394 protein-coding genes, 6 tRNA genes, 3 rRNA genes, 1 other RNA gene, 3 pseudogenes and 2 riboswitches (2 of these 409 cut by a window edge) are annotated in these 461,373 nt (G+C 72.5%); of the genes and pseudogenes, 231 read left to right on the top strand and 176 right to left on the bottom strand.

The window, feature by feature from the left end:
• A protein-coding gene (locus tag E4U91_RS15315; RefSeq protein ID WP_137307387.1) for an MFS transporter crosses the window boundary here: on the top strand, positions 1-851 show its 3' portion. Its footprint begins 472 nt before the window's first position; the window shows 851 of its 1,323 coding nt (coding positions 473-1,323); the start codon falls outside the window, past its left edge; its stop codon occupies positions 849-851.
• Between the two features lie 23 nt (positions 852-874).
• Here the strand turns inward: E4U91_RS15315 and E4U91_RS15310 are convergent, their stop codons facing one another.
• Positions 875-2,080, bottom strand: coding sequence for a flavin-containing monooxygenase (locus tag E4U91_RS15310; RefSeq protein ID WP_137307386.1), 1,206 nt, complete (start codon positions 2,078-2,080; stop codon positions 875-877).
• A gap of 136 nt (positions 2,081-2,216) precedes the next feature.
• On the opposite strand from E4U91_RS15310, the gene E4U91_RS15305 reads away from it, so the two are divergent.
• Positions 2,217-2,804, top strand: coding sequence for a GNAT family N-acetyltransferase (locus tag E4U91_RS15305; RefSeq protein ID WP_137307385.1), 588 nt, complete (start codon positions 2,217-2,219; stop codon positions 2,802-2,804).
• Positions 2,805-2,825: 21 nt separating this feature from the next.
• Here the strand turns inward: E4U91_RS15305 and E4U91_RS40105 are convergent.
• Positions 2,826-2,942, bottom strand: a pseudogene (locus E4U91_RS40105) (expansin EXLX1 family cellulose-binding protein); the annotation flags it as partial.
• A gap of 70 nt (positions 2,943-3,012) precedes the next feature.
• Between E4U91_RS40105 and E4U91_RS15295 the strand changes: the two are divergent.
• Both E4U91_RS15295 and E4U91_RS15290 read left to right on the top strand, forming a co-directional pair.
• Positions 3,013-3,387, top strand: a complete 375-nt coding sequence (locus E4U91_RS15295; RefSeq protein WP_137307383.1) for a type II toxin-antitoxin system RelE/ParE family toxin — start codon at positions 3,013-3,015, stop codon at positions 3,385-3,387.
• Entirely contained in the window at positions 3,384-3,719 is a 336-nt protein-coding gene (locus E4U91_RS15290; protein ID WP_137307382.1) for a helix-turn-helix domain-containing protein, read from the top strand. Before E4U91_RS15295 ends, E4U91_RS15290 begins: the two co-directional genes overlap by 4 nt.
• A gap of 57 nt (positions 3,720-3,776) precedes the next feature.
• Here E4U91_RS15290 and E4U91_RS15285 read toward each other — a convergent pair whose 3' ends face one another.
• From E4U91_RS15285 to E4U91_RS15275, 3 genes are all read right to left on the bottom strand, one after another.
• On the bottom strand, positions 3,777-4,490 hold the full coding sequence (locus tag E4U91_RS15285; protein ID WP_137307381.1) for a pyridoxine/pyridoxamine 5'-phosphate oxidase: 714 nt from the start codon (positions 4,488-4,490) through the stop codon (positions 3,777-3,779).
• Between the two features lie 33 nt (positions 4,491-4,523).
• Positions 4,524-4,949 carry a pyridoxamine 5'-phosphate oxidase family protein gene (locus E4U91_RS15280; RefSeq protein ID WP_137307380.1) on the bottom strand — a complete coding sequence of 142 codons (426 nt, stop codon included), beginning with the start codon at positions 4,947-4,949 and terminating at the stop codon, positions 4,524-4,526.
• Positions 4,950-5,173: 224 nt separating this feature from the next.
• Entirely contained in the window at positions 5,174-5,836 is a 663-nt protein-coding gene (locus E4U91_RS15275) for a LysE family translocator (protein ID WP_137307379.1), read from the bottom strand.
• An 82-nt stretch (positions 5,837-5,918) separates the two neighbouring features.
• On the opposite strand from E4U91_RS15275, the gene E4U91_RS15270 reads away from it, so the two are divergent.
• Positions 5,919-6,386 (top strand): Lrp/AsnC family transcriptional regulator, encoded by a 468-nt coding sequence (locus tag E4U91_RS15270; RefSeq protein ID WP_137307378.1) that lies wholly within the window; start codon positions 5,919-5,921, stop codon positions 6,384-6,386.
• A gap of 124 nt (positions 6,387-6,510) precedes the next feature.
• On the opposite strand, the gene E4U91_RS15265 is transcribed toward E4U91_RS15270, so the two are convergent.
• Complete coding sequence (locus E4U91_RS15265) at positions 6,511-7,146, bottom strand: TetR family transcriptional regulator (RefSeq protein ID WP_137310830.1); 636 nt, start codon at positions 7,144-7,146, stop codon at positions 6,511-6,513.
• Between the two features lie 133 nt (positions 7,147-7,279).
• On the opposite strand from E4U91_RS15265, the gene kbpA reads away from it, so the two are divergent.
• The 3 genes from kbpA (at position 7,280) to E4U91_RS15245 (ending at position 11,269) form a co-directional block, all read left to right on the top strand.
• Positions 7,280-8,002: an AfsK-binding protein KbpA gene (gene kbpA, locus E4U91_RS15260; protein WP_137307377.1), complete on the top strand. Its 723-nt coding sequence runs from the start codon at positions 7,280-7,282 to the stop codon at positions 8,000-8,002.
• Positions 8,003-8,197: 195 nt separating this feature from the next.
• Entirely contained in the window at positions 8,198-10,555 is a 2,358-nt protein-coding gene (gene afsK, locus E4U91_RS15250) for a protein serine/threonine kinase AfsK (protein WP_137307376.1), read from the top strand.
• A 174-nt stretch (positions 10,556-10,729) separates the two neighbouring features.
• Positions 10,730-11,269, top strand: a complete 540-nt coding sequence (locus E4U91_RS15245) for a hypothetical protein (protein WP_137307375.1) — start codon at positions 10,730-10,732, stop codon at positions 11,267-11,269.
• An 87-nt stretch (positions 11,270-11,356) separates the two neighbouring features.
• Here E4U91_RS15245 and afsS read toward each other — a convergent pair whose 3' ends face one another.
• The 3 genes from afsS to E4U91_RS15225 form a co-directional block, all read right to left on the bottom strand.
• A complete protein-coding gene (gene afsS / locus E4U91_RS15240; RefSeq protein WP_137307374.1) occupies positions 11,357-11,545 on the bottom strand; it encodes a regulatory protein AfsS in 189 nt (62 codons plus the stop codon).
• 196 nt (positions 11,546-11,741) lie between these two features.
• On the bottom strand, positions 11,742-14,702 hold the full coding sequence (afsR, locus tag E4U91_RS15235) for an SARP-family global regulator AfsR (protein ID WP_137307373.1): 2,961 nt from the start codon (positions 14,700-14,702) through the stop codon (positions 11,742-11,744).
• A 214-nt stretch (positions 14,703-14,916) separates the two neighbouring features.
• The gene (locus E4U91_RS15225; RefSeq protein WP_137307372.1) at positions 14,917-15,849 is read right to left on the bottom strand and encodes an oxidoreductase; all 933 of its coding nucleotides are present in this window, start codon (positions 15,847-15,849) and stop codon (positions 14,917-14,919) included.
• A gap of 111 nt (positions 15,850-15,960) precedes the next feature.
• On the opposite strand from E4U91_RS15225, the gene E4U91_RS15220 reads away from it, so the two are divergent.
• Positions 15,961-16,569 carry a TetR/AcrR family transcriptional regulator gene (locus E4U91_RS15220; RefSeq protein ID WP_137307371.1) on the top strand — a complete coding sequence of 203 codons (609 nt, stop codon included), beginning with the start codon at positions 15,961-15,963 and terminating at the stop codon, positions 16,567-16,569.
• Positions 16,570-16,683: 114 nt separating this feature from the next.
• Entirely contained in the window at positions 16,684-17,502 is an 819-nt protein-coding gene (locus tag E4U91_RS15215) for an endonuclease/exonuclease/phosphatase family protein (RefSeq protein ID WP_137307370.1), read from the top strand.
• Positions 17,503-17,509: 7 nt separating this feature from the next.
• Here E4U91_RS15215 and E4U91_RS15210 read toward each other — a convergent pair whose 3' ends face one another.
• Positions 17,510-19,015: a CehA/McbA family metallohydrolase gene (locus tag E4U91_RS15210; RefSeq protein WP_137307369.1), complete on the bottom strand. Its 1,506-nt coding sequence runs from the start codon at positions 19,013-19,015 to the stop codon at positions 17,510-17,512.
• Positions 19,016-19,188: 173 nt separating this feature from the next.
• Between E4U91_RS15210 and E4U91_RS15205 the strand changes: the two genes are divergently transcribed.
• The 3 genes from E4U91_RS15205 to E4U91_RS15195 all read left to right on the top strand — a co-directional run bounded on the left by E4U91_RS15205 (position 19,189) and on the right by E4U91_RS15195 (position 23,383).
• A complete protein-coding gene (locus tag E4U91_RS15205) occupies positions 19,189-20,034 on the top strand; it encodes an LLM class F420-dependent oxidoreductase (protein ID WP_137307368.1) in 846 nt (281 codons plus the stop codon).
• Between the two features lie 138 nt (positions 20,035-20,172).
• Positions 20,173-22,758 (top strand): bifunctional FO biosynthesis protein CofGH, encoded by a 2,586-nt coding sequence (locus tag E4U91_RS15200; RefSeq protein ID WP_137307367.1) that lies wholly within the window; start codon positions 20,173-20,175, stop codon positions 22,756-22,758.
• A 49-nt stretch (positions 22,759-22,807) separates the two neighbouring features.
• Positions 22,808-23,383 (top strand): hypothetical protein, encoded by a 576-nt coding sequence (locus tag E4U91_RS15195; protein ID WP_174867802.1) that lies wholly within the window; start codon positions 22,808-22,810, stop codon positions 23,381-23,383.
• Here E4U91_RS15195 and E4U91_RS15190 read toward each other — a convergent pair.
• Positions 23,367-23,894 carry a DUF2165 domain-containing protein gene (locus tag E4U91_RS15190; RefSeq protein ID WP_137307365.1) on the bottom strand — a complete coding sequence of 176 codons (528 nt, stop codon included), beginning with the start codon at positions 23,892-23,894 and terminating at the stop codon, positions 23,367-23,369. The genes E4U91_RS15195 and E4U91_RS15190 overlap by 17 nt on opposite strands.
• A 139-nt stretch (positions 23,895-24,033) precedes the next feature.
• Here E4U91_RS15190 and E4U91_RS15185 point away from each other — a divergent pair, with 139 nt between their 5' ends.
• Positions 24,034-25,155: an ADP-ribosylglycohydrolase family protein gene (locus tag E4U91_RS15185; RefSeq protein ID WP_137307364.1), complete on the top strand. Its 1,122-nt coding sequence runs from the start codon at positions 24,034-24,036 to the stop codon at positions 25,153-25,155.
• Between the two features lie 19 nt (positions 25,156-25,174).
• On the opposite strand, the gene E4U91_RS15180 is transcribed toward E4U91_RS15185, so the two are convergent.
• The 3 genes from E4U91_RS15180 to E4U91_RS15170 form a co-directional block, all read right to left on the bottom strand.
• Positions 25,175-26,734: a sodium:solute symporter family protein gene (locus E4U91_RS15180; protein WP_137307363.1), complete on the bottom strand. Its 1,560-nt coding sequence runs from the start codon at positions 26,732-26,734 to the stop codon at positions 25,175-25,177.
• A 254-nt stretch (positions 26,735-26,988) separates the two neighbouring features.
• Positions 26,989-28,881 (bottom strand): MFS transporter, encoded by a 1,893-nt coding sequence (locus tag E4U91_RS15175; protein ID WP_137307362.1) that lies wholly within the window; start codon positions 28,879-28,881, stop codon positions 26,989-26,991.
• 172 nt (positions 28,882-29,053) lie between these two features.
• Positions 29,054-31,579 carry a D-alanyl-D-alanine carboxypeptidase gene (locus E4U91_RS15170; protein ID WP_137307361.1) on the bottom strand — a complete coding sequence of 842 codons (2,526 nt, stop codon included), beginning with the start codon at positions 31,577-31,579 and terminating at the stop codon, positions 29,054-29,056.
• A 352-nt stretch (positions 31,580-31,931) separates the two neighbouring features.
• Here E4U91_RS15170 and E4U91_RS15165 point away from each other — a divergent pair, with 352 nt between their 5' ends.
• From E4U91_RS15165 to E4U91_RS15155, 3 genes are all read left to right on the top strand, one after another.
• Positions 31,932-32,696 carry a GOLPH3/VPS74 family protein gene (locus E4U91_RS15165; protein ID WP_137307360.1) on the top strand — a complete coding sequence of 255 codons (765 nt, stop codon included), beginning with the start codon at positions 31,932-31,934 and terminating at the stop codon, positions 32,694-32,696.
• A gap of 305 nt (positions 32,697-33,001) precedes the next feature.
• Positions 33,002-33,859 carry a helix-turn-helix domain-containing protein gene (locus E4U91_RS15160; RefSeq protein ID WP_137307359.1) on the top strand — a complete coding sequence of 286 codons (858 nt, stop codon included), beginning with the start codon at positions 33,002-33,004 and terminating at the stop codon, positions 33,857-33,859.
• A gap of 224 nt (positions 33,860-34,083) precedes the next feature.
• Positions 34,084-34,275, top strand: coding sequence for a DUF397 domain-containing protein (locus E4U91_RS15155; protein ID WP_137307358.1), 192 nt, complete (start codon positions 34,084-34,086; stop codon positions 34,273-34,275).
• Positions 34,276-34,375: 100 nt separating this feature from the next.
• On the opposite strand, the gene E4U91_RS15150 is transcribed toward E4U91_RS15155, so the two are convergent.
• Both E4U91_RS15150 and E4U91_RS15145 read right to left on the bottom strand, forming a co-directional pair.
• Entirely contained in the window at positions 34,376-34,879 is a 504-nt protein-coding gene (locus E4U91_RS15150) for a glutathione peroxidase (RefSeq protein ID WP_137307357.1), read from the bottom strand.
• Positions 34,880-35,169: 290 nt separating this feature from the next.
• The gene (locus E4U91_RS15145; RefSeq protein ID WP_137307356.1) at positions 35,170-36,171 is read right to left on the bottom strand and encodes an ArsR/SmtB family transcription factor; all 1,002 of its coding nucleotides are present in this window, start codon (positions 36,169-36,171) and stop codon (positions 35,170-35,172) included.
• A gap of 83 nt (positions 36,172-36,254) precedes the next feature.
• Here E4U91_RS15145 and E4U91_RS15140 point away from each other — a divergent pair, with 83 nt between their 5' ends.
• Entirely contained in the window at positions 36,255-37,508 is a 1,254-nt protein-coding gene (locus E4U91_RS15140; RefSeq protein ID WP_137307355.1) for an MFS transporter, read from the top strand.
• 317 nt (positions 37,509-37,825) lie between these two features.
• Complete coding sequence (locus E4U91_RS15135; RefSeq protein WP_137307354.1) at positions 37,826-38,440, top strand: DUF4352 domain-containing protein; 615 nt, start codon at positions 37,826-37,828, stop codon at positions 38,438-38,440.
• Between the two features lie 89 nt (positions 38,441-38,529).
• On the opposite strand, the gene E4U91_RS15130 is transcribed toward E4U91_RS15135, so the two are convergent.
• Positions 38,530-38,871: a VOC family protein gene (locus E4U91_RS15130; RefSeq protein ID WP_137307353.1), complete on the bottom strand. Its 342-nt coding sequence runs from the start codon at positions 38,869-38,871 to the stop codon at positions 38,530-38,532.
• An 80-nt stretch (positions 38,872-38,951) separates the two neighbouring features.
• On the opposite strand from E4U91_RS15130, the gene E4U91_RS15125 reads away from it, so the two are divergent.
• Positions 38,952-39,710, top strand: a complete 759-nt coding sequence (locus E4U91_RS15125) for a class I SAM-dependent methyltransferase (protein WP_137307352.1) — start codon at positions 38,952-38,954, stop codon at positions 39,708-39,710.
• Between the two features lie 42 nt (positions 39,711-39,752).
• Here E4U91_RS15125 and E4U91_RS15120 read toward each other — a convergent pair whose 3' ends face one another.
• The 6 genes from E4U91_RS15120 to E4U91_RS15095 all read right to left on the bottom strand — a co-directional run bounded on the left by E4U91_RS15120 (position 39,753) and on the right by E4U91_RS15095 (position 44,559).
• Positions 39,753-40,100 (bottom strand): STAS domain-containing protein, encoded by a 348-nt coding sequence (locus E4U91_RS15120; protein ID WP_137307351.1) that lies wholly within the window; start codon positions 40,098-40,100, stop codon positions 39,753-39,755.
• Positions 40,097-40,405, bottom strand: coding sequence for a hypothetical protein (locus E4U91_RS15115; RefSeq protein WP_241678587.1), 309 nt, complete (start codon positions 40,403-40,405; stop codon positions 40,097-40,099). Before E4U91_RS15115 ends, E4U91_RS15120 begins: the two co-directional genes overlap by 4 nt.
• Before the next feature lie 10 nt (positions 40,406-40,415).
• Complete coding sequence (locus E4U91_RS15110) at positions 40,416-41,117, bottom strand: DUF5994 family protein (protein WP_137307349.1); 702 nt, start codon at positions 41,115-41,117, stop codon at positions 40,416-40,418.
• 95 nt (positions 41,118-41,212) lie between these two features.
• On the bottom strand, positions 41,213-42,331 hold the full coding sequence (locus E4U91_RS15105; RefSeq protein WP_137310829.1) for an HTTM domain-containing protein: 1,119 nt from the start codon (positions 42,329-42,331) through the stop codon (positions 41,213-41,215).
• Positions 42,332-42,407: 76 nt separating this feature from the next.
• The gene (locus E4U91_RS15100; protein WP_241678586.1) at positions 42,408-43,124 is read right to left on the bottom strand and encodes a DUF5819 family protein; all 717 of its coding nucleotides are present in this window, start codon (positions 43,122-43,124) and stop codon (positions 42,408-42,410) included.
• Between the two features lie 148 nt (positions 43,125-43,272).
• Positions 43,273-44,559 (bottom strand): ice-binding family protein, encoded by a 1,287-nt coding sequence (locus E4U91_RS15095; RefSeq protein WP_137307348.1) that lies wholly within the window; start codon positions 44,557-44,559, stop codon positions 43,273-43,275.
• Positions 44,560-44,958: 399 nt separating this feature from the next.
• Here E4U91_RS15095 and E4U91_RS15090 point away from each other — a divergent pair, with 399 nt between their 5' ends.
• Complete coding sequence (locus tag E4U91_RS15090; protein ID WP_137307347.1) at positions 44,959-45,831, top strand: helix-turn-helix domain-containing protein; 873 nt, start codon at positions 44,959-44,961, stop codon at positions 45,829-45,831.
• Between the two features lie 277 nt (positions 45,832-46,108).
• On the opposite strand, the gene E4U91_RS15085 is transcribed toward E4U91_RS15090, so the two are convergent.
• Together E4U91_RS15085 and E4U91_RS15080 are read right to left on the bottom strand one after the other, a co-directional pair.
• The gene (locus E4U91_RS15085; protein WP_137307346.1) at positions 46,109-46,306 is read right to left on the bottom strand and encodes a hypothetical protein; all 198 of its coding nucleotides are present in this window, start codon (positions 46,304-46,306) and stop codon (positions 46,109-46,111) included.
• Between the two features lie 19 nt (positions 46,307-46,325).
• Entirely contained in the window at positions 46,326-47,081 is a 756-nt protein-coding gene (locus E4U91_RS15080) for a GntR family transcriptional regulator (protein ID WP_137307345.1), read from the bottom strand.
• Between the two features lie 78 nt (positions 47,082-47,159).
• On the opposite strand from E4U91_RS15080, the pseudogene E4U91_RS38985 reads away from it, so the two are divergent.
• The 4 genes and pseudogenes from E4U91_RS38985 to E4U91_RS15050 all read left to right on the top strand — a co-directional run bounded on the left by E4U91_RS38985 (position 47,160) and on the right by E4U91_RS15050 (position 49,222).
• Positions 47,160-47,437, top strand: a pseudogene (locus E4U91_RS38985) (hypothetical protein).
• Between the two features lie 520 nt (positions 47,438-47,957).
• A complete protein-coding gene (locus tag E4U91_RS15060) occupies positions 47,958-48,182 on the top strand; it encodes a hypothetical protein (protein WP_137307341.1) in 225 nt (74 codons plus the stop codon).
• Between the two features lie 8 nt (positions 48,183-48,190).
• Positions 48,191-48,923 (top strand): annotated as a pseudogene (locus E4U91_RS15055) (GntR family transcriptional regulator).
• Positions 48,920-49,222 carry a hypothetical protein gene (locus tag E4U91_RS15050; RefSeq protein WP_137307340.1) on the top strand — a complete coding sequence of 101 codons (303 nt, stop codon included), beginning with the start codon at positions 48,920-48,922 and terminating at the stop codon, positions 49,220-49,222. Before E4U91_RS15055 ends, E4U91_RS15050 begins: the two are co-directional and overlap by 4 nt.
• A 729-nt stretch (positions 49,223-49,951) precedes the next feature.
• Here the strand turns inward: E4U91_RS15050 and E4U91_RS15045 are convergent.
• Positions 49,952-50,632: a hypothetical protein gene (locus E4U91_RS15045; protein ID WP_137307339.1), complete on the bottom strand. Its 681-nt coding sequence runs from the start codon at positions 50,630-50,632 to the stop codon at positions 49,952-49,954.
• A gap of 239 nt (positions 50,633-50,871) precedes the next feature.
• Between E4U91_RS15045 and E4U91_RS15040 the strand changes: the two genes are divergently transcribed.
• Positions 50,872-51,255 carry a hypothetical protein gene (locus tag E4U91_RS15040; RefSeq protein WP_137307338.1) on the top strand — a complete coding sequence of 128 codons (384 nt, stop codon included), beginning with the start codon at positions 50,872-50,874 and terminating at the stop codon, positions 51,253-51,255.
• 819 nt (positions 51,256-52,074) lie between these two features.
• Here the strand turns inward: E4U91_RS15040 and E4U91_RS15035 are convergent.
• Together E4U91_RS15035 and E4U91_RS15030 are read right to left on the bottom strand one after the other, a co-directional pair.
• Positions 52,075-52,983, bottom strand: a complete 909-nt coding sequence (locus E4U91_RS15035; RefSeq protein ID WP_137307337.1) for a DUF4352 domain-containing protein — start codon at positions 52,981-52,983, stop codon at positions 52,075-52,077.
• A gap of 163 nt (positions 52,984-53,146) precedes the next feature.
• Positions 53,147-53,845, bottom strand: coding sequence for an 8-oxoguanine DNA glycosylase OGG fold protein (locus E4U91_RS15030; protein ID WP_137307336.1), 699 nt, complete (start codon positions 53,843-53,845; stop codon positions 53,147-53,149).
• 755 nt (positions 53,846-54,600) lie between these two features.
• Between E4U91_RS15030 and E4U91_RS15025 the strand changes: the two genes are divergently transcribed.
• The 4 genes from E4U91_RS15025 to E4U91_RS15010 all read left to right on the top strand — a co-directional run bounded on the left by E4U91_RS15025 (position 54,601) and on the right by E4U91_RS15010 (position 64,422).
• Complete coding sequence (locus E4U91_RS15025; RefSeq protein WP_241678585.1) at positions 54,601-54,939, top strand: CU044_2847 family protein; 339 nt, start codon at positions 54,601-54,603, stop codon at positions 54,937-54,939.
• A 28-nt stretch (positions 54,940-54,967) separates the two neighbouring features.
• Positions 54,968-58,999 (top strand): trypsin-like peptidase domain-containing protein, encoded by a 4,032-nt coding sequence (locus E4U91_RS15020; RefSeq protein WP_137307335.1) that lies wholly within the window; start codon positions 54,968-54,970, stop codon positions 58,997-58,999.
• A 390-nt stretch (positions 59,000-59,389) separates the two neighbouring features.
• Positions 59,390-61,960: a Z1 domain-containing protein gene (locus tag E4U91_RS15015; protein ID WP_137307334.1), complete on the top strand. Its 2,571-nt coding sequence runs from the start codon at positions 59,390-59,392 to the stop codon at positions 61,958-61,960.
• A 1,631-nt stretch (positions 61,961-63,591) separates the two neighbouring features.
• Entirely contained in the window at positions 63,592-64,422 is an 831-nt protein-coding gene (locus E4U91_RS15010) for a hypothetical protein (RefSeq protein WP_137307333.1), read from the top strand.
• A 479-nt stretch (positions 64,423-64,901) separates the two neighbouring features.
• On the opposite strand, the gene E4U91_RS15005 is transcribed toward E4U91_RS15010, so the two are convergent.
• Positions 64,902-65,192 (bottom strand): hypothetical protein, encoded by a 291-nt coding sequence (locus E4U91_RS15005; RefSeq protein ID WP_137307332.1) that lies wholly within the window; start codon positions 65,190-65,192, stop codon positions 64,902-64,904.
• Positions 65,193-65,350: 158 nt separating this feature from the next.
• The gene (locus E4U91_RS15000; RefSeq protein WP_168218115.1) at positions 65,351-65,815 is read right to left on the bottom strand and encodes an NUDIX hydrolase; all 465 of its coding nucleotides are present in this window, start codon (positions 65,813-65,815) and stop codon (positions 65,351-65,353) included.
• Between the two features lie 18 nt (positions 65,816-65,833).
• Here E4U91_RS15000 and E4U91_RS14995 point away from each other — a divergent pair, with 18 nt between their 5' ends.
• The 12 genes from E4U91_RS14995 to E4U91_RS14940 all read left to right on the top strand — a co-directional run bounded on the left by E4U91_RS14995 (position 65,834) and on the right by E4U91_RS14940 (position 73,253).
• A complete protein-coding gene (locus E4U91_RS14995; RefSeq protein WP_137307330.1) occupies positions 65,834-66,613 on the top strand; it encodes a GntR family transcriptional regulator in 780 nt (259 codons plus the stop codon).
• Between the two features lie 138 nt (positions 66,614-66,751).
• Entirely contained in the window at positions 66,752-67,108 is a 357-nt protein-coding gene (locus E4U91_RS14990) for an SCO3933 family regulatory protein (protein ID WP_137307329.1), read from the top strand.
• A gap of 2 nt (positions 67,109-67,110) precedes the next feature.
• Positions 67,111-68,466: an FtsK/SpoIIIE domain-containing protein gene (locus E4U91_RS14985; RefSeq protein WP_137307328.1), complete on the top strand. Its 1,356-nt coding sequence runs from the start codon at positions 67,111-67,113 to the stop codon at positions 68,464-68,466.
• Positions 68,467-68,549: 83 nt separating this feature from the next.
• On the top strand, positions 68,550-68,753 hold the full coding sequence (locus tag E4U91_RS14980; RefSeq protein WP_137307327.1) for a hypothetical protein: 204 nt from the start codon (positions 68,550-68,552) through the stop codon (positions 68,751-68,753).
• Positions 68,753-69,487: a DUF2637 domain-containing protein gene (locus E4U91_RS14975; protein WP_137307326.1), complete on the top strand. Its 735-nt coding sequence runs from the start codon at positions 68,753-68,755 to the stop codon at positions 69,485-69,487. The genes E4U91_RS14980 and E4U91_RS14975 overlap by 1 nt, the downstream gene beginning before the upstream one ends.
• Positions 69,488-69,504: 17 nt before the next feature.
• The gene (locus E4U91_RS14970; RefSeq protein WP_137307325.1) at positions 69,505-69,693 is read left to right on the top strand and encodes a hypothetical protein; all 189 of its coding nucleotides are present in this window, start codon (positions 69,505-69,507) and stop codon (positions 69,691-69,693) included.
• Positions 69,694-69,698: 5 nt separating this feature from the next.
• Positions 69,699-69,890, top strand: coding sequence for a mobile element transfer protein (locus E4U91_RS14965; protein WP_137307324.1), 192 nt, complete (start codon positions 69,699-69,701; stop codon positions 69,888-69,890).
• A gap of 13 nt (positions 69,891-69,903) precedes the next feature.
• Positions 69,904-70,059: a hypothetical protein gene (locus E4U91_RS14960; RefSeq protein ID WP_137307323.1), complete on the top strand. Its 156-nt coding sequence runs from the start codon at positions 69,904-69,906 to the stop codon at positions 70,057-70,059.
• A 24-nt stretch (positions 70,060-70,083) separates the two neighbouring features.
• The gene (locus E4U91_RS14955) at positions 70,084-70,401 is read left to right on the top strand and encodes a SpdD-like protein (protein WP_137307322.1); all 318 of its coding nucleotides are present in this window, start codon (positions 70,084-70,086) and stop codon (positions 70,399-70,401) included.
• 91 nt (positions 70,402-70,492) lie between these two features.
• Positions 70,493-71,914 carry a replication initiator protein RepSA gene (gene repSA / locus E4U91_RS14950; protein WP_137307321.1) on the top strand — a complete coding sequence of 474 codons (1,422 nt, stop codon included), beginning with the start codon at positions 70,493-70,495 and terminating at the stop codon, positions 71,912-71,914.
• Complete coding sequence (locus E4U91_RS14945; protein ID WP_137307320.1) at positions 71,911-72,099, top strand: helix-turn-helix domain-containing protein; 189 nt, start codon at positions 71,911-71,913, stop codon at positions 72,097-72,099. Before repSA ends, E4U91_RS14945 begins: the two co-directional genes overlap by 4 nt.
• Positions 72,099-73,253, top strand: a complete 1,155-nt coding sequence (locus tag E4U91_RS14940; protein WP_137307319.1) for a tyrosine-type recombinase/integrase — start codon at positions 72,099-72,101, stop codon at positions 73,251-73,253. Before E4U91_RS14945 ends, E4U91_RS14940 begins: the two co-directional genes overlap by 1 nt.
• Positions 73,254-73,329: 76 nt before the next feature.
• Here the strand turns inward: E4U91_RS14940 and E4U91_RS14935 are convergent.
• Positions 73,330-73,405, bottom strand: a tRNA-Arg gene (locus E4U91_RS14935).
• A 147-nt stretch (positions 73,406-73,552) separates the two neighbouring features.
• Positions 73,553-74,854, bottom strand: a complete 1,302-nt coding sequence (locus tag E4U91_RS14930) for a M6 family metalloprotease domain-containing protein (protein WP_137307318.1) — start codon at positions 74,852-74,854, stop codon at positions 73,553-73,555.
• Between the two features lie 337 nt (positions 74,855-75,191).
• Between E4U91_RS14930 and E4U91_RS14925 the strand changes: the two genes are divergently transcribed.
• Together E4U91_RS14925 and E4U91_RS14920 are read left to right on the top strand one after the other, a co-directional pair.
• Entirely contained in the window at positions 75,192-75,836 is a 645-nt protein-coding gene (locus E4U91_RS14925; RefSeq protein WP_241678584.1) for a TetR/AcrR family transcriptional regulator, read from the top strand.
• 176 nt (positions 75,837-76,012) lie between these two features.
• Positions 76,013-77,557, top strand: a complete 1,545-nt coding sequence (locus tag E4U91_RS14920; protein ID WP_137307316.1) for an MFS transporter — start codon at positions 76,013-76,015, stop codon at positions 77,555-77,557.
• Between the two features lie 128 nt (positions 77,558-77,685).
• On the opposite strand, the gene E4U91_RS14915 is transcribed toward E4U91_RS14920, so the two are convergent.
• On the bottom strand, positions 77,686-78,195 hold the full coding sequence (locus tag E4U91_RS14915; protein WP_137307315.1) for a MarR family winged helix-turn-helix transcriptional regulator: 510 nt from the start codon (positions 78,193-78,195) through the stop codon (positions 77,686-77,688).
• Positions 78,196-78,337: 142 nt separating this feature from the next.
• Here E4U91_RS14915 and E4U91_RS14910 point away from each other — a divergent pair, with 142 nt between their 5' ends.
• From E4U91_RS14910 to E4U91_RS14900, 3 genes are all read left to right on the top strand, one after another.
• A complete protein-coding gene (locus E4U91_RS14910; RefSeq protein WP_137310826.1) occupies positions 78,338-79,105 on the top strand; it encodes a dioxygenase family protein in 768 nt (255 codons plus the stop codon).
• Between the two features lie 446 nt (positions 79,106-79,551).
• On the top strand, positions 79,552-80,550 hold the full coding sequence (locus E4U91_RS14905; RefSeq protein WP_137307314.1) for a sigma-70 family RNA polymerase sigma factor: 999 nt from the start codon (positions 79,552-79,554) through the stop codon (positions 80,548-80,550).
• Between the two features lie 394 nt (positions 80,551-80,944).
• Positions 80,945-81,634, top strand: a complete 690-nt coding sequence (locus E4U91_RS14900) for a TetR/AcrR family transcriptional regulator (protein WP_422070937.1) — start codon at positions 80,945-80,947, stop codon at positions 81,632-81,634.
• A gap of 87 nt (positions 81,635-81,721) precedes the next feature.
• Here E4U91_RS14900 and E4U91_RS14895 read toward each other — a convergent pair whose 3' ends face one another.
• Positions 81,722-82,708: a helix-turn-helix transcriptional regulator gene (locus E4U91_RS14895; RefSeq protein WP_137307312.1), complete on the bottom strand. Its 987-nt coding sequence runs from the start codon at positions 82,706-82,708 to the stop codon at positions 81,722-81,724.
• A 62-nt stretch (positions 82,709-82,770) separates the two neighbouring features.
• On the opposite strand from E4U91_RS14895, the gene E4U91_RS14890 reads away from it, so the two are divergent.
• From E4U91_RS14890 to E4U91_RS14875, 4 genes are all read left to right on the top strand, one after another.
• Positions 82,771-84,360: an MFS transporter gene (locus E4U91_RS14890; RefSeq protein ID WP_422070899.1), complete on the top strand. Its 1,590-nt coding sequence runs from the start codon at positions 82,771-82,773 to the stop codon at positions 84,358-84,360.
• Positions 84,361-84,543: 183 nt separating this feature from the next.
• Complete coding sequence (locus E4U91_RS14885; RefSeq protein WP_137307311.1) at positions 84,544-85,305, top strand: DeoR/GlpR family DNA-binding transcription regulator; 762 nt, start codon at positions 84,544-84,546, stop codon at positions 85,303-85,305.
• Positions 85,302-86,249: a 1-phosphofructokinase gene (gene pfkB, locus E4U91_RS14880; protein WP_137307310.1), complete on the top strand. Its 948-nt coding sequence runs from the start codon at positions 85,302-85,304 to the stop codon at positions 86,247-86,249. The genes E4U91_RS14885 and pfkB overlap by 4 nt, the downstream gene beginning before the upstream one ends.
• A gap of 283 nt (positions 86,250-86,532) precedes the next feature.
• Positions 86,533-88,707, top strand: coding sequence for a PTS fructose transporter subunit IIABC (locus E4U91_RS14875; RefSeq protein ID WP_137307309.1), 2,175 nt, complete (start codon positions 86,533-86,535; stop codon positions 88,705-88,707).
• Positions 88,708-88,880: 173 nt separating this feature from the next.
• Here the strand turns inward: E4U91_RS14875 and E4U91_RS14870 are convergent, their stop codons facing one another.
• The 4 genes from E4U91_RS14870 to E4U91_RS14855 form a co-directional block, all read right to left on the bottom strand.
• Positions 88,881-89,627: a DUF6227 family protein gene (locus E4U91_RS14870; protein ID WP_137307308.1), complete on the bottom strand. Its 747-nt coding sequence runs from the start codon at positions 89,625-89,627 to the stop codon at positions 88,881-88,883.
• 189 nt (positions 89,628-89,816) lie between these two features.
• Entirely contained in the window at positions 89,817-91,040 is a 1,224-nt protein-coding gene (locus tag E4U91_RS14865) for a L,D-transpeptidase (protein WP_137307307.1), read from the bottom strand.
• Positions 91,041-91,187: 147 nt separating this feature from the next.
• On the bottom strand, positions 91,188-92,291 hold the full coding sequence (locus E4U91_RS14860) for a P1 family peptidase (RefSeq protein WP_137307306.1): 1,104 nt from the start codon (positions 92,289-92,291) through the stop codon (positions 91,188-91,190).
• A gap of 30 nt (positions 92,292-92,321) precedes the next feature.
• Positions 92,322-93,605 (bottom strand): low temperature requirement protein A, encoded by a 1,284-nt coding sequence (locus E4U91_RS14855; protein WP_137307305.1) that lies wholly within the window; start codon positions 93,603-93,605, stop codon positions 92,322-92,324.
• Between the two features lie 85 nt (positions 93,606-93,690).
• Here E4U91_RS14855 and E4U91_RS14850 point away from each other — a divergent pair, with 85 nt between their 5' ends.
• Positions 93,691-93,870 carry a hypothetical protein gene (locus tag E4U91_RS14850; protein WP_137307304.1) on the top strand — a complete coding sequence of 60 codons (180 nt, stop codon included), beginning with the start codon at positions 93,691-93,693 and terminating at the stop codon, positions 93,868-93,870.
• An 8-nt stretch (positions 93,871-93,878) separates the two neighbouring features.
• Here the strand turns inward: E4U91_RS14850 and mscL are convergent, their stop codons facing one another.
• The 6 genes from mscL to E4U91_RS14820 all read right to left on the bottom strand — a co-directional run bounded on the left by mscL (position 93,879) and on the right by E4U91_RS14820 (position 99,764).
• Positions 93,879-94,355: a large conductance mechanosensitive channel protein MscL gene (mscL, locus tag E4U91_RS14845; RefSeq protein WP_137307303.1), complete on the bottom strand. Its 477-nt coding sequence runs from the start codon at positions 94,353-94,355 to the stop codon at positions 93,879-93,881.
• 111 nt (positions 94,356-94,466) lie between these two features.
• Positions 94,467-95,084: a hypothetical protein gene (locus E4U91_RS14840; RefSeq protein WP_422070898.1), complete on the bottom strand. Its 618-nt coding sequence runs from the start codon at positions 95,082-95,084 to the stop codon at positions 94,467-94,469.
• 190 nt (positions 95,085-95,274) lie between these two features.
• Positions 95,275-96,108 (bottom strand): S-methyl-5'-thioadenosine phosphorylase, encoded by an 834-nt coding sequence (locus E4U91_RS14835; protein WP_137307302.1) that lies wholly within the window; start codon positions 96,106-96,108, stop codon positions 95,275-95,277.
• A gap of 105 nt (positions 96,109-96,213) precedes the next feature.
• A complete protein-coding gene (locus E4U91_RS14830; protein WP_137307301.1) occupies positions 96,214-96,552 on the bottom strand; it encodes an FmdB family zinc ribbon protein in 339 nt (112 codons plus the stop codon).
• 67 nt (positions 96,553-96,619) lie between these two features.
• Complete coding sequence (locus E4U91_RS14825; RefSeq protein WP_137307300.1) at positions 96,620-97,912, bottom strand: MFS transporter; 1,293 nt, start codon at positions 97,910-97,912, stop codon at positions 96,620-96,622.
• A gap of 283 nt (positions 97,913-98,195) precedes the next feature.
• Complete coding sequence (locus E4U91_RS14820; RefSeq protein WP_137307299.1) at positions 98,196-99,764, bottom strand: potassium/proton antiporter; 1,569 nt, start codon at positions 99,762-99,764, stop codon at positions 98,196-98,198.
• 217 nt (positions 99,765-99,981) lie between these two features.
• Here E4U91_RS14820 and E4U91_RS14815 point away from each other — a divergent pair, with 217 nt between their 5' ends.
• Positions 99,982-102,828, top strand: coding sequence for a penicillin acylase family protein (locus E4U91_RS14815; RefSeq protein ID WP_137307298.1), 2,847 nt, complete (start codon positions 99,982-99,984; stop codon positions 102,826-102,828).
• A 62-nt stretch (positions 102,829-102,890) separates the two neighbouring features.
• Here the strand turns inward: E4U91_RS14815 and E4U91_RS14810 are convergent, their stop codons facing one another.
• Positions 102,891-103,514 (bottom strand): 5-formyltetrahydrofolate cyclo-ligase, encoded by a 624-nt coding sequence (locus E4U91_RS14810; RefSeq protein ID WP_137307297.1) that lies wholly within the window; start codon positions 103,512-103,514, stop codon positions 102,891-102,893.
• Between the two features lie 94 nt (positions 103,515-103,608).
• On the opposite strand from E4U91_RS14810, the gene galU reads away from it, so the two are divergent.
• The 7 genes from galU (at position 103,609) to E4U91_RS14770 (ending at position 109,559) form a co-directional block, all read left to right on the top strand.
• Entirely contained in the window at positions 103,609-104,511 is a 903-nt protein-coding gene (gene galU, locus E4U91_RS14805) for a UTP--glucose-1-phosphate uridylyltransferase GalU (protein ID WP_137307296.1), read from the top strand.
• A gap of 5 nt (positions 104,512-104,516) precedes the next feature.
• Entirely contained in the window at positions 104,517-105,839 is a 1,323-nt protein-coding gene (glp, locus tag E4U91_RS14800) for a molybdotransferase-like divisome protein Glp (protein ID WP_137307295.1), read from the top strand.
• A gap of 127 nt (positions 105,840-105,966) precedes the next feature.
• Positions 105,967-106,479 (top strand): cyclic pyranopterin monophosphate synthase MoaC, encoded by a 513-nt coding sequence (moaC, locus tag E4U91_RS14795; RefSeq protein WP_137307294.1) that lies wholly within the window; start codon positions 105,967-105,969, stop codon positions 106,477-106,479.
• A complete protein-coding gene (locus tag E4U91_RS14790) occupies positions 106,464-107,141 on the top strand; it encodes a MogA/MoaB family molybdenum cofactor biosynthesis protein (protein ID WP_422070936.1) in 678 nt (225 codons plus the stop codon). The genes moaC and E4U91_RS14790 overlap by 16 nt, the downstream gene beginning before the upstream one ends.
• Positions 107,138-107,806 (top strand): GNAT family N-acetyltransferase, encoded by a 669-nt coding sequence (locus E4U91_RS14780; RefSeq protein WP_137307293.1) that lies wholly within the window; start codon positions 107,138-107,140, stop codon positions 107,804-107,806. Before E4U91_RS14790 ends, E4U91_RS14780 begins: the two co-directional genes overlap by 4 nt.
• A 172-nt stretch (positions 107,807-107,978) precedes the next feature.
• Positions 107,979-109,334, top strand: a complete 1,356-nt coding sequence (locus tag E4U91_RS14775; protein ID WP_137307292.1) for a gephyrin-like molybdotransferase receptor GlpR — start codon at positions 107,979-107,981, stop codon at positions 109,332-109,334.
• A gap of 151 nt (positions 109,335-109,485) precedes the next feature.
• Positions 109,486-109,559 (top strand) — tRNA-Ala (locus tag E4U91_RS14770).
• 200 nt (positions 109,560-109,759) lie between these two features.
• Here E4U91_RS14770 and E4U91_RS14765 read toward each other — a convergent pair.
• Both E4U91_RS14765 and E4U91_RS14760 read right to left on the bottom strand, forming a co-directional pair.
• Positions 109,760-112,228, bottom strand: coding sequence for an ABC transporter permease (locus E4U91_RS14765; protein ID WP_137307291.1), 2,469 nt, complete (start codon positions 112,226-112,228; stop codon positions 109,760-109,762).
• Complete coding sequence (locus E4U91_RS14760) at positions 112,222-112,977, bottom strand: ABC transporter ATP-binding protein (RefSeq protein WP_137307290.1); 756 nt, start codon at positions 112,975-112,977, stop codon at positions 112,222-112,224. Before E4U91_RS14760 ends, E4U91_RS14765 begins: the two co-directional genes overlap by 7 nt.
• 134 nt (positions 112,978-113,111) lie before the next feature.
• Here E4U91_RS14760 and E4U91_RS14755 point away from each other — a divergent pair, with 134 nt between their 5' ends.
• Together E4U91_RS14755 and E4U91_RS14750 are read left to right on the top strand one after the other, a co-directional pair.
• Entirely contained in the window at positions 113,112-114,449 is a 1,338-nt protein-coding gene (locus E4U91_RS14755) for a sensor histidine kinase (RefSeq protein WP_137307289.1), read from the top strand.
• Positions 114,410-115,081, top strand: coding sequence for a response regulator (locus tag E4U91_RS14750; protein ID WP_174867801.1), 672 nt, complete (start codon positions 114,410-114,412; stop codon positions 115,079-115,081). Before E4U91_RS14755 ends, E4U91_RS14750 begins: the two co-directional genes overlap by 40 nt.
• 14 nt (positions 115,082-115,095) lie before the next feature.
• Here the strand turns inward: E4U91_RS14750 and E4U91_RS14745 are convergent, their stop codons facing one another.
• Positions 115,096-115,587, bottom strand: a complete 492-nt coding sequence (locus E4U91_RS14745; protein ID WP_137307288.1) for a GNAT family N-acetyltransferase — start codon at positions 115,585-115,587, stop codon at positions 115,096-115,098.
• 80 nt (positions 115,588-115,667) lie between these two features.
• Between E4U91_RS14745 and E4U91_RS14740 the strand changes: the two genes are divergently transcribed.
• Positions 115,668-116,471, top strand: a complete 804-nt coding sequence (locus tag E4U91_RS14740) for an exodeoxyribonuclease III (RefSeq protein ID WP_168218114.1) — start codon at positions 115,668-115,670, stop codon at positions 116,469-116,471.
• Positions 116,472-116,490: 19 nt separating this feature from the next.
• Here the strand turns inward: E4U91_RS14740 and E4U91_RS14735 are convergent, their stop codons facing one another.
• The gene (locus E4U91_RS14735; RefSeq protein WP_137307286.1) at positions 116,491-117,156 is read right to left on the bottom strand and encodes a MerR family transcriptional regulator; all 666 of its coding nucleotides are present in this window, start codon (positions 117,154-117,156) and stop codon (positions 116,491-116,493) included.
• A gap of 124 nt (positions 117,157-117,280) precedes the next feature.
• On the opposite strand from E4U91_RS14735, the gene E4U91_RS38535 reads away from it, so the two are divergent.
• The 3 genes from E4U91_RS38535 (at position 117,281) to E4U91_RS14720 (ending at position 121,092) form a co-directional block, all read left to right on the top strand.
• On the top strand, positions 117,281-119,872 hold the full coding sequence (locus E4U91_RS38535) for an alpha/beta fold hydrolase (protein ID WP_137307285.1): 2,592 nt from the start codon (positions 117,281-117,283) through the stop codon (positions 119,870-119,872).
• A complete protein-coding gene (locus E4U91_RS14725) occupies positions 119,869-120,753 on the top strand; it encodes an SDR family oxidoreductase (RefSeq protein WP_137307284.1) in 885 nt (294 codons plus the stop codon). Before E4U91_RS38535 ends, E4U91_RS14725 begins: the two co-directional genes overlap by 4 nt.
• Positions 120,754-120,885: 132 nt before the next feature.
• On the top strand, positions 120,886-121,092 hold the full coding sequence (locus tag E4U91_RS14720; RefSeq protein WP_137307283.1) for a hypothetical protein: 207 nt from the start codon (positions 120,886-120,888) through the stop codon (positions 121,090-121,092).
• 93 nt (positions 121,093-121,185) lie between these two features.
• Here the strand turns inward: E4U91_RS14720 and E4U91_RS14715 are convergent, their stop codons facing one another.
• Positions 121,186-124,428 carry a S41 family peptidase gene (locus E4U91_RS14715; protein WP_137307282.1) on the bottom strand — a complete coding sequence of 1,081 codons (3,243 nt, stop codon included), beginning with the start codon at positions 124,426-124,428 and terminating at the stop codon, positions 121,186-121,188.
• Positions 124,429-124,608: 180 nt separating this feature from the next.
• Here E4U91_RS14715 and E4U91_RS14710 point away from each other — a divergent pair, with 180 nt between their 5' ends.
• The 4 genes from E4U91_RS14710 (at position 124,609) to E4U91_RS14695 (ending at position 129,090) form a co-directional block, all read left to right on the top strand.
• A complete protein-coding gene (locus E4U91_RS14710) occupies positions 124,609-125,208 on the top strand; it encodes a TetR/AcrR family transcriptional regulator (RefSeq protein WP_137307281.1) in 600 nt (199 codons plus the stop codon).
• Positions 125,209-125,377: 169 nt separating this feature from the next.
• Positions 125,378-127,600 (top strand): MMPL family transporter, encoded by a 2,223-nt coding sequence (locus E4U91_RS14705; RefSeq protein ID WP_137307280.1) that lies wholly within the window; start codon positions 125,378-125,380, stop codon positions 127,598-127,600.
• A gap of 153 nt (positions 127,601-127,753) precedes the next feature.
• Entirely contained in the window at positions 127,754-128,248 is a 495-nt protein-coding gene (locus E4U91_RS14700) for a YbaK/EbsC family protein (RefSeq protein WP_137307279.1), read from the top strand.
• Positions 128,245-129,090 carry a DMT family transporter gene (locus E4U91_RS14695; protein ID WP_137307278.1) on the top strand — a complete coding sequence of 282 codons (846 nt, stop codon included), beginning with the start codon at positions 128,245-128,247 and terminating at the stop codon, positions 129,088-129,090. The genes E4U91_RS14700 and E4U91_RS14695 overlap by 4 nt, the downstream gene beginning before the upstream one ends.
• Positions 129,091-129,105: 15 nt before the next feature.
• On the opposite strand, the gene E4U91_RS14690 is transcribed toward E4U91_RS14695, so the two are convergent.
• Positions 129,106-129,879 carry a TIGR03943 family putative permease subunit gene (locus E4U91_RS14690; RefSeq protein WP_137307277.1) on the bottom strand — a complete coding sequence of 258 codons (774 nt, stop codon included), beginning with the start codon at positions 129,877-129,879 and terminating at the stop codon, positions 129,106-129,108.
• On the bottom strand, positions 129,876-130,904 hold the full coding sequence (locus E4U91_RS14685) for a permease (protein ID WP_137307276.1): 1,029 nt from the start codon (positions 130,902-130,904) through the stop codon (positions 129,876-129,878). Before E4U91_RS14685 ends, E4U91_RS14690 begins: the two co-directional genes overlap by 4 nt.
• Before the next feature lie 88 nt (positions 130,905-130,992).
• Between E4U91_RS14685 and E4U91_RS14680 the strand changes: the two genes are divergently transcribed.
• Positions 130,993-131,268, top strand: coding sequence for a DUF1876 domain-containing protein (locus E4U91_RS14680; RefSeq protein WP_137307275.1), 276 nt, complete (start codon positions 130,993-130,995; stop codon positions 131,266-131,268).
• Positions 131,269-131,322: 54 nt separating this feature from the next.
• On the opposite strand, the gene E4U91_RS14675 is transcribed toward E4U91_RS14680, so the two are convergent.
• From E4U91_RS14675 to E4U91_RS14660, 4 genes are all read right to left on the bottom strand, one after another.
• Positions 131,323-132,486, bottom strand: coding sequence for a serine hydrolase domain-containing protein (locus E4U91_RS14675; protein WP_137310823.1), 1,164 nt, complete (start codon positions 132,484-132,486; stop codon positions 131,323-131,325).
• A gap of 84 nt (positions 132,487-132,570) precedes the next feature.
• Entirely contained in the window at positions 132,571-133,329 is a 759-nt protein-coding gene (locus E4U91_RS14670) for an energy-coupling factor ABC transporter ATP-binding protein (protein WP_137307274.1), read from the bottom strand.
• A complete protein-coding gene (gene cbiQ / locus E4U91_RS14665; protein WP_137307273.1) occupies positions 133,317-134,078 on the bottom strand; it encodes a cobalt ECF transporter T component CbiQ in 762 nt (253 codons plus the stop codon). The genes E4U91_RS14670 and cbiQ overlap by 13 nt, the downstream gene beginning before the upstream one ends.
• 1 nt (position 134,079) lies before the next feature.
• A complete protein-coding gene (locus E4U91_RS14660) occupies positions 134,080-135,153 on the bottom strand; it encodes an energy-coupling factor ABC transporter permease (RefSeq protein WP_137307272.1) in 1,074 nt (357 codons plus the stop codon).
• A 142-nt stretch (positions 135,154-135,295) separates the two neighbouring features.
• Here E4U91_RS14660 and E4U91_RS14655 point away from each other — a divergent pair, with 142 nt between their 5' ends.
• Complete coding sequence (locus E4U91_RS14655; RefSeq protein WP_137307271.1) at positions 135,296-135,646, top strand: SsgA family sporulation/cell division regulator; 351 nt, start codon at positions 135,296-135,298, stop codon at positions 135,644-135,646.
• A 10-nt stretch (positions 135,647-135,656) separates the two neighbouring features.
• Here the strand turns inward: E4U91_RS14655 and E4U91_RS14650 are convergent, their stop codons facing one another.
• The 4 genes from E4U91_RS14650 to E4U91_RS14635 form a co-directional block, all read right to left on the bottom strand.
• A complete protein-coding gene (locus E4U91_RS14650; protein WP_137307270.1) occupies positions 135,657-137,327 on the bottom strand; it encodes a penicillin-binding transpeptidase domain-containing protein in 1,671 nt (556 codons plus the stop codon).
• Between the two features lie 217 nt (positions 137,328-137,544).
• Positions 137,545-139,170: a penicillin-binding transpeptidase domain-containing protein gene (locus tag E4U91_RS14645; protein WP_137307269.1), complete on the bottom strand. Its 1,626-nt coding sequence runs from the start codon at positions 139,168-139,170 to the stop codon at positions 137,545-137,547.
• 246 nt (positions 139,171-139,416) lie between these two features.
• Complete coding sequence (locus tag E4U91_RS14640) at positions 139,417-139,935, bottom strand: P-loop NTPase family protein (protein ID WP_137310822.1); 519 nt, start codon at positions 139,933-139,935, stop codon at positions 139,417-139,419.
• A 14-nt stretch (positions 139,936-139,949) separates the two neighbouring features.
• A complete protein-coding gene (locus E4U91_RS14635; RefSeq protein WP_137307268.1) occupies positions 139,950-141,701 on the bottom strand; it encodes a dolichyl-phosphate-mannose--protein mannosyltransferase in 1,752 nt (583 codons plus the stop codon).
• Positions 141,702-141,763: 62 nt separating this feature from the next.
• On the opposite strand from E4U91_RS14635, the gene rsmI reads away from it, so the two are divergent.
• The 10 genes from rsmI to E4U91_RS14585 all read left to right on the top strand — a co-directional run bounded on the left by rsmI (position 141,764) and on the right by E4U91_RS14585 (position 155,089).
• Positions 141,764-142,642: a 16S rRNA (cytidine(1402)-2'-O)-methyltransferase gene (gene rsmI / locus E4U91_RS14630; protein WP_137307267.1), complete on the top strand. Its 879-nt coding sequence runs from the start codon at positions 141,764-141,766 to the stop codon at positions 142,640-142,642.
• 275 nt (positions 142,643-142,917) lie between these two features.
• Complete coding sequence (locus E4U91_RS14625) at positions 142,918-143,322, top strand: hypothetical protein (protein WP_137307266.1); 405 nt, start codon at positions 142,918-142,920, stop codon at positions 143,320-143,322.
• Between the two features lie 50 nt (positions 143,323-143,372).
• Positions 143,373-144,260, top strand: a complete 888-nt coding sequence (locus E4U91_RS14620) for a TatD family hydrolase (RefSeq protein ID WP_137307265.1) — start codon at positions 143,373-143,375, stop codon at positions 144,258-144,260.
• Between the two features lie 163 nt (positions 144,261-144,423).
• Complete coding sequence (locus tag E4U91_RS14615; protein ID WP_277755300.1) at positions 144,424-145,989, top strand: resuscitation-promoting factor; 1,566 nt, start codon at positions 144,424-144,426, stop codon at positions 145,987-145,989.
• A 68-nt stretch (positions 145,990-146,057) separates the two neighbouring features.
• Complete coding sequence (gene rsmA, locus E4U91_RS14610; protein WP_137307264.1) at positions 146,058-146,942, top strand: 16S rRNA (adenine(1518)-N(6)/adenine(1519)-N(6))-dimethyltransferase RsmA; 885 nt, start codon at positions 146,058-146,060, stop codon at positions 146,940-146,942.
• Positions 146,939-147,850, top strand: coding sequence for a 4-(cytidine 5'-diphospho)-2-C-methyl-D-erythritol kinase (locus tag E4U91_RS14605; RefSeq protein WP_137307263.1), 912 nt, complete (start codon positions 146,939-146,941; stop codon positions 147,848-147,850). Before rsmA ends, E4U91_RS14605 begins: the two co-directional genes overlap by 4 nt.
• Positions 147,851-148,091: 241 nt before the next feature.
• Positions 148,092-149,903: an ABC-F family ATP-binding cassette domain-containing protein gene (locus E4U91_RS14600; RefSeq protein WP_137307262.1), complete on the top strand. Its 1,812-nt coding sequence runs from the start codon at positions 148,092-148,094 to the stop codon at positions 149,901-149,903.
• A 273-nt stretch (positions 149,904-150,176) separates the two neighbouring features.
• Positions 150,177-152,012, top strand: coding sequence for an outer membrane protein assembly factor BamB family protein (locus tag E4U91_RS14595; RefSeq protein ID WP_137307261.1), 1,836 nt, complete (start codon positions 150,177-150,179; stop codon positions 152,010-152,012).
• 52 nt (positions 152,013-152,064) lie between these two features.
• Positions 152,065-154,104 (top strand): outer membrane protein assembly factor BamB family protein, encoded by a 2,040-nt coding sequence (locus E4U91_RS14590; RefSeq protein WP_137307260.1) that lies wholly within the window; start codon positions 152,065-152,067, stop codon positions 154,102-154,104.
• A 289-nt stretch (positions 154,105-154,393) separates the two neighbouring features.
• Positions 154,394-155,089, top strand: coding sequence for a helix-turn-helix transcriptional regulator (locus tag E4U91_RS14585; protein WP_067234003.1), 696 nt, complete (start codon positions 154,394-154,396; stop codon positions 155,087-155,089).
• Positions 155,090-155,174: 85 nt separating this feature from the next.
• On the opposite strand, the gene E4U91_RS14580 is transcribed toward E4U91_RS14585, so the two are convergent.
• Both E4U91_RS14580 and E4U91_RS14575 read right to left on the bottom strand, forming a co-directional pair.
• A complete protein-coding gene (locus tag E4U91_RS14580) occupies positions 155,175-155,516 on the bottom strand; it encodes a hypothetical protein (protein ID WP_137307259.1) in 342 nt (113 codons plus the stop codon).
• A 21-nt stretch (positions 155,517-155,537) separates the two neighbouring features.
• Positions 155,538-157,232, bottom strand: coding sequence for a sodium:solute symporter family protein (locus E4U91_RS14575; RefSeq protein ID WP_137307258.1), 1,695 nt, complete (start codon positions 157,230-157,232; stop codon positions 155,538-155,540).
• Positions 157,233-157,393: 161 nt separating this feature from the next.
• Between E4U91_RS14575 and galT the strand changes: the two genes are divergently transcribed.
• Genes galT through galK form a run of 3 tightly spaced genes read left to right on the top strand, consistent with a single transcriptional unit; the run spans position 157,394 to position 160,595 of the window.
• The gene (galT, locus tag E4U91_RS14570; RefSeq protein WP_137307257.1) at positions 157,394-158,455 is read left to right on the top strand and encodes a galactose-1-phosphate uridylyltransferase; all 1,062 of its coding nucleotides are present in this window, start codon (positions 157,394-157,396) and stop codon (positions 158,453-158,455) included.
• Positions 158,452-159,420: a UDP-glucose 4-epimerase GalE gene (gene galE, locus E4U91_RS14565; RefSeq protein ID WP_137307256.1), complete on the top strand. Its 969-nt coding sequence runs from the start codon at positions 158,452-158,454 to the stop codon at positions 159,418-159,420. The genes galT and galE overlap by 4 nt, the downstream gene beginning before the upstream one ends.
• Positions 159,420-160,595, top strand: a complete 1,176-nt coding sequence (galK, locus tag E4U91_RS14560) for a galactokinase (protein ID WP_137307255.1) — start codon at positions 159,420-159,422, stop codon at positions 160,593-160,595. Before galE ends, galK begins: the two co-directional genes overlap by 1 nt.
• Positions 160,596-160,608: 13 nt before the next feature.
• Here the strand turns inward: galK and E4U91_RS14555 are convergent, their stop codons facing one another.
• Positions 160,609-161,064, bottom strand: a complete 456-nt coding sequence (locus E4U91_RS14555; protein ID WP_174867800.1) for a GNAT family N-acetyltransferase — start codon at positions 161,062-161,064, stop codon at positions 160,609-160,611.
• A 258-nt stretch (positions 161,065-161,322) separates the two neighbouring features.
• Between E4U91_RS14555 and E4U91_RS14550 the strand changes: the two genes are divergently transcribed.
• Positions 161,323-162,096 carry a LuxR C-terminal-related transcriptional regulator gene (locus tag E4U91_RS14550; RefSeq protein ID WP_137307254.1) on the top strand — a complete coding sequence of 258 codons (774 nt, stop codon included), beginning with the start codon at positions 161,323-161,325 and terminating at the stop codon, positions 162,094-162,096.
• A gap of 123 nt (positions 162,097-162,219) precedes the next feature.
• Here the strand turns inward: E4U91_RS14550 and tamR are convergent, their stop codons facing one another.
• The gene (tamR, locus tag E4U91_RS14545; protein WP_067233986.1) at positions 162,220-162,717 is read right to left on the bottom strand and encodes a MarR family transcriptional regulator TamR; all 498 of its coding nucleotides are present in this window, start codon (positions 162,715-162,717) and stop codon (positions 162,220-162,222) included.
• Positions 162,718-162,805: 88 nt separating this feature from the next.
• Between tamR and E4U91_RS14540 the strand changes: the two genes are divergently transcribed.
• The 3 genes from E4U91_RS14540 to E4U91_RS14530 all read left to right on the top strand — a co-directional run bounded on the left by E4U91_RS14540 (position 162,806) and on the right by E4U91_RS14530 (position 164,216).
• On the top strand, positions 162,806-163,615 hold the full coding sequence (locus E4U91_RS14540; RefSeq protein WP_137307253.1) for a trans-aconitate 2-methyltransferase: 810 nt from the start codon (positions 162,806-162,808) through the stop codon (positions 163,613-163,615).
• Positions 163,615-163,977: a VOC family protein gene (locus E4U91_RS14535; protein WP_137307252.1), complete on the top strand. Its 363-nt coding sequence runs from the start codon at positions 163,615-163,617 to the stop codon at positions 163,975-163,977. Before E4U91_RS14540 ends, E4U91_RS14535 begins: the two co-directional genes overlap by 1 nt.
• Positions 163,978-164,042: 65 nt before the next feature.
• On the top strand, positions 164,043-164,216 hold the full coding sequence (locus E4U91_RS14530; RefSeq protein ID WP_137302694.1) for a CsbD family protein: 174 nt from the start codon (positions 164,043-164,045) through the stop codon (positions 164,214-164,216).
• Between the two features lie 97 nt (positions 164,217-164,313).
• Here E4U91_RS14530 and E4U91_RS14525 read toward each other — a convergent pair whose 3' ends face one another.
• Both E4U91_RS14525 and E4U91_RS14520 read right to left on the bottom strand, forming a co-directional pair.
• Positions 164,314-164,991 (bottom strand): TetR/AcrR family transcriptional regulator, encoded by a 678-nt coding sequence (locus tag E4U91_RS14525; protein ID WP_067233982.1) that lies wholly within the window; start codon positions 164,989-164,991, stop codon positions 164,314-164,316.
• A complete protein-coding gene (locus tag E4U91_RS14520; protein WP_137307251.1) occupies positions 164,988-165,998 on the bottom strand; it encodes an acyl-CoA desaturase in 1,011 nt (336 codons plus the stop codon). The genes E4U91_RS14525 and E4U91_RS14520 overlap by 4 nt, the downstream gene beginning before the upstream one ends.
• A 289-nt stretch (positions 165,999-166,287) precedes the next feature.
• On the opposite strand from E4U91_RS14520, the gene ppc reads away from it, so the two are divergent.
• Positions 166,288-169,029: a phosphoenolpyruvate carboxylase gene (ppc, locus tag E4U91_RS14515; RefSeq protein WP_137307250.1), complete on the top strand. Its 2,742-nt coding sequence runs from the start codon at positions 166,288-166,290 to the stop codon at positions 169,027-169,029.
• 102 nt (positions 169,030-169,131) lie between these two features.
• Here the strand turns inward: ppc and E4U91_RS14510 are convergent, their stop codons facing one another.
• From E4U91_RS14510 to E4U91_RS14480, 7 genes are all read right to left on the bottom strand, one after another.
• Positions 169,132-169,635 (bottom strand): hypothetical protein, encoded by a 504-nt coding sequence (locus E4U91_RS14510; RefSeq protein WP_137307249.1) that lies wholly within the window; start codon positions 169,633-169,635, stop codon positions 169,132-169,134.
• A gap of 41 nt (positions 169,636-169,676) precedes the next feature.
• A complete protein-coding gene (gene pth / locus E4U91_RS14505; RefSeq protein ID WP_137310820.1) occupies positions 169,677-170,279 on the bottom strand; it encodes an aminoacyl-tRNA hydrolase in 603 nt (200 codons plus the stop codon).
• A gap of 70 nt (positions 170,280-170,349) precedes the next feature.
• Positions 170,350-170,943, bottom strand: a complete 594-nt coding sequence (locus E4U91_RS14500; RefSeq protein WP_137307248.1) for a 50S ribosomal protein L25/general stress protein Ctc — start codon at positions 170,941-170,943, stop codon at positions 170,350-170,352.
• Between the two features lie 197 nt (positions 170,944-171,140).
• Positions 171,141-172,121 carry a ribose-phosphate diphosphokinase gene (locus tag E4U91_RS14495; protein WP_137307247.1) on the bottom strand — a complete coding sequence of 327 codons (981 nt, stop codon included), beginning with the start codon at positions 172,119-172,121 and terminating at the stop codon, positions 171,141-171,143.
• A gap of 133 nt (positions 172,122-172,254) precedes the next feature.
• Entirely contained in the window at positions 172,255-173,700 is a 1,446-nt protein-coding gene (gene glmU / locus E4U91_RS14490; RefSeq protein ID WP_137307246.1) for a bifunctional UDP-N-acetylglucosamine diphosphorylase/glucosamine-1-phosphate N-acetyltransferase GlmU, read from the bottom strand.
• Positions 173,701-173,810: 110 nt separating this feature from the next.
• A tRNA-Gln gene (locus E4U91_RS14485) sits at positions 173,811-173,884 on the bottom strand.
• Positions 173,885-173,892: 8 nt separating this feature from the next.
• On the bottom strand, positions 173,893-174,753 hold the full coding sequence (locus E4U91_RS14480) for a hypothetical protein (protein WP_137307245.1): 861 nt from the start codon (positions 174,751-174,753) through the stop codon (positions 173,893-173,895).
• Positions 174,754-174,913: 160 nt separating this feature from the next.
• On the opposite strand from E4U91_RS14480, the gene E4U91_RS14475 reads away from it, so the two are divergent.
• On the top strand, positions 174,914-176,227 hold the full coding sequence (locus tag E4U91_RS14475; RefSeq protein WP_137307244.1) for a sensor histidine kinase: 1,314 nt from the start codon (positions 174,914-174,916) through the stop codon (positions 176,225-176,227).
• Positions 176,228-176,319: 92 nt separating this feature from the next.
• On the opposite strand, the gene E4U91_RS14470 is transcribed toward E4U91_RS14475, so the two are convergent.
• Together E4U91_RS14470 and E4U91_RS14465 are read right to left on the bottom strand one after the other, a co-directional pair.
• Positions 176,320-176,814, bottom strand: a complete 495-nt coding sequence (locus E4U91_RS14470; protein WP_137307243.1) for an SUKH-3 domain-containing protein — start codon at positions 176,812-176,814, stop codon at positions 176,320-176,322.
• A gap of 113 nt (positions 176,815-176,927) precedes the next feature.
• Entirely contained in the window at positions 176,928-177,536 is a 609-nt protein-coding gene (locus tag E4U91_RS14465) for a YwqJ-related putative deaminase (RefSeq protein WP_137307242.1), read from the bottom strand.
• Positions 177,537-177,905: 369 nt separating this feature from the next.
• Between E4U91_RS14465 and E4U91_RS14460 the strand changes: the two genes are divergently transcribed.
• The 3 genes from E4U91_RS14460 to E4U91_RS14450 all read left to right on the top strand — a co-directional run bounded on the left by E4U91_RS14460 (position 177,906) and on the right by E4U91_RS14450 (position 182,606).
• Positions 177,906-178,934 (top strand): SMI1/KNR4 family protein, encoded by a 1,029-nt coding sequence (locus E4U91_RS14460; RefSeq protein WP_137307241.1) that lies wholly within the window; start codon positions 177,906-177,908, stop codon positions 178,932-178,934.
• An 8-nt stretch (positions 178,935-178,942) separates the two neighbouring features.
• The gene (locus E4U91_RS14455) at positions 178,943-181,519 is read left to right on the top strand and encodes an SUKH-4 family immunity protein (protein WP_137307240.1); all 2,577 of its coding nucleotides are present in this window, start codon (positions 178,943-178,945) and stop codon (positions 181,517-181,519) included.
• Between the two features lie 202 nt (positions 181,520-181,721).
• Positions 181,722-182,606, top strand: coding sequence for a coiled-coil domain-containing protein (locus E4U91_RS14450; protein ID WP_137307239.1), 885 nt, complete (start codon positions 181,722-181,724; stop codon positions 182,604-182,606).
• Between the two features lie 94 nt (positions 182,607-182,700).
• Here the strand turns inward: E4U91_RS14450 and E4U91_RS14445 are convergent, their stop codons facing one another.
• From E4U91_RS14445 to E4U91_RS14435, 3 genes are all read right to left on the bottom strand, one after another.
• Entirely contained in the window at positions 182,701-184,365 is a 1,665-nt protein-coding gene (locus E4U91_RS14445; protein ID WP_137307238.1) for a sodium/solute symporter, read from the bottom strand.
• On the bottom strand, positions 184,362-184,772 hold the full coding sequence (locus E4U91_RS14440; protein ID WP_137310819.1) for a DUF485 domain-containing protein: 411 nt from the start codon (positions 184,770-184,772) through the stop codon (positions 184,362-184,364). The genes E4U91_RS14445 and E4U91_RS14440 overlap by 4 nt, the downstream gene beginning before the upstream one ends.
• Positions 184,773-185,069: 297 nt before the next feature.
• Positions 185,070-186,572 (bottom strand): MFS transporter, encoded by a 1,503-nt coding sequence (locus E4U91_RS14435; RefSeq protein ID WP_137307237.1) that lies wholly within the window; start codon positions 186,570-186,572, stop codon positions 185,070-185,072.
• Positions 186,573-187,019: 447 nt separating this feature from the next.
• On the opposite strand from E4U91_RS14435, the gene E4U91_RS14430 reads away from it, so the two are divergent.
• The 3 genes from E4U91_RS14430 to mfd all read left to right on the top strand — a co-directional run bounded on the left by E4U91_RS14430 (position 187,020) and on the right by mfd (position 194,175).
• A complete protein-coding gene (locus E4U91_RS14430) occupies positions 187,020-187,808 on the top strand; it encodes an ABC transporter ATP-binding protein (RefSeq protein WP_067233950.1) in 789 nt (262 codons plus the stop codon).
• On the top strand, positions 187,805-190,384 hold the full coding sequence (locus tag E4U91_RS14425; protein ID WP_137307236.1) for an ABC transporter permease: 2,580 nt from the start codon (positions 187,805-187,807) through the stop codon (positions 190,382-190,384). The genes E4U91_RS14430 and E4U91_RS14425 overlap by 4 nt, the downstream gene beginning before the upstream one ends.
• A 257-nt stretch (positions 190,385-190,641) precedes the next feature.
• The gene (mfd, locus tag E4U91_RS14420; RefSeq protein WP_137307235.1) at positions 190,642-194,175 is read left to right on the top strand and encodes a transcription-repair coupling factor; all 3,534 of its coding nucleotides are present in this window, start codon (positions 190,642-190,644) and stop codon (positions 194,173-194,175) included.
• 157 nt (positions 194,176-194,332) lie between these two features.
• Here the strand turns inward: mfd and E4U91_RS14415 are convergent, their stop codons facing one another.
• Positions 194,333-194,518 carry an antitoxin gene (locus E4U91_RS14415; RefSeq protein WP_137307234.1) on the bottom strand — a complete coding sequence of 62 codons (186 nt, stop codon included), beginning with the start codon at positions 194,516-194,518 and terminating at the stop codon, positions 194,333-194,335.
• Between the two features lie 225 nt (positions 194,519-194,743).
• Between E4U91_RS14415 and E4U91_RS14410 the strand changes: the two genes are divergently transcribed.
• Both E4U91_RS14410 and E4U91_RS14405 read left to right on the top strand, forming a co-directional pair.
• Positions 194,744-195,469, top strand: a complete 726-nt coding sequence (locus tag E4U91_RS14410; protein WP_137307233.1) for an HNH endonuclease family protein — start codon at positions 194,744-194,746, stop codon at positions 195,467-195,469.
• A gap of 138 nt (positions 195,470-195,607) precedes the next feature.
• Positions 195,608-196,351: an N-acetyltransferase gene (locus tag E4U91_RS14405; protein WP_137307232.1), complete on the top strand. Its 744-nt coding sequence runs from the start codon at positions 195,608-195,610 to the stop codon at positions 196,349-196,351.
• A 54-nt stretch (positions 196,352-196,405) separates the two neighbouring features.
• On the opposite strand, the gene E4U91_RS14400 is transcribed toward E4U91_RS14405, so the two are convergent.
• Positions 196,406-197,191, bottom strand: a complete 786-nt coding sequence (locus E4U91_RS14400; protein ID WP_137307231.1) for a hypothetical protein — start codon at positions 197,189-197,191, stop codon at positions 196,406-196,408.
• Between the two features lie 247 nt (positions 197,192-197,438).
• Here E4U91_RS14400 and E4U91_RS14395 point away from each other — a divergent pair, with 247 nt between their 5' ends.
• From E4U91_RS14395 to E4U91_RS14320, 16 genes are all read left to right on the top strand, one after another.
• Complete coding sequence (locus tag E4U91_RS14395) at positions 197,439-199,463, top strand: N-6 DNA methylase (protein WP_137307230.1); 2,025 nt, start codon at positions 197,439-197,441, stop codon at positions 199,461-199,463.
• A 151-nt stretch (positions 199,464-199,614) separates the two neighbouring features.
• Positions 199,615-200,286 (top strand): hypothetical protein, encoded by a 672-nt coding sequence (locus E4U91_RS14390; protein WP_137307229.1) that lies wholly within the window; start codon positions 199,615-199,617, stop codon positions 200,284-200,286.
• Positions 200,287-200,324: 38 nt separating this feature from the next.
• Positions 200,325-201,818, top strand: coding sequence for a serine/threonine-protein kinase (locus tag E4U91_RS14385; RefSeq protein ID WP_277755365.1), 1,494 nt, complete (start codon positions 200,325-200,327; stop codon positions 201,816-201,818).
• Between the two features lie 94 nt (positions 201,819-201,912).
• Positions 201,913-202,743, top strand: a complete 831-nt coding sequence (locus tag E4U91_RS14380; RefSeq protein WP_137307227.1) for a glycoside hydrolase domain-containing protein — start codon at positions 201,913-201,915, stop codon at positions 202,741-202,743.
• A 165-nt stretch (positions 202,744-202,908) separates the two neighbouring features.
• On the top strand, positions 202,909-203,556 hold the full coding sequence (locus E4U91_RS14375) for a SurA N-terminal domain-containing protein (RefSeq protein WP_137307226.1): 648 nt from the start codon (positions 202,909-202,911) through the stop codon (positions 203,554-203,556).
• Between the two features lie 220 nt (positions 203,557-203,776).
• A complete protein-coding gene (locus tag E4U91_RS14370; protein WP_241678850.1) occupies positions 203,777-204,748 on the top strand; it encodes a nucleoside triphosphate pyrophosphohydrolase in 972 nt (323 codons plus the stop codon).
• Positions 204,745-206,118, top strand: a complete 1,374-nt coding sequence (locus E4U91_RS14365; RefSeq protein WP_137307225.1) for a cytochrome P450 family protein — start codon at positions 204,745-204,747, stop codon at positions 206,116-206,118. The genes E4U91_RS14370 and E4U91_RS14365 overlap by 4 nt, the downstream gene beginning before the upstream one ends.
• Positions 206,119-206,320: 202 nt before the next feature.
• On the top strand, positions 206,321-207,373 hold the full coding sequence (locus E4U91_RS14360; RefSeq protein ID WP_137307224.1) for a LysM peptidoglycan-binding domain-containing protein: 1,053 nt from the start codon (positions 206,321-206,323) through the stop codon (positions 207,371-207,373).
• A 195-nt stretch (positions 207,374-207,568) separates the two neighbouring features.
• A riboswitch (cyclic di-AMP (ydaO/yuaA leader) is annotated at positions 207,569-207,761 on the top strand.
• Between the two features lie 4 nt (positions 207,762-207,765).
• Entirely contained in the window at positions 207,766-208,494 is a 729-nt protein-coding gene (locus E4U91_RS14355; RefSeq protein WP_137307223.1) for a LysM peptidoglycan-binding domain-containing protein, read from the top strand.
• Positions 208,495-208,792: 298 nt separating this feature from the next.
• Positions 208,793-210,079, top strand: coding sequence for a phosphopyruvate hydratase (gene eno, locus E4U91_RS14350; RefSeq protein ID WP_137307222.1), 1,287 nt, complete (start codon positions 208,793-208,795; stop codon positions 210,077-210,079).
• Positions 210,080-210,194: 115 nt separating this feature from the next.
• Positions 210,195-210,677 carry an FtsB family cell division protein gene (locus E4U91_RS14345; RefSeq protein ID WP_137307221.1) on the top strand — a complete coding sequence of 161 codons (483 nt, stop codon included), beginning with the start codon at positions 210,195-210,197 and terminating at the stop codon, positions 210,675-210,677.
• Positions 210,678-210,698: 21 nt separating this feature from the next.
• Complete coding sequence (locus tag E4U91_RS14340; protein WP_137307220.1) at positions 210,699-211,253, top strand: DUF501 domain-containing protein; 555 nt, start codon at positions 210,699-210,701, stop codon at positions 211,251-211,253.
• Complete coding sequence (locus E4U91_RS14335) at positions 211,250-212,191, top strand: Ppx/GppA phosphatase family protein (protein WP_137307219.1); 942 nt, start codon at positions 211,250-211,252, stop codon at positions 212,189-212,191. The genes E4U91_RS14340 and E4U91_RS14335 overlap by 4 nt, the downstream gene beginning before the upstream one ends.
• 103 nt (positions 212,192-212,294) lie before the next feature.
• A complete protein-coding gene (locus E4U91_RS14330; protein WP_137307218.1) occupies positions 212,295-213,347 on the top strand; it encodes a DUF2382 domain-containing protein in 1,053 nt (350 codons plus the stop codon).
• Between the two features lie 585 nt (positions 213,348-213,932).
• Positions 213,933-215,342: an NAD(P)/FAD-dependent oxidoreductase gene (locus E4U91_RS14325; protein WP_137307217.1), complete on the top strand. Its 1,410-nt coding sequence runs from the start codon at positions 213,933-213,935 to the stop codon at positions 215,340-215,342.
• 216 nt (positions 215,343-215,558) lie between these two features.
• On the top strand, positions 215,559-216,854 hold the full coding sequence (locus tag E4U91_RS14320; protein ID WP_137307216.1) for an SAM-dependent methyltransferase: 1,296 nt from the start codon (positions 215,559-215,561) through the stop codon (positions 216,852-216,854).
• A gap of 77 nt (positions 216,855-216,931) precedes the next feature.
• Here the strand turns inward: E4U91_RS14320 and E4U91_RS14315 are convergent, their stop codons facing one another.
• Together E4U91_RS14315 and E4U91_RS14310 are read right to left on the bottom strand one after the other, a co-directional pair.
• Positions 216,932-219,460: an ABC transporter permease gene (locus tag E4U91_RS14315; protein WP_137307215.1), complete on the bottom strand. Its 2,529-nt coding sequence runs from the start codon at positions 219,458-219,460 to the stop codon at positions 216,932-216,934.
• A 73-nt stretch (positions 219,461-219,533) separates the two neighbouring features.
• Positions 219,534-220,307 carry an ABC transporter ATP-binding protein gene (locus E4U91_RS14310; protein ID WP_137307214.1) on the bottom strand — a complete coding sequence of 258 codons (774 nt, stop codon included), beginning with the start codon at positions 220,305-220,307 and terminating at the stop codon, positions 219,534-219,536.
• A gap of 416 nt (positions 220,308-220,723) precedes the next feature.
• On the opposite strand from E4U91_RS14310, the gene E4U91_RS14305 reads away from it, so the two are divergent.
• From E4U91_RS14305 to E4U91_RS14295, 3 genes are all read left to right on the top strand, one after another.
• Positions 220,724-220,807 (top strand) — tRNA-Leu (locus E4U91_RS14305).
• A 97-nt stretch (positions 220,808-220,904) separates the two neighbouring features.
• Positions 220,905-222,080 carry a 4-hydroxybenzoate 3-monooxygenase gene (locus E4U91_RS14300; RefSeq protein WP_137307213.1) on the top strand — a complete coding sequence of 392 codons (1,176 nt, stop codon included), beginning with the start codon at positions 220,905-220,907 and terminating at the stop codon, positions 222,078-222,080.
• A 224-nt stretch (positions 222,081-222,304) separates the two neighbouring features.
• A complete protein-coding gene (locus E4U91_RS14295; RefSeq protein WP_137307212.1) occupies positions 222,305-223,207 on the top strand; it encodes a Bax inhibitor-1/YccA family protein in 903 nt (300 codons plus the stop codon).
• A gap of 131 nt (positions 223,208-223,338) precedes the next feature.
• Here the strand turns inward: E4U91_RS14295 and E4U91_RS14290 are convergent, their stop codons facing one another.
• Positions 223,339-223,569, bottom strand: a complete 231-nt coding sequence (locus E4U91_RS14290; protein WP_067233714.1) for a DUF4287 domain-containing protein — start codon at positions 223,567-223,569, stop codon at positions 223,339-223,341.
• Between the two features lie 102 nt (positions 223,570-223,671).
• Between E4U91_RS14290 and E4U91_RS14285 the strand changes: the two genes are divergently transcribed.
• Positions 223,672-223,983, top strand: coding sequence for a hypothetical protein (locus E4U91_RS14285; protein WP_137307211.1), 312 nt, complete (start codon positions 223,672-223,674; stop codon positions 223,981-223,983).
• 24 nt (positions 223,984-224,007) lie between these two features.
• Here the strand turns inward: E4U91_RS14285 and E4U91_RS14280 are convergent, their stop codons facing one another.
• The 3 genes from E4U91_RS14280 to E4U91_RS14270 all read right to left on the bottom strand — a co-directional run bounded on the left by E4U91_RS14280 (position 224,008) and on the right by E4U91_RS14270 (position 227,552).
• A complete protein-coding gene (locus tag E4U91_RS14280) occupies positions 224,008-224,778 on the bottom strand; it encodes a hypothetical protein (RefSeq protein WP_174867929.1) in 771 nt (256 codons plus the stop codon).
• A 291-nt stretch (positions 224,779-225,069) separates the two neighbouring features.
• Positions 225,070-226,290, bottom strand: a complete 1,221-nt coding sequence (locus tag E4U91_RS14275) for an acetyl-CoA C-acetyltransferase (protein WP_137307209.1) — start codon at positions 226,288-226,290, stop codon at positions 225,070-225,072.
• A 239-nt stretch (positions 226,291-226,529) separates the two neighbouring features.
• Positions 226,530-227,552, bottom strand: coding sequence for an SGNH/GDSL hydrolase family protein (locus E4U91_RS14270; RefSeq protein ID WP_137307208.1), 1,023 nt, complete (start codon positions 227,550-227,552; stop codon positions 226,530-226,532).
• A 149-nt stretch (positions 227,553-227,701) separates the two neighbouring features.
• Between E4U91_RS14270 and E4U91_RS14265 the strand changes: the two genes are divergently transcribed.
• A complete protein-coding gene (locus tag E4U91_RS14265) occupies positions 227,702-229,090 on the top strand; it encodes a cystathionine beta-synthase (RefSeq protein WP_067233707.1) in 1,389 nt (462 codons plus the stop codon).
• Positions 229,091-229,445: 355 nt separating this feature from the next.
• Here the strand turns inward: E4U91_RS14265 and E4U91_RS14260 are convergent, their stop codons facing one another.
• Complete coding sequence (locus E4U91_RS14260; RefSeq protein WP_168218260.1) at positions 229,446-229,874, bottom strand: hypothetical protein; 429 nt, start codon at positions 229,872-229,874, stop codon at positions 229,446-229,448.
• A gap of 176 nt (positions 229,875-230,050) precedes the next feature.
• Here E4U91_RS14260 and E4U91_RS14255 point away from each other — a divergent pair, with 176 nt between their 5' ends.
• Both E4U91_RS14255 and E4U91_RS14250 read left to right on the top strand, forming a co-directional pair.
• On the top strand, positions 230,051-230,887 hold the full coding sequence (locus tag E4U91_RS14255) for a MurR/RpiR family transcriptional regulator (RefSeq protein ID WP_137307206.1): 837 nt from the start codon (positions 230,051-230,053) through the stop codon (positions 230,885-230,887).
• Between the two features lie 110 nt (positions 230,888-230,997).
• The gene (locus E4U91_RS14250) at positions 230,998-231,591 is read left to right on the top strand and encodes a hypothetical protein (protein ID WP_168218112.1); all 594 of its coding nucleotides are present in this window, start codon (positions 230,998-231,000) and stop codon (positions 231,589-231,591) included.
• A gap of 7 nt (positions 231,592-231,598) precedes the next feature.
• Here E4U91_RS14250 and E4U91_RS14245 read toward each other — a convergent pair whose 3' ends face one another.
• From E4U91_RS14245 to E4U91_RS14225, 5 genes are all read right to left on the bottom strand, one after another.
• Positions 231,599-231,973 (bottom strand): roadblock/LC7 domain-containing protein, encoded by a 375-nt coding sequence (locus E4U91_RS14245; RefSeq protein WP_137302744.1) that lies wholly within the window; start codon positions 231,971-231,973, stop codon positions 231,599-231,601.
• Between the two features lie 14 nt (positions 231,974-231,987).
• Positions 231,988-232,518 carry a roadblock/LC7 domain-containing protein gene (locus E4U91_RS14240; protein ID WP_168218111.1) on the bottom strand — a complete coding sequence of 177 codons (531 nt, stop codon included), beginning with the start codon at positions 232,516-232,518 and terminating at the stop codon, positions 231,988-231,990.
• A gap of 34 nt (positions 232,519-232,552) precedes the next feature.
• Positions 232,553-233,386 (bottom strand): transcriptional regulator, encoded by an 834-nt coding sequence (locus E4U91_RS14235; RefSeq protein ID WP_174867798.1) that lies wholly within the window; start codon positions 233,384-233,386, stop codon positions 232,553-232,555.
• Positions 233,387-233,388: 2 nt separating this feature from the next.
• The gene (locus E4U91_RS14230; protein WP_137307205.1) at positions 233,389-233,781 is read right to left on the bottom strand and encodes a hypothetical protein; all 393 of its coding nucleotides are present in this window, start codon (positions 233,779-233,781) and stop codon (positions 233,389-233,391) included.
• Positions 233,782-233,950: 169 nt separating this feature from the next.
• Entirely contained in the window at positions 233,951-235,414 is a 1,464-nt protein-coding gene (locus tag E4U91_RS14225) for a type III PLP-dependent enzyme domain-containing protein (protein ID WP_241678581.1), read from the bottom strand.
• Positions 235,415-235,585: 171 nt separating this feature from the next.
• Between E4U91_RS14225 and hutU the strand changes: the two genes are divergently transcribed.
• From hutU to hutI, 4 genes are all read left to right on the top strand, one after another.
• Entirely contained in the window at positions 235,586-237,250 is a 1,665-nt protein-coding gene (hutU, locus tag E4U91_RS14220) for a urocanate hydratase (protein WP_137307204.1), read from the top strand.
• Between the two features lie 53 nt (positions 237,251-237,303).
• Positions 237,304-238,506, top strand: coding sequence for an allantoate amidohydrolase (locus E4U91_RS14215; RefSeq protein ID WP_137310813.1), 1,203 nt, complete (start codon positions 237,304-237,306; stop codon positions 238,504-238,506).
• A complete protein-coding gene (locus E4U91_RS14210) occupies positions 238,503-239,846 on the top strand; it encodes a formimidoylglutamate deiminase (protein WP_137307203.1) in 1,344 nt (447 codons plus the stop codon). The genes E4U91_RS14215 and E4U91_RS14210 overlap by 4 nt, the downstream gene beginning before the upstream one ends.
• Positions 239,847-239,914: 68 nt before the next feature.
• Entirely contained in the window at positions 239,915-241,090 is a 1,176-nt protein-coding gene (hutI, locus tag E4U91_RS14205) for an imidazolonepropionase (protein ID WP_137307202.1), read from the top strand.
• On the opposite strand, the gene E4U91_RS14200 is transcribed toward hutI, so the two are convergent.
• The 3 genes from E4U91_RS14200 to E4U91_RS14190 all read right to left on the bottom strand — a co-directional run bounded on the left by E4U91_RS14200 (position 241,030) and on the right by E4U91_RS14190 (position 244,753).
• Positions 241,030-242,028, bottom strand: coding sequence for a DMT family transporter (locus tag E4U91_RS14200; RefSeq protein ID WP_137307201.1), 999 nt, complete (start codon positions 242,026-242,028; stop codon positions 241,030-241,032). The genes hutI and E4U91_RS14200 overlap by 61 nt on opposite strands.
• A 122-nt stretch (positions 242,029-242,150) precedes the next feature.
• Positions 242,151-243,686 (bottom strand): RICIN domain-containing protein, encoded by a 1,536-nt coding sequence (locus E4U91_RS14195; protein WP_137307200.1) that lies wholly within the window; start codon positions 243,684-243,686, stop codon positions 242,151-242,153.
• Between the two features lie 176 nt (positions 243,687-243,862).
• The gene (locus tag E4U91_RS14190) at positions 243,863-244,753 is read right to left on the bottom strand and encodes an RNA polymerase sigma factor SigF (protein WP_137307199.1); all 891 of its coding nucleotides are present in this window, start codon (positions 244,751-244,753) and stop codon (positions 243,863-243,865) included.
• 238 nt (positions 244,754-244,991) lie between these two features.
• On the opposite strand from E4U91_RS14190, the gene E4U91_RS14185 reads away from it, so the two are divergent.
• Together E4U91_RS14185 and E4U91_RS14180 are read left to right on the top strand one after the other, a co-directional pair.
• On the top strand, positions 244,992-245,369 hold the full coding sequence (locus E4U91_RS14185) for an STAS domain-containing protein (RefSeq protein ID WP_137307198.1): 378 nt from the start codon (positions 244,992-244,994) through the stop codon (positions 245,367-245,369).
• A 358-nt stretch (positions 245,370-245,727) separates the two neighbouring features.
• On the top strand, positions 245,728-246,207 hold the full coding sequence (locus E4U91_RS14180; RefSeq protein WP_137307197.1) for an ATP-binding protein: 480 nt from the start codon (positions 245,728-245,730) through the stop codon (positions 246,205-246,207).
• A gap of 96 nt (positions 246,208-246,303) precedes the next feature.
• Here the strand turns inward: E4U91_RS14180 and E4U91_RS14175 are convergent, their stop codons facing one another.
• On the bottom strand, positions 246,304-247,809 hold the full coding sequence (locus E4U91_RS14175; RefSeq protein ID WP_137307196.1) for an oligopeptide:H+ symporter: 1,506 nt from the start codon (positions 247,807-247,809) through the stop codon (positions 246,304-246,306).
• Between the two features lie 516 nt (positions 247,810-248,325).
• Here E4U91_RS14175 and E4U91_RS14170 point away from each other — a divergent pair.
• Together E4U91_RS14170 and E4U91_RS14165 are read left to right on the top strand one after the other, a co-directional pair.
• Positions 248,326-249,003, top strand: a complete 678-nt coding sequence (locus E4U91_RS14170; protein WP_064533465.1) for a response regulator transcription factor — start codon at positions 248,326-248,328, stop codon at positions 249,001-249,003.
• A gap of 80 nt (positions 249,004-249,083) precedes the next feature.
• The gene (locus tag E4U91_RS14165) at positions 249,084-250,358 is read left to right on the top strand and encodes an ATP-binding protein (protein WP_137307195.1); all 1,275 of its coding nucleotides are present in this window, start codon (positions 249,084-249,086) and stop codon (positions 250,356-250,358) included.
• A 60-nt stretch (positions 250,359-250,418) separates the two neighbouring features.
• On the opposite strand, the gene E4U91_RS14160 is transcribed toward E4U91_RS14165, so the two are convergent.
• Entirely contained in the window at positions 250,419-250,922 is a 504-nt protein-coding gene (locus E4U91_RS14160) for a GtrA family protein (RefSeq protein ID WP_137307194.1), read from the bottom strand.
• Between the two features lie 135 nt (positions 250,923-251,057).
• On the opposite strand from E4U91_RS14160, the gene E4U91_RS14155 reads away from it, so the two are divergent.
• From E4U91_RS14155 to E4U91_RS14140, 4 genes are all read left to right on the top strand, one after another.
• Positions 251,058-252,197: a 5-(carboxyamino)imidazole ribonucleotide synthase gene (locus tag E4U91_RS14155; protein WP_137307193.1), complete on the top strand. Its 1,140-nt coding sequence runs from the start codon at positions 251,058-251,060 to the stop codon at positions 252,195-252,197.
• A gap of 20 nt (positions 252,198-252,217) precedes the next feature.
• Entirely contained in the window at positions 252,218-252,721 is a 504-nt protein-coding gene (purE, locus tag E4U91_RS14150) for a 5-(carboxyamino)imidazole ribonucleotide mutase (RefSeq protein WP_137310812.1), read from the top strand.
• 5 nt (positions 252,722-252,726) lie between these two features.
• Positions 252,727-253,905 (top strand): dipeptidase, encoded by a 1,179-nt coding sequence (locus E4U91_RS14145; protein WP_388124455.1) that lies wholly within the window; start codon positions 252,727-252,729, stop codon positions 253,903-253,905.
• Positions 253,906-254,041: 136 nt separating this feature from the next.
• Entirely contained in the window at positions 254,042-255,157 is a 1,116-nt protein-coding gene (locus E4U91_RS14140; protein ID WP_137307191.1) for a dipeptidase, read from the top strand.
• 30 nt (positions 255,158-255,187) lie between these two features.
• On the opposite strand, the gene E4U91_RS14135 is transcribed toward E4U91_RS14140, so the two are convergent.
• Positions 255,188-255,586, bottom strand: coding sequence for a VOC family protein (locus E4U91_RS14135; RefSeq protein ID WP_137307190.1), 399 nt, complete (start codon positions 255,584-255,586; stop codon positions 255,188-255,190).
• A 25-nt stretch (positions 255,587-255,611) separates the two neighbouring features.
• Complete coding sequence (locus E4U91_RS14130; RefSeq protein ID WP_137307189.1) at positions 255,612-255,971, bottom strand: VOC family protein; 360 nt, start codon at positions 255,969-255,971, stop codon at positions 255,612-255,614.
• A 117-nt stretch (positions 255,972-256,088) separates the two neighbouring features.
• Here E4U91_RS14130 and E4U91_RS14125 point away from each other — a divergent pair, with 117 nt between their 5' ends.
• A complete protein-coding gene (locus E4U91_RS14125; protein ID WP_137307188.1) occupies positions 256,089-256,592 on the top strand; it encodes a CGNR zinc finger domain-containing protein in 504 nt (167 codons plus the stop codon).
• Between the two features lie 120 nt (positions 256,593-256,712).
• Here E4U91_RS14125 and E4U91_RS14120 read toward each other — a convergent pair whose 3' ends face one another.
• Positions 256,713-258,059, bottom strand: coding sequence for a UDP-glucose dehydrogenase family protein (locus tag E4U91_RS14120; protein WP_137307187.1), 1,347 nt, complete (start codon positions 258,057-258,059; stop codon positions 256,713-256,715).
• A 223-nt stretch (positions 258,060-258,282) separates the two neighbouring features.
• On the opposite strand from E4U91_RS14120, the gene E4U91_RS14115 reads away from it, so the two are divergent.
• Positions 258,283-259,440, top strand: coding sequence for an acyl-CoA dehydrogenase family protein (locus E4U91_RS14115; RefSeq protein ID WP_137307186.1), 1,158 nt, complete (start codon positions 258,283-258,285; stop codon positions 259,438-259,440).
• A gap of 88 nt (positions 259,441-259,528) precedes the next feature.
• Here E4U91_RS14115 and E4U91_RS14110 read toward each other — a convergent pair whose 3' ends face one another.
• Positions 259,529-260,086: an acyl-CoA thioesterase gene (locus tag E4U91_RS14110; RefSeq protein ID WP_137307185.1), complete on the bottom strand. Its 558-nt coding sequence runs from the start codon at positions 260,084-260,086 to the stop codon at positions 259,529-259,531.
• A gap of 119 nt (positions 260,087-260,205) precedes the next feature.
• On the opposite strand from E4U91_RS14110, the gene E4U91_RS14105 reads away from it, so the two are divergent.
• Positions 260,206-261,489: an LCP family protein gene (locus E4U91_RS14105; RefSeq protein ID WP_137307184.1), complete on the top strand. Its 1,284-nt coding sequence runs from the start codon at positions 260,206-260,208 to the stop codon at positions 261,487-261,489.
• Between the two features lie 33 nt (positions 261,490-261,522).
• On the opposite strand, the gene E4U91_RS14100 is transcribed toward E4U91_RS14105, so the two are convergent.
• Complete coding sequence (locus E4U91_RS14100) at positions 261,523-263,001, bottom strand: LCP family protein (protein ID WP_137307183.1); 1,479 nt, start codon at positions 262,999-263,001, stop codon at positions 261,523-261,525.
• A 135-nt stretch (positions 263,002-263,136) separates the two neighbouring features.
• Between E4U91_RS14100 and E4U91_RS14095 the strand changes: the two genes are divergently transcribed.
• Complete coding sequence (locus tag E4U91_RS14095; RefSeq protein ID WP_137307182.1) at positions 263,137-264,183, top strand: glycosyltransferase family 2 protein; 1,047 nt, start codon at positions 263,137-263,139, stop codon at positions 264,181-264,183.
• A gap of 24 nt (positions 264,184-264,207) precedes the next feature.
• Here the strand turns inward: E4U91_RS14095 and E4U91_RS14090 are convergent, their stop codons facing one another.
• The 4 genes from E4U91_RS14090 to E4U91_RS14075 all read right to left on the bottom strand — a co-directional run bounded on the left by E4U91_RS14090 (position 264,208) and on the right by E4U91_RS14075 (position 270,167).
• Positions 264,208-265,863: an LCP family protein gene (locus tag E4U91_RS14090; protein ID WP_137307181.1), complete on the bottom strand. Its 1,656-nt coding sequence runs from the start codon at positions 265,861-265,863 to the stop codon at positions 264,208-264,210.
• Between the two features lie 130 nt (positions 265,864-265,993).
• On the bottom strand, positions 265,994-267,748 hold the full coding sequence (locus E4U91_RS14085; RefSeq protein ID WP_137307180.1) for an LCP family protein: 1,755 nt from the start codon (positions 267,746-267,748) through the stop codon (positions 265,994-265,996).
• A 242-nt stretch (positions 267,749-267,990) separates the two neighbouring features.
• Positions 267,991-269,148 carry an LCP family protein gene (locus E4U91_RS14080; RefSeq protein WP_137307179.1) on the bottom strand — a complete coding sequence of 386 codons (1,158 nt, stop codon included), beginning with the start codon at positions 269,146-269,148 and terminating at the stop codon, positions 267,991-267,993.
• A 260-nt stretch (positions 269,149-269,408) separates the two neighbouring features.
• On the bottom strand, positions 269,409-270,167 hold the full coding sequence (locus tag E4U91_RS14075; RefSeq protein WP_137307178.1) for a TIGR03089 family protein: 759 nt from the start codon (positions 270,165-270,167) through the stop codon (positions 269,409-269,411).
• Between the two features lie 140 nt (positions 270,168-270,307).
• Here E4U91_RS14075 and E4U91_RS14070 point away from each other — a divergent pair, with 140 nt between their 5' ends.
• Together E4U91_RS14070 and manB are read left to right on the top strand one after the other, a co-directional pair.
• Positions 270,308-271,786 (top strand): peptidoglycan recognition protein family protein, encoded by a 1,479-nt coding sequence (locus E4U91_RS14070; RefSeq protein WP_137307177.1) that lies wholly within the window; start codon positions 270,308-270,310, stop codon positions 271,784-271,786.
• Positions 271,787-271,911: 125 nt separating this feature from the next.
• A complete protein-coding gene (manB, locus tag E4U91_RS14065) occupies positions 271,912-272,994 on the top strand; it encodes a mannose-1-phosphate guanylyltransferase (RefSeq protein WP_137307176.1) in 1,083 nt (360 codons plus the stop codon).
• 176 nt (positions 272,995-273,170) lie between these two features.
• Here the strand turns inward: manB and E4U91_RS14060 are convergent, their stop codons facing one another.
• The 4 genes from E4U91_RS14060 to E4U91_RS14045 form a co-directional block, all read right to left on the bottom strand.
• Positions 273,171-274,178, bottom strand: coding sequence for a DNA-3-methyladenine glycosylase family protein (locus E4U91_RS14060; protein ID WP_137307175.1), 1,008 nt, complete (start codon positions 274,176-274,178; stop codon positions 273,171-273,173).
• A gap of 87 nt (positions 274,179-274,265) precedes the next feature.
• Positions 274,266-275,603 (bottom strand): coenzyme F420-0:L-glutamate ligase, encoded by a 1,338-nt coding sequence (locus E4U91_RS14055; RefSeq protein WP_137307174.1) that lies wholly within the window; start codon positions 275,601-275,603, stop codon positions 274,266-274,268.
• Positions 275,600-276,559 (bottom strand): 2-phospho-L-lactate transferase, encoded by a 960-nt coding sequence (gene cofD / locus E4U91_RS14050; protein ID WP_137307173.1) that lies wholly within the window; start codon positions 276,557-276,559, stop codon positions 275,600-275,602. The genes E4U91_RS14055 and cofD overlap by 4 nt, the downstream gene beginning before the upstream one ends.
• A gap of 147 nt (positions 276,560-276,706) precedes the next feature.
• Positions 276,707-277,201: a cysteine dioxygenase gene (locus E4U91_RS14045; RefSeq protein ID WP_067233642.1), complete on the bottom strand. Its 495-nt coding sequence runs from the start codon at positions 277,199-277,201 to the stop codon at positions 276,707-276,709.
• Between the two features lie 726 nt (positions 277,202-277,927).
• On the opposite strand from E4U91_RS14045, the gene E4U91_RS14040 reads away from it, so the two are divergent.
• The 3 genes from E4U91_RS14040 (at position 277,928) to E4U91_RS14030 (ending at position 283,641) form a co-directional block, all read left to right on the top strand.
• Entirely contained in the window at positions 277,928-278,191 is a 264-nt protein-coding gene (locus E4U91_RS14040) for a WhiB family transcriptional regulator (RefSeq protein ID WP_003975777.1), read from the top strand.
• 216 nt (positions 278,192-278,407) lie between these two features.
• Positions 278,408-282,121, top strand: a complete 3,714-nt coding sequence (locus tag E4U91_RS14035; RefSeq protein WP_137307172.1) for a glycosyltransferase family 2 protein — start codon at positions 278,408-278,410, stop codon at positions 282,119-282,121.
• On the top strand, positions 282,118-283,641 hold the full coding sequence (locus tag E4U91_RS14030) for a DUF5719 family protein (RefSeq protein ID WP_137307171.1): 1,524 nt from the start codon (positions 282,118-282,120) through the stop codon (positions 283,639-283,641). Before E4U91_RS14035 ends, E4U91_RS14030 begins: the two co-directional genes overlap by 4 nt.
• A gap of 36 nt (positions 283,642-283,677) precedes the next feature.
• Here E4U91_RS14030 and E4U91_RS14025 read toward each other — a convergent pair whose 3' ends face one another.
• A complete protein-coding gene (locus E4U91_RS14025) occupies positions 283,678-284,127 on the bottom strand; it encodes a metallopeptidase family protein (RefSeq protein WP_137307170.1) in 450 nt (149 codons plus the stop codon).
• A gap of 294 nt (positions 284,128-284,421) precedes the next feature.
• On the opposite strand from E4U91_RS14025, the gene E4U91_RS14020 reads away from it, so the two are divergent.
• From E4U91_RS14020 to E4U91_RS13985, 8 genes are all read left to right on the top strand, one after another.
• Complete coding sequence (locus E4U91_RS14020; RefSeq protein WP_079084057.1) at positions 284,422-284,838, top strand: DUF3499 domain-containing protein; 417 nt, start codon at positions 284,422-284,424, stop codon at positions 284,836-284,838.
• Between the two features lie 224 nt (positions 284,839-285,062).
• On the top strand, positions 285,063-286,427 hold the full coding sequence (locus E4U91_RS14015; protein ID WP_137307169.1) for a phosphomannomutase/phosphoglucomutase: 1,365 nt from the start codon (positions 285,063-285,065) through the stop codon (positions 286,425-286,427).
• Between the two features lie 178 nt (positions 286,428-286,605).
• Positions 286,606-286,776, top strand: coding sequence for a Trm112 family protein (locus E4U91_RS14010; RefSeq protein ID WP_079084056.1), 171 nt, complete (start codon positions 286,606-286,608; stop codon positions 286,774-286,776).
• Between the two features lie 158 nt (positions 286,777-286,934).
• The gene (locus tag E4U91_RS14005) at positions 286,935-288,068 is read left to right on the top strand and encodes an SIS domain-containing protein (RefSeq protein ID WP_137307168.1); all 1,134 of its coding nucleotides are present in this window, start codon (positions 286,935-286,937) and stop codon (positions 288,066-288,068) included.
• 46 nt (positions 288,069-288,114) lie between these two features.
• Complete coding sequence (manA, locus tag E4U91_RS14000) at positions 288,115-289,266, top strand: mannose-6-phosphate isomerase, class I (RefSeq protein WP_137307167.1); 1,152 nt, start codon at positions 288,115-288,117, stop codon at positions 289,264-289,266.
• A 144-nt stretch (positions 289,267-289,410) separates the two neighbouring features.
• Positions 289,411-290,391, top strand: coding sequence for a cation diffusion facilitator family transporter (locus E4U91_RS13995; RefSeq protein WP_137307166.1), 981 nt, complete (start codon positions 289,411-289,413; stop codon positions 290,389-290,391).
• A 295-nt stretch (positions 290,392-290,686) separates the two neighbouring features.
• On the top strand, positions 290,687-292,144 hold the full coding sequence (ahcY, locus tag E4U91_RS13990) for an adenosylhomocysteinase (protein WP_137307165.1): 1,458 nt from the start codon (positions 290,687-290,689) through the stop codon (positions 292,142-292,144).
• Between the two features lie 177 nt (positions 292,145-292,321).
• Positions 292,322-292,936, top strand: a complete 615-nt coding sequence (locus tag E4U91_RS13985; protein ID WP_137307164.1) for a hypothetical protein — start codon at positions 292,322-292,324, stop codon at positions 292,934-292,936.
• 42 nt (positions 292,937-292,978) lie between these two features.
• On the opposite strand, the gene E4U91_RS13980 is transcribed toward E4U91_RS13985, so the two are convergent.
• A complete protein-coding gene (locus E4U91_RS13980) occupies positions 292,979-293,935 on the bottom strand; it encodes an RDD family protein (RefSeq protein WP_137307163.1) in 957 nt (318 codons plus the stop codon).
• 149 nt (positions 293,936-294,084) lie between these two features.
• Between E4U91_RS13980 and E4U91_RS13975 the strand changes: the two genes are divergently transcribed.
• The 4 genes from E4U91_RS13975 (at position 294,085) to rrf (ending at position 300,815) form a co-directional block, all read left to right on the top strand.
• Positions 294,085-295,092, top strand: coding sequence for a stage II sporulation protein M (locus E4U91_RS13975; RefSeq protein WP_137307162.1), 1,008 nt, complete (start codon positions 294,085-294,087; stop codon positions 295,090-295,092).
• Between the two features lie 572 nt (positions 295,093-295,664).
• Positions 295,665-297,190: ribosomal RNA gene (locus E4U91_RS13965) — 16S ribosomal RNA — on the top strand.
• Positions 297,191-297,483: 293 nt separating this feature from the next.
• A 23S ribosomal RNA gene (locus E4U91_RS13960) occupies positions 297,484-300,605 on the top strand.
• Positions 300,606-300,698: 93 nt separating this feature from the next.
• A 5S ribosomal RNA gene (gene rrf / locus E4U91_RS13955) occupies positions 300,699-300,815 on the top strand.
• The 16S, 23S and 5S rRNA genes sit together here, the layout of an rRNA operon.
• Before the next feature lie 98 nt (positions 300,816-300,913).
• Here rrf and E4U91_RS13950 read toward each other — a convergent pair.
• From E4U91_RS13950 to E4U91_RS13930, 5 genes are read right to left on the bottom strand one after another with little or no spacing between them, the layout of a single operon-like run.
• Positions 300,914-302,224: a DUF58 domain-containing protein gene (locus tag E4U91_RS13950; RefSeq protein WP_137307161.1), complete on the bottom strand. Its 1,311-nt coding sequence runs from the start codon at positions 302,222-302,224 to the stop codon at positions 300,914-300,916.
• Entirely contained in the window at positions 302,224-303,213 is a 990-nt protein-coding gene (locus E4U91_RS13945; RefSeq protein WP_137310811.1) for an AAA family ATPase, read from the bottom strand. The genes E4U91_RS13950 and E4U91_RS13945 overlap by 1 nt, the downstream gene beginning before the upstream one ends.
• Positions 303,213-304,409, bottom strand: coding sequence for a DUF4350 domain-containing protein (locus E4U91_RS13940; RefSeq protein ID WP_137307160.1), 1,197 nt, complete (start codon positions 304,407-304,409; stop codon positions 303,213-303,215). The genes E4U91_RS13945 and E4U91_RS13940 overlap by 1 nt, the downstream gene beginning before the upstream one ends.
• Positions 304,406-305,191, bottom strand: coding sequence for a DUF4129 domain-containing protein (locus E4U91_RS13935; protein ID WP_137307159.1), 786 nt, complete (start codon positions 305,189-305,191; stop codon positions 304,406-304,408). The genes E4U91_RS13940 and E4U91_RS13935 overlap by 4 nt, the downstream gene beginning before the upstream one ends.
• Before the next feature lie 4 nt (positions 305,192-305,195).
• Entirely contained in the window at positions 305,196-306,716 is a 1,521-nt protein-coding gene (locus tag E4U91_RS13930) for a DUF7847 domain-containing protein (protein WP_137307158.1), read from the bottom strand.
• A 140-nt stretch (positions 306,717-306,856) separates the two neighbouring features.
• Here E4U91_RS13930 and mtnA point away from each other — a divergent pair, with 140 nt between their 5' ends.
• The 7 genes from mtnA to E4U91_RS13890 all read left to right on the top strand — a co-directional run bounded on the left by mtnA (position 306,857) and on the right by E4U91_RS13890 (position 316,180).
• Entirely contained in the window at positions 306,857-307,999 is a 1,143-nt protein-coding gene (mtnA, locus tag E4U91_RS13925; protein ID WP_137307157.1) for an S-methyl-5-thioribose-1-phosphate isomerase, read from the top strand.
• 329 nt (positions 308,000-308,328) lie between these two features.
• Positions 308,329-309,018, top strand: coding sequence for a two-component system response regulator MtrA (mtrA, locus tag E4U91_RS13920; RefSeq protein ID WP_187281934.1), 690 nt, complete (start codon positions 308,329-308,331; stop codon positions 309,016-309,018).
• Position 309,019: 1 nt separating this feature from the next.
• On the top strand, positions 309,020-311,188 hold the full coding sequence (gene mtrB, locus E4U91_RS13915; RefSeq protein ID WP_137307156.1) for an MtrAB system histidine kinase MtrB: 2,169 nt from the start codon (positions 309,020-309,022) through the stop codon (positions 311,186-311,188).
• Complete coding sequence (locus E4U91_RS13910; RefSeq protein ID WP_137307155.1) at positions 311,178-313,019, top strand: LpqB family beta-propeller domain-containing protein; 1,842 nt, start codon at positions 311,178-311,180, stop codon at positions 313,017-313,019. The genes mtrB and E4U91_RS13910 overlap by 11 nt, the downstream gene beginning before the upstream one ends.
• Positions 313,020-313,141: 122 nt before the next feature.
• A complete protein-coding gene (locus E4U91_RS39915) occupies positions 313,142-314,209 on the top strand; it encodes a ComF family protein (protein ID WP_137310810.1) in 1,068 nt (355 codons plus the stop codon).
• A 317-nt stretch (positions 314,210-314,526) separates the two neighbouring features.
• On the top strand, positions 314,527-315,219 hold the full coding sequence (gene hpf, locus E4U91_RS13895; protein WP_241678580.1) for a ribosome hibernation-promoting factor, HPF/YfiA family: 693 nt from the start codon (positions 314,527-314,529) through the stop codon (positions 315,217-315,219).
• 214 nt (positions 315,220-315,433) lie between these two features.
• Positions 315,434-316,180, top strand: a complete 747-nt coding sequence (locus tag E4U91_RS13890) for a response regulator (RefSeq protein ID WP_137307152.1) — start codon at positions 315,434-315,436, stop codon at positions 316,178-316,180.
• 37 nt (positions 316,181-316,217) lie between these two features.
• On the opposite strand, the gene E4U91_RS13885 is transcribed toward E4U91_RS13890, so the two are convergent.
• Complete coding sequence (locus E4U91_RS13885) at positions 316,218-317,390, bottom strand: winged helix-turn-helix domain-containing protein (RefSeq protein ID WP_137307151.1); 1,173 nt, start codon at positions 317,388-317,390, stop codon at positions 316,218-316,220.
• Between the two features lie 67 nt (positions 317,391-317,457).
• The gene (locus tag E4U91_RS13880) at positions 317,458-318,036 is read right to left on the bottom strand and encodes a GNAT family N-acetyltransferase (protein ID WP_137307150.1); all 579 of its coding nucleotides are present in this window, start codon (positions 318,034-318,036) and stop codon (positions 317,458-317,460) included.
• A gap of 277 nt (positions 318,037-318,313) precedes the next feature.
• Between E4U91_RS13880 and secA the strand changes: the two genes are divergently transcribed.
• Positions 318,314-321,130, top strand: a complete 2,817-nt coding sequence (gene secA, locus E4U91_RS13875) for a preprotein translocase subunit SecA (RefSeq protein ID WP_137307149.1) — start codon at positions 318,314-318,316, stop codon at positions 321,128-321,130.
• Between the two features lie 106 nt (positions 321,131-321,236).
• On the opposite strand, the gene E4U91_RS13870 is transcribed toward secA, so the two are convergent.
• Positions 321,237-321,833, bottom strand: coding sequence for an Rv3235 family protein (locus E4U91_RS13870; protein WP_137307148.1), 597 nt, complete (start codon positions 321,831-321,833; stop codon positions 321,237-321,239).
• Positions 321,834-322,164: 331 nt separating this feature from the next.
• On the opposite strand from E4U91_RS13870, the gene E4U91_RS13865 reads away from it, so the two are divergent.
• Both E4U91_RS13865 and E4U91_RS13860 read left to right on the top strand, forming a co-directional pair.
• Positions 322,165-322,680, top strand: a complete 516-nt coding sequence (locus E4U91_RS13865) for a DUF6912 family protein (RefSeq protein ID WP_137307147.1) — start codon at positions 322,165-322,167, stop codon at positions 322,678-322,680.
• Between the two features lie 47 nt (positions 322,681-322,727).
• Positions 322,728-323,393: an HAD family hydrolase gene (locus E4U91_RS13860; protein ID WP_137307146.1), complete on the top strand. Its 666-nt coding sequence runs from the start codon at positions 322,728-322,730 to the stop codon at positions 323,391-323,393.
• A gap of 9 nt (positions 323,394-323,402) precedes the next feature.
• On the opposite strand, the gene E4U91_RS13855 is transcribed toward E4U91_RS13860, so the two are convergent.
• Positions 323,403-323,969, bottom strand: a complete 567-nt coding sequence (locus E4U91_RS13855; protein WP_137307145.1) for a DJ-1/PfpI family protein — start codon at positions 323,967-323,969, stop codon at positions 323,403-323,405.
• 736 nt (positions 323,970-324,705) lie between these two features.
• On the opposite strand from E4U91_RS13855, the gene E4U91_RS13850 reads away from it, so the two are divergent.
• A complete protein-coding gene (locus E4U91_RS13850) occupies positions 324,706-329,688 on the top strand; it encodes an NAD-glutamate dehydrogenase (RefSeq protein ID WP_137307144.1) in 4,983 nt (1,660 codons plus the stop codon).
• A 78-nt stretch (positions 329,689-329,766) separates the two neighbouring features.
• Here the strand turns inward: E4U91_RS13850 and E4U91_RS13845 are convergent, their stop codons facing one another.
• Both E4U91_RS13845 and E4U91_RS13840 read right to left on the bottom strand, forming a co-directional pair.
• Positions 329,767-330,603 (bottom strand): ABC transporter ATP-binding protein, encoded by an 837-nt coding sequence (locus tag E4U91_RS13845; RefSeq protein ID WP_137307143.1) that lies wholly within the window; start codon positions 330,601-330,603, stop codon positions 329,767-329,769.
• Positions 330,596-331,510, bottom strand: a complete 915-nt coding sequence (locus tag E4U91_RS13840; RefSeq protein WP_137307142.1) for an ABC transporter permease — start codon at positions 331,508-331,510, stop codon at positions 330,596-330,598. The genes E4U91_RS13845 and E4U91_RS13840 overlap by 8 nt, the downstream gene beginning before the upstream one ends.
• Positions 331,511-331,746: 236 nt before the next feature.
• On the opposite strand from E4U91_RS13840, the gene E4U91_RS13835 reads away from it, so the two are divergent.
• Positions 331,747-332,373: a TetR/AcrR family transcriptional regulator gene (locus E4U91_RS13835; RefSeq protein WP_067236556.1), complete on the top strand. Its 627-nt coding sequence runs from the start codon at positions 331,747-331,749 to the stop codon at positions 332,371-332,373.
• A gap of 35 nt (positions 332,374-332,408) precedes the next feature.
• On the opposite strand, the gene E4U91_RS13830 is transcribed toward E4U91_RS13835, so the two are convergent.
• Positions 332,409-332,903: a MarR family winged helix-turn-helix transcriptional regulator gene (locus E4U91_RS13830; RefSeq protein WP_137307141.1), complete on the bottom strand. Its 495-nt coding sequence runs from the start codon at positions 332,901-332,903 to the stop codon at positions 332,409-332,411.
• A gap of 135 nt (positions 332,904-333,038) precedes the next feature.
• Between E4U91_RS13830 and E4U91_RS13825 the strand changes: the two genes are divergently transcribed.
• Positions 333,039-333,452 carry an organic hydroperoxide resistance protein gene (locus tag E4U91_RS13825; RefSeq protein WP_137307140.1) on the top strand — a complete coding sequence of 138 codons (414 nt, stop codon included), beginning with the start codon at positions 333,039-333,041 and terminating at the stop codon, positions 333,450-333,452.
• A gap of 28 nt (positions 333,453-333,480) precedes the next feature.
• On the opposite strand, the gene E4U91_RS13820 is transcribed toward E4U91_RS13825, so the two are convergent.
• From E4U91_RS13820 to E4U91_RS13780, 9 genes are all read right to left on the bottom strand, one after another.
• Positions 333,481-335,052 carry a hypothetical protein gene (locus E4U91_RS13820; protein ID WP_137307139.1) on the bottom strand — a complete coding sequence of 524 codons (1,572 nt, stop codon included), beginning with the start codon at positions 335,050-335,052 and terminating at the stop codon, positions 333,481-333,483.
• Between the two features lie 73 nt (positions 335,053-335,125).
• Complete coding sequence (locus E4U91_RS13815; protein ID WP_137310809.1) at positions 335,126-336,370, bottom strand: hypothetical protein; 1,245 nt, start codon at positions 336,368-336,370, stop codon at positions 335,126-335,128.
• 26 nt (positions 336,371-336,396) lie between these two features.
• Positions 336,397-338,613, bottom strand: a complete 2,217-nt coding sequence (locus E4U91_RS13810) for a bifunctional glycosyltransferase/CDP-glycerol:glycerophosphate glycerophosphotransferase (RefSeq protein ID WP_137307138.1) — start codon at positions 338,611-338,613, stop codon at positions 336,397-336,399.
• 8 nt (positions 338,614-338,621) lie between these two features.
• A complete protein-coding gene (locus E4U91_RS13805; RefSeq protein ID WP_137307137.1) occupies positions 338,622-340,826 on the bottom strand; it encodes a bifunctional glycosyltransferase/CDP-glycerol:glycerophosphate glycerophosphotransferase in 2,205 nt (734 codons plus the stop codon).
• A gap of 157 nt (positions 340,827-340,983) precedes the next feature.
• On the bottom strand, positions 340,984-343,242 hold the full coding sequence (locus E4U91_RS13800; RefSeq protein ID WP_137307136.1) for a bifunctional glycosyltransferase/CDP-glycerol:glycerophosphate glycerophosphotransferase: 2,259 nt from the start codon (positions 343,240-343,242) through the stop codon (positions 340,984-340,986).
• Between the two features lie 183 nt (positions 343,243-343,425).
• On the bottom strand, positions 343,426-344,346 hold the full coding sequence (locus E4U91_RS13795; protein WP_137307135.1) for a carbohydrate ABC transporter permease: 921 nt from the start codon (positions 344,344-344,346) through the stop codon (positions 343,426-343,428).
• The gene (locus E4U91_RS13790; protein WP_137307134.1) at positions 344,343-345,680 is read right to left on the bottom strand and encodes a carbohydrate ABC transporter permease; all 1,338 of its coding nucleotides are present in this window, start codon (positions 345,678-345,680) and stop codon (positions 344,343-344,345) included. The genes E4U91_RS13795 and E4U91_RS13790 overlap by 4 nt, the downstream gene beginning before the upstream one ends.
• A 7-nt stretch (positions 345,681-345,687) precedes the next feature.
• On the bottom strand, positions 345,688-347,082 hold the full coding sequence (locus E4U91_RS13785; protein ID WP_137307133.1) for an ABC transporter substrate-binding protein: 1,395 nt from the start codon (positions 347,080-347,082) through the stop codon (positions 345,688-345,690).
• Positions 347,083-347,391: 309 nt separating this feature from the next.
• Entirely contained in the window at positions 347,392-351,117 is a 3,726-nt protein-coding gene (locus E4U91_RS13780) for an FHA domain-containing protein (RefSeq protein WP_137307132.1), read from the bottom strand.
• 419 nt (positions 351,118-351,536) lie between these two features.
• On the opposite strand from E4U91_RS13780, the gene E4U91_RS13775 reads away from it, so the two are divergent.
• The 4 genes from E4U91_RS13775 to E4U91_RS13760 all read left to right on the top strand — a co-directional run bounded on the left by E4U91_RS13775 (position 351,537) and on the right by E4U91_RS13760 (position 357,014).
• Entirely contained in the window at positions 351,537-353,222 is a 1,686-nt protein-coding gene (locus E4U91_RS13775; RefSeq protein WP_137307131.1) for a serine/threonine-protein kinase, read from the top strand.
• A 134-nt stretch (positions 353,223-353,356) separates the two neighbouring features.
• Positions 353,357-354,619 carry a serine/threonine-protein kinase gene (locus tag E4U91_RS13770; RefSeq protein WP_137307130.1) on the top strand — a complete coding sequence of 421 codons (1,263 nt, stop codon included), beginning with the start codon at positions 353,357-353,359 and terminating at the stop codon, positions 354,617-354,619.
• Between the two features lie 92 nt (positions 354,620-354,711).
• Positions 354,712-355,818 carry a peptide chain release factor 2 gene (prfB, locus tag E4U91_RS13765; RefSeq protein ID WP_137307129.1) on the top strand — a complete coding sequence of 369 codons (1,107 nt, stop codon included), beginning with the start codon at positions 354,712-354,714 and terminating at the stop codon, positions 355,816-355,818.
• Positions 355,819-356,099: 281 nt separating this feature from the next.
• Positions 356,100-357,014, top strand: coding sequence for a hypothetical protein (locus tag E4U91_RS13760; RefSeq protein ID WP_137307128.1), 915 nt, complete (start codon positions 356,100-356,102; stop codon positions 357,012-357,014).
• Positions 357,015-357,123: 109 nt separating this feature from the next.
• Here E4U91_RS13760 and E4U91_RS13755 read toward each other — a convergent pair whose 3' ends face one another.
• Positions 357,124-357,315, bottom strand: a complete 192-nt coding sequence (locus tag E4U91_RS13755; RefSeq protein ID WP_137307127.1) for a hypothetical protein — start codon at positions 357,313-357,315, stop codon at positions 357,124-357,126.
• 249 nt (positions 357,316-357,564) lie between these two features.
• Here E4U91_RS13755 and ftsE point away from each other — a divergent pair, with 249 nt between their 5' ends.
• From ftsE to ssrA, 5 genes are all read left to right on the top strand, one after another.
• Positions 357,565-358,254 carry a cell division ATP-binding protein FtsE gene (gene ftsE, locus E4U91_RS13750; RefSeq protein ID WP_137307126.1) on the top strand — a complete coding sequence of 230 codons (690 nt, stop codon included), beginning with the start codon at positions 357,565-357,567 and terminating at the stop codon, positions 358,252-358,254.
• A 50-nt stretch (positions 358,255-358,304) separates the two neighbouring features.
• Positions 358,305-359,222, top strand: coding sequence for a permease-like cell division protein FtsX (ftsX, locus tag E4U91_RS13745; protein ID WP_137301462.1), 918 nt, complete (start codon positions 358,305-358,307; stop codon positions 359,220-359,222).
• Between the two features lie 68 nt (positions 359,223-359,290).
• The gene (locus E4U91_RS13740) at positions 359,291-360,460 is read left to right on the top strand and encodes a S41 family peptidase (RefSeq protein ID WP_137307125.1); all 1,170 of its coding nucleotides are present in this window, start codon (positions 359,291-359,293) and stop codon (positions 360,458-360,460) included.
• Between the two features lie 92 nt (positions 360,461-360,552).
• Entirely contained in the window at positions 360,553-361,032 is a 480-nt protein-coding gene (gene smpB / locus E4U91_RS13735; protein ID WP_137307124.1) for an SsrA-binding protein SmpB, read from the top strand.
• A 99-nt stretch (positions 361,033-361,131) separates the two neighbouring features.
• Positions 361,132-361,536, top strand: a transfer-messenger RNA (tmRNA) gene (ssrA, locus tag E4U91_RS13730).
• Positions 361,537-361,592: 56 nt separating this feature from the next.
• On the opposite strand, the gene E4U91_RS13725 is transcribed toward ssrA, so the two are convergent.
• Positions 361,593-362,891, bottom strand: coding sequence for an MFS transporter (locus tag E4U91_RS13725; RefSeq protein WP_241678579.1), 1,299 nt, complete (start codon positions 362,889-362,891; stop codon positions 361,593-361,595).
• Positions 362,892-362,974: 83 nt separating this feature from the next.
• Here E4U91_RS13725 and E4U91_RS13720 point away from each other — a divergent pair, with 83 nt between their 5' ends.
• The gene (locus tag E4U91_RS13720; protein WP_137307123.1) at positions 362,975-363,949 is read left to right on the top strand and encodes a LysR family transcriptional regulator; all 975 of its coding nucleotides are present in this window, start codon (positions 362,975-362,977) and stop codon (positions 363,947-363,949) included.
• A 47-nt stretch (positions 363,950-363,996) separates the two neighbouring features.
• Here E4U91_RS13720 and E4U91_RS13715 read toward each other — a convergent pair whose 3' ends face one another.
• From E4U91_RS13715 to E4U91_RS13700, 4 genes are all read right to left on the bottom strand, one after another.
• The gene (locus E4U91_RS13715; RefSeq protein WP_137307122.1) at positions 363,997-364,383 is read right to left on the bottom strand and encodes a hypothetical protein; all 387 of its coding nucleotides are present in this window, start codon (positions 364,381-364,383) and stop codon (positions 363,997-363,999) included.
• Positions 364,384-364,797: 414 nt separating this feature from the next.
• Positions 364,798-365,949 carry a uroporphyrinogen-III synthase gene (locus tag E4U91_RS13710; RefSeq protein WP_137310807.1) on the bottom strand — a complete coding sequence of 384 codons (1,152 nt, stop codon included), beginning with the start codon at positions 365,947-365,949 and terminating at the stop codon, positions 364,798-364,800.
• A 156-nt stretch (positions 365,950-366,105) separates the two neighbouring features.
• Positions 366,106-367,500, bottom strand: a complete 1,395-nt coding sequence (locus tag E4U91_RS13705) for a nitrate/nitrite transporter (RefSeq protein WP_137307121.1) — start codon at positions 367,498-367,500, stop codon at positions 366,106-366,108.
• A gap of 255 nt (positions 367,501-367,755) precedes the next feature.
• Positions 367,756-368,322, bottom strand: a complete 567-nt coding sequence (locus tag E4U91_RS13700; protein WP_137307120.1) for an anthrone oxygenase family protein — start codon at positions 368,320-368,322, stop codon at positions 367,756-367,758.
• A 199-nt stretch (positions 368,323-368,521) separates the two neighbouring features.
• Between E4U91_RS13700 and E4U91_RS13695 the strand changes: the two genes are divergently transcribed.
• The 6 genes from E4U91_RS13695 (at position 368,522) to E4U91_RS13670 (ending at position 375,772) form a co-directional block, all read left to right on the top strand.
• Positions 368,522-369,130, top strand: a complete 609-nt coding sequence (locus E4U91_RS13695) for a CGNR zinc finger domain-containing protein (RefSeq protein WP_137307119.1) — start codon at positions 368,522-368,524, stop codon at positions 369,128-369,130.
• A gap of 353 nt (positions 369,131-369,483) precedes the next feature.
• Positions 369,484-370,005: a sigma-70 family RNA polymerase sigma factor gene (locus E4U91_RS13690; protein ID WP_019056398.1), complete on the top strand. Its 522-nt coding sequence runs from the start codon at positions 369,484-369,486 to the stop codon at positions 370,003-370,005.
• Positions 370,005-370,835: an anti-sigma factor family protein gene (locus tag E4U91_RS13685; RefSeq protein WP_137307117.1), complete on the top strand. Its 831-nt coding sequence runs from the start codon at positions 370,005-370,007 to the stop codon at positions 370,833-370,835. Before E4U91_RS13690 ends, E4U91_RS13685 begins: the two co-directional genes overlap by 1 nt.
• Before the next feature lie 64 nt (positions 370,836-370,899).
• Positions 370,900-373,296, top strand: a complete 2,397-nt coding sequence (locus E4U91_RS13680; protein WP_137307116.1) for a HelD family protein — start codon at positions 370,900-370,902, stop codon at positions 373,294-373,296.
• A gap of 399 nt (positions 373,297-373,695) precedes the next feature.
• Positions 373,696-375,111 (top strand): NAD-dependent malic enzyme, encoded by a 1,416-nt coding sequence (locus tag E4U91_RS13675; RefSeq protein WP_137307115.1) that lies wholly within the window; start codon positions 373,696-373,698, stop codon positions 375,109-375,111.
• A 379-nt stretch (positions 375,112-375,490) separates the two neighbouring features.
• On the top strand, positions 375,491-375,772 hold the full coding sequence (locus E4U91_RS13670) for an HU family DNA-binding protein (protein WP_004000874.1): 282 nt from the start codon (positions 375,491-375,493) through the stop codon (positions 375,770-375,772).
• 136 nt (positions 375,773-375,908) lie between these two features.
• On the opposite strand, the gene murA is transcribed toward E4U91_RS13670, so the two are convergent.
• Complete coding sequence (murA, locus tag E4U91_RS13665; RefSeq protein WP_137307114.1) at positions 375,909-377,255, bottom strand: UDP-N-acetylglucosamine 1-carboxyvinyltransferase; 1,347 nt, start codon at positions 377,253-377,255, stop codon at positions 375,909-375,911.
• Positions 377,256-377,509: 254 nt separating this feature from the next.
• Here murA and E4U91_RS13660 point away from each other — a divergent pair, with 254 nt between their 5' ends.
• From E4U91_RS13660 to E4U91_RS13620, 10 genes are all read left to right on the top strand, one after another.
• Positions 377,510-378,082, top strand: coding sequence for a YqgE/AlgH family protein (locus tag E4U91_RS13660; RefSeq protein ID WP_137307113.1), 573 nt, complete (start codon positions 377,510-377,512; stop codon positions 378,080-378,082).
• A 29-nt stretch (positions 378,083-378,111) separates the two neighbouring features.
• Positions 378,112-378,405, top strand: coding sequence for a DUF3039 domain-containing protein (locus tag E4U91_RS13655; protein ID WP_137307112.1), 294 nt, complete (start codon positions 378,112-378,114; stop codon positions 378,403-378,405).
• 177 nt (positions 378,406-378,582) lie between these two features.
• A complete protein-coding gene (locus E4U91_RS13650) occupies positions 378,583-380,253 on the top strand; it encodes a beta-N-acetylhexosaminidase (RefSeq protein WP_277755294.1) in 1,671 nt (556 codons plus the stop codon).
• Between the two features lie 254 nt (positions 380,254-380,507).
• Positions 380,508-381,401 (top strand): FAD binding domain-containing protein, encoded by an 894-nt coding sequence (locus E4U91_RS13645; protein WP_137307111.1) that lies wholly within the window; start codon positions 380,508-380,510, stop codon positions 381,399-381,401.
• Entirely contained in the window at positions 381,398-383,248 is a 1,851-nt protein-coding gene (locus tag E4U91_RS13640) for a 2Fe-2S iron-sulfur cluster-binding protein (RefSeq protein ID WP_137307110.1), read from the top strand. The genes E4U91_RS13645 and E4U91_RS13640 overlap by 4 nt, the downstream gene beginning before the upstream one ends.
• On the top strand, positions 383,245-385,554 hold the full coding sequence (locus E4U91_RS13635) for a xanthine dehydrogenase family protein molybdopterin-binding subunit (RefSeq protein ID WP_137307109.1): 2,310 nt from the start codon (positions 383,245-383,247) through the stop codon (positions 385,552-385,554). Before E4U91_RS13640 ends, E4U91_RS13635 begins: the two co-directional genes overlap by 4 nt.
• Complete coding sequence (locus tag E4U91_RS39580; RefSeq protein ID WP_266803823.1) at positions 385,551-385,679, top strand: hypothetical protein; 129 nt, start codon at positions 385,551-385,553, stop codon at positions 385,677-385,679. The genes E4U91_RS13635 and E4U91_RS39580 overlap by 4 nt, the downstream gene beginning before the upstream one ends.
• 66 nt (positions 385,680-385,745) lie before the next feature.
• Positions 385,746-386,279: an AAA family ATPase gene (locus tag E4U91_RS13630; RefSeq protein WP_137307108.1), complete on the top strand. Its 534-nt coding sequence runs from the start codon at positions 385,746-385,748 to the stop codon at positions 386,277-386,279.
• Between the two features lie 207 nt (positions 386,280-386,486).
• Positions 386,487-387,671 carry an SUKH-4 family immunity protein gene (locus tag E4U91_RS13625; RefSeq protein WP_137307107.1) on the top strand — a complete coding sequence of 395 codons (1,185 nt, stop codon included), beginning with the start codon at positions 386,487-386,489 and terminating at the stop codon, positions 387,669-387,671.
• 145 nt (positions 387,672-387,816) lie between these two features.
• On the top strand, positions 387,817-388,662 hold the full coding sequence (locus tag E4U91_RS13620) for an LLM class flavin-dependent oxidoreductase (protein WP_137307106.1): 846 nt from the start codon (positions 387,817-387,819) through the stop codon (positions 388,660-388,662).
• Between the two features lie 19 nt (positions 388,663-388,681).
• Here E4U91_RS13620 and E4U91_RS13615 read toward each other — a convergent pair whose 3' ends face one another.
• Both E4U91_RS13615 and E4U91_RS13610 read right to left on the bottom strand, forming a co-directional pair.
• Positions 388,682-389,017, bottom strand: a complete 336-nt coding sequence (locus E4U91_RS13615; RefSeq protein ID WP_137307105.1) for a hypothetical protein — start codon at positions 389,015-389,017, stop codon at positions 388,682-388,684.
• A 289-nt stretch (positions 389,018-389,306) separates the two neighbouring features.
• A tRNA-Cys gene (locus E4U91_RS13610) sits at positions 389,307-389,378 on the bottom strand.
• A 208-nt stretch (positions 389,379-389,586) separates the two neighbouring features.
• Here E4U91_RS13610 and E4U91_RS13605 point away from each other — a divergent pair.
• From E4U91_RS13605 to E4U91_RS13580, 6 genes are all read left to right on the top strand, one after another.
• Entirely contained in the window at positions 389,587-391,038 is a 1,452-nt protein-coding gene (locus E4U91_RS13605) for an MFS transporter (protein ID WP_137307104.1), read from the top strand.
• A 70-nt stretch (positions 391,039-391,108) separates the two neighbouring features.
• Positions 391,109-391,312 carry a hypothetical protein gene (locus tag E4U91_RS13600; RefSeq protein ID WP_137307103.1) on the top strand — a complete coding sequence of 68 codons (204 nt, stop codon included), beginning with the start codon at positions 391,109-391,111 and terminating at the stop codon, positions 391,310-391,312.
• Positions 391,309-391,686 (top strand): type II toxin-antitoxin system death-on-curing family toxin, encoded by a 378-nt coding sequence (locus tag E4U91_RS13595; RefSeq protein ID WP_137307102.1) that lies wholly within the window; start codon positions 391,309-391,311, stop codon positions 391,684-391,686. Before E4U91_RS13600 ends, E4U91_RS13595 begins: the two co-directional genes overlap by 4 nt.
• Positions 391,687-391,837: 151 nt before the next feature.
• Positions 391,838-393,637 carry a DEAD/DEAH box helicase gene (locus E4U91_RS13590; protein WP_067235982.1) on the top strand — a complete coding sequence of 600 codons (1,800 nt, stop codon included), beginning with the start codon at positions 391,838-391,840 and terminating at the stop codon, positions 393,635-393,637.
• A 336-nt stretch (positions 393,638-393,973) separates the two neighbouring features.
• Positions 393,974-394,615, top strand: a complete 642-nt coding sequence (locus tag E4U91_RS13585; protein WP_137307101.1) for an IclR family transcriptional regulator — start codon at positions 393,974-393,976, stop codon at positions 394,613-394,615.
• Between the two features lie 103 nt (positions 394,616-394,718).
• Positions 394,719-395,510, top strand: a complete 792-nt coding sequence (locus E4U91_RS13580) for a YlbL family protein (RefSeq protein ID WP_137307100.1) — start codon at positions 394,719-394,721, stop codon at positions 395,508-395,510.
• Between the two features lie 28 nt (positions 395,511-395,538).
• On the opposite strand, the gene E4U91_RS13575 is transcribed toward E4U91_RS13580, so the two are convergent.
• From E4U91_RS13575 to E4U91_RS13555, 5 genes are read right to left on the bottom strand one after another with little or no spacing between them, the layout of a single operon-like run.
• On the bottom strand, positions 395,539-396,534 hold the full coding sequence (locus tag E4U91_RS13575) for a glycine betaine ABC transporter substrate-binding protein (protein ID WP_137307099.1): 996 nt from the start codon (positions 396,532-396,534) through the stop codon (positions 395,539-395,541).
• Complete coding sequence (locus E4U91_RS13570; protein ID WP_241678578.1) at positions 396,531-397,490, bottom strand: ABC transporter permease; 960 nt, start codon at positions 397,488-397,490, stop codon at positions 396,531-396,533. Before E4U91_RS13570 ends, E4U91_RS13575 begins: the two co-directional genes overlap by 4 nt.
• Positions 397,491-397,518: 28 nt before the next feature.
• Positions 397,519-398,757, bottom strand: a complete 1,239-nt coding sequence (locus tag E4U91_RS13565; RefSeq protein ID WP_137307098.1) for a betaine/proline/choline family ABC transporter ATP-binding protein — start codon at positions 398,755-398,757, stop codon at positions 397,519-397,521.
• Positions 398,750-399,397, bottom strand: a complete 648-nt coding sequence (locus E4U91_RS13560) for an ABC transporter permease (protein ID WP_137307097.1) — start codon at positions 399,395-399,397, stop codon at positions 398,750-398,752. The genes E4U91_RS13565 and E4U91_RS13560 overlap by 8 nt, the downstream gene beginning before the upstream one ends.
• Positions 399,398-399,415: 18 nt before the next feature.
• Positions 399,416-399,895, bottom strand: a complete 480-nt coding sequence (locus E4U91_RS13555) for an Lrp/AsnC family transcriptional regulator (protein WP_067235994.1) — start codon at positions 399,893-399,895, stop codon at positions 399,416-399,418.
• Between the two features lie 125 nt (positions 399,896-400,020).
• On the opposite strand from E4U91_RS13555, the gene hppD reads away from it, so the two are divergent.
• Positions 400,021-401,169 (top strand): 4-hydroxyphenylpyruvate dioxygenase, encoded by a 1,149-nt coding sequence (gene hppD, locus E4U91_RS13550; RefSeq protein WP_137307096.1) that lies wholly within the window; start codon positions 400,021-400,023, stop codon positions 401,167-401,169.
• Between the two features lie 48 nt (positions 401,170-401,217).
• On the opposite strand, the gene E4U91_RS13545 is transcribed toward hppD, so the two are convergent.
• Positions 401,218-402,651 carry a tetratricopeptide repeat protein gene (locus E4U91_RS13545; RefSeq protein ID WP_137307095.1) on the bottom strand — a complete coding sequence of 478 codons (1,434 nt, stop codon included), beginning with the start codon at positions 402,649-402,651 and terminating at the stop codon, positions 401,218-401,220.
• Positions 402,652-402,743: 92 nt separating this feature from the next.
• On the opposite strand from E4U91_RS13545, the gene E4U91_RS13540 reads away from it, so the two are divergent.
• Complete coding sequence (locus E4U91_RS13540; protein ID WP_137307094.1) at positions 402,744-404,150, top strand: FAD-binding oxidoreductase; 1,407 nt, start codon at positions 402,744-402,746, stop codon at positions 404,148-404,150.
• A gap of 40 nt (positions 404,151-404,190) precedes the next feature.
• On the opposite strand, the gene E4U91_RS13535 is transcribed toward E4U91_RS13540, so the two are convergent.
• Positions 404,191-404,604, bottom strand: coding sequence for an SsgA family sporulation/cell division regulator (locus E4U91_RS13535; RefSeq protein WP_137307093.1), 414 nt, complete (start codon positions 404,602-404,604; stop codon positions 404,191-404,193).
• Between the two features lie 232 nt (positions 404,605-404,836).
• On the opposite strand from E4U91_RS13535, the gene E4U91_RS13530 reads away from it, so the two are divergent.
• Complete coding sequence (locus E4U91_RS13530) at positions 404,837-406,378, top strand: RDD family protein (protein ID WP_137307092.1); 1,542 nt, start codon at positions 404,837-404,839, stop codon at positions 406,376-406,378.
• 90 nt (positions 406,379-406,468) lie between these two features.
• Positions 406,469-407,278: an RDD family protein gene (locus tag E4U91_RS13525; protein WP_137307091.1), complete on the top strand. Its 810-nt coding sequence runs from the start codon at positions 406,469-406,471 to the stop codon at positions 407,276-407,278.
• Positions 407,279-407,327: 49 nt separating this feature from the next.
• On the opposite strand, the gene E4U91_RS13520 is transcribed toward E4U91_RS13525, so the two are convergent.
• Positions 407,328-407,567, bottom strand: coding sequence for a hypothetical protein (locus E4U91_RS13520; RefSeq protein ID WP_137307090.1), 240 nt, complete (start codon positions 407,565-407,567; stop codon positions 407,328-407,330).
• A 354-nt stretch (positions 407,568-407,921) separates the two neighbouring features.
• On the opposite strand from E4U91_RS13520, the gene E4U91_RS13515 reads away from it, so the two are divergent.
• Positions 407,922-410,270, top strand: a complete 2,349-nt coding sequence (locus E4U91_RS13515; RefSeq protein ID WP_137307089.1) for an immune inhibitor A domain-containing protein — start codon at positions 407,922-407,924, stop codon at positions 410,268-410,270.
• Between the two features lie 134 nt (positions 410,271-410,404).
• Positions 410,405-410,740 (top strand): hypothetical protein, encoded by a 336-nt coding sequence (locus E4U91_RS13510; RefSeq protein ID WP_137307088.1) that lies wholly within the window; start codon positions 410,405-410,407, stop codon positions 410,738-410,740.
• A gap of 243 nt (positions 410,741-410,983) precedes the next feature.
• On the opposite strand, the gene E4U91_RS13500 is transcribed toward E4U91_RS13510, so the two are convergent.
• Together E4U91_RS13500 and E4U91_RS13495 are read right to left on the bottom strand one after the other, a co-directional pair.
• Positions 410,984-411,571, bottom strand: a complete 588-nt coding sequence (locus tag E4U91_RS13500; protein ID WP_137307087.1) for an isochorismatase family protein — start codon at positions 411,569-411,571, stop codon at positions 410,984-410,986.
• Positions 411,572-411,645: 74 nt separating this feature from the next.
• A complete protein-coding gene (locus E4U91_RS13495) occupies positions 411,646-412,992 on the bottom strand; it encodes a nicotinate phosphoribosyltransferase (protein ID WP_137307086.1) in 1,347 nt (448 codons plus the stop codon).
• A gap of 55 nt (positions 412,993-413,047) precedes the next feature.
• Here E4U91_RS13495 and clpS point away from each other — a divergent pair, with 55 nt between their 5' ends.
• The 7 genes from clpS (at position 413,048) to E4U91_RS13455 (ending at position 417,962) form a co-directional block, all read left to right on the top strand.
• Positions 413,048-413,365 carry an ATP-dependent Clp protease adapter ClpS gene (gene clpS / locus E4U91_RS13490; RefSeq protein ID WP_137307085.1) on the top strand — a complete coding sequence of 106 codons (318 nt, stop codon included), beginning with the start codon at positions 413,048-413,050 and terminating at the stop codon, positions 413,363-413,365.
• A 43-nt stretch (positions 413,366-413,408) separates the two neighbouring features.
• Positions 413,409-414,020 (top strand): DUF2017 domain-containing protein, encoded by a 612-nt coding sequence (locus tag E4U91_RS13485; protein ID WP_137307084.1) that lies wholly within the window; start codon positions 413,409-413,411, stop codon positions 414,018-414,020.
• 365 nt (positions 414,021-414,385) lie between these two features.
• Positions 414,386-415,804 (top strand): amino acid permease, encoded by a 1,419-nt coding sequence (locus tag E4U91_RS13475; RefSeq protein WP_137307083.1) that lies wholly within the window; start codon positions 414,386-414,388, stop codon positions 415,802-415,804.
• Positions 415,805-415,946: 142 nt separating this feature from the next.
• A complete protein-coding gene (locus E4U91_RS13470) occupies positions 415,947-416,369 on the top strand; it encodes a M67 family metallopeptidase (protein ID WP_137307082.1) in 423 nt (140 codons plus the stop codon).
• A 110-nt stretch (positions 416,370-416,479) separates the two neighbouring features.
• A complete protein-coding gene (locus tag E4U91_RS39775; protein WP_313895875.1) occupies positions 416,480-416,575 on the top strand; it encodes a putative leader peptide in 96 nt (31 codons plus the stop codon).
• A 97-nt stretch (positions 416,576-416,672) separates the two neighbouring features.
• Positions 416,673-417,005 (top strand): MoaD/ThiS family protein, encoded by a 333-nt coding sequence (locus E4U91_RS13460; RefSeq protein WP_137307080.1) that lies wholly within the window; start codon positions 416,673-416,675, stop codon positions 417,003-417,005.
• Positions 417,006-417,011: 6 nt separating this feature from the next.
• Entirely contained in the window at positions 417,012-417,962 is a 951-nt protein-coding gene (locus E4U91_RS13455; RefSeq protein WP_067236035.1) for a PLP-dependent cysteine synthase family protein, read from the top strand.
• Between the two features lie 37 nt (positions 417,963-417,999).
• Here E4U91_RS13455 and E4U91_RS13450 read toward each other — a convergent pair whose 3' ends face one another.
• Positions 418,000-418,476, bottom strand: a complete 477-nt coding sequence (locus E4U91_RS13450) for a type II toxin-antitoxin system PemK/MazF family toxin (RefSeq protein WP_137307079.1) — start codon at positions 418,474-418,476, stop codon at positions 418,000-418,002.
• 217 nt (positions 418,477-418,693) lie between these two features.
• On the opposite strand from E4U91_RS13450, the gene E4U91_RS13445 reads away from it, so the two are divergent.
• On the top strand, positions 418,694-419,446 hold the full coding sequence (locus E4U91_RS13445) for an MBL fold metallo-hydrolase (RefSeq protein ID WP_137307078.1): 753 nt from the start codon (positions 418,694-418,696) through the stop codon (positions 419,444-419,446).
• A gap of 68 nt (positions 419,447-419,514) precedes the next feature.
• On the opposite strand, the gene E4U91_RS13440 is transcribed toward E4U91_RS13445, so the two are convergent.
• Together E4U91_RS13440 and E4U91_RS13435 are read right to left on the bottom strand one after the other, a co-directional pair.
• Positions 419,515-420,762, bottom strand: coding sequence for a PTS transporter subunit EIIC (locus E4U91_RS13440; protein WP_137301412.1), 1,248 nt, complete (start codon positions 420,760-420,762; stop codon positions 419,515-419,517).
• Positions 420,763-420,962: 200 nt separating this feature from the next.
• Positions 420,963-422,264, bottom strand: coding sequence for a PTS transporter subunit EIIC (locus tag E4U91_RS13435; protein WP_137307077.1), 1,302 nt, complete (start codon positions 422,262-422,264; stop codon positions 420,963-420,965).
• Between the two features lie 186 nt (positions 422,265-422,450).
• Here E4U91_RS13435 and E4U91_RS13430 point away from each other — a divergent pair, with 186 nt between their 5' ends.
• The 4 genes from E4U91_RS13430 (at position 422,451) to rdgB (ending at position 424,691) form a co-directional block, all read left to right on the top strand.
• Positions 422,451-422,684 (top strand): PTS sugar transporter subunit IIB, encoded by a 234-nt coding sequence (locus tag E4U91_RS13430; RefSeq protein ID WP_137307076.1) that lies wholly within the window; start codon positions 422,451-422,453, stop codon positions 422,682-422,684.
• Positions 422,685-422,769: 85 nt separating this feature from the next.
• Positions 422,770-423,501, top strand: coding sequence for a ribonuclease PH (gene rph, locus E4U91_RS13425; RefSeq protein WP_137307075.1), 732 nt, complete (start codon positions 422,770-422,772; stop codon positions 423,499-423,501).
• A 133-nt stretch (positions 423,502-423,634) separates the two neighbouring features.
• Positions 423,635-424,036 carry a hypothetical protein gene (locus E4U91_RS13420; RefSeq protein ID WP_137307074.1) on the top strand — a complete coding sequence of 134 codons (402 nt, stop codon included), beginning with the start codon at positions 423,635-423,637 and terminating at the stop codon, positions 424,034-424,036.
• 52 nt (positions 424,037-424,088) lie between these two features.
• Positions 424,089-424,691, top strand: a complete 603-nt coding sequence (gene rdgB / locus E4U91_RS13415; RefSeq protein WP_137307073.1) for an RdgB/HAM1 family non-canonical purine NTP pyrophosphatase — start codon at positions 424,089-424,091, stop codon at positions 424,689-424,691.
• 53 nt (positions 424,692-424,744) lie between these two features.
• Here the strand turns inward: rdgB and E4U91_RS13410 are convergent.
• The 4 genes from E4U91_RS13410 to bcp all read right to left on the bottom strand — a co-directional run bounded on the left by E4U91_RS13410 (position 424,745) and on the right by bcp (position 428,273).
• A tRNA-Leu gene (locus E4U91_RS13410) sits at positions 424,745-424,828 on the bottom strand.
• 13 nt (positions 424,829-424,841) lie between these two features.
• Positions 424,842-425,273: an HNH endonuclease signature motif containing protein gene (locus tag E4U91_RS38970; protein WP_241678577.1), complete on the bottom strand. Its 432-nt coding sequence runs from the start codon at positions 425,271-425,273 to the stop codon at positions 424,842-424,844.
• A 256-nt stretch (positions 425,274-425,529) separates the two neighbouring features.
• On the bottom strand, positions 425,530-427,578 hold the full coding sequence (locus tag E4U91_RS13400; RefSeq protein WP_137307071.1) for a cell wall-binding repeat-containing protein: 2,049 nt from the start codon (positions 427,576-427,578) through the stop codon (positions 425,530-425,532).
• Between the two features lie 227 nt (positions 427,579-427,805).
• A complete protein-coding gene (gene bcp, locus E4U91_RS13395; RefSeq protein WP_137307070.1) occupies positions 427,806-428,273 on the bottom strand; it encodes a thioredoxin-dependent thiol peroxidase in 468 nt (155 codons plus the stop codon).
• 93 nt (positions 428,274-428,366) lie between these two features.
• Here bcp and E4U91_RS13390 point away from each other — a divergent pair, with 93 nt between their 5' ends.
• The 3 genes from E4U91_RS13390 (at position 428,367) to sugE (ending at position 429,614) form a co-directional block, all read left to right on the top strand.
• A complete protein-coding gene (locus E4U91_RS13390) occupies positions 428,367-428,696 on the top strand; it encodes a DUF3618 domain-containing protein (protein WP_137307069.1) in 330 nt (109 codons plus the stop codon).
• Between the two features lie 43 nt (positions 428,697-428,739).
• Entirely contained in the window at positions 428,740-429,096 is a 357-nt protein-coding gene (locus E4U91_RS13385; protein WP_137307068.1) for a GroES family chaperonin, read from the top strand.
• A 71-nt stretch (positions 429,097-429,167) separates the two neighbouring features.
• Positions 429,168-429,248: riboswitch (guanidine-III (ykkC-III) riboswitch) on the top strand.
• A gap of 45 nt (positions 429,249-429,293) precedes the next feature.
• Positions 429,294-429,614: a quaternary ammonium compound efflux SMR transporter SugE gene (gene sugE, locus E4U91_RS13380; RefSeq protein ID WP_137307067.1), complete on the top strand. Its 321-nt coding sequence runs from the start codon at positions 429,294-429,296 to the stop codon at positions 429,612-429,614.
• A 52-nt stretch (positions 429,615-429,666) separates the two neighbouring features.
• Here the strand turns inward: sugE and E4U91_RS13375 are convergent, their stop codons facing one another.
• On the bottom strand, positions 429,667-432,081 hold the full coding sequence (locus E4U91_RS13375; RefSeq protein ID WP_137307066.1) for a transglycosylase domain-containing protein: 2,415 nt from the start codon (positions 432,079-432,081) through the stop codon (positions 429,667-429,669).
• A 216-nt stretch (positions 432,082-432,297) separates the two neighbouring features.
• Between E4U91_RS13375 and E4U91_RS13370 the strand changes: the two genes are divergently transcribed.
• The 4 genes from E4U91_RS13370 (at position 432,298) to E4U91_RS13355 (ending at position 435,894) form a co-directional block, all read left to right on the top strand.
• A complete protein-coding gene (locus tag E4U91_RS13370) occupies positions 432,298-433,083 on the top strand; it encodes an ABC transporter permease (protein ID WP_137310804.1) in 786 nt (261 codons plus the stop codon).
• A gap of 88 nt (positions 433,084-433,171) precedes the next feature.
• On the top strand, positions 433,172-433,936 hold the full coding sequence (locus E4U91_RS13365; protein WP_137310803.1) for an ABC transporter permease: 765 nt from the start codon (positions 433,172-433,174) through the stop codon (positions 433,934-433,936).
• Positions 433,937-433,953: 17 nt separating this feature from the next.
• Complete coding sequence (locus E4U91_RS13360; protein ID WP_137307065.1) at positions 433,954-435,003, top strand: ABC transporter ATP-binding protein; 1,050 nt, start codon at positions 433,954-433,956, stop codon at positions 435,001-435,003.
• Positions 435,004-435,054: 51 nt separating this feature from the next.
• Positions 435,055-435,894: a DUF1707 SHOCT-like domain-containing protein gene (locus tag E4U91_RS13355; RefSeq protein ID WP_137307064.1), complete on the top strand. Its 840-nt coding sequence runs from the start codon at positions 435,055-435,057 to the stop codon at positions 435,892-435,894.
• 75 nt (positions 435,895-435,969) lie between these two features.
• Here E4U91_RS13355 and E4U91_RS13350 read toward each other — a convergent pair whose 3' ends face one another.
• Positions 435,970-437,316: an SGNH/GDSL hydrolase family protein gene (locus tag E4U91_RS13350; protein WP_137307063.1), complete on the bottom strand. Its 1,347-nt coding sequence runs from the start codon at positions 437,314-437,316 to the stop codon at positions 435,970-435,972.
• Between the two features lie 195 nt (positions 437,317-437,511).
• On the opposite strand from E4U91_RS13350, the gene E4U91_RS13345 reads away from it, so the two are divergent.
• Together E4U91_RS13345 and E4U91_RS13340 are read left to right on the top strand one after the other, a co-directional pair.
• Positions 437,512-438,981 (top strand): DUF445 domain-containing protein, encoded by a 1,470-nt coding sequence (locus tag E4U91_RS13345; RefSeq protein WP_422070897.1) that lies wholly within the window; start codon positions 437,512-437,514, stop codon positions 438,979-438,981.
• A gap of 53 nt (positions 438,982-439,034) precedes the next feature.
• Complete coding sequence (locus E4U91_RS13340; protein WP_137307061.1) at positions 439,035-440,558, top strand: MFS transporter; 1,524 nt, start codon at positions 439,035-439,037, stop codon at positions 440,556-440,558.
• Positions 440,559-440,600: 42 nt separating this feature from the next.
• Here E4U91_RS13340 and E4U91_RS13335 read toward each other — a convergent pair whose 3' ends face one another.
• Positions 440,601-441,050 carry a hypothetical protein gene (locus tag E4U91_RS13335; RefSeq protein WP_137307060.1) on the bottom strand — a complete coding sequence of 150 codons (450 nt, stop codon included), beginning with the start codon at positions 441,048-441,050 and terminating at the stop codon, positions 440,601-440,603.
• 161 nt (positions 441,051-441,211) lie between these two features.
• Here E4U91_RS13335 and E4U91_RS13330 point away from each other — a divergent pair, with 161 nt between their 5' ends.
• The gene (locus E4U91_RS13330; RefSeq protein WP_137307059.1) at positions 441,212-442,174 is read left to right on the top strand and encodes a GlxA family transcriptional regulator; all 963 of its coding nucleotides are present in this window, start codon (positions 441,212-441,214) and stop codon (positions 442,172-442,174) included.
• 87 nt (positions 442,175-442,261) lie between these two features.
• On the opposite strand, the gene E4U91_RS13325 is transcribed toward E4U91_RS13330, so the two are convergent.
• From E4U91_RS13325 to E4U91_RS13310, 4 genes are all read right to left on the bottom strand, one after another.
• Positions 442,262-443,086, bottom strand: coding sequence for an inositol monophosphatase family protein (locus E4U91_RS13325; protein ID WP_137307058.1), 825 nt, complete (start codon positions 443,084-443,086; stop codon positions 442,262-442,264).
• Entirely contained in the window at positions 443,083-443,640 is a 558-nt protein-coding gene (locus E4U91_RS13320; RefSeq protein ID WP_137307057.1) for an alpha/beta fold hydrolase, read from the bottom strand. The genes E4U91_RS13325 and E4U91_RS13320 overlap by 4 nt, the downstream gene beginning before the upstream one ends.
• A gap of 207 nt (positions 443,641-443,847) precedes the next feature.
• Positions 443,848-444,408: a DUF2267 domain-containing protein gene (locus E4U91_RS13315; protein ID WP_137307056.1), complete on the bottom strand. Its 561-nt coding sequence runs from the start codon at positions 444,406-444,408 to the stop codon at positions 443,848-443,850.
• Between the two features lie 164 nt (positions 444,409-444,572).
• Positions 444,573-444,998 carry an Hsp20/alpha crystallin family protein gene (locus tag E4U91_RS13310; protein ID WP_174867796.1) on the bottom strand — a complete coding sequence of 142 codons (426 nt, stop codon included), beginning with the start codon at positions 444,996-444,998 and terminating at the stop codon, positions 444,573-444,575.
• A 166-nt stretch (positions 444,999-445,164) separates the two neighbouring features.
• Between E4U91_RS13310 and E4U91_RS13305 the strand changes: the two genes are divergently transcribed.
• Positions 445,165-445,467 carry a hypothetical protein gene (locus E4U91_RS13305; RefSeq protein ID WP_137307054.1) on the top strand — a complete coding sequence of 101 codons (303 nt, stop codon included), beginning with the start codon at positions 445,165-445,167 and terminating at the stop codon, positions 445,465-445,467.
• A 54-nt stretch (positions 445,468-445,521) separates the two neighbouring features.
• Here the strand turns inward: E4U91_RS13305 and E4U91_RS13300 are convergent, their stop codons facing one another.
• The 10 genes from E4U91_RS13300 to E4U91_RS13255 all read right to left on the bottom strand — a co-directional run bounded on the left by E4U91_RS13300 (position 445,522) and on the right by E4U91_RS13255 (position 460,497).
• Positions 445,522-446,874 (bottom strand): DNA cytosine methyltransferase, encoded by a 1,353-nt coding sequence (locus E4U91_RS13300; RefSeq protein ID WP_137307053.1) that lies wholly within the window; start codon positions 446,872-446,874, stop codon positions 445,522-445,524.
• A 9-nt stretch (positions 446,875-446,883) separates the two neighbouring features.
• Positions 446,884-448,728 carry a DNA cytosine methyltransferase gene (locus E4U91_RS39770; protein WP_338326667.1) on the bottom strand — a complete coding sequence of 615 codons (1,845 nt, stop codon included), beginning with the start codon at positions 448,726-448,728 and terminating at the stop codon, positions 446,884-446,886.
• The gene (locus tag E4U91_RS38630; protein ID WP_206666906.1) at positions 448,725-449,597 is read right to left on the bottom strand and encodes a hypothetical protein; all 873 of its coding nucleotides are present in this window, start codon (positions 449,595-449,597) and stop codon (positions 448,725-448,727) included. Before E4U91_RS38630 ends, E4U91_RS39770 begins: the two co-directional genes overlap by 4 nt.
• 23 nt (positions 449,598-449,620) lie before the next feature.
• Complete coding sequence (locus E4U91_RS13285) at positions 449,621-451,579, bottom strand: TrbL/VirB6 family protein (RefSeq protein WP_137307052.1); 1,959 nt, start codon at positions 451,577-451,579, stop codon at positions 449,621-449,623.
• A complete protein-coding gene (locus E4U91_RS13280) occupies positions 451,576-452,601 on the bottom strand; it encodes a PD-(D/E)XK motif protein (RefSeq protein WP_137307051.1) in 1,026 nt (341 codons plus the stop codon). The genes E4U91_RS13285 and E4U91_RS13280 overlap by 4 nt, the downstream gene beginning before the upstream one ends.
• A complete protein-coding gene (locus tag E4U91_RS13275) occupies positions 452,598-455,201 on the bottom strand; it encodes a Z1 domain-containing protein (RefSeq protein WP_241678576.1) in 2,604 nt (867 codons plus the stop codon). Before E4U91_RS13275 ends, E4U91_RS13280 begins: the two co-directional genes overlap by 4 nt.
• Before the next feature lie 185 nt (positions 455,202-455,386).
• On the bottom strand, positions 455,387-455,800 hold the full coding sequence (locus tag E4U91_RS13270; protein WP_137310799.1) for a very short patch repair endonuclease: 414 nt from the start codon (positions 455,798-455,800) through the stop codon (positions 455,387-455,389).
• 457 nt (positions 455,801-456,257) lie between these two features.
• Entirely contained in the window at positions 456,258-457,274 is a 1,017-nt protein-coding gene (locus E4U91_RS13265; RefSeq protein WP_137307050.1) for an SEC-C domain-containing protein, read from the bottom strand.
• 119 nt (positions 457,275-457,393) lie between these two features.
• Positions 457,394-458,869, bottom strand: coding sequence for a glycoside hydrolase (locus tag E4U91_RS13260; protein ID WP_137307049.1), 1,476 nt, complete (start codon positions 458,867-458,869; stop codon positions 457,394-457,396).
• A 206-nt stretch (positions 458,870-459,075) separates the two neighbouring features.
• A complete protein-coding gene (locus tag E4U91_RS13255; RefSeq protein WP_137307048.1) occupies positions 459,076-460,497 on the bottom strand; it encodes an MFS transporter in 1,422 nt (473 codons plus the stop codon).
• A gap of 68 nt (positions 460,498-460,565) precedes the next feature.
• On the opposite strand from E4U91_RS13255, the gene E4U91_RS13250 reads away from it, so the two are divergent.
• Positions 460,566-461,093, top strand: a complete 528-nt coding sequence (locus tag E4U91_RS13250; RefSeq protein ID WP_137307047.1) for a winged helix-turn-helix transcriptional regulator — start codon at positions 460,566-460,568, stop codon at positions 461,091-461,093.
• Positions 461,094-461,155: 62 nt separating this feature from the next.
• On the top strand, positions 461,156-461,373 hold the 5' portion of the coding sequence (locus tag E4U91_RS13245) for a DUF6412 domain-containing protein (RefSeq protein ID WP_137307046.1). The gene runs 118 nt beyond the window's last position; 218 of the gene's 336 nt are visible here — the first part of the coding sequence; the start codon lies at positions 461,156-461,158; the stop codon falls past the right edge of the window.

The raw sequence follows: 461,373 nt of genomic DNA, 5'->3' as shown, positions 1-461,373 counted from the left end.
GCATCCTCACCGCCGCCTCCGCCTCCGGCCAGCTGATCTTCCTGCCGCTGCTGTCCTGGATGATCACCCACCACGACTGGCGTCCGGCCGCGGTCACCGTCTCCCTCGCGGCCCTCGCCGTCGTCCCCTTCGTCTGGCTGCTGCTGCGCGACCACCCGGCGGACGTGGGCCTCACGCCGTACGGCGCCACGGAGTTCGTGCCCAAGCCCGCCCCGGTGCGGGGCGCCGCGAGCCGCGCGGTGCGGGTGCTGCTGTCGGCGGTGCGCACCGGCCCGTTCTGGCTGCTGGCCGGCACCTTCGCGATCTGCGGCGCCTCGACCAACGGCCTGGTGCAGACCCACTTCGTGCCCGCCGCCCACGACCACGGCATGCCGGTGACGGCGGCTGCCTCGCTGCTGGCGGTGATCGGCGTGTTCGACGTGGTCGGCACGATCGCCTCCGGCTGGTTCACCGACCGCTTCGAGCCGCGCCGCCTGCTCGCCGTCTACTACGCCCTGCGCGGCGTCTCCCTGCTCTTCCTGCCGATGCTCCTGGCGCCCACGGTCCACCCGCCGATGCTGTTCTTCATCGTCTTCTACGGCCTCGACTGGGTCGCCACGGTGCCCCCGACCCTTGCCCTGTGCCGCGAGCAGTACGGCGAGGACAGCGCCATCGTCTTCGGCTGGGTGCTGGCCTCCCACCAGGTCGGCGCGGCCCTGGTCGCCTTCCTCGGCGGCGTCGCCCGCGACGTCTTCGGCTCCTACGACGTCGTCTGGTACGCCTCCGGCGCCCTGTGCGCGGCGGCGGCCCTGATGGCGCTGGTGATCCGGCGCAGCCCGGCGCCGCCGCTGACGGTGGTGGCGACGGCGTAGGCGCTCCGGGACTCCCGCCGGCCCTACGCGGGCAGGCGGGACAGGCCCTCGCCGCCCTCGCGGGCGACGGCCTTCGCGATGCGCTGCGCGTCGATCGCCAGCTCGCGGAGCATGCCGCTGATCGGGTTGGTGAAGCCCGTGAAGTACAGGCCGGGGGCGCCCGAGGGGGTGCGGGCCCCGTGCACGACCGGTCTGCCCCGGCCGTCGAGGACGCCGAGGTGACCGACCAGGCCCTCCAGCGCGCGGACGTACCCGGTCGCCGCGATCACCGTGTCCGGGGAGATCCGGCCGCCGTCGGCGAGCAGCACCTCGCCGTCCTCGAACCCCTCGACGGCGCCCACGACCTCGACCCGGCCCGTGCGGACCGCGTCGATCAGGCCGACGTCCTGCACGGGGATGGCGCCCTCGGTGACCCGGCTGTAGAGCCCGGTGCCGGGGCGGGGCAGCCCGTGCTCCGACAGGTCGGGCACGCTGAGCCGCGCCATCGGCCGGGCCAGCCGGTCCACGAGCGCGACGGGCAGGCGCCGTACCAGCACACCCGTGTACTGGGCGGCCCAGCCGGCGGTGGAGCGGCGCACGATGTGCGGGACCGTGCGCACCGCGAGCCGGACCCGCGCCGCCCCGCTCTCCACCAGGTCCACGGCGATCTCCGCGCCGGTGTTGCCGACCCCGACGACCAGCACGTCCCGGCCCGCGTACGGGGCGCCGTCGCGGTAGGCGGAGGCGTGCAGGAACTCCCCGGTGTACGTGTCACGGCCCGGCCAGTCGGGCACGCGCGGGGTGTGGTTGAAGCCGGTGGCGACGACCACCGCGGCGCCGGTCAGCCGCCGGCCGCCGGTGGCGTGCAGCAGCCAGCCGGTGCCGTCGGGGGACCGTTCGACGCGCGAGACCTCGACGCCCGTGACGATCTCCAGCTCGTGGTGCTCGGCGTACTTCTCCAGGTAGCGCACCACGTCGTCGCGGGACACCCAGCGCCCGAAGCGGCGCGGCATCGCCAGGCCGGGCAGCGCCGAGAGGCGGCGGGTGGTGTGCAGGTGCAGCCGGTCGTAGTGCCCCCGCCAGGACGCGCCCACCCGGTCGGACTTCTCCAGCACCACGGCCCGCACGCCCTGCGCGCGCAGGGCGTGCGCGGCGGCGAGTCCGCCCGGGCCGCCGCCGATGACGTAGACGGGGCGGTCGGCGGGCTGCGGCGCGGAAGCGGTCGCGTCGGGAGTGGTGTCGTCGGCCATGAGCGCGAGCGTAATCACGCCCTGGATTGATGGGTCTCGGTCAAGACCACAATTGGTTGCGGATTGATCACACATGAGGAGGGCCGGACGCGGGCCCGCCCGCGAGCGGCCCCGCGCGGGGCGTTTGAATGGCCGGATGAACACGATCCATGAAGGCGGCGCGCCCCCCGTCCTGCGGGGGAACGGCCTCGTACTCGGAGCCTGGGACGCGGAGTCGGACGCCGACGCCGACGCGTGGTGGCGGGGTCAGGCCGACGAGGAGTTCCTGCGGTGGAACACGCCGCTGAGGCCCGTGACCGACCTCGCGAGCTCCCGGGAGTCCCTGCGGGCCAAGGCGTGGCAGACGGCCGAGGGCACCTCCGTGTCGTTCCGGATCGCCGACGCGGAGGACGGGACGGTGCTGGGCCACGTCGGCGTCAACATGATCGACCGGGTCACGCGCAGCGGACGGGTCGGCTACTGGGTCCTGCCCGGGGCGCGCGGCCGGGGCGTGGCGAGCCGCGCCCTGACCCTGGCGGCCCGCTGGGCACTCGGCGAAGGCGGCCTGTACCGGCTGGAGCTGGGCCACGCGCTGGGCCACGAGGCGTCCTGCCGGGTCGCGGAGCGCTGCGGCTTCCCGTACGAGGGGACGCTGCGCGGGGCGATGTTCGAGGCGGGCCGCCAGGACGCCTTCCGCGACGTGCACCTGCACGCCCGCCTGGCGGACGACCCGGAGCGGCCGTGACCGCGGGCGGCCGACCGCACGTCAGCGGACGGCGAACTGCACCCGGGCGGCCTGGACGACGTCCGCCCGCACGGGGATTCCCTGGACGGTGAGTTGCTCGCCGTAGATGTCGGTGATCCGGATGTCCCCGCCGCACCCACGCCTCGGACGAGTGAACCCGTCAGGGAACCGGGCCCAGGCGCACGGGACACCGGCATACGTTCGCCCGGTGACCAACCTCTATGTGATCGAGCTCGAGCCAGAGGTGCGCGCCTGGTTGGAGGGCTTGTCACCGCAGCACTACCGGCAGGTGGAGGAGAAGGCCGGCCTTCTGGCCCAGTCTCCGACGACCCTGGGCGAGCCGCATTCTCGTAACCTGGGGGAGGGAGTGCGTGAGCTGCGCTTCGTTCTGGGTGGCACCGCGACGCGCGTGACGTACTGGCTGGCGCCCGGTCGGCGGATTGTGCTGCTCACCGTCTTCCGGAAGACGAGGATGAGAGAAGAGGCTGAGGTCAAGCGCGCCCAGTCGGCGAAGCACGTGTGTGAGGGCGAGCACGGGCCCGCCCACGACGAGTTCACTCGTGAGTTCCGGGAGGACATGTGAGCCACACCCGCTGGAAGCTGTCGCGGGACCGCAGGAGTGGCGTGGGCCGCGAGCCTGCGGAGGTCGTCGCCGAACGGGAGCAGATCCGGTTGGCGCTCGCCCTGGGGCAACTCGTGTACGACCGCCGTGTCGCGCTCGACCTCACTCAGGCGGCGCTCGCGGAGCGGCTGGGCATGACGGTGGACGACGTGGAGGCGGTCGAACTCGGCGGCATGCTTCCCCTCACCGCGGATCTCCTCGTCCGGCTCGCGACCGCCCTGGGCGTCACGGTCGACCTCCACGTGGTCGCCGACGGGCAGCCCACGGTCGTGTTCGCGGAGCACGCCGCCTGATCGACGTCGGTCCGTGTGTGGGCGGGGGCGGCGGCACCGCGCCCGCCTCGGCTCCCCTCACGGCCACAACAACCCCCGCTGCCAAGGTCCCCCCTCCTCCCGCCAGTAGCGCAGGCGTACGTGGCGGCGGTGTTCCTCGCCCTGGAAGAACTCCACCTCCTCCGGGGTGAGGCGGTACAGGGTCCAGGTCGGGGACTCGGTCTCCGGGTGGGTGCGGGCGCGGTCCCAGGCGGCCTCCGACGCGGTGCGCAGGTCGTCCAGGGAGGCCAGGGGCTCGCTCTGGCGGCCGGTGAGGGCCGCGGCCAGGGCTCCGGTGGAGCGGGCGTGCAGGTCGGAGCGGGCCTCGGCGGCCGGGGCCGCGGTGACCGGGCCCCGCACCCGCACCTGGCGGCCGAGCGCCGGCCAGTAGAAGACCAGCGCCGCGTACGGGCGGGCCGCCAGGTGCCCGCCCTTCCGGCTCGTGCGGTGGGTGGCGAAGGACCAGCCCCGCTCGTCCGCGCCGTGCAGCATCACGATCCGCACGTCGGGCCGCCCCTCCTCGTCCGCCGTCGCCAGGGACACGGCGTGCGGCTCCCGCTCACCCGCCGCCACGACCTCCGCGAACCACGCCGTGAACAGCGCCGACGGCTCCCCGGGGACCGCCCCCACGTCGAACGCCGGCAGGCTCGTCACCCCGGGCGCCCACACGCGCAGCGACCTCAGCAGGTCGTCCAGGTCCCGGTCCCCGGCCGTGCCGTCCGTGATGTCGCCGATCCCGCCGTCCTCAGCCATGCCCCCATGGTCACACCCGGGGCACGGCCCCGCTCACACCTGTCCCAGGTCCGAGGACACCCACCGCTCCGGGCGCAGGTGCACCACCACCTGCTCGCCGTGGTTCTTCCAGGCGAACTCCACGTACCCGTCCACCTTGTCCGCCGGCAGGTAGCGCGCCGACATCTGCCGCAGGTCCTCGATGGTCGCCGGGTCCGTCCGCAGCACCGGGCCCTCCACCGACACGTACCGGATCGTCGGCTCCAGCCGGTCCACCATCAGCGAGAACCGCCCCGCCGCCTGGATGCGCCCGTACTTGCGCGAATCCCGGCCCGTCAGGATCCACACGTCGCCGCCGGGCTCGTACCCGTACCAGATCGGCACCGTCAGCGGTCCGCGCCCCATCCCGCCGTCGACCGCCAGCGCCGCGACGTGCGGCTCCGCCAGGAACGCCTCTCGCTCTTCGCGGGTCAAAGCCATCTCGTTCTCCTCCAGGGGGTTCGTCGAGCGGTCGTCGGCCGTGCGCACCCACAGGCCTGGACGTCCGTGCGCGTCCGTGCGCGTCCTGGGGCAACGCCGCCCACTCCGACGCCCCTTCCCCCGCGCCCCGCCGGCCGATCGGTCCCGGCCACGCACCACCGCCCCGGACGAGCGGAACCACCCACCCGCCCGGCATCCCCCCGTACGGCACCCGTCCGTGATCCTCACAGCGCGTGCTGCACCAGCAGCAACGTCCCGATGCCGAGCATCGCCGCCCCGGACGTGCGGGTCACCGCCCGCGCCGCCGCCGGACGGGCGCCCAGCACCGCGCGGGCCAGGACGCCGACCGTGGCGTACACGGCGGCACAGCACGCCATGTGCAGCAGCCCGAGGACGGCCGTCTGCGCGGCCACCGGCAGGTGACCCCCGCCCCCGCCACCCCCGCTCCGCGCACCCCCGGTCACCAGGAACTGCGGCAGCACCGACAGGTACAGCAGCAGCCCCTTCGGGTTCAGCCCGCTGATCGCCGCCCCGCGCAGGAACACCCGGCCCCCGCTCTCGCCGGGCAGCGCGCCGGGGCCGGACCCGCCGGGCTCCCCGGACGGCACCCCCGGCCGCCGCAGCACGCTCCAGCCCAGCCACACCAGGTACCCGGCCCCCGCCACCGTCAGCGCCGTGAGCAGCGCCGGCGAGCCCGCCACCAGGACCGCGAGCCCCGCGACGGCCAGCGCGGTGTGCACGGCGTACCCGGAGACCAGGCCGCCCACCGCGGCCGGCACCGAACGGCCCCGTACGCCCGCCGCGATCGTGTACGCCCAGTCGGCGCCCGGCACGCACACCAGCAGCAGGTCGAGGGCGAGGAAGGAGAGGAGGGTGGTGCTGTCCATGGAGGTGACATTAGGCGCGAAGGCTCCGAAAGTGCTTCCGAAGTTTGCCCGTAGACCCCCTGTTCGAGGCAGGATTTCCCCCATGGACGACGTGGACCGGAAAATCCTTGCCGAGCTGCAGCAGGACGGGCGGCTGACCGTGACCGAACTGGCCGCACGGGTGCGGCTGAGCGTCTCGCCCTGCCACCGGCGGCTGCGGGAGCTGGAGCGGTCCGGTGCGATCAGCGGGTACCGGGCGGTGGTGGAGCCGGCGGCCGTCGGGCTGACCTTCGAGGCGCTGGTCTTCGTGTCGATGCGGCAGGAGGACCGGGACACGGTCGCCGAGTTCGAGACCGCGCTGGCCGGCATCCCGCACGTGCTGGAGGCGGAGCGGCTGTTCGGCGAGCCGGACTACCTGCTGCGGGTGGCGACCGCCGACCTCGCGGCCTTCCAGCGCCTGTACGACGAGCGGCTGGCCACCCTTCCGGGCGTACAGCGGCTGACCTCCACACTGGTCATGAAGCACGTGGTCAAGGGCCGGCCCTTCCCGGCGGAGCGCACCGGGGCGTGACGGGGGCGGCGGGACGGCCGGGGGAGACGGCGAGCGGCGGCCCACTCGTGTGGACCGCCGCTCGTCGGACAGGACTTGGGGTCCGGGACGACCGTCCCGGGAAGGGGCGCGTGCGCGCCCGGGATTACCTCGTCGGCTTCTTGCCGGTGACGCCCAGGTGCACCAACAGGGCGAGGTTCGGCCGCAGTTCGGGCGGCTTGACGCCCCAGGCCGAGAAGCCCTTCTGGTGCGAGGCGACCGACGCGAGCATCGTGACCAGCGAACCGGCGATCGCGGCCGGGTTCACTTCCTTGTCGACCCTGCCCTTGGCCTGCAACTCGGCGACCGCGTCGGCCAGGGAGGAGTTCACCGAGTTCAGGATCTTCATGCGGAGCTTGTAGAAGCGCTTGTCGCCCTCGGCGGCACCGAGGTCCACCACGCGCAGGATCGCGTCGTGCTTGCGCCAGAACTCCAGGAATCCGTCGACGAGTTCCTGCGCGGTCTGCCACCCGGCCTTGCCGGCCCAGGACCGGCCCTCCAGCAGCCCGGCCAACGCCGCGCCCTCGGAGGCCATTTGGTCGGCGATCTCCAGGACGGCGCCCTCGACGTCCGGGAAGTACTGGTAGAAGGTCGCGGGCGAAGTGCCGGCCTTCCGGGCGACGTCGATGACCTTGACGTCCCGGTAGGGGGAGGAGCTGAGCATCTCGCTGAGGCAGTCGAGCAGCTTCTGCCGGGTCGCCTGCCCACGCCGGCCGGCCACGCGGCCGTCGACGGTACGCACTTGTCCTGTCATGCCGTCAGCTTACCGAGGGGTGATCGGAGCGCGATTCGGCCGACTGCAAATGGGGTGCGGGGGCCGGCGGCGGCGCTTGCGCTGGTCTGCGCGGTGCGCCCGCCGCCGTTACGTTGGGCGCATGGCCGAAAACAGGGCATCGGTGTACGGAGAGGGCGTCCCCTGCTGGGTGGACGCCCAGCTTCCCGACGTGGACGCGGGCAAGCGGTTCTACGGTGAGCTCTTCGGGTGGTCCTTCGAGGACGCCCACGGCGGCTCCGTGTGGGCCCGCCTCGACGGGGAGCCCGTGGCCGCGCTCGCCCGCAAGGCGGACGGCCGCATGCCCACCGTGTGGACGGTGTACTTCGCGGCCCCCGACGTGACGGCCACCGCCCGCCGGATCGACGCGGCCGGCGGCCAGGTCGTCGCGGCCCCCTTCCCGGTCGGCGAGCTGGGCGCCGCCGCGCTGGTCACCGACCCCGAGGGCGCCGTCTTCGGGCTGTGGCAGGCCGGCCGCCACCCCGGCTTCGGCACCCGGCACCGGCCCGGCACCTTCGCCTGGGCGCAGCTGTACGCCCGGGACACCGAGCGGGCCAACGGCTTCTACGGCGGCCTCTTCCACGACGCCCTGTTCGGGCCGGACGCCGAGCCGGACTTCGGCCGCGCCCCGGTCACCGACGTCTTCCCCGCGCAGATGCCGCCGCACTTCGTCGTCCACTTCGGCGTCGAGGACTGCGAGGCGGCGCTCGGCACGGTCGGCCGGCTCGGCGGGCGGGTGCAGTCGGGGCCCTTCACCGCCTCCTACGGCACGGTCGCCGTCGTCACCGACGACCAGGGGGCGTCGTTCGCCCTGCTGGAGCGGTGACGGTGTCGGTGTCCCTGTCGGGCGCATTGCCCCGGTAAGGGCGGTGACACCCCGTTTTTCCACGGGTTCGCAACCGGTGCCCCGGCCAGGAAGAATCGGGGTGCGTGCCGCCGCGGCGGTGCGGTGGTGAGACGCTGCACTTCGGTCGCGTACACATAGTGGGTGACGCGGCTCGTACGGGGAGGTGGCAGGCAAGTGGTGGATCAGCTGACGCAGCACGATCCGCGGCGGATCGGGCCGTTCGAGGTGCTGGGACGGCTGGGGGCCGGCGGCATGGGGCTGGTCTATCTCGCGCGCTCGGCGTCCGGCCGGCGGGTGGCGATCAAGACGGTCCGCACCGAGCTGGCCGAGGACCAGCTCTTCCGGGTGCGCTTCACGCGCGAGGTGGAGGCCGCCCGGGCGGTCTCCGGCTTCTACACGGCGGCCGTCGTCGACGCCGACCCCCGGGCCGCCGTGCCGTGGCTGGCCACCGCGTACGTCCCCGCGCCCTCCCTCGAGGAGATAGTGAACGACTGCGGCCCGCTGCCGGCCCAGGCGGTGCGCTGGCTCGCGGCGGGCGTCGCCGAGGCGCTCCAGTCCATCCACGGCGCCGGGCTGGTCCACCGCGACCTCAAGCCCTCCAACGTGCTGGTGGTGGAGGACGGACCCCGGGTGATCGACTTCGGCATCGCCTCCGGTGTGTCGAACACCCGTCTGACGATGACGAACGTCGCCGTCGGCACCCCCGCCTACATGTCCCCGGAGCAGGCCAAGGACTCCCGCAGCGTGACCGGCGCGAGCGACGTGTTCTCGCTCGGCTCGATGCTGGTCTTCGCCGCCACCGGGCACCCGCCCTTCCACGGCGCCAACCCGGTCGAGACGGTCTTCATGCTGCTGCGCGAGGGCCCCGACCTGGAGGGCCTGCCGCAGGAGCTGCGCCCGCTCATCGAGTCCTGCATGCAGATGGACCCCACGGCCCGGCCCAACCCGGCCGACCTCCAGGCCCAGCTCGCCCCGCACCTGTTCGGCTCCGGCTCCGACGACAGCGGTACGGCGTCGGCGTGGCTGCCCGAGAAGGCCGTCACCCTGATCGAGACCCGCCGCGGCGGCCGCCCGGCCGTCAAGCCCGCCCCCACCGCGGGCCGCAGCGGCGGCGGCCACCGCCCGGCGGTCCCGCCCCCTCCCTCGCACGACCCGGTCGTCCCGGCGCCGCACGTCCCGGTGCCCGTCGGCGCCCCCGACACCGGCCCCGTCCGGCTGGCCGGCGCGGCCGTGCCGATCGGCCCCGGCCCGCGCGTCGCCGACCTGCGCGCCACGGCCGCCGTCAAGGCGCCGGTGCCCGACCCCGGCCTGGTCGCCACCTGGACCCGCCCGCGCCCCGGCGTCAACGGCGCCGACTCCGCCGTGGGGCCCGCCGTGCCGGCCGCGCCCCCGGAGACCAACGCGGGCTGGCGCCCCTGGCGGTTCCGGATGTCCAACGACGTGTGGGGCACCCCGGCCGTCGCCGACGACCTGGTCTACGTCACCTCCTTCGAGGTGCACGCCCTGGACGTGGCCACCGGCAGGCGCCGCTTCAAGACCCGCGACGTGGCCTGGTCGATGGCGGTCGCGGACGGCCGGGTCCACGCCTCGGACGGACCCACGCTGTTCGCGCTGGACGCCCGCGACGGGCGGGACCTGTGGCGCCTGCAGACCGACGCCTGGGTGTACGCCCTCCAGGCCGACCGGGGCACCCTCGTCACCGGCACCCGCGGCGGCGGGGTCCAGGCCTGGGAGGCGTCCGGCGGCCAGAAGCTGTGGGAGATCACCGGCTGCCAGACCGACTTCGAGTCCCCCGAGGCGGGGCCGGCCCTGCACGACGGCACGGTCTACGTCTGGCAGGACGCCCGGCTGCGCGCCCTGGACGCCCGCAGCGGCGAAGAGCGCTGGTCGTACCCCATCGGCGACACCGCCTCCTGCGGCGGCGTCCCGGTGCGCGTGACCCCGGCCCCGGACGGCTGCGTCTACGTCAGCGCCGGCACCCGCGTGCTCGCCGTGGACGCGGCGGGCGGCAGGGTGCGCTGGCACTTCGAGGCCCCGGCGGTCTTCCTGTCCCCGCCCGCCTTCGTGCCCGGACCGGCCGTCACCGGCGGCGGGGTCTACCTCGCCGACTACCTCGGCACCGTCTACGCCCTCGACGCCACCGACGGCCGCGACCGCTGGCGCATCGCGACGGAGGCCCGCTCCTCCGTCGAGCCGGTGCTCGTCGCCGCCGGCCACGTCCACGTGGGCAGCGGCAAGGGCCTGTACACCCTGGACGCGGTCACCGGCACGCCCAAGTGGCGCTTCCAGTCGGGCGGCGACATCGTGGGATCCCCGGCCGTCGCCGAGGGCCGCATCCACTTCGGCTCCACCGACCACCTGCTGTACACCCTGAAGGCCGACGACGGCCGGCTGCGCTGGAAGCTCGCCACCGGCGGCGAGATCACCGGCTCGCCGGTCGTCAGGGACGGGGTGGTGTACGCGTGCAGCAAGGACCGGTGCGTGTACGCGCTGGACGCGGAGAAGGGCACCGGGACGGCGCGCGGCGCCTGACGCACTCCGGAGGGGGGACGGCCGTCGCACCGGGCGCACGGAAGGGGTCCGGACGACGACCGTCGCTGCGGGGGAGCGGCGGGCGGGCCGCCCTCCTCCCAGACGCTACGCCGGGTACGGGCCGGTCGCCACGCGGTGACATGACCGTGACAGTGCCTGCCTAGGCTGGGGTGCATGGAGCGACGGGGGCACACACTCAGACTCACCGCGGTGGCGGCACTGGTCGTCCTGGCCCTCACGGGCTTCTCCACCAGCCGCGGCCACGGCAGCCACCACCACGGCGGCGGGGGCGGCGGGTGCAGCAGCTCGCACCAGGACCACGACAGCTCGTCCACCGGCGGCACGACCGGGTCGCGCTACCGCGACTACGACGATGACGACGACGCCTACGACAGCTCGTCCACCGGTGGCAGTTCCAGCAGCTCGTCCCAGTCGGCGGGCACCCTCCGGGACGCCGACGTCGAACTCGTCGACTGCGCCACGGAGGCGATGCCGTACGCCACCGTCCGGGTCACCAACCCCAACGGCCGGGCTGGTTACTTCACCGCGACGGTCGACTTCCTCGACGCCCGCTCGGAGCGGGTGGAGCGGCGCTCCGCCGCCGAGTTCGTCGGCGCGCACGACACGGTGACGGTCCAGGTGGACCTGTCCGGTCCCGGTGCGGCGGCCCGGGTCGACCACTGCCTGGCCGGGCGGCACGCCACGGCCGGCTGACGCCCGCGACCCGTCCGGTCCCGGACGCACCACGGCCGCGGTGGCTCCCCCTCGGCGCCACCGCGGCCGTTCCCCCCTCGATGAGGTCTACTTGCCGCCGAGGTCCAGGGCCGGCGGGGCCGGCGCGTGGTTGTCCATCGTGGTGATGGCCGTGTCGGCGGACGGCGCGGGCGCCTGGCTGTCGAGGGCGACGACCGGGCCGTCCTTCGGCGGCGCGGGCGCGTGGTTGTCCAGGGTGACGATCTCCTCGCCCTGGATCTTCTTGTCTTCGCTCATGAGCCCTCCCCGGGTCCCGTGGATCTGTAGGGCCCTTGCCCGGCAGCTCCCCCGAGGGCTGCCGGACAAGGGCCGTGCGGGGGCTCACCCTATGCGGCTGAGCCCCGGCGACCCGTCTGCCCCCCGACGCGACGGATCGGTGCGCCGAGCATGACAGCGCGTCATAAACGTTCGATGAACGCCCCGTCGGCCACCGTCAGACGGCCGGGGCGGGGGCCAGGAGCCCGCGCACGTCGTCGGCCTCGGGGGCGCCGACCTGCTCGTAGAGGGCGAGCGCCTCCCGCCAGCAGGCCCGGGCCCGGTCGGCCTGGCCGAGCGCCTCCAGACAACGCCCGAGCGCCGTCAGCACGTTGGCCCGCATGCGGTCACCGCCGATGCACCCGATGGCGAGGGCCTGTTCGGCGTGCTGGGCCGCCTTGGCGGGCTGCCGCCCGGCGAAGTGGGCCTGCGCGATGCGGAAGTGGGTGGTCCCCTCCCACAGGCGCTGGCGGTCCGTGCGGAACATCTCCAGGGCGCCGGTCAGTTCGGCCAGCGCGTCCGCCGTCCGCCCGGCCTCCGTGAGGGCCAGGCCCAGCGCGTAGCGGGCGTTGGCCAGCCTGAGGGTGAGCCCGAGGCGGTCGTAGAGGTCGATGCCCTGCTGGGCCAGGGCGATGGCCTGCGACGTGCGGCCCAGGGCGAGGTGCACGCGGGACAGGTTGCACAGGGCGCTCGCCTCCAGCGGGAGGTTGCCGTCGGCCCGCGAGCCCTCGATGGCCGAGAGCAGGTGGCCCTCGGCGTCCTCGTTGCGGCCCTGGATCAGGGCGATGATGCCCCGGTCGTTGCTGGCCCAGTACAGCGGGATGAGGTCGCCGACGGAGCCCGCGAGGGCCACGGCGTGGCAGGCCTCGTCCTCGGCGTCGTCGTAGCGGCCCGCCACCAGGTGCACGTTGGTCAGTGCCGTCCGGGCCCGGCCCTCCGCGCGCCGGTCGCCGGCCGTGGCCGCGGCGTCCCGGGCGGCCAGGGCGGCGGACTCGTACTGCTTGGAGTTGGCGCCCGACTCGCTCAGGTCCTTCGCGGCCCACAGCAGGTCCACGCCGCGGCGCAGCCGGCCGCCGGTGAGGGCCTGGCGGGCGCACGACAGCAGGCAGTTGGCCTCGGAGTAGAGCCAGTCCAGGGCCCGCTGGCGGTCGGTGAAGGTGAGACCGGGGTGGCGGGTCGGCTCCAGGTGGTCCACCAGCCGGTCCCCGGGCCGCTCCAGCGCGAACACCCCGGCCGCCGTGGCCAGGTAGAAGTCCAGCAGCCGCGAAAGCGCCGACTCCCGTTCGGTGGGCGGCCATTCGTCCCGTTCCGCGCAGGCACGCGCGTAGAGGCGGACCAGGTCGTGGAAGCGGTAGCGGCCGGGGGCCGCCGACTCCAGGAGGGACGTGTCGACCAGGGACTCCAGCAGGTCCTCGGTGTCGGGCAGCGGCAGGTCCAGGACCGCCGCGGCCGCCGCGAGCGAGATGTCCGGGCCGTCCGCAAGGCCCAGCAGGCGGAACGCGCGGGCCTGGGCCGGCTCCAGCTGGCCGTAGCCGAGCTCGAACGTGGCCTTGACCGCCAGGTCCCCGGCCTGGAGCTCGTCCAGCCGGCGGCGCTCGTCGGCGAGCTTGGCCGCGAGCACCGACACGGTCCAGGTGCGCCGCGCCGCGAGCCGGGACGCCGCGATGCGGATCGCCAGGGGCAGGAAGCCGCACGCCGCCACGACGTCCAGCGCCGCCTCCCGCTCCGAGGCGACCCGCTCCTCACCCACGATCCGGGTGAACAGCGCCAGCGCCTCCTCCGGGGACATCACGTCCAGGTCGACCAGGTGCGCGCCCGCCAGGTCCAGCATCCGCACCCGGGACGTCACCAGCGCCGCGCAGCCCGCGGTCCCCGGCAGCAGCGGTCTGACCTGGGCCGCGTCCTTGGCGTTGTCCAGCAGCACCAGGACCCGCCGGCCGTCGAGCAGTGAGCGGTACAGCGCCGCCCGCTCCTGGAGCGAGTCGGGGATCGCCGAGTCCGCCGTGCCGAGCGCCCGCAGGAACGCGCCGAGCACCGTCTCCGGCTCGGACGCCCGCTGGCCCGCGCCCTGGAGGTCGACGTACAACTGGCCGTCGGGGAAGGCCGACCGGGCCTGGTGGGCGACGTGCACCGCCAGCGTCGTCTTGCCCACGCCGCCGATGCCGGCGAGCGCGGAGACGGCCATGACGCTGCCCTCGTCGCCGGAGGCCGCCGCCAGGACCTCGCCGAGCTCCTTCACGAACGCCGAGCGCCCCGTGAAGTCGGGGACCGTCGCCGGGAGTTGCGCGGGCCGGACGCGGAGCCCGCCCGGGTCGGCCGCGGGCGCCGCCTCGGACAGACCGGGGTCCGCCCGCAGGATCCGCTCCTGCAGTTCGCGCAGGTCCGGCCGCGGGTCCACGCCCAGTTCCTCGGCCAGCAGGCGCCGGGTGTCGGCGTACACGGCGAGCGCCTCGCCCTGCCGGCCACTGCGGTACAGCGCGAGCATCAGCAGCTCGCGCAGCCGTTCCCGCAGCGGGTGCGCGGCGGTCAGCGCGGTCAGCTCGGAGACCGCCTCGGCGTGGCAGCCCTGCTCCAGGTCCAGGTCGAGCCGCGACTCCAGCAGCCCGAGCCGCCACTCCTCCAGGCGCACCCGCTGGGCCTGCGCGTAGGGCCCGGGCACCCCGGCCAGGGCCTCGCCGTCCCACAGCTCCAGCGCCCGGTTCAGCGCCTCGCGCGCCCGCCCCGGCTCCCCGGCCGCCCGCGCCTTCTCCGCCTCGGCCACCAGCCGGTGCGCCCGCGCCAGGTCCAGCGCGCCGTCGGGCAGGCCGCGGATGGCGTAGCCGCCGGACTCGCTGACCAGCACGCCCGCGTCCAGGACCTTGCGCAGCCGCGAGGCGTACGTGCGGACCGCGGCCAGCGCCTGCTGCGGCGGCTCCTCGCCCCACAGCGCGTCGATCAGCTCGCCGGCCGTCGCGGTACGGCCCTCACGGAGCAACAGCGCGGCCAGCAGGGCGCGTTGCTGCGGAGAGCCGGTGGGCAGGGGCTCCTCGCCCCGCCAGGCGCGCACCGGGCCGAGCACGCCGAAGCGCGGGGCCGCCGCGGACGCGGGACGCCGCTGCTCCGGCACGCGCGCGTCACGCGGTACACGGTGGTCGTCCATCGGATCCCCCTCGGCGTCCTGACTATCGGGGTCAGTTTGCCCTGTCCATGCCGGAAACGGCAGTCGGGCGAGACGCCGATCACAGGCCGACCCGGGCCGACGCCCGGACACCTGACGGGAGTTCACACATCCGTCACAGCCTCTCCGCACGGCCGCGCCCGCCGGGCGGCGGGCGGTGGCCGGTCCCGCGGGGCGGGGGAGGGGGGCCGTGGGGTCAGGCGTCCGCCGCCACGGCGAGCCGCGGGAAGGTCACACCGGTCAGCTCCTCGGAGACGGTCCACAGCCGGCGGGCGGCGACCGGGTCGGAGGCGTTGCGGGAGCGGCCGACCAGGGTGGGCGCGCCGCGCATCTCGAAGGCGCCGTCGGGCCCGGTGTAGCTCGCGCCCGGCAGGTCCTGCACGGCGGCGTACAGGGTGGGCAGCGCGCCGGCCGCCTCGTCCTGGGCGAGGAACCGGTTGCCCGCCCGCATCGCCAGGCGGCGCAGGAGGCTGGCGTCGTGCCCCTGGAGGTTGGTGGCCGCCCAGCCGGGGTGGGCGGCGAGCGCCCGCACGGGGGAGCCCTCGGCGGTGAGGCGGCGCTGGAGTTCCAGGGTGAAGAGCAGGTTGGCGAGCTTGGACTGGCTGTAGGCGGCCATGGGCCGGTAGGCGCCGGCCAGGTCGAGGTTGTCGAAGTGGATGCGCGGGGAGCCGGGCATCCGGTGCGCGCCGGACGACACCGTCACCACGCGGTCCGTGACGTGCGGCAGGAGGAGGTTGGTGAGGGCGAAGTGCCCGAGGTGGTTGGTGCCGAACTGCATCTCGAAGCCGTCCTTGGTGCGGGCCTCGGGGATGTTCATGACGCCGGCGTTGTTGATCAGCAGGTCCAGGCCGCCGTGCCAGGCGGCGGCGAAGGCGCGCACGGAGGAGAGGTCGGCCAGGTCGAGCCGGCGGACCTCCACGCTGCCGTCGACGCGCAGGGCGGCGGCCTCCCCGCGGCGCGGGTCGCGGACGGCGAGGACGACGTGGGCGCCCGCGCGGGCCAGGGCCTGGGCGGCGGCGAGGCCGATGCCGCTGTTGCCGCCGGTGACGACGGCGGTGCGGCCGGTCTGGTCGGGGATGTCCTGGGCGGTCCAGGGACGGGCTGCGGTCTGGGGCGTGTGAGTGGCCATGGCCCCAATGTAGGCGGTGACCACAATGTAGGCAACGCCCACAATGTAAATGCTGACCACAATGTCGGCACTGATCACATGGTCGTCCGCCGCCGCCACTAAGCTGGGCCCATGACGAGCCGCCGCCCCTACCACCACGGAGACCTGCGCGCCGAGCTGCTCTCCCGCGCCGAGGAGACCCTGCGCGAACGCGGGGCGGGCGCGCTGTCGCTGCGGGAGCTGGCCCGTGACATCGGCGTCAGCCCGGCCGCGCCCAGCCGGCACTTCCGCACCAAGCAGGCCCTCCTGGACGCGCTCGCGCTGACCGGGTTCGAGCGGCTCGCGGACGTCATCGCGGCCTCGCAGCGGGACGCCGGCGCCTCGTTCCCCGAACGGCTGGACGCCGCGGCCCGCGCCTACGTCGACTTCGCCATGACCAACGCCGCGCTCCTGGACCTGATGTTCTCGGTCAAGCACAGCGCCGACGCGGCCGAGGTCCTCGGCGGCGCCGTGCACCGCTGGTCCGACCTGCTCCTGGGAGTGATCGCCGAGGGCCAGCGCGAGGGCGAGGTCCGCGCGGGCCCGATGGAGCGGGTCGCCCTCCCCGTCTTCGCCGCCCTGCACGGCTACGCCGGCCTCGCCGTCAGCGGTTTCCTCCCCCCGGAGGCCATGACGGACGGCCTCACCGACGTGATCGCCTCCACCCTGCGCGGCTGCGCTCCCGACCCGGCCCAGGGCTGAGCCCCCGCCCCCGGCGAAGATCCCGGACGCTCCCGCACGGCCCGGCCGGGCACCCGGGGCGGACAGTTGGTTGAATGTGGTCCGACAGGGCGCGGCGAGAGCGGGTGGCTTGGGATGCGGGTCGTGACGTGGAACCTGTGGTGGCGCTTCGGCCCGTGGCAGGAGCGCCAGAAGGCGATCCTCGCGGTGCTGCGCGAACTGCGGCCCGACGTGGTCGGCCTGCAGGAGGTGTGGGCCGCCGACGGGGAGAACCTCGCCGCCTGGCTGGCCGACGAACTGGGCCTGCACTGCGCCTGGGCGCCCTCACCGGCCCCCGAGCGCTGGCGCCGCCGCATCGGCGACCCCGGGGTGGACATCGGCAACGCCGTCCTCAGCCGCTGGCCCGTCACCGAGCAGCGGGTGCTGCGCCTGCCGGCCCCGGACGACCTCGACGACGGCCGCCTCGCGCTCTACGCCCGGCTCGCCGCCCCCGGCCACGACGTGCCGTTCTTCACCACCCACCTGACCTCCGCGCTGCACGCCTCGGCGGTGCGCTGCGACCAGGTCAGGGCGCTCGGGGAGTTCGTCCACGAGCACCGCGGCGACACCCCGTTCCCGGCCGTCGTCACCGGCGACTTCAACGCCTGGCCCGACTCCGACGAGGTCCGTCTGCACGGCGGCTACAAGACCGCGCCCGCCGTGCCGGGCCAGGTCCTGATCGACGCCTGGGAGTACGCCGACCCGACGGCGCCCGCCGCGACCTGGGACCCGGCCAACCCGTACACCGCGAGCCTGCTCAAGCGCGGGGTGCGCATCGACTACGTCCACGTCGGCCCGCCCGGCCCGGACGGACTGGGCGACGTCCGGGCGGTGCGGCGCGCGGGCGACGGCCCCGTGGAGGGCGTGTGGCCCTCCGACCACGCGGCGGTCGTCGCGGACCTCGCCGACGTGTGAGCCCTCGTCAGTCACGGCCCAGGAACACGGGGTTGGTGAACGCCACCAGCGGGCCCGGCACCACCGGGTCCGTCGCCGCACGGCGGACCTCGGCGCGCACGTAGGCCGCGTACGCCGGGGTCGTCCGCCACTCGACGGTGCCCGTGCCCGAGGCGGGCAGCGGACCGCCGGTGAACAGGACGCCCTGGTCGGTGACCAGGCGCACGGTGCCGCCCGGGGCGCCGGACACCTCCAGGCGCACGGTGACCGGGGTGTCCCGGCCGACCGCGAGGCGCTCGCCGATCCCGGCGTGCTCACCGCGTCCGCCGCTCACGCCGAGGACCAGCGAGACGTCCTTCGATTCGGCGACGTAGGACCGCCCGGCGCGGATGCCCGCGAGGACCGCCTCCCGGGTCAGGTCGTCGGCGAGGACCACGGTCTGCGGCAGCCCGACCACGTCCGGGTCGCGGTGGGCGTCGCTGCTGCCCATCGCCGGGAGCCAGCCGCGCCCGTCCCGCACCGCCGCCACCAGCGTGGCGTCCCAGGAGGCCAGGGCCACCTCGTCGTCGGGCGTCCACGGGCCGTTCCACACCTCCACCGCGTCGGCCTCGCCGAAGCCGAACTTCCAGGCGCAGCCGATGCAGGTGGCGTGCGGGTGCGCCGGGACGACCAGGCCGCCGGCCCGCCGGATCCGCCGCGCGAACCGGCCGAAGCGGTCGTCGCGGGCCCGGTAGCGCCAGTCGACGAAGGTGCCCGGGTCGGTGCCGAGGGCGACCACGTGACCGGTGCGGGTGGTGACCTCCTCGCCGAGCAGCACGAGCAGGTCGTCCCCGGCGACGTCCGCCCAATGGGCGTGCCCGGACATCGTGTTGTGCTCTGAGGTGTTGATGAAGTCCAGCCCCGCGGCCCGCGCCAGCGCCCCGATGGCGGCGGGCGTACGACGCCCGTCGGAGTGGGTGGAGTGCAGGTGGCAGTCGCCCCGGTACCAGGCCCGCCCCCGCCCCCGGGCCCGCTCCGGCGGGTACACCGGGCGCACGGCGGCGCCGGGTTCGCCGTAGGTGAGCGTGACGGTGAGCTCGTACGCCAGCCCCTGCGGGGCCACGGTGTACGGGCCGAGGGCGACGTGCCAAGTGCCGGGCCGCACCGGTCCCGGGAGGTAGCCGGGGGTGGCGTCGTCGGCGCGGACGAAGAACTCGCTCCGCGCCCCGCCCGACCAGCCGCGGAAGCCCCGGCCGCCGAGGCCGGTGCCGCGCTCGTCGAACAGGCCGATGTCGAGGGCGTTGCCGGCGGTGCCGGCCGGTACGGCGGGCCGGTCGTAGGTGTACGACACCCGCAGCTCCCGCACGCCCCGAGGCACTTCCACCGGCACGTACACGAAGTCGGGGGAGCCGGTGGGGAGCGTGCCCCGCACGGTCCTCGTCTCCCGGTCCGGGCCGTCGGCGGCGGCGAAGCCCGCCCCCGCCACCGTGACCGCGGCGGCGGCCCCCGTCACGAACAGCCCACGCCTGCCGATGTCCCGAGCGTCCTCGCACATGCCCGCCAGTCTCGCGGACCGACGTGAACTCCCGTGAGCCACAAGGGAATCGGCGCAAGACGAGAAACGCGGCCGCAGGGATGCCGACCGGTCGGTATGGACAGACGCCCCCCTCGCCGGTACAGATGAACCCGACAGGCAGGCCACCGAGGGCCCACGAAAGGCAGAGCCGCATGCGCATCGCCGTCACGATCTTCCTCACCGACGAGACGATCACCCCCGTCCGCCTCGCCCGTGAGCTGGAGCAGCGCGGGTTCGCCGGGCTGTACCTGCCCGAGCACACCCACATCCCGGTCGAGCGCACCACGCCCTACCCGGCGGGTGGCGACCTGCCCCGCGAGTACGGCCGCACCCTCGACCCCTTCGTCGCCCTGGGCCAGGCCGCCGCCGTCACCGAACGGCTCGGCCTGGGCACCGGCATCACCCTGGTCGCCCAGCACGACCCGATCGACCTCGCCAAGCAGATCGCCACGCTGGACCACCTCTCCGGCGGCCGGTTCACCCTCGGCCTCGGCTTCGGCTGGAACGTCGAGGAGGCCGACGACCACGGCGTGCGGTGGCGCACGCGCCGCGAGCTGGTCCGGGACCGGATGGCCCTCATGCGCGCCCTGTGGTCCGAGGAACCCGCCGCCCACCAGGGCGAGTTCGGCTCGGTTCGGGCCTCCTTCGCCCACCCCAAGCCCGTACAGCAGCCCCGCGGCCCGGTGACCGGCCCGCGCACCCTGGTCGGCGGCGCGGCGGGCCCCAAGCTGTTCGCGCACATCGCCGAGTACGCCGACGGCTGGCTCCCGATCGGCGGCCGCGGCCTCACCGAGTCGGTCCCGCGCCTGCGCGCGGCCTGGACGGAGGCGGGCCGCGACCCGTCCACCCTCCAGATCGTCCCGTACGCGGTCACCCCCACCCCCGGCAAACTCACCCACTACGCGGACCTGGGCATCGAGGAGACCGTCATCCAACTCCCGCCGACGGAAGAGACAGAGGTCCTGCACAAGCTGGACGAGTACGCGCAGTACCTGTAGACGGACGTGCAGGGCAGCCCCCTCAGGGGCGCGGGGAACTGCGCAAAGAACGACGACGGCCGGCACCCGACGACGCACCCCCACCCCACCACCCCCGTACCCGGCTGACCCCCGCGGAGCTCTCCGTATGCTCGAAGGATGACGACACCCGCGACCCCCGGACCCGGCCCCACCGAGAACTCCCTGCGTCGCGCCCTCAAACGTGCCCGGGACGGCGTCGCCCTCGACGTCTCCGAGGCCGCCGTCCTGCTCCGGGCCCGCGGTGAGCACCTGGAGGACCTGGCCGCGTCCGCCGCCCGCGTCCGCGACGCGGGCCTGGACGCGGCCGGCCGGCCGGGCGTCATCACCTACTCCAAGAGCGTGTTCGTCCCGCTCACCCGGCTGTGCCGGGACAAGTGCCACTACTGCACGTTCGTCACCGTCCCCGGCAAGCTGCGCCGCGCCGGGCACGGCATGTTCCTGTCCCCGGACGAGGTGCTGGACATCGCCCGCAAGGGCGCCGCCCTCGGCTGCAAGGAAGCCCTCATCACCCTCGGCGACAAGCCCGAGGACCGCTGGCCCGAGGCGCGCGAGTGGCTGGACGCGCACGGCTACGACGACACCATCGCCTACGTCCGCGCCATCTCGATCCGCATCCTGGAGGAGACGGGCCTGCTGCCCCACCTCAACCCGGGTGTGCTGAGCTGGACGGACTTCCAGCGGCTCAAGCCGGTCGCGCCGTCGATGGGCATGATGCTGGAGACCACGGCCACCCGCCTGTGGTCCGAGCCCGGCGGCCCCCACCACGGCTCCCCGGACAAGGAACCCGCCGTACGGCTGCGGGTGCTGGAGGACGCGGGCCGTTCCTCGGTCCCCTTCACCTCGGGCCTGCTGATCGGCATCGGCGAGACCCACGAGGAGCGCGCGGAGTCGCTGTTCGCGCTGCGCAAGGTCGCCCGTGCCCACCACGGCATCCAGGAGCTGATCATCCAGAACTTCCGCGCCAAGCCGGACACGGCGATGCGCGGGATGCCGGACGCCGAACTGGACGAACTGGTCGCCACGGTCGCGGTGGCCCGGCACATCATGGGCCCGAGCGCCTGCCTGCAAGCCCCGCCGAACCTGGTCGACGGCGAGTACGGGCGGCTGATCGGCGCGGGCATCGACGACTGGGGCGGGGTGTCCCCGCTGACCATCGACCACGTCAACCCCGAGCGCCCCTGGCCGCAGATCGAGGAGCTCACCGAGCGCTCCCGCGCGGCCGGCTTCGAGCTGCGCGAACGGCTGTGCGTGTACCCGGAGTTCGTGCGGCGCGGCGAGCCCTGGCTGGACCCGCGGCTGCTGCCGCACGTGCGGGCGCTCGCCGACCCTGCGACCGGACTCGCCCGGGAGGACGCCGTCGTGGAGGGCCGTCCGTGGCAGGAGCCGGAGGAGGTCTTCACCCCCACCGGCCGCACCGACCTCCACACGTCCATCGACACCGAGGGCCGCACCTCCGACCGGCGCGACGACTTCGACGAGGTGTACGGCGACTGGGACGCGCTGCGCGAGGCGGCCGCGCCCGGGATGGTCCCCGAGCGCATCGACACCGACGTGCGCCAGGCCCTGGCGACCGCGGCCGACGACCCGACGAAGCTCACCGACGCCGAGGCGCTGGCGCTGCTGCACGCCGACGGCCCGGCCCTCGACGCCCTGGCCCGGATCGCCGACGACGTCCGCCGGTCGGCCGTCGGGGACGACGTGACGTACATCGTCACCCGGAACATCAACTTCACCAACGTCTGCTACACCGGCTGCCGTTTCTGCGCCTTCGCACAGCGCCGCACCGACGCCGACGCCTACACGCTGTCGCTGGAGCAGGTCGCCGACCGCGCCCAGCAGGCCTGGGACGTGGGCGCGGTGGAGGTGTGCATGCAGGGCGGCATCCACCCCGACCTGCCCGGCACGGCGTACTTCGACATCGCCAGGGCGGTCAAGGAGCGCGTCCCCGGGATGCACGTGCACGCCTTCTCGCCGATGGAGGTGGTCAACGGCGCGACCCGCACCGGCCTGTCGATCCGCGAGTGGCTGACCGCCGCCCAGGAGGCCGGCCTGGACACCATCCCCGGCACGGCGGCGGAGATCCTCGACGACGAGGTCCGCTGGGTCCTCACCAAGGGCAAGCTGCCGGCGGCCACCTGGATCGAGGTGGTGGAGACGGCGCACGAGCTGGGCATCCGCTCGTCGTCGACGATGATGTACGGCCACGTCGACCAGCCCCGCCACTGGCTCGGCCACCTGCGCACCCTCGCCGCCCTCCAGCAGCGCACCGGCGGTTTCACGGAGTTCGTGACGCTGCCGTTCATCCACACCAACGCGCCGGTGTACCTGGCCGGCATCGCCCGCCCGGGCCCGTCGATGCGCGACAACCGGGCGGTCACGGCGATGGCCCGGCTGCTGCTGCACCCGTGGATCCCCAACATCCAGACGAGCTGGGTGAAGCTGGGCACCGAGGGCGCCGCGGAGATGCTGCGCTCGGGCGCGAACGACCTGGGCGGCACGCTGATGGAGGAGACGATCTCCCGCATGGCGGGCTCCTCCTACGGCTCCTACAAGTCGGTCAAGGACCTGATCGCGGTCGCCGAGGCGGCGGGCCGCCCGGCCCGGCCCCGCACGACGGTGTACGGGGAGGTGCCCGAGGAGCGCGTGCGGGCGGCCGAGGCGTCCGACGGCCACCTGCCGGACCTGTTGCCGGTCCTGGACTGAGTACGATGATCCGACCCCCGGCATCGGGGGCTGGAGACTGAGGAGATGGGTGCCCGTGCCTGCCCGACGGCTTCCCTCGTGGGCCTGGGTGACCGGCCTGACGACCGGCGCGATCGTCGCGGTCGTGGCCCTGGCGGTACAGGCCGACGGGGGCACGCACCCGTCGGCCGCGGCGGGCGCCCGCCCGCACGCCTCGGCGTCGGCCACCCCGAAACCGAAGCCGACGCCCAGCGCGATCGCGGCGGCCGAGGTCCCCGACGGCTCGGGCACGGGCCGCCGCGTCGTCTACTCGCTGGACCAGGACCGGGTCTGGCTGGTGGACGCCGACGACCGGGCCCGCCGCACCTTCACGGTGTGGCCGGGCACCGTCGACCCCAAGCCCGGCAGCTACACGATCTCCCTGCGCAAGGACGCCACCACCGGCTCCGACGGCGTGGACATCGAGCACATCGTCTACTTCACGGTGTCCTCGGGCGTGAACATCGCCTTCTCCAACGCGGTGGACGGTTCCTCCCCGCCGCCCGCCTCCGGCACCCCCACGGGCGGCATCCGCCTGCACAAGGCGGACGGCACCGCCCTGTGGGCCTTCGGCGCGACGGGGACGAACGTCAGGGTCGTGCCGTAGCCGGCTCCTCGCGGGTCGTCAGCTGCACGACGAGCAGCACCACGCCGCTCAGCGTGAACACCCGGATCGCCGCGTCCAGGCCGTTCCAGGTCTTGGACTGCCACATGGCGAACCACTCGCCGCCGACGGCTATGAACCCGGCCCCGAACAGCAGCATCACCATCAGCAGGCCGTACGTCGACAGGGTGCGGGCGCGCGGGGTGTCGCGGCGGACCCACAGCCAGGTGGCGGCCAGCAGCACCAGCGCGGCGGCGGTCTCCCAGACGATGATGAGCACGTAGGCGGTGTCCTGGAGCGCCTTGTCGGTGACCGCCCGCCACATCAGGTCGTCGTCCTTGAACGTGGTGTCCATGGCCAGGACGTGCCGCACGAACTGCTGGTTGGTGCCGAAGTCGGTGATGTTCCCGAAGGCGACCAGCGCCATGTAGAGGGCGACCGTGGCCGTGAGTGCGGTGGCGGTGACGGTCAGGGGGCGTGCGCCGCGCGCGGCGGGTGCGCTGGATTTGATCATGGGGAGGTCCTTCCCAGCCGGTACGGCCGTCTCCCGTACGGATTGAGCCAGATCCGTGTCGGGTGCACCTCAACTCCGCGTTCGCGGTCGATTACAGTGGCGAACCGTCGTACGTGCGAACGGGGCCCGGGAGGACGTGGTGAGTGCGACAGCGGGTCCCGTCTGGGGCCGCAGCGAGCAGCAGGACTTCCGCAGCCGGGTGCGCGGCACGCTGCTGGGCGCGGCCGTCGGCGACGCGCTCGGCGCTCCCGTCGACCCCCTGTCGGCCGAGGAGATCCAGGCCGCGCACGGCCCCGAGGGCGTGGCCGACCTGCTCCCCGCCCACGGGCGGCGCGGCACGGTCACCCACCTCACCCAGCTGACCCTGTTCACCGTCGACGGCCTGATCCGCGCCCAGGTCCGCCGCGACACCGGCGCCTGGCACCCGCCGACCGACCTGCACCGCGCCTACCTGCGCTGGGCCGCCACCCAGCGCGACTGGGGCCCCGACGAACGGCGCGCGGAGGACGGCTGGCTGGCCCGCGAGGAGTGGCTGTACGCCCGCCGCGAGCCCACCCGCGCCCTGCTCCTCGGCCTCGGCGACACCACCATGGGCACCCTCGACGCACCCAAGAACCCCGCCGACGCCGGCCCCGAGGTCGTCCCCCGCTCCGCCCCCTTCGGGCTGCTCGTCGGCTGGGAGCCCCAGCTCGTCGCCCAGCTCGCCGTCGAGTGTGCCGCGCAGACCCACGGCCACCCGGAGGCCTGCCTCACGGCGGGCGCGTACGCCCTGGTCGTCCACGCCCTGGCGCGCGGCGACAGCCTCGACGGGGCCGTGCAGCGCGCCCTCGCCCTGATGGCGGCCCGGCCCGGCCACGAGCCGGTGACCGACGCCCTCCGGCGCGCCCTCGGCACGGTCCGCCAGGGCCTGCCCGCCCCGGACCGGGTCGAGGAACTGGCCGGCGCCGACCGCCGCGCCCCCGGTGCGCTCGCCGCCGCCGTCTACTGCGCCCTGGTCGCCGAGGACGTACGGCACGGGCTGCGCCTCGCGGTCGGCCACGGCGCCGCCTCCGCCGCGGTCGGCGCGCTCACCGGCGGACTGCTCGGCGCCCTGCACGGCGAGACGGCCCTCCCGCCGGCCTGGCTGGCCGAGCTGGAGGGCCGTCCGACGATCCTGGAGCTGGCCGACGACTTCGCGATGGAGATGACCCAGGGCCCGGCCCTGCACGGCCCCGCCGGCGCGTCCCCGGGCTGGCTGGCCCGCTACCCGAGGGCCGTGTAGCGGGCCGGGCGCCGCGCCGTCAGTCCTTCACGGGGGCCGGCACGGCGTCCCGCGGCTCAGGGACCGCCGCCGACGCCCCCTCGTCACCGCCGTTGATGCGCTCGATGACCGCCAGCCGCTCCGGGGTGTCCTCCGGCTTGAGGTAGCCGACCAGCACGTAGAGCACCAGGGAGACCGCGAGCGGCACGGACACCTGGTACTGCAGCGGGACCCCGCCGTCGACGCTCCAGTTGATCGGGTAGTTCACCAGCCAGAACGCCAGCAGGCCGAGCGACCAGCTGGTCAGCGCCGCGGTCGGCCCCGAGCGGCGGAACGGGCGCAGCAGGCCCAGCATCATCGGGATCGCGATCGGGCCCATCAGCCCCGCCACCCACTTGATGACGACGGTGATGATGTCCTTGAAGGTGGGCGAGTTGACCTGCGTCGCCACCGCCATCGACAGGCCGAGGAAGACCACCGTGGTGACCCGGGCCGCGATCAGCCCCTTGCGCTCGCCCCAGGCCCGCGCCTGCTTGGACAGCACCGGCGCCACGTCGCGGGTGAAGACCGCCGCGATCGCGTTGGCGTCGGAGGAGCACATGGCCATCGTGTGCGAGAAGAACCCGACGATCACCAGGCCCAGCAGGCCGTGCGGCAGGAGCTGTTCGGTCATCAGGCCGTAGGAGTCGGAGCCGTCCGGCTTCTGCGCGTCGACCAGCAGCGGCGACATCCACATGGGGAAGAACAGCACCACCGGCCAGACGAGCCACAGCGCCGCCGACAGCCGCGCCGAGCGCTCGGCCTCGTGCGCGCTGCCCGTGGCCATGTACCGCTGGGCCTGGTTGAGCATGCCGCCGTTGTACTCGAACAGCTTGATGAACAGGAACGCCAGCAGGAACACCGTCCCGTACGGCCCCACCAGCGGCTTGTCGTGGCCGTGCAGCGCGGGCTGGTCCCACGCCTCCAGGAAGCCGATGCCCTTGTCGTCCAGCTTCAGCACCACGGCGACGAACATCGCGACGCCGGCCAGGAGCTGGATGACGAACTGGCCCAGCTCGGTCAGCGCGTCCGCCCACAGGCCGCCGATCGTGCAGTAGATCGCCGTGATGGCGCCGGTGATGAGGATGCCCTGGTTGAGGGACACCCCGGTGAACACCGACAACAGGGTGGCGATCGCGGCCCACTTGGCGCCCACGTCCACGATCTTCAGCAGCATGCCGGACCAGGCCAGCGCCTGCTGGGTCTTCAGGTCGTACCGGTTCTTCAGGTACTCCAGCGGGGAGGCCACGTGGAGCCGGGAGCGCAGCCGGTTGATGCGCGGCGCGAACAGCTTGGAGCCGATGGCGATGCCGAGCGCGATGGGGAAGGACCACGTGATGAACGAGGTGACCCCGTAGGTGTAGGCGATGCCGGCGTAGCCGGTGAACATCACCGCGCTGTAGCCCGACATGTGGTGCGAGATGCCGGACAGCCACCACGGCATCTTGCCGCCCGCCGTGAAGAAGTCGCTGACGTTGTCGACGCGTTTGTGCGACCACACGCCGATGGCGACCATCACGCCGAAATAGCCGATGAGCACGGCCCAGTCGAGACCGTTCATGTGCGCCCTCCCAGGGATCAGCCCGGCGCTCATCGTGGGTGCGGGCGCGTGAACACGACAAGTGAGCGGAAGGTCAAGGGACAGTAAAATCGTTCGACTAGCTGTCCTGCGTTCATCCATGTGAACTGACGGGAGGCGGATGTCCGGCTCTGACCAGCACGGATCCCCGATGACCCCCGGCGAACGACGAAGGCCGGTCCGGCGTCAGGAACGCGCCGGACCGGCCGGGGGGAACGTGGGGAACGGGGCAGGACCTACCGCGAGGCGGCGTCCTTCAGCTCGTCGGGGCAGGGCGTGCCGCGCGGCAGCTGGTACGGCGCCGCCAGCCGGTACGTCCCGGCCTTCGGCGCGAGCAGCACCGTCCACTTGTCGCCCTGGGCGTCCTCGTCCGTCTCGTACAGGCACCCGTTCAGGTTGGAGAACGACTTGGGTTCGCCCTCCTCGCGGTGCTTCGACGCCTCCGTCTCCTGCGGCGCCTTCAGGCTCTTGCCCTGCGCGTCGACGATGCTGAGCCACGGCGAGTAGGGGATGCGGATGAGCACCCGCCCCGCCCGCTGCACGTCGATCGTCCACTCGCCCTGCTCGGCCCGCTGCACCACCGCGTGCGGCTCCGCGAGCGGCGCCGGGTCGGTCACCCGGAACAGCTGCCAGTTGGCGTCGCCCCAGATCTGCGTCAGGTAGGGCAGCCCCCGCTGCACCAGCTCCCGCTCCCGCTCGCCGCCGTCCCCGTCCGGCTTGTCCTTCGGCACCACCACGAAGTGCACGGCCCACCGCTGGAGCCACTCGTGGTAGTTCGCGGAGTTCAGGGTGTCGTCGTAGAAGAGCGGGTTGCGCTCCATGTCGGCCTGCCGGTTCCAGCCGCGCGCCAGGTTCACGTACGGCGCCAGCGCGGACGCCTCCCGGTGCGAGCGGGCCGGTACGACCTCCACCCGCCCCTTCTCCGCGCCGACCCCCTGGAGCTGGTTGACCAGCGGGGCCAGCTCGCGCGCCCACGACGCGGCCGGCGTCGTCCGCACCACGTCGTCGACCGACTTGAAGCCGATCCAGGTGACGAACCCGGCCGTCGCCACCACGATCACGTACCACTTGCGGCTGCGCGGCACCGCGAACGGCAGCGCGCACACCAGCACCACCCCCGCGAACAGCATCGCCAGCCGCGTGATGTTCGACCCGATCTGCGAGCTGACGATCCACACCCCGAGCACCGCGAGCCCGTACACGGCCGCCGTGATCCGCACGGTCTTCCAGTCGCGCGGGACGACCAGGAACACGATCACCGCGTAGACGAACGGCAGCGACGCCGAGCCGAACGACATCGGCTGGGTGCCGGAGAACGGGAACAGCCACGCCGACACCGCGACCACCGCGGCCGGGGCCAGCCCCAGCGCCCACGCGCCGGGCCGCCGCTTCTGCAGGAACAGCGCCACCGCGATCAGGCCCACGAACAGGCCCGCGACCGGCGACGCCATGGTGGCGAGCGCGGCGAGCGGCGCCGCGCACAGCGCCTTCGCCCACCGCTTGTAGCGCCAGCGGTGCGGCCAGCAGAAGACGACGGCCACCGCACCCAGCGCGAACACCGTGCCCAGCCCGAACGTCACCCGGCCCGACGCGGCGTTGCACAGGAACGCGAACACCCCGGCCACGGCCGGCCACACCGGGTTCCTGACCGGCCGGCAGCGCAGCAGGACCAGCGTCAGCAGGGCCGCCGACAGCGTCCCCGCGATCATCATCGTGGTCCGCACCCCGAGGACGGACATCAGGTACGGCGAGACCACGCTGTACGACACCGGGTGCATGCCGCCGTACCAGGCGAGGTTGTACGCGGAGTCGGGGTGGCGGCCGACGAACTCGGCCCACGCGTCCTGCGCGGCGAGGTCGCCGCCACTGTTCGCGAACGTGAAGAACCAGACGAGGTGCAGGACGCCGGAGAGCGCGGTGACCGACAGCACCGGATGGCGTCCGAGCAGCTCTGCGAGGGCTTCCAGCCGGGCCCGGAAGCCGGACCGGCCGGACCCGCCGGGCGGTGCGGCCGGAGTGGGCCGCCCGGGCTCAGCCGGTGCGGGAGCGTCCGCGGGCACCCGTATTCGCGGGCCGGTGTCCGGGCCCGGACCGGTGTCGTCGGCGCGTGTCGGCTCCGCAGTGGCCACCTGAAGGCACTCCCCGTCCCGTCTTCTCTTCCGTCGACCTGTGCGTTCGGCGGCGCCCGCACGCCGGCCTGTCCCGTTTCGTGACGCTAGCACGCACCCCGTGGGGCAGCCCCCTCGGTGGGGGCGCCCCGACGGGGTGCGCGGGGGCCGGCCGGCGGGCGGCCGGCACGGCTCAGCCGATCCGGGTCAGCTTGTCCGTGAAGCCGGGCTCGGCGAGCTCCTTCTCCAGGGCCACCGGCACCTTCACGGCGCCGCTGTCGCCGTCGCCGACGGTCAGCGTGCCGACCTGGGTGCCCGCCTTCGCGGAGTGCGGCAGGTCGTCGGCCGGGGCGAAGGACAGCTTCACGGTGAGGCCCGCCCAGCCGACGGCCGGGACGTCCTCGGTGACCACGACCGGCGTGTGGTGCCCCATCCGGTCGTCGACGTACCCGACGACGTCGCCCTTCTTGAGGATCTTCGACGCGGTCATCGACTCCTGGGCGGCCAGCATCGCGGTCTTGCTGACCGCGTTCACCGTGTCGATGATCGGCGCCTTGTGCTGGCCGAGGACCGCGCCCACCAGGGTCACCGTCTCCCCGCCGACCTCCTCGGTCGCGGCGAACAGCAGGTTGCCGCCGGCCTTGGTGGTGCTGCCCGTCTTCAGGCCGATCGCGTGGTTGTACGGCACCAGGGTGTTGTAGTTGCGCCACTTCTGCCCCGACGGGTCGGTCCACTCCGGCAGCCGGGTGATGTCCGTCAGCGCCTTGATCCTGACCAGCTCGTTGCCCAGCTTCACCTGGTCCTCGGCGGTGGAGACGGTGGTCTCCTTGAGGCCCGAGGCGTCGGTGTACGTGGTGTTGGTCATGCCGAGTTCCTTGGCGGTGTCGTTCATCTTCTTGATGAACGCGGTCTCGGAACCGGCGTCCCAGCGGGCCAGCAGCCGGGCGATGTTGTTGGCCGACGGGATCATGATCGCCGACAGGGCCTGCTTCTCGGTGAGCTTGTCGCCCGCCTTGACGGTGTTGAGCGTCGACTCGCCGTCGGCGTCGTACCCGCCCTCCTTCTCGGCGGTCGCGTCCACCGGGATGGCCGGCCCCTCCTCGCCCGACTTCAGCGGGTGGTCCTTGAGGACGATGTACGCCGTCATGGACTTGGCGACGGACCCGATCGGCACGGGCGTCTGCTTGCCGAAGGAGTCCACCGTGCCGACGTCGTCGACGTCCATCCAGCCCTGGCCCTCGCCCGGCCAGGGCAGCTGCACCTTGCTGCCCTCGAAGGTGAAGGAGTCCTTGGCGGTGAGCGTCAGCTCGGGCTTCGGGAGCGGCCGCACGGCCTGCACGATCGCAAAGACGATCACCAGCAGGATGACCAGCGGCGTCCAGATCTTGATCCGCCGGGCCAGCGTGCGCAGGGGCGTGGGCGGGGGCGGCGGGGTGTTCGTCAGCTCGGCCAGCAGGTCCAGCGGCGGCTTCGGCGGCACGGGCTGCTGCTGCGTCCGCTCGGGACCGACCTGCGGCACGACCGCCGTCGCCTCGGAGGGCTTCACCGTCGGCAGCGCGGTGGTCGCCTCGGCGGGGGCGGTCGCGGAAGCGGGGGTGGGGGCCGTCGGCGCCGAGGTGGAGGCCGCTGGGGCCTTGGGGGTCTTGGGGGTCGCCGCCGGGGGCGTGACCTTCCGCAGCACGGTCGTCGACTCGGCCGGCTTGGGCTTGCGCACGTCGGGGTCGTCGAGCGATTTCAGCGCGACGAACTTGCTGGTGCGCTCGGGTTCGGACTCGGGGGTGCGGGACTTGGGGGCGGCGTCCTCGGGCTCGGCGTCCTTCGGGGTGGCGTCCTCGGGGGCGGCTGTGGCGGGCTTGGCGTCGGTGGGCCGGGGCTCGGTGGTCTTGCCCTCGGGCGTCGTGCCGGTGTCGCTGTCCGTGCCGGTGCCGGTGCCGGTGTTGGGCGCGTCCTCGGGGGCCGGGGCGGCGTCGGCGGGCTCGTCGTCGTCCGGGGTCGGCCCGGCGTCGGCCTTGTCCGCGGGGGCGGCCGTGCCCTTGGGGGCCGGGGTGGCGTCGCCCAGCTTCAGCATGGTGGTCGGCTGGTCGACGGCGCGCTCGGGACGCGGGGTCTTGAAGATGGCGGTGGGCTGGTCGACGGGCGCGTCGGCTGTGTCGTCCACCTCGTCCGGCTCGTCCGCATCGGCGCGCTCGTCCTTCGCGTCGGCGGACTCACGCCGGCCGGAGCCGGCCCCGGCGGGAGCGTCCTGGTCGGCCGTGTCGCTCTCGGGGGCCGTGTCCGTGGCGGCCGTACCCTCGGTGTCCGTCTCGCCGTCGCCTTCGACGTCCCCCGTACGGCCCTCCGCGCCCTCGGAGGCGTCCTGCGCCTCCTCGGAGCCCTCGGCGGCCCCGGAGCCCTCCCCGGCGCCGCCCGAGCGCCCGGAGCCGCCCTCGGCGTCCCGCTCGGCGTCCTCAGCGCCCTCGGGGCCCGCGGACGCGCCCGCTCCGGCCGCCTCCCCGGCGTCGGAGGCATCCGCCGTGTCCGCCGACTCCGCCGTGTCCGCCGACGTCTCCGACTCCGCCGTGTCGGCCGTACCCGCCGACTCCTCGGGCTTCCCGGACTCCCCGGACTCCCCGGACTTTTCAGTCTTCCCGGACTCCTCGGTCACCTCCCGGACCGAGAACACCCGGGTGGCCGTGTCCACGCCGCCCCGCGCCCCGGTGGACTCCCGGGCCACGGCCATCCGCGGATCCCGGGCTTCCCGTGCCTCGGGAACCGGTCCCGCACTCCCCGACGTCGGTTCTGCCGACGACTCGCGCTGCTTCGACCTGTCGGGGGACTCGCCCGCCACCGATGCCTCCTCGATTACGTTCCCGTACGACCCGCACAGCGGCCGCTCCGTAGGGTGTACCGCCCGCCGGACCACCGCTCCACCGCGCTGTCCGAACCGTGTACCAGTGTCCTGTGTGCGAGCCCGACCCAAGCGGTAGACGAGAACGACATACCTGCCGGTTCCCTTACAAACAGGTCACGCACCCTCGACAGACCAATGTGAGAGGGGTCACCCTGTCATTCATCCACGCGGGGAGGCATGGATGGGCAGGAGCCGCAGAACAATTCCGGAGGAGCTTCTGTTGCTGGCACTGGACCCGGCCACGGGTACCACTGCACAGCCGCAGTCGCTCGACCTCGGACTGGCCGGAGCACAGCTAGTGGAGCTGGCGCTGGCCGGACGGATAGCCCCAGACGGGGATCGTATCGCCGTGGTCGTGCCACGGCCGACAGGAGATCCGACCTTGGACTGCGCGTTGGAGTTGCTGCGAAGGCGCGGCGCTCCGGTGCGGGCGGTCCACTGGATCGGGGGCCCACGACTGGGCCTCCGGCAGATCTACCTCTCGCACCTGGAGCGGTGCGGCATGGTGCATGCCGTCGAGGGCCAGATGTGCGGGGTGTTGCCGACGACGCGCTACCAGGCGACGGACACCGCGATCAGCCGGGAGATCAGGGCCCGGCTGGACTCGGCGATCCGCACCGGCGTGCCGCCGGACCCGAGGACGGCGGCGCTCGCCGCCCTGGCCCACGCGGTCGGTCTCGGCAAGCACCTGTACCCGGGCAACGAGGGACGCTCGTCCCGCTCCCGGCTGCGGGACCTGATCCGGCACGACCCGATGGGCGGACTCGTGGCGCACGCCGTGATGGACGTCCAGAACGGCGCCGTGGCACAGCCGCGCCGGGGTGCCCCACCGGCACCCGCCGGCCGGCAGCCCGCCGGTGCCGGAGGCAGGGCGGTGCCGGAACCGGCGCGGGGCGTTCCGACGCAACCGCACCGTGGCTCCATGGCACGCGTCGTGGCGCACTGAGCCGCAGCCGCAGCCGCCGCAGGGGCGGTCGCAGCCGCAGCCACGACACCTGAGGACCCGTTCGGGAGCCGCCGCGTCCGCGCGGGGCGTCGGAACCGTTCGCACCGCGAACGGCGACGGCGTCCCGCGCGGAGGCATGTAAGGGCAGCGGCGGAGTGGGGGAAGAAGGGTTTCTCCTACCCGAACTGGCGCGTACCGACCGCATATCCACCATTTTCCAGCGCTGGCGACGACCTTGGTGGCAGTCTGCTCAACAGCAGATACGGAAAGTGTCAAGTCAGGTACACAGCGGAGGTGCACGTCCCGTGGCGTCCAGTGTCAACCCCACCGTCCGGCGGCGCCGGTTGGGCCAGGAGCTGCGCCGGCTCCGCGAACTCAAGGGCATGACGGCCGAGGAGGTCGCCGAGCGCCTCCTGGTGTCGCAGTCGAAGATCAGCCGCCTGGAGAACGGCCGGCGCAGCATCAGCCAGCGCGACGTGCGCGACCTGTGCGGGGTGTACGAGGTCGAGGACCAGCGCATCGTCGACTCGCTGATGCAGATGGCCAAGGACTCCCGCCAGCAGGGCTGGTGGCACGCCTTCGGCGACGTCCCCTACAGCGTCTACATCGGCCTGGAGACGGACGCGGCGAGCCTGCGCGTCTACGACCCCCAGGTCGTCCCCGGCCTCCTGCAGACCCGGCAGTACGCGGAGGCGCTGATCGCGGGGGCGCTGCCGGAGACCGCGCAGGCCGAGGTGGAGAAGCGGGTGCAGGTGCGGATGCGCCGGCAGGAACGCATCTCCAGCACCGACAACCCGCTGCGCCTGTGGACGGTCCTCGACGAGGCGGCGCTGCGCCGGGTGGTCGGGAACAGGGAACTGATGCGCGCGCAACTGGAGTTCCTGGTCGAGCAGTCGCAGCTGCCGCACGTCACCGTCCAGGTGATCCCGTTCGAGATGGGCGCCCACCCGGGCCTCAACGGCCAGTACGCGATCCTGGAGTTCCCGGACGCGGCCGACTCCAGCGTCGTCTACATCGAGGGCGTCACCAGCGACCTGTACCTGGAGAAGCCGAACGACGTGCAGAAGTACAGCGTGATGTACGAGCACCTGCGGGCCCAGGCGCTGAACGTGGAGCAGTCCCGGCAGTTCATCGCGGACGCGGCGAAGCAGTACGCGCGCTAGGCCGTTCCGCGCGGATCACGTCGGATCACAGCGGATCACGTCGGAGGGCGGCGAACCGTACACCCTCTCCGGTCCGCGGCGGAAGGCTCCACTGGAATATGCCATCCAGTCGAGTGAATCACTGCTCCGTCCGGGAGGGCGGGCGAGTAGCGTCGATCACGCCACCGAAGCAACAGGGTTGGCGCGAACCGAGCAACTCCCCTCACAGGCAATACGGAGCAGAAATGGCAATTCGTCAGGGCAGCACGGACACGTGGACCAAGTCCTCGTACTCCACCGGCAACGGCGCCTGCGTCGAGATCAAGTCGCCGGTCGTCGGGGCCATGGCCGTCCGTGACTCCAAGGTCACCGAGGGCCCCACCCTCGGCTTCCCGGCCGGCGCGTGGAACAAGTTCGTGGCCTCGGTCAAGGCGTAGCAGGCACCCCTGCCCGCACAACTGCACAAGCACCACCCGGAGCCCTCTCGACCAGTTCGCCGTCCTTGCCGAGAGGGCTCGGCTTGTGCCCGGACCCGCCTCAGCCGAGCTGCGCCTCGATGGCGGCGAGGACCTCGGGGGCGTCGGGCTCGGTCTGCGGGGAGAACCGCGCGACGACGCTGCCGTCCCGGCCGACCAGGAACTTCTCGAAGTTCCAGCGGATGTCACCGGTGTGCCCCTCGGCGTCGGCGACCTCGACGAGGCGGGCGTAGAGCGGGTGCCGGTCCTCGCCGTTCACGTCGACCTTCTCGGTCAGCGGGAAGGTCACGCCGTACGTGGCCGAGCAGAACTCGGCGATCTCCTCCGCGGAGCCGGGCTCCTGCCCGAGGAACTGGTTGCACGGCACACCGAGCACGGTGAAGCCACGGCTGGCGTACTGCTCGTGGATCCGCTCCAGCGCCGTGTACTGCGGGGTGAGCCCGCACTTGGACGCGACGTTCACGACGAGGACGACCTTCCCGTCGTACTGCGACAGCTCGGCGTCCCCACCCTTCAGAGCACCGATCCGCACGTCGAGGGGCGAGGAGGAAGCATCAGTAGTCATGCGCGGATGCTAGCCCGAGGCCCCGACCACCGGCCGCCCCCACCCGGACACAGGCCGTCCTCCACGCATGTTGCCCGCGCCGGGGGCCGGCGCGTCCTGGCGGCTGCCGCGCCGCTGCCCTCGCTCCCGCACACCGCGGGCAGTCGTGCCGCAGGGCGGCACGGGTGGGCGCGGCAGCACCCCGTCAGCGCCGGGCCGCGCGACCCACCCCCGGGCACCGAGAACGCCGTCCACCAGGCATCCCACCCCGCCCACCACGCACCCCACCCCCAGCCGACCAGAACGCCGGCTCACCCACCCCCCGCCCCCACCACCGCATCCCCCACCCCCGTCCGCGAATACCGCACCGCCCGCCCCACCCGCCGCCGCTCCACCAGCCCCGCGTCCAGCAGTACCCGCAGGTGCCGCCCCACCGACCCGAGCGCCATCCCCGTCACCGCCACCAGCTGGGTCGTCGTCAGCGGAACCCCGAGCAGCACCAGCACCCGGGCCCGCCCCGCCCCCATCAGCGCCTCCAGCGCCGCCCCGACGGCCCCGGCCCCCTGCTCCACCCCGGCCAGCGCCCCCACGCACGGATACACCACGGCGAACCGCCCCCGCTCACCCCCGCCGGGCCGCTCCGGCTCCCGCTCCTCCCAGGACACCCACCCCGCCCGGGAGGTCACCGGCACGAACACCAGCTCCGCCCCGGAGACGTCCCGAGGCGGGTACTCGTGCAGGTTCACCTGGAAGCGGCTTTCCCCCAGCCACCGCGTCCCCGGCCGCAACGAGTCCAGCACCGCCGCCCACCCACCCCGGCTCACCTGTGCCGTCCGCGCGGCCACATCGGCCTCCAGCACCCGCCGGCGCCGCCCCCAGTACGGCCGTACGGTCTCCTCCCACACCCACTCCAGCACCCGCGCGGCCCGCTCGCCGAGATCGTCGCGCTGGAGGACCCCCGGCAGCTCCCCACCGCCCGCAGCCGTCCGCAGATGGGCCCGGGCGGCCTCCCCGGACACCTCCCGCACCCGTTCCAGCGCTTCCTCCCACCCCTCCCCGTCCCGGGGCGTGGGCGTCAGGAAGTCCGCGATCCACTCCCGCCCGAGCCCCACCCGCACCAGCTCCCGGGCCACGGGGTCCGCGGCGAGCAGCGCCCGGTAGTCCGGCCGGTGCGTACGCAACCACCCCACCTCCCCGGGATGCGCCCCCACCCCGGAGTGCAGCAGCTTCAGGCTCGCGAAGACCTCCGCGTACGACGACACCACGAACCGGCTGCGCGCCACGGTGTCCGCGTCGACCTGCCACCACCCCACGAGAGCCCCCTCCGCCGCGCCAGACCTTTCGCCCCCACGCGAAACGTTAACGACCCCCAGCACCCCGCTCCCACACTCCGACCATGCCCAAGCAGAAACCCACCCCCACCGACGACGGCCCCCCGGCCCCCACTCCCGACCCCGGCACGACGGCCAACCCCATTCACCCCACCCCCACCGACCGCCCCCGCTACACGGACCTCTTCCGCACCCCGGAGTTCACCCCCCTCTTCCTCTCCTCCGCGGCGCACACCGCCGCCCAGACCCTCACCGGCCTGGCCCTCGGCACCCTCGTCTACGACGCCACCGACTCCCCGCTGCTGTCGGCGCTGAGCATGTTCGGCCCGTCCCTCGCCCAGGTGCTCGGCGCCACGGTCCTCCTGTCCGGCGCCGACCGCCTCTCCCCGCGGGCCACGCTGACCGGCATCTCGGCGACCTTCGCCCTCGGCACGGCGCTCCTGGCGACCCCGGCCCTCCCGCTCTGGTCACTGTTCCTCGTCGTCCTGGTCCAGGGCCTCGTCGCGGCGCTGGGCGGCGGCGTCCGCTGGGGCCTGCTCCACGAGCTCCTCCCCAACGACCGCTACCTCCCCGCCCGTTCCGTCTTCAACATGATGTCCGGCCTGACCCAGATCGCCGGGTACGCCACCGGCGGCGCCCTCCTCACCACGCTCGCCCCCCGCCCGACCCTGCTCCTCGGCGCGGCCCTCTACGTCGTCGCCGCCGCGGTGACCCGCCTGGGCCTCACCCCGCGCCCGCCGCGCACCCAGGGCCGCCCGACCCCGGCGGAGACCTGGCGCACCAACCGCGTCCTGTGGTCGTCCCGCCCCCGCCGCCTCACCTACCTCGGCCTGTGGCTGCCCAACGGCCTGGTCGTCGGCTGCGAATCCCTCTTCGTGTCGTACGAACCCGGCGCCGCGGGCACGCTGTTCGCCTGCGCGGCACTCGGCATGCTGGCCGGCGACCTCACCGTGGGCCGCCTGCTGCCCCCGACGACGCGCCGCCGCCTCGCCACCCCGCTCCTCCTGCTCCTCGCGACCCCCTACACCCTCTTCGCCCTGCACCCACCCCTGCCCCTGGCCGTCCTCTGCACGGCACTGGCCTCGATCGGCTTCGGCGCGAGCCTGGTCCAGCAGGAACGCCTGATGAAGCTCACCCCACCCGAACTCGGCGGCCACGCCCTGGGCCTGCACTCAGCGGGCATGCTCACCTGCCAGGGCCTCAGCGCAACGGCAGCAGGAGCAACGGCCCAACTCACGTCCCCACCCACAGCAATGACCCTCCTGGCCCTCACGTCCCTGGCAGTAACGGCCACCTTGACCCTCCCCCGCCGCCCCTGAATCCCCTCACCGCCCGACCCACCACCGCACCCCCGCCGAAAGCACCGGCGCCGGGCCCGCCGCCTTCGCCACGGACGGACACCGGGACTACCACGTCTCCCTCTCCGACGGACAACGAGACGACCGCCACGACGTCCTCGAGCCCGTCCGACACCTCACCGAGGGAGAGGTGCAACCGCCGACGCACGGGAGGGGGCCCGGCGCCTACCCGCCCGCGACACCCCGATCGGGTGAACCCGGACCCGTGCCGCAACTACCGCCCCTCCCGCACAGGTCGTACAGGTGCAAGCCTCGACCGACCCCACGGGGGACAGCACGTGAACCAGCAGCACCCGCACCACCCGCACGACCCGAACCAGCCCGCCTGGCCGCCGGGAGGCTACGGCCCCCCTCCGCAGCCGCCGAAGAAGACCAACGTCGGCAAGGTCATCGGCCTGGGCTGCGCGGGCGTGATCGGTCTGGTGGTGCTCATCGGCGTCATCGGAGTGGCCGCGGGCGGGGACGGCGACAAGGACGACAAGACGACCAGCAGCGCCCCGGCGACGGTGCCGGACGCGGGCAGGACGGCGGACGACCTGCCGAAGCAGGACGACGCCAAGGCGACGTCATCGGTGACGCTGAAGGCGCGGAAGACGTCCTTCTCGAAGAGCATCCTGGCGAGCGACAGCAACTACACCAGCGTGCTGGTCACCCTCACCAACAACGGTGACGAGCCCCTCGACGTGAACCCGCTCTTCTTCACGATCACGGACACCAACGGCACGAAGCACACGCACGAACTGGCCGCGGACGAGCAGCAGATCGACACGGTGAAGCTGGCCCCCGGCGAGAACATCTCCGGCACGGTCACGGGCAAGGCGACCTTCACCCCGAAGTACGTCATCTTCACGAACGGCTTCCTCGGCGACTCGTACCGGGCGAACGTGTCCTGACCGCACAGCGAAGACCGTGCTGGTCGCAGTCGCCAACGCGAGACGTCGTCAACCAGCGACCGCGACCAGCACACCGGCGGCAAGGCTCCTCAGTGGACGCAGAACTCGTTGCCCGCCGGGTCCTGCAGCACGGTCCAGGTCAGACCCGGGACGCTGTGCTCACCGACGACGCTCGCCCCCAGCCCGACGAGCCGCTCGACCTCACCGGCCATGCCGGTGCCCTCCGCGGCAGCGAAGTCGACGTGCACACGGTTCTTGCCCCGCCGCTCCTCGGCCACCCGCTGGAAACCCATCGCCAGCGGCTGCGCCCTGACGATGACGAAGTCACCGTGGTCCTGGGCGATCTCCCCCCGCAACGCAACGGCCCACCACTGGGCCAACTCCTGTGGCTCCGCACAGTCCACCGTGATCATCACTGCTGCCAGACTCATGATCGTCACCCTAACGACGACCACCGACAGCCACCCGGAACGAGGCGACGGCCGACCAGTGCGCCAACTAGGTTGACCCCGTGGACAGCATCCCCGCCAACCGGCGCCTCTGGAACCGGATCAGCAGCGTCTACCAGCGCGAGCACGACGCACAGATCGGCGCCACACCCCGGCTGTGGGGCATGTACTCCATCCCCGACGCACACCTCCAGGCCCTGGGCGACGTCACCGGCAAGCGCGTCCTGGAACTCGGCTGCGGCGCCGGCCAGTGGTCCAGGGCGCTGGCGGCCGAGGGCGCCGACGTGGTCGGCCTGGACCTGTCCGAAGCCCAACTCGCGGCAGCGACCGCCGCGATGGGAACGCCCCGCTACCCCCTGGTGCAAGGCGCCGCCGAACACCTCCCCTTCGCCGACAACAGCTTCGACCTCGTCTTCTGCGACTTCGGCGGCCTCAGCTGGGCACCCCCGCACCTGGCCGTCCCCCAGGCCGCCCGCATCCTGCGCCGAGGCGGGCGCCTGGTGTTCAACGTCGCCAGCCCATGGTTCGAGGCCTGCTACGACGAAGCCGCCGCCCGCGTGACCACGACCCTGCAACAGGATTACTTCGGCCTGAGCACCATCGCCGAGGGCGACGACGCGACCAGCTACCAACTCACCTACGGCGACTGGGTCAGAGTCCTGCGCGGCGCGGGTCTGATCATCGACGACCTCATCGAGCCCCGCCCGGACCCCGAAACCCCCAACGGCTACAACACGACAGCCCCACCCGACTGGGCCCACCACTGGCCGGCGGAAGCGCTCTGGGTCACCCACAAACCCCTCCCTCCGGGTCAGGTCTGAACTCGAGGGCGCAAGGCCGTATCCGCGTTGCTTCTGCCGCCGTCAAGCCCGCTGAGGGCGCGCCCCTCCCGGCCTCATCGGACGGAGCAGACCATCGCAGCCCGTGTCCATGAGCAGCCGTTCGGTCTGCGGGGAGGGATGGTGCAGCAGGAGGAACGCCTGGGTCTCGGCGGCACGTTCCGACACGTCGAGGAAGACGCGCAGGCCGCTGTCGTCACAGCGGTCGACGGTGGTCAGATCGACGTCGATGAGGGTGATGCCGTCCTGCAGACACTGCTCCAGAGCGGCGCGCAGCCGGGGCGCGGTGCCGGGGTCGATCACACCGGCCAGGGTGACCAGGGTGCGCGCGCCCCGGTCGTGCCGGTAGATGTTCAGCCGCGGAAGAGTCATGACGCCTCGGTTCGGGTGGTCGGATCCTCGGGTGCTCCAGAGCCTGCGTCCACGCGCCGGGCTCGCGTCGCCGCGGGCCGGGCGGGTGCCGGGGCGGGGCTGCCGCGTCGCCTGTCGGGCGCCCGGATGCCGGCCCATGGAGCGAGGTGCGGCTGGGGTGCGACATGACCACGGCGACCGGGCCGGGGGGTGCTGTACCGGTACGCCGCGATCCTGTCGGCGTGCTGGAGCCCGAGCCGGTGGATCACGTACGCCGCCACCGCGACGAGGACCAGGAAGGCGACGATCGTCAGGAAGACGGTCATGGCGGCCACCTCACATACCGACGATGAGCCGGCTGGCCGCTCCTGGCGGACCGGCCTGCCCGGGAACGGCCGCGGGTACCGCCGAGGCGCCGCCCTCGTACTCCCATGCGTCGTCCGGGCGCCCTGGCCGGTCGTCGTCCGGGACGTCGTCGAGGGCATCATCCGCGGCGATGAGCGCGCTCGCGGTCAGCGCCGGCCCGTCGTGCCCGGACGCGGCTGCCATCAGCCGGGCCGCCGACGCCGCTCCGGTCTCGGGCGGAATGACGAGGAGGTCCCAGCGGCCGGTGCCGTACGAGAGCAGCAGCAGCTTGTGGGAGTCGAGTTCCGGGGTGAACCAGCCGGCCTTGACGATGTGCCCGGCCACGGGGATCTTGCGCGGGATGGCAGGCCAGTGCTCGGGGTTGACGGCGATACGGGTGATGCGGCCCCAGAGGGGATCCAGCACGTCCATGAGCGCCGGGAGTTCGTGCAGCAGGTCTCGGGACCTGGGCCACCAGGCTCCGTCCAGGAGACCCCGGGGGCCGTCGGTCTTCAGGGCGAGGCGCGCGGCCGGAGCTGCGGCGGGCTCGGTGTGCGGCAGGGTGGGGAGCAAGGTCGCCGACATGATGCGGACCCGTCTCCGGGCCGCTTCTGCGGCGGCCCGGTTTTCTTCGTTCGCCGGGAACGACCCGGCGTGGAAGCCGGTGTGCGAAATGCCCTCGGTACAGACCACACTACTCCGCGTTCCGTCGCGGCGCGGAGGGGCCGTGTGGCGAGAAGCGCTCACGAGTGGGGCGGCCGTTCCCCGATCATGCGTCCGCGCGGCTTCTACGGCGCTGTCGTCGAGCCGGACGGTGGCGGACCGGCGTGACCGCTCGCCGGGCGTGACACCGGCCTGTGCTCCTCCCGGCCGTCCGGGTGGCCGCCCTGCTGGGGGACGGATCCGAGCCCTGTTCCCCGCTCCGGCGCCGGCCCGTCGCATCGACGCGTACCGCGCCGCAGGAGGTGGGGCAGGAACGCGTAGAAGCGGTCGGGAAGGAACACCGCGTCGGCGACGATCATCGTGCCCGAGAAGAGCGGCAGGCCGAGCACCACGGCGATGGCGACGTGCATGCCCAGGAGCACGGTCAGGACCGGGTACTTGAGCCGGCCGAAGAGCACGAACGGAAAGGCGACCTGGGTGAGGACGGTCAGGTAGCCGGCGACCGCCATCGCGAGCGGATACCGGTCCATGGCGTGGGAGAGCGCGGGCCACGGCTGGAAGAGCTCCAGGTTCAGCACGTAGTGCAGGGCGGTGCCGTCGTCCCAGAACGAGCCCTGGACCTTGTACAGACCGGCCGATCCGTACAGGAAGCAGACCTGTGCCGCGATCACGAGGACGCCGCAGTTGTGCACCACGGTGACCAGCGTCCGCCGGGCCGCACGCAGGTCCTGAGCGACGACGTGGCGCGGACGGGCGACGTCCGTACGCGCCGCCTTGATCCGCGCGCGGCGTGCGTCCAGTGACCAGCGCCGACCGCACGCGGTGAGCGTGAGGTAGAGGGCCATCAGCAGCAGGAGATTGTCGCCGCCGTCCGTCATGAAGATCGCCCGGGCGTGGAAGGAGACCACCACGCCCGCGAACAGCACGGACGTGACCCGGGTCCGCCAGCCCAGCAGGAAGAGCGCGGACGTCAGCAGGGCCAGCGCATAGCAGAGCTCGAAGTAGGCGCGGCCGTCCGACAGGAGCAGGAAGCTCCACCAGCCCGTCTGGTCGAAGAGCTGCGCCGCCAGTGAGGGTGTCCACGGGGAGCCGGGACCCCAGATCTCGTCCCGGTGGGGGAACTCCCGGAGGAGGAAGGCCAGGTAGAGCAGCCCGTACCCGATCCGCAGGACCGATGTGGCGTACAGGGACACGGGACGGCCGGTGAGGAGGTCCCAGATGCCGTCGGCCCGGGCGAGGAGCAGACGGTGGACGCGGGCCCATGCGTCGTCCTCGGACCCGCCCGGTACGGCCGTGCCGGCCGGGAGGTCGCGGACCTTCTCACTTCCCACGGGGGGTCACCTTCCACCAGGGCAGGAGCCGGTTCTCCACCGGCTCGGGGGGCCGCCGGCCGGCTGCCGTGCCAGGCGCTGCGACGGGCGCGGTGACGACCCGGAGCTGGATGAACTCGAACGTGCCCGCGCGCCGACCGGCGACGCGGTCCGCGGCGATGTTGCTCAGGTACTTCTGCATCATCACGGCCCGGGGAGAGCGTGCCCTGTCGTCCGCGCCGTGTGTGTCGACATAGGAGGTCCAGGCGCGGCGCAGGAGGTTCTGCGCCGTGTGGCTGGGAAACGGGTCGTGTGCGACGGCGGCACGGTCCAGGGCGGTCAGGTCGATCCAGGGGCTGACCCGCGCTGAGCCGTCGGGCCCGCTGTGCGCGGTCCTGGCCCACACCCTGCGGTTGACGGAGTCGGGGTTGGGGGCGAACAGCTGCCAGTTCTGCTCGAAAAGGGGATACACCCACGCGACGACCTGCCGGTTGTACCGCTGTGAGACGGGGTTGGGAGGTGCCACGTGGAGGAAGACGGCACCGAGATGCACCAGGGTCGTCACCAGGCACACGAGGACGGCACCGCGCAGGCCCGCTCTCAGGGCCCTGGTACCCCGGACCCGCTCGCCGGGCTGGCCGGCGCCCGTTCCCCGTTCCCCCGGCAGCGAGCCGCCATCGGTCCGTCGGTGTTCCTTCACGCGCGCCGCGTCAGTTCCGCTCGACACCGCCCACCTTGCTTTCTCGTGTTCGCCGTCCGGCGTCACAGGCTGTTCGTGCACCGGCGGCGGCAGCGGCACCGGCAGCGGCGGCGGGCGGGGGGATCGAGGTCCCGCCGCACGCCGTCATCCGCGGTACCGACCCGCGATCCGCCGACTAGCTCTCGTGGTCTTCCTGGCCGTCGGACTTGGGCGCGTTGCCGTAGCCGTAGTTGCCGTAGTCGTGGCCGTAGTCGTGGCCGTAGTCGTCGCCGGGCCGATCACCATGGCCGTGGTCCGGCTTGCCCGGCGCGCCCTGGTGGTCCTCGCCCGGCTTGCGGTGGTGGTCATGCCCACCGCCGACGTCCGGTCCGCCGTGCTCGCCGGGCCTGCCGTGGTGTTCAGCGGGCCGGCCGCCGCCGTGCTGACCCGCGGTGTTCCCGGCCGTGTTGCCCGAGGTGTTCCCCTTGGTGACGTTGTTGCCGGCGGTGTTGCCCGAGGTGTTCCCGGAGGTGCTGCCGGCCGTCACGTTGACGATCGGCCCGCCCAGGAGGCCACCGCTGACCAGACCGCCGCTGAGCAGGCCTCCGCCGATCGCACCGGCGGTGGTGCCGGTCGTCGATCCGGTCGTGGTGCCCGTCGTCGTACCGGTCGTGGTGCCGGTCGTGGTGCCGGTCGTCGTACCGCTGGTGGTGCCGGTGGTCGTGCCGCCGGTCGTTCCGGTCGAGCAGGCGTTGAGGAAGATCCGGTTGGTGTCGAGCGTCACGGCGCCGTTGCGGGCCAGCGCCCGGCCCTCGATGTTGGTCCCCGTGGTCACGTGGATGTCCGTCAGGGCCATGATGGTGCCCACGAAGGTGGAGTTCGTCCCGAGGGTCGCCGAACTCCCGATCTGCCAGTAGACGTTGCACGCCGAGGCGCCGTTGGTCAGAAGCACGCGGCTGGAGGAGGCCGTCGTCAGGGCCTCCGGAATCTGGAACACCCACACGGAGTTCGGGTTTCCTCCGGCGTCCAGGATCAGATCGCCGGTGATGCCGACACCCGAGGTGGCGGTGTAGACGCCCGGAAGCAGCGTCGTGCCGTTCCCGATGCCCGCTGCGAGTGCGAAGTCCGTGGCCTGACCTGCCGCGTTGTTGTAGGCGGTGACGAGGTCGGACTTGGCCTGAGCCGCCACGGCGTCGGCGGCGTGCACGGCGCCGAGCACCTCGCCGGGCGGGAAACCGGTGATGGCCGGGTTCGGGTACGTCCCGAGATCGTGACTGATCACCGTGGGGCCGGTGTTGGTGACTCCCGCGCCCGCCAGGACGGAGAAGCTCGCCGCCGTGGCCAGCGGTACCGGCGTGGCGATGGCGACTGCCTGGGCGGGCGACAGGACGACCATCGCGGCGGCGACCGTGGCGGCGAGAGCTGAGGCCAGCAAGCCCGGCAGGGAGCGCCGGCGAGCCGTCTCAGGGATTTTCAGCTTCATCAAGAGGCCATTTCCTGTGGGGGCCGTGGCGTGCCGGGCTGCAACCGAACGCCCGGAGAGCCGTGATCTGGTGGTGCATATTACGGAGGAATCTTCCTGGGCCCGCGACAAGAGAAGTGCGTTTCTGGTTTTCGAGCGTTCAACTCTCGCGTGCGGCGCAATATTGCGTAATGCGTACTTATCGATTATTCGGTGATACCAATTGGTTGCGCGGTTGAACTCCCGGGGTCGCGCGAGGTGATCCCGCACATGCGGACGCACGCGAAAACGGCACATGACGACGTCACAATCCGGTTTGGCCGGTGCCCGGGCGCGACGGTATGGCGGGTGATCAACATCGCTTCCCGCGTGGCAGTCTGCGGATCAGAACGATGACGTGAACCCGGAGGTACCCCGCCCGTGGCGGCGAACATCAATCCCACCGTCAGGAGACGTCGCCTGGGGGCCGAACTGCGTCGGCTCCGCCAGGCCAGTGGACTGAAGAGCACGGAAGTGGCCGAGCGGCTGATGATCTCCCAGCCCAAGATCAGTCACCTGGAGAACGGCCGCCGCGCGATCAGTCCCCGCGACGTGCGCGACCTGTGCTCCGTTTACGGGGTGTCGGACCAGAAGGCCGTCGACGCGCTGATGGCGATGGCAAGGGAATCCGGCACACGAGGGTGGTGGCATACCTACGGTGACATCCCCCAGAGCGTCTACATCGGCCTGGAGACGGACGCCGCCTCGGTGCACGCCTATGAGCCCCTGGTAATCCCGGATCTGCTGCAGACCCCCGCCTACGCCCATGCGGTCATCGAGGAATCGATTCCCCGGCTCACGGCCCGGCAGGCCGCCGCACGGCTGAAGGTGCGGCTGCGCCGGCAGCACCGTATCTACGACCCGGCGGGCCCGTTGCGCTTCCGGGCTGTCCTGGACGAATCGGTCCTGCGCCGTGTCGTCGGCTCTCCCGACATCATGCGGGAGCAACTGGAACACCTGAACGCGCTCGGCGCGGAGCCCAACGTCACCGTGCAGGTCCTCCCCTTCACGGGCGGCGCTCATCCGGGCCTGTCGGGGCGGTTCTCCCTCGTGAGGTTCGCCGACAGTCCCGAGGCGGCGGTGGTGTACCTGGAACGGTTCACCAGCGACCTCTACCTGGAGAAGCCGTCCGACGTGCGGCCCTACAGCGTGATGTACGCCCATCTGCAGGCCCGGGCCCTCGACCCTGTCAGCAGCCGCCGGTTCATCACCGACGCCATCACGTCGCACAAGGGAGCGCAGCACCGTCCTTGAACCGCCGCGGCCGGCCGGACGGGGCCTCAGGGGGCCAAGACTGCCGTCACATGGTGCCGTCAAAAGGCCCCGGACCATGAGTGGTCCGGGGCCTTTCGACTAGTGCCCCCGGCAGGATTCGAACCTGCGACACCCGCTTTAGGAGTTCGATCCACGCCCGCGCCTGGGGTCGTCGTCGGCTGGTCCGGCGGTCGTGTGGGGGCGCTGCTGTGCGCCGCCGTCCGGCCTCGTTGATGTCAGCGGTGGATGTCAGGTTCCTTCTTCCCATTGGCTCTCTCTAGGGCCGGTGGTAGGCAGAGGCGTCGACGCCACGCTCAGGCTTCCTGCTGAAGGTCACGTAAGCGGGGTGCTCGGGATCGCCGACCTCCATGAGAGCGAACAAATCTAGGTCATGGTTCGCGAACCGATGCAGGTACTGAAGGAACAGCTCCAGTTCCTCGTCGGACAACCGTTCCTCGTGCCGCTCGTTGCGCATGTGCTGCCTGCCTGTTCGGCTACCGGTTGATGGGGATCTCGTAGACGACCTCGCACAGGGCAGCGGGCACCACAATGTCGGCCGTCTCCACGGGACGCCCCTCGTCGCTGTAATACGTCCGCCGGATGTGCGTGACGAGTGCGGCCTTCTGGATGCCGAGTAGCGACGCCTCCTCGGCGGTTGCCTGCCTCGGTTCGGGCTGCTCCACGGCGTGGCTGACGGTGACTCCGATCGCGGCCATGCGGTTCACGACGCCCGTCCCAGCATGGGGCCCTCCTTCAGGCAGGACGACGAGAGTGCCGGCGGTGAGGTCGTACGGCTCCCAGCTCGTCGACAACTGCACCGGCCTGCCGTCCGCCAGGAACTCGTACGTCGTACGAACGCACAGCTCGCCCTCGGCGATCCCGAGCCGCGCCGCGATCTCCGCCGGAGCCGGCACCTTGGCGTCCGTTCGGCTCTCCCAATCGCCCTGCCTGCCGACGGCCTTCATGTCCGCCCGGAACGGTGAACCGCTGGGCTGTTCCCTTGCCGACGACCGGACGACCCGCACCCGTTGCCGGGGCTCGGCGACGTACGTACCCGAACCTGCCCGGCCCTCCAGCACGCCTTGGGAGATCAGCAACTCTTGGGCCCGGCGGACCACGTTCTCGCCCACGCCGTACTCCTGGCCGATCTGGGCGCGGGAGGGCAGGCGATCTCCCGGCTCCCACACGTGCTCCGCGATCCGCCGCCGGAGTTCGTCGGCGACGCGGAGATAGGGCGGCTGCTCAGGCATATGGAAAATCTAGTCCACTAGCTCTAATCTAGTTAACTAGCTTCACTCAAAGTGATCGCTGGTGACGGAGGCTGCCCTGTGCCCGCTTCGGGAGTTAGCGCGGCGGCCATCGCCGCCCGGCTGTCCGCCCTCGGGCTGCTCACGCGAGTGGAGGAACACCACCAGCACACGTCGGTGGAAGCGGAGGTGCCGGAACCGGTCTCCGCCGAGACGTGGCGGGAGGTCCTGGACGTGGTGGCGGAGGCCGATCGGTTCGGACTCCTCGCCTCCAGCTTGAACGGCCGCACCCTTTGGGCGGTCGTACGCAAACGGTCCCCGCGACGGGCGATGTCGGGGGACCGGGCCATCAGCGATAGGAGCTGAACAGCGTGCTCAACCGTATCCGCCGTGCCCTCTCCCTCACCAGGGTGCGGACCTCCACAACGGGCAGGCACCGTCGCCCGTTAACGCCCTCCACTCCTCCGGCGCCCCTTCCCGCCCCCGCTGACGTATTGACCCCCGTCCTGAGCCGGGCCTCCGCTGACGCGGTAACTCATCGACCCCTACTCAAGGGGGAGGACGTCGCGCTCGTCCGCCCGTACGTGCTGGCCTGGGAAAGCCGCGTACGGATCCGCGCGGTGGTTCTCGCCCCTCACCTGCCGGCCGATGCCTGGTCGGCCCTGGCGGGGGTCCGCTGATGCCGACGCGTCGACACCCGCACCTCACGGACACCTCGTCCGTCCCCTACTGCTCGACCGCCTGCCGGATCGGTACTCACCTCGCCTGCGCGGAGTCCTCCCCTGCCTCCGCGCCGGAAGACCTCCCGGTGATCTACGAAGCGTGCGACTGCCCGTGCCACTTGGTGCCCGGCCGGCCCACGCCCGGGGGAGTGACGCAGTGAGCAACCGGGCCTTCGGCGGCGCGCTGGTCTCCCACATCGAGGTCACCGCGGCCACCGTGCAGCGCGGCGACATCATCCAACTCGGCGGCTGTGCCTGCCGGGTGGGAAACCTCTTCCAACTTCCCCAGGGAGCGAAGCAACTGGTCTTCGAGTCGGGCGAGTTGCTGACCATACACACCCGCACGCGGCTCGTCGCCGTGCGGACGCTGAGAAGGCGGTGACCGGGCCCATGCCTTCCCGCCACCAAGACATCGCCGACGACCTGCGCCACCAGATCACGAGCGGCCGCATGCAACCCGGCGAACGCCTTCCTTCCGAAAACCGTCCTGGCCGACCGGTACGCGGTCAGCACTGTGACGCTGAGGCACGCTCTCGCGATGCTCCAGAGCGAAGGCCTCGTCGAAAAAATCCACGGAAAGGGCAACTTCGTCCGCCGCCCCCTCCGCAAGATCATGTACGTCGGCGGCTGGGGAACGCTGGACCCGTGGACCGCGGCCGGCCCGGCCTTACGCGTCACGGTCCGCAGCAACACCGTTCAGGCTGACGGGCACCTCACGACTCTCCTGAAGGTGCCCACGGGCAGTCCTCTCGCGGAGTACTTCTGCCTCAGCCTCGAAGAGGAGTCGCCGCACGGGCTGGCCCGTATCTACCTGCCGCGTGACCTGGCTCCGGCCGGAGTGCTCGACGACGGCTCCGCGGGCCAAGAGGCGGTCACAAGATTCGCCGTCCTCGGTCCTCCGCCGACCGCTGTCCGGGAGACGGTGTGCGCCCGCCGCGCGACGCCGGATGAATCCGCGGCGCTCCGGATCAGCCCCACGGCGGTCGTCCTCGCGATCACCCGCATCGCGACCGACTCCACCGGCCGCGTGGTCGAAGCCGCGCTCCTGGTCTTCCCAAGAGACCGCGTCGACGCGGTCTTCACCACACACCACGTGATCGATGAGAGGCAGACCCAAGCATGACGACGCCGAACGAACTGCGGCTTCTCCCGTGGGCGGGTCCCGAAGGTAAACCCTGCTACCTGAGCACCGACGACCGGGGCAGCTACATGTCCCGCCTGGCGGACACCATCGAAGCGGCCCAACTCGGGGCGGCGGCCGAGCTGCTGGAACAGGCCGCGGAAACCCTCGACGACCCGGACGCGGCCCTGGACGAGACGCGACACCTGGCGACGGAACTGACCGGGATCCTGTGCGACGTCCTCCGCGTCGCGATCAGCCGCGGTCACCTCCTGGCGGTGAGCGAACCGCAGCGGATCTGAGGGAACCGACGCGAAACGGCGCCGGCCGAGGACAACCCTTCCAAGCGGGGAGGGGAGCCCAAGCACCAACCTGGGCTCCCCTCCCCGCAGCGCTATGTCGGTCCGGCCGCCACGCATCGACTGCGGAGAGGAACCCTCGCGCCGTCTGCACCTCAGCCGACGACAGTCAGCCACGATGGTGAGTGCGCCGACCGACCAGGCACGCGTATGCCTCGCTGCACCCCCACCGGCCTCAGCCACGCTGCCTGGTGACGTCCACCAGAGGAAGCCACGAAGGCGGAAGCGTGGTGATCAGGATTTGGGGATGTGACTTCTTCGTCCCGAAGCCACTTGGGCGGAGGATCTGCCTTGGCATGATGTGCCTCTCACCTGCGCTGATGATCCGCAGACGTTCGCGCTCGTCCGCCAATGTTCGCCGGCGTTGTCACGCAGTTAGACACTCACCGCTCGACGGTCGATCGCCGGCGAGTCGGTTGTCAGTGCTTGCGCCTATGGCCTCAAGCGCGCGGTCGGTTCCGGGGGTTCCAGCTCTGTAAGGAATGGTTGCATCCCCGGCCTGTCTGGGGGCGGCCCGGAGAATCGTCCGGGACCTAACCGACAGTCGGGCTTTGTCGATGGCCAGCGGATGACCTGCCGGAGCCGACCGTGCACCCCCTTCCGTGTAGGCAGGCGCACGCTTTCTAACCGCGGTGACGGTGCCGGGGGCCGCGGCTGGGGCCGTTAACCTGATCAGTGCAACAGCGGCAGTGGCGGACGCCGTTCCGCGGAGAGCCCCGACCGCTCAGGCTCTGGCCACTCGGGAAGGTCGGCAGAGTCCCCACCGTAGGCGAGCACGGTCTGCGAGGCGAGGTCGCAGCACGCTTGGATGAAGCCTTCAGCGCCCATGAGGCGCATGGAGTGCCCGCCGCTCTTCAGGGGCCACAACGCTCCGGAGCGGTTCGACACCGCGTATGGGTCCCCGCCGTGGCTCAGGATGTCGCGGAGGTTCTTCATGTCGGCGAGGTACGACTGCACCTCTTGGGTGCCGACGTAGGCCTTCCAACGCGATCGGTTGCCGGGGGCGTTGCCCAGAATTCTCGTACGGACTCCCCAGTCGTTGGTGAAGAGCCGGACTGCGTGCTGCTGTCCAACATGGCGGATCTTGTCCGGGTTGAGCGGCAGATGTCGCGTCCGGGACGGTTCGAGGGCAAGGACGTCGTTGAAGAAGGCTTCGACGGCCGCGTAGGACATCGTGAAGATTCCCCATCGCAGAGCGTACTGCTTCGTCGAGCGCCCGAGCGGCTTGCCGTCCTTCCCGATCAAGCCGTCGATGTCGCGGTGAAGGCCCACCAGCAGCAAAGGGTTTCGTAGACCGGCGGATAAGGCGTTGGCGGCGTCGATGACAGTGGGAAGGCGAGAGTGCGGAGGCATACGCGAGATCGTAATTGCTTGCCTATCGGCGTCTCCTATCCCAGCGAGGGTTGCCGATCTGGCTCAAGGAACCGCCAAGTAGTGTCCACCATGTGCTGGCGCTCTCCGATGTCGACAACACCCTGGTTGACCGACAGGGGGGCGGGGGTCCGCTACACGATCGGGTGACAGTTGGTGGACATGCCGATGGCCACCTTCCATAGGATTGACGCTGGTACGCGGCCAACGAGGAGGCACGGGTGGGCAATCTGGGGGGATACCAGACGATGACGACGCTGGCGAAGAAGGTGGGCGGCCCCGGGACGCTGGCCGTCGTCATTGCCGTGAGCGGGTGGGCCATCGGCCGAGGTGCTGAAGCCGGCAGGAAAGCCGTCAAGGCTGCGGTCAAGAAGCGGAATGCCCCGTGCTCGACGAAGGGCCAGGTCTTCGACGTTGTGTCCGACGGCGAGGACGGCAAGAGCCTCGTGCTCCGGGCCGGTGACCAGTACCGGGTCATGGAGTGCGACGGGGAAGCGATCCTCATCGAGGTGCTCGGTGGTACGAACAATCCCTACTTCACGTCAGCACAGTTCCTGGCGTCGGTGTCGGCCTTCCCCATGGCAGAGAAGCCCAATGCCGAGTAGCTTGACTGCGGGTGTGAGTTCCCGAGTCAGCATCTGACTCCCGCGTTGCAGGCTGTTCGGGCTTGATTAGTGGCAGTCCGGAGGTATCCGGCAGTGAACTTCCCTCGCAGGTCGGGGGCGATGCTCGACGTTCGTGGACGAGTACAGAGCACACCGAACCCCACAGCAACCGAGATTGACCTTAGCCATCGCCTGGATGCCTGGCGGGCCGGTATCTTGTCCTGCGAACCGTACGAGAGAGTGCTCCGGGGATGAGACTGGCCCCATCTGCCACTGTCGGTCGCTGACGAGTGGCGTCGGGGAACCTCGGACGGCCCAGGGATTAACCATCACGGTCCTGGCAGGCTGACCGACTGCGGGCGCCTTCGACGTGAGTCTCCTGAACCTCAGCCGACGACAGCCAGCCACGACGCCGGGCGCGCCGACCGACCACGCGCGCGTGTGCCTCGCCGCACCCCCACCGGTCTCAGCCACGCTGCCATGCCGTCGACCAGAGCAAGCAGCGTCGGCTGAGCCGTGACAACGCTGCCTGAGCTATCAGCTCGGGAAGCTGTGGCGCTCTGCGCTTCCTAGGGCGTTGAGCCGCGCATACAACTGGCGCGTCCTTCGTCGGGCTCGATCGTTCTCACCGCTACTCCCTGCTGTTCCCCGCTCGATCTGGTGCGCTTGTGGTGCGGTGCTCACACGAATGAGTGTGCAGGAGGCCCCCTAATCGACGCGTACCTCACGCTCGCCTCGCCTGTACTGGCAGGTACTGACAGCACGACAGGGCCCCCGACTCCTGGTTGAGGGGTGGAGGCCCGATGGTGGCTGGTCAGGTCAGGTCAGGTCGACGAGGGTGGGTGTCACTTCGTTCTCAAGGTCGTACTCGGAGAACTCCCATGTTGTGACCACCGCGTCCTTTGGGACGCGATAGACGAACTGCATCTCGTCGTCAAAGCCGGGTTGCAACTGCGCGTTGCATTCTGGGTTGCCGGCGACGTCGTAAAGATCTTCGATCGTGTCGAAGCGCCGGCCCTGGTCGTCGATGAGCGCATTGACGATGGGCAGCGAGCACGTCAGGTCCATGCTGGCCTTTCCCTCGTTGCTGACGACGGTCTTGAGGACGACGTATTTGGCGTCGGCGCCTGCGGACTTGCGGGCTCCGGCGAGCACGATGGTGTCGGCCTCTGCCACCTTGGTGACCTTGACGACGGCTCCGCCGTTCCGAGCCTGTTCGCCGACCTTGGCGTCTGTGTTCTGGTCGGTTGCTGCTGCGGTGTCCTCTTCGACTGTGGCCTCGGGCTTGACGGTTTCCGTCACGGTGACGGTGGGCTGTGGCTTTGCTGTGTCGTCGCTGCGGCCAGAGATGGCGATCCCTGTGGCGACGACGGCGGCGGCAATGATGGCCGCGCCGCCGATGATGTAGGCGTTGGTGTGGCTCTTCTTGCCGGGCTGCGGCGGCTGAGCCGGCATCGGCGGCGGCGTGATGTTGGTACTCATGATCCCCCCTGGGATGGTGCTGTTGCGAGACGCATCATCCTCTGTGAACAGCTGCACTGACAGCAGTTGGGGCCACAGGGGCGGCAAGCTGATGGCGGCCACTTCAGGATGCAGCGGCTTTGGTGCTGTTGTAGTCGCGCGGCTGGTGGGGTGCGTGGAACTGGCTGACTTCGATGGCTCGGCGGCGGATCTCTCGGCGCCGGTTCCGATGATCGTGACGAGGTCGGCCTTGCCGAGGCGCGACACCGGCTTTAGGAGTTCGATCCGGGCCCGCTTCGACTGCGGTGGGCGACTGGTGCGGCGGCAGCGGCCGGACAGAGTCGCTGGTGTACGTCCCTGTCCGACGTCGTTGATGTCAGCGATGGATGTCAGAAGCCATTTGATCCGTAGCTCTACAGAGATCGGTCGGTCAGGGCCTGAACAGCCAGCGTTCGATCTCGTCGATGCCGATGCGGCGCCCGAGCTGCCTGCTCTCCTCGTGGGCCCAGCGGTCCAAGAGCGTGCAGTACCGGACGTAGGTGCTGGTGGGCCATCCGTCCTCACCGAGTGAGTCCCACTTGCAGATGTCCCTGAGCGTGGCGGCTACCTGGGAGTCGAGGATCACGCACGGGTGGTCGAGAGCGCCACTGCCAGCGAAATACAAGACCTTGGTCGAGAACGCCGGGCCCAGATACGCAATGGCGTTGGGACCTCCCGGGCGCAGAGCTTCGTACGCGTGCGCCGGATCTTCGCGAGCCACCTGCAGAGCCTGGCGCAGAGCCGCCACGGCTGAGGACAGGTTATCCGCCACCGCTCGGATGCGCTGGCGGTTGAGGCGGAGCCTCATGCCGCTGCCCCAGGCGAGGACCCGCCACAGAAATCGCAGCTGCTCCTCTTCGCGGCCCGCATCAAGGTTGGCCGCATCCCTGAATAGGTCACCGCGACTGAGCTGCGTGACATCTGGTCCGGTCACGGGCGCACCAGGCAGGTGAGCGGCAGCTATCTCGGCATTCCACCAGTCGGTGGCGATGGGGATGGTGTGACCGTCGATCCGCTCTGATCGCTGCTTGACAAGAGCCTCACGGCACGCGCGCGGCAACTGCAGGCGAGACAGGTCGGTGGGTGCCATGACTCCATCGTGCCCCGTGGGGAGAAGGCGGGATGCCAACCAACGACGCTCGGCCAACGCTGCGGCACAGTCTTCGACGGCTTCGGCAACCAACATGGCTCCGGAGGTCCATTGCTTCCTGGACAGTGCAGGTCGCGGCCTATTGAGGGGGGCACCTGCCAGGCTTCGTCCACGCATGGTCCACAGGCTGACAACACCGCTCGTAGGAGGAGGGGGTTGGTGTGACCGACGGCCTGCACATTCTCGGGCGATCTATCGCCGTGCATATATCGCAGCAGAACCGCTCCCGTCGGCCGCCAGCCGTCGCTGTGGTCGTGTGAGAGAGGCACTTGCACTGTTGTCAGCCTATGCGGTACAGCAGCAGATCGATCCCGGCCAGGGTGTGCTCGACACCCATGCGGGGATAGGCTTCCAGTCCCTTCTGCATCACGTACCACAGATGAACGTTGTCCACGCAAAGCTCTGCCTCCAGCCGGTACGACCCACTTGCTCGTTGTCAGGCCGATGTCGAGCATGGCCACGCCTGGTAGGTGTCGCGGGCTCGAAAGAGGGCTGGCAAGTGCGAGCCTCCCTGCTGGAAACCCGGGTGTCCGAGTGGGCGAACATCGTTGGCTGACACGGGGGCTCACGGCTGCAGCAAAGGTCGACAGGTGAGCACAGCTCCAAGCGGCAACGGCTGGCGCCCCACTGCACGTCGTGGTGATCGTGTTTTGCCGGTACCGTCTTGGTACGCGATGGAGGCAAGGGGGGAACGAGTGACGTCCCAGGTGGTGTCCTACGCGCTCGATTCGAACACAGTGGTTCAGTTCGAGATCGAGCCGACGGACGATTGGCAGCCTGTAGGTGCCGACCCAGTGCTGAATCGGGTTCAGGACTCCGTCCGTCCGGCCGTCGAGGCGGCACGCACGGTACTGGATGAGTTCGTGCGCCTGTGTCCGGACGAAGTAGAAGTGACCTTTGGCATCAAGGTCAATGGGTCGGCGAACTGGCTAGTCGCCAAGGCTGCCACGGAGGCCAACTTCGGTGTGAAGCTGACCTGGCGGTCTGGCTCGGGGCCGGACGGAGGCGAGGGCGGAGAAGCCGTCAGTGAATGACGCTGAGCCCCGACATGGGCTGAGCCCGATGTCGGACGCGTGGGTGACGGCCATTCACCTCAGTGAGGGCGATCCGAATCCGCGCGGTACCGGGTTCCTCATCGACGCCCGACGGGTGTTGACGTGTGCACACGTGGTGCATACCGGCCCCGCAGCGTATCCGGAACTGTGGGTGGCGTTCCCCAAGGCCGAGGAGTTGATGCACCGTCGGATCAAAGTGCAGGAGGTCGTGGCGCCGGCAGTGGAACTGCGGAGCCAGCAGGACGTCGCGGTCCTGGTCCTCGACGAGCCGGTACCTGCGGAGTATGCCGCGCCCCTGCTGCGTCCATCCCCGAAGGAGATGGTGAACAAGCGGTGGTGGGCCTTCGGATTCCCGGACGGAATCCTGGGCGACTCGGCGGGCGGCCTGATCGGAGAGTCTCTCGCTTACGGTTGGGTGCGATTGGACAACAGTGAGGGCGACGGCGTCCAGGGTGGTTACAGCGGTGGCGCTCTCTGGTCGGCCGACTATGGGGCTGTGGTCGGGCTGGTCGCTCAGGGACGGAAGAAAGACGGCTATGCACGGGCCGTCACCATGCGGGCCGTCGCCGCATGTCTGCCCGATCAGCAACTACATCTGCTCACCGACTGGTCTACGGAGGATGCTGGCGACGTCGCTCTGTCCGCGTGGGGCTGGACCCTATCCAAAGATCCAGAGTCGGGGAAGCACTGGCATCCGAGGGCCCGCGGGGTGGGCTCGGACGCTGAGCGCGGCTTCCGCTTTTGCGGTCGAGCGGCGGCGCTGAGGGTCATCGTTGAGTGGATCACCGATTTGGCCGGGGACCACCGTCAGGTGCTGCTCGTCACTGGCTCTCCCGGCGTGGGCAAGTCGGCGGTGCTGGGACGGATCGTTACGACCGCTGACCCAGAGATCGCCGCCTTACTACCGGCCGACGATGATGCGGAGCGCGCGCCGACCGGCGCAGTGGCTTGCGCAGTGCACGCTCGGCACAAGACGGCGTTGGAAGTAGCCCGGGAAATCGCTACTGCGGCCTGTGCGCCCCGTCCCGATGAGGTTGAGGACCTACCCACCCTGCTGCGGGGAGCTCTGGAAAATCGTTCACCGGGCGGCTTCTCGATCATCATTGATGCCCTGGACGAGGCCCGCACGCCAGCAGATGCACGCTCAATCATGCGGCACATCGCCGTCGCGACGGCGGAGACCTGCGCCGATGTGGGGGTCCGAGTCGTCGTCGGAAGTAGGCGCACCGACGACCGCGGCGACCTCCTTGCACCCTTTCAAAGCGCCCTTCGGATCATCGACCTCGACACTCCCGACTACTTCGCGCAAGAGGACCTCGCTCGCTACGCGTTGGCAACGCTGCAATTGTTGGGTGACGAGCGACGCGACAGCCCCTACGCGGTCGGGTCGGTAGCCAAGCCAGTGGCTGACCGGATCGCTGAGATGGCGCAGGGTAATTTTCTGATTGCCGGTCTGGTAGCCCGGACCCACGGGTTGCATGATCGGCACGCCGTGGATGTTGCGGAGTTGCGCTTCACCGCGACCGTCGATGCGGCGCTGCGCGATTACCTCGCTCGTCTGCCGGACGTAGAGGGCGTGGCTGCGCTGGACGTGCTTACCGCGCTGGCCTACGCCGACTCCCCCGGGCTCAGTGTGGAGCTGTGGCGCACGGCAATCAGGGCCGTCAGCGGCTCTGCTCCTGAAGCGCGGGCGTTGAGCACGTTCGCCCGTACCTCCGCGGCCAGTTTCTTGGTCGAGTCGAGTGATCCTGGTGCCGTCGCCGGTAGCTTTCGATTGTTCCACGAGGCGCTGAACGAGGCGCTGCTGGGTGATCGGGCAGCTGCGGGGGCCCTCGCTGACGACGAGGGTCGCATCGCCAGGGCGCTGATGGGCATGATCTCGTCCGACTGGCAAAATGCCCCCAGATACCTCCTCCGTTCTTTGCCACGCCATGCGGTACGTGGTGGAGTTCTCGACGAGTTGCTCGAGGATGAGGCATACCCCCTCCATGCTGATCTGCGCCGTCTGGTTCCGACCGTCAAGGCCGCGACCTCGGCGTCGGCGCGTGCCCGTGCGCGGTTGCTACGAACAACTCCGCAGGCGTTGGACGCGTCGCCGGCGGATCGGGTAGCGCTGTTCAGCGTGACCGAGGCGCGCGAGCATTTGGGACGGAGCTATCGTGATAGTGCCGTGCCAGCCCCGTATCGAGCCGTGTGGGCCGTCGGGGCGCCCCACACGGAGGACATCGTTTTGGAGGGGCACACGGACTGGGTCAATTCCGTGTGTGTAATCCCAGCGGAGGGCCGCGCCTTGCTGGCCAGCGCAGGCAATGACGGAACCGTTCGGTTGTGGAACCCCGACACTGGCGAGGCGGTGCGGGTCCTGGAAGCCCACGCGGGCGCGGTGAGGGCGCTATGCCCGTTGCCGACGAAGCAGGGTGTGCTGTTGGCGAGCGCGGGCAATGACGGTGCCGTTCGGCTGTGGAATCCCGACACCGGCGACGTCCGACGAACCATCGAGGGCCACATCGGCTGGATCACTGCGCTGTGCACGATCGAGGAGGCAGGGCGCACCCTGTTGGTGTCGGCTGGCAACGACGGGACCGTTCGGTTGTGGAACCCCGATACCGGCGGCGCGGTGCGCGTCATGGAGGCTCATGCGGGCGCGGTGAGGGCGCTATGCCCGTTGCCGACGAAGCAGGGTGTCCTTTTGGCAAGCGCGGGCAATGACGGTGCCGTTCGCCTGTGGGATTCAAGCACCGGCGACGTCGTTCGGGTGCTGGAGGACGGCCCCGGTTGGATCACCGCTCTGTGCACGCTCGTCGCGGACGGGCAGACGCTGTTGGCGTCGGCGCGTATGGATGGGCTGGTGCGTCTCCAGGACGTGGACGGAGTGACACTGTGCACGCTTGAAGGCGTGGGCGGTCTGATCACCACGTTGTGTGCGGTCGATGTGGAGGGGCGAACCCTATTGGCGTCGGCTGGAGATGACAGGCACATCTACCTGCAGGATGCCCTGTCTGGTGATTCGGTGCGTGTGCTGGAGGGACACACAGATGTCGTGCAAGATGTATGCGCGGTGATGTCGGATGGGCACGCGGTATTGGTGTCTGCTGGCAACGACAATTCGGTTCGTCTCTGGGATACCGGAGCTCCGGGCGTGGTGACTATGGTCGAGCCCCTCGAGCCGGTCGAGGCCCTGTGCGCCATCGAGGGGACGCATGGAGCACTCTTGGCGACCCTTGGCCACGGCGACACCCTGCGTTTGTGGGACCCCGGAACCGGGGAGACCCGGCACACTATCAAGGCCCGCATCGGCCCTATCACCGCGTTGTGCACGATCGACGTGGATGGGCGAACCCTGTTGGCTTCTGCGGACAGTGACAGCGCCATTCGACTCTCAGATCCGCACACCGGTGGCGACGTTGGCATGCTGCAGGTGGGCGACTGGTCGGTCAGGGCCCTGTGCCCAGTGTCGATCGGCGGACGCATCCTATTGGCGGCTGCGGACGACAACGGGGTCGTTCGTTTGCACGACCCTGAGAGTGGCGACGTTCTGCACGTCCTGCCAGCCGAACGAGAACGGGCGGTGCTGAGTCTGTGCTCCGTCATGGTGGATGAGCGGGCGTATCTCGCCACAGCCTGGGACGACAATGCTGTGGCTCTCTGGGACACAGCGAGCACGACAGTGGTGCACCGACTAACCGGTCACACCGACTGGGTGCGTGGGATGTGTGTGGTGTCTGTGAAGGGGCGCACCTTGCTGGCCACCGCCGCCGAGGACCGCTCGGTGCGGCTGTGGGACCCGGCTACCGGCGAGGCTGTGGCCAGTCTCAAGGGACATACCGCCGGAGTAAGCGCCGTGTGCGTTGTTTCCCTAGACACCCGTACGGTCCTGGTGTCCGCCGGAGACGATCGAACGGTCCGTCTTTGGGATCCAGAGCTGGCTCACGCCAGCGGGGTTATTCCGGTTCGCTCGCCCGTCCGGTCCCTCGCCCCGCACGACCGTCGTGTATTTACCGGGCTCACCGACGGGCTATTGGCCTTGGACCTGAACTGAGCGGGAGCTTCATCATGATCTCCCATCCTTCGACAGGCGTGCCCCGTCGACTCGTGCCGCACGCCAACTTGCCCGCGCTGACGCTACAACCGGAAGAGGCCTCGACCGTGAACGGCGTTCCGCCGCCCGAGGTACCTGCATCGTGCGGGCAACCTCGTCAAGCACGAGCGGCTCGCCGCCATCCCAGGCCACACCGTGGGGTCCGCGCGTATCCCGCTGACACTGCGCGCGAGGTAGGACCAACTAATCTGAAGACCACGACACAGGCAGGTGGAAGCATGCGCGTCCAAAGGGCGTGTCGTGTAGCAGCGGCAGACAACCGCACAAGCCGGGCCCTGGATGGATGGGCCCGGATGAGGCGGACGAGAGTGGGGGGAGCGGTCGATTCGCATGGCTGACGAATTCGACAACATGTATGAGACGTTTAGGGCGCTCCTGGACGCCTTTCCTCCTTCGGAGTCCGTCAAGCGACTGGAGCAGTTCGGCATCAGCTCGGATATCGTCCAGCAGATCCGTGAGCGGCACGAGCAGCAGACCGTGCGTATCCGGGAGTTGGAGGAACCACATGTGGTCGCCCGGGGCAACCGCGATACCTGGTATACCGGCCCGCAGGCCCAGGACAAGTGTTGGCCGGCTGTCATTGACCGGCTCCGCAAGGATGGCTGGACGCAGCAGTCCGCAATCACCAATCTCGATAACTCCTCCACCCGCATCGTGTCGCTGTTGAACCATCCCAAGGAGCGTTCATTCTCCACCCGCGGTCTGGTTGTGGGGTATGTTCAGTCCGGCAAGACCACCAACTTCACCGCAGTGATGGCAAAAGCCGCGGATCGCGGCTACAAGTTGTTCATCGTGCTGGCCGGAATCCATAACGGTCTGCGCCGTCAAACTCAGGCTAGGCTCGTCCAGCACCTTGTAGAGCCCAACCCGTCAATGTGGTCCCAACTGACGGGACTAGGAAAAGACTTCACCCCACAGGAGAATCCAGCCTCCTATTTCGGCAAGAGTAATAAGACCCGCGTGCTGTGCGTGGTCAAGAAGAATGCAACGGTGCTGCGCAAGCTCGCCCGGTGGTTGGAGAAGGCATCTGACTATCTAGAGGACTGCCCGGCTCTGATCATTGACGATGAGGCTGACCAGGCCACCGTCGCGACGAAGTCGATCAATCCACTGATCATGAGCATCATGGACAGCCTGCCGCGGTCGGCATACGTCGGATACACAGCCTCACCGTTCGCCAACCTACTCATCGACCCAAGCGCAGAGGACCTTTATCCGCGGGACTTCATCGTCAGCCTTCCCAAGCCCGACCACCATTTCGGTACCGAGGTCCTGTTCGGACGTTACCCAGTCGACGGCGACGACCCTGACCAGGTGGACGACGGCTACGACATGATCCGCTCGGTGCCCGAGAGCGATGTGCCCTGTATGCGCCCCCAGACGAGGGCAGACGTTGAAGGCTTCGAGCCCGTTATCACTGACACTCTACGCCGAGCTGTGGAGTACTTCTGGCTGGTCACCGCCGCCCGACGTGTGCGCGGGACCGGCAATCCGCACAGCACAATGCTGATCCACACTAGCGTCAACACCGCCGTGCATAAAAGTTTCAGGAGGCCGCTTGAACGGATGCGCGACTACGCAGTCGATGCGATGAACAGAGAGGAATTCCTCGCTCGGTTGCGGGACCTTTGGGAAGAGGAGACGGCTCGCGTGCCGGCCGAGGACTTCGGCGAACGCAAACTGCAGTTCGAAGAGTTGATGGCGCATTTGCCGAGCGTGGTCGACCACTGTCGCGTCGTCATGGACAACTCCAGCAGCGAGGATCGTCTCGACTACGAGAACGGCCCCGTGGTAGCAATTGCGGTCGGCGGCAATACCCTATCTCGGGGACTCACCCTGGAGGGGCTATCGGTCAGCTACTTTGTACGTGCCGTCTCCGCCTACGATACGCTGCTCCAGATGGGGCGCTGGTTCGGCTTCCGCAATGGCTACGCCGATCTGCCCCGCATCTGGATGACCGATGAGTTGGCTGAGTGGTTTCGTCATCTGGCCACGGTCGAGACGGAAATGCGGCGCGACATCGACGTCTACATGACTCAGAACGTAACTCCTCTAACCTTCGCCGTACGTCTGCGCACGCACCCCGCACTACGGGTGACCGCAGCTGCCAAAATGCGCGACGCCGTCACGGCAGCGTCCTCGTATGGCGGTCAGCGCATTCAGACACACTACTTCCACACTGACGCCGAGTGGCTGGCCACGAACATTGACGCCGCCCGTACCTTGGTCACGGCTGCCGCTTCAATTTCTCCTAAGATTGACGAACGCCCCAAGGAAGGGCGATACGTCTTCTACGAGGTGCCGCATGACGTCGTCACGGAATTCCTGACCAGCTATCAGTTCCACGAAAGCTCCCTGCACACCTCGGGACTGATCGTTGCATACATCAATAAGCGAGTGGCGACAGCTGGCTCGCTGCGACGGTGGAACATTGCCATTGTCGGCACGCCTCAAGGCCGACCAGACAACGACTTCACCTTCGCTCCCGGGGTGACCGTCGGGCGCACCATCCGATCACGCCTCGATGTCCCTGGCCCTGCCGACATCAAAACTTTGATGAGTCCGCGGGACGCTGCCGTCGATCTGGACGGCTACAAGGCCACCTGGGTCGAAGAGGACTACAGGAAACAGCGCCAATCACAGCAACCCAACATTGGGTTGCTAGTCCTATATCCCATTGACAAGGCGTCCGCACCACCGAAGGCACCAGCCTCCTCTCCGGTACGAAAGAGGAAAAAACGCGTTCCCCTCGACGCGGAGGAACATGTGATTGGCGTCGCCCTTGTTTTTCCCGAGCCTTCCGCTGGCGACTCTTCTGTGAAGAGTTACATCTCCGCCAACCTGTCCAAGGTCTCAATCGAGGATGAGGATTACAGTTTTCTCGACAACGAGGATATGTAACCGCCACGTGCCCCTGACCCCGTTCGGAGAGATCGCTGGCAGAGCCGGGCTCTGGCATGGGTGTGGCACTAAGCTCAACTGACGACAGTCAGCTACGACGGTGGGGGCATCGACTGACCAGGCGCGCGTGTGTCTCGTTGTACTCGCGCCGGCCTCCTCCACGCCGCCAGCGCCGTCGACCAGAGCAAGCCGCAGCAGCGGAACATGATGACGGTGCCTGACCCCTCAGCTCGGGAAGCTTGGCTCTCCTACGGGCAATTCCTGGGCTGACCTGCAACGGAGCGGCCACGGGTGCGGGCTGGTCGACGACCCTGTCCTTGCCGATCCCCGTGGTTCCACGCAGGACCTGGCACGACCTCTTCGTGCTGAACGCGATCCGGGTCTTCTATGACCTTGTTCCGGGGGTGGTGACCTGCTCCTTCGGCTCCGCCACTGTCCATGACTGGCAGTCCTCAGAGTGTGCTGGGCTGATCAGAAAACTGATCACGGGGCGAGCCAGTGTCTTCCATGAGTATGACTGGTCGACGTCGTGCTTGGTGAAGCGACTACGAGCTGCTTATCACGCTCGGAGGTTATCGCGCAGGATCTCACCATTGCACGGGCGTGTGTACCGGAAGAACATGGCGTAGGTAACCGCCATGTCGAAGTCAGCGTTGGCGAAGTACTCATCCCCGTCGAATAGCCGCCAGTGGCGTAGGCAGCATTGTTTCAGCACACTCTCTGTTTCGGAGGTGTTGGAGTGCTTTACGGATATCCACCAGCGGCGAACCTCTGCGCCTCGCTTGTGCGCATCCCAGTGATGCCGCTTGATTCGCTGTCGAGCGTCCGTGGTTCGACCGACCTTGATCACGCCATCGGAAAAGTCGATTACGTATAGCCATCCGCATTTGCTCGAATGGTCACAGTTAGTCCAAAATGCGTGACCTGGTCGTGTGCCGCGAGGGCCGTAGAGGCCAGGGGTGCACCGCTTGTCGATATCGAGGAACTCCACCTCGCTCATTTTTCTGCCTCGCGCGCCAAAGACCGTGATGTTTCGCGATGTTGCCGAGGTTTGCCCTGCAAGTTCTGGTGCCGTGCCCTCGCTCCTTGTATCAGCGGCGCCGTCGCCAATGTCAGGGTCGATCTGAAGCCCTGTCTGCACCTCGGCCGACGACAGTCAGCCACGACGGCGGGTGCGCTGGCCGACTACGCACGCGTGTGCCTCGCTGTACCCCCGCCGGCCTCAGCCACGCTACTGGCTCGTGTTGTCGGTCAGAGCAGTCGCGACGGAGGTACCGGGTACAGCAGTCAGGCGGAGGTGCTGGTGTGCACCACGGTCCGGTGTCGTCATGCCAGCCACGTGAAGGTTCGAGCCCGTCTCGGGATGCCGTCGCCGCCCGTGCTCGCCGTCAGTAGGAACCTGTGCACCGCCCGTTACCAAGAAGGTCTTCCCTTTTGCTAGCAAGCAGACCGTTTGAGAGCCATACTGTCCCATCAGGTGTCAGTTTTGCTGGGGGTGGCTCGGGTTGGGGAATGTCGGCCGCAAGAAGACCGTCGCTTTCTATGAAATCGTCAGGCCCAAGGAAGCGGGAGACCCTAGGTTCGGGCACCTCGATTGGCCAAGGGTTCTAACGAACCTTGGGAGCCTTGAAATGCTTCAGCGTCGATATAGACATGGCGATGATGTGTACGTAGGCGACCCCATTTCACTACAAGGTCGCCAGCATCTCGTTTTGGCGAGGCTTCGAGATGGAGATATTCAGCAGATCGACTGGGAGCACAACCACATCTCCGACTTACAGCTTGACGGAAATCGTAGCGTAGTCGATACGACGATTGTCTGTTTTCTTCCCTTCGGGAATGTGATCGGAGTGATCCAGGGGAGTGCCTCCGCTCCCCGACCGACTGCCCTGCAGCGGTGGCTGAATGCAATGAATGTCGTAGATCGAGACTTGGCCGTAATGCCTTTGGTGGGAAAGAAGGCATGGGAGAAGTTGAGTAACGCTGAAGCGGTCAACTTGTTCGAAATGAGACTTCGCCCTGGGAAGCTGATGTTCCCCTCGGACGCCGATGGGCTAGGAGATTTTTCGCGACAAGCGCACAGGCGGAATCCAGATGCGCTGATTACGCTCACCATGAAGATTCCGAAGCGGCGCGGGTTTGGGCGGGACACTTCCCGCTCTCGGGGGGAGCGGCGACTGCGTGAAGATGTCCAGCATTTCATCTCGGACTTCGGCAGCCTGGTAGGGCCTGACGGGGCAGTAGACAGAGCGATTGCGCATGTGACTCTGTCGGCCTCGGACGGATCGCTTGTAGAAGATCAAATCAACTTCGTTTCCGACCACATCACTGCACAGAAGCCAGTGTTCTTACGGCGCAGCGAAGGGCAGGCCCCCTGGTATGAGGCAGCCGTCCACGCGGTCCTCGACGTGGCTTCGGCCCATGAGGCCGAGCTCCGCGACGCTGTCAGACCCGTGCCATAGGCTCTCACTAGCCGAAGGGGGCAGTGATGGCAAGCGGGGTTCAATTTACTCGGAGAGCGCACAATCTGTGGAGTGAGCATCCGGGCGTGGACTGGGCAGGTGCGCTAATTTGCGTGGTGGCGCTTGGATTATGGCAGCACAATCATATTCTCAGTCATCACTCCAGTGATCAGCGAATGAACGTCTACGCGACAGTCGCTTCCGTTGCGGCGATCATCGGTGGTTTTGGGACAGCTGCGATTAGCCAGTACGCAACCAGTTCCGGTCGACGTATGACTTTTTTGAGAGCGCGCTTTGGTGAGAGCCTTCGCCGAAATTGGGTAAGCGTCTTGACCTCTATGACTGCGGTATCTGCTGGATGCCTGGCGGCCATGCTAAGCGATACAGGGAAGACGATCGGCTGGCAGGGATGGGTGGTCGGCTTGCTGCTCTTCCTGGGACTCCTCCGAGCTGTGCGCTTGATTTGGCTATTCCGTCTCCTAATCGACGTATCCGATCACGACGGTACGATCGCAACCAGAGATGAACCGGTAAGGATTATCGACCCGGGGAACCCCTAATTCAGGTTCGACTTCGTCAGGGTCGCAGATATCGAGCGAGTGGCGAAAGGGATTCGGGCTGGAGCTGCTTTGGTGTGAGCGATCGTTGCCTTGCAGGTTTCCGGTGCGTCGGGCGGTCTGTGCCCGGTAAAGCACGACGCTGGGGTCATGCTCTTCGAGGTTCGCACCAAAGTGGCTCCATAAAACCGCGGGACCGACCGCCCCAGCCATGACATTTCCTTTCTCTGGCATCAGGCGGCTGCATGCTTTGAGCGCGGCACGGGCGCCGGCCGGGCTGGAGCGGGGCGGAGACAGGAGCGCAGGCCCGGCCGGGGGCCGGGTCGCGCGCGGTGAGCGGAGCGAGCCGCCTTGATGATGGAGAGAAAGTCTTATCCCGCTGGGATGAGGTGCTTCCCGTCATGGCTGCGTACGTGAGGGCCGTTGCCGTCCAAGGCGTCCAGGAGCCTGACCGCGTAGACCTCGGCCATGCGCTCGCTGACCTCGTCCGGAGTGAGCCAGGAAACGGCGGTGGACTCGCTGGAGGTGCGTTCTGTGCCGCCGGAGGGCTTGCAGCGGAAGACCAGGGCGACGACGCCTCGGGCCATGTTCTTGTACACGCCGGTGAGTTCGTCCACCTCGACGTGGATGCCGGTCTCCTCCAGGACCTCGCGGGCCACGCCGGCCTCCGGGGCCTCGTCGAGTTCGAGCACACCGCCGGGGAGCTCCCAGGTGCCGTTGTCGGCTCGGCGGATCGCCAGGAGGCGGCCGTCCTCGCGCACTACCACTCCGGCTACGGACACAGAGTGCAGGGGGGACGGCCTTGCTTCCCGTGATTGACTCATGCAGAGGAGCATAGGAGGCAGGGAAGGGCTATGGGGACTGCGGTGGGAGGGGCTGGTTCCGGGCCTCGGTATGTGCAGATCGCGGACGAGATCGTGCAGCAGATCAGGGCAGGGGTTCTCAAGCCCGGTGACATGGTGCCGAGCGAGTCCGAGCTGGTGGAGCGCTACGGCGTGTCCGGCGGGACGATCCGTAAGGCCATGGTCGAGGTACGGGCGAGCGGGCTGGTGGAGACCCGGCACGGCAAGGGCTCGATCGTGAAGAACCGGCCTCCGGTGCGGCACCGCTCCTCCGATCGCTTCCGGCGCTCACTTCGGCAGGGTGGGCAGGCGGCCTACCTCGCGGAGTCCGCCCAGTCCGGCGCGACGGCGAAGGTGAGCGTCCTCTACATCGGCCCGACGGAGGCGCCCGAGGATGCTGCCGAGCGACTGGGCGTCCCCGCCGGTACGCAGGTGCTGGCTCGCCGGCGCCTGTACTTCCGTAACGGCACCCCGGTCGAGACCGCCACCTCCTACCTCCCCTGGGACGTCGTCAAGGACATCCCCGAGCTGTTCGCCGAGAACCCCGGCGGCGGTGGCATCTATGCGCGGCTGGAAGACCACGGGCATGAGTTCGCGGAGTTCGTCGAGACGCTCCAAGCTCGGCCGGCCTCGAAGGCGGAGGCGACGGAGCTGGCGCTGAGCCCGGGGGCGCCGGTGGTCCACCTGATCCGGGAGGCTCGTACGACCGCGGGCCTGGTGGTGGAGGTGTGCGACACGCTCATGGCAGCTGACCAGTTCGTTTTCGAGTACCGGATCCCTGCGGGCGACTGACGCCCACTCAACCTCCCACAGCCCGTCGCGAGTTCTTCTTCGCGGCGGGTTGACTCATGTACAGGAGTCAGGCACTCTTCTTTCTGTTACTCATGTACATGAGTGGCGAAGTTCGGCATATATAGAGGAGTGGTCTCTGTGCGTCAGATCCCCGTCGACACGTCCGGTGCGGTCGTGATGGTCGCCAAGTCCCCGCAGGTCAAGGTCCGCGACCGCCGTACCGGCGAGATCGCCACCGACACCGAGACCGGGGCGAAGCTGATGACGGTCGACGTGATGTTCGCGGCGAACGAGGAGGTGGAGATCCTGTCCATCACGGTCCCGGAGCCCGGGATCACCGGCGAACTGTCCATGGGTACGCCCGTCGCGCTCACCGGCCTGATCGCCCGGCCATGGGAGAACGACTTCAACGGCCAGAAGCGGCACGGCATCGCGTTCCGCGCCGTCGCGGTCACCTCGCTCGCCGACGCTGCTGCCGGGCCCAAGGCGGCCTGATCGTGACCACGTTCACGGTCGCTTCGGTGCTGGTCGTCGCCGCCGTGGGTCTCCTGCGGTGGCGGCGCCCCGCCTGGTACTGGTTGACCTTCGGGGTCACGCTGGCCGTGGTGCGGGTCCTGGTCCGGTACGGCTCGGTCATGGACGCCTGCGGGCTGACCGTCCCGCCCGCCCGGTGGCGGCTGGCCCTCGCGCGGGCCACCAACCGGCCGATACCGGAGCCGCTTCCGCCGCGCATCCTGCGGTTACGGCCCACCCGGACCGGCCTGGTCCTGCGGCTCAAGCTCCGTCCCGGACAGGACGCCTTCGACCTCGCCGCCGCCTCGGACCGGCTGCGGCACTCGTTCTCGATGTACGGCGTGACCTCGCGGGAGCTGCGCTCCGGCGTCGTCGAGGTGCGGATGACCGGCTACGACGTGCTCAAGCGGGTGCGGATGCCGGCCGATCCCGACCCGCGGCCCATGCGGGTCCCGGTCGCGCTGCGCGAGGACGGCTCGGTGCACTACCGCGACTACCGGGCGATCCCTCACGCCCTCACCCTGGGCGCCACGGAATCCGGGAAGTCCGTCTACCAACGGAACCTGGTCGCCGGACTCGCCCCGATGGACGTCGCCCTCGTCGGCATCGACTGCAAACAGGGGGTGGAACTGTTCCCCCTGGCCCGCCGGTTCTCCGCGCTGGCCGACGACCCCGACACCGCCGCCGAAGTGCTCGACGCGCTCGTGGTCCGGATGGAGCGCGTCTATCAACTCATCCGGTCGCAGCAGCGGATCACCTCCGACGTGCCGGACGCGGAGATCGCCGCCGACATCTGGGACCTGCCCGACGATCTGCGCCCCGTGCCGGTCGTGGTCCTGGTCGACGAGGTCGCCGAACTCGCCCTGTTCGCGAGCAAGGACGAGGAGAAACGCCGGGACCGCATCATCACCGCCCTGGTCCGTCTCGCCCAGCTCGGCCGCGCGGCCGGCATCTACCTCGAAATCTGCGGGCAGCGCTTCGGCTCCGAACTCGGCAAGGGCATCACCATGCTCCGCGCCCAGCTCACCGGCCGCACCGCCCACCGCGTCAACGACGAAACCAGCGCCAACATGGCCTTCGGCGACATCTCCCCGGACGCCGTCCTCGCCGCCATCCAGATCCCCGCCGAGCTGCGAGGGCTCGCCATCGCGGGCGACTCCTCCGGCGGCTGGCACCGCATCCGCGCCCCGCACACCTCGCTCCGCCAGGCCGTGAACATCTGCAACCGATACGCCGACCGGACCCCGGACCTGTCCGAGCTGGCCCCGTTCCGGCCCGCCCTCGCCGAGCCCGACGCTGCGTCCGCGCCGCTGGTCAAGGCCTCCTCGGCCACCGCCTGATCTTCTCCCGCTTCCCACGGTCGGCGTGACCGCCTTCGCGCCGAGTCCCTACCCCGCCATGCCCAAAAAAAGGAGGGCCCGCCATGTGCCCGGACTGCGAGGACTTCGCCCGGACCGTGCTGCTCCTGGGCCGACTCGCCCTGTACGCCGACATGGCCGGCGCCGACCTGGACTTCGTGGACGCCGTCAGCTCGTCCCTCGCCGTCTCGCTGCCCGAGCCGCCGCCCGGCATGTCCGCGGACGGCTGCGACTCCGACGGCGACGCCACGTGCCCGGACGACGTCTGATGAGCGCCCGGCGCGTCCTCCGGATCGACGCGGTCCTGATCCAAGCCGTGATCGCGGGCGCCCTGTCCTTCGCGCACCTGCACGACCTGGCTGCCGCCGCCGGACAGGACGGCTGGAAGGCGTGGGCCTACCCGGTCAGCGTCGACCTGCTCATGGTGGCTGCCTGGCGGCGGCTGCGCTCCGAGGGGCCATCCCGGCTGGCCTGGTGCTGGTTCGTCGTCGCGCTGTTCGCCTCGCTCGGCGCCAACATCGCCACCGCCGGATTCCTCGACCTGGCCGACCCGCCCGCCCTGCTCCGCCTCGGCGTCGCCGGATGGCCCGCGCTCGCCTTCCTGGGCGGCACGCTCCTCGCCCACTCGCCAGCTCCGGACGGGGAAACGCAACCCGAGTCGGTGGGGCCGGAGCCCGCTCCGTCGGCACCCGTCGCGGACGCGGGGGAGAGCGCGCCTCCGGTCGAACAGCCGGCCCCGGTCGCCGAACACGCGTCGGCCACGGAAGTCACATCCGACCCTGACGTGGTCGCCGTTCCTTCGACTTCCGTGCAGGCCACCGCGCCTCCCGCTGTCACCGCGGCCCCCGCTCCTCCTGTCCCCGCCGTCCTCGTCGACCACGCCCGCAAGGTCGCCGCCGACTACCGCGACCGCACCGGCGCCGCCATCGACACCGACACCCTGCGCGCCCGCCTCGGCGTCCCGCCCCACCTCGCCGACGCCATCGCCGCCCACCTCACCTGATCAGGAAGGAACGACCGATGACCTCCGATCCCGCCGACCTGACCGCCGCCGACTACCTCGACAGTGCCCGCGAGATGACCGCCGCCGACCGGCCCTACCTCGCCCACCTGCTCGCCGAGGAAGCCGCCCAGCGCACCACCGACCCCGCCACCGCCGCCGGCATCCGCGCCACCTTCCCCGGCCCCACCACCACCCGGAAGGACTGACCGCCATGCCCGCACGCGACCACTTCCACTCCGTGATGCGCATCGGCCCCGTGCAGATCGGCACCCACCGCGACCGCCGCGGCCACACCGCGCACGCCGCCGTCTGCACCGCCGACCGCTGCGGCTGGTCCGCCGACTACTCCAGCCAGTCCGCCGCCCAGCTCGCCGCCCGCACCCACCGCTGCCGCGTCCGCTAGGAGACACACCGCCATGCATGTCCCGCTCTGGCTCGCGCTGCTCGTCGTCGGCTACCTCGGCGTCAAGCTCTTCCGCCCGCCCGCCTGGTTGATCGCCGTCGTCCTGCTCGGCGGCTTCCTCCTCGCCGACAGCGTCCTGGCCCCCGCCGTCAGCACCCTCGTGAAGTAGCCCGCCCGAAAGAGGAGACCGCCGATGCTCCGCCCGAAGATCCCCGCCATGCCCACCCCGACCGGGCTCGTCACCCCGCCCGCCGTCGTCGAGTCGACCGCCGTGGTCCAGCACCACCGGGCATCCGCCCCCGCCCCGATCCCGGCTGCGTCGACCCGCCCGGCAGTCCAGCTCACCCCCGGCACCGCCCTCGCTCTCGTCGGCGCCGGCACCGCCGCCGTCCTGGTCGTCGGCGCCGTCCTCGTCTCGATGCTCCTGGCCGTCGCCGTCACCGGCGCCTCGGTCGCCGTCTGCGCGGTCGTCCTGCGCTCCCTGCTCGCCGCCGACGCCAAGCGTCGCTGACCGGCCCCCGGGCGGCCTCGATACCGCCAAGCATCCGCCGCCCGGGAGCCGTCCCCACCGATCGATCTCGCAACCGAAAGGAACCCTCAGCATGGCCCACCGGGCCTCTCCCGCGGCACCGAAGGTGACCACGTCCGCCCACTTGCTCGACCCGATCACCCTCGGAGACGTCCTCCGGGTGGCCTCGGCCTCCGACTACGCCCGCTGGGAGGACCAGGTCCGCCGTACCGGCGGCTGCTCCGACCCGATCCACCTGACCGGCTGGACCCTCACCAAGGACAAGACCACCGGCGAGACGCTGCACCACTACTCCACCGAGAACGAGCCGGGCGGACGCCTCCGCCTCGCCTGCGGCAACCGCCGGGCCTCCCGCTGCCCGTCCTGCGCCTGGACCTACGCGGGCGACACCCACCACCTGATCCGCGCCGGCCTCGCCGGGGACGACCGCCGCGACATCCCCGCCACCGTCCGCGATCACCCGCGCGTCTTCGTCACCCTCACGGCCCCCTCGTTCGGCCCGGTCCACAACCGGCCCGATCACGGCGGCCCCTGCCGCTGCGGCGACCGGCACGCGTCCGACGCCCCGGAGCTGGGCACCGCCCTCGACCCGGACGCCTACGACTACGCGGGCGCCGTCCTGTTCAACAACCACGCCGGACAGCTCTGGCAGCGCTTCACCACCCGGCTCCGCCGCGAACTCGCCGCCCGCGGCGACCTGGCCCGCCGGGAACTCGCCGACCACCTGCGCGTCTCGTACGGCAAGGTGGCCGAGTTCCAGAAGCGCGGGGCCCTGCACTTCCACGCCGTCGTACGCCTCGACGGCCCCGACGGACCCGGCACCCCGCCGCCCGTCTGGGCCACGGTCGACGTGCTCACGGACGCCATCCGGGCCGCCGCCGCGCACTCCTACACCTCGGTCTCCGTCCCGGCTGCCGACGACCAGCCCGCCCGGACGTTCCGCTGGGGCCGACAGCTCGACGTCCGCCCGGTCAAGGCCTTCGGGGACGGCTCCGACATCACCGAACAGGCCGTCGCCTCCTACGTCGCCAAGTACGCCACCAAAGCCGCCGAGAACACCGGCACCTTGGACCGCCGCATCGGCGAACTCGCCGAACTCGACCGCCACGGCGTCCCCGACCACACCCGGCGGCTCATCACCGCCTGCCGTGACCTCGACGCCCTGTACCCGGACCGACGCCTCTGGGCCTGGGCGCACATGCTCGGCTTCCGCGGCCACTTCTCGTCCAAGTCGCGCGCCTACTCCACCACCCTCGGCGCCCTTCGCCAGGAACGCGCCGACTTCCGCGCCGCTCAAGAGGCGTCCGTCCTCGGCCTCGACGACCGCGAACCGGACACCGTCCTCGTCCTGACCGACTGGCAGTACACCGGCCACGGCCACACCCCGGGCGAAGCCGCCCTCGCCGCCACCATCGCCCGCGGCCTCCAGACCAACCGCGAGACTGCCCGCGACGCCCTGCGTGACAGCTTCACCGAGGAGGGAACCGCAGCATGACCACCGCCACCGCCGAACTCCTGACCGTGCCGGAGGTCATGGCCCGGCTCAAGCTCGGGCGTTCCAAGGTCTACGACCTCATCCGATCGCACCGCCTCGCCTCCATCAAGATCGACGGCGCCCGCCGCATCCCTGCTCACGCCGTCACGGACTTCGTCCTCGGCCAGATCGAGGAGGCTGCCTGATGGCCGGTCAGCGCAAGCGCAACCCGAACGGCGCCGGCACCATCACCAAGCGCAAGGACGGCCGCTTTCACTGCGCGGTCTACGTGCTCCAGCCGGACGGCAGCCGTGCCCGCAAGTTCGCCTACGGCAAGACGTGGGCCGAGTGCGACACCAAGCGCCGGGAGCTGCTCGACAAGGTCGACCAGGGCGTGCCCGTGCCCACCAAGTCGGCCAAGCTCTCCGAGTGGCTGCCGTACTGGCTGGACAACGTCATCAAGCCCCGGCGCAAGCTCAGCACCTTCGACAAGTACGAGGCGCATGTCCGGCTCTACCTGGTGCCGCTCCTCGGCTCCAAGCGGCTCGAATCCCTCGGCGTCGCCGACGTCCGCCGCTTCCTCGTGCGTCTGGAGAAGGAGACGACCGCCGCAACCGCCAAGGAATCGCACCGGGTTCTGCGCTCGGCGCTGACCTCCGCCTGTCGCGAGGAACTAATCACGCGCAACGTCGCCAAGCTCGTCGAGCCGCCCCGAACGGACACGCCCGAGCTGCACCCCTGGACCCTCGACGAGACGCTCGACTTCCTCGCGGCCTCTCGCAAAGATCCGCTCTACGCGGCCTTCGTCCTCGCCATCGCCATGGGCCTCCGTCGGGGTGAGATCGTCGGTCTCCGGTGGTCGGACCTCGACCTCGACAACCGCGTCCTCTACGTCCGTCACCAAGTCCAGCGGCGCCGTGGCGTCCTCTACGACGACGACCCCAAGAGCCGCCGTCGCCGAGTCGTCCCGCTGCCTGCCCTGTGCATCGCGCCCCTTCGGTGGCACCGTCTGCGGCAGGCTGACGCCCGCGTCAAGGCGGGGGAGAAGTGGCAGGCCTCCGACTACGTCTTCGCGACCCGCACCGGTCGCCCCGTCGAGCCGCGCAACCTGTACCGCTCCTTCACCCGTGTCGCCGAGTCCGCCGGCCTCCGCGTCATCCGGCTGCACGACGCCCGCCACGGCACCGCCACTCTCCTCACGGCGGCCGGAGTCGCGCCCCGCGTCGTGATGGAGATCCTGGGCCACTCGCAGATCAGCATCACCATGGACGTGTACACGCACGTCGTACAGGACACACAGCGCGAGGCCATGAGCCACATGGACCGGCTGCTGCGGAAGAGGCGCCCCGGTCGTCAGTGACCGTCGCCGTTGATGTCAGAAGTAGATGTCAAAGGGCCCTCACATACGGAGATCCGTATGTGAGGGCCCTTTGACCTGGTGCCCCCGGCAGGATTCGAACCTGCGACACCCGCTTTAGGAGAGCGGTGCTCTATCCCCTGAGCTACGAAGGCGAAGGCGGCGTCGCGCGTGTGGGCGTGACGCCCACAGAGTACCGGATCAATGGGGGAGGCAGGGGTGAGGCCGGCGCGGTCGGCAGGCAGTCAGGGGCGCCGTCAGGACAGGGGAGCGGGGGCACCCCGTCCCGCTCGCTCGCCCCCTCACCTCCCCCCACCCCGGATCACCCGCACCCGGTAATCCCCGTCCCCGTACACCCCCTCCACCACGATCCGCACCTTCGCCTTCGGGTCCTTGAAGGTCTCGCCGGGGACGAACGGCGCGTCCGACAGCTCCGCGTGGACGTTCGGGCTGCGGGTGCAGCCGCCGCTGTCCCGATGGGCGTCGTACACGGTGACCGGGCCCATGCCGGTGTCGACGTCCGCGTCGACGCGGTAGATGAGGACGCCCGGGCGGCACACCGCCTCGTCGTTGCCGGCGTGGGTGCGCACCTCCACCGCGTAGCCGCTGCGGGCGCTCAGCGGGACGAACACCAGCTTCGGGCCGCCGGTCACCGCGAGCGGGGTCAGTCGGTACTCGCTCGTCCCGGGGTGCGCCGCGCAGGCGATCTGGGAGTCGTCCAGCCAGCCCAGCTTCCACTTGTGCCAGCCGAGCAGGTCGTTGTCGGCCCCCCAGTCCTCGCTCATGATGTCCCAGTGGCCGACCGAGCCGCCGCCCTCCTGGGTGTAGAGGTCGGGCAGCCCGAAGACGTGCCCGTTCTCGTGGGGCAGCACGCGGTAGCCGGTCTTGTCGTACGAGCCGGAGCCGTCGTCCTGACGGGAGTAGACGAAGGACGCGTTCGCCACCGGGACCCCGTCGGCGGTGGGGGCGTCCGCGTTGCCGGCGAACGTCACCGACAGGACCGTGTCCAGCGCGGAGGGGCCGGCGTTGGGGGTGACCAGGACGTTCAGCAGGTCGTACGACGCGAAGTCGACCTCGCCGTCCGCGGCGGCCACGATGTCCTGGACCAGCTGCCGGTACCCCGGCTCGAAGGGCGCGCCGCGTTCTATGCCGTACGCGCGGAACGGCTTCGGCATGCGCAGCCAGTGGCGGACCGGTGTCTCGGGGACGTAGTCGAGGCGGCCGTACGACGCCGTGCGGAACCATTCCCGGGTCTGCGGGAAGAACTCGTGGAAGCGGTTCAGCGCGTTCCCCTGGCCCGGCGCGTCCGAGAAGTCGATCATCAGGCTGAGGGCGCGCACGCGGCCGGTGGAGCGGGCGTAGCCGCCGGGCGTGGGGACGCCCTCGGACATCTGGACGGCCGAGCCGCCCGCGATCATGCAGGGGGCGAGGGTGGTGGCGCGGGCGGGGGAGACCGCCGGGCCCGCGCCCGCGCCGGAGGGCCCCGCGGTGGGCGGCCGGCCGGAGCCCGCGGCGGTGCTGACCGCCAGCGTCAGCAGCGTCACCGAGGCGAGCGCGGCGGCACGCCGGGAGCGTATGCGGCGGCTGCTCGGCTGCGGCTGCATGCAGGTGCCCTTCGCTCCCGGCAGCCACCGTCACCGGCTGCACCCCTGCGATCACCCTGTGCCGCGACACGCCGGGACGCGCGCTGGAGGGGCCGATCGTGGGTTACCGGGCGGTATGTGGTGCGCACGGGGCAGCCCTCACCACACCACCCGTGGAGTGACGCGCATCACATTCGAAAAAAGTCCCCGAACGGGAAATAACCGGGGACCCCTTCCCCGTTTAGCCATGTGTCCGAGCGAAACGGGGACAGCTTCCCCGGATCGCCGGGGCAGCAGCACCATCGAGGTCATCCGGCCTCACACAGACCGCAGGACCCCTACGACCAAGGAGTGCACCGTGACGACCACCGCCCCCGTCCAGCGCAAGGCGCCCCGGCCGCGCGCCGATGCCCTGCGCAACCGGGAGCGCATCGTCACCGCCGCCCGCGAGATGTTCGTCGAGTTCGGGCCCTACGTCCCGCTCGACGAGGTCGCCCGCCGGGCCGGCGTCGGCAACGCCACGGTGTACCGCAACTTCCCCGACCGCGACGCGCTGGTGCGCGAGGTCGTCTGCCAGGTCATGGACCGTACGGCGCAGGCGGCCCGGCAGGCGCTCGAGGAGACGGGGGACGCCTTCGAGGCGCTGGAGCGCTTCGTGCACGTGTCCGCGGACGAGCGAGTCGCCGCGCTGTGCCCGATGATCTCCAGCACCTTCGACGTCAACCACCCCGACCTGGAGGCCTCCCGGGTCCGCGTCGAGCAGCTGATCGAGCAGCTCATGGAGCGGGCCCGGCGGGCCGGACAGCTCCGCGAGGACGTCGGGCCCGGTGACCTGATGGTCGCGGTGGCCCAGCTCAGCCGCCCGCCGGCGGGGACGGGGTGCCTGAACGTGGACCGGTTCGTCCACCGCCATCTCCAGCTGTTCCTGGACGGACTGCGGGCCCCGGCCCCCTCCGCCCTGCCGGGAACGCCCGTCACCCTGGAGGACCTCCGGCAGGCCTGACCCGACCCGGCACGAGACCTGCTCCCTCCCAGACCTGCTCCTGCCAGACCTGATCTTTCCTGCTCTCTCCTTCTTTCTTCGTCGTTCCTTCGATTCCACCGTTCCGACGTTTCGTTCCGACGTCCTGTTCCGACCAACGTTTTTCGACGTCCCGAAGTCCCGAAGTGGGTACCCCCATGTCTGAAACAGCCGTGAAGGCTCCCGGCGCCGCCCGAGAGGGCGACGCCAACCGCTGGAAGGCGCTCGCGTTCATCGCGCTCGCCCAGCTGATGGTCGTCCTCGACGCCACCATCGTGAACATCGCCCTGCCCTCCGCACAGCAGGACCTGGGCATCTCCGACGGCAACCGGCAGTGGGTCGTGACGGCCTACGCGCTCGCCTTCGGCGGTCTGCTCCTGTTCGGCGGCCGCATAGCGGACCTCTGGGGCCGCAAGCGCGCCTTCGTCACCGGCCTGGCCGGCTTCGCCCTGGCCTCCGCGCTCGGCGGTGCCGCCGCCAACGAGGCCATGATGTTCGGCGCCCGCGCCCTGCAGGGCGTGTTCGGCGCGCTGCTCGCCCCGGCCGCGCTGTCGCTGCTGGCCGTGATGTTCACCGACGCCAAGGAGCGCGCCAAGGCGTTCGGCATCTACGGTGCGATCGCCGGTGGCGGCGGCGCCGTCGGCCTGATCCTCGGCGGCTTCCTCACCGAGTACCTGGACTGGCGCTGGACGTTCTTCGTGAACATCCCGTTCGCCATCGTCGCCGCGCTCGGCGCGTACTTCGTCATCCGTGAGCCGGAGGGCGGCCGCAACCGCAACCCGCTCGACATCCCCGGCGTGCTGCTGTCCACCCTGGGTCTGGTGGCCCTGGTCTACGGCTTCACCCGCGCCGAGTCCGAGGGCTGGAGCGACTCGCTGACCATCGGCATGTTCGTCGCGTCCGGCGTGCTGCTGCTCACCTTCGTGCTGGTCGAGGCGAGGGTGAAGGCCCCGCTGCTGCCGCTGCGCGTGGTCACCGAGCGCAACCGCGGCGGTGTCTACCTCTCGCTCGGCCTCGCGATCATCGCGATGTTCGGCCTGTTCCTCTTCCTCACCTACTACCTGCAGGTCGTCAAGGGCTACACGCCCGTGAAGACCGGCTTCGCGTTCCTGCCGATGATCGCGGGCATGATCACCGGTTCCACCCAGATCGGCACCCGGCTGATGACCCGGGTCGCGCCGCGGCTGCTGATGGGCCCGGGCTTCCTGGTCGCCGCGCTCGGCATGCTGCTGCTGACGCGCCTGGAGATCGGCTCCTCGTACGCGGCCGTGCTGCTGCCCGCGATGATCCTGCTGGGCCTCGGCATGGGTACGGCGTTCATGCCGGCGATGTCCCTGGCCACCCTGGGCGTCGAGCCGCGGGACGCCGGTGTCGCCTCCGCGATGGTCAACACCTCGCAGCAGGTGGGCGGTGCCATCGGTACGGCGCTGCTGAACACGATCGCCGCGTCCGCGACGACGTCGTACATCAAGGACCACATCGCCTCCGCCGGGTCCCGGCCGCAGCAGCAGCTGGTCCAGCTGGAGGGCATGGTGCACGGCTACACCAGCGCCATCTGGTTCGCCGTCGGCATCCTGGTCGCGGCCGCCGCGATCGCCGTGACGCTCATCAACGCCGGCCGTCCGAACATGGGACCGATCGCCGGTTCGGGCTCGGGCGACGGGGTCGCGGACGAGATCGCGGTGCCGGTGGTGGCCCACTGACCGGCTGAGCCCCGGCTGCCAGAGGTACCCCTCCGGTTCCGTCCCGGTGTACGGCGGGGAAGGGGACGCCCCGTCCGTCCACCCCCTGGGGGAAGCCCTGCCCTGGCCCCGCGCCGCCGCTCAGGCGGTCAGCGGAGCCAGGGCAGGTCCGCACCCGCTTCGTTCGGCTGGAGTCCCTCGGCGACGATCTGCATGATCTCGCCGAGGGACTTCTGCTGTTCCGGGGTCAGCCGGTCGAACAGCGCCTGGCGCACGGCGGTGACGTGGCCCGGCGCGGTGCGGCGCAGCACCTCCAGGCCCGCGTCGGTCAGCACGGCGAACTGGCCGCGCTTGTCCGAGGGGCAGTCCTCCCGGCGCACCCAGCCGTTCTTCTCCAGGCGGGCGACGGCGTGCGAGAGCCGGGAGCGGGTGATCTTCGCCTGCATGGCCAGCTCGGTCATGCGCAGCCGGCGGTGCGGTGCCTCGGCGAGGCCGACCAGCAGGCCGTAGTAGATGTGGGGCATGCCCGCGTCGCGCTGGAGCTGTCGGTCGAGGTGGTCCTCGAGCAGGGTGGTGGCGTGCAGGTAGGCGCGCCAGACGCGCTGTTCCTCGGCGGTGAGCCACTGCGGCTCGTCGGCGGGTGCGGATGCCGTGTTCATGCTTTCCATCGTACGGCGCCTGTCCTTGAAACTTGAACAAAGAGGTCGTAGGGTGGGCACTCCGCTAGTGCTTGAAGTTTTAAGCAAACGTCCCGAGTGTGAGGGAGCCGCCGCCATGACCGCCGCCGCCCCGCGGGAGCGCATGCCCGCCCTGTACCTCAGTCACGGCGCCCCGCCGCTCGCCGACGACCCGGTCTGGCCCGACGAGCTCGCCGCCTGGTCCGCCGCGCTGCCCCACCCGAAGGCCGTCCTCATCGTCTCCGCCCACTGGGAGGAGGCCCCCCTCGCGCTGGGCGCGGTCGAGACCGTCCCCCTGGTGTACGACTTCTGGGGCTTCCCGGAGCACTACTACCGGGTGACCTACCCGGCCCCCGGCGCGCCGGAGCTCGCCGAGTCCGTCCGCAAGCTGCTGCGCGCCCCCGGCACCCCCGTGCAGGACATCCCCGACCGGGGCCTCGACCACGGCGCCTACGTCCCCCTGGTCGAGATGTTCCCGCGGGCCGACGTCCCCGTGCTCCAGGTGTCCATGCCGACCCTCGACCCGGTGCGGCTCATGGAGATCGGCCGCCGCCTCGCCCCGCTGCGCGACGAGGGCGTGCTGATCGTCGGCTCCGGCTTCTTCACCCACAACCTCGCCGCGCTGCGCCACACCGGCGCCGGGGTGCCCAGCTGGTCCTCCGAGTTCGACGACTGGGGGCGGCGCGCACTGGAGACCCGGGACTGGGACGCGCTCCTCGACTTCCTGAACAAGGCCCCGGCCGGCCGGTACGCCCACCCGCGCACCGAGCACTTCGCCCCGCTGTTCGTGACCATGGGCGCGGCGGAGGCCGACGGCGAACTCGACGCGCAGAAGTCCGTGATCGACGGGTTCTGGCTGGGAATGGCGAAGCGGTCGGTGCAGTTCGGCTGAACGAGTGATGGTGCGGGGCCCCGTGGCAACCATCGGGCGGTGCCGCCCGTCTTCACGGTGGGAGGGCGGCCACGGGCGGTGAGCGGCCACGGGCGGTGCTCCCCAAGGGTGACGACGACGGCGTCGAATGTGATGGGCGTCTCACGGGCGATGTGGTCGATGAGGTCCGTGAGGGTGTCGAGGTCCCCTCGATCCCGCCCTGACCTGCACCCTTGTCGGTTCCGGCGGCGGTCCGCCGCCTCGTGTGGCCGGGCAGGATACTGCATGATCACGCGATCCGGGGGACGCGAGGGGAATTCTGTCCTGTTTCCAGTCGTTGTATCCGTCGGAAGCCGGGCACCCGTGGAGAGTCCCCCCAGAGGACCGGACCCAGTCCCGCAAGGGAGTGGTCCCGTGGCCGGCAGCCGAAGGACCACCCGCTGACCCACCATCGCAAGGGAGCACGCATGGCAACCCGTGCCGTCGCCCGTCGTCAGTCCGCCACCGGCGAGACGGCCGACGCGGCAAGCAGTGTTCGCGCCACCGGCGGCGAAATCGCCGACCGCGATCTGGTCGGCATGTACCTCGACGAGATCGCGCGCACACCGCTGCTCGACGCCGCCAGGGAGGTCGAGCTGTCGCAGATCATCGAGGCGGGTGTGTTCGCGCAGCAGGTCCTGGACGGCTTCGAGGAGTCGCGGGCCGACGCCTCCCGGGAGGAGCTGGAGGCCCTGGTCGCCGCGGGTGAACGGGCCAAGGACGTCTTCATCCGCTCCAACCTCCGCCTGGTCGTGGCGGTCGCCCGGCGCTACCCGCGCAGCGGCCTGCCCCTGCTCGACCTGATCCAGGAGGGCAACGCCGGTCTGGTGCGCGCGGTCGAGAAGTTCGACTACCGCAAGGGCTTCAAGTTCTCGACGTACGCCACCTGGTGGATCCGCCAGGCGATCACCCGGTCGATAGCCGACCAGTCCCGCACCATCCGCCTGCCCGTCCACCTCGTGGAGGAGCTGGGCCGCATCCGCCGCGTGCAGCGCGAGTTCAACCGCGAGAACGGCCGGGACCCCGAGCCCGCCGAGATCGCCGCCGAGCTCGGCTCGACGCCGGAGCGCGTGACCGACGTCCTCGACTGGGCCCGCGACCCGGTCTCGCTGAACATGTCGGTGGACGACGAGGGCGAGACCCAGTTCGGCGACCTGCTGGAGGACACCAGCGCGGTCTCCCCGGAGCAGTCGGTGCTGACCCTGCTGCGCAGCGAGGAGCTGGACGGCCTGATCGACCGCCTCGACCCGCGCACCGCGTCCATCATCAAGATGCGCTACGGCATCGACGACGGCCGCGAGCGCACGCTGACCGAGGTCGGCAAGGAGCACGGCCTGACCCGTGAGCGCATCCGCCAGATCGAGAAGCACGCCCTGCTGGAGCTGAAGAAGCTCGCCCGCGACACCGGCTTCGAAGCGGCGGCGTAGGCGGCGTGACCGGCGCGGGACCCGGCCGTCCGGCGTACGCCGGGTGGCCGAAGCCCGCGCAAACATGGCGGGGGACCGTCGCTTCAACCCGGCGAGGCGGGGAACAACCCTGTTGAGCACGGGAGTTCGAGCACAGAACCCTGGAGCTCACTTCCCGGAGCGACCCCAGCGGCCACCCACGACCACGTCCCGACGCAATCCCCCCCCGGCGCCGGGACTCTCCCAGAGCCGGCCTCCGGCGCCTGTCCCCCCGGGCGCCGGAGCCGGCTCCTCCTGTGCCGCCCCTCATCCGACGGGCGGGCACCACGCTGGAAAGGCGGGGCACCCCGTACCTGAACCCCGGGGTGGCCCGCCGGTGGCAGATTGTGCCACAGCGGCATAGCCTGCCGACGTGATCAGCTCCACCCCCGCACCGCGCAGAACCCCCTCCGCCTCGTCCTCTTCGTCTTCTTCGCCCTCCCCCGCGTCCCTCACGGAACGGCGCAAGGCCGAGACCCGGTGGGAGATCGCGAGGGCGGCGGCCCGCCTCTTCGTGACCCAGGGGCTGCGCACCACCCGCGCCGAGGACATCGCCCAGGCGGCCGGCATCGCACCGCGCACCTTCTACCGGTACTTCGCCTCCAAGGAGGAGGCCGTCGCACCGCTCTACGCGGCGGGTGCCGAGCGCTGGGCCGAGGCGGTCCGCGAGGCACCGGCCCACCTGTCCGTCGCCGAGGCGCTGGAACACGGGGTGCGGCACACGCTGACCCCCGGCGCCGGTGTCTCCACGGCCTCCTGGGAATGGGTGCGCACCCTGATCCGCCTGGCCACCGGCCACCCCGCCCTGGGCAAGATCTGGGCGGAGGTCTGCCTCACCTCCGAGGGCGCCCTGGCCGAGATCCTCGCCGCCCGGCTGCACCGCGACAACGTTGCCGCACCCGACCTGCGCTTCGCGGCGGCGGTGGCCGGAGCGGCCGTACGGGTGGCGGTGGAGACGTGGGCCCAGGGCACGGCGGCACCGACGGGACCGGAGGGTCCGGCGGAGCTGGCGCTGGCCAACCTGCGGGGGCTGCGGGGGTTCTGGGACGGGGTGGCCGGGTCCTGATAGGGGTGGGACAGATCCCCGGGCTCCGGTGCGACCGCCCGGTATCCAGCGCCGTCCGGTACCCGGCGGGCCGATCCCGCGTCCGGGTCAGCCGGCCGCGCGGGTGAGCCGTACGCCCAGTTCCCGGACCGACGCCACCAGGTCCTCGGGGGCGCGCACCCGGAAGTCGCAGCCGACCATCAGCAGCCGTACCGCCAGCCACTGCACGGGGTCGCCGGTCGTCCCGCGCACCCGGCACCGCCGCGGCTCACCGTCATCGGCCCCCGGCTCGGGCTCCGGACGGCCCAGCCAGGCCGGCAGCCGGGCGGCGACGAACTCCGCGTCCGCCTCGAAGAGCACGTCGAACGCGTACTCCCCGCCCTCGTGCCCCCGCCGGATCGACCGCCGCAGGTACTCCGCCGCGTCCCCCTCCGGCAGCTCGCGCGGTGCGAACCGGGCCCCCGTGGCGAACGGCTCGCGCACCCGGTCCACCCGGAACGTCCGCCAGTCCTCGCGCCCGAGGTCGTAGGCGACCAGGTACCAGCGGCGGCCGGTCGAGACGAGCCGGTAGGGCTCGGTCAGGCGGCGCGACTCGGTGCCGTCCTTGGCGCAGTACCCGAACCGCAGCCGCTCCCGGCCGGCCACCGCCGACGCCATCACGGTCAGCGTCTCCGGCGCGATGCGCGCCCCGTCACCGTGGGTCAGCGGGGTGGTGGCGGCCTGGAGCGTGCTCACCCGGTGGCGCAGCCGCGCGGGCAGCACCTGCTCCAGCTTTGCCAGCGCCCGCACCGACGCCTCGTCCACGCCCTCCAGGGCGTGCCCGGCGCCCGCGCGCAGGCCCACCGCGATCGCCACCGCCTCCTCGTCGTCGAGCACGAGCGGCGGCATGGCCTTGCCCGCGACCAGCCGGTAGCCGCCGTCGGCGCCCTGGGTGGCCTGCACCGGATAGCCGAGTTCGCGCAGCCGGTCGATGTCCCGGCGGACCGTGCGCCGGGACACCCCGAGCCGGTCGGCGAGCTCGCCGCCGGGCCACTCGCGGGGCGTCTGCAGGAGGGACAGGAGCTGGAGGAGCCGGGCCGGGGTGTCCGTCGTCATGCGTCCGAGGATGCCGCAGCAATAGGACACGACCTGACCTATTGCGGTCCTACGGTGACGGCATGACCTCGAACGAGACCACCCCGGGCACCCGGACCAGCACCCGATCCGACGGACCGACCGGCGCGGCGCCTCCCGACCGCAGGCGATGGTTCGCGCTGGCCATCGTGATGACGGCGGCCTTCATGGACCTCGTCGACGTCACGATCGTCAACATCGCCATCCCGTCGATCCAGCGCGACGCCGGCGCCTCCTTCAGCCAGATCCAGTGGATCACCGCCGGCTACGCGCTCGCCTTCGCCGCGGGACTGATCACCGGCGGGCGGCTCGGCGACATCCACGGCCGCAAGCGGCTGTTCCTGCTCGGCATCGCCGGGTTCACCGTCGCCTCCGCCCTGTGCGGCTTCGCCGTGAACCCGGAGATGCTGGTCGCCTCCCGCATCCTGCAGGGCGCGATGGCGGCGATGATGGTCCCGCAGGTGCTGTCGATCGTGCACGCCACCTTCCCGGCGCACGAGCGCGGCAAGGTGTTCGGGCTGTTCGGCGCGATCGTCGGACTCGGCGCGGTGTCGGGCCCGCTGCTCGGCGCCCTGCTCACCGAGTGGAACCTCTTCGGCCTCGAATGGCGCCCGATCTTCCTGATCAACCTGCCGGTCGGCGTCGCGGCCCTGCTCCTCGGCCGCCGCTTCATCACCGAGTCGCGTGCCCCGCACGCCCTCAAGCTCGACCTGGTCGGGGTCGCCCTGGTCAGCCTCGGCCTGCTGATGCTGCTCTACCCGCTGACCCGCGGCCGTGAGCTGGGCTGGCCGCTGTGGGGGTACGGGTCGATGGCCGGCGCGCTCGTGGTGTTCGGCGTGCTGGTCGCCTATGAGCGGCGCAAGGCCGCCCGCGACGGCTCCCCGCTGATCGAGCTGTCCCTGTTCCGGGTGAAGTCCTTCGCCGCGGGCATCGCCGTGCAGACCGTCTTCGGTGTCGCGCTCGGCGTGTTCTTCCTGGTCTGGACGCTGTACATGCAGATCGGGCTGGGCTGGAGCCCGCTGCGCGCCGGCCTGACGGGCGTGCCGTTCTCCATCGCCGTGTCGGTGGCGGCCGGGCTGTCCGTGCAGCAGCTGGTCCCGCGCTTCGGCCGCAAGGTCCTCCAGGCGGGCGCCCTGACGATGGCCGTCGGCGTGCTGCTCTACATCGCGGAGTCCGACCGCTACGGCCTCGGCATCGCCCCCTGGCAGATGGCGCTCCCGCTGGTCGTGATGGGCCTCGGCATGGGCCTGATCGTGGCCCCGCTGACGGACGCGATCCTCTCCGGGGTGCCGCGCGAGCACGCCGGTTCGGCGTCCGGGCTGATCAACACCGTGCAGCAGATGGGCAACGCGCTCGGCCTCGGCCTGGTGTCCGTCGTCTTCTTCGGGCAGATCTCGGACCACCTCACCCCGGACCGGGTCGGCCCGGCCTTCGTGAACGCCTTCCAGCACGCGCTGGTCTGGGTGGCCGTGGTGATGGGCACGATCTTCCTGCTGATGTTCGCCCTGCCCCGGCGTCCGGCCCAGCACGTCGAGGGGGCCGATGCCCCGGCGCCGTCCGCGGCGGGGGAGCACGACGAGGAGCGGGACGGGGAGCGGGACGGGGAGCCGGCGGCGCACGCGCTGGTGCCCTGAGCCCCTCGCTCTCCCGGGCCCGGCACTCCCTCAGGGGGTGCCGGGCCCGTTCTTGGCGTCCGAGCGCCTGGGCCTCTGCCCGTTTGTGTCCGAACCGGGTCCGGACCTGTTTACTTTCACGACGTCCGGGCGTAACCTCGCGGCGAAACCACACGTTCGGGCATGACGCGGAGGCGAACGGACATGTACGCACCGGAGCGGCAGCAGGAGATCCTGCGGCTCGCGCGCGACGGCGGCCGGGTGGACGTGCTCTCGCTGGCGGAGGAGTTCCAGGTGACCGCGGAGACCATCCGCCGGGACCTGAAGGCCCTGGACCGCGCCGGCCTGGTCCGCCGCGTGCACGGCGGGGCCATCCCGGCCGGACGCCTCGACTTCGAACCGGACCTCGCCGAGCGCGAGGGCACCGCCGCCGACGAGAAGGACCGCATCGCCAAGGCGGCCCTCGCCGAGCTGCCGGCCGAGGGCACGATGATCCTCGACGCCGGTACGACGGTCGCCCGCCTCGCCGCCGCCCTGCCGCTGGAGGCCGACCTCACCGTCGTCACGCACTCCCTGCCCATCGCGGCCCGCCTCGCGGACCACCCGGGGATGCAGCTCCACCTGATCGGGGGGCGCGTCCGGCACCGTACGCGCGCCGCCGTGGACGCCTGGGCGTTGCGGGCGTACGGCGAGATCCGCGCCGACGTGCTGTTCGTCGCCGCCAACGGCTTCTCCGTCGAGCACGGGCTGACCACCCCCGACCTCGCCGAGGCCGCGGTCAAGCGCGCCGCGATGGCCGCCGCCCGCCGGGTCGTCCTCCTCGCCGACTCCGCCAAGCACGGCCAGGAGCACTTCGCCCGCTTCGGTGGCCTGGGCGACGTGGACCTGTTGATCACTGACAGCGGGCTGAGCCCCGACGACGCGGCCGCGATCGAGCGCGGCGGCACGGAAGTAGTGCGCGCATGATCCTCACCGTCACCCCGAACCCGTCCCTGGACCGCACCTACGAGGTCCCCTCCCTCGACCGCGGCGAGGTCATCCGCGCGTCGGGCGAGCGCATGGACCCGGGCGGCAAGGGCGTGAACGTCTCCCGCGCCGTCGCCGCCGCCGGCCGGCGCACGGTCGCCGTCCTGCCCCTGGGCGGTGCGCCGGGCGCCCTCGTCGCCGACCTGCTCGACGCGCAGGGCATCGAGGTCGCGCCGGTGCCGGTGGCCGGCGCCACCCGGTCCAACATCGCGCTCGCCGAGTCCGACGGCGTCCTCACCAAGATCAACGCGCCGGGCCCGGAACTGTCCGCCGCCGAGCAGGAACTGCTGCTCGAGACCGTGCGCGAGCAGTCCCGCGACGCCGCGTGGATCGCCTGCTGCGGCAGCCTCCCGCGCGGCCTCGCCCCCTCCTGGTACGCCGACGTCGTCACCCGGGCGCACGCCTCGGGCGCACGCATCGCCCTCGACACCTCGGGGCCCGCGCTGCTGGAGGCGCTGCGCGCGGCGCCCGACGTGGTGAAGCCCAACGCCGAGGAGCTCGCGCAGGCCGTCGGGCGCCCCCTGACGACCGTGGGCGACGCGGTCAAGGCGGCCGAGGAACTGCGCGGCATGGGCGCGCGCGCCGTTCTCGCCAGCCTGGGTGCGGACGGCCAGCTGCTGGTGGAGGACGGCGGAACCTGGTTCGCCACCGCGCGCGTGGGGACCGTGCGCAGCAACGTCGGCGCGGGCGACTCCTCCCTCGCCGGTTTCCTCGTCGCCGGCGGCAGCGGCCCCGAGGCCCTGGCCTCGGCCGTCGCGCACGGCGCGGCCGCCGTCCAGCTGCCCGGCAGCGTGATGCCGACCCCGGCCGACCTCGACCCGGCCGCGGTGACGGTCACGGCGGAGGTCCCGGTCGGCCGCGAGCTGACGGAGCGGGTGTCATGACGCCGACGGTTCTGACGGCTTCGACGGCGGCTCCTACGGCCCCGACGGCGACTCCAACGGCTCCTGCGGTCCCGACGGCCCCCGCGTCCTTCCGTCCTGCGGTGCCCGAGCGGCGAGGCTCCCCGTTGCTCGCCGCCGTCCGCCCCCAGCCCCAGCCCCAGCCCCAGCACCCGCACCTGCACCTGGTCCTCCCCCTGCCTCCGGCAGCCCCCCGCAGCACCCCCGTCCCCCATCACGCCCACCCCCTGACTGCCCGGGCGATACGCGTGCGAAGGAGCCCGCGATGAGCGACATGATCACCGCGGACCTGGTCGATCTCGACCTGTCCGCCGACACCAAGGAAGCGGCGGCGCGATCCCTCGCCGAGCGCATGGTCGCCCAGGGCCGGGTGACCGACCTCGACGGCTTCCTCGCCGACGTGGCCGCCCGCGAGGCCCAGATGCCGACCGGCCTGGACGGCGGCATCGGCATCCCGCACTGCCGCAGCGCGCACGTCACCGAGCCGACGCTCGCCTTCGGGCGCAGCGCCGCGGGCATCGACTTCGGCGCCCCGGACGGCCCGGCCGACCTGATCTTCCTCATCGCCGCGCCGGCCGGCGCGGACGACGCCCACCTGACGATCCTGTCGTCCCTGGCCCGCCAGCTGATGAACGCCGACTTCACCGCCGCGCTGCGGTCGGTGCCGGACGCGGAGGGTGCGGTGGCCCTGATCCGCGGGGACGAGGCGCCGCGGGCGGCCGGTGGGACGGACGCCCTGAGCGCTGCCCCGGCCTCCGACGACTCCGCCTCGGCCCCGGCCTCGGCCTCCCAGGACTCCGCCGTGGCGCCGGGGGCGGCCTCCGCCGGCGCCACGGCGGGCCGTACGGCCCCGGCCGCGGCCGGAGCCGCGACGCCTGCCAGGTCCGCCACGGTGGACCCGGCCGCTGGTTCCGCCGAGGGCCCGTTCCGCATCGTCGCCGTCACCTCCTGCCCGACCGGCATCGCCCACACCTACATGGCGGCCGAGTCCCTGGAGAACGCCGGCCGCGAGGCGGGCGTCGAGATCACCGTCGAGCCGCAGGGCTCGGCGGGCTTCACCCGGCTCGACCCGGCGGTGATCGCCGCGGCGGACGCCGTGATCTTCGCGCACGACGTGCCGGTCCGGGAGAAGGACCGCTTCGCGGGCAAGCCGACCGTGGACGTCGGCGTGAAGGCGGGCATCAACCGCCCCGCCGAGCTGATCGCCGAGGTCCGCGAGAAGGCGGCCCGCGGCGAGACCACGGCACCGGCGGCCGCCGGTCAGGACCCGGGCACGCCGGTGGAGCGGGCCGGGGACTCCACCGAGGGCTACGGCACGAAGCTGCGCACGTGGCTGATGTCCGGCGTGAGTTACATGGTCCCGTTCGTCGCGGCGGGCGGTCTGCTGATCGCCCTCGGCTTCGCCATCGGCGGCTACAAGATCAACAAGGCGCCGTCGGTGATGGACCACTTCATCTGGACCCAGGCCGACAGCTGGGGCGCGCTGCTCTTCCAGATCGGCGGCGTGGCCTTCGGCTTCCTGGTCCCGGTCCTCGCCGGGTACATCGCCTACGGCATGGCCGACCGGCCGGGCCTGGTCCCCGGCTTCGTGGGCGGCGCCATCTCACTCACCATCAACGCGGGCTTCCTCGGCGGTCTGGCCGCCGGTCTGATCGCCGGTGGCGTGGTGATGGCGATCCAGCGGGTGCGCATCCCGGCGGCCCTGCGGGGCATCATGCCGGTGGTGGTGATCCCGCTGATCTCCTCGGCGATCGTCGGGTTCCTGATGTTCGTGGTGATCGGCAAGCCCATCGCCTCCGCCCAGAAGGCCATGACCGACTGGCTGGGCGGCCTCACCGGCACCAACGCCGTCCTGCTCGGCGCGCTGCTCGGCCTGATGATGTGCTTCGACCTCGGCGGCCCGGTCAACAAGGTCGCGTACACCTTCGCCACCGCCGGCATCGCGGTCTCCGACCCGGGCGACTCGGCGATGAAGATCATGGCCGCGGTGATGGCCGCCGGCATGGTCCCGCCGCTGTCGATGGCCCTGGCCACGACCGTGCGCGGCAAGCTGTTCACCCCGACCGAGCGCGAGAACGGCAAGGCCGCCTGGGTGCTGGGTGCCTCCTTCATCTCCGAGGGCGCGATCCCGTTCGCCGCGGCGGACCCGCTGCGCGTCATCCCCTCCTCGATGGTGGGCGGCGCAATCACCGGTGCCCTGTCGATGGCGTCCGGCGCCACCCTGCGCGCCCCGCACGGCGGCATCTTCGTGGTCCCGCTGATCGGCAACCCACTGCTCTACCTGGTCGCCATCGCGGCCGGCGTCTGCGCCACCACCGCCCTGGTCGTCCTGCTCAAGGGCTTGCGCAAGCCGGCCCCGGGCGCCACGCCCACGGGGACGGCGGACGGCGGCACCACGCCGACGGCGCCGGGACGGAAGGAGCAGCCGGTCGCGGCGTGAACGGACGGACGGGAGCCTTCACGGGCACCGACACCGGCACCCCGCCCGCACCGGCACCGGCATTGGACCGGGAGCGAGACCGGGACGGGAACCGGGACCGTACGACGACGGCCGACCGCGGAACCCCTCGGGGGTGCGTGGTCGGCCGCTCGGGTGTGGGGCCCGGGCGCGGGTCAGCCCACCTGCGCCGCCCGGCGCTCCATCGCCTCGCGGGCCTCCGCCTCCGACGGGTACACCTCGCACATGTGCCGGCCGTCGGGCGTGGCCGTGTGCTCGACCTCCCACAGGGAGATCTCGCGGCCGTCGCGCAGCAGGAACGCGTGCTCGTAGAGCGCGTATCCGAGCCGGATGCGGCCCGCCCGGCAGGGACGGCCGAACGCCTGGGTGATCTGGTGGGCGCACGCGGTGCTCAGCAGGTCGGCCAGGTCCTGTCCCGGCCGGTCCGCGTTCTCCGCGCGGCGCAGCAGACGGCGGGCGTGGTCGGCCGAGTCGTCCGGCAGGTACTCGTGGCGGGGCGTGGGGATCGGGGACAGCTGGACCAGCACCGGCAGTTCGAAGTCCGGGGTGTCCGGCGGCAGGGGCAGGCGGCCGGTGGCGGCGCGCAGCTCCTCCTCGTCGACGTACACCTCGTGCTGCGGTTCACTGCCCGGCGCGGTGTTGTGGACGAGTTCCCACAGGGTCAGCGCCGAGCCGTCGGCCAGCAGCCAGGTGTGCCGGTACGTCTCACGGTGCAGACCCGCGCTGTGGTGCGCCGAGTGCAGCGAACTGTCGTGCGCGAGCGCGCAGTCGAGCTGCCGTATCGTGTCGTCCGGCAGTTCGAAGGAGTTCAGGGCGCGACCCAGGAGCCGCGCGAGGTGCTCCTCCGGAGACTCGGGCGACTCGGCTGGTTCGTACGCTGTCGTCTCGTACGGAACGCTCAAGGTTTCTCCCGGCGTTGCTGCATGTCACCTTGTGGGTGCATACCGTAGCCCCTCGGCCGGACATCATGTCCGGGAACCGAGAAAACGTACGCCGGGAAAACGCGCGGGCCGCGCGAGATGTTCCCGCGCGGCCCTGCTTTCCATCAGAAATCGCCGGTCAGCGGCGTGTTGGGGCAGAAGTGCGCCCGCTCACACCGCGCTCCCCGCCTGCCACTCGCCCCACGACAGGTTCCAGCCGTTGAGGCCGTTGTCCGGCGCGACCGTCTTGTCGGGGGAGTTCTTCACCACGACCACGTCACCGACGAGCGAGTTGTCGTAGAACCACTGGGCCGAGCTCGCGCCCTGCGCGCCCTGCACGTCCGCGAGCCCCACGCAGCCGTGGCTGGTGCCCTCCCGGCCGAAGGGCGGATTGCCCTGGTTGTACCAGTAGTTGCCGTGGATGAACGTGCCCGACTGCGTCAGCCGCATCGCGTGCGGCACGTCCGGGATGTCGTACTCCCCGCCCAGCCCGACCGTCCGGCTGTTCATGCGGGTCTGCACGAACTTCTCGGAGATCACCATCTGTCCGTTGTACGTGGTGTGCTCCGGGCTGCCCGACGAGATCGGCACCGACTTGAGGAGCTGGCCGTCCCGGACGACCGTCATGGTCTGCGTGTCGACGTCCACGGTGGACACCTGCGAGCGCCCGACCGTGAAGGTCACCGTCTTCTTCTGCACCCCGAGCACCCCGTTGGCGCCCTCGACCCCGTCCAGGTCGATCCGCATGGTGACCTTGGAACCGGCCTTCCAGTACTCCTGCGGCCGGAAGTCCAGGCGCTGCGTGCCGAACCAGTGCCCGACGACCTGCTGCCCGCTGCTCGACGTGACCGTGATGTGCGACTGCACCGCCTTGCGGTCGCTGATCGCCTTGTCGAACGTGAACGACACCGGCATGCCCACCCCGACGGTGCTGCCCGCGTCCGGCGTGTACGTGCCGATGAAGCTGTTGTCCGAACTGACCGTCGTGAAGATCGAGTTGGCCGCCGAGGTGCGGCCCTCGCCGTCCTTGGCCGTGGCCGATATCTGGTACTTCGTACCCCGCTCCAGCTGCTCCTTCGGCTTCCAGCTCTTCCCGTCCGCCGACAGTGCGCCGGGCACCTCCGCGCCCGAACCGGCCACCGTCATCCGTACGGTGGCCAGCCGGCCGTCCGACACGCGGACGCCGGTCGTGTTGATCGACGCCCCCGTCGAACCGTCCTTGGCCGAGATGGCTATCTGCGCGGTCGACGTCTTCGCGCCGCCGCTGCCGCCCTTGGCGTCACGGTCGGCGTCGGCGTCGGCGTCGCCTCCGCAGGCGGTCAGGGTCAGGGCGCCGACCACGAGGGCGGCCGCGGCCCCCAGTACGCGCCGCGCTGCAATGTCCGGCGTTGTCACGGGCTGCTCCAGCTTCAGGTGATGTGCGGGTGTCCGCTCCAGTACGACCAGGAAGAGGGGCGGGACCCGGCGCGGGGTTCCGCCCGCACCGAGCCGGACACCATCACGTGACAGAACCGGGACAATCACGGACCGGGCCGGGTCCCCCTACCCGCGTCCGACCCCGTAGAGCTCCGTGTACGACGGCCACGCGCCGCCCGCCGACTCCACCGGCTCCGCCGCGCGCACCGCCCGCACGATGGCCCGCGTCACCACGTCCGCGCCGGCGGCGAGCACGTCGTTCAGCGCTAGGGGGTCGTCGACGACCGCCGGGTCCCCACCGGGCCGCGCGTCCTCGGCGGGGGGCTGCTGCTGGTCCTGGGTCGCCCTGGCGAGGGGCCGGGCGCCCGTCGCGAGGGCGAACACCGTGTCCCCGTCGTGCAGCAGGTGCACCGGCCGTACGGCGCGGGCGATGCCGTCGTGCGCCGTGCCCGCCAGCTTCTGCGCCTGTGCCTTGGACAGGCGGGCGTCGGTGACGACCACCGCGAGCGTGGTGTTCAGCGGCGGGGGAGCGTTCCTGGCGGCGTTCTCCGCGAGCCGCCGGAGCGCGGCCTCGTGCACGTCCTCGTCGGGGAGCCGCAGGCGCCGCCCCTCGTACCACTCCCCGTACAACGCGCCCGTCGCCGGATCCACCGGTGAGCCCACGGCGTTGGCCACCACCAGCGCGCCCACCGTGATCCCCGAGTCGAGGACGACGCTCGCCGTGCCGACCCCGCCCTTCAACGCGCCGATCACCGCACCCGCCCCGGCGCCCACACAGCCCTCCGTCACCGGCGCCCCCGGCGGGGTCGCCGCCGCGGCCTCCACCGCGGCCCGCCCCGTGGCCGCGTCCGGCCGGGCCCGGAAGTCGCCCCCACGCCCCAGGTCGAAGACACAGGCGGCCGGCACGACCGGCACCACGTGCGTGGGCTCCGGCCCGACGCGCACCCCGCGCCCCTGCTCCTCCAGCCAGGCCATCACCCCGGAGGCCGCGTCCAGCCCGTAGGCGCTGCCGCCGGTCAGGACGACCGCCTCGACCCGCTGCACGAGGTTGCGCGGGTCGAGCGCGTCGGTCTCCTTCGTCCCGGGCCCGCCCCCGCGCACGTCCACGGCGGCCACCGCCCCGCCCTTCGGGGCGAGGACGACGGTCGTACCGGTGAGCCACCCGCCGCCCACCCGCGTCGCGTGCCCCACCCGCACCCCGGCCACGTCCGTCACAGCGTCGACTGTCATGGCAGCCAGTGTCACCCACGCAACCGGCTGTCAGCCGACGGCGTCCGAGGCCTGCCTCGCCGTGTCCTCCCGCGCCTCCGCACGCGCCGTCAGCGTGGTGCCCGTGGCCACCGCGAGCGCGCACACCAGGCCCGCCGCGAGAACCGCCCCCTCACCGAGGAACGTGCAGCCGATGACCAGCAGCGCGGTGACCGGCAGCACCAGCTGCTGGGCGAGGCCCACCTTGAAGTGCCGGGCGTGCAGCGCCCACACCGTGAGCAGGAACAGCGCGGTCGGCACCGTCACGGCGGCGGACGCGGCCGTCGTCGACACGTGGGCCGTGCCGACCGCCTGCTCCACCGCCACCTCCAGGCCGGCGCCGATCGCCGCCGCCGACGCGAAGATCAGGTAGTGGCCGTACCCCCACAGGAACGCCTGCGCGCTGGACCGCAGGTGCCCGTGGATCGGCACCACGAAGTAGATCCACCAGGCCGCGAACACGATCAGCAGCCCACCCACCGCGATCGGCACCAGCTCGCCCAGCGCGTCGTGCTCGTCGACCGCCGACTTCACGGCGACCGTGGCCGCCGCGATCGTCTCGCCGAGCACGATGATCGTGAACAGCCCGTACCGCTCGGCGATGTGGTGCGGGTGCCAGGACGTCATGAAGTCCCGCTCCGCGACCATCGGCACGCTCAGCTCCGCGATCACCATCACCAGGAACACCCACGGCCGGGCCGGCTCCGGCAGCACGACGAGCCCCAGCCAGCCGACCATGCACAGCAGCACACCGGAGGCGTAGCGCAGTGCCGTGGTCCGCTCGGCGCCCTCGGCCGCGCGGGCGGCGCGCAGCCACTGGGCGGCCAGCGCCAGCCGCATGATCAGGTATCCGAGCCACACGACCACGAAGTCGTGCTCGCCGAAGGCCCGCGACACCCCGGCGGCCAGCACGAGCACCCCGGCGATCTGCACGAGCGTGACGACCCGGTACGGCACGTCGTCGTTGTCGTAGGCCGAGGCGAACCAGGTGAAGTTCATCCACGCCCACCAGATGGCGAAGAACACCATCGCGTAGTCCAGGACGCCCTGTCCCGCGTGCCCCTCCGCGACCGCGTGCACCAGCGCCGCCCCGGCCTGGGCGATGGCGACCACGAAGCACAGGTCGAAGAACAGCTCGAGCGGCGAGGCCACCCGGTGCGCCTCGCCCCGCCCCCGGGCGACGAGCCTGCGCACCGGCCGCGTCCGAGGGGCGGAGGGGGAAGAAGAGGACGAGGGAGACGAGGAGGACGAGGAGGGCGAGGGGGAAGGGGAGTGCGAAGTCGAACCGGTTGTCATGGGTCCCAGCACAGCAGACGAACCCCCGGAAAGCCCGCCCAGCGGCCCACGGACCCGTGTCCTCCCCGGCCCGTACCCTGGACGCATGAGCACCCCTCCCGCCCCCGAGCCGCGCGAGCCCAGGCCGGCGCTCGTCTTCGACGACCCGCTGGACCAGCAGTCCTCCGACGACACGGACCGCGGCTGGGGCGAACAGCCGTCCGGCACCGACAGCGCCGCCGACCTCAAGCGCTTCCTCGACGAGAAGCCGCCGCACCACATCTGACAGCGCGCCTACTCGCGGCTGTGAGCCGAGCCCCGCTGGGAGACGAGGGCGTCGCGGATCTCCTTCAGGACCTCCAGCTCGGTCACCTCGATGATCTCGCGGGTGCCCTCGCGTGCCTTCCTGCGGGCCTCGACGCGGGCGAGGTACTTCGACATCGGCAGGACCATCAGGAAGTAGACGACGGCCGCGGTGATCACGAAGGTGAGCGTCGCGCCGAGGACGGAACCCCACAGGATCATCACGCCGTGGGAGACCGAGCCGTCCGCGGTCTTCACACAGGGGCCCTTGAGGCACGAGCTGTAGCTGTCGAGGTTCTTGGTGCCGATCGCCCCGACCAGCGGGTTGATCACACCCTTCACCACCGAGTTGACGATGTTCGTGAAGGCGGCGCCGATGACCACCGCGACTGCCAGGTCGACGACGTTCCCGCGCATCAGGAAGGCCTTGAAGCCCTGCCAGACGGTGGGTTCCTTCTTTTCCTTCACCTCGGTGACTCTCCTCGTACGCACAGGTTGTGGAGCAAACAGTCCTGCAACCTACGGCAGCGTCACCTCGGCCTGTCCCATCGGGTAGCACGATCGTGTTACTTGATCGCCTCACCACAGGGCCACCGCCAGCCGCGCCGTCGCCCCCGCCCCCACCAGGCGCACCGCCGTGGACCGGGGCACCGACAGGACGACCAGCGCACCTTCGCCGACGTCGCCGACGTCGCCGGCCTCCGGGATCCGCGTCACCACCGCCCCGCGCGCCACGACCCGGGCGCCCGTCCCCGCCCCCGTCCCCGCCCCCATCTCCGTCTGCTCGGCGGCGATCACGTCGACCCGGTCTCCGGGGCGCAGCAGCCGCACCGTGGCCGCGTCCGCGATCCGCACCGGCGCCGACACGGGCTCGGCGGGCGGACCCCGCCGTACGGGACCGGCCGACGCCGTCGGCGTACGGGCGGGCGGGTCGCCGGCCCCGTGACCGCGGGCGCGGCCGCCCTCGTCCGTCGGGCCGGCCGCCACGAGCGCGGCCGCGGTGACGGCGAGCCCCAGCGCCACGGCCCGCCTCCGGGACCGTACGAGCCGCCGCAAGGAAAACCGCCTGCCGCGCACCCGCACGGGCGGGAAGTACGGCACCTCGCAGGGCGGCGGCGCGTCCGCACCCGGCGGCGCGGGACACAGAGGGGACGGGGCGGACAGGGCTGACGTGGGGGCGGGCTGAGGGAGCGGCACGGGATCACCACCTGCGGCGAGGGATCGGCTTGCGAGTCCCACGATGGGGCCGGTCGCCGAAGCCCGCCGGAACCGGTGCGTCACCGGCCGGTTGTGGACAACTCCCTCACCCGAACGAGCACTTCCGCGCCCGCGTCATCCCGGGCCCCGTACTTCCGGGCCCCGCCCTCCCCAGCCCCGTCAGATCACGTCACGGCAGCTCGAACCCCGGATCCATCCCGCCCAGCGCGTTCGCGCACAGGCAGTCCCGCTCGGCCGTCACCGGCAGCGCGGCCACCGCGTCGAAGAGCACGCCCCGCAGACGGTCGACGTTCGCCGCGAAGACGCGCAGGACCTCGTCGTGGGAGACGCCCTCGCCGGTCTCGGCGCCCGCGTCGAGGTCGGTGGCCAGGGTCAGGGACGTGTAGCAGAGCTCGAGTTCGCGGGCCAGGGCCGCCTCGGGGTGGCCCGTCATGCCCACCACCGACCAGCCCTGGGCCTGGTGCCACAGCGACTCGGCGCGGGTCGAGAAGCGCGGGCCCTCGACGACCACCAGCGTGCCGCCGTCGACCGGCTCCCAGTCACGGCCCCGCGCCGCCTTGAGCGCCGCCGCCCGGCCCGTCGGGCAGTAGGGGTCGGCCAGCGACACGTGCACCACGTTCGGCACGGTGCCGTCGGGCAGCGGGAGCCCGTCGAAGTAGGTGTTCACCCGGGACTTCGTCCGGTCGACCAGCTGGTCGGGGACGAGCAGCGTGCCGGGGCCGTACTCGGGCCGCAGCCCGCCCACCGCGCAGGGGCCGAGCACCTGGCGCACGCCCACCGAGCGCAGCGCCCACAGGTTGGCCCGGTAGTTGATCCGGTGGGGCGGCAGGTGGTGGCCGCGACCGTGCCGGGGCAGGAAAGCGACCCGCCGGCCCGCGACCTCGCCGAGGAAGAGGGAGTCGCTGGGCGCCCCGTACGGGGTGTCCACCTGGATCTCGGTGACGTCCTCGAGGAACGAGTAGAAGCCCGAGCCGCCGATTACGCCGATCTCTGCGTTCGCCATGACCAGCACACTAGCCGGACGCGCGGGGCCGTCGGCACGCCGAAAGCCCCACCGTCACCGACGGCGGGGCCCGGAACGCGGTACGGGCGGGTACCCGACGACGCCTTACGCGGCGGAAGAGCTGCTGGAGCTCGACGACGACGAGCTCGACGACGACCCGGAGGAGCTCGACGAGTCGGACGACGAGGACGACGTCGACGCGGAAGACGAGGACGACGAAGAGGTCGTCGACGACTTCGAGGACGCCGGCGCGCTGCTCGACGAGGAGCCGCGGCTGTCGTTGCGGTAGAACCCGGAGCCCTTGAAGACGATGCCGACCGCGGAGAACACCTTCTTGAGGCGGCCACCGCAGTTGGGGCACTCGGTCAGGGCGTCGTCGGTGAACTTCTGCACCGCCTCGAGGCCCTCGCCGCACTCGGTGCACTGGTACTGGTAGGTCGGCACTGTCTTCCTCCTGGCACTCTCACTCAATGAGTGCTAACGACGATCCATAGTGACGCATTCCCCGGGTTCAGTCCACTGCCACCGGCTCGCGGTGACCCACGCCACGCGCGACGGTGCGCTCGCGGGCCGGTGCCACCAGCCGTGAACGCAGCGCCACCAGGGTCACCAGCGCCAGCACCGTGCCGGCCATCGGCACCAGGAACCCGGCGCCGCCGCCGACCCGGTCCTCCAGCTGCCCGGCGACCGTCACGGCGGCCGCCTGCCCCAGCGCCACCGCGCCGGTCAGCCAGGTGAACGCCTCGGTGCGGGCCCCGGCCGGGACCAGGCCCTCGACCAGGGTGTAGCCGGTGATCAGCGCGGGCGCGATGCACATGCCGACCAGCAGGCCCAGGCCGGCGAGCAGCAGGACGGAGTGCGCGGCCCACAGGCCGGACGCGGCCAGGGCGAGGGCGGCGTACCCGACGAGCAGGCGGCGCTGCGGGGCCACCTTCCAGGCGACGGCGCCGCAGACGACGCCGGAGAGCATGTTGCCGGCGGCGAAGACGCCGTACAGGACGCCGTTCAGGCCGGGCTCGCCGATCGACTCGGTGAACGCGGCGAGCGACACCTGCATGCCGCCGAACACCGACCCGATGCCGAGGAACGTCACGATCAGCACGCGCACGCCGGGCACGCGCAGGGCGGGGGCGTGCTCCACGCGTGCGTGGCCGGCCGGGGCGACCGGCGGCTGGGTGCCGCGCTGCGCGGCGAACAGCAGACCGCCGACCAGGGTCAGCGTCGCCTCGGTGAGCAGGCCGCCGGCCGGGTGGACGGCGGTGCACAGGGCGGTGGCCAGCAGCGGTCCGACGACGAAGGTCAGCTCGTCGGTGACGGACTCGAAGGCCGCCGCGGTCGTCATCAGGGGCGAGCCCTTGAGCTTCGCGCCCCAGCGGGCCCGCACCATGGGCCCGACCTGCGGGACGGAGGCGCCGGTCGGCACGGCCGCGGCGAACAGCGCCCACAGGGGCGCGTGCGCCAGCGCGAGGACGGTCAGGCCGACGCCGGACAGGGTGTGCACGAGGACGCCGGGGATCAGCACGGTGCGCTGCCCGTAGCGGTCGGCCAGGCGGCCGCTGTAGGGGGCGAACAGCGCCATGGAGACGCCGGTGACGGCCGCGGCGGCGCCCGCGGCGCCGTACGAGCCGGTGGTGTGCTGCACGAGCAGCACGATGGAGAGGGTGAGCATCGCGAACGGCTGGCGTGCCGCGAAGCCCGGCAGCAGGAACGTCCAGGCGCCGCGGGTGCGCAGCAGCTGTCCGTATCCCGGGCGGGACGAGGCCGGCGAGTTCGTCGACGGCTCGGAGGTGACCGTGGATGCCACGGCCCGTGCCTTTCTGCCGCCTGGTAGCGCGGCCCCTGGCACCAGGGCGCGCCGAGAGCTGTCCTCTTGCGCGTACTGCGGTAGATACCGGTGGTCGCCGCGGAAGGGCTGTCCGGCCGCCATACGGTCGCGCCAGCTCTGCGTCAGGCAGAGTTGGTCCGATCAAGGTGCGCCTTCATGATACCGGGGCCGGACCCGGTCAGGGCTGTGAAAACGAGCACCACACAGATGTTCACCTGTGAATGGCAGAGCGGTGAACGGGGTGAAACGCGCACGAAACGCACTAGCCGTGCGGGGTCCGGCCGCCCCCGCCGCCCGTGCCCAGCCAGCCGGCCAGCTTGCCGCCGCGGCCCACCGCGCGCAGGCGCGCCTCGGCCGCGTCGCGCACCGGGTCGGTGGCCACGACGAGCAGTTCGTCGCCGCGGCGCAGGACGGTCGTGGGCATCGGCACGAACGACGTCCCCTCGCGGACGACGAGGGTGACCGCGGCCCCGGCCGGCAGCCGCAGCTCGTTGATCTCGACGCCGTGCATCCGGGAACCCTCCGGGATGACGACCGACAGCAGGTGCCCGCGCAGCCGCTCCAGCGGCGCCGACTCGATGCCGAGGTCGGTGGCCTCGGACTCGCCGCCCAGCCGCAGCGTGCGGGCGAGCCAGGGCAGCGTCGGCCCCTGGACGAGGGTGTAGACGACGACCAGGACGAAGACGATGTTGAAGACGCGACGGCTGCCCTCGATGCCGCTGACCATGGGGATCGTCGCCAGGATGATGGGCACGGCGCCGCGCAGCCCGGCCCACGACATCAGCGCCTGCTCCTGCCAGGGCAGCCGGAACGGCGTCAGGCACAGCACGACGCTCAGCGGCCGCGCGACCATGGTGAGCACCAGCCCGATGAGCAGCGCGGGCACCACGTCGTCGCCCAGTTCGTGCGGGGTGACCAGCAGGCCGAGCAGCACGAACATGCCGATCTGCGCGATCCAGCCCAGCCCGTCGGCGAACCCGCGCGTGGCCGGCCAGTGCGGCAACTTCGCGTTCCCCAGCACCATCGAGGCCAGGTACACGCCGAGGAAGCCGCTGCCGTGGGCCAGCGCGCCGCCGGCGTAGGCGGCGACCGCGATGGCCAGGACGGCGATCGGATAGAGGCCGGAGGCGGGCAGGGCGACGTGGCGCAGGCCCCAGGCGCCCGCCCAGCCGACGGCGAGCCCGATGGCGGCGCCGATGACCAGCTCCAGCGCTATCTCGCCGATCAGCACGTACCAGTGCTCGACGGGTCCGGTCCGGGAGAAGGCGACGACCAGGATGACCACGGGGGCGTCGTTGAAGCCGGACTCGGCCTCCAGCATGCCCGTCACGCGCGCGGGGAGGGGGATGCGGCGCAGCACCGAGAAGACGGCCGCGGCGTCGGTGGAGGAGACCACGGCGCCGATGATGAGCGCCTGCCGCCAGTCCAGCCCGACCAGGTAGTGCGCGCCGGCCGCGGTGACCCCGACGCTCACCGCGACCCCCGCCAGCGCCAGCACGGAGGCGGCCGGGAGCACCGGTCGGATCTGCGTCCACTTCGTGCCGAGTCCGCCCTCGGCGAGGATCACGACCAGGGCGGCGTAGCCGATGACCTGGGTGAGCTCGGCGTTGTCGAAGCGGATGTCGCCGATGCCGTCCTGGCCCATGAGGACGCCGATGCCCAGGTACACGAGCAGGCTGGGGAGCCCGCTGCGCGAGGAGATCCGGACCGCTGCGACGGCGACGAGCAGGACGATCGAGCAGACGAGCAGGAGCTGGTTGAGGTGGTGAACAGTCAGCGGCGGTTCCCTTTCCCTGGCGCACGCGCGTGACGCGTCGGCGCACCCGTCCATCGGACACGAAGCGACGCCGCCGCGCACCCGACTACTTCATTACCTTACCTAACTCTTGACGATTTCTTGACGCTCGCCGAGGCGTGATCGAACGTCCTTGCGCGCTGGTTGCCGACTCCGCGTCAAGTGGCTCGGGGCCCTGCGCCTATGGTTGCTCCAGCGCTCATTCGAAGTCACAGCCCGACCTGCCGCTCGCGTTAGGACAGCAAGGACAGCGATGCCCCCCAACACCACCGCCACAACGGGTGACAAGCCCGGCAAGTCCGGCAGGAAGAAGGGGCGCAAAGCCCGTTTGATCGTGCTTGTGCTGGTGCTGGCCCTCGTCGGCGGCATCGCTTTCGGTGCCTACTGGTCCATCAGCACCGTGCGCGCATCCTTCCCGCAGACCAAGGGTTCGATCACGCTCCCCGGCCTGTCCGGCCCGGTCGACGTGAAGCGGGACGGCTACGGCATCCCGCAGATCTACGCCTCCTCCGACGAGGACCTGTTCAAGGCGCAGGGCTACGTCCAGGCGCAGGACCGGTTCTACGAGATGGACGTCCGCCGCCACATGACCTCCGGGCGGCTGTCGGAGATGTTCGGCAAGAGCCAGGTGAAGAACGACGAATTCCTGCGCACCCTCGGCTGGGACCGGATCGCCCAGCGGGAGTACGACAGCGAGCTGTCCGCCGCCACGAAGAAGTACCTGCAGGCCTACGCCGAGGGCGTCAACGCCTACCTCGACGGCAAGGACGGCGAGGACATCTCCCTGGAGTACGCGGCGCTCGGCTTCACCAACGACTACAAGCCGTCGAAGTGGACCCCGGTCGACTCGGTCTCCTGGCTGAAGGCGATGGCCTGGGACCTGCGCGGCAACATGCAGGACGAGATCGACCGGGCGCTGATGACCAGCCGTCTCGGCCCGCAGCAGATCGCCGACCTCTATCCGCAGTACCCGTACAGCCGCAATCGGGCCATCGTCCAGGAGGGCCAGTACGACGAGCTGACCGGGGCGTTCCAGTCGAAGAACGGCTCGGGCTCGTCCGACGGCACGTCCACCGGCGGGAGCGGCTCGTCCGACGGCACCTCGTCGGACGGCTCCGGCTCCGGTGACGGCACTGGCTCCGGTGACGGCACCGGCTCGTCCGGCGGCACGGGCTCCTCCAGCGGCACCGAGGGCTCGGCCCTGCAGGGACAGCTCTCGGGCCTGTCCGACGTCCTGGACGACCTGCCGACCGCCGTGGGCGTGAACGGCAACGGCATCGGTTCCAACTCCTGGGTCGTGTCCGGGCAGTACACGATCACCGGCAAGCCGCTGCTGGCCAACGACCCGCACCTGTCGGCCTCGCTCCCGTCCGTCTGGTACCAGATGGGCCTGCACTGCCGCACCGTCTCCAGCAAGTGCCAGTACGACGTCACCGGCTACACCTTCGCCGGCATGCCCGGTGTGGTCATCGGCCACAACCAGGACATCGCCTGGGGCATGACGAACTCCGGCGTCGACGTCACCGACCTCTACCTGGAGAAGGTGACGGGCGACGGCTACCTCTACGACGACAAGGTCCGGCCCTTCGTCACGCGCGAGGAGACCATCAAGGTCGCCGGCGGCACCGCCAGGAAGATCGTCGTGCGCCAGACCGACGACGGGATGCCGCTGCTGTCCGACCGGGACGACGAGCTGGTGAAGGTCGGCAAGAAGGCCACCGTCGACACCGCCGCGCCCGACCGCGCGGACGGCTACGCGGTGGCCCTGAAGTGGACCGCGCTGGAGCCGGGCACCACCATGGACGCCGTCTTCGCCATGGACAGGGCGAAGGACTGGGAGGGCTTCCGGGCCGCGGCCAAGAAGTTCGACGTCCCCTCGCAGAACCTGGTCTACGCCGACACCGAGGGCAACATCGGCTACCAGCTGCCGGGGAAGATCCCCACGCGCGCGAAGGGCGTCGACGGCTCCGTCCCGGCGCCGGGCTGGAAGCCGAAGTACCGCTGGACCGGCTCCATCAAGTTCGACGAGCTGCCCTACGAGTACAACCCCAGCCGTGGCTACATCGTGACCGCCAACCAGGCCGTCGTCGACGAGGACAAGTACCCCTACACCCTCACCACGGACTGGGGCTACGGCACCCGCAGCCAGCGCATCACCGACCTGATCAAGTACAAGATCAGAGGCGGCGGCAAGATCTCCACCGACGACATGCGCCAGATGCAGACGGACAACGACAGCGAGATCGCCAAGCTGCTCGTGCCCGTGCTGCTGAAGATCAACGTGGACGACCCGGACGTCCGCGAGGCGCAGAAGCTGCTCCAGGGCTGGGGCTTCGCCCAGGACGCCGACTCGGCGGCCGCCGCCTACTTCAACGCGGTCTGGCGCAACATCCTCAAGCTCGCCTTCGGCAACAAGCTGCCCAAGGAGCTGCGGGTGGAGGGCCAGTGCCTGTGGGTCGACCCGGTCAACAGCACCGGTCCCGTGGACCGCGCCCAGAAGGTGCGCGAGTGCGGCCGGCGCGCCGCCGACCAGGCGCAGCCGGACGGCGGCGACCGCTGGTTCCAGGTGGTCCGCACGCTGATGGACAAGCCGGACAGCGACTGGTGGACCACGCCCAAGTCGGGCACCCGTGACGCCGCCACGAACCGGGACGAGCTGTTCGAGCGGGCCATGGTCGACGCCCGCTGGGAGCTGACCGCCAAGCTCGGCAAGGACATCGACACCTGGAGCTGGGGCCGGCTGCACCGCCTGTTCCTGAAGAACCAGACCCTGGGCACCAGCGGCCCGTCCTTCGTCCGGCGCGTGCTGAACCGCGGCCCCTGGAAGCTCGGCGGCGGCGAGGCCGCGGTCGACGCGACCGGCTGGAACGCGGCCGGCGGCTACGGCGTCGTCTGGGTGCCGTCGATGCGGATGGTCGTCAACCTCGACGACCTGGACAAGTCGAAGTGGATCAACCTCACCGGCGCGTCCGGGCACGCCTTCAGCGCCCACTACACCGACCAGACGGGCAAGTGGGCCGACGGGGAGCTGCTCGACTGGTCGTTCGGCGAGAAGGCGGTCGACGAGAGCACCAGGGACACCCTCGTCCTCAAGCCGTGACCCACGGCGGCAGCTGAGCGAAGGGGCCCTCCACGCACGCGGGGAGGGCCCCTCCGTGCGTCTCAGGAGCGGTCGAAGCGGCGGACGCCCGAGGGGGTCACCACCGCGTGCACCGGCCGGTCGTGCGGCTCGGCCGGAACGTGTTCGACGACCTCCGTGTCGTACAGCAGGACCACCAGCGCGGGACGCGCGCCCGCGCGCTCCAGCCGGGCCAGCACCCGGTCGTACGAGCCTCCGCCGCGCCCCAGCCGCATGCCGCGCGCGTCGGCCGCCAGGCCCGGCAGCAGCACCACGTCGGCCTGCGTCACGGCGTCCGGGCCGAGCCGGGCGCCGATCGGCTCGAAGAGGGCCATCCTGCCGCCGTGTTGCACGCGTGCGAGGGAGCCCTCGCCCGCGTAGGCGCCCCAGTCGAGGTCGTTGTCGGGCAGCAGGGCGGGCAGCAGCACGCGTGCGCCCCGCGCGCGCAGCGCGTCCAGCAGCGCGAGCGTGCCGGGCTCGGTGCCCACGGAGACGTACGCCGCGACCGTGTGCGCGTGCGCCAACTCGGGTAGTTCCAGGGCGTGCTCGGCGAGCGCCAGGGCTGACTTGCGCACGTCATCGGTCGTCAACGTGTTCCTCACCGCGAGAAACTCCCGCCGCAACGTCCGCTTGTCAGACTCGGCCCCGCCTGTGCCGTGATGATGCACGCGTACGCTCCCGTTCTGTTCGAATCAGTTCATATGAACATCTATTAACCGGAGCTACAGATTCCTCTCAAACGCACCGGATAGGGTGGCGCACATGACTCAGTCGCACCCACGGATCAGCAAGGCTGTCATCCCCGCAGCAGGCCTCGGCACCCGGTTCCTGCCGGCGACGAAGGCCACTCCCAAGGAGATGCTGCCGGTCGTCGACAAGCCGGCGATCCAGTACGTGGTCGAGGAGGCCGTCGCCGCCGGCCTCGACGACGTCCTCATGGTCACGGGTCGCAACAAGCGCCCCCTGGAGGACCACTTCGACCGCAACTACGAGCTCGAGTCGGCCCTGGAGAAGAAGGGCGACGCCAATCGGCTCGCCAAGGTCCGGGAGTCCAGTGACCTGGCGACCATGCACTACGTGCGCCAGGGCGACCCCAAGGGCCTCGGCCACGCGGTGCTCTGCGCGGCCCCGCACGTCGGCCAGGAGCCCTTCGCCGTCCTGCTGGGCGACGACCTGATCGACCCCCGCGACCCGCTGCTCAAGCGGATGATCGAGGTGCAGGAGCAGCACGGCGGCAGCGTCGTCGCCCTCATGGAGGTCGCCCCGGAGCAGATCCACCTCTACGGGTGCGCGGCGGTGGAGGGCACCGGCGAGGCCGACGTCGTCAAGGTCACCGGCCTGGTCGAGAAGCCGGACCGGGCGGACGCCCCCTCTAGCTACGCCATCATCGGCCGCTACGTCCTCGGCCCCAGCATCTTCGGCATACTGCGCACGACCGAGCCCGGCCGCGGCGGCGAGATCCAGCTCACCGACGCCCTCCAGCAGCTCGCCGCGGACGAGAAGGTCGGCGGCCCGGTGCACGGCGTCGTCTTCAAGGGCCGCCGCTACGACACCGGCGACCGCGGCGACTATCTGCGTGCCATTGTCAGACTCGCGTGCGAACGTGAAGATCTGGGTCCGGACTTCCGGTCCTGGCTTCGCAGTTACGTCACCGAGGAGTTGTAACCACGTTGAGCACCGCCGCGCCCCACTCCACCGGCCAGGACCGCCTGTGGTCGGTGGACGAGCACCTGGAGGACGTCCTCACCGCGATCCGCCCGCTGGAGCCCATCGAACTGCACCTCCTCGACGCCCAGGGCTGCGTCCTGGTCGAGGACGTCACGGTGCCGGTGTCCCTGCCGCCGTTCGACAACAGCTCCATGGACGGCTACGCGGTCCGGGTCGCCGACATCGCGGGCGCGAGCGAGGAGTTCCCGGCGGCCCTGGAGGTCGTCGGCGACGTCGCGGCCGGACAGGCCGGCCGGCTCCACGTGGGGCCGGGCCAGGCCGCCCGCATCATGACCGGCGCCCCGCTGCCCCCGGGCGCCGAGGCCGTCGTCCCCGTGGAGTGGACCGACGGGGGGCTCGGCGAGGGACCCGTGGACGGCATGCGCGCCCGCAGCCTCGCCCCCGAGGGCGCCACCGGGCACGTGCGGGTGCACCGGCCGGCCGAGGCACGCGCCCACGTGCGCGCGCAGGGCAGCGACGTCCGCGCCGGGGACCGCGCGCTGGAGGCCGGCACCGTCCTCGGCCCGCCGCAGATCGCCCTGCTGGCCGCCATCGGCCGCGGCACGGTCCGCGTGCGCCCGCGCCCCCGCGTGGTGGTGCTGTCCACCGGCAGCGAACTCGTCCAGCCCGGCGAGGAACTGGCCGACGGCCAGATCTACGACTCCAACAGCTTCGCCCTCACCGCGGCCGCGCGGGACGCCGGCGCCATCGCCTACCGCGTGGGCGCCGTCGCCGACGACGCCGACACCCTGCGCTCCACCGTCGACGACCAACTGGTCCGCGCCGACCTCATGGTCACCACGGGCGGCGTCAGCGTCGGCGCCTACGACGTCGTCAAGGAGGCCCTGGCGCACGCCGGCGACGAGGACGAGCCCGGCAGCGGCGTCGAGTTCCGCAAGCTCGCCATGCAGCCGGGCAAGCCGCAGGGCTTCGGCACCATCGGCCCCGACCACATTCCGCTGCTGGCGCTCCCGGGCAACCCGGTGTCGTCGTACGTCTCCTTCGAGCTGTTCGTCCGCCCCGCCATTCGCACCCTGATGGGCCTCACCGACGTCCACCGGCCCACCACGCGCGCGACGCTCGGCGCCGACCGCGCGCTGACCTCGCCCCGGGGCCGCCGCCAGTTCCTGCGGGGCAGCTACGCCGACGGCACCGTCCGCCCGGTCGGCGGCGCCGGATCGCACCTGGTCGCGGCCCTCGCGCACGCCGACGCGCTGATCGTCGTCCCCGAGGACGCGGAGTCCGTCGAGCCCGGTGACGAGGTCGAGGTCGTCCTGCTCGGCTGAGCCCCGCGCGGACCGGTCCGTGCGGCGGTCCTGGGCGGTTGCGCCCCGGGACTTGGGGGTACCGTGTCGCGCACAGCAGGCCCGTGCGCCGCACCGCGACGGGCCCGGACCGGGAGCGCCACACACCATGACCGTGCCATCCCGGGGGGAAACCCCCGGACCCCCAGCGCAGGACCGACTGACCCACCTCGACGAGGCGGGCGCCGCCCGCATGGTCGACGTGTCCGGCAAGGACGTGACCGCGCGCACCGCCCGCGCGAGCGGCCGGGTCCTCGTCTCGCCCCGCGTGGTCGAGCTGCTGCGCGGCGGGGGCGTGCCCAAGGGCGACGCCCTGGCCACCGCGCGCATCGCGGGCATCATGGGCGCCAAGCGCACGCCCGACCTGATCCCGCTGTGCCACCCCCTGGCCCTGTCCGGTGTGACACTGGACCTGTCGGTCGCGGACGACGCCGTGGAGATCGCCGCGACGGTGCGCACGACGGACCGCACGGGCGTCGAGATGGAGGCGCTCACCGCGGTCTCCGTCGCCGCGCTCACCGTGATCGACATGGTCAAGGCGGTCGACAAGGGAGCGGTCATCACGGACGTGCGCGTGGAGGAGAAGACGGGCGGCAAGTCCGGCGACTGGAGCCGGCCGTGACCGCCGCGCCGCCCCCTGCCGGTGCGCCGTACCGCGCGCTGGTCGTCACCGCCTCCAACCGGGCCGCGGCCGGGGTCTACGAGGACACCGGCGGCCCCTTGATCGCCGCGGGCCTGACCGGCTTCGGGTTCACCGTCGACGGCCCCCGGGTCGTCCCCGACGGCGACCCCGTGGAGGCGGCCCTGCGCGCCGGGGTCGGGAGCGGCTACGACGTGATCGTCACCACCGGCGGCACCGGCATCTCGCCCACCGACCGCACCCCCGAGGCCACGCGCGCGGTGCTCGACCACGAGGTGCCGGGCATCGCGGAGGCGATCCGGGCGTTCGGCCGGGACAAGGTGCCGACCGCGGCCCTCTCGCGCGGCCTCGCCGGGGTGGCCGGACGGACCCTGATCGTCAACCTGCCGGGCTCCTCGGGCGGCGTGAAGGACGGGCTGGCGGTCCTGGAGCCGCTGCTCGTGCACGCCGTCGACCAGCTCCGCGGCGGCGACCACCGCCGCGCGGACGCGCACGACGCCCCCGACGCGCACGACGCGCACGACGGCCACGGCGCCCACGGCGCCCACGGCGCCCACGGCGCCCACGGCGCCCATGACGATGACGCCCACGGTGGCCCCCCGGCCGGTGAGGACCCCACCAGACCGTCCGGGGGTGCGCGCTGAACAGCCCGTCCTGGCCCGTCCAGCTGGCGGAGGGCGACGTCGTCCTCCGGCCGATAAAGCTGCGCGACCAACGCGCGTGGCGTGAGGTCAACCGGCGCAACCGGGACTGGCTGCGCCCCTGGGAGGCGACCATCCCGCCGCCCGCGCCCAGCGGGCCGATCGCGCACCGCCCGACGTACCGGCAGATGGTCCGGCACCTGCGCTCGGAGGCGAACGCCGGCCGGATGCTGCCGTTCGTCATCGAGTACCAGGGGCAGCTCGTCGGTCAGTTGACGGTCGCCGGGATCACCTGGGGCTCGATGTGCTCCGGGCACGTCGGCTACTGGGTGGACCAGGCGGTCGCCGGCCGCGGGGTGATGCCGACGGCCGTGGCGCTCGCCGTCGACCACTGTTTCCGCGCGGTCGGTCTGCACCGCATCGAGGTCTGCATTCGCCCCGAGAACGGCCCCAGCCGGCGCGTGGTGGAGAAACTCGGATTCCGCGAGGAGGGGCTGCGGCCCCGTTATCTCCACATCGACGGCGCCTGGCGGGACCACCTGGTCTTCGCGCTCACCGCCGAGGAAGTGCCGGAAGGTCTGCTGACGCGCTGGCGGAGGTCGCGGCCCCGCACCGCGCCCCGTGACCACCAGAACACACCGGGGAATGCCGGCAACCCGGGAAATTGAAAATATGTTCGAAATTGATCCCCGGTTGACGTTCTCGGAGCAATGAATTCCCGGTCCGAGTGGGCCGCTGATCGCATCGGTCACAAAAAAAGTTCGAAATATCAGCCAGATCGTGCGACACACCGGCCCAATTGGGCGATGGCCTCAGGCGATCCCCTCTACCGTGTGAGGCGTGAGCAGCAGCGGCCTCATCTACGCAGTCATTGTCGGGGCCTGGGCCGCCTACTTGGTGCCGATGTGGCTCCGTAGGCAGGACGAGCTGAACGAGGCCCGTCCGACCGAACGCTTCAGCACCGCCATCCGGTTGCTGTCCGGACGGGCGGCCATGGAGCGTCGTTACGCCAAGGACCTGCGGACGCGCTCCACCGACGAGGCGGAGCCCGACGCCGACCCGGACGCGGTCACCGACTCGGTGGACGTCCGGGCCTTCGCCGTGCCCCCGACCCGCCCGCAGACCCGGGTCACGCTCCCGGAACGCGAGGGCGGGCAGCCCGGCGCGGACCGGCACGAGCGCGCGGAGCGGCACGCGCACGTGGAGCGAAACGAGCGCGTCGAGCGGACCGAGCGCGAGCGGGTGGGCGAGCCCCTCGCCGAGAGCCACGCCGCGCCGGTGTCCTCCCAGTCCTCCCCGTTCGCCCAGTCCTCCCCGTCCGCCCAGTCCTCCCCGTCCGCCGAGTCCTCGGCGCCGTCCGCGGCACCCGACGCCACCCGGCGCGTGCCCCGTGCCCGGCGCGCGCCGAGCCCTTCCGCGCAGGCGGCCACGGCGCGGGCCCAGCGCTCGAAGGTGCTCGCGCGCCGTCGGCGCACCACCGTGATGCTCTTCCTGGCCTTCACCCTGGGCGCCGTCGTCGCGGCGGTCGGCGGCCTGACGTTCCTGTGGGCGCCCGGTGTGCCCGCCGTCCTGCTCAGCGGGTACATCGCCTACCTGCGCGCCCAGGAGCGCCGCCGCTTCACCTACCAGATGGACCGGCGCCAGGCCGAGGCCGCCGCGCAGCGCCTGCGTGAGCGCCAGCCGCGCCGCCGGGCCTCGGCGTCCGCGCCGCCCGCCGAGGCCGACGCCGGCGCAGAGGAGCCCGACGCGGTCACCGAGCCGGAGACCGACCCCGGGCTGCTCGCCCTCGCCGCGGACCGCCGGGCCCTCGTCGAGCAGACCGACCACGCCGAGTGGGTCGACCAGCAGCGCGAACGACAGCGGCACCCGGGCCAGGGCGACAGCTGGGACCCGGTGCCGGTGCCCCTGCCGACGTACGTGACAGCACCGGTCGCCCCGCGCGCCACGGCCGACGTCGACCTCGGCGCCCCGGACACCTGGAGCTCGGCCCGCTCCAGCGCGGTCGCCCCGGACCAGGCGGAGCCCGCGACCGGCGCCGACGCCGGGACGGACGCCGCCGCCGACGCCCGGCCCGAGGACGAGGACCGCTCCGACGCCCGCCGCGCCGCCTCGGCCCGCCGCTCCCGCGAACGGGGCCGCACCCCGCTGTTCGACCAGTACGAGGACGGCGAACGGCCCCGCGCCGCCAACGAGTGACGGTCCTCGGACCCCCGCGGTACGGCGCCCGGCGCGCCCCTGATGACCTGCGCCGGACGCCCCGCCCGCCCCTCGCCGCCCGCCCGCGCGGCCGCCCGACAACGGATTTTTGAGCAGGCCGACGGGGATGCTAGAGTTTCACTCGTTGCAAGGGCCTGTGGCGCAGTCTGGTAGCGCACCTCGTTCGCATCGAGGGGGTCTGGGGTTCAAATCCCCACAGGTCCACGCAGCTCAAAGCCCCGGTCGGGTTTCCCGACCGGGGCTTTGGCATGCGTTACGGCGGTTTCGCCGGTCATTGTCTGCGGCGGTAGGCCAGGACGATCCCGATCGTCGACAGGACCGCGACCATGATGACGAACCATGTGGGCATCAACTCCAGCCCCTTGTACGCAAGAGGGACGGTCACCGGCTTCCAACCTCCTCAGTCACAGGTGCGGAGTCATTCGGATGCCCGCCCTCGCGAGCGAAATGTACCGACCCGTCGGCTTGTCGCCGCGCAGGGACCAGGCCGTGGTGGCCAGGGACGCGGTCAGGGACAGCACGGCACACGCGGTCGTCGTCCAGGCGAGGGGCCGCCACGGGACGGTCAAGGGGGCCGGGGCCCCGAGCAGGTGCAGGGCCGCCGTCATGCCCGACAGGTCGGCCAGCGTCACCAGCACGCCCAGGACGGCCCCCAGCGCCACCACCGTCAGGCTCTCCATGGCCGTCAGGCGCAGGACCTGGGCGCGCGTGAGGCCGGTCAGGCGCAGGGTCGTCAGCTCCGTGCGGCGGGCCGACGCCGCCATCAGCGCCGAGTTGGCGACCGACAGGCCCGTGTAGAGCAGGGCGATGCCGAGGACCAGCAGCACGCCCAGGCGCGTGGTGCGGTTCGGGGGCGGCCAACTCGCCCGCACCCACTGGGCCTTGGTCAGCAGGCGCGCCCCTTCGACCGACCGCAGGTGCCGGGCGACCGTCACGGCCGACGCCCCCGCGCGCACCCGCACGTCGACCCGGTCGACGTGCGCGCCGGGAGCGTTCGCCGGGGTGACCCAGGCCCCGTCGCCGCCCGTGCCCGTGGCCACGACCGCCGCGATGCGCAGGGTGCGCGGCGTGCCGTCGCCGCGCCAGACCCGTACCCGCTCGCCCACCCGGTGCCGCGCCCACTCCCGGGTCACCACGATCGACTCGTCGTCCAGGTCGGCGAGGTGTCCGGCCGTCACCGGCAGGCGCACCGTGCGCTCCAGTGGGCCCGGTTCGGCCGCGCGGGCCGGGAAGCCCACCAGCGCGACGCCGTCCTCCAGGGTCCGCACGGCGGTCGTGGCCGTCGCGGACACCTCGGCGCCCGGCACCCGCCGCAGCCGGGCCAGCGCCGCCGGGGCGAACGCCGAGCCGTCCGCCGGGGTCACCACGAAGTCCGCGGCCGTCTGCCGGTCCACCTCCGCCGCGCGCGCCCCGCCCAGCGTCGCCGTGGCCCCCAGCAGCGAGCCCGCGAGCGCCACCGTCACCAGGACCGGCGCCGCCAGCGACGCGGTACGCCGGGCGCCCGTGAGGACGTTCTGCCGCACCAGCGAGCCGAGCACCCCGGGCAGCCGCACGAGCAGCCGGGCCAGGGGACGCACCAGCGCCGGGGAGAGGACCGCGACCGCGCCGGTCAGCAGCAGGGGACGGCTGACCCAGGTCTTGCGGTGCAGCAGTTCGCCCGGGTCGGTCAGCAGCGCGTACGCCAGGGTCGTGGCCGCCGTCAGCAGCAGGACCGTCCCGCACACCCACCGCGCGCGGGGCAGCCGGGCCGGGTCCACGGATGCCTCCCGCAGCGCCTCCACGGCAGGCGTGCGCCCGGCCCGCCACGCGGCGCCGCCCGCACCGGCCAGGGCCACCAACAGGCCCGTCCAGAAGGCCAGGTGGTACGGCCACACCGCACCGCCGACCCGGTACCAGGCCGGGGCCAGACCGCCGTCGACCACCAGCGCGCCCAGGTGCGGGGCGGCGTACGCCCCCAGCACGCAGCCGGCCGCCGAGGCGAGCGCCCCCACCAGCAGCGCCTCCGCCAGGACCGAGCGCCGCAGCTGACCCGGCGTCGCACCCGCCGTGCGCAGCAGCCCGAACTCCCGGCGGCGCTGCGCCACCGCGAAGGCGAACGTCGAGGAGACCACGAACACCGACACGAACGCGCTGACCCCGCCGGCCGTGCCGAACAGGGCGTTCAGCGCGGTCAGCGCCTCCGCGTCGCGGTCCGGACCGGCGTCCGCGAGGCGCCGTTGCGCACCGGTGAGGACCCGCACGCGTGCGTCGCCGCGCAGCGCGGCCCGTACGGCCGTGGCGTCCGCCTCGACCACCGCCTGCCGCACCTCGGGGGCGAGGACCGCCGCGCGGGCGTCCGTGAAGAACACCGGACGCTCGAAGCCGAGGGCGCGGACCGTGCCCACGACGGTCACCGTGCCCTGGGCGGTGCGCAGACGGGCGCCTGGGCGCGTCCAGCCGCCCGCCGTCACCACCTCGTCCGGCGTCGCGGGCGCCCGCCCGGCGGTGAGGGCGTACGGGGCGAAGCGCGCCGTCGACCAGGGGTGGCCGACGAGGTCGTCCGGGCCGCCGGCCGGGCGGACCGGGAAGGAGCGGTCCGGGGTGACGCGGCCGAGCGTCGCGAGGACGCCCAGGGTGGCGGGCCGCAGGGGCGGCGCGTGGGGGAGGCGGGCCGTGCGGGGGCCCGCCGGGGTCGGGACCCGGAGCGTGTCGCCGGCCCGCACCACCACCGGGGCGGCGGCGAAACGCTCCGGGGAGCGGTCCGGCGCGTGCACCGACGCCGCGAGGGCCTGGCCCATCACGGTGAGCAGGGCGACGCCCAGCGCGAGCGCGACGAAGCTGCCGGCGAAGGACGCCCGGCGGGCGCACAGCGTGCGCAGGGCGGTGCTCAGCACGCCGCCGCCCCCGTCGCCGCACGGCTCTCCAGCGACACCGTCCGGGCCGCGACCGTCTCCGCGTCCGCCGCGCACAGCTCGTCGTGCACCCGGCCGTCGACCAGGAACACCACCCGGTCCGCCGCCGACGCGGCCACCGGGTCGTGCGTGACCATCACGACCGTCTGCCCCTCCTCGTCCACCAGGGCGCGCAGCAGCGCCAGCACCTCGCGAGCCGTCGTGGAGTCCAGCGCGCCCGTCGGCTCGTCGCCGAACAGCACCTCGGGGCGGGTGATCATCGCGCGGGCCAGCGCCACGCGCTGCTGCTGGCCGCCGGAGAGCCGGGCGGGGAGGTGGTCCGCGCGGCCGGCGAGACCGACCTCGGCGAGCGCGGCACGCACGCGTGCGCGGGACGGGCGGCGGCCGGCCAGGCGCAGCGGCAGGGCGACGTTCTGCTCGGCGGTCAGCGAAGGCAGCAGGTTGTACGACTGGAAGACGAAGCCGATCCGGGCCCGGCGCAGCAGCGTGAGCCGGCGCTCGCCCAGCCCCGTCAGCTCGGTGCCGCCGATCCGCACGGAGCCCGACGTCGGCCGCTCCAGACCCGCGGCGCACTGCAGCAGCGTCGACTTGCCCGAGCCGGACGGGCCCATCACGGCGGTGAACGAGCCCCGGGGGAAGGCGAGCGTGACGTCGTCGAGCGCGGTCACCCCGGTGCCCGCGGCACCGTAGCGCCTGCTCACGGCGGTCAGTTGGACGGCGTGTGTGGTCATGACCCCACGAAACCCCGTGCCGGGGGCCCGTGTCGGTCGGGCAGGGGCGAGAGCACGGGTAGGGCCAGGCATACCCCCGAGGCTCCGGCTGGACGGATGGCCCGGCCGGGGGCGGCGCTCCTACGGTGATCCGCATGCGTCCTCGTACGGTGTGGCAGGCCCTGGCCCGCCCGGACTACCTGCTGTCGTCGTGGCCCTGGCGGGCCGCCGGCTACGTGCTGGCGGGAGTGGTGCTCGGAGTCGTCGTGCTGGCCGGGCTGGTGGGGCTCGTCGCGGCCGGCGGGCTCCTCGCGGTGGTGCTCGTCGGGCTGCCGCTGCTGGGGTTGGCGGCGTTCGCGGGACTGCCCGTCGCGGCCGTGGAGCGGTGGCGGCTGGGATGGCTCCAGGAGGGGCCTGACGGCGACGGAGGCACCGAAGCGGCCCGGCTCCCCGCGCCCGCGCACGTCGATCCGCCCGCCCCCGGCCTGCGCAGCCGGCTCGGCACCCGGCTCCGGGAGGCCGCCACCTGGCGGGAGTTGGGGCACACGCTGCTCACCGGGTTCCTGCTGTGGCCGGTGGAGGCGCTCGTCGTGACCGTCGCCCTGGTGTGCCCGGCGGCGCTGGTGGCGACGCCGCTGCTGCTGGCGACCGTGGGGGAGGGGCGGGAGCTGAAGGTGCTCAAGACGGTGACCGTCACCGGGCAGGCGCAGGCCTGCGGACTCGCCGCGCTCGGGCTCCTGGCGCTCGGCGCCGGGCTGTACGGCGTCGGCGTGGCCGCCGGCGCGCGGGCCGGGCTCACCCGCCTGCTCGTGCTGCCGCGCGCCGGTGAGGCCGAGGCCCGGGTACGTGAACTGGCCCGCTCCCGCGTGCGGTTGGTGGAGGCGTTCGAGGCGGAGCGGCGGCGGATCGAGCGGGACCTGCACGACGGCGCCCAACAGCGGCTCGTCGCCCTCACCATGGCCCTGGGCCTGGCCCGGCTCGACGCACCGCCCGACGGGCCGCTCGCCGCACAACTGGCCAGGGCCCACGCACAGGCGGACGCCGCCCTCGCGGAACTGCGAGAGCTCATCCACGGCATCCACCCCCAGGTGCTCGCCGACCACGGGCTCGCGGCGGCCGTGGCGGACGCGGCCGACCGCTCGCCGGTCCCGGTCGACACGGAGGTCGACCTGCCGGGCCGGCTCCCCGCAGCGGTGGAGGCCGCCGCGTACTTCGTGGTGCGCGAGGCACTGGCCAACGTCGCCCGGCACAGCGGGGCGCGGCGGGCCCGCGTGCGGGGCACCCACCGGCACGGACGGCTCGTCCTGGAGGTCGAGGACGACGGGCGGGGCGGCGCCGACCCGGCCGCCGGCTCCGGCCTGACCGGCCTCGGGGACCGGGTGTCGGTGCTCGATGGAAGACTGGGCGTGACCAGCCCGCCGGGCGGGCCCACCCTGGTGCGAGTGGAGATCCCGTGCGCGACGCAGCCCACGGCCGACGGCCCCTGCGCGTAGTCCTCGCCGAGGACGGCGTGCTGCTGCGCGACGGCCTGACGGCCCTGCTGGAGCGGTTCGGGCACCGGGTCGTCGCGGCCGTCGGGGACGCCCCCGCCCTGCTCGACGCGGTCCGGGCGCACGACCCGGACGTGGTCGTCACCGACGTGCGGATGCCCCCCGGGTTCACGGACGAGGGGCTGCACGCGGCCGTGCGGCTGCGCGGCGAACGGCCCGGGCTGCCGGTGCTGGTGCTCAGCCAGTACGTGCAACGCGCGTACGCGGCCGACCTGCTGGACTCCGGGGACGGCACCGGGGTCGGCTACCTGCTCAAGGACCGGGTCGGGCAGGTGGCGGAGTTCGTCGACGCCCTCGACGAGGTCGCGGCGGGCGGCACGGTCGTCGACCCCGAGGTCGTACGGCAATTGCTGCGCCGGCGCCGGGATCCCCTGGAGCGGCTCACCCCGCGCGAGCGGGAGGTGCTGGCACTGGTGGCCGAGGGCCGCTCCAACGGCGCGGTCGCCCGCGCGCTGGTCGTCTCCGAGGCGGCCGTCGGCAAGCACATCGGCTCCATCCTCACCAAGCTCGACCTGCCGCCCGCGCAGGACGTGCACCGCCGGGTGCTGGCGGTGCTGGCGTACCTACGGGAGTGAGGCGGCCGCGGGCCTCAGCCTCGTGCGGGCCGCAGCGGCTTGGCGTAGCACAGGCTCGCCTCGTGGTGGCGGTAGTAGCCGAACTTGGCGCACGGCTCGTAGCCGCTGGAGGTGTACAGCGCCACGGCCTCCGGCTGCTGGGTGCCCGTCTCCAGCACCATCCGCACCCGCCCCGCCGCGCGCGCGTCGTCCTCCAGCGCGGCGAGCATCCGCCGGGCCAGGCCGCAGCCGCGCACCTCGGGCACGACGTACATGCGCTTCAGCTCGGCGTCGCCGTCCTCGTTGCCCTCGTCGTTGCGGTCCTGACTGCGCCAGCCGCCCGTCGCGACCGGGCGGTCCCGCTCGTCGTAGGCGATGAGGTACACGCCCCGCGGCGGCTGGAAGTCGGACGGCGCGAGGACGGTGGCGTCGCCCCCGTCGCCGTAGCGCACGTGGTATTCGGCCTGGACCTCGTCGTTGAGCTTGACGGCGTCGGGGTGGTCGAAGGGCACGGGGCGTATGTTCATGCTGCTCACTGTACTTATATGCGCACGCATGGGGTGCGGGGTGAACGGGTCGCCCTCCAGTGTGCCGGTATCGTGCCCGGGTGCTGACCGTGACCTCCGTGAACGTGAATGGGCTGCGTGCCGCCGCGAAGAAGGGCTTCGTGGAATGGCTCGCCGACACCTCCGCCGACGTGCTCTGCCTGCAGGAGGTGCGCGCCGAGCCCGGGCAGCTGCCCGCCGCGGCCGGTGCGCCGGAGGGCTGGTTCGTCGTGCACGCGCCCGCCGCCGCGAAGGGCCGGGCCGGCGTCTCCCTCTACAGCCGCCGTGAGCCGGACGCCGTGCGCGTCGGCTTCGGCTCGGCCGAGTTCGACGCCGCCGGCCGCTACGTCGAGGCCGACCTGCCGGGTGTCACGGTGGCCTCCCTCTACCTGCCCTCCGGTGAGGTCGGCACCGAGCGCCAGGAGGAGAAGGTCCGCTTCATGGACGCGTTCCTCGCCCACCTCAAGGAGCTGCGCGAGCGCGCCGCGGCGAACGGCCGCGAGGTGCTGGTCTGCGGCGACTGGAACATCGCCCACGAGCCGGCCGACCTGAAGAACTGGCGCGGCAACACCAAGAACTCCGGCTTCCTGCCGGAGGAACGCGCCTGGCTGACCCGCGTCCTCACACCGGAGGAGGGCGGCTACGTCGACGTCGTGCGGGCACTGCACCCGGGGCTGGAGGGGCCGTACACCTGGTGGTCGTACCGGGGGCGGGCTTTCGACAACGACAGTGGATGGCGCATTGATCTCCACGTGTCCACGCCCGGTCTGGCGGGGAAGGCGGTCAAGGGGTACGTGGAGCGCGCCGCGACGCACGCGGAGCGCTGGTCGGACCACGCGCCGGTGACGGTGGTCTACGACCTCTGAACCGGACCCCGGCGGCTCGTCAGTCCTCCCCCTGCTCCCCCTCCTTGCGCTCCCGCACCCTCCGGTCCAGGGCCAGGGAGAGTTCCGCCTCCACCACGCTGCGGGCCAGGGGGCGCAGGCGGTGGAGGTTCTCCTCGGGGCCGTGGCGCACGATCAGGTCGGTGAAGAGGTCGGCCAGGGCGTCGGCGTGCTGGCGGACGCGGGCGCCCGCCGAGAGGACCTCGGCGAGCGGGATGCCCTCGCGGACCAGGGCGGAGGAGACGTCCAGCAGGCGGCGGCTGATGTGGACGATCTCGTCGCCGTCGGTGCCCAGGTAGCCGAGGTCGAGGGCGGCGGCGAGGTTCTCGGGGGTGACCTCGCCCTCGAAGCGGGCGGCGAGTTCCTCGGGGGTGAGGCGGACCGGTTCCTCCTCGGTGGGCGGGGCGACGCCGAGGAGGTCGGCGACGTCCCGGCCGTGGTCCAGGGCCTCGGCCAGTTCGGCGATGCCGCTGAGGGTGTGGCCGCGCTCCAGCAGTGCCGCGATCGTGCGCAGCCGGGCCAGGTGGTGGTCGTCGTACCAGGCGATCCGGCCCTCGCGGCGGGGCGGTGCCAGCAGCCCGCGCTCCCGGTAGAAGCGCAGGGTGCGCACCGTGATGCCGGCCCGCTCGGCCAGCTCCGCCATGCGGTACTCCTGCTTGTCTGCCACGCCCGCACCTTAGTTCGTACCGTCGGTAACTTTCTCCGGCCGACCCCCTACCCATGAGTACGCCGCTCCTCTACTCTCCCATTGCGCCAGTGTTCACTGGCAGAGTCGCGCGAGGAGGTCTCGGATGGCCGAGCAGGAGCGGGTACGGGTGGCGGTGATCGGGTCCGGGTTCGGCGGGCTCGGCGCGGCCGTGCGGCTGCGCCGCGAGGGGATCACCGACTTCGTGGTCCTGGAACGGGCGAGCAGCGTCGGCGGCACCTGGCGGGACAACAGCTACCCCGGGTGCGCCTGCGACGTGCCCTCCCACCTCTACTCCTTCTCCTTCGCGCCCAACCCCGACTGGCCGCGCACCTTCTCCGGGCAGGAGCACATCCGCGCCTACCTGGAGCACGTCGCCGACGTCTTCCACCTGCGCCCGCACCTGCGCTTCGACTCCGAGGTGCAGCGGATGACCTGGAACACCGAGCGGCTGTGCTGGGACATCGAGACCGCGAGCGGCGCCCTGTCGGCGGACGTCGTGGTCTCCGCCACCGGGCCGCTGTCCGACCCGAAGATCCCGGAGATCCCGGGCCTGGCGTCGTTCCCGGGCAAGGTCTTCCACTCGGCCCGCTGGGACCACGACTACGACCTCACCGGCAAGCGGGTCGCGGTGGTCGGCACGGGCGCGTCCGCGATCCAGATCGTGCCGGCCATCCAGCCGAAGGTCGGCCGCCTCACCCTCTTCCAGCGCACCCCGCCGTGGGTGATGCCCCGCGTCGACCGCGCCATCAGCGGCGCCGAGCGGTCCCTGCACCGGGCGCTGCCGCTCACCACGCAGCTGCGCCGCGGGCTGCTGTGGGGCATCCGGGAGCTGCAGGTCCAGGCGTTCACCAAGCGGCCCGACGAGCTGGGCTTCGTCGAGAAGCTGGCCAAGCGCAACATGGCCCGTGCCATCAAGGACCCGGCGCTGCGGGCCAGGCTCACGCCCGACTACCGCATCGGCTGCAAGCGGATCCTGCTGTCCAGCACGTACTACCCGGCGCTCGCCCGGCCCAACGTGGACCTGGTCGACAGCGGGCTGCGCGAGGTGCGCGGCTCGACCCTGGTGGCCGCCGACGGCAGCGAGGTCGAGGCCGACGCGATCGTGTTCGGCACCGGCTTCCACGTCACCGACATGCCGATCGCGGAGCGGGTCGTCGGGGCGGAGGGCCGCACCCTCGCGGAGGTGTGGAAGGACGGCATGGAGGCCCTGCGCGGCGCGACCGCCGCGGGCTTCCCGAACTTCATGACGGTCATCGGGCCCAACACCGGCCTCGGGAACTCCTCGATGATCCTGATGATCGAGTCGCAGCTGAACTACCTGGCCGACTACCTGCGCCAGTTGACCGTCCTCGGCGGCCGCGCCGCCCTCGACGCCCGGCCGAGCGCCGTGCACGCCTGGAACCGGCGCGTGCAGGAGCGGATGCGGCGCACCGTGTGGAACACCGGTGGCTGCACCAGCTGGTACCTCGACGCCAACGGGCGCAACACCACCATCTGGCCCGGCACGACGGCCGAGTTCCGCCGCGCGACGCGCCGGGTGGACCTCGCCGAGTACCAGGTGGTCCGGCCCGCGGGCGCGCAGGACGGCGTGGGCGCCCAAGGGGCTACGACCACGGCGGCCGCCACGGCCACTGCGGACACCAACGACCACGGCCGGCACCGCCTCCGCGGAGGTGGCCTCGTGAGCCGTCGCCCCGCGCACGTCACCTCGGGGCCCTACGCCCCGCCCGTCCCCGCGCGGGAGCTGAGTGTCGTCTCGGCCGACGGCGCGCGGCTGCACGTCGAGGTGCACGGGCCGGAGGGCGCCCCTGCGGTCGTCCTGGCCCACGGCTGGACCTGCTCGACCGCCTTCTGGGCGGCGCAGATCCACGCCCTGGCGGCCGACCACCGGGTCATCGCCTACGACCAGCGCGGCCACGGGCGCAGCCCGGCGAGCCGTGCCTGCGGCACCGACGCCCTCGCCGACGACCTCGAGGCGGTCCTGCTCGCCACCCTCGCGCCGGGCGAGAAGGCGGTCGTCGCCGGGCACTCGATGGGCGGGATGACCGTGATGGCCGCCTCGACGCGCCCGGCGTTCCGCGCGCACACGGCGGCGGTCCTGCTGTGCAGCACGGGCAGTTCGCGGCTGGTCGCGGAGTCCACGGTGCTGCCGCTGCGGCCCGGCCGCCTCAGGACGTGGCTGACCCGGCACGTCCTCGGCTCGCGCGCCCCGCTGGGCCCGGTCACGCCGGCCGCGCTGCGGATCATGAAGTACGCCACGATGGGCGCCGGTTCGAGCCCGCACATGGTGGAGGCGTGTGCGCGGATCGTGCACGCCTGTCCGCGCGGCTCGCGGCACGCCTGGTCGCAGGTGCTGGACCTGCTCGACCTCGACCACGCCGTACGGGAGTTGGACGTGCCGACCGCGGTGGTCGTCGGTACGGCGGACCGGCTGACGCCCCCGCGGCACGCCCGGTCGCTGGTGGCCGCCCTGCCGCAGTGCGTCGGCCTGACCGAACTGCCGGGCCTCGGCCACATGACGCCGGTCGAGGCGCCGGAACTGGTGACCGGCCGGATCAGGGAGCTGGTCACGACGTACGTCGTTCCCAGCCGCACGGAGAGCCCGGCCGGGGTTCCCGCACAGACCGCACGGACGCCACAGACCGCACAGACGGCACGGACCGCACAGACCGCACAGATCAAGGAGGGCGCATGAGCAAGGTGAGCCTGGAGGGCCAGGTCGCCGTCGTCACCGGAGCGGCGCGCGGCGTGGGCGAGTTGCTCGCCCGCAAGCTGTCGGCGCGCGGGGCGAGCGTCGCGCTGGTGGGCCTGGAGCCCGACCTGCTCAAGCAGGTGGGGGAGCGGCTGCACGGCGACAGCGACCACTGGCACGCCGACGTCACCGACCACGAGGCGATGGCCCGGGTCGCCCGCGAGGTCAAGGAGCGGTTCGGGAAGGTCGACATCGTGGTGGCCAACGCCGGGGTGGCCACCGGCGGGCCGTTCGTCGACTCCGACCCGGACTCCTGGCGCCGGGTGATCGAGGTCAACCTCATCGGATCGGCGGTCACCGGGCGGGCGTTCCTGCCGGTGCTGATGGAGAGCCGCGGCTACCTGCTGCAGATCGCCTCCCTCGCGGCGATCACGCCGGCGCCGATGATGACGGCGTACTGCGCGTCCAAGTCGGGCGTGGAGGCGTACGCGCACAGCCTGCGCGCCGAGGTCGGCCACCGGGGTGTGCGGGTCGGGGTGGGCTACCTGTCCTGGACCGACACCGACATGGTGCGCGGCGCCGACCAGGAGGACGTCATGCGGGAGTTGCGGCAGCGGCTGCCCTGGCCGTCCAACAAGACGTACCCGCTCGGCCCGGCCGTGGACCGGCTGGTGGCCGGCATCGAGCGGCGGTCGAGCCACGTGTACGGGCAGTGGTGGCTGCGCGGGATGCAGGGCGTGCGCGGCTACCTGCCGGGGCTCATCGGGACGGTGGGGCAACGGGAGATGAAGCGGTTCGCACCCCGGCTGCAGGGCATGAGCACGGGGCTCGTCGGGGCGGGCGGAGCGGCCGACGAGCAGGCCCGCGCGACGGTCCGGAGGTGACGTCCGGCCTGGTCAACACCCCTGTGGCTACGCCCTGTAAGTGATCGACATGCGGAGCGTGTCGGCCCGTGTGAATCTGGTCGTGGCCCCGCGAGGGGCCCCAACCCCCCACTCACACAGGAGTGAACCCACATGGGTATGAAGGACAAGTTCCAGGACCGGACCGAGCAGTGGCAGGACCAGGCTCGGCAGAAGGTGGACGAGGCCAAGGAGCGCATGCCGCAGCGTGGCCGCAAGTCGCCGCAGGACGAGCAGGCCGGGCGGTCCGGGCAGCCCGGGCAGTCCGAGCGCGGCCGCCGCGAGCCGGAGGAGCGCTTCGACCAGGACTACGAGGCCTGACCCTCGTCCTACGGCCCTGGCCGACTTCCGTGGGGTGCTCCGCTTCGGCGGGGCACCCCACGCCCCGTCGACGGGCGGCCGTCCACTGCCGGTTCACGCCTCCCGTGGCGGCAGCTTCGGCCGTGACCGGTTCGGTACGTCGCGGCGGTCGGGCGGGGACGCCGGCGGGTGGGTCTCCAGCAGCTCCAGCGCCAGCCGTACGGCGTCGTCGAGTTGGGCGTAGCGCCCCTCCGCCCAGTCCAGCGGGGTGCGCAGGGCCTCCAGGTCGGGAGCGACGCCGTGGTTCTCGACGGACCAGCCGTAGGCGTCGAACCAGGCCGCGTTCATCGGCACCGTGATGACCGTGCCGTCGCCGAGCCGGTGACGCCCCGTCATCCCGACGACGCCGCCCCAGGTGCGCTGTCCCACCACGGGTCCCAGGCCCAGCAGCTTGAAGGCGGCCGTGATCATGTCGCCGTCGGAGGAGGTCGCCTCGTCGGCCAGCGCCACCACCGGTCCGCGCGGCGCGTCGGAGGCGTACGACACCGGCTGGGCGTCGCGGGTCAGGTCCCAGCCGAGGATCCTGCGCGTCAGCTTCTCCACCACCAGTTCGCTGATGTGCCCGCCGGCGTTGCCGCGCACGTCGACGATCAGCGCGGGCCGGGAGACCTCGCCGCGCAGGTCGCGGTTGAACTGGGCCCAGCCCGAGCCGCCCATGTCGGGGATGTGCAGGTATCCGCAGCGGCCGTCGCTCAACTCCCGGACGACCTGGCGCCGTTTGGCGACCCAGTCCTGGTAGCGCAGCGGCCGTTCGTCGACCAGCGGGACCACGGCGACGCGCCGGGCGCGGCCCGCCTCGCCCTCGGCGGGGGTGAAGGTGAGCTCGACGGTGGTGCCGCCTGCGCCGGCGAGCAGCGGGTGGGGGCCGGTCACCGGGTCCACCGGCCGGCCGTCGACGTGGCTGAGCACGGCGCCCTCGCGGATGCCGGTGCCGGCGAGCGGGGAGCGGGCCTTGGAGTCGGAGGAGTCGCCGGGCAGGACGCGGCGGACGGTCCAGGCGCCGTCCCGGCACACGAGGTCGGCGCCGAGCAGGCCCTGCCGGCGCTGGTAGTGGGCGGGGCCCTCGTTGCGCCGGGAAGCGGTGACGTACGCGTGCGAGGTGCCCAGTTCGCCGAGGACCTCGCGCAGCAGGTCGGCGAACTCGTCGGGGGTGGCGACGCGTTCGACGAGCGGCCGGTACTGGTCCAGCACCGCGTCCCAGTCGATGCCGCACATCCCCGGGTCCCAGAAGTGGGCCCGGATGATCCGGCCGGCCTCGGCGTAGGACTGGCGCCACTCGGCGCCGGGGTCCACCTGGTGCAGGATGCGCCGGAGGTCGATCCAGACGGTCGTGTCGCTGTCGCCGGTCTCGGTGGACGGCACCGCGCGCAGGTCGCCCTCGTCGGCGACGACCAGCCGGCTGCCGTCGCCGCTGAGCTCGAACCAGTCGAGGTGGCCGACGAGTTCGGACTTCCTGGCCCGGGTGATGGCGAAGTGCTCGAGCGTCGGCCGCCCGCTGGTGTCGTCCGGGTTGGCGAAGGTCTCGCCGAGCGCGCCGGAGATCGGCCAGCGCAGCCACACCAGCCCGCCGCCCGCGACGGGGCGCAGCGCGGAGTACTTGGAGGCGGTGACCGGGAAGGGCGTCACCCGGCTGGCCAGGCCCTCGACCTCGACGGTCACGGTGCCGTCCCCGGCGCCCTCGTCCTCGACCGGGTCCAGGCCGCCCGCCGCGGGCCGCCCCTCGGGGCTGAGGGCGAACGGGGAGGGGGTCGCCGACGACAGCGGCACCAGATAGGGGCGGCAGCCCAGCGGGAAGGACAGGTCGCCGGTGTGGACGTCGTAGACCGGGTCGAAGCCGCGCCAGGACAGGAAGGCCAGGTAGCGCCCGTCCCGGGTGAAGACCGGGTTCTCGTCCTCGAAGCGCCCGTCGGTGACGTCGACGACGAGCCGGTCGCCGGTGCCGGCGATGCGGGCCACCTTGATCTGCCGCAGGGAGCGCCCGATGCCCGGGTGGGACCAGGTGAGCCAGGCCCCGTCGGGTGAGAAGGCGAGGTCGCGCACGGGTCCGTTGTCCGACCGGACCAGCTCGGTGACGTCGCCGTCGGAGTCCTCCGAGGCGTCGACGAGCAGCAGCCGTCCGTCGTGCGCGGCGAGGGCGAGCCGTTCGCCCCGCGGGTCGCAGACCAGTTCCAGGACCCGGCCCAGCCGCCCCTGGGCGAGCCGGCGCGGTGGGCGGTCGCCGGAGGCGCGCGGCAGGTGGGCGATCTCGACGGCGTCCTCGCCCTCGGCGTCGGTGACGTAGGCGACCTGTCCGCCGGGGCCGAGCATCAGGGGCAGCCGGACGCGCACGCCCGGGGTGTCGGTGAGGGTGCGGGCGGGGCCGTCCCGGTGGGTCAGCCAGTACAGGCTGCCGCGCACGACGACCGCGCTCGCCCGGCCGGTGTCGTCCACGGAGAGCCCGTCGACGTGCTGGGCGGCCGGCACCTGGTGGGGCCGGCGTCCGGTGCGCGGCCCGTTCAGGCGGACGTCGATCCGGCGCGGCGCGGAGCCGGCGGCGAGGTCGTCGACGATCCACAGGTCGCCGGCGCACTGGTAGACCACGCGCGTGCCGTCGCTCGACGCGTGCCGGGCGTAGAAGGCGTCGTGGTCGGTGTGGCGGCGCAGGCCGGAGCCGTCGTGGGCGCAGGAGTAGAGGTTGCCGACGCCCTCGTGGTCGGAGAGGAAGGCGATGCGGTCGCCGACGAACATCGGGGAGTGCAGGTGGCCGCCGAGGCCGGCCAGCAGCCGCCGGCCGTGCAGCCAGAGCCGGCCCGTGGCGCCGCCCCGGTAGCGCTTCCAGGCGGCGGGTTCGTGCGGCGGGGTGCCGGTGAGCAGCAGGCTGCGGCGTTCCCCGTCGAGGTCGGCGACCTGGAGGTCGGAGACCGGGCCCCAGGGCAGCTTGCGGCCGGGGGCGCCGTCCACGCGGACCTTGTAGGCCCAGGTGAGGTAGGAGAAGGGCTCGCCGTGGGAGGTGACGGCCAGGATGTCGCCCTCGGGGGTCCAGCCGCACACGCGGGTGTCGGAGCTGCCCCAGTGCGACAGCTGCCGGCCGCGGCCGCCGTCCACCGGCACGAGGTGGATCTCGGGGTCGAGGCTGCGCCAGCTCGTGTAGGCCACCGAGCGCCCGTCGGGCGAGAGGCGGGGGTGGCCGGCCCTGGTGCGGTCGGCGGTGAGCCGCCAGGCCCGGCCGGGCGCGTCGAGCGGTGCCAGCCACAGGTCGTCCTCGGCCACGAAGCACAGCAGGTCACCGCGCAGGTGCGGCAGGCGCAGATAGCTCACCTCCCCATGCTTTTCCGGTGCGCGGGGCCGGGCAACTCGTGGGTGGCCGACGGCCCGTCGGCGCCGCTCTTACCCGGCTCCTACACACGTGAGCCAGGACACGTACGAAACGGTTTCGTTTCGTTGACGGGAAGGGTATCGTCGTCCCGTGAGGACATGGAGCGGGAAGGGGCCCACGGCATGACCGAGCTCGCGACGGCGCGTCGCAGTCGCATCACGCCCGAGCGCGAGGCCGAGCTGTACGAGGCGGTCCTCGACCTGCTCCGCGAGGTCGGTTACGACGCCCTGACCATGGACGCCGTCGCCGCCCGCACCCGCTCCAGCAAGGCCACGCTCTACCGCCAGTGGGGCGGCAAGGCCGAACTGGTCGTCCGGGCCATCCGGCACAGCAAGCCGGGCCGCATCGACGAGATCGACACCGGCAGTCTCCGGGGCGACCTGCACGCCCTGGTCCGGCTGGAGGACGACTGCACCATCGAGCGGAACTCCGCGCTCATGCGGGGCGTCGCGATGGCGATGCACAACAACGCCGATCTGCGGGCGGCCTTCCGCTCGCAGCTCGTCGAACCGGAGATGTCCAGTTTCCACGAGGTGATCCGGCGCGCGGTCGACCGGGGCGAGGTCCGCCCCGACTGCCCCGCACTGGACTTCCTGCTCCACATGATGGTCGGCGGCTTCGCCACCCGGGCCCTGCTCGACGACCAGCCGCCGACGCAGGAGTTCCTCACCTCGTACATCGACGCCGTGGTCCTCCCCGCCCTCGGCGTCCCCACCACCTGACCGGGTCCCGCGACCCGGACGCCCTGAGCCGCTCCACCTGACGTCACCTCCCCCATGCCCGAAAGGCATGGGGGCGCCCCCATCGTCGTCGGGCCGATCACCCCTGCCCCCACCACGGGTCGATCACCCCTGCCCTGACCACCCCACGACTGACCGGGAGTACGCCCCCGTGGCCACGTTCCTGTACCGGCTCGGCCGGTTCGCCTTCCGCCGACGACACTTCGTCGCCCTGATCTGGGTGGCGCTGCTGACCCTCGCCGGGGTCGGCGCGGCCAACGCGCCCGCCGCCGGCAACACCTCCTTCTCCATCCCGGGCACCGAGGCCCAGAAGGCCTTCGACCTGCTCGAACAGCGCTTCCCCGGGGCGAGCGCCGACGGCGCCACCGCCCGGGTCGTCTTCAAGGCCCCGGCCGGCGAGAAGATCACCGACGCCGGCAACAAGGCCGCCGTCGAGAAGACCGTCGGCACCCTGTCCGACGGCTCCGAGGTCGCCTCCGTCGCCGACCCCTACACCGGCAAGGCCGTCAGCAAGGACGGCACGATCGCGTACGCCTCCGTGAAGTACGACGTCTCCGGCATGGAGCTGGAGGACTCCTCGCGCGACGCCCTGAAGGAGGCCGCCCAGGACGCGCGGGACGCCGGGCTGACCGTCGAGGTCGGCGGCGACGCGCTGAGCGCCGCCCCCGAGACCGGCGCCACCGAGGTCATCGGCATCGGCATCGCGGCCGTCGTCCTGGTCATCACCTTCGGCTCGCTGCTCGCGGCCGGACTGCCCCTGCTGACCGCGCTCATCGGCGTCGGCATCGGCGTCTCCACCATCACCGCGCTGGCCGCCACCCTGGACCTCGGCTCGACCACCTCCACGCTGGCCACGATGATCGGCCTGGCCGTCGGCATCGACTACGCGCTGTTCATCGTCTCCCGCTACCGCGCCGAACTCGCCGAGGGCCGCGGCCGCGAGGAGGCCGCGGGCCGGGCCGTCGGCACCGCCGGCTCCGCGGTGGTCTTCGCCGGCCTCACCGTCGTCATCGCCCTGGTGGGCCTGTCCGTGGTCAACATCCCGATGCTGACCAAGATGGGCGTCGCCGCCGCCGGCACGGTCGCCATCGCCGTCCTCATCGCGCTGACGATGATCCCGGCGCTGCTCGGCTACGCGGGCCGCAAGGTGCGCCCCATGGGCGAGAAGAGCAAGCTCCTGGGCGGCGGCCGGAACCGTGGGGCGGACCGCGCGGCCAAGCCCAACCTGGGCACCCGCTGGGCCTCCTTCGTCGTACGCCGCCCCGTCGCGGTCCTGCTGCTCGGCGTCGTCGGCCTCGGCGCGGCGGCGGTCCCGGCGGCCTCCCTGGAACTGGGCCTGCCCGACGACGGCTCCCAGCCGACGTCCACCACCCAGCGCCGCGCCTACGACCTGCTCTCCGAGGGCTTCGGCCCCGGCTTCAACGGCCCGCTGATGGTCGTGGTGGACGCCAAGGACAGCACCGACCCGCAGGCCGTCTTCCGGGACGTCGGCAACGAGATCAAGCGCCTGGACGACGTCGTCACCGTCACCCCGGCCGCGGCCAACAAGGCGGGCGACACGGCCACCATCACCGTGATCCCCGGCTCCAAGCCGTCCTCGGCGACCACCGAGGACCTGGTCCACGCGATCCGCGACAAGGGCGCGGACGTCAAGGCCGACTCCGACGCGAGCGTGCTGGTCACCGGCTCGACCGCGATGAACATCGACGTCTCCCAGAAGCTCAACGACGCGCTCGTGCCCTACCTGGCGCTGGTCGTCGGCCTGGCCTTCCTGCTGCTGATCGTCGTGTTCCGCTCCGTCCTGGTCCCGCTGAAGGCGGCGCTCGGCTTCCTGCTGAGCGTCATGGCGGCGCTCGGCGCGGTGGTCGCGGTCTTCCAGTGGGGCTGGCTGTCCGGCCTGATGGGCGTCGAGGAGACCGGCCCGGTCATGTCGATGATGCCGATCTTCATGGTCGGCGTGGTCTTCGGCCTCGCCATGGACTACGAGGTGTTCCTCGTGACCCGGATGCGGGAGGCCTACGTCCACGGCGAGAAGCCGAGCCAGGCCGTGGTCACCGGCTTCAAGCACGGAGCGCGGGTCGTCACCGCCGCCGCGGTGATCATGATGGCGGTGTTCGCCGGCTTCATCGGCTCCAGCGAGTCGATGGTGAAGATGATCGGCTTCGGCCTCGCCATCGCCGTCTTCTTCGACGCCTTCCTCGTCCGCATGGCCCTGGTCCCGGCCGTCCTCGCGCTGCTCGGCCGCCGTGCCTGGTGGCTGCCGAAGTGGCTGGACCGCGTCCTGCCCAACGTCGACGTCGAGGGCGAGGGCCTGCGTACCGCCTCCGGCGCCCCCAGCAGGGACGACGACGACAAGGAGCTGGTGCGGGCCTGACGCGCCGCTCCGCCCGGAACGGCCGGTGGGGGATCCGTGGGGACGGGGCGCCCTCACCGGCCCACAGGACGGGGGCCGGCCTCACGGGGGCCGGCCCCCGCCGCACGTCGACTCGTTCGCCCGCGCCCCGCGCCTGCCGCTAGCGTGCCGCCCATGACGACGCCAGACGCAGCCCACCCCCTCTTCGCCGAGGCCCTGCGCCGGATGGGGCTCGACGCGCTGAACGCCCAGGTCCGCCGCTTCCCCGACGCCACGCGCACCGCCGCCGAGGCCGCCGCCGCGATCGGGTGCGAGCTGAGCCAGATCTGCAAGTCGCTGATCTTCGCCGCCGACGGGGTGCCCGTCCTGGTCCTCATGGACGGCGCCTCCCGCGTCGACGTCGACCTCGTCCGCAAGGAACTCGGCGCCGACGCCGTCACCCGCGCCGACGCGGCCCTCGTCCGGGAGACCACCGGGTACGCCATCGGCGGCGTACCGCCGTTCGGGCACCGCACCGCGACCCGGGTCCTGGCCGACCGCGGCCTCCTCGCGCACGACGTCGTCTGGGCCGCGGCCGGCGACCCGCACACCGTCTTCCCCCTGGCCCCGCGGGAGCTGGTCGCGCACGCCGGCGCCACCCTGGCGGACGTGCGCGAGCGGACCGCGTGACCCCGCTGGTCACCAGCGCGGTCCTGCTCGCGGCGGTCACCCACGCGCTCTGGAACGCGATCGCCCACCGCATCACCGACAAACTCGTCGGCTTCACCCTGATCGCGGGCGGCGGCGCCCTCATCGGGCTCGCCCTCGCGCCGTTCACCGCGGTCCCGGCGGCCGGGGCGTGGCCGTACCTGCTCGGCTCGGCGGGCATCCACGTCGTCTACTACGCGCTGCTCATGCGCTCGTTCCGGCTCGGCGACTTCGGGCAGGCCTACCCCATCGCCCGCGGCTCCGCGCCGCTGCTGGTCACCGCGTCGGCCGCGCTCGTCGCGCACGAGGTCCCGGACGCCTGGGGCGCCACCGGCATCGCCCTGTGCTGCCTGGGCCTGACCGGCGTGGCCCTGTGGGGGCTGCGCGGGCGCCGGCCGGACCGGGCCGCGGTCGGCGCGGCCCTGGCGACCGGCCTCACCATCGCCGCGTACACGGTCGTCGACGGGCTGGGCGTGCGCGCGTCCGGCTCGTCCCTCGGGTACATCGCCTGGCTGATGGCGGTCCAGGGCGTGGTGCTGCCGGCCTGGGCGTGCTCCCGCTGGCGCGGGGGGACCGCCGCGCGCCTGCGCCCCTTCGCCGCGCTCGGCCTGCTCGGGGCCGTGCTGTCGGTGGGCGCCTACGGCCTCGTCCTGTGGGCGCAGACCCGCGCCGACCTGGCCCCGGTCTCCGCGCTGCGCGAGTCGTCGATCCTGGTCGGGGCGGTCATCGGGGCGGTGTTCTTCAAGGAGCGCTTCGGCGCGCCCCGGATCGCCGCGGCGGGCCTCCTGGTCGTGGGCATCGGGCTGATGCTGCACACCGGGTGACGCGCGGCGGCGGGTTCACCGGGTGACGAGCGGCGGGCCGTCCGTGTAGCCGTTGGACGGGCGGGCGATGCGCTCGACCGTACGGGCGTCCAGGCCCGCCTCCGCGGAGGAGGTGCCCAGGGTCCCGGACGGGTGCCAGGTCCCGGTGACCGCGACCCAGGTGTCGGCCTTCGGCGCCGCCACGCCGTGGACGCGCACCTTCACCGACTGGGCGTCCGCGGCACAGCAGTTGAGGATCAGCCGGGTCAGGTACCAGCCGTCGCCGCTGCCGTCGGGCGTGACGAACCCGGCCATCAGCACCGTACGGCCCTGGACGGCCCGTGACCGGTCCTGCTGCACCCGCCGCGTGAAGTCGCCGAGCGTGAGCGGCAGCGGGGAGGTCGCGGGCAGCGGGTCGAAGTCGTCCTGGTCCGTGACGGGGACGGCCTGGGGCGTCTCGCGGGAGGCGGTGTAGGCGCCGAGGGCGGGCGGCGCCCAGAACAGCAGGCTGAGCGCGGGCAGGAAGAGCAGCCAGGCGACCCACGGCGGGCCGTGCCCATGGTCGTGCCCGTGGTCTGGGGTGTCCCCGGGAGGGGCGGGGGAGCCGTCGGCCGCCGGGGCACGCCGCAGCCGGGCCGCGTACGACCAGCCCTCCGCCGCCCCGAGGGCCAGCAGCACCACGCCGGACACCACCAGCAGCGGGCGCATGCCCTCCTTGACGTAGCGCAGGTACAGGTCGGAGAGGAGCGTCGCCCGGAGCAGGCCGAGGCCGCTGAGGGCGAGCAGCAGCGCCTGCACGGGACGTCTCACAGCAGGATCCCCCCGACCAGCGCGCTGCACGCCACCGCGACCACCGCCGTGGCGCTGGAGAAGCGGACCGCGAAGGCCCGCCCGAAGGTGCCCGTCTGCAGCGCGATCAGCTTCAGGTCGACCATCGGCCCGACCACCATGAACGTCAGCCGCGCCACCGGCGAGAAACCGGACAGCGAGGCCGCCACGAAGGCGTCCGCCTCCGAGCACACCGCCAGCAGCACGGCGAGCGCCGCCAGGAACAGCACCGACAGCCAGGCCGACCCGGCGAAGGTGTCGAGCACGGACCGCGGGACGGCGACGTTGAAGGTGGCCGCGGCCATCGCGCCCACCACCAGGAACCCGCCCGCGTGCAGCAGGTCGTGCTGGAAGCCGGCCCGGAACTCCGCCCAGCGGCTGTGCCCCGGCCGGTGCCCGGTGTGCCGCACGGACGGGCGCAGCCACTCCTCCTTGCCGAGCCACAGCCACAGCCAGCCCATGGCGCAGGCGGCGGCCAGGGAGGCCACCAGCCGGGCCAGCACCATCTCCGGGCGGCCCGGGAAGGCGACGGCGGTGGCGGTGAGGACGATCGGGTTGACGGCCGGGGCGGACAGCAGGAACGCGAACGCGGCCGCCGGGGTCACCCCGCGTCCGATCAGGCTCCTGGCGACCGGCACCGACGCGCACTCGCACCCCGGCAGCACCACTCCGGCCACTCCGGCGACGGGCACGGCGAGCGCCCCGCGCCGGGGCAGCACCCGCTGGAACACCGAGGCGGGCACGAAGGCGTTGATCGCGCCGGAGAGCGCCGTGCCGAGGAGGAGGAAGGGCAGCGCCTGCACGCAGACCGCGAGGCACACCGTCCGCCACGCCAGGACGGCGGGCGCGTCCATCCACCGGCCCACGACGACCAGCGCGGTCCCGGGCAGCAGGGCGGCGCCCAGCAGCAGGAGCGGCCAGTGCCGGGGCCACTCCCGCGCGCGGACGGCGTCCCCGTCCGGGACGGTGGCCGGCGGCTGCTGCGTGAGCTGGTCTGTGCTGTGCATGGCCGCATCAACATAGCGGGCCCGCGGTCGCGTGCGTCGGCAGGTCCCGAGGAGCACCCTGGAAACAGGTCTCGTGGAGGTGGTCGTCATGATGCACACCGCAGTGGGATGGCACGTCGAGCTGGAGTTCCTGGAGGACGGCCGGCACACACGGGCGGTGGCGCTGGTGCGGCTGCCCGACGGCACCGAGGTCCGCGGCCACGGACACGCCACCCGCCACGACACCGACGCCGACCAGCCGCGCACCGGCGAGGAGATCGCGGGCGCCCGGGCGCTCAACGAGATCGCCATGCAGCTGCTGACCAAGGCGCACGGCGAGATCGACTCGGCGTCGGGCCGCACGTCGCACCCGATCCACGTCTGAGTCGCGCGGGGCGGGTTCTGAGCCGCGCGGGACGGGTCTCCCTGTGGCCCGGGGTCAGCCGGCGAGCGCCGTGCGCACCGCCCGCACCAGCGCCTGGGCCCGGGGGTCCGCCGTCACGCTGGAGCGGAAGCCGTTGGTCACGTAGCCGAACGCGATGCCCGACTCCGGATCGGCGAAGCCGAGGGCGCCGCCGCGGCCGGGGTGGCCGAAGGAGCCGGGGGACAGCAGCGGCGAGGCGGTGCCGTGCAGCATGGGTCCGAGGCCGAAGCGGGTCGGGACCACGAGCACCCGGTCGGGCCCGGCCGACCGCTCGCCCCGTGCCAGCTCCACGGTGTCCGGCGTGAACAGCCGCGTCCCGCCGTCCACCTCGCCGATCAGTGCGGCGTAGACCCGGGCCAGGCCGTCGGCGGTGGCGATGCCGTTGGAGGCGGGCAGGACGGCCGCGCGGTAGGCGGGGTCGTTCTCGTCGGGCAGCGGGGTGATCGCGGCGAAGGCGCGCCGGGTCAGGGAGTTGGGGTCGGCGTAGGCGTCGGCGACGGCCCGCTTGGGGCGGACGCGCAGGGCGCCGGCCGGCTCGGGCGCCTGGAGCCGTCCGACCCGTCCGACGCGGTGCGCCTCGGCGGCGGGCAGCCCGAGCCAGAAGTCGGCGGCGGCCGGCCCGGCGAGGTGCTCGGCGATCCAGGCGCCGGCGGAGCGCCCGGTGACGCGGCGCACCAGCTCGCCGGTGAGCCAGCTGAAGGTCTGGGCGTGGTAGCCGTGCGCGGTGCCGGGCTCCCAGACGGGCGCCTGGGCGGCGACGGCGGCGGCCGCGAGGTCGGGGTCGGCGGCCTCGGCGGGGGTCAGCGGCCGGTCCAGCACGGGCACGCCCGCCCGGTGGGCGAGCAGGTCGCGCACGCGTGTGTGCTCCTTGCCGGCGGCCTTGTACTCGGGCCAGTACGTCCGCACCGGGGCGTCCAGGTCCAGCTCGCCGCGCTGGTGCAGCAGCAGGAGGGCGGCGGAGACCACGCCCTTGGTCGCGGAGCGCACGATCTGCGCGGTGCCCCGCTCCCACGGCAGCGTGCCGTCGATGTCGCGGGTGCCGCCCCACAGGTCGACCACCCGGTGACCGTCCCGGTAGACGGCGAGCGCCGCGCCGCGCTCCCCGAGGGTGCGGAAGTTGGCGGCGAACGCCTCCCCGACCGGCTCGAAGCCCTCGGCCACCGCACCGTTCACCTGCACGTCCACGCCCGACCGTCCTCTCGGCTCACCTTCGACCCTGCGGGTAACGCCTGCGAGGGCCCTGGGATTCCTGGGTGCGGCGGGTCACGCGCCCGTGGTCACGGACCTCGGGTCGAAGCCGAACGGCAGCTCCAGGCGGTGGGCGCGCATCAGGGCGTCGTCGCCGAGGAGTTCGGCGGTCGGGCCGTCGGCCGCGATCACGCCGTCGCTCAGGACCAGCGCGCGCGGGCACAGTTCGAGCGCGTAGGGCAGGTCGTGGGTGACCATCAGCACGGTCACGTCCAACGCGCGCAGGATGTCGGCGAGTTCGCGCCGGGAGGCCGGGTCGAGGTTGGACGACGGCTCGTCCAGGACCAGGATCTCCGGCTCCATCGCCAGCACGGTCGCGACGGCGACCCGGCGCCGCTGGCCGAAGGACAGGTGGTGCGGCGGACGGTCCTTGAACTCCGCCATGCCGACCTGGGCGAGCGCCCGGTCGACCCGCTCCTCCAGCGCGGCGCCCTTGATGCCGGCCGCCGCGGGCCCGAAGGCGACGTCCTCGCGCACCGTCGGCATGAAGAGCTGGTCGTCGGGGTCCTGGAAGACGATGCCGACCTTGCGGCGGATCTCGGCCATGTGCTGCTTGCCGACGGGCAGTCCGGCGACGGTCACCGAGCCGGTGCCGCCGGACAGGATGCCGTTGAGGTGCAGCACGAGGGTCGTCTTGCCGGCGCCGTTCGGGCCGAGCAGCGCGACGCGCTCGCCGCGCGCGATCGAGAAGTCCACGCCGAACAGGGCCTGGTGGCCGTCGGGGTAGGCGAAGGCGAGGCCGGAGACCTCCAGGGAAGCAGTCACAGGGTCCATCCCAGCAGACACACGACGAGGGCGGCGCACGGCAGGGCGAGGGCGTGCGACCACTGCGCCCGGGACGCGGTCACCTCGTCGATCACCGGCATGGATCCGGCGTAGCCGCGGCTGACCATGGCCAGGTGCACGCGCTCGCCGCGTTCGTAGGAGCGGATGAACAGCGCGCCCGCCGACTTGGCGAGCACGCCCCAGTGCCGTACGCCCCGGGCCTCGAAGCCGCGGGACTCGCGCGCGATCCGCATGCGCCGCATCTCGTCGGTGATCACGTCGCCGTAGCGGATCATGAAGGAGGCGATCTGCACGAGCAGCGGCGGGAGCTTCAGCCGCTGCAGCCCGAGCAGCAGTTCGCGCAGTTCGGTGGTGGCCGCCAGCAGCACCGACGCGGCGACGCCGAGGGTGCCCTTGGCGAGCACGTTCCAGGCGCCCCACAGGCCGTTGACGCTCAGCGACACCCCGAGGACGTCGACCCGCTCGCCCTCCGCCACGAACGGCATGAGCACCGCGAACGCGACGAACGGCACCTCGATCAGCAGCCGCCGCAGCAGGAAGGCGGCGGGCACGCGCGCGTGGCGGGCGACGAGCGCGAGCAGCCCGGCGTACAGGGCGAACGCCCACATCGCCTCGCGCGGTGTCGACACCACGACCACCACGAAGGCGAACGCGGCGGCGAGCTTGGTGTGTGGCGGCAGGGCGTGCACGGGCGAGTGCCCGTGCCGGTACAGCCGGTGCGCGTGCCCGGCGCCCATGTCAGACGTTCTCCACGGTGGTTCCGGTCGTCGAGGCGGGCGACACGTCGTCGGCCGCTCGGCGGCGCCGCAGGGTCCAGAAGACGGCGCTGCCGGCCACGACGGTCACCCCGACGCCGATGACGCCCGCCAGCCCGCCGGACAGCCGGGCGTCCTGGACGTCCTTGACGCCGTAGTCGGCGAGCGGGGAGTCGGCGTTGGTGTGCTGCTCGGCCTTGCGGTCGATGCCGTGGTCGGCGGCGACCTTCTCCAGGCCGTCGGGGGAGGAGGAGGCGTAGTAGCTGACGAAGCCGGCCAGCACCAGCGAGGTGACCAGGCCGGACACCCAGAGTGTGCGCCGCGAGGTGCGCGCCGCGACGGGCGCCGCGGCGGCCGGGGCCGACGGCGCGTCGACGAGCTCGCCGTTCACCCGCAGCTTCAGCCGCTGCTCCAGCCCGCGCGCCCCGTGCACCAGGTCGGGCCGTACGGCGATCACGGCGCCCACGGTCAGGGCGGTGATCACGGCCTCGCCGATCCCGATCAGCACGTGCACGCCGATCATCGCGGTGGCGACCTTGCCGATCGACACGTCGGTGGTGCCGCCGATCGCGTAGATCACGGTGAACGCGACCGCCGCGGCCGGTACGGAGACCAGCGCGGCCACGAACGACGCCACGGTGACCGAACGGCGGCCGCGCGGCAGGACCTTCACCAGCGCGCGGAAGAGGGCGTAGGAGACGACCGTGGTCACGATCGCCATGTCGGTGATGTTCACGCCGAGCGCGGTCAGCCCGCCGTCGGCGAACAGGATGCCCTGCATCAGCAGGACGACGGAGACGCACAGGACCCCCGTACAGGGGCCCACCAGGATCGCGGCGAGCGCGCCGCCGAGCAGGTGGCCGCTGGTTCCCGCCGCGACGGGGAAGTTCAGCATCTGCACGGCGAAGATGAAGGCCGCGACGAGACCGGCCAACGGGGCGGTCCGCTCGTCGAGTTCGCGGCGCGCGCCGCGCAGGCTCACGGCGATGGCGCCGGCGGCGACCACGGCGGTCACGGCGGACGTCGGGGCGTTGATGAATCCGTCGGGTACGTGCACCGTTCGATGATAGAGCCTTGTTGCAAACCCCTTGCAAGAGCGATCTCATCGCCCGAAGGCATAAAACGGAAAATATGGGACATTGGTGAGGGGGTGGATGCACAGCTTCCACAGAGGTCACCGAGTGTGAAGGGGCCGTCCGATGTCCGTAGTCGAGCAGTACGCACGAGCCCGGATCCTCACGGACGCCGACCAGCTGCAAGTGGACCTCGGAGCGGTCCCGGTCGTCCTGCGCTACGACCCGGACGCCGACCCCCGCTCGGTCCGCGTCGGCCTGCCCGGCCCGCACGAGTGGACGTTCTCCCGCGCCTTGCTCGAACAGGGCCTGGACGCCCCGGTCAGCAGCGGTCAGGTGCGGGTGTGGCCGTGCGGCCGGGTGCAGGCGATCGTCGAGTTCCACTCGGCCCAGGGCGTCTCGGTCGTGCAGTTCGAGACCAAGGCGCTGACCCGCTTCCTGCGCCGCACCTACACCGCCGAGCCCGTCGCGGGCTGAGCGGTGCGGCTCAGCCGCCCAGCCGCAGCAGGGACGCCACGATCGGACCCGCCGTGTCGCCGCCGTGGCCGCCCGCCTGGACCACGCCCGCGGCCGCCAGGTCGCCCCGGTACGCGGTGAACCAGCCGTTGGGCTTCGCCTGCCCGTCGACCTCCGCCGAGCCCGTCTTCGCGCCGTAGTCGGGCCCGAGCCCCGACATGGCCTGCGCCGCCGTGCCGTACGCCGCCGTGTAGCGCATCAGCTCGCGCAGCTGCCCGAGCGTGGCCGGGGACATGGTGCGCGAGGCGGTGGCCAGGGTGCGGCCGTCGGCCTCGGGGGAGACCAGGTACGGCTGGTGGAACGAGCCGGACTTCACCGTCGCGGCCACCGACGCCATGTTCAGCGGGTTCATCCGCACCCCGCCCTGCCCGATCAGCGAGGCCGCCTTCTGGGCCGCCGACTGCACGGGCACCGAGCCGTCGAAGGTGGGCACGCCGACCGACCAGTTGTTCAGCGACAGGCCGAACACCTGCTGGGCCTGCTGGGTCAGGCTGTCGTCGTCGAGCTCGCCGGCCTGGCTGATGAAGGCGGTGTTGCAGGAGCGCGCGAAGCTCGCCTTGAAGGTGCCCTTCTTGATCTCGAAGTCGTCGTCGTTGTGGAACGTCCAGCCGCCGTAGCGGAACGTCTTCGGGCACGGGTGCACCTTGTCCGCCGACGCCAGGTCCTTCTCGATGAGCAGCGACGAGGTGATGACCTTCATGGTGGAGCCGGGCGCCAGGGAGCCCTGGAACGCGGTGTTGAAGCCGTGGCCGCTGTTGGCGACCGCGAGGACCTCACCGGTGGACACGCGCGTGACGACGACCGAGGCGCGCGGGCGGTTCGCCACCTGGCGCTCGGCGGCGGCCTGGAGCGTCGGGCTGAGCGTCGTCCGCACGGTGCCCGGCGTGCCCTTGCTGAGCTCCAGCAGCGTCTTGTCGGAGGACTTCTTCGCCTTCGACTCCTTGCCGCGCACCACGCGCAGCTCGACGCCCGCCTTGCCGCCGGCCGTCTTGCCGTACTTCTCGCGCAGCCCGTCCAGGACCGTGCCGAGGGAGGGGTACTTCGCCTCGGTGATCTCACCGCCCTGGCGGTCGAGCGCCGTCACCGGCGGGGTGCCGGACGCGCCGGTCACCAGGGTGTCGCCGTCGGCGAGGTCCGGGTGGACGACGGAGGCGTGCCAGTCGACGCGCGGCGTGCCGTCGGTGGTGTCGCGGACGACGGTCAGGGCGCTGTCGTAGGCCAGCGGCTTGCTGACGCCCTTGTACGTCACCGTGCCCTTCACCGAGAAGGGGACCTTGGTGCCGGTGGGGGTGCCGGGGGTGAGGGTGGCGCCGGTGACGTGGGCGTCCTTGGTCCAGCCGGTGAGCAGGGCGGTGGCCGCGGCGGTGTCGTCGGTGGCGGCGGCGGCCCGGTCGACCCGGCCCTGCTGCCAGGAGGTGAGGAACGTGGTCGCGGTGGCGGTGACCTCGGCCGCCGACGGGGGGCCCGTTTTGATCTTCGGCTTCGCGGCGGCCGTGGCGGTGGACCGGCTGTCGGCCGAGGCGCCACCGCCGTAGAGCGCGTAGACGCCGAAGCCGGTGCCGACGACGACCACGGCGGCCATCCCGCCGATGACGGCAGGGTTCTTCGTCCGTCGCTCGGCGACGCGCCTTCTCTTGCCCACGACCCGTGTTCCTCCGCGCTCCCCAGGGGGACTCCCCGTGCCCCGTGCCCTCGTTGCCCTCATGCACCCCAACGACGGCGACCAGCCTAGGGTCCCGTGCCACGCGGGTGACCGGTCTGTGACGTCAGCCACCCGCTCGTAGCGGGGTTGTGACACGCGGGGGTGGCGCCGGACGCCCGGCGGGGTCCGGCTCGTGCGCCGGGCGTCCGGCGACGGCTCAGCCGGCGCGCAGGACCGACGCGACGATGGGGCCGGCCGCGTCGACACCGTGGCCGGCGTCCTGGGCCATGGCCGCGGCGGCGACGTCGTTCCGGTAGCCGGTGAACCAGCTGTCGGAGCGGGCCTGCCCGTCGACCTCCGCGGAGCCGGTCTTCGCGCCGATGTCACCCCGCACCGCGGACATCACCTCGGCGGCGGTTCCGCTGGTCGCGGTGCGGTGCATCATGGCGCGCAGCTGCTGCACGGTGCCGGACGACAGCCCCCGGGCGCGGGCGAGGGCGCGGTCGTCGAGGCCGCGCGGCACGATGACCGGCTGGCGGAAGCTGCCCGTCATCGCGGTCGCCGTGATCGAGGCCAGGTTCAGCGGGTTCAGCTGCACCTGGCCCTGCCCGATCAGGGCGGCCGCGGTGTCGGGGCCGCCGGAGGCGGGGACCGAGCCGTCGAAGGACGGGATGCCGGTCTTCCAGTCCAGGCCGATCCCGAAGCGGTCCGCTGCCTCGTTCGTGAGGGAGTCGACCCGCACCTCGTCGGCGAACTTCACGAACGCCGTGTTGCAGGAGCGGGCGAAGCTGTCGGCGAGGGTGGCGCCCTCGTCGGGCTTCAGGTCCTTGAGGTTGTGGAAGGTCTGGCTCTGCCAGACGGCCTCTTCGGGGCAGGGCGCGGGGCCGTCGGCGCTGGTGATGCCGTTGTCGATGAGGGTGGCCGCGCTGACGATCTTCAGGGTGGACCCCGGGGCGACCCGGCCGAGGAACGCGGCGTTGAAGCCGTCGGTGCGGTGGTTGGCGACCGCCAGCACGTCGCCGCTGCTGGGCTGGACGGCGACCACGGACGACTCGGCGTACGACTGCACCGCCCGCTCGGCCGCCGCCTGCAGCCCCGCGTCCAGCGTGGTCCGCAGCTTCCCGGCCCGCCCCTCGGCGAGGGTGAGCACCGGAGTGTCGGCGGCGCTCGCGTCGGCGTGCCGCACCGCCAGTTCGACGCCGGCCGAACCGCCCGCGCGGTCGCCGTACTTGTCGCGCAGCTCATCCAGGACCGGGCCCAGGGAGGGGTACTGCTCCTTCGTCAGGACCGTGCCGTGGCGGTCCACGGCCTCGATCGGCGCCGCCGCCGACGCGCCGGTCACCAGGGTGTCGTCCATGCTCTTGAGCGCCGGGTGGACGACCGAGGGCTGCCAGTCGACGAGCGCCTTGCCGGTGGTGACGCCCCGGACCACCGTCAGCCGGCTCCGGTAGGCCAGCGGCGCGGACTTCCCGCCGTACGACACCGTTGCCTCGACGCTGTACGGGACGGTCGCCCCGGTGGCCTTGCCCGGGGTGATGCGGACGCCCGTGATGTGGGCCTCCCCGGTGTAGGCGGTGAGCAGCGACCCGGCGCGTTCGGCGTTGTTGGTGAGCGCCGCGGCCCCGGCCGCGTCGCCCTTGGCCCAGGCGGCGAAGAACGCCCGCGTGGTGTCCTTCACCTCGTCGCCGCTCGGTGGTCCGGTCCGCACGGGCGCGGGCCCGCCCGCTGCCGTGCCGCTGTCCGCGCTCAGCGCGGAGAGCATGCTGTAGCCGCCGTAGCCGGCCCCGCCCACCATGACGGCGAGCACCGAACCGACGATCGCCGCCTTGACCCCCTTGCGCATGCCGTGCCCCTTCCCCGTTTCCCCGTGGTCCCCGTTCGAGCCGCCCCATGTGCCCGTTTCGAACACGTTCAGAAAGGGCGGCCGTGGTCGCACTGTATGCGGAGGGAGGGCCCGTTGTGACCCCTGGTCCGGTGAACTTGTCCGAAGGCGGACGGCAAACCGGGGTCACCGGCGTGAATCAGACACGTGAATCGGACACCAGGTCACGGTCACGTACGTGAACGGCTCGGGCGTCAGCGGCGTGGCTCAGAGCGACGCGAGCCAGGCCGCGGCGTCGCGGGGGCGACCGAGGCGGACGGCGTGGAGCGGGGCGAACCGGGGGTCGCGCAGCCGGCGCTCGATCTCCCGGCGCCGCGTCGTGAACTGCGACCAGGCCCACCACGCGGGGTGCTCGCGGCTCAGCCAGTCCCGCCAGGTCTCCCGGTTGCCGCCGAAGAGCTCCTCGCGGGTGACGGTCCGCCGCAGCGAGCGGCGCAGCACCCGGGGCATGACGACGCGCCGGGGGTAGTCCAGCCAGACCACGGTGTCGGCCCGCTCCCACAACAGGTCGCGCACCTCGGGGTACCCGAGCGAGTCGACGACCCAGCGGGGCCCCTCCGCCAGCCCCGCCACGTCCTCCACCAGCCGCTCGTTCACGGCCCACCCGGGCCCGGCGAAGTACAGCGCGTCCATCTCCAGGTACCTCAGCCCGAGCCGCCGCCCGAGATCCCGGGCGAGCGTGGACTTCCCGGCACCGGTGACCCCGACGACCAGGACGCGCTGCAAGGGCGCGCCCGCGCCTATACCCACGTGTCCAGCCACATCCGCGACCGCCAGGAGTCGATCGGGATGGCCTGGCCCGTGTACAGGGGCCAGAAGTAGATGAAGTTCCAGGCGATCAGGAGGACCAGGACGCCCGCGCCCGTCGCGCCCGCCACGCGGCGGGTGTCCGAGGAGCCCGGTGGGCCGACGATCGCGCCGATCATCATGGCCACCGCCAGGCACAGGAAGGGCAGGAACACGACCGCGTAGAAGAGGAAGATCGTGCGCTCCTGGTACAGGAACCACGGCAGGTAGCCGGCCGCGATGCCGCAGGCGATCGCGCCGGCGCGCCAGTCGCGGCGGAACGCCCAGCGCCACAGGACGTACAGCAGCGCGAAGCAGCCCGCCCACCACAGCAGCGGCGTGCCGAGCGCCAGGACCTCGCGCGCGCACTTCTCGCCGGCGTCCACCGGGCAGCCGTCGGAGCCGGGCGAGGGGGACTCGTAGAAGTACGACACCGGGCGGCCGAGGACCAGCCAGCTCCAGGGGTTGGACTGGTAGGTGTGCGGCGAGGTCAGGTGGGTGTGGAACTCGTAGACCTCGTGCTCGTAGTGCCACAGGCTGCGCCACCAGTCGGGGAACAGCCACGACCAGTCGCCGCCCTTGCCGTCGGTGGCCGCCCAGTTGCGGTAGTAGCCGCCCTTGCCGTCGGCGGGGGACAGGATCCAGCCCGTCCAGGACGCGAGGTAGACGGCCACCGCGACCGGGACCGTCGCGAGGAACGCGAGGCCCGTGTCGTACTTCAGGACGGCCAGGTACGGGTGGCGCGCGCCGGCGACCTTCCGGGACCCGGCGTCCCACAGCAGCGTCATCAGGCAGAACGCGACCATGATGTACAGCCCGTTCCACTTCGTGCCGATCGCCAGGCCGAACATCAGACCGGCCGCCCAGCGCCAGGGGCGCCACCCCAGGCGCAGCCGGTCGCCGACGGACGGGTCCGGGCGGGCCCGGCCGTCCGCGTCGGCGGGCAGCGCCGCCGCCAGCCGCTCGCGCGCCCGGTCCCGGTCGACCACCAGGCACCCGAACGCCGCCAGCACGAAGAACATCAGCACCCCGTCGAGCAGCGAGGTGCGGCTCATCACGAAGTGCAGCCCGTCGACCGCCATCAGGCCGCCCGCCAGACAGCCGAGGAAGGTCGAGCGGAACAGGCGCCGGCCGATCCGGCACAGCATCAGCACCGACAGCGTCCCGAGCACCGCCGTCATGAACCGCCAGCCGAACGGGTCGAACCCGAAGAGCAGTTCACCGAGCCCGATGACGTACTTGCCGACCGGCGGGTGCACCACATACGCCGCGTCCGACGGGATCGTGACGTGGCCGCCGCTGTGGAGGACCAGGTCGTTGGCGTTCTTGTCCCAGTTGACCTCGAAGCCACGGTGGACCAGCGCCCACGCGTCCTTCGCGTAGTACGTCTCGTCGAATATCACCGCCTTGGGACTGCCCAGGTTCCAGAAGCGGATGACGCCCGCCAGCAGCGTCACCAGCAGCGGGCCGAGCCACCCCGACCAGCGCGCGATCCGCTCCGCGAGCACGGGGCGCGCGCCCAGCGCGTCCCACAGCCGCGGGCTGGGCTGTGCGTACGGCGGCACCAGCCGCTCCCGGACGTCGCCGGCCGGCTCCGCCGCATACCCGAAACGGCGCAGCCGTTGCTGCCACGGGGGCCGCTGGTCCTGCGGTGCCTGGGCCAGCCGGTGGTCCGTGGAGTCCGTGGAGGACGCAGTACTGGTCACCGCGCCATCGTAGGGAACACGTCTGTGTGAGTCCCGTGCCTCGCCCCTGCGAGGATGGAAACGTGACAGTTACGCCCGACAGCGCGCCCGGAACCCTCGTCCTCGCCGGCACCCCCATCGGGGACGTCTCGGACGCCCCGCCCCGCCTCGCGCGGGAACTCGCCGACGCGGACGTCGTCGCCGCCGAGGACACCCGCCGGCTGCGCCGCCTCACCCAGGCCCTGGGCGTGACGCCCCGCGGCCGCGTCGTCTCCTACTTCGAGGGCAACGAGGCGGCCCGCACGCCCGAACTGGTCGACGAACTGCTCGGCGGCGCGCGCGTGCTGCTCGTCACCGACGCGGGGATGCCGTCGGTGTCCGACCCCGGGTACCGGCTGGTCGCCGCGGCCGTGGAGAAGGACGTCCGGGTCACCGCGGTGCCCGGGCCGTCGGCGGTGCTGACCGCGCTCGCGCTGTCCGGGCTGCCCGTGGACCGGTTCTGCTTCGAGGGCTTCCTGCCGCGCAAGGCCGGGGAGCGGCTGTCGCGGCTGCGGGAGGTCGCCGAGGAGCGGCGCACCCTCGTCTACTTCGAGGCCCCGCACCGGCTCGACGACACCCTCGCCGCGATGGCCGAGGTGTTCGGCGGCGAGCGGCGCGCCGCGGTGTGCCGGGAGCTGACCAAGACGTACGAGGAGGTACGGCGGGGTCCGCTGGACGAGCTCGCGCGGTGGGCGGCCGAAGGCGTGCGCGGCGAGATCACCGTGGTGGTGAGCGGCGCCCCCGAGCGCGGCCCGGGGGAGATCGGCCCCGAGGAGCTGGTGCGGCGCGTGCGGGTGCGCGAGGAGGCCGGCGAGCGCCGCAAGGAGGCGATCGCGGCGGTGGCGGCGGAGGCGGGGCTGCCCAAGCGCGAGGTGTTCGACGCGGTGGTGGCGGCCAAGCACGGCGGGGCGCAGCCGGCCTGAGAACGGCGTAGATGCCCTCTGAGCAGGGCGCATCTCTCCTGAGCGCACGCCCCATGGCGGGGCAAAAGCGCGGTCGCCGAAGGCAAAGCCGAGCCCCTCGTCGGGCCCGTTTCGACAAGGAACGCCCAAAACGGGTCCAACAGTGGACAGGTCGGCTGCGCTCGCGTCGGCGGAGCAGTCCACTGGACGACAGGGACGCACCCGTCCCGCGCCCCCACCGGGTTCCGGGGGGAATCCCCGCCGGGGCGCCTGTCCAGCGGACAACAGGAGCTGGCATGAGTGAGACCACAGGGCACAACGGCGCGCGCGCCGGTGCCACCGCCGTCGTCAACGAGTCGTACTCCTTCGCCTGCATGCGCTGCGGGCACGGCTGGGAGCAGTCGTACGAGATAGAGCACCACCGGGACGGCGACGGCCACGAGTTCGTGCGGTACGTGGCCGACGGCCGCGTCGTGCCGTCCCCGCTGAGCCGTCCGGCCTGCGTCAACTGCGACGGCAGCGTCGTGCGCATCATGCGGGCCGGCCAGGTCTCGTCGGTGCGCGACGCGGCGCACCGCCCGCACGAGGTGTCCCCGGCCGGACCGGTCGAGGTGCCCGGGCCGTCCGCCGGGGGGCCGGACGGGCCGCACCACTGGCACCTCTCCGACCTGCTGCACCCCTTCCAGCGCCGGGCCAGCTAGCGGCCCCGGGACCGCCCGGGCGTCCTGGTCGCCTTCCGTAGGATCGGGGCATGCCTTCGAACGCCGACCGGGCCGACAAGAACACCGCCCCGCCGCTCCCGCAGCCCCTGCGGGTGCCGGTGGCCGACTCCCACACCCACCTCGACATGCAGTCCGGCACCGTCGAGGAGGGCCTGGCGAAGGCCGCGTCGGTCGGCGTGACCACGGTCGTCCAGGTGGGCTGCGACGTCCGCGGCTCACGCTGGGCGGCCGAGACGGCGGCCGCGTACGAGAACGTCCACGCGGCCGTCGCCCTGCACCCCAACGAGGCCCCGCGCATCGTCCACGGCGACCCCGACGGGTGGTCCCGGCAAGGCGCGCGCGAGCCGGGCGGCACGGCGGCGCTCGACGAGGCGCTGGCCGAGATCGACCGGCTGGCCGCGCTGCCCCACGTGAAGGCCGTCGGCGAGACCGGCCTGGACCACTTCCGCACCGGCGAGGACGGCAAGGAGGCGCAGGAGGCCTCGTTCCGCGCCCACATCGAGATGGCCAAGCGGCACGGCAAGGCCCTCGTCATCCACGACCGCGACGCCCACGCGGACGTGCTGCGCGTGCTGAAGGAGGAGGGCGCCCCCGAGCGCACCGTCTTCCACTGCTACTCCGGTGACGCCGAGATGGCCGAGATCTGCGCCCGGGCCGGATACTTCCTCTCCTTCGCCGGCAACGTCACCTTCAAGAACGCCCAGAACCTGCGCGACGCCCTGGCCGTCACCCCGCTGGAACTGCTGCTGGTGGAGACCGACGCGCCCTTCCTGACCCCGGCGCCGTACCGCGGACGGCCCAACGCGCCGTATCTCATTCCGGTCACGGTGCGCGCCATGGCCGCCGTGCGGGGCCTCGACGAGGACGCCCTGGCGACGGCCCTGGGCGCGAACACCGCGCGCGCCTTCGGCTACTGACCGTATGCCGTACGTCACCGGCCGATAACGGCCGGGGCGCGCCCGCTGCCCGTGTCGTCACGGAGCGTGGTCGCGTCGCTTTGGAGTGTGACCGGTGAGCCGCTAGGTTCTGGGGGCCCGATCCCGACCCCGCTGGACATACGGCCCCCTGGAGCGTGTCGGCGTGAGCGACCCGCAGTACGCGCGCAACGCGCACCACCCGGAGTACCCCGGCCTGCACACCGCGGAGACCGTCCCCCAGGGGGTGTACGGGCCGCCCGAGGGGTACGGCGACCCGTACCCCTACGGCAACCCGTACCTCCACGGCAACCCGTACACCGACGCGTACGCGCACCCGTACGACCGTCCGTACTCCCACCCGTACGCGTACGGGTATCCCCCCGAGCCCCCGCGCGAGCCCGTGCTGCCCCGGCAGACCGGCACCGGCACCGCGACCCTCGTCGCCCCGCCGCCCGCCGGCCTCGCGGACCTGCCGACCGCCACCCTTGTCGACCTCACGGCCGCGCCGCGGCCCGGCCGGGGCCCCCGGGGCCACGAGGTGCAGGAGGAGGCCGCGGCGGCGGCCGGGCCCGGGCCGCGCGCCGGGACGGGGCACCGGGCCGGGCGGCGGCGCAGGACGCGGTTCGCCGAGCGCCCGGACTCGCCGGTGCGCCGGCTGCTGCCGCAGGCGCTGGTCGTCGCCTTCCTGGCCGGCGGCACCACCGCGTTCGTCGCCGAGGACAAGGCCGTCGAACTGACCGTCGACGGCACCCCGCGCACCCTGCACACCTTCGCCGACGACGTGACCGAACTGCTCGCCGAGGAGGGCGTGGCGTTGGGCCCGCACGACGTGGTCGCGCCCGGCCCCGGCACCGGCCTGGGCGACGACGAGGAGGTCGAGGTGCGCTACGGCCGACCCCTGCGGCTGACCCTGGACGGGGAGCGCCACGAGGTGTGGACGACCGAGCGCACCGTCGAGGGGGCGCTCAGACAGCTGGGCGTGCGCGCCGAGGGCGCGTACCTGTCCGCCGCGCGCTCCCGGCCCATCGGGCGCGAGGGGCTCGCGCTGGACGTGCGCACCGAGCGCTCGGTGACGGTCATGGCGGACGGCCGGGCCCGCACCGTGCGGACCAACGCGGCCACCGTGCGCGAGGCCGTCGAGGAGGCCGGCATCACCCTGCGCGGCCAGGACACCACCTCGGTGCCGCCGGACAGCTTCCCGCGCGACGGCCAGACCGTGACCGTGCTGCGCATCACCGGGGGCAGGGAGGTCCGCGAGGAGCCGATCCCGTTCGTCGTGCGGCGCGTCGCCGACCCCACCCAGTTCAAGGGCACGGAGGTCGTCGAGCAGACCGGGCAGCCAGGCCTGCGGCGGGTCACGTACTCCCTGCGCACCGTCAACGGCGTGCGGCTCAAGCCCCGCCGGGTGCGCGCGGAAGTGGTGCGGGTGCCCCGCGCGCAGGTGGTGAAGGTGGGCACCCGGCCGCTGCCCGCGTCCGTGCACGGCGCCGACGGGCTCGACTGGCGGGGCCTCGCCGCCTGCGAGTCCGGCGGCCGGCCCGACGCGGTCGACCCGTCCGGCACCTACGGCGGGCTGTACCAGTTCGACACGCGCACGTGGCACACCCTCGGCGGCAGCGGACGGCCGCAGGACGCGCCCGCGGCGGAACAGACGTACCGCGCGAAGAAGCTGTACGCGCGGCGCGGCGCGAGCCCCTGGCCGCATTGCGGGGCCCGGCTGCACGGCTGAGCCGGGGGCACCGGGACGGGGCCGCGACGTGGTCCGGGGCGGTCGGCGGGCCCCCGTAGTCTTGTCCCGTGAGCAGCAGCCCCACCCCCGACGCCCTCCTGGGCCCCGCCGACGTCCGCGAACTGGCGGCGGCCCTCGGCGTGCGTCCCACCAAGCAGCGCGGCCAGAACTTCGTGATCGACGCGAACACCGTCCGCCGCATCGTCCGCACCGCCGGCGTACGGCCCGACGACGTGGTCGTCGAGGTCGGGCCGGGGCTCGGCTCCCTCACCCTCGCGCTGCTGGAGGCCGCCGACCGGGTCACCGCCGTCGAGATCGACGACGTGCTGGCCGCCGCGCTGCCCGCCACGGTCGCCGCGCGCATGCCGGAGCGGGCCGACCGGTTCGCGCTGGTGCACTCCGACGCGCTGCACGTCACCGAGCTGCCCGGCCCGGCCCCGACGGCCCTGGTCGCCAACCTGCCGTACAACGTGGCGGTGCCGGTGCTGCTGCACATGCTCGACACGTTCCCCGGCATCGAGCGCACCCTCGTGATGGTGCAGGCCGAGGTCGCCGACCGGCTCGCCGCCGCACCCGGCTCGAAGGTGTACGGCGTGCCCTCGGTGAAGGCCAACTGGTACGCGGACGTCAAGCGCGCCGGCGCCATCGGGCGCACGGTCTTCTGGCCCGCGCCCAACGTCGACAGCGGCCTGGTGTCGCTGGTCCGCCGCCGGGAGCCGGTCAGGACGACCGCCTCCAAGAAGGAGGTGTTCGCGGTCGTCGACGCCGCGTTCGCCCAGCGGCGCAAGACGCTGCGCGCCGCGCTCGCCGGGTGGGCCGGCTCCGCGGCCGCCGCCGAGGCCGCCCTCGTCGCCGCCGGGGTCTCCCCGCAGGCCCGCGGCGAGGCCCTCACCGTCGAGGAGTTCGCCCGCATCGCCGAGCACCGCACCGCCCAGCCGGAGGAGAGCGCGTGAGCGTCACCGTGCGCGTGCCCGCGAAGGTCAACGTCCAGCTCGCCGTCGGCGCCGCCCGCCCGGACGGCTTCCACGACCTGGCGAACGTCTTCCTCGCGGTCGGCCTGTACGACGAGGTCACGGTCACCCCGGCCGACGAGCTCCGCGTCACCTGCGCCGGGCCCGACGCCGACCAGGTCCCGCTGGACCGCACCAACCTCGCCGCGCGCGCGGCGATCGCCCTCGCCGGTCGGTACGGCCGCACCCCCGACGTGCACGTCCACATCGCCAAGGACATCCCCGTGGCCGGCGGCATGGCGGGCGGCAGCGCGGACGGCGCCGGCGCGCTGCTCGCCTGCGACGCCCTGTGGGGCACGGGCGCGTCCCGCGCGGAGCTGCTGGAGATCTGCGCCGAGCTCGGCAGCGACGTGCCGTTCAGCCTGGTCGGCGGGGCGGCGCTGGGCACCGGGCGCGGTGAGCTGCTGACCCCGCTGGAGGTCGGCGGCACGTTCCACTGGGTGTTCGCGATGGCCGTGCGCGGGCTGTCCACGCCGGCCGTGTTCCGTGAGTTCGACCGGCTGGCCGAGGGCCGCGCCGTCCCGGAGCCCGTCGCCTCCCGGCCGCTGCTCGACGCGCTCGCCGCGGGCGACCCCGACGCAGTCGCCGCCGCCGTCTCCAACGACCTCCAGCCGGCCGCGCTGTCCCTCTTCCCCGAGCTGGCCGACACCCTCGCCGCGGGGCGCGCGGCCGGTGCCCTGGCCGCGCTGGTCTCCGGCTCCGGACCGACCACCGCGTTCCTCACGCGCGACCCGGCGTCGGCGGCGGCGGTGGCCGAGGCGCTGCTGGCGTCCGGCACCTGCCGCACGGTCCGTGCGGCGGCGGGCCCGGTGGCGGGGGCGACGATCTTGCAGCCGGCGGCGTCGGGCTGAGCGGGGCGCCGCGGGCGACGTGGCCGGCCAGGGCCGTCGTGCGGGTGCGGCGGCGTCGCGGTCGTGCGCGCAGTTCCCCGCGCCCCTGGGGTGGGGACGGTGCCGTTCGGTCACTCCGTGCCGACGCCCGCTGCCCCACGCATGCCCCGAGGCGTCCCTCCCCGGTCCGCCCGACGTGACCGGAGGCCTCCGGCGCCCGACTACCCTGGAGGGTCGAGCGATCCCCCCGGGCAGGAGAGAAATGGCCGTCAACCTGGTCAATGTCGAGAACGTCAGCAAGGTGTACGGCACCCGTGCGCTCCTCGACGGCATCTCGCTCGGCGTGTCCGAAGGGGACCGGATCGGTGTCGTCGGCCGCAACGGCGACGGCAAGACCACCCTGATCCGGATGCTCGCCAAGGTGGAGGAGGCCGACTCGGGCCGGGTCACGCACTCCGGCGGGCTGCGGCTGGGCGTGCTCACCCAGCACGACTCCCTCGACCCCGAGGCCACCGTCCGCCACGAGGTCATCGGCGACATGGCCGACCACGAGTGGGCCGGCAACGCCAAGGTCCGCGACGTGCTCACCGGCCTGTTCGGCGGGCTCGACCTGCCCGGCTTCCCGCAGGGCCTGGACACCGTGATCGGCCCGCTGTCCGGTGGCGAGCGGCGCCGGATCGCGCTGGCCAAGCTGCTCATCGAGGAGCAGGACCTGATCGTCCTGGACGAGCCGACCAACCACCTCGACGTCGAGGGCATCGCCTGGCTGGCCCAGCACCTGCAGACCCGCCGCTCGGCCCTGGTCTGCGTCACCCACGACCGCTGGTTCCTCGACCAGGTCTGCACGCGCATGTGGGACGTGCAGCGCGGTGACGTGCACGAGTACGAGGGCGGCTACTCCGACTACGTCTTCGCCCGCGCCGAACGCGAGCGCATCGCCGCGACCGAGGAGGTCAAGCGGCAGAACCTGGTCCGCAAGGAGCTGGCCTGGCTGCGCCGCGGGGCGCCCGCCCGGACGTCCAAGCCGCGGTTCCGGATCGAGGCGGCCAACGAGCTCATCGCGGACGTGCCGCCGCCGCGCGACACCAGCGAGCTGATGAAGTTCGCGTCCTCGCGGCTCGGCAGGACCGTGTTCGACCTGGAGGACGTCACGGTCCAGGCCGGGCCCAAGGTGCTGCTCAAGCACGTCACCTGGCAGCTCGGACCCGGCGACCGCATCGGCCTGGTCGGCGTCAACGGCGCCGGCAAGACCTCCCTGCTGCGGGCCATGGCGCAGGCGGCGCGCACCCAGGGCGAGACCCAGCCGGCCGGCGGGCGGATCGCCGTGGGCCGGACGGTCAAGCTCGCCTACCTCTCCCAGGAGGTCGACGAACTCGACCCCACCTGGCGGGTCCTGGAGGCCGTGCAGCGCGTCCGCGAGCGGGTCGACCTCGGCAAGGGCCGGGAGATGACCGCCGGGCAGCTGTGCGAGACGTTCGGCTTCGGCAAGGAGAAGCAGTGGACGCCGGTCGGCGACCTCTCCGGCGGTGAGCGGCGCCGGCTCCAGCTGCTGCGGCTGCTCATGGACGAGCCCAACGTGCTGTTCCTGGACGAGCCCACCAACGACCTGGACATCGAGACCCTGACCCAGCTGGAGGACGTCCTCGACGGCTGGCCCGGCTCGATGGTCGTGATCTCCCACGACCGGTTCTTCGTCGAGCGCACCACCGACCGGGTCTTCGCCCTCCTCGGCGACGGCACCCTGCGGATGCTGCCGCGCGGCATCGACGAGTACCTGGAGCGCCGCCGGCGCATGGAGGAGGCCGCCGCGGCCGCCGCCCCCGCGGCGGTCGCGCCGGCCGCCGAGCGCGGCGAGAAGAGCGCCGCCGACCAGCGCGCCGCCAAGAAGGAACTCCAGCGGATCGAGCGGCAGTTGGACAAGCTCTCCGAGCGCGAGTCCAAGCTGCACGCGCAGATCGCCGACAACGCCACCGACTTCGAGAAGGTCGCCCGGCTCGACACCGAGCTGCGCGAGCTGGCCGGTGAGCGCGAGGAGCTGGAGATGCGCTGGCTGGAACTGGCCGAGGACGCCTAGGGGTTGCTCCGGCGCCCGGCGCGGCGGGCCGGGCGCGGTGTTCCCGCCCCGGCGCGCTCCGTCGGCGCGCGCGCCGTGTGAAGGGGGCGTGGAGGCGCGTAACGGGGGCATCACGGGCGGGTTCTCCCTTGGGAACAGCGGCGGGCGCGGGCCGGTGGACCGTCGGTGCCGGGTGATAGAAAGAGCCGTCTGAGAACTGTCTGAGTACGACTCCGGGTCCCGAGCGAACCTCAGGGCGTGGCCGAAAATCAGTGAACGAGGGGGAAGACGCTGATGGCTCAGCCGCCCGATCAGCCTCCGCAGCAGGGTGGTTTCGGACCACCCCCGCACCAGCCGTCCGACCGGCCGCCGCAGGCGCCCGCGACACCGCCCGCGCCGCCGCAGCCCGGCTACGGCTATCCGCAGCAGGCCCCGCCCCCGGCCCCGGGCCCCTACGGCGCACCCCAGCAGCCGGGACCGTACGGCGCACCGCAGCAGCCGGGACCGTACGGCGCACCGCAGCAGCCGGGAGCGTACCCACCGCCCCAGCAGCCGGGCCCCTACGGGGCGCCCCAGCCCGGGCCCTACGCACCCGCCCCGCAGCCGGGGCCGTACGGGCAGCAGCCCGGGTACGGCTACCCGCAGCCGCCGCAGTTCCCCGGCGCGCCCGGAGCCCCCGGCACCCCGCCGTCCGGCTCGCGCAACCCGTTCAAGGGCCGGCCCGCGGTCGTGGTCGCCGCCGCCGTGGCCGCCCTGCTGGTCGTCGGCGGCACGGTGTTCGCGGTGACGCGCGGCGGCGACGACAAGGACGAGAAGCCGGTCGCCGCGCACAGCGACGACGACAAGCCGTCCGCCTCCGAAAGCCCGGTCGACCCCGGCGACGGCAGCGGCGACGGCGGCACCGGCCAACAGGACTTCAACGCGGGCCGCAAGGCCGGCGAGGCCAAGGTCCTCTGGTACAAGGAGGCCCCCGACGCGCCCGCCTCCGGCGCCGAGGCCCCCGGCATGTGGATCACCGGCACCACGGCCGTGAAGGCCGCGTACAAGGAGGTCGTCGGCTACAAGGTCGCCGACGGCACGCCCGCGTGGACCACCGTCACGCTCCCGCAGAAGGTCTGCGCGGTCACCCGGCAGAAGACGGCCGACGACAAGGTCGTCGTGGCGTACATGAGCGGCACCAGCGACCGCGCCAAGTGCAACCAGCTCCAGCAGCTCGACCTGAAGACCGGCGCCAAGGGATGGACGGCCGTCGTCGCCGACGGCGCGCTGTTCGACAGCGCCCTCGACATCGAGCTCTCCCTCACCGGCAACACGCTGGTGGTCGGCCGCTCCCAGTCCGGCACGGCGTACGACGTGCGCACCGGCAAGAAGCTGTGGGACAAGAAGAGTTACGGCGACTCCTGCTTCCCGACCGCGTTCGCGGGCGGCGCCCGGCTGGTGTCCGTGGCGTCCTGCGACGCGACCGGCGCGAAGGAGCACGAGGAGGTCCAGGAGCTGGACCCGGCGACCGGCAAGGCGAAGTGGACCCGCGAGTTCGCCAAGGGCTGGCGGGTGGCGCGGACCTTCTCGCTGGACCCGCTGGTCGTCTACAGCACCAACGAGGACAAGAACACCTGGAACATCTCCACGTTCAAGGCCGACGGCACCGCCCGCTCCCAGGTCGCCTTCGACGGGAACTTCGCCCCCGAGTGCCAGTCGGCCATCCTCCAGCGCGACCTGACGGGCTGTCAGGGTGTGGTGGCCGACGCCAATACCCTCTACCTGCCGACCGACGCCAAGAGCGGCCCGAACGAGATCGTCGCCATCGACCTCTCCTCCGGCAGGCAGAAGTGGCGCGTGAAGTCGCCCGCGGACGAGACGATGCTCCCCGTCCGGCTCGAGGGCGGCGCCCTCGTGGCCTACGTCGAGCCGTCGTACGACGCGGCCGGCCAGGTGGTGTCGATCCCCACCGCCGGGACCGCGCACACCCCGGCGAAGCTGCTCCAGCTCCCGGCGAGCACGACCGCCCTCGAGAGCAGCTTCTACGCCCGTGACCTCGCCTGGACGGACGGGCGGTTCTACCTCTCCAGCACCCGGCTGAACGGGGCGGACGACGCGAAGGAGAAGCTGATGCTCGCCTACGGCAAGTGACACCTCCCCACGGTCCGTCCCCCGAGCTCCTTCCCGACGAGGTACCCACACCATGACCACGCCGCCGCCCCCGCCGCCCCAGCAGCCCCCGCAGGGACCCGGCCCCGGCACCCCCGAGGACCAGCCGCAGGACCAGCCGGGCGGGTCCCAGGACACCACCCCCGCGCAGCAGCCGCCCGGCTTCGGCGCCCCGCAGACCCCGCCCGCCCCGCCGAGCCTGACCAAGGCCCCGCAGCCGGGCTACGGCTACCCGCAGGCACCGCAGGCACCGCAGGCACCGCAGGCACCGCAGGCGTCGCCCGAGCAGCCCCCGGCGCCGGGCGCACCGACGCCCCCGCCCCCGCAGGCCCCGCCCGCGGGCCCGCCCCAGGCGCCGCCCGGCTACGGCTACCCGCAGCAGGCCCCGCCCGCCCAGCCGCCGCAGGGCTACGGCTACCCGACGCCCCCGCAGCCGCAGGGCCCGTACGCCGCCCCGCAGCAGCCCGGCCCCTACGGGCAGCCCTCGCCGTACGCCGCCCAGCCCGGCTACGGCTACCCGGGGCAGCCGGGCCAGCCCGGCCAGCCGGGGTACGGGTATCCCGGACAGCCGACCGTGCCGCTCCAGCCGCAGGCCGTGCCCGGCGGAGGCGGCCGGAAGGTGAACGCGCAGCTGCTGATCATCGTGGCGGCGGTCGTCGCCATCGCGCTGATCGTCGGCGGCGGCATCTGGTACTCGAAGTCGTCCTCCGACGACAACGAGGCGAAGAAGGACGACAAGGCGACCGCCGGGACCTCCAGCGGCAGCACCGGCGGCCAGGACGACAAGGGCACCGGCGGCACCACCGGCGGCGGTTCCGAGAAGGCGCCCGGCGACCCGGCCTCCAAGCTGCTCTTCCAGGTGCCGATGCCGGTCGTCGCCAAGGGCGACAGCGTCGCCGTGGACGGCTCCTGGCTCACCGACAAGGCGTACGTGAAGAGCGGCGTCGCCGAGGTCTCCGGTTACGACAAGAACACCGGCGCCAAGCTGTGGACGGTCAAGCTGCCCGGCCCGGTGTGCGAGGCGAGCCGGCACATGACCAAGGACTACCGCACCGCCGTCCTGTTCCAGCCGAAGATGCCCGCCAAGAACTCCTCGGCCGGGTGCAGCGAGGTCGCGGCGCTGGACCTCGCGGCCGGCAAGCAGCTGTGGCGCAAGACCGTCTCCTCCGGCGACTACCCGGTCACCTTCGACAACGTCACCGTGAGCGGGAACACCGTCGCCGCGGGCAGCACCGACGGCGGCGCGGCCTTCGACATCGCCAGCGGCAAGGTGCTGTGGTCGCCCAAGGCGTCCGACAGCTGCTACGACGCCGGCTACGGCGGCGGCCCGAAGCTGGTGGCGCTGCGCAAGTGCGGCTCGTACGACAACCCGGAGCTGCACGTCCAGACCATCGACCCGGTCTCCGGGAAGGTGCTGTCCGAGTACAAGATGACCGCGGGCATCGAGTACGCCTCGATCGTCTCCACCGACCCGCTGGTGGTGGCCGCCGACGTCGGCGACAGCGCCGGTGACGGCAGCGGCATCTCGGACTTCTTCTCCGTCGACAACAAGACCGGCAAGCTGATCACCCGCATCTCCGCGCCGGGCGACCAGTACGCGGCCGACTGCGAGGGCATCACCCGCATCGAGGCCTGCACGGGCCTCGCGGTCGGCGCCGGCCGCCTGTACGTGCCGACCGAGGAGCACGACGGCACCGGTGACTACAGCCGCACCAACGAGGTCGTCGCCTTCGACCTGGCCACCGGCAAGCAGACCGGTCAGCGCGCGGACGCGGGCGACGGCTACACGATCGTGCCGCTGCGCATGGACGGCGCCGACGTGATCGCGTACAAGCGGCCGCCGTACGACAAGGGCGGGCAGATCGTCAGCATCGACGGCACCACGTTCAAGCAGACGACGCTGATGCAGAACCCGGGCACCGATTCGGTGCGCGACCTGGAGAGCAACTACCTGCCGCAGTACTCGGAGATCATCTACTCCGACGGCCGGCTGTACATGGCCGGCGTGTACGCCGACGTCTCCAGCACCGGCGACAAGGAGTACCTGGCGATCGGGTTCGGCACCGGAAGCTGAGCACCGCCGCCCGCCGCGTCACCGCCGCCACGGCCCCGTCCCCTCCCCGGGGGCGGGGCCGTGCGCGCGTCCGTCGCGTGCCGGGCGCGGTGGCCGCCCCGCGGTGCGCCCGCGTGCGCGCGGAACGCCGGAAAGTCCTCCGATCCGGGTCGGTTCTCGCCGGTAGGGGCAGCGCGATGTCGAACAAGCGTGTAGCTTCCGGGGGCATGAAACGGGCGGGGGAGCCGGGGGGCACCGCGTCCGACCGGCACCGTGGTGGGCATCCATGGGGGGACTGGGGGGTTGCTCGATGGGAGTGCGGCTCATGGTGGTCGACGACCACCGACTGCTCGCCGAGGCGTTGGCCTCGGCACTGAAACTGCGCGGGCACCGGGTGCTGGCGGCGGCCGCGCCGGCCGCGGGGGCGGCGGAACTGGTGATCAGCCGGGCGCCGGAGGTGTGCCTGCTGGGCACGGCGGCCCCGGCCGCGCCGGGGACCTTCGACCCGGTGGTCCGCATCAAGCGGGAGCGCCCGCAGGTGGCGGTGCTGGTCCTGGGCCCGGTGCCCGACCCCCGGGGCATCGCGGCCGCGTTCGCGGCGGGCGCCTGCGGCTACGTGCGGCACGACGAGCGCATCGAGGGGGTCGAGCGGGCGATCATGAAGGCGCGGGCGGGTGAGGCCGCCGTGGCCCCGCAGCTGTTGCAGGGGGCGTTCAGCGAGCTGCTGAACCCGGCCGCGCAGCCCGACGACGAGGGCCAGCGGCTCCTGCAGATGCTCACCCCGCGCGAGGTGGAGGTCCTGGTCCGGGTCGCGGACGGCGAGGACACCCGGGTGATCGCGGCCGGCATGGGCATCGCGCCCTCCACGGCCCGCACCCACGTGCAGCGGGTGCTGATGAAGCTGGGCGTCGGCTCCCGCCTGGAGGCGGCGGCCCTCGCGGCCCGCACCGGCCTGCTGGACCGGGCGGGCGCCCGGGGCGCGGCCGACGGCGGTCCGGTGCTCTGAGGGGCGACCCGGACGTACGGCTGGGTGCACCCGTACGGGGCCGGAGTTCCCGTGGACTCCGGCCCCGTACCCGTACCCGCGGCGACTACGGCGTGGGCCGGCCGGGCTCGCCCGCTTCCCCGTCCTCCGTCAGCGGCGGAGGCGTGGGGGCCGCGGTGGGCCGCAGCTTCAGCCAGACCAGGAAGAACAGGCCGAGCAGCAGCATGCCCAGCCCGGTCCAGAGGTTGATGTTGACGCCCTCGGCCTTGTCGAGGTCGGCGTCGGACACGGTGAAGCCGGCGATCATGACGATGACGCCGTAGAGGACGAACAGGCCGCCGATGATGCGGCGGATGTCGAAGAGGCGCGCGGCCGTCGCGGACTTGCCCTCGAGGTCGGTGACCTCGCGCTGGACGTCGTGCTCGGAGTACCCGTGGTGCTCGGACATGGTTCCTCAATCCTCCCGCGATCAGAACGAGAACGGGATGTAGCAGGCGGCCGCCAGGACGATCGCGCCCCAGCCCAGCAGGGCCGGCCTGCGGTACCAGGCGTCGTCGCCCGCGGCGGGCGGCTCCTGCATGCCGGGCGAGCGGGTGCCGTAGACCAGGCCCTGGAGCTCGGCGGCCGGCTTCGGCGCGGTGAACAGCGAGACGACGACCATGACGACGGCGCCGGCGACGAAGCCGACGATCGCGGAGACGAAGTTGGCGCCCTGGTCGGAGGGGATGTCGACGATTCCCTGCTTGTAGATCCAGAAGTAGTTCACCATCGCCGCGACCGTGCCCGCGAGCAGACCCCAGAAGCCGGACTTCGCCGACGCGCGCTTCCAGAACATGCCGACGATGAAGACGACGAACATCGGGACGTTGAAGAAGGAGAACAGCGTCTGCAGGTAGCTCATGATGTTCGAGAACGACGACGCGAGGAACGCCGTGCCGACGGACGCGGCGACGCCGATCACGGTGATCAGGCGGCCGAACCGCACGTAGTAGCCGTCCTCGCGGCCCCGGACGACGTAGCGGGCCCAGATGTCGTTGGTGAACACCGTGTTGAAGGACGACACGTTCGCCGCCATGCCCGCCATGAAGGCGGCCAGCAGACCGGTGACCGCGATGCCGAGCACACCATTGGGCAGCAACTGCTCCATCAGGTACGGGATGGCGTCGTTGTACTGGTAACCGGAGTCGGCGGTGCCGAAGCCGGGGATCAGGGCGGCGGCGGTCAGGCCCGGGATCATCACCAGGAACACGATGAAGATCTTCGGGAACGCGGCGATCAGGGGCGTGCGCTGGGCCGCGGAGAGGTTCTTCGCGGACAGGGCGCGCTGCACCTCGGCGAAGTTGGTCGTCCAGTAGCCGAACGAGAGGACGAAGCCGAGGCCGAGGACGATGGTGAGCCAGTTGGCGCCGAGCGGGTTTTCGCTGCCGATGCCGGTGCCGCCCCAGGCGGTGGTGAAGTTCTCGCCGTGGGTCGCCGTCAGCTTGTCGGTCAGGCCGCCCCAGCCGCCGACCTTCTTCAGGCCCAGCACGACCAGCGGGATGAGGGCCGCCAGGATCACGAAGAACTGCAGGACCTCGTTGTAGATGGCGGAGGACAGGCCGCCGAGGGTGATGTACCCGAGAACGAAGGCGCCCGCGACCACGATCGCCACCCACTGCGGCCAGCCCAGCAGCGCCTCGACGACGATCGCCAGGGCGTAGAGGTTGACGCCGGCGATCAGGATGGCGGCGAAGGCGAACAGGGCCGAACTGAGCAGGTGCGCCCACTTGTCGAAGCGCAGCAGCAGCATCTCGGGGACCGAACGGACCTTGCTGCCGTAGTAGAAGGGCATCATCACCAGGCCGAGGAAGACCATGGCCGGGATGGCGCCGATCCAGTACCAGTGCACCGTGTAGGCGCCGTACTGGGCGCTGTTGGCCGCCATGCCGAGGATCTCGGTGGCGGCGAGGTTCGCCGAGATGAAGGCCAGGCCGGTGATCCAGGCGGGCAGCGACCGCCCGGAGAGGAAGAAGTCCAGGCTGGTCTTCACCGATCTGCGGGCCGCGAAGCCGATGCCCAGGACCACGACGAAGTAGATGGCGAGAATCGTGTAGTCGAGTGCGTTCGTGGGGAGTCGGAGCTCGGCCGCCAGGTTGAGTACAGGGGTGTCCGTGGGGGTTTGCATGGAATCTCGCTTCGTTGCGTGAACAGATCCAGAGCGGAACCTACGCCTTTGCGTTCAGCAATTGAACACTTCAGGTGCTCGTTTTTGTTTGATCGTGACGTTGACTCCCCATGGTGGGTTGTGATGTGTTATGTTTGATTATGTTGAGTGAGGAGTCCGACGTGAAGAAGACTTCGACCCGGCTGGCCGACGGTCGCGAACTGATCTACTTCGACCTGCGCGACGACCGGGTGCGTGACGCCGTCGACCGCCGGCCGCTGGAGCCGACGCGGACGACCTCGGAGGTCCGGCGCGACCCCCTGCTCGGCGACTCCATCGCCGTCGCCTCCCACCGGCAGGGCCGCACCTACCACCCCCCGGCCGACGAATGCCCCCTGTGCCCGTCCCGGGACGGGCGGCTGAGCGAGATCCCCGACTCGACGTACGACGTCGTGGTCTTCGAGAACCGTTTCCCCTCCCTCGCCGGCGACTCCGGCCGCTGCGAGGTGGTCTGCTTCACCGAGGACCACGACGCGTCCTTCGCCGCCCTCACCGAGGAGCAGGCGCGGCTCGTCCTGGACGCGTGGACCGACCGGACGTCCGAGCTGTCGCATCTGCCCTCCGTGGAACAGGTGTTCTGCTTCGAGAACCGTGGCGCCGAGATCGGGGTGACGCTGGGTCACCCGCACGGGCAGATCTACGCCTACCCCTTCACCACGCCCCGCACCGCCCTGATGCTGCGCCAGGTGGCCGCGCACAAGGAGGCGACCGGCGGGGAGAACCTGTTCGACGCCGTCGTGGAGCGCGAACGCGCCGACGAGCGGGTCGTCCTGGAGGGTGAACACTGGGTGGCCTTCGTGCCGTACGCCGCGCACTGGCCGTACGAGGTGCACCTCTACCCCAAGCGGCGGGTGCCCGACCTGCTCGCGCTGGACGAGGCGGCGCGCACAGAATTTCCCCAGGTCTACCTGGAACTCTTGAGGCGCTTCGACCGGATCTTCGGCGAGGGTGAGCCGCCGACGCCGTACATCGCCGCCTGGCACCAGGCGCCGTTCGGCCGGCTGGAGGAGTTCGAGGGCGTCAACCGCGACGACTTCGCGCTGCACCTCGAGCTTTTCACCATCCGCCGCACTTCCGGCAAGCTGAAGTTCCTCGCGGGTTCCGAGTCCGGCATGAACGTGTTCATCAACGACATCCGGCCGGAGGCCGCGGCCGAGCGACTGCGAGAGGTAGCGAGTTCATGAGCGGTAAGTACCTGGTCACGGGTGGCGCGGGGTACGTCGGCAGCGTGGTCGCCCAGCACCTGCTGGAGGCCGGCCACGAGGTGACGGTCCTCGACAACCTCTCCACGGGCTTCCGCGAGGGCGTCCCGGCCGGCGCCTCCTTCGTCGAGGGCGACATCCGGGACGCCGCCAAGTGGCTCGACGCCTCCTTCGACGCCGTGCTGCACTTCGCCGCCTCCTCCCAGGTCGGCGAGTCCGTCGTCAAGCCGGAGAAGTACTGGGACAACAACGTCGGCGGCACCATGGCGCTGCTCACCGCCATGCGCGAGGCCGGCGTGCGCACCCTGGTGTTCTCCTCCACCGCCGCCACCTACGGCGAGCCCGACGAGGTCCCGATCGTCGAGAGCGCCCGCACACAGCCGACCAACCCCTACGGCGCCTCCAAGCTGGCCGTCGACCACATGATCACCGGCGAGGCGGCGGCCCACGGCCTGGGCGCGGTATCCCTGCGCTACTTCAACGTGGCCGGCGCGTACGGCGCGTACGGCGAGCGCCACCAGCCCGAGTCGCACCTGATCCCGCTGGTCCTCCAGGTCGCCCAGGGCCGCCGGGACGCCATCTCCGTCTACGGCGACGACTACCCGACCCCCGACGGCACCTGCGTGCGCGACTACATCCACGTCGCCGACCTGGCCGAGGCCCACCTGCTCGCGCTGGAGGCCGCCCGGTCCGGCGAGCACCTCATCTGCAACCTCGGCAACGGCAACGGCTTCTCGGTCCGCGAGGTCGTCGAGACGGTCCGCCGGGTCACCGGCCACCCGATCCCCGAGGTCGTGGCCCCCCGCCGCGGCGGCGACCCGGCCGTCCTGGTCGCCTCGGCGGCCACCGCCCGCGAGAAGCTCGGCTGGAACCCGTCCCGCGCGGACCTCGCGGGCATCGTCGCGGACGCGTGGGAGTTCGCACAGCGGATCACGGAGGAGCAGTAGTGGCGGCACAGCAGGTACGCGCCCGGTTCACGGAGCTCTACGGCACCGAGCCCGGGGGCGTGTGGTCGGCGCCCGGCCGCGTCAACCTCATCGGTGAGCACACCGACTACAACGACGGCTTCGTGATGCCCTTCGCGCTGCCGCACACCGCCGTCGCCGCCGTCGCGCGCCGCGACGACGGCGTGCTGCGCCTGCACTCCGAGGACGTCGAGGGCGGCGTCGCCGAGCTGGTGCTCGCCGACCTGGCGCCCGGGACCGACCGCGACTGGACGGCGTACCCGGCGGGCGTGGTGTGGGCGCTGCGCGAGGCCGGCCACGCGGTGACCGGCGCCGACGTGCACCTCGCCTCGACCGTCCCGGCGGGCGCCGGCCTGTCCTCGTCGGCGGCCCTGGAGGTCGTGGTCGCCCTCGCGCTGAACGACCTGTACCAACTGGGCCTGCAGCGCTGGCAGCTGGCCCGGCTGTGCCAGCGCGCCGAGAACGTCTACGTCGGCGCGCCCACCGGGATCATGGACCAGACGGCCTCCGCGTGCTGCGAGGAGGGCCATGCGCTCTTCCTCGACACCCGCGACCTGTCCCAGCGGCAGATCCCCTTCGACCTGGCCGCCGAGGGCATGCGGCTGCTGGTCGTCGACACCCGCGTCAAGCACGCGCACAACGAGGGCGAGTACGGCAAGCGCCGCTCCGGCTGCGAGCAGGGCGCCGCGCTGCTCGGCGTCGACGCGCTGCGGGACGTCCCCTTCGACGACCTGGACGAAGCCCTGGCCCGGCTCCGCACCGAGGCCGGGAACGCACCGGACGCCGAGGAGGTCGTGCGGCTGGTGCGGCACGTGGTCACCGAGGACCACCGGGTCGAACGCGTCGTCTCGCTGCTGGAGTCGGGCGACACGCGGGCCATCGGCCCGGTCCTGACCGAGGGGCACGCCTCGCTGCGGGACGACTTCCGCGTCTCCTGCCCCGAGCTGGACCTGGTCGTGGACACGGCGCTGGCGGCCGGTGCGCTCGGCGCCCGGATGACCGGCGGCGGCTTCGGCGGCTCGGCGATCGTCCTGGCCGAGGCGTCCGACGTGGACACCATCGGCAAGGCGGTCGAAGAGGCGTTCGCGGGGGCCGGGTTCACCGCCCCGCGCGTGTTCGAGGCGGTCCCCGCGGCGGGGGCCCGTCGCCTGGCCTGACCGCGGACGAGCCCTATCCGAGCCGTTTGGTCAGCGTGTACTCGGTGCAGCCCGGCGGGTAGTCCTCGATCGTGCACACCACCTCGTAGCCCAGGCGCCGGTAGAACCCCGGCGCCTGGAAGTCCCACGTCTCCAGGCGTACGCGGGTGCAACCGCGCTCCTCGCGGGCGACCCGCTCCGCCTCCGTGAGCAGGCGTGCGCCCAGGCCCGCGCCGCGGTGCCGCTCGTCGACCCACAGGTGGGTGACGTGCAGCCAGGCCGTCCAGGTGTGCCCGACCAGGCCGCCGGCCAGCTCGCCCGCCTGGTCCAGGGCCCAGACGTGCAGCGGCGCCTCGCGCTCCGCCGGGGTGCCCCGCAGGGCGCGCAGGACCGGCGAGGCCGCCGTGTTGGTGTCCAGCAGGCGCGAACGGAGCACCGCGCGACGGTCCTTGTCGACTTCTGTCTCAAGACGGAACATGCGGCACACCATAAACGCGCCGGGCGAACAGTTCTGCAAATCCCCTTCCGCTCCCGGCCCGCAGCCCTACCCTGTGAACAGCGCCGGTGGGGGCCGGTGCCGATCAGGGGGCGAGACAGCCGGGTACGACGCCCGGGGCGGGGGTAGCGGTTACTGCACGGCGGCGGCCGTGCGGCGCGTGCCCCGCCCGGGCGTCGTGTCCGCGCCGGTCGTCACTCTCCGGACCTGGGGTATCCCCTGCTCCTCGTGGAGCTCGGGGAAGGGGGTTTCGTGGTGCGCATCCGAGTCCTGGTCGTCGACGACCACCGCATCTTCGCCGAGTCGCTCGCCGCCGCCCTGGCCGCCGAGCCCGACGTCGACGTCTCCGCGGCCGGCAGCGGTCCGGCGGCGCTGCGCTGCCTGGAGCGCGCGGCCGCCGAGGGGCGCCGCTACGACGTGCTGCTGGTCGACGCCGACCTCGGCGGTGCCGTGCCCGGGCCGCGGCCCGCGGTGCCCGTGCAGGAGGTGGGCGAGGACGGACTGGTCGACGGGATCTCCCTGGTCGCCGGGGTGCGCGCGGCGCAGCCCCACCTCCGGGTGGTGGTCCTCGCCGAGAAGGACGACCCGCGCCGCGCGGCCCTGGCGCTGCAGGCCGGCGCGTCGGGCTGGGTCGCCAAGGACTGCTCGCTGTCCCGGTTGCTCACCGTCATCCGGGGGGTGCTGCGCGACGAGACGCACCTGCCGCCCGCGCTGCTCACCGGGGTGCTGCGCGAGCTGACCGCGGCCCGCAAGCACCGCACCGAGAGCGAGCGGCTGGTGGAGTCGCTGACCCCGCGCGAGCGGGAGGTGCTGCGCTGCATGGTGGCCGGGCTGGGCCGCAAGGCCGTCGCCGAGCGGCTGTTCCTCTCCCCGCACACCGTGCGCACCCACATGCAGAACGTCCTCGGCAAGCTGGGCGTCCACTCCACCCTCGCCGCGGTGGCCCTGGCCCGCCGGGCGGGCGTCGGCCCGGTCGACCTCGGCGCCCCGGCCCGCATGGTCGCCGAGGAGAGCAGCAGCGCCTGACGGGCTTCGAGGGCGCGGGTGGTTGCCTTTCAGGGGCGCGGGGAACTGCGCGACCGGCCACGACGGCGCCGCAGCCGAAGGACGGGCCCAGCCCGAAGGACAGGCTCAGCCCGAAGGACGGTCTCAGCCCGGAATGTTGTCGAACGGAGCCGTCAACTGCCGCAGCAGCCCGGCCAGTTCGATCCGCTGGGCGTGCGACAGCTCGCCGAGGATCGCGCGTTCCTGCGCGAGCAGTCCCGCCAGCGCCTGGTCGGCCCGGTCGCGGCCCTCGTCCGTCAGCCGCACCAGCACCCCGCGCCGGTCGCTGGGGTCCGGCAGCCGTTCCACCAGGCCCTTCTTGGCCAGCCGGTCGATGCGGTTGGTCATCGTGCCCGACGTCACGAGCGTCTGGGTCAGCAGCTGGCCGGGGGAGAGCTGGTAGGGCGCCCCGGCCCGCCGCAGGGCGGTCAGGACGTCGAACTCCCAGGGCTCCAGCTGGTGCTCGGAGAACGCCAGCCGGCGGGCGCGGTCCAGGTGCCGGGCGAGCCTGCTGACCCGGCTGAGCACCTCGAGCGGTTCCACGTCGAGGTCCGGGCGCTCCCGGCGCCACGCTGCGACCAGCCGATCGACCTCGTCCTCCATGACGATCAGTGTAGTGGTTGTGTCGACATGAAGTCTCTTGATGTGAAGTCTCTTGACATCAAGAGAAAATGGCGGGGACAGTGGAGGCATGACCGAGCCCACCTGGGACCCCGCCCAGTACCTGCGCCACGCGGGCCACCGCGCCCGCCCCTTCACCGACCTGCTGGCCCGCGTCCCGGGCCTGCCCGGCGACCCGCCGCGCATCGCGGACCTCGGCTGCGGCCCCGGCAACGTCACCGCCCTGCTCGCCGACCGCTGGCCCACCGCGCACATCACCGGCTACGACAACTCGCCCGCCATGCTGGAGCAGGCGCAGGCCCACGCCGGTCCCACGCCGGGCGGTGGCCGGCTGGACTTCGCGCCCGCCGACGCCACCGCCTGGACACCGGCCGAGCCGTACGACCTGATCGTGTCCAACGCGGCGCTGCAGTGGGTGCCGGGACACCTGGACGCCTTTCCCGCCTGGCTGGCCGGCCTCGCCCCCGGCGGCACCCTCGCCTTCCAGGTCCCGCACAACCTCGACGCGCCCCTGCACGCCCTGATGCGCGAGCTCGCCGCCACGCCCCGCTGGAAGGACCGCCTCGGACACGTCCTGCGCGCCGGCGACTCCGTCCACGCCCCCGGCGTCTACCTGGACCGGCTGGCCCGGCTCGGCTGCGCCACCGACGTCTGGGAGACCACGTACCACCACGTGCTGACCGGCGAGGACCCGGTCCTGGACTGGGTCAAGGGCACCGGCCTGCGCCCCGCCCTGACCGCCCTCGCCGAGGATCCCGGGGCCCGGGACGCCTTCGTCGCCGAGTACCGCGACCTGCTGCGCACGGCCTACCCGAGCAGCCCCTACGGCACCGTCCTGCCCTTCCGCCGCCTGTTCGCGGTGGCCCGCAAGGAGGCGTGATGCTCCGCTGCGTCGACCACGTCCAGCTCGCCGCCCCACCGGACAGCGAGGACCTGCTGCGGGCCTTCTACGTCGGCGTCCTCGGCATGACGGAGGACGCCAAGCCGCCCGCGCTCGCCGCCCGCGGCGGCTGCTGGTTCCGCTCCGGCGAGGTCCGGCTCCACCTGGGCGTCGAGGCGGACTTCCGCCCCGCGCGCAAGGCCCACCCGGGACTGCGGGTCACGGACATCGCGGCGTACGCCGACCGGCTCGCCCGCCACGGCGTCACCGTCACGTGGGACGGCGATCTGCCGGGTCACCGCAGGTTCTACGCCGAGGACCCGGTCGGCAACCGGCTGGAGTTCCTGGAACCGGGGGTTTAGGACGCGCGGTCGCGGTCACTCGTAGCGATGAGACGCCCCCCGAACCTGACTGGGAGTGATCAACCGTGGCAGGCGAGCAGAAGGCCAAGGGCAAGACCGAAGAGCTCAAGGGCAAGGCCAAGGAGACCGTGGGCCGTGCCGTGGGCAACGAGCGGATGACCGCCGAGGGCGAGGCCGACCAGATGAAGGGCGACGCCCGCCAGGCCAAGGAGAAGGCGAAGGACGTCTTCAAGCACTGAGCCGGACCGGGTCGCACCCGACCCGCACGAACGCGCCGAGGCCCCCTGGAAGCAGGGGGGCCTCGGCGCGCTCATGTGGGTCCGGCGCGGGGCGCCGTCAGCTCTTGCGGTGGCCGATCAGCCGCGGCTTCGGCTCCAGGCCGTCCAGGCCGTGCCAGGCCAGGTTGACCAGGTGCGCGGCGACCTCCGCCTTCTTCGGGCGGCGCACGTCCAGCCACCACTGGCCGGTCAGGGCGACCATGCCGACCAGGGCCTGGGCGTACAGCGGCGCCAGCTTCGGGTCGAAGCCGCGGCTCTTGAACTCGCGGCCCAGGATGTCCTCCACCTGCGTGGCGATGTCCGAGATCAGCGAGGCGAAGGACCCCGTCGACTGGGGGATCGGCGAGTCACGGACCAGGATGCGGAACCCGTCCGTGTACTCCTCGATGTAGTCCAGCAGCGCGAACGCCGCCTGCTCGCACAGCTCGCGCGGGTGCCCCGCGGTCAGTGAGCTGGTCACCATGTCGAGCAGACGGCGCATCTCCCGGTCCACGACGACCGCGTACAGGCCCTCCTTGCCGCCGAAGTGCTCGTACACCACCGGCTTGGACACCCCGGCCTTCGCCGCGATCTCCTCCACGCTGGTGCCCTCGAAGCCCTTGGCGGCGAAGAGGGTGCGACCGATCTCCAGGAGCTGCTGGCGGCGTTCCGCACCGGTCATCCGGGTGCGGCGCGCGCGCCGCGGCTTGTCGTTGCTGGGGGTACTGCTGGGATCGGTCGCCACGGCGTCCATCATGCCGCGTCGGCCGTGACCTTCCGGCGCCGGGAGCCGCCCTCCTCGTCGGTGCGACGCGCATCGATGCGCGAGCGTGACGGCCAGCGCACGTCATAGGCCCAGCCGAGCATCTCGAACCAGCGGATGAACCGCGCCGAGGAGTCGATCTGGCCGCGCATCACACCGTGCCGCGCCGCGGTCGGGTCGGCGTGGTGCAGGTTGTGCCAGGACTCGCCGCACGACAGCACCGCGAGCCACCAGACGTTGCCCGAGCGGTCGCGCGACTTGAACGGGCGCTTGCCGACGGCGTGGCAGATGGAGTTGATCGACCAGGTCACGTGGTGCAGCAGCGCCACCCGGACGAGCGACCCCCAGAAGAACGCGGTGAACGCGCCCCACCAGGACATGGTGACCAGGCCGCCGATCAGCGGCGGCAGCAGCAGCGACACGGCCGTCCACAGCACGAACTGGCGGGAGATCGCCCGCATCGCCGGGTCCTTGATCAAGTCCGGCGCGTACTTGTCCTGCGGCGTCTGCTCCTCGTCGAACATCCAGGCGATGTGCGCCCACCACAGGCCCTTCATCAGGGCCGGCAGGGTCTCGCCGAAACGCCACGGGGAGTGCGGGTCGCCCTCCGCGTCGGAGAACTTGTGATGCCTGCGGTGGTCCGCCACCCAGCGGACCAGTGGCCCCTCGACCGCCATCGACCCCATGATCGCCAGCGCGATCCGCAGGGGCCGCTTGGCCTTGAAGGAGCCGTGGGTGAAGTAGCGGTGGAAGCCGATCGTGATGCCGTGGCAGCCGAGGAAGTAGAAGAACACCAGCAGACCGAGGTCCAGCCAGCTCACTCCCCATCCCCAGGCCAGCGGCACCGCGGCCACCAGCGCGAGGAACGGAACGGTGATGAAGAGCAGCAGCGCGATCTGCTCGATCGAGCGCTTCTGCTCCCCGCCCAGCGTGGCGGGGGTCGGATCGGTGGTGTCGGTCGTCTTCGCCGTGTCTGCGATCACGTCGGAACTTGAGGTCATGCGCGTCCCTCGGGGGGTCTTGGAATCAGGCGGTGCCGTGGGCGGAAGCCGTACCAGCGGTTCCTACGGTTCCGTAACCTACGGCATCGTAAGTATGGCAGGGTGATGCGCGGCGGCAAGAGCCCGACGGCCTGCGCCTGCGCATGGACACCTATCCTTGTGTCGGTCGGACAGCGCGGTCCGCTCTGATTTCTTCCCGGAGCTTGCTCCCCGTAAGCGGCGCCGCCGCACGGGGCGAAGTCCGGGTTCCCCTCCCAGACGAGCTTCAACACTGCAAGGAGCCGCACCTGTGAGCAGTGCCGAGGACCAGACCGTGTCCCAGGAGACCACCAGCACCGAGCTGCGCGCCGACATCCGCCGACTGGGCGACCTGCTGGGCGAGACCCTCGTCCGCCAGGAGGGCCCCGAGCTGCTCGACCTGGTGGAGAAGGTCCGCCGCCTCACCCGCGAGGACGGCGAGGCCGCCGCCGAGCTGCTGCGCGGCATCGAGCTGGAGACCGCGGCCAAGCTGGTGCGCGCCTTCTCCACCTACTTCCACCTGGCCAACGTCACCGAGCAGGTCCACCGCGGCCGCGAGCTGCGCGCCCGCCGCGCCGCCGAGGGCGGCCTGCTCGCCCGCACCGCCGACCGCCTCAAGGACGCCGACCCCGAGCACGTCCGCGAGACGGTCCGCAACCTCAACGTGCGCCCGGTGTTCACGGCCCACCCCACCGAGGCCGCCCGCCGCTCGGTCCTCAACAAGCTCCGGCGCATCGCCGCGCTCCTGGAGACGCCGGTCATCGACGCCGACCGCCGCCGCCAGGACGTCCGGCTCGCCGAGAACATCGACCTCGTCTGGCAGACCGACGAACTGCGCGTGGTCCGCCCCGAGCCCGCCGACGAGGCCCGCAACGCCATCTACTACCTCGACGAGCTGCACGCCGGCGCCGTCGGCGACGTCCTGGAGGACCTGACCGCCGAACTGGAGCGCGTCGGCGTCCACCTCCCCGAGGAGACCCGCCCCCTCACCTTCGGCACCTGGATCGGCGGCGACCGCGACGGCAACCCCAACGTCACCCCCGAGGTGACCTGGGACGTCCTCATCCTCCAGCACGAACACGGCATCAACGACGCCCTGGACATGATCGACGAGCTGCGCGGCTTCCTGTCGAACTCCATCCGCTACTCCGGCGCCACCGAGGAACTCCTCACCTCGCTCCAGGCCGACCTCGAACGGCTGCCCGAGATCAGCCCCCGCTACAAGCGGCTCAACGCCGAGGAGCCCTACCGGCTCAAGGCCACCTGCATCCGCCAGAAGCTGGAGAACACCAAGCAGCGCCTCGCCAAGGGCACCGCGCACGAGCCCGGCCGCGACTACCTCGGCACCCGCGAGCTCCTGGACGACCTGGTCCTCATCCAGACCTCGCTGCGCGCCCACCGCGGCGGCCTGTTCGCCGACGGCCGCATGAGCCGCACCATCCGCACCCTCGCCGCCTTCGGCCTCCAGCTGGCCACCATGGACGTCCGCGAACACGCCGACGCCCACCACCACGCCCTCGGCCAGCTCTTCGACCGGCTCGGCGAGGAGTCCTGGCGCTACGCCGACATGCCCCGCGACTACCGCGCCCGGCTGCTCGCCAAGGAACTGCGCTCCCGCCGCCCCCTCGCGCCCACCCCGGCGCCGGTCGACGCGGCCGGCGAGAAGACCCTCGGCGTCTTCCGGACCGTCAAGCGCGCCCTGGAGGTCTTCGGACCCGAGGTCGTCGAGTCGTACATCATCTCCATGTGCCAGGGCGCCGACGACGTCTTCGCCGCCGCCGTCCTCGCCCGCGAGGCCGGCCTGATCGACCTGCACGCCGGCTGGGCGAAGATCGGCATCGTGCCGCTGCTGGAGACCACCGACGAGCTCAAGGCCGCCGACACGATCCTGGAGGACATGCTCTCCGACCCGTCCTACCGGCGGCTGGTCGCCCTGCGCGGCGACGTCCAGGAGGTCATGCTCGGCTACTCCGACTCCTCCAAGTTCGGCGGCATCACCACCAGCCAGTGGGAGATCCACCGCGCCCAGCGCCGCCTGCGCGACGTCGCCCACCGCTACGGCGTGCGCCTGCGCCTCTTCCACGGCCGCGGCGGCACCGTCGGCCGCGGCGGCGGCCCCTCCCACGACGCGATCCTCGCCCAGCCCTGGGGCACCCTGGAGGGCGAGATCAAGGTCACCGAGCAGGGCGAGGTCATCTCCGACAAGTACCTCATCCCGTCGCTGGCCCGCGAGAACCTCGAACTGACCGTCGCGGCCACCCTGCAGGCCTCCGCCCTGCACACCGCGCCCCGCCAGTCCACCGAGGCCCTCGCCCGCTGGGACGCCGCGATGGACGTCGCCTCCGACGCCGCCCACGCCGCCTACCGCCGCCTGGTCGAGGACCCCGACCTGCCGACGTACTTCCTCGCGTCGACGCCGGTGGACCAGCTCGCCGACCTGCACCTGGGCTCCCGGCCCTCCCGCCGCCCCGGCTCCGGCGTCTCCCTCGACGGACTGCGCGCCATCCCCTGGGTGTTCGGCTGGACCCAGTCCCGCCAGATCGTCCCCGGCTGGTTCGGCGTCGGCTCCGGCCTCAAGGCGCTGCGCGAGGCCGGACTGGACAGCGTGCTGGACGAGATGCACGAACAGTGGCACTTCTTTCGCAACTTCATCTCCAACGTCGAGATGACGCTCGCCAAGACCGACCTGCGCATCGCCCAGCACTACGTCGACACGCTCGTCCCCGACGAGCTGCGGCACGTCTTCGACACCATCCGCACCGAGCACGACCTCACCGTCACCGAGGTCCTCAAGGTCACCGGCGAACGCGAACTCCTGGCTGCCCAGCCCGTCCTGAAGCAGACCTTCGCCATCCGTGACGCCTACCTGGACCCGATCTCCTACCTCCAGGTCACCCTGCTCAAGCGCCAGCGCGACGCCGCGGCCACCGGCGAGCAGCCCGACCCGCTGCTCTCCCGCGCCCTGCTGCTGACCGTCAACGGCGTCGCCGCGGGCCTGCGCAACACCGGCTGACCCGCCCCGCACACCGGCACACGACGGCGCCCCCGGGATCCAGGATCCCGGGGGCGCCCTCGCGTTGACCGCACGGAATTGTCCCTTCCCGCGGCTGTCCGTTCAGGCGGTCAGGAACGCCGCCGTCAGCAGCGCGACCCCCGACCCCGCCAGCAGCCACCCCGCCCGCGGCCGTCGCATCCCGCCCGCGACCACCACCGACGCCAGCAGCAGCGCACCCCCGAGCGGTACCCACGCGTACAGCACCCCGGCCGGCCCCGAACGCACCACCTGGTCGCTGTCCGGCTTCACCACCACCGCGTACGTGCGCCCCTCGCGCACGCCCACCGACCGGTCGATCTCCACCCGGGCCCGCGCCGTCGACCCCGCCGACACCGGCGCGTACGGACCCGAGCAGGTGTCCTCCCCGCACCGGGTCACCGTCACGGTGCCCCGCTCCCGCCCCTTGGTCAGCATCACGTGCTGCGCCGTCCCCCACGACGCCCACACGCCCGCGATCAGCACGAGCACGGCGACCGCCCCCATCACCGCGAGCCGCCCGAACCGCAGCGCGGGGCCGGAGGTGCGGGGGGAGCGGTGGGCGGTGGCAGGCATGGCCGGGATCATTGGCCATGGCCTGGCGCCGGGTCAACTCCGCCGGGGGCGGTTCAGGAGTTGTACGACCCCTGCGCCCGCTCCAGCCCCTCGGTCACCAGGCACTCCACCGCGTCCGCCGCCCGATCCACGAACCAGTCCAGCTCCTTGCGCTCCGCCGAGGAGAAGTCCTTCAGCACGAAGTCCGCGACCTGCATCCGCCCCGGGGGCCGCCCGATCCCGCACCGCACCCGGTGGTAGTCCGGCCCCATCGCCTTCGTCATCGACTTCAGCCCGTTGTGCCCGTTGTCCCCGCCGCCCAGCTTCAGCCGCAGCGTGCCGTAGTCGATGTCCAGCTCGTCGTGCACCGCCACGATCTGCGCGGTCGGCACCTTGTAGAAGTCCCGCAGGGCGTTCACCGGCCCCCCGGACAGGTTCATGTACGACATCGGCTTCACCAGCACCACCCGCCGGCCGGCCGGACCCACCGGACCGGTCCGGCCCTCCACGACCTGCGCCTGCGCCTTCCCGGCCCGCTTGAACCTCCCCCCGATCCGCTCGGCCAGCAGATCGGCCACCATGAACCCGATGTTGTGCCGGTTCATGGCGTACTCGGGCCCGGGATTGCCCAGGCCGACGATCAGCCAGGGGGCGGTGGCGGGGGTGGTCACGTCCAGGTCTCCTTGGATACGCGCCAGCCGCTGCCCCCGGGAGGAACAGCGGCTGACCAGTGGGTGATCGTGAGGATCAGGCCTCGGCGGCGGCCTCGTCGCCCTCGGACTCCTCGCCCGCCGACTCCTCCGCCTGCGCGGCGAGGACCTGCACGACGACCGCGTCGTCCTCGACGGCCAGCGTGGTGCCCTTCGGCAGCTCGATGTCCTTGGCGAGGATGGAGTCACCGGCCGCCAGGCCCGCGATGGACACGGTGACGGACTCGGGGATGTGCGTGGCCTCGGCCTCGACCGGCAGCGCGTTCAGCACGTGCTCGACCAGGTAGGCACCCGGGGCGAGCTCGCCCTCGGTCTGCACCGGGATCTCGACCGTGACCTTCTCGCCGCGCTTGACCAGCAGCAGGTCGACGTGCTCCAGGAAGCCCTTCAGCGGGTCGCGCTGCACGGACTTCGGGATCGCCAGCGCGGTCTTGCCGTCGACCTCGAGGGCGATCAGGACGTTCGGCGTGCGCAGCGCCAGCAGCAGCTCGTGACCCGGGAAGATCAGGTGGACCGGCTCGGTGCCGTGCCCGTACAGGACACCCGGGACCTTGTTGTCACGGCGGATGCGGCGCGCGGCACCCTTGCCGAACTCGGTGCGGGTCTCGGTGGCGAGCTTGACCTCGGACATGGTGATCACTCCTCGTAGGAAGCGGAACGGACGGGGTCACCCGGCCAACGAACGGCCTGCTACGAAGAGCGCGTCGATAACGGATCGCCGTACCAGGTACGGCCTCCCTCGCCGAGCAACTTCAGCAGCTTACCCGGCACAGGAGGCCGTACCCAAAACGATCACCGGCCGCGGTCAGCGCACCCGGTGCAGAAACCTCACTGCTCGTCGAACAGGCTCGTCACCGAACCGTCCTCGAACACCTCACGCACCGCACTCGCGATCGTCGGCGCGATCGACAGCACCTTGATCTTGTCCAGCCCGTCACTCAGCTCACCCGGCGTCGGCAGCGTGTTCGTGAACACGAACTCGCTCACCCGCGAGTTCTTCAGCCGGTCCGCCGCCGGACCCGACAGCACCCCGTGCGTCGCCGTCACGATGACGTCCTCCGCACCGTGCGCGAACAACGCGTCCGCCGCCGCACAGATCGTGCCACCCGTGTCGATCATGTCGTCCACCAGGACGCACACCCGGCCCTCGACCTCACCCACGACCTCGTGGACGGTCACCTGGTTCGCCACGTCCTTGTCACGCCGCTTGTGCACGATCGCCAGCGGCGCACCCAGCCGGTCGCACCAGCGGTCCGCGACCCGCACCCGGCCCGCGTCCGGCGACACCACCGTCAGCTTGTTGCGGTCCACCTTCTCGCCCACGTAGTCCGCCAGCAGCGGCAGCGCGAACAGGTGGTCCACCGGACCGTCGAAGAAGCCCTGGATCTGGTCCGTGTGCAGATCCACGGTCAGCAGTCGGTCCGCACCGGCCGCCTTCATCATGTCCGCGATCAGCCGCGCCGAGATCGGCTCACGGCCACGGTGCTTCTTGTCCTGCCGCGCATAACCGTAGAACGGCACGATCACCGTGATCGAACGCGCCGACGCACGCTTCAACGCGTCGATCATGATCAACTGCTCCATGATCCACTTGTTGATCGGAGCCGTGTGGCTCTGGATCAGGAAGCAGTCCGCACCACGCGCCGACTCCTGGTAACGGACGTAGATCTCGCCATTGGCGAAGTCGAAGGCCTTCGTCGGGACGACCCCGACACCCAGCTGGTGGGCGACCTCCTCGGCAAGCTCGGGGTGGGCGCGGCCGGAGAAGAACATCAACTTCTTCTCGCCGGTCGTCTTGATCCCGGTCACAGCACTGTCTCCTCAGAGGTCTCTCAGCCGGCTGACGACAGGCCGCGCCGCTGGGCGCGGCGAGCCGTCTCAGCTGGTGGGGTGCGGGTGTGCACTTATCACGGTACGCCGTGTTCGACGCACGCGTTTCCGGTCAGTCCTCGCGCCCGCCCTCACGGGCCGCCGCCTCGGCAGCCCGCGCCGCCGCACTGCCCGGACGCTTACGGGCCACCCAGCCCTCGATATTCCGCTGCTGGCCACGGGCCACGGCCAGCGAACCGGGCGGCACATCCTTGGTGATCACGGAGCCCGCCGCGGTGTACGCACCGTCCCCGATCGTGACAGGAGCCACAAACATGTTGTCCGAACCCGTCTTGCAGTGCGACCCCACCGTCGTGTGGTGCTTGGCCTCACCGTCGTAGTTCACGAACACGCTCGCCGCGCCGATGTTCGAGTACTCACCGATCGTCGCGTCCCCCACGTACGACAGGTGCGGCACCTTAGTCCCCTCACCGATCGACGCGTTCTTCGTCTCCACGAACGTCCCGATCTTCCCCTTCACCCCCAGCCGCGTCCCCGGCCGCAGATACGCGAACGGCCCCACCGACGCCCCCGCACCGATCTCCGACGCGTACGACACCACGTTGTCCACCCGCGCCCCCGCACCCACCACCGTGTCCGTCAGCCGGCAGTTCGGACCCACCTCGGCCCCCTCCGCCAACCGGGTCGCACCGTGCAACTGCGTCCCCGGATGCACCACCACGTCCCGCTCGAACGACACCGTCACATCCACCCACGTCGTCGCCGGGTCCACCACCGTCACACCCGCCAGCATCGCCTCGGTCAGCAACCGGTCGTTCAGGATCCGCCGCGCCTCGCTCAGCTGCACCCGGTTGTTGATCCCCGCGATCTCCCGGTGGTCCGCCGCCACCGACGCCCCCACCCGGTGCCCCGCCTCCCGCAGGATCCCCAGCACGTCCGTCAGGTACTCCTCACCCTGACTGTTGTCCGTCCGCACCTGCTTCAGCGCGTCCGCCAGCAACGCACCGTCGAACGCGAACACACCCGAGTTGATCTCCCGGACCGCCCGCTGCTCCTCCGACGCGTCCTTGTGCTCCACGATCGCCGTCACCGCGCCCGACGCGTCCCGCACGATCCGGCCGTACCCCGTCGCGTCCGGGACCTCCGCCGTCAGCACCGTCACCGCGTTGCCGTCCGCGCCGTGCGTCCGCGCCAGCTGCCCCAGCGTGGCCGCCGTCAGCAGCGGGGTGTCCCCGCACACCACGACCACGGTCCCGTCCACCGCGCCGCCCAGCTGCTCCAGGCCCATCCGGACCGCGTGGCCCGTGCCGTTCTGCTCCTCCTGGACGGCCGTGCGCACGCCCGGGTCGATCTCGGCGAGGTGCGCGGTGACCTGCTCGCGCGCGTGCCCGACGACGACCACGAGGTGCTCGGGGTCCAACTCGCGGGAGGCGGCGAGGACATGACCGACGAGGCTGCGACCGCAGAGCTCGTGCAGGACCTTGGGTGTGGCCGACTTCATACGGGTGCCCTCACCCGCTGCGAGAACGACGACGGCTGCCGGGCGAATGGCGCTCACGGAGTTGCCCTTCGGCTGTGTAGGGGTGGGGACACCCGAAGGATACCGGGGCGTTAACGGGGGGACATGAGAGCGGGCCCCGACTGTGCAGTCAGGGCCCGGCAGTGCAGCTCCGCCGCTAGGACTCGAACCTAGACCGAAACACCTCCAAAGGGTGCCGTGCTGCCAATTACACTACGGCGGATCGCTGCCTCAGACCTTACCGGAGCTTGTCCGGCTGCCAAGAACGATTCCGTTCCACCAGCCTTCGATACGGCGGTGCAGCTCTGCGCTTCTGAGGACGACGACGCGGAGGCATCCGTGGTAGCTGTCGCCCACATTAGTGCGCCGTGTCTTGGGGTTGTGCCTCTTGAGACTGGTCTTCAGAAGTGCGGAGGTTTCAATCCCCACCGTCTTGGCCCAGTATGCCTCCGCCCGGGAGACATCGGCTGATTCGTGGATATTGACGGAGAAGCGCAGGCGCTCTCGTTCCACGCCGATCAGGTCGAGCCAGACGAGGAACACCCTGATCATGTTGGGGTCACTGTTGACGAAGATCACGCGACGATCCGAACCGCCTTTGGCCTTGGCTCCCTCCGACCAGTAGAGACCCACTCCAAGGAGGAACAACTCCCGGGCGGACAGGGCGCCCACCGTCGGCGCGGCTTCGTCCGTGATTCGCCGGCGCTGCTCCTCCCGTACGGCCTGTTGGCGCCGGCACCGCTCCCGAGCCGCGTGCCGGGACTGTTCCGATGGCGGCCGTCGCTCCGGCTTCGGCAAGTCGCGTACCCACAGGGAGATCGAGCTCTTCGAGACGCCCAGTTCCAGTTGGATCTGGTCGTACGTGCGGCCTTGGAGGCGCAGCTCGCGGGCGCGGGCGCGGAGGTCGTCCTTGGCGCGGGGGCGCTTCGTCCAGTCGGGGGGCGGTTCGCCTTCGAGGAGGCGGTTGAGGATGTCGTTGTTGTCGACGTGCAGGCGGTCGCGGATCTGCCGGCGGCTGAGGCCGGCCCGCCGCAGCGCCACCGCTTGCTGTCGCAGGCCCTCGAAGTCGGCGTACTTGGTGGTCATACGCATACCGTCCGGACGGAATGTCAGGTTCCGGGGGCGAACAGGGGTGGTTCAGTAGTTCGAGTGAAAGTGGGGGGTTTCGGAGTTATTCGATTACGGAGGGTGGTGTAGGCCAGTCGGCGAAACTCGCCGGAAAAGGCGGGGTGGGCTTCCGTAGGCTGGAGGCATGACCACGACGGGGGAAGAGCACGAGGCGGCCCGGGGAGGGCCGTGGTGGTGGGCCAGGTGGCGCAGCGCCGTGCTGGACGGGGCGCTGGCCGCGGCGTCGGCCGTGGAGTGCGCGGTGGAGGGCGTTCCGTTCGCGCGGGATGCGGGGATCGCGCCGGCGGTGGGGGTGGTGTTCGGGCTGCTGGCCGGCTCGGTGCTGGTGGTGCGCCGCCGGTGGCCGATCGCGGTGGTGCTGGTGGCGATCGCGATCACGCCGGCCGAGATGGGCTTCCTGATGGGGGTCGTCGGCCTGTACACGCTGGCGGCGTCCGAGCTGCCGCGCCGGATCATCGGTTCGCTGGCGGGGATGTCGCTGGTGGGGACGCTGATCGTGACGTTCGTGCGGGTGCGGCAGGACATGGCGCGGGGTGATCTGACCCTGGGTGACTGGTTCGTGCCGTTCGCGTCGATCACGACGGCGATCGGGATGACGGCTCCGCCGGTGCTGCTGGGTCTGTACGTGGGGGCGCGGCGCCGGCTGATGGAGAGTCTGCGGGAGCGGGCGGACAGTCTGGAGCGGGAGCTGCAGCTGCTGGCCGAGCGGGCGGAGGAGCGGGCCGAGTGGGCGCGGGGTGAGGAGCGGACGCGGATCGCGCGGGAGATGCACGACGTGGTGGCGCACCGGGTGAGTCTGATGGTGGTGCACGCGGCGGCGTTGCAGGCGATCGCGCGGAAGGACCCGGAGAAGGCGGTGAAGAACGCGGCGCTGGTGGGGGACATGGGCCGGCAGGCGTTGACGGAGCTGCGGGAGATGCTGGGCGTGCTGCGCAGTGGGGACGGGGTGCGCGGGGGGTCGTCGTCGGCGGTGCCGGCGGCGGTGGAGGTGGCCGCGGCGGTGGCGGTGTCGCGTGCGGTGGTGGACGAGGGCGCGGTGGAGGGGCCGTGTCTGTCGGACGTGGAGGAGCTGGTGGGGCAGTCGGCGGCCGCGGGGATGGTGGTGGACCTGTCGGTGGAGGGGGAGGCGCGGTCGTACGCGGCGGAGATCGAGCAGACGGCGTTCCGGGTGGTGCAGGAGGCGTTGACGAACGTCCACAAGCACGCGGCGGGTGCGAAGACGTACGTGCGGCTGGCGCACCGGGTGTCGGAGATCGCGATGCAGGTGGAGAACGAGCCGCCGCCGGAGGCGGGGTCGGCGTCGTCGGCGCGGTTGCCGTCGGGGGGGAACGGCCTGGTGGGGATGAAGGAGCGGGTGGCGGCGTTGGGCGGGGTGTTCGTGTCGGGGCCGACGGATGCGGGGGGTTTCCGGGTGTCGGCGGTGATTCCGGCGGCGTAGACGGCGCGTACGCGCACACGCGCCCAGGGCGCCCAGGGCGCACACGGCTCTGCGGCGTACCCGGCGTGGGCGTCGTGTGTGCCGCCGCGTGGTCAGCCGGTGGTGAGGCGGGTGGGGCGGGTGCCGGCGACGAGCGTGCCGAGGGCGTGGTCGATGTCGGGGCCGAGGTACCAGTCGCCGGTGTGGTCGAGGGCGTAGACGCGGCCCTCGGCGTCGATGGCGAGGAGGGCGGCGGTGCCGGTCTCGGTGCCGAGGGGGCTGATCTCGGTGTCGAGGGCGCGGCCGAGGTCGCCGAGGGTGCGGGCCTGGTGGAGGCCGTGCAGGGGGTCGAGGTGGAGGGCGGCGGGGGCGAGCTGGCGGCCGGGTCCGGTGGGGGTGATGTGCAGTCCGCCGAATTCGGCCCAGGCCTCGACGGCGGCGGGGAAGACGGCGTGGCGGTGGCCGCCGGGTGAGGTGTGGTCCCGGAGGGTGTCGGCCCAGACTTCCGCTTGTTTGATGTCCCAGCGTCCTGGTTGCCAGCCGGCGTCGCGCAGGGCGGCGTCGACGGGGACGGGGAAGCGGGTGGTCGAGGTGCGGTCGGTGTGCATCTGCCCTTCGTTCGTCGAGGTGGTGGACCGGCGGCGGGGCGCCGTGGGGCCGCCGTGGTGCGGTCTTCCTTGCGGTGGTGGTGGGAGGAGCGGTGGGGAGGGGCGGGGTCGGGTCAGTGGTCGGCCGGGGTGGGGTCGACGATGCGGACGCCGAAGTGGGCGCTGAGGGCGGTGCAGGCGCGGCAGGGTGCGGCGAAGGCGCCGTGCAGGGGGTCGCCGTCCTCGCGGATGTGACGGGCGGTGAGTTTGGCCTGTTTGAGGGCTTTGCGGGCTTCGCCGTTGGTCATGGGTTTGCGGGCGGCGCGTTTGCTGCGGGCGGTGTCGGCGGCGGCGAGGTGGCGGGAGATGAGGAGGGTCTCGGCGCAGCGGCCGGTGAAGCGGTCGCGCTGGCTGCTGGTGAGGGTGTCGAGGAAGTCTTGGACGAGGGGGTGCAGGGAGGGGGGTTCCTCGCCGCGGGCGGCGGTGCAGGTGAGGGTGGTGCCGCGGACGGAGAGGGCGGCACCGACGGTGGGCAGGATGCCGTCGCGGCGGTGGCGCAGGGTGGGTGCGTGGGGGGTGTCGGCGGTGCTCCAGCCGACGCGCGGGTCGCCGCCGGCCGGGGCGCCGGCGGGTGCGGGGGCGGGGGCGGTGGGGGTGCGCGGTCCGTCGTGCGGTGCCGTGTGCGGTGGTGCGGGTGGCTGCGGCTGGGGACCGCGGTGCGGTCCCGTCTGTGTCGCGCTCATGATCGTCATCCCCTCCTGAGCATCCCCCGGGCGGACCCAGGGTGCCAAATGGCGTGGCTGGTGGGGAAGCTGGGGCGCCGCGACACGCCAGCGGCGGGGTGGGTCGTCACGTGGGGGTGACGGCTGGTCACACAGGGGAGGGTGCGGGACGGGCGCCGGGGGGTGACGGGGGTGGGACGGGGGTGCGGGGTTCGAACGGAGGGCCGGTGACCGGGGTCGCCGTACCGCATAGGCTGTCGGCACCGCGACAGGCGCGGTCAACGCGCGTCGGTGCCGTTGAGACAGTCGACTACGGTCCGTGGTGGGCCGGTTCCGGGTGCGGAACCGGTGGCCGGGGGCCGTAACGGAATGCCGCAGGGGGCAACCGCCATGACGACAGGTCGGCTCGGGCTGGGGGTACCTCCCGGCCGCCAGGCCCAGGGACACGCCGCGCCGCCGAACGCGGCCTATGCCGGGCAGGTCGTGCACTTCCCGGACCCGGTGCGGGCCGCGCGCCATCCGAGGGGGGTGCGGGTGGACGAGCAGGGCTACCCCGACTTCTCGCCGTACGCGCGGGCGGCCGCGGAGATCGCGGACCCGCCGGAGGGCTTCGGCGTCGACGAGCTGCGGCTGACGGACTACGTGTCGGCGAACGCGGCGTCGGCCGCGGTGGGTCACGAGTTGTGGGACACGGTGCCGAACGTGGCGACCCCGCACGGCTGGACGTGGCACCACGTGGCGGGCACGCGGCGGCTGGAGCTGGTCCCGGTGGAGGTGAAGGCGCTGCTGCGACACCACGGTGGCGTCGCGACCGCGAACGTCGACCAGGGCAAGCGCGGGACGCGTCCGCTGCAGGAGACGCGGCCGGCACACTTCCGGCTGCCGAAGTCGGGTGTGGCGGTGACGGAGGCGCAGGTGCAGGGCGTCGAGGAGGACCTCGGCTACCGGCTGCCGGGCGCGTACCGGTCGTTCCTGAAGGCGGCGGGCGGGTGCGCGCCGGTGGGGGCGGCGCTGGACGCGGAGTTGGGGCTGCTGCTGGACCAGCCGTTCTTCACGGTGCGGGACGAGGCGGCGGTCAACGACCTGGTGTACGTGAACAAGTGCCTGCGCGACCACCTGACGAAGGACTACCTGGGGGTGGGGTTCGTGCAGGGCGGTCTGCTGGCGGTGAAGGTGAAGGGCGAGCGGGCCGGTTCGGTGTGGTTCTGCGCGTACGACGACGTGCGGGACGTGGATCCGGGGTGGTCGCCGGCGGAGCGGGTGGAGCGGCTGCTGCTGCCCGCCGGTGAGGACTTCGACGCCTTCCTGTCCCGACTGGCGGGCGATCCGCCGGAGTTGGAGACGGTGGCGAATCTGATGGTGGACGGTGGCTTCGCGCGTGCGGTGCCGGTGTCCTCGGTGTCTGCGGCGGGGGAGTGAGCCGGGCCATGGTGACGTTCGCGCAGGCGCAGGAGCGCGCCGAGGAGTGGATCAACGGGGACGTGCCCGCGTACCAGCACCGTGAGGTGCGGGTGCGGGAGTTCGAACTGGGCTTCGTCGTCTGGGGCGAGGACCGGGCCGACGGGCCGCGCTCGGACGCGGGCGGGCAGCGGCTGGTGATCGCCCGGGACAGCGGGGAGGCCACGCTGTGGCCGGCGCTGCCGGTGGGCGAGGTGATCCGCCGGTACGAGGAGGAGTACGGCCGTCCCGAGGACGCCCCGCAGGCGGCGCCGGCCGCCGCGCGGGTGGACCTGAACCAGACGTCGTTCCTGCTGTCGCCGCCGGAGTGGTTGCAGGAGGCGGCGGACAAGCTGGGCATCCCGGACCGGCGGGAGCCGGCGGGCAGTTCGGCGTCGGCGGCCCCGTCGGGTACGGACGGTGCCGGTACGGGCGCCGGGGCTGCGGCCCCTTCCGGCCGCGCCGGGGGTGCGGTGACGCCGGATCCTTCGCTGCCGCGGACGCAGGCGGGGGTGCCGGGCGGTGCCGGCGCTGAGCCTGGTGCTGGTGCGCCGGCCGCTCCCGCGTCCGGTGTGCCTGCCGCTCCCGTCGGGGCGACGCCCTGGGCGGGGACGGACACCAACGCCGATGCCGGTGACGACCGTTCCGTACCGCTGCCCGCGACCGTGTTCGCGCCGCCGTTGAGCGGCTCGGACGACGAGCCCCGGCCGCCGGTCGCGCCGCCGGAGGCCAAGACGGCCCTGATCTCGGGCGGCTCCCAGCTGCCGCCGACGGCGTTCGCGCCGGCGCTGGACGACCCGCACGCGCAGGGCACCCCGCCCACGCCGCCCACCCCGCCGTCCGGCCCCTCGTACGGCTACCCGCAGGGCCCCGGCGCCGGGGCGGGTCCCGCGGGCGCGCCCCAGGACGGCCCGGGCGCACCCGGGCGGCCGCTCGCGCCGCACGCCGGTGACATCGCCGACGCCGCGACCAGCAAGGCGGCCCCGCCGCCGCGGCGCGGGAGCGGCGCCACGCCTCCGCCCCCGCCGGGAGTGCCGGGTGCGCCGGGCGCGCGTGCGGGCGGTACGCCTCCGCCGCCGTCGGCGCCGGGTGGCGGCGCGTACGTGCCGACGCAGTTCGTGTCGTCGCTGGGCCCCGAGGGCGCTCCGGGCGCTCCGACCCCGCCCGCGCCGCCGAGCGCGCCGGGCGGTACGCCGCCGGGCGGTGTGCACCACGCGCAGACGATGTTCGCCGACCCGAACCGGCCGGGCGGCGGCCCCGTGCCTCCGCCCCCGCCGGGCGTACCGGGTGCCCCGGGCGCCCCGCAGGTCCCCTCCGCCCCCGCCCCGCACCAGCCCCCGGCCGCACCCGCCGTCCCGGGTGCCCCCGGTGGGCCGGGTGCTCCCGGTCACCCCGGCGGGCCCCGCGGGGCCGTGCACCACGCGGAGACCGTCCTGGCCGCACCCCCGGTGGGCGGTCCGGGCGTGCCCCCGCCGCCGCACGCCCCCGGTGTTCCCGGCGCCCCGGGAATGCCCCCGGGCGCCGTGCCGCCGCCGGGCGCTCCGGTGCCGGGGCAGCCGCCCGCGTACGGGTATCCGCAGCAGCCGACCGGGCAGCCGACGGTCGGTCCCGGCTACCAGGCGGTGCTGCGCTACCGGGCGCAGGACGGCTCGGAGCAGCAGCTGATCCGGCGGTCGGCGCCGGGGACGCCGCACCCGGAGTGGCAGATCTTCCACGAGCTGCGCGCGATGAACGTGCCGCCGGACCAGGTGCTGGAGCTGCACACCGAGCTGGAGTCGTGCGAGCTGCCGGGCGCCTACTGCGCGCGGATGATCCGGGAGCAGTGGCCGCAGGCGCGGATCACGAGCATCGCGCCGTACGGCACGGACCACGCGAGCCGGCAGCAGGGGATGCAGCAGCTGCTGGCGCACCAGGGCGAGTTGCACCAGGTGGCGGACGGCCCCGCGCGGCCCGCGCCGGTGCGGGCGCCGCTGCCGCCGGTGCACCCGGCGCCGCCGTTGCCGCCGGAGGCGGTGGCGCAGGAGCTGGGGGCGGCGTTCGGGCCGGGGATCTTCCGGTTCGAGCAGGCCGCGGTGTCCCGGCAGGGCGTGCCGCCGATCGTGGCCCACGCGCTGGTGGTGGCGGGCCTGCCGGTGGACGTGGGTCCGTTCTTCTGGGCGCAGGCCCAGCCGGGCCGTCCGGTGCCGACGCTGGCGGAGCTGGCGCAGGAGCGCGGGGTGCAGCCGGCGCCGGACGCGGGGTCGTACCTGGTGATGGGCAGCGACTTCGGCAAGGCGCTGTGTGTGCAGTACGGCACGGCGAACATCGTCGCGGTGCCGGTGGAGGCCGGTCCGGGCGGGGCGCCGGTGCCGCCGCAGTTCGTGAACACCGGGCTGGTGGAGTTCCAGCGGTGCCTGGCCCTGCTGGGGCGGATGTGGCGGCTGCGGTTCGGGCTGAACCAGGAGCAGGCGGGCCGCTGGACCGTGGACTTCCAGGCCCAGCTGGCCGCCCTGGACCCGGCGGCGCTGGGGTCCCCGGAGAGCTGGTGGTCGGTGCTGCTGGAGCAGATGTGGGACGGCCTGCTGTGAGGTGAACGTCCCGCCGTGGGCGGTGGGGTGGGGGCCGGGCCCGGTCGTGCGACGGGGCCCGGCCCCTTTGTCTGCCGGGGGTGGTGCGTGACTCTCTGCCGGGGGTGGTGCGTGACCTCACCCGGAGTGTCGGGTTAGAGCACTTATGTCCGATACCTCAAGATGTGCGGAACGTCGTTCGGACATCGTTTGGGGTTCCAGGATGAGCAGCGCGCCGGTGTCGCCGTACGGGTTCGTGGCCGTCCGCGGGCGGGGGTACCGTCCCGCGCAGGTGGAGGCGCGGGCCGCCGGGATCTGCGCCGAGCGGGACGCCGCGTGGGAGCGCGCCGCCCGGCTGACGGTGCTCGCCCGGGAGATGGAGACCGAGGTGGAGCGCTTGCGCGAGGCCGTCGGACGGCTCGCCCCGCAGACCTACGACGCGCTCGGGGAGTCGGCGCGGCACCTGTTCCGGCTCGCGCAGGAAGAAGCCGCGGCCGTGCGGGAACGCGCCCGGCAGGAGGCGGACGAGCGGGTCGCCCGCGCCGAGGAGCGCGCCCGGGCGGTGCGCGGGGCGGCGCAGGAGCGGGCGGACGCGTTGCGCGCGAAGACCGAGGAACGCGCCCGCGCCCGGCTGCTCGCCGCGCAGACGGAGGCGGACGCGATCCGCGTCACGGCCCGCACCGAGGTCAAGGAGAGCCGGGGCGAGGCGCTCGCGGGACTGCGCGAGCTGCGGCGCCGCACCGAGGCACTGCTCACCGAGCAGGAGAAGGAGCAGGCCGAGCGGTGGGCCGCGGTCGAGCGGGAGGAGGCCGAGCGGGCCGACGCCCTCGACGCCGAGCACGCCCGGCGGACCGCGCTCGCCGAGGCCGCGCTGGCCCGGGCGGAGCAGGAGTTCGCCGACGCCGAGGAGGTGGCCCGGCGCGGGCAGGAGGAGGCCGACGCGCGGGCCGCCGGGATCCTGGCCGCGGCCCGGCAGCACGAGGAGCACGTCGCCCAGGAGACCGAGCGGATCCTGCGCGAGCACGGGGCGGTGTGGGACGAGGTGTGCGCCCACATGGACCACATGCGCACCAGCCTGACGGCCCTGACGGGGCGTACGGTCGACTGACCGCGGACGGCCGGCTGACCGCACCCCTGCGGGGAGCCCCGGGGCCGCTTCTGCCCCGCCCTCACCCCGCTGCCCGCACTCCCTGCTCTCACGCCTACCGCCCGCCCCGGCCCCCACGCACCGCGCCCGCCAGGATCCAGCTCTCCACCGCCTCGTACCGGCGGCGCTGTTCCTCCGCTTTCGCGCGGCCCGAGGCGAGGGTGCCGAGCCAGCCGAGGGCGAAGCCGAGCGGGATGGTGACGAGGCCGGTCGTGGTGAACGGGAACCAGTTGACGTCGGCCTCGGGGAAGGCCGATCCGGGCGAGCCGGAGACCAGCCGGGTGCCCGGCATCACCACCAGCACCGCGAGCGTGCCGCCGATCAGCGTGGCGAGCAGGCCGGTGCGGGTGTAGCGGCGCCAGAAGAGGCTGTAGACCAGCGCGGGGGCGAGGGCCGAGGCACCGACGCAGAAGCTCAGGGTGACCAGCGGCTGGAGGCTGCGGTGCTGGATCTGCGCGGCCAGCAGCACCGTCGGCACGCCGACCGTCAGCGCGGACAGCCGGGCCAGCAGCATCTCGCGGCTCGGGGACGCCCCGCGCCGCCGGGAGGCGAACACGTCGTGGGCCAGGGAGTTGGCGCAGGCGAGGATCATCCCGGCGACGGAGGCGAGGACGGTCAGGAAGATCGCGGTGGTGACCGTGGTGAACAGCAGCGTCTCCGCGGTGGAGACGTCCGCGCCGAGGGCCGCGCGCGAGCCCAGCAGATAGGCGGTGTTGCCCTGCGGGTCGGCGCCGGCGATCACGGCCCGGCCGACCAGTGCCGTCGCGCCGCACCCGACGACGGTGATGACCAGCACGAACAGCACCACGCAGGACACCGCCCAGGACAGCGAGCGACGCACCTGGCGGGCGGTGGAGGCGGTGTAGGTGCGCATGGTGATGTGCGGCAGGCAGGCGCCGCCGAGGACCACCGACAGCTCGGCGCTGATCATGTCGAGGTCGGCGTACTTCCCGCCGCCGAACTGCAGGCCGGAGCGGAGGAACGCGTCGCCGACCCCGCTGCCGCGGGCGGCCGCCTCGAACAGGGCGCCGGGCTGCCAGTCGAACCGGGCGAGGACGAGCAGGGCGACGGCGGCGCCGGACCCCAGCAGCATCACGATCTTCACCATCTGGATGAGGGCGGTGCCCTTCATCCCGCCGATCGCCGCGTAGCTGATCATCAGCACGCCCATGCAGACGACGCAGCCGGTCTGGAGCGATTCGCCGGAGAACCCCAGGATGAAGGCGAGCAGTTGGCCGGTGCCGGCGAGCTGCACCAGCATCATCGGCAGCAGCGCGGCGAGCGTGACCGCGCAGGCCGTGATGCGCACCGCCCGCCCGGGCATCCGGCGGGCGAAGACGTCGCCCATGGTGAACCGGCCCGCGTTGCGCAGGGGTTCGGCGAGCAGGAACATCAGCAGCACCAGCGACAGCGCCGTGCTGAGGGCGAGGACGACGCCGTCGTAGCCGGCCAGCGCGATCACGCCGCCGGTGCCCAGCACGGTGGCCGCGGAGATGTAGTCCCCGGCGATGGCCAGGCCGTTGCGCAGCGGGGACAGGGAGCGGTAGCCGGTGTAGAACTCGTCGAGGTCGTCGCGGTCCGGGCCGGTCATCACGCACAGCAGCAGCGTGACGGTGGCGACGGCGGTGAAGGCGACCAGGGACATGGTCTGCGCGCCGCCGCCGAAGTCGGTCAGCGGGGCGGCGAGTTCGGCCGGCGCGGCGGGGCGCGGGGCGGTCATCGCCGTGCCTCCCGCCGGGCGTCCACCTCGGCCTGGTGGCGGATGCGCCGGGCCAGGGGGTCGACGTGGCGGCGTGCGGTGAACTCGTAGACGGCGATCGCCAGCAGGGTGACGGGCAGTTGGGCCAGGGCGAGCAGCAGGCCGGCGGGCAGGCCGTCGGCGACGCGGGCGGTCATCACCGACGGCGCGCACGCCGACAGGACGAGGAAGACGACGAAGTAGCCGAGGGCGGTGAGCGTGGCCACGCGCCGCTGCCACCGGTAGGCGGTGCGCAGCACGCGCAGGTCGCTGTGGTGGCCGAGCGGGGCGTGCTGCGGCTGCCGGCGCGGCGTGGGCGCGGGGGGCGGCGGGGCGGGGGCGGGCTGCCAGGGGTAGGTGAGGTGCGGCGGCTGCGGCGGGGGCGGCAGGGGGGTGCGGTACGGCGGGGAGGCGGGGGGGGGCGGGGGGGGGCGGGGGCGTGCGGTCGGGCGGGGGATACGGGTCGTGGGACATCCCGAACTCCTTGCGCGGCTCGGGTCCGTGGCGGCGGACCGCAGGGAGGTGGGGGGGTGCGGGTCACGCACGCTACTCGGCGGTCACCCGCCGCGCGAGGGTTTCGGCAAACTGGGCGGTCGGTATGCGCTTACTGCGTGCGCACCCGGCTGACCTGCGGGCGTTACCGATGGTTACCTCATGGCTCCCGCTGCTCCACGGTGTCCGTGCCCTCAGTCGCCGGGCTCCGACAGCACCGGGAAGCGCCGCGGGGCCACCAGCAGCAGGACCAGGAAGGCCAGCGCGGCGGCGCAGGCCGCGCCCAGGTAGACCGCGTGCACCGCCTCCGCGACCGCCCGCCGGGTGGCCTCCGCGACGGCGCCGTCGTCCAGCCCGCGCGCGACCGCGTCCAGGTCGCCCGCGCCGCCCAGCCGCGCGGCCAGCACCCCGTTGGCCACCGCGCCGAACAGCGCCGCGCCCACCGTCTGGCCCGTCTGCCGGCAGAACAGCACCGACGCGGTCGTGGTGCCCCGCTCCGACCAGCCCACCGTGGACTGCACCCCGACGATCAGCGGCAGTTGGAACAGCCCGAGTGCCGCCCCGAGCAGCAGCATCAGCAGCGTCGGCTGCCAGGCCGCGCCCGGGTACGGCAGGAACGGGAACGCCAGCAGGACCAGCGCGGCCGCGCCGATGCCGAGCAGCGCGGTGTTGCGGAAGCCGATCCGCCGGTACACGTGCTGGCTCAGCGCCGCCGACACCGGCCAGCTCACCGTCCAGACCGACAGCACGAACCCGGCGGCCACCGGCGCGAGCCCCAGCACCGCCTGGGCGTACGTCGGCAGGAACACCGTCGGCGCCACCATCAGCAGCCCCAGCGCGCCCAGGGCCAGGTTGACCGCGGCGATCGTGCGGCGCCGCCACACCCACCCCGGGATGATCGGCTCCGCCGCCCGCCGCTCCACCAGCACCACCACCGCCACCAGGGCGAGACCCAGGCCGAACAGGGCGAGCGAGGGCGCCGACAGCCACGCCCAGGCCACCCCGCCCTGCACCAGCGCGGTCAGCAGCACGCCCCCGCAGGCGAACACCGCCAGCGCACCCGCCCAGTCCACCCGCGGCCGTGCCGCCGAGTCCCGCCGCGGTTCGTGCAGGTGACGGACAATCAGCCACAACGCCATCGCTCCGATGGGCAGGTTGACCAGGAAGATCCACCGCCAGTCCGCGTACGCCGCCAGCACCCCGCCCAGGCCGGGTCCCGCGACCGCCGAGACCGCCCACACCGTGGACAGCTTGGCCTGGATCTTCGGCCGCTCCCGCAGCGGGTAGAGGTCGGCGGCCAGCGTCTGCACCGTGCCCTGCAACGCCCCGCCGCCCAGCCCCTGCACGACCCGGAACGCGATCAGCGCCCCCATGTTCCACGCCAGCGCGCACAGCAGCGAGCCCAGCAGGAACACCACCGCGCCCGCCACCAGCACCGGCTTGCGGCCGAAGGTGTCGGACAGCTTGCCGTAGACCGGCAGGGTCACCGTCACGGCCAGCAGGTAGCCGGAGAACAGCCAGGAGAACACCGAGAAGCCGCCGAGGTCGCCGACGATCTGCGGGACGGCGGTGGAGACGATCGTCGAGTCCAGCGCGGCCAGCGCCATCGCCAGCATCAGCGCGGCGACCACGGCACCCCGCCGACCGGGCTCCGTGCCCCGCGCGGTGTGCGGTGCCGCCGGTTTCGTGGTCCCCACCGGACCCCCTCCTCGTGTTTCCGGTGCCCCTTGCAGCTATTTGCGGGACACAGCTTCCCACCAGGGGTGCCGTTCGCGAGAGGTGGAGCCCGCCCCGAGGTGCTCTCCACCCGTCGGTGGAGATCCCCTAGGGGTTCCTCCGCACCAGGGGTCGGGGAGGGTTCGTCCCGACGGAGGACGAGAGGGGGACCCGGCCGTCCTTAACCTGGCTTTACGCCGCGGGGGGCGGGCAGGCACCACCGGCCGGTGGTGGGGTTAACCCCCCGAGAAGACGGGTCCGGGCACCAGCGCGCCGGACCGGCAACGGCCGCCAGACTCTTGCACAGGCCGAAGGCGCCGGGACACCGGGCACCACCGGAACACCGGGCACCGGCACGACGGCACGACCCGTACGACCCGCACCGCGCACCGGTGCGGCCATCTGCTGACCGACATAGGAGATTTACCGTGACATCGGCTGTGACCATTCCCAGGCACGGGGGCACTGGAGGGCGTACGGCCGTTGCCGCGCGGGCGCGGCAGGTCGTCAAGTCGTACGGGTCGGGGGAGACCCGGGTCGTCGCGCTCGACCACGTCGACGTGGACATCGCCCGCGGCCAGTTCACCGCGATCATGGGCCCCTCGGGGTCCGGCAAGTCCACCCTGATGCACTGCCTCGCCGGTCTCGACACCGTCACGTCCGGGCAGATCTACCTGGACGAGACCGAGATCACCGGTCTGAAGGACAAGAAGCTCACCCAACTGCGGCGCGACCGCGTCGGGTTCATCTTCCAGGCGTTCAACCTGCTGCCCACGCTGAACGCGCTGGAGAACATCACGCTGCCCATGGACATCGCCGGCCGCAAGCCCGACCGGGCCTGGCTGGACCGGGTCGTGGAGACCGTCGGCCTGGCCGGCCGGCTCAAGCACCGCCCGACCCAGCTCTCCGGCGGCCAGCAGCAGCGCGTCGCGGTGGCCCGCGCCCTCGCCGCGCGCCCCGAGATCATCTTCGGTGACGAGCCGACCGGCAACCTGGACTCGCGGGCCGGCGCCGAAGTCCTCGGCTTCCTGCGCACGTCGGTCGACGAACTGGGCCAGACCATCGTGATCGTCACCCACGACCCGGTGGCCGCCTCCTACGCCGACCGCGTGCTGTACCTCGCCGACGGCCGCATCGTCGACGAGATGTTCAACCCCACGGCCGAGCAGGTCCTGGACCGCATGAAGGACTTCGACGCCCGGGGGCGCACGTCATGACCGTGCTGAAGACCTCGATGCGCAACTTCTTCGCGCACAAGGGCCGGATGGCCCTGTCCGCGGTGGCCGTCCTGCTCTCGGTGGCCTTCGTCTGCGGCACCCTGGTGTTCACCGACACGATGAACACCACCTTCGACAAGCTCTTCGCCGCGACCTCCTCCGACGTGACGGTCAGCGCCAAGGACGCCTCCGACACCGGTGAGACGACCTCCGACACGGGCAGACCGCCGGTCATACCGGCCGGCGCGCTCGGCAAGGTCCGCTCGGCGCAGGGCGTGAAGGCCGCGGAGGGCACGGTCTTCTCCACCTCGGTGACCGTCGTCGACGCCGACAAGGACAGCCTGTCGCCGTCCAGCGGCGCCCCGACCATCGTCGGCAGCTGGAACGCCAACGACGCCCGCACCATGAAGATCACCTCCGGCGCGGCCCCGCACGGCTCCGGCCAGGTCATGGTCGACGAGGACACCGCCGACAAGCACCACCTGGGGCTCGGCGACGAGATCGGCGTGATCAGCGCCCTCGGCACGCACACCGCGAAGATCTCCGGCATCGCCGCCTTCCAGGTCACCAACCCCGGTGCCGCGATCTTCTACCTGGACACGCCCACCGCGCAGCGCACCCTCGTCGGCGCGACGGACGTCTTCACCAACGTCAACGTCACCGCCGCGGCCGGGGTGAGCGACGCCCAGCTGAAGAAGAACGTCACCGCCGCACTCGGCGGCGCCTACAAGGTGCAGACCGCCAAGGAGACCGCCGACGCCAACCAGGCGAGCGTCGGCGACTTCCTCAACGTGATGAAGTACGCGATGCTCGGCTTCGCCGGGATCGCCTTCCTGGTCGGCATCTTCCTGATCATCAACACCTTCTCGATGCTGGTCGCCCAGCGCACCCGCGAGATCGGCCTGATGCGGGCCATCGGCTCCTCCCGCAAGCAGGTCAACCGGTCGGTGCTGGTGGAGGCCCTGCTGCTGGGCGTCGTCGGCTCGGTCCTCGGCGTCGGCGCGGGCGTCGGCATCGCGGTCGGCCTGATGAAGCTCATGGGCCAGATGGGGATGCACCTGTCGACCGACGACCTGACCGTCGCCTGGACCACCCCGGTCCTCGGCCTCGTCCTGGGCGTCGTCGTCACCGTCCTGGCCGCCTACCTCCCGGCCCGCCGCGCCGGCAAGGTCTCCCCGATGGCCGCGCTGCGCGACGCCCACGCCCCCGCCGACGCCCGGGCCGGACTGGTCCGCGCCGTGATCGGCCTGGTGCTCACCGGCGCCGGCGGCTACGCCCTCTACGTGGCCGCGAACGCCGACAAGGCGAGCGACGGCTCGCTCTGGCTCGGCCTCGGCGTCGTCGCCTCCCTGATCGGCTTCGTCGTGATCGGCCCGCTCCTGGCGGGCGGGGTCGTCCGGGTCCTGGGCGCGGTGCTGCTGCGGGTCTTCGGCCCCGTCGGCCGCATGGCCGAGCGCAACGCCCTGCGCAACCCGCGCCGCACCGGCGCCACCGGCGCCGCACTGATGATCGGCCTGGCGCTCGTGGCCTGCCTGTCGGTGGTCGGCTCCTCCATGGTCGCCTCCGCGACCGACCAGCTCGACAAGACCGTCGGCACCGACTTCATCATCCAGTCCGACAGCGGGCAGGTCGTCACCCCGCAGGCCGTCCAGGCGATCAAGAACACCCGCGGCCTGGAGCGGATCACCGAGTACAAGACGCTCGACGCGAACCTGACCACGCCCGACGGTAAGGTCTCCAAGGACGAGACGATCAACGCGGCCGACCCGACGTACGCGAAGGACCTGCGCACCAAGACCGTCGCGGGCGACCTGGCCGACGCCTACCGGCCCGACTCGATGTCCGTCTTCGAGGGCTTCGCCAAGGACCACGGCATCAAGCTCGGCTCCACCGTCTCGGTCGCCTTCAAGGACGGCAGGACGGCGAAGCTCACGGTCCGCGCGATCACCAGCGACGACGTCGTGATCGACAAGGGCGCGATGTACGCGTCGATCGCCACCGCCGCCCGGTACGTCCCCGCCGACCGGATGCCGCTGGACCAGCTGGTCTTCGCCACGGCGAAGGAGGGGCAGCAGGACGCCGCCTACACCTCGCTGAAGTCGGCGCTGCACGACTACCCGCAGTACACCGTGCGCGACCAGACCGACTACAAGCAGGCCCTGAAGGACCAGATCGGGCAGCTGCTCAACCTGATCTACGGCCTGCTCGCCCTCGCGATCATCGTCGCGATCCTCGGTGTGGTGAACACCCTCGCCCTGTCGGTGGTCGAGCGCACCCGCGAGATCGGCCTGATGCGGGCGATCGGCCTCTCCCGCCGCCAGCTGCGCCGGATGATCCGCCTGGAGTCGGTGGTGATCGCCCTGTTCGGCGCGCTGCTCGGCCTCGGCCTGGGCATGGGCTGGGGCGCCACCGCCCAGCAGCTCCTCGCCCTGGAGGGCCTGAAGGTCCTCGACATCCCCTGGCCGACGATCATCGGCGTCTTCATCGGCTCCGCCTTCGTGGGCCTGTTCGCCGCCCTGGTCCCGGCGTTCCGCGCGGGCCGCATGAACGTCCTGAACGCCATCGCGACCGAGTAACCACCCGCCGCACCCGCGGCCACGGAGCACGGGGGACACGGGGGAACGGGGGAACGGGGGACACGGGGGAACGGACCCGGTGCCGGGAGTCTTGGGGGACTCACGGCACCGGGTCCGTCGCCTGTGCCCCGACCTCACCGCCGACAGAGGGATCCGGCACCGGCCCGCTCACCGTCGTAGGCTGGACACCCAGACCCCCGGCCCGTGACACGCGTCGGGCCCGTCGTGTTGCCCACCCCCCTGGAGAAAGCCCCTCCATGAGCCTGCACGGTCTGCTCGACGCCGTAGCCAAGGACACCGCCCTCGCGGAAGCGATCACGGCGGCCCGCGACGGCAACCGCCCGCACGTCGACCTCGTCGGCCCCCCGGCGGCCCGCCCCTTCGCGATCGCCGCCCTGGCCCGGGAGTCGGCCCGCACCGTCCTCGCGGTGACGGCGACCGGCCGCGAGGCGGAGGACCTGGCCGCGGCCCTGCGCTCGCTGCTCCCGCCGGAGGGCGTGGCGGAGTTCCCCTCCTGGGAGACCCTCCCGCACGAGCGCCTGAGCCCCCGCAGCGACACCGTCGGCCGCCGCCTGGCCGTCCTGCGCCGCCTGGCCCACCCGCGCGCCGACGACCCGGAGACCGGCCGCGTCTCGGTGGTCGTCGCCCCCGTCCGCTCGGTGCTCCAGCCGCAGGTCAAGGGCCTCGGCGACCTGGAGCCGGTCGCCCTGCGCCCGGGACAGACCGCCGACCTGAACGACGTCGTCCAGGCGCTGGCGGCAGCGGCGTACGCGCGCGTGGAGCTCGTCGAGAAGCGCGGCGAGTTCGCCGTGCGCGGCGGCATCCTGGACGTCTTCCCGCCCACCGAGGAACACCCCCTGCGCGTCGAGTTCTGGGGCGACGACGTCGAGGAGATCCGCTACTTCAAGGTCGCCGACCAGCGCTCCCTGGAGATCGCCGAGCACGGCCTGTGGGCGCCCCCGTGCCGCGAGCTGCTGCTCACCGACGACGTGCGCGCCCGCGCGCGGGCCCTCGCCGAGGACCACCCCGAGCTCGGCGAACTGCTCGGGAAGATCGCCGAGGGCATCGCGGTCGAGGGCATGGAGTCGCTGGCCCCGGTGCTGGTCGACGACATGGAGCTGCTGCTCGACGTCCTGCCCGGCGGCGCCATGGCCGTCGTCTGCGACCCCGAGCGGGTGCGCACCCGCGCCGCCGACCTGGTCGCCACCTCCCAGGAGTTCCTCCAGGCGTCCTGGGCGGCCACCGCGGGCGGCGGCGAGGCCCCGATCGACGTCGGCGCGGCCTCCCTGTGGTCCATCGCCGACGTCCGCGACCGGGCGCGCGAGCTGGACATGATGTGGTGGTCGGTGTCGCCGTTCGCGGCCGACGAGGAGCTCGACACGGACACCCTCAAGCTCGGCATGCACGCCCCGGAGACCTACCGCGGGGACACCGCGAAGGCGCTCGCCGACACCAAGGGCTGGCTCGCCGACGGCTGGCGCACGGTCTTCGTCACCGAGGGCCACGGCCCGGCCGCCCGCACCGTCGAGGTGCTCGGCGGCGAGGGCATCGCCGCCCGCCTCGACAACGACCTCGGCGAGATCAGCCCGTCCGTGGTGCACGTCTCCTGCGGCTGCATCGAGTACGGCTTCGTCGACCCGGCGCTCAAGCTGGCCGTCCTCACCGAGACCGACCTGACCGGCCAGCGCACCGCCGGCCGCGACGGCGCCCGGATGCCGGCCCGCCGCCGCAAGACCATCGACCCGCTCACCCTGGAGGCGGGCGACTACATCGTCCACGAGCAGCACGGAGTGGGCCGCTACATCGAGATGGTGCAGCGCACCGTGCAGGGCGCCACCCGCGAGTACCTCGTCGTCGAGTACGCCCCCGCCAAGCGCGGCCAGCCCGGCGACCGCCTGTACATCCCGACCGACCAGCTGGAGCAGATCACCAAGTACGTCGGCGGCGAGGCCCCCACGCTGCACCGGCTCGGCGGCGCCGACTGGACCAAGACCAAGGCCCGCGCGAAGAAGGCGGTCAAGGAGATCGCCGCCGACCTGATCAAGCTGTACAGCGCCCGCATGGCCGCACCCGGCCACGCCTTCGGCCCGGACACGCCCTGGCAGCGCGAGCTGGAGGACGCCTTCCCGTACGCGGAGACCCCGGACCAGCTGACCACCATCGCCGAGGTCAAGGAGGACATGGAGAAGACGGTCCCGATGGACCGGCTGATCTGCGGCGACGTCGGCTACGGCAAGACCGAGATCGCGGTGCGCGCCGCGTTCAAGGCCGTCCAGGACGGCAAGCAGGTGGCCGTGCTGGTGCCGACCACCCTGCTGGTGCAGCAGCACTTCGGCACGTTCTCCGAGCGGTACGCGCAGTTCCCCGTCAACGTGCGCGCCCTCAGCCGCTTCCAGACCGACACCGAGGCCAAGGCCGTCCTGGAGGGGCTGCGCGACGGCTCGGTGGACGTCGTCATCGGCACCCACCGGCTGTTCTCCTCCGAGACCAAGTTCAAGGACCTGGGCCTGGTCGTCGTCGACGAGGAGCAGCGCTTCGGCGTCGAGCACAAGGAGCAGCTGAAGAAGCTGCGCGCCAACGTCGACGTGCTGACCATGTCCGCGACGCCGATCCCGCGCACCCTGGAGATGGCGGTCACCGGCATCCGCGAGATGTCGACGATCACCACCCCGCCGGAGGAGCGCCACCCGGTGCTGACCTTCGTCGGACCGTACGAGGAGCGGCAGATCGGCGCGGCTGTCCGGCGTGAACTGCTGCGCGAGGGCCAGGTCTTCTACATCCACAACCGGGTCGAGTCCATCGACCGGGCGGCGGCCCGGCTGCGCGAGATCGTGCCCGAGGCGCGCATCGCGACGGCGCACGGCCAGATGTCGGAGTCGGCGCTGGAGCAGGTCGTCGTCGACTTCTGGGAGAAGCGGTTCGACGTGCTGGTGTCGACGACGATCGTCGAGTCCGGCATCGACATCTCCAACGCCAACACCCTCATCGTCGAGCGCGGCGACAACTTCGGCCTCTCCCAGCTGCACCAGCTGCGCGGCCGGGTGGGGCGCGGCCGCGAGCGCGGCTACGCCTACTTCCTGTACCCGCCGGAGAAGCCGCTGACGGAGACCGCGCACGAGCGCCTGGCCACCATCGCCCAGCACACCGAGATGGGCGCCGGCATGTACGTGGCGATGAAGGACCTGGAGATCCGCGGCGCGGGCAACCTGCTGGGCGGCGAGCAGTCCGGCCACATCGCGGGCGTCGGCTTCGACCTGTACGTGCGGATGGTCGGCGAGGCGGTGGCCGACTACCGGCGGCAGCTGGAGACCGGCGAGATCGAGGAGGAGGCCCCGCTCGAGGTCAAGATCGAGCTGCCGGTCGACGCGCACGTCCCGCACGAGTACGCGCCCGGCGAGCGGCTGCGCCTGCAGGCGTACCGCGCGATCGCCTCCGCCAACTCCGAGGAGGACATCAAGGCCGTCCGCGAGGAACTCGCCGACCGCTACGGCAAGTTGCCTGAGCCGGTGGAGAACCTGCTGCTGGTGGCGGGCCTGCGGATGCTGGCCCGGGCGTGCGGCGTGGGCGAGATCGTCCTCCAGGGCACCAACATCCGCCTCGCGCCGGTGGAGTTGCGGGAGTCGCAGGAGCTGCGCCTGAAGCGCCTGTACCCGGGCTCCGTCATCAAGCCGGCGGCGCGCCAGGTCCTCGTGCCGCGCCCGAAGACCGCGAAGGTCGGCGGGAAGCCGCTGGTCGGCCGCGAACTGCTCGGCTGGGTGGGTGAGTTCCTGGCGTCGGTGCTGGGCTCGTGACGGTCTCGGCGCCCTTGGCGTTCGTGACGCCCGTCTCGTTCGTGACGCTCGTGTCGCTCATGACGTGAGGGGGCCCGGCAGGGGGTGGTCGGCTCGACGCCGCCCTGCCGGGCCCGGGTCCCGCATGGACCCTGGAGAGTGCCGGGGGCCCTGAGGCCTACGGCTGTTCGGGCCGGTCGCGGTCCATGCCGAGCGCGCCCTCGCCCTTGCGCTGCGCGTCGTCGACCTGGCTCTCGTACTTGCCGCCCGTCCTCTCGTTGACCTTCTTCTCGGCGGTGTCGGACAGGGACCCCGCCTTTTCCTGTGCCTGGCGGTTGCTCTTGAACCTGTCGAAGATGCCCATCCAGAGCTCCTTCCGGGGGGTGACTCCACACTCGACCATATGCACGGGTTGCCGGGGATGACCACTTGTGGGCGGATGTGGTCCAGACCTCCTGACGGGCCCCCGCGCCCGCGCTCGTTACGGTGTACGGGCCGTCACCCGGGGAATCCGCCCTGTGGCGGGCGGACGGGCCGTACGGCCGGGCAGGCGGGAACAGGCGGGAACAGGCGGGAAGGGGAGGGGCGCGTGAAGCGTCTGAGGGGTGGGGCGGCGATCGCCGCGGTGCTGCTGTGCACGCTCACGGGCTGCAAGGACGACCTCGTGGGGAACGGCACCACGGGCCCCGGCGGTACCCCCGCCGCGACCGGGGGCGCCGCGCTCGCGGCGGCCGACGCGCTGACGGTCAAGGGCAGGGCGCCCAAGACCGGTTACGAGCGCGAGAAGTTCGGCACCGCCTGGGCGGACACCGACTCCAACGACTGCGACACCCGCGACGACATACTGAAGCGGGACCTGGAGGAGGTCCGGTTCACCGCCGGCCGGTGCAAGGTGTCGTACGGCGTGCTGGAGTCGGACCCCTACTCCGGCAAGTCCGTCACCTACCGGCGCGGCCGCAGCCAGGTCGACATCGACCATGTCGTCGCCCTCTCCGACGCCTGGCAGAAGGGCGCCAAGTACTGGGACGCGAGCAAGCGCATCGCCCTCGCCAACGACCCCCTGAACCTGGTGGCCGTCGACGCGAGCACCAACCGCTCCAAGGGCGACGGCGACACGGCGACCTGGCTCCCGCCGAACAAGGCGTACCGCTGCACCTACGTCGCCGCGCAGGTCGCGGTGAAGAGGAAGTACGGCCTGTGGGTCACGGGCGCGGAGAAGTCCGCGATGAAGAAGGTCCTCGCGACCTGCCCCGGCCAGAAACTCCCCACCGGCGGCAACCCGACCAAGGCCCCGGGACGCTTCCGCGCGGGCTGAACCCGCTGAGCGGGGTGAGCGGGGTGAGCGGGGTGAGCGGACCGAGCGGCTCGGGTCGGTCCGCCGGCTGAGCGAGCCCGCCGGGCCCCGCCCGAAAACGGCTTTCCCGCGCCCGCCCCGCCTCCCTACGGTGACCGCATGCAGGTGACCGTCTCCTCCCTCGCCGACCGCCCGGACCTCGTCGACGCGGTGCTCGGCATGCCGGACACCTGGGCCGAGTTCACGACCCAGGACCCGGTGGGCACCGCCCACTACCCGCGGATCCCCCGGGAGTTCCCCGAGTACGTGGCGGTCGCGCAGGACGAACGCGGCGAGGTCGTGGCGCACGCCTTCAGCGTCCCCTTCCGCCTGCACGCCGACGGCCGGGGCGAGTTGCCCGCGCGCGGCTGGGACCAGGTGCTGCTGTGGGCCTTCGCCGACCTGCGCCGCGGGACCGTCCCGGACACCGTCAGCGCCGTCTCGGTCGTGGTGGCGCCGCACGCCCAGGGGCTCGGCCTGTCAGGCCGCATGCTCGGTGCGCTGCGCGACACCGCCCGCGCCCGTGGCTTCTCGGAGGTCGTCGCCCCCGTACGGCCCAACGCCAAGCACCTCGAACCGCGCACGCCCATCGAGGAGTACGCCCGCCGGGTACGGCAGGACGGGCTGCCCGCCGACCCGTGGCTGCGGGTCCACGCCCGTGCCGGGGCCGTGATCGAGCGGATCGCCCCCGTCTCCATGACCGTCGCCGCCCCGCTGGCGGACTGGCGCCGCTGGACCGGGCTGCCCTTCGACACCGAGGGGCTCGTCGAGGTGCCGGGCGCGCTGGTGCCCGTGCACTGCGTACCCGAGCGGGACTACGCCGTGTACGTGGAGCCCAACGTGTGGATGCGGCACCCGCTGTGAGCGGTACGGCGACGGTGCGGCTGCGTTGGTCGTGCGGTCGTGCGGTCGTGCGGATCAGCCCAGCTCGTCCAGGTCGAGGATCTTGCCGCTCGGCTTCTGCGCCGGGACGGGCTCCTCGTAGTCGCTGAAGGCGAGCGTGCCGGGGTCGCCCGCGGACGCGCTGTCGATGCGCAGCAGGTACGGCTCGCCCTGGGTCGCCACGTACACCGTGTACCGGTCCTTGCCGTCCTGCTCGGTGAGCACGATCGCGGGCGTGCCGTCGACGGTGGTCGTCCTGCCGCGCGTGGCCGCCGAGGAGCCCTCGTCGGCGCCGCCGAGCACGGTGTCCAGGTCGCAGAAGCCGGAGATGTCCATGGCGTCCTTGCCGGTGGCGGACGTCCTGGTCCACTTCCCGGCGAGCATGTTCACCACGGCGTCCGTGGTGTCCTTCGACTCGCCCTTGCTCTGGGCGCGCAGGAACGCCTCGTCGTACTTCATGTAGATCGTGTCGCCGGTCTTGATCAGGTCGGCCCGGCCCTGGCCGTTCATGCTCAGCGAACCGGCGCACTCGCCCTTCTTGTCCAGGGCGACGTCCAGGGTGATCGTGCCGCCGCTCTCCTCATCGGGGACGTCGCCCTTCAGGCGCAGCGACGAGGCGCCCGTGGTGGCGGTCAGGGCCCGGTCGGCGATCTGGCCGCCGGTCAGCCCGGCGAAGGGCTCCTTCTCCTTGGCCGCCGGCGAAGCGCTCGCGCCGCCGGTCCGGGAGGCGCCGTCGGACGAGTCCGGCCCCGACTGGCAGCCGGTGAGCGCGGTGGCCGTCGCGGCGGCGATGCAGAGGGCGGCGAGTGTGGTGCGACGCATGGCGATTCCTTGGCGTGTGGGACCTGATGGACGGAACGGGGCGAGTGCGCAGGCGGGCGCGGGTGCCCCGGGCGTCCCCTGTGCGCCCGGGGCACCGTTCGCGGGGTCAATGACAGCATGTGCTGTGAACCGAGTCAACATGGTTCACACCGCAGGTCCCGTACACGTGCGTGAAGGGGTCCGTCTTGTGTGCGTCGGTATGCTCGGCCGTCACGGGGCGACAAGGGCGACGAGGGGAGCGGGGCGAGTGCAGGACAACGCGACAGAGGTGACCGCGGCCGGAATCGCACGGCTCGCGGGCGTCGGCCGTGCCGCCGTCAGCAACTGGCGCCGCCGGCACGCCGACTTCCCCAAGCCCGTGGGCGGCAGCGAGACCAGCCCCTCCTTCGCCCTCGCCGAGGTCGAGGACTGGCTGCGCCGCCAGGGCAAGCTCGCCGAGGTCCCGCTGCGCGAACGCGTCTGGCAGCAGCTCGCCGGCCACCCGGAGGGCCCGGTCACCGGACTCATCCACGCCGGCTGCGTCCTGCTGATCGTCCACGCCCGCCCGACGGTCTGGCTGGAGGTGAGCGCGGGCAGCGACGAACGCCTCGCCGCCCTGCTGCCGGAGGCGCTGGAGCAGGTGCTCCCCGCCGGGCCCGCCGTAGGACCGGCCCTGCGGCCCCCCACCGCCCCGCGCCTGCTGCCCTCGGTGCCGCTGCTGCGCGGCGTGGCCGACCTGGCCGCCGAACTCGGCGCGCGCCGGGCCTTCGAGTTCCTGGTCGGCCGTCACCTCGACGCCAACCCGCGCCAGTACACGCTCACCCCCGCCGAACTCGCCCGCCTGATGGCCGACCTCGCCGGACCCGCCCGCACCGTCCTCGACCCCGCCTGCGGCACCGGCGCCCTGCTGCGGGCCGTCGACCCGTGCCCCGACCAGGAGCTGTACGCCCAGGACAGCGCGCCCGACCTCGCCGCGCTCACCGCCCTGCGCCTCGCGCTCGGCACCCGCGCCACCGTGCACGCCGCCGTCGGCGACACCCTGCGCGCCGACGCCCACCCCGACCTGCGGGCCGACGCGGTGCTGTGCCACCCGCCGTTCAACGAGCGCAACTGGGGCCACGACGAACTCGCCTACGACGCCCGCTGGGAGTACGGCTTCCCGGCCCGCACCGAGTCCGAACTGGCCTGGGTCCAGCACGCGCAGGCCCGGCTGCGCGCCGGCGGCACCGCCGTGCTGCTGATGCCGCCCGCCTCCGCCTCCCGCCGCTCGGGCCGCCGGATCCGCGCCGACCTGCTGCGCCGGGGGGCGCTGCGCGCGGTCGTCGCCCTGCCGACCGGCGCGGCACCGCCGTACAACCTGCCGCTGCACCTGTGGGTGCTGCGCCGGCCCGAGCAGGTGCCCCCGCAGCCGCGGGTGCTGCTGGTGGACGCGGGACGCTTCACCGGCGAGGGGCGCGGCGGGCCCGACTGGGACGCCGTGCGCGACGCCGTCCTCGACGCCTGGCGGACCACCGACCGCACGGGCGACCTGGAGGAACGGCCGGGCCTGGCCCGCAGCGTGCCGGTCATCGACCTGCTCGACGACGACGTCGACCTCGCCCCGGCCCGCCACCTGCCCCCGCCCGCCGTGGCCGACGGCGCGGCGGCCCTCACCGCCGTGCGCGAGCGGCTGGGGGAGACGCTGCGGCTGGCGGCCGACCTCACCCCGCCGCCCGCCGACACGGGACGGCCCGCGCACTGGCCGCTCACCACCGTCGGCGAACTCGCGCGCGGGGGAGCCCTGACGATGAGCACCGGCGGCAGCGGCGGCCACGCGCGCGTATCCGTCCTCACCGACCACGACGTGCTCGCCGGGACCGCCCCCTCCGGCACGCTCCCCGAGAGCGACGGGGAGGCGGTGCTCACCCGGCCCGGTGACGTCGTCGTCCCGGTGCTCGGCGGCGGCGCGGTGGCGCGGGTGATCGACGAGTCCACCGCGGGCGCGGCCCTGGGGCGCAACCTCGTGCTGTTGCGCCCGGAACCGGCCGAGCTGGACCCCTGGTTCCTCGCCGGGTTCCTGCGCGGCACCGCCAACCACCGCCAGGCCAGCAGCTACGCCTCCACGGCCACCCGGCTGGACGTGCGGCGCCTGCAGCTGCCCCGGCTGCCGCCGGCGGAACAGCGGCGCTACGGCGCCCGGTTCCGCGCCCTGGACGAGTTCGAGCGCGCGCTGCGCCGGGCGGGCCGGCTCGGCGACCAGCTGGTGCGCGGCATGTACGACGGCCTCACGGACGGCTCGGTCGCCCCGGACTGAGGACCACCCGGAGTCCCGCGCGCCCGTCCCGCCTCACCGGAAGTGATCAGTGCGGCAACGGTTCGGTACATCCCGGACCCCGTTGTCCGTGTCGGCCTATACCCTCAAGGCCTCACGTCGACGTCCAGCCACCACCGGTTCAGGAGCAGCCATGTACGGCCACGGCGCGGTGCCGCCCCCACGCAGCGCGGGAACCGTCATCACCCTGCGCGTGCTGTTCGCCGCCGCCGGCTTCCTGTCGTGCGGCCTGCTCGCGTGCATGCCGCTGTTCCGCGTCGCCGCGCTGCGCGGCCGGTGGTACGACTGGACAGCGGCCTGGGTGAGCCTGCCGCTGTCCATCGGTGCGCTGGCGGTGGTCGGTTCGGTCCCCGAGACGGACGTGCGCAGCGACATCGCGCTCGCGACCGCGCTGATCCTCGGCGCCGCGGCGGCGGCCTACTTCGTGATGGTCGACGTCCAGCTGGGCCGGCGGCAGCAGTTCGGCCCCGGGCCGCAGGGCCCCGGCGCGCACGGCCCCGCCGCCCCCACGGTGTTCGGCTACGCCCAACCCACGCCGCCGGTCTCGCCGTACGCGACCACGCACGTGCCGCAGCAGCCGTCCGCCACGCCGGTGCCCCGGCCGCACACCCCGATACCCCAGCCGCACACGCCGGTACCCCAGCCGCCGCCCGTCCACAGCCCGACGGCCCCGGGCCCCGTCCCGCCGCCGCAGCGCCCCGCGCCCGCCCGCATCGACCAGGTGCGCGCGGAGCTGGATGAACTCAGCGACTTCCTGCGCAAGCAGGAGGGCCGCCCCGGCGGTGACCACGAGGGCGGCCGGTGACCGGGACGGCGGGACGCGTCGTCGGCGACCGGTACGAACTGGCCACGCTCCTCGGGCAGGGCGGCATGGGCCAGGTCTGGACGGCCTACGACCGGCGCCTGGACCGGCGCGTCGCGGTGAAGCTGCTGCGCCCCGACAAGGTGGCCGGCGCCGAGGCCGCCGAGCTGCGCCGCCGGTTCCTGCGCGAGTGCCGGGTGACCGCGCAGGTCGACCACCCCGGCCTGGTCACGGTGCACGACGCGGGCAGCGAGGGCGAGGAGCTGTTCCTCGTCATGCAGTACGTCGACGGCGCCGACCTCTCCGACCACCTGGCCGAGCACGACCCGTACCCGTGGCCGTGGGCGGTCGCGGTGGCCGCGCAGCTGTGCGCGGTGCTCAGCGCCGTGCACGCGGTGCCGATCGTGCACCGCGACCTCAAGCCGCGCAACGTGATGGTGAAGCAGGACGGCACGATCACCGTCCTGGACCTGGGCGTCGCGTCCGTGATGGACAGCGACACCACCCGCCTGACGCACACCGGTTCACCGATCGGGTCGCCCGCGTACATGGCGCCGGAGCAGGCCATGGGCGGCGCGGTGGGCCCGTACACCGACCTGTACGCGCTCGGCGTGCTGCTGCACGAACTGCTCAGCGGTGACGTGCCGTTCGCCGGCTCCACCGCGCTGGGCGTGCTGCACCGGCACCTGTACGAACCGCCGGTCCCCGTGCGCCGGCTGCGCCCCGAGGTGCCGGAGGCCCTGGAGAACCTGGTGCTGCGGTTGCTGGCGAAGGACCCGCAGCACCGGCCGGCCTCGGCGCAGGAGGTCTACGAGGACCTGGCGCTGCTGCTCCCCGCGCGCGGGATGCCCACCGGGGCGCCGCTGGACCCGACGCGGCCCTTCCTGCGCCCGCACGCCCCCTGGCCGGACCGCGCGCGCACGCCCGCGCCGCAGCCCGCTCCCATGACCCCGGTGCCCGGCGCGCCCGGCAAGCCGGACGTGGCGGACGCCGTGGACGAGGTCAAGCGCCTGCTGGGGGAGGGCCGGATCACCCAGGCCGTCGACATCCTCAGCGCGATCCTCCCGGCCGCCGCCGAACAGCACGGCGAGCACTCGCCGGTGGTGCGCACCCTGCGCAAGCAGTACGCGGCCACCCTCATGGACGACGGCCAGTACCGGCGCGCGCTGCCCGAACTGCGCCGCCTGGCCGCCGAACGCGCCGCCGAGGCCGGCCAGGCCGACCCGCAGGCACTGCGCTTCCGCTTCGACGTGGCCCAGTGCCTGGAACAGCTCGGCGACCCCGCGGCGGCACTCGCCGAATACCGCACGCTGCTGCCGTACTACGAGAATCAGTACGTCTTCACCGACCCCGAACTCGCCCACGACGTCCGCCGCCGCATCGGCCAGCTGCTCCTCGCGCTCGGCGACCGGGGCGCCGCGCACGACACGCTGATCCGGCTCCTGCACGACGTGGAACGCCTGCGCGGCCCCGGCCACCCGCTCGCCGCGGAGGTCCACCGCACCCTCCAGTGGCTGGGGCAGGTGCGCGGGTAGGGGGGCCCGCGGAGGGACCGGGCAGCGGGTGAATAGGGTGACGGCCGGGGTGCGCACGCGCACGCGCGCGCCGTGAACACGAATGGGGTGGGGGATGGCCGAGCACCGGCAGTCCAAGAAGCGCCGATACATCGCCTGGACCGTGGCCGGGGCCGCCGTGGTCGCCGGGGGCGGGATCGCCGCGCAGCAGTCCATGGCCGCCACCACCTGGCCGGCCCAGAAGACCTACACCGGCCGCGCCTTCGACACCTGCACCGCGCCCTCGCTGAGCGCGATGAAGGCGTGGAAGGCGGACGGCTACTACGGCGCCGCCGCCGTGTACATCGGCGGCAAGAACCGCGGCTGCGCCCAGCCCAACCTCACCGCGTCCTGGGTGAAGTCGGTCAACTCCGCGGGCTGGAAGCTCATCCCGCTCTACGTCGGCGCCCAGCCGCCCTGCCAGACGAGCGCCAACCCGGAGAAGCTGACCGCGGCCACCGCCGCCTCCCTCGGCGCGCAGGACGCGGCCGACGCGGTCGCCAAGGCGTCGGCGCTCGGCATGAAGGCCGGCAGCCCGGTCTACCTCGACATGGAGCCGTACGACATCACCAACAAGGCGTGCAACGACGCGGTGCTGACGTATGTGCGCTCGTTCACGAAGACCCTGCGGGGCAAGGTGTACCGCGGCGGCTACTACGGCTTCAGCAGCTCCAGCGCCAAGGCGATCGCCACGGCCACGAACAAGACGGACCTGCCGGGCAACCTCTGGTACGCGCTGTGGGACAAGCAGCAGACGACCACCGCCGACTGGCCCTGGGGCGCCACCCAGTTCACCAACCACAGCCGCGGCCACCAGTACCTGGTGAACAGCAAGGAGACGCGCGGCGGTTACACGCTGACCGTCGACCGCGACGCGTGGGACGCACCGGTCGCCCTCGTCGGCTGACCGCCGGGCGCGGCCCCGGCCACCGCGCGTCGGTGCGGCGGTGCGGCGGTACCCGATGTTCCGGTGAATCGTTGGTCCAATGGGTTGGCCCCAGCCGTCCCACTGCCTACCATCGATCACCGCAAGACTTTGTGCACCGTCGCACAATCTCCTCGGGAGGTTTCCTTGCACCGCCGTCGCCGCACCGCGCTCCTGCTGTCCGCCGCGCTCATCGCGGCCGGCCCCCTCCTCACCGCCTGCGGGAACGACGCGCACCCGGGCGCCGCGGCGGTGGTCGGCGACCAGCGGATCACCGTCTCCCAGCTCCAGGGCCGGGTGGACGAGGTGCGCGAGGCCCAGCGCGCGGCCGTCCGGGACGACGCCCAGTACGCGCAGGCCGTCGCCCAGACCGGCACCCTCGCCCGGGACACCCTGCACGGCATGGTCCTGGACCGGGTGCTGGAGCGCGCCGCGCGCGACGCGGGCGTGATCGTCAGCCGGGGCGAGGTCCAGACGATGCGGTCCGACCTGGAGAAGCAGGCGGGCGGCGCGAAGGCCCTGGAGACGGCCTGGCTCCAGCAGTACGGCGTCCCGCCGCAGCGCCTCGACGACAACCTCCGCCTCCAGCTCCAGGCCCAGAAGCTCGCGCAGGAGCTGGGCACCGACACCAGCCGGCCCGAGTTCTGGGGCGCCCTGTCGAAGGCGTCGAAGGACCTCGGCGTCGACCTCAACCCGCGCTACGGCAGCTGGGACGTCCAGAAGGTCAGCCGGGTGGACGCCGACACGCCGTGGGTGCGCGAGGTGACGACGGCCGGACAGAAGCAGTCCGCCTGATCGCGTCCGCCGTCCCGCGTCCGCGCCTGCGGCACGCAGGACGGCCCCGGCCGGTGTGATCGTACGACCGCGCCGTGCTGCCTGTGGACAACGCCGTGAGGCCGTCGGCGGTGTGGGTTACGTTCGAAGCGTGAACGATGTGACCGCCTCCGCCGCCTCCGGCTCCCCGGACGCCCGCCGCCCCGCCGACCCCACCGGCACCGCCACCGGCCGGGTCGTCCTGCTCACCACCAGCCACCGCGTCGCCCCCGGCCTGCTGTCCTGGCCGGCCTGGGAGGCGCTGCGCTCGGCGGACCGCGTGCTGTGCGCGGACGGCGCCCACCCGCAGCTGCCGTACCTGCGCGAGGCCGGGATCACCGTCGAGGAGGCGTCCCCCACGGCCGAGGAACTGGTCGCGGCCTGCGCCGGCGGCCGCACGGCGGTCGTCGTGGCCACGGGGGAGGGCGAGCCGGCCCTCACCGACGGCCTGGCCCGGCTGGCCGGCTCCGGCCGGGTCGCCCTGCCCGAGCTGGAACTGCTCCCCGCCTCCTACGACCTCCCCGGCGCGCGCCTCCTCGACCTCGTGCAGGTCATGGACCGGATCCGCGCCGAGTGCCCGTGGTCGTCCCGGCAGACCCACCGGGGCCTGGCCAAGTACGCGGTGGAGGAGTCGTACGAGCTGGTCGAGGCCATCGAGGACGGCGACCGCGACGAGCTGCGCGAGGAACTGGGCGACGTCCTGCTCCAGGTGGTCTTCCACGCCCGGATAGCCCAGGAGGACGAGGAGGCGCCCTTCTCCGTCGACGACGTCGCCGCCACGATCGTCGCCAAGCTGATCCACCGCCACCCCCACGTCTTCGGCGACGCGACCGCGACCACCCCCGAGGAGGTCAAGGAGCACTGGCTGCGCACCAAGGCGGCGGAGAAGCGGCGCGAGTCCGTCACCGACGGCGTGCCCCTGCACCAGCCCGGCCTGGCCCTCGGCGCCAAGCTGGCGTCCCGGGTGCGCACCGCCGGCCTGGGCGTCCCCCTGCCCGCCGGCGAGGGCATCGGGTACGACCTCCTCGCCCTGGCGGCGCGCGCCGAGCGGGAGGGCGTCGACCCGGAGGCGGCCCTGCGCGCGGCGGCCCGCGCGTACCGGGACGCGATCCGGGAGGCGGAGGGCCTTCCCGCCCACCCGACGGCCGCCCCCACGGATACCGTCGACCAGTGACAGCCCAGCCCCACCCCCCGACCGGCCCGACCGGAACGACCGGCCCGACCGGCCCGACCGGCCCGGCGTCCTGCCCCGCCACCCCGCACGCGTCCGAAGCCCCCGGCCCGGCCCCGGCGCCCGGCCCCGCCCCCGAACTCTTCACCTGGGAGTTCGCCGCCAACCCCTACCCCGCCTATGCCTGGCTGCGGGAGCACGCGCCTGTGCGGTGGACGCGGTTGCCGAGCGGGGTGGAGGCGTGGCTGGTCACGCGGTACGGGGACGCCAAGCAGGCGCTGGCCGACCCGCGGCTGAGCAAGAACCCGGCGCACCACGACGAGCCCGCGCACGCGAAGGGCAAGACCGGCATCCCGGGCGAGCGCAAGGCCGAGCTGATGACCCATCTGCTCAACATCGACCCGCCGGACCACACCCGGCTGCGCCGGCTCGTCAGCAAGGCGTTCACCCCGCGCCGGGTCGCCGAGTTCGCGCCCCGGGTGCAGGAGCTGACGGACGACCTCATCGACCGGTTCGCGCGGACCGGTTCGGCGGACCTCATCCACGAGTTCGCCTTCCCGCTGCCCATCTACGCCATCTGCGACCTGCTGGGCGTCCCGCGCGAGGACCAGGACGACTTCCGGGACTGGGCCGGGATGATGATCCGGCACGGCGGCGGCCCGCGGGGCGGGGTCGCGCGGTCCGTGAAGAAGATGCGGGGGTACCTCCTCGAGCTGATCCACCGCAAGCGCGAGGCGCTGCCCGCCGACCCGGTGCCCGGCGAGGACCTCATCTCCGGGCTCATCCGCGCCTCCGACCACGGCGAGCACCTCACGGAGAACGAGGCGGCGGCGATGGCGTTCATCCTGCTGTTCGCCGGTTTCGAGACCACGGTCAACCTCATCGGCAACGGCACCTACGCCCTGCTCACCCACCCCGGGCAGCGCCATCGGCTCCAGGAGTCCCTGGCCCGCGGCGAGCGCGGGCTGCTGGAGACGGGCGTGGAGGAACTCCTGCGCTTCGACGGGCCGGTGGAGCTGGCCACCTGGCGGTTCGCCACCCGGCCGCTCACCCTCGGCGGCCAGGACATCGCCCCCGGCGACCCGGTGCTCGTCGTCCTGGCCGCCGCCGACCGCGACCCGGCGCGCTTCGCCGACCCGGACGTGCTGGACCTCGCGCGCCGCGACAACCAGCACCTCGGCTACGGGCACGGCATCCACTACTGCCTCGGCGCCCCGCTGGCCCGGCTGGAGGGCCAGACCGCGCTGGCCACCCTGCTCACCCGGCTGCCCGACCTGCAACTCGCCGCCGATTCCGCCGAGTTGAGGTGGCGCGGCGGGCTCATCATGCGCGGTCTGCGCGCGTTGCCCGTGACGTTCACACCTGACCCGTAATCACCCGGGGTGCGGGGCGGGGGCGTCACCGGGCGGAGGCGAAGATGACACGCGTTCAACTTTGTGATCTTCACGTGATCTGCGCGGCATGAACTTGTGACAAGTGATCGTCTGCCGATACGTTCACCCCTCAGCGCGGCGACCCGCACGTGCCCACGGCACCCGCCGCGCCGGTCAGTGCTGTCTCGAGAAAGGCCCCCGCATGCTCTCCGGGAACGGTCGTCACCGTCGCCCCCGTCAGGCCCCGGCCCTCCTCGTCGCGGCCGGCGTCACCGGCTCGGCCATCGCCATCCCGCTCCTCGCCGCCTCCGGCGCCAGCGCTGCCGACGGCACGGTCTGGGACACGGTCGCCGAGTGCGAGTCCGGGGGCTCCTGGAGCGCCGACACCGGCAACGGCGAGTACGGCGGCCTGAGCCTCACCCAGGCCGACTGGGAGTCGTACGGCGGACTGGCCTACGCCCCGAGCGCCGACCAGGCCAGCCGCAACCAGCAGATCGCCGTGGCCCAGAAGGTCCTCGCCGACCAGGGCGTCGGCGCCTGGGGAACCTGCGGCCTGACGTCGGGGCTCACCCAGCAGAACGGCGCGCTGGGCGTGGACACCGGCGTGGCAGGCGACGCGTCGCAGGCACCGCTTCCCGGCGGGCTGTCCGACTCCTCCAAGGAGACCACGGACGCCACCGGTTCGGGTGATTCGTCCGACTCGTCCGGGTCGGCGTCCTCCACCCCGACCGGCGACACGGGCGCCACCCCGTCCGACTCCGCCTCTTCCGGCCCCTCTTCGCCCGCTTCGTCCGTTCCGTCGGACACGTCCACGGTGCCGGGTGCGTCCACGGGTGCGGACAAGGGTGGCGCCGCCGCGCAGGCGCCGGACAGCTCACCCACGGGCAGCCCGTATGCGGACGTTCCGGACAAGTCCGAGCAGGGCGTGGGGTCCTGGAGCCTCGTCGACACCGGTGCCGCGGCCGACACGACCGACAGCGCGCCCGTCACGGCGTCCGGCACCGGCAAGCACCGTGGCGGCAGTGCCGAGGAGGCCCCGGCCGAGGACGGCACCAGCACCGCCTCCGTCGGCCGCCACGCGTCCCCCGCGGGCGAGGGCTACCTCGTCCACCCGGGTGACTCCCTCGAGTCCATCGCCGACTCCCTTGACCTCGCGGGCGGGTGGCGTGCGCTGTACGCGGCGAACAAGGACGTCATCGGCGCCGACCCGAGCAGTATCGTCCCCGGTCAGACCCTGTCTCTAGGGGCCGAATAGGGCGAAAAACCCCGGGAGTTCACGTCATGCTTCGCTATTGAATGTCCGGTTTGGCGAAAGTGTGGGATGAGTCTCAGAAGCCCTGATCGTCTTTGAAATTCCGTCGATCACCTGTCTACGGTCGAGATCGCTCGGCAACCCGAGCCCCGGCCGTCGCAACGCCGAATCCTGCCAGCGGCAGCCCGGGAACAGTCGTCGCGTCAAGCGCCGTAGGCAGGAGCGGGGGACCCAAGGTAAGTGCCGGGTCCGGTAGTTGAGAGGCCTTCGAGGCCGCCGACGCCGGGACCGGCTTGGGGTGGAGCCGCGCCGTCCGAGAGGGGGGTGCGGCCGGGCAACTCAACCGGCCCGAACCCGACAGCTCACCTCGCAGGCGTCGGTGAGGGGATCGATCCATGCTGTTTTCCGGCAAGGGCAAGCACCGTCGTCCGTCCAAGGCCACCCGCGCCGCCGCGCTCGCCGGCGTCACCGGTGTCGCCATCGCCGCACCGCTGATGGCGGCCGGCAACGCCTCCGCCGCCACCACCTCCGAGTGGGACGCCGTCGCCCAGTGCGAGTCGGGCGGCAACTGGTCCATCAACACCGGCAACGGGTACTACGGCGGCCTGCAGTTCTCGGCCTCCACCTGGGCCGCGTACGGCGGCACCGCCTACGCCTCCACCGCCGACCGCGCCAGCAAGTCCCAGCAGATCGAGATCGCCGAGAAGGTCCTCGCCTCCCAGGGCAAGGGCGCCTGGCCGGTCTGCGGCAAGGGTCTGTCGGGCGCCTCCACCGGCGGCTCCTCGAGCTCCTCCAGCAGCTCCTCCGGCTCCAACTCCTCGAACAGCGGCTCGAGCTCCACCTCGACCCGCTCCAGCGAGGACCAGGCCGCCTCCCGCTCCAGCGAGCGCCCGGCCGCCTCGACGCAGAAGACGCAGAAGTCGCAGAAGACGGTCACCACCCCGACCGGCAAGAAGGTCAAGAAGGGTGACGGCGAGTACAAGGTGGTCGCGGGCGACACCCTCAGCACCATCGCCGCGAAGCACCACGTCCAGGGCGGCTGGGAGAAGCTGTTCCAGCTGAACAAGGACATCGTCGAGGACGCCGACCTCATCTACCCGGGCCAGCAGCTGCACCTGAAGTGACAGCCGGCTCGTGACCGAAGCACAGCGCCCTCACATCCGGGTCCTCCATGGTGGAGGCCCGTGAGGGTCCCCCGTCCCCACGGGCTCCCCGCCCCGGTGCGTTCTCCCCCGTACGCACCGGGGCGGGGTTTTTCGTGTCCTGGTTGCCGCACCGGGGTTTTGTTCAGTTCAGGAACAATTTACTCTCGGTTCTGTCCACGAGGTGGCCGATCGGCTGGCCGAAGCGCCGGAGCCGGTTAGGCTCATCTCGCAGAGCCACTGCGGTACTGCGTGTACCCGCGTCACATCCACGAAGGAGATGCTCGTGCCGTCCATCGACGTCGTCGTAGCCCGGGAAATCCTGGACTCCCGAGGCAACCCCACGGTCGAGGTCGAGGTCGGCCTCGACGACGGCAGCACCGGCCGTGCCGCCGTCCCGTCCGGCGCCTCCACGGGCGCCTTCGAGGCCATCGAGCTCCGCGACGGCGACCAGAACCGCTACCAGGGCAAGGGCGTCGAGAAGGCCGTCCTCGCCGTCATCGAGCAGATCGGCCCGGAGCTCGTCGGCTACGACGCCACCGAGCAGCGCCTGATCGACCAGGCCATGTTCGACCTGGACGCCACCGACAACAAGGGCTCGCTCGGCGCCAACGCCATCCTCGGCGTCTCGCTCGCCGTCGCCCACGCCGCCTCCGAGGCCAGCGACCTGCCGCTGTTCCGCTACCTGGGCGGCCCGAACGCGCACCTGCTGCCGGTGCCGATGATGAACATCCTGAACGGCGGCTCGCACGCCGACTCCAACGTGGACATCCAGGAGTTCATGATCGCCCCGATCGGCGCGGAGTCCTTCTCCGAGGCGCTGCGCTGGGGCACCGAGGTCTACCACACCCTCAAGGCCGTCCTGAAGTCCAAGGGCCTGTCCACCGGCCTCGGCGACGAGGGCGGCTTCGCCCCGAACCTCGGCTCCAACCGCGAGGCCCTCGACCTCATCCTCGAGGCCGTCAAGCAGGCCGGGTACGTCCCCGGTGAGCAGATCGCGCTGGCGCTCGACGTCGCCGCCTCCGAGTTCTACAAGGAGGGCAAGTACGTCTTCGAGGGCAAGGAGCGCTCCGCCGCCGAGATGACGGAGTACTACGAGGAGCTGGTGGCGGCCTACCCGCTGGTCTCCATCGAGGACCCGCTGTTCGAGGACGACTGGGCCGGCTGGAAGGTCATCACCGAGAAGCTGGGCGACAAGGTGCAGCTGGTCGGCGACGACCTGTTCGTCACCAACCCCGAGCGCCTGGCCCGCGGCATCGAGGAGGGCGCCGCCAACGCCCTGCTGGTGAAGGTGAACCAGATCGGCTCGCTCACCGAGACCCTGGACGCCGTGGAGCTGGCCCAGCGCAGCGGCTACAAGTGCATGATGTCCCACCGCTCCGGCGAGACGGAGGACGTCACCATCGCCGACCTCGCCGTCGCCACCAACTGCGGCCAGATCAAGACCGGCGCCCCGGCCCGCTCCGAGCGCGTCGCCAAGTACAACCAGCTGCTGCGCATCGAGGAGATCCTCGACGACGCCGCGGTGTACGCCGGCCGCAGCGCCTTCCCGCGCTTCAAGGGCTGAGCGGGCCGGCACTGGGCCTTTAAGGGTCAAGGCTGCGCCAGTCGTACGTACGTCCCCGTACCGGTCCCGTACCGTGTGCGGGGACGTACGCGCGTGTGAACGGGAGGTCGGCGACATGGCCGTGAAGGACCGGGACCGGTTCTCCACCGCGACCCGGCTGCGGCTGCTCGGCGAGCAGACGGCGGCCCGGGTCTACCGCTCGCAGACCCGGCGGCAGGCCCGCCGCTCCCGGCTCACCAGCCGCGCCGCGCTGCTGGCGCTCGTGCTGTGCTCGCTGGTGGTCGCCCTGGCGTACCCGATGCGCCAGTACGTCTCCCAGCGCGCCGACATCGCCGACCTGCAGCGTGAGAAGCAGCAGGCCCGCCAGCGGGTGGAACAACTGCGCGACCTCAAGGCACGCTGGCAGGACGACGCGTACGCCGAGCAGCAGGTCCGGCTGCGACTGCACTACGTGATGCCCGGCGAGACCGGGTTCGTGGTGGTCGACCCGGACGCGGCGAGGAAGTCCCGCGCCGACCTCGGGGCCGCCGACCGGCCCTGGTACTCCAACGTCTGGGACGGCGTCGACAAGTCCGACGCCTCCGGCCGGAAGAACTGACAGAGAGACACACCCCGAAGCATGGAAACGCCCCCGCCGACCACGCCGCGCACCGAGCCCACCGACGCGGACGTCGAGGCCTTCAAGCAGCAGCTCGGGCGTCCGCCGCGCGGGCTGCGCGCCATCGCGCACCGCTGCCCGTGCGGCAGCCCGGACGTCGTGGAGACGGCGCCCCGCCTGCCCGACGGCACGCCCTTCCCGACGCTGTACTACCTGACGTGCCCCCGGGCGAACTCCGCCATCGGCACGCTGGAGGCCAACGGCGTGATGAAGGAGATGACCGAGCGGCTCACCACCGACCCCGAGCTCGCCGCCGCCTACCGCGCCGCGCACGAGGACTACGTCAGGCGCCGCGACGAGATCGAGGAGCTCAAGGGCTTCCCCAGCGCCGGCGGCATGCCGGACCGGGTGAAGTGCCTGCACGTCCTGGTCGCGCACGCGCTGGCCGCGGGCCCCGGGGTGAACCCGCTGGGCGACGAGGCGCTCGCCATGCTGCCCGAGTGGTGGCGCAAGGGCAGCTGCGTGGTGCCCGACCGGCAGACGACCGGCCAGTCCGTCCAGGGGGAGGCCCGATGACCCGCGTCGCCGCCATCGACTGCGGTACGAACTCCATCCGGCTGCTCGTCGCCGACGCGCACCCGGAGACCGGCGAACTGACCGACCTGGACCGGCGCATGACGATCGTGCGGCTCGGCCAGGGCGTCGACCGGACCGGGCGCCTCGCACCCGAGGCGCTGGAGCGCACCTTCGCCGCGTGCCGCGAGTACGCGGCGGTGATCAAGGAGCACGGGGCGGAGCGCCTGCGCTTCGTGGCCACCTCCGCCTCCCGGGACGCCGAGAACCGCGACGAGTTCGTGCGGGGCGTGCTGGACATCCTGGGCGTCGAGCCCGAGGTCATCACCGGCGACCAGGAGGCCGCGTTCTCCTTCACCGGCGCCACCAAGGAGCTGACCGGCCGCGACGACCTGGCCAAGCCGTACCTGGTGGTGGACATCGGCGGCGGGTCGACCGAGTTCGTCGTCGGCGACGACCGGGTGCGGGCCGCCCGCTCCGTGGACGTCGGCTGCGTCCGGATGACCGAGCGCCACCTGGTGGTCGACGGGGCGGTGACCGACCCGCCGACCGAGGAGCAGATCGCGGCGATGCGCGCCGACATCGAGGCGGCCCTGGACCTCGCCGAGCAGTCCGTCCCGCTGCACGAGGCCCGCACGCTGGTCGGCCTGGCGGGCTCGGTCACCACGGTCTCGGCCATCGCCCAGAACCTGCCCGAGTACGACTCCGCCCGCATCCACCACTCCCGCGTCTCCCGCGACCGGGTCCGCGAGATCACCGAGCGGCTGCTGCGCTCCACCCACGCCGAGCGCGCGGCCGTCCCCTCCATGCACCCGGGCCGCGTCGACGTCATCGGCGCCGGCGCGCTGGTGCTGCTGTCGATCATGGACCGGATCGGCGCGGAGGAGGTCGTGGTGAGCGAGCACGACATCCTCGACGGGATCGCGTGGTCGGTGGCGTGACGGAAGAGGGCGGACAAGGGTAATTCGGAGTGATTAGCCCGTTTCATCCCTTCTGCGGAGGTCTACCCGCCTGGTGTAGCTCCACTAGAAGGGTGAGCGAACCATGATCCGTAGAGAGCAGATCGCATCCGTCCTGGATCACCCCGTCATGGACGAGGAGGGGCACAAGATCGGGGACGCCAAGCACGTCTTCCTCGACGACACGACCGGCGCGCCGGAGTGGGTGTCGGTGAAGACCGGCTTCTTCGGCAGCAACGAGTCCTTCGTCCCCGTGCGTGAGGCCCGGGTGGTGGACGACCACATGGAAGTCCCGTACTCCAAGAGCAAGGTCAAGGACGCCCCGAACGTCGACGTCGACAGCGGGGGGCATCTGTCGGAGGACGAGGAGCACCGGCTCTACGAGTACTACGGCATCGACTGGGACATGTCCTGGGCCCAGGACGACCGGCCCGGCGAGGGCGGCCGCACCCACGACGAGGGCATGGGCACGGACATGGGCACCGGCATGGGCACGGACATGGACGCGGACACGGACCGGTCCGGCATGACGGGCGGCACCGCCGCCGGGACCGCCGGCGCGGCAGGGGCCGCAGGCATGGCCGGCACCGCAGGCATGGCTGGCACGGCCGGTACGGCAGGCAGGGCCGGGGCCGATGCCGGGGTCCGGCGGGACGTCGGCACGGACGACGACGCCATGACGCGCTCCGAGGAGCAGATGCACGTGGGCGTCGAGCGCCGTGAGGCGGGCCGCGCCCGGCTGCGCAAGTACGTGGTGACCGAGGAGGAGGAGCGCACGGTCCCGGTCCGCCACGAGGAGGCGCGCATCGTCCGTGAGCCGATCACCGAGGAGAACCGCGACGCCGCGCTGTCCGGCCCGGACATCGCTGAGGCCGAGCACGAGGTGGTGCTGCACGAGGAGCGGCCGGTCGTGGAGACCGAGGCCGTCCCGGTGGAGCGCGTGCGCCTGACCACCGAGGAACTGACCGAGCGGGAGACCGTGCGCGGCCCGGTGCGCAAGGAGCGCATCGAGAGCAGCGCCGACGAGGCCGACGAGGAACTCGGCTTCGCCGAGGACCGCGCCCGCGACGAGGACCTCGGCTACGGCGAGGGCCACGGGTTCGACGACGGCCGCGGCGCGGGTCCGGGGCGCGCCTGAGCGGCCGCCGCACGGGCGGAACGGGGCAACCGGGGCCGGCGGTCCGCCGCCGGCCCCCTCGGGTCTCGAGCCGGACCCCGGTGGATCTCGACCCACCCCTGGGGCCGGCCCGCGCACGGGGCGCCGCCCCTGGCCTTCCGGGGGCCCGATACCCCCTGGTCAGCCGCCTCCGTTGAGCGAGCCGGACCACGCCTGAGCGGGTCCGGAAGGGGCCCGGAGGGGCTCCGGCGACAAGCCGTCGGGAAAGTTCGTGAAGTTCTTCACAAGGAAATCCGTCGCGACGACCCCATGAGCGCCTTCGGATCACCCCTACAGAGCCCGAACTACCCTTTGAACATGTTCAGAAGAGGGTGTGCGGCCCCCTTCGCATCACGCACCCCAGACGGTGTTTCCCCTCCCTCACGGACCCCTCCGGAAGCCAGAGAGGCAGCTCACGCGGCATTGACAACGGGGTGTACCGGACAACGGTTCCCGTCGTCCGCGCCCCTCCCGGTGAAAAGGGCCGCGGAGTGTAGCACAGGCACTGGGGAAGCTTGTGAAGGGGCGCACGAGGTACCCCCTCCATCCGGGTGGATACTCGATGCCATGAGCACCACGGAGCGTCCCAGGATCCTCGTAGTAGGCGGTGGGTACGTAGGCCTGTACGCAGCTCGGCGCATCCTCAAGAAGATGCGCTACGGCGAGGCGACCGTCACGGTCGTCGACCCCCGGTCGTACATGACCTACCAGCCCTTCCTCCCCGAAACCGCCGCCGGCAACATCTCCCCGCGCCACGTCGTCGTCCCGCTGCGACGCGTGCTGCCGAAGGCGGAGGTGCTCACCGGCCGGGTCACCACCATCGACCAGGACCGCAAGGTCGCCACGATCGCCCCGCTGGTCGGCGAGGCGTACGAGCTGCCCTTCGACTACCTGGTCGTCGCGCTCGGCGCGGTCTCCCGCACCTTCCCGATCCCCGGCCTCGCCGAGCAGGGCATCGGCATGAAGGGCGTCGAGGAGGCCATCGGCCTGCGCAACCACGTCCTCGAGCAGCTCGACAAGGCCGACTCCACGACCGACGAGGAGATCCGCCGCAAGGCGCTCACCTTCGTCTTCATCGGCGGCGGCTTCGCCGGTGCCGAGACCGTCGGTGAGGTCGAGGACATGGCCCGCGACGCGGCCAAGTACTACAAGAACGTGTCCCGCGAGGACATGCGCTTCATCCTCGTCGACGCGGCCGACAAGATCCTCCCCGAGGTCGGTCCCAAGCTCGGCCAGTACGGCAAGGACCACCTGGAGAGCCGCGGGGTCGAGATCTACCTGTCGACCTCCATGGACTCCTGCGTCGACGGCCACGTCGTGCTGAAGAACGGCCTCGAGGTCGACTCCAGCACGATCGTGTGGACCGCCGGCGTCAAGCCCAACCCGGTCCTGTCCCGCTACGGCCTGCCGCTGGGTCCCCGCGGTCACGTCGACTGCGCGCCCACGCTCCAGGTCCAGGGCACCGACTACATCTGGGCCGCCGGTGACAACGCCCAGGTGCCGGACCTCGTCGGCCGCAAGGCGGGCAACGAGAACGCCTGGTGCCCGCCGAACGCCCAGCACGCGCTGCGCCAGGCCAAGGTCCTCGGCGACAACGTGATCTCCGGCCTGCGGGGCTTCCCGCAGAAGGAGTACAGCCACGCCAACAAGGGCGCGGTCGCGGGCCTCGGCCTGCACAAGGGCGTCGCGATGATCGTCATGGGCAAGATGAAGATCAAGCTCAAGGGCCGTCTCGCCTGGTACATGCACCGCGGCTACCACGGTCTGGCCATGCCGACCTGGAACCGCAAGATCCGGGTCTTCGCCGACTGGACGCTCGGGATGTTCCTCAAGCGCGAGGTCGTCTCCCTCGGCGCCCTGGAGACGCCGCGCGAGGAGTTCTACGAGGCCGCCAAGCCCGCCCCGGTCGCGTCGGCCCCGGCCGCCCGCACCGGTGAGAAGACCGAGAAGGCCGAGGAAGCCGCCAAGGCCTCCTGACCCCGACGTCGACCGAACCCCTCGAAGGGGCCGCCCGCCATCCGTGGTGCGGGCGGCCCCTTCGGCGTTCCCCGCCGCCCCGGCGGGCCGCCCCAACAAGGTGGCGCCTACACCTTCTTTGCCCACTCATAACTCCAATGCGGGACTGCGCAGCGGGCGTCCTGGTGTTTACGTGGTCACTGACATCCGGGATCGTTCGTCACGGAGGTGTGCGCCATGGCTGACGCCGCGTCGCGGCTGAAGGGCCTGCTCGAACAGTTGTTGGGAGCACCGCTCCCGCTCCGCATCCACGCCTGGGACGGCTCGCAGGCGGGTCCGCCCGACGCCCCGGCGCTGGTCGTACGCAACCGCAGGGCCCTGCGCCGCCTGCTGTTCAAGCCCGGCGAACTGGGCCTGGCCCGCGCCTGGGTGGCGGGCGACCTGGACGTGGAGGGCGACCTCTACACCGCCCTCGGCCGGCTCTCCGGACTGGTCTGGGAGCGCGGCGAGGACGCGCCCACGCTCGCCCGGTCGCTGCGCGACCCCCAGGTGCGCTCCGCGGTCCGCGGCCTGTTCCGGCTCGCCGGACCGCCCCTGCCGCCCACCCCGCCCGTGGAGGAGGTCCGCCGCACCCGCCACCTGCACACCCGCCGCACCGACCGGCGCGCCATCAGCCACCACTACGACGTCGGCAACGACTTCTACGAACTGGTCCTCGGCCCGTCCATGGTGTACTCCTGCGCCTACTGGCCGGCCCCCGAACCCGAGGGCACCCTCGAACAGGCCCAGCACGACAAGCTGGAACTGGTCAGCCGCAAGCTGGCCCTGACCCCCGGTCAGCGCCTCCTGGACGTCGGCTGCGGCTGGGGCTCCATGGCGATCCACGCGGCCCGCGAGCACGGGGTGGGCGTCGTCGGCATCACCCTGTCCCAGGAGCAGGCCGCCTACGCCCGCAAGCGCGTCGCCGACGAGGGCCTGACCGACCGCGTCGAGATCCGGGTGCAGGACTACCGCGACGTCACCGACGGCCCCTTCGACGCCATCTCCTCCATCGGCATGGCCGAACACGTCGGCGCCGACCGCTACCTGGAGTACGCCCGGGACCTGCACGCCCTGCTCGAGCCCGGCGGACGGCTCCTCAACCACCAGATCGCCCGCCGCCCCCAGCGGGACGAGTCGACGTACGAGGTCGACGAGTTCATCGACGCCTACGTGTTCCCCGACGGCGAACTGGCGCCGGTCGGCACCACCGTCACCCAGCTCGAACGCGCCGGCTTCGAGGTGCGGGACGTGGAGGCGATCCGCGAGCACTACGCGCTGACCCTGCGCCGCTGGGTGACCAACCTGGAGGCGGACTGGAAGCGGGCGGTGGAGCTCGCCGGCTACGGACGGGCCCGCGTCTGGCGCCTGTACATGGCGGCCTCCGCGCTCGCCTTCGAGCGCAACCAGATCGGCGTCAACCAGGTGCTCGCCGTGAAGACCCCGCAGTCCGGCACCTCGGGGATGCCGCTGCGGGCCCGCACCTGGAACTGACCGCCCCGCGCCACGCGAAGGGGGTCCTCGTCCCGTGGGACGAGGACCCCCTGGTGCTCACGCGACCGGCGTTCCGGCTACTCCGCCTTGATCGCCTGGAGCATGTTCAGCCGCGCCGCCCTGCGGGCCGGCCACAGCGCGGCCAGGACGCCCACCGCGGCGGCCAGCGCCAGGAAAGCGGCCATCCGCGCCCACGGCAGCACCAGCTCGTACGTCGCCATCCTGGTGCCCAGCAGCTCACCGGCCGCCCAGCCGAAGAACACGCCCAGGCCGATGCCGAGCACGCCGCCGAACAGGGAGATCACCAGGGACTCCAGACGCACCATCCGCTTCACCGCGCGGCGCTCCAGCCCGATGGCGCGCAGCATGCCGATCTCCTGGGAGCGCTCGAACACCGACATCGCGAGGGTGTTGATGACGCCGAGCACCGCCACGATCACCGCCATCGCGAGCAGGCCGTAGAGCATGTTCAGCATCAGCGTGAACATCTGGGCGATCTCCTCGGACACGTCCTGCTTGCTCTGCACCCGGACGGCCGGGTTGGAGCCGAGGGCCTTCTCCAGCCGGTCCTTCGTCGCCCCGGAGGCACCGCCGGACGTCTTCACCATGACCTGCATGTCGGCCGGGTCGCTCTGGTGCGGGGTGAGCGCGGCGGTGTCCAGCAGGATGCCCTGGATCAGCTCGTTGCCCTCGTAGACCCCGGCGACCGTCAGCCGCTGGGCCTTGCCGTCCTCGTAGTGCACGGTGAACGCCGAACCGGCCTTCCAGCCGTGGGACTCGGCGGTGTCCTGGTCGACGACGACCCGGTCGCCGCCCACCGTGAAGGAGCCGTCGTCGACCTTCAGGTCGGTCAGGTCGCCGATGGCGGAGCCGTTCACCCCGGTCAGGTACTCGGTCCGCCCGTCGATGCGGGAGGGCGCGTTGCGCAGCGGACTGGTGGTGGTCACGCCGTCGGTGTCCTTCAGCTTCCGCTCGACACCGGGCGAGAGCTCGTTGCCGTTGGCCATCGACACGACGTAGTCGGCGCGGATCGCGGCGGAGGCCATCTTGTCGATCGACTTCTGCAGGCTGCCCGCCATCACCGTCATCCCGGTGATCAGGGTCAGGCCGATCATCAGCGCGGACGCGGTGGCCGCCGTGCGGCGCGGGTTGCGCACGGAGTTCTGCCGGGCCAGCCGGCCCGAGACCCCGAAGGCGCGCAGCAGGGGCGCCGCGGCCGCGATCAGCGGACGGGACAGCAGCGGCGTCAGGATGAACACGCCGATGATCAGCAGCACCGCACCGAGGCCCATCGGGGCCTGCCCGTCGGAGCCGGACAGGGTGGTGGCGTACAGGACGACCGCGACGCCGGCCGCGGAGAACAGGGCACCCAGGGTGTTGCGCAGCACCAGCGACTTGGTGGTCGCCTTGGCGTGCACGCTGCTCATCGCGGCGACCGGCGGGATCTTCGCGGCGCGCCGGCCGGGCAGCCAGGCCGCGAGCATGGTGACGACCACGCCGACGACCAGGGCGGTGGCGACCGTGCCCGGCGAGACCACCAGCGGCCCGTCCGGGACGGTCGCGCCGAGGCCGCCCATCAGCGAGCGCAGTCCGGCCCCGATGCCGACGCCGGCCACCAGGCCGCTCACGCCGGCCACCACGCCGACCACGAACGCCTCGATCAGCACCGACCGGGTCACCTGGCGGCGCGAGGCGCCGACCGCGCGCAGCAGCGCCAGCTCCTTGGTGCGCTGGGCCACCAGCATGGTGAAGGTGTTGGCGATGATGAACGTACCGACGAACAGGGCGATGCCGGCGAACACCAGCAGGCCCTGCTTCAGCCCGCTCATCTGCGAGGAGATCAGTTCGGCCTGGTCGTCGGCCAGTTGCTCGCCGGTCGTGGTCCCGGTGGTGCCGCGGGGGAGCGCCCGGTCCAGGGCTGCCTTCAGCGCGGTCTGGCTGGTGCCGGGCGCGGCCTTGACGTCGATCTCGTCGTAGGTGCCCGCCTTGCCGAACAGCTTCTGCGCGGTCGGCGTGTCGAACAGGGCGAGGCTGCCGCCGGCGGCGACGTTGCCGTCGTCGGTGGTGAACACGCCGGTGATCCGCGGCGTCAGCACGGGGCCGTCGACGGACATCCGCACGGTGTCGCCGACCTCGTAGCCCGCGCGCCGCGCGGTCTCGGAGTCGATGGCGACCTCCTGCGCGCCGTGCGGGGCCCGGCCCTCCTTCAGCGGGTAGCGCGGGTCGTCGGTGCCCCAGTAGTTCCCGCCCTGCGACTGGAAGCCGCCGCCGATGAGCTTGCCGTCCTTGTCGGCGAGCGCGGTGAAGCCGTCGACGACGCCGATCGCGGAAGCGGCCCCCGGCACTCCGGCGCTGATGCGCAGCTGGGCCTCGGTCAGCTCGGGCCGCTTGCCGACGGTGTCGCCGGTGTCCTTGCCGCCCTCGGGGTGTACGGCGACGTCGACCTGGTCGAAGCCCTTGGCGGAGCTCTTCTGGTAGGCGTCGGAGATGGTGTTGGTGAAGACCAGGGTCCCCGACACGAACGCGACGCCGAGCATCACGGCGAGCACGGTCATGAGGAGCCGGGCCTTGTGCGCGAGCACGTTGCGCAAGGCGGTACGGAACATGGGTTGTCTCAGTCCAGAGTGGGTGACGGGGCCGGGAGCGACGGCCGGGGGCGGCTCCGGTGGCCGGAGGGGGTCAGCTCGTGCGGCCCTTGGCGTCGAAGCGCTTCATGCGGTCGAGCACGGAGTCGGCCGTGGGCGCGTTCATCTCGTCGACGATCCGCCCGTCCGCGAGGAAGACGACCCGGTCCGCGTAGGCCGCGGCGACCGGGTCGTGGGTCACCATGACGACGGTCTGGCCCAGCTCCCGCACCGAGTTGCGCAGGAAGCCCAGCACCTCGGCGCCGGAGCGGGAGTCGAGGTTGCCGGTGGGCTCGTCGCCGAAGATGATGTCGGGCCGGGAGGCGAGCGCGCGGGCGACGGCGACGCGCTGCTGCTGGCCGCCGGAGAGCTGGGCGGGCCGGTGGGCGAGCCGCCCGGACAGGCCGAGCATCTCGATGACGGTGTCCAGCCACTGCCGGTCCGGCTTGCGGCCGGCGATGTCCATGGGGAGCGTGATGTTCTCCAGCGCGGTGAGCGTCGGCAGCAGGTTGAACGCCTGGAAGATGAACCCGATCTTGTCCCGGCGCAACCGCGTGAGCTGCTTGTCCTTCAGCGAGCCCAGCTCCGTGTCACCGATGCGCACGGAACCGGAGGAGAAGGTGTCGAGTCCGGCCACGCAGTGCATCAGCGTGGACTTGCCGGAGCCGGAGGGCCCCATGATCGCGGTGAACTCGGCCTGGCGGAAGTCGACGGAGACCCGGTCCAGGGCGACCACCTGGGTCTCGCCCTGTCCGTAGATCTTCGACAGCTCCGTGGCACGGGCGGCCACAGCGGTGGTCCTGGGGGCGGCGAGGGGGCTGGTGGTCACGGGTGGCGCTCCGATCGCGGGACGGTGGCGGGGGACGCTCACCATCCTCACGGCCGGATGCCGCCGTGGAGTCAGTCGCTGTTCCGGTATCGGGGGCAGACTCCGGTCGGACGGGCGGGCCGTGTGTCATACCTGGGGATGACCCCCGCCCCGGAGGCGATCGCACCGCCGCACGGGCCGCCGTACGGGCCGTGATGCGAAGAACCGGTGAGGCACCTTGGTTCAAGCGGTGAAATCCCGTCATTCAGCATGTGCCGCTGACCGCTGCCAGGAGGCCTTCTGGCACGTGTGGATGGCGCGATCCCGGTGCTGATGCTCCCTCAGACCTCAATAAAATAAGACAACATCGGGCCGTCCGGCCCCTGTTCGCAGGACGGGTCCCGATAGTCTCGGCCTCGACGCGGAGCCCTTGACTTGCCCAGATGGTGGAATGCAGACACGGCGAGCTTAAACCTCGCTGCCCCTTCGCGGGCGTGCCGGTTCAAGTCCGGCTCTGGGCACCTCCGACCGGCGCGGTGGCTGCACCCTCCCTTCAGGCGTTGACCGCACGACAGGCTTGTCCTCCGTGGCCGAGTCACCCACCGAAGGGAACGCCCGATGCGCACCACCGTCGGCATTGTCGGAGCCGGACCGGCCGGACTCCTCCTCGCCCGCCTCCTGCACACCGCGGGCATCGACTCCGTGGTGCTGGAGAGCCGCGACCGGGCCTACGTCGAGCAGCGCCAGCGGGCCGGGATCCTGGAGCAGGGCACCGTCGACGTGCTCCGCGCGGCGGGCGCCGGCGCGCGGATGGACCGCGAGGGCCTGCGCCACGACGGCATCGAGCTGCGCTGGGCCGGCCGGCGCCACCGCGTCGACCTCCCCGCCCTCACCGGCGGCCGGTCCGTGACCGTCTACGCCCAGACCGAGGTGTGCAAGGACCTCATCGCGCTCCAGCTGGAGGAGGGCGGGCCGCTGCTCTTCGGGGCGGAGGCCCTGGCCGTCGAGGACGCCGGCACCGCCCGCCCGCGCATCCCCTTCCGGCACCAGGGCCGCGCGGACGTCCTGGAGTGCGACTACGTCGTCGGCTGCGACGGCTTCTGGGGCGTCTCCCGCAAGGCGGTGCCCGCCGCGCTGTCCCGCACCTTCGAGCGGACCTACCCCTTCGGCTGGCTCGGTGTCCTCGCCGACGTCGCGCCCTCCCACGACGAGCTGGTCTACGCCCGCCACGACCGCGGCTTCGCCCTGCTGTCCATGCGCTCGCCGTCCGTCTCCCGCCTCTACCTCCAGGTCCCGGCCGGCACGGACGCGGAGAGCTGGGGCGACGACGAGATCTGGGCCGAGCTGGAGCGCCGCTTCGCGACCGACGACGACTGGACGCTGGAGCGCGGTCCGATCACCCAGAAGTCGGTCACGCCGATGCGGTCCTTCGTGCACGAGCCGATGCGCCACGGCCGCCTGTTCCTGGCCGGCGACGCCGCCCACATCGTGCCGCCGACCGGCGCCAAGGGCCTGAACCTCGCCGTCGGCGACGTCGTCACCTTCGCCCGGGCCCTCGTCCACCGGCGCGAGACCGGCTCCGCCGACCTGCTCGACGCCTATGCGCGGACCTGCCTGGGCCGGGTCTGGCAGGCCGAGCGCTTCTCCCACGACATGACGGCACTGCTGCACCGCGCTCCCGACGCGACCCCCTTCGAGGACCGCCTCCAGCTCGCGAGGCTGGAGCGCATCGCCTCCTCACGGGCCGCGGAGGCCGACCTCGCGGAGGCCTACACCGGGTTCCCGCTGGACTGACGGGGGCGACGGGGCGGGCCGCCCGGGCGGCCGGTCTCCGGCCGGTACCGGACGTGTCCCAGGTCGGTCATGACGGCCGCCCGCCCGCTGCCGGGAATCACACGGACGCGTAGCGTGTTCCGCGACACGGGCAGGGAAAGATCCTCCTCAAGCACTAGAGTCAATCCTTTGCCTTTCCATTACTCTTGAGCCAAGGCCACGCGAGGTGGCCATGGAGGAGTGAAATGAGGAGCAGAAACCCGGTCTTCTCGCGACGGGGGTTCAGCCGCGACAACGGCTACGCGGGCTTCGACGCCGCGCCGCAGGCCGGGGGACCCGCCGTCGCCACGCAGGGCAACCCGTACGCACAGCAGGCGGGCAACCCCTACGCGCAGAACCCGTACGCCACGGACCCCTACGCCCAGCAGGGCGCCGGAGCGCCCCCGGCCCCGGTGACCACCGCCGGCCGGATGACGATGGACGACGTCGTCGCGCGCACCGCGACCACGCTCGGCATCCTGGTCGTCACGGCCGCGCTGTCGTGGGCGCTGCTGCCGGTCGACGACGCCAACATCGGCCGGTCCTACGGCATCGGCATCGGTGCCGCGCTGGTCGCGATGGTGCTGGCCTTCGTCCAGTCCTTCAAGCGCCGGCCCACCCCCGCGCTGATCCTGTCGTACGCCGCGCTGGAGGGCGTCTTCCTCGGCGTCGTCTCCAGCGTCGTCGACAACCGCATCGCCAGCGGCGCGGCCATGCAGGCCGTGATCGGCACCATGGCGGTCTTCACCGCGGTGCTGGTGGCGTACAAGGCGGGCTGGATCCGCGTCACGCGCCGCTTCTACGGCTTCGTGATGGCGGCGGCGCTCGGCTTCGTGCTGCTGATGGCGGTGAACCTGCTGTTCGCGGTCTTCGGCGGCGGTGACGGCCTCGGCTTCCGCAGCGGCGCGCTCGGCGTGGTCTTCGGCGTGATCGGCGTCATCCTCGGCGCGCTCTTCCTCGCCCTGGACTTCAAGCAGGTCGAGGACGGCGTGGCCTACGGCGCCCCGCGCGAGGAGGCCTGGCTCGCGGCCTTCGGCCTCACCATGACGCTGGTGTGGATCTACCTCGAGTTCCTGCGGCTCATCGCGATCCTGAACAGCAGCGACTGACGCAGGGCCGTACGCGCGGATGCGCGCACGGACAGGCGAAAGGGCCCCGGGTTCCTCCCGGGGCCCTTCGTCGTCGTCCCCCGTCGGGTCCCCCGTCGTCGTCCTGAGCCGTCGTGCGTCGTCGTGCGCGCCTAGAGCAGTTTGCGCGCGGCCCTCCTCAGGTCGTACTCGTGGATGATCGCCTTGGCGTGGCCGTACGCGAGGTTGTGCTCGTGGCGCAGCCAGCTGACCTTCTCCTCGAAGCGGAAGAGGGCCGGGCCTTCGTCGACGGTGCGCAGCCAGTCGGAGACTTCACGACCGGTGCAGTGGGGGATGCGGGCGAGCATGTTGCGATGGGTCTCCTCGGAGAAGACTTGGGACATCGGCGCCTCCGGATGCTGGGGTGTGAGCCGGTCCTTCAGGTCACCGTGCCTGAGCGTTCGCCCGTTGGCAACAGTGCGGCAGCGGCGCGTACGCTCGGCCCCGTGGTGGATACGACGCCGTTGAGCCGAGCCGTTGATCACTTCGCCGACCGGTTGCGCGCGGCACCGCAGTCGCGCCTGCAGCGCGGGGCCGCGGCCGAGGCGCTCGCGGCGGCCAGGGAACTGGCGCGGTGGGCGCAGGAGCTGGAGCGGCCCGGGGTGGAGCCCCGCATCATGCCGGACGCGGGCATGTTCGCCGCCGCCGATCAACTCTCCGTCGCCGCGAACGACTTGGCCGTCGTGCTGTCCGCCGACGACGAGGTGGAGCGGGCGGTGCGGGTGATCGAGGAGGCGCAGAAGCGGGCGGGGGTATGAGGCCCCGCCCCGCTCCCGTCCCGCTCAGAGGGACGCGATGACCCGGTCGGCCAGGATGTACACGTTCTCCTCGCCGCACGCGAAGGTCAGGGTGTACGCGCCCGAGATGCCCGAGCCGCCGAGGAGCACCGGGGCCTCGCCCGCGGTGAGGGCGGCCGCCAGGCGCTCGGCGGTCTCGCGGTGGCCCGGCGTCATGCACAGGGTCGTGCCGTCGGCGAAGACGTAGACGTCCAGCGTGCCGAGGGGGCCGGGGCGCACGTCGGTCAGCTCCACACGGGACGCGGCCAGTTCCTCCAGCGTCGCCACCGTGCGCTCGTGGTCGTTGACGACCGGTGACTGCACGGGCACGAAGTCCGGGTGGGAGGGGTGGCGGCGGCGGGCCGCGGCCAGTTCGGGGGAGTCCGCGGCGAACTCGTCCGGCTCGGTCACCGGCTCCAGCGGCTCCAGACCCAGGAAGTCGGCCTGCCGGGGCAGGAACAGCTCACTGTCGGGCAGCCCGAGCAGCGTCGGCGCGTCGGCGGCGTCCCGCGTCTCCTGGGCGGCCCAGAACGCCCGCGCCTCGGCGAGTTCGCGCTCCCGCTCCTCGGCCAGCGCCTCGGCGACCGCCGCCCGTATCTCGGCGGCGTCCGACGTGGTGCGCGCGGCGGGCACCAGGCCGCGCGTCATCGCGGCGTGGTTCTCGGCGAGCTGGGCGTGCAGCGCGGCGACCTGCCGCCGCAGCTTCAGCAGGGTGCGCAGGACGGCGACGCCCACGGCACCGGTGGCGGCCGTGGTGACCAGCAGGGCGATCGGCATGGCGCTCACTGACGTACTCCCGGTTCAAAGTCGACCCCCGACTTCCTACATCAGCTTGAAGGGCGGACTATCCAGCTGTCAGTGCGTAACGTCACGAAACGGGCAGGACTTTGGACCTGGGGTTCGGTGATGCAGCGCCTCTGAACTGCGCGTTCCCTGGTGCGAGCGAGATAGGTCACATCCTGGGGGAAATTGGATCACAAATCGGCCCGGAGTTCGGGGGTGTTCCGAACTCCGGGCCAAGGCGTCACGGCAGGTGCCGCGACGGTCACGCTGGGGTGGTCGACGGCCTCAGCTGAGGCGCTCGATGACCATGGCCATGCCCTGGCCGCCGCCGACGCACATCGTCTCCAGGCCGAACTGCTTGTCGTGGAACTGGAGCGAGTTGATCAGCGTGCCGGTGATGCGGGCGCCGGTCATGCCGAAGGGGTGGCCCACGGCGATGGCGCCGCCGTTGACGTTCAGCTTGTCCAGGTCGATGCCCAGGTCGCGGTAGGAGGGGATCACCTGGGCGGCGAAGGCCTCGTTGATCTCGACGAGGTCGATGTCGTCGATGGTCAGGCCGGCCCGGCGCAGAGCCTGCTGGCTCGCCTCGACCGGGCCGAGGCCCATGATCTCGGGGGAGAGGCCCGAGACGCCGGTGGAGACGATCCGGGCGAGCGGGGTCAGGCCCAGCTCGCGGGCCTTGGTGTCGGACATGATGACGACCGCGGCGGCGCCGTCGTTGAGCGGGCAGCAGTTGCCGGCGGTGACCAGGCCGTCGGGGCGGAACACCGGCTTCAGGCCGGCGACGCCCTCCAGGGTGACGCCGGGGCGGGGGCCGTCGTCCTTGGCGACGACCGAGCCGTCGGGCAGGGTCACCGGGGTGATCTCGCGCTCCCAGAAGCCGTTCTTGATGGCTTCCTCGGCGAGGTTCTGCGAGCGGACGCCGAACTCGTCCATGTCCGCGCGGGTGACGCCCTTGAGGCGGGCGAGGTTCTCCGCGGTCTGGCCCATCGCGATGTACGGGTCGGGCAGCAGGCCGTCCTCGCGCGGGTCGTGCCAGCTCGTGCCCTCCTGCTGGGCGACCTCGGCGGTGCGGGCCTCGGCCTCGGCGAACAGCGGGTTGTGCGTGTCGGGGAGGCTGTCGGAGTTCCCCTTCACGAAGCGGGAGACCATCTCCACGCCCGCCGAGATGAACACGTCGCCCTCGCCGGCCTTGATGGCGTGCAGGGCCATGCGGGAGGTCTGCAGCGACGACGAGCAGTAACGGGTGATCGTGCAGCCGGGGAGGTGGTCCATCCCCATCTGCACGGCCACGACGCGGGCCAGGTTGTTGCCCTGCTCGCCGCCGGGCAGGCCGCAGCCGAGCATCAGGTCCTCGATGTCCCGCGGGTCCAGCTCGGGGACCTTGGCGAGGGCCGCCTGGATGATCGTGGCGGTGAGGTCGTCCGGGCGCAGGTCCTTGAGGGAGCCCTTGAAGGCGCGGCCGATCGGGGAGCGGGCGGTCGAGACGATGACGGCTTCGGGCATCACGGCTCCAGGGCGGTACGTCGGAAGGTCGGGCAGGGCTGGTTGGGAAGTTACCCGTACGTATGGCCCGGGTCACGGCTGCGGTCGTGTGACCCTGACCGCACTTTCCAAGCGCTTGCTTTGTGACGGCCGGAGGCGGGCCGGACGACGCGCCGGTTGACGGGCCGGCCCTCCGGCCGTCGACCCGCGTCGCCCCACGACGCCGACCCCTGCCCCCTCCGGGCCGTCGACCCACCCCGTCAGGCCGTGGGACGCGCCGGCTCGGCCTCCGTGACCCGCCGGCGCCGGCGGCGCTTGAGCAGTGCCCAGGGCCCCCGCGGACCGGTCGGCATGGCCGCCGTGACCTCCGTGCCGGCCTCCTCCACGGCCTCCGCCGCCGCCCGGGCCACCGGCAGGAACCCCTCGCGCCGGAAGCTGTCCGGGCGCTCCTCCTCCGCGGGCCACAGGCCCAGCGCCGCGCACACCGTGGGCAGCACCGCCATCGCCGCCGTCGCGTAGCCCTCCGCCGACGGGTGGTACAGGTCGGGCCCGAACAGCTCGCGGGGGTGGGCCTCGAACTCCGGTCCGAGCAGGTCGCCCAGCGACACCGTGCGCCCGCCCTGCTCCACCACGCCGATCGTCTGCGCCGCCGCCAGCTGCCGCGAGGCCCGCCGCGCCAGCCACCGCAGCGGCTGCTGCACCGGCTCGATCGTCCCCAGGTCGGGACACGTGCCGACGACCACCTCGGCCCCCGCCGTGCGCAGCCGTCGTACCGCCGAGGACAGGTGGCGCACCGAGCGGGTCGGTGGCATCCGGTGGGTCACGTCATTGGCGCCGACCATGATCACGCACACGTCGGGCACCCGGCCGCCGTTGCCGAGCACCAGGCCGACCTGGCGGTCCAGGTCGTCCGACTGGGCGCCGGGCAGGGCGACGTTGCGCAGCCGCACCGGCCGCTCGGCCACCGCCGCGAGCCCCGAGGCCAGCAGCGCGCCCGGGGTCTGGCCCGCGCGGTGCACCCCCTGGCCGGCCGCCGTGGAGTCACCGAGCAGCACCAGCAGCAGCGGGTCCTCACCCGGCACCGCGTAGGACCGGCCGTACACCCCGTCCGCCTGCGGCACGTGCGGCTGCGCGCCGTTGCCGTACACCTGGCGCCGCGCCAGCTGTGCCTCCGCCACCAGCAGCCCCATCAGCGCCGCCCCGGCCAGACCGATGCCACCGCCGCCGTAGGCCGCGCCGGCCGCGATGCGGCGGGCCACCCTCGCCCTCGCCATGCTCGTCATGCGTCGCCGCCACCTCCTCGAACCCGTACACCCACTCCTTGCCCCGCACGCACGGTGGCCCAATCCCGACGGGGAGTGAACGACCCGTCCACGCTTTAGGCTGGCGGGACCACGACGACCACTCTTTTTGCAAGCAACCGGAGACAACGGTGCATTTCCACGACTCGATGATCAGCCTCGTCGGCAACACCCCGCTGGTGCGGCTCAACAGCGTGACCAAGGGCATCAAGGCGACCGTCCTGGCCAAGGTCGAGTACTTCAACCCGGGCGGCTCCGTGAAGGACCGCATCGCCCTGCGCATGATCGAGGCGGCCGAGCAGAGCGGCGAGCTCAAGCCCGGCGGCACGATCGTCGAGCCGACCAGCGGCAACACCGGCGTCGGTCTCGCCATCGTGGCCCAGCAGAAGGGCTACAAGTGCATCTTCGTCTGCCCGGACAAGGTGAGCACGGACAAGATCAACGTCCTGCGGGCCTACGGCGCCGAAGTGGTCGTCTGCCCGACCGCCGTCGACCCGGAGCACCCGGACTCGTACTACAACGTCTCCGACCGGCTCGTCCGTGAGACGCCGGGCGCGTGGAAGCCCGACCAGTACTCCAACCCCAACAACCCGCTCTCCCACTACCACTCCACCGGCCCCGAGCTGTGGGAGCAGACCGAGGGGCGGATCACCCACTTCGTGACGGGCGTCGGCACCGGCGGCACCATCTCCGGCACCGGCCGCTACCTCAAGGACGCCAGCGAGGGCCGGGTCCGGGTCATCGGCGCCGACCCGGAGGGCTCGGTGTACTCCGGCGGCTCGGGGCGCCCGTACCTCGTCGAGGGCGTCGGCGAGGACTTCTGGCCGACCGCCTACGACCGCACCGTCGCGGACGAGATCGTCCCCGTGTCCGACAAGGACTCCTTCCAGATGACCCGCCGGCTGGCCAAGGAGGAGGGGCTGCTCGTCGGCGGCTCCTGCGGCATGGCCGTCGTCGCCGCGCTGCGCGTCGCCGAGCGGCTCACCGAGGACGACGTCGTGGTCGTCCTGCTGCCCGACAGCGGACGCGGCTACCTCAGCAAGATCTTCAACGACGAGTGGATGGCCGACTACGGCTTCCTCGAGGACGACGGCCCGAGCGCCCGCGTCGCCGACGTGCTGAGCGACAAGGTGCACGGCGCGATCCCGTCCCTGGTCCACATGCACCCCGAGGAGACGGTCGGCGAGGCCATCGAGGTGCTGCGCGAGTACGGCGTCTCCCAGATGCCCGTGGTCAAGCCGGGCGCCGGTCACCCGGACGTGATGGCGGCCGAGGTCGTCGGCTCCATCGTCGAGCGCGAGCTGCTCGACGCCCTGTTCACCAAGCGCGCCTCGCTGGAGGACCCGCTGGAGAAGCACATGTCGGCCCCGCTGCCGCAGGTCGGCTCCGGCGAGCCGGTCGGCGACCTGATGTCCGTGCTCGGCGCGGCGGACGCGGCGATCGTCCTGGTGGAGGGCAAGCCGACCGGTGTGGTCAGCCGTCAGGACCTGCTGGCCTTCCTGGCCAAGGGCGGGAAGTAGCGGCAAAGCTGCGGTGAACGGGCCGTGTACGCGGCGAACGTGCGGTGTCCGGGGCCGATCACGACGGCGCACAACTGGTACGAGGGCGTCACGTCCACGCAGCACACGCTTAACACGGGTCCGGCAGATTGGGGGATGTCGGCAGGGACGGGAGCGGCTCCCCGTTCCGGCCGGCGGCGAACGGCGTCACGGACCTCCGGAGCGGCTCCCGGACCTCCATGGACGCCACGGACGCGTGACCCGGCCTGACCCGGCCCGCGTCCTTCGCGGGGACCGCCGTCGTCCCGCCCCCCGTTCACGGGGGTGCGGCGGTCCCCGCGCACACCGCCCCTCCCGGTCCGCCCGGCGTCACGGCTCAGTCCGTCCAGTCGTCCCCGGTGTCCTTGCTCCTGCGGCGGCCGCCGAACAGGCCCGGGTGGGTACGGGCCGCCTGGACCGCGTTGACACCGACGATGCCGAACCAGGACACGATCAGGCCGGGCAGGTGCGCCGTGCCCGCGCCGATCGCCGACAGCGGCACCGCCAGCACCAGTGACACGATGCCGAAGCCGAAGCGCTCGCCCCAGGAGTCGGTCGCCTTCGGGGAGCGCGCGTCCCGGGCCGCGACCATCTGGTGCTCGGCGAGCTGCCGGCGGACCCGGCGCTCGACCGCCCCGTCGATGCGCTGGTCGACCTTCTCCAGGAAGGATTCGACGAGCGCGGAGTCGTACTCCTCGCCGAGTTCCCTGCGGGCCTGCAGGGTGGCGTTCAGTTCCTTCTTGAGCTCGGTGTCCCGCGTGTCCATTCCGGTCATGCGTCCACGCTAGGGAGCCCCGCGCCCGGGCGCACTGGGGTTAGCCCCCCTGTCGGCCCTCCGGCGGCCGCCCGTGCGCCGCCCGCGCCGCCAAGGTTCCCTTGCTCCGCTGTATGACCTCATGCAGAGTTCAGGGTGACTGAATACGACGTAGGGGGAGCACGGTCATGACGGACAGCCCGGCCGCGCGGCTGCAGGCGCTCTTCGAGGGGCACCGGCTCACGCCGACCCAGCGGCGGATCGCGCACAGCATGGTCCGGCGCGCCGCCGACGTGCCCTTCCTGTCCAGCGTGGAGCTGGCCGAGCTGGCCGGCGTCAGCCAGCCCTCCGTCACCCGCTTCGCGGTCGCCCTCGGCTTCGACGGCTACCCGGCGCTGCGCCGGCACCTGCGCGAGGTCGCCCCGGCCGGGCAGGACGCGGGCAACGGCACGGTCAACGAGTACCAGCAGGCCGTCGAGGCCGAGATCGAGAACCTGCGCCACCTCGCCGAGGCCCTCGCCGACCCCGGGCCCGTGCACCGGGCCGGGCGGATCCTCGCCGCGTCCCGGCCACTGCCCGTCCTCGGGCTGCGGGCCGCCGCCTCCCAGGCGTACGGCTTCGCCTACTTCGCCGCCAAGGTCCACCCCGACGTACGGCTGCTGCACGAGGGCGGCTCGATGGTGCACGACCGGATCGACGCCGCCGTGCGCGCGGGCGCCACCGCGCTGCTGTGCTTCGCGCTGCCCCGGCACCCCCGCGAGGTGGTCGACACCCTCGGGCACGCCCGGGAGGCCGGACTGACCGTGGTGACCGTCGCCGACTCGGCGTTCGCGCCGGTCGCCAAGGTGTCCGACCTGCTGCTGCCGGCCGCCGTCGGCACCGGCCTCGCCTTCGACACCGCCTGCGCGCCGATGCTGCTCGGGCGGGTGCTGCTGGAGGCGATGTGCGACGACCTGCCCGACGCCCAGGCGCGGCTGGAGGAGTTCGACGTGCGGGCGGCCGCCCGGGGGCTCTTCGTGGAGTGAGCCACGGGTCCGACCCGCTGACCCCGGGGCCTCCTTCTCAGAGTCGTCTCAGGTTCGCTCGCTACTCTCCCGGCTGACGTGTTCGTGCCGAGACGGCGAGGAGGCGGAAGGTGGCACGCGCGGAGCGCAGAGTGCAAGGTCTGGCCCGGGTGGCCGTCGTCGTACGTGCCGGAGCGGCCCCCCTGTGGTGGTGCGGGGTGGTCGCGGCGGGCGTCGGCGTACTGGTGCCAGGCATCACGGGACGGCGGATCGGGGTGCTCGCCGGGGCGGCGCTGTTCCTCGTGGCGGCGGCCGTCGTGGCGTACCGGGGGCGGCGCCGGTACGGCGCCCTGGCGCGCGGGGCCTCCCGCGCCGGCCGGCACGACGTGCTCCAGGACCGGGCCGTGACCGTACGGAACTGGCGGCGCGGCCACCGCTGGTGGCTGCTGCTCGCCTTCGTGGCCGCCCTCGGCTCGTCCTTCGCGGTCCCGGCGGCCGGCGGCGGGCTGCTCGCGGGCTGCGCGGTGGGCCTGTGGCTGAAGTCGGCCTGGCTGGGCCGCCGGGAGCGGGAGGCGGACGCGCTGCTGTGGGTGCGCGTCGACTGGCTGGACCGGCGCGGCGGACGCCCCGCGGGCAAGGCCGTCAAGGGGTACCGCAGCACCGGCATCGCGGCGGGCGACGCGGCCCCGGGTGGGGCGCGCCGCCGCGTCGCGGCGCTGGTCTGAGGCCCGGTCAGACCTCCAGGGCCTCCTCGATCCTCTTCAGCTGGTGGCGGGCCATCGCCAGGTTGGCCCGCTTGGCGTCCAGCACCAGGTAGAGGAAGAGCCCGTTGCCGCCGCGGCCGGTGAGCAGCCGGATCAGGTGGTACTGGTCGGTGAGCGTGATCAGGATGTCCTCGATCTCGGCCTTGAGGCCGAGGTGCTCCATGGTGCGCATCTTGGCGCGGATCACGTCGGTGTTGCCGGCCGCGGCGACGTTCAGGTCGAAGGTCTTGCTGCCGCCGATCGTGCCCAGCGCCATCCCGCTGGTGTAGTCGACGAGCGCGGCTCCGGTCGCGCCCTCGATGGAGGCGAGTGCTTCCTTGAGGGCGGTTTCGGTGTTGGCCATGACGGGGTGTCCTCTCAACTTTCCGTGGTGGTCCGCGGTGTGGTGCTGCGCGGTGTGGTGCTGCGCGGTGTGGTGGTGGTCGTGGTGGGGCCCGCGGCGGGGGAGGCGCTCGTGCGGGCGGTGCGGGTCCGGGGCGCGGGCCGGACGGCGGGCCGGGCCGGAGCCGGGGCCGGGGCCACGGTGTCCACCAGCTCCCCGATGCGGGCGCCCGCCCGCCGGCCCTCCAGGTGCAGCCGGCCGACGTTGACGCGGTCCTGGGCGAGCAGGGTCAGCACGGCGTGGGCGCCCGCCGCGTAGGTGGCGACGTAGCCGAGGTGGCCGCGCAGCAGCAGTTCGCGCAGCTCGCCCCGGCCGGTGGCGTCGGTGGTGCGGATCGCGACGCCGAGGGCGGCGGCGGTGAGCGCGGCCAGTCCCTCCGGCTCGACGCCGGGGGCGTCGTGGGCGAGCACCAGGCCGTCCACGCTGGCGGCGAGCGCTCCGGTCAGCTGCGGTACGCGGGCGCGCAGCCGGTGCAGTTCCTCGAGCAGCGCGGGCTGGTCCGCCATCAGCTCTCTCCTCTCGGCGAGGGGTCGTAGGCGTTCAAAGGGCCTCCAGCGCATCCCTGAGCCTCTTCAGGAGGGTGATGTCGGGGTCGGTGACGGGGGGCAGGGCGATGCCCGGCGGCGGGTCGGGCGCGGCCGGCGGGGGCTTGGCGGCCACCAGTCCGGCAGCCGCCAGGCGGCGCACGTCGGCCAGCGTGGGGAAGGCCCGCCGGCCCAGCGCGCGGGCGATGTCGGGGGCGGTGCGCACCCCGTCCACCAGGGCCAGCACCGCCCGCTGCCGCGCGTCGGGCGCGGTGGCCGGCACGGGCGCTGCCCCGGGGGCGGTGCGCAGCAGGGGTGCGGTGTCCGCCAGCGGCTGCGGCCAGAGGCGGTGCAGCAGCGCGCGGCGGCGCAGGGTCTCGCGCTCCAGTTCGGCGACCGTCACCGGCCGCACCGCGCCCAGCAGGTGGCCGGTGCCGTAGTGGAAGCGGCCCGGGGTGCTGCTGGGGGCGAGCGCGAAGTACCCGGCGTCGTAGAGCGCGCCCAGGTGGCAGATCTCCAGCGCGCCGCGCGCGACCAGGCCGGCCTCGACCAGCAGCCGGCCCGCGCCGTGCTCCTCGTCGGCCCGCTCCACCGCCTGCTGCCAGGCGTCGGCGGCGAGGGTGCCGTGGGCGAGCAGCAGGTCGGCCAGGCCGGGGGCGAAGGGGCTCTCGGCGTGCACCACGTGGCCGTCGGCGAGGTGCAGCGTGCCGTGCTCGCGCTCCAGCACGCCGGTGGCCCGCTCGGCGGCCAGCCGGGTCAGCATGGGGGAGACCCCGCCGCCGCCCGCGGGGTCCGGGAGGGCCGCCCGGTCGCGCACCGGCAGCCGGGGCGGCGGCACCGCGTGCGTCATGATCACCCCAGCACCAGCCGTCCGGCCATCTCGCCCAGCCGGATCCGGGCGAGCGCGAGGTTGCCGTCCGAGCGGCCGAGGCACACGTGCAGGAACACACTGCTGTCGAACGAGGTGGGCACGAAACGCAGCAGGTGGTAGCTGTCGCGGTTGCTGATGATCAGGTCTTCCAGCGGCGGGTCGGCCGCCACGTCGTCGTCGACGGGCGCGAACGCCCGCTGTTCGGCGGCGAGCCGGGCGATCTCGGCGGCCTCGGCGGCGGCCGCCTCGTGGTCCCCGCCGGGGAACTCGCCGACCGTGCCCAGCGCCAGCCCGCTCGTCCAGTCCACCAGCGCGGCGCCCCGGGCTCCGGGCAGTCGCATGGCCTCCAGTAGGCACTCGTCGATTCCGGGCACCGTGGCTCCCCTCCCGCCTGCGGTTCGGCTGAGTGAGGAAGAGGTTACGCACGGTGCGTGCGAACGGAGGGTCTTCTGGCATTTTCCAGTGGAACATGCGCGGAACCACTAAGGTGGGCCAACTGCCCCCGCACACCCGCCCGTTGAACACCCCGTCAGGGGGTGTGCGTCAACGGCGCCCAGGCGCGCGCAGGGTGGTGAGGGCGTCCGCGTGCGCCCCACCCGACTCGGCCACCAGCTCCGGGAGCGTCTGCGGCGCGCGCACCGTCGCGAACGCCACGCCCCCGGCGCCGTCGGGCGCGAAGCCGTAGACCCCCGGCCGGGTCAGCGAGTTGTACCCGTAGTGGTGGGCGAAGTAGTACGCGCCCGTGTCCGGCGCCGCCGCGTAGTCGCCCTGTTCGAGCAGCGGCAGCGCGCGCCCCTCGGCGAGCAGGTCGCCCGCGAAGCACGCGGGCCCGGCCACGTCCTGCACGACCGCGGGGCCCTCCTTCGGCCGCCCCTTCGCGTCGTAGGCGAGGATCCGCAGCGGCCAGGCGCCCGGGTCGTACACCGTGCGCGTCGCCACCTGCACGCCCGCGTGCGTCACCGCCACCGGCCGCCCGCCCGCGCTCTTGGCGTACTCCACCCGCGCCACCAGCGTGCCCTGCTCGGCCAGCAGCGCCCGCCCGAACTCGGTGACCAGCCCGTACCGCCCGTCCAGCAGCCCCGGGACCGCCTCGCGCAGCAGCCGCGCGTACTGCGCGAACGTCGGCGTCGTCGCCTCCGAGGCGAAGTTCACCGGCAGCCCGCCGCCGATGTCGAGCGTGTCGACCTGGCGCCGCCCCACGCGCGCGTTGATCTCCTCGGCCAGCGCGTACAGCTCCGCCGCGCCCCGCACCATCAGCGACAGCGGCACGCCCTGCGACCCGGTGTGCGCGTGCAGCCGCGTCAGCCACGGCCGCTCCTCGTACGCCCGCAGCACCCACTCGCGCGCCCCCTCGTCGCGCAGCGCCACCCCGAACTTCGAGGTGGCCGTCGCCGTCGACAGCGCCTCGATGGACCCGGCGCCGATCTGCGGGTTGACCCGCAGCCCGACCGGGGAGCGGACCGGGCCGGCCCCGGCCAGCGCGTCCAGGCGCGCCAGCTCCTGCGGGTTGTCCGCGTTGACCGCGATGCCGAGCGCCAGGGCCTCGCGCAGCTCGGCCGGGGTCTTCGCCGGCGAGTCGAGCACCGTCGCCTCCGGCGGTACGCCCGCCGCCGTGGCCAGCGCCAGCTCGCCGGGGCTCGCCACCTCGGCGCCCAGACCGGCCTCGCGCAGCAGCCGCAGCACCGGCACCAGCGGGGCGGCCTTCACCGCGAAGGCGTGCAGCACGGGCGTGCCGGGCGCGACGACCGCCTCGAACGCCGAGCGCAGCCCCGCCGCGGCCTGCCGGATGCCGGTGACGTCCAGCAGCCCGACGAGCGGGGCGTCCGGCCCGAGCAGGCCCTGCTCCACCGCGGCCCGCACCGCCTGGTCCCGCCGCGTCGCCCGCCCGCCGGCCCCGGCGTCGCCGTGCGCGGGCTCGCCTTCGTCGCCGTACGCCCGCTCGCCGTCCGTGCCGCCGTCCCGGTGCTCGTGCCCGTCGTGCTCGTGCCCGCCGTACAGGTCGTCCACGTCGTCTCCCGTCCCGTCGCCCTCGCCGCGGCCCGCCCCGGCGATCCCGGACCGGTGCCTGCATCCAGCCAAACACCCGCGTCCGGGAGGTGTCGGGCCGGGCCCGGTATTGACTAGTTCTATTCACGAGGACAGGATGTGAATAGGAGTAGTAACCGGAGGAGGCAGACGATGTCGGGACCCCGCCCCGTACGAGCACCGCGCGGCACCGAGCCGAGCGCCCTGGGCTGGCAGCAGGAGGCCGCCCTGCGGATGCTCCAGAACAACCTCGACCCCGAGGTGGCCGAGCACCCCGACAAGCTCGTCGTCTACGGCGGCACCGGCAAGGCGGCCCGCGACTGGCGCTCCTTCGACGCGATGGTCCGCACGCTGAGGACCCTCAAGCAGGACGAGACCATGCTGGTCCAGTCCGGCCGCCCGGTCGGCGTCATGCAGACCCACGAGTGGGCCCCGCGCGTGCTCATCGCCAACTCCAACCTGGTCGGCGACTGGGCCAACTGGGAGGAGTTCCGCCGCCTGGAGGCCCTCGGCCTGACCATGTACGGGCAGATGACCGCGGGTTCCTGGATCTACATCGGCACCCAGGGCATCCTCCAGGGCACCTACGAGACCTTCGCCGCCGTCGCCGCGAAGAAGTTCGGCGGCACCCTCGCCGGGACCATCACCCTCACCGCCGGCCTCGGCGGCATGGGCGGCGCCCAGCCCCTCGCGGTCACCATGAACGACGGCGTCGCGATCTGCGTCGACTGCGACCCGCGCGCCATCGACCGCCGCATCGAGCACCGCTACCTCGACGTGAAGGCCGACTCCCTCGACCACGCGCTGCAGCTGGCCGTCGAGGCCCGCGACGCCCGCCGCCCGCTGTCCATCGGCGTCCTCGGCAACGCGGCCGAACTCGTGCCGCAGCTGCTGGCCATGGGCGCGCCGATCGACATCGTCACCGACCAGACCTCCGCCCACGACCCGCTGGCCTACCTGCCCGTCGGCACCGCCTTCGAGGACATGGCCGAGGCCGCCGCCAAGGACCCGGCCGGCTTCACCACCCGCGCCCGCGAGTCCATGGCCCGCCACGTCGAGGCGATGGTCGGCTTCCAGGACGCCGGCGCCGAGGTCTTCGACTACGGCAACTCCATCCGCGGCGAGGCCCGGCTCGCCGGGTACGACCGGGCGTTCGCCTTCCCCGGCTTCGTCCCCGCCTACATCCGGCCGCTGTTCTGCGAGGGCAAGGGCCCCTTCCGCTGGGCCGCCCTGTCCGGCGACCCCGCCGACATCGCGAAGACCGACAAGGCGATCCTGGAGCTCTTCCCGGAGAACGAGTCGCTGGCCCGCTGGATCAAGATGGCCGGCGAGCGCGTCCACTTCCAGGGCCTGCCCGCGCGCATCTGCTGGCTCGGCTACGGCGAGCGCGACAAGGCCGGCGAGCGGTTCAACGACATGGTCGCCTCCGGTGAGCTGGCCGCGCCGATCGTCATCGGCCGCGACCACCTCGACTGCGGCTCCGTCGCCTCCCCGTACCGCGAGACCGAGGCCATGCTCGACGGCTCCGACGCCATCGCCGACTGGCCGCTGCTCAACGCCATGGTCAACGTGGCCTCCGGCGCCTCCTGGGTGTCCCTCCACCACGGCGGCGGCGTCGGCATGGGCCGCTCGATCCACGCCGGGCAGGTCACGGTCGCCGACGGCACGGCGCTGGCCGGCGAGAAGATCCGCCGGGTGCTCACCAACGACCCCGGCATGGGCGTGATCCGCCACGTCGACGCGGGCTACGACATCGCCGAGTCGGTCGCCGGGGAGCGCGGCGTGCGGGTGCCGATGCGCGAGGGTGACCCGGCGTGACCCAGCACGGCAGCGGCCCGGCGGGGTGGCGGGCGGGCGCCTCCTTCCAGGAGATGTGGCGCGACCTGCTCCCCGTCGGCCGCCACCCCGACTCCCGCGGCTACCGCCGGTTCGCCTGGACCGGCGCCGACGCCGAGTGCCGGGACTGGTTCCGCGAGCAGGCCGAGGCCCGCGGCCTGGTCCACGAGCTGGACCGCAACGGCAACCAGTGGGCCTGGCTCGGCGACCCGGAGGCCGGCGACGCGGTCGTCACCGGCTCCCACCTGGACTCCGTCCCGGACGGCGGCGCCTTCGACGGCCCCCTCGGCGTCGTGTCGTCCTTCGCCGCGCTCGACGAACTGCTCGCCCGGGGCGTCCGCTTCACCAAGCCGCTCGCCGTCGTCAACTTCGGCGACGAGGAGGGCGCGCGGTTCGGGCTCGCCTGCGTCGGCTCCCGGCTGACCGCGGGCCGGCTCACCGCCGAGCAGGCGCACCGGCTCACCGACGGCGACGGCGTGACCCTGCCGCAGGCCATGGAGGCGGCGGGCCACGACCCCGACGCCATCGGCGCCGACCCCGAACGGCTCGCCCGCATCGGCGCGTTCGTCGAACTGCACGTCGAGCAGGGCCGCGCCCTCGACCTCAGCGGCGACCGGGTCGGCGTGGCCAGCGCCATCTGGCCGCACGGCCGCTGGCGGTTCGACTTCCGGGGCGAGGCCAACCACGCCGGCACCACCCGGCTCACCGACCGCCGCGACCCGATGCTGTCGTACGCCGAGACCGTGCTCGCCGCCCGCCGCGAGGCGGAACTCGCCGGCGCCGTCGCCACGTTCGGCAAGATCTCCGTCGAGCCGAACGGCGTCAACGCCATCCCCTCCCTGGTGCGCGGCTGGCTCGACTCCCGCGCCGCCGACCAGGACACCCTGGACACCGTGGTCGCCGGGGTCGAGAAGGCCGCCCGCGCGTACGCCGACGCGCACGGCGTCGACCTCGACGTCGTCCGGGAGTCGTTCACCCCCGTCGTCGAGTTCGACCACGCCCTGCGCGACGAACTCGCCCGCATCCTGGGCCGGGACGCCGGGCTGACGGTCCCCGTCCTCGGCACCGGGGCCGGACACGACGCCGGGATCCTGGCCGACCGCGTCCCGACCGCCATGCTGTTCGTGCGCAACCCCACCGGGGTCTCGCACTCCCCGGCCGAGCACGCGGCCGAGGACGACTGCCTGGCCGGGGTGAGCGCCCTCGCCGACGTACTGGAAGGACTGGCCTGCACGTGACCTCCCCGCAGCGGACGTACTGGCTGGAGCACGCCTGGCTCGACACCCGCGTCGAGCCGGGCGTCGCCCTCGACGTGCGGGACGGGCGCATCACCGCCGTCCGCACGGACACGCCCGCCCCGCCCCCGGGCGCCGAGGTCCTGCGCGGCCTCACCCTGCCGGGCCTCGCCAACGCCCACAGCCATGCCTTCCACCGGGCCCTGCGCGGCACCGTCCAGGTCGGCTCGGGCACCTTCTGGACCTGGCGCGAGGTCATGTACTCCGTCGCCGACCGGCTCACCCCGGAGCGCTACCACGCCCTGGCCCGTGCGGTGTACGCCGAGATGGCCCTGGCCGGCGTGACCGCCGTCGGCGAGTTCCACTACGTGCACCACACCCCCGACGGCACCCCCTACGCCGACCCCAACGCGATGGGCGAGGCGCTGATCGAGGCCGCCGCCGACGCCGGCATCCGCATCACCCTCCTGGACACCTGCTACCTGTCTGCCGGCTTCGGCGAACCCCCGAACGCCCACCAGCGCCGCTTCTCCGACGGCACCGCGGACGCCTGGGCCGCACGCTGTTCACTTCTCAAGGAACGGGACCACGCACGGATCGGGGCCGCCGTGCACTCGGTGCGCGCCGTGCCCGCCGAGCAGCTGGCGACCGTGGCCCGCTGGGCCGAGGAGCGGCGGGCCCCGCTGCACGTCCACCTCTCCGAGCAGACCGCCGAGAACGACGCCTGCCGGGCCGCCCACGGCCGCACGCCCACCCGGCTGCTCGCCGACCACGGCGTCCTCGGCCCGCGCACCACCGGCGTGCACAACACCCACCTCACCGACGAGGACATCGCCCTGCTCGGCGACTCCGGCACCGGCACCTGCATGTGCCCGACGACCGAACGCGACCTCGCCGACGGCATCGGCCCCGCCGTCGCCCTGCAACGGGCCGGCTCCCCGCTGAGCCTCGGCTCCGACAGCCACGCCGTGATCGACCTGCTGGAGGAGGCGCGCGCGATGGAGCTGAACGAGCGGCTGCGCACCCGCACCCGGGGTCACTGGACCGCCGCCGCCCTGCTGCGCGCGGCTTCCGCAGACGGCCACGCGGCGCTCGCCTGGCCCGACGCGGGCACCCTGGAGCCGGGCGCGCTCGCCGACTTCACCACGATCGCGCTGGACTCGGTCAGGACCGCGGGCCCGGTGCCCCGGCTCGGCGCCGAGACGGCCGTATTCGCGGCGTCGGCGGCCGACGTACGGCACACGGTCGTGGCCGGGCGGCACGTGGTGCGCGACGGGGCGCACACGCTCGTCCCCGACGTGCCGCGGGCCCTCGCCGAGGCCGTCGCGGCCCTGCGCGCCTGACGCCCGCCCGCGCCGCCCCCGCCGTCACCCCGCCCGCAGCCACCGACGCCGCCCGCCCCGAGGACACCATGAGCAGCAGCACCGCCATCACCAACATCGCCACGCTGGTCACCAACGACCCCTCCCTCGGCGACTCGTCCCCCCTCGGACTGGTCCGGGACGCGGCCGTCGTCATCGACGGCGACCGCGTCGTGTGGACCGGTGCATCCAGGAAAGCACCGGCCACTGACAACCGGGTCGACGCCGGCGGCCGGGCGGTCCTGCCGGGGTTCGTGGACTCCCACTCCCACCTGGTCTTCGCGGGCGACCGCACCGAGGAGTTCAACGCCCGCATGTCCGGCCGCGGGTACACGGCCGGCGGCATCCGCACCACCGTCGCCGCCACCCGCGCCGCGAGCGACGAGGAACTCGAGCGCACCCTGACCCGCTACCTCGCCGAGGCGCTCCGCCAGGGCACCACCACCATGGAGACCAAGTCCGGCTACGGCCTGACGGTCGCCGACGAGGCCCGCGCGCTGCGCCTCGCCGCCGCCCACACCGACGAGGTCACCTACCTCGGCGCCCACATCGTCGCCCCCGACCTCGCCGACGACCCGGCCGCCTACGTCGCCCTGGTCACCGGCGAGATGCTCGACGCCTGCGCCCCGCACGCCCGCTGGATCGACGTGTTCTGCGAGCAGGGCGCCTTCGACGGCGACCAGGCCCGGGCGATCCTCACCGCCGGGCGCGCCAGGGGCCTGCACCCGCGCATCCACGCCAACCAGCTCTCCCACGGCCCCGGCGTCCAGCTCGCCGTGGAGCTCGACGCGGCCAGCGCCGACCACTGCACCCACCTCACCGACGCCGACGTGGACGCGCTGGCCCACAGCCGCACCGTCGCCACCCTGCTCCCCGGCGCCGAGTTCTCCACCCGCGCCGAGTGGCCCGACGCCCGCCGGCTGCTGGACGCGGGCGTCACGGTCGCCCTGTCCACCGACTGCAACCCGGGCTCCTCGTTCACCTCGTCGGTGCCGTTCTGCATCGCCCTCGCCGTGAGGGACATGCGCATGACCCCCGACGAGGCCGTCTGGTCGGCCACAGCGGGCGGTGCCGCGGCCCTGCGCCGCACCGACGTCGGCCGCCTCACCCCCGGCGCGTACGCCGACCTGACGCTCCTGGACGCGCCCAGCCACGTCCACCTGGCCTACCGGCCGGGCGTCCCGCTGGTGTCCGGGGTCTGGCGCCGGGGCGTGCGGGTGGTCTGAGCGGGCGGTACGGGCGCGCGCCGCTCCCGGTCGGCCACCGACCGGCCCCACGCCGTACCGGCCAGCACCAGCACCGCGCCCGCGTACCCCGGCCACCCCGGCCGGTCGCCGGCCAGCGCGATGCCGACCGCCGCCGCCCACACCGGCTCGGTGCCCAGCAGCAGGCTGACCCGGGACGGCGAGGTGCGGCGCACCGCCCACATCTGCACGAAGAACGCGAACAGCGTGCAGAAGACCGCGAGGTAGACCAGGCCCAGCCAGTCGCCGCCGTCGAACGCCGAGGCCGCCTCCCACGGCGACGCACCCGTGCCCGGCAGCGCGACAAGCAGCGCGAACACCGCGACCGCGCTGCCCAGCTGCACCGTCGTCAGCGACAGCGCGTCCGCGCCGCGCACCGACTCCATGCGGGCCATGGCGAGGACGTGCACCGTACGGGCCACCGCCGCGCCCAGCATCAGCAGGTCGCCGCCCGACGGCGCGGTGAAGCCCGCGCCCTGCGTCAGCAGCACCACGCCGGCCACCGACAGGCCCGCCGCCGCGAGGAACGACCCGGGCAGCCGGGTCCGGCGCACCCGGCTCTCCGCGAGCGGCGTGAACACCATTGTCAGGCTGATGATCAGGCCCGCGTTCGTCGCCGACGTGCGGACCAGGCCGTACGTCTCCAGCAGGAAGATCCCCGCGAGGACCAGGCCCAGCAGCGCCGCCCCGCGCAGCTGCACGGCGCTCAGCGCGCGCAGCCCGCGCCGGCCGGCCACCACCAGCACCGGCAGCGCCACGGCGAACCGCAGCACCAGGACCGCGAGCACAGTGTCCGTCGTGGTCACGCCCTGGGCGGCGAGGTAGCTGGAGCCCCAGACCACCGCGACCAGCAGGACGGGCAGGTCAGCGAGACGGCCGGAGGCGATGGGACGGCCGGGGCGGGCGGCGGGGGCGGTCATCGCACTCCTCGGTGGTCGGGGCCCCCGCACGGTCGGAAGGCCGGGTCAGCGTAGCCGCGCCCCGCGCGCGTGCCGAGCGCGTTCCACCAGGTGAACGCCCGGTACGACGGACTGGCCGGCGTTCACGGCGCCCCGGCCCGCCACCGCTGGTCCGCGCCCTCGTCCAGGCGCGCGAACGCCAGGCCGCCGTAGCCGTCCTCGGCCAGGGCCGTCTCCAGGGCGATCGCCGGGCGGACCGTGCCGTCCGGGTCGACCAGGAACATCAGGTTCTCGCCGTTGCCGCCGTACACCGATGAGCACGTCCACACGCCCACGCCCCGGTCGACCGACCCGCGGCTGTCCAGGCAGAAGTCGGGGTCGGCGGCTGACTGGAGCACGCCCCGGCCCGCGTCGAACCGCCAGCGCTGGCTCACCGAGGACGAGCAGGGAACCGTCAGCACGTCCGTGCCGTTGGAGAAGTCGCCGGCCACCTCCAGGCAGCGCCCCGAGGCGACGTTCACGACCTGGGCGAACGCCGCGTCGGGCGCCCGCGTCGGCGAGGGGGTCGGCGTCGGCTTGGGCGTGGGCCGCGGGGAGGGCGGGCGCTTCGTGCGCGTGGGGGAGGGCGAGGCGGAGGTACGGCTCGGACTCGGGACCGGCGCCGGCACGGACACCGTGGCGGTCACCGTCACCGGGGGCACGCTCGGCGGCGCGCTGCTCGCGGCCCCCGCGGCCTGCTGGTCCGACGGGTCGCCGGAGGCGATCAGCAGCACCAGCAGCGGGGCCAGCGCCACCCCCAGCGCGGCCGAGACCAGCACCAGGCGGCGGCCGGGCGGCCGGACGGCGGCGGCGGACCCGGGAGCCTCGGGGGAGTGCGGGGCGGGCCGGTCGCGGTCCTCGGCGGCGTACGCCGTCCCGGCCCACGGCAGCAGCCCCTCGGCGAGCGTGCCGCGCGGGGCGTCCCGCAGGGCCCGCTGCTCCTCGTGGGCGGTCGCGCAGTGCGGGCAGTGCGCCTCGTGGGCGTCCAGGTCGGGACTCGGGCGTGGCGCGTCGGTGCGCACGGACTGCTCGATCAGCCGCCGGAAGTCCGGGCAGCGCGGGTCGTCGGAGGCGGCGAGACGGTGCCGCAGCGCGGCGCCCGCCAGGGACTGCAGGGCGGGCGCGACGCCGTAGGAGACGTCCGCGGGGGTCAGGCCCAGCAGGGCCGCGGTGCGCTCCACGGGCTCGCGCTCGACGACGCCGTACCAGAGCAGGCCCTGGTCGCGGGAGGACAGCGACTGGAAGGCGGTGAGCAGGGGCGGGACGGGGCCGCGCGGGCCGGCCGTGTTCAGGACCAGCAGCAGACCCGGCTCGAGGCCCGCCGCCCGCTCGTCGGCGGCCCACTCGCCGGCCACCCGGGCCGCCAGCAGCAGGAGCTGGTGCCGCCAGGGCAGCCCCGGGTCGGTGCCGCGGGCGGTCTCCCGCGCGGCCAGCGTGAACGCCTGCGCGGCGAGTCGGCGGGCGGCGGGGTCACCGCTCGTGCACAGGCGGGCGTAGGCGAGCACCGCCGCGTCGTGCCGGGCGCGCAGCTCCCGCAGCGCCGGGTACGCGGTCGCGGGCGCGGCCCGGAGCAGTGCGACGAGCCGGGCGTCGGAACCGCCCACGGGCACGCCGTCGCCGGCGCGCTCACCTCGGGCCATGGGCCCCTCCTCACCGGACACTGACGTACTGGTCAGTTCGAAGTGGGGGTGACCATAGTGGCCGCGGGGACGCCTGGGGAGGTTTCCCGGGGTAACGGCGGAAGCCGGAACGCTGGGGCTCCGGCTTCGCTCGGACCAGGGGCCGGACAGGGGCCGGACAGGGGTCGGACCGGGGGTCAGTCCTCGACCGTGAGCCCCCGCCGCAGCCGCACCAGCGTGCGCGACAGCAGGCGCGAGACGTGCATCTGGGAGATGCCCAGCTCGTCGCCGATCTCCGACTGGGTCATGTTGGCGACGAAGCGCAGGGAGAGGATCGTGCGGTCACGGGGCGCCAGCTCGGCGATGAGCGGCTTGAGGGACTCGACGTACTCGATGCCCTCCAGCCCGTGGTCCTCGTAGCCGATGCGGTCGGCCAGCGTGCCCTCGGTGTCGCTCTCCTCGGCCTGCGCGTCCAGCGAGGCGGCGGTGTAGGCGTTGGAGGCGGCCATGCCCTCGACGACCTCGTCGCGGGGGAGGCCGAGCCGCTCGGCCAGCTCGGCGACGGTGGGCGCCCGGTCCAGCGTCTGCGCCAGCTCGTCGCCCGCCTTGGCGAGGTCCAGCCGCAGCTCCTGCAGGCGGCGCGGGACGCGCACGGACCACGACGTGTCACGGAAGAAGCGCTTGATCTCGCCGATGATGGTGGGCATCGCGAACGTGGGGAACTCGACGCCGCGGGACAGCTCGAAGCGGTCGATCGCCTTGATCAGGCCGATCGTGCCGACCTGGATGATGTCCTCGAGTGGCTCGCTGCGCGAGCGGAACCGGGAGGCGGCGAACTTGACCAGGGCGAGGTTCAGCTCGACGAGGGTGTTCCGCACGTACGCGTACTCGGGGGTGCCTTCCTCGAGCGACTCCAGGCGCTCGAAGAGGGTCCGGGACAACGCCCGCGCGTCCACGGCGCCCACCTCGTCGTACGGGGGGATCTCCGGGAGCCCGGCGAGGGCGCCGGCCTCGTCGGCCGGGTCGGGGGTCGACGTCGCCCCGTGAACGTGCGGTGCGTCGAGCCGCGGTGACATGATGTCCTCCATCGTTCTCGGCATCAGGCTGCCGAAGCCAGTACGTGCACTGCGGTGTGCGGCGCCTCCGAGCCGGCCGTGTCGTCAACGTGTCCCTACTAGCCCTACCCGCTCCACCGAGGCCGCCGCAAGTACACCCTGTGCGCTTATGTCCGTTTGTGGGTGATTGTTCGGCTGTCGCGGTGCGGAACGAAGGCGTAGTGTGCGAGGGCGTCAGCAACCAGCGAGTGATACCGGGAGAGATGACGGCATGGACCACGGGACGGTCGGCAGCGCACAGTCGGGCCGGCTTCTGGTGGAGGTTCGGGAAGCCGGCACCAGCGCCGTCGTGACTCCGGCGGGTGAACTGGACCACCACACCGCCGATCTGCTCCGCGAGCCGCTGGAGGAGTGCCTGGCCAAGGGCTTCAGCCGGCTGGTCGTCGACTGCTCACGGCTGGAGTTCTGCGACTCCACGGGCCTCAACGTACTGCTCGGCGCTCGTCTGAAGGCCGAGGCCGCGGGCGGCGGGGTGCACCTCGCCGGCATGCTGCCGGTCGTCGCGCGGGTGTTCGAGATCACGGGTGCGGAAGCGGTCTTCACCGTGCACGACTCGGTCGAGGCCGCCCTCGCCGACGGCGACGGCTGACCGGTCCCGCCCTCCCACGCCGCAGCCGGCCGGCGTGGCGCGTTCCGCGTCGGCGGGAAGCGAGGGGTGTTCCGCCCGGCGCGTCGGGCAGGAGACATCCTGTAGAGGTCGGCGGCGAGTCAAGGGGGAGGACATGCGGACGGACGGGACGGCTCCCGTGCGGCACGGCCGCGGCGCGAGACCCCGCCGGTACGGCGGCCCGGGCTGCGGTGCACGGACCGTGACGCTCCCGGGACCGCACGGGGACCGTTACGGGAAGACTCTCGGGGACGCTGACGTGAACGCTGTGGATGCTTTCGACGACTCTGACGGGGACTGTTGCCATCGTGAACTGGGGAATCGGTGAGGTGAAGCGCTGATGAGCACCACCCGGCCTGTCCCGCCGGGCTCCCCGGAGCCCAGCGGCGCTTCCGGGGCGACGGCGGGCCGTCAGGTCCGCAGCCTGAGTTTCGACGGAGCGAGCGGTGTCGTTCCGCTCGCCCGTGACTTCGCCCGGCAGGCGCTGTACGCGTGGGGCTGGCTGCCGGCCGACGGCGCCGACCAGCGGGCCGCGGCCGAGGACGTGCTGCTCGTCGTCTCCGAACTGGTCACCAACGCCTGCCTGCACGCCGAGGGCCCCGAGGAGATGCGGCTCGCCTGTGACAACAAGGTGATCCGCGTCGAGGTCGCCGACCACGGCTCCGGCCAGCCCTCCCCGCGCACCCCGCACCGCGCGGGCCGCCCCGGCGGCCACGGCATGTTCATCGTGCAGCGCCTGTGCCTGGACTGGGGCGTCGTCCGCACGCCCGGAGTGGCGGGCAAGACGGTCTGGGCGGAACTGGGCGCCGCCCCGGTGTGAGCGGCTCGCACACGGCCGGAGGGCCGCCGCATCCCCGGGATGCGGCGGCCCTCCGGCCGTGGTCGGGTCGGGCCGCGCGGGCCCGCCGGGACCTGCTCAGCGCACGGCGCCCATGAGGGCGTTGACCTTGCGGCGGTACATCCACACGGCGAAGCCGGCGACCACGGCGAGCACGGCCTCCAGGGCGACGAAGCCCATGCGGTCCAGGTTCACCCCGCCCACGGCCGGGTTGGACAGCAGCGCGGTGACCGAGTCGCCCGCGGTGACGGCGAGGAACCACACGCCCATCATCTGCGAGGCGTACTTCGCCGGCGCCATCTTGGTGGTGACCGACAGGCCCACCGGGGACAGCGTCAGCTCGCCGACGGTCTGCACGAAGTAGATCGCGACCAGCCACATCGCCGCGGCCTTGTGACCGCCCTCGGCGATCGACAGCGGGGCGAGGAACAGGAAGAACGACGCACCGACCAGCACCAGGCCGGAGGCGAACTTCACGATGGTGCTCGGCTCCTTGCCGCGCCGGTTCAGCCACAGCCACATCCAGGCGAAGACCGGCGCCAGGGCCATGATCATCACCGGGTTGACCGACTGGTACCAGGAGACCGGGAACTCCCAGCCGAAGACGGTGTTGTCGGCGCTGGCGTCCGCGAACAGCGACAGGGTCGAGCCGCCCTGGTCGTAGATCATCCAGAAGACGGCCGCGGCCACGAAGAACCAGACGTACGCGGAGACCTTGGTGCGCTCGGCGGTGTCCAGGTCCTTGTCGCGCCGGATGCGGGCGATGACCAGGATCGGGACGATCAGACCGATCACGGTCAGCGGGATCAGCGCCCAGTTCAGCGTGAAGTGGCCGGTGAAGCCGACGATGCCGTAGAAGACGGCGGCGATGGCCAGCCACACCAGGCCCTTGGTCAGGGTGGCGGACTTCTCGGCCGGGGACATCGGGGTGGGGACGACGTCGCTGCGCTCGCTCAGGTGGCGGCTGCCCAGCAGGAACTGGGCCAGGCCCAGCGCCATGCCGAGCGCGGCCAGCGCGAAGCCGAAGTGCCAGTTGACGTTCTCGCCGACGGTGCCGATGACCAGCGGCGCGACGAAGGCGCCCAGGTTGATGCCGATGTAGAACAGCGTGAAGCCGGCGTCACGGCGCGCGTCGTCCGGGCCGTCGTAGAGGTGGCCGACCATCGTGGAGATGTTCGCCTTCAGCAGGCCCGAGCCGATGGCGACCAGGCCGAGGCCCACGAAGAAGGTCGCGGCGGCCGGCAGGGCCAGCGCCAGGTGGCCGAGCATGATGATCAGACCCGCGACGGCGACCGTCTTGCGGGGGCCGAGGAAGCGGTCCGCGACCCAGCCGCCCGGCAGGGCGAGCAGGTACACGAGCGACACGTACACGGAGTAGATCGCCGTCGCCGTGCCCGCGCTCAGGTGCAGGCCGCCGGGGGCCACCAGGTACAGCGGGAGCAGAGCCCTCATGCCGTAGTAGGAGAAACGCTCCCACATCTCGGTCATGAAGAGGGTGGCCAGTCCGCGGGGGTGGCCGAAGAAGGTCTTCCCGGTTCCGGGGGTGTCCGGACGGACCGAGTCCTTCGTCAGGCTGGACGCCATGGTCGTTCCTTGCTGGTTCGGGACGCGCGAGCGGAGCGTTGCGCGCCCGGTGGGGCGGCCGGCACCGGCGGGTCGGCCCGTCCGCCCCACGCCCGGGGGGAAGCCGCTCCGGATCGCGGAGCGGAGGACGGCGACCACCGGGATCCACGCCTGGCGCGCGTCGCGCCGAGGCCCGGCCACAGGTCATTCCTTTCAAGGCTGGGGAGAACCAGCCCGCACACAAAAGAGACCCTCAGCGTCACAGACGTCGCCGAAGGTCCCCGCGTACTACAGGCGTTTCTTCACCATACGGCAGGACACTGCCGCATATGGAAGGACTTGAGACGCGGATCACAGGTGTACACGGAACCACGGGCATGGTTCCGAAGGTCCCGTCCAGGATGACATCCCTGGACCGCAGGTCCGTACCAAGCGGCCGGGCTGGCCCCGGGCGGCGGATGTCCGGCTTGTCCTGAGTAAGAGACCACAGGGCCGATCACACCTCGGCCCCCTGGTCAGGCGGACTACCATCGGCTCATGACCCGTGTACTGCTCGCCGAGGACGACGCGTCCATCTCGGAGCCGCTGGCCCGCGCCCTGCGCCGGGAAGGGTACGAGGTCGAGGTGCGTGAGGACGGACCGACCGCGCTCGACGCCGGGATGCAGGGCGGCGTCGACCTGGTCGTGCTGGACCTCGGCCTGCCCGGCATGGACGGCCTGGAGGTCGCCCGCCGGCTGCGCGCCGAGGGACACGCCGTGCCGATCCTCATCCTGACCGCGCGGGCCGACGAGGTCGACACCGTCGTCGGTCTGGACGCGGGCGCCGACGACTACGTCACCAAGCCCTTCCGGCTCGCCGAACTGCTCGCCCGGGTCCGGGCCCTGCTCCGGCGCGGCGCCGCCGAGCCGCAGCAGCCGCCCGCCACCCACGGCGTGCGCATCGACGTCGAGTCGCACCGGGCGTGGATGGGCGACGAGGAACTCCAGCTCACCGCCAAGGAGTTCGACCTGCTGCGGGTGCTGGTGCGCGACGCCGGACGGGTCGTCACCCGCGACCAGCTGATGCGCGAGGTCTGGGACACCACCTGGTGGTCGTCGACCAAGACCCTCGACATGCACATCTCCTGGCTGCGCAAGAAGCTCGGCGACGACGCGGCCAACCCCCGCTACATCGCGACCGTGCGGGGCGTCGGCTTCCGCTTCGAGAAGAGCTGAGCGGGCCGGACCGGCCCGGCCCGCCGCCTCCCGGGGCCTGACCGACACGCACCCCCCGCAGCCACCGTCCGGAGAAGCCCGTGCGCCGCCGCCTCATCCAGTCCACCCTCGCCGTCGTCCTCGTCGTCATCGCGGTGTTCGGCGTCTCCCTGGTCATCGTCGAGAGCCGGACGATCAGCAACAGCGCGCAGGAGCGGGTGGACTCCGAGGCCGTACGGCTGGTCGGCATCGTGGACAGCCGGCTGCTCGGGCACGAGGACGTCACCACCGAGATCCTGCGCGACCAGGTCACCCAGAACCGCTACGCCGTGATCACCGTGCCCGGCCGGGCACCCATCGAGATCGGCACCCCGCCGCACGGCGACGTCATCACCGCGAAGGAGGGGGGCGAGGGCGGCGAGACCGTCGTCGTGCAGGAGCCCCGCTCCACCGTCACCCGCGAGGTCGGCCGCACCCTGCTGATCATCGGCCTGGTGGCGCTGCTGGCGGTGGTCGCCGCCGTCCTGCTCGCCATCCGCCAGGCCAACCGGCTCGCCTCCCCGCTCACCGACCTCGCCGAGACCGCCGAGCGCCTCGGCTCCGGCGACCCCCGCCCGCGCCACAAGCGCTACGGCGTCCCCGAGCTGGACCGGGTCGCCGACGTGCTCGACTCCTCCGCCGAGCGCATCGGGCGGATGCTGACCGCCGAGCGGCGCCTGGCCGCCGACGCCTCCCACCAGCTGCGCACCCCGCTGACCGCGCTGTCCATGCGGCTGGAGGAGATCACCCTCACCGACGACCCGGACACGGTGAAGGAGGAGGCGACGATCGCGCTGACCCAGGTGGAGCGCCTCACGGACGTCGTGGAACGGCTGCTGACCAACGCCCGCGACCCGCGCACCGGCTCGGCCGTCTCCTTCGAGCTGGACGAGGTCATCCAGCAGCAGCTGGCCGAGTGGCGGCCCGCCTACCGCAGCGCCGGGCGGGCCATCGTCAGCTCGGGCAAGCGGCACCTGCGGGCCGTGGGCACGCCGGGGGCGGTGGCCCAGGTGCTCGCGGCCCTGATCGAGAACTCCCTGATGCACGGCGGCGGCACCGTGGCGCTGCGCACCCGCGTCACCGGCAACCAGGCGGTGATCGAGGTGACGGACGAGGGGCCGGGCGTCCCGGCGGACCTCGGCGCCCGCATCTTCGAGCGGACCATCAGCGGCCGCAACTCCACCGGCATCGGCCTGGCGGTGGCCCGCGACCTGGCGGAGGCGGACGGGGGGCGGCTGGAGATGCTCCAGGCGCAGCCGCCGGTGTTCGGACTGTTCCTCTCGCGCACCCCGCCCGCGAAGAGGTCGGCGCAGGACCAGGAGCCGACGGTCAGGTGAGGAAGGGGACAGGGCCGGCCGCGGCCGCCCGTCACTCCTCCTCGTCGTCGCAGCCCCGGTTCAGCTCATCTGCTGCTGTGCCCTGGGCGTCGATATGTCCGACTCCAGGAAGGACTCCGCGCTCGCCACGGTGTCCCGCGCGGGCAGGGCGCGGAACACCCAGGTGCGGTAGGACCAGAAGCGGAACAGGGTCGCGACGCCGATGCCGACGAACTTGAAGACGTTGCTCTGCAGCGGGCTGTCCCAGCCGCACCAGTACGTCGCCGCGTAGAGCACGCCGTTCTCGATGACCAGGCCGACCACGCTGAACAGCAGGAACAGGGTGAGTTCCTTGGTGCGGCCGCCCTTGTCGCGGTCCCGGTAGGTGAAGTAGCGGAAGCCCACGTAGTTGAAGACGATCGACACCACCGTGGCGATCACGCTCGCCCGCACCACCTGCAGGTCGGTGACGTGCCGGACCAGGTTGAAGACGGCGAGGTTCACGAGGAGGCCCGCGCCGCCCACCGCGCCGAACTTGGCCAGCTCGCGGACGAGCCGGCGGAGCCCCGAGGCACCATGTCCCATGGTCGTGCAGGCCCCCGTCCGGGTAAGCGATTGGTTCGACTCCGCCATGCTAACCACCGGGCGTGTCCGTTTCCCGTGGCCGCGGTGCGAGAGGCACTGATTCAGGCCGTCCGGCGTGGCCGATACCCTAGGCGTGTGACGTTCCCCGTAGTCGGCATGGTCGGCGGTGGCCAGCTCGCGCGCATGACGCACGAGGCGGGCATTCCGCTGGGCATCAGGTTCAAGCTCCTCAGTGACACTCCGCAGGATTCCGCGGCCCAGGTCGTCCACGACGTCGTCGTGGGCGACTACCGCGACCTGGAGACGCTGCGCGCGTTCGCGCGCGGCTGTGACGTGATCACCTTCGACCACGAGCACGTGCCCACCGAGCACCTGCGGGCCCTGGAGGCGGACGGCATCCCCGTGCGCCCCGGCCCACAGGCGCTGGTGCACGCCCAGGACAAGGGCGTGATGCGCGCGCGGCTCGACGCGCTCGGCGTCCCGTGCCCACGGCACCGCATCGTGCGCGACGCGCAGGACGTGGCCGCCTTCGCCCAGGAGGGCGCGGGGTTCCCGGTCGTCTTGAAGACCGTCCGCGGCGGCTACGACGGCAAGGGCGTGTGGGTCGTCGACACCGTCGAGGAGGCCGAGGAGCCGTTCCGGGCGGGCGTCCCGGTCCTCGCGGAGGAGAAGGTCGACTACGTCCGCGAGCTCGCCGCGAACGTGGTGCGCTCCCCGCACGGCCAGGCCGTCGCCTACCCGGTGGTGGAGTCCCGCCAGGTGAACGGCGTGTGCGACACGGTCATCGCGCCCGCGCCCGGCCTGGACCCGGCCCTCGCGCTGGAGGCCGAGGAGATGGCGCTGACCATCGCCAAGGAACTGGGCGTCGTCGGCCACCTCGCCGTCGAGCTGTTCCAGACCCGCGACGGCCGCATCCTCGTCAACGAACTGGCGATGCGCCCGCACAACTCCGGCCACTGGAGCATGGACGGCGCGATCACCAGCCAGTTCGCCAACCACGTGCGCGCCGTGCTCGACCTGCCGCTCGGCGACCCGCGCCTGCGGGCCCCGTGGACCGTGATGGTCAACGTCCTCGGCGGCGACTTCCCCGACATGTACTCCGCGTACCTGCACTGCATGGCCCGCGACCCCCAGCTCAAGATCCACATGTACGGCAAGGACGTGAAGCCCGGCCGCAAGGTCGGCCACGTGAACACCTACGGCGACGACCTCGACGACGTGCTGGAGCGCGCCCGTCACGCTGCCGGCTACCTGAGAGGCACCATCACCGAATGAGCCCTGTTGTTGGCATCGTCATGGGGTCGGACTCGGACTGGCCCGTCATGGAGGCCGCCGCCAAGGCCCTCGACGAGTTCGAGATCGCCTACGAGGTCGACGTGGTCTCCGCGCACCGCATGCCGCGCGAGATGGTCGCCTACGGCGAGCAGGCCGCCGACCGGGGTCTGAAGGTGATCATCGCCGGTGCGGGCGGCGCCGCCCACCTGCCCGGCATGCTCGCCTCCGTCACCCCGCTGCCGGTGATCGGCGTGCCCGTGCCGCTGAAGTACCTAGACGGCATGGACTCCCTGCTGTCCATCGTGCAGATGCCCGCGGGCGTGCCCGTGGCGACCGTCTCCGTCGCCGGCGCCCGCAACGCCGGCCTGCTGGCCGCCCGCATCCTCGCCGCCCACGACGAGGACCTGCTGACCCGGATGCGCGACTTCCAGCAGGACCTGAACGACCAGGCCACCGAGAAGGGCAAGCGGCTGCGCGCCAAGGCCGAGGGCGCCGGCGGCTTCGGCTTCGGCACGGGGAAGTGACCGCCGTGACCTCCCTGGACCAGGCCCGCGAGCTGCTGCGCGAGTTCCCCGTCGTCGACGGCCACAACGACCTGCCGTGGGCGCTGCGCGAGCAGGTCCACTACGACCTCGCCGCCCGCGACATCGCCGTACGCCAGGACGCGCACCTGCACACCGACCTGCCGCGGCTGCGCGAGGGCGGGGTCGGGGCGCAGTACTGGTCGGTGTACGTGCGGTCCGACCTGCCCGACCCGGTGCCGGCCACGCTGGAGCAGATCGACTGCGTACGGCAGCTCATCGACCGCCACCCGCGGGACCTGCGGGCCGCGCTGACGGCGGCGGACATGGAGGCGGCCCGCACCGAGGGCCGCATCGCCTCCCTGATGGGCGCCGAGGGCGGCCACTCCCTCGCCAACTCCCTGGGCGTGCTGCGCGGGCTGTACGCGCTCGGCGTGCGCTACCTGACGCTCACCCACAACGACAACGTGGACTGGGCGGACTCGGCGACCGACGAGCCGAGGGCGGGCGGCCTGACCGCGTTCGGCCGCGAGGTCGTGCGGGAGATGAACCGGCTCGGCATGCTCGTCGACCTCTCGCACGTCGCGCCGACGACCATGCGGGACGCGCTGGACACCTCCACCGCCCCGGTGATCTTCTCCCACTCCTCCGCGCGGGCCGTGTGCGAGCACCCGCGCAACATCCCCGACGACGTCCTGGAGCGGCTGCCCGCCAACGGCGGTGTGGCGATGGTGACGTTCGTGCCGAAGTTCGTGCTCCAGGCCGCCGTCGACTGGACCGCCGCCGCGGACGACAACCTGCGGGCCCACGGCTTCCACCACCTCGACGGCACCGCTGAGGCGATGAAGGTGCACCAGGCCTTCGAGGAGCGCCACCCGCGCCCGGTCGCCACCGTCGCCACGGTCGCCGACCACCTCGACCACATGCGCGAGGTGGCGGGCGTCGACCACCTCGGCATCGGCGGCGACTACGACGGCACAGCCTTCACCCCCGAGGGCCTGGCGGATGTCTCCGGCTACCCCAACCTGCTGGCCGAACTGCTGGACCGCGGCTGGTCCAGGGCCGACCTGGCCAAGCTGACCTGGCAGAACGCGGTGCGCGTGCTGGGCGCCGCGGAGGACGTGTCCCGCGCCCTGCGGGAGACGAGCGCCCCCTCCAACGCCACCATCGAGGCGCTGGACGGCTGACCGCTGCCTGGTGGGCGGAGGCGGAGCACCCGAACGGCTCCACCCACCAGGAAGCCGCCCGGCCCCCGTGCGACGGTGTCGGTACTGCTGATCACGGCGCCGAGGGCGGCGCCGGTCGACACGTACGGAGACCGCCATGGCCGACCTCCAGGACGAAGTGCACCCCCCGACCGAGGTCGCGGCGCTGCCGCTGGAGGACCCCTTCGCGGACCCGCTGGACCTCCTGGGCGCACCCGGCCCCGCCGGCGACCCCCTGGACCGCGCCCACGCCCTCCTGAACGACCACCCCGTCGCCGACGGCTACACCGGACTGCCCTGGGTGCTGCGCCACCTGCCCTGGTACGACCTGGAGGAGGGCGAGAGCGCCGTCGACACCGACGTGCCCCGGCTGCGCGAGGGCCACGTCGGTGCGCTGTTCTGGTCGCTGCACCTGCCCGAGGGCCTGGCCGCCGACCGGGCCGTCGGCGCCACCCTGGAACAGCTGGACCTGGTCCGCTCGGTGATCCAGGCCCACCCCGAGGGGCTGCGGCTGGCCCGCTCGGCCGGGCACGTCATCGACGCCCGCAACTGCGGCCGGATCGCCGTCCTGCTCGGCCCGGCCACCGCCGCCGCGCTCGACGACTCCCTGGGCATTCTGCGCGCCCTGCACACGCTCGGGCTGCGCGTACTGACCCTGGCCGGCACCTCCTGGGCCAGCGGGGCCGGGCTGACCCGGTTCGGTGAGGAGGTCGTGCGCGAGATGAACCGGCTCGGCGTGGTCGCCGACCTCTCCGGCGCCTCCGAGGCCACCATCACCCGCGTCCTCGCGCTGTCCCGCACCCCGGTGCTGTGCACCCGCTCCGCCGCCCGCTCCCTGCGCCCCCACCCCGACAACCTGCCCGACTCCCTGCTCACCGGGCTCGGCGCGGCCAAGGGGCTGTGCCTGGTGCCGCTGACGGCCGAGCAGACCGGGCCGACCGTCCGCGACGTCGCCGACCACCTCGACCACGTGCGCGCCCTGGCCGGCCCGGACTGCGTGGGCCTGTCCGGCACCTACGACGCCGGCGTCGCCCACCCCCAGGAGCTCGCCGACGCCACGGGGTACCCGCGGCTGATCGCCGAACTCCTGCGCCGCGGCTGGCCGGAGTCCGACATCGCCCTGCTCACCTGGGGCAACGTCCAGCGCGTGCTGCGCACCGCCGACTTCGTCGCCCGCTCGGCCCGGGAGCGCCGCGAGCCGTCCACGGCGACGATCGCGCAACTCGACGGCTGACGGGGCGGCCGCCGGCCCGGCACCCGGACCTCAGAGCCGGTTGTCCACGTCGATCCGGCACAGGCAGAACGGGTGGCCGGCCGGGTCGGCGTACACCATGAAGTCCTTCTTCTCCCGGTCCTCCACGTCCAGCGCATGCGCCCCGAGGCCCAGGACCTTCTCGTGGGCCGCGTCGAGCTCCTCCCACGTCGACCCCGCGTCGAAGTCGAGGTGGAACTGCTGGGAGCGGTCGCCGCGCGGCCACTCGGGCGGCACGAACTCCTCGGCGCGCTGGAAGGCCAGCCGCGGCCCGTCCGGCACCCGCAGCGTCACCCACTCGTCGTCCTCCGCCTCCGGGGTGCCGCCGACGACGGCCGCGTAGAACCGGGCGAGGGCGAGGGGGTCGGGGCAGTCGATCACGACGTTCCGCAGGCGTACCGCGCTCGGCATATCGGGGACCTCCAGGTCGGTCGGGTCAGCAGGCGCACAGGCAGAACGGGTGCCCGGCCGGATCCGCGTAAACCCGGAAGGTGCGCGAGCGGTCCTCCGCGTCCAGCGGCTTCGCGCCGAGCGCCAGCACGGCCTTCTCCGCCGCGTCCAGGTCCTCCACCGTGACGTCCAGGTGGAACTGCTGGGAGTGGTCCGGCGCGGGCCAGCGCGGCGGGACGAACCCGGGCGCCGTCTGGAAGGCCAGCGTCGGCCCGTCCGGCACCTTCAGGTCGACCCACTGGTCGTCGCCCTCGGGCGTGCCGCCCAGCACCTCGGCGTAGAAACCGGCCAGCGCGTGCGGGTCGGGACAGTCCAGGACGACGGCGCCCAGCTTGGCGAGAGCCATGACTTCCTCCTCGAAGTCGCGGGTTACCCGTGAACGCGGGCAACCGGTAACGGTTACCCCATGCTGGCCCATGGCGGGTAACGTCGCAAGGGGAAACGCGGAAGGTAGCGTGCAGCCATGAGTGAGCGATCGCCCGCACCGGGAGGGCTGGCGCTGGTCGAGGCCCTGGTCAACACCCTGGACATCGAGTCGGACATCGACGCCCTCGACACGGAGGACGTCCGGGCGCGCTTCGGGATCGGCGCGGACGGGCTCGCCGGGGCGCGCGCCCTGCGCGAGTCGCTGCGCGCCACCCTGCTCGCCCACGCCGGCCACCCCCCGCACCGCGCGGTGACCCCGCTCGGCGACCTGCTGGCCGCGGCACCCCTGTACGTCGCCGTGGACGAGCGCGACGGCTCGGCCGCGCTGCGGGCCGACGACGGCCCCCTGCTGTCCCGGGTGGCCGGCGCCGTCGCCGAGGCCCTGGTCGCGGGCACCTGGACCCGTCTCAAGGCGTGCGAGGCGGACACCTGCCACTGGGCCTACTACGACCGCAGCCCGGCCGGCCGCGGCCGCTGGTGCTCCATGCAGGTCTGCGGGGCCCGCGCCAAGATGCGCCGCTACCGGGAGAAGGCGCGCTGAGTCACAGCGCGGTGGTGCAGAATGCAGCCAGGCGACCGGTTCGGCCGACTGAGCCTCGGCCGAACCGGTCGCCGTGCGGCGCTCGCGGTCGGGCCGTCAGGCCGTCAGGCCGTAGGGCCGTCAGGCGGTCGGGCGGCCCATCGCCCGGTACGTCCAGCCCGCCTTGCGCCACAGCTCGGGGTCGAGGGCGTTGCGGCCGTCGAGGACGACCCGGGCCTTGGTCACCTCGCCCAGCGCCGCCGGGTCCAGCTCGCGGAACTCCCGCCACTCCGTCAGGTGCAGCACCACGTCCGCACCGCGGACCGCGTCCAGCGCGGTGGGCGCGTAGCCGAGGGTCGGGAAGACCCGCCGGGCGTTGTCCATGCCCTTGGGGTCGTACACGGTGACCTGGCCGCCCTGGAGATGGATCTGCCCGGCCACGTTCAGCGCGGGGGAGTCCCGCACGTCGTCGGAGTCGGGCTTGAAGGTCGCGCCCAGCACGGCGACCCGCCGGCCCAGGAACGGCCCGCCGCCCAGCGCCTGCCGGGCCAGCTCGACCATCTGCCCGCGCTGGCGCATGTTGATCGAGTCGATCTCCCGCAGGAAGGTCAGCGCCTGGTCGGCGCCCAGCTCGCCCGCGCGCGCCATGAAGGCCCGGATGTCCTTGGGCAGGCAGCCGCCGCCGAAGCCGATCCCGGCCCGCAGGAACTTGCGCCCGATCCGGTCGTCGTACCCGATGGCCTCGGCGAGCTTGGCCACGTCACCGCCCGCGGCCTCGCAGACCTCCGCCATCGCGTTGATGAAGGAGATCTTGGTGGCGAGGAAGGAGTTGGCGGACGTCTTCACCAGCTCGGCGGTCGGGAAGTCGGTGACCACGAAGGGCGAGCCCTCGGCGACCGGGGTGGCGTACACCTGGCGCAGGGTCCGCTCGGCGCGCTCGCTGCGCACGCCGACGACGATCCGGTCCGGGTGCAGCGTGTCCTCGACGGCGAAGCCCTCGCGCAGGAACTCCGGGTTCCAGGCCAGCTCGGCGTCCTCCCCGGCGGGCGCGTGCGCGGCGAGGTACGCGGCGAGCCGGTCCGCCGACCCGACGGGCACGGTCGACTTGCCGACGATCAGCGCGGGCCGGGTCAGGTGCGGCGCGAGGGAGGCCACGGCGGAGTCGACGTAGGACATGTCACAGGCGTACTCGCCGTGCTTCTGCGGGGTGTTCACGCACAGGAAGTGCACGTCGCCGAACGCGCCCACCTCGGCCCAGTCGGTGGTGAACCGCAGCCGCCCGCTGGACCCCTCGAACCCGGGCACGTGCCGGCGCAGCAGCTCGTCGAGGCCCGGCTCGTACATCGGGGTCTCACCGCGCTCCAGCAGCGCGATCTTCTCCGGTACGACGTCCAGCCCGAGCACCTCGAAACCCAGCTCGGCCATGGCGGCGGCGTGGGTGGCGCCGAGGTAGCCGGTGCCGATCACGGTGATCCTGAGGGCGGCCATGGATGCTCCTGGGGTGGACGTCGTTCGCTGCGCGCCCGAGCATATCCGGGGCGCGGCACGACCCCGAGCCGGGCGGATCGGCGGGTTCCGCGCGGGGTTCCTCCCGGTCGTTCCCGCTTGTCGTCAAGGTCACGTCTTCACGCCGGGCGGGCGGCCCCTAAAATTAGGGTTACTTAACGGTAGTTAGCGTCAGCAGCAGAGCGTCTTTGGAGCGTGAGGGAACGTGGCCGGATCGGCTGACTTCGACTTGTACCGACCGTCGGAGGAGCACGACATGCTCCGCGACGCCATCCGCTCGCTGGCCGAGGCGAAGATCGCCCCGTACGCCACCGCGGTGGACGAGGAGGCGCGCTTCCCGCAGGAGGCCCACGACGCCCTGGTCGCCAGCGACCTGCACGCCGTGCACGTGCCCGAGGAGTACGGCGGCTCGGGCGCCGACGCGCTCGCCACGGTCATCGTCATCGAGGAGGTGGCCCGCGTCTGTGTGTCCTCCTCGCTGATACCCGCCGTGAACAAGCTGGGCTCGCTGCCGGTCGTCCTGTCCGGCTCCGAGGACCTGAAGAAGAAGTACCTGGGCCCGCTCGCCAAGGGCGACGCGATGTTCTCGTACTGCCTGTCCGAGCCGGATGCGGGCTCCGACGCGGCCGGCATGAAGACCCGCGCGGTGCGCGACGGCGACCACTGGGTGCTCAACGGCGTCAAGCGCTGGATCACCAACGCGGGCGTCTCCGAGTACTACACGGTGATGGCGGTCACCGACCCCGCCAAGCGCTCCAAGGGCATCTCCGCCTTCGTCGTGGAGAAGTCCGACGAGGGCGTCTCCTTCGGCGCCCCGGAGAAGAAGCTCGGCATCAAGGGCTCCCCGACCCGCGAGGTCTACTTCGACAACGTGCGCATCCCCGCCGACCGCATGATCGGCGAGGAGGGCACCGGCTTCCTGACGGCCATGCAGACCCTGGACCACACCCGCATCACCATCGCCGCCCAGGCGCTCGGCGTCGCCCAGGGCGCCTTCGACTACGCCAAGAACTACGTCCAGGAGCGCAAGCAGTTCGGCAAGGCCATCGCCGACTTCCAGGGCATCCAGTTCATGCTGGCCGACATGGCGATGAAGATCTCCGCCGCCCGGGCCCTCACCTACCAGGCCGCGGCCGCCTCCGAGCGCGGCGACGCCGACCTGACCTACCTGGGCGCCGCCGCCAAGTGCTTCGCCTCGGACGTGGCGATGGAGGTCACCACGGACGCCGTCCAGCTCCTCGGCGGCTACGGCTACACCCGCGACTACCCGGTCGAGCGCATGATGCGCGACGCCAAGATCACCCAGATCTACGAGGGCACCAACCAGGTCCAGCGCATCGTGATGGCGCGCAACCTGCCGTAGGGCCGCCCCCCATCGGTCACGACACGAGCCCCCGGCGGACGTCCGCCGGGGGCTCGTGCGTCCCGCTCCGGGTCGTGCCGGGGCCGGGTCAGTCCTCGAAGCCCTCCGCCGCGCGCTTCTCGCGCAGTTCCCTGATCGCGCGGCGGCGGGCCAGGCGGTGGGTGCGGCGGATCTGGGCCTCCTGGTAGCGGCGCTCGTCGCGCTCCGTCTCCGGCTGGACCGGCGGCACCCGGCGCGGCCGGCCGTCGGCGTCCACGGCCGCGAAGACCAGGTAGGCGGAGCCGACCTGGGTGGCCGGCGCGGACTCGTTCCAGCGCTCGGCGAGCACCCGCACCCCGACCTCCATGGAGGTCCGGCCGGTCCAGTTGACCTGGGCCTTCACATGGACGAGGTCACCGACGCGGACCGGCTCGAGGAACACCATCTCGTCCATCGACGCGGTCACCGCGGGCCCGCCGCTGTGCCGCCCGGCGACGGCTCCCGCGGCGTCGTCGACCAGTTTCATGATCACCCCGCCGTGCACCGTGCCCAGCAGGTTGGTGTCGTTGTGGGTCATGATGTGGCTGAGGGTCGTGCGGGACGCGGACGTCGGTTTGCCCGGGATCTCCGGGGCGTCCGACTCCGTCGTGGTGGCCTGGTCCGTCATGGCCCCCACCCTATGCGGCCGGCGACATTCCGGGACTTTGTGTCAGCTTGGCCACAGCGCCGCGATGATTTTCCGACGACCCTTGTAAGGCACCAGGCTGCGCCCGGCACACTGTGGCCATGAATGATTGGCCCCAGGGACGGTCCGACGACAACCGCGGCTCCCGGTACGGACGTGGCAGTGCGAGCGATCAGCCCGAGGGCGCGCGCGTGATGCGACAGGTCCGCCGCGGTCCGGCCGCCCCGCCGCACGGCCCCGGCGTCCCGCCGCAGCCGTCCTACGTGGACGGCCGCGGGTACGGCGACACCGCCGGCGCCCCGGGCGCCGACCCCGGGTACGACAGCGGCTACAACACGGGCCAGGTCTACGGCAGCCCCGGCGGCCGCGGCCCGGCCGGCACCGGCACGGGCGCCGGGCGTCCCGCGCCGAACTGGGGCAGGCGCATCAAGTGGACGGCGGTCACGGTGGTCGCCGTCCTGCTCGTGACGACCGTCGCCACCTACTTCTGGGCCGACTCCAAGCTGCGCCGCGAGGTCGACCTGTCGAAGGTCGTCGACCGGCCCTCCGGCGGCAAGGGCACCAACTACCTGATCGTCGGCTCCGACAGCCGCGAGGGCATGTCCGCCGCGGAGAAGAAGCAGCTGCACACCGGCTCCGCCGAGGGCAAGCGCACCGACTCGATGATGATCCTGCACGTCGGCGACAACGGCGACACCCTGATCTCGCTGCCGCGTGACTCGGACGTCGAGCTCCCGACGTTCGTCGGCTCGGAGTCGGGCAAGACGTACAAGGGCACCGGCCGGCACATCAAGCTGAACGCCGCGTACGCGACGGACGGCCCCGAGCTGCTGGTCCGCACCGTCGAGTTCAACACCGGGCTGCGCATCGACCACTACGTCGAGATCGGCTTCGCCGGGTTCGCCAACATCGTGGACGCGGTGGGCGGTGTCGACATCACCATCGACAAGGCCTTCAAGGACAAGTACTCGGGCGCCGACTTCAAGGCCGGCAAGCAGACCCTGAACGGCGAGCAGGCCCTCGCCTTCGTCCGCACCCGGCACGCGTTCGCCGCCTCCGACCTGGAGCGCACCAAGAACCAGCAGAAGTTCCTCGCCGCGCTCGCCCACCAGGTGGCCACCCCGTCGACGGTGCTGAACCCGTTCAAGCTCTACCCGGTGATGGGCGCGGGCCTGGACTCCCTGATCGTCGACAAGGACATGGGCCTGTGGGACCTGGGCTCGATGTTCTTCGCGATGAAGGGCGTCAACGGCGGCGACGGCACCTCGATGAACATGCCGATCTCGGGGTCCTCCGGCAGCAACCTCGTCTGGGACAAGGCCAAGGTCAAGACCCTGGTCGACCAGCTCAAGAACGACGAGAAGGTCACCGTCGCCGGCAACTGACCCGCGACGCGCCCCGCGGGGCGGGGCCGGCGCTCACGAGCAGCCGGCCTCGTCCCCGCGCACGACCGCGGGGTCGGTCTCGCCCGGCTTCACCACCCGCACGGCGCGCACCGTGCGGAAGTCCGCCCCGGCGATCACCTTCAGGGTCGGGCCGAGCCCCTTCACCGGGCGCAGCTCGCTGCCCGGCAGGGCCGCCGCCAGTGACTTGGCGGAGCGGTCCCAGCGGGGGTCGTAGACCACGACCGTGCGCCGCGCCGCCTGGTCGGCGGCGGTGACCGGACGGCCCGTCGTGCGGAAGCCCGCGGCCGCCAGCGCCGCGTCCACGCGCCGGCCGAGGCCCGCGGTGCGGGTGCCGTTCTCCACCTGCACCCGGATCTGCTGCGGGGGCACCTCCACGGGCGCCGTCGTGGGCCGCGCCTTCGGCGCCACCGCCAGCGGCCGGTCCTCGCGCAGCGCCTGGAACAGCCGCCGCGACGCCACCGGGTCCCACTTCAGCGTCGAGCCGATGTCCTTGACCACGTAGCCCAGCTGACCGATCGGGACCGTGGTGAACTCCGAGGAGGAGGGGGAGAAGGTGCGCATCGCGCGGCCCAGGTCCAGCAGTTCGTCGGTGCCGAAGCCCCGGTCGGCGCGCACCGAGCCCAGCACCGCGCGGGCCACGTCCCGGAACTTCAGCGGGTTGAGCAGGATGCCGGAGGACGTCGCCCGGTCCACCAGGGCCGCCAGGAAGCGCTGCTGGCGCTTCATGCGGCCCAGGTCCGAGGAGGCGTCCGCGTGCCGGGAGCGCACGTACTGCAGGGCCTCGCCGCCCCGCATGGTGTGCCGGCCGGGCGCCAGGTCCAGGCCCGTGTAGGCGTCCTTGAGGGGCTCGCTCGTGCAGATCTGCACGCCGCCGAGGACGTCCACCGTCCGCATGAAGCTGGTGAAGTCGACCTCCAGGTAGTGGTCGATCTTCACGTGGGTCATGTTCTCGACCGTGCGGACCGTCAGCTGCGGGCCGCCCTCGGCGTACGCGGCGTTCAGCTTGAGCGGGTGCCCGGCGTGCCGCTCGCCGGTGGTGGCGTCGACGTGCTCGGGCGTCTCGGCGTAGGAGTCGCGCGGCAGGCTCACCACGCTCGCCCGCTCCCGGTCCTCGGAGATGTGCACGATCATGATCGTGTCGGTGCAGTGGCAGGGCTCCCCGCCGAGGCGGTACCTGCGCCGCTCCTCCTCGGTGATCCGGTCGCGCCCGTCGGTGCCGACCAGCAGCACGTTCATGCCGTGGCCCGCGCGCGGGCGGTTCTTCATGTCCTTGAAGGGGTCGACGCGGGCGATGTCGGAGTCGAGGCTGGTGACCAGCGAGTGCCCGATGCCGGCCGAGGCCAGCACCACCACGGAGAGCGTCATCGCGGCCCGCAGGGCCCAGCGCGGACGGGGGCGCCGTACGTTCGCGGGCGGGGCCGGGCGGGCTCCGGGCCGGGCGGGCGGACGCGGGGAACGGCGGGCGGGGGGCCGGGGCGGCGTGGCGGGCATGTGGGGGGACACCTCCGGGCGGCGGCCGTGCGTGGGCGAGCCGTGAGCACGGTAGGCCGATACGATCGGTGGACCGGTGCAGCAACCCCGGCGGGGCGCGGGCGTGTCCCCCGTTCGCGGTAACGTGAGCCCCCTATGAACGCCAAGTCCGACGTGCAGCTCCCCGCCGTGTCCGTGATCATGCCCGTCCTCAACGAGGAGCGGCACCTGCGCGGAGCCGTCCAAGCGATCCTCGCGCAGGAGTACGCCGGCGAGATGGAGGTCGTGATCGCCCTCGGTCCGTCCACGGACCGCACGGACGAGATCGCGGCCGCGCTCGTGGCAGAAGACCCGCGCGTGCACACCGTGCCCAACCCGACGGGCCGTACGCCCGCGGCGCTGAACGCCGCGATCAAGGCCTCCCGGCACCCGGTCGTGGTCCGCGTCGACGGCCACGGCATGCTCTCCCCGAACTACATCGCCACCGCCGTGCGGCTCCTGGAGGAGACCGGCGCGCAGAACGTCGGCGGCATCATGCACGCCGAGGGCGAGAACGACTGGGAGCACGCCGTCGCCGCCGCGATGACGTCCCGGATCGGCGTGGGCAACGCCGCCTTCCACACCGGCGGCCAGGCGGGCCCCGCCGAGACCGTGTACCTGGGGGTCTTCCGCCGCGAGGCGCTGGAGCAACAGGGCGGCTACAACGAGGAGTTCATCCGCGCCCAGGACTGGGAGCTGAACTTCCGCATCCGGGAGGCGGGCGGCCTCATCTGGTTCTCGCCCGAGCTCAAGGTGTCCTACCGGCCCCGCCCTTCGGTGCGCGCCCTGGCCAAGCAGTACAAGGACTACGGCCGTTGGCGGCACGTCGTGGCCCGCTACCACGCCGGGTCGATCAACCTGCGCTACCTCGCCCCGCCGACCGCGGTGTGTGTGATCGCGGCCGGGATCGTGGTCGGCGCCGTGCTGACCCCATGGGGCTTCCTCGTCCCCGGCGGCTACCTCGCGGCGATAGCCGCCGGGTCGCTCCCGGCCGGCAAGGGGCTGCCGCCGAAGGCGCGGCTGCAGATCCCCGTGGCCCTCGCGACGATGCACATGTCGTGGGGGTTCGGCTTCCTGACCAGCCCGAAGTCGCTGGCCAGGCGGGTCATCGCCTCGCGGCGCCCCGCGGTGCTCGCCGAGCCGCGCAGCGAGGGCGCCCTCTGACGTCCGGGTGTCCCAGGGCCCGGCCTACCAGACGTAGGCCGGGTCCACGTGCATGCACTGGCTGGTGTCGGCGGCGTTGATCGCCTGCGCCGAGTCGGGGGTCGTGTCCTTCTTGACGGGGGCCCGGTAGGCGGTGCCGGAGCGCCAGTCGGCGCCCACGACGAGCGTGATGCCGGAGACGTCGGTGGACTTCTTCACCGCGCTCGCCGGGAGGCCCAGGGCCCGCGCCACGACCTGCGCGTCGGCCTGGAGGTCGGCACTCGGGTAGCGCACGACCGTCGTCGGCTCGGCCGCGGCCGCGGTGTGGTCCGCGACCGCCCGCGTGAAGCCCTTGCCGGTCAGCAGGTCCGCGATCGTGCCGGCCCGCCCGCGGACCGCCGCCTGGGTGTCGGTGGCCGTGCCGTTGAGGACCTGCACCGCGATGGCGGCGGGCGCGTCGGCCGTGGCCGTCGGGGTGGCCGAGGCGGTCGCGGCGGGCTTCGGCTTGTCCTTGCCGTCGAGCGCGACGTCGTCGCGGACCATCCGGAACAGGGTCTCGGCGTCCTCGGTGGGCTCCACGCGGCTGCCGACGTACCGGTTGGGCATCGTCGTCATGGTGATCCGCTCGGTCGGCACCCGCTGGAGCTCGTCGGCGAGGTCGTACATCTTCTTGATGCTGTCCAGGCCGTTGTCGACGGTGATCGCCTTCGTCGCGGCCTCGGCGAGCTTGCGCAGCTTGTTGGGGCTGGTCAGCTTGGCGCTGGCGCGCAGCTCGCGGACCATCGAGTTCATGTACATGTGCTGGGCCTTGGCGCGGGCCAGGTCGGTGTCGTCCTCGAAGCCGTAGCGCGTGCGCAGCCACTGCAGGGCCTGCTCGCCCTTGACGTCGGTGGTGCCCTTGCGCAGCTTCAGGCCGGAGCCCTTGCCGGCGGAGGTGTGCGAGTAGACGTTGGCGTCGACGCACACCGGGACGCCGCCGATGGCGTCCGCCATCGACACCACGCCCGAGAAGTCGATCATCATGAAGTGGTCGATGTGGATGCCGGTGAGCTTCTCCCAGGTCGCCACCGTGCAGCCGGGGCCGCCGCGGCCCAGCGACTCGTTGGCCATCATCCGGCCCCGGGTCGCCGGGTAGACCTTGCCGTCGTCCGGGTCGGTGCACTTGGGCAGGGACAGCAGGGTGTCGCGCGGGATGCTCACCACGGACATGTTGGAGCGGTCGGCCGAGACGTGCAGCAGCATCTGGACGTCCGCGAGCGGGGGGCCGCCGAAGGTGTCCCGGGCGCCGCCGAGCTTCTGGTTCTCCGCGGTGTCGCGGGCGTCGGAGCCGATCAGCAGGATGTTCAGCGGGGTCTGCCCCGCCGCGTTGGCCTTGGTCTGCGCGGCCCGGTCCTTGGCGTCGCCGAGGTTGAGGTCGTCGCTCCTGATGTTGCCGTTGAGGTGCTGGTAGTAGAGATAGCCGGCCCCCGCCGTGCCGAGTATCACCACCGCCAGTACCGTCGCCGACCAGCGCAGCACGCGCCGTCTGCGCCGGGGGTGGCCGCCGCCCTTGCCGCGTCTGCCGCCCTCGCCGCCCTCACCGCTCGCGCCGTCGTCCGGACCGCCGGGTCCCGTGCCTTTTGTGGGTTCCTGGTCCTGCGGTGTGAGGGACATCGTGTCCTCGACCGCGGGAACCTCCCCCCGCACGCTGCTCTGCGCCATCCCCTGCCCTCCCCGCCGTGCACCCAGACACGGGTCTCCCACCCGCGTCGCGTTAGACGCGCGGGGCTGCTCTCTCGTTGTACGAGTCCGCCCCGCGTCTACCTAGACGCGTGGCGGACCGTTTCGGTCACTACTTGGCGCACTCGACCTTGTCCGCCGTGGACTTCTGCACCGTGTCCGGCACCGCGGTCGGCGCCGTCACCGAGACGCCCGGGCCCTTGAAGTCCTTGCCCAGGGTGAGGGTCATGGTCGGCAGCCCCTGGGCGTTGGTGACGCTCCGGCCCGGCTTGAGCGCCGTGCCGGGCAGCCCCATCACGGCGGCCAGCTTGCGTGCCTGGGCCGCCTGGTCGGGGGCGTACTCGAGGGTCGTGCTGCCCAGCTGCGCCGGGGCGTTGCCCGCGTTCTCCGACTTGGTCACGCCCTCATCGTTCTGCAGCCAGCTGAGAGTGGACTGTGCGCTGCCGGCCACGGCGCCGCCGTTGAGGATCCGCACCCGCACCTCGGACGCCGCGGACTGGGGGCCCTTGAGCCGGGCGGCGGCCGCGGCGGCGGCCGCGTTCTTGGACGCCTGTGCCTTCTTCTTCACCGCGGTGAAGGAGACGTCGTCCTTGATCATCTGGAAGACGGTGGGTGCCGTGCTCGCGTTGAGCACGACGGTGGCCTTCACCTTCTCCGCCGGGTTGTCGACGACCGGGACGGTGGTGAAGGTCAGGTTCTTGGTGTTGAGCTTGCCCAGCTCCATTCCCAGGTCCTTCAGCTTGTCGATGCTGTCCAGCTGGGAGTCGACCGTGAGCGCCTTGGTGCCCGCCTCCGCCAGCTTGATCATCTTGGTGGGGCTGGTCAGGGTGTCGTTCGACTTCAGCTTGCGCATCAGCGCGGAGAGGAACTGCTGCTGGATCTGGATGCGGCTCAGGTCGCCGCCGAAGCCCACCGAGTGCCGGGTGCGCACGAACGCCAGCGCCTGCTCGCCTTCGATCAGGTGCGTGCCCTTGCTCAGCTTCAGGTGCGAGTCGGCGTCGTCGATGTCCTTGGCCAGGCACACCTCGACCCCGCCGACCGCCGTGGTCAGCGTCTTGACCGCGTTGAAGTCGGCCACCATGAAGTCGTCCGGGGTGATCCCGGTCAGCTCGGTCACCGTGCGCATCGTGCAGCTGGGCGTCCGGCCGTCCTGGCCGAGGCTCGTGTTGAACCGGGCCTTCTCCGTGCCCTTGATGACCTTGGTGGAGCCGTCCTCCTGCTCGGTCGGGCAGTCCGGGACGTCCACGATCAGGTCGCGCGGGATGCTCAGCGCGGTCGCGTTGGTGCGGTCCTTGGAGACGTGCAGCAGGATCGTGGTGTCCGCGTGGCCGACGCTGCCCGCGTCGCCGTAGCCCTCGTTGCCCGCGCCCGTGCGCTTGTCGGTGCCGATCAGCAGGATGTTGATGGCCTTGTCCTTGTTGAAGCCACCGGTGCTCGCGCCGTCGTCGGAGACCGACTTGATGTTGCCGTTGAGGTGCTCCACGTACAGGTACGCGGCGCCCGCGGTGCCCACCAGCACGAACGCCATGATCCCGCCGGTCCACAGCAGGACCTTCTTGGTCTTCGACTTCTTCTTCACCGGCCGTCGGCCGCGCCGGCCCGGCGGCTCCTGCGCGGGGGCGCCGCGGCGCCTACGCTGCGGCGGCACCTCGGGCTCCGTCGCGTCCCGGTCGGGAGCGGTCGTACGGCCCCGGGTCCCCCTGCCCGAGGAGCCGGTCCGGCCGGGGGCGGCCGCACGCGGTCCGGGGACCGACGGTTGCGCTGCGGAAGGAGCCAGTCGCAGTTCGTATTCGCCGGTGTCCGGATTGAGCACCCACTGGTCTGCGGGGTCGATGTTCTCCGCCCGCCCACGGCCTTGCGCGTCCACGGTTGTCCGAATCCTCCGTAGGGGCCACGCGGCGCCTTCCCCCCTCAAAAGGCGCTCGGGACTTGTCACACAGTGCACGACCCCAGGACGGACCTCTGGCCGGGTGCACCGGATCGCTCACACTATCCGGCCGGTACGCCGTCGAGCGACGACGGTGACACATTCCACGTCCCTACAACCGGGCAATACGCCGCATTTCCCTGAACCCTGGTTCTTCCGTTGCGCTCCGCTTGGGCGGGCCTTTACCCGCAGATGTCGTCGGCGGCGGTCCGGCCGCGGAACGCGGCGGCGGACTTGTCGGCCGCCTCCCGTGCCGAGGCCGCGCTCACCGCGATGGGCCGGTCGGTGCGCAGCCGCCGGAAGAGGTTCTCCGCGGCCGGCTGCACGAGCTGGTCGCGGTTGGCGTCGTAGGCGTACGCCTCCCTCGGCACGGTCAGGAAGCGGACCCGTGAGGCGGGGATGTCGCGCAGGCCGCGCACCAGGTCGTACAGGCCGTGCAGGCTCGCCAGCGCCGGGTCGGTGGTCAGCGACGACGTCGCCGCGTCCAGCACCGGGTAGAGCTTCACCGGGTTCAGCAGGACGTCGTTGCCGCGCACCTTGGTCACCAGCGCGGACAGGAACCGCTGCTGGCGGTCCATGCGGTCGGTGTCGCTGCCGTTGCCGAGCGACTTGCGGGCCCGTACGTAGCCGAGGGCCTGTTCGCCGTCGAGGGTGACCCGGCCGGCCGGCAGCCGCAGCTTGGCCGCCTTGTCGTCGATGGGCTCGTCCAGGCAGACCTCGACGCCGTCCACCGCGTCGACCATGTCCTTGAACCCGCTGAAGTCCACCACGACGTGGTGGTCCACCCGCACGCCGGTCAGCTTCTCGACGGTCCGCACGGTGCACGCCGAACCGCCCGTCTGGAAGGCGTAGTTGAACATGGCGAACATCGGCTCGCCCCGGCTGCCGTCGCGCCGCCGGCAGCCCGGCACGTCCACCATGAGGTCCCGGGGGAGGGAGACGGCCGTCGCGGAGCGCCGGTCCGCGCTGAGGTGCAGCAGGATCGTGGTGTCCGAGCGCTCCGTCCCGGAGTCCCTGCCGTACTTGCCGTTGCCGGCGCCCGCCCGCGAGTCCGACCCGATCAGCAGGATGTTCTGCGCGCCCTTGACCAGCGCGGTGGGCCGCTCCTTCTCGTACCGGGCGAGCTCGGCGGCGGCGGCCTCGTCGGGGGTGATGTTGGCGCTGAGCTTGGCGTAGACGATCGACCCGGCGACCGAGACGCCGATCAGCGTCACGGCGGCGCCGAGGGCTCCGCCGTACAGCCAGCGGCGGCGCCGGCGGCGTACGAGCCCGGCGCGGCTGGCGTGGGCCCCGGCGGCCGAACCCGTCCGGGGCCGCGCGGACCGGCGTCCGTCGACCACACCCGCCACCACCCCTCACGTCGTCCAACGCCGTCAGTGCGGAGTCCTGCGCTTCGATCATCGGCCGGGAGGGGGTGGGGTGGGGGCGTGGGATGGGCCGAACGGGTGACGGGCCCTGCCGGGGGTGGGGCGGGGGCGGTGGCGGTGAGGGGGGGGTCAGGGGTGGTGCGCCGGGTGCGGGTGGGTGGGGGCTGGTCGCGCAGTTCCCCGCGCCCCTTGAGGTGGGTCGGGGTGTCGTCGGTCGTGAGGCCCGGGTCGGTTCAGCGGGCCGTGGACGTGACGCGTTCGCTGTCGATGCGCTTGGTGAGGGTTTCCTCGGATGCCCGGTCCAGGTGGCGGCACAGCACCACCGAGCCGCCGCTCGCGAGCGGTGCGTACAGGCCCGCGCTCAGGCCCTCCCAGGTGTCGTAGCCCAGCCCGGACAACAGTCGTGAGCCCGGGCCGAGCAGCCCCAGCGCCTCGGCCTCGCCGCGGGCCCGCTCCACGATCTCCGCCCCGGTGTACTCCGCCCCGGCCACGATCAGCGCCGGCTCCTCCGGGTCGACCGGCGCGTACGGCACGAAGCGGTCCCCGTACGTCGGCACCTCCACGGCGTAGTCGGCGTACCCCTGCGGCGGCCCCGGCACGAAGCGCCGCCCGAGCGGTGCCAGCGACAGCGCGTACCGCTCGCCCCGGCAGGCCCGGCCCGCCTCGATGCCGTCCGGCCCGGCCACCACGAAGTCCGCCCGCGCCGGATCGCCCGCGACGTCCGCGACGACGCCCACCGATGAGCACGCCACCAGCCACACCGCCGTCTGCCAGTGCGCGGGCAGCAGCAGCGCGACCCGGTCACCGGGCTCGGCGGACATCCCGTCCTGGAGGAGGTTCGCGGTCTTGGCCACCCAATTGGCGAAGGTGGCCACGGACAGTTCGACCCGTTCCCCCGTGGCGTCGTCGTAGAAGGTCACCAGCGGGCGCGCGGGGTCCGCGGCGAGCGCGGAACGCAGCAGGTCGGCAGGGGTGCGATCGGTGGCAGTCACCCGCGCAAGCGTACGCCGCCCCCGCCCGCCCCACCCGCGCCGCCGCCCGGCGGGGGGCCACCGGTTCGGCGGAACGGCGCCCGACTGACCGTCAAGTCACCGATGGACAGATATGTATGACTATGTCCAAGATCAGGGGCATGCACGGATTGCTTGCTACCTCACTCGGTGTCACCTGTGCGGCCACCCTCACCCTGCCCCTGGCGCCACCCGCCGGCGCGGCGCCGGAACCCCCGGCGCCGATGGCGCAGGCGGCGACCGCGGTGGCCGGGGCCGCCCGCCCGGACACGCCCCAGGACCCCGGCGCCCCGCCCCGCGCCGCCTCGGTCACCCCCGACCTCCCCGGCAGCACCCAGTCCCTGCCCCTCGCCCCCCTGGCCCGCGACCGGGCCCTCGGCGGCGCGGGCGACCAGGGCCTGCCCCGCCGCGACGTACGGCACTTCTCCCTTCTCGGTGTCGTCTGGACCGACCCCGACACCCCCCTGCACGGCCGCGTCCAGGTCCGCACCCGCGCCGCCGGCACCCACACCTGGTCCGGCTGGCAGGACCTGGAGACCCACAACGACGACCACGGCGCCGACCCCGGCACCGCCGAGCGCACCTCCGGGCACGTCCGGGCCGGCACGGCCCCCCTGTGGGTCGGCGACTCCGACGGCGTCGAGGTCCGCGTCCACGGCGAGGACACCGGCCGGCACGGCCGGACCGGCGCGGCCCGGGCCGCGCGCACCACCCCGCAGGCCCCCGCGGCGGCGCTCCCGAGGGGCCTGCGCCTGGAACTGATCGACCCGGGAGCCGAGGACGCCCGCGCTGCGCACTTCTCCGCCGAGGCCGCCGGGACCCGGCAGGTGCGGCCGGCCGCCCTGGGCGCCGAGGCGCGGGCGGCCTCCGCGGCCAACGCCGACCTGGCCCCCGTGGGCGCCCTGGAGATCCCCGCGCTCGACCGCGCACGGACGCGCAGCGAACTGCTCTCCCTGCGCTCGGGACAGCTGACGGCCGCTCAGAAGGCGAAGCCGTACATCGGCCCGCGCCCGCGCATCGTCACGCGCCGCGGCTGGGGCGCCGACGAGAAGCTGCGGGAGAAGTCCTTCGTCTACACGGCGAAGGTCAAGGCGGCCTTCGTCCACCACACCGCGACGGGCAACACCTACACGTGCTCCCAGGCCCCCTCGGTCATCCGCGGCATCTACCGCTACCACGTCAGGAGCATGGGCTGGCGGGACATCGGCTACAACTTCCTCGTCGACAAGTGCGGGACCATCTACGAGGGCCGGGCCGGGGGAGTGGCGAAGCCGGTCCTGGGTGCCCACACCCTCGGGTTCAACACCAACAGCATGGGCATCGCGGTGATCGGCACGTTCGGCAGCGCCAAGCCGCCCACCGCCGCGGTGACGGCCGTCGCCCGGCTGACCGCGTGGAAGCTGGGCCTCTACGGGGGCAATCCGAAGGGCAAGACATACCTGAAGTCCGGCGGTGGCAACCTCTACCGCAAGGGCAAGAACGTACGACTCAACGTCATCTCCGGCCACCGCGACGGCTTCGCCACCGAATGCCCGGGGCGGCAGCTCTACGGCAAGCTCGGCACGGCCCGCTCGTCGGCGGCGCGCCTCCAGGGGCGCTGAGGCCGGGGACCGGGACCGGCGTGCCGGGGAACCGCACGGCCGTCGACGGCGTCGCACACCGGTCTGCATACACTGACCGGCCGAAAGACAGTTCGGCCGGTCCCGGCAGGAAGCGAAGACGACAGGTGACAGAAGCGATCCTCCTGGTCGGCGGCAAGGGCACCCGGCTGCGCCCGCTCACGGTGCACACGCCCAAGCCGATGGTGCGGGCGGCGGGGGTGCCGTTCCTCACCCACCAGTTGGCACGGGCGAGGGCCGCGGGCGTCGACCACATCGTGCTCGCCACGAGCTACCTCGCCGAGGTCTTCGAGCCGCACTTCGGCGACGGCTCCGCGCTGGGCCTGCACCTGGAGTACGTGACCGAGGAGGAACCCCTCGGCACCGGCGGCGCGATCCGCAACGTCGCCTCCCGCCTGCGCTCCGGCCCCGACGACCCGGTCCTGGTCTTCAACGGCGACATCCTGACCGGGCTGGACATCCGCCGGCTGGTGGCCACCCACGAGGAGACCGGGGCGGACGTCTCGCTGCACCTGACCAGGGTGACGGACCCGCGCGCCTACGGCCTGGTCCCCACGGACGCCACCGGCCGGGTGCTGGCGTTCCTGGAGAAGCCGACCACGCCCGAGGAGATCGTCACCGACCAGATCAACGCGGGCGCCTACGTCTTCCGCCGCTCGGTCATCGACACCATCCCCACCGGCCGGCCCGTCTCCGTCGAGCGCGAGACCTTCCCCGACCTGCTCGCCGCCGGGGCGCACCTGCAGGGCATGGTCGATTCCACCTACTGGCTGGACCTCGGCACCCCGGCCGCCTTCGTGCGCGGCTCGGCGGACCTGGTCCTCGGCCGCGCCCCGTCGCCTGCGGTGCCGGGCCGCTGCGGCGACCGCCTCGTCCTGCCGACGGCCACGGTCGCCGCCGACGCGAAGCTGACCGGCGGCACGGTGGTCGGCGAGGGCGCCTTCGTCGCCGGGGGCGCCCGCGTCTTCGGCTCCACGATCCTCCCCGGCGCCGTGATCGAACCCGGCGCCGTCATCACCGACTCCCTCATCGGCACCCGCGCCCGCGTCGGCGAACGCTCCGTCCTCACCGGCACGGTCATCGGCGACGGCGCGGTCGTCGGCGCGGACAACGAACTCCGCGAGGGAGCGAGGGTGTGGTGCGACGCGAGGATCCCGGCGGGGGCGCTGCGCTTCTCACCCGACCAGTAGGCGGCGTTCCGCGGCGAGGCGTGTGCTCCCCGTCCCTCGCCTTCCGGCCGAGGGCACGTCCTCCCAGCCCGTCCGGCGTTCGAGGACGAGGCCCGTCCAGGGCCGAAGGGGGGTCTGGGGGCGCAGCCCCCAGCAGCCGCCCGGAGTCAGGAGCGCCCCTGAATCCCGACCGCCCGTCACAACCCCCGGATGTCGCCGACAGGCATCCGCGGAGCCCGCCGCGCCGGCCCCGCCCCACTCAGCAGGATCAACCGCGCGGCCCGGTGCCGCTGCCCCGCGTACGGCTCCAGCAACCGCAGCATCAGCGCGTCGTCCGCGTGCCGGTCCCCGGCCAGTGCCCACCCCACGATCCCCGGCAGGTGCAGGTCCCCGGTGGTCACCTCGTCCGCCGCCCCGTGGCTGCGCTGCACCGCCTCCGCCGACGTCCACGGCCCGATGCCCGGCACCACTTCCAGCCGCGCGCGGGCCTCCCGCGGCTCCATCCCCACCGCCTCCTCCAGCCGCGCCGCGACCCGCACGGCCCGCAGAATCGTCGAGGCCCGCTTGTTGTCGACGCCGGCCCGGTGCCACTCCCACGACGGGATCAGTGCCCAGGTCCGCGGCGCGGGCATCACCCACAGCCGCCCCCCGGCCGCGGGTCCCGGCGCCGGCTCGCCGAACTTCCGTACGAGCAGCCGCCACGCCCGGTACGCCTCGTCGGTCGTCACCTTCTGCTCGAGGACCGACGGGATCAGCGACTCCAGCACCAGCCCGGTCCGGGTGAGCCGCAAGCCCGGCCGCCGGTGCCGGGCGTGGGCCAGCAGCCGGTGCCGGGGCACGAACGCGGACGGGTCGTCGGCCGCTCCGACCATCTCCGGCAGCCGGTCGAGCAGCCAGTCGGCCCCGGGTCCCCACGCCTCGCCGCGCACCGCACCGCCGTATGCCGAGACCCGCAGCGTCCCGGGGCCGGCCGGGGTGAGGCTGGACCGCCACACGGACCCGTCGGGCATCGCCCGGAACGTCGGGTCGGCGGGGCCCCGCCGCAGCGGCCCGAGCACCAGCCCGAGGTCGAGGGGCCCGTCGGGCGCGTACGTCCGCACCCGCCCGGCGGTCGGCGCGGTCGCCGCCGGCCGGGCCGCGGGCACCACGACCTCGCCGCCGCGCGCGGTGGTGCGCGTGGGCCGCGGAGCGAAACGTCCAGCCACGAAGGGGGTCCCTAGGAGAACGAGGAAGGCAACCCCACGAGCGTAAGCGCACCCACGCCCGGAACCACCCCTCGCGTGTCCCCCGTCTCACCGGACCTCGATGAACACCCCCGTGTCCCGCTCGGCCCGGGGCCGGGGTTCCTCCGCCGGGTGCCCGACGGCCACCGCGCCCATCGGGTCCCAGTCGCCCGGCAGCCCCAGCACGTCCCGTACGACGTCCCGGCAGAACATCGTCGACGACACCCACGCCGAGCCCAGCCGCTCCCCGGCCAGCGCGACGAGGAGGTTCTGCACGCCGGCCCCGGCGGCCACCACGAACATCTCCCGCTCGGCCGCGTCCCGCCGGGCGTCGCCGTAGGTGTGGGAGCCGTCCATGACCAGGCAGGGCACCACCAGGTACGGGGCGTTGCGCAGGACGTCCCCGCGCCGGACCCGCCGGGCGATCGACTCCTCGCTCCGGCCGTCCCGGCGCAGGTCCGCGATCCACGCGTCGCGCATCGCGTCCAGCAGCCGGGTCCGGGACCCGGCGGACTCCAGCAGCACGAACCGCCACGGCGTCGTGTGGTGCGGGGCGGGCGCCGTCACGGCCGCCGCCACCGCCCGCCGGACCGCGCCGGGGTCGACGGGCTCGTCGGTGAAGGCGCGGACCGTGCGCCGCTGGGTGACCGCCAGCCGCACGGCCTCGGAGGTGCCCAGCCGGAACATGTCGTCCCGGGCCCCGCGCACCATGGCCCGGGCGCCGTCGTCGTCCCCGTGCGTGCCGCCGTGGTCCCCGTCGCCGGACGTTACGACGTGCGCCAGTCCGCGGACCACGGCCACCGGCCGTCCGGCGGCCTTGCCCTTGACGAGGTCGCCGGCGGCGGCCAGTTCGTCCGCCGTCGCCACGACCGTCGCGCTGAGCGGGTTGCCGTACGCGTCCGTGCCGCCGCGCAGGTCGTCCAGCACGCGGACGCCGGCGGCGCCGATCGCGACGTCCGTGAGGCCCGAGCGCCAGGGCCGGCCGGAGGTGTCGGTGACGACCACGCCGACGTCGACGCCGAGGGCGTCGCGCAGGCCCCGGCGGACGGCCCGCGCGGAGGCGTCGGGGTCCTCGGGCAGCAGCAGGACGGTGCCCGCGGGCGTGTTGGACGCGTCGACCCCGGCGGCGGCCATGACCAGCCCCTGCCGGTTCTCCACGATCCGCAGCGTCCCGCGCCGGGCCACGACGCGCACGGTCTCGGCGTCGATCGCGGCCTCCCGGTCGGCGGCCTCGACGATCCGCCCCTCCGCCTTGGACACGATCTTCGAGGTGACCAGGACGACGTCCCCGTCGGCGAGCCCCGGCTCGGCCGTGGCGATCAGCTTGGCCAGGTCGTCCCCGGGCCGCACCTCGGGCAGCCCCGACGGCGCCCAGACCCGGTACTCCTGCGCGACGGGCTCGCTCACGCTCCCCGCACCTCCTCGGCCAGCGCCAGCGCCTCCCGGGCCATCCGCGCCGTCGCCTCGAGGTCCGTCATCATCAGCGGTACGGCCCGGCACCGGATGCCGGCCGCCTCGACCCGCTCGACCGCGCCCGCGTCGACGGTGTCGACCAGCCAGCCGTCCAGCAGCCCCGAGCCGTAGTGCTCGGCGACCGCCGCGGCCGTGGACTCCACGCCGACGGCGGCGAGCACCTTGTCGGCCATGCCCCGCACGGGCGCGTCCCCGACGATGGGGGACAGCCCGACCACCGGCACGCCCGCGTCGGCGATCGCCTCGCGGATGCCGGGCACGGCGAGGATCGTGCCGACGGACACGACGGGGTTCGACGGCGGGAAGAGCACGACGTCCGCCTCGGCGATCGCCTCCAGCACGCCGGGCGCGGGCTTCGCCTGCTCGGCGCCCACCGGCACGACCGCCTGGGCCGGCACGGACGCCCGCAGCCGCACCCAGTACTCCTGGAAGTGAATCGCCTTGCGCTCCCCGTCGACCTCGACGGCGACGTGCGTCTCGACGCGGTCGTCGGTCATCGGGATCAGCCGCACGCCCGGCTGCCAGCGGTCGCACAGCGCCTCGGTGACCGCGCTGAGCGGGAACCCGGCGCCGAGCATCTGCGTCCGCACGATGTGCGTGGCGAAGTCCCGGTCGCCCAGTCCGAACCACTCCGGTCCGACGCCGTACGCGGCCAGTTCCTGCTTGAGGTGGAAGGTCTCGTCCGCCCGCCCCCAGCCCTGCTCCTCGTTGATGCCGCCGCCGAGCGTGTACATCACCGTGTCGAGGTCCGGGCAGACCTTCAGCCCGAAGAGGTGGATGTCGTCCCCGGTGTTGCCGATGACGGTGACGTCCGCGTCGGGCGCGGCCCGCTTCAGACCACGCAGGAACCGGGCACCACCGATGCCGCCTGCCAGAACCACAATGCGCATGGCCCAAGTCTTGCAGGCGGGTGGGACAACGCGGGGGGCGGTGACCGGTCACGGTCACCCGGCGGTCGGGGTCGCGGCCCTCCGGCGGTCGGGCTCGCGGTCCTCCGGCGGTGACCGGCCCGCGTCCGCGGGCCCGTGGTTCGCGGGTCAGGCGGTGACCGGACTCGCCTCGCAGCGGGCCTCGGTGTGCATCGGCATCTCCGTCAGCCCCGGGAAGTACACGTGCAGGCTGACCGCCGGCTCCAGCGCGTCGTTGACGACCTCGTGCACGTAGCCCGGCGCGAACACCCGCTGGTCGCCCTCGCGCAACGCGCGCGTGTCGCTCCGGGTGTGCTCGGTCAGGGTGCCGGACAGCACGGTCAGCACCCCCGAGGAGCGGCCGTGGTCGTGCGACCCGCTGCCCTGGCCGGGCACCCAGGACAGCAGCCACACCTCGTAGCCGGGACCGGTGCGCAGCCGGTGGTACCAGCGCGTGGTGGCGTCGTAGCGCACCAGGTGCGCCCACTGGGAGCGGTCGGCGGCGATCGAGCGGGCGAGACCGGCGAACTCGGCGACGGTGGCCGGGTGCTCGCGGGGGGTCTGGAGCAGGTGCGGGACTTCGAGGATGTCGCCGGCGATCTGGAGGTCGCTGTCGCTGTTCATGGGTGCGGTGGTTCCTCGGCGGAGTGGGGGGTCGGCTGGGTGTCGCGGTGCCGTCCGCCCGGGTCACGGGGGACAGGAGGGGCCTGGTTCAGGCGGGGAACAGACAGCCGAGTCGCGGTGGACTCAGGGGAGGGTCAGCCGGAGCGCGGTCGGCTCAACAGCTGGAACAGCAACAACAGCTACGGCGAGCGCGGGCAGCACCGTCGGACCCGGCGGAGCGGGTCGAGGTGGGTGCCAAGTTCGCGAGCATGCCCACAAGGACAGCGGTTCACACCCGGGGTGTCAACTCGGCACCCGGAATGTGGGACGGGTTTCACCTCATCCGGTTCATCTGTCAGGTGAAAGGTTTGTTCACCGGGAACCGGGGACACATGCGCCACATGCCGGGCGCGCAAGCCCCGTTGCGATCCCGTGATCCGACTGTGATCCGGTTCGCTTCGGCGCGCGTGTCGGAACGGGATCGATCCCCAGGACGTCCTCCTCCGTACAGGCCCCCACGGGGCCGAGCCGGGGAGGAGGCCCTCGGGGGTCCCTCTCTGCGTGTCAAGGTTTATGCCGATTTGAACACTTAACGCACGGCCTTGGTTCCGCAGAGTGAATAAGGGGCCCAATAGCAGATCTCGGCTTGACTCGCCCGGAGCAGCACACTTGTAATTTCACTCGTGTCGTTCAGCCGGGATCGGTAACGGCAACGTCACGGGGACGCGAAACGGACGAGGGGCGCACATGACCGAGCTGGTGCAGCAACTGCTGGTCGACGACGCGGACGAGGAACTCGGCTGGCAGGAGCGCGCACTGTGCGCCCAGACCGACCCCGAGTCCTTCTTTCCGGAGAAGGGCGGCTCCACCCGCGAGGCGAAGAAGGTCTGCCTCGCCTGCGAAGTCCGCTCCGAATGCCTCGAGTACGCCCTCGCCAACGACGAACGCTTCGGCATCTGGGGCGGTCTGTCCGAGAGGGAGCGGCGCCGCCTGAAGAAGGCGGCGGTCTGACCCGGGGGCGCCACCCCCGCGCGCGTACCGCGCACGTCGAGGGCACTGCCCGCGTCCGCACCACCGGTGCGAACGGCCCGTGGCCCGTGGGTTGTCCACAGGCGGCGGGCCGTCGTCATGCCCAGCCGATAGTGTGGGCGCTCGTCCGAGACGCCCCGCCGTGCGCACGCGGCACAGGCGTCCACCGCAGTCCATCGAACCGGGGCCCGTACCTCGATGTCCGCGTACAGCCACTCGACAGCGCATCACGACGCCGCTGCCACGGCGGGATCCGACCCGACCCACCTGCCGGGATCCGACCCGACCCGTCCCCCCGAGTTCCCGCGTCACGTGGTGACCGCGGTCCTCGTCTCGCACGACGGGGCCCGCTGGCTGCCCGACGCGCTCGCCGGCCTGCTCGGCCAGGAGCGGTCCGTGCAGTCCGTCATGGCCGCCGACACCGGCAGCGCCGACCACTCCGCGCAGCTGGTCACCGAGGCCCTCGGCGCCGACCGGGTCCTCCACCTCGCCCGCCGCACGGGCTTCGGCCAGGCCGTCGAGGAGGCCACCCGCACGGCCCCGGTCCTCACCCCCGACGACCTGCCGTACCTCAAGCGCCCCAGCGGCTGGGACCCCGTCACGCGCACGTGGCGCGACGACGCCTACGACCTGCCCGAACTCCCGTACGGCGAACCGGTCCAGTGGCTGTGGCTGCTGCACGACGACTGCGCGCCCGAGCCCGACGCCCTGGCCGAGATGCTGCGCGTCGTCGACACCGAACTCGAACTGGGCCGCGACGACGTGGCCGTGGTCGGCCCCAAGCTGCGCGGCTGGTACGACCGCCGGCAGCTGCTGGAGGTCGGCGTCTCCATCGCCCCCTCCGGCCGCCGCTGGACCGGCCTGGACCGCCGCGAGCAGGACCAGGGCCAGCACGACCACGTGCGCTCCGTGCTGTCGGTGTCCACCGCGGGCATGCTGATCCGCCGCGACGTCTTCGAACAGCTCGGCGGCTTCGACCGCCGGCTGCCCCTGATGCGCGACGACGTCGACCTGTGCTGGCGCGCGCACGCCGCCGGCCACCGCGTCCTGGTCGCCCCCGAGGCGGTCGTCCGGCACGCCGAGGCGGCCTCCCGCGAGCGCCGAACCGTCGACTGCGCGGGCCGCACCACCGCCTCCCCGCACAAGGTCGACAAGGCCGGCGCCGTCTACACCCTCCTCGTCAACAGCCGTACGGCGGCGCTGCCGTGGGTCCTCGTGCGCGTGGTCGTCGGCACGCTGCTGCGCACCCTCGCCTACCTCGTCGGCAAGGTCCCCGGCCAGGCCCTCGACGAGATCCGCGGCCTGCTGGGCACGCTGCTGCGGCCCGAGCGGATCGTCGCCGGACGCAAGAGGCGCGGCCGCCCGGCCGTCGACAAGGACGAGCTGCGGCCGCTGTTCCCGCCGCCCGGCGCGACCGTGCGGGCCACCGTCGAACAGGCCGCGGGCGACCTCTTCGGCTCCTCAGACGCCGAGGCGCCCTCGGCCGGCCGGCACGGCGGCGGCCTGGAGTCCGGGCCCGGCGGCGACGACGCCGACTTCCTCGAGGTCGAGCAGTTCGCCCGCCTCAAGCGCATCGCCCGCAAGCCCGGCCCGGTGCTCTTCCTGCTCCTGCTGGCGATCTCCCTGGTCGCCTGCCGCAACCTCCTCGGCGGCGGCGCGCTCGCCGGCGGCGCCCTGCTGCCCGCCCCGGCCGACGCCTCCGAGCTGTGGTCGCGCTACGCGGACGCCTGGCACCCGGTCGGCGCCGGCGGCACCCCGTCCGCGCCGCCCTACCTCGCGGTCATCGCCACCCTGGCCACCCTGCTGTTCGGCTCGACCGGCCTCGCCCTGACGGTCCTGCTGGTCTGCTCGGTGCCCCTGGCCGGGTTCACCGCGTACTTCGCCTCCCGCCCCCTCGTCGAGTCCCGGCTGCTGCGCGCCTGGGCGGCCGTCGTCTACGCCTTCCTGCCCGCCGCCACCGGCGCGCTCGCCGGCGGCCGCGTCGGCACCGCCGTCCTCGCGGTGCTGCTGCCGCTCCTCGCCCGCGCGGGCGTCGCTGCCGCCGGCCTCGCCCACCGGCCGGGCACGCGCGGCAGCTGGCGCGCCACCTGGGCCTACGCGCTGCTGCTGACCGTCACCACCGCGTTCACGCCCGTCGTGTGGCCGATCGCGCTGGTCCTCGCCCTCGCCGTACTGGCCCTGCGCCGCGCCGACCTCCCCGCCTACGGCCTGCGCTTCCTGGCCCAGCTGGGCACCCCCCTGCTGGTCCTGGCGCCCTGGTCGCTGTCCCTGCTGCCGTTCGGCTTCTTCACCCAGGCCGGCCTGGACCACGGCGCCTCCGCGGCCTCCCCGCTGGACCTGCTCGGCGCCAGCCCCGGCGGCCCCGGCACGGTGCACGGGCTGATGCTGATCGGCATCGTCCTCGCCGCGCTGGCCGCCCTGCTGCGCGCCGAGCGCCACCGCAGCGTCCTCACCGCCTGGGCGGTGGCCCTGGCCGGCCTGGTCTTCGCGGTCCTGTCCAACGGCTCCACGTGGGCCGGTCCCGCCACCCTCGTCTACGGCATCGCCCTGCTCACCGCCGCCGCGCTCGGCGCCGACGGAGCACGCGCGCGGGTCGCCGAGCAGAGCTTCGGCTGGCGCCAGCCGGTCGCCGCGCTGATCGCCTTCGCCTCGGCCGCGGGCCCGCTGCTCGTCGCCGTCGGCTGGATGATCGGCGGCGCCGACGGGCCGCTGGAGCGCCGCGACCCCGTGCAGGTGCCCGCGTTCGTCGCCGAGGAGGCGGGCACCCGCGACCAGGCCCGCACCCTCGTGCTGGACAGCGACTCCGCCGCCCACGTCGACTACATGCTGGTGCGCGGCTCCGGCGCCCGCCTCGGCGACGCCGAACTGGCAGCCGCCGACGGGGAGAACGCCCGGCTCGACAAGGTCGTCGCCAGCCTCGTCGCCGGCTCCGGCGCCGACCAGGCCGACGAACTCGGCAAGTTCGCCGTGGCGTACGTCCTCGTCCACAAGGGCGCCCCGCGCGAGGTCACGCGCGTGCTGGACGCCACCCCGGGCCTGAAGCGGCTCAGCCAACAGGACGGCAGCGCGCTGTGGGCGGTGGACCGCGAGGTCTCCCGCGCGGCGATCGTCACCGCCTCCGGCTCCGGCACCCCGACCCCGGTCGCCGCCGGCCCCGTCGAGCTGCACACCACGGTCCCCGCGGGCGCCGACGGCCGGATCCTGCGCCTGGCCGACTCCGCCGCCGAGGGCTGGACGGCCACCCTCGACGGCAAGCCGCTGGAGCGCACCACCGTCGACGGCTGGGCCCAGGGCTTCGAGCTGCCCTCCTCCGGCGGGAAGCTGGACGTCACCTACGACGACCCGTTCACCCACACCCTGTGGCTGTGGACGCAGGGCCTGCTCGCCCTTGTCCTCGTGGTGCTGGCCCTGCCGGGCCGCCGCCGCGACGTCGACGACGACCTCCCCGAGGAGGAGCCGGTCCCGGCCGAGGCCGTCGCCGGCGAGGGCCGCCGCGCCCGCCGCCTGCGCGACCGCGCGGAGGCCGCCGAAGCGGGCGCCCAGGACGACGACGTCCCGTCGCCCGGCACCCCGCAGGCCCCGCCCGTGGTCCCGCAGCAGCGGCCCTACGACGAGTGGGACACCCCGGCGACGTACGCCGACGGCGACCACGGGGGCTACCCCGACGGCGCCTACCAGGGGGCCCCGCAGTACCCCGCGGGCGGCTACGACCAGCAGACGTACGACCCCTACCAGGCCGGCTCCTACGACCCGTACGGCTACGACGGCCAGGCGCAGCAGGCGCCGTACGACCCGACGGCGTACCCGCAGCAGCCCTACGACCCGGCGTACGGCCAGGGCTACGACCCCGCGTACGACCCGGCGCCGCAGCACCCCCACGGCCACGAGCGCCCCGACGGGAGCCAGCAGTGAACCGCACGACCTTGTCCCTGTTCGCCGGCGTGGCCGCGCTCGCCGCCGTCACCGGATTCGCCGCGCTCGACGCGCCCGACACCTCCGGCGCGGACACCGCCAGGGCGGCCGCCCAGCTGCCCGTGGAGCGCACCGGCCTGGTCTGCCCGGCGCCCAGCACCTCCGACCTCGCGGAGACCGCGTACACGTCGTTCACGCCCGTCACCAAGGGCGCGGCGGGCAAGGGCACCGGCCACCTGACCGCCGCCACCGAGGAGTCCACCGGCGCCACCGGCAAGACCGGCGGCAAGACGGGCAAGTCCAAGGAGAAGGGCGGGAAGACGGCGGCCAAGCCCGTCCTCGTCCCGAAGGCGCCCGGCACCCCGGCCACCGGCAGCACCAGCGGCGGCACCACGCCCGCGTACCTGGGCACCGCCGAGGGCTCGTACGCGCCCGGCTGGACCGTCCAGCAGACCACCGAGGTCGCCGCGGGCACCGGCCGCGGCCTGCTCGGCGTCAACTGCACCGTCCCGGACACCGAGTTCTGGTTCCCCGGCGCCAGCACGGCCGCCGACCGCACGGACTACGTGCACCTCACCAACCCCGACGACTCGGCCGCCGTCGTCGACATCGAGCTCTACGGCCCCGACGGCGCCCTGCAGACCACCGTCGGCGAGGGCATCACGGTCCCGCCGCACGCGAGCGACCCGGTCCTGCTGTCCACGCTGACCGCCGAGAAGCAGGACGCGGTCACCGTCCACGTCAACGTCCGCAGCGGACGGGTCGGGGCCGCCGTCCAGGCCCTGGACGACAAGCTGGGCGGCGACTGGCTGGCCTCGGCCGGCGACCCGGCGGGCAGCCTGGTGATCCCGGGCATCCCCAAGGACGCCGTGTCCGTGCGGCTGGTCGCCTTCGCGCCCGGCCACGCCGACGCCGACCTGAAGGTCCAACTGGCCTCCTCCACGGGGCTGATCACCCCGGCCGGCCACGAGACGCTGCACGTCAAGGGCGGGATGTCGGCCTCGGTCGACCTGGGCGACGTCACGCGCGGCGAGGCGGGCTCCCTGGTGCTGACGCCGACGGACGACGCGGTGCCGGTCGTCGCCGCCGTCCGGGTCGTGCGCGGCAAGGGCGACGACCAGGAGTCGGCGTTCATCCCGGCCACGGCCGCCGTCGGCGCGCGCGCGTCGGTCGCCGACAACCGGGCCAAGGCCGCCACGCTGTCCCTGACGGCGCCCACCGGCACGGCCCAGGTGAAGGTCACGTCCTCGGCGGGCAGCGAGGGCGGCGCGACGGCGTCCCAGACGTACACGCTCAAGCCCGGCACGACCCAGGACGTCGTGCCGCCCGCGCCGCAGGGGCTGAAGGGCACGTACGCGATCACGGTGGAGCACGTCTCGGGGGCGCCGGTGTACGCGTCGCGCACCCTGCTGTCCACCGACAAGGACACCCCCGGCTTCACGATCCAGACGCTCCCCGACGACCGCGGGACGGTGTCCGTGCCGGAGGCGGACGAGGACCTGGACGTGCTGCAGCGGTAGGCGGGCCGCGGCGGGAGGGGGCGGGGCCCGGTCCGGTCAGTCCTCGCCGTAGCGGGGATCGACCGTCTCCGGTGTCAGGCCCAGCAGTTCGGCCACCTGCTCCACGACGACCTCGTGCACCAGCGCGGCCCGTTCGTCCCGTCCCTTGGTGCGGATCTCGACGGGCCGCCGGTACACGACCACCCGCGCCCGGCGCCCGTCGCGGGCCGGGATCGTCCCGCCGAGCGGCACGGCCTCGTCGTTCCACGGCCCGTCCGCCCCGTCCAGCCGGGGCACCTCGAGCACCATGAAGTCCATCTCGGCGAGCTGCGGCCACCGCCGCTCCAGACGCTCCACCGAGTCCTGCACCAGGTCCGCGAACGCGTCGGCACGGCTGGCCGCCAGCGGCACCTGCGGCGGTGCGATCGGCCCGCGCATGCCCCGCCCGTGGCGATCACGTCGGCGGGGCCCGGGGCCTGCGGCACGGGGCGGTACGGGGTTGTCCATCACTACCGAAGCGTAGCCGTCGCCGCGTCCCGGCGCCCTGCCCGACGCCAGGGACCGGACACCGTCCGACCTCGTCCACGGTGTGTCGTGGGATGACCATTCCAGCCAAGGTTGGGCTCGATTCCGTATCTCTCCGGGACCGGGGATCTCGTGCCAATTGATGGCCTTTGCACCGATCGGTGACCGACCGGATCGGTCCCCTCTGTCGCCAGGGCTGGTGTTCACCCAGGTCAGAGAGGTATGACAGGAGTGATCTGTGGGGCGTTTCACAACACGACACGGTGGAGTGACCTGGTGGAGAGTCGTCGCGGCCCGCTCAAGAGTGCGGTACCGTCCAACGTCGTGAGCCCTGTACGTCGCTGTTCGCGCACCGCTTGCGGCCGACCCGCCGTCGCGACGCTGACGTACGTCTACGCCGACTCGACCGCGGTCCTCGGCCCGCTCGCCACCTACGCCGAACCCCACTGCTACGACCTGTGCGCCGAGCACTCCGAGCGCCTGACCGCCCCGCGCGGCTGGGAGGTCGTCCGCCTGCTCGACGGTTCGGCCCCCGCCCGGCCCAGCGGTGACGACCTGGAAGCGCTCGCCAACGCGGTGCGCGAGGCGGCCCGCCCCCAGGAGCGGGCGGCCGGCGGCGGTTCCCGCGGGGCGGACCCGATGGAGGTCGCCCGCCGCGGCCACCTGCGGGTGCTGCGCTCCCCGGACAACTGACCGGGACAACTGACTCGGACGACTGCCCGGGACGACTGATCCGGTCAACTGGCCCCCGCCGCGCGCCAGTCCGGCTCCCACGCCCTTCCTCAGGCTCGGCCGGTCCGCTCCGCGTCCCTCTCCAGGGTGATGCCGCCCCCCTCCAGGGTGCAGTTCCGGTATGCCCGTTGACGGGCCCGTACCTGTAGTTTGTGGCGACCGAATGGACCTGAGGAAGGGTGACCGTGGCTGCTGACCTGTCGCAGATCGTGAAGGCGTACGACGTGCGCGGCGTGGTCCCGGACCAGTGGGACGAGTCGCTGGCCGAGCTGTTCGGCGCGGCCTTCGCCCAGGTGACCGGCGCCCGCGCGATCGTCGTCGGCCACGACATGCGGCCCTCCTCGCCCGGCCTGGCCGCCGCCTTCGCGCGCGGTGCGGCGGCCCGCGGCGTCGACGTCACCGGCATCGGCCTGTGCTCCACGGACCAGCTGTACTACGCCTCCGGCGCGCTCGACGTGCCGGGCGCCATGTTCACCGCCTCGCACAACCCGGCCCAGTACAACGGCATCAAGCTGTGCCGCGCGGGCGCGGCGCCCGTCGGCCAGGACACCGGCCTCGCGGAGATCCGCGCCCTGGTGGAGGGGTGGAGCACCACGGGCGCGCCCGAGCCGGCGCAGCGGCAGGGAACCCTCACCCGGCGCGAGACGTTGGAGGACTACGCGGCGCACCTGCGCTCCCTCGTCGACCTGACCTCCGTCCGCCCCCTGAAGGTCGTCGTCGACGCGGGCAACGGCATGGGCGGCCACACCGTCCCGACCGTCTTCGCCGGCCTGCCGCTGACCCTGGTGCCGATGTACTTCGAGCTGGACGGCACCTTCCCCAACCACGAGGCCAACCCCCTGGACCCGGCCAACCTGGTCGACCTGCAGAAGCGGGTCCCCGTGGAGGGCGCCGACCTCGGCATCGCCTTCGACGGCGACGCCGACCGCTGCTTCGTCGTCGACGAACACGGCGACCCGGTCTCGCCGTCCGCGATCACCGCCCTGGTGGCCGCCCGGGAGCTGGCCCGCAACGGCGGCACGGGCACGGTCATCCACAACCTGATCACGTCCTGGACGGTCCCGGAGGTCGTGGAGGAGAACGGCGGCACCCCCGTGCGCACCCGCGTCGGCCACTCCTTCATCAAGGCCGAAATGGCCCGCAGCGGCGCCATCTTCGGCGGCGAGCACTCGGCCCACTACTACTTCAAGGACTTCTGGAACGCCGACACCGGCATGCTGGCCGCCCTGCACGTCCTCGCGGCCCTCGGCGGCCAGGACGGCCCCCTGTCCGCGCTGGTCGCCCAGTACGACCGCTACGCGGGCTCCGGCGAGATCAACTCCACGGTCGCCGACCAGGCGGGGCGCATCGCCGCCCTCAAGGCGGCCTACGGCGACCGCGAGGACGTCACCCTCGACGAACTCGACGGGCTCACCGTGTCCGCGGCCGACTGGTGGTTCAACGTCCGCCCCTCCAACACCGAACCGCTGCTGCGGCTCAACGCGGAGGCGCGCGACGAGGCGACGATGGCCGCGGTACGGGACGAGGTCCTGGCCGTCATCCGCGCCTGACGGCAGCCCCGGAGCGGGACCGCGACCGGGCGGCGGCGGAGGTGGCCGTCACCCCGCGTCGGCCGTTCCACCGGCGGTACCCTGACCAGGCACATCCGCACACGCGCGCACAACGCGCCACACCCGTGCGGCGCAGCACCCGTACGACCCGTACGACCCATCTCGAAGGGACAGCCCCATGCCGCTCGAAGCCGGCCTTCTGGAGATCCTCGCCTGCCCGGCCTGCCACGCGCCCCTCAAGGAGCAGGACGCCGAGCTGGTCTGCACCGGACAGGACTGCGGCCTGGCGTACCCGGTGCGCGACGGCATCCCCGTCCTGCTCGTGGACGAGGCCCGCCGCCCGGAGTGAACCCAGCGCGGTCCCACGGAACACCCGCGGCCGCGCCCCGAGGCCCCGGCCTCCACGGGCGTCCGGCACCGCGGCCGGCGTACCGCCACGGATCCGCGTCCCCCCGCCACCCGGCGCCCGCACCCCCGACGACCACCGGCGATCGGAGACCTGACGCCATGCTCGACGAATCGCTCCTCGACACGCCGGAGGCCCTGGCCGACGCCGACCGTCGGGCCCTGCTGCGCGGTGCCGCCGAGGCCGGTGCCCGGGTGCGCACCGCGGCCCGGCACGCCGCCGAGGCCGGGGTGGGGCAGCTGAAGCCGGACGGCCGCCCCCGCGCCGTCCTCATCGCCGGCCCCGGCGCCGCCGCCACCTGCGCCGCCGACCTGCTCGGCACCCTCGCCGGCGCCGCCTGCCCGGTCACCCGCCTCGCCCCCACCGGCGTGGCCCCCGCCGCGGGCGCCCTGCGCTGGGACCTCCCCGGCTGGGCCGGATCGCTGGACCTGCTGCTCATCGCCACCCCGGACGGCGGCGAACCCGGGCTCTCCCTCCTCGCCGAACAGGCCTACCGCCGCGGCTGCACGGTCGTCGCCGTCGCCCCCGCGGGAGCCCCGCTCACCGAGGCCTCCGGGGTCGCGCACGGCCTGTTCGTGCCCATGGCGACCGCGCCGTACGAGCAGGACGACCTGCCGCCGGCCGCGGCCTCCGCCCCCGGCGTCCTGTGGGCCCTGCTCACCCCCATGCTGGCGCTCCTGGACCGCATCGCGCTGCTCTCCGCCCCCGCCGACGCGCTGGAGAAGGTCGCCGACCGCCTCGACCGCGTCGCCGAGCGCTGCGGCCCCGCCGTCGCGACCTACAGCAACCCGGCCAAGACCCTCGCCGCGGAACTCGCCGACACGCTGCCCGTCGTCTGGACCGAGGGCGTCTCCGCCGGACCCGCCGGCCGGCGCTTCGCCGCCGCGCTCGCCGAGCTGTCCGGCCGGCCCGCGCTCGTCGCCGAACTCCCCGAGGCGCTCGCCGAGCACAGCGCGCTGCTCGCCGGCCCGCTCGCCGCCGGCGCCGACCCCGACGACTTCTTCCGCGACCGCGTGGAGGAGCCGCCCGCGCTGCACGCCCGCGTGGTGCTGCTCCGCGACCGCCCCATCGGCGGCCTCACCGCCGCCCCCGCAGCCCGTGACCTGGCCCTCGGCAACGACACGCCGATCAGCGAGCTCGAACCCGAACCGGGCGACGAACTCGAGACCCTCGCCGAGCTGATCGCCGTCACCGATTTCGCCGCCGTTTACCTGGCGCTCGCCTCCGGTGCCTGATCCTTGGCCCGACCGCCCCACGACGACAGCCCGCAGAGAGAACGGTATGGACCGCCTCGACAACACCGTCCGCCCCTACGCCTGGGGTTCGACCACCGCGATCCCCCAGCTCCTCGGCGTCGAGCCGACCGGTGAACCGCAGGCGGAGATGTGGATGGGCGCCCACCCCGGCGCCCCCTCCGGCACCGGCCGGGGCCCGCTCGACCAGGTGATCGAGGCCGACCCGGAAGGCGAACTCGGCACCGCGGCCGTGGCGAGGTTCGGCCCGCGCCTGCCGTTCCTGCTCAAGCTGCTCGCCGCCGGCGCCCCCCTCTCCCTCCAGGTGCACCCCGACCTGGACCAGGCCCGGCAGGGCTACGAGGACGAGGAGCGCCGCGGCATCCCGGTGGACGCCCCGCACCGCAACTACAAGGACGCCAACCACAAGCCCGAACTGGTCTGCGCGCTCACCGAGTTCGACGGCCTGTGCGGCTTCCGCGCCCCGGCCCACGCCGCCGACCTGCTCGAAGGCCTCGGCGTCGACTCCCTCACGCCGTACGTCGACGTGCTGCGCGCCCACCCCGAGGACGCCGCCCTGCGCGAGGTCCTCACGGCCCTCCTCACCGCCGACCGCGCGGAGCTGGCCCACACCGTCGACCTCGCCGCGGCCGCCTGCGACCGCCTCGGTGGCGACTACGCCCCCTACGCCGGCATCGCCCACCACTACCCCGGCGACCCCGGCGTCCTCGCCGCGATGCTCCTGAACCACGTCCGGCTCCAGCCCGGCGAGGCCCTGTTCCTCGGCGCGGGCATCCCGCACGCGTACCTCAGCGGACTCGGCGTCGAGATCATGGCCAACTCCGACAACGTGCTGCGCTGCGGGCTGACCCCCAAGCACGTCGACGTCCCCGAACTCCTGCGCGTGGTCCGCTTCGAGCCCCGCGACCCGGGCGTGCTGCGCCCCGAGGCCGCCCCCGACGGCGAAGAGGTCTACGAGACGCCCATCGACGAGTTCCGCCTGTCCCGGTACGTCCTGCCCCGGGGCGCCGGCGCCCACGACCTGACGCGCGCCACCCCGCAGATCCTGCTCTGCACCGCGGGCACGGTCCGGGTGGGGGATGAGGAGCTCTCGGCGGGGCAGTCGGTGTTCGTCGCCGCGGGCGAGAAGGCCGAGGCGTCCGGCGCGGGCACCCTGTTCCGCGCTACGGTCATCGCCTGATCCTGACAACAGGATCGTATGACCGCGTCTGTGGATACCTGAGAAGCCAGTGGCGAACCGGGCTGCAAGAATGGCCCACCGGCAAAGAGCGGGCAAAGGCCCGACCGGCGTAGGCGGACGACGGCGAAGGGACAACGCGGACACATGAGCGCGTCAGGCGGCACCAGGGCGATCGTGGCGGCACTCGGAGCCAACCTCGCGATCGCGGCATCGAAGTTCGTGGCGTTCGCGTTCAGCGGCTCGTCGTCGATGCTCGCCGAGGGCGTGCACTCCCTCGCCGACTCCGGCAACCAGTTCCTGCTGCTGGTCGGCGGCAAGAAGGCACAGCGCGAGGCCACCCCGCAACACCCGTTCGGATACGGCCGCGAGCGCTACATCTACGCCTTCCTCGTCTCGATCGTCCTCTTCTCCGTCGGCGGCATGTTCGCCATCTACGAGGGCTACGAGAAGATCCGCCACCCGCACGAACTGGAGCACTGGTACTGGCCCGTGGGCGTGCTCGTCTTCGCGATCCTCGCGGAGGGCTACTCCTTCCGCACGGCCATCCGGGAGTCCAACCAGCTGCGTGGCAAGCTCAGTTGGTCCCAGTTCATCCGCCGCGCGAAGGCACCCGAGCTGCCCGTCGTCCTGCTGGAGGACTTCGGCGCGCTCATCGGCCTGGTCCTCGCCCTCGGCGGCGTCGGCCTCGCCCTGCTGACCGGCGACGGCGTCTGGGACGGCATCGGCACCGTCCTCATCGGCGTCCTCCTCGTCTGCATCGCGCTGGTCCTGGCCGCCGAGACGAAGTCGCTGCTCCTCGGCGAGTCCGCGGGCCTCGAGGAGGTCCGCAAGATCGAGACCGCCGTCGTCGACGGCCGCACCGTCACCGGCATCATCCACATGCGCACCCTGCACCTCGGCCCCGAAGAGCTCCTCGTCGCCGCGAAGATCGCCGTCCAGCACGACGACACCGCCGGCGAGGTCGCCGCCGCCATCAACGCCGCCGAGGCCCGGATCCGCGAAGCCGTCCCCATCGCCCGCGTCATCTACCTCGAACCGGACATCTACAGCGAGACCGAAGCCGCCCGCGGCGCCGACCGGGACGCCACCCCCGGCGGTCCCACACCCCACGCGGCCGGTCACTGAACGTCACGGCGCCCCCTCACCTGCCGCTACAGGACGGCACGCGAACGGCTCGATCCGACCGCGGGCGGACTGGGGGCCGCCGCCGTGTCCGGTGTAGCTTGGAACGGAGCCAGACGTCGCTGCTGATGGCGGTCGGGCGGTCCCGACACGGACCGACCGAGGGAGAGAGGGCCTCCGACGGACTGCGCTGCGCGTACGCGGGCATGCCTGTGCCCTCCTTCGGGCACCCCGGTGTCCGCCGCCGCGCAGACCAGCCGTACCCAGACCTCGCCCCAACCCCGAGGAGCAGCTCGCAATGACGACTGTCGACAACCGACAGGACTTCAAGGTCGCCGACCTCTCCCTGGCCGAGTTCGGCCGCAAGGAGATCACCCTCGCCGAGCACGAGATGCCCGGCCTGATGGCGATCCGCAAGGAGTACGCCGAGGCCCGGCCCCTGGCCGGCGCCCGGATCACCGGCTCCCTGCACATGACGGTGCAGACCGCCGTCCTCATCGAGACCCTGGTCGCCCTCGGCGCCGAGGTCCGCTGGGCGTCCTGCAACATCTTCTCCACCCAGGACCACGCCGCCGCCGCCATCGCCGTCGGCCCGAACGGCACGCCGGACAACCCGCAGGGCATCCCGGTCTTCGCCTGGAAGGGCGAGACCCTCCAGGAGTACTGGTGGTGCACCGAGCAGGCGCTGACCTGGCCGGACAGCCCCACCGGCGGCCCCAACATGATCCTCGACGACGGCGGCGACGCCACCCTGCTGGTCCACAAGGGCGTCGAGTACGAGAAGGACGGCAAGGTCCCCTCGCCCGACACCGCCGAGTCCGAGGAGCACCAGGTCATCCTGGAGCTGCTCACCCGCACGGTGGCGGAGTCCCCCCAGAAGTGGACGCAGCTGGCCTCCGAGATCCGCGGCGTGACCGAGGAGACCACGACGGGCGTGCACCGCCTGTACGAGATGCAGCGTGACGGGGTGCTGCTGTTCCCGGCGATCAACGTCAATGACGCGGTGACGAAGTCGAAGTTCGACAACAAGTACGGGTGCCGGCACTCGCTGATCGACGGCATCAACCGGGCCACGGACACGCTGATCGGCGGCAAGACGGCCGTGGTGTGCGGGTACGGCGACGTCGGCAAGGGCTGCGCGGAGTCGCTGCGCGGGCAGGGCGCCCGGGTGATCATCACGGAGATCGACCCGATCTGCGCGCTGCAGGCGGCGATGGACGGCTACCAGGTCACCACGCTCGAGGACGTGGTGGAGACGGCCGACATCTTCATCACGACCACGGGCAACAAGGACATCATCCTGGCCTCGGACATGGCGCGGATGAAGCACCAGGCGATCGTGGGCAACATCGGCCACTTCGACAACGAGATCGACATGGCCGGCCTGGCGAAGATCGAGGGCATCGTCAAGGACGAGGTCAAGCCGCAGGTCCACACCTGGACGTTCCCGGACGGCAAGAAGATCATCGTGCTGTCGGAGGGCCGTCTGCTGAACCTGGGCAACGCCACCGGCCACCCCTCGTTCGTGATGTCGAACTCCTTCGCGGACCAGACGCTGGCGCAGATCGAGCTGTTCACCAAGCCGGACGAGTACCCGGTAGGTGTGTACACGTTGCCCAAGCACCTGGACGAGAAGGTCGCCCGCCTGCACCTGGACGCCCTGGGGGTCAAGCTCACCACCCTGCGTCCGGAGCAGGCCGCCTACATCGGCGTCGACGTCGAGGGCCCGTACAAGTCGGACCACTACCGCTACTGAGCCGGTGACCTGGTCGCCGGCCGCGCGGTCCCGCGCACCGGCGACCACCACGGCCGGCCACCGGCCGGACCTCCGAGGCAGGCCCCCGCACCCCCGTGTCGGGGGCCTGCCCCGTCGGCCGTCCCGGCCGGGCCACCGCCACGGCGCCCGGCCAGCCCGTCACGACCCAGGACCCCCATGCCCCGCGGCCGCTATGCGCTCCACGACCCGCACGACCACACCCCCCTCGCCGAAGAACACTTCCAGTGCGCCCCCGGGCCCACCGGCTGGCGCTACGTCGCTCGACGGACGACGCCCACCGGCGAGCACACCGGCTCCGTCGACCTCACCCTGGACGACCTCGGCCGCCCCCTCCGCCTCGAACTGCACGCGGGCAGCTGGCAGGTGCGCGGTGCCGCCCTCGACGGCGTCACCTGGGTCCGCACCGACCCCACCGGAGCCCATGCCACCGAAGGCACCGTGCGCGCCCACGCCTTCACCGGCACGTCCCCCGCGTTCCTCGTCGCCACGGCCCGGCTCCTGCGCCTCACCCCCTCCGCCGCCGCGACCCGCGTCCGTCTCGTGGCCCTCACCGACCCGGTGCTCGCCCCGCGCACCGTGGACCAGTCCTGGGCCTTGGTCGACAGCGAAGCACACGCCACTGACAACGGCCCCCTGACCGTGGACACCTACCAGGTCACCACCCTGGACACGGGCGAGCAGCACTCCGTGCACATAGCCGGGGACGTGGTCCTCTCGGCGCCCGGCATCGAGCTGGAGGACCTGGAGTCACCGCCGTCGACGTTCGCATGACCCGGACCGCTCCCCGGAGCGACCGACCGCGGCCACGCCGCGTCAGGCGGGCGGGACGAACCCCGTGCCCGAACGCCGGCCGGCCGACTGCTCGGAGGATCCGTCGCCCGAAGAGCCGGGGGAAGGAGCCACGGAACCCCCAGCAGCCGGGGGAGCGAATGTCGGGGCGGCCGCCGGAGCGCTCGGCAACGGACCGTGCGCGGGCGCCGCAGGAGGAACGGGAGCGTACAGGGTGCTCGACGGAGCGGTGGGCGCCGGAGAGGCCCGCCGGACCTCCCGCGCCTGCCGCTCCTGCACCACCGCCGCCAGGTACGCGGCCGGTGGCACGCCCTCCGGCGCGGGCGCCCCGGTGTGGGCCACCAGGTCCCCGGCCAGCCGCTGGGCCATGGTCCAGCCGACCTGCGGGTCCAGCTGGTGCATCCGCCCCAGGTACTGGCGGATCGCCAGCCACAACCCTTCCGGCACCGCCGACAGGTCGAGTCCAGAGAACCGTCCGGCCAGCCACGGCGGAGGTGGCGCGACGAAACCGGTCCGCGCCACCGGCACCCGCTCCCGCACGACCAGCGTCCCCGCGAACACGTCACCCACCCGACGCCCCCGCGCCGACACCAACGACGCGATGCACGCGACCACCCCGCCCGTCAGCAGGATCTCCACCACCCCGATGGCGCCCCGCACGAGCGCGTGCCGGAACCGGATCGGCCCGCCGTCGTCGCGCACCACCCGCAGACCGCACGCGGCCTTCCCCAGCGAACGCCCGTGGCTCAGCGTCTCCACGGCGATCGGCCCACCCACCAGCACCAGCAGGAACGCGGCGATCGACACGGCGACCTGCGCCGCGTCGTCCAGCGAAGCGGTCCCCAGGACCAGCGCGACGGACACGCCCACGTAGACCACGACGGCCACCGTCAGGTCCAGCAGCGTGGCCAACGCCCTGCTCGGCAGCCTGGCGGGCTGCAGCTCCAGCGCCACCGCCTCGCCGGTCACCAGCTCACTCACGTCCGCGTCCTCTCCCCTGACCTGCCCCGCGACCGGCCAGTCTGCCAAGCTGAGCACACATCGCGCCGCAGTACGACAAGCTGACATCCGGGCCGGCCGCCCCCGCCCTCCGACGACAGCCGACGAACAGCCGAGGAGCAGGCACACCGATGGACCTCGACGTCTTCGTCTCCGCCCACCGGGCCGAATGGGACCGCCTCGACGCCCTGCTGCGCCGCCAGCGCCGCCTCACCGGCCCCGAGGTCGACGAACTCGTCGCGCTCTACCAGCGCACCGCCACCCACCTCTCCCTCATCCAGTCCAGCGCGCCCGACCCGCAGCTCACCGGCCGGCTCAGCCAACTCGTCGCACGCGCGCGAAGCGCCGTCACGGGCGCCCGCCGCGCCTCCTGGCGCGACGTGACCCGCTTCCTCACCCACGCGTTCCCCGCCGCCGTCTACCGGTCGCGCCACTGGTGGGTCCCCACCGCGCTCCTGTCGACGGCCCTGGCCGTCCTCCTCGGCTGGTGGATCGGCACCCACCCCGAGGTGCAGGCCACCATCGCCACCCCCAGTGACCTGCGCGAACTGACCCGCCCCGGCGGCGAGTACGAGACCTACTACTCCAGCCACCCCGCCGCCGCCTTCGCCGCACAGGTGTGGACGAACAACGCGCAGGCGGCCGCGATGTGCCTCGTCCTGGGCGTCTTCCTCGGCCTGCCCGTCCTGTGGATCCTCTTCCAGAACATGCTCAACCTGGGCATCGGCTTCGGCCTCATGTCCTCCGCGGGCCGCCTCGACACCTTCCTCGGCCTGGTCCTGCCGCACGGCCTGCTCGAACTGACCGCGGTGTTCGTCGCCGCCGGCACCGGCCTGCGCCTCGGCTGGACCGTCATCGACCCGGGCCCCCGCACCCGCCGCACCGCACTGGCCGAAGAAGGCCGGGCCGCGGTCGGCATGGCCATCGGCCTCGCCCTGGTCCTGTTCGTCTCCGGCGCCATCGAAGGCTTCGTCACGCCCTCCGGCCTGCCCACCTGGGCCCGCATCACCATCGGCGTGACCGCAGAGCTCGCGTTCCTCGCTTACGTCTACGTCCTCGGTGGCCGGGCCGCGCGCACGGGGGAGACGGGTGACGTGGCGGCGGCCGAGCGCAGCGCCACCGTGCCGACGGCCGCCTGATGTGCGGTCACGCCCGCTGAGCTGCTAGTGTCCTCTTCGCCCCGCAGGAGCTGTTGACACGGTTCCGGTGGGGAGGTAGATTCGAACAGTTGCCTGGAACTGGATCTCATCCGGTCGGCAGCGGTTAGTATCTACAGGTCTCACGGAACGCAGATTCCAGAGAGACCCACCCGACAAAATCGGAAACGACCGCCGGTCAAACCGGCTCAGAGCTTCTGATAAAGTCGGAAACGCCGGAAAGGGAACCGCCAAACAAAAGCGGTCGACTGGAAAGCACCGAGGAAATCGGATCGGAAAGATCTGATAGAGTCGGAAACGCAAGACCGAAGGGAAGCGCCCGGAGGAAAGCCGCGAGAGAGTCTCTCGGGTGAGTACAAAGGAAGCGACCGTTCCTTGAGAACTCAACAGCGTGCCAAAAATCAACGCCAGATATGTTGATACCCCGTCTCCGGTCATCACGACCGGGACGAGGTTCCTTTGAAGAAAACACAGCGAGGACGCTGTGAACCGTTGAGCTTATTCCGCTCGACGGTTCCGCTCTCGTGATGTGTGCACCGGATTACCGGTAAACATTCACGGAGAGTTTGATCCTGGCTCAGGACGAACGCTGGCGGCGTGCTTAACACATGCAAGTCGAACGATGAACCACTTCGGTGGGGATTAGTGGCGAACGGGTGAGTAACACGTGGGCAATCTGCCCTTCACTCTGGGACAAGCCCTGGAAACGGGGTCTAATACCGGATATCACTCTTGCAGGCATCTGTGAGGGTCGAAAGCTCCGGCGGTGAAGGATGAGCCCGCGGCCTATCAGCTTGTTGGTGAGGTAACGGCTCACCAAGGCGACGACGGGTAGCCGGCCTGAGAGGGCGACCGGCCACACTGGGACTGAGACACGGCCCAGACTCCTACGGGAGGCAGCAGTGGGGAATATTGCACAATGGGCGAAAGCCTGATGCAGCGACGCCGCGTGAGGGATGACGGCCTTCGGGTTGTAAACCTCTTTCAGCAGGGAAGAAGCGAAAGTGACGGTACCTGCAGAAGAAGCGCCGGCTAACTACGTGCCAGCAGCCGCGGTAATACGTAGGGCGCAAGCGTTGTCCGGAATTATTGGGCGTAAAGAGCTCGTAGGCGGCTTGTCACGTCGGGTGTGAAAGCCCGGGGCTTAACCCCGGGTCTGCATTCGATACGGGCTAGCTAGAGTGTGGTAGGGGAGATCGGAATTCCTGGTGTAGCGGTGAAATGCGCAGATATCAGGAGGAACACCGGTGGCGAAGGCGGATCTCTGGGCCATTACTGACGCTGAGGAGCGAAAGCGTGGGGAGCGAACAGGATTAGATACCCTGGTAGTCCACGCCGTAAACGGTGGGAACTAGGTGTTGGCGACATTCCACGTCGTCGGTGCCGCAGCTAACGCATTAAGTTCCCCGCCTGGGGAGTACGGCCGCAAGGCTAAAACTCAAAGGAATTGACGGGGGCCCGCACAAGCAGCGGAGCATGTGGCTTAATTCGACGCAACGCGAAGAACCTTACCAAGGCTTGACATACACCGGAAACGTCTGGAGACAGGCGCCCCCTTGTGGTCGGTGTACAGGTGGTGCATGGCTGTCGTCAGCTCGTGTCGTGAGATGTTGGGTTAAGTCCCGCAACGAGCGCAACCCTTGTCCTGTGTTGCCAGCATGCCCTTCGGGGTGATGGGGACTCACAGGAGACCGCCGGGGTCAACTCGGAGGAAGGTGGGGACGACGTCAAGTCATCATGCCCCTTATGTCTTGGGCTGCACACGTGCTACAATGGCCGGTACAATGAGCTGCGATACCGTGAGGTGGAGCGAATCTCAAAAAGCCGGTCTCAGTTCGGATTGGGGTCTGCAACTCGACCCCATGAAGTCGGAGTTGCTAGTAATCGCAGATCAGCATTGCTGCGGTGAATACGTTCCCGGGCCTTGTACACACCGCCCGTCACGTCACGAAAGTTGGTAACACCCGAAGCCGGTGGCCCAACCCCTTGTGGGAGGGAGCCGTCGAAGGTGGGACTAGCGATTGGGACGAAGTCGTAACAAGGTAGCCGTACCGGAAGGTGCGGCTGGATCACCTCCTTTCTAAGGAGCACTTCTAGGCCGCTTCGCGGTCCAGAGGCCAGTACATCGGCGAATGTCCGGTGCTGGTTGCTCATGGGTGGAACGTTGATTATTCGGCACGGTCTGGAAGTCTCCTGTTAGTACTGCTTCGGCGTGGAACGCAGGGAGGACGGAAGGATCGGGTCGGGCACGCTGTTGGGTGTCTGAGGGAATGAACTTCCTCAGTCGCCGGCCCCAGTGAACTCCGGAGTGATCCGGGGGTGATGGGTGGCTGGTCGTTGTTTGAGAACTGCACAGTGGACGCGAGCATCTGTGGCCAAGTTTTTAAGGGCGCACGGTGGATGCCTTGGCACCAGGAACCGATGAAGGACGTGGGAGGCCGCGATAGTCCCCGGGGAGCCGTCAACCAGGCTTTGATCCGGGGGTTTCCGAATGGGGAAACCCGGCAGTCGTCATGGGCTGTCACCCACTGCTGAACACATAGGCAGTGTGGAGGGAACGAGGGGAAGTGAAACATCTCAGTACCCTCAGGAAGAGAAAACAACCGTGATTCCGGGAGTAGTGGCGAGCGAAACTGGATGAGGCCAAACCGTATGCGTGTGAGACCCGGCAGGGGTTGCGCATACGGGGTTGTGGGATCTCTCTTTCACAGTCTGCCGGCTGTGAGGCGAGTCAGAAACCGTTGATGTAGACGAAGGACATGCGAAAGGTCCGGCGTAGAGGGTAAGACCCCCGTAGTCGAAACGTCAGCGGCTCGTTTGAGAGACACCCAAGTAGCACGGGGCCCGAGAAATCCCGTGTGAATCTGGCGGGACCACCCGCTAAGCCTAAATATTCCCTGGTGACCGATAGCGGATAGTACCGTGAGGGAATGGTGAAAAGTACCCCGGGAGGGGAGTGAAATAGTACCTGAAACCGTGTGCCTACAAGCCGTGGGAGCGTCGGAGTGGAGCTTGCTCCATTCTCGTGACTGCGTGCCTTTTGAAGAATGAGCCTGCGAGTTTGCGGTGTGTTGCGAGGTTAACCCGGGTGGGGTAGCCGTAGCGAAAGCGAGTCCGAACAGGGCGTTTCAGTAGCACGCTCAAGACCCGAAGCGGAGTGATCTAGCCATGGGCAGGTTGAAGCGGAGGTAAGACTTCGTGGAGGACCGAACCCACCAGGGTTGAAAACCTGGGGGATGACCTGTGGTTAGGGGTGAAAGGCCAATCAAACTCCGTGATAGCTGGTTCTCCCCGAAATGCATTTAGGTGCAGCGTCGTGTGTTTCTTGCCGGAGGTAGAGCACTGGATAGGCGATGGGCCCTACCGGGTTACTGACCTTAGCCAAACTCCGAATGCCGGTAAGTGAGAGCGCGGCAGTGAGACTGTGGGGGATAAGCTCCATGGTCGAGAGGGAAACAGCCCAGAGCATCGACTAAGGCCCCTAAGCGTACGCTAAGTGGGAAAGGATGTGGAGTCGCAGAGACAACCAGGAGGTTGGCTTAGAAGCAGCCACCCTTGAAAGAGTGCGTAATAGCTCACTGGTCTAGTGATTCCGCGCCGACAATGTAGCGGGGCTCAAGCGTACCGCCGAAGTCGTGTCATTGCAGCATATACGGCCAACGCCGGCTGTGATGGGTAGGGGAGCGTCGTCTGCCGGGTGAAGCGGCACTGGAAGGTAGTCGTGGACGGTTGACGAGTGAGAATGCAGGCATGAGTAGCGATACACACGTGAGAAACGTGTGCGCCGATTGACTAAGGGTTCCTGGGTCAAGCTGATCTGCCCAGGGTAAGTCGGGACCTAAGGCGAGGCCGACAGGCGTAGTCGATGGATAACCGGTTGATATTCCGGTACCCGCTGTGAAGCGTCAAACATCGAATCCAGTGATGCTAAGGCCGTGAAGCCGCCCTGATCTCTTCGGAGTTGAGGGGAGTGGTGGAGCCGCTGACCCGATCTGGTAGTAGGTGAGTGATGGGGTGACGCAGGAAGGTAGTCCAGCCCGGGCGGTGGTTGTCCCGGGGTAAGGGTGTAGGCCGTGATCCAGGCAAATCCGGATCACACGAGGCTGAGACCTGATGCCGAGCCGATTGTGGTGAAGTGGATGATCCTATGCTGTCGAGAAAAGCCTCTAGCGAGTTTCATGGCGGCCCGTACCCTAAACCGACTCAGGTGGTCAGGTAGAGAATACCGAGGCGTTCGGGTGAACTATGGTTAAGGAACTCGGCAAAATGCCCCCGTAACTTCGGGAGAAGGGGGGCCACATCCGGTGATGAGTCTTGCACTCTGAGCTGGGGGTGGCCGCAGAGACCAGCGAGAAGCGACTGTTTACTAAAAACACAGGTCCGTGCGAAGCCGTAAGGCGATGTATACGGACTGACGCCTGCCCGGTGCTGGAACGTTAAGGGGACCGGTTAGCTCCATTTCGGTGGGGCGAAGCTGAGAACTTAAGCGCCAGTAAACGGCGGTGGTAACTATAACCATCCTAAGGTAGCGAAATTCCTTGTCGGGTAAGTTCCGACCTGCACGAATGGCGTAACGACTTCTCGACTGTCTCAACCATAGGCCCGGTGAAATTGCACTACGAGTAAAGATGCTCGTTTCGCGCAGCAGGACGGAAAGACCCCGGGACCTTTACTACAGTTTGATATTGGTGTTCGGTTCGGCTTGTGTAGGATAGCTGGGAGACTTTGAAGCGGCCACGCCAGTGGTTGTGGAGTCGTCGTTGAAATACCAGTCTGGTCGTGCTGGATGTCTAACCTGGGTCCGTGATCCGGATCAGGGACAGTGTCTGATGGGTAGTTTAACTGGGGCGGTTGCCTCCTAAAGGGTAACGGAGGCGCCCAAAGGTTCCCTCAGCCTGGTTGGCAATCAGGTGTTGAGTGTAAGTGCACAAGGGAGCTTGACTGTGAGACCGACGGGTCGAGCAGGGACGAAAGTCGGGACTAGTGATCCGGCGGTGGCTTGTGGAAGCGCCGTCGCTCAACGGATAAAAGGTACCCCGGGGATAACAGGCTGATCTTCCCCAAGAGTCCATATCGACGGGATGGTTTGGCACCTCGATGTCGGCTCGTCGCATCCTGGGGCTGGAGTCGGTCCCAAGGGTTGGGCTGTTCGCCCATTAAAGCGGTACGCGAGCTGGGTTTAGAACGTCGTGAGACAGTTCGGTCCCTATCCGCTGTGCGCGTAGGAGTCTTGAGAAGGGCTGTCCCTAGTACGAGAGGACCGGGACGGACGAACCTCTGGTGTGCCAGTTGTCCTGCCAAGGGCATGGCTGGTTGGCTACGTTCGGGAGGGATAACCGCTGAAAGCATCTAAGCGGGAAGCCTGCTTCGAGATGAGGACTCCCACCCACTTGATGGGGTAAGGCTCCCAGTAGACGACTGGGTTGATAGGCCGGATCTGGAAGCACGGTAACGTGTGGAGGTGACCGGTACTAATAGGCCGAGGGCTTGTCCTCAGTTGCTCGCGTCCACTGTGTTGGTTCTGAAACCACGAACAGCCCCATGCCCGTAAGGGTGTGGTGCGGCATTGTTCGACAGTTTCATAGTGTTTCGGTGGTCATAGCGTAGGGGAAACGCCCGGTTACATTTCGAACCCGGAAGCTAAGCCTTACAGCGCCGATGGTACTGCAGGGGGGACCCTGTGGGAGAGTAGGACACCGCCGAACAATTCTTACAAGAAAAGCCCCGTGCCATTCGGCACGGGGCTTTTCTGTGTTCAACCCAATCATTGAGGGGCCCTTGGCAGAGGGCCCCTTTTTTGCGTTCAGAGTCGTCCCGCTGCCTTCAGTTCCAGGTAGGCGTCCGCCAGCGCCGGCGGCAGCTCGTCCGGGGTCGCGTCCACCACGGTGACGCCGTGGCGGCGCAGTTGCTGGGCCGTGCGGTGTCGTTCTGCTTGGGCCTGGGCTGCTGCCGCGGCCTCGTAGACGGCGTCGACGGAGCCGCGGGACGTCGACATGCGGGCGATGTGCGGGTCGGCCACGGACGCCACCACCACGGTGTGGCGTCGGGTGAGCTGCGGGAGGACCGGCAGCAAGCCCTCTTCGACCGGGGCTGCGTCGAGGGTGGTGAGCAGGACGATCAGTGAGCGGCGTGGTGCCGTGCGCAGGGCGGTGGCGGTGAGGCCGCGGGCGTCCGTTTCGATGAGGGCGGGCTCGAGGCCGGCCATCGCGTCGACGAGGGACGGGAGGACGTCGCGCCCGGTGCGGCCCTGGACGAGGGCGCGCACGCGGCGGTCGTAGGCGAGGAGGTCGACGCGGTCGCCGGCGCGGGAGGCGAGGGCGGCCAGGAGGAGGGCCGCGTCAAGGGCGGCGTCCAGGCGGGGGGCGTCGCCGACGCGGCCGGCCGAGGTTCGGCCGGTGTCGAGGACCAGGAGGATGTGCCGGTCGCGTTCGGGGCGCCAGGTGCGGACGGCCAGCGCGGACTGGCGGGCGGTGGCGCGCCAGTCGATGGAGCGGGTGTCGTCGCCGGGGACGTACTCGCGCAGGCTGTCGAACTCGGTGCCTTCGCCGCGGGTGAGGACGCTGGTGCGGCCGTCGAGTTCGCGCAGGCGGGCCAGTTTCGAGGGGAGGTGCTTGCGGCTGGTGAAGGGCGGCAGGACGCGGACCGTCCAGGGGACCCGGTGCGTGCCCTGGCGGGCGAACAGGCCGAGGGGGCCGTAGGAGCGGAGGGTCACGCGGTCGGCGTGGCGGTCGCCGCGGCGGGTGGGGCGCAGGCGGGTGGTGACGCGGCGGCGTTCGCCCGCGGGGACCGTGACGCGATGGCGGGACGCCTCGATCTCCGTGCCGGGCTGCCAGCTGCTGGGCGGCCACGCGTCGCGCAGGCGGACGCGCAGGGGGCGGCCGGTCGGGTTGGTGATCGTGAGGGTGACGTCCGCGGTCTCGCCGAGGCGTACGGCGGTGTCGCCGGAGCGGGTCAGCAGCAGGCGGCGTACGGGCGCGGCGAGGGCGTAGTCGCAGGCGCAGGCGAGGGCCAGCGGGGCGTTGACGGCGAGCAGGCCGGTCCAGCCGGTGTCCCAGATGCCTACGGGCAGGGAGCCGAGGGCCGCGAGGAGGGCGGTGCGTCCGGTGAGCGCCATCAGCGGGGGACGGGGACGTGGGTGAGGATCGCGTTGATGACGGAGTCGGCGGTCACGCCTTCCATCTCGGCCTCTGGGCGGAGCTGGACGCGGTGGCGCAGGGTAGGCAGCGCGAGGGCCTTGACGTCGTCGGGGATGACGTAGTCGCGGCCGGTGAGCCACGCCCACGCGCGCGAGGCGGCGAGGAGGGCCGTGGCGCCGCGCGGGGACACGCCGAGGGTGAGGGAGGGCGACTCGCGGGTGGCGCGGCAGATGTCGACGACGTAGGCCGTGATGTCGGGGGAGACGGTGGTCTTGGCGACGGCGGCGCGGGCGGCGTCGAGGTCGGCGGCGGTGGCGACGGGGCGTACGCCGGCGGCGTGCAGGTCGCGCGGGTTGAAGCCCTCGGCGTGGCGGGTGAGGACGTCGATCTCCTCCTGGCGGGAGGGGAGTGGGATTGTCAGCTTGAGCAGGAACCGGTCGAGTTGGGCTTCGGGGAGGGGATAGGTGCCCTCGTACTCGACGGGGTTCTGGGTGGCGGCGACGAGGAACGGGTCGGGGAGCGGGCGGGGGGTGCCGTCCACGGTGACCTGGCGTTCTTCCATGGCTTCGAGGAGGGACGACTGGGTCTTGGGCGGGGTGCGGTTGATCTCGTCGGCGAGGAGGAGGTGGGTGAAGACCGGGCCGGGCTGGAAGGAGAACTCGGCGGTGCGGGCGTCGTAGACGAGGGAGCCGGTGACGTCGCTCGGCATGAGGTCGGGGGTGAACTGGACGCGTTTGGTGTCGAGTTCGAGTGCGGCGGCGAGGGCGCGCACGAGGAGGGTCTTGGCGACTCCGGGGACGCCTTCGAGCAGGACGTGTCCGCGGCACAGCAGGGCGACGACGAGGCCGGTGACGGCGGGGTCCTGGCCGACCACGGCCTTGGCGATCTCGGCGCGCAGGGCTTCGAGGGCGGCCCGGGCGCGGTCCGGGTCCCCGGTGAGCCCGGCGTTGTCAGTGGTCGGGTCCATCATGGACGGCGTACCTCTCTTTCGAGGGCGTCGAGTCGGTCGGCGAGGGAGACGAGGTCGGCGTCGTCGCTGGGCGGCGGGCCGAAGAGGAGGGAGTGCAGGGGGCGTCCGTCGCCGTGGAGGTGGGCGGACAGCGCGGGGACGAGCGCCTCGGGTGTGTGGGCCTGGGCGACGGGGATGCCGACGAGGGGGGCGAGGCGGGTGCGGGTGGTGGAGCGGAGAGCGGCGGCGGCGCGGTCGCCGGCGTTCGCCTTGCGGTAGAGGCGGGCGCGGCCTTCGACGGTCTCGGAGGCGCGGATCGCGACGGGGAGTTGTTCGGGGACGAGCGGGCCGAGTCGGCGTGCCCGCCACAGGGCGGCGAGGGCTGCCGCGACGAAGAGTTGCAGGGTGCCCCAGAGCCAGCCGGACGGGACGAGGTCGAAGAAGCTCTTCTCGTCCTCGGGGCCGGTGGCGGTGGTGTCGGAGAGGGAGGGGAGGTACCAGACCAGATGGGGGCGGGAGCCGAGGAGTTGGAGGGCGAGCGAGGCGTTGCCCTGTTCGTCGAGGCGTTCGTTGAGCAGGATGTCGGGGCCGCCGAGGAGGACCGTGTCGCCCTGCCCCGCGGTGTCGGGGAGGCGCAGCAGGGTGGGCAGGCGGGAGCTGGGGTAGCACTCGTCGGCGTCGGGGCGGGTGCTGGTGTAGCGGATGCCGCCGGTGTCGGCGGGGCCGGCGCGCCGGGCGGCGGGCAGGTCGCAGCCGGGGTCGAGGGTGGAGTCGCGGCTGGTGGCGGGGTCCGCGGTGACCCCGGGGGCGAGCGTGCCGACGGACCAGCCGCCGGCGGCGACGAGGACGGTGCGGCCGCCGGAGCCGGTGGTGGCGGAGTGCAGCAGCCTCTGCTGGCGCTCCGTCAGCCGGTCGGGCACGGCGACCAGGAGCGTGGTGTCGGGGCCGGTCGCGGCGCGGGCCTCGGCCAGGGTGGTGACGAGGCGGGTGGTCACGCCCCGGTCGGCGAGGAGTGCGGTGACGGCCCGGCTGCCGAGGGGGTCGGCGGAGCGCGGGTCGAGCTCGCCGTGCCGGGCGTCGGAGCGGACGGTGGCGACCGTGACGGCCCCGGCGAGGAGCACCAGCAGGGCGAGGGCGATGCCCCGCGAGCGGGTCCACAGCTGTCGGGCCGTGGGCGAGACCGACGTGGACGGGAGCGTGGCCTCGGTGGTCATCGGTCGGTCCCCTCGCGCGTGGGGTGGGCCGTGGGGGCGGTGCTGCTGTGGGTGAGCTGGGGCCTGGTGCGCTCCAGGTCGTGGTCGAGTGCGGCGAGGCGGTGGTACGTCTGCTCGGTCGCCGCGCGGCCGCCGTACGTCACGTCGTCGAAGTCGCGGGCGGCGGCGCGCAGCCGGTCGATGTGGGCGGGCAGGGTGCGGCCCGCTTCGGCGGCGGCCTCGTCGGCGGTGCGGCCGGGGCGGGTGTCGAGGAGGGCGCGTTCCTCCAGGGAGCGGACGAGGGCGCGCATGCGTTCCTGGACGGCCTGGTTCCAGTGGCCCTGGGCGGCGTGCGCCTCGGCGGCCGCGCGGTGGGCGGCGGCGCTGCGGGGGCGGTCGTCGAACAGGGCGGCGGTGGAGGCGGGTGCGCGGTGCGGGGTGCCGAGGCGCCACCACAGCGCGGCCACGACGGCGACGACCGCGAGCACGATCACGGCCAGGCCGAGCGCGCCGCCCGGGGTGGCGCCGGAGGCGGCGGTGAGCAGGTCGTCCAGCCAGTCCCAGAAGGTGTCGAGGGCGCGCTCGACCAGGCCGGGGTCGTGCTCGTGGTACAGCCGCTCGGCCAGCTCGCGCCGGGCCGCCTCGCGCGCGGGGTCCCTCGGGACGGTGAGCGGCGGCCCGTCGTCGCCGGCCCGCAGCAGGCGGGAGGCGTCGTCGGCGCGCAGCACGGTCCGCAGGGCGGCGCCGGTGGCGCGGGACAGCGGCGCCGGGTCCGCGGTGAGGACTCCCCCCGTCACGCTCACCGCATCAGCTCCCGGGGGTAGGGCCGGGGGCGGGGGCGGCGTAGCCCGGGACACCGGCCGCGCGGGCCAGGTCGAGGTCGAGGGCTTCGCGGCGGATCCGCTGGTCGATGTACAGGAGCACGGTGACGCCCGCCGTGATCGGGAAGGTGATCATGGAGCCGATCACCGAGCCGACCCCGCTGATGACGAGGTACGTCCAGCCCAGGTCGCCGCCGGACTCGACGAAGCCGTGGAAGCCGCCGTCGCCCGCGAGGGCGCCGACGACGGCGAACGGGACGACCACGATCGCCGAGATCACGTTGGCGATGATGGCGGCGAGCAGCTGGATGCCGAACACCCGCCACCAGGAGCCGCTGACGAGCTTGGTGGAGCGGCTCATGGCCTTGCGGATGCCCTGCTTCTCCAGCATGAGCGCGGGCGAGGCCAGGGAGAGGCGCACGAACAGCCAGACGATGACGACGAAGGCGGCGAGCACGCCGAGGACGGCGATCGCGGCGCCCGCGTCACCGGCGCCGGCCACCGCCAGCAGGATGCCGGGCAGCACGCCGACGCCGCCGATGCCCACCGCGATGAGCAGCAGCAGGAGGATCAGGCCGAACAGCCCAGGGATCCGCGGGCGGGCGTCCCGCCAGGCCTCGCCGAGGGCGACCTCCTTGCCCAGGACGGCGCGGCTGGTGACGGCGGTGAGCAGGGCGGTGGCGATGACCGTGCCGACGAGGGTGACCAGGAAGATCGCGCCGGAGCTGATCATGCTGTCGCGCAGGGCGTCGATCTGCTCGTCGGTGGTGGCGCTGGTGTCGCCGAGGGCCGACGAGCTCACCGCGTCCTGCAGGACTAGGCCCTGGAGCAGGACGACGAGGGTCTCGGTGACGACGGCGACGGTCAGGGAGATGCCGAGGACCGTGCGCCAGTAGGTGCGCATGGTGGACACCGCGCCGTCGAGGATCTCGCCGACGCCGAGCGGACGCAGCGGGATGACACCGGGCTTCGCGGCGGGCGGCGGACCGCCCAAGCCCGCGCCCCAGCCGCCGCCCCAGCCGGGATGGCCGTGCTGGCCGTGCGGGGGCTGGGGGCCGCCGTAGCCGCCGGTGGGAGGCGGGCCGCCGTAGCCGCCCGGGGGGACGGGGCCGGTCCAGCCGCCGGGGGTGCCGGGGCCGCCGGCCGGCGGGTGGGTACCCCAGCCCTGGCCGGCGCCGGGCGCCGGAGCGGGGGGCGGCGGGGGTGCCTGGCCGGAGCCCTGCGGGCCCGAGGGGGCGGACCACTGGGCCGGGGGCGGCTGCTCCTTGGACCACTTCGGGCCGGGGGACTGCGGGGCCGGCTCCGCGGCGGCGGCCTGAGGGGCGGGCTCGCTGCTCTCGGGCGCCGTGCTCGGGGCCTGCCCGGTGCTCGCCGGCCGGGCGGCCTCGGGCGGGCCGTCGGCGCGTGGGCTCGGGTGGCCGGTGGGCTCGGCAGGAGCCGGTGCGGCCGGTTCCTGCCCGTCGGACGGGGCGGATCCGGGCGAGGCCCAGCCCGGAGTGTCGTTCATCGTCGCTCCTTCACGGTGCCCGTCCGCGGTCGCGGCGGAAGGTTGGGAGCCATCGTGCCATGGGGTGGTCATCGGCCGACCGGCCGCGGTAGGGGCTGCCTACCTTCAATTGTCTGCCGGAAAAGGGGCAGACTGACCGCATGGCTGATCAGTACGCGCACCATGGCGAGGACAAGCCGCCCACCGACATCCCGGCGATCCGATGGGAGGAGCCACCCGAAGGCCCCGTACTGGTCCTCCTCGACCAGACGAGGCTCCCGGTCGAGGAGGTCGAACTCGTCTGCACGGACGCCTCCGCGCTGGTCGAGGCGATCCGTACGCTCGCGGTGCGCGGGGCGCCGCTGCTCGGCGTCGCCGGGGCGTACGGCGTCGCGCTCGCCGCCGCGCGCGGCTTCGACGTGGACGAGGCCGCGACCGCGCTGGCCGGCGCCCGGCCGACCGCGGTGAACCTGTCCGTCGGCGTGGAGCGCGCCCGGGCGGCGTACCGGGCTGCCCTGGCCGACTCCACGGACCCGCAGCAGGCCGCCGCGGCGACGCTGGCCGCGGCGCGGCAGCTGCACCGGGAGGACGCCGAGGCCAGTGTCCGCATGGCGCGGCACGGGCTGGCCCTCCTGGACGAGCTGCTGCCCGGCGGCGGCCACCGGGTCCTGACCCACTGCAACACCGGGGCGCTGGTCTCCGGCGGTGAGGGCACGGCGTTCGCGGTGGCCCTCGAGGCGCACCGGGCGGGGCAGCTGCGGCGGCTGTGGGTGGACGAGACGCGCCCCCTGCTGCAGGGCGCCCGGCTCACGGCGTACGAGGCGGCGCGCAACGGGATGGCGTACACGCTGCTCACGGACAACGCGGCGGGGTCGCTGTTCTCGGCCGGCGAGGTGGACGCCGTGCTGGTCGGCGCGGACCGCATCGCGGCCGACGGGTCGGTGGCGAACAAGGTGGGGACGTACCCGCTCGCCGTGCTCGCCCGCTATCACCACGTGCCGTTCATCGTGGTGGCGCCGGTGACGACCCTCGACCCGCACACCCCCGACGGGGCGTCGATCGAGGTGGAGCAGCGTCCCGGCTACGAGGTGACCGAGTTCTCCGCGCCGCAGGTGCCGGTCATGGGGGCGGGCGGCGGTGTCGCGGTGGCGCCGCTGGGGACGCAGGCGTACAACCCGGCGTTCGACCTGACCCCGCCGGAGCTGATCACGGCGATCGTCACCGAGGAGGGAGTCGTGTCGCCGGTGACGGCGGAGGCTCTGGCGGACCTGTACGCCCGGTCGCGGCAGGTGTCGGGCGGCTGACGGGTCTGACGGGCCTGTCCGGCCGACGGCCTCGGGGAAGCGCCTGCCTGTCCAGGCGTGGCCGCTCCCCGGGGCCTTATGTCGTCTTGCGCGAGGGCGGGCGGTGACGGCCGTGCTCGCGCGGCACCGTGGGGGACCGTGCGGGACGGGTGCGGGGTCCAGCCGGTTTTCGGCCGTCCTGCGGTGGCGTCGACCCGTGTCCCGCCCGGGTCGTGGGGGTGTCGAGGGCACCGTCCGGGACGAGGGCAGACAGTGACGGCTCGCTGCGGCTAAGGTCACAGGCCAGTGACCTCGCTCACCAGCGCCACCGTCACTGTTATGAGAATGGGATGATGTCGTTTATGAAGGGACGAGTCCTTGTCGTCGACGACGACACCGCACTGGCCGAGATGCTCGGCATTGTGCTGCGTGGTGAAGGTTTTGAGCCGTCTTTCGTAGCCGACGGCGACAAGGCGCTGGCCGCGTTCCGTGAAGCCAAGCCCGACCTGGTGCTGCTGGACCTCATGCTGCCCGGCCGGGACGGCATCGAGGTGTGCCGCCTGATCAGGGCGGAGTCCGGCGTGCCGATCGTGATGCTCACGGCCAAGAGCGACACCGTCGACGTCGTCGTGGGCCTGGAGTCGGGCGCCGACGACTACATCGTGAAGCCGTTCAAGCCGAAGGAGCTGGTCGCCCGCATACGGGCCCGGCTGCGGAGGTCCGAGGAGCCCGCGCCCGAGCAGCTCGCCATCGGCGACCTGGTCATCGACGTCGCCGGGCACTCCGTGAAACGGGAGGGGCAGTCGATCGCGCTGACCCCGCTGGAGTTCGACCTGCTGGTCGCCCTGGCGCGCAAGCCGTGGCAGGTCTTCACGCGCGAGGTGCTCCTCGAGCAGGTCTGGGGCTACCGGCACGCCGCCGACACCCGCCTGGTCAACGTGCACGTGCAGCGGCTGCGCTCCAAGGTCGAGAAGGACCCGGAGCGCCCGGAGATCGTGGTGACCGTCCGTGGTGTCGGGTACAAGGCAGGACCGAGCTGACATGTCCGGTGACAGTGCCGCTTCGGCGCCCGGCCGGTCCGGGGCCCGCCCGGAGCGGCCTGTCGGCCGCAAGCCCCTGCGGGAGCGCTGGGCGAGCCTCGTGCACGGCGGGTCGTTCCAGGGCGGGGTGCAGGGCAGCCCGGTCCTGAGGCTCCTGCTGCGCTGGATACGCAGGCCGCTGCTGCCGCTCATGCGGCTGTGGCGGCGCAACATCCAGCTCAAGGTCGTCGCCACCACGCTGCTGATGTCGCTGGGCGTCGTCCTGCTGCTGGGCTTCGTCGTCATCGGGCAGGTGCGCAACGGACTGCTCGACGCCAAGGTCAAGGCGTCGCAGAGCCAGGCCACCGGCGGCTTCGCGGTGGCCAAGCAGAAGGCCGACGAGGCCGCGAGCGCCGGCGCCGACGACGGCACCCCCGCCGACCAGCGCGCCTCCCAGAACGTCATCGAATGGATGAGCGAACTGGTGTCGTCGCTGTCCAGCGGCGGCCAGGGCGCCTTCGACGTCGTCACCCTGCCCCCCGGCGACGACAGCGGCGGCGGACGCGGACCCCGCGCCTCCGGCGGCGTCGACCCCAACAAGAGCGTCCCCGAGGACCTGCGCGCCCGCGTCAACACCGGCAGCAGCGCCGCCCAGAGCTACACCCGCATCCGCTACAGCAACGGCGACACGGAGTCCCAGCCCGCGCTCGTCATCGGCAAGCGGGTCAACGACCCCAACGGCGACCCCTACGAGCTGTACTACCTCTTCCCGCTCACCCAGGAGGAGAAGTCCCTCAGCCTCGTCAAGGGCACCCTCGCCACCGCCGGGCTCTTCGTCGTCGTGCTCCTCGGGGCGATCGCCTGGCTCGTCGTACGGCAGGTCGTCACCCCGGTGCGGATGGCCGCCGGCATCGCCGAGCGGCTCTCCGCCGGGCGCCTCCAGGAACGCATGAAGGTCACCGGCGAGGACGACATCGCCCGCCTCGGCGAGGCCTTCAACAAGATGGCGCAGAACCTCCAGCTGAAGATCCAGCAGCTCGAGGACCTGTCACGGATGCAGCGACGGTTCGTCTCCGACGTCTCCCACGAGCTGCGCACCCCGTTGACCACCGTGCGCATGGCCGCCGACGTCATCCACGAGGCCCGCGCGGACTTCGACCCCGTCACCGCCCGCTCCGCGGAACTCCTCGCCGACCAGCTCGACCGGTTCGAGTCCCTGCTCGCCGACCTGCTGGAGATCAGCCGCTTCGACGCCGGCGCCGCCTCCCTGGAGGCCGAACCGATCGACCTGCGCGACGTCGTACGCCGCGTCGTCGACGGCGCGGCGCCCCTCGCCGAACGCAAGGGCACGGCGATACGGGTCGTCGGCGACCAGCAGCCCGTGGTCGCCGAGGCCGACGCCCGGCGCGTCGAACGCGTGCTGCGCAACCTCGTCGTCAACGCCGTCGAACACGGCGAGGGCAAGGACGTCATCGTCAAGCTCGCCTCGGCCCAGGGCGCCGTCGCCGTCGCCGTACGCGACTACGGGGTCGGCCTCAAGCCCGGCGAGGCCACGCGCGTGTTCAGCCGCTTCTGGCGCGCCGACCCGGCACGCGCGCGTACCACCGGCGGCACCGGCCTCGGCCTGTCCATCGCCCTGGAGGACGCGCGGCTGCACGGCGGCTGGCTGCAGGCCTGGGGCGAACCCGGTGGCGGCTCGCAGTTCCGGCTGACGCTCCCGCGCACCGCCGACGAACCGCTGCGCGGCTCGCCGATACCCCTGGAGCCCAAGGACTCCCGCCGTAACCGCGGCCTCAACGACGCCGGGCTGCCCCGGGGGAGCGGCGAGAAGAGCGCCACCGTGCCGCTCCAGCCCGCCGGTGAGCCCCGGTCGGGTGCCCGGGCCCCCATCACCCCCAGGGCCACCGCCGCGGCCCCCACGGCCGATCCCACGGCCCTGCCGGGCAACGGCGCACGCGTGGTCGCGCGACCCGCGGCAGTACCCCCGCGACGCGCGGACGAGACCGCAGGTGCGGGAAAGCCGCAGCCGCAGCCGTCCGGTGCGCGGTGGCAGGACGACGGTGCCCGGTCCGGCGCACGTCGGCAGGGGGACGCGTCCGCCGCGGGCGGGGCGCGTGCGGAGAGCTCCGGGCGGGTGGACGCGGGAGCGGACGGTTCGGACGATCAGGGGGAGGCGTTTCGTGGGCGCTGAGCGCGAGGGGGACACGCGCACGCGGCGCGGACGCGGGCGGGCGACGGCGTACGCCGCGTGCGGGGTCGTACTGCTGGCCGGGTGCGCCTCGATGCCCGACAACGGCGACCTGCGGGGCGTGGAATCCACCCCCCGCCAGGAGACCCAGGTCCGCGTGTTCGCGATGCCGCCCCGCGAGGACGCGCCGCCCTCCGAGATCGTCCAGGGCTTCCTCGAGGCGCTGACCAGCGACGACCCCACCTTCTCCACCGCACGGCAGTACCTCACCCCGCAAGCCGCGCGCACCTGGCAGCCCGAGCAGTCCACGACCGTGCTCGCCGACGGGCCCGAAGCCGAGGCCGACCGCTCCGGCGGCCGCGTCGAAGGCGGCGACTTCTCCTTCACGCTCACCGGCACGCGCGTGGCGACCGTCGACGGACAGCAGTCGTACAGCCCCGCCGACGGCAACTACGGGCAGATCGTGCACCTCGTGCGCGACAAGAAGTCCGAACAGTGGCGCATCGACGCCCTGCCCCAAGGCGTCGTCATGGGCACATCGGACTTCGAGCGCAACTACATGTCCGTCAACAAGTACTACTTCGCGTCCACCACCACGACCGTGGGCTCCACGCGCCGGCCCGCCGCCGTCGCCGACCCCGTCTACGTGCGCGAACGCGTCGACCCCACCACCCAGGTCGTCCGCTCCCTGCTCGGCGGGCCCACCAGCTGGCTGCGCCCCGTCGTGCGCTCCAGCTTCCCCACCGGCACCGAGCTGGCGAAGGGCGTCACCGCGCTGACGCCCGACGACCAGAACAAGCTGACCGTGCCGCTCAACGACAAGGCCGAGAACGTCGGCCACGCCAAGTGCGACGAGATGGCCGCCCAGCTGCTGTTCACCCTGCAGAGCCTCACCCCGGTCGTCGAGGAGGTCGAACTGCGCGCCGGTGACACCCGGCTGTGCTCGCTCAGCGAGAACCGCTCCGCGACCGTCGCCGCGCGGGGCTCCGAGGACCACCCCGGCTACCTGTATTACATCGACGGCGAACACCGGCTCGCACGGATGAGCAGCGGCGAGGACGCCAACCCCGACCCCGTGCCCGGCGCGCTCGGCGACGGCACCAAGGCACTGCGCTCCGTCGCCGTCGCGCACGACGAGCACATGGCCGCCGGCGTCACCATCGACGGCAAGACGCTCTACGTCGGCTCCATGGTCACCGGCAGCTCCCTCGGCGAACCGGTGCTGCGCAGCACCGGCGCGACCGAGAGTGACCGGCTCACCGCACCCAGCTGGGACGGACAGGGCGACCTGTGGGTGGCCGACCGCAACCCCGACGCACCACGTCTGCTGCTGCTCCAGAAGGGCGGCGGCACCCCGGTCGTCGTGCGCACGCCCAGCCTGGACGGGCGGATCAACGCCGTCCGGGTGGCCGCCGACGGGGTGCGGATCGCGCTCGTGGTGGAGAAGGACGGCAAGCAGACGCTGCTGATCGGGCGGATCGAGCGCGACCAGAAGCCCGGCGAACAGCAGCCGTCCGTGTCGGTCCAGGAACTGCGCTCCGCCACACCGGAGTTGGAGCAGGTGACGGCCGTGTCGTGGGCCGGGGACAGCCGGCTCGTGGTCGTCGGGCGGGAGTCCGGCGGGGTCGAGCAGGTGCAGTACGTCCAGTCCGACGGCTCCGTCCCCGAGGCGGGCACGCTGCCTGGCCTGACCGAGGTGCAGAGCATCGCGGCGTCCGAGGACAGTGAGGCCCCGCTGTTCGCCACGTCCAAGAACGGCCTGCTGTGGCTCCCCGGCGGCAGCGGCTGGCGCACGCTGAAGGAGACGGCTTCGGCGGTGTTCTACCCCGGGTGATCACAGCCCGACGATGACTGCGTGCGAGCCCTCCTGATGGTTGTCCACAGGAGGGCTCGACCGTTTTCCACAGGGTCGGGCGGGCTCCCGGAGGACTTGGCACAGTGGTCCTCGTGGACGGTGTGCGGGGCTGGTGGCGGGAGTTCGGGGACCTGGTCCTGCCGACCGGGTGCGCCGGGTGCGGACGGGCTCGGGGGGTGCTCTGCGCCGGGTGCCGGGAGGCGCTCGGCGGGGCCGTGCCGCGGCGGGTGCGGCCGGTGCCCGAGCCTCCGGGCCTGCCGGCCGTCTTCGCGGCGGCGCCGTACGGGGACGCGGTGCGGGCCGTGCTGCTGGCGCACAAGGAGCGCGGTGCGCTGGGGCTGGGGCGGGAGTTGGGGGTGGCGTTGGCGGGGGCGGTGTGGGTGGGGGTGGAAGAGGGCCCCACCCCGGCCGCGTTGCCCCTTCCCCGCCCTCGCCCTCTCCCTCCTCCTCGTCCCCTCCCCCTCCCCCTCCCCCTCCTCCTCGTCCCCGTCCCCTCCGCCCCCGCCGCCGTTCGCTCCCGTGGGCACGACCCCACGCGTCGTATCGCGCTCGCCGCGGCCGGGGTGCTGCGGCGGGCCGGGAGGCCGGCGCGGGTTGCGGCGGTGTTGCGGCAGGGGCGGCGGGTGTCGGACCAGGCGGGGCTCGATTCGCGGCAGCGGCGGGAGAACCTGCGGGGCGCGCTGGTGGTGGTGCCGGGCGGGGCGCGGGTGCTCGCGGATGGGCCGGTGGTGCTCGTGGACGACCTGATGACGACGGGCGCGTCCCTGGCGGAGGCGGCCCGGGCCGTGCGGGAAGCGGTGAACGCGGTGAACGGGGTGAACGGGGTGAACGGGGTGCACGCGGTGAACGCGGTGCACGCGACCAACACCGGCGTGTACCCCGATCAGCGGGGCTCGTCACCTTCTGGGAGGGCCGTGCGGCGGGGGTCCGGAGGAAGTGTGCGGGGAGGCATCGGGTGGGGGACGGCGGGGAAGAGTGGCGGTGGCGGGGGCGTGACGGTGGAAGGAAGCCGTCGGACCGACGGGGACGCGGACCGCGAGGCGGGATCCGCGGGAGGGACGAGTGCTGATGGCGGGCCTCCCCGGGTACTCGGGGGACGGACCGGAGGAGTGCTCTGCGCGGCGGTGGTCGCCGCGTCGGCGGATTCCTTCGGAATGAGCAGGAACTGAGTGTTAACTCGCGTCGTTGCAGGTAATGAGAGGGTCAATTCACCTGAACGGAGGTACGCGTCAGTAGAGGGTGACGACATCCGTCCGGGCGAGATATGTTCAGTTGTGAGGGAAAGCCGCAGGCCAGACCTCACTTATCCGAATGCGGTGCTGTGGTTTTTCGCGCAATCACCCGCCGCACCGAGGATGGACATCGCGCCCGCGGGGGAGGAGGAGGTGGACGTCACCGAGTCCGAGGTTCCGGGGCTCTCCGGGACCTGGTGCAAAAGGGAGATGCTCCGCCGGTGAAGCGGAGCGATCCGGGAACGGAGTTCTGCGTGGACATCGTCGTCAAGGGCCGCAAGACCGAGGTGCCCGAGCGGTTCCGCAAGCACGTGGCCGAGAAGCTGAAGCTGGAGAAGATCCAGAAGCTCGATGGCAAGGTGATCAGCCTCGACGTCGAGGTGTCCAAGGAGCCGAACCCCCGACAGGCCGACCGGTGCGACCGAGTGGAGATCACGCTCCGCTCCCGCGGTCCGGTGATCCGGGCGGAGGCGGCGGCCAGTGACCCGTACGCGGCACTCGACCTGGCGGCGGAGAAGCTGGACGCCCAGCTGCGCAAGCAGCACGACAAGCGGTACACGCGGCGCGGCACACGCCGGATCTCGGCGGCGGAGGTCGCCGACCACGTCCCGGGCGTGGCCACCCTCGACAGCAACGGCCAGGCGGTCGGGTCCGACGAGTCCGAGGGCGTGCCCACCAAGAAGATCGGTTCCCTCGAGGTGCAGGGCGACGGCCCGCTGGTGGTCCGGGAGAAGACCCACGTGGCCGCCGCGATGACCCTCGACCAGGCTCTCTACGAGATGGAGCTGGTCGGTCACGACTTCTACCTGTTCGTCGACTCCGAGACCAAGGAGCCGAGCGTCGTCTACCGGCGGCACGCGTACGACTACGGCGTGATCCACCTGAGGACGGACACGATGGTCACCCAGGGCAACTCCGCCGAGTCGGGTGACACGCTGGGCGGCTGACCCGCGTCGCCGACGGTCCGGCCGGTGCCCCTGGAGCGCGTGTGCGCCCCCAGGGGCACCCTCGTGCGACGCCGTGCGACCCCATCGCGCACCGTTGCGTCACCGCGTTGTCGTCCGGGCATGGAATCATGACCCGAGCGGCCCAACCGGTGGGTCGCTGCCTTGGGTTGGCGACGGCACAGGACCACGGCCACAGCCTTCAGGGGGAGGAACGATGGCGGACAGCTTCGGACCGATGCGGGACGGGGGCGCCGGCGACGGCGTCGTCGGCATGGGCCCGGAGGCGGGCACTTCGCGTGGGGAGCCGATCCGGGTTCTCGTCGTGGACGACCACGCCTTGTTCCGTCGCGGTCTGGAGATCGTGCTGGCGGCCGAGGAGGACATCCAGGTCGTCGGTGAGGCGGGGGACGGTGCCGAGGCCGTGGACAAGGCGGCCGACCTGCTGCCCGACATCGTGCTGATGGACGTCCGGATGCCCAAGCGGGGCGGTATCGAGGCGTGCACGTCCATCAAGGAGGTGGCCCCCAGCGCGAAGATCATCATGTTGACGATCAGCGACGAGGAGGCCGATCTCTATGACGCGATCAAGGCGGGCGCGACGGGTTATCTCCTGAAGGAGATTTCCACCGACGAGGTGGCGACCGCGATTCGCGCGGTGGCCGACGGGCAGTCGCAGATCAGTCCGTCCATGGCGTCGAAACTGCTCACCGAGTTCAAGTCGATGATCCAGCGGACCGACGAGCGCCGGCTGGTGCCGGCGCCGCGGCTGACGGACCGTGAGCTGGAAGTGCTGAAGCTCGTGGCGACCGGAATGAACAACCGGGACATCGCCAAGGAGTTGTTCATCTCCGAGAACACCGTGAAGAACCATGTGCGCAACATCCTGGAGAAGTTGCAGCTGCACTCCAGGATGGAGGCCGTGGTGTACGCGATGCGGGAGAAGATCCTCGAGATCCGCTGAGGTCCTCGCGGATCGGGCCGGTCCTTCGCGCGGCCGGTCAGGCCAGCAGGCGGGCGAGTTCCGTGGTGAGGGGCTCGCGCAGTTCCGGGGCGTCGACGCGTTCCACGCGGACGTCCGTGCAGTCGACCCAGCCGGCCGCCTCCACGAGGGCCTGGGCGACGGCGGGGACGGCCTTGCGGTGGTCCAGGGTGATCTGCCGGGCGACGAGGGTCCTGCCCTCGCGGGCCGGGTCGACGCGTCCCACGAGCCGGCCGCCGGCCAGCACCGGCATGGCGAAGTAGCCGTGGATCCGCTTGGGCTTGGGGACGTAGGCCTCCAGGCGGTGGGTGAAGCCGAAGATCCGCTCGGTGCGGGCGCGTTCCCAGATGAGGGAGTCGAACGGCGACAGCAGGGTCGTGCGGTGGCGGCCGCGCGGCGGTGCGGCGAGGGCGGCCGGGTCGGCCCAGGCGGGCTTCCCCCAGCCGTGCACGGTGACGGGGACCAGGCCGGAGTCGGCGATCACGGCGTCCACCTGCTCGGTCTTGAGGCGGTGGTAGTCGGCGAGGTCCGCGCGGGTGCCGACGCCGAGGGACTGGCCGGCCAGGTGGACCAGGCGGCGCAGGCACTCGGCGTCGTCGAGGTCGTCGTGCAGCAGGTGGGCGGGGACGGCGCGCTCGGCGAGGTCGTAGACGCGCTTCCAGCCGCGGCGTTCGACGCAGACGACCTCGCCGTACATGAGGGCGCGCTCCACGGCGACCTTGGTGCCGGACCAGTCCCACCACTCGCTGGTGCGCTTGGCGCCGCCGAGCTCGGTGGCGGTGAGGGGGCCCTCGGTGCGCAGCTGCTTGATGACCTGGTCGTACACGCCGTCCGGGAGGGTGTGGTGCCAGTGCGGGCGGTGGCGGTAGGCGCGGCGGCGGAACGCGAAGTGGGGCCACTCCTCGATGGGGAGGATGCACGCGGCGTGCGACCAGTACTCGAAGGCGTGGGTGTCGGTCCAGTAGGCCTGCTCCACGGTGGTGCGGCCGACGGCGCCGAGGCGGGCGTAGGGGATGAGTTCGTGGCTGCGGGCCAGGACGGAGATGGTGTCGAGCTGGACCGCGCCCAGGTGGCGGAGGACGCCGCGGACGCCTGCCTTGCGGTCGGGGCTGCCGAGGAAGCCCTGGGCGCGGAGGGCGATGCGGCGGGCGTCGTCCGCGGAGAGCTCGGTCTGGGGGCGCGGGGTGGTCATGGCTCGCACGATAGGCGCCGGCACTGACACCCGGGGGTGAGCTGCGGGTTTTTCTTCTCGGTGCGGTTCAGTTCGGGGCGGGCCGGTGCGGCAGGTAGGGCGTCGCGGGCGGCAGGCCGAGGTCGGCGGGCAGGAGGGAGGCGAGCCAGCAGTCGCGGCGGGTGCCCCTGTGGTCGAGGGCCGCGCGCAGGGTGCCCTCGAAGGTGAAGCCGGCCCGGTGGGCGACGGCGCGCGAGGCGGTGTTGCCGACTTCGGCGTGCCATTCGAGGCGGTCGACGGCGAGGGCGGTGAAGGCCCAGCGGGCGGCGGTCAGGGTGGCCTCGGTGGTGTAGCCGCGGCCGCGGTGCTCCTTGGCGGTCCAGAAGCCGACCTCGGCGGTGCCGGGGGCGCGCCGGGTGAGGCTGAGGGCACCGGTGAGGGTGCGGTCGGGCAGGAAGACGCCGAAGGTGAACATGGTGTCGCTGGCCCAGCCGTCGGGGACCAGCCGCTCGGTGAAGGCACGCGCGTGTGCGGGGAGGTAGGGCGAGGGGATCGTCGTCCAGCGCTGGACGTCCGGGTCCTGGGCCGCCGTGTGCACCGCGTCGGTGTCGCGGGGGGTGAGCGCGTCGAGGACGAGGCGGTCCGAGGTCAGGGTGACGGGGTCCATCGGGTGATTGTGGTGGGTGGGGCGCCGGTGCGTCACCTCCTTGCGGGCGGTGAGGGAGTGATCACGATTCGCGCACGTTCGTCCGGTGGGGGCGGCACCATCCGGGGGCCCCGGCCGTTGTTCGGGGTGAAGGACATCCGACCAGCGGGCGCGCACCGGTGTGCGGTCCCCGGCACGGCAGGCCTCCCGGCGTGGCGGGGTCCTCGCATACGATGGCCGTTGCTCAGTCCGTCACCACCGACCGTCCCAGGCCCGACCGGCAAGGAGACCAACCCCCGTGTCCGTCCTCTCGAAGATCATGCGTGCAGGCGAAGGCAAGATCCTGCGCAAGCTGCACCGCATCGCGGACCAGGTCAACTCCATCGAAGAGGACTTCGTCGGCCTCTCCGACGCCGAGCTGCGGGCCCTCACCGATGAGTACAAGCAGCGGTACGCCGACGGGGAGAGCCTGGACGACCTGCTGCCCGAGGCGTTCGCCACGGTGCGCGAGGCGGCCAAGCGCGTCCTCGGCCAGCGGCACTACGACGTGCAGCTGATGGGCGGTGCCGCGCTGCACCTCGGCTACGTGGCCGAGATGAAGACCGGTGAGGGCAAGACCCTGGTCGGCACGCTGCCCGCGTACCTGAACGCGTTGTCGGGTGACGGCGTCCACCTCATCACGGTGAACGACTACCTGGCCGAGCGCGACTCGGAGATGATGGGCCGCGTCCACAAGTTCCTGGGCCTGGACGTCGGCTGCATCCTCGCCAACATGACGCCTGCGCAGCGCCGCGAGCAGTACGCCTGCGACATCACGTACGGCACGAACAACGAGTTCGGTTTCGACTACCTGCGCGACAACATGGCGTGGGCGAAGGACGAACTCGTGCAGCGCGGCCACAACTTCGCGATCGTCGACGAGGTGGACTCCATCCTCATCGACGAGGCGCGCACGCCGCTGATCATCTCGGGCCCGGCGGACCAGGCCACGAAGTGGTACGGCGACTTCGCCAAGCTGGTCACGCGGCTCAAGCGCGGTGAGGCGGGCAACCCGCTCAAGGGCGTCGAGGAGACCGGCGACTACGAGGTCGACGAGAAGAAGCGCACGGTCGCGATCCACGAGTCGGGTGTCAGCAAGGTCGAGGACTGGCTGGGCATCGACAACCTCTACGAGTCGGTCAACACGCCGCTGGTGGGCTACCTGAACAACGCCATCAAGGCGAAGGAGCTCTTCAAGAAGGACAAGGACTACGTCGTCATCGACGGCGAGGTCATGATCGTCGACGAGCACACCGGCCGCATCCTCGCCGGCCGCCGCTACAACGAGGGCATGCACCAGGCGATCGAGGCGAAGGAAGGGGTGGACATCAAGGACGAGAACCAGACGCTCGCCACGATCACCCTGCAGAACTTCTTCCGCCTCTACAAGAAGCTGTCCGGCATGACCGGTACGGCGATGACCGAGGCCGCCGAGTTCCACCAGATCTACAAGCTCGGCGTGGTCCCGATCCCGACGAACAAGCCGATGGTCCGCAAGGACCAGTCGGACCTGATCTACCGGACCGAGGTCGCCAAGTTCGAGGCGGTAGTCGACGACATCGCCGAGAAGCACGAGAAGGGCCAGCCGATCCTGGTCGGCACGACCTCGGTCGAGAAGTCGGAATACCTCTCGCAGCAGCTGAGCAAGCGCGGCATCCAGCACGAGGTGCTGAACGCCAAGCAGCACGAGCGCGAGGCGCAGATCGTCGCGCAGGCGGGCCGCAAGGGCGCCGTGACGGTGGCGACGAACATGGCCGGCCGTGGTACGGACATCAAGCTCGGCGGCAACCCCGAGGACCTCGCGGAGGCGGAGCTGCGCCAGCGCGGCCTGGACCCGGAGGAGCACATCGAGGAGTGGGCCGCGGCGCTGCCCGCCGCCCTGGAGCGGGCCGAGCAGGCCGTCAAGGCGGAGAAGGACGAGGTCGAGTCGTTCGGCGGGCTGTACGTGCTGGGCACCGAGCGGCACGAGTCGCGCCGCATCGACAACCAGCTGCGCGGTCGTTCCGGCCGTCAGGGCGACCCGGGCGAGTCCCGTTTCTACCTGTCGCTGGGCGACGACCTGATGCGGCTGTTCAAGGCGCAGATGGTCGAGCGCGTGATGTCGATGGCGAACGTCCCGGACGACGTGCCGATCGAGAACAAGATGGTCACGCGTGCGATCGCGTCCGCGCAGTCGCAGGTCGAGCAGCAGAACTTCGAGACCCGCAAGAACGTCCTGAAGTACGACGAGGTGCTCAACCGCCAGCGTGAGGTCATCTACGGAGAGCGCCGCCGCGTCCTGGAGGGCGAGGACCTGCAGGAGCAGATCCAGCACTTCATGGACGACACGATCGACGCGTACGTGCAGGCCGAGACCTCCGAGGGCTTCCCTGAGGACTGGGACCTGGACCGGCTGTGGGGCGCGTTCAAGCAGCTCTACCCGGTGAAGGTCACCATCGAGGAGCTGGAGGAGGCGGCGGGCGACCGGGCCGGTCTGACCGCCGAGTTCATCGCCGAGTCCATCAAGGACGACATCACCCAGCAGTACGAGGCGCGTGAGGCGCAGCTCGGCTCGGAGATCATGCGTGAGCTGGAGCGCCGGGTCGTGCTGTCGGTCCTGGACCGCAAGTGGCGCGAGCACCTCTACGAGATGGACTACCTCCAGGAGGGCATCGGCCTGCGCGCGATGGCGCAGAAGGACCCGCTGGTGGAGTACCAGCGCGAGGGCTTCGACATGTTCCAGGCCATGATGGACGGCATCAAGGAGGAGTCCGTCGGCTACCTGTTCAACCTGGAGGTCCAGGTCGAGCAGCAGGTCGAGGAGGTCCCGGTCGAGGACGCCAAGCCGGTGGCCGACCTGGAGAAGCAGGACTCCGTGCCGGCGCAGGCGGGCGCGCGTCCGGAGATCCGCGCCAAGGGCCTGGACGTGCCGCAGCGGCGCAACCTCCACTTCTCGGCGCCGACCGTGGACGGCGAGGGCGGCACCATCGAGGGTGACTTCGCCGGTGACGAGGAGCCGGTGCGCTCCGAGGCCGACGGGCTGACCCGTGCGGAGCGCCGCAAGCAGTCGCGGGGCGGCCGCCGCCGCAAGAAGTAGCCGGGCCGGGCAGTCGGCGCAGGTTCCGTGAGGGCCGGTCACCCCAGGGGGTGGCCGGCCCTTCGGCGTGCCGTGCCGGGCCGGTGGGCGGGTGCGGGCGGCTCGGTCAGTCGTCCTCGGGGCGTGGGCGGGGGCCGCCTAGTTCCACGGCCGTGCAGCGCCAGCGGTGGTCCGTGCCGCGTTCCAGGCGGAAGGCCATGGCGCGCAGCCGGTCGCCAGCGCGGATGCGGGCGAAGGCCTCGATGGTGCCGGGGCGGACCTCGTAGTGGCCGATGTCGCGGACGACGGGGCGGGCGCCGCGCAGGGTGCGCAGCGGGCCGTGCTCGGCGAGGCGGACCAGGTCGTCGTAGGCGCGGCCGAGGGTGTGGCGGAGCATCGCGTGCACGGGCCGGCGGCCGCTGAGGACGGCGAGGAGGCGCTCGGCGAAGACATCGGTGGCGGTGGGCTGCGCAGGCGCTCCCTGCCCCGCCGGGACGGCCCCCGAGGCCCGCGTGACGGTGCCGGGGCGGTTGTCGGCCGGGCGGGTGCGGTGGGTGGTGCCGGGGCCGGCCGGTGGGCGGCCCCCGGCGGTCGTGCGGGCGGTGCCGCCGCTCGGTGTGCGCGGTGGGGCGCCGCCGGGGCGGCCGGAGTCGCGGCGGGCCGGCGGACGGGCGGCCGCCCGCGGGGCGGGGCGGCGCTGGCTCCTGGTCATGACCTTGTTCATGTGATCCCCGTGATCTGGTGCGCGAGGGAAACTCGGCGCAATCCGGTCGGTACCGGTCGGTAACCAACCGCGGTGGTCGATCTTGTACGGGGTCGGCGAGGGGAAGGGCAAGCAAGGTCCCGTGCGTGGCGGGGGCCCGCCGAAGTTCACCTATCAGGGTGACGGGGAGGGTGCCGCGGCCCGTGGGGAAGCGGGCGGACCGGGTGAACGGCGGGCGCCGGGTGGACGCCCGCCGAGGTGCGGGGACAGACCCGAAAGGGGACGCCCGCGGGACGCCCGCACGTATTCTGGAGACCGTTCCAGGAGCCCCCGACCCACGAAAGCGGCTGCCATGCGCGTCTACGTCCCCCTGACCCTCCCCGGGCTCGCCGAGGCGCACAAGACGGGACAGCTGGGGTCCGGGCCGCTCGTCGCGTACGCCGTCACGCCCGGGCTGCGCGAGTGGTACCTCTCGGACGACATCGAGGAGCTGGAGTACGCGGCGCTCAGCCGGGCCGCGCTGGCCTCGCTGCGGCTGCTCGCGGCGGACGCAGGGGCGCCGCGGCGGCGGGTCGTGGTCGCCGTCGACGTACCGGACGGGGCGGCGGCGTCCGACCCGGACCGCGGCCTGGACCCGGCCGCGCTGGGCGAGGTGACGGTCGCCGGGGCCGTACCGCTGGGCAAGGCGGCGGCCGTGCACGTCGACGCGGACGACGCGGAGGCGGACGTGGCCGCCGCGGCGGACGCCCTGGAGGCGGCGGACGGCGGGGACGACGACGCGCAGTTCGTGGTGGACGGGGCCGAGGACCACGAGCTGCTGTGGTTCGCCACGCAGGAGATCCCGAACCTGGTGGGATCGGCCGGCTGAGCTCCCGCCCCTCCCCGCTGTCAGCGGGGGCGGGTACGTTTGCGGACATGGGGATGCAGACTGGGGCGCACATCGTCTGGGACTGGAACGGGACGCTGTTCCACGACAACGAGGCGATCATCGGGGCGACGAACGCGGCGTTCGCCGAGCTGGGGCTGGAGCCGATCACGTTGGAGCGGTACCGGGCGCTGTACTGCGTGCCGGTGCCGAAGTTCTACGAGCGGCTGATGGGACGGCTGCCCACGGACGCCGAGTGGGAGGTCATGGACGCGGTCTTCCACCGCTACTACGCCGAGCGGCGGGCGGCCTGCATGCTGACCGAGGGCGCGGCGGACCTGCTCGCCGGGTGGCGGTCGGCGGGGCGCAGCCAGTCGCTGCTCAGCATGTACGGGCACGACGACCTGGTGCCGCTGGTGCGCGGGTTCGGCATAGAGCCGCACTTCCTGCGGGTGGACGGCCGGGTCGGGCCGTCCGGGGGCAGCAAGGCCGAGCACATGGTGCGCCACCTCCAGGCGCTCATGGGCGTGGACGCGGAGCGGACCGTGGTGATCGGCGACGCCGCGGACGACGCGGTGGCCGCGCTGCACGTGGGGGCGCGGGCGGTGCTGTACACCGGGGGCTCGCACGGCCGGGCCAGCCTGGAGGCGGTCGGGGTGCCCGTGGTGGACAGCCTGGCGGAGGCCGTGCAGGTGGCGGAGGAACTCGCCGCGTGACCCCTGGCCTCAGGTGACCGGCGCCTTGGCGCGCAGGACGGTCAGGAACTCGCGCATCCAGGCCGGGTGGTCCGGCCAGGCGCGCGACGAGACCAGGCTGCCGTCCACGACCGCCTCGGTGTCCTGGAAGGTCGCGCCGGCGGTCTGCATGTCGATCTCCAGCGCCGGGTACGCCGTGACGTGGCGGCCGCTGAGGGCGTCCACGGCGGCGGTCAGCAGCGGGCCGTGGCAGATCTGGGCGACCGGCTTGTCCGCGTCGAAGAACGACTTGAGGATCTTGCGCAGCTCGGGGTCGTTGCGCAGGTACTCGGGCGCCCGGCCGCCGGGGACGACGACGGCGGCGTACCGTCCGGGGTCGACCTCGGAGAAGGCCAGGTCGGCGGGCCAGGTGTAGCCGGGTTTCTCGGTGTAGGTGTCGAAGCCGTCCTCGAAGTCGTGCACGACGAACCGGAGCTTCTTGCGGGTCGGGGCGGCGATGTGGACCTCGTAACCCTCTTCGCGCAGGCGCTGGTAGGGATAGAGGACCTCCAGCGACTCGGCTGCGTCACCGGTGACGATGAGGATGTTCGTGGGCACGGCGGCCTCCTCCTGCCAGGTGGTGGTGTGGGCACCGTGCCGCCCCGGCGGCGCTGTGCCAAGGGGGCGGTGGCCGATTTCAGCCTGGCCCCTCCGGGTGACCGCGGCCACTTTTCGGTGCCGTGGGCCACCACCCCGGTGCGGCGGACGGCACTTCCTGCGTGCGGCGCGACCACTTCCCGGTGCGGCGGGCCGCCCCCGGTTCGACCGGGCGTGGCCCGGCCGAGCGTACGAACCTCGTCCTCCCGTGCGTCACATCCGCCCCGGCGGACCCCCCTGCACCACACCCCCGACTCCACCCCTGTGCAGAACGTCAAAGTTCCCGCCCCTGTTTTGTACACATACGGCTCATGACGGGAGGCCCCGCAGGGGCGATAGCCTGGTGGCGTGATCAGCGCGATAGTTCGCGGGGGTGCTGTGGCCCCTGCCCTGCGCCCGGTTCGCACGGAGTGTCTCCGTGACCGGGCGGCGGTCGCTGGTCCTCACGGGCGGGACGAGGGACCCAGGGGTCCCCGGACGCCGTACACACCCCGGACGAGCGGGACGCGCGATGCCGCACCGCGGTCGTCGGGGTCGTCGGGGGCGTCGGACATGGCTGATATCCCCCCGTTCATCTCATCCCTCGGCATAGCGTCGGAGCAGACCGGAGACCCCGTGTCGCGGCGTCACGCCGGAGGGACCGAGACCGTTTTTCCTTCTACGTCACGCAACGGCGCGCGACAGGAGCCAGAGGACAATGCAGACCAAGCTGGACGAAGCCAAGGCCGAGCTGCTCGAGAGGGCCGCCCGGGTCGCTGAGAACAGCCCGGTCGGGGGGCACCTACCGACCGGGACGACGAGCGAGGGCAGCCCTGGCGCGCCGGACACCCCGGACGGCCCGGACGCCCCCGACCACGAGTCGGTGCTCTCGTTCCTCCAGCGCTACTACCTGCACACCGCCCCCGAGGACCTCGGCGACCGCGACCCGGTCGACGTGTTCGGCGCGGCGCTCTCGCACTACCGGCTCGCCGAGAACCGGCCGCAGGGCACCGCCAACGTGCGCGTGCACACCCCCACCGTCGAGGAGAACGGCTGGACGTGCAGCCACTCCGTGGTGGAGGTCGTCACCGACGACATGCCCTTCCTCGTCGACTCCGTGACCAACGAGCTGACCCGCCAGGGCCGCGGCATCCACGTCGTGATCCACCCGCAGTTCGTGGTGCGCCGTGACGTCACCGGCAAGCTGATCGAGGTGCTCGGCGCACCGGCCGCGGCCGCCGGGCTGCCGCACGACGCGCACGTCGAGTCGTGGATCCACGTCGAGATCGACCGGGAGACCGACCGGTCCGACCTGAAGCAGATCACCGCCGACCTGCTGCGCGTCCTGTCCGACGTCCGCGAGGCCGTCGAGGACTGGGAGAAGATGCGCGACGCCGCGCTGCGGATCGCCGACGGCCTCCAGGAGGAGCCGGTCCCCGGCGACCTGCCCGGCCCCGACCTCGACGAGGCGCGCGAGCTGCTGCGCTGGCTGGCCGCCGACCACTTCACCTTCCTCGGCTACCGCGAGTACCAGCTCCGCGAGGACGACTCGCTTGCCGCCGTGCCGGGCACCGGGCTGGGCATCCTGCGCTCCGACCCGCACCACTCCGGCGACGAGAGCCACCCCGTCAGCCCGTCCTTCGAGCGGCTGCCCGCCGACGCCCGAGCCAAGGCCCGCGAGCACAAGCTGCTCGTGCTGACCAAGGCCAACAGCCGGGCCACCGTGCACCGGCCCTCGTACCTCGACTACGTGGGCGTGAAGAAGTTCGACGCGGACGGCAACGTCGTGGGGGAGCGGCGCTTCCTCGGACTGTTCTCCTCCGCCGCGTACACCGAGTCGGTACTGCGGGTGCCCGTGGTGCGCCGCAAGGTCGAGGCCGTCCTGAAGGGCGCCGGGTTCTCGCCCAACAGCCACGACGGGCGCGACCTGCTCCAGATCATGGAGACCTACCCGCGCGACGAGTTGTTCCAGACGCCGGTCGGCGAACTCCAGGCGATCGTCACCTCGGTGCTGTACCTGCAGGAGCGGCGCCGGCTGCGGCTGTACCTGCGCCAGGACGAGTACGGCCGCTACTACTCGGCCCTCGTCTACCTGCCCCGCGACCGCTACACCACCGGGGTGCGGCTGCGGATCATCGACATCCTCAAGGAGGAACTGGGCGGCGTCAGCGTCGACTTCACCGCCTGGAACACCGAGTCGATCCTGTCCCGGCTGCACTTCGTGGTCCGCGTCCCGCCGGGCACCGAGCTGCAGCAGCTCAGCGACAGCGACAAGGAGCGCATCGAGGCGCGGCTGGTCGAGGCCGCGCGGTCCTGGGCGGACGGGTTCGCCGAGGCGCTGAACGCCGAACTCGGCGAGGAGCGCTCCGCCGAGCTGATGCGCCGCTACCACCACGCCTTCTCCGAGGGCTACAAGGCCGACCACTCCCCGCGGGCGGCCGTCGCCGACCTGGTCCACCTCGAACGGCTGGGCCAGGACAACGACTTCGCGCTCAGCCTGTACGAGCCGGTCGGCGCCGGACCCGACGAGCGTCGCTTCAAGATCTACCGCAAGGGCGAGTCGATCTCGCTGTCCCGGGTGCTGCCCGTGCTGGCCCGCCTGGGCGTCGAGGTGATCGACGAGCGGCCCTACGAGCTGCGCTGCTCGGACCGCGCCAACGCCTGGATCTACGACTTCGGCCTGCGCATCCCGCGGGCGCTGCTCGCCAAGGCGGCCAACGGCGGCGACTACCTCGCCGACGACGCGCGCGAGCGGTTCCAGGAGGCGTTCGCCGCGACCTGGACCGGCCGGGCGGAGAACGACGGCTTCAACGCCCTGGTGCTCAGCGCCGGGCTGTCCTGGCGCCAGGCGATGGTGCTGCGGGCGTACGCGAAGTACCTGCGCCAGGCGGGGTCCACCTTCAGCCAGGACTACATGGAGGACACCCTCCGCAACAACGTCCACACCACCCGGCTGCTGGTCTCCCTGTTCGAGGCGCGGATGTCGCCGGACCGCCAGCGCGCCGGGCACGAGATCGTCGACGCGCTCCTGGAGGAGCTCGACGCGGCCCTGGACCAGGTGGCCTCGCTGGACGAGGACCGCATCCTGCGGTCGTTCCTCACGGTCATCAAGGCGACGCTGCGCACGAACTTCTTCCAGAACACGTCGAACGGCACGCCGCACGACTACGTGTCGATGAAATTCGACCCGCAGGCCATCCCCGACCTGCCCGCGCCGCGCCCGGCGTTCGAGATCTGGGTGTACTCGCCGCGCGTGGAGGGCGTGCACCTGCGCTTCGGCAAGGTCGCGCGCGGTGGTCTGCGCTGGTCCGACCGGCGTGAGGACTTCCGCACCGAGATCCTCGGCCTGGTCAAGGCGCAGATGGTGAAGAACACCGTCATCGTGCCGGTCGGCGCCAAGGGCGGCTTCGTCGCCAAGCAGCTGCCCGACCCGAGCGTCGACCGCGACGCGTGGATGGCGGAGGGCATCGCCAGCTACCGGACGTTCATCTCGGCGCTGCTCGACATCACCGACAACATGGTGGCCGGCGAGGTCGTGCCCCCGGCCGACGTCGTCCGGCACGACGAGGACGACACCTACCTCGTGGTCGCCGCCGACAAGGGCACCGCGACGTTCTCCGACATCGCCAACGAGGTCGCCGAGTCCTACGACTTCTGGCTCGGGGACGCCTTCGCCTCCGGCGGCTCGGCCGGCTACGACCACAAGGGCATGGGCATCACCGCCCGCGGTGCCTGGGAGTCCGTGAAGCGGCACTTCCGCGACATGGGCGTGAACACGCAGGCCGAGGACTTCACGGTGGTCGGCATCGGCGACATGTCCGGTGACGTGTTCGGCAACGGCATGCTGCTGTCGGAGCACATCCGCCTGGTCGCCGCCTTCGACCACCGGCACATCTTCCTCGACCCGGTCCCGGACGCGGCGACCTCCTACGCCGAGCGGCGCCGCCTGTTCGAGCTGCCGCGCTCCAGCTGGGCCGACTACGACACCGGCCTGCTGTCGGCCGGCGGCGGCGTCTTCCCCCGCACGGCCAAGTCGATCCCGCTCAACGGCCACATCCGCGCGGCCCTCGGCATCGACGAGAAGATCGCCAAGATGACCCCGGCCGACCTGATGAAGGCCATCCTGCGGGCGCCGGTCGACCTGCTGTGGAACGGCGGCATCGGCACGTACGTGAAGGCGTCGACGGAGTCCCACGCGGACGTCGGCGACAAGGCCAACGACGCCATCCGCGTCGACGGCGCCGACCTGCGCGCCAAGGTCGTCGGCGAGGGCGGCAACCTGGGCCTGACCCAGCTCGGCCGGATCGAGTTCGCGCTCCAGGGCGGCCGGATCAACACCGACGCCATCGACAACAGCGCCGGCGTGGACACCTCCGACCACGAGGTGAACATCAAGATCCTGCTCAACGGGCTGGTCTCGGACGGCGACATGACCGTCAAGCAGCGCAACAAGCTGCTCGCCGAGATGACCGACGAGGTCGGCCACCTCGTCCTGCGCAACAACTACGCGCAGAACACGGCGATCGCCAACGCCCTCGCGCAGTCCCAGGACATGCTCCACGCCCAGCAGCGCTTCATGAAGCACCTGGTGCGCGAGGGCCATCTGGACCGGGCGCTGGAGTTCCTGCCGACCGACCGCCAGATCCGCGAGCGGCTCGCCGCCGGCCACGGTCTGACCGGACCGGAGACGGCCGTGCTGCTGGCGTACACGAAGATCACGGTGTCGGACGAGCTGCTGCACACCTCGCTGCCCGAGGACCCCTACCTGCGCGGGCTGCTCTACGCGTACTTCCCGACGGCGCTGCGCCAGGAGTTCGCCGAGCAGATCGAGAACCACCCGCTGCGCCGCGAGATCACCACGACCGTGCTGGTCAACGACACGGTCAACACGGGCGGTACGACGTACCTGCACCGGCTGCGCGAGGAGACCGGCGCCTCGCTGGAGGAGATCGTGCGGGCGCAGACCGCGGCCCGGGCGATCTTCCGCTCGGCGCCGGTGTGGGACGCGGTCGAGGCGCTGGACAACAAGGTCGAGGCAGAGGTGCAGACCCGGATCCGGCTGCACTCGCGGCGCCTGGTCGAGCGCGGCACGCGCTGGCTGCTCAACAACCGGCCGCAGCCGCTGCAGCTGGCCGAGACGGTGGAGTTCTTCTCCGAGCGCGTCGAGCAGGTCTGGCAGCAGCTGCCGAAGCTGCTGCGCGGCGCGGACCTGGACTGGTACCAGCAGATCCATGACGAGCTGACCGGCGCGGGCGTGCCGGACGAAGTCGCCACGCGCGTGGCCGGGTTCTCCTCCGCCTTCCCGACGCTGGACATCGTGTCGGTGGCCGACCGCATGGGCAAGGACCCGCTGGACGTCGCCGAGGTCTACTACGACCTCGCGGACCGGCTGCACATCACCCAGCTCATGGACCGCATCATCGAGCTGCCGCGCGCGGACCGCTGGCAGTCCATGGCCCGCGCCTCGATCCGCGAGGACCTGTACGCGGCCCACGCGGCGCTCACCGCGGACGTCCTGGCCGTCGGCAACGGCACCTCGACGCCCGCGCAGCGCTTCGCGGCGTGGGAGGAGCGCAACACGGCGATCCTGGGCCGGGCGCGCACGACGCTGGAGGAGATCCAGGGCTCGGAGACGTTCGACCTGGCGAACCTGTCGGTGGCGATGCGGACGATGCGCACCCTGCTGCGGACGCACTCGTAGCGGACACGACGAAGGGGCGCCCCGGGCCGTGTGGCCCGGGGCGCCCCTCTTCGTACCGTGTGACCGTGTGCCGTGCGGTCAGGCGGCCGTCGGCTTGGGCTTGGCGGCGGCGGGCTTCTTCTTGCCGCCGGTGAACTCCTCGTACTCCTTGAGGACGTCCTCGGTGGGCCCGTCCATGCGCAGCTCGCCGCGCTCCAGCCACAGGGTGCGCTCGCAGGTGTCGCGGATCGCGGCGAGGCTGTGGCTGACCAGGAAGACCGTGCCGGCGTGCTCGCGCATCTCGCGGATGCGCTGGGCCGAGCGCGCCTGGAACTTGGCGTCGCCGGTGGCGAGGGCCTCGTCGATCAGCAGCACGTCGTGGTCCTTGGCGGCGGCGATGGAGAAGCGCAGCCGCGAGCCCATGCCGGAGGAGTAGGTGCGCATCGGCAGCGAGATGAAGTCGCCCTTCTCGTTGATGCCCGAGAAGTCGACGATCTCCTGGTAGCGCTCCTTGATCTGCTCGCGGGTCATGCCCATCGCGAGGCCGCCGAGGTAGACGTTGCGCTCGCCGGTCAGGTCGCCCATCAGGGCGGCGTTGACGCCGAGCAGGGAGGGCTGGCCGTCGGTGTAGATCTTGCCGCGCTCCACGGGGAGCAGGCCGGCGACGGCCTTGAGCAGGGTGGACTTGCCGGAGCCGTTGGTGCCGATCAGGCCGACGGCCTCGCCTTTGTAGGCGACGAACGACACGTTCTTCACGGCGTGCACCATGCGGGTGCCGGCGGCCTTCTGGGCCTGCCCGGGGCGCAGGATGCGGTTGAGCGCGGCGGTCGCCGAACCCCGGCCGCTGCCGGTGCCGTTGATGCGGTAGACGATGTCGACGCCGTCGGCGATGACGGTGGGGATCCGCTCGTCGGTGAGCGCGGTGTTGTCAGCCACGGCCGTACGTCTCCTCAGCCTTCCAGAAGTAGATGAAGCCGCCGACGCCCGCGAGGACCGCCCAGCCGACCGCCCAGGCCCACACGTGCGGGGGCAGCTGGCCGGCGTGGAAGCTGTCGATCAGGGCGAAGCGCATCAGGTCGATGTAGACCGCGGCGGGGTTGGCGCGCAGCACGTCGTCGAGCCAGACGGGCCAGCCGTGGTGCTGCTTGAGCAGGTTGTCGATGCTCCACATGACACCCGAGACGTACATCCAGGTGCGCAGGATGAACGGCATCAGCTGGGCGATGTCCGGGGTCTTGGCGCCGATCCGGGCCAGGACCATCGACGCGCCGGCGTTGAAGACGAACTGCAGCGTCAGGACCGGGATCACGAGGACCCAGGACAGGGTCGGCGGCACCCCGACGATGAACAGGATGAGCACCAGCGCGGCCATGGAGAACAGCAGCTGCTGGAGCTGCTGGAGGCAGAAGGAGATCGGCAGCGCGGCCCGCGGGAAGTGCAGGGCGCGGACCAGGCCGATGCTGCCGGAGATGGCGCGGGTGCCGGTCATGATCGAGGTCTGTGTGAACGTCCACACGAACACGCCCGTGACGAGGAACGGGATGTAGTCCGGGACGCCCCGCTTGGTGCCGAGCAGCACACCGAAGATGAAGTAGTACACGGCCGCGTTCAGCAGCGGCGTCATGACCTGCCAGAGCTGGCCCAGCTTCGCCTGGCTGTACTGGGCGGTGAGCTTGGCGGTGGCGAAGGCGGTGATGAAGTGGCGACGCGCCCAGAGCTGGCGGATGTACTCGGGCAGCGGCGGACGTGCGCCGCTGACCGAGAGACCATGACGGGCCGCGAGGGCCGCGAGATCCTCGTGGGCGGCCGTCGCGCTGGGCGGTGTGTCGAGTACCTGGCTCACATCCGCTGCTTTCACTCGGGGGTGGGGGTGCGTCCGGTGCCGGCCCGGCGTTCCGACGTTCTCTTGACGTGTTCTTTGCGTCGGGACGGGTCCGTATCGTCGTATCGGAGCGTAGGCCCTGTGGGCGTCGGTACGCAACCGTTTCGACGTTACGAGGACGTCAGAACGCTACCGTATCGTCGTGATGTTGGCGACAGGACGGGACCGTATCGTCGCAACGCCCTATGCTGGGTCGCATGACGACGAACGCCGACGGACCCCAGACGCGTCCGCGCCGCCGGACCCCCGCCGGAGCGGCCGTGCTGCGCGAGGACGTGACGGAGGCCATCCGGGCGGCCGTGTTCGAGGAGCTCGCGTCCGTCGGCTACGCCCGGATGTCGATCGAGGGCATCGCCCGCCGGGCCGGCGTCGGCAAGACCGCGGTATACCGCCGCTGGCGCTCCAAGCTGCACCTGGTCCTCGACGTCGTGTCGGCCATCGCGGTGCAGGGGCTGCCCGCGCCGGAGACCGGCAGCCTGGAGGGCGACCTGCGGGTGCTGTACGAGGTGACGTCCCGGGCGCTGCGCCACCCCGTCGCCTCGCAGATCATCCCCGACCTCCAGGCGGAGGCGGCCCGCAACCCCGACATCGCCGAGGCCATGCAGAAGACGCTCCGCGAGGGGCAGGAGGGCGTCGCGGTGAAGATCCTCGCGGCGGCCGCGCGGCGCGGCGAGATCAGTGCCGGCGCCCACGACGAGCTGGCCCTGGACATCATCTCGGGCCCGCTGTACTGGCGCTCCGTGGTGATCCGCAGCCCCAAGCTCCCCAAGGGCTACCTGGGCGCCCTGGCCCGCGCCACGGCGGGGGCCCTGAAGGCCCTCTGACCCCCACGGCCGCACGCGCCTGGCGGGCGGTGCGGCTAGTGCTCCTCCGCCGCCTGGTCCAGCGCCCGCGTGAGGACGTCCAGCCGGTCGCGCAGGTCACGGATCTCCTCGACGTCGAGGTCCGTCGCCGCGACGATGCGCCGCGGCACCTGCTCCGCCCGCTCGCGCAGCTCCGCGCCCTGCCGGGTCGGCCGCACCACCACCGAGCGCTCGTCGCGGGCGCTGCGCTCGCGCACCACCAGACCGGCCGCCTCCAGCCGCTTCAGCAGCGGGGACAGCGTGCCGGAGTCCAGCCGCAGGTGCTCGCCCAGCTTCTTGACGGGCAGTTCGCCCTCCTCCCAGAGCACCAGCATCACCAGGTACTGCGGGTAGGTCAGCCCGAGGTCCTTGAGGACCACGCGGTAGACGCCGTTGAAGGCGCGCGAGGCGGCGTGCAGGGAGAAGCAGATCTGGCGGTCCAGGCGCAGCCAGTTCTCCCCGCCGGGAGCGGCGGTGTCGGTGGCCGGGGCGGAGGCGGACGTCGGGGTCATGTCCCCAAGGGTAGCTCCGGCCGCCCCAATTGGTTGTGCACAATTTAATTGTGTGCTCTACTTGTGGTCGTGCGGGGCCACCGGGCCCCCGGGCCGGACCCCGGCCCACGCCGACTCGAGAGGGATGGTTCTTCCATGGACGCGCTCTACACCGCCGTCGCCACCGCCACCCACGGCCGGGAGGGCCGCGCCGTCTCCTCCGACGGCACGCTCGACCTCGCGCTCGCCGCGCCGCCGGAGCTGGGCGGCAACGGTCAGGGCACCAACCCCGAGCAGCTGTTCGCCGCCGGGTACGCGGCCTGCTTCGGCAGCGCCCTCGGCCTCGTCGGCCGCCAGGCCAAGGTCGACGTCACCGACGCCGCCGTCACCGCCGAGGTCGGCATCGGCAAGCAGGGCGAGGGCTTCGGCCTGAAGGTGACGCTGCGCGTCGAGCTGCCCGGGACCGTGGACGAGGCAACCGGCCGCAAGCTGGTCGAGCAGGCCCACCAGGTCTGCCCGTACTCCAACGCCACCCGGGGCAACATCGACGTCGACCTCGTCATCGAGTAGTCCCCACCCCCTCGGGGGCGGCACCGGGTCAGCCGACCCGGGCCAGCACCTCCCCGGTGCGCCGGCTCCAGTCAACCACCACCGCCTCCGGGGGCACCGGGCGCCACCGCGTCAGCAGCAGCCAGCGCACCCGGTACCGGCGGGCGACCGCGACCCGCTCGGCGCGGGTCGAGGCGGGCGAGAGGTAGGCCCGCACGTCCGCCACCCGCCGCAGCCGCTCCCGTTCGTCGAGGGCGGCGTCCGGCCAGGCGGGCGCCGCGAGGTCCGGTCCGTATCCGGCGATCGCGTGGACCGCGTAGTACCCGTCGGTGATCACCGCCTCGCCGGGCCGGATGTGCCGCGCCGCCCAGTCGTACGACGGCCAGCGCGGCGGCTGCTCGAAGCCGACCGGGTCCAGCGAGCGCGGCACGACCGCCCCCGCCTGCACGGTCAGGAACCCGGTGCAGGCCGCCACCGCCGCGAGGGCCCCGAGCACCCTGCGCCCCGGCCGCCACGGCCGGGGCGCCGCCAGTTCCACGGCCAGGGCGAACTGCGGCGCCACCAGCGTCAGCCCGAGGATCCGGCCGTAGGTGTAGTGCCCGCTCACGTAGCCGTACGCCACCACCAGGCAGTCCGCGGCGAACATCAGCACCAGCGGGTCCCGCGCCGAGCGGCGCGCCCGCGCCCACAGCGCCGGCAGCCCGGCCAGCGCCAGCCAGAAGTGACCGGCGAGCCCGTCGTACAGCCGCCGGTGCATCGCGTCGACGCTGTCGTCCCCGGCGAGCCCGAGCACGTCGAAGTACGGCCACGCCGCGGCCACGGCCAGCGCCACCCCGGCCGTCAGCGCCCACCGCACCACCACCGCGCCGCTCCAGCCGCGCTGCCACCCGGCGACCAGGGCGAGCGCGCCCAGCACCGCCGCCACCGCCGTGATCGGGTGCACCAGCAGGACCAGCCCGTACAGCGCGCCGAGCGCCGCGAACCCGGCCAGGCCGCGCAGCCCGCTCGGCCCCACGAACCGCACCCGGCGCGGGTCCCGCGCCCGCTCGCCGGTCAGCGCCCACGCCCAGAAGGCCAGCCCGATGGCGAAGGTGGACGGGTAGCCGAGATTGCCGGTCATCGACATCAGGCCCAGGTAGCCGCTCCACCACGCCCGCTCGGTGCCCCACAGCAGGGTCATCGCGGCCAGCGCCAGCACCGGCGCCCACGGCCGCGGGGTGAGCACCCGCACGAACCGGCCGATCCCCGTCAGCAGCACCAGCAGGTTCACCGGCCCGGCGACCCGCAGCACCTGCCAGCCGCCGAGCCCGGTCAGCCGGGCGAAGGCACCCTCGGCCACCGCGTACGGCGAGTAGTACGGGCTGCCCGCGCCCGGCAGGTCGGCCATCGGGTGACGGGGGGCCAGCAGGTGCGCCTTCAGCCGCTCCACGACCGCCGCGTGCTGGCCGGCGTCGCAGCACAGCGGGACCCGCCAGTACGCCAGCGTCATCACCAGGAAGAACAGGAACCCGGCGGCCTGGTACGGAGTCGGCCGCCACACCCGGCCGCCGCGCAGCGCCGTCGCACCGCGCGCCACCCGGCGCGTGAGCACACCGGTGGCCGCACCGCTCGGGCCGTTCATCGGACTGCGGGGGTCAGGGACATCAGGGGCATTGGCCGTATGTTCCCGCCGGGGTCAACGGCCTTGCCCCCCGTCACCTCATCGAGTGAGCCCGTCCGGGCGCACGGCCCCGCGCCGGGCCCGGCACCAGGCCCCGCACCATGGGCCGCAGCAGCAGCGGCAGGCCCAGCACCGGCAGCAGCCACGCCAGGACGATCAGCCGGTCGCCCCAGATGTTCATGTCGGGGTGGCCCGCCTGGGTGAGGAACCCGGTCCCGGCCGCCGCCACCACCAGCACCCCGAACGCCCGGTCCCGCCGCAGCACCCCCCACGCCCCGCCCGCCAGTGCCGTGAGGAACAGCGGCTCCCACAGCTGCCGCCGCGCCCACTCGATCCAGAAGTTGAGCTGGAGCCGGAAGAACTCCGGCCACGGGTGCAGCCGGTCCGGGCGGGAGAAGTGCGCGGTGAGCAGGTCCTGCACGCTGTCCGCCTCGGACGGGTAGTGCAGCAGCCGCGCCAGCAGCAGGGTGCCCAGCACCCCGCAGCCGCCCGCCACCGCGAGCGCCCGGTACGGCCGCGACCCGCGCCGCCGGACCACGGCGAGCAGCGCGCCGGCCGCCAGGCACAGCCCCAGGAACAGGGCCTGCGAGTGCTTCACCGCGAACAGGGCCGCCAGCGCCCCGCCCACCAGCCACACCCCGGCCCGCACCCGCCCCGACGCCGCCAGGGCGCAGCCCCACAGCGCCGCCAGGGTCAGCGCCAGCATCAGGCCCTCGGTCATCGGCCGCATCGCGGTCGTCCCGCACGGCAGGACGTAGTACAGGCCCTGGCCGGCCAGACACGCCCACGGGGGCGCCCCGCGCGTGCGCAGCACCAGGAACGCCAGCACCCCGCCCGCGACGGTCACCGCCACCCCGGCCGCCCACAGCCCCCACGTCACCCCGAACACGGTGACGAACGGGACCAGGAACACCGGGTAGCCGGGCCGCACCTCGAAGATCCGCATGAAGCGCTCCGGCATGAACGGCACGGTGTGCCCGCCGGTCTGGCCGGCCGCCAGCCGGGCGTCGACCGTGCGCCACTCCGCCGCCCGGCACTCGGCCATGATCCGGGGGGTCGGGTCGCCGCGGTGGAAGCGGACCACGTCCACGTTCTGCCGGCGCACCGCGATCGCGGCCCGCCCCGCGCACGCGTAGTCGATGGTGGCGGCCGCCGCGGCCCGCTTGTCGTCGCCGCGCAGCGACAGGGCGTAGGCCAGGTAGTTCTTGGTGTCGGGGGTGTCCCGGCCGGTGACGTTCGCGAGCTGGGACACCGCGAACAGCGCGGCCAGCACCAGCATCCAGGCCCGCGGGCCCGGCTGCCCGTTCACCTGGCCGCGAGCAGGTCGCCGCCGACCGCCGGGCCCGGCACCCGGACCGCGCCGCCCGGCTCGGGCATCCGCTCGCCGAGCAGCAGCGTCCGTACGACCCGTTCGGCGGCGCGGCCGTCGTCGTAGGCGCAGAACCGGGACCGGAAGGCCGCCCGCAGCCGGGCCGACTCCTCGTCGCGCCAGGAGCCGGAGGCGAACAGCCGGACCAGCCCGTCCTGGTCGCGCGTGACGTGGCCGGGCGGTTCGGCGGTGATGTCGAAGTAGGCGCCCCGGCTCGCCGTGTACGCCGGCCAGTCGTCGGCGTGGACGACGATCGGCCGGTCCAGGTGGGCGTAGTCGAACATCAGGGCCGAGTAGTCGGTGACCAGGACGTCCGCGGCGAGCAGCAGGTCCTCCACGTGCGGCTCGTCGGTGGCGTCCACGACGACCCCGCGCCGGTGCAGCTCGGACAGGCCCAGGCCGCGGGCCGGGCCGGTCGCCAGGGACGGGTGCAGCCGCACCACCAGGGTGTGCCCCTCGCCGAGGCCCGCGGCGAGGCGGGCCAGGTCGAGCCGCTCGACGTGGCCGCCGCGCCGGTACTCGCGGCGGGTCGGCGCGTACAGCACCACCGTGTGGCCCTCGGGCACGCCGAGGCGGGCGCGCACCGCGCGGGCCCGGTCCCGCGGCGGGTCGACCAGGACGTCGTTGCGGGGGCTGCCCGAGCGCACCGAGGTGAAGTGGCAGGGGTAGGCCCGCTCCCACACCAGCTCCGAGTGCTCGTTGGCGACCAGGCTGTAGTCCCAGCGGTCGGCGCGGCGCAGCATCTGCGGCACGTCCACGCCGAGCCGCGCGCCGGGCTTGTCCAGCAGGTCGGCCCCCATGTACTTCAGCGGGGTGCCCTGGTGGGTGTGCACGTGCACGCTGCCCGCGCGCTTGGCCAGGGAGCCGGGCCAGTTGACGTTGTTGACGAAGTACGTGGCCCGTGCGCTCAGCCGCCGGTACGCGGGGGAGTCCAGCAGGACGTGCTCCACACCGGCGGGGAGCCGCGCGGCCGTCTCCGCGTCGCGCACCACCCACACCCCGCGCAGCTGCGGGGCGATCTCCCGGGCCTTGTGGTAGATCGCGGCCGGGTCGCCCAGCACGCCGCGGTGGGAGAACGCCGAGTACAGCACCAGGTGCGGGTCCAGCGGGCGCCGCGCCTGCACGGCCGTCAGCCCCCGGTACACCCGGGCCCCGGCCGCGACGCGCGCCTGCGCCCCGCGCCGGGCCAGCTCCCGCCCGGCCCGCCCGGCCTGCCGGCGCACCCGGTAGACCGCGTACGGGCCGCGCAGCACGCCGAGGTCGGCGGGGAACGGCTCCCCGGGCGGCCGGTGGCGGCGCATCAGCTCGGCGGTGCGGCGGAAGAACTCGCCCTTGTCGGCGGGCGGCAGCCGGTCCGGCTTGGACAGGATGTCCAGGCAGTGCTCGCCCATCTTGCGGTGCAGGTACGGCCGCCAGGACGCCAGCTCCGGGCGGGAGCCGACGAAGGCGAAGACCCGCTCGTACTGGTCGTGGATGTCGAAGTGCTTGCGGCTGGTGGTGGACAGGATGTTGCCCTGCCGGCGCTGCCGGTAGTTCAGGCAGATCCGGTCGAGCGTCGCGATCCGCCCGGCGCTGAGCATCACCGGGAACGTCCACGGGGTGTCCTCGTAGTAGCCCGGCGGGAACGCGAAGCCGTGTTCCTCGACGAAGGAACGCCGGTACACCTTGTTCCACACGACCATCAGCAGGTCGAGGATCTCGGGCCGCTCGGCGGCGGTGAACGTCGCGTCGGTCGCGGACAGCAGCTCGGCGAGGGCGTTGCGGCGGGTGCCGCCCCACCAGTAGGTGCGGGCGTAGTCGAAGACCAGCACGTCCGGGTCGCCGGCCTCGTCGAGGCGGTCGGCCAGCGCGGCGAGCGCGCCCGGGGTGAGGGTGTCGTCGCTGTCCAGGAAGAACAGGTAGTCGCCGGTGGCGTGCGGCATCCCGGCGTTGCGGGCCCGGCCGAGGCCCGCGTTCTCCGGCAGGTGCAGGGCCGTCACGCGCGGGTCGCGGGCCGCGTACTCGTCGAGGATCGCGCCGCAGGCGTCGGGTGAGCGGTCGTCCACGGCGATCACCTCGATGTCCCGGAAGGACTGCTCCAGGACCGAGTCGAGGCATTCGCGCAGGAAGCCCTGCACCTTGAAACAGGGGACGATGATGCTGAAGCGGGGCACTGCGGGGGTCAGCTCCTTACGAGGGGGGCGGCGGCGGGGGCCGGGACGCGCTCGGTGAGCGGGCGCACGGGCGCGATCGCCTCCGGGGGCTCGCCGAGCAGCACCCGGCGCACCACGCGCTCGGCGGCCCGGCCGTCGTCGAACTGGCAGAAACGGGCGCGGAAGGCGGCCCGCAGCTCGGCCGAGGCCGGGCCCGCGTACGAGCCGTCGGCGAAGACGCGCGCCAGCTCCTCGGGCGTGCGGGCGACGGGGCCGGGCGGGGCCGCCATGAGGTCGAAGTAGACGCCCCGGGTCTCGGTGTAGACGTCCCAGTCGTCGGCGTACACGACGATCGGGCGGTCCAGGTTGGCGTAGTCGAACATGATCGACGAGTAGTCGGTGACCAGCGCGTCGGCGGCCAGGCACACCTCCTCGGCGGACCGGTGGCCGGTGACGTCGATGATCCGCCCGGAGCCGCGGGCGCCGCCGCCGTCGTAGAAGTAGTGGGCGCGCAGCAGCACCACCACGTCCTCGCCGGCCGCCGCGCAGAACGCCTCCAGGTCCAGGCCCGTCTCGAAGCCGGTGTGGTGGTCGCGGTGGGTCGGCGCGTACAGCACGGCGACCTTGCCCTCCGGCACGCCCAGCGCGCGGCGGGCGCGGGCGACGTCGTCGGCGGTCGCCGTGTAGAAGACGTCGTTGCGCGGATAGCCGTACTCCAGCTGCTCGTAGGAGCCGGGGAAGGCGCGCTCCCACATCTGCGTGGAGTGGGAGTTGGACGACAGGTTGTAGTCCCAGCGGTCCACCCGGCCGAGCAGTTTGGTGAAGCTGCCGGTCGCCGCGGCCACCACGGGGTACGTCGACTGGTCGACGCCCATCTTCTTCAGCGGGGTGCCGTGCTGGGTCTGCACGTGGACGCTGCCGGGCCGCTTGACCACGCCCTCCGCGAAGTTGGCGTTGTTGACGAGGTACTTCGCCCGGGCCAGCAGCCGCCAGGCGCGGCGGCTGCCGAGCACGGCGTGGTCGACGCCCGCCGGCACCGTGTGCGCCTGGTCGGCCTCGACGAGGAACACCGACCGCACGTGCGGGGCGAGTTCGGCGGCCCGGGCGTGGATCGCGGCCGGGCTGCACGCGTAACCGCGGCCCCAGTAGGCGCAGTACACGGCCAGCTCCGGGTCGAGCGGGCGGCGCAGCTGGAGCCGGTAGTACAGGCGGGTGCGCAGCCCACGCGGGCGGGGTGTGCGTTCGGCGAGCGCCGCCGCCCGGTGCTGGGCGCCCCGCAGCGCCAGGAACGCGCCGTACGCGCCCGTCGCGAGGAGCCGCTGCTGCACGCCCTGCTTGCCGCCCGGCGGCCGGTACCCGGCGGGCCGGTGGCGGCGGTAGAGCCGACTCGCGCGGCGGAAGTAGGACCGGCGCAGCCCGGACGGCAGCCGGCTGGGGTGGGCGGCGGTCTTCAGCACCGCCGTGAACAGCTGCCCGAACAGCGCGGCCGCCCGCTCCGGGGCGAGGCCCCGCTCCGCCGCCCGCGCCAGCACCAGTTCGGTGCGGTCAAGGAGTTCGGTGTGGTGCCCGCCGGGCGCGTTCAGCCGGCTGCCCTGCCGGCGCACCAGGTGCCGGACGACGACGTGGCGCAGCACCGCGATCCGCTCGGCGTGCAGGGTGACCAGGCCGCCGAACCCGGTGTCAGTGAAGTGCCCCTCGGGGAAGGCGAGGTGGTGCTCGGTGAGGAACGCCCGCCGGTAGGCCGTGCCCCACGCCGGGAGCTGCACGCCGGTCACCGCGGGCGCCTCGGCGGGCGCGAACGCCGACCGGGGGGCGCGGGCCAGCAGCGGGGCCGCCGGGTTGACCGGCTCGCCCTCCCACCAGGGGACGCGCTCGTGCTCGGCGTACAGCACGTCCACGTCGCCGGTCTCCGCCAGCCGGGCGGCCAGCGCGGCCAGCGCGCCCGGGGCGAGCGTGTCGTCGCCGTCGAGGAACAGCACGTAGGCGCCGGTCGCGGCCCGCAGCCCGGTGTTGCGGGCCCCGCTCAGCCCGGCGGACGGTGGCGAGTGCACCGGGCGCACCCGGGGGTCCCGGGCGGCGCGCGCGGCGGCGAGGGACGCGGCCGGGGCGCCGGGGCCGTCGCAGACCGGGATCAGCTCCAGGTCGCCGAACGACTGGGCGAGGACGGAGTCCAGCGCCAGGGACAGCCGGCCCGCGACCCCATGGGACGGGACGATGATGCTGAAGCGGGGCATCGCGATCTTTCTCTGCTCGAATCGGTCGGGCCGGCCGGTGCCGCGGCTCACGCCGTGCGGCGGCCGGGACGGCCCGCCGGCCGCCAGGTGGACGGCCGGGTGGGGGTCGGCCGCGACGTGCCGGGGGACATCGGAACTCCCAGGAGGCAAACGGCGTTCAGCGGCGGTCGGTGACGGGCAGCCGGCCGGCGGGTTGGGGCACGGTGGCGAGCGGCGAGCGCTCCGGGTGGGCCGTCGGCGGCGCGGGGTGCCGCTCGGCGAGCGGCACGACCGGCGGCAGGGCGCTCTCCGGCTCGCCCAGCACCACGCGCCGCACCACGCGCTCGGCGGCGCGCCCGTCGTCGTACGGGCAGAAGCGCGCGCGGAACGCCGCCCGCAGCCGGTCGCTGCGCGCGTCGCACCAGCGGCCCGTGGCGAAGACGTCGATCAGCTCGTCCTCGCCGTGCGCGACCGCGCCGGGCGGGCAGGTCCGCACGTCGAAGTAGGTGCCGCGGGCCGCCTCGTACGCCTCCCAGTCACCGGTGTGCAGCACGATCGGCCGGTCCAGGCCGGCGTAGTCGAACATGATCGAGGAGTAGTCGGTCAGCAGGGCGTCCGAGGCCAGGCACAGCTCCTCGAGATTCGGGTGGCCGCTGACGTCGAGGACCCGCGGGTCCGTGCCGAGGGGGCCGTCCTGCCAGTAGTGGGCGCGGGCCAGGACCACGAAGCGGGGGCCCAGCCGGCGCAGCACCCGGTCCAGGTCGAGGGCGGGGCGCTGGGTGCGGCGGTAGTCGCGGTGGGTCGGCGCGTACAGGACCGCCACCGTGTCGGGGGTGAGGCCGAGCGCGGCGCGCGCCCGGGCCACGTCCTGGTCGGTGGCCCGCTGGAAGACGTCGTTGCGGGGGTAGCCGTACTCCAGCGTCTCGTAGCCACCGGGGTAGACCCGCTCCCAGGTGAGGGTGGTGTGCCGGTTGGCGGACAGCACGTAGTCCCACTTGTCGACGCCCCGCAGCAGCTCGGCGAAGTCCGTGTCGCGGGCCGCGGCGGGGCGCTCTCGGAGGTCCAGGCCCATGTGCTTGAGCGGCGTGCCGTGCTGGGTCTGCACGAACACCTGCCCGGGCCGCTTGACCAGCCGCCGGTCGAAGTTGACGTTGTTGACCAGGTACCGGGAGCGGGCCAGCGCCGTCCAGTACGCGGCCGTGCCCGGGGTGAGCCGCTCGGTGCCCGCCGGGACGGTGTGCTGGTGCTCGGGCCGGGCGATCCACGCGGTGCGCACGTGCGGGGCGTGCGCGCGGACCGCGGCCTCCAGGGCGGCCGGGTTGCAGCCGTAGCCGCGGTTCCAGTAGGCGGCGAACACGGCCCGGTCGGCGCGCAGCGGCAGCCGCAGCTGCACGCGGTAGTGGGCCTGCAGGGCCGCCGCGCGCGCGGCCCGCGCCGACCGCGCGGCGAGCCGGCGCGTCCACCCGGCCAGCGCCGTCGCCCGCCGCACCGCCCGGTACGTGCGGTGCAGGCCGCACTCGACCAGGGCGTGCCGCAACCGTGAGCGCAGTGGCCCGCGGGCGCCGGGGACCCGGTGGCGGCGGCAATGGGCGCGGGCCCGGCGCAGGAACGCGGCGCGCGCGTCGCGCGGGAGCCGGCCCGGCCGGATGAACACGGTGGACAGGTGGTCGACCATGCGGCGGTACAGCACCGGCCGCCAGTGGGCCAGTTCGGGCCGCTGGTCCAGGAACGCGAAGACCCGGTCGTACTGGTCGAAGACGTCGAAGTGCCGCCGGCTGGTGGTGGACAGGATGCTGCCCCGGCGCTGGCGGTAGTGCACGCAGACCCGGTCCAGCGTGGCGATCGACCCGGCCGCCATCAGCACCGGGTACGTCCACGGGGTGTCCTCGTAGTAGCCGGGCGGGAAGGCCAGGTGCTCGCGCAGGACGAAGTCCCGCCGGTAGGCCTTGTTCCAGGCGACCATCAGCACCCGCAGCAGGCCAGGGCGGTCCTGGAGCCGGAAGGGTGCCGGGCCGTCCTCGGCGAGCTGCGCCGCGAAGCGGTTGCGGACCGTCTCGCCCGTCCAGTACGTCTGCGCGAAGTCGTAGACCAGGACGTCCGGTTCGCCGGTCTCCTTCAGCCGGTCGGCGATCGCCAGCAGGGTGTCCGGGGTGAGCGTGTCGTCGCTGTCGAGGAACAGCAGGTAGTCGCCGGTCGCCTCGGCGATCCCGGCATTGCGGGCGCGGCCCAGACCGGCGTTCTCGGGCAGGTGCAGCGGCCTGACCCGGGGGTCGCGGGCGGCGAACTCGTCGATGATCTCGCCGCAGGCGTCCGGCGAGCAGTCGTCGACGGCGATCAGTTCGAGGTCGGGGTACGACTGGGACAGCACCGATTCGAGGCACTCGTGCAGGTACGCCTGAACCTGGTACGCGGGGACGATGACACTGAACCTGGGCAAGGGGACATCCATGGGTCGGCGCGGGCGTTCGGCCCGCCAACGGCCAATGGAGTGACGTGGTTACGCTTCCCGTGGCATACGGGGGAAGCGGGGGTGAACGACGGGGGGCGCGCCGGTGTCGTACCGACCCGCCCCCCTCGACCGGCCGCGCCGGTCACCCGCCCGACCGCCGGGCCGTACCGGTCACTTGACCGCGCCGGCCATCACGCCCGAGACGAACTGCCGCTGGAACGCGAAGAACACGGCCAGCGGGATCACCATGGAGATGAACGCGCCCGGCGCCAGCACGTCGATGTTGTTGCCGAACTGCCGTACCTGCGTCTGCAGGGCGACCGTGATGGGCTGGCTGTCGGCGTCGGTGAACACCAGGGCGACCAGCATGTCGTTCCACACCCACAGGAACTGGAAGATCGCCAGCGACGCGACCGCCGGACCGGCCAGCGGCATCACCACCCGGAAGAACAGCCGCAGTTCACCCGCGCCGTCCAGCCGGGCCGCCTCCAGCAGCTCCCGCGGGATCTCCGCGAAGAAGTTGCGCAGCAGGAACACCGCGAACGGCAGGCCGAAGCCGGTGTGGAACAGCACCACGCCCAGGATGGAGCCGAACAGCCCGATCTTGCCGAACAGTTCGGCGATCGGGATGAGCGCCACCTGCACCGGCACCACGAGCAGCCCGACCACCGCCAGGAACCACCAGTCGCGCCCGGGGAACTCCATCCACGCGAACGCGTAGCCCGCGAGCGAGCCCACGATCACGACCAGGAGCGTCGCCGGGACCGTGATGAGCACGGTGTTGAGGATGGAGTTGGTGATGTCGCTGTTCTCCAGCAGCTTCTGGTAGCTGTCGAAGGTCAGCTGCGACGGCTCGCTGAACACCTTCCACCAGCCGCTCGCGCTCATCTCGTCCGGCGGGCGCAGCGAGGAGATCAGCAGGCCGATCGTCGGCACCAGCCAGAACAGCCCGACGACGAGCAGGAAGGCGCGCACCAGACCGCCGCCCAGCTTCTCGACGATCCGGGCGGCGAGCGACTCCCGCGCCTTCACGCCCTCCACGGGCGGCGCCGTCTTGCGGACGCTGCCGGCACTTCCGGCGTGCGTGGTCATCGCCGCACCTCCCGCCGCAGCCTGCGGATGTTGAACCACATCACCGGGATCACCAGCAGCAGCAGGAACACCGCGATGGCGCTCGCGACGCCCGGCTGGTCCTCGGAGAAGCCCTTGCGGTACAGCTCCAGGGCGAGCACGTTGGCGTCGTCCTGCGAGGAACCCGGCGCGATGATGAAGACCAGGTCGAAGATCTTCAGGACGTTGATCATCAGGGTCACGGCGACGACCGCGAGCACCGGCGCCAGCAGCGGCACGGTGACCCGGCGGAACACCTGCCACTCGGTGGCCCCGTCGACGCGGGCCGCCTCCAGCAGTTCCCGGGGCACCCCCGCGAGGCCCGCCGCGATGAGCACCATCGCGAAGCCCGCCCACATCCAGATGTACGAGCCGATGATGGCCGGTGTGACCAGGGACGGGCCCAGCCAGTCCAGGCCGTTGTACGGCTCCTTGAAGTTGCTCGCGGGCAGCCGAAGCTGCGCCCCGTCGGCCTTGGCCGGCAGGGTGAAGGTGCCGTCGCCGGCCGCCGTGGCCGAGGCGACGACCTTGCCGTCCTTGACCGCCTCGATCCTCATCCCCGCGTAGCCCAGTTCCGTCGGGTCGGGCGCGCCGAGCGTGCCCACGCCCTTTCCGCGGGTGAAGTCCTGCCAGGTCGTGCCGGTGATCTTCCCCGGGTCGGCCGTGGGCGCCACCGCCTTCCCGGCGCCGTCGGGCATCCGGTCCGGGGCGACACCGACCAGCGGCAGGGTGACCGTCTCGCCGGTGTGCACGGTCTGCCGGGTCACGAAGCCGCCGCCGCGCGCCACCAGCGGCGACTCACGGCCCGGGTGCGCCTTCGGGAACGCCGACGACTGGGCGAACGTGTCGTGCACGCCCACCCACACCGCGTTGGCGACGCCCTTGTCGGGGTCCTGGTCGTACACCAGCCGGAAGATGATGCCGGCGGCGAGCATGGAGATCGCCATCGGCATGAAGACGACCAGCTTGAACGCCGTTCCCCAGCGCACCCGTTCGGTCAGCACCGCGAAGATCAGGCCCAGCGCGGTGGTGACCGTCGGCGCGAACACCACCCAGATGATGTTGTTCTTCAGGGCGGTGCGGATGCCGTCGTCGCTGAACAGCTCCTTGTAGTTGTCGATGCCGGCGAAGCCGTCTCCGGACTGGTCGTAGAAGCTGCGCACGACCGAATACCCGATCGGGTACACCACGAGCGCGCCCAGCAGCACCAGGGCGGGCAGCAGGAACAGCGCCGCCACGCTCCTGCGGGTGCCGGTCACGCTCTTGCGCGAACGAGGGGCGGGGGCCTTGCGGGCCCCCGCCGTTGCCGACGCCATGGCCGGATCAGCTCCCGTACGCCTTGGCCGCGTCGGCCTCCAGCTTCGCCTGGGTCCCGGCGACGTCCGACGGGTTCTTCAGGAAGTCCTGGAGGTCCTTCCACTCGCCCTTGCCGGGGGTGCCGCCGAACGCCTGCGGCGCCTGGTCGGACATGTCGAAGCGGAAGTCGTCGCCCGACTCGATCAGCGCCTTGGCGATCCTGCGCTGGACGTCGTTCGGGTACGCCGAGTTGTCCACGTTCTTGTTCGGCGACAGGTACCCGCCGAGCTTCGCCTGGATCGTCGCCGCGTCCGGGGAGGCGAGGAACGTGGCCAGCGCCTGCGCGCCCTTGGAGTCCTTCAGGATGACCGCCGCGTCACCGCCGGACACCACCGGCGCGGTGCCGCCGACCGCCGGGAAGGGGAACACCTTCGCCCCGGTGCCGACCTTCTCCTTGGTGTCCGCGATGTTCACCTGGACGAAGTCGCCCTCGTAGACCATGGCCGCCTTGGGCTGGTCACCGCCGGTGAACGTCTGCGTCACCGACGCCGGGAACTCCACCTGCAGCGCGCCGGCCGGACCGCCGGCGATCCAGTCCTTCTTGCCCCAGACCTGCGCGAGGGTGGTCAGCGCCTCCTTCACGGAGGGGTCCGTCCACTTGATCTTGTGCTGGGCGAGCTGGTCGTACTTCTCCGGGCCCGCCTGGGAGAGGTACACGTTCTCGAACCAGTCGGTCAGGGTCCAGCCGTCGGCCCCGCCGACGGAGAACGGCGTCACGCCCGAGTCGAACACCGTCTGGGCGGTGGACAGCAGGTCCTTCCACGTCTTCGGCTCGCTCGCGCCCGCGTTCTCGAAGACCTTCGCGTTGTACCAGACCAGCGACTTGTTGGCGGCCTTGTAGTACACGCCGTACTGCTTGCCGCCGACCTTGCCGATGTCCTGCCAGCCCTGCGAGTAGTTCTTCGCCAGCTCCGCCTGCGCCTCGGCGCCCAGCGGCTTGGCCCAGCCCCGGTCCACGGCCTGCTTGATGGCGCCGGGCTGAGGCAGCATCGCCACGTCCGGCGGCTGTCCGCCGGCCACCTTGGAGCCGAGGAAGTTGATGATCGGGTCCTGCGCCGGGACGAAGGTGACCTTCGCGCCGGTGCGCTTCTCGAACTCCGCGAGGACCTTCTTGAAGTTGGCCTGTTCGGTGCCGGTCCACACGGCGGCGACCGACAGACTGGTGCCGTCGAGCTTGGGGAGGTTCAGGGTGCTGCCGCTCCCCTGCGCACCCGCGCTGGGGGAGGAGCTGCTGTCGCTGTCGCTGTCGTTGTCGTCGTCGCCGCCGCACGCGGAGAGCGTGAGCGCCAGGGCTCCCGCCAGGAGCGTGGCCGCGGCCCTCACGGTTCTGCGTGTCCGGATGGTGTTGCTGGTGCTGCGCATCACTGCCCCGTTCTTCGTCCTCGTCGAACGATCGAGCGCTGTCCCGTGGCCTCTGGTCTACGCCGGGTACCTGGGGTCGGCAAGAGCGCGAACCGTGTCAAGCGGGCGATCGTGACCGCGTCGTGATCGCGCGGGGTGCGGGGCCCGGGGCTGCGGGGGGCTCGGGGCGCCGTGACGGAGTGTGGGCCGGGGCGCCGTGACGGAGTGTGGGCTCGGCCGACCGTGCGGCGCGCCCCGCCGCACGCGCCTGCACCCCGGAGGCCACGCGCACCGGCACCGTAGGCCACGCGCACCGGTGCGCGCCCCGCGCTACAGCAGCGACGGCACCTCCGCCGCGGCGACCTCGCGGGCCGCTCGCTCCAACGCGCTGGCCAGCAGGGCCAGGTCGGTCGGGCCGTTGCCCAGCTCGCGCACCGGACGGCGGGTCGGCGGGTCGCCCATCCGCCGCCAGTCCAGCGGCACGACCGTCGGCCGCACCGTCGCCGTACGCGGGATACGGCCCGTCACCCGGCCCCCCTGGAACGGCGTCACGCGGCCGTCCGCGCCGGTCAGCCGGCCCCGCCCGGGCGCCGGTTCGTCCGTGCCGGAGCCCGGCGCGTCCAGCGCGATCCGCAGCGTCGCCCGCCGGGACGGCTCCGACTCCGCCGTACGGCCACCGGGGCCGGCCGCCGCCACCAGGTGCACGCCGAGCCGCTCGCCGTCCCGGGCCACCGCCTCCAGCGCGCGCATGACCGAGCCGGCCGCGGGCCGTCCGGGTGAGCCCAGCGCCGGGGACACCAGGGCGTCCAGGTCGTCCACGACCACCACGAGCCGGGGCAGCGCGGGCGCGGGCTCCGTGCGCGGGCGGGCCGCGGCACCGGGGCGCAGGCGCAGCGTGGAGCTGGGCGGCCCGTCCAGGTCGGCGGCGCCGCCACCCGGGCCGCGCTGCGGGCCGATGCGGTCCGCGACCGCGCGGTGCCGGTGCCACTCCGCGAAGTCCACCCGGCCCACCAGTTCCGCCCGCCGCTTCAGTTCGGCGCTCAGCGACTGCGCGAACTCCCGCATCCGCACCGGGTCGTTGGCCGTCAGGTGGGTCGTCACGTGCGGGACGTCCGTACAGACCCGCAGCCCGTCGCCGTGCCCCGCGCCGCCCTTGCCGACGCTGTCCCGGCCGTCGATCAGCACGATGCCGAGCCGGTCGGGCCGTTCGGCGGCGGCGAGCGAGGCGACGACGGCGCGCAGCAGCTCGGTCCGGCCGCTGCCGGGCGGCCCCTCGACCAGCAGGTGCGGGCCGTCACCGGCGAGGTCCACGCCGACCGGGCCGCGCGGGCCCGCTCCCACCACGGCGACGGCCCGGCCGCCGAGGGCCTCCGGGTCGTCGGCCGCGTCCGCCCAGCGGGCCATCAGGGACGCCGGGGTGGCGCGGGCCAGCCCCAGCTCGTCCAGCAGCCGGGCCGACGCGGGCAGCGGCGCCGCCACGCGCGGGTGCCGCTCGCCGGCGCCGTCCGGGCGCAGCGGGGCCAGCGCCCGCGCGAACCGCTCGGCCCACGCCGGGGACACCGCGTCCACCGCGCCGACCGTGCCGTGGCCCACCGGGCCGGGCGGCTCACTGCCGGGGCCGCCGGCCCGCACCACGCGCAGCAGCCGCAGCGCCGTCGCCACGTCCCCGCTGAGCAGCACCACGGCCCCGCAGTGCCGGAAGGCGGGCACGGCCGCGCAGGCCGCCTCGTACGTCTCGGTCACCGGGGAGGCGGGGGAGGCCGACGCGGTCTCGGCGAGGCACAGCACGTGGATCCCGGCGGCGGGACCGTCGAGCGACAGCCGCGCCACGGCCTCCCGCAGGTCGGCGCCGCCGGGGTCGCCGTCGACGACGAGGACGGTGCGGGGGCCGGGGTGACCGTGCGGGGCGGCGGAGGCGCCCCCGGGGCGGCCGGCGGGTCCGTCGGCGAGCGCCCAGGAGGGACGGCGGGCCGGGGTGGTGGACGCGTGGGCGCCGGGGTGGGCGATCTGGTGGGTCGCCGGGGAGGCGGTGTCGGCCGGCTCCGCACCCCCGGCGTACTCGGCGTGCTCGGCGTCCTCGGCCGGCCGGGGCTGCCGCTGGGCGGGCAGGGACTGGCCGGGCCCGGACGGCGCGGGCCGGCCGGACCGGTGGGCATCGGGCTCGTCGGGGGCGTCCAGCCTGCGCAGCAGCTCGTCGAGGCGCGCGGTGGCCTGCTCGCGGTCGTGGGCGAGCAGCAGGCGGCAGTCCTGGCCGTGCGCGGGACGCAGGTGGGGCAGCCAGCCCAGCCACGCCCACTCCGCCGCGCGCTCCTCCGCGGAGCGGGCGCGGTCGGTGCTGACCAGGACGATTTCCAGGGTGTCGGGGGAGTGCAGCGCGGCGAGCTGCGCCAGCACCGCGCGGGCCAGCCCCGACAGCCGCTCGCGCGGACCGGCCAGGCCGAGGGCGCCCACCTCGCGCAGGTCCGTCGTCACCGGGACGGCGGGCAGCACGCCCGAGCCGTCGGGCGCGGCCCGGTCGGCCGTCCCGAGCCGCACGGTGAGCGCCTCCGGGTGCCCGGGCCCGCGCTCCCAGAGCCGGGGGCCGGGGCCGAGCGCCGTCAGCAGCAGCGTGGCCGGGTCGGGCCAGGTCTCGGGTGCCCCGGGCACGACGGCCGACGGCTCGGGCGCGGTCGCCGCCGCGGGCACGTCGTACGGCCCCTCGTCCGGTGTGCCGGGCGCGTCGCCGCGGCCGCCGCCGGTGAGGCGCCGCGCCCACGCGGAGAGCCCGCCGCGCCGGCGCGCGGGCGGCGGTGCGTCGGTGCCGCGCAGGGGCGTGGGCTTGCGCCCGGGTCCGTCGTACGGCGTCCCGGCGTCGGCCGACGCGTGCCCGTTCCGGATGTCGGTGGCCAGGCCCTCGAACGGGCCGAGCCCCGAGCTGCCGGCGTGGGTCGCGTCGGGCGCCCCGGCGCCACTGCCCGGGCGCGGCTCGGCGGCACCGCCGTGCCGCTCGACGGACGGGGCGCCGCCCTGGCCGGGGACGGTCGGGCCGGGGTGCGGGGCGGGGCCGCCGCGCTCGCCGCGGGAGGCCGTGCCCGGCGCGTACGGCCCCTCGCTCCCGGTCGGGGCCTCGCTCCTGGTCGGGCCCGGCCCGGCCCAGCCGCCCGTGCCGTAGCCGTGTCCGGTCGGGCCGGCGGGGGAGCGGGGGGTGCCGTGGCCCGTCGGGGCGGGGTCGGTGGCGCCCGCGGGGGCGCCGGTGTCGTCGTCGGCCGGGTGGCCCTCCGGCACGCGCGCGGTGAGACCGCCCCGGCCGCTCACCCGCCGACTGGAACCCGGCGCGCCGCCCGGGGCGCCCTGGCCGACGGCGCCCTTGCGCGTGCCGTCGCCCCCGGCGTCGCCCGTCGTGGCCCCGGGGCACGCCACGCGCACGTGCCCCTCGCCGTCCGGGGTGGTCGGCACCGGGGTGCCGGGGCCGCCGGGCGGGGCAAGGCGCAGGGTGGACTCGCCGATGCGCAGCAGGGCGCCGGGGGCGAAGCGCACCGGGCGGGCGGGCACGCGGGTGCCGTCCAGGGTGGTGCCGTTGGTGGAGCCGAGGTCGGCCACGGTGACGCGGCCGTCGGCGGCGAGGGTCACCGCGCAGTGCAGGCGGGAGACGTCCGGGTCGTCCAGGGGGACGTCGGCGTCGGCGGAGCGGCCCACGCGGACCTGACCGCCGTGCAGCAGGTGGACCCCGCCCGCGTCCGGGCCGGCGACCACGTCGAGGCGGGCCGGGGCGTCGGCCACCTCCGGGTGCGGCTCGGGGTCGGCGGGGGCGCCCAGGGACAGCACCGCGCCGTCGACCAGCGGGGGCTCGCCCAGGGTGCAGCGCTGGACGTCCAGGCGCTCCACGCCCGCGTAGAGCACCACCGCGCCGCCGGACGCGCTCGTCTCGCCGGAGACCGCCGTAGCGAGCGCCGACGCGACCGCGGCCAGCGCCGTGCCCGCGGGCGCCGTGACCAGCACGTCGCGGCTCGCGGCGCGGCCGCGCGCCTCGGACGCGGGCGGGCCGAGCGGGTCTACGACGGTCAGCCGGATCTGCATCGGCGTCAGCGGTCCCTTCTGCGCGGGTCTGCGCGGGCGCGGACTACCCCCCACCCCACACGAGCACGTCGGCCAGTACTTCAGGCATCCTCGCACCTGTCACCGACAACGCGCCCGCCACCCGGGAACAAGTGATCTTGATTGGTCGGCTCTGCCCGCAAAAGTGCCTGACCGGTGCCCTGCGGGCGACTGCTCGAGCCCCACTTGAGATCGGTCACGCCCGCTCCGGGCAACCGCCGGACCGAGAGAAGCGTCTTTCGTTCGAACATGTCCGGGGAGCCGTACGTACGACGCACGGAGCCCCCGGGGGACGCGGAACGGGTGCGGAACACCGGGCGGCACGCCGCGGACAGGCCGGTGGCGCCGACCGCGGCACTACAGTGGGTCGGAATGTAGGCAAGCAGCAGGGAGCGCATGACGTGCGGCCGGTAGGGAGCAAGTACCTCCTTGAGGAGCCGTTGGGGCGCGGCGCCACGGGGACCGTGTGGCGAGCCCGTCAGCGCGAGACCGCGGGCGCCGAGGCGGCCGTGCCGGGCCAGCCCGGCGAGACGGTCGCGATCAAGGTCCTCAAGGAGGAGCTGGCGAGCGACCCCGACGTCGTGATGCGGTTCCTGCGCGAGCGCTCGGTACTGCTGCGGCTCACCCACCCCAACATCGTCCGGGTGCGCGACCTGGTCGTCGAGGGCGATCTGCTCGCCCTGGTCATGGACCTCGTCGACGGCCCCGACCTGCACCGCTACCTGCGCCAGAACGGCCCCTTCACGCCCGTCGGCGCCGCCCTGCTGACCGCCCAGGTCGCCGACGCGCTGGCCGCGAGCCACGCCGACGGCGTCGTCCACCGCGACCTGAAGCCGGCGAACGTGCTGCTGCGCCAGGGCGGCGGCGAGATGCACCCGATGCTGACCGACTTCGGCATCGCCCGCCTCGCCGACTCCCCGGGCCTGACCCGCACCAGCGAGTTCGTCGGCACGCCCGCGTACGTGGCCCCGGAATCCGCCGAGGGCCGCCCGCAGACCTCCGCCGTCGACGTCTACGGCGCCGGCATCCTGCTGTACGAGCTGGTCACCGGCCGTCCGCCGTTCTCCGGCGGATCCGCCCTGGAAGTGCTGCACCAGCACCTGAGCGCCGAGCCGCGCCGCCCGTCGACCGTGCCCGACCCGCTGTGGACGGTCATCGAGCGCTGCCTGCGCAAGAACCCGGCCGAGCGGCCGAGCGCCCAGAACCTCGCCCGCGGGCTGCGCATCGTCGCCGAGGGCGTCGGGGTCCACGCGAACTCGATGCAGATCGCCGCCGCCGAGGGCGTCGGCCACGTCCTCGCCCCCGACCCGGCGCCCGCCGCGGTGCCGGACGCGGGCGGCCTCGCCGACCCCACCCAGGTGCTGCCGCACGGCTCGGCGGCCGGACCGGCGGGCGGGTACGACCCCAACGCCGCGACCAGCGTGCTGCCGCACACCGGCGCGCAGCCGCCCGCGGGCGCCGCGGACCCCACCGCGGTCCTGCCGCACACCGGCGCGGCCGACCCGACGGCCGTGATGCCGCCGGTGCCGCCCGGCCGGCCGGGCCAGGACGGGCAGCCGCCCGAGCAGCCGCACCCCTGGCAGACCCAGCTGCGGGCCGCCCGCGACCGCAACGAGCAGACCCAGATCCAGTACCTCGACCCCGGCGAGGACCCGCTGCGCCGCCGCCCGCAGCGCCAGGTGGCCCGCCCGCAGCAGCAGCCGCGCCCGCAGCCCCAGCAGCGCCCGCAGCAGGGCTACGGCCGCCAGCAGCAGCCGCAGCCGTACGCGCCGCCGCAGCACCAGCAGCCCCAGCGGTACGCCCCGCCGCCCACGCCCCAGCCGCAGCGGCCCCAGCGGCCGGCCCCGGAGCCGCGCGAGCCGCGCCGGCGCAGCGCCAACCCGATGAAGATCCCCGGCCTCGGCTGCCTCAAGGGCTGCCTGTTCACGATCGTCATCCTGCTCGTGGCCGGCTGGATGGTCTGGGAGTTCACCCCGCTCCAGGACTGGATCGGCACCGGCAAGGGCTACTGGCAGCAGCTCGGCGACTGGTTCGACACCGTCACCGGCTGGATCGGCGACCTCGGCAGCAGCGGTTCCTCCCAGTAGTCCGGTACGCCCGGTAACAACGGGGGCGACTCTGGGGATTTGTCGACATCCGGCGGGTGATTTCCGCCGCCGGAGTGAAGGTTGGCTCTTCGGACGCGTAGCTTTGTCGGCAACACGCGTACGTAGGAGCAGCCTTGGCACGGAAGATCGGCAGCCGGTACACCGCCCACCAGATCCTGGGGCGGGGCAGCGCCGGCACGGTGTGGCTGGGCGAGGGACCCGAGGGGCCCGTCGCCATCAAGCTGCTGCGCGAGGACCTCGCGTCCGACGAGGAGCTGGTGGGCCGCTTCGTCCAGGAGCGCACCGCCCTGCTGGGCCTGGACCACCCCAACGTCGTCTCGGTGCGCGACCTCGTCGTCGACGGCAACGACCTGGCCCTGGTGATGGACCTGGTCCGCGGCACCGACCTGCGCACCCGGCTGGACCGGGACCGTCGGCTCGCCCCCGAAGCGGCCGTGGCGATCACCGCCGACGTCGCCGAGGGACTGGCGGCGGCCCACGCGGCCGGGGTCGTCCACCGCGACGTCAAGCCGGAGAACGTGCTGCTCGACATGCAGGGCCCGCTGGGCCCCGGCGGCTCGCACCGCGCCCTGCTGACCGACTTCGGCGTGGCGAAGCTCATCGACACTCCCAAGCGCACCCGCGCCACGAAGATCATCGGCACCCCGGACTACCTCGCCCCCGAGATCGTCGAGGGCCTGCCGCCCCGCGCGGCCGTCGACATCTACGCCCTGGCCACCGTGCTGTACGAGCTGCTGGCGGGCTTCACGCCGTTCGGCGGCGGCCACCCCGGCGCGGTGCTGCGCCGGCACGTCACCGAGAGCGTCGCGCCCCTGCCCGGCATCCCGGACGAGCTGTGGCAGCTGATCGTCCAGTGCCTCGCCAAGGCGCCCGCCTCCCGGCTGCGCGCCTCCGAGCTCGCGGCACGGCTGCGCGAGCAGCTGCCGACGCTCACCGGGATGCCGCCGCTGGACGTGGATGAGCCGGACACCGAGACGGACGACGAGCCCGAGGCGGCCCCGGCACCCGGCGCCCCCGGCGCCCCGGCCGCGGAGCCCGCCGCACGCGCGCGGCGCGGCGCGGTGCCCCTGGTGCCCGGTGCCAAGCCCGACTCCAACCGCGACACCCACACCTCGATGCGGGTGCCCGCCCCCGACGAGCTGGCCGGCGGGGCCCACGGCACCGCCCGCGTCCCCCGGGCGGCGGGTGCCCCCCGCCCCGGCTCGGCCCGCAACCGCGCCACCACGCGACGGCGCCGCCTGGTCCTCGCTGCGGCCGCGGTGGTCCTGCTCGCCGCGGCGGGCGTCGGCACCTGGCTCGCCACCTCCGGCGACGACGCCGACGCGAGCCCCTCCAAGCCGCCCTCGTCGGCCGGCTCCGCCCCGTCCGCCCCCTGACCCCTGCCCCCTGACCTCCGGGTCACTGCCCCCACCCGGCCTCCCGGCCGCCACCGGCGCTTCCCGCCGGGCGGAGCCGTTACGCTGGGGGTGTGGCAGTCGTCGACGTATCCGAAGAGCTCAAGTCCCTCTCCTCGACCATGGAGTCGATCGAGGCCGTTCTGGACCTCGACAAGCTGAGGGCAGACATCGCCGTGCTCGAGGAGCAGGCGGCCGCGCCGTCCCTGTGGGACAACCCGGACGAGGCGCAGAAGATCACCAGCAAGCTGTCCCACCTCCAGGCGGAGGTGAGGAAGACCGAAGCGCTGCGCTCGCGGATCGACGATCTCGCCGTGCTCTTCGAGATGGCCGAGGAGGAGGACGACCCGGACACCCGCGCCGAGGCCGAGTCCGAGCTCGCCGCCGTCAAGAAGGCCCTGGACGAGATGGAGGTCCGGACGCTGCTGAGCGGTGAGTACGACTCCCGCGAGGCCCTGGTGAACATCCGCGCCGAGGCCGGTGGCGTCGACGCCGCCGACTTCGCCGAGAAGCTGCAGCGGATGTACCTGCGCTGGGCGGAGCAGAAGGGCTACAAGACCGAGCTCATCGAGACCTCGTACGCGGAGGAGGCCGGCATCAAGTCGACCACCTTCGCCGTGCAGGTGCCGTACGCCTACGGCACCCTCTCGGTCGAGCAGGGCACCCACCGCCTGGTGCGGATCTCCCCCTTCGACAACCAGGGGCGCCGCCAGACGTCGTTCGCCGGCGTGGAGGTCCTGCCCGTCGTCGAGCAGTCCGACCACGTCGAGATCGACGAGTCCGAGCTGCGCATCGACGTCTACCGGTCCTCCGGTCCCGGCGGCCAGGGCGTCAACACCACCGACTCGGCGGTGCGCATCACGCACCTGCCGACCGGCATCGTCGTCTCCTGCCAGAACGAGCGGTCGCAGATCCAGAACAAGGCCACCGCGATGAACGTCCTCCAGGCCAAGCTGCTCGAGCGGCGCCGGCACGAGGAGCAGGCCAAGATGGACGCGCTCAAGGGCGATGGCGGCAACTCCTGGGGCAACCAGATGCGTTCGTACGTCCTGCACCCGTACCAGATGGTCAAGGACCTGCGCACCGAGTTCGAAGTGGGCAACCCCGAGGCCGTGTTCAACGGCGAGATCGACGGGTTCCTCGAGGCCGGCATTCGCTGGCGCAAGCAGCGCGAGAAGTAACTTTGTCGACAAGCCAACCGCCCCTGATCCAGGGGCGGTTGGCTTATGTCTGGGTTTTACGTCACACTCACAGCCTCAAGAACCGGCCATTGCGTACGCAGGGGGGACATTGCGCGCGCAACGGCCTTGACGCTGCTGTGAAAACTCGTAAGGGTGAAGCGTGGCATGCGTATCTTTGGGGCGCATGTGAACCGGGGGGCTTCGCATCATCTCGCTACCTCCGTCGATCACGGCCCCGAGCGCGGCCTCTTCGACGATCAGCTACTGGGGGTAGCAGCCTTATGACCAACAAGACGCGCGTCCGCATCGCGCGCATCGCCGCGGGCGCCGTGATCGCCGCGGGCGCCTCGCTGACGGTCGCGGGCGTGGCGCAGGCCAACGGTTCCGACGGCCTCGTCTCGACGGGCGACACCACCGACGTCACCACGCAGACGCAGGACGACCCGTGCCCGATCGGGGTCTGCACCGACGCGTCGACGACGACCACGACGTCCATCGGCGGCGACGACTCCAGCTCGACCACGACGTCCGGCGGTGACGACTCCAGCTCGACCACGACCTCGGGCGGCGACGACTCCAGCTCCACCACGACGTCCGGTGGCGACGACTCCAGCTCCACCACGACCTCGGGCGGGGACGACTCCTCCAGCTCGACCACGACGTCCGGCGGGAACGACTCCTCCAGCTCGACCACGACGTCCGGCGGTTCCTCCGACAACGGCGGGAACGGCAACGGCGGCTCGAACGGCAACGGCAACTCGGGCGGTAACGCGAACTCGGGTGGCAACGGCAACGCGGGCGGCAACAGCACTTCGGGTGGCAACACCTCGGGCGGCAACTCCAACTCGGGCGGCGCCGGCACCTCGGGCAGCAGCGCGAACTCGGGTGGCAACGGCACCTCGGGTGGCGACTCCTCCACCTCCGGTGGCGCCGCCAGCGGCTCGACCGGCTCGACCGGTTCCGGCACCACCCCCGACGGCACCTCCGCCCAGGAGGCCGGGAGCTCCGCGCTGACCGACACCTCGGACGCCACGGCCGCCGACGCCACCGCCCAGGGCGGTGGCAAGGAGCTCGCCGAGACCGGTGCCGGGGAGACCACCTTCCTGGTCATCGGCGCCGCGACGATGATCGCCGGCGGCGTCGGCTTCCGCATCCTCCCGCGCCTGGTCGCGGGCCGCGGCGGAGCCGCTGCCTGACGGTAGCCACGGCCGCACGGACCGTGCGGGCGTGACAGGACGTGACAGGAAGTGACAGGAAGAGGCCCGGAGCGCTAGCTCCGGGCCTCTTGCCGTCTGTGGGGTCGGGCTACGCGGTCTGGTGGGCCAGCAGCGCCAGCGCCGCCACCAGCACCGCCAGCAGCGCGATCAGGGCCGCCGGATTCAGGCCCGCCAGAAAGCTCTCCTGTTGCAACCGCTCGCGGTTCGCGCGGCACACGGGGCACCGGCCCTCGCTCACGGGCGCCGCGCAGTTCGCGCACACCAGCCGGTCGTACGTCATGCGCCTCGCCCTCCTCGCACCCGGTTTCTGCTCGGTACAACGCTCACGGAAACGCGAACGTTCCCCTCCCACTGTGCCAGGTTCCCGCTCGACGCGCTCTGGGGTGCCGGACGAAGGCGGCGGCCCCTTTCCCCGCGGGGCGCCGTACAAAACCGCACAAGCACGCCCCAACCCCGTACGGCGCCTGCGCTCGCGCACCCGGTTCGCGTATGGTCACGCTCATCTACCCCCGGCGACCCGTGGTGCACCGTGATCCGATTCGACAACGTCTCCAAGGTCTACCCCAAGCAGACCCGACCCGCGCTCAGGGATGTCTCCCTCGAGGTGGAGAAGGGCGAGTTCGTGTTCCTCGTGGGGTCCTCGGGCTCCGGCAAGTCCACCTTCCTGCGGCTGGTCCTCCGCGAGGAGCGGTGCAGCCACGGCCAGGTGCACGTCCTGGGCAAGGACCTCGCGCGCCTCTCCAACTGGAAGGTGCCGCAGATGCGCCGCCAGCTGGGGACCGTGTTCCAGGACTTCCGCCTGCTGCCGAACAAGACGGTCGCGGAGAACGTGGCCTTCGCGCAGGAGGTGATCGGCAAGTCCCGGGGCGAGATCCGCAAGTCCGTGCCGCAGGTGCTCGACCTGGTCGGGCTCGGCGGCAAGGAGGACCGGATGCCGGGCGAGCTGTCCGGCGGTGAGCAGCAGCGCGTGGCCATCGCGCGGGCCTTCGTCAACCGGCCGAAGCTGCTGATCGCCGACGAGCCCACCGGCAACCTCGACCCGCAGACCTCGGTCGGCATCATGAAGCTGCTGGACCGGATCAACCGGACCGGCACCACCGTGGTGATGGCCACGCACGACCAGAACATCGTGGACCAGATGCGCAAGCGCGTCATCGAGCTGGAGCAGGGCCGCCTCGTCCGCGACCAGGCGCGCGGCGTCTACGGCTACCAGCACTGAGACCGCCCGGCTCCTCGCACGCGTTCCACGGAAAGGTTTGACCCGCCGCCATGCGCGCCCAGTTCGTTCTGTCCGAGATCGGTGTCGGACTCCGCCGCAACCTCACGATGACCTTCGCCGTCATCGTCTCCGTCGCCCTGTCGCTCGCGCTGTTCGGCGGGTCGCTCCTGATGAGCGACCAGGTCAACACCATGAAGGGCTACTGGTACGACAAGGTCAACGTCTCGGTCTTCCTCTGCAACAAGAGCGACGCCGAGTCCGACCCCAACTGCGCCAAGGGCGCGGTCACCGAGGACCAGAAGAAGGAGATCCTCACCGACCTCAAGAAGATGGCCGTGGTCGACACGGTCACCTACGAGTCGCAGGACGAGGCGTACAAGCACTACAAGCAGCAGTTCGGCGACTCCCCGCTGGCCAGTTCGCTCACCCCGGACCAGATGCAGGAGTCGTACCGGATCAAGCTGAAGGACCCGGAGAAGTACCAGGTCATCGCGACCGCCTTCGACGGGCGGGACGGCGTGCAGTCGGTGCAGGACCAGAAGGGCATCCTGGACAACCTCTTCGGGCTGCTCAACGGCATGAACTGGGCCGCGCGGATGGTGATGGCGCTGATGCTGGTCGTCGCGCTGATGCTGATCGTCAACACCGTGCGCGTCTCGGCGTTCAGCCGGCGGCGCGAGACGGGGATCATGCGCCTGGTCGGCGCCTCGGGCTTCTACATCCAGGCGCCGTTCATCGCGGAGGCGGCGGTCGCCGGGCTCATCGGCGGCGGGGTCGCCTGCGGATTCCTGGTGGTCGCGCGGTACTTCATCATCGACCACGGCCTCGCGCTGTCGCAGAAGCTGAACCTCATCAACTTCATCGGCTGGGACGCCGTGTTGACGAAGCTTCCGCTGATCCTCGCGACGAGTCTGCTGATGCCCGCGTTGGCCGCGTTCTTCGCGTTGCGCAAGTACCTGAAGGTGTGACGCACACCAAAAGGGACTGCACGGACAAGACGCCGTTCGGCCCCGCGCGTTCGCCTAGACTCACCGCCATGTCAGGTCGTGACCTGTTCTGTCAGCCCCGCCGCTTCGGCCGCGGGGCCGCCCTGACCTTGGTGTTCGCCAGTGTGCTGGTCGCCGGCGCCGCCACCGGGTCGCTGCCCGGTGACGCCGACGGGCCGCAGGCGGCGGGGAGTTCGCGGCCGGCCGCCGCGCCGGACAGCCGCCACGACGCGGTCGCCCGGGCCGCCGCCGAGGCCATGGCCGAGGGCAAGTCCCCCACGGAGGCCGCCGAGCGGGCCGTCAGCCGCAGCGGGGACCGCTGGGGCGCCGTCTACTCCCCGGGCGAGTACGAGGAGTTCGAGGACGCCCTCGACGGCCGCTACACCGGCGTCGGCCTGTGGGCGCGGCGCGAGCGGGACGGCCGCATCGAGGTCACCAAGGTGCAGGGCGGTTCGCCGGCGGCCGCCGCGGGGATCCGCACGGGCGACCGGCTGCGCAGCATCGACGGGCGGGCCGTGGACGGGCTGCCGGTCACCGAGGTCGTCTCCCTGCTGCGCGGCGACGCGACGAGCGAGGCGGCCGGTACGACGGTCACCCTCGGTCTGGAGCGCGGTACGCGCGCGTGGCGCGAGACGCTGCGCCGGGCCCGCCTGTCGACCGACTCGGTCACCGTGCAGCGGCTCGCCGGGGGCGTCACCGTGATCAGGATCGCCGCGTTCACCAAGGGCGTCGGCGACACCGTGCGCACCGCGGTGCACCGGGCCCCGGCCGGCGAGGGGATCGTGCTGGACCTGCGCGGCAACCCCGGCGGCCTGGTCACCGAGGCCGTGACCAGTGCGTCCGCGTTCCTCGACGGCGGCCTGGTCGCCACCTACGACGTGGACGGCGAGCAGCGCGCCCTGCACGCCGAGGGCGGCGGGGACACCGCCCGGCCGCTGGTGGCGGTCGTGGACGGCGGCACGATGAGTGCCGCCGAGCTGCTGACCGGCGCCCTGAAGGACCGGGGCCGGGCGGTCGTGGTGGGGTCGCGCACCTTCGGCAAGGGCTCGGTGCAGATGCCGAGCCGGCTGCCCGACGGCTCGGTCGCCGAGCTGACCGTCGGCCACTACCGGACCCCCTCGGGGCGGACGGTCGACGGCCGGGGCATCGCCCCGGACCTGGAGGCCGACCGCGACGCCCTGCGCAGGGCCGAGACGGTCCTCGGCGGCCTGGGCGAGTAGCCCCCGCCGGGCCGCTCCGCCGGGCCGCGCGCCCACCTGGTGGTTAATGGCTTCCCGTCCGCCCCCCGCGTAGTGCGAAAATGGTCGGCACTATGGCTAAGGAAAAAGGGCGCAAGCTGATCGCCCAGAACAAGAAGGCGCGGCACGACTACCTCGTCATCGACACCTACGAGGCCGGCCTGGTGCTCATGGGGACCGAGGTGAAGTCGCTGCGCCAGGGGCGGGCCTCGCTCGTGGACGGCTTCGTGCAGCTCGACGGGCACGAGGCGTGGCTGTACAACGTGCACGTGCCGGAGTACAGCCAGGGCACCTGGACCAACCACAGCGCGCGCCGCAAGCGCAAGCTGCTGCTGCACCGCGAGGAGATCGACAAGCTGGAGTCCAAGGTGCAGGAGACGGGCCACACCATCGTGCCCCTGGCGCTGTACTTCAAGGACGGCCGGGCCAAGGTGGAGATCGCGCTGGCCAAGGGCAAGAAGGAGTACGACAAGCGCCAGACCCTGCGGGAGAAGCAGGACCGCCGCGAGGCCGACCGCGCGATGTCGGCCGTCCGCCGCAAGCAGCGCGCGTAGGCTGCCCGCCTCGGGGGAATACGGTGGCATCGACGGACGTTGGTCACGTACGATGGCACCTGCACCTCACAGCGGGTGCGCGGATTGAAAAATCAACATGGGGATGATCGGTTTCGACAGCGGCTGTCGAAGCAGGGGAAGCGTGTCGAGGAAGCGGCCATGATCTCGTAAACCACAGGCCGAAAAAAATAATCGCCACTATCAAGAGCGATTCTCCCAAGGCGGAGCAGTTCGCCCTCGCTGCCTGATCAGGTAGCGAGCGAACTGCCCCCTTACTCAAGGGAGTGTCAGCCCGGGGCTGTTCCCGACCCGGTTCCTGGCATCAGCTAGGGAACTAAACCTCGATCCCGGTCACGGGGTGAAGAGGGAAATCCAACAGTGACTGAGCCCGTCGGAGACTTGTCCGCATGATCTCCGGGGCTGAGAAAAGCGCAGCGGACTGCACACGGAGAAGCCCTGATTCCGCACCGTTGGACGCGGGTTCGATTCCCGCCATCTCCACTCCCCATGAGAAGGCCCGGTGGCACCCGCCACCGGGCCTTCGTCGTGTCCCCGGCGATTCAGGCGGCGCGCCGCACGGCCCGCGCCGAGCCGATCACGAACGCCACCCCCGCGGCCGCCACCGGCACCACGAATCCCGTGGTCGGCGCGGCGTGTTCGACGATCCAGCCGCCGCTCGCCGAGCCGCACGCGATCCCCGCGAGCAGCGCGGTGACCATCAGGCTCAGCCCCTCGTTCAGCCGCCCCGCGGGCACCCGGCCCTGGAGCACGGTCATCGCGGTGACCATCGTCGGCGCGGTCGCCATGCCCGCCACCAGCAGCGCGAGCGCCAGCAGCGGCAGCGAGCCCGCGGTACGGGCGCTCAGCCAGGGCAGGCCCATCAGCACCGTCATCGCCAGCAGGCACCACGGCAGGCGCCGCTCGGCCGGGCCGGCCGGCTTCAGCGCGCCGTACAGCAGGCCGGCCGCGCACGAACCGGCCGCCTGGAGCATCAGCACCACCCCGGCCGCGCCCCGGTGGCCGAGCGCGTCGGCGTAGGCGACGGTGACGACCTCCATGGAGCCGAACACCGCGCCCGTCGCCAGGAACCCCACCAGCAGCGGCGGCACCCCCGCGGCCCGCAGCGGCGGGGCCGACGCGCGGTCCGCCGGGCGCGGCGGCGGCTCGGTCGCCCGCTGCGCCGCGAACAGCAGGATGCCCACCAGCAGCAGTGACGCCGCCACCAGCAGCCCCGCCTCCGGGGCGACCGCCGTGCACAGGAAGGCCGCGAGCACCGGGCCCAGCATGTAGCACAGCTCGTCCACGGCCTGCTCGAAGGAGTTCGCCGTGTGCAGGGCGGCCGCGTCCCCGTCCAGCAGGTGCGCCCAGCGGGCCCGGGCCATGCCCCCGGTGTTCGGCGTGGTCGCGGTCGTGGCGTACGCGGCGAACAGGGTCCAGTCCGGCGCCCCGTAGTGCACGCACAGCACCAGCGCCAGGCTGCCGAGCACCACGCACAGCGTGGCCGGCACCGCGACCCGGGCCTGTCCGTGTCGGTCGACGAGCCGCGCGACCCACGGCCCGGCCAGCGCGGACGCCGCCAGCCCGGTCGCGCCGACGGCCCCGGCCAGGGCGTACGAGCCGCGGGTGCCGGCGATCATCACGATGGTGCTCATCCCGAACATGCCCGCGGGCAGCCGGGCGATCAGGTTGCCCGCGACGAAGGCGCGGGCGCCCGGCCGGGCGAGCAGCCGCCGGTAGGGGCCCGGCGGACGGGTCGCGCGGGGGCGGAAGTCGACGGTGACCAGGGTGTCGGCGGTGAGGGTGGGGAAGGGGCGGGACGGTGTGCGGGCCGGCTGGTCCCGCCGCATCGACTGTGGCATGTCCCCAGGCTCGGGCCGGGGTGATCACCGGGTCCAACACCTCTCTCGCACCGATTGACACACCCGCGTTGTAAATTCGCGGGATGTCCGGGACACCCGCCCACCTCGACCCCCGTCTGCTGCGCGCCTTCCTCGCCGTCGCCGAGGAGCTGCACTTCACCCGCGCCGCGGCCCGCCTGTACATCGCCCAGCAGGCCCTCAGCCGCGATGTACGGCGGCTGGAGCGGGAGTTGGGCGCGGACCTGTTCCTGCGGACCACCCGCCAGGTCACGCTGACGCCGGACGGCGAGCGGCTGGTGCCGTACGCGCGCCGGGCGCTGGCGGCGCAGGACGACCTGCTCGCGGCGTTCCGGCAGGCCCGCCCGCTGCTGGTGGACCTCAACTCGCCGGGCCTGGTCACCGGCCGCGCGGTGCTGCACCTGGCCCGCGAACTCGCCCCGGAGCTGGAGCTGATGGCCCGCTTCGAGAGCGGGCTGACCTGGGCCGCGGCCGAGATCGCGGCCGGCCGGCTCGACGCGTCGTTCGGCCGTTACGCGGGCCTGGACCCGGCGCTGCGGGCCGCGCTGGACCACCAGCCCGTGCGCCACGAGCCGATGGCCGTCCTGCTGCCCGACCACCACCGGCTGGCCGCGCTGGAGGAGGTGCCGCTGGACGCGCTCGCCGGGGACCGGGTGTACGCGGGCGCCGGGAACCCGCGCACCCGGGAGTGGACGGACCTCGCCCACCGGCTGTTCGAGGGCCGCGGCATCGAGGTGGCGCCGCCCGCGCCGCTCGCCATCGGTGACGAGGAGTTCCGCCGCATCATCGAGAAGTCCGGCGACCCGGTCCTCGTGGTGGTGGGGTTCCCGGCCCTGCCCGGCACCGTGCTCAGGCCGCTCGTCGACCCGGTGCCGCTGTCCCCGGTCTCGCTGGTCTGGCGCAAGGGGCTGGTCCACCCTGGCCTCGACGCACTGCGGCGGGCGGCGGCGCGGCTCACGGCCGAGAGGTCATGGCTGCGGGTACCCGCCACGGGATGGATCCCGGCCATGGACAGGGACCTGGCTCCCGTCCGCACGTGACGCACCGCGCGGCGCACCGGCCGCCGCGCCCGTGGCGCGCGCCGCCCTCATGCCCGCCTCGCCGCGCGGATCACCGCCGACACGGCGGCCGTGGCGGCGAGGCTGCCCAGCATGACCAGGGTGACGCCCACCATGAACAGGCCGCTGGCGTCGTCGGACCAGTCCCCGTAGGCGGCGAGGGTCAGTCCGACGGTCGTGCCGGTGACGGCCGCGGCCACGTGGTGCCGGGACGCGGCCCAGTACACGGGCACCAGCAGGCTCAGCACGAGCCCCCCGACCTGCCACGCCTCGTACGGCCCGGTGGTCGACCCGTCGGGCTGCACGTCCCGCTGCTGGTCCCACCCCAGCCAGGCGGCCCACAACGCGAACGACACCCCGGCGAGGACCAGGGCCGGGAACAGCCGGGGCACGGGTCTCAGAAGTCCTTGGCTCATGCGGCCAGACTCCCGCGGGCCCGGTCCGGGGAACAGGGCGCGGATACTCAGACCGACCCGAGTACGTCGGCCCCCGCCCGGGCGCGCCCGGCCCTTGCGCTCGGGCGCGCCCGGTCCTTGCGCTCGGGCGCGCCCGGTCCTTGCGCTCGGGCGCTCCGAGCCCCCGGGTTCCGGCGTGCCGCGGCCCCACATCCGGGCGCGCCGACCCCCTGGGCCCCAGCGTGCCGCGCCCCCACACCCCGGCGCGCCGCGCCCCCCGCCCGGGCGCGCCCGGTCCTTGCGCTCGAGCGCGCCGAGCCCCAGGGCCCCGGCGTGCCACGCCCACGCCCCAGCGCACCGCGCCCCCAGGTCCCGGCATGCCGCGCCCCCCACGCCCCAGCGCACCACGCCCCCACGCCCCGGCGCGCCGAGTCCTCACGCCCCCGCGTACTTCGCGTCCGTGGCCGGGTCCAGGGCCAGGCGGTAGCCGCGTTTGACCACCGTCTGGATCAGCTTCGGGGAGCCCAGGGCCGTGCGCAGGCGGGCCATCGCCGTCTCCACGGCGTGTTCGTCGCGGCCCGCGCCGGGCAGGGCGCGCAGCAGGTCGGCGCGCGGGACGACCCAGCCGGGGCGGCGGGACAGGGCCCGCAGCAGGGACATGCCGGCCGGGGGGACCGGCTTGAGCTCGCCGTCGAGGAGGACCGCGTGGCCGCGGATCTCCATGTGGTGGCCGGCCACCGGCAACGCGCGGGCCCGGGAGGGGAGTTCCTGGCAGAGCAGCTGCACCAGCGGGCCGAGGCGGAAGCGGTCCGGCTGCACGGTGTCCACGCCGCGCGCCTGGAGCGGCAGTGCGGTGACCGGTCCCACGCAGGCGGGCACCACGTCGTGGTGGAACGCGGCCAGCAGACCGGTCAGCAGGCCCCGTTCCTCCGCCCGGGACAGCAGGGAGGCCGCCGCGGGTGCGCTGGTGAAGGTGACCGCGTCCAGGCCGCGCGCCACCGTGGCGTCCAGCAGCCGGTCCAGCGGCGCGATGTCCTCCGGCGGCATCCACCGGTACACGGGCACGCCCACCACCTCGGCGCCGCCCTCCCGCAGCGCCTCCACGAACCCGGGCAGCGGCTCCCCGTGCAGCTGGACGGCGATGCGGCGGCCGTCGACGCCCTCCTCCAGGAGCCGGTCGAGCACCTCCGCCAGCGACTCGCTGGACGGCGACCACTCCTCGGTCAGCCCGGCGGCCCGTACCGCGCCCTTGACCTTGGGCCCGCGGGCCAGCAGTTCGACCGCGCGCAGCCGGGCCAGCAGGGACTCGCCGAGCCCCCAGCCGTCGGCGGCCTCGATCCAGCCGCGGAAGCCGATGGCGGTCGTGGCCACGACCACGTCCGGCGCCCGGTCGATGAGCTGCTGGGTCGCCGCGAGCAGCTCCCCGTCGTCGGCGAGCGGCACGATCCGCAGGGCGGGGGCGTGCAGGACGGCCGCGCCGCGCCGCTGGAGCAGGGCCCCCAGTTCGTCGGCCCGGCGCGCGGCCGTCACGCCCACGGTGAAGCCGGCCAGGGGCCCGTGGTCCGGTCGCTGCTGTTCCTCGTACATGGCGTCGTCCCGCATTCCAGTGGTCGTCGTGCCGCGGACACCAGGAGGATGCCGCAGTGCCGCAGTGCCCGCATGCCGATCGAGCCTGTCAACGGCGCGTGACAGGCTCGGTTCGGCTCGATGTCGCCGGTGTTACGTCACACCCCGGCCGGCGGGTCACACCTCCGCGTAGCTGAGCTGCGGCTCCTCCTCGGCTGCGGTCGTCGCCGCACGCGTCGCGGCGGACGGCTTGCGAAGGTATACGGCCCAGGTGACGGCGAAGCAGGCGGCGTAGAAGGCGAGGAAGGCGACGAACGCGCCGGTGCCGGAGCCGTAGGAGAGGAAGGACTGGCGGAAGGCGAGGTTGATGCCGACGCCGCCGAGCGCGCCGACCGCGCCGATCAGGCCCATGGACGCGCCGGACAGCCGCCGCCCGTACGCCGCGGCCGCCTCGCCCGTCAGGCCCCGGGCGAGGGCCTTGGTGTGGAAGATGCCGGGGATCATCTTGAACGTCGACCCGTTGCCGAGCCCGCTGAGCACGAACAGCACCACGAAGACCGGCACGAACAGCCCCAGCGACTTCTGCTGGCTGGCGTACACCAGGACGGCGGTCGCGGCGCCCATGCCGACGTAGGTGTACAGGCTGATGCGGGCCCCGCCCCAGCGGTCGGCGAGCCGGCCGCCGACCGGGCGGATCAGGGAGCCGAGCAGCGGGCCGATGAAGGTGAGGTACGCGGCCTGCAGCGGCGTACGCCCGAACTGGTTGGTGAGCACCTGCCCGAAGGCGAAGCTGTAGCCGATGAACGACCCGAACGTCCCCACGTACAGGAACGCCATGATCCAGGTGTGCCCGTCGCGCGCCGCGTTCTTGGCGGCGCCGGTGTCGTTCCTGACCTTCTCCAGGTTGTCCATGAAGCGGAAGGCGAGCAGCGCGGCGAGGAGGATCAGCGGGATGTAGATGCCGAGCAGCACGCGCGGACCGCCGCCCGCGCCGATGATGGCGAGGGCGATCAGCTGGATGACGGGGACGCCGATGTTGCCGCCGCCGGCGTTCAGGCCGAGCGCCCAGCCCTTCTTGCGCAGCGGGAAGTAGGCGTTGATGTTGGTCATGGAGGAGGCGAAGTTGCCGCCGCCGACCCCGGCCAGCAGGCCGACCAGCAGGAACGTCGAGAAGGACGTCCCCGGTTCCATCACCGCGAAGGCCGCGACGGTGGGCACCAGCAGCAGACCGGCGGAGATGACCGTCCAGTTCCGCCCGCCGAAGACCGCGACGGCGAAGGTGTACGGCACCCGTACGACGGCCCCGACGAGCGTGACCATCGACGTCAGCAGGAACTTGTCGGCGGGGGTCAGCCCGTACTCCGGCCCCATGAAGAGCACCAGCACCGACCACAGGGTCCAGATGGAGAACCCGATGTGCTCGGACAGGACGGAGAAGAACAGGTTGCGGCGGGCGATCCGCTCGCCGGTGGTGTTCCAGAAGACCTCGTCCTCCGGATCCCAGTGCTCGATCCAACGCCCGCCCCTGCGCGGGCCGGAGGGAGGTGCGGGGGCTGTGCTCGGGGCTGTCATGACGCCTCCACGGTGCTGCGGGACTCAGGTGGTGCGGGGGGATGAGCGCTCCTGGGCCCCGAAGGTAGGCACCCCGCGTTTCGCCCCTGTGCCCACGGGTGACCGCGAGGGAACGTTGCTCTCACTCGGGCGGGGGGCGGGGTGAGAGGAGTCGGGGGCGGGGGGAGGGGTGCCGGGGGCGGGGGGAGTCGGGTCCCGGGAGGGGCGGGGCGAGGGCTGCCGGGCGAGGTGAGGGCCCGGCACCGGGGCCGCCCGTCACCGCCGCCCCACCACCCACAACCCCCGCCCCAGGCACCCCACCGCCACCGTCGACACCACCGTCCGCACCGCGTTCCACGCCACCCAGGGGTCCTCGAACCGCTCCCGCAGGGTGTGCGGGGCGCCGGGGCGGGTCAGGGCGTCGTTCAGGGGGACGTTGCAGGCGACCGTCACCAGGAAGGCGAGCGCGCAGGCCAGGAAGCCCGCCCAGATCCAGCCGCGTCCCTCGGTGCCGCGCAGGCGCCACGCCGACACGCCCGTCAGCAGGGGCGCCCCGAAGAACGCCGTGAAGAACACCGGGTTCTGGATCACGTCGTTGACCGCGCGCATCACCTCCACGTACGTCCGGTCGTCGCCGCGGGCGAGCGCGGGCATCACCGCGCAGGCGAAGGCGTAGTAGGTGCCGGCCACCAGGCCCGCGGCCACGGTGCCGGCGAGCAGGACGCCCCCGGCCGCGGTGCCCGTCCGCGTCCCGGACGTGCCTCCGGTCCTCGTCGTGGCCGTGCCACGGGCCCTCGGCGTGGGTGTCGTCGTGTGCGTCGGTGTGCTCGTCTCCTCGCTCATGTCCTCAAGCCAACTCCCGCCCCGGCCCTCGGCCCATCGCCCGGACGCGCGCCCGCATACGCGCGCGTCCACCTCCACGCCGCGCGGAGCCCACCCCGCGCCGCCCGGGGACTTCCGGCCGTACTCCCGGGCGGGCACTGTGAGAGGGGGGAACGACGACAGCGGGGGGATCTGCTCCTACCTAGGCGGTGACAGGCACATGGCACCGGGTACGGCCACGGCCCCGCACGAGCAGCGGTTCGACGCGGGGCGCCTCTGTCTCGATCTGCTGGCGACCGCGCACCCCCTCGAACGGCTGCACTCCCTTCCCCCGTTGTGCGCCTGGATCACCGCCTCGGGACTCGTCCCGCAGGGCACCCTCCTGCCCTCGGCGGACCTGTCGTGGGTGACGGCGTTCCGGGAACTGCGCGGATGCGTCCGGCAGTTGGTCCACGCCTGCCTGGCCCCGGACCACGGCGCCCCCGCGGCCCCCGCCCTGTCCCCGGCCCTGGCCCGCCTCAACGACCTCGCCCGCGCCGCCACCCCGGCCCCCCGTGCCGTACGCGGTGAAGACGGCACCCTCGTACGGCGGTTGGACGCGGCGCCGGACTGTGCCGCCCTGCTCGCCGTGGTCGCGCGGGACGCGGTCGAGCTGCTCACCGACCCGGTCGCGCGGGCCGCGCTGCGGCAGTGCGCGGGGGACAACTGCCCGCTGGTGTACGTCGACACGTCCCGCGGCCGCCGCAGACGCTGGTGCTCCAGCGAGGTCTGTGGGAACCGCGAGCGGGTCGCCCGGCACCGCCGGCGCACCGCCGTCACGCGCGGCTGACAAGCGGAGGCGGAGCGTCCGACACGTCGGGCATGCCGCTGATCGGCCGCTTCGTCCCCGCCGGGCCGCGGAGTGATCTCGCTTACACCCCGTTTGCCCCCGGCACGTCACGGTCAGCCCGCCCGATCTTGTCGGTGTGGCGGATCTGTAAAGGATCCGGTGGGGGAATGTGCGTTCATGTCCCCCTCGTCATGACACCCCGAAGAAATCTGTCGCTCAGGTTTGAACACCCCGCAGCTCACATCCGTACCGGTGGGGGAGCGACCGACTGGGGGAACCCCCGGACACCGGAGGTGGGCGTGCGCAAGGATGCGGCCGTGGCCAATGAACGTGGATCGAGGGCCCGACATCGCATGTCCCAGTCCTCGGAACCTGACGAGGAGCTGATGCGCGCCCTCTACCGGGAGCACGCCGGCCCCCTCCTTGCGTATGTCCTGCGACTGGTCGCCGGAGACCGGCAGCGCGCCGAGGACGTCGTGCAGGAAACGCTCATCCGTGCCTGGAAGAACGCCGGTCAGCTCAATCGGGCGACCGGATCGGTACGCCCCTGGCTGGTGACGGTCGCGCGCCGCATCGTCATCGACGGCCACCGCAGCCGGCAGGCCCGGCCGCAGGAGGTCGACCCGTCGCCGCTGGAGGTCATCCCCGCGGAGGACGAGATCGACAAGGCGCTGTGGTTGATGACCCTGTCGGACGCGCTGGACGACCTGACCCCGGCCCACCGGGAGGTGCTCGTCGAGACCTATTTCAAGGGGCGTACGGTCAACGAGGCGGCCGAAACCCTGGGCATACCCAGCGGCACCGTCCGCTCCCGGGTGTTCTACGCCCTGCGGTCGATGAAGCTGGCACTGGAGGAGCGGGGGGTGACGGCGTGATGAGCATGTACGGGGGATACGGCACAGGTGGTTCGGGTATGTCTGGTCCCATGCAGGGATCGATGCACGGATCTCCGAGTCCGAGCGAGCACGAGACCGTCGGCGCGTACGCCCTCGGGATCCTCGACGACGCCGAAGCAACCGCTTTCGAGGCCCACCTCGCCGGCTGCGAGTGGTGCGCCCAGCAGCTCGACGAGCTGGCCGGGATGGAGCCCATGCTCGCCGCGCTCGCGGACCTGCCCGGTTCCGGCACGCCCGCGATCGGTGAGTCCCTGTCCGCCCGGCCCAGCCCACGGCTGGCGGAACGGCTGGTCGACGAGGTGGCCGAGCGGCGCGCCCAGAAGCGTCGGCGCTCCTTCTACATGGTCGCGGCCGCGGCGGCGCTGATCATCGGCGGTCCGCTCACCGCGGTCGCGGTGACCGGCGGCGACGACGGCGGCGGCGGGACGCCCGTGGCGAGCGCCAGCAACCCCGCGCGGTCGGTGTTCCACACGATCGGCGACAAGCTCACCGCCACCGACGCGGGCACCAAGGTCACCGGCACCGTGGCGCTCCAGGACAAGGCGTGGGGCACCGAGACCGTCGTCGAACTGAAGAACGTCACCGGGCCGCAGAAGTGCTCCCTCATCGCCGTCGGCAAGAACGGCGAGCGCGAGACCGCCTCGTCCTGGTCGGTGCCCGAGTGGGGGTACGGCATCCCCAACGCCAAGACCGACCAGGCCAAGCAGCCGCTGTACGTCCAGGGCGGCGTGTCGATGCCGGTGAACGACATCGACCACTTCGAGGTCATGACCTTCGACGGCAAGAAGCTCCTCCAGATCGACGCGTAGCTTCCGCGCACCGGCCCCCTTCGCGTACGGTTGACGGCTGCCCAGCACGTCAGAAGGGGGCCCGGTGGCCGCTCAGGCTCAGCAGGACAACGCGGTCGACTCGGTCCGGGGCGAGCACGACTCCGTGCGCGACCGAGAGATCAGCGGGGAACAGGAACACCTGGACCGGGTGTACCGGCGGCTCGCGGAGAAGATCCACGAGGCCGAGTTCCTCATGAACGACGCGGCGCAGCGCGGCCAGGTCGGCACGCCCGGCGCGCTCGCCGAGCGGGACGCCCAGGTCTTCCGCGCCGGCATCCACCTCAACCGGCTCAACAACGAGTTCGAGGACTTCCTCTTCGGCCGGATCGACCTGCTGCCGGGCAGGGACGGCAAGAAGGGTCCCGACGGCGCCTACACGGCCGTCGAGCCGGCCGAGGGCGCGGTACGGTCCGACGGCACCGCCGACATCGCCGAGACCCTGCACATCGGCCGGATCGGCGTCCTCGACCAGGACTACGCCCCGCTGGTCATCGACTGGCGGGCCCCGGCCGCCGCGCCGTTCTACCGGTCCACGCCCGTGGACCCCGGCCGGGTCGTGCGCCGCCGGGTCATCCGCTCCAAGGGCCGCCGCGTCCTCGGTGTCGAGGACGACCTCATGCGGCCCGAGCTGACCGCCTTCCTCGACGGCCGGGAGCTGCCCGTCATCGGTGACGGCGCCCTGATGGCCGCCCTCGGTCAGGCCCGCGGCCACACCATGCGCGACATCGTGGCCTCCATCCAGGCCGAGCAGGACCTGGTCATCCGTGCCCCCGCCGCGTCCGTGACGTACGTCGAGGGCGGCCCCGGCACCGGCAAGACGGCCGTGGCGCTGCACCGCGCCGCCTACCTGCTCTACCAGGACCGGCGCCGGTACGCGGGCGGCATCCTGATCGTGTCGCCGACGCCGCTGCTGGTCGCCTACACCGAGGGCGTCCTGCCCTCCCTCGGCGAGGAGGGCCAGGTCGCGATCCGCGCGATCGGCTCGCTGGCCGTGGACGCCGTGGGCGCCGAGGCCACGCTGTACGACTCGCCCGCGGTGGCCCGCGCCAAGGGCTCGTCGCGGATGCTCAAGGTGCTGCGCAGGGCGGCCCGGGGAGCGCTGGAGCTGGGCCGCGGCGCCGGCGCGCCCACCGGGCAGCTCACCCTCGACGGCGACGACGGGAGCGGGGCGACCGGCACGCCGGGCGCCGCCGGTCCGCCCACCAGGCTGCGGGTCGTCGCCTTCGGGCGGCGCCTCGAACTGGACGCCGCCGCCCTGGACCGCGTCCGCCGCACGGCCCTCGGCGGCACCGCCCCGGTCAACCTGCTGCGCCCGCGCGCCCGCAAGCTGCTGCTCGACGCGCTGTGGGAGCAGTCGGGGGCCGCCGGCCGGCAGTCCGACCCGGAGCTGGCCGCCGAGCTGCGCTCCTCCTTCGACGACGACATCACCTCCGAGGACTCCTTCACGGAGTTCCTCGACGCCTGGTGGCCGGAACTGACCCCCAGGGGCGTGCTGGCCGCCATGGCCGACGAGCGCCGCCTGGGCCGCTGGGCGCGCCGGGTCCTCAACCCCGGCGAGGTCCGCAAGGTCGCCCGGTCGCTCAAGCGGGACGGGTACTCCGTGCACGACATCGCCCTGCTCGACGAGCTCCAGGCGGTCCTCGGCGTCCCGGCGCGCCCGCGCCGGAAGCGTGAACTGGACCCGCTGGACCAGCTCACCGGCCTGGAGGAGCTGATGCCGGTGCGCGAGGAGTCGCAGCGCGAGCGGGCCGAGCGGCTGGCCCAGGAGCGCACCGAGTACGCCCACGTGATCGTCGACGAGGCGCAGGACCTCACGCCGATGCAGTGGCGCATGGTCGGCCGCCGCGGCCGGCACGCCACCTGGACAGTCGTCGGCGACCCGGCGCAGTCGTCCTGGTCCGACCCGGACGAGGCGGCCGCGGCCCGCGACGAGGCCCTGGGCACCCGGCCCCGGCGCCGCTTCCGGCTGACGGTGAACTACCGCAACCCGGCCGAGATCGCCGAGCTGGCCGCGAAGGTGCTGGCCCTGGCCATGCCGGGCGCCGAGTCGCCGTCGGCGGTCCGCTCGACGGGCGTGGTGCCGCGGTTCGCGGTCGTGCGGGAGGCGCTGGGCGAGACCGTGCGGGCGGAGGCCGAGCGGCTGCTGGAGCGGGTCGAGGGCACAGTCGGCGTGGTCGTCGCCATGAACCGGCGCGAGGAGGCCCGGCGCTGGCTCGCCGGGCTCGGCGACCGGGTGGTGGCGCTCGGCAGCCTGGAGGCCAAGGGCCTGGAGTACGACGCGACCGTGGTCGTCTCGCCCGCGGAGATCGCGGACGAGTCCCCGGCGGGCCTGCGCGTGCTGTACGTCGCGCTGACCCGGGCCACCCAGCAGCTCACGGTCGTCTCGGGGGACCGGGACGAACCGGACGCACAGGGTGTTCCGGACCTGCTGAGGGACTGACGCCGGTAGCCCGTCCGGACTGTTTCCGGTGAACCTCCCGGACGGGAATGGGTGTGCGCCATCCGTTTGTTAGCCTGGGTGTGGCACCGGCCCGATCCAAGCCCCCGGGCCCAACCTTCGTCGCTACGAGCGACCACTTGCCGCGAGGCGAGCATGGCGGGTCGGTGCCACTTGACCGTCGAGAGACCCACGTCCTTCGTGACGTGGGTCTCTTTCTTTTGGCCGATCGGGTCTCGTATCCTCTCGCATGGTGGAATACGGTTTCCATTCCGACCGGCCGTGCACCGCGCCCCGTGAACAAAACGTCCGCAATCCGGGGCGGCTACCACGTACCCAGGGGTAGGTGCGACGATCGGACGGCACAACTTCGCGACACGGTGAAAGCAGAGGAAGTCGGCCATGGCAACGGCGCCCAGCGTCTCCTACTCGATGACGATCCGGCTGGAGGTGCCCGCGAGCGGCACCGCCGTCTCTCAGCTCACCAACGCCGTGGAGTCCTCCGGGGGCTCGGTGACCGGCCTCGACGTGACCGCGTCCGAGCACGAGAAGCTCCGCATCGACGTCACCATCGCGGCCACCTCGACCGGCCACGCCGACGAGATCGTCGAGAAGCTGCGCGGCATCGAGGGCGTCACCCTGGGCAAGGTCTCGGACCGTACGTTCCTGATGCACCTCGGCGGCAAGATCGAGATGCAGTCCAAGCACCCCATCCGCAACCGTGACGACCTGTCCATGGTCTACACGCCCGGTGTGGCCCGCGTCTGCATGGCGATCGCCGAGAACCCCGAGGACGCCCGCCGGCTGACCATCAAGCGCAACTCCGTTGCGGTCGTGACCGACGGCTCCGCCGTGCTGGGCCTGGGCAACATCGGCCCCAAGGCCGCGCTGCCCGTGATGGAGGGCAAGGCCGCCCTGTTCAAGCGGTTCGCCGGCATCGACGCCTGGCCGCTGTGCCTGGACACCCAGGACACCGACGCGATCGTGGAGATCGTCAAGGCGATCGCCCCCGGCTTCGCGGGCATCAACCTCGAGGACATCTCCGCGCCCCGCTGCTTCGAGATCGAGGCCCGGCTGCGCGAGGCCCTCGACATCCCCGTCTTCCACGACGACCAGCACGGCACGGCGATCGTCGTCCTCGCCGCCCTGACCAACGCGCTGCGCGTGGTCGGCAAGGGCATGGGGGACGTGCGGGTCGTCATGTCCGGCGCGGGCGCGGCCGGCACCGCCATCCTGAAGCTGCTGCTCGCCGCGGGCGTGAAGAACGCCGTCGTCGCCGACATCCATGGCGTCGTGCACACCGGCCGCGCGGACCTGGTGGACGCCCCGGCCGACTCGGCGCTGCGCTGGATCGCCGACAACACCAACCCGGAGAACCTCACCGGCACCCTCAAGGAGGCCGTGCGCGGCGCCGACGTCTTCATCGGCGTCTCCGCCCCGAACGTCCTGGACGGCGACGACGTGGCCGCCATGGCCGACGGCGCGATCGTCTTCGCGCTCGCGAACCCCGACCCCGAGGTGGACCCGGCGGTCGCCCGCCAGACGGCGGCCGTGGTGGCCACCGGCCGCTCCGACTTCCCGAACCAGATCAACAACGTGCTGGTCTTCCCGGGCGTCTTCCGCGGCCTGCTGGACGCGCAGTCCCGCACCGTCAACACCGAGATGATGCTCGCGGCCGCGAAGGCCCTGGCCGACGTGGTGACCGAGGACGAGCTGAACCCGAACTACATCGTCCCCAGCGTCTTCAACGACAAGGTCGCGGGCGCGGTCGCCGGCGCGGTGCGCGACGCGGCGAAGGCGGCGGGCGCGACGGCGTAGGCGCCCGGCGCGGGGGTATGGCCCGCGCGCCCCGGGCCGCCCGGTGCCACCTGCCCCTCCGCACCACGGCCGCGGGGGCGTACGGTACATACGGGACGCGGAGGATCTGGGCAGGTGTGAGCACCGCCACGGTCCCCCGCACCGGCGCGTCGTGGAACCACCTGGGCTCGGACGCCCTCTAGGGTGGCGGCCGGGCCGGCGCCCTTCGTGTGACTCCCCAGGGTGTTCTCACGACTCCTACGGGTGCCGGATTGGCTTTACCGCCGCAGGTGGGGGCAGGATGCGTCCCTGGGCGCGAGCGCATCGGCATCGCAGTGCCTCGTGTGCGGCTCCGCCGCGTGGCACGCCCCAACGGCAAGAAAGACACGGGAGTAACAACATGAACCGCAGTGAGCTGGTGGCCGCGCTGGCCGACCGCGCCGAGGTGACCCGCAAGGACGCCGACGCCGTCCTGGCCGCGTTCGCCGAGGTCGTCGGCGACATCGTCTCCAAGGGCGACGAGAAGGTCACCATCCCCGGCTTCCTGACCTTCGAGCGCACCCACCGTGCCGCTCGCACCGCGCGCAACCCGCAGACCGGCGACCCGATCCAGATCCCGGCCGGCTACAGCGTGAAGGTCTCCGCGGGCTCGAAGCTGAAGGAAGCCGCGAAGGGCAAGTGAGCCGCGCCCCCCTCAGGGGGGTGTCGCACGGCACGCCGATGGGGCGGTCACCCGAGTCCGGGTGCCGCCCCTTCGCCGTGCGCCCGTCCCCGCGCGAGGGCGCCGACCCGCCGGGCGGGCGCCCTCGCGGCGGCCGCTAGCCGAGCGCCTTGCCGGGCAGCTCGACCTTCGCGCCGAGCTCCACGAGCTTGTCCATGAAGTTCTCGTAGCCGCGGTTGATCAGGTCGATGCCGTGCACCCGGGACGTGCCCTGCGCCGCGAGGGCGGCGATGAGGTACGAGAAGCCGCCGCGCAGGTCGGGGATGACCAGGTCGGCGCCCTGCAGCCGGGTCGGTCCTGAGACGACCGCGGAGTGCAGGAAGTTGCGCTGGCCGAAGCGGCAGTCGGAGCCGCCCAGGCACTCGCGGTAGAGCTGGATGTGCGCGCCCATCTGGTTGAGCGCGGAGGTGAAGCCCAGCCGCGACTCGTAGACCGTCTCGTGGACGATGGACAGCCCCGTGGCCTGGGTGAGCGCCACGACCAGCGGCTGCTGCCAGTCGGTCTGGAAGCCGGGGTGCACGTCCGTCTCCAGCGCGATCGACTTCAGCTGGCCGCCGGGGTGCCAGAAGCGGATGCCCTCGTCGTCGATCTCGAAGGCACCGCCCACCTTCCGGTAGGTGTTGAGGAACGTCATCATCGAGCGCTGCTGCGCGCCGCGGACGTAGATGTTGCCCTCGGTCGCGAGCGCCGCCGACGCCCAGGAGGCGGCCTCCAGGCGGTCCGACAGGGCGCGGTGGGTGTAGCCGCCGAGCTGGTCGACACCGGTGATGCGGATGGTCCGGTCGGTGTCCATCGCGATGATCGCGCCCATCTTCTGCAGCACGCAGATGAGGTCCTCGATCTCGGGCTCGACCGCGGCGTTGGACAGCACGGTGACGCCCTCGGCCAGCACGGCCGTCAGCAGCACCTGCTCGGTCGCGCCGACGGACGGGTACGGCAGCCGGATCTTCGTGCCGCGCAGGCCCTTGGGGGCCTCCAGGTACTGCCCGTCGGCCCGCTTCTCGATGACCGCGCCGAACTGCCGCAGCACGTCGAAGTGGAAGTCGATGGGCCGGCCGCCGATGTCGCAGCCGCCGAGACCGGGGATGAAGGCGTGCCCGAGGCGGTGCAGCAGCGGGCCGCAGAACAGGATCGGGATGCGGCTCGACCCGGCGTGGGCATCGATGTCAGCGACGTTCGCGCTCTCGACGTAGGTCGGGTCGAGGACCAGCTCGCCCGGTTCCTCGCCCGGACGGACCGTCACGCCGTGCAGCTGCAGCAGCCCGCGCACGACGCGCACGTCACGGATGTCCGGGACGTTGCGCAGCCGGCTCGGCGCGCTGCCCAGCAGGGCGGCCACCATGGCCTTCGGTACGAGGTTCTTCGCACCGCGGACACGGATCTCGCCCTCCAGCGGGGTCCCGCCGTGGACAAGCAGTACGTCATCAGCGCCGTTGACGGTCATGAATCTCGCGTTCCGTGGAGTGGGGCAAGGGCCAGAGGAGACAGAGTAATCGCCGTGCACCCCCCTGCCGTAAGCCCGAGGACCGCCCAGTCACGTCATGGCTGTGTCACAACACGAACGGTTCCGCGGCGGGCACGTGCGGTCACCGGTGCCGGTGTGCGCCCGCGGGGTGCGCTCGTGAGCCCTGACCTGCCTTCACCCCCGTGCCCGCATTGCCTCCCCACGCGGCCGGAAGATGCGGGATCATGTCTGGCATGACCGAGGTGTCCTCGCTCACAGGGCGGCTGCTCGTGGCCACCCCCGCCCTGGCGGACCCGAACTTCGACCGCGCGGTGGTGCTCCTCCTCGACCACGACGAGGAGGGCTCCCTCGGCGTGGTCCTCAACCGCCCGACGCCGGTCGGCGTGGGCGACATCCTCGAAGGCTGGGCCGACCTCACCGGCGAACCCGGCGTCGTCTTCCAGGGCGGCCCGGTGTCCCTGGACTCCGCCCTCGGCGTGGCGGTGATCCCCGGGGACTCCTCCGGCGACCGCGTCCCGCTCGGCTGGCGGCGCGTGCACGGCGCGATCGGGCTCGTCGACCTGGAGGCCCCGCCGGAGCTGCTCGCCTCGGCCCTCGGCTCCCTGCGCATCTTCGCCGGGTACGCCGGCTGGGGCCCGGGACAGCTGGAGGACGAGCTGGCCGAGGGGGCCTGGTACGTCGTCGAGTCCGAACCCGGTGACGTGTCCTCGCCGGCCCCGGAGAGACTGTGGCGGGAAGTGCTGCGCCGCCAGCGCAGCGAGCTGGCGATGGTGGCCACGTATCCGGACGACCCGTCGCTCAACTGATGCCCGGCCGCTTCAGTACTCTTGGCGGTATGAGCACTCTCGAGCCCGAGCGCGGAACCGGTACGGGGACCCTCGTCGAGCCGACGCCGCAGGTGTCGCACGGTGACGGCGACCACGAGCGCTTCGCCCACTACGTCCAGAAGGACAAGATCATGGCGAGCGCCCTCGACGGCACCCCCGTCGTGGCGCTGTGCGGCAAGGTCTGGGTGCCGGGCCGCGATCCCAAGAAGTACCCGGTGTGCCCCATGTGCAAGGAGATCTACGAATCCATGGGCGCCGGCGGCAACGACGGCCAGGGCGGCGACGGCAGCGGCAAGAGCTGACCCGCACCCCTCCGGTCCGGTGCCCGGACCGGCATCCGGTTCGACGGTTCGACGGCAAGGCCCCCGAGGCGCGTGGACGCGCCCCGGGGGCTTTCGCGTCCCGGGGGAATTCGGCCGCGTTCCGGCCAGTGGTCGAGACCTCTTGTGGGCGGCTCCCGGACGTCCTAGCCTCCCGTTGTGCAGAGCGAAACCGACATTGCGCAGCTTGCAACGCCCCTCCTTCCGGCGCCGCGCGCCGTCGAGGGCCCGATGCGGTGCGGGCTGGATCTGGACGACTCCACGACCCTGTGGGCGGCCCCCGGCACCGAGTCGACCGAGCGCTGGCTGCGGGCCACCCTCGGCGCCGCCCTGGGCCTGCCGCTGCGGCCCGGCGCGCCGGACGCCCCGGGCGGTGTGCGGCTGGTCCTGGACGACACGCTGGGCGCCGAGGCCTACCGGCTGGACGTCGTCGCCACCCGGGGCGTGGAGATCCGGGGCGGTGACCCGGCCGGCGTCTTCTGGGGCGCCCAGACCCTGCGCCAGCTCCTCGGCCCCGACGCCTTCCGGCGGGCCCCCGTGCGCCCGGGGACCCGGCAGGGCCTGCCGCACCTGCGCGTCGAGGACGCCCCCCGCTTCGCCTGGCGCGGCGTGCTGCTCGACGTCGCCCGGCACTTCCTGCCCAAGGACGCCGTCCTGCGCCAGCTCGACCTGATGGCCGCGCACAAACTGAACGTCCTGCACCTGCACCTGACGGACGACCAGGGCTGGCGGGTGGAGATCCGACGCCACCCGCGGCTCACCGAGGTCGGGTCCTGGCGGTCGCGCACCAAACTCGGCCACCGCGCCTCGCCGTTGTGGGACGAGCGGCCGCACGGCGGCTTCTACACCCAGGACGACCTGCGCGAGATCGTCGCCTACGCCGCCGAGCGGCACATCACGGTCGTCCCGGAGATCGACGTACCGGGGCACTCGCAGGCCGCGATCGCCGCGTACCCCGAACTCGGCAACACCGACGTCGTCGACACCACCGCCCTCTCCGTCTGGGACACCTGGGGGGTCAACCCCAACGTACTCGCGCCCACCGACACCACGCTGCGGTTCTTCGAGGGAGTGTTCGAGGAGATCCTGGAACTGTTCCCGGCGGACGCCGCCCGCTTCTCGGCGTTCGTGCACATCGGCGGCGACGAGTGCCCCAAGGACCAGTGGCGCGCCTCGCCCGCCGCGCGGGCCCGCATCGCGGACCTGGGGCTCGCCGACGAGGACGCCCTGCAGTCATGGTTCGTACGGCACTTCGACTCCTGGCTCGCCGCGCGCGGGCGGCGCCTGATCGGCTGGGACGAGATCCTGGAGGGCGGTCTGGCGCCCGGCGCGGCCGTGTCGTCCTGGCGCGGCTACGCGGGCGGGATCGCCGCCGCGCGGGCCGGCCACGACGTCGTCATGTGCCCCGAGCAGCAGGTGTACCTGGACCACCGGCAGGCGCCCGGCGAGGACGAGCCGGTGCCGATCGGGTACGTGCGCACCCTGGAGGACGTCTACCGCTTCGAGCCGGTGCCGCCGGACCTGACGGGGGACCAGGCCCGCCACGTGCTGGGCACGCAGGCCAACGTGTGGACCGAGGTGATGGAGGACCAGGCGCGCGTGGACTACCAGCAGTTCCCGCGCCTCGCGGCCTTCGCCGAGGTGGCCTGGAGCGACCTCCCGGCACCCGCGGAACGGGACTTCGCGGACTTCGAGCGGCGCATGACCGCCCACTACGCCCGCCTCGACGCCCTGGGCGTGGCCTACCGCCCGCCTACCGGGCCCCGGCCCTGGCAGCGCCGACCGGGCATCCTGGGCCGCCCGCTGGACGGCCCGCCGCCGAACCGGTAGGCCCCCGGCGGCCGAACCGGTAGGCCCCCGGCGGAAATCCCGCCAGGATCACCGAAGAGTGGCAATTCACGCCCGTCGGTGATGCCGTGCGAAAACGGGTCATTCCGCCGGTGAGGTGGACGAATGCCTCCTAGCGGACCCCCGTCTTCGGGTGCCGGGAAGATGTGCCAGAGTTGCCACGTCCGCCCTGTCAGCACGTACCGTACGGCAACACAGGTGGGACCAGGTGGGGCAGCGGGAAGGGGCAGCCGGTTTTGAGCACGCACGCACCGCAGGCGGCGCAGGCCGTCACGCTGCCCACGACGCTCGACGAGGCCGTGGCGGCCCTCGCGGCCATGCCCGCCGCCGTGCCCGTCGCGGGCGGCACCGACCTGATGGCCGCCGTCAACTCCGGTCAGCTCAGACCCGCCGCCCTGGTCGGCCTCGGCCGGATCAGCGAGATCCGCGGCTGGCAGTACCAGGACGGGCACGCGCTGCTCGGCGCCGGGCTCACGCACGCGCGCATGGGGCGCCCTGACTTCGCCGCGCTCATCCCGGCGCTCGCCGCCGCCGCGCGCGCCGCCGGACCGCCGCAGATCCGCAACGCGGGCACCCTCGGCGGCAACATCGCCACCGCCGCGCCCACGGGCGACGCGCTGCCCGTGCTGGCCGCCCTGGAGGCGACCCTGATCATCGCGGGCCAGGGCGGGGCCCGCCGCGAGATCCCCGTCTCCCACCTGCTGGCCGGCGTGGAGATGCTGCGCGGCGGCGAGCTCATCGGGTACGTGCGCGTGCCGCTGCTGCACGCGCCCCAGGTCTTCCTGAAGGCGACCGGCCGGACCGGCCCCGGGCGGGCCGTCGCCTCGGTGGCCCTGGTCCTCGACCCGGCCCGGCGGGGCGTGCGGTGCGCCGTCGGCGCCATAGCGCCCATGCCGCTGCGGCCCCTGGAGGCCGAGCAGTGGGTCGCCCGGCTGATCGACTGGGACAACAACCGCGCGATCGTCCCCGAGGCCCTGACCGCCTTCGGGGAGTACGTCGCCGCGGCCTGCATCCCCGACCCGGCCCCCGAGCCGGACGGCTCCGTGACGCAGCTGCCGCCCGCCGTACTGCACCTGCGGCGCACCGTCGCCGCGCTGGCCCGACGAGCACTGGGGAGGGCGCTGTCGTGACCGACGACCAGCACGGGGACCGGCACGGGCAGGACGCCCCGCGCGGTGGCGGCCGCTGGGACCCGCTGCCCCAGGGCGAGTACGACGACGGCGCCACCGCCTTCGTGCAGCTGCCCGAGGGCGGCATCGACGCCCTGCTGTCAGGCGACAGCCCGCTCGCGGCACCGGGCCAGTACGTGCCGCCGCAGATCCAGGCGAACACCCCGCACGAGGGCGCCCCGGCCCCCGGGGACACCGGCACGGGCGCGTGGGCGGCACCGGCCGGCGGCGTGCAGTGGCCCGAGCCGGGCCCGCCCACCTCCGGCGGCGACCGCTTCACGTACCACCCCGGCGCGACCGGCCAGTGGACCTTCGACGACGGCGCGGCCAACACGGCCGACGCAGCCGGCGTGCCGGAGCCCGCGCCCGGGCCCGGGCACGACGTGACCGGGCAGTGGTCGATCCCCGTCGCCGGGGGCGACCTGCCGGACGAGTCGGGCGAGTTCACCACGTCCTCCCTGGTCGAGCAGTGGGGCGGCGGCAGCCCCCCGGCCACCCTGCCCGGCGGCGCGTCGGCCCCCTGGGCGACCGGACCGGCGGACCCGGGCGCGGGTGACCCGCACGGCGGGGACACGCCGGGCGGCGAGGCCCATGGCGGTGACGCGTGGGGACGGCAGCCCGGTGACGGCGACACCTACGGCGGCCGGGGTTTCGACCCGCACGGCGGCCAGGGCCACGACCCGCACGGCGCCGGGGTCCCGAGCGGCTACGCGGGCGGGGTGCACCCCGGCGACGCCGGGCAGCAGGGCGCGCACCCCGCGTCCCATGGCCCGTCCGACGCGCCGGGCGACGCGCGTCACGACGCCCACCACGCCCACGACGCCCACGACGCCGAGCCGTCGTACGACCACAGCCGCGTGGAGGGCGTCCAGCCCCTCTCTGAGGCCCCCGCGAGCCACGACGGCACCGGGGACGCCCCCGGCCCGCGCGAGGCCGCCGACGCGGCGCACAGGGCCGCCGTGACCGACGGCGACACCCCCGCCCCCGAGGACGACGACACCGGCCCCGACGCCACCGGGTCCCAGGACGCCCCGGCCGACGGGACCGACGGAACCGACGCGGCGGTGGCCCCCGACGGGCGCGAGCGGGACGACGCGCCCCCGCCGCAGGCCCCCCACGAGGAGCACCCCCTCGCGTCGTACGTGCTGCGCGTCAACGGCTCCGACCGCCCCGTCACGGACGCGTGGATCGGCGAGTCGCTGCTGTACGTGCTGCGCGAGCGGCTCGGGCTGGCGGGCGCCAAGGACGGCTGCTCGCAGGGCGAGTGCGGGGCGTGCAGCGTGCAGGTCGACGGCCGGCTCGTCGCCTCCTGCCTGGTCCCGGCCGTCACCACCGCCGGCAGCGAGATCCGCACCGTCGAGGGTCTGGCCGTCGACGGGCAGCCGTCCGACGTGCAGCGGGCGCTCGCCCGGTGCGGCGCGGTGCAGTGCGGCTTCTGCGTGCCGGGCATGGCGATGACCGTGCACGACCTGCTGGAGGGCAACCCGGCGCCGACCGAGCTGGAGGCCCGCCAGGCACTGTGCGGCAACCTCTGCCGCTGCTCCGGCTACCGGGGCGTGCTGCGCGCCGTCCAGGAGGTCGTGGCCGAGCGCGACACGCACGCGGGCGGCGACGGCGCCGACGCGGACGGCGACGAGGCGCGCATCCCGCACCAGGCGGGCCCGGGCGCCGGCGGGGTCCACGCGTCGGCGTTCGACCCGGCACCCCACCACGCGCGCGGGCAGACGCACGGACCCGGGCACGGCCCGGCGCACGGACCCGGGCACGGACAGGCGTACGGACAGGGCCAGGACGGAGGCCAGGCGTGACCAATGAAGCCGCCACCGCGACCACCGCCGCGGAGGCCGCACCGGCACCCGATCCGATCGCGCACGGCCTGGGCGCGTCCCTGCCGCCCGCCGACGCCGGCGCCAAGACGGAGGGCACCTTCCCCTACGCGGCCGACCTGTGGGCCGAGGGCCTGCTGTGGGCGGCGGTGCTGCGCTCGCCGCACGCGCACGCGCGCATCGTCTCCATCGACACCTCCCACGCGCGCGAGATGCCCGGCGTGCGGGCCGTCGTCACGCACGAGGACGTGCCCGGCCGGGCGCTGCACGGGCGCGGCACGGCGGACCGCCCGGTGTTCGCCTCCGACGTCGTGCGCCACCACGGCGAGCCCATCGCGGCCGTCGCCGCCGACCACCCCGACACCGCGCGCATGGCCGCCGCGGCCGTCATCGTCGAGTACGAGGTGCTCGACCCGGTCACCGACCCCGAACAAGCCTTCGAGGCCGAGCCGCTGCACCCCGACGGCAACCTGATCCGGCACATCCCGCTGCGCCACGGCGACCCGGAGGCGGCCGGCGAGGTCGTCGTCGAGGGCCTGTACCGCATCGGCCGCCAGGACCCCGCCCCGATCGGCGCCGAGGCCGGACTCGCCGTCCCGCGCCCCGACGGCGGCGTGGAGCTGTACCTGGCCTCCACCGACCCGCACGCCGACCGCGACACGGCCGCCGCGGTGTACGGCCTCACCCCCGAGCGCGTGAAGATCGTCGTCACCGGTGTGCCCGGCGCCACCGCCGACCGCGAGGACCAGGGCTTCCAGCTGCCGCTCGGCCTGCTGGCGCTGCGGACCGGCTGCCCGGTGAAGCTCACCGCGACCCGCGAGGAGTCGTTCCTCGGCCACGTCCACCGCCACCCCACGCTGCTGAGGTACCGCCACCACGCCGACGCCGAGGGCCGGCTGGTGAAGGTCGAGGCGCAGATCCTGCTGGACGCGGGTGCGTACGCCGACACCTCCGCCGAGGCGCTGGCGGCCGCCGTGTCCTTCGCCTGCGGCCCCTACGTCGTGCCGAACGCCTTCATCGAGGGCTGGGCGGTGCGCACCAACAACCCGCCCTCCGGGCACGTGCGCGGCGAGGGCGCCCTGCAGGTCTGCGCGGCCTACGAGGCGCAGATGGACAAGCTCGCCAAGAAGCTCGGCGTCGACCCGGCGGAGCTGCGCCTGCGCAACGCGATGGCCACCGGCGACGTGCTGCCCACCGGCCAGACGGTGACCTGCCCGGCCCCCGTCGCCGAACTCCTCCAGGCCGTACGGGACTTCCCGCTGCCGCCGCTGCCCAAGGACGCGCCCGAGGACGAGTGGCTGCTGCCCGGCGGCCCCGAGGGCGCGGGCGAACCGGGCGCCGTGCGCCGGGGCGTGGGCTACGGCCTGGGCATGGTGCACATGCTCGGCGCGGAGGGCGCGGACGAGGTCTCCACGGCCACCGTGAAGGTCCAGGACGGCGTCGCGACGGTGCTGTGCGCCGCGGTGGAGACCGGGCAGGGCTTCACCACGCTCGCCCGCCAGATCGTCCAGGACACCCTCGGCATCGACGAGGTGCACGTGGCGCCGGTCGACACCGACCAGCCCCCGGCCGGCGCGGGCTGCCGCGGCCGCCACACGTGGGTCTCGGGCGGTGCCGTGGAACGCGCCGCGAAGATGGTCCGCACCCAGCTGCTCCAGCCCCTCGCGCACAAGTTCGGCATGTCCACCGAACTGCTGCAGATCACGGACGGCAAGATCACCTCGTACGACGGGGTGCTGTCGACCACCGTCACCGAGGCGATGGAGGGCAAGGAGCTGTGGGCGACGGCACAGTGCCGCCCCCACCCCACGGAGCCGCTGGACGAGGCGGGCCAGGGCGACGCCTTCGTCGGGCTGGCGTTCTGCGCCATCCGCGCGGTGGTGGACGTCGACATCGAGCTCGGCTCGGTGCGCGTGGTGGAGCTGGCGGTCGCCCAGGACGTGGGCCGCGTCCTCAACCCGGCGCAGCTGGAGGCCCGGATCGAGGCGGGCGTCACCCAGGGCGTCGGCACCGCGCTCACCGAGAACCTGCGCACGCCGCGCGGCCTGGTCCGCCACCCCGACCTCACCGGCTACGCGCTGCCCACCGCCCTGGACGCCCCGGAGATCCGGATCGTCAAACTCGTCGAGGAACGGGACGTGGTGGCGCCGTTCGGCGCGAAGGCGGTCAGCGCGGTGCCGGTGGTGACGTCCCCCGCGGCCGTCGCCTCGGCCGTACGGGCCGCCACCGGACGCCCCGTCAACCGCCTCCCCATCCGCCCCCAGGCCGCTGTGGTGACCCCCCAGTGAGCGGCCACGACGACCGGGAACCGCGCTACGAGCCCGCGCCGGGCGTGGGCAAACTGCTGCTGTGGATCGCGGTGTTCGTGCTGGCGGCGGTCGTGGTGGTGCTGGGCGGCATCTACTTCACGTGAGGACGCACGCGTGGCACGCGACGCACGCGTGGCCGGAGACGGACAGTCGTTGAGGGACGGTCGCTGATGGACGGCGTCGTACTGATCACCGGCGTGATGGCGTCGGGGAAGTCCACGGTGGCCCAGGCGCTCGCCGAGCGGCTGCCGAGGGCGGCACACGTGCGGGGCGACGCGTTCCGCCGGATGATCGTCTCCGGCCGCGCCGAGTACGCCCCCGACGCCGCACCGGACGGCGAGGCACGGGCCCAACTGCTGCTGCGCCACCGGCAGTCGGCCGCCGTCGCGGACCTGTACGCCGGGGCCGGTCTCACGGCGGTCGTCCAGGACGTGGTCCTCGGCGCCGACCTCACCGCGTACGTACGGCTGGTGCGCACCCGCCCCCTGCACGTAGTCGTGCTCGCGCCGCCCGCCGAGGAGGTCGCGCGGCGCGAGGCGGACCGCGCCAAGACCGGCTACGGGGCGTGGACGGTCCAGCAGCTGGACGAGGAGCTGCGGGTGCGTACCCCGCGCCTCGGGCTGTGGCTGGACACCGGCGGGTGGAGCGTGGAGCGGACGGTGGCGGCGATCCTGGCGGGACGGGAACGCGCCAGGGTGGCCTGACGTCTTCCCCGGGGAGCGTTCCCCAGGGGCGTTTTTCGGGGGCGGGGTCGTTGTCAGTGGTGCCGCGTAGTGTGCGAGGCAGTGGGGGCGGTCGTCCGGCACGGGGCGTCCCGGCACGGGCGTCCGGCGCTGGTCGTCCGGCGCGCCGGTCCGCCGTCACACAGGGGAAGCACGCACGGCGAAGACGCACGGGAGCACGGGGGAGCGATGGGCAGGACCGACACCGTCACACCGGTGATCACACTCACCGAGGACGCGCTGGACCCCTACGTCACGCACGTCCCCACGCGCCGCTGGCTGACCGGCCCCGGGCTGCCCGTCGACGGCGGCCTGCTGACCTTCGACGCGGTGCGCACCGAGGGCCTGCGCACGGTCGGGGACTCCACCGGCGACCCCGGCCGCCTCGCGGCGCGGCTGCGCGACCAGCTGGTGATCGGCGGCATCCTGGGCGCCGACGGCCGGGAGCGGGAGTCGGTGCTGCTCGACGGGCTGACCGGCGCGGTCTCCACGACCCACTTCCTGCACGACCGCCCCGACCTGATGCGCACCCGCCCGCTGGCACCCTCGCTGGGCACCCTGGTGCGCTTCGCCACGGCGGCCGACGAACTGGCGGCGCTGCGCGGCCAGTTCGCCTCCTACGCGGGCCGCTTCGGCCCCGAGGCGGTGGCGGAGGCGACGAACCAGCTGCTGGCGATCTTCGGCACGGACCCGCAGGGCCGTCCCGCGCCCTTCTGGACCATCACGGCGGTGATCCGCCCGCTCGCCCTCGTCGCCGGTCCCGGGACCCGCTCCGAGCTGGCCCTCGACCTGCCGCCGCGGCTTCTGGACGACGCGTTCGGCGCCGCCGCGATCATCCGCTTCGAGGAGGTCGACTTCCCGGCCGCCCTCACCCACGAGCCGACCCGCCGCTTCCTGCGGGAGGTGGGCCTGCCCGAGGACGGCGTCTGGTTCGGCGGCAACACCGAGGTCCAGCTCCCCACGCTCGCGGAGTACCACGAGGCGGACTGCGCCCCCGCCACCGTGCCCCTCCCGCCCACCGCCGACCGACTGATCCGGCTCGGCCGGCTGGTCGAGGACACCAGCCTGGTCGTCGACGGCGGCACGGGCGCGGTGCTGTCCTGGGGCGAACGGGACGCTGCCCTGCGCCCGTTGAACGCCGACGTGTCCACGCTGGCCTTCACCCTCTGGCTGGTCCACCAGGAGCGGTCCCTCGACGCGATCCACGAGCTGACCGACGCCTACGACCAGTTGGCCGACACGATGACCCGCACCCTGTCCGCGGTGGACCCCGTGGCCTGCGCCCCCGGCCGGCGCCACTGGCCGACGGCTTTCGCGGCGGGGGTGGGCGGCGGCCCGGCCCCCGGGGCGCTGAAAACCACTTGGAGCGCATGACGCCCCCGCCCTAGGCTGGGGGGACTCCGACGAGACGTTCCCCCGGAAGTACGCCGCAGAGCGGGAGCGTCCCACCTCACCCGTACCGAGGTGCCGGAGGGGCGGCAGCCACCTTTGTCGACCCTTCCTTCCGGAGGTCCCGCTCATGAACGTCGGAATCGGCCTGCCCATCGGCGATCCCGCGACCCTGCTCACCTGGGCCCGGCGCGCCGACGCCGGCCCCTTCAGCACGCTCGGCCTGCTCGACCGGCTGGTCTACGACAACCCCGAGCCCCTGGTCGCCCTCGCCGTCCTGGCCGGCGCCACCCACCGCGTCCGCGTCCAGACCGAGGTGCTGCTCGCCCCGCTGCGCGACACCGCGCTCCTGGCCAAACAGGCCGCCACGCTGGACCGGATGACCGGCGGCCGCCTGGTCCTCGGCCTCGGCATCGGCGGCCGCGCCGACGACCACCAGGTCACCGGCGTCGACCTGCGCACGCGCGGCCGGCGCCTGGACGAACAGATGGCGGTGCTGCGCCGCCTGTGGTCCGGCGAGCCGTACGGCGACGGCGTCGGCCCCATCGGCCCCGCCCCGGCCCGCCCCGGCGGTCCCGAGGTCCTGTTCGGCGGCTTCCGCCCGGCCGCGCTGGAACGCGTCGCCCGCTGGGGCGACGGCTTCCTCGCGGCCGCGCCGCCCTCCTGGGCGGGCACCCTCTTCGACACCGTCCGCACGTCCTGGACGGCCCACGGCCGCACGGGCGCACCCCGCCTCGTCGCCCAGGTCAACGTGGCGCTGGGCCCGGACGACGTGATCGAGGACGCCCGCACGAACATGCACGCGTACTACCACTTCACGGGCACCCCGGACCGCATGGTCTCCGGCCTCCTGACGACCCCGAAGTCCATCCGCGACGCCATCAGGGCCTTCGAAAACCTGGGCGCCGACGAGGTGATGCTCTACTGCTACGGCGTCGACCCGAACCAGGTGGACCGCCTGGCGGAGGTGGTGTGACCCACCGGGCGCGCCGGTGTCAGAAGTCGAGGCTCTTCACGCGGTAGGTGAGGATGTAGTGCCAGTCGGGTCCGGTGATGTCGAACGTCTCCTGACCGTTGGTGTCGCCCTCGGAGATGACGACTCCGTTGAGCCGGTCGTCCGGCCCTATGTCCTCCTCGTCGAAGAGCTGCACGTTGACCTCGCCGTCGAAGGGGACGTCGACGCGCATGGGAACCTCCGTTCCCGTGCTCAGCGAGAAGGACCCGCTGGGCGGCCAGACCTGCCGGCCGTTGGCCTGGATCATGATCTCGTCCGTCAGTGAGTCCTGCGGGTCTTCGCAGCGCAGCCTTTCGATCCGCAACACAGAGGTCATCGTTCTCGCCTTCCTCCTGGCCCAGGACGACACGGCACAGCGCCGCGTGAACCCCGATCGGGGAGGTGTTGGCGTCCGGCTGTGCCGCGACGACCGGTGGAGTACCGCGCCCACTGGCGTCCCGGGCCGACACACGGCCACCGGTGCCAGGACTCGCTCACGAGCGGTCTGCTCGCCACTCCACCACCCTTGCTCCTACCAGTAGATGCCCGGTTCGTGAGCGGCGCAACTGGCGTGAAAGGGGCGGCACCTTGTCGAAGGCGCCGCCCTTTGCCATGCCAGAACACGGAGGCCGTGGCGGGAATCGAACCCACGTAACTCGCTTTGCAGGCGAGCCCCTAAACCACTCGGGCACACGGCCATGTCGGTGGAGTGGTGAACTCCGTTCCGAACTCGGTGACTCGACCGTACGGGCCGCGGACCGGGGCGCTCAAGGGATCCGGGCCGCCCGCAACGCGACTGCCACACGCCGTTCATGAACCGTCGGGGCGGGACTACGACCAAGGTCCGAGGGGAGGACCGTCCCCCGACAGGGGTCACAGGCGGTCGTGGACCTTACCCTGGCGGGCATGGCCGTCGTGGAACCAGGGGACACCGTCGTCGCAGCAGACACCGCCGCCGCAGGGCGGACCGTGCTCGGGCGGTCGTACCGGGCGCTGAGTGTCGGGATCGTGTCCGTCGTGCTGCTCATCGCCTTCGAGGCGACCGCCGTCGGCACGGCCATGCCGGTCGCCGCGCGGGAACTGGACGGGGTGTCGGTCTACGCGTTCGCCTTCTCCGGGTACTTCACCACCAGCCTCTTCGGCATGGTGCTCGCCGGGCAGTGGGCCGACCGGCGCGGGCCGCTCGGCGCGCTGACCGCGGGCATCGCCGCGTTCGCGGCCGGGCTGCTGCTCGCCGGGACCGCGAGCGCCATGTGGGTGTTCATCCTCGGGCGGGCCGTGCAGGGGCTCGGCGGCGGACTGGTCATCGTCGCCCTGTACGTGGTCGTCGGCCGCGCCTACCCCGAGCGGCTGCGGCCCTCGATCATGGCGGCGTTCGCGGCCAGTTGGGTCGTGCCGTCGGTCGTCGGGCCGCTCGCCTCCGGCGCGGTCACCGAGCACCTGGGCTGGCGCTGGGTGTTCATCGGCATCCCGGTCCTCGTCGTGCTGCCCCTCGCCCTCGCGCTGCCCCAGATACGCCGCCGCGCCGCCGGACCGGTCGACACCGGCGCCGGGCCCGCCTCCGTCGACCCGCGCCGCATCCGGCTCGCCCTCGCCGTGTCCCTGGGCGCGGGACTCGTGCAGTACGCCGTGCAGGACCTCGGGCCGCTCTCCCTCCTGCCCGGCCTGGCCGGGGCCGCGCTGCTCGTCCCGGCCGTGCGCGGGCTGCTGCCGCGCGGCACCTGCCGGGCCGCCCGCGGGCTGCCCTCGGTGGTGCTGCTGCGCGGCCTCGCCGCCGGGTCCTTCATCGCCGCCGAGTCGTTCGTCCCGCTGATGCTGGTGACCCAGCGCGGACTGGCGCCCACCCTCGCCGGGTTCTCGCTCGCGGCCGGCGGGGCGACCTGGGCGCTGGGGTCGTGGGTGCAGTCCCGGCCGGGCGTGGCGCCGTACCGGGAACGGCTCATGGTGTCCGGCATGGTGCTGGTGGCCGCCGCCATCGCCGCCGCGCCCAGCGTGCTGATCCCCTCCGTGCCGGTCTGGACGGTGGCCGTCGCCTGGGCGTTCGGCTGCTTCGGGATGGGCCTGGTCATCTCCTCCACGAGCGTGCTGCTGCTCCAGTTGTCCGCCCCCGAGGAGGCCGGCGCCAACTCCGCCGCCCTGCAGATCTCCGACGGCCTGGCCAACTCCCTCCTCCTCGCCCTGGGCGGCGCCGCCTTCGCCGCCCTCGGCGGCGGCACGGTCGCCCACACGGCCACGACGGGCACCGCGGACGCGGCCACCGGCTCCCACCCCGCCGCGTTCGCCGCCGTCTTCCTCCCCATGGCCGTCGTCGCCCTCGCCGGCGCCTGGGTCACGACCCGCCTGCACTCCCGCGACTGAGCCCGCCCGCAGCCCGGCACCCTTCCTAATCCCCTCGCCCCCGTCCCGCCCCGCCCCTACCCTCACCGTCATGCACCCCTTCCCCCGTACCCCGGACTCCGCCGCACTCCACGCCGCCCTGGACGACCTCGCCGACGCCACCGGACGCCGTCCGGAGGACCTCGTGACCGAGGCCGTGGCCGCGCACCTGCGGGCCGAGGAGGCACGGGTGCGGGCCGTGGCCGAGCGGCTGGCCGACGCCCACGCCGGGCTGCTGGAGAGGCTCGGCGCATGACGACCCGGTTCCTCACCGTCGCCGAGGTCACCGACATCGCGCGGGTCGCGTTCGGCGGGCAGCCGCCCGAGGTGCGCGCGCCCGGCCTGCTCGCGTCGGCCGCGCACCGGCCCCGCGCCCGCATGTTCGGCACCCCCGCCTACGACGACCTGTACGAGCAGGCCGCCGCCCTGCTGCACGCCGTCGCCACCAACCACCCCCTCGTCGACGGCAACAAGCGCGCGGCCTGGCTCGCGGCCGCCACCTTCCTCGCCCTCAACGGCGTCGACCTGGCCGGCTGCGACCAGGACGTCGCGTACGACCTGGTGGTCGACGTCGCCTCCGGACAGGAGGGGGACGTCGGGGAGATCGCCGGGCGGCTGCGGGAGCTGTGATGTGGGTCCCACCCGGGCCGGGGCCGGGCTCGTCCGCGCGGTCGCGGGCGGGGGCCGCCGGTAGGGTGGCCCGGTTGCCGTACGCACCAGCCCACCGGTGGACCCAGGGCCCAGCAGACCCGGGGCCCACCGGAAGACCCACCCGGAGACCGTGACTACCACCGCCGCTTCCTCCTCCTCGCACCACCTGTCACCGGCCTTCCCCGGCCGTGCCCCGTGGGGTACCGCCAGCAAGCTGCGTGCCTGGCAGCAGGGGGCGATGGAGAAGTACCTCCAGGAGCAGCCGCGCGACTTCCTCGCCGTCGCCACCCCCGGCGCCGGCAAGACGACCTTCGCGCTGACGCTCGCCTCCTGGCTGCTGCACCACCACGTCGTGCAGCAGGTGACCGTGGTCGCGCCCACCGAGCACCTGAAGAAGCAGTGGGCCGAGGCGGCCGCGCGCATAGGGATCAAGCTGGACCCGGAGTACAGCGCGGGCCCGCTCTCCAAGGAGTACGACGGCGTCGCCGTGACGTACGCCGGTGTCGGCGTGCGCCCGATGCTGCACCGCAACCGCTCCGAGCAGCGCAAGACGCTCGTGATCCTCGACGAGATCCACCACGCCGGCGACAGCAAGTCCTGGGGCGAGGCGTGCCTGGAGGCGTTCGAGCCGGCGGCCCGGCGCCTCGCGCTCACCGGTACGCCGTTCCGGTCCGACACCAACCCCATCCCCTTCGTGACGTACGAGGAGGGGCAGGACGGCATCCGGCGCTCCGCCGCCGACTACACCTACGGCTACGGCTCCGCCCTCGCGGACGGCGTCGTGCGGCCCGTCATCTTCCTCTCCTACAGCGGCAACATGCGCTGGCGCACCAAGGCCGGCGACGAGATCGCCGCGCGGCTGGGCGAGCCGATGACCAAGGACGCGATCAGCCAGGCCTGGCGCACCGCGCTGGACCCGCGCGGCGACTGGATGCCGAGCGTGCTGCGCGCCGCCGACCAGCGGCTGACCGAGGTCAGGAAGGCCATCCCGGACGCCGGCGCGCTGGTCATCGCCTCCGACCAGGAGTCGGCCCGCGCCTACGCCAAGCTGATCCGGGAGATCACCGGCAGCGGGGCCACGCTCGTGCTGTCCGACGACGCGGGCGCCTCGAAGCGGATCGACGAGTTCAGCCAGAGCACCGACCGGTGGATGGTCGCCGTCCGCATGGTGTCCGAGGGCGTCGACGTGCCGCGCCTCGCGGTCGGCGTGTACGCGACGACGATCTCCACGCCGCTGTTCTTCGCGCAGGCCGTCGGCCGTTTCGTACGGTCCCGGCGGCGCGGCGAGACCGCCTCGGTGTTCCTGCCGACCGTGCCCGACCTGCTCGGCTTCGCCAACGAGATGGAGCGCGAGCGCGACCACGTCCTCGACAAGCCGAAGAAGGACGGCGGCGAGGAGGACCCGTACGCCGAGTCCGAGAAGGAGATGGACGAGGCGAACCGGGAGCAGGACGAGGACACCGGCGAGCAGGACATGCTGCCCTTCGAGGCGCTGGAGTCCGACGCCGTCTTCGACCGGGTCATGTACAACGGCGCCGAGTTCGGCATGCAGGCCCACCCGGGCAGCGAGGAGGAGCAGGACTACCTCGGCATCCCCGGCCTGCTCGAACCCGACCAGGTGCAGCTGCTGCTCCAGAAGCGGCAGGCCAAGCAGATCGCGCACAGCAGGAAGAAGCCCGACACCGAGGCCGACCTGCTGGAGATGCCCGCCGAGCGGCGCCCCGTCGTCTCGCACAAGGAGCTGATGGAGCTGCGCCGGCAGCTCAACACCATGGTCGGCGCCTACGTCCACCAGAGCGGCAAGCCGCACGGCGTGATCCACACCGAACTGCGCCGGGTGTGCGGCGGCCCGCCGAGCGCCGAGGCCACGGCCGGACAGCTGCGCCAGCGCATCGCCAAGGTCCAGGAGTGGGCGACCCGCATGAAGTGACCGCGGGCCGCCGCCCGGCGCCCCACGCGGCCCCGGGCGCGGTGCGGTCCGGCGCGGGTTCGCGTACGTACCGGGACAAAGTCCGGAAGTCCTCCAAGGTCACTGACCGGATTCTGGACGGAGCCTTCCGCTCAGCGAACCCGTGCGGCTACTGTCCCGCTACGCACACGCCCCGTGGCAGCGCCGCCGCGGAGCGCAGCCGTGAAGCGACTCGGGCCCGGGAAGAACCCTGGCCGTCACCGACCGGCGGCCTCTGAAGCGCGTCACTGACGGGACTCGGTGACGCATCCGCCACGAAGGGGCCCGCCGACCTCACCGCTTGGAGGAGTGGGCGTCGTGACCGCGGAGACCTCTCAGACGCTCGACCGGGGACTGCGGGTCCTCAAGCTGCTGGCCGACACCGACCACGGGCTGACCGTCACCGAGCTGTCCACCAAACTGGGCGTGAACCGGACCGTGGTGTACCGGTTGCTGGCCACGCTCGAACAGCACGCCCTCGTACGACGTGACCTCGGCGGACGGGCCCGGGTGGGCCTCGGTGTGCTGCGGCTCGGCCGCCAGGTGCACCCCCTGGTCCGGGAGGCGGCGCTGCCCGCGCTGCGCTCGCTGGCCGAGGACATCGGGGCCACCGCGCACCTGACGCTGGTGGACGGCGCCGAGGCGCTGGCCGTCGCCGTGGTCGAGCCCTCGTGGACGGACTACCACGTGGCCTACCGGGCCGGGTTCCGCCACCCCCTGGACCGCGGGGCCGCGGGCCGGGCGATCCTCGCCGCGCGGCAGCAGCCGCTGGCGGAGCCGGGGTACACCCTCACGCACGGCGAGCTGGAGGCCGGCGCGAGCGGGGCGGCGGCGCCCCTGATCGGTGTGACCGGCGTCGAGGGCAGTGTCGGGGTGGTCATGCTCGCCGACGCGATACCGGAGCGCGTGGGTCCGAGGGTGATGGACGCGGCCCGCGAGGTGGCGGAGGCGCTGCGCTGACGGCCGCCGCCGCCCGGGGCGGCCACCGGGGGGCCGGGCTCGGCGTACCCGACTGGTTCCACCGCATCCCGTCGCCCCCCACCGGCACCGTTACATTGGCTCCGTGCTCTCACGCCTCACACGCCTCCAAGCCCTGGCCGTCTGTGCCGTGCCCCTCGTCGCGCTGCTCGGCACGGCCGCCTTCGCGCCGCTGCCGTTCTCGGTGGCGCAGCCGGGGATGACGGCGAACGTGCTCGGGGACAACAAGGGCACACCGGTGATCACGATCCAGGGGGCCCCCGTCCGGCCGACCCGCGGCCAGCTGCGGATGACCACGATCGAGGCGACCAACCCGGACACCCGGGTGTCCCTCGGCGACGTGCTCGACGCCTGGTTCGCCACCGACCGCGCCGTCATGCCGCACGACTCGGTCTACCCCAGCGGGAAGAGCACCCGGGAGATCGAGGAGCACAACACCGAGCAGATGGAGCAGTCGCAGGACGCGGCCACCGCGGCGGCCCTGCGCTACCTGCACCTGAGCGCCTCCGACGTCAAGGTCACCCTGCGGCTCGCCGACGTCGGCGGCCCCAGCGCGGGGCTGCTCTTCTCCCTCGGCATCGTCGACAAGCTGAACGGCGACGGCAGCGGCGGCGACCTCACCGGCGGCCGGGTCGTCGCCGGCACCGGCACGATCGAGGCGGACGGCACGGTCGGCGCGGTCGGCGGCGTCGCCCTGAAGACGCAGGCCGCGCGCCGCGACGGCGCCACCGTCTTCCTCGTGCCGAAGGACGAGTGCTCCGACGCCAGGTCCGAGTTGCCGAAGGGGCTGCGACTGGTCCCGGTCACCACCCTCGAGGGCGCGGTCGGCGCGCTGAAGACCCTGGAGTCCGGCAAGGGCACCGTGCCCAGCTGCTAGGGGGTGCCCGACGCGGCCTGACCGGTGGTCAGTCCTGCTTCACGAACCCCTGCTGCGTCATCCACTCCAGCGCCACCAGGTGCGGGTCCTGCCCCTCGACGTCCACCTTGGCGTTGAGCTCCTGCGCCACCGTGTTGGTCAGCCTGCGCGTGACCGGGGCCAGGATGTCGGCGATCTGCGGGTACTTCTCCAGCGTCTTGGTGTGGATCATCGGGGCGGCGTTGTAGTTGGGGAAGAACTTCTTGTCGTCCTCCATCACCACCAGGTGCATCGCCTTGATGCGGCCGTCCGTGGTGAACACCTCGCCGTAGGTGCAGCTGCCCTTGGCGACCTGGGTGTAGATGATGCCGGTGTCCATCTGCGTGATGTTCCCGGCCGGCAGCGACATGCCGTACTTCTTCTCCATGCCCGGCAGTCCGTCCGCGCGGTTGGCGAACTGGCTCTCCACGCACAGGGTCACCGCACCCGGGTCCTTCTTCGCCAGCGCGGCCACGTCGGACAGGGTCTTCGTGCCGTACTTCTTGAAGTTGGCCTGGTTCGTGGCGAGCGCGTAGGTGTTGTTGAGCGGGGCCGGATCCAGCCAGGTGACGCCGTTCTTCAGGTCGGCGTCGCGCACCGCCTTCCACTGCTCGTGGGGGTCGGGGATGGGCTGGGTGTTGCCGAGGTAGTTGATCCAGCCGGTGCCGGTGTACTCGTAGTCGGCGTCGGCGGAGCCCTGCCGCACGGCCTCGCGGGAGCCGATGGAGCCCTGGATGCCGGTGCGGTCCAGGACGTCGGCACCGGCCGCCTGAAAGGCGATGCCCATGATCGCGCCGAGGACCAGCTGCTCGCTGAACTCCTTGGAGGTGACCGTCAGGTGCGCGCCCTTGAGCGGCTCGCCCTGCCCGATCGTCCCGGGCTGCACGTCGTCCGCCATCGGTGAACCGCTGGTCAGCCCGCACCCCGGGGCCAGCAGCAGGAGCAGTCCGCACAGCAGCAGGCGGCGGCGGGGGCGGCGGCGCAGGCGGCCGGGCCGGCGCCTCATCGTCCGTCCTCCAGCCCGCGCGGCCGCAGCAACAGCTCCGCCAGTGACGCCAGCCAGTCCACCAGCAGCGCCAGCGCCACCGTGAGGATCGAGCCCAGCACCAGGACCGGCATGCGCTGGTTGGTGATCCCGGTGGTGATGAGGACGCCCAGGCCGCCGCCCCCGCCGAAGGTGGCCAGGGTTGCCGTGCCGACGTTGAGGACGAGGGCCGTGCGCACGCCCGCGAGGATCAGCGGCACCGCGAGGGGCAGTTCCACCCGGGTGAGCACGCCCAGCGAGGACATGCCGATGCCGCGGGCCGCCTCCAGCAGCGTCGGGTCGTTGGCGTCGAGACCGGCGATCGTGTTGGACAGCACCGGCAGCACGGCGTAGATGACGATGCCGATGAGGGCCGCCTTCATCCCGGTGCCCAGCCAGATCACCAGCAGCGCCAGCAGGCCGATCGCCGGGGTCGCCTGGCCGGTGTTGGCGAACGCCATCGCCACCGGGGTCGCCTTGCGCAGGGACCGGCGGGTGAGCAGGATGCCCGCCGGGATGGCGATGATCAGCACGAAGAAGGTGGAGATCACGGTCAGTTCGATGTGCTGCCACAGCGCCTTGGAGACCTGGCCGCCCGACAGTGCGTTCTCGGAGATCGCGTCCAGTTCGGCCTGCCGGAACCACAGCCAGGTAGCCAGCAGCAGGGCGACGAGGAACAGCGGCAGCAGGGTCAGCTTCTGCCAGGTGATCCGCGACCGCCCCGCTCCGGCCGCCGGCCGCCCGGCCCCCCGCCCCGTGCCGCCCGCGCCGGTCCCGGTCCCCTCGGAGCCGCCGTCCGCCGCTGCGGTGTCGTCCGCGGTGTCCGGGCCGCCGGCCAGATCCACCCCGTGCCGGGCGACCACGCCGTCCGCACGGCCGCCGGCCGCCGCGCCGCCCGCGCCGGGCCGGCCGTCACCCCGTCCCGTCCGTCCGCTCATGCCGTCGTCCCCCGTCCCGTCCGTCCCCTCATGCCGTCGTCCCCCCGCTCGCGCCCTCCTGGTCGGCGTGGGTCTGCGCGGCCCGCGTCTCCGCCAGGTCGTGCTGGTGCTCCATGGCCTCCAGCCGGTCGGCCTCCAGCAGCTCGTGCACGGAGTTCATCAGCGTCTCCATGTCGACGACGCCCGTGTACTCCCCGCGCCGCCCGGTCACCGCGGCCCGCCCGGAGCTGTCGGTCAGGACCGCCTCCAGCGCGTCGCGCAGGGTCGCGTCCCGGGTCACCGTGTCGTGCACCAGCGTCCCCGCGCGGGCCAGCGAGCCCTTGGCCCGCATCAGGTCGCCGCGCCGCAGCCACTTGTAGGGGCGGCCCCGCCGGTCCAGCAGCAGGATCTCGTTGGTGCCGCTGGAGCGCAGCCGGTTGAAGATCGTCTGCAACGGGTCGTCGACGGTCACCGTCGGGTAGTCGGTGATCTCCACGTCCCGTACGCGGGTGAGGTTGAGCCGCTTCAGGGCGGCCCCGGCGCCGACGAACCCGGACACGAAGTCGTCCGCCGGGTTGGTGAGGATCGCCTCCGGGGTGTCGAACTGGGCGATGTGGGAGCGTTCGCGCAGCACCGCGATCCGGTCACCCAGCTTGATCGCCTCGTCGAAGTCGTGGGTGACGAAGACGATCGTCTTGTGCAGCTCGTGCTGGAGGCGGATCAGCTCGTCCTGGAGGTGGTCGCGGGTGATCGGGTCGACCGCGCCGAACGGCTCGTCCATCAGCAGCACCGGCGGGTCCGCGGCGAGCGCCCGCGCCACGCCCACCCGCTGCTGCTGGCCGCCGGACAGCTGCCGGGGGTAGCGGCCGTGGAACTCGCCGGGGTCGAGCCCCACCAGGTCCAGCAGCTCCTCCACCCGGTCCCTGGTCCGGCTCGTGGACCAGCCGATCATCTTCGGCACCAGGGCGATGTTCTGGGCGACGGTCATGTGCGGGAACAGCCCGGCCGACTGGATGGCGTAGCCGATCTTGCGCCGCAGCTTCACCGGGTCGATGTCGGTGACGTCCTCGCCGCCGATGCGGATGCGGCCGCCGGTCGGCTCGATCAGCCGGTTGATCATCTTCAGCGTGGTCGACTTCCCGCACCCCGAGGGCCCGACGAAGATGACGGTCTCGCCGGCCTTGATCTCCATGCTGACGTTGTCGACGGCGGGCCGGGGATTGCCCGGGTACAGCTTGGTCAGGTTCTCCAGCTCGATGGTCGCACCCCCGGCGGACGACTCAGACACGGATCCCCCTCGGAATGGTCAGCCGTCCGATGAGGACGTACGCGGCGTCGAACAGCAGCGCCAGCACGATGATCCCGAGCGTGCCGGCGAGCACCTGGTTGAGCGCGTTCGCGCTGCCCAGCGAGGAGATGCCGCGGAAGATCTCGTTGCCGAGGCCGGGCCCGGAGGCGTAGGCGGCGATGGCGGCGATGCCCATCAGCATCTGGGTGGCGACGCGGATCCCGGTGAGGATCGGCGGCCAGGCCAGCGGCAGCTCGACCCGCAGCAGCCGGGCGAGCCGGGACATCCCGATGCCGCGCGCCGCGTCGACCAGGGAGGGGTCCACCCCGCGCAGCCCGACGATCGCGTTGCGCACGATCGGCAGCAGCCCGTACAGCGTCAGCGCGGTGACCGTCGGCGGCACGCCCAGGCCGACGACCGGGATCAGCAGGCCGATCATGGCGAGCGAGGGGATGGTCAGGACGGTCGAGGTGGCCGTGGTGGCGAGGCCGCCGGCCCAGTCGCTGCGGTAGGTGGCGACCGCGATGAGCACCCCGATCACGGTGGCCACGACCATGCACTGGAAAACGGCGCTCGCGTGCTGGTAGGCGTCGGTGAGCAGCTGCTGGTGCCGGCTGCTCAGGTACTCCCAGAAGGTCACGCGGCACCTCCTCGCAGGTCAAGTCCTCGCCCGTTCCTCCGCCGCCTGCTCCACCAGCGGGATGATCCGCAGCGGGACGGGGTTCTCCATCACGATCGCGGTGGAGGCCCGGACGATCCCATCAAAACCGACGACCCGGTCGATGACCCGCTGGAGATCGGCGTTGGAGCGGGCCACCAGCCGGCACAGCATGTCCCCGGTGCCGGTCGTGGTGTGCAGCTCCAGCACCTCCGGAACGGACGCCAAGTGGGCCCGCACGTCCGGGCCTTGGCCCTGGCGGATCTGCAGGGTGGCGAACGCGGTCACCGGATAGCCGAGGGCCGCCGGATCGACGTCCGGGCCGAATCCGCGGATGACTCCGTTCGACGTAAGCCGGTCCAGGCGCGCCTGCACGGTCCCGCGCGCCACACCGAGGCGCCGGGACATCTCCAGCACGCCGACGCGCGGCTCGCGGGCCAGCAGCACGATGATCCGGCCGTCCAGCTGATCGATCCCCACGGCGGTGCCTCCCCGGTGGTCATCCTGTACAGAAAGGCCGATGGTACGGCCGTATTGCTGAACACGTTGCCCAGCGAATGCGCAAACTATTGCGCACCTTGCAGGGCCGGGGTGACCCTTCCGACATGACGCAGACCACACACCACACTCCCGACGCGACCGCACGGCAGGCCGATCCCTTCCCGGTCAAGGGAATGGACGCGGTCGTCTTCGCCGTGGGCAACGCCAAGCAGGCCGCGCACTACTACTCCACCGCCTTCGGCATGACGCTGGTCGCCTACTCCGGACCGGAGACCGGCAGCCGCGAGACCGCGAGCTACGTGCTGGAGAACGGCTCCGCGCGGTTCGTGTTCACCTCGGTCATCAAGCCCGCCACCCCCTGGGGCCACTTCCTCGCCGAGCACGTGGCCGAGCACGGCGACGGCGTCGTCGACCTCGCCATCGAGGTCCCGGACGCCCGCGCCGCGTACGCGTACGCCGTCGAGCAGGGCGCGAGGAGCGTCGCCGAGCCGTACGAGCTGAAGGACGAGCACGGCACGGTGGTCCTGGCCGCGATCGCCACCTACGGCGAGACCCGCCACACCCTGGTCGAGCGCTCCGGCTACGACGGCCCGTACCTGCCCGGCTACACCGCGGCCAAGCCGATCGTCGCGCCGCCAGCGCGGCGCACCTTCCAGGCCATCGACCACTGCGTCGGCAACGTCGAGCTCGGCAAGATGGACGAGTGGGTCGGCTTCTACAACCGGGTCATGGGCTTCACCAACATGAAGGAGTTCGTGGGCGACGACATCGCCACCGAGTACTCCGCGCTCATGTCCAAGGTCGTGGCCGACGGCACCCTGAAGGTGAAGTTCCCGCTCAACGAGCCGGCGATCGCGAAGAAGAAGTCGCAGATCGACGAGTACCTCGAGTTCTACAACGGCCCCGGCTGCCAGCACATCGCGCTCAACACGAACGACATCGTGGAGACGGTGCGCACCATGCGCGCGGCCGGCGTGGAGTTCCTCGACACCCCGGACTCCTACTACGACACGCTCGGCGAGTGGGTCGGCGAGACCCGCGTGCCGGTCGACACCCTGCGCGAGCTGAAGATCCTCGCCGACCGCGACGAGGACGGCTACCTGCTGCAGATCTTCACCAAGCCGGTCCAGGACAAGCCGACCGTCTTCTTCGAGATCATCGAGCGGCACGGCTCCATGGGCTTCGGCAAGGGCAACTTCAAGGCCCTGTTCGAGGCGATCGAGCGCGAGCAGGAGAAGCGCGGCAACCTCTGACCCACCCCGCCGCGCCCCCTCGGCGGGGCGCGGCCCGGCCGCCGGACGTCAGCGCGGTACCCCGACGTCCGGCGGCTCGCCCACCTGCGCCAGCGCCGCCCGCGCCGCGGGCGCGCCCAGCGGCGAGAAGTACGGGTTGATCCGCAGCGCCTCCTCCAGGTGCCGCCGCGCCGCCCCGGAGCGGCCCATCGCCTGCTCGATCACGCCCCGGTGGTACACGTACGGCGCGCTGCGCACCGTACCGCCGTGCTCCCGGTCGGTGGCGACCGTCGCGTACCCGAGCGCCTCGGTGTCCTGCCCGATCCGGTGCAGCGCCCAGCCCAGCGCGTCGGCCACGTCGATGCCCGGCTGGCGCCGCCACTCGGCGCGCAGCAGCCGCACCGCGGCCACCGGGTCGCCGTGGTCCGCCTCCAGCAGGCCCAGCACCAGGTCCCCGTCGACCCCGCCGGCCGCGTCACGCCGCACCCGCTCCCGCACCAGGTCGTACTGCGCCCCGGCCGCCTGCCGGAGCCCCAGCGACTCCTGCAGTTCGCCCAGCTCCAGGGCGTACTGGGGGAGCGGCTGCCGGGCCAGCGCCGTGCGGTACGCCGACAGGGCCTGCCCGGTGCGGCCCAGCGCCGCCAGCGCCCGCCCCCGCCCGGCCTGCGCGGCCCCCAGGCGCGGATCGAGCCGCACCGCCTCCTCGAAGTGCCGCAGCGCGTCCTCCCGGTCACCCCGCTCGAACGCCAGCTGCCCGCCCCGCTCCAGCCAGGCCGCCTGCTCCGCCGGGCCGGGCGCGGCCGCCGCCGCGTCGGACAGGGCGGCCGCCGCGTCCTCCCGCCAGCCCCGCTCGCGGTAGACCTCCGCGGCCCGTGCCAGCACCGCGGGCCCCGACTTCAGCCGCCGCAGCCGGCCGAGGGCGGCGTACGCCCTCTTGTAGTCGCCGAGCCCGGTGCAGGCGTCGATCAGCGACGGGTACGCCGACCACCGCTTCGGCGCCGCCTCCAGCGCGGTCTCGCTCCAACCGAGCGCGGCCCGGAAGTCCCGGCGCGCGACCGCGAGCGCGGCCAGCCCGTCGAGGGCGGCGAGGTCGTCGGAGTTGTCCGGCCCCACCCGCAGCGAGGTGCGCAGCGCCCGCTCGGCCTTCGGGTAGGAGCCCGCCGCGTCGCCCGTGCGCCGCCCCTGCTCGACGTACGCCGTCCCGAGCAGCGCCCACGACCGGGCGTCGCGCGGCTGACGGCGCACCGCCCGCTCCCGCTGCCCGACCAGCTCCTCGAGGTCCGCGGAAGCGGCCGGCGCCCCCGCCACGACCGCCGTCCCGGCCCGCGCCCCCGGCGCCGGCGCGGCGGGTGCCCGCGCCACGGGCGGCTCCCCGAACGGCACGCACAGCAGCACCGCGGCCAGCACCAGCGACCCGGCGACCGCACCGGCCAGGAGCGGCCGGCGACGCACCACCGCCGGGACCGGGGACCGTCGCGCGCGGGGCTCCGCCTGGTTCTCCATGGCGCTCACTGTGCGTCGGCGCGGCCACCGCGGTGGCGCAGCCGAAGCGTGCGGCGAGTGGGGTTCACACCGATGGCCCCCGGTGCGAACCTGTGATCATGAGCCGTATCGAAGCGCCCAGCGACGACGTCACCGGCAACCTCCTCGACCGGCTGCTCACCGGCCTGCCCGCCGAGGCGGTCCTCGCCGACCCCGACGTCACGGCCTCCTACGCCCACGACATGGCGAGCTTCTGCCCGGCCGGCGCCCCGGCCGTGGTCGTGCTGCCCCGCACCGTCGAACAGGTGCAGCACGTGATGCGCGTGGCGACCGAACTGCGCGTCCCGGTCGTCCCGCAGGGCGCCCGCACCGGCCTGTCGGGCGGCGCGAACGCCTCCGACGGCTGCATCGTGCTGTCCCTGATCCGCATGGACCGCATCCTGGACATCAGCCCCGTGGACCGGGTCGCCGTCGTCGAACCCGGCGTGGTCAACGCGGCGCTCTCCCGGGCCGTGGGCGAGCACGGCCTGTACTACCCGCCGGACCCCTCCAGCTGGGAGACGTGCACGATCGGCGGCAACATCGGCACCGCCTCCGGCGGCCTGTGCTGCGTCAAGTACGGCGTCACCGCCGAGTACGTCCTCGGCCTCGACGTCGTCCTGGCCGACGGACGGCTGATGTCCACCGGCCGCCGCACCGCCAAGGGCGTCGCCGGCTACGACCTCACCCGGCTGTTCGTCGGCTCCGAGGGCTCGCTCGGCATCGTCGTGCGGGCCGTCCTCGCGCTGCGGCCCCGGCCGCCGCGCCAGCTGGTGCTGGCCGCCGAGTTCCCCTCGGCCGGCGCCGCCTGCGACGCCGTCTGCCGCGTCATGGCGGGCGGGCACACGCCCTCACTCCTCGAACTCATGGACCGTACGACGGTCCGCGCCGTCAACGAACTGACCCGCATGGGGCTGCCCGAGACCACCGAGGCACTGCTGCTGTGCGCCTTCGACACCCCCGACCCGGTGGCCGACCTCGCCGCCGTGGGCGCGCTGTGCGAGGCCGCCGGCGCCACCCAGGTGGTACCCGCCGAGGACACCGCCGAGTCCGAACTGTTGCTCCAGGCGCGGCGGTCGTCGCTCGTCGCGCTGGAGGCGGTCACGGGCACGACGATGATCGACGACGTGTGCGTGCCCCGCTCGCGCCTCGGCGACCTGCTCGAAGGGGTGGAGCGGATCGCCGGGAAGTACGGCCTGACCATCGGGGTCGTCGCCCACGCGGGCGACGGCAACACCCACCCCACCGTCTGCTTCGACGCCCAGGACCCGGAGGAGTCCCGACGGGCCCGCGAGTCCTTCGACGCGATCATGGCCCTCGGCCTGGAACTCGGCGGCACCATCACCGGCGAACACGGCGTCGGCGTGCTCAAGAAGGAGTGGCTGGCACGCGAACTCGGGCCCGTGGGGCTGGAGATGCAGCGGGCCGTGAAGGACGTCTTCGACCCGCTGGGCATCCTCAACCCCGGCAAGCTGTTCTGACCGGCGACCGGCGACCGGCGACCGGCGACCGGTCCGGGGCTCACTGCGCGAGCAGCTGGTCGAGCGCGTCGTCGAGGCCCAGCTGCTCGCCCTCCGTCCCCGGGGGCACCACGGTCAGGGTGCGCTCCAGCCACGCCGAGACCTGCGGGATCGGCGCCTCCAGGAGCGCCTCGCCGTCCGGCGAGCTCAGCGCCATCAGCACGACGCTGCGGCCCTGCGCCTTCGCCGGCCACGCCCGCACGTCCCCGTGCCCGCACGGCCGAAACACGCCCTCCACGAGCAGCTCGCGGGCGAACGTCCAGTGCACCGGCTGCTCGGAGTCGGTGTGGAAGGCGACGTGCACGGCGAACGGGTCGTCACTGCGGTACGTCAGCCGCGCCGGGACCGGAAGGCTGCGCTCCGGCGACAGGACCAGCTTCATCTCCAGCTCACGCTCGACGACGGTGTGGTGCATGACGGTGTCCTCTCCACTGGAGGGCCGCTCGGACCGGGCCCGTACGAGGTGAGAGGGAGCTGCGGGCCGGCCATTACGCGGGTTCGGGAAGATTTATCTCCGAACGGGTGACGCGGATGCACGACCGTGCCCGGAAAGGGGCGGGACTTGCGGGAGGGGAGGTGGGGCCCCCGCTCGTCTGGTAGATGTGGAGCCCCCCATCCCACCCCCGAGCAGATACGGGACGACGGACATGAGCGCCCCAACCCCGGCACCCGGCGACGACAGGCCCCGCGAGGGGTACTACCCGGACCCGTCCATCCCTGGATACGTCCGGTACTGGAACGGCGCCTCCTGGGTGCCGGGCACCAGCCGCCCGGCGCCGTCCGACGGCCGGCCGCTCAGCCCGCCCGACCCCGACCCGGCGACGGACCGGGTCCCCGTGGTGGAGGAGACCGGCCCGCACTTCTTCGACGAGGACCCGCGTCCGGAGGGGACCGCGCCGGCCTGGGGCGCCGAGCGCTCCCGGCAGTCCGGCTTCGGCGCCGACCAGGACCGCCGCGTCTCCTGGGGCGCCCCACCGGCCGACCCGAGGATCCCGGCCGCCCCCTCCGGCGCCGCGCCGGCCGCCGGTGACACACCGAGCCCGGCCGGCCCGGCGGCCGGGAACGCCGCAGCCGCAGCCGGTGCTCCGGGCGGGGGTTCCGCACCGAACCCACCTGGGGGACAGGGCGCGTTCGGTCCCCCAGGCAGCGGTGCGGCCCCCGGTGCTCCGGGCGGCGCTGCCGCGTTCGGTGCGCCGGGCGGGCACGCCTCGGGTGGCCCCGGACACCCCGCACCCGGCGCCGGAAGCGCCGCGTCCGGTACCCCCGGCGCCCCCCGCCCCGTACGGGACGACGGCACCCTCACCTTCCGTGCGCCCGGCCCGCGCACGGGGCGCCACGACGGCGCGTCCCCGGCGTCCGCCGGAGCGGCGCCGCAGGGCGCCGGGGCGCCGCCCGGGGCGAGCGGCCCGGCCTTCGCGCCCGCCGGTCAGGGCCCCGCCCCGGCCCTTGGCGCCCCGGCCCCCGCGGCCGACCCCCCGGCCCCCGCCGCGCCCTTCCCCGCCGCCCCGCAGCCCGCCGCCCCGCAGTCCGGCGTCCCCGCCCAGCCCGTCGCGCCCGCGACCCCCGTGACCAGTGGCCCGGGCGGTGGCCAGCCCTCCTGGGCGCAGCAGGTGCACCGGCTCGCCGGGGCGGGGGACGACCAGCCGGTCGTGCCGTGGAAGCCGCCCGTGGAGGACGTCTTCCAGGCGGCCGCCCGGCGCCAGGCGTCGGCCCGTCCCGCGGGTCTCGGCCGCCGGCTGGCCGCGCGGTTCGTCGACAGCCTGGTCCTCGGCGCGGTGACCGCCGTCGCCGCCGTGCCGCTCGGCACGAGGGCCCTGGACCACGTCCAGGAGAAGGTCGACGCGGCCAAGCTGTCCGGACGGACCGTCACGGTCTGGATCCTGGACGGCACCACGTCCGTGTACCTCGGCATCGTGGTCGCCGTCCTGCTGCTGGCCGGCGTCCTGTACGAGGCGCTGCCGACCGCCAAGTGGGGCCGCACGCTGGGCAAGAAGCTGCTGGGCCTGCAGGTGCGGGACATCGAGGGACACGAGCCGCCGGCGTTCGGCGCGGCCCTGCGCCGCTGGCTGGTCTACAGCGTCCCGGGGCTGCTGGCGGTGGGTCTGGTGGGCGTGCTGTGGGGGCTGTTCGACCGCCCGTGGCGCCAGTGCTGGCACGACAAGGCGGCGCACACCTTCGTCGCGGGCTGACCGCGTACCGCGCCGGTACCAGCGGAACCGATACTCCGGACGGCCGCACGCCGGATGCGCGGCGGCGGGGTTCGCGGTCGACTCGGCTCCATGACGACCGAACCGCCCCCCGGTTCCGGCGGCGAGCCGCCGGAGGACGACCCGTTCCGGAAGCAGCCCCCGCAGTCCCCGTACGGTCAACCGGGCCCCGGCCCGGGCCACGGGCAGGGCTCGCCGTACGACAGCCCGTACGGCGACCGGCAGCCGCCCTACGGGGACCGGCCCCCGCCCGGTGGCGGCCAGCCCCCGCCGCCCGGCGGCCAGCCCCCGCCCGGCGGGGGACAGCAGCCGCCCCCCTACGGCGGTGGCGGCGGCCCGTACGGCGACGGTCCGGGCGGCCCCTACGGCGGCGGCCCCGGCGGCCCCTACGGCGGTGACCCCTACGGGGGCCGGCCCGCCGATCCGCTCGCCGGGATGCCCCCGCTCGCCGAGAGCGGCCGGCGCACACTGGCCAGGATCCTCGACATGATCCTCGTCGGCATCGTGGTGGCCCTGCTCACCTGGGGCTTCGGCGTCAACGAGTACGACGTGAACGGCGACAAGGTCGAGGTGGGCAAGTCGTTCGCGCAGTCGGTCGTGGCCGCCGTGCTCTACATCGCGTACGACACCTTCATGACCACGCGGTCGGGCCAGACCCTGGGCAAGAAGTGGCTGGGCCTGCGGGTGGCGGACCTGAGCAACGGCGCCACGCCCTCGGTGCAGACCTCCCTGGTCCGCGCGCTGGTGCTGTGGCTGCCGTTCGCGTTCTGCTGCGCCTGTGTGTGGACCGTGATCTGCGGCGGCTGGAGCTTCTTCGACAAGCCGTACAAACAGGGCCTGCACGACAAGGCCGCCAAGACGGTCGTGGTGTCGGTGCGCTGACGGCGCGCCGGAGGGCCCGCGCCGCGACGCGGGCCCTCCGGCGGGCGGTTCAGCGGGCCACCGGTTCCCGCTCCGGGTCGGGTGCGGAAGCGGCGGCGGCCGGTCGGGGCGACGGCTTCGGCGGCGCGGGCACCGTGAGCGCGACGAGCAGACCGAGCGCGAGGGCCGCCACGGCGATCACGGCGATCCCGGGGCCCGAACTCGTCTGCGACAGCAGCAGCATGGCGAGCGTCGAGACGACGACGGTGCAGGAGCCGTACAGGAGCTGTGCGACAGTCGGACGAGGCATGGCAATCGTGTCCTCGGAAGCGGGGGAGATCTCGACTCTATTCGGCTGCATGCCCGAGGGGAACGAACAGTAAGCGTGAGCTGACCCACGGTGCCGGTGCACGGGGGGCGCACGGAGTCATGATGTCCGCCCCGCGGACCGTCCCACGCGCCCGTCATATGACAGTCACGTGTCCGTCATGCGAACACGGAGTCCCATTAATGCACTTGACCTGCTCAAGTCAAGGTCTGTCTTTTCTCGTAAACCAGTAGTCAAATGGCGGCACTTGACTACACGCGTATAACCCCGCGCGGACATCCCTTGACAAACGGGACCCCCTGCCGCGCGGTCCGGGCGCGTCAGGGGAGGCATCAAGTGAGCAGTAGATCCTGGACGTTCAGAACGGCCGCCACGGTGGTCGCCCTCGCGGCGGCCTCGGCGACGTTCTCGACGTTCGCCGTGGCGGAGGCCGCCGACACCTCGTCGGCCGGGGCCCCGGCGGTGGACCGGCACGACCCGCAGCCGGTCAAGGCCAAGGAGCACGACTTCGACGGCCCGTTGAGCAAGACGCAGGAGGCCCAGCGCCAGGAGGCCCTGCAGCAGGTCATATCCGGCGAGGCGACCGTCAAGGACCGCAACGGCTCCAAGGTCGTCCAGCTCCAGAGCCGCAAGGGCAGCAGCAAGTACGTCGAGCTCGGCCGCGAGAAGACCGACAAGATCTTCACGATCCTCGTGGAGTTCGGCGACAAGGTCGACAGCCGCTACGGCGGCACGCCCGGCCCGCTGCACAACAAGATCGCCGCGCCGGACCGCGCCAAGGACAACAGCACCGACTGGCAGGCGGACTACGACAAGAAGCACTACCAGGACCTGTACTTCGGCACCGGCAAGAACACCGAGTCGCTCAAGAAGTACTACGAGAAGCAGTCCTCGGGCCGCTACTCGGTCGACGGTGAGGTGACCGACTGGGTCAAGGTCCCCTACAACGAGGCCCGCTACGGCTCCAACGACGCCCCCACCGGCGCCTGGTACGCCGTCCAGGACGGCGTGAACGCCTGGGTCGCCGACCGCGAGGCGGCGGGTGACAGCGCTGCGAAGATCCGCGCGGAGCTGGCGAGCTACGACCAGTGGGACCGCTACGACTTCGACGGCGACGGCAACTTCAACGAGCCCGACGGCTACATCGACCACTTCCAGATCGTGCACGCCGGCGAGGACGAGTCCGCGGGCGGCGGCGCGCAGGGCGAGGACGCCATCTGGGCGCACCGCTGGTACGCCTTCGGCACCGACGCCGGTGCGAGCGGCCCCAACGGCAACAAGCTCGGCGGCACCCAGATCGGTGACACCGGCATCTGGGTCGGCGACTACACCATCCAGCCGGAGAACGGCGGACTCGGCGTCTTCGCCCACGAGTACGGCCACGACCTCGGCCTGCCCGACGAGTACGACACCGCGGGCGGCGAGAACTCCACCGGCTTCTGGACCCTCATGTCCTCCGGCTCGTGGCTCGGCACCGGCAAGGAAGCCATCGGCAACCTGCCCGGCGACATGAACGCCTGGGACAAGCTCCAGCTGGGCTGGCTGGACTACGACGTCGCCGCGGCGGCCAGGAAGTCCACCCACAAGCTGGGCGTCGCCGAGTACAACACCAAGGACGCCCAGGCCCTCGTGGTGCAGCTGCCCCAGAAGGAGGTCACCACCCAGGTGGTCGCCCCGGCGCAGGGTGCCACGCAGTGGTGGAGCGGCAGCGGTGACGACCTGCGCAACACCCTGACCCGCACGGTCGACCTCACCGGCAAGTCCTCCGCCTCCCTGTCGCTCGCCGCCTGGTGGGACATCGAGAAGGACTACGACTTCCTCTACACCGAGGTCTCCACCGACGGCGGCGCGAGCTACACGCCCCTCGACGGCACCCTGGCCGACGGCACCGCCATCCCGCGCGACGGCAGCAACAAGCCGGCCCTGACCGGCACGGTGGACACCCACCAGAAGCTGACCTTCCCGCTGAACGCCTACGCGGGCCAGAAGATCCAGCTGCGCTTCCGCTACGCCACCGACGGCGGCGTGGCCCAGAAGGGCTTCACGGCCGACGAGATCACGGTGACCGCCGACGGCGCGGCCCTGTTCTCCGACAACGCCGAGACGGCGGACGCCGCGTGGACCGCGAACGGCTTCTCGCGCATCGGCGCGTCCATCACGGACGACTACGCCCAGTACTACATCGCCGAGAACCGCCAGTACGTCTCGTACGACAAGACCCTGAAGACGGGCCCGTACAACTTCGGCTTCTCGACGACCCGTCCGGACTGGGTGGAGCACTACCCGTACCAGAACGGCCTGTTGATCTGGAAGTGGGACACCTCCCAGGCGGACGACAACACCAGCGTCCACCCGGGCGAGGGCCTGATCCTGCCGATCGACTCGCACCCGGCCCCGCTGAAGTTCGCCGACGGCACCCTGATGCGCAACCGCGTCCAGGCCTTCGACTCGACCTTCAGCTGGTACCCGACCGACGCGATCACCCTGCACAAGGCCGACGTGGCCACCAAGATCAAGTCGCGTCCGGGTGTCCCGGTGTTCGACGACGGCCGCTCGACCTACTACGACGCCTCCAACCCGGCGGCCGGCGTGAAGGTCACTGACACCAACACCTCCATCAAGATCATCTCGGAGCCGCTGAGCGGGTCCACGATCACCGTGAAGGTGGGTCCGTCGACGAAGTAGTCGACGTTTCCCCAGGTCAGAAGCGTATCGGCGGTGACCCCCTGGCGGGTCGCCGCCGATCCGTGTTTAGGTGCGTCCTGTGGCTCGCTTATTGACACCGACGCACCGACCGAACCGAACGGGGATGTGACCGCATGGCCGCAGGAGGTTTCTGCAAGCTGCCGAACGGCACCGTGGTGGTGGCGCTGAACCTGCCCCGCCCGGCCGCCGACGGCCCCGGGGGAGTACGCGTCCTCGTGCACGCCGCCAACCGCGCCCGCGCTCTGACCAGGCTGCGCAACCTCGGCCTGCGCGCCGTCTACCTCCGCGGCAACGCGGCCCCGCCGACCCCGGACGAGATCACGGCGGTCCTCCACCACCCCGACGGCCTCATATGGCGCACGGCCCCGGACAACGGTGTCACCGACCTCACGATCGAACTCTGGCACCCGATCAGGGCCCTCCTACGCAGACCGACACCCCAGACGTGACCCACCCCAGGGGCGCGGGGAACCGCGCACGGCACACATCCCACGAGCCCCCTGACCCCGCCCCCCACAGCACCCACCTCAGGGGCGCGGGGAACTGCGCAACGACACGCATCCCACGCGCCCCTTGAACCCGACCCCCACAGCGCCCACCCCAGGGGCGCGGGGAACTGCGCGACCAGCCACGACGCACCCGCACGCACCCCCGACGCCGCGCCCCCCTCACCCCCCTCACCCCACTGACCGCTACTGAACGACCGGCTTCCCCGTGAGCTCCACCCCCGCGGCCCGCATCTCCACCAGCGCTCGCTCCGTCGTGGCCCCCGCCACCCCCGCCGTCAGATCCAGCAACACCTGCGTACGGAACCCCGCCCGCACCGCGTCCAGCGCGGTCGCCCGCACGCAGTGGTCGGTCGCGATGCCGACCACGTCGACCTCGTCCACCTCCCGCTCGCGCAGCCACTCCGCGAGCCCCACGCCGTTCTCGTCGGCCCCCTCGAACCCGCTGTAGGCCGCCGCGTACGCCCCCTTGTCGAAGACGGCGTCGACCGACCCGGAGGCGACCGCCGGCGCGAAGTTCGGGTGGAAGCCCACCCCCTCGGTGCCGGCGACGCAGTGGGCCGGCCAGGAGTGGACGTAGTCGGGCTCGTCGGCGAAGTGCCCGCCGGGCGCGATGTGGTGGTCGCGGGTGGCCACGACGTGCCGGTACCCGGCGGGGGCCTGCCCGATCAGCTCGGTGATCGCGGCGGCCACGTCGGCACCCCCGGCCACGGCGAGGCTCCCTCCCTCGCAGAAGTCGTTCTGCACGTCAACGACGATCAAGGCGCGGCGCATGGTCGGTGTCCTTCGACGAGGGGTGAGGTAACTGAGCGTAGAGACTCGGGGCCGTGACCGGGAGGGGACAGACCCTAGTTGCCCGAGGGCACCTGCACGTACTCCGTCGGCAGGACGGGTTCCCCGCGGGAGAGCTGGGTCGCGGACAGCGGCAGGCCCGCGCGGGCGGCGATGTGCCGGTCGCGGACCACGTCCAGCGGCTCGCGGGCCAGGACCTCACCGCCCTTGACCAGCTCGACCTGGAGCTGCCGGCCGGCCAGCTCGGCGGGCACCGCCCCGGTGCCGACGACCTCGGCCTCGGCGATCCCGTCCTCGTCCAGCCGGCGCGCGGCCCACTTGCGGCCGCCGATGGAGGTCTTGCCGCCGGAGGACTTCTTCGCCACCGGCACCAGCGGGGCGCGCGGGTCGTCGGACTCGGCGCGGGCGACCAGCTTGTAGACCATGGAGGCGGTGGGGTGCCCGGACCCGGTGACCAGCTGGGTGCCGACGCCGTACGCGTCTACCGGCGCCGCCGCCAGCGAGGCGATGGCGTACTCGTCGAGGTCGGAGGTCACGACGATCTTCGTGTCGGTGGCGCCCAGCTCGTCGAGCTGCTGGCGCACCCGGTGGGCCACCAGCAGCAGGTCACCGGAGTCGATGCGGACCGCGCCCAGCTCGGGCCCGGCCACCTCCACCGCCGTACGGACGGCCTCGGCGACGTCGTAGGTGTCCACCAGCAGCGTGGTGCCCCGGCCGAGGGCGTCCACCTGGGCGCGGAAGGCGTCCCGCTCGGTGTCGTGGAGCAGGGTGAAGGCGTGCGCGGAGGTGCCGACCGTGGGGATGCCGTACCGGAAGCCGGCCGCCAGGTCGGAGGTGGTGGTGAAGCCGCCGACGTACGCGGCGCGCGCGGCGGCCACGGCGGACAGCTCGTGGGTGCGGCGCGCGCCCATCTCGATCAGCGGGCGGGAGCCGGCCGCCGAGGACATCCGGGACGCGGCGGCCGCGATCGCCGAGTCGTGGTTGAGGATCGACAGGATCACGGTCTCCAGCAGCACGCACTCGGCGAAGGAGCCCTCGACGCGCATGATGGGGGAGCCGGGGAAGTAGACCTCGCCCTCGGGATAGCCCAGGACGTCACCCGTGAAGCGGTAGCCGGCGAGCCAGTCCAGCGTCGCCTCGTCCACGATCTGCCGCTCGCGCAGGAAGCCGAGGACGCCCGCGTCGAAGCGGAAGTTCTCCACCGCGTCCAGGACCCGCCCGGTGCCCGCGACGACGCCGTAGCGCCGGCCTTCCGGCAGGCGCCGGGTGAAGACCTCGAACACGCTGCGCCGCTCGGCGGTGCCCGCCTTCAGCGCCGCCTGCAGCATGGTCAGCTCGTACTGGTCCGTGAAGAGCGCCGTCGAGGGAACGTCCACCGGCAGCCCAAGGTCCGCTGTGTTCATACGGAGATCGTACCCCAATCTCGTCAGTGTGACGATATCTGGCCGCCGTGGCAGCATGGGCAGTGTGACGTCACCCGCTCCCCTTGAGATCGAACGCACCGAGTCGGCGGAGGAGGTCTTCGCCGTACCCGAGCCGGACGTCCCCTGGGTGACGATCGTGCACAACGACCCGGTCAACCTCATGAGCTACGTGACCTACGTCTTCCAGACGTACTTCGGCTACTCCAAGGACAAGGCCACCAAGCTCATGCTCGACGTCCACCACAAGGGCCGGGCGGTCGTCTCCAGCGGCAGCCGCGAGGAGATGGAGCGCGACGTGCAGGCCATGCACGGCTACGGTCTGTGGGCCACCCTCCAGCAGGACCGCACGTAGCGAGCACGCCCGCCCTCCAGCGAAGAGACCGCGAAACCACTTCATGCCCGGACACTTCGAACCGCTTCCCGGCGGCGGCGCGGCCGTCGCCCTCGACGACGTCGAGATCTCCATCATCCGCTCGCTGGCCGTGCAGCTCCTGGAGCTGATCGGCCCCGGCCCCGCCGAGGACGCCGGCGACGACCCGCTCGCCGAGCTGTTCGCCGAGGGCCCGAGCGAGCCGCCCTCCGACCCGGTGCTGCGCCGGCTGTTCCCGGACGCCTACACCGACCCGGTCGAGCCGCCCGCCACCCCCCGGCAGGCCGAGGAGCACCAGGCGTACTCCGCCGAGTTCCGCCGCTATACCGAGAACGACCTGCGGGCCGGCAAGCGCGACAACGCCCTCGCGGTGGTCCGCACGCTCGACGCGCTCGCCTCCGAGGCGGCCGGCGAGGGCGGGGCGGTGCTGAAGCTGACCCCCGAGGAGTCCCGGCGCTGGCTCGGCGCGCTGAACGACCTGCGCCTCGCGATCGGCTCCCGGCTGGACATCAGCGACGAGGACGACACCGACCTGCTCTTCCGGCTCCCCGACGAGGACCCGCGCAAGCCGATGGTGATGGCCTACCTCTGGCTCGGCGGTCTGCAGGAAACGCTGGTCAACACCCTCATGCCGTGACCCGGGGGCCGGCCGGGCCCGTCGCCCGCCGCCCCCCGGCGTTCGCTCAGCGGACGCTCAAATCCGGATAACGATCCCGTCACCACGGCGGCCGCCTTTGCCGTCGCGTGTCCGTTGTGTCCGCTTCTCCCTGTGGTGTCCGCCACAGCACCCTGCGGCGATCAGTGTTGCGGCCGTGATAAATCTTCACGACCGCCCGACGAACACCACCCGTATGTTCGGTCGGGTGCGCCACCGAGCCGGCGACCGCCGGCCAGGCACGAGCAGGCCCGCACGGCCCGCTCAGCTCCATCATCCGGGGGGATCGAAACCCGATCCGCGGCCGACGAAAGGCCCGGGTCGGCATGGAGAAAGGCGCACCACACATGACCTCGAAGCAGGTCACGGACACCCCTGAAGAGGGGTACGAGCGAGGGCTCGGCAGTCGTCAGGTCCAGATGATCGCGATCGGCGGCGCCATCGGCGTCGGTCTGTTCCTGGGAGCCGGGGCCAACATCGCCAAGGCGGGCCCCAGCCTGATCCTCATGTACGCACTCGCGGGCGCGATCGTGTTCTTCATCATGCGGGCGCTCGGCGAACTGCTGCTGTACCGCCCGGTGTCGGGCTCGTTCGCGGAGTACTCGCGCGAGTTCCTCGGCCCGTTCTTCGGCTACTTCACCGGCTGGACGTACTGGCTGATGTGGGTCGTCACCGGCATGGCCGAGCTGACGGCCGCCGCGATCTACGTCAACTACTGGTTCCCGGCCGTCCCGCAGTGGGTCACCGCCCTGGTCTTCCTGGTGATCCTGTTCGGGGTCAACCTGATCTCCGTGAAGCTCTTCGGCGAGCTGGAGTTCTGGTTCTCGATGGTCAAGGTCACCGCCCTGATCGGCATGATCGTCATCGGTCTCGGCGTGCTGACCTTCGGCTTCAGCAGCGCGGGCGACACCGCCGCGGTCTCCAACCTCTGGCAGTTCGACGGCTTCTTCCCCAAGGGCATCGGCTCGTCCCTGATGACCCTGCAGGGCGTGATGTTCGCCTACCTCGCCGTCGAGCTGGTCGGCGTCACCGCGGGCGAGTCCGAGAACCCGGAGAAGACCCTCCCCAAGGCCATCAACACCCTGCCCTGGCGGATCGCCCTGTTCTACGTCGGCGCCCTCACCGTGATCCTGTGCGTGGTGAAGTGGACCGAGTTCGCGCCCGGCGTGAGCCCCTTCGTCGCCGCCTTCGCCAAGATCGGCATCCCGGCCGGCGCCGGCATCGTGAACTTCGTGGTGCTCACCGCGGCCCTGTCGTCCTGCAACTCCGGCATGTACTCCACCGGCCGCATGCTGCGCACCCTGGCCGACAACGGCGAGGCCCCGAAGCCCTTCCGCAAGCTGTCCGTCACCAAGACCCCGGCGCTCGGCATCACCGTCTCGGTGCTGTTCATGGGCATCGGCGTGCTGCTGAACTACGTCGTCCCGGAGAAGGCGTTCGGCTACGTCACCTCCGTGGCCACCGCCGCCGGCATCTGGACCTGGCTGATGATCCTGATCAGCCACGTCCTCTACCGCCGCGCCGTGGTCGCCGGCCGGCTGCCCGCCTCGTCGTTCCCGGCGCCCGGCGGCTCGGTGTGCAGCTGGATCGCCATCGCGTTCCTGCTCTTCGTGACCTGCCTCATCGCCTACGACGCCGACTCCCGCGTCTGCCTGTACGTGATGGCCGGCTGGGCCGCCGCCCTCGGCATCGGCTGGGCCGTGCTGAAGGCACGCAACCCGGAGGTCACCCAGCGCCGCGAGCCGGAGCTGGAGAAGGTCGTCTGACCCTCCCCGGCAGCCCGGCGCGGGGCACCCCCCAGGGGCCGCTCGTGGCAGCCCCGGACCGCCGCCGCGCAGGACGTCCGGCATACGGACCGCCCCGTACCATCCCTCGGTACGGGGCGGTCCGCCGCTTATCCTGGGCCCCATGCTGACCATCACCCAGGCCCTCCACGACCAGATCGTCGCCCACGCGCGCAAGGACCACCCCGACGAGGCGTGCGGTGTGGTGGCGGGCCCGGCGGGCTCGGACCGCCCCGAGCGCTTCATCCCGATGCTCAACGCGGCGATGTCGCCCACGTTCTACGAGTTCGACTCCGGCGACCTGCTCAAGCTCTACCGCGACATGGACGACCGCGACGAGGAGCCGGTGGTCGTCTACCACTCGCACACGGCCACCGAGGCCTACCCCTCCCGCACCGACATCACCTACGCCAACGAGCCCGGCGCCCACTACGTCCTGGTCTCCACCGCGGACACCGACGGCCTCGGCGACTTCCAGTTCCGCTCCTTCCGCATCGTGGACGGCGAGGTGAGCGAGGAGGAGGTCAGGATCGTCGAGGCGTACTGACCTCCGCGAAAGAGGTCCCGCACCGCCCGCGTCTCACCCCTCGGCCGGATTCTGTCCAACAGGTGGGATCACACTCCGGGAGCGCGGTCGGGAATCGTTACGATGAGCGCATGGTTCTTCTCGACGTGGGCGACAAGGCGCCGGGCACGCTGCTCGTGGCGCGGCTGCACGTCGACCTGTGCAGGCTGAACAGCGCCATCTGTTGACAACCGCCGCACGCCGTACGGCCCCGAGCCGCGGCGCGCCGTGGTGCGCCCTCCCGCCCGACGAACCGACGAACCCTTCCGACAGGAGCCCTGAGCCATGGCCATCGAGGTCCGCATCCCGACCATCCTCCGCCAGTACACCGACGGTCAGAAGGCGGTGGAGGGCAACGGTGAGACCCTCGCCGACCTGTTCGCCGACCTCGAGACCCGGCATGCGGGCATCCAGGCCCGCATCGTGGACGGGGGCCAGCTGCGCCGCTTCGTCAACGTCTACCTGAACGACGAGGACGTCCGCTTCGTCGACGGCATCGACACCAAGCTCACCGACGGCGACACGGTGACGATCCTGCCGGCCGTGGCCGGAGGTTCTGCCGCGGCGAAGCCGCGTCCGGTCGGGGTGGCGGCCGGGCGACGGGCGGGAATGGCCTGATCCCGGATGCGTTACGACTCCCCGCTGGCCGCGGTGGGCAACACCCCCCTGGTGCGCCTGCCGCGGCTGTCGCCTTCCGCCGACGTCCGGATCTGGGCGAAGCTGGAGGACCGCAACCCGACCGGCTCGGTCAAGGACCGCCCCGCGCTGCACATGATCGAGCAGGCGGAGAAGGACGGCCGGCTCACCCCCGGCTGCACGATCCTCGAGCCGACCAGCGGCAACACCGGCATCTCCCTGGCCATGGCCGCCAAGCTCAAGGGCTACCGCATGGTCTGCGTGATGCCGGAGAACACCTCGCAGGAGCGCCGGGACCTGCTCGGCATGTGGGGCGCCGAGATCATCTCCAGCCCGGCCGCGGGCGGCTCCAACACCGCCGTACGCGTCGCCAAGGAGCTGTCCGCCGAGCACCCCGACTGGGTGATGCTCTACCAGTACGGCAACCCGGACAACGCCGGCGCGCACTACGCCACGACCGGCCCCGAGATCCTCGCCGACCTGCCGTCCGTCACCCACTTCGTCGCGGGCCTCGGCACCACCGGCACCCTCATGGGCGTCGGCCGCTACCTGCGCGAGCACAAGCCGGACGTGCGGATCGTCGCCGCCGAGCCGCGCTACGACGACCTGGTGTACGGCCTGCGCAACCTCGACGAGGGCTTCGTGCCGGAGCTGTACGACGCCTCCGTGCTCACCACCCGCTTCTCGGTCGGCTCGGCCGACGCGGTCACCCGCACCCGTGAACTCCTGCAGCAGGAGGGCATCTTCGCGGGCGTATCCACCGGCGCGGCGCTGCACGCGGCGATCGGTGTCGGGCAGAAGGCGCTGAAGGCGGGGGAGTCCGCCGACATCGTGTTCGTGGTCGCCGACGGCGGCTGGAAGTACCTCTCCACCGGCGTCTACACGGCCGCCACCACCGAGGAGGCCATCGCCACGCTCCAGGGCCAGCTCTGGGCGTGAGCCCCGCCGGCGGCCGCTCCCGGCGCGGCCGCTCCGGCTAGGGCGCGAGGTGACGGACCTGGTCCCACAGGACCGGGTCCACCACTCCCACCCGCCGCCGGAAGTCGTCCACCGGCACCTCGCGCAGCTCGTCGGTCTCCAGGAAGCTCGCCCGTCCCCGGGCGTCGCCCACGGAACCGGGCGGCAGCGGGATCACTCCCGGCCGCTCGTCGTGGTGCTTGCTGGTGATCTTCACGACCGTCGCCCGGCTGCCGCGCACCTCCAGCACCAGGCACGGCCGGTCCTTCTCACCGGGCCGGTCCTCGTAGGGCACGTTCGCCCACCAGATCTCCGCGGGCCGGGGCAGCCCGGCCGCCGGCCCCTTCTGCCGCGCCGGCCGCCGGGCCGGCCGCCGCGTCGGCCGTGTTGTGCGCAGGCGCCGCGTCCGGGACCCGCGTCCCCAGCCGTCCACGAGCGTGGCGACCAGGGCGAGCAGGACCACCGCAGCGAGTGCAAGCCACCAGGACGTGTCCATACGATGACGGTACCGGCGCGCGATCGGCAGTGCGCGCCCCCTGTCCTGCCTCGCGCGCTGCAGGTCCAGCCGAACCGGTGACAGCGCAGGTGAGTTCGCCCACAACGGCCCCTGGTGGAGGAGCGACCCGGCGTTTCGCGCCTTACGCTCGACGGACCGCACGACCCCCCTCGCCCCGTCCCACGATCCCTTCCCGCCAGCGGAGGTTTCTGCTCCCATGAAGCTCACCGTCGTCGGCTGCTCGGGGTCGTTCCCGTCCGCGGAATCGGCCTGCTCGAGCTACCTCGTCGAGGCCGACGGCTTCCGGCTGCTCCTCGACATGGGCAACGGCGCCCTGGGCGAGCTGCAGCGCCACTGCGGTCTCTACGACCTCGACGCGATCTTCCTGAGCCATCTGCACGCCGACCACTGCATCGACATGTGCGCGTACTTCGTGGCGCGCTACTACCGCCATGACGGCGGCCGCTGCGACCCGCTCCCGGTCTACGGCCCGGAGGGCACCGAGCACCGGCTGACCACGGCCTACGCCGACACCCCCTCGGCCTCCTCGATGAGCGAGGTCTTCGACTTCCACACGGTCAAGCCGTCCACCTTCGAGATCGGCCCGTTCACGGTGCACACCGAACGCGTGGCCCACCCGGTGGAGGCGTACGGCATCCGGATCGAGCACGGCGGGAAGTCGCTGACGTACTCCGGCGACACGGGGCCGAGCCCCGCGCTGGAGCAACTCGCCCGTGACACCGATCTGTTCCTGTGCGAGGCGGCCTTCACGCACGGCAAGGAGTCCATCCCCGACCTGCACCTCAACGGCCGCGAGGCCGGCGAGACGGCGGCCCGTGCCGGCGCCCGCCGCCTGGTCCTGACCCACATCCCGCCGTGGACCGACCCCGAGACCAACGCGGCGGACGCCCGCGCGGTGTACGAGGGCCCGGTGGACCTGGCGGCGCCGCGGGTGACGTACGAGATCTGACCCCGCGCACACGAAGGCCCCCGGAGCGGTTCAGTGCTCCGGGGGCCTTCGTCGGTGTCGGTCGGGGCTCACGCCTTCGTGAGGTCCTCGACCTCCTCCTCGGGCTCGCGGCCCGGGGTGGGCAGGTCGAACTTGACGATGGCGAACCGGAAGACCACGTAGTAGATCGCGGCGAAGACCAGTCCGATGGGGATGATGAGCCACGGCTTGGTGGCGAGGTTCCAGTTCAGCGCGTAGTCGATGAAGCCCGCGGAGAAGGTGAAGCCCGCGTGCACGCCGAGCGCCCAGGTGACTGCCATGGACAGGGCCGTGAGCACCGCGTGGATGCCGTAGAGGATCGGCGCGATGAACATGAACGAGAACTCGATGGGCTCGGTCACACCGGTCACGAACGAGGTCAGGGCGAGCGAGATCATCATGCCCAGCACGGCCTTGCGGCGCTCGGGGCGGGCGGAGTGCGCGATGGCGAGCGCGGCGGCCGGCAGACCGAACATCATGATCGGGAAGAAGCCGGACATGAACTGGCCGGCGGTCGGGTCACCGGCGAAGAAGCGGTTGAGGTCGCCGTGGACGACCTGGCCGGCCGCGTCCTTGAAGTCGCCGAGCTGGAACCAGGAGACGGTGTTCACGAACTGGTGCATGCCGACCGGGATCAGCGCGCGGTTGATGAGACCGAACAGGCCGGCACCGACGGCGCCCAGGCCGGTCATCCACTCGCCGAAGTCGGAGATGACCTCACCGATCGGCTCCCAAACCAGACCGAAGAACACACCCATGACCGTGCCGACGAAGGCCATGATGATCGGCACCAGGCGACGGCCGTTGAAGAAGCCGAGCCAGTCCACCAGCTTGGTGCGGTGGAAGCGCTGCCACACCACGGCGCCCAGCAGACCCATGATGATGCCGCCGAGCACACCGGGGTTGTTGTAGGTCGCGGCTATGTCCGCGCCGGCCTGGACCTTGGCCTCGGTGACGGGGAACGCCTTGAGCACGTTGCTGTAGACCAGGAAGCCGACGAGGGCGGCCAGGGCGGTGGAGCCGTCGGACTTCTTGGCGAAGCCGATCGCGACACCGATGCAGAACAGCAGCGGCAGGTTGTCGAAGATCGCGCCACCGGCCGTGGCGAACACCGCTGTGACCTTGTCGGGCAGGTTCAGCTTGTCGTGGATGTCCTGCTGGCCGAAACGGAGCAGCAGACCCGCGGCCGGCAGCACGGCGATGGGCAGCTGGAGGCTGCGGCCGACCTTCTGCAGACCCTGGATCAGACCGGATCCCCACTTCTTCGGGGGGGCCGCCGATTCGGTGGCGGTGCTCATAGACTTCCTCCATCGGGTGGTGGTCTACACCACTCAGTGGTGTAGACCTGTTGTAGCACGATGGGGTGGATATAAGGAACCCGTCAAAACTGCAACCGGAGCGCTACGCGGCGTACCGGATCCGGGCCCGTTCGGGAGCACGCGAAAGGGCCCCCGGACCGGCGGTCCGAGGGCCCGAGAACCCCGCTATCTGCGGACGTTCACGCCTTCGTGACGTCCTCGTGCTGCTCCTCCGGCTCGCGGCCCGGCGTCTTCAGGTCGAACTTGGTGATCGCGAAGCGGAAGATCACGTAGTACACCGCGGCGAAGCACAGCCCGATCGGGATGATCGCCCACGGCCGCGTCGCCAGGTTCCAGTTGATGATGTAGTCGATCAGCCCCGCCGAGAAGCTGAACCCGTCGTGCACCCCCAGCCCCCACGTCACCGCCATCGACACACCCGTCAGCACCGCGTGCACCGCGTACAGCCCCGGCGCGATGAACAGGAACGAGTACTCGATCGGCTCGGTGATCCCCGTGACGAACGACGTCAGCGCCACCGACAGCATCAGCCCACCGACCTCCTTGCGCCGCTCCGGCCGCGCGCAGTGCGTGATCGCCAGCGCCGCCGCCGGCAGCGCGAACATCATGATCGGGAAGAACCCCGAGGTGAACTGCCCCGCGTTGGGGTCGCCCGCCAGGAACATGTTGATGTCACCGTGCACCGGCTGCCCGCCCGGCGGCGTGTACGTGCCGAACTGGAACCAGATGGGCACGTTCAGGAACTGGTGCAGCCCGATCACCAGCAGCGCCCGGTTCGCCACCCCGAACACCCCCGCACCCCAAGACCCCGCGTCCCGCAGCCACTTGCTGAAGCTCTCCAGCCCGTCACCGATCGGCGGCCACACCCACAGGCACAGCGCCGCGAACGCGATCGCCACGAACGCCATGATGATCGGCACCAGCCGCCGCCCGTTGAAGAAGCCCAGCCAGTCCACCAGCTTCGTCCGGTGGAACCGCGCCCAGAAGAACGCCGCCAGCAGACCGATCACGATGCCGCCGAACACCCCCGGGTTCTGGAAGGTGTACGGCGTCACCGCCCCGACCCCCGCCCCCACGCTCACCTGGCACCCCAGGCCCGGGAGCTCCTTCGAGCCGCCCGGGCAGGACTCGGGGAACTGGTGCAGCACGTTGTAGTAGACGAGGAAGCCCACCACCGCCGCCAGCGCGGTCGACCCGTCCGCCTTGCGGGCCATGCCGATGGCCACGCCCACGCAGAACAGCAGCGGCAGGCCGAGCGAACCGTCCAGCAGGGCCCCGCCCGCGCCCTTCATCACCTTCGAGACGTTGTCCCAGCCGAGCCCGTCCGCCCCGAACACGTCCGGCTGGCCCAGGCGGTTGAGGATGCCCGCCGCGGGCAGCACGGCGATCGGCAGCTGCAGACTGCGGCCCATCTTCTGCAGGCCCTGGAACAGACCGTTCCAGCGTGCCCGCGCGGGGCTGACCTCGGCGTCGGCACTCATCGGTGTCCTTCCGGGCCGCTCGGCTCGGCGGCGGGGTTTGGCGACCGTCCGCGAGGTGGTGTAGACCAGTTTTGGACGGTTCCGCTGTCGTGACGCCATCATTCGGTACGGACGGCATGACCGCTCGCGAAGTTGGGCCAACTGTGGGTTACTGCGACAAAGCGGTTCGGATCAGGGAGAAGCAACATGGCCAGCAAGGCTGAGAAGATCGTCGCCGGGCTCGGTGGCATCGACAACATCGAGGAGATCGAGGGCTGCATCACCCGCCTGCGCACCGAGGTGGCCGACGCCTCGCTGGTCAACGAGGCCGCGCTGAAGGCCGCCGGCGCCCACGGCGTCGTCAAGATGGGCACCGCCATCCAGGTCGTCATCGGCACCGACGCCGACCCCATCGCCGCGGAGATCGAAGACATGATGTGACCGGACGCCCCGCGCGTCCCCGGGGGCCCTTCCCGACCAGGGAGGGGCCCCTTCCGCATCCCCGGCTACCACTAGGCTCAGCGCCATGTCTCGAATCGACGGCCGCACCCCCCAACAGCTCCGCCCCGTCACCATCGAACGCGGCTGGAGCAAGCACGCCGAGGGCTCCGTCCTCGTCTCCTACGGCGACACCAGGGTGCTCTGCACCGCCACCGTCACCGAAGGCGTCCCCCGCTGGCGCAAGGGCAGCGGCGAAGGCTGGGTGACCGCCGAGTACGCCATGCTGCCCCGCGCCACCAACACCCGCGGCGACCGCGAGTCCGTCAAGGGCCGCATCGGCGGCCGCACCCACGAGATCTCCCGCCTCATCGGCCGCTCCCTGCGCGCCGTCATCGACTACAAGGCACTCGGCGAGAACACCGTCGTCCTCGACTGCGACGTCCTCCAGGCCGACGGCGGCACCCGCACCGCCGCCATCACCGGCGCCTACGTCGCCCTCGCCGACGCCGTCGCCTGGGCCCAGGGCAAGAAGCTCATCAAGGCCGGCCGCCAGCCGCTCACCGGCACCGTCTCCGCCGTCTCCGTCGGCATCGTCGACGGAGTCCCCCTCCTCGACCTGCGCTACGAGGAGGACGTACGGGCCGAGACCGACATGAACGTCGTCTGCACCGGCGACGGCCGCTTCGTCGAGGTCCAGGGCACCGCCGAGGCCGCCCCCTTCGCCCGCGCGGAACTCGACGCCCTGCTCGACCTCGCCGTCGCCGGCTGCACCGAACTGGCCGCCCTGCAGCGGGCCGCCCTCGCCGCCGAAAGGTAAAGCGCACCCCAAAGGAGCGGGCGGACGGGAGCAACCCCGCCGCCCGCCCCGGCGTCTTGCGCAGTACGCAGTACACAGCGTGCGCACCACACACGGGGGCCTGCCAGGGCCTGACAGGGGAGGACACACCACCATGGCCGCGAGCCGCCACCGACGACGCCGTACCGCCATCGCCACCGCCCTCGCGGCCGTCGCCCTGACCACCGCGGTCGCCACCGGCTGCGACGCCGTCGACAAGGCCCTCGACTGCGTCCAGACCGCCGACACCATCGCCGACGGCGTCACCCGGCTCCAGCAAGCCGTGGAGAACGCCTCCAACGACCCCACCCAGATCGACGAGTCCCTGCAGACCATCGACACCGACCTGGACCGGATCGGCGACCGCACCGACGACACCGACGTCAACAAGGCCGTCGACGACCTCCAAAGGGCCGTCGACAACGTCCGCACGGCCGTCAGGAACGGCGACCGCACCCCCGACATCAGCCCCGTCACCGACGCCGCCGGCGAACTCACCAAGGTCTGCACGCCGTAACTGCGATCCCGCAGCTCCCGCGGCTCCCGCGGCCCCCGGGATACTGGGGGCCATGACCCGCTTGATCCTCGCCACCCGCAACGCCGGGAAGATCACCGAACTCCGCGCGATCCTCGCCGAGGCCGGCCTCCCGCACGAGCTCATCGGCGCCGACGCCTACCCCGACGTCCCCGACGTCAAGGAGACCGGCGTCACCTTCGCCGAGAACGCCCTCCTCAAGGCCCACGCCCTCGCCCGCGCCACCGGGCACCCGGCCATCGCCGACGACTCCGGCCTCTGCGTCGACGTCCTCGGCGGCGCCCCCGGCATCTTCTCCGCCCGCTGGGCGGGCCGCCACGGCGACGACAAGGCCAACCTCGACCTGCTGCTCGCCCAGCTCTCCGACATCGCCGACGGCCACCGCGCGGCCCACTTCGCCTGCGCCGCCGCCCTCGCCCTCCCCGACGGCACGGAACGCGTCGTCGAGGGCCGACTCCGCGGCACCCTGCGCCACACCCCCCAGGGCACCCACGGCTTCGGCTACGACCCGATCCTCCAGCCGGACGGCGAGACCCGGACCTGCGCGGAACTCACCCCGGCCGAGAAGAACGCCATCAGCCACCGAGGCAAGGCCTTCCGCGCCCTGCTCCCGGCGATCCGGGAACTGGTCGGCTGAACGCGCCGAGGGTCCGGCTCGCATCCACGAACCGGACCCTCGGTCACCTCATGTGCGGTCGGTGGGACTCGAACCCACACGGGATTTCTCCCACGGGCACCTAAAACCCGCGCGTATGCCTGTTTCGCCACGACCGCTCGGCAGTGATCCTCAGTGTACGGGGCTCCCGCCACCGCCGTCCCTGGACTTCTTGCGACACCATGTCGCGGTCAGGGCGTGGCAGTTGGGGCAGAGGTAGCGAAGGTTCCCGGCACGGTTGTCCAGCCAGTTCCCGTCGATGTGGTCGATGTGCAGGGTGATCGGACGCCCGAGCCACTCACCCGGGTTCCCGCAGGACACACAGGGATAGGGCACCCCCGTTCCCGGAGGCCGGCGCCGCGTGAAGTGGCTCGTGTCCAGGCCCAGCTCGGCCACCTTCCGGCGCACCCGGCGGTGGTTGGCGCAAACCACTTCCAGCCCCAGCGCGCGCATGACGTCGGCGTAGCTGTCGGCCGACGTCACGGCGGCCCGGATGTCGTCCTCGGGCAGCGTCGGCCGAGCGTGCCGGAAGCGGGACGTGTCGACCCGCCTCTCCCGGAGCAACCGGCCCAGCGCCGCCCTGGACCGGCCGTCGTCCGGGACTCGGCCGGTACCGCGCCCAGGTGGAGGGCGAACTCCCGCAAGGTCGTGGACGCGGTGGCGGCTTCCGAGATCGCCGCGTCCATGTACCGGTGGAGCGGAGTGCGCCGCTCGAAGTGCCGAGAAGCGAAACGGCTCACACCGGGTGGGGTGCGAGCCGCTCGGGAGGTGGTGGCGGGGGCGTCGACGAGGCTCGTCGGTGCCCCCGCCGGGCAGGCCGTTACTGCCGTTGGAGCGTCTTGAGCGGTGCCAGGTTCGGCTGGGCGCCGACCCGCTCGGTGCGCGAGGCGGCCGGGGTGGCCGGGGCGCCGCCGTCGGTGCCCGCGGCGAGGGTCCGCGCCGACGTCGTCGTCGGGATGTTGCCGTTGTAGTACGGGCGGTACGTGAAGTACGCGCTGCCCGCGCTCACCGAGGTGCCCGCGGTGTTCAGCTCGGCCTGGGCGAGCGAGCCCGTGCCGCCGAACCCGATCACGGAGTTGACGCTGGCGGTCTCGCGCACGAAGTAGCTGTTCACCTCGGGCGACAGGGTGGTGGCGCTGCTGCTCCACAGGAGGGGCCCGAAGACGTTCATCGCCGCGGCGCCCGAGACCCCGTCGCGCCAGGCGCCGGAGTAGGCGAGGCCGGTGGTGTTCGGCGCGGTCCACCAGAACATGGCGATGGCCACCGAGAGGGAGCCGTCCGTGGTGCCCGAGATCGGGTAGTACGAGTACGTGGACGGCCACCGGGAGAAGCCGGTGTGGGTCAGCGCGTAGCGCGCCGCCGCACCGACCGGGATGATCATGGTCTTGTCGGGGTTGAGGCTGTTCAGGTACGCCTGCACCGACGAGGTCAGCTTGTTGCCGTTGGTGAGGACGATCCCGGCCGCGCTGGCGGAGCCGTCGGAGCCGGCCGCGGCCGCCGCCGAGAGCGCCGCGCGGTACTCGGTGCCGCCGGCCAGGAAGACGTACTTGGGGGCGGAGGTGATGGTCCTGCTCACCATCACCGAGGTCGCGTAGCGGTCCGCGCCGGTCAGCCGCACGGGGACGTACCCGAGCGCCTTCACCTGGGAGGCGACCGTGTTGTCCAGGACGGACGTGCTGCCGGTCAGGTAGACGGGCTTGCCCGGCGCCAGGATCCGCTTCAGCTCGTTCTTCGTCGTCGACGAGAGCCCGGTCTTCTGGGTCATCAGCACCGGGCCCTCCTTCCGGCCCGCCAGGGCGGGGGCGGTGACGGCGTACGCCGGTTCGTCCTGGTTGACCAGCACCGCGGACTTGGCGTTCATCAGCCCGGGCTGACTGTGGCCGAGGGTGTTCCAGGTCCAGCGCGACGAGGCGGTGGCGGTGAGGTAGGCGTTGGCGCCCCAGACCCGGCCCGTGCTGTTCTGCCGCAGCGGCTGCCAGCTGGGGTTGCCGACGTGGGTGCCCTGCGTGGCGTCCGTGACCGGGGTCAGCTCGCCGGTCGTCGTGTCGGCGTACTCGACGGTGTGCACGTCGTCGCTGTTCGGCGAGGTGTGGGCGTCGAAGATGATCCGCTTGCCGGTGGGCGACCAGGACGGGGAGGCGAACCGGCGCGGGCCGGTGGTGAGCTGCCGGACGTCGGTGCCGTCGGCCTTCGCCGTGAAGATCTGGGGGTTGCCGTCGGTGTCCTTGCGGACGAACGCCAGCTTGGTGCCGTCCGGGGACCAGGCGGGCTGCTCGGCGTCGGCCAGGGCGAGCTTGACCGTCCTCGCGGCGGCGTCGTAGACGTACACGCCCGCGGCGGCGGAGCAGCTTCCCGTGCGGCGCTCGAAGGCGACCAGGCCCTTGACGTTCACGCTCGGCCCGGAGTCGCAGACGGTGGCCGGCTCCAGGTTCGCCGGGAGCAGCGGGTGGGGCGCCCACGAGGCGTCGGAGGGACCGTAGGCGAGCTGGCCGCCGCTGGCGAAGACGACGTAGCTGCCGCCGTTCCAGAACGTCAGGTCCTCGTACGGGGCGCTGGAGCGCAGGCCCTCGGCCCAGGGCAGGGTGATCTTCTTGGTGCCGTTGGGCAGGACGCTGGAGATCTGGCCGGAGACGCTGAGCACGCGGCTGCCGTCGGGCGCCCAGGTGGCGTAGCTCCCCACGTTGGGGATGGTGCTCGTCTTCCCGGTGACGGGGTCGATGACCAGACCCCCGTCGTTGAGGATCTTGCCTTCGGCGCCCGGCCAGGGCCCCGCGTCGTCGGCGACGGCACCGGGTGCCGCGGCCAGGGTGCCCGCGGCGGCGAGTGCCACAGCGGTGGCGAGCGCCGCGGCGCGGCGGCGCGTGAACATTCTCAAGTTGTCGACCCCCGGGGATCACGTGATGTCGCGATGATGTCGGTGGAGCCGCGCTGCGGGCCCGGTCGGCGCCGTCCCCCGTCGCCTGACCGTCGGCCGCGCAGGTGTGTCACAGCGGCCGGATCACTCTAGGTCTCCGCCACACCGATGGGAACGGATTTTGGCGGATCGTTTGATGATCCGTACGCCCGCGGCACCACTGATCACCCGGGGTGGGGCGGTCAGATGCCCAGGTCCTTGATGATCTTGGCCACGTGGCCCGTCGCGCGGACGTTGTACAAGGCCCGCTCGACCTTGCCCTCTTCATCGACGACGACCGTGGAGCGGATCACGCCCAGGTAGGTCTTGCCGTAGTTCTTCTTCTCGCCGTACGCGCCGTAGGCCTCGGTGACCTTCTTGTCGGGGTCGGCGAGGAGGGTGATCCGCAGGGACTCCTTCTCGCGGAACTTCGCAAGCTTCTCCGGGCTGTCGGGGGAGATGCCGATGACGTCGTACCCCGCGCCGGCCAGCAGCTCGAGGTTGTCCGTGAAGTCGCAGGCCTGCTTGGTGCAGCCCGGCGTCAGCGCCGCCGGGTAGAAGTACACGATGACCTTGCGGCCCTGGTGGTCGGCCAGGGAGACCTGCTCGCCGTCCGCGTCGGGCAGGGTGAAGGCGGGGGCCACGTCGCCGGGCTGGAGTCGCTCGCTCATCGGACCAGCGTAACGGGGGGTCCTGACAGTGCGCTGGCGCGTGGAGCTGACAGACTGTCCGGAACAGCATCATCGGACTTCGGAGGCCGTACGGTGGCGGACACGTCGGACACCAGAACCCCGGCGCAGATCGAGGCGGACATCAAGCGCCGCCGCGAAGTGCTGGCCGAGACGCTCGACGAGATCGGGGTGCGGGTGCACCCCAGGACCATCGTCGGCGATGCCAAGGCCAAGGTCGTGGCGAATGTCGATCACACCCTCGGACGGGCGTACGTCCAGGTCAACAAGGTCGTCAGCGACGTCAAGGCGCAGTTCGTGGACGAGACGGGCTCACCCCGGCTCGAGCGCGTCGTGCCGGTCGCCGTCGTCGCCGTGGGCCTCGTCGGACTGCTCGTGCTGGGCACCCGGCGCCGCAAGGGCTGACCCGGGCGCGGACGGGACGGCCCGGGACAGGTAGGTTCGAAGCGTGAGCGCCAACGTAAACGAGCACAGCACCCACCACGACAAGCTCCCCATCCGGATGCTGCACGACCGCGTTCTGGTCCGGCAGGACACCTCCGAGGGGGAGCGGCGTTCCGGTGGCGGCATCCTGATCCCCGCCACGGCGGCGGTCGGCCGGCGCCTGGCCTGGGCCGAGGTCGTCGCGGTGGGGCAGAACGTACGGACCGTGGAGCCGGGCGACCGGGTCCTGTTCGACCCGGAGGACCGGGCCGAGGTCGAGGTGCGCGGCGTCGCGTACGTGCTCATGCGCGAGCGCGACCTGCACGCGGTGGCCGCCGACCGGTTCGAGGGGTCGGAGGACTCCACGGGGCTGTACCTCTGATCGCCGTACCTCTGGTCCAGAGGACGGGAAGGGCTGGTGACGGTTGTCACCAGCCCTTTTTCTCGTGCCTTTGCTAGCTTCGGAGGAGGTCGCCCGACGAGACGCGCCGTACCGGGTCCCCCTCGCGAGGGGAGAGGCAAAGACGACGCACCCCCGCCGCGCACGGTGCGCGGTCGTCGTCCTCGGAGGTGCCCGTCATGGCCTGGATCCTGCTCGTCGTCGCCGGCCTGCTCGAAGTCGCCTGGTCGATCGGCATGAAGTACACCGACGGCTTCACCCGGCTCGTCCCGAGCCTGTTCACCGGCGCCGGCATCGTCGCCAGCATGCTGCTGCTGTCCTACGCGGCGCGCTCGCTGCCGATCGGCACCGCCTACGGCGTGTGGGTGGGGATCGGCGCCGCCGGGGCGGCCGTGCTCGGCATGGTGGTGCTCGGGGAGCCGGTCACCGCCGCCCGGATCTTCTTCGTGTGCCTGCTGCTGGTCGCCGTGGTGGGCCTGAAGGCGACCAGCGGCCACTGAGCAGCGGCCTTCGAGCCGTGGCCGCTGAGCCGTCGCCCGCCCCGCCCGCCGGCTACTCCCGGCGGGCCGTGCCCTGCGGCAGGATCGCGCCGGTCGTCCCGGTGCTGCTGGGTGTGCTGCCCGTAACGCCGCCGGTGTCACCGGAGGTGGAGCCCGTGGTGTTCCCGGTGTCGCCGCCGCCGGTGTCGCCGGACGTGGTGGCTCCCGTGGTCGCGCCGCCGGTGGGGCTGCTGGTGGTGCCGCCGGTGCCGGGCCCGCCGTCGGTGCCGCCGCCGGTGGTCGTCCCGCCGTGGGAGCCGCCCCCGCCGGTCTGGCCCTGCGTCCGCCCCTGGTCGCCCTGGCCCTGCGAGGCCCGGCCGGACGGCGTGGCGCTGGTCTCCTGGTCGCCGGTGGGCGAGCTCTCCGAGGGCTCGCCGGACGGGTAGGCCGTCTCCTCGGACCCCTCCTGGAGCTGGAGGTTGAAGTCGTGCGCCGGGGTGTCCTTGAGGGCCTTGCGGGTGAACTGCGCCCAGATCTCGGTGGGCGCCCCGCCGCCGTTGATCCGCTGCAGGCCCATCGCGCCGTACAGGGGCTTGTGCGCGGCGGTGACCGGGTCCTGGCCCATCACGGCGACGACGGTGGCGAGGTCGGGCGTGTAGCCGGCGAACCAGGCCGCGGTGTCCTTCTCCGCGGTGCCGGTCTTGCCCGCGGCCGGGCGGCCGACGGCCTGGGCGGCGGTGGCGGTGCCGTTCTGGACGACGCTGCGCAGGATCGAGGTGGTGGTGTCGGCGGCCTCACGGCTGACCACCTGGGAGGTCTTGCGGCCGGGCAGCTCGACGACGTCCTTGCCGTCCTTGGTGACCTTGTCGATCAGGGTGTACGCGCCGTGCCGGCCGTGGTTGGCGAGCGTGGCGTACGCCTCCGCCATGTCGAGCACGCTGGCGGTGGCCGTGCCGAGCGCGATCGACGGGTACGGCTGGAGGTCGGGGGTGGCGGTGGGCAGGCCCAGGTCGATCGCGGTCTGCTTGACCTTGGCGGGGCCGACGTCGACCGCCAGCTGCGCGTACACGGCGTTCACGGACTTGTCGGTGGCTTCCCGCACGCTGATGTCGCCGTAGGAGTGCTGGTCCTCGTTCTCGGGGGCGTAGCCGCCGCCGGTCCAGCCCTGCACGGGGCGCTCGTTGGTGCCGTCGTAGACCGTGTTCGGGGTGATGGGGCGGCCGTCCTGGGTCTCGGAGTCGTGCTGGACGGCCGCGGTGAACACGAACGGTTTGAAGGTCGAGCCGACCTGGAAGTCCCGGCGGGTGGCGTTGTTGGTGTACTGCTTGACGTAGTCGATGCCGCCGTACATCGCGAGGACCTTGCCGGTCTTGGGCTCGACGGCGGCACCGCCCGCGCGGACGTAGCCGTCGACCTTGCGGCTCTTCTTGTCCAGCTTGGACATCAGCTTGTCGTTGACGGCGTCGACGAAGGCGTCCTGCTTGCTCTTCTCCAGCGTGGTGGTGATGCGGTAGCCGCCGCCGTCGAGCTCGGCCTCGGTGACGATCTTGTTCTGGGTGAGGTGGTCGCGGATCGCGCGCACGATGTAGCCGCGCTGCCCGGACATGCCGGTGTCGGCGGCGCTCTCCTCGCGCGGGGTGGGGAACGCGGTGCCCTGCCGCTTGGCCTCCGCCAGCCAGCCCTTCTTGACCATGCCGTCCAGGACGTAGTTCCAGCGGGCCTCGGCGGCCGCCTTGTTCTCCGGGTGCGCGATCACGTCGTACTCGCTGGGCGCGTTGAGCAGGGCGGCCAGGTACGCGCCCTGGGGGGCGGTGAGTTCGCGGGCGTCGACGCCGTAGTAGGCCTGGGCGGCGGCCTGGATGCCGTAGGCGTTGCGGCCGAAGTAGCTGGTGTTGAGGTAGCCCTCCAGGATCTCGTCCTTGGGCTGCTCCCGGTCCAGCTTGATGGAGATGAAGAACTCCTTCACCTTGCGGGTGACGGTCTGCTCCTGCGCGAGGTAGTAGTTCTTCACGTACTGCTGGGTGATCGTCGAGCCGGACTGCTTGCCCTTGCCGGTCGCGGTGTTCCACCCGGCGCGGATCATGGCCTTGGGGTCGATGGCCGACTCGGTGTAGAAGTCGCGGTCCTCGGCGGCGAGCACGGCGTGCTGGGCCTCCTTGGAGATCTGCGCCAGGGTGACGTTCTCCCGGTTGACCGCGCCGTCGCGGGCGATCTCGGTGCCGTCGGCGTACAGGTACACGTTGGACTGCTTGGTGGCGAGCGCGTTGGCGTCCGGGATCTTCACCATCGAGTAGCCGACGAAGAACAGGCCGACGACCAGCAGGGCGCCCACCAGGACGGTGCCCAGCACCATCCGCCAGGTGGGCAGCGCCCGCCGCCACCCGGTGCGCTTCGGCCTCTTCCCGCCGTTCCCCGCGACCTGAGCCGCCGGTGGCTCGTCCGGTGCCCCGCCCTCGGTCGGCTGCTGCGGCTGCGGCTCGTCACTCATGTGTTGCACGGACTCCCGTTGTCGCGTCGTACGTTCCCGTACGCCTCGTACGCCTTTTGCGCCCCCTGCTAGAGACTGTCGCACCCTGCGTTCCGTTCCCGGCAACCGGCACGCGTTGTGCTCGGAAAATGCGTGGCACGCCACTTCCGGGGCCCGCTAGGGTCCCTTGCTTCGGTGTCGGCGCGCGGAAAGGCGGTTGCCGTGGGATCGGCGCGGTTGTACGCGGCCGTCGCGGCGGGGGGATTCAGAAGGTACGCGACCTACCGGGCGGCCACGGCCGCCGGGGTGTTCACGAACACCGTCTTCGGCCTGATTCTCGTGCACACCTACCTCGCCCTGTGGGACGAGCGGCCGCACCTGGGCGGCTACGACCAGGCACAGGCGGTCACCTACGTGTGGCTCGGGCAGGCCCTGTACGCGACGTTCGCCATCCAGGGCGGCGGCGTGGAGAAGGACCTGATGGCGCGCATCCGCACGGGCGAGATCGCCATCGACCTGTACCGCCCGGCCGACCTGCAACTGTGGTGGCTGGCCACCGACTTGGGCCGGGCACTGTTCCAGCTGCTGGGGCGCGGGGTGGTCCCGTTCGTGGTCGGCGCGCTGTTCTTCCCGATGGCGCTGCCGCGCGACGCGGGCACCTGGGCGGCGTTCGTGGTCGCGCTGCTGCTGGGCCTGGTGGTCAGCTTCGGCATCCGCTACCTGTTCGCGCTGACCGCGTTCTGGCTGCTGGACGGCCAGGGCGTCAGCCAGGCGATGATGATCCTCGGGGTCTTCTGCTCGGGCATGACGCTGCCGCTCAACGCGTTCCCCGCGGGGTTCGGCGAGGTGCTGCGGGCGCTGCCGTGGGCGGCCCAGGTGCAGGTCCCGGCGGACGTGCTGATGGGCGAGGCGTCCTGGGCGGGCGCGTTCGCCTTCCAGGCGGCGTGGGCGGCGGCCCTGCTGGGCGCGGGCCGCCTGGTGCAGGCGGCGGCGACGCGGCGGGTGGTGGTCCAGGGTGGCTGAGCACACTGCGGCCGTCCGGCCCCGGCCGCCGGAGCCGGGCGGCTCCCGGTTCACCGAGGTCCTGCGCACGTACCGGCTGGTCGCGGGCATGTGGATCCGCTCCACGATGGCCTACCGGACCTCCTTCGCGCTGACGGTGGCCGGCAACCTGCTGGTCACCGGCCTGGACTTCGCGACGATCCTGCTGATGTTCGCGCAGGTCGACTCGCTCGGCGGCTGGTCGCTGCCCGAGGTGGCGTTCCTGTACGGCGTGTCGGCGACCGCGTTCGGGGTGGCCGACCTGGTGCTGGGCTCGATGGACGTGCTGGGCGGCCGGATGCGCGACGGCTCGTTCGACACCCTGCTGGTACGGCCCGCGCCGGTGCTCGCCCAGGTCGCCGCCGACCGCTTCGCGCTGCGCCGCCTGGGCCGGATCACCCAGGGCGTCCTGGTGCTGGGCTGGGGCCTGGCACACGTCGACGCCGACTGGACGCCGGTCAAGGTGCTGCTGCTGCCGGTGACGCTGCTGAGCGGCGCCGCGCTGTTCGGGGCGTTGTTCGTGGCGGGCGCGTCCTTCCAGTTCGTGGCGCAGGACGCGGCGGAGGTGCAGAACGCCTTCACCTACGGCGGGACGACGCTGCTGCAGTACCCGCCGAGCGTGTTCGGCCGGGACCTGGTGCGCTCGGTGACCTTCCTGGTGCCGCTGGCCTTCGTGAACTGGGTGCCGGTGAGCTACGTGCTGGACCGGCCGCTGCCGCTCGGGCTGCCCGCGTGGACGGCCGCCGCGTCGCCCGTGGTGGCCGCGGTGTCCTGCGTGCTGGCGGGGCTGGCGTGGCGGGCGGCGCTGCGGTCGTACCGGAGCACGGGGAGTTAGGGGAGTCGGAGGTGGACATGGACGTGGACGGAGCCGAGGGGCGTGCGGTGGGCGAGCCGGCCGGTGGGGCGTTCGTCGAGGTGGACGGGCTGGAGAAGGTGTTCGCGGTGCGCCGCAGGACCGGGTTCCTGAAGCGGGAGCGGCGCGAGGTGCGCGCGGTGGACGGCATCTCGTTCACCGTGGGCCGCGGCGAGATGGTCGGCTACATCGGCCCGAACGGCGCCGGCAAGTCGACCACGATCAAGATGCTCACCGGCATCCTGGTGCCGAGCGGGGGCCGGCTGCGGGTGGCCGGCATCGACCCCGCGCGTGAGCGCACCCGGCTGGCACGCCGGATCGGGGTGGTGTTCGGGCAGCGCACCACGCTGTGGTGGGACCTGCCGCTGATCGACTCCTACCGCCTGATGCACCGCATGTACCGCATCCCCGACGCCCGGTACCGCGAGAACCTCGACCGGCTCGTCGAGCTCCTCGGCCTCGGTGACCTGTTGGACGTGCCCGTGCGCCAGCTGTCGCTGGGGCAGCGCATGCGCGGCGACATCGCGGCGGCCCTGCTGCACGACCCCGAGGTGCTGTACCTGGACGAGCCCACGATCGGGCTGGACGTCGTGTCCAAGGCCCGGGTGCGGGAGTTCCTGCGGGAGGTGAACGCCGAACGCGGTACGACGGTCCTGCTCACCACGCACGACCTCCAGGACATCGAGCAGCTCTGCCACCGCGTGATGGTCATCGACCACGGGCGCCTGATGTACGACGGCGCGCTGGCCGGCCTGCACGAGGCGGGGGAGAGCGAACGGACCCTGGTGGTCGACCTGGAGCGCGAACTGCCGCCCGTGCGGGTGCCGGGCACACGGGTCGTCCGGGTGGAGGGGCCCCGGCAGTGGCTGGCCTTCCCGTCCTCCGCGTCGGCGGCGCCGCTGGTGGCGCGCGTGGCGTCCGAGTACCCGCTGGTCGACCTGTCGGTGCGGGAGCCGGACATCGAGACGGTGATCGCGAAGATGTACGCGGAGCGCAGTGACGACCGCGGCGGCGGCGCGGGCGTGAACACCGGGGGAGCGGTTCGCTGACGGCCCCCGCGCTCCATGGCCCCGGGCGCGGCGACCTCGTAGGCTGCTGCCATGACCGACGACGCAGCGGACGCGGCCGGAACGACCCCCGACCTACGGGCCTCCGACGCCGACCGGGAACGGGTCGCCGAGGTACTGCGCGACGCCGTCGCCGAAGGCCGCCTGGACATGACCGAGTTCGAGGAACGGCTCGACGCGACGTACAAGGCGCGCACCTACCGGGAGTTGGCGCCGATCACCCATGACCTGCCGGTCGCGGGGGTCACCCCGCCGCCCGTGGTGTCCCTGCACAAGGACCCCGTGCCGGAGGGGAGTTGGGCCGGCCGTGTCGTCGGCGGCGCGGACTCCGGGGCGGCGCCGTGGGCCGTCGCCGTGATGTCCGGCTTCGAGCGCAAGGGGCGCTGGGTCGTGCCGCGCCGCATGAACTGCGTGGCCTTCTGGGGCGGCGGCGAACTCGACCTGCGCCAGGCGGACTTCTCGGCCGGCGAGGTCGAGATCAACTGCGTGGCCGTGATGGGCGGCATCCAGATCACGGTGCCGCCGGGCGTCGAGGTCGTCGTCCGCGGCATCGGCATCATGGGCGGCTTCGACCACCGCGAGGCCGGCGTCCCGGGCGACCCCGGCGCACCCCGGGTGATCGTCACGGGCGTCGCCTTCTGGGGCGGGGTGGGCATCGAGCGCAAGAAGCTCCGCGCGTCCAAGGCGGAGCGGCGGCGGGAGCGGGAGGCCCGCCGGGGGGTGCGCGACGATGCCCACGGCGCCGTTCACGGCGCCCACCGGCGGATGCTGGAGGACCATCGGGACCTGTTGCGCGAGCAGCGCCGGGAGGCTCGTGAGGAGTACCGCGAGGAGCGGCGGGACCGTCGCGACCGGCGGAGGTACGGCGAGTAGTTCTTCATCCGCGGGCGCGTGGGGGCTGGTCGCGCAGTTCCCCGCGCCCCTGGGGTGGGGACCGGCGCCCCCTGTCTACAAGCGGGCCGGCAGTGCCGTGCGCAGGTCGTCCAGGCGTACCGTCCGCGCCATCACCCGGTAGCCCTTGTCGCTCGGGTGCAGGTGGTCCCCCGAGTCGTAGTCGGGCCGGAAGCGGCGCGGGTCGTACGGGTCCCGCAGGGCGGCGTCGAAGTCGGCGACCGCGTCGAACACCCGGCCCTGCCGGATCGCCGCGTTCACCTCCTGCCGTACGCCTTCGCGGGCGTCGTCGTACCCCCGGTGCCCCTCGAACGGCATCAGCGTCGCCCCGACGACCTTGATCCCGTGCGCGTGGGCCCGCTGCACGAGGGTCCGCAGCCCGCCCAGGATCCGCTCGGGGTCGGCCACCTTGGGGTCGCGCAGGATGTCGTTGATGCCGAGGTCGATCACCACGACCCGCACCCCGGGACGCCCCAGGACGTCCCGCTGGAAGCGGTGCAGCCCGCTCTGGTTCTCGGCCGGCCGCCCGGTGCCGTCGGTGAGTACGCGGTTGCCGCTGATGCCCTCGTTGACGACGCCGTGGAGCGGCACGTCGGACCCCGCGTCCACCGCCTCGCGCAGCCGGTCCGCGAGGACGTCGGGCCAGCGCCGGTCGGCGTCCACCGTGGACGTCACCCCGTCGGTGAGGGAGTCGCCGAGCGCGACGACGGTGCCCTCGGCGGCCCGGCCGGACACGTCGAGCGCGGTCAGGTAGCGCCAGCGGTCGGCGCGGTCGGCGACGTATGCCGTCCCGGACAGGTCGGCGGTGTGCTCGCCGTCGGCGAGGTAGTTGGTCTGCCGGGCGTGCGGGTGGGAGGTGACGGGCCCGGACGCGGTGGGGGAGTAGGTGGTCACCAGCACGTCGGAGTCCGCCGGCACGAGCAGCCGCACCGGGTCGCTGGTCACCTCCGCGCCGGCCGGGAGGGTGACCGTGGTGCTCCCGCCGAACGTGACGCGCCGCATGGTCCCGGCCGCCGCGCCCGCCCCGTCCCCGTCGGCCGCGAGGGCGAGCGTGGCGTGGGTGAAGGTGAGCGGACCGGTCCCGTAGAGGTTGGACAGCGTGACGCGGGCACTCGTTCCGCCGACGCTGGTGTGCACGACGTTGCGCACCGAGCGTCCCGCCATCCCGTCGGTCCCGGTGCCGGGCTCCCCGGCCACCGGGGAGGCACCCCAGGTGCCGGTCCAGACGCCGGTCGAGGCGGGGGCGACCCGGTCGCCCCGGCCGGGGCCCGCGCCGCCGCCGTCCCTGCCGGACGCGACGGCACCGGCCTCACCGGCGGACACCCCGGCGTATATGGCGGCGGACAGACCGATAATCAGCGCGGTGATCGCGGACAGAAGGGCATAACCACGACGTCTGGCCATGCGGATGCGTGCTCCTAGGGCGAAGGGGGTCGAAAACCGTGGTGCTGTGAGCCCATGATCGGGCACGAGTCGGGAGGAACCCCGTCGAACACACGGTGGGGTCCCCCGGGCAGACAGACGCCGGGAACTCCTGATCCGTTCCGGGAGTCGGACAGGAGGGGACAATGTGTGCGGGATCACCGAACGGGTGGAGCGATGGAGCGACTGGAGCGACCGGACCCCGCGGCGGCCGGGACCGGCGGCACGGCGGACGGACCGGAGCCGGCGGGCGGGGCTGACACCGGGGCAGCGGCCGGGCCGGCGGCGGGCAGGGCCCGGACCGGGACGGCCGGGACAGGAGTGGCCGGGAGCGGGAGCGGAAGCGGGACCGGGAGGGCCGGGGCGGCGCCGTCGTACCGCACCATGACCGCGTTCACCGCCGCCGACGAGGAGCGCCAGCGGGGCGTGCGGCGGATGAAGCTCACCGCGACCGGGATGCTGCTGTTCGTGGCGCTGGTGTACGTCCTCGCGCAGGTGGCGGAGCACACGGGCGCCGGTGCCTGGGCGGGGTACGTGTCGGCGGCCGCCGAGGCCGGCATGGTCGGCGCGCTCGCCGACTGGTTCGCGGTCACCGCCCTGTTCCGCCACCCCCTCGGCCTGCCCATCCCGCACACCGCGATCATCCCCACCAAGAAGGACGCCCTGGGCGTCTCGCTCGGCGAGTTCGTCGGCGAGAACTTCCTCTCCGAGGACGTCGTGCGGCAGCGGCTGCGCGCCGTCGGCATCGGCAGCCGGCTCGGCGCGTGGCTGGCCGAGCCGGAGCACGCCGACCGGGTGACGGCGGAGCTGGCGACGGCCCTGCGCGGCGCGCTGACCGTGCTGCGCGACTCCGACGTGCAGGCGGTCGTCGGCGAGGCCATCACCCGGCGCGCCGACGCCCGGGAGATCGCCCCCGGCCTCGGCAAGATGCTGGAGAAGGTCGTCGGCGACGGCGGGCACCGGCGGTTCGTGGACCTGGTGGTGACCCGCGCGCACGACTGGCTGGAGCTGCACCGCGACGAGGTGATGGGCGCCGTCGAGGGCGGCGCGCCCGGCTGGACCCCCCGCTTCGTCGACCGCAAGGTGGGCGAGCGCGTCTACAAGGAGCTGCTGCGCTTCATCACCGAGATGCGCGACATGCCCTCCCACCCGGCCCGCGGCGCCCTCGACCGCTTCCTCACCGACTTCGCCTCCGACCTGCAGTCCGACACCGACACCCGGGCGCGGATCGAGCGGCTCAAGGGCGAGGTCCTCGCCCGCGACGAGGTGCAGGACCTGATCGCGTCCACCTGGACCGCCGTACGGAGCATGATCGTGTCGGCCGCCGAGGACGAGCGCAGCGAGCTGCGCCTGCGCGTGCGGGCCGCCCTGCTGTCGCTGGGCGCCCGGATGGCCCGGGAGCCCAAGGTCCAGGACAAGGTCGACAGCTGGGTCGAGGGGGCCGCGGTGCACGTGGTGACCACCTACCGGCGCGAGATCACCTCGCTGATCACCGACACCGTGGCGAGCTGGGACCCCGAGCACACCACGCGCAAGATCGAGGCGCACATCGGCCGTGACCTGCAGTTCATCCGCATCAACGGCACGGTGGTGGGCTCACTGGCCGGCCTGCTGATCTACACGGTGTCGCAGGCGCTCGGCGCGTAAACGATCCGGCCGGGGGCACCCGATGCTCGTTCTTCTCGACGAGGAGGGAGCCCATGGCCACTGCAGGAGCCCCGGCCGGGTCCGGTCGCACCATCACCACGAACATACCCGCGCGTCTGGACCGCCTCCCGTGGTCCCGCTGGCACTGGACGATCGTCATCGGCCTCGGCACCGTGTGGATCCTGGACGGTCTGGAGGTCACGGTCGTCGGCAACATCGCCGGGCGGCTCTCCGAGCCCGGCAGCGGTCTGCCGATCTCCTCCGGCCAGGTCACCGGCATCGCGGCGGCGCTCTACGTCGCCGGTGCCTGTGTGGGCGCCCTGTTCTGGGGCCGGCTGACCGACCGCTTCGGCCGCAAGAACCTGTTCATGATCACCCTGGCGGTGTACCTGGCGGCGACGGCCCTGACCGCCGTCTCGTTCGACGTCTGGTGGTTCCTGCTCTTCCGCTTCTTCACCGGCTTCGGCATCGGCGGTGAGTACGCGGCGATCAACTCCGCGATCGACGAGCTGATCCCAGCCGAGTACCGCGGCCGCGTCGACCTGATCATCAACGGCAGCTTCTGGCTGGGCGCGGTCGGCGGTTCGCTGCTGTCGATCCCGGCCCTGAACACGGACATCTTCCCGGCGAACGTCGGCTGGCGCCTGACCTTCGCCCTCGGCTCCGTCCTCGCCCTGGTCATCCTCCTCGTACGGCGGCACGTCCCGGAGAGCCCACGCTGGCTGCTGATCCACGGCCGGGACGAGGAGGCCGAGGAGATCGTCACCTCCATCGAGCAGAAGGTGGAGGCCGAGCAGGGCCGGCCGCTGGCCCGGCCGGAGGGCGAGCTGACGATCCACCAGCGCAGCAGCGTGACGTTCATGGAGATCGCCCGCACGGTGTTCGCCAAGTACCGCCGCCGCTCGATCCTCGGCTTCTCCCTCTTCATCGGGCAGGCGTTCCTCTACAACGCCATCACCTTCGGCTTCGGCGCGATCCTGACGAAGTTCTTCGACGTGCCGAGCGGCAAAACCGGCTACTACTTCGCCGTCATCGCGGTCGGCAACTTCTGCGGCCCGCTGCTGCTCGGCAAGCTCTTCGACACCGTCGGCCGCCGCGTGATGATCTCCTCGACCTACCTGCTGTCCGGCGTCCTGCTGTTCGGCACGGCCTGGCTGTTCGACCGGGGCTCGCTGGACGCCGTCACGATGACCGCCTGCTGGTGCGCGGTGCTGTTCTTCGCGTCGGCCGGCGCGTCCAGCGCCTACCTGACCGTCTCCGAGGTCTTCCCCATGGAGACCCGCGCGATGTCGATCGCCTTCTTCTACGCCCTCGGCACCGCGGCCGGCGGCATCAGCGGACCGCTGCTGTTCGCCGACCTCACCGACAGCGGCAAGGTCGGCGACACGGTGCTCGCCTTCCAGATCGGCGCGGGCCTGATGTGCGCGGCGGGCCTGGTGGCGGCGTTCCTCGCCGTCAACGCGGAACGCCGTTCGCTGGAGGACATCGCCCGCCCGCTGACGGCGGCGGACTCCAAGCCCCGCGAGACGGCGGGCAGCGGACCGGCGTCGCCGGCGGCGGGGTCGGCACCCGCGTAGGAGTCGGCACCGGCGCAGGGGTCGGCACCGGCGCAGGGACGTCTACGCTCCGGTCGTCGACCCCGGTCGCACGATCATCAGGACCGTCACCGTCGCCCAGAGCAGGTTGAACACCCCGGTGACCATGGCCAGTCGGGCCGTGGCCGCCGGGGTGCCGCCGTTCTCCACGAGCGCCTCCTGCCGGGGCAGCACCAGGACGCCGAGGACGAGGGCGGCCAGCACGGTGAGCACGATGGACACGACCAGCCAGGTGTCGCCGAGCACCCCCATCTGCCCGGCCGTGGCGAACCCGAACACGGGCACGACGACGCCGACGACGGCGTACACCCGGCAGATCCGGTGCAGCAGGCTCAGGGTCTCGGCGGCCCGCGCGTCCTCGGGCGCCGCCAGGGCGCGCCGGGCGGCCGGCGGGAACATGCTGGCGGCGACGGTGACGGGCCCGATCGCGACGATCGCGGCGAGGACGTGGACGGCGAGGAGGAACTTGGTCACGGCCCGAGGCTAGGCGGGCCGTGGATCTTGCGGCAGTGGCGCTCTTGCCACCTTGCGACGGATTCCCGCCAGGGCGGTGACCAGGGGCAGTACCCGGGCGAGCGGTTCCGGGCCACCGGGGCGGCTGTGGCCGGAATCGGTGGACCGCCTACGATCCCGCCATGCACACCGTGGCCGTACTCGCCCTCGACGGCGTCGTCCCCTTCGACCTCTCCGCGCCGATCGACACGTTCGGCTGGGCCCGGCTGCCGGACGGCCGCGAGCCGTACCAGGTGAAGGTCTGCTCGGCCGGCCCGCCCGGCCAGGAGGTGCGCTCGGGGGCGTTCACCGTACGGGCGCCGTACGGCCTGGAACTGCTCGCGGAGGCCGACACGATCATCCTGCCCGGCGTCGCCGCGCCGACCGACCCGCTGCCGCCGGGTGTGGCGCAGGCGCTGTGCGCGGCGGCGGCCGGGGGCACGCGCATCGCGTCGGTGTGCGTCGGCGCCTTCCTCTTCGCGGCCACGGGCCTGCTGGACGGGCTGCGCGCGACGACCCACTGGCTGGCGGCGGCGGACCTGGCGGCCCGCTACCCGAAGGTGGAGGTCGACCCGAACGTCCTCTACGTCGACAACGGCCAGTTCCTCACCTCGGCGGGCGCGGCCGCGGCCCTGGACCTGTGCCTGCACATGATTCGCAGGGACCACGGGTCGGCGGTCGCCGCGCACACGGCCCGGATGTCGGTCATGCCGCTCGAACGGGAGGGCGGGCAGGCCCAGTTCATCGTGCACGACCTGCCGCCGGCCCCGGCGGGCGCGACCCTGGAGCCGCTGCTCGACTGGCTGGAGGGCCACTGCGAACGCGACCTCGCCCTCGACGAGATCGCGGCACGGGCGGGCATGAGCACGCGCACGCTGAACCGCCGTTTCCGCGAGCAGACGGGGACGACGCCGCTGCAGTGGCTGCACCGGGCGCGGGTGCGCCGGGCGCAGCACCTCCTGGAGACGACGGAGTACCCGGTCGAACGCATCGCGTCCCAGGCGGGCTTCGGCTCCCCGACGGCGTTCCGCGAACGCTTCCGCAGAGTGGCGGGGACGAGCCCGCAGGGGTACCGGAGGGCGTTCAGGTCGGGGCGGGGGAGCTGAGGGGTCGCGGTACTCGAACCCGAGGGCAGAGGTGATGAGCCGTGGCACCCGAGCAGTGACCGACATGTGCTTACGCCGCCGGCAACGTCAAGAGTCGCCCAACGCCGCCTCCCACAACCCCCGCATCTCCCCCACCACCCCCGGCGCCACCAGCACCAACGGCCCGTCGTACACCGGGGTCGGGGGGATCGCCACCGCCCCCGCCTCCGTGGCGATCAGGTACGCCGGGAGTGCGTCCACCGCGTGGAACTCGCCGACCGCCGCTGCCGTGGCGCGGCCCGCTGCCACCTGGGTCAGGGAGAGGGCCGTGGAGCCCATGACGCGGGTCGTGCAGTGGCGGGAGGACAGCGCGGCGAGCAGGTGGTCCAGGCCCGGCCAGTGGGCGTGGGCCGCCCATTCCGTCAGGAACAGGTGGCCGGTGAGGGTCGTGTGGTCGGCCGCGTGGGTCGGGGTGCCGTTGAGCCGGGCGCCACGGCCACGCAGCGCCGTGAACGTCTCCCCCCGCCACGGGTCCGCCACCAGGCCCAGCAGCGGTGTGCCGTCGGGGGCCACCAGGCCCAGGGAGAAGGAGCACCAGCCGATGCCGTGGGCGTAGTTGGTCGTGCCGTCGAGCGGGTCGACCACCCAGTACGACGCGTCCGGCGCCGTGCCCCGCTCCGTGCCGTACTCCTCGCCCTGGATGCCGTGCGCCGGGAACGCGCGGTGCAGGGCCTCGCGGACGTACGACTCGATCTCCTCGTCCGTCCTCGTGACGATGTCCGCCGGGCCCGCCTTCTCCCTGACCTCGCGGGCCTCGTCGGGCCCGCGCGGGCGGCGGATCCGCTCCGTGGCCCACTCTGCCACGTCGTGCGCCACCTCCAGCGCCGCGTCCAGGTCGACGTCCGTGCCCCGGTGTCCGTGGTCCTCCGTCATGCGTGGGCCGCGTCCTTCCTCGTCGCCCCCGTCCGGTGCAGGAACATGCTGATCGCCTCGTGCAGCGGATGCGGGTCGTGCGGGGTGGCGTGGTCGGCCCGGAGAGCGAGGGTGGGGTGCGTGTCGCGGACGTCATCCTTCCGGCCTGCGTCGGTGGGCCCGTCCAGGAGGATCAGGGACAGGACCAAGTGGGGCGCGGCACACGCCAGTTCCCGGGCCGTGCGGCCGCCATCCGACCGGGCGATCAACACTGCCGGGGCCAGGCCCAAGTGTCTGAGCAGGGCCGCCGCGTCCGCCGTCGTCGCCGTCCGCCTCGTGTCTGCCGTGGCGCGCCCGCCGTCCCCCTGCGCCTCGTAGCGCACCACGCGCACCACGCGGTGGCCGTCCTCGCAGAGGCGGGCGGTCAGGTCGTCGAAGTCGGTGGCGTGGCCCGTCGGGCCGTCGAGGAGGAGGACCGGGGGGTTCGTCGTGGGGCCCGCCGGGCCTCGGGGCGGCAGGTCCGTGCGGTACGCGATCCGCGTGCCGTCGGGCGTGATCAGGGTTCCTCTGGGCAACGTCCTCAGCCGATCGTCTCGGAGGAGTGCGGAGTGCGGACCGCTGGCCGGCGGGGCACTCAGGGCCGGTCGTGGACCTCGTCCCGCGTACGGTCGTACCGTCCCATACGAGAACCCTTCCCCGCCGCCGCCGTCGGCGCATCGGGGCGCGCCGACGGTGGATGTTCATGTCCGCGTCCGCGGACGTTGCCCGGGCGTCACCCGCCCTTACCGGGCGGCGGGCGGAACCAGCTCGGCCTTGCCGAACAACAGGGCGTAGCCGGGCGGGAGTTCCCCCAGCACGCGGTCGATCAGGTCGTCGCCCACCATCTTCGGCAGCACGCTGAGGACCGAGCTGACGTCCCAGCGGGCCGTCGCCGGGGTCGCGCCCTCGATGCGCGCCGCCACGCCGTCCACGAACTCCGCCGCCGTCTGCGGGCGGGTCACCGGGATCTGCGAGGCGACCACCCGCGCCGCCTCCGGGGGCAGGACCTGCGCGAGGGCCACGCGTTCGTCGCCCACGACGTGGCCGCCCAGGGCGGACAGCACGATCCGGGTGACGCGGTCCGCCTCCGCGGTGGTCCTGTACTGGCCGGCCTCCCGGACCTCGTCGACCAGACGGGTCCAGGCGCGGCTGCGGCCGGCCGCCGTATCCGGCGTCTCCCACCTCCCCGACGTTCCCGTCGCAGCCGTCGCGGCCGTCGCGCAGGATCCGTCGGGCCCGGACGGCCCGGGAACGGGCGCGGGGATCACCGTCCTGCGGATGGACTGCGTCGACGTCACGGTCATCGTTCGGGCTCCTCCTTCGGGTCCGGGTGCGCCCGGGTCCGGTGCGCCGGCCGGTGGGCGCGGACAGGGGTGGGCGTCCCGCGCGCCGGGCAAGCGGCCTCCGTACGGCGCGGCACCTTGCCGCCGTGGAGCCGCGCGCCCGGGGCGCGGGATGCCGGGGTGGGTCAACCGCTGATCTGCTTGCGGTCGTTCGTGCCGCCCGAGATCCGGATGCGGCGCGGCTTGGCCTGTTCGGCCACCGGGATGCGCAAGGTCAGCACGCCGGCTTCGTACGAGGCGTCGATGCGCTCCGTGTCGAGGGTGTCGCCGAGGAAGAGCTGGCGGGTGAAGGAGCCCGTCGGACGCTCGGCGACCAGCACCTCCGCGCCGTCGGGGGCGGGGTTGCGGCGCTCGGCACGGACGTTGAGGACGTTGCGCTCGACGTCCAGCTCGATCGTCTCGGGGTCGATGCCGGGGAGATCGAAGTGGACGAGGAAGTCGTCCCCGGCACGGTAGGCGTCCATCGCCATCGCGGCGGGACGGCCGGTGGAGCCGAAAACCTGCTGCGCGAGGCGGTCGAACTCGCGGAACGGGTCAGTACGCATGAGCATCACGGTTCACTCCCTCCTTCAGGCGCTGCCTGTGCGATGCCCTACGACTTCTTATATAGCTCCAGGGAACAAAGTTGACAACCCGCGACTCAGGTTGGGGGTCGGCGCGGGTGGCGGAGTTAGCCTCGGAGGAGCCGCAGACCCGCAGCACCAGGAGGGCAAGAACATGGCGAAGGTTCCCAGTTCCGTGATCGCGGCCGGCGGCCTCGTCGGCGGGTACGGCGTGGCCCGCTGGACGCGGAAGCGTCAGCTCGGCGGCGCCGTGCTGGCCGTGGCGGGCGCGGCGGCAGCCCAGCAGTGGCGCCGGCAGGCCGGCGGCGCGGCCGCGGGCGCCCTCACCGCCGCCTACGTGGCGGCCTTCGCCGGGTCCCACCCGCTGGCCAAGAAGGTCGGCGCCTGGCCGTCGGTGTTCGGCGTGGCGGGCGCGGTCGCGCTGGCGTCGTGGGCGGTCGCCGACCGGCGGGGCTGACCGGGCAGGGCGCGTGCGCCACGGGTTCCGCCGGGGGCGCTGACTGTCGCGCGATCAATCCCGGAGGAACGAATGGATCGCGCCGGCGATGGCCTTGCCCAGTGGGATGGGAACGGCATTGCCGATCTGTGTGGCGATCTCAGTCTTCGTCCCGCACCAGCGGAACCCGAGGGGAAACCCTTGAATGCGAGCAGCCTCGAAGTGAGTGATCGGCCGGTGCTGCTCCGGATGGAGGTAGCGACCCTTCTCGGGTTTGTAGAACTCCGTTCGGATGGTGACGGACGGTTCCCCGAGGCGCAGTCGTCCCATGACGTCGCCGGTGCCCGTGTTGTGGCTGTCCCAGCTCTTGGTCGAAAGGGGTTCGACGGGGGTCCGCACTCCCGGGGGAGTCGCGGTCAGGAAGATGTGTATTTCGCCGGTCTCGTCGACCGTGTACCACTTGCCACGCAGGTCCTTGCGGTTTCCCCCTTCCGGAATCGCCCGGTAGCGGGCGATGGAAAGCGGCTCGGGATTCCGTCGAATGTGCAACTCTCTGGTGGTGAACACCCCGGGAAGATGTGAGTCCACCTCCGGCACGAGGACCTTCGTGTCGGGAAGTTCCGTGCCGAGGAGTTGCAGCCGCGCCGACTCGTCGAAGATCTCATCGACGGGCTTCCAGTAGACGGTCCCGGTGTCCAAGCCGTCCAACGGCTCGACCGGAACCCTCGTGGTCTTCCTCGCGGGGCGAATGTGTGTCCTGGCCGGATACCTGAGAGTGTGACCGTTGTCGACGTCACGTCGGACACCCATGACGATCGCTCGGCGACGCGCCTGGTTCGCCCCGTAGTCGGCGGAATTGAGCAGGTATCGCTTGATCTTTTGTTCCACCGTGTCGGACGGTTCATGGCCCGGCGGGTCGACCAGTCGATAGTCGGCCAGACGCCCGCCGGCCTCCACCTCGCTCAACAAGTTCAGGAACTCGTCCGACTTGAGGAAGCGATCGACGTTCTCGATGACGAAGACCTTCGGGCGAATCTCGGCGACGATCCGGACGTAGTCCTCCCACAAGCGGTTCCGCTCACTGCCCTTCTTCAGGCGGTTCAGCGCCGAGAAGCCCTGGCACGGCGGCCCTCCCACGACGACATCGGCGTTGCGGGCCTCCGGAGTCGGTTGCCAGACCTCGATGTCACCGACGTGCACCCGGGCCGCCGGAACCGACCGGTCCGCGCGTAGCTCACCGAAATTGGCGGCGTACGTCGCAGCGGCTGCCTGGTTGTGCTCCACCGCGGCGACGCTGTGGAAGACGGGTCCGCCGGTGTCGGCGCCCCCGGGCCGGAACTCGTGGAATCCCTGCGTGAAGCCCCCGCAACCGCTGAAGAGGTCGACGACCGTGATGGGATCGGAGGCAACGGAGCGGGGCGTACGCATGCAGAGATCTTAGCTGCGCAGAGCCGCGGCCAGAGCGTGTCCGACGGCAGCGGCGAGTGGCGGCGGCATGGCGTGACCGATCTGCCGGTACCTCGACGTCTTCCCACCGACGAACTGCCACTCGGGTGGGAACGCCTGGATGGTGGCAGCCTGTTCGACGGTCAACTTGGGATGCTCCTCCACCGGGAAGTCGGGGCCGGGTGGCTCGTCCCCGAGGCTGTTGCCGTTCACTCCCAGGGCTTCCCACGCCTTCTTACTGCCTGTCGGTCCCAGGTCGGCGCCGCCTCGACGATCGGAGCCACCGACGAGGGCAGGTGCTGTGCGACCGGCATTCTCGATCCAACGCTCCGCGCCCGGCCAGCCCTCGGAAGCCATGGAAGGGCCCAGGACCTGACCGACGGAGGGCGCCGGCTCCGGATGGGGGCGAGGCCATGAGAAGGCATCGAAGTACGGGTCTCGCAGTGCCACGAGGAAGCCGCTGCTCCGATTCTGTGGAACGCCGTAATCCGCGGCGTTGAGGACCGCCCAGTCGTACTTGAAGCCCGCCCGGCTCAATGCGTTCTCGATCCACGTACGATCTTCGGCGAAGGCGGGGCTGCCGACGAGTTCCGGAACGTTTTCGAAGAGCAGCGCCTTGGGCGCGAAATCACACGCGAGCTGGATCGTAGCCCGCAGCACCTCACGTTCAGTGGCGTCCTCGGTGCGCCCCACGGTCGCGGAGGACTTCACCCGGGGCAGGCCGGCGCTGACGAGGTCGACCCCGACGACGTCCGGGCGCATGGCTGTGCTGAACTGCAGGACGTCGATGCAGACGACATCCCAGTCCGGCCTGTTGCGATCAATGGTGAAGCAGGCGTCGGCCTTGCTGTCGATCAGGAGAACCGGATCGAAACCGGCCCGTTCGAGTCCCAGAGCCTGCCCCCCTGCTCCGGCGCAGATTTCGACGGAGGTGAACCGGCGGGTGGAACCCGACCCGGGGGAGAGTTGCTCGGGCACCGGCCGGGACGGCTCGTCGGTCACGAGTGAGGGGTCCTCAGCGACATCCGACGGGGCGGTAGGCGTGTCGGATGTCGGAGCGACCGCTTCCCCTGCCTGTGCAGCACCGCTGCGTTGGGCGTCGACGGATTCCTGCGCCACCGCGCGGAGCTCGTCGTCCAGAGCTCCCTCCTCGATTCCGTCGAAGAGTACGAACGGCGCCAAACGAAGAAGGCGTTTCAGGAAGTCCTGAAGAGTCCTTCGTTCGTTGAGGCCCTTCAGGTCGAGGGAGTTCCACACGCGAAGAATGGCGCGAACGAGGTGAGGGCTTCCGCCGAGCGCGGCACGGCGGGCGTAAATCTGGTCGAACGCGGCTTCACCCAGAATTTCGAGAGCGTGATAGGGGCTGTCGCCGCCCGGCTCTCGGACGAGCTGAGCGCGCCACCACAATCTGCCGAAAACGTGACGGGTGAGGTCCGTACCGAGGATCCTGTCCTTCGGTGGGTGCGGGTAGCGCCAGAAAGCGACATCGGGAAGGAGTATGAGAGCGAGGAATGCCCAGATGTCGCGCGCAGCGGCCTCAGCGGGCACCATACCCATCTCCGAGTGGAGCAGAGCGGCCAGGCTGAGATCGAACTCCGCGTTGCGACCACGGTCGGATTCGTCCGGGAAACCGGCGTGCTTCGCAAGGTCAAGGACGCTTTCCCGAATTTCCCGCAGACGACTGGAGGGGATCCGGTCGCCTCCCGTCGCCACGTAGACCGACGACTCATGGGCCAGGGCCACTCGTTGGGACAATTCGGCGGCCGTAAGTGCGTGGTATTCGTCGAACAGGGGGCGGGCCTGCTCGGCGAGCAGCCTGGGATAGAGGAAGCTCATGACGACACCTCGAAGATCTTGACGGCCGCCTGCAGGTCGGAGGCGAAGAGAGCCGGCGACTGCCGCTGACGCAGCCGCAGGTCGGTGATCGACTGCGCGGGGAAGAGCTTCTCGAGGAGATCGAGCAGTGTGGCCCCGAGCGAACCGTCGGGGTAGTCCGCTTCCTCGCCGAAGTCCTCGTGCGACAGGGCGTGCTCGATCATGACGCGCGCGGCGTCTGCGTAGACGGCGGAAAGAACGATGCGGTCGACGGGGCGCGGGCGAGCCGCGTTCTGGAAGGCCGTTGTGGTGACTGCGTTTCGCTCGTTGACCAAGAGCAGAAGCGAACCCATGGTTGCGCTTTCCAGACCTCCGCTGATCTGGAGGTGCCAGGCAGCGTCGTCGGGGAAGGACGTCAAGGAGAAGTCGATCACCGCCATGGGGAACTGGGGAGCGTCACCCTGCAGACGCAGGGCGTTGCGGTCACTCCACAGCACGGATCCGGCGCGTCGTGGGGCGGACCGACGGACATCCATCCTGCGTTCCGCCAGCAGCAGTGCGGTGTCGAGGAGGAGAACGCCACCCAGATCCGCTCCCCGGAGGCGAAAGTCGAACTCGACCGTGCTAGTGCCGGCTTCGCTCAAGCCGATCCGCTGGGCGGGACCGCTCAGGTTGGAACCGGTGGCCGTCCAGACCGCCGACAACACGAGTGGGACGTCGGCCGGCAGACCCGACTGGCGACGAGCACGATCGAGGTCGACACGTACGCTTCGGCGCACGCGGAGGTCAAGCTGGTAGTCCCAGTCCGGCAGCGCCTCCGGGAGGGACACCTCACCGTCCTCGAGGATGAGACGCCACGGCCCGACCGTCACGACGTCTTCCGTCGGCACGCGGTATGGCAGTACCCGACGGGTCATGGTGCCTTCACCGCTTCCACTTTGATGCCGATCTCCGTCATGGTGTCAGGAGCCGGACGCACGACGGCCCGCCATACCGACTCGCCGCCTTCGACGACGTACCCATCCTCCGAATGCAGAGTGCCGGTCTCGTCCTCCCAACCGAGCAGCGTGGGCATGCTGGCCCCGATGGGTGGGTCGGTCTCGCGGCCACCCGTGCCCGGCAGCGTGACGGCGAGGTCGATGCGCAGGCGCTGAGGGCCCGGTGCGGGCAGTCGGAACTCCTGCACCAACACCGAGGTGTCCCCGCGGTCGTCGTAATAGGGGTCTCCGACGTACTGCACCCGCGGGCGCCGACGTGTCATCGTGCCGCCGTCACCGCCCGACTCACCGGCGGTTGCCGAGGCATGGCCCACCTCGCCGTCCGATCCGGCCTGTCGGCGTGCCGCTGGACGATTGCTTCGACCCGTTTCCTCCTCGGCTCCTCCTGCCGTGTCGGACCGACGAGTGGCAGTGCTTCCCGGCTTCGCGTAATCGGTTGCGCCGCCGATCCCCCAGGCCCCACCCACCAAACCCGAGAAGAGCGAGCTGGCTGCGCCCAGCGCGACAGCGTTTCCTCCGGGGCGTGCCCCGCCGTTGAGTGACAGCAGGCCGCTCAACGCTTCATCGATACGCCGGAAGGTCGTCTGGACGAACGTGCTCTCCGGGCGTTCCAGGGACTGCGGGTTCCAGGCGTCGTGCGTGGGCGGTTCGGCTTTGGCGTAGACCTCGTCCATGGACTCGTCGGCACGGAAGACACCCGCGTAACCCAGGTTGGCGCTGGGCGGCTTGGGTCCCGGACGATATGTGACGACGAGTTCCGCAGGGCGCATGAGGCACACGTGGTGGATCAGGTCCTCAATGTTGAGCATCCGCTGGGCCCGCGTCGGCTCGAAGGGCGGCATGATCCGTTTCACCAGCCCCAGGCGGCCCAGATACCTCTTGGGGCTACGGCACTCCAGGTCACGCCCCTTGGCGCTGTGCATGTCCTCGTAGGCGGCGACGAACATGTTGAGCGGACGGAGCGAATGAGGATCGGGTACGGGGTGGTCGACGCCGTCGCAGCTCACGGAGAAACGCATGGCCGGGGGTGTGTCGCTGGTGGAGATCATCTTGGGCCACAGATGCCATGCGATCGTCTCCGCCAAGTAGGTGGCCCCCTCCGGTGGCGTCAGGTCGTCGAGATGTGGGTCGACGACGACCACGGTCGTGCCCGTCTCCTCGGGGCCGAACGGACGAAGCCCCAGACGCTGGGCGACCGTGTCCGCCTCCACGCCGATCAGCGGTTCCACCACATCACCCGATGTGTCGCCCCACCAGTGCCGACCGGTGTGGCGTCCTGGCGCGTCCGTCTCGGTCGAGACGTAGCTCTTCCAGAGCGCGCAACCGATGAGGCGGGTCTCGTGACCCCCTTCCGGGGTGCGGCAGCGCGAGTGCACGAGCACGGTGCCGGGTCTCGACAACAGATAGAAGATGCCCTTGCCGAAGCCGTACGTTCCCCCGCCGAAAGTCCTGTCGCTGGGTTCCCCGATGTTGCGGACGAAGGAGACGAAGTCCCTCTCCGGGCCGATGGCGTCGTCGGCCCGCGTGGGGCCGCCGAGGCCGCGTGTCCCACGGTCGGACACGGCCAGCACGCGAATGGCGCGGCGCCGCAGGGTGTCGTGCAGAGGGAAGTGCGCGGCACCCGCGGGCGCGCCCGCCTGGAGCAGTGCGCGCCAGGTCCCGGCGTGTGCGGGCCCCACCGTCCACATGTCGATGCGGTAGTCCACAGGCTGAGTGGACTCGGCATCCCGGGCGTCCCAACTGTTCTGGGCGGACTCCCGGACCAGGATGGTGAGCAGATCGAGCTCCGGGCGGCCCAGTTGGTTGCGGATGCCCTCGGCTGCGCTGGCGCCTTCAGGAGGGTAGGGCTGGGAGTACCAGCGGGGCTCCGTCACGCCGGCTCCTCAACGATGCGATCGATCACGTGGGACACCAGTTCGTCGGTCAAGACAGAGGGGGTCTCGCCCGTCAGGTCGATGGTGTATTCGACGTCGTGGACCTGTGAGGTGAGTCCCGCCGACGACAGGGCACTGCGCGTGAGGCCGGGGAAGTTCTCGTCGACCTCGTACCACTTTTCGTCTCCGACGGCGAAGCGGACGTCCCGATAGCGGTCGGCCTCGAAGGTGCGGTAGCCGGCTTCCGCCAACAGGCCCAGCAGTGCGCTTTCGTCGTCGCATCGGCGGAGGTTCTGCTCGACCAGTTCGACGAAACCCATCCCCGCCGTCGTCGTCGTGACGCGGTTCAGTCCGAACCAGACCAACCAAAGGGCGCCGTCGATCGGGGCTTCGAGCTGGTCCAAACCATGTATGCGGGGCTTGGGGCCCTTGACGTCGGTCCCGGCCTTCACCTCGATGGCCGTGCCACCCGTTGAGAAGTCGTGTCGGTGCCCCTTGGGTCCCAACCAAAGCCGATGCGCCCCCGGATCGCGCCGCAACAGCCGATCGAGGACCAGAAGCTCGGCGAAGAGACCGGCCAACTGCTCCGGGCCCAGCGCGGCACCGTGTGTCTGGAAGAGCGCCTTCCACCGGTCGAGGACACGGTAGAGACCCTTGACCGGGTTGTCCCGAGCGGCTTCAACCGTCCTCAGCACATCTACGCAGAGACCGGTGAAGAGGTCATCGAGGTCGCTTCGTAGACACGCCAGGTCCGCGTACATCTGGTAGCTGTCCTCGTCCTCCAGCGGTCGTTTGCGCAGGTGAAGAACGGGGCCGTCGAGCCCGGAGCGTATGGTGCGCTGTGTACTTATGGGCAACAGCAAGTGTCGGTGACCTTGGTGGTCGACGGCCGCGGCGAGTGGGCCCTCGTCCGTGTCGATCGGCAAGGGCGAAACGCGCAGGCGGCGTTCACTGGTGCTCGGTCGGGCACTGAGCGCATTCCAGTGCTCGTCGACAAGACGGCGAAGTGCTTCCTCGCTCACGCGTCCTCACCCTCGAGAAGGCTGAGGTCCTCGTCCTCGATGCGCACGCCGGACAGATCCGCGGAGATGTACTTCTCGACAGTGCTGTCCTCGTCGAAGGGCTTGGGGAAGACGAGGCCCACACCCACGACGTGCTCCTCGGCGTCGAGCGGCGCGCGGGTCTTCTTGTCGGGCTTGGGCTCCGAGTTCTTGTCGATCGGGTACAGAACCAGCAGTCCCGTGTCCGGGTACTCCTCCTGGCGCTTCGCCCTGATGCCGTCCTCGTCCAGCTTGGAGCTGTCGGCAGCCAGGTCGACTGCCGCGTCACGCGGGCTCATCAGCGTCTTGATGTCGACCGAGCCGGGCCCGGGAGTCGACTTGAGTCGGGATCGAACGTTGCGGCCGACGGTCACATTCGGGGCGAAGGAGAAAGGCTCCCCGCTCGGAGTACCGACGACGGCCACGTTCCAGCGGCGGAGGGAATTCGCCGACACACGCTTGTGGATGTAGGCGCTGATGAGATCGGCGTCGTTCTCCGGAGACTTCTCGTGGAACTCGTACGACGCGAGGAAGCGGGTCACGACGTCGTACGGCACGTCCCGGAAGACGTACCGGCCGTCGGCAGGACGCTCCTCGACCCTCACGGCGGTCGCGACGGACTCCGCGACGAGGTCCTCAGCGGCAGCGATGTTCCGACGCAGCCAATCCGCGTCGGTGTGGAAGTAGTGCGTCTGTACGCGCCTGCCGCCGTACGACGATGCCGCTGTCACCGCCGAGCGCATCTTGGCGGCGGCCGTCACACGCAGTGCCGGATGAGTGCGCAGGCGAACCGCGAAGGTCAAGGGGGTCTCGGCCTCGGTCATGTAGATGTCGATGTCACGGCGCATTTCGGTCTCGACCGTCGCGAGATGCCGGAACCATTCCGCCAACTCGTCCGTCATCCAGATCCTCGGCAGGTCCGCGTAGCCGTGTCGGAAGCCGAACCAACGGCCCATCTGCAGCAGCGTGTCGTATGCGGACACCGCTCGGACGAAGTAGCTGACCGAGAGACCTTCGAGGGTCAGACCTCGGGACAGGGTGTTGCCGCCGACGGCGATCGCGACGACGGGGCCGTTCTCGTAGTCCAGCCGGTCCTCGCTGCTGGAGTTGTCCATGATGACGCGGCAGGTGCGCAGGACGCCGGGCAGTTCGGCGATCAGGTCGTCGAACGGCACCTTTGTCTCAGCGAATTCCTCCGCGGCTACCCGAGCGGTCTCCTCGTCCCACAGGTGGCGGAGCCGCGCGAGCACGGCTTCCTCGGCGAGTGATGTGGCCGTCTTCTCCCGCAGGTGCTCAAGTGGTCGCTTGAAGCTGTTGTGCACAGCGGTATTGACGCTGGTGTGGATGAGCATCGTGCTGTGGGGGTTACCCGTTCCCCGCACACGGCGGGCTGCAGTGACCAGCCAGAAGTACTCGATGGCTCTGCGGAGGGTTTCCGTGATTACGGGCTCGAAGCCCTCGACGTCCGCCTTGGTCTCGGGCCGTACGCACGGTACGTCGTCGATGGGGACCGATCGGATCATGTCGTAGCCGTCGTCGACGTCTTCCTCGTTCTCACCGTCCAAGGCGTAGCGCCCGAACAGCACCTCGGTGCCGAAGTGCCCGGCGGGCTTGGGCAGGTTGACGACGAAGTCGCGCGGGTACAGATCCTCGGCGCTCGGGTCGATCAGCAGGTTGGCGAAGGGCGACGCCGTGTACCCCACATACGCGGAACGGGGCAGGCTGCTCATGATGCTGAGGATGAGCGGATTGATGGACTTCGTCGCCACGGTCGCCTGATCGGCCTCGTCGTCGATGATCAACGCGGGGCATTCCTTCAGGTAGTCGGATGCCTTGTCGAGCCACCGAGCGAGCTTGCGCAGAACGGTCGCGTTCTTCTTCACGACGCAGAGCACGCGTGTCTTGTTGCTCTTGCCGAAGTAGGCGGCGGGGTTCTCCTGTGGTGTGAAGTCCTTGTCCGCACCCGTGAGTTGCAACCACAGTGACGGATTCGGTTCGACGAGTTGCTGTACCAGGCGGGCCTGGGTCTGGCGGCGCAGCCCGTTGTGGATTCCGGCGAGGACGATGAAGAGCTTGTATCCGCGATCCGCCGCCTTGGCCATGACGGACGTGAAGTTGGTGGTCTTGCCCGACTGCACATAGCCCACGACCAGGCCGCGGGTGGAGAAGGACCGCTCCTTGGGATGGTTCAGCAGGGACACGACTCGGGTGGAGGAGTGATCGAGATCCCGAATCGCGGGTTCCTCGGGCCAACCGTGCTTGCGGAGCAGGTCCACGATGGCCGGCCAGCACTTGTCCCTTGCCTGCGGACCTGTGTACCAGGTGTCCCGATTGCCCATGACGACCGCATGTGGTTCTTCGAGTTCCTTGATGCGGAGAGTGTGCTGCTCATGCCGTTCGCGGATCTTCTCGACCACGTCCTGCTCGATGCCGAAGAGTTCCAGTCGCTTGACGGCCTCCGACGGAGGGAACGTCTCCAGCAGCGCCTGGAACGTTTCGTACATCGCGTCGAAGTCATCGGTCATGAGTCGACCGCCCCCGCTTTCCTTCTCCGACCGACCGTTCCACGGGCTCAGCTGCACTGGAAGGAGTGTGCGTGAGCATCCGCGGACGCTTGCCGGCGTCCGACTTTCACAACCCCCACACATTATGGTGTGGTGCTCTCGTTTAGGAGTGAATCAACCCACTTCGCGGTTGCGGCAGTGTGCTTCTCTGAGGCCAACTTGCTGATTCGGGCGGCAAGTCGACGCAAATCGGGTGATCCGCGTCATGGTCGCCGGTCGCCTGCTGGGGGCCTGTCGGAGACTTCGCGCTTCGCCGCCACGACATCCGCGATCCGACGAGCCACCTCGTCGACGGACTCGTGCTCCCAGAATCGCAGCACCGTCCACCCCGCCCCTATCAGGTGCTGGGTCGTATCGGCATCCCGGGACATGTTCTTGTCGAGCTTCGCCCGCCACCAGTCGGCATTGGCCTTGGGGTGCGTCGCATGCTCGGGACAGCCGTGCCAGAAGCAACCGTCGAGGAAGATCGCGACCTTGGCCCTGGGGAAGGCGATGTCGATCGTTCGCCGGGGAATGCCGGGCACCGGGACGTTCACGCGATAGCGCAACCCCGAGGCGTGGAGCAGCTTCCTCACCGCCACCTCGGGAGCCGTGTCCCGGGAGCCTTGGCGGCTCATGCGGGCGGAAACAGCGGGGGAGGAGGGAACGGCGTGCGACACATGAGCATTCTGCCGGCGGGCCGGTGAGGTGGGAACAGCGCTCCGTCGCCCCGCGTTCGTCGGCACCGTAAGGCCGCCCGCTTCTTTTTCAGTGTCGTGCCTCCGCGCCCCGCATCAAGGGCGCTGCGCGTCGGCTGCGCCGATGGCCCTGCGGGCCACCCTTGACGCGGGCCGCTCCAGCACGGGAGAGAAGCGAGCGGGCGGCCCGGGGGAAGCGGGGGGCCAGGGCAAGTGCCCTGGCGTTGGTCGCAATGTGGGCCCTTGTCGAGGGGCGCTGGGGCGGGGTGGGGGCACGCCGGGACGAATGGCGGATGCGCCTTCCCTCGTGGTGCCCCCCCGCGCGCGTGGAATGGGCGGTCGGCCATCATGGCGCCGGGCCGTTCAGCGGCTTCCCGCCGCCCCGCGTCCCGGCCGGTCAGGATTGCGTGCCGTGGCACTCCCCGTAAGGCGCCCCCGACCCGCACCAGCACGCCTCCCCCCGCTGCGGCGGCCACGCCACCGCTCGGCCTCGGGCCGCGAGGGTCGTCGCGTACTGGGGGAGGAGCGTCGTGTCCGCCGGGGTCGTGCCCTCAGACGCCGCGAACGCCTCGTACGAGGGGACCGTGCCCGTGACGATGCCCAGGTTGGGGGTGCCGGACGTGGCGAGTTCGCGGAGGGAGGACTCTATGGTCGCGAGGTGCGCCTCGTGGGACGGGTACTCCGCGGTCAGGCTCGGGTAGGCGTCCGTGAGCTCGGTGAGTTCCTGCTTCGGCCAGTGCAGGACCGCCACCGGGAACGGGCGGGACAGCGCCTCGCGGTACGTGCCCAGCTCCGCGCGCAGGCGGCTGATCTCGGCCCGCAGCTCCGCCGGGTTGTCCGAGCCCAGCGACCATACGCGTCCCGGGTCGTGCAGCTCGTCCAGCGGGACCGGTCCCGTGCTCAGGCCGTCGGCCAGCGTGTCCCACGCGTCGTGGTCCGCGCCCAGCATGCGGCGCACCCGGTGGCGGCCGAAGAGCAGCGGGTGCGTCGCGTACGGCGGCTCCTCCCCGTCGGTCAGCAGCAGCCGCGCGCCCTCCGTGAACGTCTCGTGCGCCTGCTCCAGCTCGTCGTGCGCCTCCAGGGCCTCCGCCACGATCACCCAGGGCGCCGCGTCGCGCGGGGCGGTCGCGCGGATGCCGTCGATGATGGCCCGGGCCTCGGCCTCGTGGTCGTACTCCCACAGGTTCGACGCCTTCAGGGCGCGCACCAGGTGGGGGTTGTCCAGCGCGGCCGGGTCGGACAGCAGGCGGTCGTAGAGGGCCGTCGCGGCGGGGCGGTCGCCGGATAGTTCCAGATGGGCGGCGGCCTGGAGCAGCAGGGCTTCCGCGTCCTGCGGGTACAGGCCGGCGGACCGCTCCAGGCGTGCCGCTTCGGCGGTGTGGTCGACGTTCTCGGCAGGCGTGTCGGGGCGCATGCACGACACCGTACTGCCCGCCGGTGACAAACGTGAGGTCCCCCTTTGGCCGGTCCGGCCGCCGCGCGCACCGTCCCGCGGCCGCCACCGGATCCGTCCCGCCCGCCGTGGGGTGAGCCCTAGACCGTCACCCCGTCCACCTGCAGCGTCTGCACCGCCTTCGCCGGGAACGGCACGCTCAGGGTCTTCCCGGACAGGTACGTGTCCGAGCGCGCCCGGTACAGGTCGCCGCCGCCCGTCGTCACCGTCGTCCAGCGCGGCACCAGGCCGCCCGGGCCGCCCGTCACCGTCGTGAAGCGGGACAGGTCGAAGGTCAGCGTCTGGGAGGAGGCGGAGGTGTTCAGGGCGACGATCACCAGGCGGCGCCCCCCTCCGTCATAGGCCGCCACGGCGTTGCTCACGCCCGTGTCCAGGATCCGCATGCCCGGGCGGACGTGCCGGCTGAACTGCGCCATGACGTAGTACTTCGTCTGGACCGTCGTCGGCTGGAGGGTCCTCTCGTCGTAGGCGATCATCGCCCAGCCCGCGGAGGGGTCCATCACCTGCCAGTACACCCAGGCCGTCGGGTGCAGCCAGCGGAAGTCGTAGAGCAGGTTGAAGGCCAGGGTGTAGCCGGTGCCGTCGCCGTCACCGGTCTCCGAGTTCCACAGGGCCTTGCGGGCCGTCGTCACCACGTCCGTGTACAGCAGGTCGCGGCGGCCGCCGGAGCCCTGGTAGCCGTGCACGTTGACCCGGTCGACGTACCCCTTCGTCGTCGCGGAGAAGGAGTTCCACGTGGTGCGGGCCAGGTCGTAGCTCGTCTCGTCGCTCGCCGCGATCCGCGTCGACGTCAGGCCCCGCTTGTCCAACTCGCTGCGCAGGTACGGCAGTACGGCCGCCTGCACGGTGGAGTCGAGGTGGCAGCCCTCCTGCGTGCCGGTCGCCGTCCACCACGACGAGGACGGCTCGTTGAAGGGCTCCACGGTCGCGAAGTCCACGCCCCAGTGGCTCTTGGCGTACAGGGCGACCGCGGCCAGGTGGGAGGCGTGCTGGCGGTGGTTCCAGGGCTGGAGGTTGGTGCCGCCGTCCGCGGCGCCCGACGGGTTGTGGTTCAGACACATCCACCACATGGGGGAGTTGGCGAACAGCTCGCTGGTCGCCCCGCGCGCCGTCGCCTTCACCAGCATGGCCCGCTGGGTGGCGTCCGCCGTCCAGTCCCAGGCGGAGGACGCCGGGTCCTCGTTGTTCCAGTCCTGCCAGTAGCCCTCGATCTGCTTGAAGGCGGGGATGTTGGGCGACACCGCCATGGTCGTGCCGCCCACGCTGTTCCAGCTGCACGCGCCCAGGTTGTAGCGGGCGATGTTCAGGCCGAGGCCCGGCAGCGACGTGCCGTCGTACGTCACCGACCTGGTCGTGAAGAACAGGTCGGCGAAGTCGTCCCGGGCGCCGAAGACGTTCGCCCACCAGGCCAGGGACGTGCCCCAGCCCTCCCAACTGCCGTACGAGAGCGCGGGGTTCACGGGGACCGTGGCGTCGGCGCGGGCCGTTCCCGTGGCCAGGGCGCCGCCGAGCAGCGCCCCTCCCGTCGCCGCCAGCAGTGTTCTGCGCCGGATCATCGCTTCTCCGCTCGCTCACCCGCCGGTCGTCCCCACCGGCGTCGTCGGGGGTGCAGCGGGGCGGTCGTCGCCGCCCGCCCGTGCGTCGATGAGCATCGGGGCGGCGCGTGGTGTTGTCGAGGGTTCCGACAGCCCTTCCCCGAACCTGTGGAGAAAGGCCGGAAGTCGTCCGGGAGTCGGGGTCCGCCGCCCGGGTGGTGACTCCCCTACCTCGACGCCAGCCCGCTGAGCAGCGCCCCCACCGCCGCCAGGCCCGCCGACACGACCATCGCCACGTCCGCGCCGTGCGCCAGGCTCCCGCCGGACGACGTCACCAGGGCGATCGTCAGCGCGACCCCCGCGCAGGAACCGACGTAGCGGAACGTCTGCTGCGCCCCCGAGCCCATCGCCGCGCGGGCCGCCGGGACGGACTCCACGGCGAGCAGCGGCAGCGCGGCGTTCAGCAGACCGCTGCCGACACCGCCGATCAGCAGGCCGGGCAGCAGCCGCACCCAGGAGCCGGAGCCGAGCGCGCCGAGCATCGTCACCACGGCGACGGCGTGCAGCGCGAATCCGATGACGAGCTGGTGGCGCGGTGGCACCCGGCCCGCCAGCCGCTTGGCCTGGAGCGCGACCGCGAAGGACAGCCCCGACCACAGCAGGAGCAGCCAGGCCGTGTTCATCGCGGACATGCCCAGGGACTGCTGGAGCAGCGCGGGCAGGAAGGAGAACAGCCCGATCACGGCGAGCCCGGTGAACAGGCCGCCCGCGGAGGACGCGAGGAAGCGGGGGCTGCGGAACAGCGCCAGGTCGATCATCGGCTTGGCGGTGCGCCGCTCCACGAGCACGAAGGCGCCGAGCAGGACGACCGTCGCGGCCGCCGGCCAGGCCACGGCCGCGCGCAGCCAGCCGTCGCGGCCCAGGGTCAGCGCCGCGACCAGGGCGACCAGCGCCAGCCCGAAGGTGACCGCCCCGGCGAGGTCCGGCCGGCCGCCCCGTGGGGCACGGGATTCGGTCAGCGCGCGGGGGCCGAGCGCCGCGAGGACGAGCGCGGCGGCGCCGAGGACGCCGTAGGTGACCCGGAAGTCGGGCAGCGCGCCGGCGAGGAGGGGGCCGACGGCTGTTCCGCCGCTGACGAAGGCGCCCCACACGCCGGTCGCGTGCAGCCGGCCGCGCGCGGTCGGATAGGCGTGCACCAGCAGGCCCAGGCTGCTGGCGAGCAGCGCGGCGCTGGCGGCTCCCTGCGCGATGCGGGCGAGGGTGAACACCCAGGTCGAGGTGGCCAGCGCGCCCGCCGCCGTGGTGACGCCGAGGACCAGGGTGCCGGCGAGGAAGATCCGGCGGCGTCCGTAGTCGTCGGCGAGGCTGCCGGCGACCAGCAGCAGGGCGGCGAGGCCGAGCGGTGTGCCGTTGAGCAGCCACGCCTGGGCGGAGAGCGGGGTGTGCAGGGCGGCGACCGTGTCGGGGAGCGTGATGATCGGAGCGGTGTACGTCATCAGCGCGACGGTGGTGGCGGCGCTGGTCAGGGCGAGGGTGGCCCGGGGGCGGGCCGCGGCCTCGGGAGCGGTGGCGGCCGGCGCGGAGGGGGCGCGTTCCGGGCGGGAGGGGCCGGCGACGGCAGCGAGGGTTCGTTCATTGAACCTAGACATGGGCGTCACCGTAGCACGGTCGATTCATTCATTGAACCTACGTGGGTGAATTGACTACAGTGGGGGCCATGGCACTCGGCAAGGACTACGCGACCCAGGAGTGCTCCATCGCCCGTGCGCTGGAGATCGTCGGCGAACGCTGGACACTGCTCGTCATGCGCGACGCCCTCTACGGCGTACGGCGCTACAACGACTTCCTCGTCCACCTCGGCATCCCGCGCGCCGTCCTGGCCGCCCGCCTCCAGGCCCTCACCGCCGAGGGCCTGCTGGAGAAGCGCCGCTACCAGGAGTCGCCGCCGCGCGACGAGTACGTCCCCACCGAGCGCGGCACCGCCCTGTGGCCGGTCCTGCGCTCACTGGGCCTGTGGGGGCGCGAGCACTTCGGCCGCAAGCCGCTGCGCCTGTTCCGGCACGCCGACTGCGGCACCGAACTCGGCCCCTACGGCGAATGTCCCGCGTGCGGAACCATCGTGCCCGTCCCGGACGTTGTGATGGAGCCGGGACCGGGAGCCGACCCCGACCCGGCGGATCCGGTCAGCCGCGCGCTGCTCAGGCCGAAGCGCCTGCTGGCACCGCTGGAGCCGGATCCGGTGTGAGCGGCCCGGGTCCCGCGACGGAAGCGGGGCCCGAAGAGCGGGAGTACGGGGGAGGGGGAGCGATGGTCCGTAACCGTGGTGCCGCGCGCCTCGGCGCCTGCCTGGTCCTCCTCGTGCTGCTGGTCGCGCTGCTCGACGCCGGCAGCCTCTCCGCGACCGTCGCGCTCGCCGCGACCGCCGCGGCCTCCTCCGCGCTCGCCCTGTGCTCCCTCGTCGTCGCGCGCTGCGCGCCCGCCGTGCCGCCCACCCGGGTGCGCACGGCCATCCGGGACCGTGACCG

It is taken from the genome of Streptomyces lasalocidi, assembly GCF_005280215.1.
In the GTDB taxonomy this organism is placed as follows: domain Bacteria; phylum Actinomycetota; class Actinomycetes; order Streptomycetales; family Streptomycetaceae; genus Streptomyces; species Streptomyces longwoodensis.
Note: the sequence above shows the minus strand (reverse complement) of the source record. Positions and strands in the feature narration are given on the sequence as shown.

Coding starts and splice junctions, on each gene's coding strand:
- E4U91_RS15310 (WP_137307386.1), bottom strand. CDS start 2,080: ATGGCCGACGACACCACTCCCGACGCGACCGCTTCCGCGCCGCAGCCC.
- E4U91_RS15305 (WP_137307385.1), top strand. CDS start 2,217: ATGAACACGATCCATGAAGGCGGCGCGCCCCCCGTCCTGCGGGGGAAC.
- E4U91_RS15285 (WP_137307381.1), bottom strand. CDS start 4,490: ATGGCTGAGGACGGCGGGATCGGCGACATCACGGACGGCACGGCCGGG.
- E4U91_RS15280 (WP_137307380.1), bottom strand. CDS start 4,949: ATGGCTTTGACCCGCGAAGAGCGAGAGGCGTTCCTGGCGGAGCCGCAC.
- E4U91_RS15275 (WP_137307379.1), bottom strand. CDS start 5,836: ATGGACAGCACCACCCTCCTCTCCTTCCTCGCCCTCGACCTGCTGCTG.
- E4U91_RS15270 (WP_137307378.1), top strand. CDS start 5,919: ATGGACGACGTGGACCGGAAAATCCTTGCCGAGCTGCAGCAGGACGGG.
- kbpA (WP_137307377.1), top strand. CDS start 7,280: ATGGCCGAAAACAGGGCATCGGTGTACGGAGAGGGCGTCCCCTGCTGG.
- E4U91_RS15245 (WP_137307375.1), top strand. CDS start 10,730: ATGGAGCGACGGGGGCACACACTCAGACTCACCGCGGTGGCGGCACTG.
- afsS (WP_137307374.1), bottom strand. CDS start 11,545: ATGAGCGAAGACAAGAAGATCCAGGGCGAGGAGATCGTCACCCTGGAC.
- afsR (WP_137307373.1), bottom strand. CDS start 14,702: ATGGACGACCACCGTGTACCGCGTGACGCGCGCGTGCCGGAGCAGCGG.
- E4U91_RS15225 (WP_137307372.1), bottom strand. CDS start 15,849: ATGGCCACTCACACGCCCCAGACCGCAGCCCGTCCCTGGACCGCCCAG.
- E4U91_RS15220 (WP_137307371.1), top strand. CDS start 15,961: ATGACGAGCCGCCGCCCCTACCACCACGGAGACCTGCGCGCCGAGCTG.
- E4U91_RS15215 (WP_137307370.1), top strand. CDS start 16,684: ATGCGGGTCGTGACGTGGAACCTGTGGTGGCGCTTCGGCCCGTGGCAG.
- E4U91_RS15210 (WP_137307369.1), bottom strand. CDS start 19,015: ATGTGCGAGGACGCTCGGGACATCGGCAGGCGTGGGCTGTTCGTGACG.
- E4U91_RS15205 (WP_137307368.1), top strand. CDS start 19,189: ATGCGCATCGCCGTCACGATCTTCCTCACCGACGAGACGATCACCCCC.
- E4U91_RS15200 (WP_137307367.1), top strand. CDS start 20,173: ATGACGACACCCGCGACCCCCGGACCCGGCCCCACCGAGAACTCCCTG.
- E4U91_RS15190 (WP_137307365.1), bottom strand. CDS start 23,894: ATGATCAAATCCAGCGCACCCGCCGCGCGCGGCGCACGCCCCCTGACC.
- E4U91_RS15180 (WP_137307363.1), bottom strand. CDS start 26,734: ATGAACGGTCTCGACTGGGCCGTGCTCATCGGCTATTTCGGCGTGATG.
- E4U91_RS15170 (WP_137307361.1), bottom strand. CDS start 31,579: ATGGCCGTGGCCCGGGAGTCCACCGGGGCGCGGGGCGGCGTGGACACG.
- E4U91_RS15165 (WP_137307360.1), top strand. CDS start 31,932: ATGGGCAGGAGCCGCAGAACAATTCCGGAGGAGCTTCTGTTGCTGGCA.
- E4U91_RS15155 (WP_137307358.1), top strand. CDS start 34,084: ATGGCAATTCGTCAGGGCAGCACGGACACGTGGACCAAGTCCTCGTAC.
- E4U91_RS15150 (WP_137307357.1), bottom strand. CDS start 34,879: ATGACTACTGATGCTTCCTCCTCGCCCCTCGACGTGCGGATCGGTGCT.
- E4U91_RS15140 (WP_137307355.1), top strand. CDS start 36,255: ATGCCCAAGCAGAAACCCACCCCCACCGACGACGGCCCCCCGGCCCCC.
- E4U91_RS15130 (WP_137307353.1), bottom strand. CDS start 38,871: ATGAGTCTGGCAGCAGTGATGATCACGGTGGACTGTGCGGAGCCACAG.
- E4U91_RS15120 (WP_137307351.1), bottom strand. CDS start 40,100: ATGACTCTTCCGCGGCTGAACATCTACCGGCACGACCGGGGCGCGCGC.
- E4U91_RS15115 (WP_241678587.1), bottom strand. CDS start 40,405: ATGACCGTCTTCCTGACGATCGTCGCCTTCCTGGTCCTCGTCGCGGTG.
- E4U91_RS15095 (WP_137307348.1), bottom strand. CDS start 44,559: ATGAAGCTGAAAATCCCTGAGACGGCTCGCCGGCGCTCCCTGCCGGGC.
- E4U91_RS15085 (WP_137307346.1), bottom strand. CDS start 46,306: ATGCGCAACGAGCGGCACGAGGAACGGTTGTCCGACGAGGAACTGGAG.
- E4U91_RS15080 (WP_137307345.1), bottom strand. CDS start 47,081: ATGCCTGAGCAGCCGCCCTATCTCCGCGTCGCCGACGAACTCCGGCGG.
- E4U91_RS15050 (WP_137307340.1), top strand. CDS start 48,920: ATGACGACGCCGAACGAACTGCGGCTTCTCCCGTGGGCGGGTCCCGAA.
- E4U91_RS15045 (WP_137307339.1), bottom strand. CDS start 50,632: ATGCCTCCGCACTCTCGCCTTCCCACTGTCATCGACGCCGCCAACGCC.
- E4U91_RS15030 (WP_137307336.1), bottom strand. CDS start 53,845: ATGGCACCCACCGACCTGTCTCGCCTGCAGTTGCCGCGCGCGTGCCGT.
- E4U91_RS15020 (WP_137307335.1), top strand. CDS start 54,968: ATGTCGGACGCGTGGGTGACGGCCATTCACCTCAGTGAGGGCGATCCG.
- E4U91_RS15015 (WP_137307334.1), top strand. CDS start 59,390: ATGGCTGACGAATTCGACAACATGTATGAGACGTTTAGGGCGCTCCTG.
- E4U91_RS15010 (WP_137307333.1), top strand. CDS start 63,592: ATGCTTCAGCGTCGATATAGACATGGCGATGATGTGTACGTAGGCGAC.
- E4U91_RS15005 (WP_137307332.1), bottom strand. CDS start 65,192: ATGGCTGGGGCGGTCGGTCCCGCGGTTTTATGGAGCCACTTTGGTGCG.
- E4U91_RS15000 (WP_168218115.1), bottom strand. CDS start 65,815: ATGCTCCTCTGCATGAGTCAATCACGGGAAGCAAGGCCGTCCCCCCTG.
- E4U91_RS14995 (WP_137307330.1), top strand. CDS start 65,834: ATGGGGACTGCGGTGGGAGGGGCTGGTTCCGGGCCTCGGTATGTGCAG.
- E4U91_RS14980 (WP_137307327.1), top strand. CDS start 68,550: ATGTGCCCGGACTGCGAGGACTTCGCCCGGACCGTGCTGCTCCTGGGC.
- E4U91_RS14975 (WP_137307326.1), top strand. CDS start 68,753: ATGAGCGCCCGGCGCGTCCTCCGGATCGACGCGGTCCTGATCCAAGCC.
- E4U91_RS14970 (WP_137307325.1), top strand. CDS start 69,505: ATGACCTCCGATCCCGCCGACCTGACCGCCGCCGACTACCTCGACAGT.
- E4U91_RS14965 (WP_137307324.1), top strand. CDS start 69,699: ATGCCCGCACGCGACCACTTCCACTCCGTGATGCGCATCGGCCCCGTG.
- E4U91_RS14960 (WP_137307323.1), top strand. CDS start 69,904: ATGCATGTCCCGCTCTGGCTCGCGCTGCTCGTCGTCGGCTACCTCGGC.
- E4U91_RS14955 (WP_137307322.1), top strand. CDS start 70,084: ATGCTCCGCCCGAAGATCCCCGCCATGCCCACCCCGACCGGGCTCGTC.
- repSA (WP_137307321.1), top strand. CDS start 70,493: ATGGCCCACCGGGCCTCTCCCGCGGCACCGAAGGTGACCACGTCCGCC.
- E4U91_RS14945 (WP_137307320.1), top strand. CDS start 71,911: ATGACCACCGCCACCGCCGAACTCCTGACCGTGCCGGAGGTCATGGCC.
- E4U91_RS14940 (WP_137307319.1), top strand. CDS start 72,099: ATGGCCGGTCAGCGCAAGCGCAACCCGAACGGCGCCGGCACCATCACC.
- E4U91_RS14930 (WP_137307318.1), bottom strand. CDS start 74,854: ATGCAGCCGCAGCCGAGCAGCCGCCGCATACGCTCCCGGCGTGCCGCC.
- E4U91_RS14920 (WP_137307316.1), top strand. CDS start 76,013: ATGTCTGAAACAGCCGTGAAGGCTCCCGGCGCCGCCCGAGAGGGCGAC.
- E4U91_RS14915 (WP_137307315.1), bottom strand. CDS start 78,195: ATGAACACGGCATCCGCACCCGCCGACGAGCCGCAGTGGCTCACCGCC.
- E4U91_RS14910 (WP_137310826.1), top strand. CDS start 78,338: ATGCCCGCCCTGTACCTCAGTCACGGCGCCCCGCCGCTCGCCGACGAC.
- E4U91_RS14905 (WP_137307314.1), top strand. CDS start 79,552: ATGGCAACCCGTGCCGTCGCCCGTCGTCAGTCCGCCACCGGCGAGACG.
- E4U91_RS14895 (WP_137307312.1), bottom strand. CDS start 82,708: ATGACGACGGACACCCCGGCCCGGCTCCTCCAGCTCCTGTCCCTCCTG.
- E4U91_RS14890 (WP_422070899.1), top strand. CDS start 82,771: ATGACCTCGAACGAGACCACCCCGGGCACCCGGACCAGCACCCGATCC.
- E4U91_RS14885 (WP_137307311.1), top strand. CDS start 84,544: ATGTACGCACCGGAGCGGCAGCAGGAGATCCTGCGGCTCGCGCGCGAC.
- pfkB (WP_137307310.1), top strand. CDS start 85,302: ATGATCCTCACCGTCACCCCGAACCCGTCCCTGGACCGCACCTACGAG.
- E4U91_RS14875 (WP_137307309.1), top strand. CDS start 86,533: ATGAGCGACATGATCACCGCGGACCTGGTCGATCTCGACCTGTCCGCC.
- E4U91_RS14860 (WP_137307306.1), bottom strand. CDS start 92,291: ATGACAGTCGACGCTGTGACGGACGTGGCCGGGGTGCGGGTGGGGCAC.
- E4U91_RS14855 (WP_137307305.1), bottom strand. CDS start 93,605: ATGACAACCGGTTCGACTTCGCACTCCCCTTCCCCCTCGCCCTCCTCG.
- E4U91_RS14850 (WP_137307304.1), top strand. CDS start 93,691: ATGAGCACCCCTCCCGCCCCCGAGCCGCGCGAGCCCAGGCCGGCGCTC.
- E4U91_RS14835 (WP_137307302.1), bottom strand. CDS start 96,108: ATGGCGAACGCAGAGATCGGCGTAATCGGCGGCTCGGGCTTCTACTCG.
- E4U91_RS14820 (WP_137307299.1), bottom strand. CDS start 99,764: ATGGACGGGTGCGCCGACGCGTCACGCGCGTGCGCCAGGGAAAGGGAA.
- E4U91_RS14815 (WP_137307298.1), top strand. CDS start 99,982: ATGCCCCCCAACACCACCGCCACAACGGGTGACAAGCCCGGCAAGTCC.
- galU (WP_137307296.1), top strand. CDS start 103,609: ATGACTCAGTCGCACCCACGGATCAGCAAGGCTGTCATCCCCGCAGCA.
- moaC (WP_137307294.1), top strand. CDS start 105,967: ATGACCGTGCCATCCCGGGGGGAAACCCCCGGACCCCCAGCGCAGGAC.
- E4U91_RS14760 (WP_137307290.1), bottom strand. CDS start 112,977: ATGACCACACACGCCGTCCAACTGACCGCCGTGAGCAGGCGCTACGGT.
- E4U91_RS14755 (WP_137307289.1), top strand. CDS start 113,112: ATGCGTCCTCGTACGGTGTGGCAGGCCCTGGCCCGCCCGGACTACCTG.
- E4U91_RS14745 (WP_137307288.1), bottom strand. CDS start 115,587: ATGAACATACGCCCCGTGCCCTTCGACCACCCCGACGCCGTCAAGCTC.
- E4U91_RS38535 (WP_137307285.1), top strand. CDS start 117,281: ATGGCCGAGCAGGAGCGGGTACGGGTGGCGGTGATCGGGTCCGGGTTC.
- E4U91_RS14725 (WP_137307284.1), top strand. CDS start 119,869: ATGAGCAAGGTGAGCCTGGAGGGCCAGGTCGCCGTCGTCACCGGAGCG.
- E4U91_RS14720 (WP_137307283.1), top strand. CDS start 120,886: ATGGGTATGAAGGACAAGTTCCAGGACCGGACCGAGCAGTGGCAGGAC.
- E4U91_RS14710 (WP_137307281.1), top strand. CDS start 124,609: ATGACCGAGCTCGCGACGGCGCGTCGCAGTCGCATCACGCCCGAGCGC.
- E4U91_RS14700 (WP_137307279.1), top strand. CDS start 127,754: ATGACGACGCCAGACGCAGCCCACCCCCTCTTCGCCGAGGCCCTGCGC.
- E4U91_RS14685 (WP_137307276.1), bottom strand. CDS start 130,904: ATGCACAGCACAGACCAGCTCACGCAGCAGCCGCCGGCCACCGTCCCG.
- E4U91_RS14680 (WP_137307275.1), top strand. CDS start 130,993: ATGATGCACACCGCAGTGGGATGGCACGTCGAGCTGGAGTTCCTGGAG.
- E4U91_RS14670 (WP_137307274.1), bottom strand. CDS start 133,329: ATGGACCCTGTGACTGCTTCCCTGGAGGTCTCCGGCCTCGCCTTCGCC.
- cbiQ (WP_137307273.1), bottom strand. CDS start 134,078: ATGGGCGCCGGGCACGCGCACCGGCTGTACCGGCACGGGCACTCGCCC.
- E4U91_RS14655 (WP_137307271.1), top strand. CDS start 135,296: ATGTCCGTAGTCGAGCAGTACGCACGAGCCCGGATCCTCACGGACGCC.
- E4U91_RS14645 (WP_137307269.1), bottom strand. CDS start 139,170: ATGCGCAAGGGGGTCAAGGCGGCGATCGTCGGTTCGGTGCTCGCCGTC.
- E4U91_RS14625 (WP_137307266.1), top strand. CDS start 142,918: ATGAGTGAGACCACAGGGCACAACGGCGCGCGCGCCGGTGCCACCGCC.
- E4U91_RS14620 (WP_137307265.1), top strand. CDS start 143,373: ATGCCTTCGAACGCCGACCGGGCCGACAAGAACACCGCCCCGCCGCTC.
- E4U91_RS14600 (WP_137307262.1), top strand. CDS start 148,092: ATGGCCGTCAACCTGGTCAATGTCGAGAACGTCAGCAAGGTGTACGGC.
- E4U91_RS14595 (WP_137307261.1), top strand. CDS start 150,177: ATGGCTCAGCCGCCCGATCAGCCTCCGCAGCAGGGTGGTTTCGGACCA.
- E4U91_RS14590 (WP_137307260.1), top strand. CDS start 152,065: ATGACCACGCCGCCGCCCCCGCCGCCCCAGCAGCCCCCGCAGGGACCC.
- E4U91_RS14585 (WP_067234003.1), top strand. CDS start 154,394: ATGGGAGTGCGGCTCATGGTGGTCGACGACCACCGACTGCTCGCCGAG.
- E4U91_RS14580 (WP_137307259.1), bottom strand. CDS start 155,516: ATGTCCGAGCACCACGGGTACTCCGAGCACGACGTCCAGCGCGAGGTC.
- E4U91_RS14575 (WP_137307258.1), bottom strand. CDS start 157,232: ATGCAAACCCCCACGGACACCCCTGTACTCAACCTGGCGGCCGAGCTC.
- galE (WP_137307256.1), top strand. CDS start 158,452: ATGAGCGGTAAGTACCTGGTCACGGGTGGCGCGGGGTACGTCGGCAGC.
- E4U91_RS14555 (WP_174867800.1), bottom strand. CDS start 161,064: ATGGTGTGCCGCATGTTCCGTCTTGAGACAGAAGTCGACAAGGACCGT.
- tamR (WP_067233986.1), bottom strand. CDS start 162,717: ATGGAGGACGAGGTCGATCGGCTGGTCGCAGCGTGGCGCCGGGAGCGC.
- E4U91_RS14540 (WP_137307253.1), top strand. CDS start 162,806: ATGACCGAGCCCACCTGGGACCCCGCCCAGTACCTGCGCCACGCGGGC.
- E4U91_RS14535 (WP_137307252.1), top strand. CDS start 163,615: ATGCTCCGCTGCGTCGACCACGTCCAGCTCGCCGCCCCACCGGACAGC.
- E4U91_RS14525 (WP_067233982.1), bottom strand. CDS start 164,991: ATGATGGACGCCGTGGCGACCGATCCCAGCAGTACCCCCAGCAACGAC.
- E4U91_RS14520 (WP_137307251.1), bottom strand. CDS start 165,998: ATGACCTCAAGTTCCGACGTGATCGCAGACACGGCGAAGACGACCGAC.
- E4U91_RS14510 (WP_137307249.1), bottom strand. CDS start 169,635: ATGATCCCGGCCATGCCTGCCACCGCCCACCGCTCCCCCCGCACCTCC.
- E4U91_RS14500 (WP_137307248.1), bottom strand. CDS start 170,943: ATGTCCGAGGTCAAGCTCGCCACCGAGACCCGCACCGAGTTCGGCAAG.
- E4U91_RS14480 (WP_137307245.1), bottom strand. CDS start 174,753: ATGCGTATGACCACCAAGTACGCCGACTTCGAGGGCCTGCGACAGCAA.
- E4U91_RS14475 (WP_137307244.1), top strand. CDS start 174,914: ATGACCACGACGGGGGAAGAGCACGAGGCGGCCCGGGGAGGGCCGTGG.
- E4U91_RS14470 (WP_137307243.1), bottom strand. CDS start 176,814: ATGCACACCGACCGCACCTCGACCACCCGCTTCCCCGTCCCCGTCGAC.
- E4U91_RS14465 (WP_137307242.1), bottom strand. CDS start 177,536: ATGAGCGCGACACAGACGGGACCGCACCGCGGTCCCCAGCCGCAGCCA.
- E4U91_RS14460 (WP_137307241.1), top strand. CDS start 177,906: ATGACGACAGGTCGGCTCGGGCTGGGGGTACCTCCCGGCCGCCAGGCC.
- E4U91_RS14455 (WP_137307240.1), top strand. CDS start 178,943: ATGGTGACGTTCGCGCAGGCGCAGGAGCGCGCCGAGGAGTGGATCAAC.
- E4U91_RS14450 (WP_137307239.1), top strand. CDS start 181,722: ATGAGCAGCGCGCCGGTGTCGCCGTACGGGTTCGTGGCCGTCCGCGGG.
- E4U91_RS14445 (WP_137307238.1), bottom strand. CDS start 184,365: ATGACCGCCCCGCGCCCCGCCGCGCCGGCCGAACTCGCCGCCCCGCTG.
- E4U91_RS14425 (WP_137307236.1), top strand. CDS start 187,805: ATGACCGTGCTGAAGACCTCGATGCGCAACTTCTTCGCGCACAAGGGC.
- mfd (WP_137307235.1), top strand. CDS start 190,642: ATGAGCCTGCACGGTCTGCTCGACGCCGTAGCCAAGGACACCGCCCTC.
- E4U91_RS14415 (WP_137307234.1), bottom strand. CDS start 194,518: ATGGGCATCTTCGACAGGTTCAAGAGCAACCGCCAGGCACAGGAAAAG.
- E4U91_RS14405 (WP_137307232.1), top strand. CDS start 195,608: ATGCAGGTGACCGTCTCCTCCCTCGCCGACCGCCCGGACCTCGTCGAC.
- E4U91_RS14400 (WP_137307231.1), bottom strand. CDS start 197,191: ATGCGTCGCACCACACTCGCCGCCCTCTGCATCGCCGCCGCGACGGCC.
- E4U91_RS14390 (WP_137307229.1), top strand. CDS start 199,615: ATGTACGGCCACGGCGCGGTGCCGCCCCCACGCAGCGCGGGAACCGTC.
- E4U91_RS14380 (WP_137307227.1), top strand. CDS start 201,913: ATGGCCGAGCACCGGCAGTCCAAGAAGCGCCGATACATCGCCTGGACC.
- E4U91_RS14360 (WP_137307224.1), top strand. CDS start 206,321: ATGCTCTCCGGGAACGGTCGTCACCGTCGCCCCCGTCAGGCCCCGGCC.
- E4U91_RS14355 (WP_137307223.1), top strand. CDS start 207,766: ATGCTGTTTTCCGGCAAGGGCAAGCACCGTCGTCCGTCCAAGGCCACC.
- eno (WP_137307222.1), top strand. CDS start 208,793: ATGCTCGTGCCGTCCATCGACGTCGTCGTAGCCCGGGAAATCCTGGAC.
- E4U91_RS14345 (WP_137307221.1), top strand. CDS start 210,195: ATGGCCGTGAAGGACCGGGACCGGTTCTCCACCGCGACCCGGCTGCGG.
- E4U91_RS14340 (WP_137307220.1), top strand. CDS start 210,699: ATGGAAACGCCCCCGCCGACCACGCCGCGCACCGAGCCCACCGACGCG.
- E4U91_RS14335 (WP_137307219.1), top strand. CDS start 211,250: ATGACCCGCGTCGCCGCCATCGACTGCGGTACGAACTCCATCCGGCTG.
- E4U91_RS14330 (WP_137307218.1), top strand. CDS start 212,295: ATGATCCGTAGAGAGCAGATCGCATCCGTCCTGGATCACCCCGTCATG.
- E4U91_RS14325 (WP_137307217.1), top strand. CDS start 213,933: ATGAGCACCACGGAGCGTCCCAGGATCCTCGTAGTAGGCGGTGGGTAC.
- E4U91_RS14320 (WP_137307216.1), top strand. CDS start 215,559: ATGGCTGACGCCGCGTCGCGGCTGAAGGGCCTGCTCGAACAGTTGTTG.
- E4U91_RS14315 (WP_137307215.1), bottom strand. CDS start 219,460: ATGTTCCGTACCGCCTTGCGCAACGTGCTCGCGCACAAGGCCCGGCTC.
- E4U91_RS14300 (WP_137307213.1), top strand. CDS start 220,905: ATGCGCACCACCGTCGGCATTGTCGGAGCCGGACCGGCCGGACTCCTC.
- E4U91_RS14295 (WP_137307212.1), top strand. CDS start 222,305: ATGAGGAGCAGAAACCCGGTCTTCTCGCGACGGGGGTTCAGCCGCGAC.
- E4U91_RS14290 (WP_067233714.1), bottom strand. CDS start 223,569: ATGTCCCAAGTCTTCTCCGAGGAGACCCATCGCAACATGCTCGCCCGC.
- E4U91_RS14280 (WP_174867929.1), bottom strand. CDS start 224,778: ATGCCGATCGCCCTGCTGGTCACCACGGCCGCCACCGGTGCCGTGGGC.
- E4U91_RS14275 (WP_137307209.1), bottom strand. CDS start 226,290: ATGCCCGAAGCCGTCATCGTCTCGACCGCCCGCTCCCCGATCGGCCGC.
- E4U91_RS14270 (WP_137307208.1), bottom strand. CDS start 227,552: ATGACGAGCATGGCGAGGGCGAGGGTGGCCCGCCGCATCGCGGCCGGC.
- E4U91_RS14260 (WP_168218260.1), bottom strand. CDS start 229,874: ATGGACACGCGGGACACCGAGCTCAAGAAGGAACTGAACGCCACCCTG.
- E4U91_RS14255 (WP_137307206.1), top strand. CDS start 230,051: ATGACGGACAGCCCGGCCGCGCGGCTGCAGGCGCTCTTCGAGGGGCAC.
- E4U91_RS14245 (WP_137302744.1), bottom strand. CDS start 231,973: ATGGCCAACACCGAAACCGCCCTCAAGGAAGCACTCGCCTCCATCGAG.
- E4U91_RS14240 (WP_168218111.1), bottom strand. CDS start 232,518: ATGGCGGACCAGCCCGCGCTGCTCGAGGAACTGCACCGGCTGCGCGCC.
- E4U91_RS14235 (WP_174867798.1), bottom strand. CDS start 233,386: ATGACGCACGCGGTGCCGCCGCCCCGGCTGCCGGTGCGCGACCGGGCG.
- hutU (WP_137307204.1), top strand. CDS start 235,586: ATGTCGGGACCCCGCCCCGTACGAGCACCGCGCGGCACCGAGCCGAGC.
- E4U91_RS14215 (WP_137310813.1), top strand. CDS start 237,304: ATGTGGCGCGACCTGCTCCCCGTCGGCCGCCACCCCGACTCCCGCGGC.
- hutI (WP_137307202.1), top strand. CDS start 239,915: ATGAGCAGCAGCACCGCCATCACCAACATCGCCACGCTGGTCACCAAC.
- E4U91_RS14200 (WP_137307201.1), bottom strand. CDS start 242,028: ATGACCGCCCCCGCCGCCCGCCCCGGCCGTCCCATCGCCTCCGGCCGT.
- E4U91_RS14195 (WP_137307200.1), bottom strand. CDS start 243,686: ATGGCCCGAGGTGAGCGCGCCGGCGACGGCGTGCCCGTGGGCGGTTCC.
- E4U91_RS14190 (WP_137307199.1), bottom strand. CDS start 244,753: ATGGAGGACATCATGTCACCGCGGCTCGACGCACCGCACGTTCACGGG.
- E4U91_RS14185 (WP_137307198.1), top strand. CDS start 244,992: ATGGACCACGGGACGGTCGGCAGCGCACAGTCGGGCCGGCTTCTGGTG.
- E4U91_RS14180 (WP_137307197.1), top strand. CDS start 245,728: ATGAGCACCACCCGGCCTGTCCCGCCGGGCTCCCCGGAGCCCAGCGGC.
- E4U91_RS14175 (WP_137307196.1), bottom strand. CDS start 247,809: ATGGCGTCCAGCCTGACGAAGGACTCGGTCCGTCCGGACACCCCCGGA.
- E4U91_RS14170 (WP_064533465.1), top strand. CDS start 248,326: ATGACCCGTGTACTGCTCGCCGAGGACGACGCGTCCATCTCGGAGCCG.
- E4U91_RS14160 (WP_137307194.1), bottom strand. CDS start 250,922: ATGGGACATGGTGCCTCGGGGCTCCGCCGGCTCGTCCGCGAGCTGGCC.
- purE (WP_137310812.1), top strand. CDS start 252,218: ATGGGGTCGGACTCGGACTGGCCCGTCATGGAGGCCGCCGCCAAGGCC.
- E4U91_RS14140 (WP_137307191.1), top strand. CDS start 254,042: ATGGCCGACCTCCAGGACGAAGTGCACCCCCCGACCGAGGTCGCGGCG.
- E4U91_RS14135 (WP_137307190.1), bottom strand. CDS start 255,586: ATGCCGAGCGCGGTACGCCTGCGGAACGTCGTGATCGACTGCCCCGAC.
- E4U91_RS14130 (WP_137307189.1), bottom strand. CDS start 255,971: ATGGCTCTCGCCAAGCTGGGCGCCGTCGTCCTGGACTGTCCCGACCCG.
- E4U91_RS14125 (WP_137307188.1), top strand. CDS start 256,089: ATGAGTGAGCGATCGCCCGCACCGGGAGGGCTGGCGCTGGTCGAGGCC.
- E4U91_RS14120 (WP_137307187.1), bottom strand. CDS start 258,059: ATGGCCGCCCTCAGGATCACCGTGATCGGCACCGGCTACCTCGGCGCC.
- E4U91_RS14110 (WP_137307185.1), bottom strand. CDS start 260,086: ATGACGGACCAGGCCACCACGACGGAGTCGGACGCCCCGGAGATCCCG.
- E4U91_RS14105 (WP_137307184.1), top strand. CDS start 260,206: ATGAATGATTGGCCCCAGGGACGGTCCGACGACAACCGCGGCTCCCGG.
- E4U91_RS14100 (WP_137307183.1), bottom strand. CDS start 263,001: ATGCCCGCCACGCCGCCCCGGCCCCCCGCCCGCCGTTCCCCGCGTCCG.
- E4U91_RS14095 (WP_137307182.1), top strand. CDS start 263,137: ATGAACGCCAAGTCCGACGTGCAGCTCCCCGCCGTGTCCGTGATCATG.
- E4U91_RS14090 (WP_137307181.1), bottom strand. CDS start 265,863: ATGGCGCAGAGCAGCGTGCGGGGGGAGGTTCCCGCGGTCGAGGACACG.
- E4U91_RS14070 (WP_137307177.1), top strand. CDS start 270,308: ATGCACGGATTGCTTGCTACCTCACTCGGTGTCACCTGTGCGGCCACC.
- cofD (WP_137307173.1), bottom strand. CDS start 276,559: ATGCGCATTGTGGTTCTGGCAGGCGGCATCGGTGGTGCCCGGTTCCTG.
- E4U91_RS14045 (WP_067233642.1), bottom strand. CDS start 277,201: ATGAACAGCGACAGCGACCTCCAGATCGCCGGCGACATCCTCGAAGTC.
- E4U91_RS14040 (WP_003975777.1), top strand. CDS start 277,928: ATGACCGAGCTGGTGCAGCAACTGCTGGTCGACGACGCGGACGAGGAA.
- E4U91_RS14035 (WP_137307172.1), top strand. CDS start 278,408: ATGTCCGCGTACAGCCACTCGACAGCGCATCACGACGCCGCTGCCACG.
- E4U91_RS14025 (WP_137307170.1), bottom strand. CDS start 284,127: ATGGACAACCCCGTACCGCCCCGTGCCGCAGGCCCCGGGCCCCGCCGA.
- E4U91_RS14010 (WP_079084056.1), top strand. CDS start 286,606: ATGCCGCTCGAAGCCGGCCTTCTGGAGATCCTCGCCTGCCCGGCCTGC.
- E4U91_RS14005 (WP_137307168.1), top strand. CDS start 286,935: ATGCTCGACGAATCGCTCCTCGACACGCCGGAGGCCCTGGCCGACGCC.
- manA (WP_137307167.1), top strand. CDS start 288,115: ATGGACCGCCTCGACAACACCGTCCGCCCCTACGCCTGGGGTTCGACC.
- E4U91_RS13995 (WP_137307166.1), top strand. CDS start 289,411: ATGAGCGCGTCAGGCGGCACCAGGGCGATCGTGGCGGCACTCGGAGCC.
- ahcY (WP_137307165.1), top strand. CDS start 290,687: ATGACGACTGTCGACAACCGACAGGACTTCAAGGTCGCCGACCTCTCC.
- E4U91_RS13985 (WP_137307164.1), top strand. CDS start 292,322: ATGCCCCGCGGCCGCTATGCGCTCCACGACCCGCACGACCACACCCCC.
- E4U91_RS13975 (WP_137307162.1), top strand. CDS start 294,085: ATGGACCTCGACGTCTTCGTCTCCGCCCACCGGGCCGAATGGGACCGC.
- E4U91_RS13950 (WP_137307161.1), bottom strand. CDS start 302,224: ATGGCGCTCACCGGACGCACCGCCCTCCTCGCGGCCCTCGGCTCCCTG.
- E4U91_RS13945 (WP_137310811.1), bottom strand. CDS start 303,213: ATGGACCCGACCACTGACAACGCCGGGCTCACCGGGGACCCGGACCGC.
- E4U91_RS13940 (WP_137307160.1), bottom strand. CDS start 304,409: ATGACCACCGAGGCCACGCTCCCGTCCACGTCGGTCTCGCCCACGGCC.
- E4U91_RS13930 (WP_137307158.1), bottom strand. CDS start 306,716: ATGAACGACACTCCGGGCTGGGCCTCGCCCGGATCCGCCCCGTCCGAC.
- mtnA (WP_137307157.1), top strand. CDS start 306,857: ATGGCTGATCAGTACGCGCACCATGGCGAGGACAAGCCGCCCACCGAC.
- mtrA (WP_187281934.1), top strand. CDS start 308,329: ATGATGTCGTTTATGAAGGGACGAGTCCTTGTCGTCGACGACGACACC.
- mtrB (WP_137307156.1), top strand. CDS start 309,020: ATGTCCGGTGACAGTGCCGCTTCGGCGCCCGGCCGGTCCGGGGCCCGC.
- E4U91_RS13890 (WP_137307152.1), top strand. CDS start 315,434: ATGGCGGACAGCTTCGGACCGATGCGGGACGGGGGCGCCGGCGACGGC.
- E4U91_RS13885 (WP_137307151.1), bottom strand. CDS start 317,390: ATGACCACCCCGCGCCCCCAGACCGAGCTCTCCGCGGACGACGCCCGC.
- E4U91_RS13880 (WP_137307150.1), bottom strand. CDS start 318,036: ATGGACCCCGTCACCCTGACCTCGGACCGCCTCGTCCTCGACGCGCTC.
- E4U91_RS13870 (WP_137307148.1), bottom strand. CDS start 321,833: ATGAACAAGGTCATGACCAGGAGCCAGCGCCGCCCCGCCCCGCGGGCG.
- E4U91_RS13865 (WP_137307147.1), top strand. CDS start 322,165: ATGCGCGTCTACGTCCCCCTGACCCTCCCCGGGCTCGCCGAGGCGCAC.
- E4U91_RS13860 (WP_137307146.1), top strand. CDS start 322,728: ATGGGGATGCAGACTGGGGCGCACATCGTCTGGGACTGGAACGGGACG.
- E4U91_RS13850 (WP_137307144.1), top strand. CDS start 324,706: ATGCAGACCAAGCTGGACGAAGCCAAGGCCGAGCTGCTCGAGAGGGCC.
- E4U91_RS13835 (WP_067236556.1), top strand. CDS start 331,747: ATGACGACGAACGCCGACGGACCCCAGACGCGTCCGCGCCGCCGGACC.
- E4U91_RS13830 (WP_137307141.1), bottom strand. CDS start 332,903: ATGACCCCGACGTCCGCCTCCGCCCCGGCCACCGACACCGCCGCTCCC.
- E4U91_RS13825 (WP_137307140.1), top strand. CDS start 333,039: ATGGACGCGCTCTACACCGCCGTCGCCACCGCCACCCACGGCCGGGAG.
- E4U91_RS13820 (WP_137307139.1), bottom strand. CDS start 335,052: ATGAACGGCCCGAGCGGTGCGGCCACCGGTGTGCTCACGCGCCGGGTG.
- E4U91_RS13815 (WP_137310809.1), bottom strand. CDS start 336,370: ATGCTGGTGCTGGCCGCGCTGTTCGCGGTGTCCCAGCTCGCGAACGTC.
- E4U91_RS13805 (WP_137307137.1), bottom strand. CDS start 340,826: ATGCCCCGCTTCAGCATCATCGTCCCGTCCCATGGGGTCGCGGGCCGG.
- E4U91_RS13795 (WP_137307135.1), bottom strand. CDS start 344,346: ATGACCACGCACGCCGGAAGTGCCGGCAGCGTCCGCAAGACGGCGCCG.
- E4U91_RS13790 (WP_137307134.1), bottom strand. CDS start 345,680: ATGGCGTCGGCAACGGCGGGGGCCCGCAAGGCCCCCGCCCCTCGTTCG.
- E4U91_RS13785 (WP_137307133.1), bottom strand. CDS start 347,082: ATGCGCAGCACCAGCAACACCATCCGGACACGCAGAACCGTGAGGGCC.
- E4U91_RS13780 (WP_137307132.1), bottom strand. CDS start 351,117: ATGCAGATCCGGCTGACCGTCGTAGACCCGCTCGGCCCGCCCGCGTCC.
- E4U91_RS13760 (WP_137307128.1), top strand. CDS start 356,100: ATGACCAACAAGACGCGCGTCCGCATCGCGCGCATCGCCGCGGGCGCC.
- E4U91_RS13755 (WP_137307127.1), bottom strand. CDS start 357,315: ATGACGTACGACCGGCTGGTGTGCGCGAACTGCGCGGCGCCCGTGAGC.
- ftsX (WP_137301462.1), top strand. CDS start 358,305: ATGCGCGCCCAGTTCGTTCTGTCCGAGATCGGTGTCGGACTCCGCCGC.
- E4U91_RS13740 (WP_137307125.1), top strand. CDS start 359,291: ATGTCAGGTCGTGACCTGTTCTGTCAGCCCCGCCGCTTCGGCCGCGGG.
- smpB (WP_137307124.1), top strand. CDS start 360,553: ATGGCTAAGGAAAAAGGGCGCAAGCTGATCGCCCAGAACAAGAAGGCG.
- E4U91_RS13725 (WP_241678579.1), bottom strand. CDS start 362,891: ATGCCACAGTCGATGCGGCGGGACCAGCCGGCCCGCACACCGTCCCGC.
- E4U91_RS13720 (WP_137307123.1), top strand. CDS start 362,975: ATGTCCGGGACACCCGCCCACCTCGACCCCCGTCTGCTGCGCGCCTTC.
- E4U91_RS13715 (WP_137307122.1), bottom strand. CDS start 364,383: ATGAGCCAAGGACTTCTGAGACCCGTGCCCCGGCTGTTCCCGGCCCTG.
- E4U91_RS13710 (WP_137310807.1), bottom strand. CDS start 365,949: ATGTACGAGGAACAGCAGCGACCGGACCACGGGCCCCTGGCCGGCTTC.
- E4U91_RS13705 (WP_137307121.1), bottom strand. CDS start 367,500: ATGACAGCCCCGAGCACAGCCCCCGCACCTCCCTCCGGCCCGCGCAGG.
- E4U91_RS13700 (WP_137307120.1), bottom strand. CDS start 368,322: ATGAGCGAGGAGACGAGCACACCGACGCACACGACGACACCCACGCCG.
- E4U91_RS13695 (WP_137307119.1), top strand. CDS start 368,522: ATGGCACCGGGTACGGCCACGGCCCCGCACGAGCAGCGGTTCGACGCG.
- E4U91_RS13690 (WP_019056398.1), top strand. CDS start 369,484: ATGTCCCAGTCCTCGGAACCTGACGAGGAGCTGATGCGCGCCCTCTAC.
- E4U91_RS13685 (WP_137307117.1), top strand. CDS start 370,005: ATGAGCATGTACGGGGGATACGGCACAGGTGGTTCGGGTATGTCTGGT.
- E4U91_RS13675 (WP_137307115.1), top strand. CDS start 373,696: ATGGCAACGGCGCCCAGCGTCTCCTACTCGATGACGATCCGGCTGGAG.
- E4U91_RS13670 (WP_004000874.1), top strand. CDS start 375,491: ATGAACCGCAGTGAGCTGGTGGCCGCGCTGGCCGACCGCGCCGAGGTG.
- murA (WP_137307114.1), bottom strand. CDS start 377,255: ATGACCGTCAACGGCGCTGATGACGTACTGCTTGTCCACGGCGGGACC.
- E4U91_RS13660 (WP_137307113.1), top strand. CDS start 377,510: ATGACCGAGGTGTCCTCGCTCACAGGGCGGCTGCTCGTGGCCACCCCC.
- E4U91_RS13655 (WP_137307112.1), top strand. CDS start 378,112: ATGAGCACTCTCGAGCCCGAGCGCGGAACCGGTACGGGGACCCTCGTC.
- E4U91_RS13630 (WP_137307108.1), top strand. CDS start 385,746: ATGGACGGCGTCGTACTGATCACCGGCGTGATGGCGTCGGGGAAGTCC.
- E4U91_RS13625 (WP_137307107.1), top strand. CDS start 386,487: ATGGGCAGGACCGACACCGTCACACCGGTGATCACACTCACCGAGGAC.
- E4U91_RS13620 (WP_137307106.1), top strand. CDS start 387,817: ATGAACGTCGGAATCGGCCTGCCCATCGGCGATCCCGCGACCCTGCTC.
- E4U91_RS13615 (WP_137307105.1), bottom strand. CDS start 389,017: ATGACCTCTGTGTTGCGGATCGAAAGGCTGCGCTGCGAAGACCCGCAG.
- E4U91_RS13605 (WP_137307104.1), top strand. CDS start 389,587: ATGGCCGTCGTGGAACCAGGGGACACCGTCGTCGCAGCAGACACCGCC.
- E4U91_RS13600 (WP_137307103.1), top strand. CDS start 391,109: ATGCACCCCTTCCCCCGTACCCCGGACTCCGCCGCACTCCACGCCGCC.
- E4U91_RS13595 (WP_137307102.1), top strand. CDS start 391,309: ATGACGACCCGGTTCCTCACCGTCGCCGAGGTCACCGACATCGCGCGG.
- E4U91_RS13575 (WP_137307099.1), bottom strand. CDS start 396,534: ATGAGGCGCCGGCCCGGCCGCCTGCGCCGCCGCCCCCGCCGCCGCCTG.
- E4U91_RS13570 (WP_241678578.1), bottom strand. CDS start 397,490: ATGAGCGGACGGACGGGACGGGGTGACGGCCGGCCCGGCGCGGGCGGC.
- hppD (WP_137307096.1), top strand. CDS start 400,021: ATGACGCAGACCACACACCACACTCCCGACGCGACCGCACGGCAGGCC.
- E4U91_RS13545 (WP_137307095.1), bottom strand. CDS start 402,651: ATGGAGAACCAGGCGGAGCCCCGCGCGCGACGGTCCCCGGTCCCGGCG.
- E4U91_RS13535 (WP_137307093.1), bottom strand. CDS start 404,604: ATGCACCACACCGTCGTCGAGCGTGAGCTGGAGATGAAGCTGGTCCTG.
- E4U91_RS13530 (WP_137307092.1), top strand. CDS start 404,837: ATGAGCGCCCCAACCCCGGCACCCGGCGACGACAGGCCCCGCGAGGGG.
- E4U91_RS13525 (WP_137307091.1), top strand. CDS start 406,469: ATGACGACCGAACCGCCCCCCGGTTCCGGCGGCGAGCCGCCGGAGGAC.
- E4U91_RS13520 (WP_137307090.1), bottom strand. CDS start 407,567: ATGCCTCGTCCGACTGTCGCACAGCTCCTGTACGGCTCCTGCACCGTC.
- E4U91_RS13510 (WP_137307088.1), top strand. CDS start 410,405: ATGGCCGCAGGAGGTTTCTGCAAGCTGCCGAACGGCACCGTGGTGGTG.
- E4U91_RS13500 (WP_137307087.1), bottom strand. CDS start 411,571: ATGCGCCGCGCCTTGATCGTCGTTGACGTGCAGAACGACTTCTGCGAG.
- E4U91_RS13495 (WP_137307086.1), bottom strand. CDS start 412,992: ATGAACACAGCGGACCTTGGGCTGCCGGTGGACGTTCCCTCGACGGCG.
- clpS (WP_137307085.1), top strand. CDS start 413,048: ATGGGCAGTGTGACGTCACCCGCTCCCCTTGAGATCGAACGCACCGAG.
- E4U91_RS13485 (WP_137307084.1), top strand. CDS start 413,409: ATGCCCGGACACTTCGAACCGCTTCCCGGCGGCGGCGCGGCCGTCGCC.
- E4U91_RS13475 (WP_137307083.1), top strand. CDS start 414,386: ATGACCTCGAAGCAGGTCACGGACACCCCTGAAGAGGGGTACGAGCGA.
- E4U91_RS13470 (WP_137307082.1), top strand. CDS start 415,947: ATGCTGACCATCACCCAGGCCCTCCACGACCAGATCGTCGCCCACGCG.
- E4U91_RS39775 (WP_313895875.1), top strand. CDS start 416,480: ATGGTTCTTCTCGACGTGGGCGACAAGGCGCCGGGCACGCTGCTCGTG.
- E4U91_RS13460 (WP_137307080.1), top strand. CDS start 416,673: ATGGCCATCGAGGTCCGCATCCCGACCATCCTCCGCCAGTACACCGAC.
- E4U91_RS13455 (WP_067236035.1), top strand. CDS start 417,012: ATGCGTTACGACTCCCCGCTGGCCGCGGTGGGCAACACCCCCCTGGTG.
- E4U91_RS13450 (WP_137307079.1), bottom strand. CDS start 418,476: ATGGACACGTCCTGGTGGCTTGCACTCGCTGCGGTGGTCCTGCTCGCC.
- E4U91_RS13445 (WP_137307078.1), top strand. CDS start 418,694: ATGAAGCTCACCGTCGTCGGCTGCTCGGGGTCGTTCCCGTCCGCGGAA.
- E4U91_RS13440 (WP_137301412.1), bottom strand. CDS start 420,762: ATGAGCACCGCCACCGAATCGGCGGCCCCCCCGAAGAAGTGGGGATCC.
- E4U91_RS13435 (WP_137307077.1), bottom strand. CDS start 422,264: ATGAGTGCCGACGCCGAGGTCAGCCCCGCGCGGGCACGCTGGAACGGT.
- E4U91_RS13430 (WP_137307076.1), top strand. CDS start 422,451: ATGGCCAGCAAGGCTGAGAAGATCGTCGCCGGGCTCGGTGGCATCGAC.
- rph (WP_137307075.1), top strand. CDS start 422,770: ATGTCTCGAATCGACGGCCGCACCCCCCAACAGCTCCGCCCCGTCACC.
- E4U91_RS13420 (WP_137307074.1), top strand. CDS start 423,635: ATGGCCGCGAGCCGCCACCGACGACGCCGTACCGCCATCGCCACCGCC.
- rdgB (WP_137307073.1), top strand. CDS start 424,089: ATGACCCGCTTGATCCTCGCCACCCGCAACGCCGGGAAGATCACCGAA.
- E4U91_RS13400 (WP_137307071.1), bottom strand. CDS start 427,578: ATGTTCACGCGCCGCCGCGCCGCGGCGCTCGCCACCGCTGTGGCACTC.
- bcp (WP_137307070.1), bottom strand. CDS start 428,273: ATGAGCGAGCGACTCCAGCCCGGCGACGTGGCCCCCGCCTTCACCCTG.
- sugE (WP_137307067.1), top strand. CDS start 429,294: ATGGCCTGGATCCTGCTCGTCGTCGCCGGCCTGCTCGAAGTCGCCTGG.
- E4U91_RS13375 (WP_137307066.1), bottom strand. CDS start 432,081: ATGAGTGACGAGCCGCAGCCGCAGCAGCCGACCGAGGGCGGGGCACCG.
- E4U91_RS13365 (WP_137310803.1), top strand. CDS start 433,172: ATGTGGATCCGCTCCACGATGGCCTACCGGACCTCCTTCGCGCTGACG.
- E4U91_RS13360 (WP_137307065.1), top strand. CDS start 433,954: ATGGACGTGGACGGAGCCGAGGGGCGTGCGGTGGGCGAGCCGGCCGGT.
- E4U91_RS13355 (WP_137307064.1), top strand. CDS start 435,055: ATGACCGACGACGCAGCGGACGCGGCCGGAACGACCCCCGACCTACGG.
- E4U91_RS13350 (WP_137307063.1), bottom strand. CDS start 437,316: ATGGCCAGACGTCGTGGTTATGCCCTTCTGTCCGCGATCACCGCGCTG.
- E4U91_RS13345 (WP_422070897.1), top strand. CDS start 437,512: ATGGAGCGACTGGAGCGACCGGACCCCGCGGCGGCCGGGACCGGCGGC.
- E4U91_RS13340 (WP_137307061.1), top strand. CDS start 439,035: ATGGCCACTGCAGGAGCCCCGGCCGGGTCCGGTCGCACCATCACCACG.
- E4U91_RS13330 (WP_137307059.1), top strand. CDS start 441,212: ATGCACACCGTGGCCGTACTCGCCCTCGACGGCGTCGTCCCCTTCGAC.
- E4U91_RS13325 (WP_137307058.1), bottom strand. CDS start 443,086: ATGACGGAGGACCACGGACACCGGGGCACGGACGTCGACCTGGACGCG.
- E4U91_RS13315 (WP_137307056.1), bottom strand. CDS start 444,408: ATGACCGTGACGTCGACGCAGTCCATCCGCAGGACGGTGATCCCCGCG.
- E4U91_RS13310 (WP_174867796.1), bottom strand. CDS start 444,998: ATGCTCATGCGTACTGACCCGTTCCGCGAGTTCGACCGCCTCGCGCAG.
- E4U91_RS13305 (WP_137307054.1), top strand. CDS start 445,165: ATGGCGAAGGTTCCCAGTTCCGTGATCGCGGCCGGCGGCCTCGTCGGC.
- E4U91_RS13300 (WP_137307053.1), bottom strand. CDS start 446,874: ATGCGTACGCCCCGCTCCGTTGCCTCCGATCCCATCACGGTCGTCGAC.
- E4U91_RS39770 (WP_338326667.1), bottom strand. CDS start 448,728: ATGAGCTTCCTCTATCCCAGGCTGCTCGCCGAGCAGGCCCGCCCCCTG.
- E4U91_RS13270 (WP_137310799.1), bottom strand. CDS start 455,800: ATGAGCCGCCAAGGCTCCCGGGACACGGCTCCCGAGGTGGCGGTGAGG.
- E4U91_RS13265 (WP_137307050.1), bottom strand. CDS start 457,274: ATGCGCCCCGACACGCCTGCCGAGAACGTCGACCACACCGCCGAAGCG.
- E4U91_RS13260 (WP_137307049.1), bottom strand. CDS start 458,869: ATGATCCGGCGCAGAACACTGCTGGCGGCGACGGGAGGGGCGCTGCTC.
- E4U91_RS13255 (WP_137307048.1), bottom strand. CDS start 460,497: ATGTCTAGGTTCAATGAACGAACCCTCGCTGCCGTCGCCGGCCCCTCC.
- E4U91_RS13250 (WP_137307047.1), top strand. CDS start 460,566: ATGGCACTCGGCAAGGACTACGCGACCCAGGAGTGCTCCATCGCCCGT.